This is a genomic window from Olivibacter sp. SDN3 (genome assembly GCF_014334135.1).
In the GTDB taxonomy this organism is placed as follows: domain Bacteria; phylum Bacteroidota; class Bacteroidia; order Sphingobacteriales; family Sphingobacteriaceae; genus Olivibacter.
Genome location: NZ_CP060497.1, coordinates 3,344,948 through 3,806,320, shown reverse-complemented (window position 1 = coordinate 3,806,320; position 461,373 = coordinate 3,344,948). Strand labels below are relative to the sequence as shown.

Annotated in this window: 385 protein-coding genes, 1 tRNA gene and 4 pseudogenes (2 of these 390 only partly in view); 170 read left to right on the top strand and 220 right to left on the bottom strand. The window is 42.4% G+C overall.

From position 1 onward, the window contains the following. Nucleotides 1–614, top strand: partial view of an acyl-CoA desaturase gene (locus H8S90_RS15755; RefSeq protein ID WP_187338810.1) — the 3' portion only. It extends 127 nt beyond the left edge of the window; only the last 614 of its 741 coding nucleotides appear in the window; its start codon lies off the left edge, out of view; it ends in the stop codon at nt 612–614. Nucleotides 615–639: 25 nt separating this feature from the next. Continuing rightward, nucleotides 640–1,725: a fatty acid desaturase gene (locus H8S90_RS15750; RefSeq protein WP_255501625.1), complete on the top strand. Its 1,086-nt coding sequence runs from the start codon at nt 640–642 to the stop codon at nt 1,723–1,725. On the opposite strand, the gene H8S90_RS15745 is transcribed toward H8S90_RS15750, so the two are convergent. Both H8S90_RS15745 and H8S90_RS15740 read right to left on the bottom strand, forming a co-directional pair. After that, complete coding sequence (locus tag H8S90_RS15745; RefSeq protein WP_187338809.1) at nt 1,722–2,261, bottom strand: DNA topology modulation protein; 540 nt, start codon at nt 2,259–2,261, stop codon at nt 1,722–1,724. The genes H8S90_RS15750 and H8S90_RS15745 overlap by 4 nt on opposite strands. A 43-nt stretch (nt 2,262–2,304) precedes the next feature. Continuing rightward, complete coding sequence (locus H8S90_RS15740; RefSeq protein WP_187338808.1) at nt 2,305–3,951, bottom strand: alpha/beta hydrolase-fold protein; 1,647 nt, start codon at nt 3,949–3,951, stop codon at nt 2,305–2,307. Between the two features lie 551 nt (nt 3,952–4,502). Here H8S90_RS15740 and H8S90_RS15735 point away from each other — a divergent pair. Further along, nucleotides 4,503–5,525, top strand: a complete 1,023-nt coding sequence (locus H8S90_RS15735; protein WP_255501624.1) for a metallophosphoesterase — start codon at nt 4,503–4,505, stop codon at nt 5,523–5,525. A gap of 106 nt (nt 5,526–5,631) precedes the next feature. Here H8S90_RS15735 and H8S90_RS15730 read toward each other — a convergent pair whose 3' ends face one another. Further along, on the bottom strand, nt 5,632–6,966 hold the full coding sequence (locus H8S90_RS15730) for an MATE family efflux transporter (protein ID WP_222852112.1): 1,335 nt from the start codon (nt 6,964–6,966) through the stop codon (nt 5,632–5,634). Then, complete coding sequence (locus H8S90_RS15725; protein WP_187338806.1) at nt 6,959–8,425, bottom strand: serine hydrolase; 1,467 nt, start codon at nt 8,423–8,425, stop codon at nt 6,959–6,961. The genes H8S90_RS15730 and H8S90_RS15725 overlap by 8 nt, the downstream gene beginning before the upstream one ends. A gap of 329 nt (nt 8,426–8,754) precedes the next feature. Between H8S90_RS15725 and H8S90_RS15720 the strand changes: the two genes are divergently transcribed. Next, nucleotides 8,755–9,228: a GNAT family N-acetyltransferase gene (locus H8S90_RS15720; RefSeq protein WP_187338805.1), complete on the top strand. Its 474-nt coding sequence runs from the start codon at nt 8,755–8,757 to the stop codon at nt 9,226–9,228. A 49-nt stretch (nt 9,229–9,277) separates the two neighbouring features. Here H8S90_RS15720 and H8S90_RS15715 read toward each other — a convergent pair whose 3' ends face one another. Both H8S90_RS15715 and H8S90_RS15710 read right to left on the bottom strand, forming a co-directional pair. Then, nucleotides 9,278–10,249 (bottom strand): DUF1080 domain-containing protein, encoded by a 972-nt coding sequence (locus tag H8S90_RS15715; RefSeq protein WP_187338804.1) that lies wholly within the window; start codon nt 10,247–10,249, stop codon nt 9,278–9,280. A gap of 125 nt (nt 10,250–10,374) precedes the next feature. After that, nucleotides 10,375–11,223 carry a transglutaminase family protein gene (locus H8S90_RS15710; protein WP_187338803.1) on the bottom strand — a complete coding sequence of 283 codons (849 nt, stop codon included), beginning with the start codon at nt 11,221–11,223 and terminating at the stop codon, nt 10,375–10,377. Nucleotides 11,224–11,421: 198 nt separating this feature from the next. Between H8S90_RS15710 and H8S90_RS15705 the strand changes: the two genes are divergently transcribed. Continuing rightward, nucleotides 11,422–12,420: a succinylglutamate desuccinylase/aspartoacylase family protein gene (locus tag H8S90_RS15705; protein WP_222852111.1), complete on the top strand. Its 999-nt coding sequence runs from the start codon at nt 11,422–11,424 to the stop codon at nt 12,418–12,420. 52 nt (nt 12,421–12,472) lie between these two features. On the opposite strand, the gene H8S90_RS15700 is transcribed toward H8S90_RS15705, so the two are convergent. Then, nucleotides 12,473–13,111: a CatA-like O-acetyltransferase gene (locus H8S90_RS15700; protein ID WP_187338801.1), complete on the bottom strand. Its 639-nt coding sequence runs from the start codon at nt 13,109–13,111 to the stop codon at nt 12,473–12,475. Nucleotides 13,112–13,183: 72 nt separating this feature from the next. Between H8S90_RS15700 and H8S90_RS15695 the strand changes: the two genes are divergently transcribed. The 3 genes from H8S90_RS15695 (at nt 13,184) to H8S90_RS15685 (ending at nt 15,272) form a co-directional block, all read left to right on the top strand. Further along, entirely contained in the window at nt 13,184–14,161 is a 978-nt protein-coding gene (locus tag H8S90_RS15695) for an AraC family transcriptional regulator (protein WP_187338800.1), read from the top strand. A gap of 143 nt (nt 14,162–14,304) precedes the next feature. Beyond that, nucleotides 14,305–14,688: a hypothetical protein gene (locus H8S90_RS15690; RefSeq protein WP_187338799.1), complete on the top strand. Its 384-nt coding sequence runs from the start codon at nt 14,305–14,307 to the stop codon at nt 14,686–14,688. Nucleotides 14,689–14,738: 50 nt separating this feature from the next. Further along, on the top strand, nt 14,739–15,272 hold the full coding sequence (locus tag H8S90_RS15685; RefSeq protein ID WP_187338798.1) for a hypothetical protein: 534 nt from the start codon (nt 14,739–14,741) through the stop codon (nt 15,270–15,272). Between the two features lie 19 nt (nt 15,273–15,291). On the opposite strand, the gene H8S90_RS15680 is transcribed toward H8S90_RS15685, so the two are convergent. Beyond that, complete coding sequence (locus H8S90_RS15680; protein WP_187338797.1) at nt 15,292–16,212, bottom strand: NAD(P)-dependent oxidoreductase; 921 nt, start codon at nt 16,210–16,212, stop codon at nt 15,292–15,294. A gap of 210 nt (nt 16,213–16,422) precedes the next feature. On the opposite strand from H8S90_RS15680, the gene H8S90_RS15675 reads away from it, so the two are divergent. Further along, nucleotides 16,423–16,959, top strand: a complete 537-nt coding sequence (locus tag H8S90_RS15675; RefSeq protein ID WP_187338796.1) for a GNAT family N-acetyltransferase — start codon at nt 16,423–16,425, stop codon at nt 16,957–16,959. 347 nt (nt 16,960–17,306) lie between these two features. Here the strand turns inward: H8S90_RS15675 and rocD are convergent, their stop codons facing one another. The 7 genes from rocD to H8S90_RS15640 are packed head-to-tail and all read right to left on the bottom strand — an operon-like array spanning nt 17,307 to nt 29,538. Next, complete coding sequence (gene rocD, locus H8S90_RS15670; RefSeq protein ID WP_187338795.1) at nt 17,307–18,587, bottom strand: ornithine--oxo-acid transaminase; 1,281 nt, start codon at nt 18,585–18,587, stop codon at nt 17,307–17,309. Nucleotides 18,588–18,592: 5 nt separating this feature from the next. After that, entirely contained in the window at nt 18,593–19,207 is a 615-nt protein-coding gene (locus tag H8S90_RS15665; protein ID WP_187338794.1) for an FMN-binding negative transcriptional regulator, read from the bottom strand. Nucleotides 19,208–19,217: 10 nt separating this feature from the next. Beyond that, the gene (locus H8S90_RS15660; protein ID WP_187338793.1) at nt 19,218–20,882 is read right to left on the bottom strand and encodes an amidohydrolase; all 1,665 of its coding nucleotides are present in this window, start codon (nt 20,880–20,882) and stop codon (nt 19,218–19,220) included. A gap of 37 nt (nt 20,883–20,919) precedes the next feature. Further along, nucleotides 20,920–24,084 carry an amidohydrolase family protein gene (locus H8S90_RS15655; RefSeq protein WP_187338792.1) on the bottom strand — a complete coding sequence of 1,055 codons (3,165 nt, stop codon included), beginning with the start codon at nt 24,082–24,084 and terminating at the stop codon, nt 20,920–20,922. 9 nt (nt 24,085–24,093) lie between these two features. Further along, on the bottom strand, nt 24,094–25,035 hold the full coding sequence (locus H8S90_RS15650; RefSeq protein ID WP_187338791.1) for a hypothetical protein: 942 nt from the start codon (nt 25,033–25,035) through the stop codon (nt 24,094–24,096). A 10-nt stretch (nt 25,036–25,045) separates the two neighbouring features. Further along, nucleotides 25,046–26,491, bottom strand: coding sequence for a RagB/SusD family nutrient uptake outer membrane protein (locus H8S90_RS15645; protein ID WP_187338790.1), 1,446 nt, complete (start codon nt 26,489–26,491; stop codon nt 25,046–25,048). Between the two features lie 20 nt (nt 26,492–26,511). Then, nucleotides 26,512–29,538 carry a TonB-dependent receptor gene (locus H8S90_RS15640; RefSeq protein ID WP_187338789.1) on the bottom strand — a complete coding sequence of 1,009 codons (3,027 nt, stop codon included), beginning with the start codon at nt 29,536–29,538 and terminating at the stop codon, nt 26,512–26,514. A gap of 263 nt (nt 29,539–29,801) precedes the next feature. On the opposite strand from H8S90_RS15640, the gene H8S90_RS15635 reads away from it, so the two are divergent. Further along, complete coding sequence (locus H8S90_RS15635; protein ID WP_187338788.1) at nt 29,802–31,310, top strand: PLP-dependent aminotransferase family protein; 1,509 nt, start codon at nt 29,802–29,804, stop codon at nt 31,308–31,310. A gap of 102 nt (nt 31,311–31,412) precedes the next feature. On the opposite strand, the gene H8S90_RS15630 is transcribed toward H8S90_RS15635, so the two are convergent. Further along, nucleotides 31,413–32,216: a DUF2268 domain-containing putative Zn-dependent protease gene (locus H8S90_RS15630; RefSeq protein ID WP_187338787.1), complete on the bottom strand. Its 804-nt coding sequence runs from the start codon at nt 32,214–32,216 to the stop codon at nt 31,413–31,415. A gap of 813 nt (nt 32,217–33,029) precedes the next feature. Next, entirely contained in the window at nt 33,030–39,215 is a 6,186-nt protein-coding gene (locus tag H8S90_RS15625) for an alpha-2-macroglobulin (RefSeq protein WP_187338786.1), read from the bottom strand. Between the two features lie 285 nt (nt 39,216–39,500). Here H8S90_RS15625 and H8S90_RS15620 point away from each other — a divergent pair, with 285 nt between their 5' ends. The 4 genes from H8S90_RS15620 to H8S90_RS15605 all read left to right on the top strand — a co-directional run bounded on the left by H8S90_RS15620 (nt 39,501) and on the right by H8S90_RS15605 (nt 42,687). After that, entirely contained in the window at nt 39,501–39,944 is a 444-nt protein-coding gene (locus H8S90_RS15620; RefSeq protein ID WP_187338785.1) for an SRPBCC domain-containing protein, read from the top strand. Between the two features lie 238 nt (nt 39,945–40,182). Beyond that, complete coding sequence (locus tag H8S90_RS15615) at nt 40,183–41,403, top strand: enolase C-terminal domain-like protein (protein WP_187338784.1); 1,221 nt, start codon at nt 40,183–40,185, stop codon at nt 41,401–41,403. A gap of 237 nt (nt 41,404–41,640) precedes the next feature. Next, the gene (locus H8S90_RS15610; RefSeq protein WP_255501623.1) at nt 41,641–41,976 is read left to right on the top strand and encodes a hypothetical protein; all 336 of its coding nucleotides are present in this window, start codon (nt 41,641–41,643) and stop codon (nt 41,974–41,976) included. A 243-nt stretch (nt 41,977–42,219) separates the two neighbouring features. Continuing rightward, nucleotides 42,220–42,687 (top strand): STAS/SEC14 domain-containing protein, encoded by a 468-nt coding sequence (locus H8S90_RS15605; RefSeq protein WP_187338783.1) that lies wholly within the window; start codon nt 42,220–42,222, stop codon nt 42,685–42,687. A gap of 317 nt (nt 42,688–43,004) precedes the next feature. Here the strand turns inward: H8S90_RS15605 and H8S90_RS15600 are convergent, their stop codons facing one another. From H8S90_RS15600 to H8S90_RS15590, 3 genes are read right to left on the bottom strand one after another with little or no spacing between them, the layout of a single operon-like run. Continuing rightward, nucleotides 43,005–44,561 (bottom strand): DUF6850 family outer membrane beta-barrel protein, encoded by a 1,557-nt coding sequence (locus tag H8S90_RS15600; protein ID WP_187338782.1) that lies wholly within the window; start codon nt 44,559–44,561, stop codon nt 43,005–43,007. A gap of 9 nt (nt 44,562–44,570) precedes the next feature. Further along, on the bottom strand, nt 44,571–45,899 hold the full coding sequence (locus tag H8S90_RS15595; RefSeq protein ID WP_187338781.1) for a DUF4876 domain-containing protein: 1,329 nt from the start codon (nt 45,897–45,899) through the stop codon (nt 44,571–44,573). A 27-nt stretch (nt 45,900–45,926) separates the two neighbouring features. After that, entirely contained in the window at nt 45,927–48,695 is a 2,769-nt protein-coding gene (locus tag H8S90_RS15590; protein ID WP_187338780.1) for a TonB-dependent receptor, read from the bottom strand. Between the two features lie 104 nt (nt 48,696–48,799). Between H8S90_RS15590 and H8S90_RS15585 the strand changes: the two genes are divergently transcribed. The 3 genes from H8S90_RS15585 to H8S90_RS15575 all read left to right on the top strand — a co-directional run bounded on the left by H8S90_RS15585 (nt 48,800) and on the right by H8S90_RS15575 (nt 52,908). Next, on the top strand, nt 48,800–49,951 hold the full coding sequence (locus H8S90_RS15585; protein WP_187338779.1) for a cytochrome-c peroxidase: 1,152 nt from the start codon (nt 48,800–48,802) through the stop codon (nt 49,949–49,951). Between the two features lie 465 nt (nt 49,952–50,416). Beyond that, a complete protein-coding gene (locus H8S90_RS15580; protein WP_187338778.1) occupies nt 50,417–52,243 on the top strand; it encodes a cyclic nucleotide-binding domain-containing protein in 1,827 nt (608 codons plus the stop codon). Nucleotides 52,244–52,299: 56 nt separating this feature from the next. After that, a complete protein-coding gene (locus H8S90_RS15575; RefSeq protein ID WP_187338777.1) occupies nt 52,300–52,908 on the top strand; it encodes an SGNH/GDSL hydrolase family protein in 609 nt (202 codons plus the stop codon). A 66-nt stretch (nt 52,909–52,974) separates the two neighbouring features. Here H8S90_RS15575 and H8S90_RS15570 read toward each other — a convergent pair whose 3' ends face one another. Together H8S90_RS15570 and H8S90_RS15565 are read right to left on the bottom strand one after the other, a co-directional pair. Next, entirely contained in the window at nt 52,975–54,378 is a 1,404-nt protein-coding gene (locus H8S90_RS15570; RefSeq protein ID WP_187338776.1) for a sulfatase, read from the bottom strand. 50 nt (nt 54,379–54,428) lie between these two features. After that, a complete protein-coding gene (locus H8S90_RS15565; RefSeq protein ID WP_187338775.1) occupies nt 54,429–54,671 on the bottom strand; it encodes a hypothetical protein in 243 nt (80 codons plus the stop codon). A 319-nt stretch (nt 54,672–54,990) separates the two neighbouring features. Between H8S90_RS15565 and H8S90_RS15560 the strand changes: the two genes are divergently transcribed. The 4 genes from H8S90_RS15560 to H8S90_RS15545 all read left to right on the top strand — a co-directional run bounded on the left by H8S90_RS15560 (nt 54,991) and on the right by H8S90_RS15545 (nt 61,467). Then, nucleotides 54,991–58,104 carry a TonB-dependent receptor gene (locus H8S90_RS15560; protein WP_187338774.1) on the top strand — a complete coding sequence of 1,038 codons (3,114 nt, stop codon included), beginning with the start codon at nt 54,991–54,993 and terminating at the stop codon, nt 58,102–58,104. A gap of 51 nt (nt 58,105–58,155) precedes the next feature. Then, nucleotides 58,156–59,745, top strand: a complete 1,590-nt coding sequence (locus H8S90_RS15555; RefSeq protein WP_187338773.1) for a RagB/SusD family nutrient uptake outer membrane protein — start codon at nt 58,156–58,158, stop codon at nt 59,743–59,745. Between the two features lie 206 nt (nt 59,746–59,951). Beyond that, the gene (locus tag H8S90_RS15550; protein WP_187338772.1) at nt 59,952–60,329 is read left to right on the top strand and encodes a nuclear transport factor 2 family protein; all 378 of its coding nucleotides are present in this window, start codon (nt 59,952–59,954) and stop codon (nt 60,327–60,329) included. Nucleotides 60,330–60,444: 115 nt separating this feature from the next. Beyond that, complete coding sequence (locus tag H8S90_RS15545; RefSeq protein ID WP_187338771.1) at nt 60,445–61,467, top strand: bestrophin family protein; 1,023 nt, start codon at nt 60,445–60,447, stop codon at nt 61,465–61,467. 16 nt (nt 61,468–61,483) lie between these two features. Here the strand turns inward: H8S90_RS15545 and H8S90_RS15540 are convergent, their stop codons facing one another. From H8S90_RS15540 to H8S90_RS15515, 7 genes are all read right to left on the bottom strand, one after another. Then, on the bottom strand, nt 61,484–61,630 hold the full coding sequence (locus H8S90_RS15540) for a hypothetical protein (protein WP_187338770.1): 147 nt from the start codon (nt 61,628–61,630) through the stop codon (nt 61,484–61,486). 111 nt (nt 61,631–61,741) lie between these two features. Then, the gene (locus H8S90_RS26480) at nt 61,742–62,029 is read right to left on the bottom strand and encodes a hypothetical protein (protein ID WP_370525648.1); all 288 of its coding nucleotides are present in this window, start codon (nt 62,027–62,029) and stop codon (nt 61,742–61,744) included. Beyond that, nucleotides 62,010–62,798 carry an NAD(P)-dependent alcohol dehydrogenase gene (locus H8S90_RS15535; RefSeq protein ID WP_370525647.1) on the bottom strand — a complete coding sequence of 263 codons (789 nt, stop codon included), beginning with the start codon at nt 62,796–62,798 and terminating at the stop codon, nt 62,010–62,012. Before H8S90_RS15535 ends, H8S90_RS26480 begins: the two co-directional genes overlap by 20 nt. A gap of 179 nt (nt 62,799–62,977) precedes the next feature. Further along, complete coding sequence (locus H8S90_RS15530; RefSeq protein ID WP_187338769.1) at nt 62,978–63,538, bottom strand: SgcJ/EcaC family oxidoreductase; 561 nt, start codon at nt 63,536–63,538, stop codon at nt 62,978–62,980. Nucleotides 63,539–63,794: 256 nt separating this feature from the next. Next, nucleotides 63,795–64,493, bottom strand: a complete 699-nt coding sequence (locus H8S90_RS15525) for a MarR family winged helix-turn-helix transcriptional regulator (RefSeq protein WP_187338768.1) — start codon at nt 64,491–64,493, stop codon at nt 63,795–63,797. 64 nt (nt 64,494–64,557) lie between these two features. Next, nucleotides 64,558–67,395, bottom strand: coding sequence for a glycosyl hydrolase (locus H8S90_RS15520; protein ID WP_187338767.1), 2,838 nt, complete (start codon nt 67,393–67,395; stop codon nt 64,558–64,560). Between the two features lie 117 nt (nt 67,396–67,512). After that, complete coding sequence (locus H8S90_RS15515; protein ID WP_187338766.1) at nt 67,513–68,334, bottom strand: phytanoyl-CoA dioxygenase family protein; 822 nt, start codon at nt 68,332–68,334, stop codon at nt 67,513–67,515. A gap of 290 nt (nt 68,335–68,624) precedes the next feature. Between H8S90_RS15515 and H8S90_RS15510 the strand changes: the two genes are divergently transcribed. After that, nucleotides 68,625–69,503, top strand: coding sequence for an AraC family transcriptional regulator (locus H8S90_RS15510; RefSeq protein WP_187338765.1), 879 nt, complete (start codon nt 68,625–68,627; stop codon nt 69,501–69,503). Here H8S90_RS15510 and H8S90_RS15505 read toward each other — a convergent pair. Further along, nucleotides 69,484–70,317, bottom strand: a complete 834-nt coding sequence (locus H8S90_RS15505) for a sugar phosphate isomerase/epimerase (protein WP_187338764.1) — start codon at nt 70,315–70,317, stop codon at nt 69,484–69,486. The two genes, H8S90_RS15510 and H8S90_RS15505, sit on opposite strands and share 20 nt — an antisense overlap. 824 nt (nt 70,318–71,141) lie before the next feature. Here H8S90_RS15505 and H8S90_RS15500 point away from each other — a divergent pair. From H8S90_RS15500 to H8S90_RS15490, 3 genes are read left to right on the top strand one after another with little or no spacing between them, the layout of a single operon-like run. Next, nucleotides 71,142–71,825, top strand: coding sequence for a hypothetical protein (locus H8S90_RS15500; RefSeq protein ID WP_187338763.1), 684 nt, complete (start codon nt 71,142–71,144; stop codon nt 71,823–71,825). An 18-nt stretch (nt 71,826–71,843) separates the two neighbouring features. Next, on the top strand, nt 71,844–72,410 hold the full coding sequence (locus tag H8S90_RS15495) for a hypothetical protein (RefSeq protein ID WP_187338762.1): 567 nt from the start codon (nt 71,844–71,846) through the stop codon (nt 72,408–72,410). 36 nt (nt 72,411–72,446) lie between these two features. Continuing rightward, a complete protein-coding gene (locus H8S90_RS15490; RefSeq protein ID WP_187338761.1) occupies nt 72,447–73,577 on the top strand; it encodes a hypothetical protein in 1,131 nt (376 codons plus the stop codon). Between the two features lie 75 nt (nt 73,578–73,652). Here the strand turns inward: H8S90_RS15490 and H8S90_RS15485 are convergent, their stop codons facing one another. From H8S90_RS15485 to H8S90_RS15470, 4 genes are all read right to left on the bottom strand, one after another. Next, nucleotides 73,653–74,705: a bifunctional transcriptional activator/DNA repair enzyme AdaA gene (locus tag H8S90_RS15485; protein WP_187338760.1), complete on the bottom strand. Its 1,053-nt coding sequence runs from the start codon at nt 74,703–74,705 to the stop codon at nt 73,653–73,655. A gap of 1 nt (nt 74,706) precedes the next feature. Further along, nucleotides 74,707–75,480 carry an isocitrate lyase/phosphoenolpyruvate mutase family protein gene (locus H8S90_RS15480; protein ID WP_187338759.1) on the bottom strand — a complete coding sequence of 258 codons (774 nt, stop codon included), beginning with the start codon at nt 75,478–75,480 and terminating at the stop codon, nt 74,707–74,709. A 76-nt stretch (nt 75,481–75,556) separates the two neighbouring features. Further along, nucleotides 75,557–76,600 (bottom strand): linear amide C-N hydrolase, encoded by a 1,044-nt coding sequence (locus H8S90_RS15475; protein WP_187338758.1) that lies wholly within the window; start codon nt 76,598–76,600, stop codon nt 75,557–75,559. A 262-nt stretch (nt 76,601–76,862) separates the two neighbouring features. After that, the gene (locus H8S90_RS15470) at nt 76,863–78,281 is read right to left on the bottom strand and encodes an arylsulfatase (RefSeq protein WP_187338757.1); all 1,419 of its coding nucleotides are present in this window, start codon (nt 78,279–78,281) and stop codon (nt 76,863–76,865) included. 351 nt (nt 78,282–78,632) lie between these two features. Here H8S90_RS15470 and H8S90_RS15465 point away from each other — a divergent pair, with 351 nt between their 5' ends. Beyond that, nucleotides 78,633–79,661: an adenylate/guanylate cyclase domain-containing protein gene (locus H8S90_RS15465; protein WP_187338756.1), complete on the top strand. Its 1,029-nt coding sequence runs from the start codon at nt 78,633–78,635 to the stop codon at nt 79,659–79,661. Between the two features lie 73 nt (nt 79,662–79,734). On the opposite strand, the gene H8S90_RS15460 is transcribed toward H8S90_RS15465, so the two are convergent. Together H8S90_RS15460 and H8S90_RS15455 are read right to left on the bottom strand one after the other, a co-directional pair. Further along, nucleotides 79,735–81,081, bottom strand: a complete 1,347-nt coding sequence (locus H8S90_RS15460; protein ID WP_187338755.1) for an ankyrin repeat domain-containing protein — start codon at nt 81,079–81,081, stop codon at nt 79,735–79,737. A 22-nt stretch (nt 81,082–81,103) separates the two neighbouring features. Beyond that, nucleotides 81,104–82,303, bottom strand: a complete 1,200-nt coding sequence (locus H8S90_RS15455) for an ankyrin repeat domain-containing protein (RefSeq protein WP_187338754.1) — start codon at nt 82,301–82,303, stop codon at nt 81,104–81,106. A gap of 414 nt (nt 82,304–82,717) precedes the next feature. Between H8S90_RS15455 and H8S90_RS15450 the strand changes: the two genes are divergently transcribed. The 3 genes from H8S90_RS15450 to H8S90_RS15440 all read left to right on the top strand — a co-directional run bounded on the left by H8S90_RS15450 (nt 82,718) and on the right by H8S90_RS15440 (nt 86,531). Further along, entirely contained in the window at nt 82,718–83,071 is a 354-nt protein-coding gene (locus H8S90_RS15450; protein ID WP_187338753.1) for a VOC family protein, read from the top strand. Nucleotides 83,072–83,284: 213 nt separating this feature from the next. Continuing rightward, nucleotides 83,285–85,570: a glycosyltransferase family 4 protein gene (locus H8S90_RS15445; protein ID WP_187338752.1), complete on the top strand. Its 2,286-nt coding sequence runs from the start codon at nt 83,285–83,287 to the stop codon at nt 85,568–85,570. Continuing rightward, nucleotides 85,521–86,531 (top strand): glycosyltransferase family 4 protein, encoded by a 1,011-nt coding sequence (locus H8S90_RS15440; protein ID WP_187338751.1) that lies wholly within the window; start codon nt 85,521–85,523, stop codon nt 86,529–86,531. Before H8S90_RS15445 ends, H8S90_RS15440 begins: the two co-directional genes overlap by 50 nt. Here H8S90_RS15440 and H8S90_RS15435 read toward each other — a convergent pair. Further along, complete coding sequence (locus H8S90_RS15435) at nt 86,520–88,016, bottom strand: glycoside hydrolase family 130 protein (protein WP_187338750.1); 1,497 nt, start codon at nt 88,014–88,016, stop codon at nt 86,520–86,522. The two genes, H8S90_RS15440 and H8S90_RS15435, sit on opposite strands and share 12 nt — an antisense overlap. A 140-nt stretch (nt 88,017–88,156) precedes the next feature. Then, on the bottom strand, nt 88,157–88,330 hold the full coding sequence (locus H8S90_RS15430; protein ID WP_187338749.1) for a hypothetical protein: 174 nt from the start codon (nt 88,328–88,330) through the stop codon (nt 88,157–88,159). A gap of 589 nt (nt 88,331–88,919) precedes the next feature. Here H8S90_RS15430 and H8S90_RS15425 point away from each other — a divergent pair. Beyond that, nucleotides 88,920–89,612 carry an O-methyltransferase gene (locus H8S90_RS15425; RefSeq protein ID WP_187338748.1) on the top strand — a complete coding sequence of 231 codons (693 nt, stop codon included), beginning with the start codon at nt 88,920–88,922 and terminating at the stop codon, nt 89,610–89,612. A gap of 86 nt (nt 89,613–89,698) precedes the next feature. Here H8S90_RS15425 and H8S90_RS15420 read toward each other — a convergent pair whose 3' ends face one another. Continuing rightward, on the bottom strand, nt 89,699–90,883 hold the full coding sequence (locus H8S90_RS15420) for a basic secretory protein-like protein (protein WP_187338747.1): 1,185 nt from the start codon (nt 90,881–90,883) through the stop codon (nt 89,699–89,701). Between the two features lie 438 nt (nt 90,884–91,321). Here H8S90_RS15420 and H8S90_RS15415 point away from each other — a divergent pair, with 438 nt between their 5' ends. Continuing rightward, nucleotides 91,322–93,607, top strand: coding sequence for an arylsulfatase (locus H8S90_RS15415; RefSeq protein WP_187338746.1), 2,286 nt, complete (start codon nt 91,322–91,324; stop codon nt 93,605–93,607). Between the two features lie 40 nt (nt 93,608–93,647). Continuing rightward, nucleotides 93,648–95,963, top strand: coding sequence for an arylsulfatase (locus H8S90_RS15410; protein ID WP_187338745.1), 2,316 nt, complete (start codon nt 93,648–93,650; stop codon nt 95,961–95,963). Between the two features lie 204 nt (nt 95,964–96,167). Here the strand turns inward: H8S90_RS15410 and H8S90_RS15405 are convergent, their stop codons facing one another. The 3 genes from H8S90_RS15405 to H8S90_RS15395 all read right to left on the bottom strand — a co-directional run bounded on the left by H8S90_RS15405 (nt 96,168) and on the right by H8S90_RS15395 (nt 98,767). Beyond that, nucleotides 96,168–96,743 carry a sigma-70 family RNA polymerase sigma factor gene (locus H8S90_RS15405; RefSeq protein WP_187338744.1) on the bottom strand — a complete coding sequence of 192 codons (576 nt, stop codon included), beginning with the start codon at nt 96,741–96,743 and terminating at the stop codon, nt 96,168–96,170. Nucleotides 96,744–97,335: 592 nt separating this feature from the next. Beyond that, on the bottom strand, nt 97,336–97,629 hold the full coding sequence (locus H8S90_RS15400; RefSeq protein ID WP_187338743.1) for an NIL domain-containing protein: 294 nt from the start codon (nt 97,627–97,629) through the stop codon (nt 97,336–97,338). Between the two features lie 268 nt (nt 97,630–97,897). Next, nucleotides 97,898–98,767, bottom strand: coding sequence for an AraC family transcriptional regulator (locus H8S90_RS15395; RefSeq protein ID WP_187338742.1), 870 nt, complete (start codon nt 98,765–98,767; stop codon nt 97,898–97,900). A gap of 128 nt (nt 98,768–98,895) precedes the next feature. On the opposite strand from H8S90_RS15395, the gene H8S90_RS15390 reads away from it, so the two are divergent. Then, nucleotides 98,896–99,975 (top strand): alkene reductase, encoded by a 1,080-nt coding sequence (locus tag H8S90_RS15390; protein WP_187338741.1) that lies wholly within the window; start codon nt 98,896–98,898, stop codon nt 99,973–99,975. Between the two features lie 89 nt (nt 99,976–100,064). On the opposite strand, the gene H8S90_RS15385 is transcribed toward H8S90_RS15390, so the two are convergent. The 3 genes from H8S90_RS15385 to H8S90_RS15375 all read right to left on the bottom strand — a co-directional run bounded on the left by H8S90_RS15385 (nt 100,065) and on the right by H8S90_RS15375 (nt 102,498). Beyond that, nucleotides 100,065–100,871, bottom strand: a complete 807-nt coding sequence (locus H8S90_RS15385; protein ID WP_187338740.1) for a serine O-acetyltransferase — start codon at nt 100,869–100,871, stop codon at nt 100,065–100,067. A 66-nt stretch (nt 100,872–100,937) separates the two neighbouring features. After that, nucleotides 100,938–102,323 carry a sulfatase gene (locus H8S90_RS15380; protein WP_187338739.1) on the bottom strand — a complete coding sequence of 462 codons (1,386 nt, stop codon included), beginning with the start codon at nt 102,321–102,323 and terminating at the stop codon, nt 100,938–100,940. 104 nt (nt 102,324–102,427) lie between these two features. Next, nucleotides 102,428–102,498 (bottom strand) — tRNA-Cys (locus H8S90_RS15375). Between the two features lie 207 nt (nt 102,499–102,705). Between H8S90_RS15375 and H8S90_RS15370 the strand changes: the two genes are divergently transcribed. Next, on the top strand, nt 102,706–103,968 hold the full coding sequence (locus tag H8S90_RS15370) for a PLP-dependent aspartate aminotransferase family protein (RefSeq protein WP_222852110.1): 1,263 nt from the start codon (nt 102,706–102,708) through the stop codon (nt 103,966–103,968). Between the two features lie 58 nt (nt 103,969–104,026). Here H8S90_RS15370 and H8S90_RS15365 read toward each other — a convergent pair whose 3' ends face one another. From H8S90_RS15365 to H8S90_RS15355, 3 genes are read right to left on the bottom strand one after another with little or no spacing between them, the layout of a single operon-like run. Beyond that, complete coding sequence (locus H8S90_RS15365; RefSeq protein ID WP_255501622.1) at nt 104,027–105,733, bottom strand: sulfatase; 1,707 nt, start codon at nt 105,731–105,733, stop codon at nt 104,027–104,029. Further along, nucleotides 105,723–107,189, bottom strand: coding sequence for a RagB/SusD family nutrient uptake outer membrane protein (locus H8S90_RS15360; RefSeq protein WP_187338738.1), 1,467 nt, complete (start codon nt 107,187–107,189; stop codon nt 105,723–105,725). Before H8S90_RS15360 ends, H8S90_RS15365 begins: the two co-directional genes overlap by 11 nt. Before the next feature lie 20 nt (nt 107,190–107,209). After that, complete coding sequence (locus tag H8S90_RS15355) at nt 107,210–110,350, bottom strand: TonB-dependent receptor (protein WP_222852109.1); 3,141 nt, start codon at nt 110,348–110,350, stop codon at nt 107,210–107,212. A gap of 553 nt (nt 110,351–110,903) precedes the next feature. Between H8S90_RS15355 and H8S90_RS15350 the strand changes: the two genes are divergently transcribed. From H8S90_RS15350 to H8S90_RS15335, 4 genes are all read left to right on the top strand, one after another. Continuing rightward, the gene (locus tag H8S90_RS15350; protein WP_187338737.1) at nt 110,904–112,202 is read left to right on the top strand and encodes a hypothetical protein; all 1,299 of its coding nucleotides are present in this window, start codon (nt 110,904–110,906) and stop codon (nt 112,200–112,202) included. Between the two features lie 365 nt (nt 112,203–112,567). After that, nucleotides 112,568–115,660, top strand: coding sequence for a TonB-dependent receptor (locus tag H8S90_RS15345; protein ID WP_187338736.1), 3,093 nt, complete (start codon nt 112,568–112,570; stop codon nt 115,658–115,660). A 1-nt stretch (nt 115,661) separates the two neighbouring features. After that, nucleotides 115,662–117,356 (top strand): RagB/SusD family nutrient uptake outer membrane protein, encoded by a 1,695-nt coding sequence (locus H8S90_RS15340; protein ID WP_187338735.1) that lies wholly within the window; start codon nt 115,662–115,664, stop codon nt 117,354–117,356. 40 nt (nt 117,357–117,396) lie between these two features. After that, nucleotides 117,397–119,871, top strand: coding sequence for a hypothetical protein (locus H8S90_RS15335; protein ID WP_187338734.1), 2,475 nt, complete (start codon nt 117,397–117,399; stop codon nt 119,869–119,871). Between the two features lie 93 nt (nt 119,872–119,964). Here H8S90_RS15335 and H8S90_RS15330 read toward each other — a convergent pair whose 3' ends face one another. The 9 genes from H8S90_RS15330 to H8S90_RS15290 all read right to left on the bottom strand — a co-directional run bounded on the left by H8S90_RS15330 (nt 119,965) and on the right by H8S90_RS15290 (nt 129,479). After that, the gene (locus tag H8S90_RS15330) at nt 119,965–120,105 is read right to left on the bottom strand and encodes a hypothetical protein (protein WP_187338733.1); all 141 of its coding nucleotides are present in this window, start codon (nt 120,103–120,105) and stop codon (nt 119,965–119,967) included. Further along, on the bottom strand, nt 120,102–120,284 hold the full coding sequence (locus H8S90_RS15325; protein ID WP_187338732.1) for a hypothetical protein: 183 nt from the start codon (nt 120,282–120,284) through the stop codon (nt 120,102–120,104). The genes H8S90_RS15330 and H8S90_RS15325 overlap by 4 nt, the downstream gene beginning before the upstream one ends. A 49-nt stretch (nt 120,285–120,333) precedes the next feature. After that, nucleotides 120,334–120,930 (bottom strand): hypothetical protein, encoded by a 597-nt coding sequence (locus H8S90_RS15320; RefSeq protein WP_187338731.1) that lies wholly within the window; start codon nt 120,928–120,930, stop codon nt 120,334–120,336. Between the two features lie 52 nt (nt 120,931–120,982). After that, complete coding sequence (locus H8S90_RS15315) at nt 120,983–121,153, bottom strand: class IIb bacteriocin, lactobin A/cerein 7B family (RefSeq protein ID WP_187338730.1); 171 nt, start codon at nt 121,151–121,153, stop codon at nt 120,983–120,985. Between the two features lie 409 nt (nt 121,154–121,562). Continuing rightward, entirely contained in the window at nt 121,563–123,722 is a 2,160-nt protein-coding gene (locus H8S90_RS15310; protein WP_187338729.1) for a peptidase domain-containing ABC transporter, read from the bottom strand. A gap of 3 nt (nt 123,723–123,725) precedes the next feature. Next, nucleotides 123,726–124,907: an HlyD family secretion protein gene (locus H8S90_RS15305; RefSeq protein ID WP_187338728.1), complete on the bottom strand. Its 1,182-nt coding sequence runs from the start codon at nt 124,905–124,907 to the stop codon at nt 123,726–123,728. A 3-nt stretch (nt 124,908–124,910) separates the two neighbouring features. Continuing rightward, nucleotides 124,911–125,258: an HTH domain-containing protein gene (locus tag H8S90_RS15300; protein ID WP_187338727.1), complete on the bottom strand. Its 348-nt coding sequence runs from the start codon at nt 125,256–125,258 to the stop codon at nt 124,911–124,913. Nucleotides 125,259–125,626: 368 nt separating this feature from the next. Next, the gene (locus H8S90_RS15295; RefSeq protein WP_255501621.1) at nt 125,627–128,329 is read right to left on the bottom strand and encodes an alpha-L-rhamnosidase; all 2,703 of its coding nucleotides are present in this window, start codon (nt 128,327–128,329) and stop codon (nt 125,627–125,629) included. Between the two features lie 181 nt (nt 128,330–128,510). After that, a complete protein-coding gene (locus tag H8S90_RS15290) occupies nt 128,511–129,479 on the bottom strand; it encodes a S41 family peptidase (RefSeq protein ID WP_255501620.1) in 969 nt (322 codons plus the stop codon). A 290-nt stretch (nt 129,480–129,769) separates the two neighbouring features. Between H8S90_RS15290 and H8S90_RS15285 the strand changes: the two genes are divergently transcribed. Beyond that, nucleotides 129,770–130,627, top strand: coding sequence for a sulfurtransferase (locus H8S90_RS15285; RefSeq protein WP_187338725.1), 858 nt, complete (start codon nt 129,770–129,772; stop codon nt 130,625–130,627). A gap of 44 nt (nt 130,628–130,671) precedes the next feature. Here the strand turns inward: H8S90_RS15285 and H8S90_RS15280 are convergent, their stop codons facing one another. From H8S90_RS15280 to H8S90_RS26235, 3 genes are all read right to left on the bottom strand, one after another. Beyond that, nucleotides 130,672–132,924 carry an excinuclease ABC subunit UvrA gene (locus H8S90_RS15280; protein WP_187338724.1) on the bottom strand — a complete coding sequence of 751 codons (2,253 nt, stop codon included), beginning with the start codon at nt 132,922–132,924 and terminating at the stop codon, nt 130,672–130,674. Between the two features lie 128 nt (nt 132,925–133,052). After that, complete coding sequence (locus H8S90_RS15275) at nt 133,053–133,244, bottom strand: hypothetical protein (protein ID WP_187338723.1); 192 nt, start codon at nt 133,242–133,244, stop codon at nt 133,053–133,055. A gap of 86 nt (nt 133,245–133,330) precedes the next feature. Continuing rightward, nucleotides 133,331–133,462, bottom strand: a complete 132-nt coding sequence (locus tag H8S90_RS26235) for a hypothetical protein (RefSeq protein ID WP_255501619.1) — start codon at nt 133,460–133,462, stop codon at nt 133,331–133,333. Between the two features lie 150 nt (nt 133,463–133,612). On the opposite strand from H8S90_RS26235, the gene H8S90_RS15270 reads away from it, so the two are divergent. The 4 genes from H8S90_RS15270 (at nt 133,613) to H8S90_RS15255 (ending at nt 139,979) form a co-directional block, all read left to right on the top strand. Next, nucleotides 133,613–133,891 (top strand): hypothetical protein, encoded by a 279-nt coding sequence (locus H8S90_RS15270; RefSeq protein ID WP_187338722.1) that lies wholly within the window; start codon nt 133,613–133,615, stop codon nt 133,889–133,891. Nucleotides 133,892–133,919: 28 nt separating this feature from the next. Next, complete coding sequence (locus tag H8S90_RS15265; protein WP_187338721.1) at nt 133,920–135,671, top strand: helix-turn-helix transcriptional regulator; 1,752 nt, start codon at nt 133,920–133,922, stop codon at nt 135,669–135,671. Between the two features lie 199 nt (nt 135,672–135,870). Continuing rightward, entirely contained in the window at nt 135,871–138,561 is a 2,691-nt protein-coding gene (locus tag H8S90_RS15260) for a hemopexin repeat-containing protein (RefSeq protein ID WP_187338720.1), read from the top strand. A gap of 473 nt (nt 138,562–139,034) precedes the next feature. Continuing rightward, entirely contained in the window at nt 139,035–139,979 is a 945-nt protein-coding gene (locus H8S90_RS15255; protein WP_187338719.1) for a DUF4625 domain-containing protein, read from the top strand. A 265-nt stretch (nt 139,980–140,244) separates the two neighbouring features. Here H8S90_RS15255 and H8S90_RS15250 read toward each other — a convergent pair whose 3' ends face one another. Both H8S90_RS15250 and H8S90_RS15245 read right to left on the bottom strand, forming a co-directional pair. Beyond that, on the bottom strand, nt 140,245–140,886 hold the full coding sequence (locus H8S90_RS15250; RefSeq protein ID WP_187338718.1) for a DUF2652 domain-containing protein: 642 nt from the start codon (nt 140,884–140,886) through the stop codon (nt 140,245–140,247). A 257-nt stretch (nt 140,887–141,143) separates the two neighbouring features. Beyond that, nucleotides 141,144–141,302, bottom strand: a pseudogene (locus H8S90_RS15245) (helix-turn-helix domain-containing protein); the annotation flags it as partial. Between the two features lie 890 nt (nt 141,303–142,192). On the opposite strand from H8S90_RS15245, the gene H8S90_RS15240 reads away from it, so the two are divergent. Then, nucleotides 142,193–142,801: a Crp/Fnr family transcriptional regulator gene (locus H8S90_RS15240; protein ID WP_187338717.1), complete on the top strand. Its 609-nt coding sequence runs from the start codon at nt 142,193–142,195 to the stop codon at nt 142,799–142,801. A gap of 158 nt (nt 142,802–142,959) precedes the next feature. Here H8S90_RS15240 and H8S90_RS15235 read toward each other — a convergent pair whose 3' ends face one another. After that, nucleotides 142,960–145,323: an ABC transporter permease gene (locus H8S90_RS15235; protein ID WP_187338716.1), complete on the bottom strand. Its 2,364-nt coding sequence runs from the start codon at nt 145,321–145,323 to the stop codon at nt 142,960–142,962. Nucleotides 145,324–145,896: 573 nt separating this feature from the next. On the opposite strand from H8S90_RS15235, the gene H8S90_RS15230 reads away from it, so the two are divergent. Both H8S90_RS15230 and H8S90_RS15225 read left to right on the top strand, forming a co-directional pair. After that, nucleotides 145,897–146,802, top strand: coding sequence for an AraC family transcriptional regulator (locus H8S90_RS15230; protein ID WP_187338715.1), 906 nt, complete (start codon nt 145,897–145,899; stop codon nt 146,800–146,802). A gap of 170 nt (nt 146,803–146,972) precedes the next feature. After that, the gene (locus H8S90_RS15225) at nt 146,973–147,800 is read left to right on the top strand and encodes an SDR family oxidoreductase (protein ID WP_187338714.1); all 828 of its coding nucleotides are present in this window, start codon (nt 146,973–146,975) and stop codon (nt 147,798–147,800) included. Nucleotides 147,801–147,820: 20 nt separating this feature from the next. On the opposite strand, the gene H8S90_RS15220 is transcribed toward H8S90_RS15225, so the two are convergent. Further along, the gene (locus H8S90_RS15220) at nt 147,821–148,882 is read right to left on the bottom strand and encodes a glycoside hydrolase family 43 protein (RefSeq protein ID WP_255501618.1); all 1,062 of its coding nucleotides are present in this window, start codon (nt 148,880–148,882) and stop codon (nt 147,821–147,823) included. Between the two features lie 5 nt (nt 148,883–148,887). Beyond that, the gene (locus H8S90_RS15215; RefSeq protein WP_187338713.1) at nt 148,888–149,319 is read right to left on the bottom strand and encodes a hypothetical protein; all 432 of its coding nucleotides are present in this window, start codon (nt 149,317–149,319) and stop codon (nt 148,888–148,890) included. A 231-nt stretch (nt 149,320–149,550) separates the two neighbouring features. Here H8S90_RS15215 and H8S90_RS15210 point away from each other — a divergent pair, with 231 nt between their 5' ends. Together H8S90_RS15210 and H8S90_RS15205 are read left to right on the top strand one after the other, a co-directional pair. After that, nucleotides 149,551–150,450 (top strand): helix-turn-helix transcriptional regulator, encoded by a 900-nt coding sequence (locus H8S90_RS15210; protein ID WP_187338712.1) that lies wholly within the window; start codon nt 149,551–149,553, stop codon nt 150,448–150,450. A 318-nt stretch (nt 150,451–150,768) separates the two neighbouring features. Then, nucleotides 150,769–151,377, top strand: a complete 609-nt coding sequence (locus H8S90_RS15205; protein WP_187338711.1) for a Crp/Fnr family transcriptional regulator — start codon at nt 150,769–150,771, stop codon at nt 151,375–151,377. Nucleotides 151,378–151,701: 324 nt separating this feature from the next. Here the strand turns inward: H8S90_RS15205 and H8S90_RS15200 are convergent, their stop codons facing one another. Beyond that, a complete protein-coding gene (locus tag H8S90_RS15200) occupies nt 151,702–151,893 on the bottom strand; it encodes a hypothetical protein (protein WP_187338710.1) in 192 nt (63 codons plus the stop codon). A 193-nt stretch (nt 151,894–152,086) separates the two neighbouring features. Between H8S90_RS15200 and H8S90_RS15195 the strand changes: the two genes are divergently transcribed. Both H8S90_RS15195 and H8S90_RS15190 read left to right on the top strand, forming a co-directional pair. Continuing rightward, nucleotides 152,087–152,542, top strand: a complete 456-nt coding sequence (locus H8S90_RS15195; RefSeq protein ID WP_187338709.1) for a MauE/DoxX family redox-associated membrane protein — start codon at nt 152,087–152,089, stop codon at nt 152,540–152,542. A gap of 17 nt (nt 152,543–152,559) precedes the next feature. Then, a complete protein-coding gene (locus tag H8S90_RS15190; protein ID WP_187338708.1) occupies nt 152,560–152,874 on the top strand; it encodes a hypothetical protein in 315 nt (104 codons plus the stop codon). Between the two features lie 60 nt (nt 152,875–152,934). On the opposite strand, the gene H8S90_RS15185 is transcribed toward H8S90_RS15190, so the two are convergent. From H8S90_RS15185 to H8S90_RS15175, 3 genes are read right to left on the bottom strand one after another with little or no spacing between them, the layout of a single operon-like run. After that, nucleotides 152,935–154,431 carry a hypothetical protein gene (locus H8S90_RS15185; RefSeq protein ID WP_187338707.1) on the bottom strand — a complete coding sequence of 499 codons (1,497 nt, stop codon included), beginning with the start codon at nt 154,429–154,431 and terminating at the stop codon, nt 152,935–152,937. Nucleotides 154,432–154,439: 8 nt separating this feature from the next. After that, a complete protein-coding gene (locus H8S90_RS15180) occupies nt 154,440–155,849 on the bottom strand; it encodes a RagB/SusD family nutrient uptake outer membrane protein (protein ID WP_187338706.1) in 1,410 nt (469 codons plus the stop codon). Nucleotides 155,850–155,861: 12 nt separating this feature from the next. After that, nucleotides 155,862–159,686: a SusC/RagA family TonB-linked outer membrane protein gene (locus tag H8S90_RS15175; protein ID WP_187338705.1), complete on the bottom strand. Its 3,825-nt coding sequence runs from the start codon at nt 159,684–159,686 to the stop codon at nt 155,862–155,864. 533 nt (nt 159,687–160,219) lie between these two features. On the opposite strand from H8S90_RS15175, the gene H8S90_RS15170 reads away from it, so the two are divergent. The 6 genes and pseudogenes from H8S90_RS15170 to H8S90_RS26475 all read left to right on the top strand — a co-directional run. Continuing rightward, on the top strand, nt 160,220–160,630 hold the full coding sequence (locus tag H8S90_RS15170; RefSeq protein WP_187338704.1) for a helix-turn-helix domain-containing protein: 411 nt from the start codon (nt 160,220–160,222) through the stop codon (nt 160,628–160,630). Nucleotides 160,631–160,686: 56 nt separating this feature from the next. Then, entirely contained in the window at nt 160,687–160,968 is a 282-nt protein-coding gene (locus tag H8S90_RS15165) for a helix-turn-helix transcriptional regulator (protein WP_187338703.1), read from the top strand. A gap of 178 nt (nt 160,969–161,146) precedes the next feature. After that, a complete protein-coding gene (locus tag H8S90_RS15160; RefSeq protein WP_187338702.1) occupies nt 161,147–162,175 on the top strand; it encodes an AAA family ATPase in 1,029 nt (342 codons plus the stop codon). Beyond that, nucleotides 162,175–162,618, top strand: a complete 444-nt coding sequence (locus tag H8S90_RS15155) for a hypothetical protein (protein WP_187338701.1) — start codon at nt 162,175–162,177, stop codon at nt 162,616–162,618. Before H8S90_RS15160 ends, H8S90_RS15155 begins: the two co-directional genes overlap by 1 nt. Before the next feature lie 561 nt (nt 162,619–163,179). After that, nucleotides 163,180–164,763: an ISL3 family transposase gene (locus H8S90_RS15150; RefSeq protein ID WP_187338700.1), complete on the top strand. Its 1,584-nt coding sequence runs from the start codon at nt 163,180–163,182 to the stop codon at nt 164,761–164,763. A 135-nt stretch (nt 164,764–164,898) separates the two neighbouring features. Next, nucleotides 164,899–165,021, top strand: a pseudogene (locus H8S90_RS26475) (nucleotide kinase domain-containing protein); the annotation flags it as partial. Between the two features lie 22 nt (nt 165,022–165,043). Here H8S90_RS26475 and H8S90_RS15140 read toward each other — a convergent pair. Both H8S90_RS15140 and H8S90_RS15135 read right to left on the bottom strand, forming a co-directional pair. Next, nucleotides 165,044–166,291 (bottom strand): hypothetical protein, encoded by a 1,248-nt coding sequence (locus tag H8S90_RS15140; RefSeq protein ID WP_187338699.1) that lies wholly within the window; start codon nt 166,289–166,291, stop codon nt 165,044–165,046. Nucleotides 166,292–166,400: 109 nt separating this feature from the next. Continuing rightward, the gene (locus H8S90_RS15135) at nt 166,401–166,562 is read right to left on the bottom strand and encodes a hypothetical protein (RefSeq protein ID WP_187338698.1); all 162 of its coding nucleotides are present in this window, start codon (nt 166,560–166,562) and stop codon (nt 166,401–166,403) included. Nucleotides 166,563–166,694: 132 nt separating this feature from the next. Between H8S90_RS15135 and H8S90_RS15130 the strand changes: the two genes are divergently transcribed. Beyond that, a complete protein-coding gene (locus H8S90_RS15130) occupies nt 166,695–168,293 on the top strand; it encodes a reverse transcriptase domain-containing protein (protein ID WP_222852108.1) in 1,599 nt (532 codons plus the stop codon). A 25-nt stretch (nt 168,294–168,318) separates the two neighbouring features. Here the strand turns inward: H8S90_RS15130 and H8S90_RS15125 are convergent, their stop codons facing one another. From H8S90_RS15125 to H8S90_RS15075, 11 genes are all read right to left on the bottom strand, one after another. Continuing rightward, nucleotides 168,319–170,208: a hypothetical protein gene (locus H8S90_RS15125; protein WP_187338697.1), complete on the bottom strand. Its 1,890-nt coding sequence runs from the start codon at nt 170,206–170,208 to the stop codon at nt 168,319–168,321. Then, complete coding sequence (locus tag H8S90_RS15120; protein ID WP_187338696.1) at nt 170,201–170,989, bottom strand: hypothetical protein; 789 nt, start codon at nt 170,987–170,989, stop codon at nt 170,201–170,203. Before H8S90_RS15120 ends, H8S90_RS15125 begins: the two co-directional genes overlap by 8 nt. Nucleotides 170,990–171,067: 78 nt before the next feature. Then, entirely contained in the window at nt 171,068–171,847 is a 780-nt protein-coding gene (locus tag H8S90_RS15115; protein WP_187338695.1) for a hypothetical protein, read from the bottom strand. Nucleotides 171,848–172,078: 231 nt separating this feature from the next. After that, nucleotides 172,079–173,101: a DUF4917 family protein gene (locus tag H8S90_RS15110; RefSeq protein WP_187338694.1), complete on the bottom strand. Its 1,023-nt coding sequence runs from the start codon at nt 173,099–173,101 to the stop codon at nt 172,079–172,081. A gap of 59 nt (nt 173,102–173,160) precedes the next feature. After that, on the bottom strand, nt 173,161–174,225 hold the full coding sequence (locus H8S90_RS15105) for a type I restriction endonuclease (RefSeq protein WP_187338693.1): 1,065 nt from the start codon (nt 174,223–174,225) through the stop codon (nt 173,161–173,163). Nucleotides 174,226–174,397: 172 nt separating this feature from the next. Further along, nucleotides 174,398–174,697 (bottom strand): hypothetical protein, encoded by a 300-nt coding sequence (locus H8S90_RS15100; protein WP_187338692.1) that lies wholly within the window; start codon nt 174,695–174,697, stop codon nt 174,398–174,400. A gap of 370 nt (nt 174,698–175,067) precedes the next feature. Then, entirely contained in the window at nt 175,068–175,406 is a 339-nt protein-coding gene (locus H8S90_RS15095) for an Rpn family recombination-promoting nuclease/putative transposase (RefSeq protein WP_222852107.1), read from the bottom strand. A 138-nt stretch (nt 175,407–175,544) separates the two neighbouring features. Continuing rightward, a complete protein-coding gene (locus tag H8S90_RS15090) occupies nt 175,545–176,453 on the bottom strand; it encodes an AraC family transcriptional regulator (RefSeq protein ID WP_187338690.1) in 909 nt (302 codons plus the stop codon). 2 nt (nt 176,454–176,455) lie between these two features. Then, a complete protein-coding gene (locus tag H8S90_RS15085) occupies nt 176,456–176,815 on the bottom strand; it encodes a hypothetical protein (RefSeq protein WP_187338689.1) in 360 nt (119 codons plus the stop codon). A gap of 144 nt (nt 176,816–176,959) precedes the next feature. Next, nucleotides 176,960–177,862, bottom strand: a complete 903-nt coding sequence (locus H8S90_RS15080; protein ID WP_222852106.1) for an SDR family oxidoreductase — start codon at nt 177,860–177,862, stop codon at nt 176,960–176,962. Between the two features lie 299 nt (nt 177,863–178,161). Then, entirely contained in the window at nt 178,162–178,806 is a 645-nt protein-coding gene (locus H8S90_RS15075; RefSeq protein ID WP_187338688.1) for an NAD(P)-dependent oxidoreductase, read from the bottom strand. A gap of 135 nt (nt 178,807–178,941) precedes the next feature. Here H8S90_RS15075 and H8S90_RS15070 point away from each other — a divergent pair, with 135 nt between their 5' ends. After that, nucleotides 178,942–179,298 (top strand): helix-turn-helix domain-containing protein, encoded by a 357-nt coding sequence (locus H8S90_RS15070; protein WP_187338687.1) that lies wholly within the window; start codon nt 178,942–178,944, stop codon nt 179,296–179,298. A gap of 164 nt (nt 179,299–179,462) precedes the next feature. Here the strand turns inward: H8S90_RS15070 and H8S90_RS15065 are convergent, their stop codons facing one another. Beyond that, entirely contained in the window at nt 179,463–180,413 is a 951-nt protein-coding gene (locus H8S90_RS15065; RefSeq protein ID WP_187338686.1) for a hypothetical protein, read from the bottom strand. Between the two features lie 837 nt (nt 180,414–181,250). Further along, a complete protein-coding gene (locus tag H8S90_RS25935; RefSeq protein WP_222852105.1) occupies nt 181,251–181,460 on the bottom strand; it encodes a hypothetical protein in 210 nt (69 codons plus the stop codon). Nucleotides 181,461–181,483: 23 nt separating this feature from the next. On the opposite strand from H8S90_RS25935, the gene H8S90_RS15060 reads away from it, so the two are divergent. After that, on the top strand, nt 181,484–183,040 hold the full coding sequence (locus H8S90_RS15060) for a glycoside hydrolase family 2 protein (RefSeq protein ID WP_222852104.1): 1,557 nt from the start codon (nt 181,484–181,486) through the stop codon (nt 183,038–183,040). A gap of 95 nt (nt 183,041–183,135) precedes the next feature. Then, complete coding sequence (locus H8S90_RS15055) at nt 183,136–183,303, top strand: hypothetical protein (RefSeq protein ID WP_187338685.1); 168 nt, start codon at nt 183,136–183,138, stop codon at nt 183,301–183,303. Here the strand turns inward: H8S90_RS15055 and H8S90_RS15050 are convergent. Together H8S90_RS15050 and H8S90_RS15045 are read right to left on the bottom strand one after the other, a co-directional pair. After that, nucleotides 183,300–183,491: a hypothetical protein gene (locus tag H8S90_RS15050; RefSeq protein WP_187338684.1), complete on the bottom strand. Its 192-nt coding sequence runs from the start codon at nt 183,489–183,491 to the stop codon at nt 183,300–183,302. The two genes, H8S90_RS15055 and H8S90_RS15050, sit on opposite strands and share 4 nt — an antisense overlap. A gap of 256 nt (nt 183,492–183,747) precedes the next feature. Beyond that, entirely contained in the window at nt 183,748–186,090 is a 2,343-nt protein-coding gene (locus H8S90_RS15045) for an ABC transporter permease (RefSeq protein ID WP_187338683.1), read from the bottom strand. A 301-nt stretch (nt 186,091–186,391) separates the two neighbouring features. On the opposite strand from H8S90_RS15045, the gene H8S90_RS15040 reads away from it, so the two are divergent. From H8S90_RS15040 to H8S90_RS15020, 5 genes are all read left to right on the top strand, one after another. Beyond that, nucleotides 186,392–186,757: a BlaI/MecI/CopY family transcriptional regulator gene (locus H8S90_RS15040; RefSeq protein WP_187338682.1), complete on the top strand. Its 366-nt coding sequence runs from the start codon at nt 186,392–186,394 to the stop codon at nt 186,755–186,757. Nucleotides 186,758–186,783: 26 nt separating this feature from the next. Beyond that, nucleotides 186,784–188,289 carry a M56 family metallopeptidase gene (locus tag H8S90_RS15035; RefSeq protein WP_370525646.1) on the top strand — a complete coding sequence of 502 codons (1,506 nt, stop codon included), beginning with the start codon at nt 186,784–186,786 and terminating at the stop codon, nt 188,287–188,289. Between the two features lie 121 nt (nt 188,290–188,410). Next, nucleotides 188,411–189,730 carry a S41 family peptidase gene (locus H8S90_RS15030; protein WP_187338680.1) on the top strand — a complete coding sequence of 440 codons (1,320 nt, stop codon included), beginning with the start codon at nt 188,411–188,413 and terminating at the stop codon, nt 189,728–189,730. A gap of 83 nt (nt 189,731–189,813) precedes the next feature. Then, nucleotides 189,814–191,448 carry a S41 family peptidase gene (locus H8S90_RS15025; protein WP_187338679.1) on the top strand — a complete coding sequence of 545 codons (1,635 nt, stop codon included), beginning with the start codon at nt 189,814–189,816 and terminating at the stop codon, nt 191,446–191,448. Between the two features lie 183 nt (nt 191,449–191,631). Further along, on the top strand, nt 191,632–192,414 hold the full coding sequence (locus H8S90_RS15020; RefSeq protein ID WP_187338678.1) for an NIPSNAP family protein: 783 nt from the start codon (nt 191,632–191,634) through the stop codon (nt 192,412–192,414). A gap of 72 nt (nt 192,415–192,486) precedes the next feature. On the opposite strand, the gene H8S90_RS15015 is transcribed toward H8S90_RS15020, so the two are convergent. Next, entirely contained in the window at nt 192,487–192,927 is a 441-nt protein-coding gene (locus tag H8S90_RS15015) for a pyridoxamine 5'-phosphate oxidase family protein (RefSeq protein ID WP_187338677.1), read from the bottom strand. Nucleotides 192,928–193,347: 420 nt separating this feature from the next. On the opposite strand from H8S90_RS15015, the gene H8S90_RS15010 reads away from it, so the two are divergent. Next, on the top strand, nt 193,348–193,764 hold the full coding sequence (locus H8S90_RS15010; RefSeq protein WP_187338676.1) for a GNAT family N-acetyltransferase: 417 nt from the start codon (nt 193,348–193,350) through the stop codon (nt 193,762–193,764). Between the two features lie 9 nt (nt 193,765–193,773). Continuing rightward, nucleotides 193,774–194,169: a VOC family protein gene (locus H8S90_RS15005; protein ID WP_187338675.1), complete on the top strand. Its 396-nt coding sequence runs from the start codon at nt 193,774–193,776 to the stop codon at nt 194,167–194,169. Nucleotides 194,170–194,231: 62 nt separating this feature from the next. On the opposite strand, the gene H8S90_RS15000 is transcribed toward H8S90_RS15005, so the two are convergent. Then, entirely contained in the window at nt 194,232–194,510 is a 279-nt protein-coding gene (locus tag H8S90_RS15000) for a hypothetical protein (protein WP_187338674.1), read from the bottom strand. Between the two features lie 451 nt (nt 194,511–194,961). Between H8S90_RS15000 and H8S90_RS14995 the strand changes: the two genes are divergently transcribed. Continuing rightward, complete coding sequence (locus H8S90_RS14995) at nt 194,962–195,387, top strand: SRPBCC domain-containing protein (protein ID WP_187338673.1); 426 nt, start codon at nt 194,962–194,964, stop codon at nt 195,385–195,387. 77 nt (nt 195,388–195,464) lie between these two features. On the opposite strand, the gene H8S90_RS14990 is transcribed toward H8S90_RS14995, so the two are convergent. The 4 genes from H8S90_RS14990 to H8S90_RS14975 all read right to left on the bottom strand — a co-directional run bounded on the left by H8S90_RS14990 (nt 195,465) and on the right by H8S90_RS14975 (nt 200,513). Then, a complete protein-coding gene (locus H8S90_RS14990) occupies nt 195,465–196,607 on the bottom strand; it encodes an acyltransferase (protein WP_187338672.1) in 1,143 nt (380 codons plus the stop codon). A gap of 343 nt (nt 196,608–196,950) precedes the next feature. Next, nucleotides 196,951–198,390 carry an amidohydrolase gene (locus tag H8S90_RS14985; RefSeq protein WP_187338671.1) on the bottom strand — a complete coding sequence of 480 codons (1,440 nt, stop codon included), beginning with the start codon at nt 198,388–198,390 and terminating at the stop codon, nt 196,951–196,953. Between the two features lie 364 nt (nt 198,391–198,754). Beyond that, nucleotides 198,755–199,669, bottom strand: a complete 915-nt coding sequence (locus H8S90_RS14980; protein WP_187338670.1) for an AraC family transcriptional regulator — start codon at nt 199,667–199,669, stop codon at nt 198,755–198,757. Nucleotides 199,670–199,766: 97 nt separating this feature from the next. Continuing rightward, a complete protein-coding gene (locus H8S90_RS14975; RefSeq protein WP_187338669.1) occupies nt 199,767–200,513 on the bottom strand; it encodes an SDR family oxidoreductase in 747 nt (248 codons plus the stop codon). Between the two features lie 301 nt (nt 200,514–200,814). On the opposite strand from H8S90_RS14975, the gene H8S90_RS14970 reads away from it, so the two are divergent. Then, nucleotides 200,815–203,043, top strand: coding sequence for a glycoside hydrolase family 95-like protein (locus tag H8S90_RS14970; protein WP_255501617.1), 2,229 nt, complete (start codon nt 200,815–200,817; stop codon nt 203,041–203,043). A gap of 550 nt (nt 203,044–203,593) precedes the next feature. Here the strand turns inward: H8S90_RS14970 and H8S90_RS14965 are convergent. Then, nucleotides 203,594–203,941 (bottom strand): helix-turn-helix domain-containing protein, encoded by a 348-nt coding sequence (locus tag H8S90_RS14965; RefSeq protein WP_187338668.1) that lies wholly within the window; start codon nt 203,939–203,941, stop codon nt 203,594–203,596. Between the two features lie 94 nt (nt 203,942–204,035). Between H8S90_RS14965 and H8S90_RS14960 the strand changes: the two genes are divergently transcribed. Next, the gene (locus H8S90_RS14960) at nt 204,036–204,539 is read left to right on the top strand and encodes a dihydrofolate reductase family protein (protein ID WP_187338667.1); all 504 of its coding nucleotides are present in this window, start codon (nt 204,036–204,038) and stop codon (nt 204,537–204,539) included. A 346-nt stretch (nt 204,540–204,885) separates the two neighbouring features. Then, on the top strand, nt 204,886–205,359 hold the full coding sequence (locus H8S90_RS14955) for a pyridoxamine 5'-phosphate oxidase family protein (protein ID WP_187338666.1): 474 nt from the start codon (nt 204,886–204,888) through the stop codon (nt 205,357–205,359). Nucleotides 205,360–205,364: 5 nt separating this feature from the next. Here the strand turns inward: H8S90_RS14955 and H8S90_RS14950 are convergent, their stop codons facing one another. Next, the gene (locus H8S90_RS14950) at nt 205,365–205,946 is read right to left on the bottom strand and encodes a hypothetical protein (protein ID WP_187338665.1); all 582 of its coding nucleotides are present in this window, start codon (nt 205,944–205,946) and stop codon (nt 205,365–205,367) included. A 168-nt stretch (nt 205,947–206,114) separates the two neighbouring features. Next, nucleotides 206,115–206,681 (bottom strand): Crp/Fnr family transcriptional regulator, encoded by a 567-nt coding sequence (locus tag H8S90_RS14945; protein WP_187338664.1) that lies wholly within the window; start codon nt 206,679–206,681, stop codon nt 206,115–206,117. Nucleotides 206,682–207,048: 367 nt separating this feature from the next. On the opposite strand from H8S90_RS14945, the gene H8S90_RS14940 reads away from it, so the two are divergent. Further along, nucleotides 207,049–207,795 carry a LamG domain-containing protein gene (locus H8S90_RS14940; RefSeq protein WP_187338663.1) on the top strand — a complete coding sequence of 249 codons (747 nt, stop codon included), beginning with the start codon at nt 207,049–207,051 and terminating at the stop codon, nt 207,793–207,795. An 89-nt stretch (nt 207,796–207,884) separates the two neighbouring features. Here H8S90_RS14940 and H8S90_RS14935 read toward each other — a convergent pair whose 3' ends face one another. The 4 genes from H8S90_RS14935 to H8S90_RS14920 form a co-directional block, all read right to left on the bottom strand. Further along, nucleotides 207,885–208,676 carry a carbon-nitrogen hydrolase family protein gene (locus tag H8S90_RS14935; protein WP_187338662.1) on the bottom strand — a complete coding sequence of 264 codons (792 nt, stop codon included), beginning with the start codon at nt 208,674–208,676 and terminating at the stop codon, nt 207,885–207,887. Nucleotides 208,677–209,055: 379 nt separating this feature from the next. Further along, nucleotides 209,056–210,030 (bottom strand): ABC transporter permease, encoded by a 975-nt coding sequence (locus tag H8S90_RS14930; protein WP_187338661.1) that lies wholly within the window; start codon nt 210,028–210,030, stop codon nt 209,056–209,058. After that, nucleotides 210,011–211,045 (bottom strand): ABC transporter ATP-binding protein, encoded by a 1,035-nt coding sequence (locus H8S90_RS14925; RefSeq protein ID WP_187338660.1) that lies wholly within the window; start codon nt 211,043–211,045, stop codon nt 210,011–210,013. The genes H8S90_RS14930 and H8S90_RS14925 overlap by 20 nt, the downstream gene beginning before the upstream one ends. Nucleotides 211,046–211,145: 100 nt before the next feature. Next, complete coding sequence (locus H8S90_RS14920; protein WP_187338659.1) at nt 211,146–212,000, bottom strand: NEW3 domain-containing protein; 855 nt, start codon at nt 211,998–212,000, stop codon at nt 211,146–211,148. Nucleotides 212,001–212,421: 421 nt separating this feature from the next. Between H8S90_RS14920 and H8S90_RS14915 the strand changes: the two genes are divergently transcribed. After that, entirely contained in the window at nt 212,422–213,303 is an 882-nt protein-coding gene (locus H8S90_RS14915; RefSeq protein WP_187338658.1) for an AraC family transcriptional regulator, read from the top strand. A gap of 68 nt (nt 213,304–213,371) precedes the next feature. Next, the gene (locus H8S90_RS14910; protein WP_187338657.1) at nt 213,372–214,109 is read left to right on the top strand and encodes an SDR family oxidoreductase; all 738 of its coding nucleotides are present in this window, start codon (nt 213,372–213,374) and stop codon (nt 214,107–214,109) included. A gap of 146 nt (nt 214,110–214,255) precedes the next feature. Here the strand turns inward: H8S90_RS14910 and H8S90_RS14905 are convergent, their stop codons facing one another. After that, on the bottom strand, nt 214,256–215,620 hold the full coding sequence (locus H8S90_RS14905; RefSeq protein ID WP_222852103.1) for a sulfatase: 1,365 nt from the start codon (nt 215,618–215,620) through the stop codon (nt 214,256–214,258). 423 nt (nt 215,621–216,043) lie between these two features. Continuing rightward, nucleotides 216,044–218,419, bottom strand: a complete 2,376-nt coding sequence (locus H8S90_RS14900; protein ID WP_187338656.1) for an ABC transporter permease — start codon at nt 218,417–218,419, stop codon at nt 216,044–216,046. Between the two features lie 276 nt (nt 218,420–218,695). On the opposite strand from H8S90_RS14900, the gene H8S90_RS14895 reads away from it, so the two are divergent. Then, entirely contained in the window at nt 218,696–219,181 is a 486-nt protein-coding gene (locus H8S90_RS14895; RefSeq protein ID WP_187338655.1) for a DUF1648 domain-containing protein, read from the top strand. Nucleotides 219,182–219,198: 17 nt separating this feature from the next. Here H8S90_RS14895 and H8S90_RS14890 read toward each other — a convergent pair whose 3' ends face one another. Together H8S90_RS14890 and H8S90_RS14885 are read right to left on the bottom strand one after the other, a co-directional pair. After that, complete coding sequence (locus H8S90_RS14890; protein WP_187338654.1) at nt 219,199–220,086, bottom strand: ROK family protein; 888 nt, start codon at nt 220,084–220,086, stop codon at nt 219,199–219,201. Between the two features lie 29 nt (nt 220,087–220,115). Next, a complete protein-coding gene (locus H8S90_RS14885) occupies nt 220,116–221,273 on the bottom strand; it encodes a glycoside hydrolase family 130 protein (protein WP_187338653.1) in 1,158 nt (385 codons plus the stop codon). A 582-nt stretch (nt 221,274–221,855) separates the two neighbouring features. Here H8S90_RS14885 and H8S90_RS14880 point away from each other — a divergent pair. The 4 genes from H8S90_RS14880 (at nt 221,856) to H8S90_RS14865 (ending at nt 224,422) form a co-directional block, all read left to right on the top strand. Further along, a complete protein-coding gene (locus H8S90_RS14880) occupies nt 221,856–222,224 on the top strand; it encodes an iron chaperone (RefSeq protein ID WP_187338652.1) in 369 nt (122 codons plus the stop codon). A 161-nt stretch (nt 222,225–222,385) separates the two neighbouring features. Continuing rightward, the gene (locus tag H8S90_RS14875) at nt 222,386–222,949 is read left to right on the top strand and encodes a Crp/Fnr family transcriptional regulator (protein ID WP_187338651.1); all 564 of its coding nucleotides are present in this window, start codon (nt 222,386–222,388) and stop codon (nt 222,947–222,949) included. Nucleotides 222,950–223,075: 126 nt separating this feature from the next. Then, the gene (locus H8S90_RS14870; protein ID WP_187338650.1) at nt 223,076–223,966 is read left to right on the top strand and encodes an alpha/beta fold hydrolase; all 891 of its coding nucleotides are present in this window, start codon (nt 223,076–223,078) and stop codon (nt 223,964–223,966) included. 105 nt (nt 223,967–224,071) lie between these two features. Next, nucleotides 224,072–224,422: a DUF2200 domain-containing protein gene (locus tag H8S90_RS14865; protein ID WP_187338649.1), complete on the top strand. Its 351-nt coding sequence runs from the start codon at nt 224,072–224,074 to the stop codon at nt 224,420–224,422. A gap of 62 nt (nt 224,423–224,484) precedes the next feature. On the opposite strand, the gene H8S90_RS14860 is transcribed toward H8S90_RS14865, so the two are convergent. Both H8S90_RS14860 and H8S90_RS14855 read right to left on the bottom strand, forming a co-directional pair. After that, the gene (locus H8S90_RS14860; RefSeq protein ID WP_187338648.1) at nt 224,485–225,003 is read right to left on the bottom strand and encodes a GNAT family N-acetyltransferase; all 519 of its coding nucleotides are present in this window, start codon (nt 225,001–225,003) and stop codon (nt 224,485–224,487) included. A gap of 115 nt (nt 225,004–225,118) precedes the next feature. Continuing rightward, nucleotides 225,119–225,475, bottom strand: coding sequence for a VOC family protein (locus H8S90_RS14855; RefSeq protein ID WP_187338647.1), 357 nt, complete (start codon nt 225,473–225,475; stop codon nt 225,119–225,121). Nucleotides 225,476–225,704: 229 nt separating this feature from the next. Here H8S90_RS14855 and H8S90_RS14850 point away from each other — a divergent pair, with 229 nt between their 5' ends. Then, nucleotides 225,705–226,304, top strand: a complete 600-nt coding sequence (locus H8S90_RS14850) for a DUF6624 domain-containing protein (protein ID WP_187338646.1) — start codon at nt 225,705–225,707, stop codon at nt 226,302–226,304. A 259-nt stretch (nt 226,305–226,563) separates the two neighbouring features. On the opposite strand, the gene H8S90_RS14845 is transcribed toward H8S90_RS14850, so the two are convergent. From H8S90_RS14845 to H8S90_RS14815, 7 genes are all read right to left on the bottom strand, one after another. Continuing rightward, on the bottom strand, nt 226,564–226,881 hold the full coding sequence (locus H8S90_RS14845) for a GNAT family N-acetyltransferase (protein ID WP_187338645.1): 318 nt from the start codon (nt 226,879–226,881) through the stop codon (nt 226,564–226,566). Nucleotides 226,882–226,909: 28 nt separating this feature from the next. Further along, a complete protein-coding gene (locus H8S90_RS14840) occupies nt 226,910–227,779 on the bottom strand; it encodes a pirin family protein (RefSeq protein WP_187338644.1) in 870 nt (289 codons plus the stop codon). A 70-nt stretch (nt 227,780–227,849) separates the two neighbouring features. Beyond that, on the bottom strand, nt 227,850–228,446 hold the full coding sequence (locus tag H8S90_RS14835) for a Crp/Fnr family transcriptional regulator (RefSeq protein ID WP_187338643.1): 597 nt from the start codon (nt 228,444–228,446) through the stop codon (nt 227,850–227,852). A 38-nt stretch (nt 228,447–228,484) separates the two neighbouring features. Further along, on the bottom strand, nt 228,485–228,877 hold the full coding sequence (locus tag H8S90_RS14830; protein ID WP_187338642.1) for a DUF1801 domain-containing protein: 393 nt from the start codon (nt 228,875–228,877) through the stop codon (nt 228,485–228,487). Nucleotides 228,878–228,975: 98 nt separating this feature from the next. After that, nucleotides 228,976–230,178: a hypothetical protein gene (locus H8S90_RS14825; RefSeq protein ID WP_187338641.1), complete on the bottom strand. Its 1,203-nt coding sequence runs from the start codon at nt 230,176–230,178 to the stop codon at nt 228,976–228,978. Between the two features lie 435 nt (nt 230,179–230,613). Beyond that, entirely contained in the window at nt 230,614–231,465 is an 852-nt protein-coding gene (locus tag H8S90_RS14820; protein ID WP_187338640.1) for an alpha/beta fold hydrolase, read from the bottom strand. Between the two features lie 69 nt (nt 231,466–231,534). Beyond that, the gene (locus H8S90_RS14815; protein WP_187338639.1) at nt 231,535–232,101 is read right to left on the bottom strand and encodes a Crp/Fnr family transcriptional regulator; all 567 of its coding nucleotides are present in this window, start codon (nt 232,099–232,101) and stop codon (nt 231,535–231,537) included. 215 nt (nt 232,102–232,316) lie between these two features. On the opposite strand from H8S90_RS14815, the gene H8S90_RS14810 reads away from it, so the two are divergent. The 6 genes from H8S90_RS14810 (at nt 232,317) to H8S90_RS26470 (ending at nt 240,845) form a co-directional block, all read left to right on the top strand. Then, entirely contained in the window at nt 232,317–232,901 is a 585-nt protein-coding gene (locus tag H8S90_RS14810) for an RNA polymerase sigma factor (RefSeq protein WP_187338638.1), read from the top strand. Nucleotides 232,902–232,965: 64 nt separating this feature from the next. Then, the gene (locus tag H8S90_RS14805; protein ID WP_187338637.1) at nt 232,966–233,808 is read left to right on the top strand and encodes a phosphodiester glycosidase family protein; all 843 of its coding nucleotides are present in this window, start codon (nt 232,966–232,968) and stop codon (nt 233,806–233,808) included. 83 nt (nt 233,809–233,891) lie between these two features. After that, on the top strand, nt 233,892–235,040 hold the full coding sequence (locus H8S90_RS14800) for a FecR family protein (RefSeq protein ID WP_187338636.1): 1,149 nt from the start codon (nt 233,892–233,894) through the stop codon (nt 235,038–235,040). A 177-nt stretch (nt 235,041–235,217) separates the two neighbouring features. After that, on the top strand, nt 235,218–238,598 hold the full coding sequence (locus tag H8S90_RS14795; protein WP_187338635.1) for a TonB-dependent receptor: 3,381 nt from the start codon (nt 235,218–235,220) through the stop codon (nt 238,596–238,598). A gap of 9 nt (nt 238,599–238,607) precedes the next feature. Then, the gene (locus tag H8S90_RS14790) at nt 238,608–239,900 is read left to right on the top strand and encodes a RagB/SusD family nutrient uptake outer membrane protein (RefSeq protein WP_187338634.1); all 1,293 of its coding nucleotides are present in this window, start codon (nt 238,608–238,610) and stop codon (nt 239,898–239,900) included. Nucleotides 239,901–239,918: 18 nt separating this feature from the next. Further along, entirely contained in the window at nt 239,919–240,845 is a 927-nt protein-coding gene (locus tag H8S90_RS26470) for a phosphodiester glycosidase family protein (RefSeq protein ID WP_187338633.1), read from the top strand. Between the two features lie 107 nt (nt 240,846–240,952). Here the strand turns inward: H8S90_RS26470 and H8S90_RS14780 are convergent, their stop codons facing one another. The 3 genes from H8S90_RS14780 to H8S90_RS14770 are packed head-to-tail and all read right to left on the bottom strand — an operon-like array spanning nt 240,953 to nt 244,823. Further along, complete coding sequence (locus H8S90_RS14780; RefSeq protein ID WP_187338632.1) at nt 240,953–241,690, bottom strand: LytTR family DNA-binding domain-containing protein; 738 nt, start codon at nt 241,688–241,690, stop codon at nt 240,953–240,955. Beyond that, nucleotides 241,687–242,793, bottom strand: coding sequence for a sensor histidine kinase (locus tag H8S90_RS14775; protein ID WP_187338631.1), 1,107 nt, complete (start codon nt 242,791–242,793; stop codon nt 241,687–241,689). Before H8S90_RS14775 ends, H8S90_RS14780 begins: the two co-directional genes overlap by 4 nt. A gap of 2 nt (nt 242,794–242,795) precedes the next feature. Further along, on the bottom strand, nt 242,796–244,823 hold the full coding sequence (locus tag H8S90_RS14770) for a BamA/TamA family outer membrane protein (RefSeq protein WP_187338630.1): 2,028 nt from the start codon (nt 244,821–244,823) through the stop codon (nt 242,796–242,798). 323 nt (nt 244,824–245,146) lie between these two features. Here H8S90_RS14770 and H8S90_RS14765 point away from each other — a divergent pair, with 323 nt between their 5' ends. Next, nucleotides 245,147–245,893, top strand: coding sequence for a CPBP family intramembrane glutamic endopeptidase (locus H8S90_RS14765; RefSeq protein WP_187338629.1), 747 nt, complete (start codon nt 245,147–245,149; stop codon nt 245,891–245,893). Nucleotides 245,894–246,001: 108 nt separating this feature from the next. Here H8S90_RS14765 and H8S90_RS14760 read toward each other — a convergent pair whose 3' ends face one another. The 3 genes from H8S90_RS14760 to H8S90_RS14750 all read right to left on the bottom strand — a co-directional run bounded on the left by H8S90_RS14760 (nt 246,002) and on the right by H8S90_RS14750 (nt 250,226). Next, a complete protein-coding gene (locus H8S90_RS14760; RefSeq protein WP_187338628.1) occupies nt 246,002–248,452 on the bottom strand; it encodes an outer membrane beta-barrel protein in 2,451 nt (816 codons plus the stop codon). Between the two features lie 86 nt (nt 248,453–248,538). Next, the gene (locus H8S90_RS14755) at nt 248,539–249,843 is read right to left on the bottom strand and encodes a M56 family metallopeptidase (RefSeq protein WP_187338627.1); all 1,305 of its coding nucleotides are present in this window, start codon (nt 249,841–249,843) and stop codon (nt 248,539–248,541) included. Between the two features lie 11 nt (nt 249,844–249,854). Further along, nucleotides 249,855–250,226 (bottom strand): BlaI/MecI/CopY family transcriptional regulator, encoded by a 372-nt coding sequence (locus H8S90_RS14750; RefSeq protein WP_187338626.1) that lies wholly within the window; start codon nt 250,224–250,226, stop codon nt 249,855–249,857. Nucleotides 250,227–250,700: 474 nt separating this feature from the next. Here H8S90_RS14750 and H8S90_RS14745 point away from each other — a divergent pair, with 474 nt between their 5' ends. From H8S90_RS14745 to H8S90_RS14725, 6 genes are all read left to right on the top strand, one after another. Next, nucleotides 250,701–251,270 carry an NUDIX hydrolase gene (locus H8S90_RS14745; RefSeq protein WP_187338625.1) on the top strand — a complete coding sequence of 190 codons (570 nt, stop codon included), beginning with the start codon at nt 250,701–250,703 and terminating at the stop codon, nt 251,268–251,270. Between the two features lie 82 nt (nt 251,271–251,352). Continuing rightward, entirely contained in the window at nt 251,353–251,487 is a 135-nt protein-coding gene (locus tag H8S90_RS26225; protein WP_255501616.1) for a hypothetical protein, read from the top strand. Nucleotides 251,488–251,868: 381 nt separating this feature from the next. Beyond that, entirely contained in the window at nt 251,869–252,279 is a 411-nt protein-coding gene (locus tag H8S90_RS14740) for a DUF4267 domain-containing protein (protein WP_187338624.1), read from the top strand. Further along, nucleotides 252,266–252,598, top strand: a complete 333-nt coding sequence (locus H8S90_RS14735) for a hypothetical protein (RefSeq protein WP_187338623.1) — start codon at nt 252,266–252,268, stop codon at nt 252,596–252,598. The genes H8S90_RS14740 and H8S90_RS14735 overlap by 14 nt, the downstream gene beginning before the upstream one ends. Before the next feature lie 86 nt (nt 252,599–252,684). Beyond that, complete coding sequence (locus tag H8S90_RS14730) at nt 252,685–253,293, top strand: Crp/Fnr family transcriptional regulator (RefSeq protein WP_187338622.1); 609 nt, start codon at nt 252,685–252,687, stop codon at nt 253,291–253,293. Between the two features lie 111 nt (nt 253,294–253,404). Continuing rightward, on the top strand, nt 253,405–254,328 hold the full coding sequence (locus H8S90_RS14725) for a Dyp-type peroxidase (RefSeq protein WP_187338621.1): 924 nt from the start codon (nt 253,405–253,407) through the stop codon (nt 254,326–254,328). Nucleotides 254,329–254,337: 9 nt separating this feature from the next. Here the strand turns inward: H8S90_RS14725 and H8S90_RS14720 are convergent, their stop codons facing one another. Beyond that, nucleotides 254,338–255,252, bottom strand: a complete 915-nt coding sequence (locus H8S90_RS14720; RefSeq protein ID WP_187338620.1) for an AraC family transcriptional regulator — start codon at nt 255,250–255,252, stop codon at nt 254,338–254,340. 133 nt (nt 255,253–255,385) lie between these two features. Here H8S90_RS14720 and H8S90_RS14715 point away from each other — a divergent pair, with 133 nt between their 5' ends. The 7 genes from H8S90_RS14715 to H8S90_RS14685 all read left to right on the top strand — a co-directional run bounded on the left by H8S90_RS14715 (nt 255,386) and on the right by H8S90_RS14685 (nt 262,869). Then, nucleotides 255,386–256,477: an aldo/keto reductase gene (locus H8S90_RS14715; protein ID WP_187338619.1), complete on the top strand. Its 1,092-nt coding sequence runs from the start codon at nt 255,386–255,388 to the stop codon at nt 256,475–256,477. Between the two features lie 148 nt (nt 256,478–256,625). Further along, a complete protein-coding gene (locus tag H8S90_RS14710) occupies nt 256,626–257,264 on the top strand; it encodes a bifunctional 2-polyprenyl-6-hydroxyphenol methylase/3-demethylubiquinol 3-O-methyltransferase UbiG (protein ID WP_187338618.1) in 639 nt (212 codons plus the stop codon). A gap of 44 nt (nt 257,265–257,308) precedes the next feature. Beyond that, nucleotides 257,309–258,289: an alpha/beta hydrolase gene (locus H8S90_RS14705; RefSeq protein WP_187338617.1), complete on the top strand. Its 981-nt coding sequence runs from the start codon at nt 257,309–257,311 to the stop codon at nt 258,287–258,289. Nucleotides 258,290–258,382: 93 nt separating this feature from the next. Further along, nucleotides 258,383–259,270, top strand: coding sequence for a DUF4886 domain-containing protein (locus tag H8S90_RS14700; RefSeq protein ID WP_187338616.1), 888 nt, complete (start codon nt 258,383–258,385; stop codon nt 259,268–259,270). 118 nt (nt 259,271–259,388) lie between these two features. After that, nucleotides 259,389–259,811, top strand: coding sequence for a Fur family transcriptional regulator (locus H8S90_RS14695; protein WP_187338615.1), 423 nt, complete (start codon nt 259,389–259,391; stop codon nt 259,809–259,811). A 256-nt stretch (nt 259,812–260,067) separates the two neighbouring features. Continuing rightward, on the top strand, nt 260,068–262,071 hold the full coding sequence (locus H8S90_RS14690) for a heavy metal translocating P-type ATPase (protein ID WP_187338614.1): 2,004 nt from the start codon (nt 260,068–260,070) through the stop codon (nt 262,069–262,071). Nucleotides 262,072–262,656: 585 nt separating this feature from the next. Continuing rightward, complete coding sequence (locus tag H8S90_RS14685; protein WP_187338613.1) at nt 262,657–262,869, top strand: hypothetical protein; 213 nt, start codon at nt 262,657–262,659, stop codon at nt 262,867–262,869. 231 nt (nt 262,870–263,100) lie between these two features. Here H8S90_RS14685 and H8S90_RS14680 read toward each other — a convergent pair whose 3' ends face one another. The 3 genes from H8S90_RS14680 to H8S90_RS14670 all read right to left on the bottom strand — a co-directional run bounded on the left by H8S90_RS14680 (nt 263,101) and on the right by H8S90_RS14670 (nt 267,647). Further along, nucleotides 263,101–263,328: a heavy-metal-associated domain-containing protein gene (locus H8S90_RS14680; RefSeq protein WP_187338612.1), complete on the bottom strand. Its 228-nt coding sequence runs from the start codon at nt 263,326–263,328 to the stop codon at nt 263,101–263,103. A gap of 40 nt (nt 263,329–263,368) precedes the next feature. Continuing rightward, on the bottom strand, nt 263,369–265,597 hold the full coding sequence (locus H8S90_RS14675) for a cation-translocating P-type ATPase (RefSeq protein ID WP_187338611.1): 2,229 nt from the start codon (nt 265,595–265,597) through the stop codon (nt 263,369–263,371). Nucleotides 265,598–265,769: 172 nt separating this feature from the next. After that, nucleotides 265,770–267,647 (bottom strand): glycosyl hydrolase family 65 protein, encoded by a 1,878-nt coding sequence (locus tag H8S90_RS14670; RefSeq protein WP_187338610.1) that lies wholly within the window; start codon nt 267,645–267,647, stop codon nt 265,770–265,772. Nucleotides 267,648–268,357: 710 nt separating this feature from the next. Between H8S90_RS14670 and H8S90_RS14665 the strand changes: the two genes are divergently transcribed. The 3 genes from H8S90_RS14665 (at nt 268,358) to H8S90_RS14655 (ending at nt 269,701) form a co-directional block, all read left to right on the top strand. Further along, nucleotides 268,358–268,624 carry a hypothetical protein gene (locus tag H8S90_RS14665; protein WP_187338609.1) on the top strand — a complete coding sequence of 89 codons (267 nt, stop codon included), beginning with the start codon at nt 268,358–268,360 and terminating at the stop codon, nt 268,622–268,624. 115 nt (nt 268,625–268,739) lie between these two features. Further along, entirely contained in the window at nt 268,740–269,315 is a 576-nt protein-coding gene (locus H8S90_RS14660) for a class I SAM-dependent methyltransferase (protein WP_187338608.1), read from the top strand. 176 nt (nt 269,316–269,491) lie between these two features. Next, on the top strand, nt 269,492–269,701 hold the full coding sequence (locus H8S90_RS14655) for a hypothetical protein (RefSeq protein ID WP_187338607.1): 210 nt from the start codon (nt 269,492–269,494) through the stop codon (nt 269,699–269,701). 26 nt (nt 269,702–269,727) lie between these two features. Here H8S90_RS14655 and H8S90_RS14650 read toward each other — a convergent pair whose 3' ends face one another. Continuing rightward, nucleotides 269,728–271,203, bottom strand: a complete 1,476-nt coding sequence (locus tag H8S90_RS14650) for a right-handed parallel beta-helix repeat-containing protein (protein WP_187338606.1) — start codon at nt 271,201–271,203, stop codon at nt 269,728–269,730. An 11-nt stretch (nt 271,204–271,214) separates the two neighbouring features. Next, nucleotides 271,215–271,547, bottom strand: a complete 333-nt coding sequence (locus H8S90_RS14645; protein WP_187338605.1) for an alpha/beta fold hydrolase — start codon at nt 271,545–271,547, stop codon at nt 271,215–271,217. Between the two features lie 228 nt (nt 271,548–271,775). Here H8S90_RS14645 and H8S90_RS14640 point away from each other — a divergent pair, with 228 nt between their 5' ends. After that, nucleotides 271,776–272,714 (top strand): DUF5996 family protein, encoded by a 939-nt coding sequence (locus H8S90_RS14640; protein ID WP_187338604.1) that lies wholly within the window; start codon nt 271,776–271,778, stop codon nt 272,712–272,714. 176 nt (nt 272,715–272,890) lie between these two features. Continuing rightward, nucleotides 272,891–273,268, top strand: a complete 378-nt coding sequence (locus H8S90_RS14635; protein ID WP_187338603.1) for a hypothetical protein — start codon at nt 272,891–272,893, stop codon at nt 273,266–273,268. Between the two features lie 99 nt (nt 273,269–273,367). Here H8S90_RS14635 and H8S90_RS14630 read toward each other — a convergent pair whose 3' ends face one another. The 3 genes from H8S90_RS14630 to H8S90_RS14620 form a co-directional block, all read right to left on the bottom strand. Continuing rightward, a complete protein-coding gene (locus H8S90_RS14630) occupies nt 273,368–273,778 on the bottom strand; it encodes a molybdenum cofactor biosynthesis protein MoaE (RefSeq protein ID WP_187338602.1) in 411 nt (136 codons plus the stop codon). A gap of 215 nt (nt 273,779–273,993) precedes the next feature. Further along, the gene (locus H8S90_RS14625) at nt 273,994–274,845 is read right to left on the bottom strand and encodes a GNAT family N-acetyltransferase (RefSeq protein WP_187338601.1); all 852 of its coding nucleotides are present in this window, start codon (nt 274,843–274,845) and stop codon (nt 273,994–273,996) included. A gap of 324 nt (nt 274,846–275,169) precedes the next feature. Next, nucleotides 275,170–275,547: a DUF1304 domain-containing protein gene (locus H8S90_RS14620; protein WP_187338600.1), complete on the bottom strand. Its 378-nt coding sequence runs from the start codon at nt 275,545–275,547 to the stop codon at nt 275,170–275,172. A gap of 173 nt (nt 275,548–275,720) precedes the next feature. On the opposite strand from H8S90_RS14620, the gene H8S90_RS14615 reads away from it, so the two are divergent. After that, entirely contained in the window at nt 275,721–277,664 is a 1,944-nt protein-coding gene (locus tag H8S90_RS14615; protein WP_187338599.1) for a TlpA disulfide reductase family protein, read from the top strand. On the opposite strand, the gene H8S90_RS14610 is transcribed toward H8S90_RS14615, so the two are convergent. The 4 genes from H8S90_RS14610 to H8S90_RS14595 all read right to left on the bottom strand — a co-directional run bounded on the left by H8S90_RS14610 (nt 277,621) and on the right by H8S90_RS14595 (nt 281,665). Next, nucleotides 277,621–279,435 carry a hypothetical protein gene (locus H8S90_RS14610; RefSeq protein ID WP_187338598.1) on the bottom strand — a complete coding sequence of 605 codons (1,815 nt, stop codon included), beginning with the start codon at nt 279,433–279,435 and terminating at the stop codon, nt 277,621–277,623. The genes H8S90_RS14615 and H8S90_RS14610 overlap by 44 nt on opposite strands. Nucleotides 279,436–279,725: 290 nt before the next feature. Beyond that, nucleotides 279,726–280,358 carry a nitroreductase family protein gene (locus H8S90_RS14605; RefSeq protein ID WP_187338597.1) on the bottom strand — a complete coding sequence of 211 codons (633 nt, stop codon included), beginning with the start codon at nt 280,356–280,358 and terminating at the stop codon, nt 279,726–279,728. Nucleotides 280,359–280,405: 47 nt separating this feature from the next. Next, complete coding sequence (locus H8S90_RS14600) at nt 280,406–281,005, bottom strand: TetR/AcrR family transcriptional regulator (protein ID WP_187338596.1); 600 nt, start codon at nt 281,003–281,005, stop codon at nt 280,406–280,408. A 132-nt stretch (nt 281,006–281,137) separates the two neighbouring features. Beyond that, nucleotides 281,138–281,665: a GNAT family N-acetyltransferase gene (locus tag H8S90_RS14595; protein WP_187338595.1), complete on the bottom strand. Its 528-nt coding sequence runs from the start codon at nt 281,663–281,665 to the stop codon at nt 281,138–281,140. A gap of 500 nt (nt 281,666–282,165) precedes the next feature. On the opposite strand from H8S90_RS14595, the gene H8S90_RS14590 reads away from it, so the two are divergent. From H8S90_RS14590 to H8S90_RS14580, 3 genes are all read left to right on the top strand, one after another. Further along, nucleotides 282,166–282,558, top strand: coding sequence for a hypothetical protein (locus tag H8S90_RS14590; RefSeq protein WP_187338594.1), 393 nt, complete (start codon nt 282,166–282,168; stop codon nt 282,556–282,558). 141 nt (nt 282,559–282,699) lie between these two features. Beyond that, nucleotides 282,700–283,020, top strand: a complete 321-nt coding sequence (locus H8S90_RS14585) for an HPF/RaiA family ribosome-associated protein (RefSeq protein WP_187338593.1) — start codon at nt 282,700–282,702, stop codon at nt 283,018–283,020. Between the two features lie 707 nt (nt 283,021–283,727). Next, nucleotides 283,728–284,819, top strand: a complete 1,092-nt coding sequence (locus H8S90_RS14580; RefSeq protein ID WP_187338592.1) for a sialidase family protein — start codon at nt 283,728–283,730, stop codon at nt 284,817–284,819. 165 nt (nt 284,820–284,984) lie between these two features. Here the strand turns inward: H8S90_RS14580 and H8S90_RS14575 are convergent, their stop codons facing one another. The 4 genes from H8S90_RS14575 to H8S90_RS14560 all read right to left on the bottom strand — a co-directional run bounded on the left by H8S90_RS14575 (nt 284,985) and on the right by H8S90_RS14560 (nt 290,079). After that, nucleotides 284,985–286,640, bottom strand: a complete 1,656-nt coding sequence (locus H8S90_RS14575; protein WP_187338591.1) for a DUF4980 domain-containing protein — start codon at nt 286,638–286,640, stop codon at nt 284,985–284,987. Between the two features lie 499 nt (nt 286,641–287,139). Beyond that, nucleotides 287,140–287,772: a class I SAM-dependent methyltransferase gene (locus H8S90_RS14570; protein ID WP_222852102.1), complete on the bottom strand. Its 633-nt coding sequence runs from the start codon at nt 287,770–287,772 to the stop codon at nt 287,140–287,142. Nucleotides 287,773–287,822: 50 nt separating this feature from the next. After that, the gene (locus H8S90_RS14565) at nt 287,823–288,740 is read right to left on the bottom strand and encodes a glycoside hydrolase family 43 protein (RefSeq protein ID WP_187338590.1); all 918 of its coding nucleotides are present in this window, start codon (nt 288,738–288,740) and stop codon (nt 287,823–287,825) included. Nucleotides 288,741–288,870: 130 nt separating this feature from the next. Beyond that, a complete protein-coding gene (locus tag H8S90_RS14560) occupies nt 288,871–290,079 on the bottom strand; it encodes an acyltransferase family protein (RefSeq protein WP_222852101.1) in 1,209 nt (402 codons plus the stop codon). A gap of 428 nt (nt 290,080–290,507) precedes the next feature. Between H8S90_RS14560 and H8S90_RS14555 the strand changes: the two genes are divergently transcribed. The 3 genes from H8S90_RS14555 to H8S90_RS14545 all read left to right on the top strand — a co-directional run bounded on the left by H8S90_RS14555 (nt 290,508) and on the right by H8S90_RS14545 (nt 292,122). Next, nucleotides 290,508–291,107 carry a hypothetical protein gene (locus H8S90_RS14555; RefSeq protein WP_187338589.1) on the top strand — a complete coding sequence of 200 codons (600 nt, stop codon included), beginning with the start codon at nt 290,508–290,510 and terminating at the stop codon, nt 291,105–291,107. 203 nt (nt 291,108–291,310) lie between these two features. Beyond that, nucleotides 291,311–291,730, top strand: coding sequence for a VOC family protein (locus H8S90_RS14550; RefSeq protein ID WP_187338588.1), 420 nt, complete (start codon nt 291,311–291,313; stop codon nt 291,728–291,730). 11 nt (nt 291,731–291,741) lie between these two features. Continuing rightward, the gene (locus tag H8S90_RS14545; protein WP_187338587.1) at nt 291,742–292,122 is read left to right on the top strand and encodes a YdeI family protein; all 381 of its coding nucleotides are present in this window, start codon (nt 291,742–291,744) and stop codon (nt 292,120–292,122) included. A 21-nt stretch (nt 292,123–292,143) separates the two neighbouring features. On the opposite strand, the gene H8S90_RS14540 is transcribed toward H8S90_RS14545, so the two are convergent. The 3 genes from H8S90_RS14540 to H8S90_RS14530 form a co-directional block, all read right to left on the bottom strand. Next, nucleotides 292,144–292,332, bottom strand: a complete 189-nt coding sequence (locus H8S90_RS14540; RefSeq protein ID WP_187338586.1) for a DUF1801 domain-containing protein — start codon at nt 292,330–292,332, stop codon at nt 292,144–292,146. Between the two features lie 167 nt (nt 292,333–292,499). Then, on the bottom strand, nt 292,500–293,687 hold the full coding sequence (locus H8S90_RS14535; RefSeq protein ID WP_187338585.1) for a Gfo/Idh/MocA family protein: 1,188 nt from the start codon (nt 293,685–293,687) through the stop codon (nt 292,500–292,502). A gap of 7 nt (nt 293,688–293,694) precedes the next feature. Beyond that, complete coding sequence (locus H8S90_RS14530; protein WP_187338584.1) at nt 293,695–294,534, bottom strand: phytanoyl-CoA dioxygenase family protein; 840 nt, start codon at nt 294,532–294,534, stop codon at nt 293,695–293,697. Nucleotides 294,535–294,796: 262 nt separating this feature from the next. Between H8S90_RS14530 and H8S90_RS14525 the strand changes: the two genes are divergently transcribed. From H8S90_RS14525 to H8S90_RS14505, 5 genes are all read left to right on the top strand, one after another. Next, nucleotides 294,797–295,675 carry an AraC family transcriptional regulator gene (locus H8S90_RS14525; RefSeq protein WP_187338583.1) on the top strand — a complete coding sequence of 293 codons (879 nt, stop codon included), beginning with the start codon at nt 294,797–294,799 and terminating at the stop codon, nt 295,673–295,675. A gap of 263 nt (nt 295,676–295,938) precedes the next feature. Next, nucleotides 295,939–297,024: a 3-oxoacyl-ACP synthase III family protein gene (locus tag H8S90_RS14520; protein WP_187338582.1), complete on the top strand. Its 1,086-nt coding sequence runs from the start codon at nt 295,939–295,941 to the stop codon at nt 297,022–297,024. 573 nt (nt 297,025–297,597) lie between these two features. Next, the gene (locus tag H8S90_RS14515; RefSeq protein ID WP_222852100.1) at nt 297,598–300,705 is read left to right on the top strand and encodes a TonB-dependent receptor; all 3,108 of its coding nucleotides are present in this window, start codon (nt 297,598–297,600) and stop codon (nt 300,703–300,705) included. Between the two features lie 27 nt (nt 300,706–300,732). Further along, on the top strand, nt 300,733–302,064 hold the full coding sequence (locus H8S90_RS14510) for an alkaline phosphatase family protein (protein ID WP_187338580.1): 1,332 nt from the start codon (nt 300,733–300,735) through the stop codon (nt 302,062–302,064). A 513-nt stretch (nt 302,065–302,577) separates the two neighbouring features. Then, nucleotides 302,578–302,820: a helix-turn-helix domain-containing protein gene (locus tag H8S90_RS14505; RefSeq protein ID WP_187343058.1), complete on the top strand. Its 243-nt coding sequence runs from the start codon at nt 302,578–302,580 to the stop codon at nt 302,818–302,820. Between the two features lie 172 nt (nt 302,821–302,992). Here the strand turns inward: H8S90_RS14505 and H8S90_RS14500 are convergent, their stop codons facing one another. Together H8S90_RS14500 and H8S90_RS14495 are read right to left on the bottom strand one after the other, a co-directional pair. Continuing rightward, nucleotides 302,993–303,205, bottom strand: coding sequence for a hypothetical protein (locus H8S90_RS14500; RefSeq protein WP_187338579.1), 213 nt, complete (start codon nt 303,203–303,205; stop codon nt 302,993–302,995). A 284-nt stretch (nt 303,206–303,489) separates the two neighbouring features. Further along, complete coding sequence (locus tag H8S90_RS14495) at nt 303,490–304,281, bottom strand: Cof-type HAD-IIB family hydrolase (protein WP_187338578.1); 792 nt, start codon at nt 304,279–304,281, stop codon at nt 303,490–303,492. A gap of 255 nt (nt 304,282–304,536) precedes the next feature. Between H8S90_RS14495 and H8S90_RS14490 the strand changes: the two genes are divergently transcribed. After that, a complete protein-coding gene (locus H8S90_RS14490) occupies nt 304,537–305,109 on the top strand; it encodes a CDP-alcohol phosphatidyltransferase family protein (protein ID WP_187338577.1) in 573 nt (190 codons plus the stop codon). On the opposite strand, the gene H8S90_RS14485 is transcribed toward H8S90_RS14490, so the two are convergent. The 9 genes from H8S90_RS14485 to H8S90_RS14445 form a co-directional block, all read right to left on the bottom strand. Then, nucleotides 305,106–305,471 (bottom strand): DUF4180 domain-containing protein, encoded by a 366-nt coding sequence (locus tag H8S90_RS14485; protein WP_187338576.1) that lies wholly within the window; start codon nt 305,469–305,471, stop codon nt 305,106–305,108. The genes H8S90_RS14490 and H8S90_RS14485 overlap by 4 nt on opposite strands. A gap of 153 nt (nt 305,472–305,624) precedes the next feature. Further along, nucleotides 305,625–306,179: a DUF1572 family protein gene (locus tag H8S90_RS14480; protein WP_187338575.1), complete on the bottom strand. Its 555-nt coding sequence runs from the start codon at nt 306,177–306,179 to the stop codon at nt 305,625–305,627. A 35-nt stretch (nt 306,180–306,214) separates the two neighbouring features. Further along, nucleotides 306,215–306,958 (bottom strand): SDR family oxidoreductase, encoded by a 744-nt coding sequence (locus H8S90_RS14475; protein WP_187338574.1) that lies wholly within the window; start codon nt 306,956–306,958, stop codon nt 306,215–306,217. Nucleotides 306,959–307,038: 80 nt separating this feature from the next. Beyond that, nucleotides 307,039–308,169: a glycoside hydrolase family 105 protein gene (locus tag H8S90_RS14470; RefSeq protein ID WP_187338573.1), complete on the bottom strand. Its 1,131-nt coding sequence runs from the start codon at nt 308,167–308,169 to the stop codon at nt 307,039–307,041. Between the two features lie 433 nt (nt 308,170–308,602). Then, nucleotides 308,603–309,130, bottom strand: a complete 528-nt coding sequence (locus H8S90_RS14465; RefSeq protein ID WP_187338572.1) for a DinB family protein — start codon at nt 309,128–309,130, stop codon at nt 308,603–308,605. A gap of 9 nt (nt 309,131–309,139) precedes the next feature. Next, a complete protein-coding gene (locus tag H8S90_RS14460; protein WP_187338571.1) occupies nt 309,140–309,466 on the bottom strand; it encodes a helix-turn-helix domain-containing protein in 327 nt (108 codons plus the stop codon). A 195-nt stretch (nt 309,467–309,661) separates the two neighbouring features. Next, the gene (locus tag H8S90_RS14455) at nt 309,662–310,078 is read right to left on the bottom strand and encodes a VOC family protein (protein ID WP_187338570.1); all 417 of its coding nucleotides are present in this window, start codon (nt 310,076–310,078) and stop codon (nt 309,662–309,664) included. Between the two features lie 50 nt (nt 310,079–310,128). Further along, entirely contained in the window at nt 310,129–310,725 is a 597-nt protein-coding gene (locus tag H8S90_RS14450; protein WP_187338569.1) for a Crp/Fnr family transcriptional regulator, read from the bottom strand. A 66-nt stretch (nt 310,726–310,791) separates the two neighbouring features. Further along, a complete protein-coding gene (locus tag H8S90_RS14445) occupies nt 310,792–313,077 on the bottom strand; it encodes a GH92 family glycosyl hydrolase (RefSeq protein ID WP_187338568.1) in 2,286 nt (761 codons plus the stop codon). Between the two features lie 215 nt (nt 313,078–313,292). Between H8S90_RS14445 and H8S90_RS14440 the strand changes: the two genes are divergently transcribed. The 3 genes from H8S90_RS14440 to H8S90_RS14430 all read left to right on the top strand — a co-directional run bounded on the left by H8S90_RS14440 (nt 313,293) and on the right by H8S90_RS14430 (nt 317,091). Beyond that, the gene (locus H8S90_RS14440) at nt 313,293–315,566 is read left to right on the top strand and encodes a GH92 family glycosyl hydrolase (RefSeq protein WP_187338567.1); all 2,274 of its coding nucleotides are present in this window, start codon (nt 313,293–313,295) and stop codon (nt 315,564–315,566) included. A 123-nt stretch (nt 315,567–315,689) separates the two neighbouring features. After that, nucleotides 315,690–315,926 carry a DUF1456 family protein gene (locus H8S90_RS14435; RefSeq protein WP_187338566.1) on the top strand — a complete coding sequence of 79 codons (237 nt, stop codon included), beginning with the start codon at nt 315,690–315,692 and terminating at the stop codon, nt 315,924–315,926. A gap of 10 nt (nt 315,927–315,936) precedes the next feature. Then, nucleotides 315,937–317,091 (top strand): serine hydrolase, encoded by a 1,155-nt coding sequence (locus tag H8S90_RS14430; RefSeq protein WP_187338565.1) that lies wholly within the window; start codon nt 315,937–315,939, stop codon nt 317,089–317,091. A gap of 20 nt (nt 317,092–317,111) precedes the next feature. On the opposite strand, the gene H8S90_RS14425 is transcribed toward H8S90_RS14430, so the two are convergent. After that, the gene (locus tag H8S90_RS14425; protein WP_222852099.1) at nt 317,112–317,489 is read right to left on the bottom strand and encodes a co-chaperone GroES family protein; all 378 of its coding nucleotides are present in this window, start codon (nt 317,487–317,489) and stop codon (nt 317,112–317,114) included. A gap of 278 nt (nt 317,490–317,767) precedes the next feature. On the opposite strand from H8S90_RS14425, the gene H8S90_RS14420 reads away from it, so the two are divergent. The 3 genes from H8S90_RS14420 to H8S90_RS14410 are packed head-to-tail and all read left to right on the top strand — an operon-like array spanning nt 317,768 to nt 319,626. Further along, nucleotides 317,768–318,391 carry a Crp/Fnr family transcriptional regulator gene (locus tag H8S90_RS14420; RefSeq protein WP_222852098.1) on the top strand — a complete coding sequence of 208 codons (624 nt, stop codon included), beginning with the start codon at nt 317,768–317,770 and terminating at the stop codon, nt 318,389–318,391. 35 nt (nt 318,392–318,426) lie between these two features. Continuing rightward, the gene (locus H8S90_RS14415; protein WP_187338564.1) at nt 318,427–318,876 is read left to right on the top strand and encodes a DMT family transporter; all 450 of its coding nucleotides are present in this window, start codon (nt 318,427–318,429) and stop codon (nt 318,874–318,876) included. A 3-nt stretch (nt 318,877–318,879) separates the two neighbouring features. After that, nucleotides 318,880–319,626 (top strand): GNAT family N-acetyltransferase, encoded by a 747-nt coding sequence (locus tag H8S90_RS14410; RefSeq protein WP_187338563.1) that lies wholly within the window; start codon nt 318,880–318,882, stop codon nt 319,624–319,626. Nucleotides 319,627–319,709: 83 nt separating this feature from the next. Here H8S90_RS14410 and H8S90_RS14405 read toward each other — a convergent pair whose 3' ends face one another. Beyond that, nucleotides 319,710–320,129 (bottom strand): NUDIX domain-containing protein, encoded by a 420-nt coding sequence (locus tag H8S90_RS14405; protein ID WP_187338562.1) that lies wholly within the window; start codon nt 320,127–320,129, stop codon nt 319,710–319,712. 276 nt (nt 320,130–320,405) lie between these two features. Between H8S90_RS14405 and H8S90_RS14400 the strand changes: the two genes are divergently transcribed. Further along, complete coding sequence (locus H8S90_RS14400; protein WP_187338561.1) at nt 320,406–320,768, top strand: DUF4260 domain-containing protein; 363 nt, start codon at nt 320,406–320,408, stop codon at nt 320,766–320,768. On the opposite strand, the gene H8S90_RS14395 is transcribed toward H8S90_RS14400, so the two are convergent. Continuing rightward, entirely contained in the window at nt 320,765–320,968 is a 204-nt protein-coding gene (locus H8S90_RS14395; RefSeq protein ID WP_187338560.1) for a hypothetical protein, read from the bottom strand. The two genes, H8S90_RS14400 and H8S90_RS14395, sit on opposite strands and share 4 nt — an antisense overlap. A gap of 300 nt (nt 320,969–321,268) precedes the next feature. Between H8S90_RS14395 and H8S90_RS14390 the strand changes: the two genes are divergently transcribed. Together H8S90_RS14390 and H8S90_RS14385 are read left to right on the top strand one after the other, a co-directional pair. Next, entirely contained in the window at nt 321,269–322,552 is a 1,284-nt protein-coding gene (locus tag H8S90_RS14390; RefSeq protein ID WP_187338559.1) for a dicarboxylate/amino acid:cation symporter, read from the top strand. A 160-nt stretch (nt 322,553–322,712) separates the two neighbouring features. Continuing rightward, the gene (locus H8S90_RS14385) at nt 322,713–323,294 is read left to right on the top strand and encodes a tRNA-(ms[2]io[6]A)-hydroxylase (protein WP_187338558.1); all 582 of its coding nucleotides are present in this window, start codon (nt 322,713–322,715) and stop codon (nt 323,292–323,294) included. 211 nt (nt 323,295–323,505) lie between these two features. Here H8S90_RS14385 and H8S90_RS14380 read toward each other — a convergent pair whose 3' ends face one another. From H8S90_RS14380 to H8S90_RS14345, 8 genes are all read right to left on the bottom strand, one after another. Then, entirely contained in the window at nt 323,506–324,099 is a 594-nt protein-coding gene (locus tag H8S90_RS14380; RefSeq protein ID WP_187338557.1) for a molybdenum cofactor guanylyltransferase, read from the bottom strand. A 10-nt stretch (nt 324,100–324,109) separates the two neighbouring features. After that, nucleotides 324,110–325,285, bottom strand: a complete 1,176-nt coding sequence (gene glp, locus H8S90_RS14375) for a gephyrin-like molybdotransferase Glp (protein WP_187338556.1) — start codon at nt 325,283–325,285, stop codon at nt 324,110–324,112. A 41-nt stretch (nt 325,286–325,326) separates the two neighbouring features. Continuing rightward, a complete protein-coding gene (locus tag H8S90_RS14370; protein ID WP_187338555.1) occupies nt 325,327–325,626 on the bottom strand; it encodes a hypothetical protein in 300 nt (99 codons plus the stop codon). A gap of 3 nt (nt 325,627–325,629) precedes the next feature. Continuing rightward, complete coding sequence (locus H8S90_RS14365; protein ID WP_187338554.1) at nt 325,630–326,157, bottom strand: ubiquinol-cytochrome c reductase iron-sulfur subunit; 528 nt, start codon at nt 326,155–326,157, stop codon at nt 325,630–325,632. A 10-nt stretch (nt 326,158–326,167) separates the two neighbouring features. Then, complete coding sequence (locus tag H8S90_RS14360; protein ID WP_187338553.1) at nt 326,168–326,737, bottom strand: 4Fe-4S dicluster domain-containing protein; 570 nt, start codon at nt 326,735–326,737, stop codon at nt 326,168–326,170. Between the two features lie 62 nt (nt 326,738–326,799). Beyond that, nucleotides 326,800–329,019 carry a molybdopterin oxidoreductase family protein gene (locus tag H8S90_RS14355; RefSeq protein WP_187338552.1) on the bottom strand — a complete coding sequence of 740 codons (2,220 nt, stop codon included), beginning with the start codon at nt 329,017–329,019 and terminating at the stop codon, nt 326,800–326,802. Nucleotides 329,020–329,034: 15 nt separating this feature from the next. Next, complete coding sequence (locus tag H8S90_RS14350) at nt 329,035–330,090, bottom strand: MFS transporter (protein WP_187338551.1); 1,056 nt, start codon at nt 330,088–330,090, stop codon at nt 329,035–329,037. 116 nt (nt 330,091–330,206) lie between these two features. Beyond that, complete coding sequence (locus H8S90_RS14345; RefSeq protein WP_187338550.1) at nt 330,207–331,268, bottom strand: tellurite resistance/C4-dicarboxylate transporter family protein; 1,062 nt, start codon at nt 331,266–331,268, stop codon at nt 330,207–330,209. Between the two features lie 162 nt (nt 331,269–331,430). Between H8S90_RS14345 and H8S90_RS14340 the strand changes: the two genes are divergently transcribed. Further along, nucleotides 331,431–331,691: a hypothetical protein gene (locus H8S90_RS14340; protein ID WP_187338549.1), complete on the top strand. Its 261-nt coding sequence runs from the start codon at nt 331,431–331,433 to the stop codon at nt 331,689–331,691. Nucleotides 331,692–331,886: 195 nt separating this feature from the next. Here the strand turns inward: H8S90_RS14340 and H8S90_RS14335 are convergent, their stop codons facing one another. The 10 genes from H8S90_RS14335 to H8S90_RS14290 form a co-directional block, all read right to left on the bottom strand. Next, entirely contained in the window at nt 331,887–334,316 is a 2,430-nt protein-coding gene (locus H8S90_RS14335; protein ID WP_187338548.1) for a sugar-binding domain-containing protein, read from the bottom strand. 55 nt (nt 334,317–334,371) lie between these two features. After that, nucleotides 334,372–336,072, bottom strand: coding sequence for a RagB/SusD family nutrient uptake outer membrane protein (locus tag H8S90_RS14330; RefSeq protein ID WP_187338547.1), 1,701 nt, complete (start codon nt 336,070–336,072; stop codon nt 334,372–334,374). Between the two features lie 28 nt (nt 336,073–336,100). After that, nucleotides 336,101–339,241 (bottom strand): TonB-dependent receptor, encoded by a 3,141-nt coding sequence (locus H8S90_RS14325; RefSeq protein ID WP_222852097.1) that lies wholly within the window; start codon nt 339,239–339,241, stop codon nt 336,101–336,103. A 164-nt stretch (nt 339,242–339,405) separates the two neighbouring features. Continuing rightward, a complete protein-coding gene (locus tag H8S90_RS14320; RefSeq protein WP_187338546.1) occupies nt 339,406–343,569 on the bottom strand; it encodes a hybrid sensor histidine kinase/response regulator transcription factor in 4,164 nt (1,387 codons plus the stop codon). A 67-nt stretch (nt 343,570–343,636) separates the two neighbouring features. Then, nucleotides 343,637–343,876: a hypothetical protein gene (locus tag H8S90_RS14315; protein WP_187338545.1), complete on the bottom strand. Its 240-nt coding sequence runs from the start codon at nt 343,874–343,876 to the stop codon at nt 343,637–343,639. 187 nt (nt 343,877–344,063) lie between these two features. Further along, entirely contained in the window at nt 344,064–344,765 is a 702-nt protein-coding gene (locus H8S90_RS14310; RefSeq protein ID WP_187338544.1) for a hypothetical protein, read from the bottom strand. A gap of 123 nt (nt 344,766–344,888) precedes the next feature. Next, nucleotides 344,889–345,356, bottom strand: a complete 468-nt coding sequence (locus tag H8S90_RS14305; RefSeq protein WP_255501614.1) for a hypothetical protein — start codon at nt 345,354–345,356, stop codon at nt 344,889–344,891. Nucleotides 345,357–345,358: 2 nt separating this feature from the next. After that, complete coding sequence (locus tag H8S90_RS14300; protein WP_187338543.1) at nt 345,359–346,627, bottom strand: ABC transporter permease; 1,269 nt, start codon at nt 346,625–346,627, stop codon at nt 345,359–345,361. Between the two features lie 4 nt (nt 346,628–346,631). Continuing rightward, nucleotides 346,632–347,276 carry an ABC transporter ATP-binding protein gene (locus tag H8S90_RS14295; RefSeq protein WP_187338542.1) on the bottom strand — a complete coding sequence of 215 codons (645 nt, stop codon included), beginning with the start codon at nt 347,274–347,276 and terminating at the stop codon, nt 346,632–346,634. Between the two features lie 2 nt (nt 347,277–347,278). Continuing rightward, nucleotides 347,279–347,695, bottom strand: coding sequence for a MerC domain-containing protein (locus H8S90_RS14290; protein ID WP_187338541.1), 417 nt, complete (start codon nt 347,693–347,695; stop codon nt 347,279–347,281). A gap of 254 nt (nt 347,696–347,949) precedes the next feature. Here H8S90_RS14290 and H8S90_RS14285 point away from each other — a divergent pair, with 254 nt between their 5' ends. After that, nucleotides 347,950–349,146 (top strand): GTP-binding protein, encoded by a 1,197-nt coding sequence (locus H8S90_RS14285; protein WP_187338540.1) that lies wholly within the window; start codon nt 347,950–347,952, stop codon nt 349,144–349,146. A 50-nt stretch (nt 349,147–349,196) separates the two neighbouring features. Here the strand turns inward: H8S90_RS14285 and H8S90_RS14280 are convergent, their stop codons facing one another. The 4 genes from H8S90_RS14280 to H8S90_RS14265 all read right to left on the bottom strand — a co-directional run bounded on the left by H8S90_RS14280 (nt 349,197) and on the right by H8S90_RS14265 (nt 351,700). After that, nucleotides 349,197–349,802: a hypothetical protein gene (locus H8S90_RS14280; protein WP_187338539.1), complete on the bottom strand. Its 606-nt coding sequence runs from the start codon at nt 349,800–349,802 to the stop codon at nt 349,197–349,199. 261 nt (nt 349,803–350,063) lie between these two features. Continuing rightward, a complete protein-coding gene (locus H8S90_RS14275) occupies nt 350,064–350,900 on the bottom strand; it encodes an anti-sigma factor domain-containing protein (protein WP_187338538.1) in 837 nt (278 codons plus the stop codon). Then, the gene (locus tag H8S90_RS14270) at nt 350,901–351,440 is read right to left on the bottom strand and encodes an RNA polymerase sigma factor (RefSeq protein WP_187338537.1); all 540 of its coding nucleotides are present in this window, start codon (nt 351,438–351,440) and stop codon (nt 350,901–350,903) included. A gap of 95 nt (nt 351,441–351,535) precedes the next feature. Beyond that, on the bottom strand, nt 351,536–351,700 hold the full coding sequence (locus H8S90_RS14265; RefSeq protein ID WP_187338536.1) for a hypothetical protein: 165 nt from the start codon (nt 351,698–351,700) through the stop codon (nt 351,536–351,538). Between the two features lie 260 nt (nt 351,701–351,960). Between H8S90_RS14265 and H8S90_RS14260 the strand changes: the two genes are divergently transcribed. From H8S90_RS14260 to H8S90_RS14250, 3 genes are all read left to right on the top strand, one after another. Continuing rightward, nucleotides 351,961–352,365 carry a PleD family two-component system response regulator gene (locus H8S90_RS14260; protein WP_187338535.1) on the top strand — a complete coding sequence of 135 codons (405 nt, stop codon included), beginning with the start codon at nt 351,961–351,963 and terminating at the stop codon, nt 352,363–352,365. A gap of 354 nt (nt 352,366–352,719) precedes the next feature. Beyond that, a complete protein-coding gene (locus tag H8S90_RS14255; protein WP_187338534.1) occupies nt 352,720–352,893 on the top strand; it encodes a hypothetical protein in 174 nt (57 codons plus the stop codon). 24 nt (nt 352,894–352,917) lie between these two features. Beyond that, nucleotides 352,918–353,373, top strand: coding sequence for an NUDIX domain-containing protein (locus H8S90_RS14250; protein WP_187338533.1), 456 nt, complete (start codon nt 352,918–352,920; stop codon nt 353,371–353,373). Between the two features lie 180 nt (nt 353,374–353,553). Here the strand turns inward: H8S90_RS14250 and H8S90_RS14245 are convergent, their stop codons facing one another. Continuing rightward, entirely contained in the window at nt 353,554–354,441 is an 888-nt protein-coding gene (locus H8S90_RS14245; RefSeq protein WP_187338532.1) for an NAD(P)H-binding protein, read from the bottom strand. A gap of 82 nt (nt 354,442–354,523) precedes the next feature. Here H8S90_RS14245 and H8S90_RS14240 point away from each other — a divergent pair, with 82 nt between their 5' ends. Beyond that, a complete protein-coding gene (locus H8S90_RS14240; RefSeq protein WP_187338531.1) occupies nt 354,524–354,922 on the top strand; it encodes a helix-turn-helix domain-containing protein in 399 nt (132 codons plus the stop codon). A gap of 124 nt (nt 354,923–355,046) precedes the next feature. Here the strand turns inward: H8S90_RS14240 and H8S90_RS14235 are convergent, their stop codons facing one another. The 9 genes from H8S90_RS14235 to H8S90_RS14195 form a co-directional block, all read right to left on the bottom strand. Beyond that, nucleotides 355,047–357,512 (bottom strand): glycoside hydrolase N-terminal domain-containing protein, encoded by a 2,466-nt coding sequence (locus H8S90_RS14235; protein WP_222852096.1) that lies wholly within the window; start codon nt 357,510–357,512, stop codon nt 355,047–355,049. A gap of 3 nt (nt 357,513–357,515) precedes the next feature. Beyond that, complete coding sequence (locus H8S90_RS14230; protein WP_255501613.1) at nt 357,516–358,940, bottom strand: sulfatase; 1,425 nt, start codon at nt 358,938–358,940, stop codon at nt 357,516–357,518. A gap of 145 nt (nt 358,941–359,085) precedes the next feature. After that, nucleotides 359,086–360,711, bottom strand: a complete 1,626-nt coding sequence (locus tag H8S90_RS14225) for an arylsulfatase (RefSeq protein WP_187338530.1) — start codon at nt 360,709–360,711, stop codon at nt 359,086–359,088. Between the two features lie 17 nt (nt 360,712–360,728). Beyond that, nucleotides 360,729–362,117, bottom strand: a complete 1,389-nt coding sequence (locus tag H8S90_RS14220; protein ID WP_187338529.1) for a sulfatase — start codon at nt 362,115–362,117, stop codon at nt 360,729–360,731. Between the two features lie 135 nt (nt 362,118–362,252). After that, nucleotides 362,253–363,425 (bottom strand): family 43 glycosylhydrolase, encoded by a 1,173-nt coding sequence (locus H8S90_RS14215; protein ID WP_187338528.1) that lies wholly within the window; start codon nt 363,423–363,425, stop codon nt 362,253–362,255. A 25-nt stretch (nt 363,426–363,450) separates the two neighbouring features. Then, on the bottom strand, nt 363,451–364,926 hold the full coding sequence (locus H8S90_RS14210; protein ID WP_255501612.1) for a RagB/SusD family nutrient uptake outer membrane protein: 1,476 nt from the start codon (nt 364,924–364,926) through the stop codon (nt 363,451–363,453). Between the two features lie 32 nt (nt 364,927–364,958). Then, nucleotides 364,959–368,057 (bottom strand): TonB-dependent receptor, encoded by a 3,099-nt coding sequence (locus H8S90_RS14205; RefSeq protein ID WP_255501611.1) that lies wholly within the window; start codon nt 368,055–368,057, stop codon nt 364,959–364,961. A gap of 96 nt (nt 368,058–368,153) precedes the next feature. Next, nucleotides 368,154–369,686 carry a sulfatase gene (locus H8S90_RS14200; RefSeq protein WP_187338527.1) on the bottom strand — a complete coding sequence of 511 codons (1,533 nt, stop codon included), beginning with the start codon at nt 369,684–369,686 and terminating at the stop codon, nt 368,154–368,156. 247 nt (nt 369,687–369,933) lie between these two features. After that, nucleotides 369,934–371,067, bottom strand: a complete 1,134-nt coding sequence (locus H8S90_RS14195; RefSeq protein ID WP_255501610.1) for a family 43 glycosylhydrolase — start codon at nt 371,065–371,067, stop codon at nt 369,934–369,936. A 518-nt stretch (nt 371,068–371,585) separates the two neighbouring features. Here H8S90_RS14195 and H8S90_RS14190 point away from each other — a divergent pair. The 5 genes from H8S90_RS14190 (at nt 371,586) to H8S90_RS14170 (ending at nt 381,349) form a co-directional block, all read left to right on the top strand. Further along, on the top strand, nt 371,586–374,711 hold the full coding sequence (locus H8S90_RS14190) for a TonB-dependent receptor (protein WP_187338525.1): 3,126 nt from the start codon (nt 371,586–371,588) through the stop codon (nt 374,709–374,711). Between the two features lie 10 nt (nt 374,712–374,721). Further along, the gene (locus H8S90_RS14185; RefSeq protein ID WP_187338524.1) at nt 374,722–376,587 is read left to right on the top strand and encodes a RagB/SusD family nutrient uptake outer membrane protein; all 1,866 of its coding nucleotides are present in this window, start codon (nt 374,722–374,724) and stop codon (nt 376,585–376,587) included. A gap of 18 nt (nt 376,588–376,605) precedes the next feature. Beyond that, nucleotides 376,606–377,277 (top strand): DUF3823 domain-containing protein, encoded by a 672-nt coding sequence (locus H8S90_RS14180; RefSeq protein WP_187338523.1) that lies wholly within the window; start codon nt 376,606–376,608, stop codon nt 377,275–377,277. Between the two features lie 144 nt (nt 377,278–377,421). After that, nucleotides 377,422–380,604, top strand: a complete 3,183-nt coding sequence (locus H8S90_RS14175; RefSeq protein WP_222852095.1) for a two-component regulator propeller domain-containing protein — start codon at nt 377,422–377,424, stop codon at nt 380,602–380,604. Further along, the gene (locus tag H8S90_RS14170) at nt 380,579–381,349 is read left to right on the top strand and encodes a response regulator (protein WP_187338522.1); all 771 of its coding nucleotides are present in this window, start codon (nt 380,579–380,581) and stop codon (nt 381,347–381,349) included. Before H8S90_RS14175 ends, H8S90_RS14170 begins: the two co-directional genes overlap by 26 nt. Nucleotides 381,350–381,381: 32 nt before the next feature. Here the strand turns inward: H8S90_RS14170 and H8S90_RS14165 are convergent, their stop codons facing one another. Then, entirely contained in the window at nt 381,382–382,329 is a 948-nt protein-coding gene (locus tag H8S90_RS14165) for a hypothetical protein (protein ID WP_187338521.1), read from the bottom strand. A 90-nt stretch (nt 382,330–382,419) separates the two neighbouring features. On the opposite strand from H8S90_RS14165, the gene H8S90_RS14160 reads away from it, so the two are divergent. Beyond that, nucleotides 382,420–382,575: a hypothetical protein gene (locus H8S90_RS14160; protein WP_187338520.1), complete on the top strand. Its 156-nt coding sequence runs from the start codon at nt 382,420–382,422 to the stop codon at nt 382,573–382,575. A 120-nt stretch (nt 382,576–382,695) separates the two neighbouring features. Here the strand turns inward: H8S90_RS14160 and H8S90_RS14155 are convergent, their stop codons facing one another. The 10 genes from H8S90_RS14155 to H8S90_RS14110 all read right to left on the bottom strand — a co-directional run bounded on the left by H8S90_RS14155 (nt 382,696) and on the right by H8S90_RS14110 (nt 399,167). Next, nucleotides 382,696–384,018: an endo-1,4-beta-xylanase gene (locus tag H8S90_RS14155; RefSeq protein WP_222852094.1), complete on the bottom strand. Its 1,323-nt coding sequence runs from the start codon at nt 384,016–384,018 to the stop codon at nt 382,696–382,698. Nucleotides 384,019–384,053: 35 nt separating this feature from the next. Then, entirely contained in the window at nt 384,054–385,244 is a 1,191-nt protein-coding gene (locus H8S90_RS14150; RefSeq protein ID WP_187338519.1) for an enolase C-terminal domain-like protein, read from the bottom strand. A 32-nt stretch (nt 385,245–385,276) separates the two neighbouring features. Continuing rightward, entirely contained in the window at nt 385,277–388,153 is a 2,877-nt protein-coding gene (locus tag H8S90_RS14145; RefSeq protein WP_187338518.1) for a glycoside hydrolase family 2 protein, read from the bottom strand. Nucleotides 388,154–388,181: 28 nt separating this feature from the next. Further along, on the bottom strand, nt 388,182–388,919 hold the full coding sequence (locus H8S90_RS14140; protein ID WP_187338517.1) for an IclR family transcriptional regulator: 738 nt from the start codon (nt 388,917–388,919) through the stop codon (nt 388,182–388,184). 64 nt (nt 388,920–388,983) lie between these two features. Next, nucleotides 388,984–389,727 carry an RraA family protein gene (locus H8S90_RS14135; protein ID WP_187338516.1) on the bottom strand — a complete coding sequence of 248 codons (744 nt, stop codon included), beginning with the start codon at nt 389,725–389,727 and terminating at the stop codon, nt 388,984–388,986. A gap of 64 nt (nt 389,728–389,791) precedes the next feature. After that, nucleotides 389,792–391,033: an MFS transporter gene (locus H8S90_RS14130; protein WP_255501609.1), complete on the bottom strand. Its 1,242-nt coding sequence runs from the start codon at nt 391,031–391,033 to the stop codon at nt 389,792–389,794. After that, nucleotides 391,023–391,823, bottom strand: a complete 801-nt coding sequence (locus tag H8S90_RS14125) for an SDR family NAD(P)-dependent oxidoreductase (protein WP_187338514.1) — start codon at nt 391,821–391,823, stop codon at nt 391,023–391,025. The genes H8S90_RS14130 and H8S90_RS14125 overlap by 11 nt, the downstream gene beginning before the upstream one ends. A 24-nt stretch (nt 391,824–391,847) precedes the next feature. Then, nucleotides 391,848–394,700, bottom strand: coding sequence for a sugar-binding domain-containing protein (locus H8S90_RS14120; protein ID WP_187338513.1), 2,853 nt, complete (start codon nt 394,698–394,700; stop codon nt 391,848–391,850). Between the two features lie 11 nt (nt 394,701–394,711). Continuing rightward, nucleotides 394,712–396,154: a RagB/SusD family nutrient uptake outer membrane protein gene (locus H8S90_RS14115; protein ID WP_187338512.1), complete on the bottom strand. Its 1,443-nt coding sequence runs from the start codon at nt 396,152–396,154 to the stop codon at nt 394,712–394,714. Between the two features lie 16 nt (nt 396,155–396,170). After that, a complete protein-coding gene (locus H8S90_RS14110) occupies nt 396,171–399,167 on the bottom strand; it encodes a TonB-dependent receptor (RefSeq protein ID WP_187338511.1) in 2,997 nt (998 codons plus the stop codon). Nucleotides 399,168–399,528: 361 nt separating this feature from the next. Here H8S90_RS14110 and H8S90_RS14105 point away from each other — a divergent pair, with 361 nt between their 5' ends. After that, complete coding sequence (locus tag H8S90_RS14105; RefSeq protein WP_187338510.1) at nt 399,529–399,855, top strand: hypothetical protein; 327 nt, start codon at nt 399,529–399,531, stop codon at nt 399,853–399,855. Nucleotides 399,856–399,989: 134 nt separating this feature from the next. After that, on the top strand, nt 399,990–400,313 hold the full coding sequence (locus H8S90_RS14100; RefSeq protein ID WP_187338509.1) for a hypothetical protein: 324 nt from the start codon (nt 399,990–399,992) through the stop codon (nt 400,311–400,313). A gap of 1 nt (nt 400,314) precedes the next feature. Here H8S90_RS14100 and H8S90_RS14095 read toward each other — a convergent pair whose 3' ends face one another. After that, nucleotides 400,315–400,719 carry a DUF983 domain-containing protein gene (locus H8S90_RS14095; protein WP_187338508.1) on the bottom strand — a complete coding sequence of 135 codons (405 nt, stop codon included), beginning with the start codon at nt 400,717–400,719 and terminating at the stop codon, nt 400,315–400,317. A gap of 276 nt (nt 400,720–400,995) precedes the next feature. Between H8S90_RS14095 and H8S90_RS14090 the strand changes: the two genes are divergently transcribed. From H8S90_RS14090 to H8S90_RS14075, 4 genes are all read left to right on the top strand, one after another. Continuing rightward, complete coding sequence (locus H8S90_RS14090; protein ID WP_187338507.1) at nt 400,996–401,769, top strand: helix-turn-helix transcriptional regulator; 774 nt, start codon at nt 400,996–400,998, stop codon at nt 401,767–401,769. Nucleotides 401,770–401,937: 168 nt separating this feature from the next. Further along, entirely contained in the window at nt 401,938–402,282 is a 345-nt protein-coding gene (locus H8S90_RS14085; RefSeq protein WP_255501608.1) for a hypothetical protein, read from the top strand. 190 nt (nt 402,283–402,472) lie between these two features. Beyond that, on the top strand, nt 402,473–403,135 hold the full coding sequence (locus H8S90_RS14080) for an NAD-dependent epimerase/dehydratase family protein (RefSeq protein ID WP_187338505.1): 663 nt from the start codon (nt 402,473–402,475) through the stop codon (nt 403,133–403,135). Between the two features lie 195 nt (nt 403,136–403,330). Next, nucleotides 403,331–404,173, top strand: coding sequence for a cold-shock protein (locus H8S90_RS14075; RefSeq protein WP_187338504.1), 843 nt, complete (start codon nt 403,331–403,333; stop codon nt 404,171–404,173). A 30-nt stretch (nt 404,174–404,203) separates the two neighbouring features. On the opposite strand, the gene H8S90_RS14070 is transcribed toward H8S90_RS14075, so the two are convergent. Next, nucleotides 404,204–404,668: a hypothetical protein gene (locus H8S90_RS14070; protein WP_187338503.1), complete on the bottom strand. Its 465-nt coding sequence runs from the start codon at nt 404,666–404,668 to the stop codon at nt 404,204–404,206. A gap of 206 nt (nt 404,669–404,874) precedes the next feature. Here H8S90_RS14070 and H8S90_RS14065 point away from each other — a divergent pair, with 206 nt between their 5' ends. Further along, a complete protein-coding gene (locus H8S90_RS14065; RefSeq protein WP_187338502.1) occupies nt 404,875–405,420 on the top strand; it encodes a dihydrofolate reductase family protein in 546 nt (181 codons plus the stop codon). A gap of 55 nt (nt 405,421–405,475) precedes the next feature. Here H8S90_RS14065 and H8S90_RS14060 read toward each other — a convergent pair whose 3' ends face one another. Next, the gene (locus H8S90_RS14060; protein WP_187338501.1) at nt 405,476–406,342 is read right to left on the bottom strand and encodes a helix-turn-helix transcriptional regulator; all 867 of its coding nucleotides are present in this window, start codon (nt 406,340–406,342) and stop codon (nt 405,476–405,478) included. Between the two features lie 104 nt (nt 406,343–406,446). On the opposite strand from H8S90_RS14060, the gene H8S90_RS14055 reads away from it, so the two are divergent. The 4 genes from H8S90_RS14055 to H8S90_RS14040 all read left to right on the top strand — a co-directional run bounded on the left by H8S90_RS14055 (nt 406,447) and on the right by H8S90_RS14040 (nt 411,588). Continuing rightward, nucleotides 406,447–407,688 (top strand): alkaline phosphatase family protein, encoded by a 1,242-nt coding sequence (locus H8S90_RS14055; RefSeq protein ID WP_187338500.1) that lies wholly within the window; start codon nt 406,447–406,449, stop codon nt 407,686–407,688. Continuing rightward, the gene (locus H8S90_RS14050; RefSeq protein WP_187338499.1) at nt 407,675–408,031 is read left to right on the top strand and encodes a hypothetical protein; all 357 of its coding nucleotides are present in this window, start codon (nt 407,675–407,677) and stop codon (nt 408,029–408,031) included. The genes H8S90_RS14055 and H8S90_RS14050 overlap by 14 nt, the downstream gene beginning before the upstream one ends. A 157-nt stretch (nt 408,032–408,188) precedes the next feature. Further along, entirely contained in the window at nt 408,189–410,408 is a 2,220-nt protein-coding gene (locus tag H8S90_RS14045) for an ATP-binding protein (RefSeq protein WP_187338498.1), read from the top strand. 109 nt (nt 410,409–410,517) lie between these two features. Continuing rightward, on the top strand, nt 410,518–411,588 hold the full coding sequence (locus H8S90_RS14040) for a DNA topoisomerase IB (protein ID WP_187338497.1): 1,071 nt from the start codon (nt 410,518–410,520) through the stop codon (nt 411,586–411,588). Nucleotides 411,589–411,603: 15 nt separating this feature from the next. Here H8S90_RS14040 and H8S90_RS14035 read toward each other — a convergent pair whose 3' ends face one another. After that, nucleotides 411,604–411,861, bottom strand: coding sequence for a YtxH domain-containing protein (locus tag H8S90_RS14035; protein WP_187338496.1), 258 nt, complete (start codon nt 411,859–411,861; stop codon nt 411,604–411,606). Nucleotides 411,862–412,036: 175 nt separating this feature from the next. Between H8S90_RS14035 and H8S90_RS26465 the strand changes: the two genes are divergently transcribed. Continuing rightward, nucleotides 412,037–412,261 carry a hypothetical protein gene (locus H8S90_RS26465; protein WP_370525702.1) on the top strand — a complete coding sequence of 75 codons (225 nt, stop codon included), beginning with the start codon at nt 412,037–412,039 and terminating at the stop codon, nt 412,259–412,261. 220 nt (nt 412,262–412,481) lie between these two features. Then, nucleotides 412,482–412,856, top strand: coding sequence for a helix-turn-helix domain-containing protein (locus tag H8S90_RS14030; protein WP_187338495.1), 375 nt, complete (start codon nt 412,482–412,484; stop codon nt 412,854–412,856). A 121-nt stretch (nt 412,857–412,977) separates the two neighbouring features. Here H8S90_RS14030 and H8S90_RS14025 read toward each other — a convergent pair whose 3' ends face one another. The 4 genes from H8S90_RS14025 to H8S90_RS14010 all read right to left on the bottom strand — a co-directional run bounded on the left by H8S90_RS14025 (nt 412,978) and on the right by H8S90_RS14010 (nt 420,257). Beyond that, complete coding sequence (locus H8S90_RS14025) at nt 412,978–414,039, bottom strand: AI-2E family transporter (RefSeq protein WP_187338494.1); 1,062 nt, start codon at nt 414,037–414,039, stop codon at nt 412,978–412,980. Between the two features lie 147 nt (nt 414,040–414,186). Beyond that, on the bottom strand, nt 414,187–415,374 hold the full coding sequence (locus H8S90_RS14020; protein WP_187338493.1) for an efflux RND transporter periplasmic adaptor subunit: 1,188 nt from the start codon (nt 415,372–415,374) through the stop codon (nt 414,187–414,189). A 34-nt stretch (nt 415,375–415,408) separates the two neighbouring features. After that, complete coding sequence (locus tag H8S90_RS14015) at nt 415,409–419,785, bottom strand: CusA/CzcA family heavy metal efflux RND transporter (RefSeq protein WP_187338492.1); 4,377 nt, start codon at nt 419,783–419,785, stop codon at nt 415,409–415,411. A 64-nt stretch (nt 419,786–419,849) separates the two neighbouring features. Then, nucleotides 419,850–420,257: a hypothetical protein gene (locus tag H8S90_RS14010; RefSeq protein WP_187338491.1), complete on the bottom strand. Its 408-nt coding sequence runs from the start codon at nt 420,255–420,257 to the stop codon at nt 419,850–419,852. Nucleotides 420,258–420,818: 561 nt separating this feature from the next. Between H8S90_RS14010 and H8S90_RS14005 the strand changes: the two genes are divergently transcribed. The 4 genes and pseudogenes from H8S90_RS14005 to H8S90_RS13990 form a co-directional block, all read left to right on the top strand. After that, nucleotides 420,819–423,971: a TonB-dependent receptor gene (locus H8S90_RS14005; RefSeq protein WP_187338490.1), complete on the top strand. Its 3,153-nt coding sequence runs from the start codon at nt 420,819–420,821 to the stop codon at nt 423,969–423,971. Between the two features lie 11 nt (nt 423,972–423,982). Further along, nucleotides 423,983–425,542, top strand: coding sequence for a RagB/SusD family nutrient uptake outer membrane protein (locus H8S90_RS14000; protein ID WP_187338489.1), 1,560 nt, complete (start codon nt 423,983–423,985; stop codon nt 425,540–425,542). Between the two features lie 49 nt (nt 425,543–425,591). Then, nucleotides 425,592–426,683: a glycoside hydrolase family 43 protein gene (locus H8S90_RS13995; protein WP_187338488.1), complete on the top strand. Its 1,092-nt coding sequence runs from the start codon at nt 425,592–425,594 to the stop codon at nt 426,681–426,683. A 59-nt stretch (nt 426,684–426,742) separates the two neighbouring features. Then, nucleotides 426,743–426,955: pseudogene (locus tag H8S90_RS13990) on the top strand (hypothetical protein); the annotation flags it as partial. Nucleotides 426,956–426,996: 41 nt separating this feature from the next. Here the strand turns inward: H8S90_RS13990 and H8S90_RS13985 are convergent. From H8S90_RS13985 to H8S90_RS13975, 4 genes are all read right to left on the bottom strand, one after another. Next, nucleotides 426,997–428,799 (bottom strand): glycoside hydrolase family 3 C-terminal domain-containing protein, encoded by a 1,803-nt coding sequence (locus tag H8S90_RS13985; RefSeq protein ID WP_255501951.1) that lies wholly within the window; start codon nt 428,797–428,799, stop codon nt 426,997–426,999. A 10-nt stretch (nt 428,800–428,809) separates the two neighbouring features. Beyond that, entirely contained in the window at nt 428,810–429,619 is an 810-nt protein-coding gene (locus H8S90_RS26220; protein WP_255501607.1) for a glycoside hydrolase family 3 protein, read from the bottom strand. Between the two features lie 126 nt (nt 429,620–429,745). Further along, a complete protein-coding gene (locus H8S90_RS13980; RefSeq protein ID WP_187338487.1) occupies nt 429,746–430,834 on the bottom strand; it encodes an endo-1,4-beta-xylanase in 1,089 nt (362 codons plus the stop codon). 218 nt (nt 430,835–431,052) lie between these two features. Further along, complete coding sequence (locus H8S90_RS13975; protein ID WP_187338486.1) at nt 431,053–435,228, bottom strand: hybrid sensor histidine kinase/response regulator transcription factor; 4,176 nt, start codon at nt 435,226–435,228, stop codon at nt 431,053–431,055. A gap of 402 nt (nt 435,229–435,630) precedes the next feature. Between H8S90_RS13975 and H8S90_RS13970 the strand changes: the two genes are divergently transcribed. The 3 genes from H8S90_RS13970 (at nt 435,631) to H8S90_RS13960 (ending at nt 442,417) form a co-directional block, all read left to right on the top strand. After that, nucleotides 435,631–438,792, top strand: a complete 3,162-nt coding sequence (locus H8S90_RS13970; protein WP_187338485.1) for a TonB-dependent receptor — start codon at nt 435,631–435,633, stop codon at nt 438,790–438,792. A gap of 16 nt (nt 438,793–438,808) precedes the next feature. Continuing rightward, on the top strand, nt 438,809–440,593 hold the full coding sequence (locus H8S90_RS13965; protein WP_187338484.1) for a RagB/SusD family nutrient uptake outer membrane protein: 1,785 nt from the start codon (nt 438,809–438,811) through the stop codon (nt 440,591–440,593). Between the two features lie 243 nt (nt 440,594–440,836). Then, entirely contained in the window at nt 440,837–442,417 is a 1,581-nt protein-coding gene (locus H8S90_RS13960) for a glycoside hydrolase 43 family protein (RefSeq protein ID WP_187338483.1), read from the top strand. A gap of 149 nt (nt 442,418–442,566) precedes the next feature. Here H8S90_RS13960 and H8S90_RS13955 read toward each other — a convergent pair whose 3' ends face one another. From H8S90_RS13955 to H8S90_RS13930, 6 genes and pseudogenes are all read right to left on the bottom strand, one after another. Continuing rightward, complete coding sequence (locus H8S90_RS13955; protein ID WP_222852093.1) at nt 442,567–443,919, bottom strand: glycoside hydrolase family 43 protein; 1,353 nt, start codon at nt 443,917–443,919, stop codon at nt 442,567–442,569. 65 nt (nt 443,920–443,984) lie between these two features. Further along, complete coding sequence (locus tag H8S90_RS13950; RefSeq protein WP_187338482.1) at nt 443,985–444,821, bottom strand: esterase family protein; 837 nt, start codon at nt 444,819–444,821, stop codon at nt 443,985–443,987. A gap of 77 nt (nt 444,822–444,898) precedes the next feature. Beyond that, nucleotides 444,899–445,081: a hypothetical protein gene (locus H8S90_RS13945; protein ID WP_187338481.1), complete on the bottom strand. Its 183-nt coding sequence runs from the start codon at nt 445,079–445,081 to the stop codon at nt 444,899–444,901. Nucleotides 445,082–445,338: 257 nt separating this feature from the next. After that, nucleotides 445,339–447,084, bottom strand: coding sequence for a glycoside hydrolase family 43 protein (locus H8S90_RS13940; RefSeq protein WP_187338480.1), 1,746 nt, complete (start codon nt 447,082–447,084; stop codon nt 445,339–445,341). A 438-nt stretch (nt 447,085–447,522) separates the two neighbouring features. Next, nucleotides 447,523–447,732: pseudogene (locus H8S90_RS13935) on the bottom strand (helix-turn-helix domain-containing protein); the annotation flags it as partial. Nucleotides 447,733–447,806: 74 nt separating this feature from the next. Continuing rightward, a complete protein-coding gene (locus tag H8S90_RS13930) occupies nt 447,807–448,352 on the bottom strand; it encodes a hypothetical protein (RefSeq protein WP_187338479.1) in 546 nt (181 codons plus the stop codon). A 266-nt stretch (nt 448,353–448,618) separates the two neighbouring features. Between H8S90_RS13930 and H8S90_RS13925 the strand changes: the two genes are divergently transcribed. Further along, nucleotides 448,619–449,857, top strand: coding sequence for a thioredoxin family protein (locus H8S90_RS13925; RefSeq protein ID WP_187338478.1), 1,239 nt, complete (start codon nt 448,619–448,621; stop codon nt 449,855–449,857). On the opposite strand, the gene H8S90_RS13920 is transcribed toward H8S90_RS13925, so the two are convergent. The 3 genes from H8S90_RS13920 to H8S90_RS13910 all read right to left on the bottom strand — a co-directional run bounded on the left by H8S90_RS13920 (nt 449,850) and on the right by H8S90_RS13910 (nt 451,156). Continuing rightward, nucleotides 449,850–450,344, bottom strand: coding sequence for a hypothetical protein (locus tag H8S90_RS13920; protein ID WP_187338477.1), 495 nt, complete (start codon nt 450,342–450,344; stop codon nt 449,850–449,852). The two genes, H8S90_RS13925 and H8S90_RS13920, sit on opposite strands and share 8 nt — an antisense overlap. A gap of 29 nt (nt 450,345–450,373) precedes the next feature. Then, complete coding sequence (locus H8S90_RS13915; RefSeq protein ID WP_187338476.1) at nt 450,374–450,544, bottom strand: hypothetical protein; 171 nt, start codon at nt 450,542–450,544, stop codon at nt 450,374–450,376. Between the two features lie 393 nt (nt 450,545–450,937). Next, complete coding sequence (locus H8S90_RS13910; protein ID WP_187338475.1) at nt 450,938–451,156, bottom strand: hypothetical protein; 219 nt, start codon at nt 451,154–451,156, stop codon at nt 450,938–450,940. Between the two features lie 524 nt (nt 451,157–451,680). Here H8S90_RS13910 and H8S90_RS13905 point away from each other — a divergent pair. Genes H8S90_RS13905 through H8S90_RS13895 form a run of 3 tightly spaced genes read left to right on the top strand, consistent with a single transcriptional unit; the run spans nt 451,681 to nt 452,938 of the window. After that, a complete protein-coding gene (locus H8S90_RS13905; protein ID WP_187338474.1) occupies nt 451,681–452,502 on the top strand; it encodes a hypothetical protein in 822 nt (273 codons plus the stop codon). Between the two features lie 45 nt (nt 452,503–452,547). Continuing rightward, nucleotides 452,548–452,793, top strand: coding sequence for a hypothetical protein (locus H8S90_RS13900; protein ID WP_187338473.1), 246 nt, complete (start codon nt 452,548–452,550; stop codon nt 452,791–452,793). Further along, nucleotides 452,774–452,938, top strand: coding sequence for a hypothetical protein (locus H8S90_RS13895; RefSeq protein ID WP_187338472.1), 165 nt, complete (start codon nt 452,774–452,776; stop codon nt 452,936–452,938). The genes H8S90_RS13900 and H8S90_RS13895 overlap by 20 nt, the downstream gene beginning before the upstream one ends. 34 nt (nt 452,939–452,972) lie before the next feature. Here the strand turns inward: H8S90_RS13895 and H8S90_RS13890 are convergent, their stop codons facing one another. Further along, entirely contained in the window at nt 452,973–453,815 is an 843-nt protein-coding gene (locus tag H8S90_RS13890; RefSeq protein ID WP_187338471.1) for a hypothetical protein, read from the bottom strand. 158 nt (nt 453,816–453,973) lie between these two features. Continuing rightward, the gene (locus H8S90_RS13885; RefSeq protein ID WP_187338470.1) at nt 453,974–454,705 is read right to left on the bottom strand and encodes a LytTR family DNA-binding domain-containing protein; all 732 of its coding nucleotides are present in this window, start codon (nt 454,703–454,705) and stop codon (nt 453,974–453,976) included. 240 nt (nt 454,706–454,945) lie between these two features. Between H8S90_RS13885 and H8S90_RS13880 the strand changes: the two genes are divergently transcribed. From H8S90_RS13880 to H8S90_RS13850, 7 genes are all read left to right on the top strand, one after another. Beyond that, the gene (locus tag H8S90_RS13880) at nt 454,946–455,200 is read left to right on the top strand and encodes a hypothetical protein (RefSeq protein WP_187338469.1); all 255 of its coding nucleotides are present in this window, start codon (nt 454,946–454,948) and stop codon (nt 455,198–455,200) included. Then, on the top strand, nt 455,151–455,765 hold the full coding sequence (locus H8S90_RS13875) for a hypothetical protein (protein WP_187338468.1): 615 nt from the start codon (nt 455,151–455,153) through the stop codon (nt 455,763–455,765). Before H8S90_RS13880 ends, H8S90_RS13875 begins: the two co-directional genes overlap by 50 nt. A gap of 12 nt (nt 455,766–455,777) precedes the next feature. Beyond that, nucleotides 455,778–456,686: a hypothetical protein gene (locus H8S90_RS13870; protein ID WP_187338467.1), complete on the top strand. Its 909-nt coding sequence runs from the start codon at nt 455,778–455,780 to the stop codon at nt 456,684–456,686. 107 nt (nt 456,687–456,793) lie between these two features. Beyond that, entirely contained in the window at nt 456,794–457,831 is a 1,038-nt protein-coding gene (locus H8S90_RS13865; protein WP_187338466.1) for an AraC family transcriptional regulator, read from the top strand. Between the two features lie 9 nt (nt 457,832–457,840). Beyond that, on the top strand, nt 457,841–458,941 hold the full coding sequence (locus tag H8S90_RS13860) for an AraC family transcriptional regulator (protein ID WP_187338465.1): 1,101 nt from the start codon (nt 457,841–457,843) through the stop codon (nt 458,939–458,941). Between the two features lie 118 nt (nt 458,942–459,059). After that, nucleotides 459,060–459,626, top strand: a complete 567-nt coding sequence (locus tag H8S90_RS13855; RefSeq protein WP_187338464.1) for a MauE/DoxX family redox-associated membrane protein — start codon at nt 459,060–459,062, stop codon at nt 459,624–459,626. 39 nt (nt 459,627–459,665) lie between these two features. Continuing rightward, the gene (locus H8S90_RS13850) at nt 459,666–459,923 is read left to right on the top strand and encodes a hypothetical protein (RefSeq protein WP_187338463.1); all 258 of its coding nucleotides are present in this window, start codon (nt 459,666–459,668) and stop codon (nt 459,921–459,923) included. Between the two features lie 20 nt (nt 459,924–459,943). Here H8S90_RS13850 and H8S90_RS13845 read toward each other — a convergent pair whose 3' ends face one another. Next, a complete protein-coding gene (locus tag H8S90_RS13845) occupies nt 459,944–461,317 on the bottom strand; it encodes a TlpA disulfide reductase family protein (RefSeq protein WP_187338462.1) in 1,374 nt (457 codons plus the stop codon). Then, nucleotides 461,304–461,373, bottom strand: partial view of a RagB/SusD family nutrient uptake outer membrane protein gene (locus H8S90_RS13840; protein ID WP_187338461.1) — the final stretch only. It continues 1,310 nt past the right edge of the window; 70 of the gene's 1,380 nt are visible here — the last part of the coding sequence; its start codon lies off the right edge, out of view; the stop codon is at nt 461,304–461,306. The genes H8S90_RS13845 and H8S90_RS13840 overlap by 14 nt, the downstream gene beginning before the upstream one ends.

Sequence of the window (461,373 nt, the reverse complement as noted above, 5' to 3'; positions counted from 1 at the left end):
TCTTTTGTTACCTTACTCAGGGCTCTTCTTACCTAAGTCCAAGAGCCTATGCTATTATGCATCGCATGCATCACGCTTACACGGATACGGAGCAAGATCCGCATTCACCAAAATTCTCATCAAATATTGCCAGTATGATGTGGCGTACACGAAATATTTATACAGATATCCTTTATCATAAACGCCCGGTTGAATCACGTTTTCTGAAAAACCTACCCACATGGACTGGTTTTGACCGCTGGGCAAATTCCAAAATCTCACGTCTGCTGTGGACAGTTGCATACATCCTATTTTTTCTTTCGTTTGCAACTTCATACTGGTGGTTTATGCTCCTGCCTATTGTCATTACCATGGGCCCTTTTCATGGAGCCATTGTCAATTGGTTCGCACACAAATATGGTTATATCAACTTTAAACTTAAAAATACGTCAAAAAACCTGTTAGTAGTAGATATTTTAATGCTAGGCGAATCTTACCATAATAATCATCATAAACATCCGTCGAACGCAAATTTTGGCAGGCGGTGGCATGAGATCGATCCCGTTTATCCCATTATTTTACTGTTAAAATGGTTAAAGATTATTCGTTTTCCGAAGACAAACACAACATCTTAAGTCGGTTTATTGAACACTAGGTTAAATGTTAAGTTTTGTTAACTTTCAATGGATAGCGTCTTTTAATGATAAAAAGATGTACCTTTCACCAATTAATGATCGTATGTTATTAGATAAAGTATTAGACCCGCCATCATACGGATGGTCGGATAAGCACGGTGTGTTCAACAAACCAAGTGCAAAACAGCTTTTTAGCGAGTTCTTTAAACGACTCAATATCTTCCAGTCACGAAAGAATTGGCTCCCTTTTTTCAGTTGGCTTAGAGTACTACTTTTAATACCGCTTCTATTCATTTTTATTTTTAAATACTTCAGCATAGGTCTATTGATCGCCGCGTTTATATACAGCATGATTGTCATGGGTACCCATGGCACCATTTGGCATCACCGCTACTGTACACACAAGGCTTACAGATTCAAGAATAGCTTTTGGCGTATACTAACACAAAATTTAACCATTAGTATGGTACCAGAAGAGATCTATGCGATATCCCATCATGTCCATCACGCTAAATCTGACAAGCCTGGCGATCCATACAACGCTAGCGGAGGTTTCTTATATTGTTTTTTAGCGGATGTTAACCACCAACCCATTGCGAAGAATTTAACGGTCGAAGAGTATTCACGTACCGCAGCGCTTATGGCACATACCGGCGTAAAAGCCAATTGCTATCGTAATTACCAAAAATGGGGTTCTATTGTTCACCCAGGACGGGCGATACTTACCTGCCTGTTAAATTGGCTGGTTTGGTACACTATTTTCTACATCATCGGCGGACATGCTTTGGCCTTTGCCCTTTTCGGTGCGGCAGCTTTCTGGGCAATTGGTGTACGGACTTTTAACTACGAAGGTCATGGAAAAGGACAGAACAAGCGCAGGAAAGGATACGACTTTAACGAGAACGACCTGTCGATCAACCAGCTATGGCCCGGCTTTGTGGCTGGCGAATGGCACAATAACCATCACCTATATCCTAGCAGCGCGCGCTCTGGATTTTTAAAACATCAGATCGATTTTGCCTGGTATTACATTAAGTTTCTACATCTCATAGGTGGCGTAACTTCTTACCATGACGCTAAAGCCTCATTTATTAAAAAGTATAAAAACTAATTTCCTGAATACGAATTGCTGGTAACAAGAGTAGTTATTTTTTCTAAATAACTTTCGATATCCGCCTTTCCCTTTAACACTACCAACTTTTTATGGGTAGTGTGCTTATTAATCTTGGCCAAGATCATGGGTTTATTCTTCGTAGGATAAAACCAAATATAACGGATGAATTCCCATGTTATCCGTTCTTTACACCCTGCTGCCATATCCGGTCTTACTTTATTCCTAAATTGAACATAGCGCTTAAAAGCTCGCCAAAGACAGCGATATCGGTTGGTGTCTAAAAAGATTACCGTGTCTGCATGCCTTAGACGATCTTCCAATGTACTACCATAATTTCCGTCCATAATCCACTGGTTGCCGCATGCAAGTTCGATAACCTGCTGCCTCCAGCTCTCCCTACTAGGTTGCTCCCATCCAGATTGCCAATAAAAAGCATCCAAATGAATGAGCGATAATTGCGTCAGAGCAGCCAATTTTCTGGCAAAAGTAGACTTGCCAGCCCCACCCGAACCAATGATCAGTACTTTGTTCAAATCGCTATTTACATTGAGTTATTAACAAAGATACAGCTTTAAACTACTTTTCCCCGGACATAGAAAAATCAAAAAAATCCATCCCATCCTCAAACGATGGAATTGCTGTTCCCATGTGCTCGGTATCTTTGTATATTTTTGATTTAAGTTCAATACCATTCACTCGACCTAGCGACTCCGAAAACAATTTAAAACTGTGATTCCCGTCAGCAGCCAATTCCCTTTCACCCATCGTTAGAAAAAGCTTTAAAGGTTTTTCATTTTTAAATGTGTTCTTATCTAAGGTAACGAGACGATTAAAGAGGTAATTACTCCCATAAGCAATAGACGGGCTTGCCGCCACATAATTATTAAAAATAGTGGTATTCCCTTCGTCCAGATAATCGTGCAACAAGGCATATAAAACAAAATAGCCTCCAAAAGAATGCCCCATAATTGTTCTGTTGGCACTATCCGTTCGATAAACACGATCTACGTGTGGCACTAAAATAGACTTGATGAAGGAATAGAATTTATCTCCGCCACCACTTATTAGCAGGCTGTCCTCCGCTGGCGCAGGAGGAAAAGTATAATCGCGCACTCTCAGAGAATCCATCAAATAAGCGTTTGCATAACCAATCCCCACAACAATTGGTTCAACAGCATCTTTATTTTGTTTGCTGTGCTGTACCGCGTCACGTATCTGGTCAAAATAGGCATTGCCATCGAGGTGATAAATAACCGGATGACGCTGGTGCTTTTTCTTACCATATTCTTCAGGTAACTGTACAAAAATACTAAAGCTATCCTTTACCGTATTGCTGTATAAGGAAAAAGCGGGCATCGATTCGACATCATCATCGGTCTCTGGCTGTTCTGTATCAACTAAGGCTGTAACATATAAACAGTAGTGATGTGGAGGCGTATTCCAGGTTCCTTGGCTATTTCTTCTGTAGAAACTTTTGGAAGTTCCGCCCAATTTAACTTCATAAGCGATGTTCGGCACATCCTTCTTTTCTTCCGGGATAAATTCAACGGTCACTATGCAATCTCCCTTCAACCGCACTGGTTCCTCAAGTTTCAAGCGAAGCCATCCCTGTTGAACTGCATGGCGTTGTATCATGCTTTTTTCGATTATTCTCGCTGCTGGCCGTTTCCCGTCATAGCGGTAAAAATTTATCCGAAAAGTAGCGCTGTCTTCCCTTGGGGCATTTATATATAGGTTGACATCTTTTATACGTGCAGGATGCTCGCCCAATTTTATCAACTGGCCAATCTCAAAAATATCTTCCTGAGTAAACATTCCGTCGGTAAAGTGTATCAGGAAATTCCGTCTCTTAACCCCAAATTTTCTTTCAACTAGTTTCTTGCCAAATACCTCCACCACCTGCAAATCAACGGTTTTTGGTTTTAGCCTGACTACTTCCATCCCCCCATCTCGTAATTCGCCAATCGAAACGGCAAAATCGTGATACCCAACCAAAGAAAAGGTTAGCGTATCCTCTGCGTAATCATGCTTTAGTTTCAACTCATAGCTCCCCTTGCTATTCGACACCGTCCCAACATTTTTGTTCCTGATACCGATGTTGACATAGGCTAAAGGTTTTTCGGTATCGGCCGCCACCATTTTGCCCGAAAGGTGAATTTGCGAAGAAGCGAGCAGAGGCAATCCCAAAAAGAAATATAAAAGACCACGTATCGAATGTTCCATGAAACGAATATGCAATTAAAACGTTGCTTTATTATTTGATTTAACAGATTTTAACAAACTTATAAACAATAGATTAGCCTTCTATTGAGCCAATAAGCTAATAGCTATGGCATCCTTTATATCCGCCTGTATTCGAATTAGATTAGAACGTGTAAAAGCTACTAATTGAACCTTTAGGTTATATTTATAGATTGACCCCTATGTACTCTTATGCTTAACTAAAGCTTAAACAGTGCTTAGTCCGCAAGTTTATTGTGTCAGAATAGGAATTTTCTTGCAACGTTGTTGTGTCATCCCTGCAAGATTGTAGCAAGATCCTTGCAAGTTTATTGTGCGACGCTTGTGTCAAGCTAGCAAGAAGCCTGTAGCGCATGCGTGCAAGCTCCATTACTTTTTAAACCGCCTAAGGCAGCGTGAACGCCATTATAAATAGACAACATGTGAATAAACACGCTATCCATTCGAATGAAAATCAAATTTTAAATGCAGATGGTTCATACGATGGTTTATTTTCTACTTGAACATTATTTTTATATAACTGTTAATGTTATATGCGGAAACTGCTTCAGAAATTACTGACCAATCCAATCATTCGTTTCACCGATAAATATGCCTCCAGGCCAGACAGAGCTAGGGTACATACTGCTTTATCTTCTTTATTTAAGCATATCCAGCATGGCAAGTCAAAAAAGGGCTTAGTATTGGAGTTTAATGGAACGTCCAAACTCATCATTTTTTCAGACCACCATAAGGGAAGCAAAGATTATCGGGACGATTTTTTGCTATCCGAAAAAAATTATTTAGCCGCACTCGATTACTACAACCAAGAAGAATACACCTATTGTTGCCTGGGCGACAGTGAAGAATTATGGAAAAACAATATTTTTTCCGTCATAAAGCATCATAAAGCTAGCTTCGAAAAAGAAAAGCTTTTTGTTAAAAGAGATGCATTTATAAAAATATACGGCAACCATGATCTATACTGGGACAATGATCCCTTTGCCTTTTTAACCATAGAGAAGGTATACGGAAAAAAACTAAAGGTGTACGAAGGACTGGTTCTCCGTATGTTCATTGATAAAAAACCGCTTTCTTTTCTACTGACACATGGCCATCAAGGTGATCTTCAAAGTGACGGAAACTGGTTCAGCAAATGGTTTGTATCTAACATATGGGGGCCTTTACAATCCTATCTTCGCATTAATCCAAATACACCCGCCAATAACAGAAAATTAAAATCGGCACATAATACGGTCATGTACGAGTGGACAGCTAAACAAAAAGACTTGGTTTTAATTACCGGCCATACACATCAGCCCGTTTTCAATTCCCTGACTCACCTGGAACGAACGTATAAAAGACTCCACGCCGCCAGAGCAACAGGGGACATCACATTGGCAAACGAGTTAGAAGATGAGCTGCGTGCTGGCAAGGTCAGTGGAGAAGCTTCCACCCGCTATGAGGATTCGAAAAATACCTACTTCAATGCCGGCTGCTGTTGTTATAATGATGGTGATATTACAGGCATCGAGCTAGATGCAACTTGCTATCAGGCTCATAGAATGGAAGTCTAGAGACGGTGGAAATCCACAACGCATTGTCCTAGAAGAGAGTGAACTGAAAAACCTATTGGAAAAATCTGACTGAGTTATTAGCTGTACCATATGCCACACTACCTGATTATACAGACAAATGCTTTTTTTTTATCTCATTCAGTATGCGTGGTATATAAACGGCCAAGCTTATCCCGCGAACTAATACATAGCAAACAAAAGCAATCCAGAGCCCACTGTTATCCATCCAGGATACGAGCACTATACCAACACCGATGAATATCAACAGGGAGAACACACTGGCATTACGCATTTCTGCACTTCTAGTTGCGCCTATAAATACACCATCTAATTGAAAGGCTATAAATGATGCCATTACATAAAGCGCTGCATAGGATAGGTAAAGTGAAGCCGTGCTACGTACAGCGATATCTTGTGTTAAAAAACCAATAGCCTTATCGCCTCCAAACCAAACCAGTAAAGCCAGCATCAATGCTGTGAACCCGGCCAGCTGCGTAGAATCACGCACATCACGTATAAAAGCCAATCGATCTTTTGCACCAATGGCTTTACCCACCATCATTTCCACGACATAAGCATAACCATCTAGAAAGAATGCAGAAAGAGACACAAATTGCAGTAAAATATGATTTGCTGCTAACGTTACGTCTCCAAACTGGGCCCCTTGATCGGTAAACCACGCAAAACCGGCCAGCAATGCCAATGTACGAAGCATAATGTCTGAGTTTGTTTTGAGCATTTTTATAAATTTATCTTTGCGAAAGATTTGCGACCAAGCTAGGCGAATACCACCATTGGGAGCCGCCACAGCCAGCGATCTCGAAACAATCCACAAACCCAACAGAAGGGCAAACCATTCGGCTATGACTGTGCCCGCAGCTATCCCCCGCACTCCCCAGCCGAAACCCAACACAAATAATAAATTTAAACTGATATTAAGCCCGTTTAAGAACAACTGGATAAGCAGTAACTGTCGGGTATGTCCCAACCCAATCAAGGTGCCAAGTAAGGCAAACATCCCTAGGGTAGCTGGAGCGCCCCATATTCTAACATAAAAATATTGCTTTACAAGCGCCTTAACACCGTCGCTTGCATTCATCAACCACAAAGCTAAACCACATACCGCTTGTTGCAACACAATCAACAACAGACCGATCACAAGACCTAAAAGCATAGAACGCGTGAACACCGCACGTATTTCCGCGACATCTTTCGCGCCTAATGCCTGTGCGGTAAACCCTGTGGTACCCATCCTTAAAAACCCAAAACCCCAATAGACAAAACTAAACACCAATGCTCCCAATGCGATAGCCCCCAGTTCGCGTGCCCCTCCAACCTGTCCAATCGCGGCGGTATCTGCCAAACCAAGCAATGGCACCGTAGCGTTGGCAAGAATTATAGGTAAAGCTTTACGCGCAATTAAGAGCTGGTTTTTATTCATAGCGAACAAACTTATAATCGCCATTCCATATCAGCTGATAAGCTTTTTTTTCTTTCATATGATCAAATACCACTTCATTCCCTTCCTCCCTATCAACAAACTTATCTTCAGCGATCGGCAAAAGATCAAGTGTTTTATCCGCTTCCTTTATAAAAAGCTGAAGTTTACCCTTTTGTAGTGAGACAGTGGCATGGTAATTATCTTCACCTATAGTTTTACCGTCCAGGCTATATTTCCCTGTGTAGCTATTGAGCTTTTCAATAGGTAATTGGACTACTTTTACCAATTTCGATTTATGCGTATCCCAATTATAGTATGTGGATACTGCCCGTTGAATTTCACTGATAAGTCCGCCCCCATTATCTCCACTGGTCATGATAATCAAACCGTCACCTCTATTGGCAAAAGCAAAGAACATATTGGTAAATCCCGCATTCTTACCGCCGTGCATAAACATCAAGCTATCTTTTTCTCCCGATAACACAGGTCCAAGTCCCCAATTATTCTTGTCTTTAGTAAGCATCTGATCAATAGTCTCCTTAGCAAGCACTTCCCCAGATGTTTTACCGGCAACTGATCGCTGCACAAAAATACAGTATCTCGCCAGATCAGACGGCGTTGTCCAAAGGCCGGCCGCGGCTTTTTCCGGATAATTATGATAACCACCAGCTATTACTGCACCTTTGCTATCGTAAGCCAAGCTAACAACTTGCTGCTTACTTTTCGATATTGGCTGTTCAAAAGTACTATGCATCATGCCCAATGCCTGCAATACTTCATCATGTAAATATTTTTCAAAAGGAAGAGAACTCACCTCTTCAACTATCTCCTGCACAATGGTATACCCTCCACCAGAATAACGCCACACAATTCCGGGCACCGTATCCACTATAATTTTATCCGTATTGCCTTTCCCTTCTAAAACCATCCGCGTATCGGGTAAGCTATCCTGAAAAGTATAACCAGGGAAACCATGTACGGTAGTTCCGGCAGTATGGGTCAGCAATCTTCTGAGCGTAACTTTTTCTTTTTGCGTGAAGCCGTTTTCCGGTATTTGCCAGTCTTTCAAATAAGCATTAACATTTTCATCCAACTTTAGCAGTCCCTTATCCAGAAGTTTCAATACTGCCAATGCCGCTATAGGTTTACTAATTGATGCAGCTTGAAAAAGTGTATTGGTATCTACCTTTGCGCCTGTTTCTGTATTCGCTACTCCATAGCCTTTGGCCCATCTGAGCTCACCGTCTTTAATAACCGCTAGGCTTACTCCAGGCACCTGATAGTGCTCCATGCGTTTCCCGATATTATAATACACGCTATCGCCTTCTGCCTGAATAGCAGGCAGAAGGTTATTTTCGATGGCATCAATTTCTGCAGATAGGTCATCGGCTTTTTTGCAGCTAGTGGCCACCCATAAAGCCATTATGACAATGATGGTATATAAGCTTAGGTTTTTCATCTATATAATTTGCTTTTTAAAGGCGATGAAGCTTGCACAAGCTGATTATATATTTCCACCTCTTGTTTGTTCCCAGTGGCGTTCAAGAGATCGCTTCGCTGAGTCACTTCTTTGATCTAACTCATGCAGGTTTCATGATGTAAATATACAGAATACCCCCATATATCACTAGTACAAAAATGACAGCAAATTGAAAGGTTAAATCCAGCGGTAAAGAAGTTCATTGTGTGTAATTCTGATATGAAGCAGCTTAATAAATGGCCAGTCTATTCGCATTAGCTTCTTGTTTTTGGTAATAATTAATTATTTTAGCTGTGATTAATTTTACTATGCCTACAGTAAGCGTTAACATTGTAGATTTCACACCTTCCCACCAATCAGCATTCAAATCATTGAATGAACAATGGATTACCAAACACTTTCGACTTGAAACGGCCGATATAGAACCGTTAAATCATCCAGAAAGCATTCTTAACGCCGGTGGATTTATTTTGGTGGCGTTGTTGGAAAAAGAAGTGATTGGCGTATGTGCACTGAAAAAGTTAACAAAAAAACGATATGAGCTATCGAAATTCGCTGTAGATGAAACTAAACAGGGTTTAGGTGTCGGAAAAGCCTTACTTAGCGCCAGTATAGCGAAGGCCAAAGCGCATCGTATTCAAACCCTCTATCTCGAGGGTAACACGAAGCTTACGGCTTCTATTCATCTGTATAAAAAATTCGGTTTTAAGGTATTAGAGGCACCAAACGTTCATTCTCACTATGAACGTGTTAACCTATTCATGGAGCTTCAGCTAAGTTGAAATAAATAGCCGGCTTAAAAGCGCCGGCTATGCATCATTTGCCTACACGCTATTTTGCAGGTGTAACGATAATTTTTCTAAATTCAATCGGACCATGATCACCTTGGATATAAATAGGACCAGATTCACCTTCATTACTATCCAATGCGCCGCCGGTAATACCAGGTATTTCTTGATTGGCGATAATCGTTTTGCCATTCGCTACAATCGTTATCATACGGCCATTAAGGGTAATATCATAGGTCTGCCATTCGTTAGGGCCTAAAAGAGCCATCTCGCTTGGCACAAGAAAACCGTAGACCCCGCCGAATGAATGACTGTTGGGATGATCTGTTTTTGGATTATCAATAATCTGTACCTCATAGCGACCCCGCAGGTACACGCCACTATTACTTCCCTCCTGGTATCTAAATTCCACATGTAATTTAAAATCGTCAAATTCTTTTTCGGAAACCAAATTAGCACCAGATCGTGGACTAGTAAGCACACCGTCTTTTACTATCCATTGATTTTCTTTTCCCAAGGCTTTCCATCCTGTTAGATCCTGCCCATTGAATAGTTCAATCGGCTCTCCCCAAGATGGTTCAACATCTCTGTTTAAATAGGGTGCTTTCACACCGGTAAAGCTATGTGTCTCACCTGAGCTGGTAGTAATCGACCCCTGGATCTGACCCCCTGTTACCGTTCCTTTCAACTCAAGATCGCGTTCCTCCTTCTCCCACTGAGGAGGAATAGCAAAGTCAAACTCACCCTTTTCGAAATTAACTTTGGCTATTGGTCGTGCGCTCCCCTCTGCCCCCACAAAGCGACCCACCAGTGTTTTAAAACCAGATAGTTCTACCTCCAACCAAGAAGGGGCCTGTTTACCGTTTTGGTCAACCGTAATGTCCCAGCGTCCAATAAGCTCACCCCCATGAACCGTATTCGATTGTATAGGCGCCACCTGTGCCTGTACACTAAAAGGTTCGGATAAAGCAAGCAATAAACAGCAAGTAAAGCCTAAAACATATGTCTTCTTCATAAAAATTTATTGATATTTAAATTATTTTAGAAGAATAAAGATATCGTTTTTTTTCAATATCGCAAGTCGCGCTCCGATCAAAAAATTTGCTGCATGGTGACGGGTTACGAAACATATTGCACCTACTACAGCATGGTATATCCCACCAGCGAATGTTCCGCATCCACTGGAACGAATTGCTCATTTTCGGGTAGCGTAAGACTCACTTCCATATCGTGGAGTTCGGTTTGCCCGAACACGCTAGCAATAGCGGTTTCGGTAGCATCTAAGCCAGACGATATGCGTATCAAGCCATTCAAAGGAGCTAGTTTAGTGGCATCTATCACGACCCAATAGCCACCCAAATACACTTCAAAACAGGCATGAAAATCAGGCGGATCCAATTGATAGGCATAGGCGCTCAGGTAACGGGCCGGTATATCCAATGCACGGCATAGGGCGACACCGATATGCGAGAAATCACGGCACACGCCAACCTGTTCAATCAGGGTATCGAGGGCCGAAGTTTGTGCATCACTAAAACCTGATTGATATTCCACATATGAATAAATCCAATCGCGGATTGCCATTACCTTTTCGTACGGATGTTGCAAATTTCCAAAATGGTTGGACGCGAAAGTATAAAGTTTATCCGACTGACAATACCGACTCGGATGTAGATAAGTTAAAACGGAAGCCGGTAGCTCGTCAATCGATACATCCAGTAATTTCTCCTTTGCTATAGCCATCATCGCTGTTTTCACATCCGCCCGATAGGTGATGTGGAGCGGGCCCGGCTCGTTTACCTTTAATATGCGATTTCTTTTTGATGGATACTGCGTTTCTAATGTCTTCATTTCCACTTCACGGTTCAGTTGAAATTTTTCGTTGACAACGACTTGCTGACCAAGATGCAAAGGTTCGATATTCAGTATAAGAGTAGAAGGTTTTTTTATCTCGTAAATGAGTGTTACAATGATATTGAATGTTGCCATATGCGTCAGGATGATAGGATAAACTATGACTATAACAGCACTAATTACTAATTGTTGATGGCCTTTTTAATTATGTATAAGGACAGGAATAATGATGCAACAATGTTTCACTTTTATTATGTTTGTAAAATGTATTCTTCATATAACTATACTATTCTGTTTTTTGCGGTACTTTTGCTATTCATCTCCCCTAAGGCTATGTCGCAAAGTTTCGATTTCTACAAGCATCAGGTGAAACCGGGACAGCGGGTTGATCTACAGATTCCCGTTAGCGATGAAAAACACCGCACTTTCATACCGATAAGTATTCTTCACGGCAAACAACCCGGACCAACTTTTAGCATTATAGCAGGTGTTCACGGCTATGAATACACACCCATTTTAGCTGTTCAACAATTACTGGCACAATTGGACCCCGAGAAGCTCAGCGGCACACTACTAATCGTTCCGGTTGCTAACGTACCGGGTTTCGAAGGCCGATCAGTCTTTATTAACCCGCAAGATCGCAAAAACCTGAACCGCGTATTTCCCGGTGACCTAGCGGGTTCCATCACCGAACGTATAGCTGCTACCATTAACCAATATATTATCAAACGTTCCGACATACTGTTGGATATTCATGCGGGTGATGGCAATGAAGATCTCCTTCCTTTTGCCTGTTATTATGATCGGAAAGATACGCCCGGTATTACCGCTCATGCTAAAAGTTTAACTCTCGCTGCCGGCTTTACGTACAACTTGTCGTACCCTTATACACTGAAACCACATGATAAAGCCGAATATGCCTTTAAAGAAGCTACGCAGCAAGGCCTTGTGGCGCTTAGTCTCGAATGCGGAAAACTTGGTCGCACAGACAGCAGCGATACAGACCAAATCGTTCATGCTATTCTGAACATATTGCATAAAGAAAAAATGCTTCCCGGCAAACACAACAATACGACATTAACTCCGCAAAAGCTGATAACCAAACAGCATTATGTCTATGCGCCCACCTCCGGCATCTTTTACAGCAATTTTAAAAGCGGCGACCTGGTTGAAAAAGGTAAGATGATAGGTTATATAAGCGATTTCTTCGGAAAGGTTCAAAAAAAGATTCATGCCCCGGTAAAAGGCCGTGTGATGTATAAAATAGGCACTCCTCCTGTACAAGCTAAAGAAACTGTCTTTTGCATTGGCGAAGGCGAAGAGATTTTGTAGCGGATAGTTGCATTCCTAAAGCATATGACCAGAGAAGGTAAATCCTCTATAATCAGATCTCCAAATACCGTTGAAATTGAGCTATAAATTTACCCACGTCTAGCCCATCGCATAGGGCATGATGCACGTGTACAGACATGGGCAAAAATAATTGTTGCCCTTGCTTAACATATTGACCAAATGTTATTTTTGGAATACAGTCTTCGCGCAAGTTGTACTGTGCATGGTCGATCTGTGTAAAAGAAAGATAAGGCATAACAGAATAATGAACAACAGCTGGTTTATTAGGGTCTGTCTGTAAGCCAGTCGACTGCTTTTCGCAGACAATCTGTCGCTTAAGCCTTGTTTCAAAGGCACCAAAATCGTTATACAGCTCAAAATAAGCAAAACCGAAAGTTTCGTCATACCTCAGCACTGTTACAGAACCGCCAATCTCACGGTATTTCAGCAGCCTATCTCCAGCTATACGTAAACGGAAAGCCTCTACATTATTTACCGCACAGAGCGATTTGTACAAATAGTAATAAAAGAAAGAAACCCCGTTTGCCTGACAAAAAGCAAATGCTTTTGTACAATTAAGCTGCGTTGTAACACCCCAAAGAGGCTTTTCAAAAGATTTAAAAAAATCAAAATGCGCACGTCGTTTCCAGTGTTTTATATCGACCTCCTGAAAAGATACTTCGTTTTTCATAGCGCAAATATTTATTTTTAACCACAGGAACCGATTACTGGGACGGATTTTTATCAACACAAACGGATTTTTATGTACAAAATGCAGGGCAATGAATTTAAACAGCTGGTAAACAGAGCGTTTATAGACTTGAAAGAAAATCAATACAAAGCTGTAAAAGTGCTAGGCTCCTTTGAAACGAAAACCTGTACCTGGAGCCATTCAGATTTTAACGTATTGCAATTTGACTCGTCTTTTGATGAAGAATTGAAAGTAGTTAATTTCAGCGACTTCAATCATACCAGTTTTCATTTCCAATTAAAAGGGCACTCTAATGCGAAAATATCCGGCTTTAGAAGCAACTTACCATTGAGCAAAGGCGAATATGGCGTTATGAACTGTGTTGACCCAATCAGCAACTTCAAGTTTCCAAGGCAAGCAGATTACGGCTATATCTGCATAGGTGTCCGTCAAGATTACTTTCTTTCCTTATTGAGACAATTTGGAAATGACTGGGCATCGACCGCAAAAGACCTAGAACAAAACCGGCCATTTACGCTCTTTGATAACCCGCAGCATTACGGCCCGGCCTTAAGCCATATCCTCCGAGCAATTACTCATCCACCTGTGGCCGATATGTTAAAGCGTTCTTTTATCTGTCACAAGATTGAAGAACTTCTATTGATCATTTTAAATGAACGTCTGGAAAAAAAACATTCAGATCCCTTAAAAATATTTAACCAACGGGACATCGGTTTACTACATGATCTCAAGGCATTCTTAGATCAAAATTTTCTATCATCACATAGCCTTTCCACATTAGCTCGACAGGCAGGTATCAATGAATTTAAACTAAAAAAAGGGTTCAAAACTTTATTTAAATTCACTGTTTTTGGCTACATACATCATCTACGTATGAAGCACAGTTTAGCTCTACTGCAAAGCCGTGAACTTCCACTAGGTGCTATCGCCGCTTTGGTTGGTTATCAATCAGACATGTCCTTTGTCAGAGCTTTCAAAAACTATTATGGCTTTCAGCCTGCCAGCCTACTCAAGTTTAAGAAAAATTAATTCAGGTAGTCAAACATCGTCCTATACACTGACTCGATATAACGACAACAAACTTATTCCAACCAAGAGAAAGCATCGTTCACAAAATTCAAAGCTCCCGAACCTTTTATAAGCAAATGTGTTTACTACTAAAACAACTTATCGTGAAAGAAGAAAAACTAAAAAGTGCATCGAGGATACTATTGGGCTCTGCACTAGTCTTTGCAGGCGTAAGCCATCTTTCCTTTGCCAGGAAAGAATTCCGGGCGCAGGTACCCAATTGGGTTCCACTAAAAAAAGATGATACCGTTGTCTACTCCGGTATTGCGGAAGTTGCTCTGGGATGTGCGCTGCTATTTGCTCCAAAAAGAAATCGAAAAACAGTTGGTGAATTTGCGGCTTCCTTCTTTACCGCCGTCTTCCCAGGCAATATTGAGCAGTATATACGTCGTCGGGACGCTTTTGGGCTGGATAACGATAAAAAGCGGTTCATCCGGCTGTTTTTTCAACCCGTACTTATATATTGGGCATTAAAAAGCACCAGCTAGGGAGAAGAATTAAGTATAGTAAATGCTAGTTTGAACTAAAATCAATGATCATGATCAAACGCTACAGCAGCCATATCCTGCTTGCCTTCGGTTTATGTGCGTCTTTCATCGGGTGCCAACAAGCAACAGATACACGAAGCGACACGAAAGAAACCATCCGTAGCAAGCAGGCCAAGTCGTTAAATAACAGTGATACCACTTTGGTAGCAATACTCGAAATGGATAGTGTTGTCAGTTTATCAGATAGTCTGCCTATCCTCTTTAAAGTATACAATCCTACGACAGACACCCTGCGTTTTACGCAATATCATACGCCATTTGAAGGCTTTTTGAATAATTTTCTTACCATCACTGATGAAGACGGGAAAGAGGTTTCTTACCGGGGAGCAATGGCCAAACGGGTAATGCCTCCGCCTGCAGAAACATATTGTTTAATAGCACCGCAAGATCACGATAGTGTAGCTTTCTCGATTATGAAAGGATACCAGCTGGAAAAGCCTGGTCATTATACCATCCATTATAATGCAGGTAATGTAAGCGGCATGGCAAATGGCAGTCCTATACGCATCCAAGTGACAGAATAGAATAAAGCTAAATAAGCTTCTAGAGGCATTCCACATCATGATCAGCTAAAAAACCGACTAAATTAGCTATCGCTTTCGCAGTAAGCCGATGCTTAGACTCTTCTGTTAATCCAGCAGACTGTGCGTACACCATGACGTTTGGCATTTCTTGAAGTTTTTTACTGAAAGAAGAGGCACCGTCTGCATCGAAAATAGCCAATGCCTCGCTATCTCGTTTCAGCCAGTTGTATAAAGCCTCCTCTGAAAGCGGCGTTCCAAGAGAAGTATTGATAATAATGGAACCCGGTTTTTTATTATTGAAATAGTTTTCATCCAATAATAACGTTCCGCGCGGGACATGAATGCTCACCACGTCGCACGTTTTCAAAAGTGAGGTCAGGGGTAGCCAGATAGCCCCTTCACTTTCACTATCCGACCTTTTGAAGCGCCCGGTATAGTATATCTTCATGCCAAAAGCTTTTGCTACTTTAGCCACCATTTTCCCAACCACACCCAAACCTACAATTCCCAAACTTTTGGAACTAAGCTCAGATGATGTCCGATTGGCTAGAGATACGGGGACGCCTTTATAATAATTAATCAATTGCGCAAAAATAAACTCTACGACCCCCTCATCTCCATAATCGTTCACGGCAGTTACCACCATACCCTGCGTCTCGGCATAGGCAACATCAACGTTACTTGATTGGGGGCCATAATAACTGCAGCATAATCCAATGTAGCGCAATCGAGGAACTGCCTGTAGCACTTGTTCAGTAATCTTTGTTTGCCAACCCACCAAGATCGCATCGCTGTCTCCTATCCGTTCAATAATCGCCTCTTCGTCAGTAGACACGTCTCTGTAATAAACGATAGGTTTTCGGGCATACTGCTGTAACCTTTCCAATCCTTCTCCTGTTAAACGTGTTGGTTCTATAATGGTAATCTGCTCTAATTTCATCCTCTAAAATAAGCTATGCAAAGTGAAACTAAGCTACGAATGCTCCATCAATTCGCAAAACATATTGTATAAAATAAAAAGTAGGACACTGAACACTAGTCACAACATAAGGTTTATAACGTAATGGTTATTAGGTCTGGCAACACCTTCAACCGATATTTTTTCCTGTTTTTAACCGTATTTCTCCTGATATTTTGCAATTTTGTTATCATGATATTATCCATAGACAAAGCGCTACTCTTATGCGAAGTTCAGATGAGCGATGCGCCTGCCATTTTTAATATCATCAACGCCGAGAGGATATACCTTGGAAAATGGTTACCCTTTGTTGCGCAGACCAGGGTGCTTTCCGACACAGAGGCTTTTGTACAATTCGTTGTAGAGACTCCGAAAGAGCTCCTCAAACCCGTGTTTAGTATTTATTATGAAGGGGAACTCGTCGGCCTCATCGGTCTAAACAATACCGATGTACCCAATAAAAAAACCGAAATCGGATATTGGCTTTCTCAAGCTTATCAGAAACGCGGCATCATGACACGTGCGGTCGATAGGATGACTCAATTCATTTTTCATGAGCTGGAACTCAACCGCATACAGATCAACTGTGCCGTTGACAACCATCTTAGCAGAGCTATTCCTGAGCGCTTGGGTTTTGTAATGGAGGGCATACAAAGGGATGGAGAGTTATTAGGCAATCAAACTTTTACCGATTTAGTGATTTACAGCAAACTTTATAAGGATATTTAGGTAAATAAAAGCTTAACCATTGGTGCTTAAAATTAAAATACCGATTAATGTAAAGGCAGCACCACAAGATAAAGTTAGCTTCGATTTGGCCAACTAGCTAATTTGACTAGATACTCCGACCCCATAAGAAAAGCAATTTGTATATTTGAGTAATAGACGAAGGTGAAGATGTATATTGCTTCGAGGCAATGTACGGATGGACCTGGGTAAAAAACTGTACTACTGGAGAGGAGGGATGGATTCCAGACGAAATTATGGAAGAGCATGAAACTTTGTAAAGCATCTATTCGATTGTCATTCAAGCTACTAAGGGGCACCAACCTGGAATAAGCAACCATCCCATTGTATTACATCTTTACGTCCGATAGAACAGCCAAACTTCGCTCAATAATCGCTATCGCATGATCCATTTGCTCCCGGGTGATAATCAACGGTGGCGCAAAACGGATTTTATCGCCATGTGTAGGCTTCGCCAATAAACCATTCCGCATCAGCTCCAGACATAAGTTCTGGGATGCTTCCGGATGTTCATGCCGGATCACCAGCGCATTCAACAAGCCCTTCCCCCGCACTTCGGCAATATGAGGGTGATGCAGTGACTTCAACCGACTACGGAAGTGTTTACCTTGCTTAGCTGCATTTTCCGCCAGTCGCTCTTCCTTTAAAACTTGTAGGGCACTGATGGCCACCTCGCAGGCCAATGGGTTGCCCCCATAGGTAGAACCGTGCTCGCCCGGTTTAATCGTTAACATCAGTGCATCATCGCATAACACTGCAGAAATGGGTAATGTACCGCCACTCAAAGCTTTTCCCAAGATCAATATATCAGGACGGACATCTTCGTAATCACAAGCGAGCATCCGGCCAGTGCGAGCCAGACCTGTTTGGATTTCATCCGCAATGAAAAGTACCTTAGCCTTTTGGCATAAGCTATACGCTTGCGCAAGGTAACCGTCATCTGGAACATACACCCCTGCCTCCCCCTGTATCGGTTCAACTAAAAAGGCCGCTACCTGCTCATCCTTTAAAGCATTTTCCAAAGCCTCTAAATCATTAAAAGGGATGGAAATATAACCCGGCATGAATGGGCCAAAGCCATTTCTTGCAATCCTATCAGTACTAAAGGATACCACACTTAAGGTACGCCCATGAAAATTATCGCTCACGGTGATAATTTTTGCCGCATCCTTAGCCACACCTTTTATCTCATAAGCCCATTTCCGGGCAATTTTTAGCGCAGTCTCCACGGCCTCTACCCCACTATTCATCGGCAAGACCTTATCATAGCCAAAATAAGCGGTGATAAATGCTGCGTAATTCCCAAGGTTCTCACTGTAAAATGCGCGCGAAGTAAGCGTCAATTGCTGTGCCTGTCGCATTAAGGTTTCGATTATTTTAGGATGACAATGCCCTTGATTTAGGGAAGAGTAGCCCGACAAAAAATCGAAATATTTTTTTCCATCCACATCCCAAACAAAGACCCCCTTGCCTTTACTTAAGACCACTGGCAGCGGTTGGTAATTATGCGCCCCGTATTGCTGATCACGTGCTATAAAAGACAAGGTGTTTTCGCTGAGTAAACCCTGTATATTGTCCGCTGTTGTTAATTGTGCTGATTGTCCGTCCATCCTATCTATCGCATATTTTCCATGATGGTTGCTAACTGGTCAGCAACCCGTGTTCCCTGTTTCTTTAGCGCCGCTATAATTAACTGATGATTCTTATCGTCCCTATTTTGACTCATCTTAAAGGCCGCATCCATTCCCGAAATGGCTATTTCAAAGCCTACTAGTCCATTTATCTCCTGCTGCACGGCAGGTGGCAAGGTTTCTAGATCAATAGGACGTTCGGCTATCTTCTCATAACGCTGAACTAAACGCTTTACCGACTCCCACTCCTCCTCTTCAGTAAGCCTTCTAATCTTTCCACGCACGTGTACACTCATGTAGTTGTAGGTGGGTGCATTGGCATGGTCATACCATGACGAAGATATATAATGATGAATGGGCGACTGAAAGATGGCCAGCACCTGTGGGAAATGTGCAAAGCTCTTCCAGTGGGGGTTCGCTTTCGCCATATGCCCCCACAATACCTTTTCACCATTGCCACGTTCTTCCAATTCGATCGGAATGTGTGTAGCCTCTGGAAAATCGCTGGAACAACTCACTAAGGTGGCAAAGCCATTTTCACGAATAAATTGATAGATCGTTTCTTGATCTTCTACCCTAAATTGTTTTGGTACGTACATATATACTTATTTATGGCTTATGATAAACTTCTCTTCCTCCTACGTAGGTACTTAATACCTCAACATCGGGTAAATCGTTTGGTTTAATCGTTAATATATTTTGGTCCAGCACTACAAAATCAGCTAGTTTTCCTACTTCCAACGATCCGCGGCTGTTTTCTTCAAAGATCCCGTAAGCGGCATCGATGGTATAGGCTCTTATAGCCTGTGGAACAGTGACTTTTTGTTCGGGCACCCAGCCATCTGGTCTTTCATTGTCAATCGTCCTGCGAGTAACCGCCGCATAAATACCGAGGATGGGAGAAGCTGGAGCGACATGCCAATCGCTTCCAAAGATGACCTTAGCCTCATTATCAAACATACTTTTCATGGCGAAAGCATTTTTTGCCCGCTCACTACCAATCACCTCTTCCGCCCAGCGCCCGTCATCAATGGCATGGTAAGGTTGCATACTGGCAATCACACCAAGCGCCTTAAAACGTTTGAAATCCTCAGTGCTTACATGCTGGGCATGCTCCATCCGTATACGTCGATCACGCGGCCCATTTTCTTTCTCCAATTGGGCCACCATATCTAAAAATGTGCTCACAGAGCGATCGCCGATCGCATGCACAATCAAATGGAGACCCAAACTGTCCGCACCTTTCATCCGCTCATACATGGTCTCTTCGTCTACCACTAAAAAACCGGAATCGGTTGGAGTATCCGAAAAGGGCTCCTTAAATGCTGCCGTATGTGCACCTAAGGAACCATCCATGAAACCTTTAAGCGCTCCACGGCGCAACCACAGGTCCCCTTTACCATCCCGTTTCACTTCTTCCCCTAGTTCCTCCCAATTTTCGATGTCCTTTGCGGCATAAATACGTGTAATCAGCTTATTTTCCTTTCGCGCCTTTTCATACACATCATAATAACTGCCAAAGCCAGTTCCCGTTAAACTCACAATCGAGGTCACCCCATTTTCAGCCATATAATCCATAGCCGCCATGAGTGCCTTCTCCTTCTGCTCCATGCTCATCGGGGGTATCTTATCCGTAATGAGCTGCTTAGCATTGTCCTTAAAAAGCCCAAGTAATTGCCCATCCTTACGCAAGATCTCCCCGCCAGCTATATCCTGTTGGCCTTCATTAATTCCTGCCAGCTTCATTGCCAAAGAATTCGCTAGGATGGTATGCCCGTCCATACGGGTAATGGCCACTGGATTATCGGGCGTCACCGAATCAATCCAGTGACGGGTCGGCATATCCCCTTTCCAATTCTGGTGGTCCCAGTTACCCCCGGTAATCCATTCGCCAGGCTTTAGTGTTTGGGCATAAGCCCCCAAGGTTTCGATGAAAGCCTCAGGCGTTTTTACTTCCCGCAACTGTACCGAAAATAAACGGGTACCTCCATCCACCAAATGCGTGTGGCTATCGATAAAACCCGGCAACAACAACTGTTCTTCCGATAATTCGATTACATTCGTTTGTGCTCCTATCAACGGCCGAATATCCCGGGCAAGGCCCACTGCCATAATCGTATCTTCGGAGATGGCCAAAGCTTCTGCCCAAGGCTGCTGGGTATTTTCGGTATATATCTTACCCAAGAACACCCGGTCTGCTTCCTGGGCAGATAAAGGCCTACTGAAGAGCCCGAGGAATCCTATAACTAAACCTGTTTTCGCTATTCGTATCATATATGTTCTTTTATTTATTTACCGGAGCGCGCTGTCCTTAAAGGGCATCCGGCATTATTTTTTCCAAATCATCTCCGTTATAAAACTGGCCGTCTTTAACAACATATTTAATCGTGTTGGTATGCCGTAAATCTTCCATCGGATTTTTTTCCATAATCACCAGATCCGCCAGTTTTCCCGGCTCGATACTTCCGAGATCGCCATCTAGACCAATGGCCCGAGCGCCATTAATGGTAGCCGCCTTGAGCACATCCAAAGGCTCCATCCCTGCTCCGAGCGCCCACATTTCCCAATGGTAGCCAAGGCCCTGAAATTGCGAATGCGCGCCTATACAAACCACAGTACCCTTTACCGCCATCGCCTTGGCCGCTTTCGCATGCTGTGGGAAGAGGTATTCTTCATCCAGCGCCCAAATGGGTCTCCGGCGAATTTTTCTATCCAGCTCTTCTTTTGGCATCAGTCTTTTTATTTTTTTATCGCCCAATATATCCTCATGGGTATAGAAATAATTCTCGGCATTAGGTCCGCCGTAGCTGATTAACAATGTAGGAGTATAGGCAATCTGTGCGGTACCGGAAAGCGTCGTAAAATCGTTATAAAGTGCCGTAATGGGATGCGCGTGCTCATGGCCCGGATAGCCATCCAGGAGCTCCGTTATACCCAGTTTGAAATCCAAGTTCCCTTCCGTAGTTGGTAGCAAACCTTGTTCCTTAGCTGCCATGATGATCCACTGCCGTTGTTTTCGATTACCTACAGCATACATCTTCAGCGTTTTAGTATCAAAATATTGCGTATATTGCTTTAACACCTGTCGAGCGTGATCTAAGCTCTTGATTGCATAACCCCAGTAGCCCACACCAGGCCCGGTAGAATATATACGGGGCCCAAGCGTCTCGCCGGTACGCACTTTGTCCTGATAGGTCAGAATATCGGTTACATGCGGTTGTGGATTGCGTGTGGTGGTTACGCCATATGCCAAATTTAGCGCCAGAGAGGTTGGTTGTTTTTCGTGCAACGTTAAAGGCAAACTGCCGTGGTCATGGATATCAATAAAACCGGGGCTAACCGTATAACCACTCATATCCACCCGTTTGGTGTTTGCCGGTACCGAAAGCGTTCCCGTTTTCCCAACACGCTCAATACGATTATTTTTCACCCAGACGTCACCTTCTTCCAATACTTCATTTCCTTTCATTGTCAGTACACGTGCCCCCTGCAAGAGATAATCCCCTTTATAATGCATTGCTTTTAGCGGAATCTCTAATTTACGTTCAGCGAACACGACGGAATCGGATAACTTCGTACCAAGTTCGTAACGCATCGCTACTGCGCCCAGTGCGCCGTAGATCACGCTACCGTCACTGTTCCATGAAGGGAACTCACAACCTATTTCCGTAATTTTCTTTACCGGAAACTCCGCTTGCTGCACATCCGCTACATGTATTACCGGCACCGTATTGCCCAACATCGGGATTTCCACCACATAAATCTCATTCGATATTTTGGCAAATGCTTTATTTCCTTTGGGCGCAATTTTGATAACACTAGGCTGTGCGTTGCTTCTAAAGAACTGAAATTCTCCGCCATGATCATTCGAAAAGGCATAGGTACGTATACCCGAAAGTTTAAGGTGCTGTTTTTTATCATGTCCACTCCAGTTGATCGAATATAAGCCTTCGGCATTGCTATAAAGGAAAATTCTATTTTCATCTTCCCCAAAATGCGGGTTACTCCCTTCCGCTTTGGCGATGTGGTGGATATCCCCTCCTGTGGCTGCTATCCAACCGATCCATTCTCTGCCACCCATAGTGTTGCTCGTGCCGATTCGATTTGCGGCAGCCTTACCCGCCACAAACACTATACGCTCGCCATTAGCAGACCAAGCAGGTTCCTGAAACAATCCTGGCTGCTCCGTCAACTTCTTTGGAGCCGTTTTACCATTCACACCGCAGGTATATAAAGCCCCTTGGTTCCCGTCCCATGTGACAAAAGCTAAACTGTGTCCGTCTGGCGACCAAGCTGGCTGAGCTTCTGTTTGCTCCATATTCGTCACTCGTATTGGCTTGCCATTTGGATAATCCATCACATAAAGACGGTCTGCCACGGTAAAGGCAAGTTTTTTACTGTCAGGCGAAAGCGCCAAATCCCTAATCTGCGAGGCCATAAATTCATCCTGATCTTCAATTGGAAATTTAAAGTCCAGTGCCGGACCTATCGCCAGCGTAGTTTTCACCCGGAAAGGGATTTGCTCTACCTTTTTATCAGCCAAGTTGATCGCCTGTATTTTCCCACCATAGGCGGCGATCAGCTTTTTACTATCCGGTGTAAAGGCCATGGTGGGAAGCACACCCATAGCAGCTAAAGCCTCCTGGTCATCTCGCTGCACTGGGTGAGCCAAAACCTCCTCCTCACCCGTTGCCAGCTGATGCAATACCAAAGCTGTGTGCTCGTCATAACGGGTCCCGTATACCAGCCATTGGCCATCGGGAGAGAGTGTCGGACTAAAAGCAGAGCCATAACGGGAAGTTTTTACTTCGACTTTCCCCGTCACCCTATCATAACTATTCAACTGATATTGAGGAAACTGAGCATTATAATCCCACATACCTGTTCTTCGGGCAAACCAAATCAAACTGTCGTTTACGGCTACAGCAGGTTCAATGGCTTTCATGTTAGCAGGCTCAGGAGTAAGTGCACTGCCAGCCCCACCATTGCGATGAACGATATGTAACTTCGGAATACCTACGCCTTTTGATACAATGAGATATTGCCCATCCCTCGTCCAGCTTAACCCTTCCATATACTCGTCGGTGCTTTTGGTTACCTGCTCATAGGTACCACTCGCAACATCCAGTATCCATACATTCTCTGCACCATTGCGATCCGATATAAAAGCTATCGATTTACCATCCGGACTGTATTTCGGCTGCACGTCCATGGCTATACCGGACGTCAAGGCTTTTGCCTCCCCTCCATTAATAGGCAATTCGTATAAATCGCCCAACAGCGAAAACACCAATGTTTTCCCGTCGGGAGCTACATCCAAGGCCAACCAGGTGGCTTCATCCGTATCGATTTGCACTTCTCTCGTTCCCTTGAGGGGCAATTCATTGGTTTCTTGTGCGTACAGACAGGTGTTTAGGCCCGGATAAGATAATCCGATTAGGATTGCCCGTATTATCCATATTTTATATTTTCTCATAAACATATCTTAAGGCTGGAACATGACATCAAACAGCCAAATATCGTTAGTACTTCCTTCTTTTATCCGAATATAGCCTTTCTTACCCTCAGTTGTTTTAAAAGCATATACGCCATTAACAACCAGCGACGCCGAATTAGCCGTAACGGCATTACTGGCCGTTCCCGATTCCGGAATCGCATTGATGGTAGTACTTGTGGCATTGTTTAGTTGTAAAGTTACATGCGAAGCTTGCAAATGTGCCGGCACGCCGTCATCTGGTGTAAACAACCTTTGTGAAAACAACGTCGTTCGTCCTTCCGGTGAAACCAGTTGCGGCGTAGCACCATTTTCATAAGCGAAATCTAATGCTACTGTGTTCCCTGTGGGCAGTGCATAGGATTCCCCATCAGCCAGCGAAAAATAAGGCGCATCTGCTGTCAATTGCCGATCGAGGTACACCCTCATTGGAAAAATACTCAACGAGAACGTACTATAGTTCGCACTGGGCATTACATCTGCCTGATCGGTATCCGTGATACGGATCTGCAGGTTTTTAACTGCAGAAGGGTCGGTATCTTCATTCAGCAAGCGTAAATAGATCGAAGCCGAACTAGTGTTCGGTTCGATGGTTACATAACCCCGTTCGCCGATAATCTCAAAGTCTACACCTTCTTCTGCCGTACCGTCAAGCAGTTCATAGTTCACCTGTATCGGTGCGTCTCGCTGTGGGCCTACTAGTTGAATCAAGACGCTATCGCGATTCCCTTTTATGGTAATTGATGGATTATCCCCCAGCAGATCGCCACCGCCTATGCTGGCTCCCAAGGCCTTGGTGTTGGTACCTGTAATCGGATTGCTAAACTCAACTACCGTTGCTCCCTGGTAGCTCAAATCACGTTCTTTGCGACAGGCCGAAAACAGGCCGATCATGATGAGCAGTATATAGGTGTGAATCCAAATTCTTTTCATATCTATGCAATTAATAACCTCTATTTTGAATTAAATTAGTGTTAATATCTATTTCTGACTGTGGTATCGGGGCTAGTATACGGTAGTCGGAAAACGGAATGGGCGAAATACTTTCTTTCGGGATATCTACACCCAAGCGGGTAAGATCAAAGAAACGCTGTCCTTCAAAAGCCAACTCCAAGCGTCTCTCCCTTAGCACGGCATCTACCAATGCCGTACCTACAGGAGTCACCGAGGGCAAGCCCACACGTGTTCTAATCAGGTTGAGATCTTCCTGTGCACCAGCAGCATTCCCTAAACGTGCATTAGCCTCTGCTCGGTTAAGGTAAACCTCCGAAATACGTATTACAGGCACATTATCCCATCCAAAAATTCCCTTGCTGCCGGAAAACTTGTCTGTTTGCACCACTTGCTCCCCATTGGTTCGGGTATAAGGAACCACCACCTGTCTCCGCACATCGTTCTCCTCAAATAGCGAAAGAAAATTGTTTGCCATTACGACATCGCCCCACCCCAGCACTTGTCCACCACTGCGCTCTTGTTGATAGAAAGCTTGGATAGTATTGTTGTTACTGGTTTGCGGCACTTCATTGATATTGGCAAACTGCACTTCAAAAACCGATTCTGGGTTGCTCGGTTGCGTCCACATACTCCGGTAGGCACTTGGACTCGTCTGAAAAACGCCGACTCCTTCGGCAATAGCCAAGTCGGCCTGCTCCACACAATCCGCCCACTTTTCTTCGCCCCAATAGAGATAAAGTCGTGATAAAAGCGCATGTGCAGCACCCTTGGTACCATAATAAGGAGCCCCTGTCTGCGTGTTTACTCCCGGCTGCTCGAAATTAGCGATTGCGGTTAATAAATCCTGTTCTACCAGCTGGTAACCCGCTAAGATACCCGTCCGCTCGGGTAAGATAATTTTTGTTAAATCGTCAATCCCCTCGGTGAGCAACGGCACTCCCATATCTGCCTGTTCCTGAATATGCTTAGGGTTGTAGGCATAAATTTTCAACAGATCAAAATAAACCAAGCCCCTCAGGAAATAAGCCTGCGCCTTAAATGAGGCTTTCTGGGCATCCGTGCCATCTGCCACCGCATCTGCAGCATCGATGACCAAGCTAGCCCGATTAATGGCAGAATATGCTTCCGTCCAGATGTTTAAGTGCGTTCCCGGATTGTTCACATCATAACCCACACCTCGACCACTTTGGGTAGCGGCCTGCACTAAGCGCGCATTATCGGCCAATAACTCTGGGTACACCACCATTCCCAAACCATAGTAAGTGTTATGTCTCAGATTGGCATAAGCGCCATTTACGGCAGCTTCCAAGCCCAGTACTGAGTTTAATGCCTGTTCAGATTCCACGTAAGTGCGTGGTTCTACTTCCAGCATACTTTCACAACTAGTGGTCATCAGTGCGATAGCCATCCATATGTATTTCAATTTTCTTTTCATCTCTTTTACGTTCAATAAGATTAAAAACCTACCTGTATGCCCAATGTATACGATTTACCCTGCGGTGCCAGGCCCATATTATAGCCGCCCGAAGTAAACTCGGGATCCAGCCCTGTATAATTGGTGCCAGTCCATAAATTGTAGCCTTGCAGGTAAATGCGTGCATTGCTGATTTTCGTCCGTTCCAGCCAAGATGCCGGGAAAGTATATCCGAAGGTTACCGTTTTCAGGCGGATATAGGATGCATCTGAAAAAAAGCGGTCGGAAGCAGCTCCAGTAGAACCAAAAAGAGAACTGGAGGTTCCGGGAAACGTCGCTCCCGGATATATTCTCGGAATAGCTGTTACCTGCCCGGGGTCGGTCCAGCGGTTAAGGATTGCAGCATCCTGATTAAAGGCATAACGAAAATCGCTCAACAGCCAACCTGTAGGTTGATCCTGCTGCACCGTGCCCACCTGGAACTGAAAGAAGATCCCCAACTCAAAGCCCTTATAGGAGAAATTGTTGGTGACGCCGCCGTAGTAATCCGGTATGAGATTACTCCCGATACCAAAGCGCCTATCTGCCGCTACAGGTACATAGCTAATATTGTCATTGGCGTCATACCACATGGGCCGGCCATCTGCCGGATTTACACCCGCCCAGGAGACGAGAAACTGTTCTCCCAAAGGTCTACCTACCCAAAGGTTATTGGCCGGTAAATCCTGTCCATCGTTAATAAGTGACAATACTTTATTTTTAAGGAAAGTAAAATTAATATCGGTGCTCCAGGTAAACTCACCTACCAGATTCATGGTATTCAATCCGAGTTCCAGACCACGGTTTTCCAGCGAACCTACATTTTCAGCTATCGTGGTAAAACCCGAGGTGTTCGGTAGTGGCCTGTTCAGCAGTAGATCTTTCGTGGTCCGAATAAAATAATCCACAGAACCACTGATGCGTCCCTTAAACAATCCGTAATCTAAACCGATATTTTTGGTTACATTTCGTTCCCATCCCAAATTAGCGTTCCCCAACTGAAAAAAACTGATCCCAGCAGCACCATCGTAAGAAGCCTCCGGCGTGGTTGAAAATAACGACAATGCCGGGTAATATGACCCCACACCTGCGGTATTCGTCATCAATTCACTATTGCCCGTTTCGCCATAACTGGCGCGTAGCTTTAACTCCGAGAATACCGCTAAGGGCTTCATAAAATCCTCATCTACTAAACGCCACGCCGCCGAAGCTGCGGGGAAGTATCCAAAAACGTTATTAGCCCCAAAACGAGAAGATCCATCCCTGCGCAGGGTAAATTGAGCGATATATTTATCTTTAAAGGTATAACCTATGCGACCAAAAACACCGGCGAGTTTAAATTGGTCGTAGGTAGAAGACACCAATACCGGCGTAGTACCTGTAAGCGTGTTACCAAAAGCCGGTGTAGCTACGCCATTTCCCTGTGAGCCATGTATGGTGAACACTTCATTACGGTAATTAAACCCCAAGAGTGCGGTAAAATTATGATCTTCATGGAATACCTTGTTATAGGTCAAGGTTTGGTCGGTTTGCCAGTTCACCACTCGGGAATCATTAAAATAAACCGATCCACCAACTGCTGCACCAGCATTGTTGCGCGGGTCATAAAAGCGCTCCTCATTAACTCCGCTATATTCCAGTGAATAGGATGACCGAAATCTCAGGCCAGGCAAAATATCATAGTTTAAAGCAAAGTTGCCCACGAGCTGATTGGTAACGCCAAGGTTCCTATTTTGCTGAGCCACTTGCAAGGGATTATCTCCCGCTCTAAGGTTGGTATTAAAGGAACCGTCTTCATTATATATCGGTTCAACAGGAACACCAGATAGCCCCGTAATGAAGATATTGTATAATTGAAAAGACGGAATATCAGCGGAGTTTTGGCGAACCGTGCTCAGGTTTATTTTTGTTTCAAGTGAAACCTTTTCCGAAAGTTTATTATCCAGGTTAGCCCTGAATGACCCCCGCTGAAAATCATAACCCACAAAGTGATATTTCGTGTCGTTAAAAGACCCTCCCAAGTAATATTTGGTATGGTCTGTCCCACCATTTACCGAAAGCTCATAATTCTGTACCACGCCATTTCTGGTTACCGCATCCATCCAATCATAGGTTGGTGCATCCGCCGCAGGGCCATAGGTCATATCGATATTGTGGGCAGCGGTTAAATCTCTTGAGTTGACCGCACCTTCTCGCGTAAGTTCTACCCATTGCGGACCTGTCAGAAGATCGGGTTTCTTTAGGATCTGGCTGTTACCCGTGTACGCATTCAGATTAAAGCGGGGTTTACCCGATTTTCCTCTTTTAGTGGTAATAATCACTACCCCATTACCGGCTTGCGCCCCGTAAACCGAAGCCGCAGCAGCATCCTTTAAGATATCGATGGATTCGATGTCGTTTGCATTGATACCACTCAAAGGATTTGAAGAAGCCAGGTTTGTCGATCGTGCTGCAGGATTTATCTGCACACCATCTACAATATACAAAGGCTGATTACCTGCATTTACAGAACCAACTCCCCTAATCCGCACTTCTGTGGCACCGCCCGGCAAACCATTATTCGCATTCACCTGCACACCGGCAGCTCGCCCTTGCATAGCCTTGTCCAAACTCACCGAAGGCAGGTTTTCTATACTTGCTCCCTTCACCGAAGCTATTGCACCCGATACCTCACCCCTTCGCTGTGTTCCATAACCTACCACTACTACCTCATTTAATCCAACGTCCGTACCTTCCAGATCGACATCCAATCGGTCATCTGTGCTCGGAACAGGTACCTCTTTACTTTGTAAACCGATAGATGAAAAAATCAAGGTTTTGGCTGTTTGCGGGACGCGCAGGGAAAAGCCTCCCTCAGCGTCGGTCGTTACCCCCGAATTCGTTTCTTTCACCCGAACTGACACACCGGGAAGCGTTTCTTTTGTCTCAGCCGAACGAACTGTTCCATAAATGGTCCGTTCGGTTTGCGCATAGGAAATTTGTACGCAAAAACACACAAACAGCACCCATAAAAAGTTATTTTTAAACATAAGCATTAAGATTAAGGTGATTTATTTGTAAATATTGGCTTAGAAGTCGGGATTGACTACATTTAAGCTCTTTCATTCTATTTTGAATAAAGAAATCATGTATTTTCGGTAACATTATCAACATTAAGCACAACTATTTTTAAAAAACACAATAAAAATCCGTTTTTTTTGTAGATTTACTCAAAGTTATACGAGAAGGATATAGTTATTGGAGTCCAGTTTTTCAAAACATAGCAGTCCAGTTTACCAAAACCAACAAATTGATGTTACCTTTTAAACATCTTATTCCGATAGATAGAACATCGGATACCGCCCTCTATCAGCAAATTGCGTCGGGCATGATCGAGGCTATTCAAAATGGTGTCATAGAGAGCGGATCGACCTTACCGGGTACCCGTACGCTAGCTAAGACACTCAATGTACACCGTAAGACTATTATTTCGGCTTACGACGAATTATACGCCCAGTCTTGGATAGATATTAATCCCAGGAAAAGCGTTAGGGTAGTCGATTTGTTACCCGATCTCGGCCCAAGGTCATGGGAGGATGGGCAGGAAACACGCCAAATGGATCATTTCTCACAGGCTGTGATGTCCACTGAGGAACCGATAGCAGTGCATCGCATCGTTGTTAATGACGGGTACCCTGATATTCGCCTTTTTCCACACGAACTGATTACTCGCGAATATCGTTTTTCTCTGAAACAGAAGGCTTTACAATCCATGGAAGATCCCTTATTACCTTGGGGAGCCGCTTCTTTAAGAGATACGTTAGTAAATTATCTGCATAAAACCCGAGGCATATCTACCCGGCTGGATCATATTATGGTAACCAATGGCGCACAAATGGGTATCTATCTAACGGCCATCTCCCTGCTGAAAAAGGGAGATCACGTAGTAGTTGGTACACCTGGCTATCATTTGGCAGACGAAGTTTTTGGCCATGTAGATGCCATACTACATCAGATACCGGTTGATCAAGACGGAATCGACGTGAATGCCTTAGAAATATTATGCCAAGAACATCCCATTCGCGTCGTGTATTGTATTCCGCATCACCATTATCCTACCACAGTCACGCTCTGTGCCCAAAGACGCAACAAACTGCTCGAATTAGCTAAAAAATACCGCTTCATTATTATTGAAGATGATTATGACTATGATTTTCAGTATGACGATTCCGCCTATCTGCCACTCTATAGTTTGGCGAAAGAGGTTGATATTGTTTACGTCGGTTCATTCTCCAAAGTAATTTCGCCATACTTGCGTATTGGATTTTTAATTGCCAATGCCACGCTTATTAAAAAAGCGTACCGTTTACGCAGGCTCATCAACATCATGGGAGATGAAATTATGGAAAACACTTTGGCGGCACTCATCAATAATGGTGATTTATCGCGCCATATCAAAAAGACCACCAAGATCTATCGTGAACGTCGGGACTATCTCATCCAACAGCTCCGATTAAAATTAGGTGATCAGGTATATTTTAATGTCCCAAACGGGGGTATGGCATTATGGGTTCAGTTCAAAGAAGAGTTTCCGCTGACGAAAGCGATTGCCCTTGCTAAAAATAGGGGAATCAACTTTAGTGGCCTGCCATTTACCTTTAATCATAAGCTGCGAGGAATGCGATTAGGTTTTGCCTCACTTGACAAACATGAAGTGGATGAAATAGTAGACATCCTCCAGCATAGTTTAGCGGATAAAATTAATTCATCCAACTCAGCAGATCTTTACCATTTCTCAAGCATTCAAACGTTTCGGCATTAAAAAAAAGTTTATAAACACGCTATAGCATCTAGCAAAAGGATCTCATAGGTCTTTATTACGAGCTTAACGGCTGGGCTGCCCCTCTGAAATCGGAGAAGTTTTTCAATGCGCATAGTTATTCAAAAAACCACTCGCCTTCAGAAACTCTTCACAATTCTCCACGGTCAATATTTCTTTAACAGCCTGGTGTTTATCTACCGCCTTGTGGAAATAGGCCTCTACGATCTTATACCCTATCCAATAGCCCAGATCGTTCGGCCTGTCATCCTTACCCGAAGTTCCATATAACCAATCGTTATAATCAGTTCCATCCATAATCTTCACAAACTCCTTCAACAGTTCATCTTCATGTTGATTTCCGTATATATAAGCTTTTTCATTACCAGACCTACCTGTTACCAATTCTGCAAGAAAATCTGCACTGCCCTCAAAAATCGATTGTTGCAATAAGGTAGGTGTGTGTTCAGGCCATTTTTGCTGAAAATGTATAGCCTCATGCACAATGAGGTTTGGCAAACCATCCACATCATTTATTTTTTCGGCGCCAATAATCAGTCCATCTTCAGATATCGTTCCTCCACTGTTAAAGCGCCCGAAAACAAAGTATACCGGGGGATAAACGGCGTCGGGGTACCAGTACTTCAGCGCATAAAAATAGGGTCTTATTTCCTTCTCCTTTTCCCGAATGGTTACCTCTATATTTCTGAAGCGTTCATAGGTTTCCATTTCTCTTCTCACCATACTCAATAAGGAATCCGCTGAAATAATTCTTTGCGGTATAAAACCCTTAACACCTTTTGAACCCAAACTAATATATCGATCAAAAGGATTATTCCCGGCAATACCTACCGAGTCAAAGGCAGTCCAAAAATTAGCGAGATCTGATGTGACAAATTCTGCTTCCATCGGGCTTTCTGGGAAATCATGTTTTTGAGCATGACTAAAAAAAGGTATCGTAGCTAACAAACAGCTTAAAAAGAAAAATTTACACACAAATAATTTCAACATAATAATAAGGTATATTCTGACTATGGTCTAACAACAGCTAACTTATGGATACAAAAAATTCTATCGGCGCAAACTTATTAATTATTTTTTATTCAACGTTTGTTTTGTAGGCTTCACTTTTTACCATAATCCTTTACAAACCCCGATGTTCTAATCGTTCAATTTCCCAAACTGAAGAAATAGCGGTAGGTGATCAGCTTATTTGGCAATGGAATCATCTTTATGATGAAATCAGCTCCATTAGTTTTCGTTGAACACCAGACTAAAGTAATCCGGTATGCTGTGTTTGGAATTACGGTAAACTGAATCGTTAATTTTTGACTTTCCTTCTAAATTAACAGCAAAAGGAAGTTCTATATACCAAACCATTCGTAAAATTAGTTGTTCTTTAAAAACAGTTAGCCGAAGAAAAAATGGAAGTAAATTACGCAATTATCGCTTTGACTATCCTTGCCGTCGTCGTGCTAATTGTCTGGCTAATCAGGAGAAATCAGCGGGATCAAAAAAACCTGGAAAGAAAGATCAAAACTTCTGAAATGAAACCGAATAAGCATAAGCGAGATCAAGTTTAGATCATTTCCTTATCATGGATGTTTGCTATCATCAATTGGAAAACATACCTAGGGAATCTCCTTCCAAAACCCATTGTGTACCACTATTAGCCCTCCCATTTTTAACTGCAGTTACGTGTTTAGCTCGAGAGTGGGTGTCTTACTCTTGTATTTGCACCGTAACTCCCTCACTGCGGGCACTCATTTCCGGTGCGTACATACTCTGTATAGTGCTGATACCGTTAGCAAATACTCCGGCATTATTAGCCCTCAAGTCGTACTCAAACACATAAGTTCCTTTTTGCATGTTATCTATAAAAAAGTTTGTAGCGGCATCTTTTGTACTTTCGTAATAACCTAAAGCGTCCTGCCACTTATAACTTGAAAGTACATTGACAGGTTCAAAACCACTGGCCCGCATATCTTTCAGATGAATGAATGACAAATCACGATCTGCACGCAATACCAAGCGTACGGTTATCAAATCACCTACCTTTATGGATGTCTTTGCGTTAATAGCCTTTAATACCGGTCCGTTAAGTGTATTTTGTTTCAAAAACAGCATCTTTTCCAGCTTTACGCCCGTAGATGCGTCTTCTATCTCGTCTAATTGCTCATAACGTTGCCAGTAAAAAGCCCCCCATACCGGCCCTGCGCCCGTTTTGCTTATTTCCACTTCCGCCATAGTTGGCTCAATAGCCTGTGGTTCCCATGACGTTTTCATATAACCAGCGGTTGCTGTAATGTCTTTAAGGTTTACCGCTTGCTCACCTACTTTTACCTGAACATCACCTTCCTCGGCCAGCCATTGCTTTCCACTGAACAATAAGGCATATATCGCTTCTGTGGTGGCTTTTGTACTGCCCCAGTGGTTACTTTGTTTATTTTTGATCAGCCACAACTTCAGCTGTTCAACATTTGCAACATCGGCAATTTCCTCAAAAGCCTCTATTAAAACGGCCTGTGTTTCAATCGGGCTTTTCCACCAATCCCAGTCGACTTCATTTTCTTTCCAATACATCCCCCGCTCCTCATCATCTACCGCATATTCTTTTAGAGATCGCAGTATTTTTCTTGCTTTTTCCTCTTCGCCAAAGCGCTTATAAACTACTGCGAGCATCGCCCGTTCCTGCAAATGCGCTGCTAGGGGCCTTTCGGCTGTTTTCTCCAGAACTGCAGATGCTTTTTTCCAGATACCCTCCTTTATCGGATATCGATCTAAAAAGAAACTTCTGGCATACAGGTAATGGCTTAGGGTATGATACGACAAGTGCGTGAGCGGCCCTTCGTTATCCAAAGCTGTTGCTGTAGCCTTATCCAAATAGCCTATTGATTGTTGCAGCACTTTTTTATAAGTACTATCATCTAGCCCTTCCATATCCACCTGTAATTTCCGTAAATGACCAAAACCTGCAACGATATGGGTCGTAATGGCATGATTAGCATTACCACCTTCAAACCAGGGAAAGGCACCTGATGGTAGTTGTCGGCCTGCAAACCTCTGATAAGTTTTTTGCCACTGGTTTCGCAGGTTATTTACGTCGAACAAGAGCGCCAATCTTTTCATTCGGGTTTCTTCATCCTCCGACTCCCGCACCCAAGGTGTCTCTTCCAACAAGATGGATTTTAATTCCTGATTCGCTTCCAGCTTTGACTGTAGCATGTCCTTTTTCTGCCATTCCTCGAAAATCGCCTTTATTTTCGGCGACGCATCCATGATCTTTTTGGCCACCAGTGTTGCATATAATTTAGCAAACAGTTGCTCCGAACATTCGTAGGGATATTCCTCTAAATATGGCAAGGCCTGGATGGCATACCATGTCGGATTAGTTGTCATTTCCAAACTCAGGCGCTGGTGTTTTGTGGTGGACGACGCCTTCGCCAAAGCGGATAGCGTGAACTGCTTAGTTTCCCCTTCTCTTGCGTAAACGGGTAAACTTTCTGTTATCAGCATACGATTCGGCAATATAGGTAGAGCAGCTTCTTCGCCGTCGCTAAAGTCGCCAGCTGAAGCCACCACACGATAAACAACCGCCCGCTGCGATCCGGGGATCTTCAGTAACCAAGAAAGCTGTGTCGCCCCCTTTTTTTCGGCCGCAAACTGTTGTGTGCTTTCTGTAAGTGCAAATAAGGAATCCATTGGTTGCATGGTATAAGCATCAAACAGCATCAGTTTAGCCGACCCCTTCAGGTTAGTATCCGAAAGGTTCATAATTTTGGTGCTCAACACCAGCTCATCTCCTTCACGCAAAAAACGTGGTACGTTGGGCACTACCATTAACGCTTTACTAGTGCGTACTGTTTCCTCCAGGTAGCCCGTTTGCAGGTCAGGTGTATGTGCAAACGCCATAAACTTCCATTGGGTCAAACGCTCAGGTGTTGTGAAGCGTATTTTCACATTCCCCTCCGCGTCCGTCTGTAGATCAGGGTAAAAGAAGGCCGTCTCCTTTAAATTTGTCCGTGTCTTCACCTGTTGTAACAAAACCTCTTCAGCTGCCTTTTGAGTGGTAATGAGCACCACCCCTTTCGCGCCCCGCGTACCATACAGCGCAACGGCTTCCGCTCCTTTTAACACCTCCATAGAGGCAATATCATTCGGATCTAATGAACTAATGTCTGCTTTTATCTCGCCATCCACCACATAAAGTGCTTCGGCAGGCTCCGGGGGAGCTTCTCCCCGTATCTGAACACCCGGTGCAGCACTTGTTGACACCTTACGACTTGCACCATACTCCACCACTGCCACTTCCTCCAATACCTGATTTGTATCAAAGGCACCATCCACGGAGTTAAAATCCATCACATCACTTTGCTGCACATCCCTGTTGTAAAGTTTCGATAAGCTATTAACATAAGCCCGTTGCCGCCAGGAATTCGCTACAAAGCTAAAACCGAAGAGTTCCAAATCTTCATATTTAAGCACCGGCATATAATCATTATTGGGATAATGACGAGTCACAGCGCTTCCATTCTGCATACCAAAAGCAGCGGAAATATTCCATTGCGGCAATTTGGACAAAGTGTAGTTAACCCCTTGTGGAAAATAGAAATAGTTCTCTGCAAATTCATTCAGAGAAGCGTCATACATAGTAGCCAGCAGTTCAGCTGAAACTTTATCTTTGTTCTGCCCTTTAATATTCAATTCCCAAGTCTCCTCCTGTCCTGGCTGGATTTTATCTCTAAATGTACCTATACTCACCTGAAGATCAACCGATTGCTGCATAATAGGAATTTCGAGCACACCACTTTTTACTGCATTATAATGGCCCAGATAGTAATGTACATATACATTATTTTCGTATGTATCTTTAGCTATCGGCAATATCCATTTCTTTATGTTATTATGGAGGGTAAGCTGCTCCTGTTTCAGGATCTTTCCATCCTGTTCAACCGTTACAAAAACCGTTGCCTTCGGAATGGCCGAAGAAAATATAATTTCAGCCTGCTCCCCAGCGGCGTAAAAGCTTTTGCCTGTCGATACCTGTAAGAACTCACCGGAAGCAGGCTTCTTACTTTTCGTTCGGTATAACTGCACTTGTTGCGAGGTACGCAATGTATCCTTGCCATCCAGTACATAAGCCTCCAGCACATACATCCCTTCTTCCAAAACACTCGCATCCAGCCTTACATGCTTAGTTTCGGCCGAGTTAAAATCAAGATTTAGCATCACCTTCTGCCTTGGCCAATCTGTTACGTGCTGCTCGTTTTTATAAGGCAAATGCGGAAAAAGCTCAATAAATCTCAGACTGTCTAGCAGCATATAATCCACTACACCGAAAGAAGTATTCGCCAGCACCCTTTCTGGCCCCTTCAGCTTCGTTAGCCGAATATTTCCAATGGCAGTCACCGGCTGGCCATTCAAGTTGCTTGTTTGAAAACCAATGCTATCCAGTTGTTCTATGTTTACCTTTTCAGCAAGCGGTATGCGCAGGACAATCGATTTATCGCCAACGGCTATAGTTTGGTTTCCTTCATGTGTTTCGCCATTTACATCAGTGACCGTTACTTCCACCCGATAATTGTAAAACCTAAAGACCCCCTCTTTTTTTTCAGCAGCAGGCTCAGCAGGAAAAAATAGCTCAAAGTTTCCATTTGCATCCGTTATCGTTTCACCCACTCTAATCTCCTGACCATTCTGTGGGTAATAAGGCCTGCCCGTATCCCACGTACGGTAAGGATAATGTGCATGACGTACAATCCTATACTGCACCTTTCCCTGTGCAATGGGTGCCCCCGAATATGCCTCCGCCTTGCCCTTTGCGTTGATCGTGTCGCCTATTTTAAACAATTTTTTCACGGTATCCATCGCCACTTCAAAACTTGGTCTTTTGTATTCTTCCACACGAAATTCCTTCCTATCGTTCGTATCATCATGCGCTAGGTAAAACGTTCCGTTCAATTTATCCACCGGCAGTACAAAACTGCCAAAAACCGAACCATAGGTATTACTGGTCAGCTCTACCTTCGATGTCCCCTCCCCGTTGGCATCGTATAGGTTAACCGTAGTCTTGTGACCACTTAGTACCTGTTGTTTTCCTTTGCTATTCTGATAAACAATTCCCTTAAAATACACCGTTTGTCCCGGACGGTAAATGGCCCGATCTGTAAAAAATTGCACTTGGGTTTTCGGTGCCTGTGCGGTATCCTCAACGTTCACCTGTGGGAAATGGGTGTCAGACTCAAAGAAAACATCATCGCCTTCCACCTGATAAAATAACCGGTAGTACTGCCGTCTTTTTTCTGCGCCCGCAATTCTTTTACTTTCAGCACGTCCATCCGCGTCGGTAAGCAATCGTTCCATCAGATCAATATCCCTGTCATTACCGGCCTCCCTATAAAGGCTAACCGACTTTCTCCCGACCGGTTTTCCCGTTTCCCGGTCTGTTAACAACAGCTCTTGTCCGCGCCAAGCGACGGCATGTGGGCTAACCTTCAAGCGATGAAAAACAACCATATTGGTTGTATCGAGTTGAAAGGAAGGATTATTAGCCACTACCATCAGGTATTCGCCTCCCACCAATGGTTCAAACTTTGTGATGGTAGCATGGAACTGATAATCGTCGAAAGCTTTCAAGTCAACCGTATAATCCTGTACACTCTCATACAGATGAAACACAGAATCGATATCTTTTTGCGTTTTTACATCGCGCCAGGTCATTAATTGATTGGCTAGATATCCTCTTGGAGAGACCTTATAATCCAGTATCTTCACATACAACTTGTCTGTATTTTTATGCGATACGTATACGGGAACGGGCTGTTCCGGAACGATCACTTTTTCAAGTTGTATACTGAAATCCGGATGTAATATATTGCGTTTTATCAATTGTAGTTGTTTTGCCCCATAGGTTTTGGGAAATAGCCGCTGCGCTTGATTACAGATCTTAAGAATCGTATCTGCATATTGCTTTTTTTTCGCAAAATCTTCTTTTGGCCCATCCACTCGCCAATAGGAATTCCCGAGTAAGCCCTGATAATCCTGTGCCATTTGCAACAACAATTCTGTGGTGTACCAAGCTGTTGGAAACTTTTCAACGAGGTTTCGCAGTTGATTTATCCGTTGAGATACATTTTCAGAGAAGTCTGCTCTTTTTAAATATTGCAAATAGTTATATAAATATGCGTTCTTTGTTTCAGGTTCCTCATGTTGCAGCATCAATTTTTGCAGCAATTCCTGCCCTTTTTCACGTGTTTGATGATCCAAAGCATAATAGTCTATCGCCCGATGTGCCAATATATCAAATAAGGTCGGTTTGAGCTCGCGGTATCGAACGGCTGTATCCAAGAGAAAAGCCCAATCGGCAATGGGTACCTGCTGTAGGTCCTTGCTCGGATTCAACGAGGCATCATACAGCTCCATCACTTCCTTTTTAAAGGAAGACCCTGTCCAGGTTAGGAAATCATCTGTTTCTTCGGCTCCCTCCGCATCTGTGCGATGATCGATCCGGTAGCGATTGTTCTGATAGTACTCCTGGAGCAACTCTGCTGTTAGGGATTGAAGAATGTTTTTTTCTATCGGACCCGCCTCCGCAATTTCCTGCTTGAAACGAACCAGCAGCTTAGCCTCCGGTCGTAAGCTATCTTCTGTAAACATCACTATTTTGGCATGGTAAAGCAGGGCCTTTATTTTTTGGTGCGGAAGATGATCTTTCTTAGCTTGGGTGTAGATTTCATCCACCGTTCCCTGCATGCTTTTTAACAGACCTTCTACTTCTTGCTTTTCGATTTCCTTCCATTTATCATGGTAAGGATAAGATTGGGCGACGCTTAAACTATAGCTCAGAATTAAAACAAACAGTATCTGTATTTTATTGATTAAATGTCGAAGACTATAATTATTATTCATATAAAGGTTTATTACATTTTACATACTGCATCTTGAATAAGGATGAAAATAATGATAAATATCCATAAAAAATTTCCTCGCGGATATTTCAGCTGTTCCTTAGGAGAGATTTCGCAGAACCACAACGGTACCTAAGCAATAAAGAAATGAATACCTGTTAATGTTTTTTGTCACAAATGCCCCTGCAAATTGACGCAAACGTCTATGGGCTGTCAACCGGAAACTATTTAATTTTGAAATAAACAGGGCATATTGTTACTTATTATTAAAATTTAATTTTTTACAATGGAAAAGATGCAATTTAAAACAACCATCAGCGCAGCGGTATCAAAAGTGTTTGATACGATGATTGGAAAAGATACCTTCAAACTTTGGACCACGGTATTTAACCCGAGTTCTGACTTTGAAGGAGAATGGAAAAAAGGGTCAAAAATCCTATTTGTCGGCACCAACGAAGTCGGCAAAAAAGAAGGCATGGTAGGGATTATCCGCGAATTGGATCGACCTCAATTTGTTTCTATTGAATATATAGGTTTACTTGATGGCGAAAATGAAATTACAACAGGATCGATAGCGGAGGAATGGGCCGGTTTTGAAAACTATAGTTTCGAAACTTCTGGAAACCAGACAACCGTAACCGTCGATATTGATGTAAACGACCAAATGCGGGATTACTTCCGGGAAACCTACCCCAAGGCATTGGATAAATTAAAAGAAATTTGTGAATAAGAGCTTCTTTCTGTACTGCTTGGTCGATAGATTTGTCAACCAAGCAGTGTTTTCAAGGCAGGATCTGTTTGGATTTAAAATCGCCAGCGAGGATGTTTGAATATTAGGCCTCATTATTTGAAAAAACATTTTAGCATCCTGATAATCTTTAATAACTTTGTTTTCTGACGATGCCACCAAAAGGTAGCCTCTTATAAACCATATTAGTTAACGTTAATTCGATCAGAACATCCTCATTATGAAAAGACGAGATTTTATCCAAGCCGTAAAATGCGGTACCATCAGCTCCTATCTTTTTAGCAACCCGCTATTTACCTATGCTTCACGCCTTGCTGAGCAAACGTTTGCTCAAAAAGAAAAGGAATTGGCGTATCATACCATTACAGCCGTTAAGTTCGGCAGCGTCGAATTGAAATGGCCACGTAAGGTCGGTAAAAATGCCCGCCTGGATGATCATGGTTTTGGAGAAACATCAGATATTTGCGTTATTCAAACCGATCATGGCGCAAGCGGATGGGGCATGGTAAGAGGAAAAAAAGAGGCAGAGCAAATATTATCAAGACTATCCGGGAAGAAAGTCAGCGATGTTTTCAACACACAAATAGGCATCACCGATATGGACTATCTTCCGTATGACATTGCCTTACATGATCTCGCAGGCGTTATCCTGCAAAAACCGGTTTACGCAGTCATGGGAGCAGAACAACCTACGATTACCGACTGCTATAGTGGCATGCTTTATTTTGATGATCTCGATCCCAAAGACAATCCTGCCGGTATCAATAAAGTGGTGGAGGAATGTCAACAGGACTACGATCTGGGCTATCGTCAATTTAAACTGAAGATTGGTCGTGGAAACAAATGGATGCCAAAACAAGAAGGTGTCCAACGCGATATTGAAATCACCAAAGCGGTGGCCAAACAGTTTCCGGATTGTGCCATACTCGTGGATGGCAATGACGGCTTTACTGTGGAAGAGTTCATTCAATACCTAGAGGGTATTGGCGACATTCCGTTGTTCTGGATCGAAGAGCCCTTTCTTGAAACCGCGGAAGACTACCGTAAACTACGGGCATGGCTGCATGCCAACAATATAAAAAACACCCTACTTGCAGACGGGGAACATAATCCAGACGACAAACTATTACGCGAGCTGGAAGAACAAAAGCTCATTGATGTACACCTCACCGACATCCTAGGTTATGGCTTTACGCCCTGGCGCCAACTCATGCCCGAATTAAAACAAATGGGCATATTGGCCTCACCACATGCATGGGGTACATTATTGAAAACCCATTATACCGCGCATCTAACAGGCGCTCTAGGTAATACGCCAACTATTGAAGGTGTAACCTGTTCATCGGATGATGTGGATTTGAGCAATTATCGCTTAGAAAACGGTAAACTTATTCCATCTACTTCACCCGGTTTTGGAATGCCTTTGTTAAAAAAGATATAAGTGCATTCGCGAGCAAACAAATTCATGGGCACTTTTCATTGAAAGTGCCCATTAGTTTTTATTATCTTAGCACACTCATATCAAATCAGGTGATCGGTCGTGCATAATATCTACCCTACTCTATTGGCTTTGCACTCTTCAGCTCGCTGGTTCGTGCTCATAAGCCTGCTCTTTGCCATCATCCGTGCTTACCACGGTTGGTTATCTAGAAAGCCTTTCTCAACTTTTGATAATGGTGTGAGACACTGGATAGCTACCATCGTACACATACAATTGCTGTTTGGCTTGGGGCTGTACGTTATCAGTCCGCTGGTTAATTACTTCCTGCATCATTTCAAAGAAGCTGTCCATCTTCGTGAAATCCGATTCTTCGGAATGGAACACAGTCTGATGATGCTAATAGCAGTGGTGGTCATTACAATCGGCTCGGCAAAAGCTAAGCGAAAACCAACAGCGGTGGAAAAATATAAAACTATGGCCATTTGGTTTACTGTCGGACTTTTCATCATCCTGACCTCCATCCCCTGGTCATTCTCACCGCTGACCAGCAGACCGTCTTTCAGGCCGTTTTAACACGGTAATCAATACGTCATAAAATTAAGACTGTATCATAATCTTATGACGTATCAAACTCGAAGCAAAAGACGTCATTTATTCAATTCGTCTCTGTGTTTTATTGGCTTCCATTTAGCTTTTATCAAAAAACAGCTATGCTAATGTAATACGGCAATAAGTAAACAGTAGAAATAGATTTGGTGCAATTTAAAACATTTACATCCTTTAACTTGTTAGGGGCATGTACGAATATACCATATTATGTTAGAAAATATACAGGACCTTCCAGCACATGTTTTCGGCGTGAAAGCTACAAAGGAAGTTACCGGAGAGGATTTAAAAAATGTTCTAATTCCTGGTTTAGAGGAGTTAACATACCGCTATGGCGAAATCTATTATTTACTCGTATTATATACTCCAGTAAAAAACTTTACGGCCACCGCATGGTTTCAGGATATGTTAGCAGGTATCAAGCATTTTTCCCAATGGAAAAAAATGGCAATCGTCACTGACGAAAAAGGTGTCCGCAGGTTTACTGACGCTTTCAGCAAAGTAGCACCGGGTGAAGCCAAAGGGTTTAGCCATAGCGAGGTTACCAACGCTATTACATGGCTATCGGAAAAAAGCGAACAAACGAAAAACAAGAAGAAATTTCCCTTAAAAACAGTTATCTTGGCTGCTTTTGGCATTTTATTGGCGACAAGCCTGTTCAAAAAAAATAAAAGTTGAACACCTACATACAATCAGTATCAGGTCTATGATCGATAGTATTCTGCTTACAGAATCTGCTATTTTTCTCTTTATTTTCTAAAAACATTTTGTATACCAATGAACAACCTTCCAAGTCAATTAAATCGGTCGATCGTTAACTTTTAACTTAGCCACTTCTTTATTATTGACAGATACGCGATTGCTTTCATTTGAATTCACTATAGAAGCTTCTTAGAGTTGCCAATGTGAATTTCAACAAAAAGGCCAAATGTTATGAACAAAACGCTTCACAAAGCAGCTATGTCATTCTTTCTTGTACATACAAACAGATACAGCTAAAAAAACAACCGTATTTGTAGCATGCTGCTCCAACGATCTTTTCCGGGAAGCATAAACGGATGGCCGGTATCCTCTTCAAATGCTCTCCGCTGGGCATAATCCGCCGATAGGCCGACCGACCAGGTAAATTGACCATTTTCTGTTGTAAAAAAATATGTTGCGTTAAGCCCAACTTTCCACGATGCGACCTGACTATAATAGTAGTCGTAATAGAGAATATGTCTGGTAAAAACCGTTTCGTTAAGGGCATTGAACTGTAGAGAGGCATCTAGCGGCAAGCGATAATCCAAACTACCAAGCAGCTGCAACTGTCCCTTACCTATTCCATATAGGCTCCTTCCGAATCCCAGTTGGGCATCTATCTGAGCGAACTGATTACCTACGCCTGTATTCCCGTCATGCCTTTCGGTATGCACATGCTTAACACCTGCACTATACAGCCACTGTTCGTAACGCATGTTCAATTCGGTTGCGTAGACCGTTCGCCGATAAACATAGTTATTTACTGCAAATTCCGGATGCTCATCCCATCCCTCTACCGCATCGGCCGCAAATAGCCATATAAAGTGCCTGTTAGATGCCCATTGTCGATGCCAAAACAACGAGGCTCTCCATTGATCCTTTAGGTAAGTGTTCAGCAAATTAAATAAGTTGGATGATTGGGTATACTGCTTGAAGTCCTGCTGCTCCCGTAGCCATTCCAGATCTGCCTTCCAGGTAGAACCGGGAGTAGGTTGATATCTCAGGTGAAAACCTGCTCCAAAGCGACGCATATCGTCATTGTAGTGAATTTCCGACAGCTTTTCATAAGCATTGCCATAGCCGTTCATCAACCAATTGACGTATAGCGAATCAGCCGTGTTCTCCGTATATTTTTCGTTCTTATACGAAACCTGCACGCGTTCACGACCGTAGCCATACTTACTATCTATATGGTATTCCCAGGCTCCTCGCCGAAAACCCAGACCAGCCAAAAGGTTCAGCTGAAAATCATTTATAGCACCACGCGGATCATTATTCGAGAAGTGCTCTCCAACCCGGTAATCGATACCCAGGGTTAATGGTAAGTTATTTTTTTTCAGATCCTTCTGTAAAACGGCTTTCAGTTGGTATACTGACCGCTCGTAACGGTTATAACGCAGCGAACCAAAATATACTGGAGCGCTTTCATTGATACGTGTTTGGTGACGGAGACGGGTGCTGTCTTCAAAAGCATGCATGTAAGAGAAGCGTCCATACAGGTGCACGCCTTTCCATGTGGTTTTTCCTTCTGTGTCCAAGCGATAGGTTTGTGTTTTTGTGCTGCCCTGTGCCCGGATCCATTCTCCCTTTTCTACTGCCGCACCGGCCTCCAGACGATTGAAATTGTTCTTCCAATCAGCTGTCCAAATCGGATATTGCCGTATATAGCTTCGTTCCATACCATATACCGTATCAATGGCATAGGATAGCCTCGAAAGACTATCCTGTTTAACCGATGCATGTAGTTGAGCCGTGAACCGCCAAACACTGCCTAAAACCATAGCGATCAACAACACTTTCATTCGCCACATATGTCAATCTTATTCGTCCGCAAAAGCTCCCGGATTGGCCTTGATCACCACAAAATCTTCCGAGGAGTTATTGGTATCCTGTAAAATACGCCTGCCACCTTCGTTCAACTGTGTCCTTCGGATTACCGACTGCGAAGAGTAAGAGCCCTCGGTCACAAAAGTAAAACCGGCATCCTGTTCCGGATGCAGTTTCTTTGGAATCCGATCATCAGCAAGATTAGGTTGCACTTCGACCGCATCCATCACCGCCGCTACCGGCAACTGGATATAGCTATTGGATTCATTAGTAGGCGGCACGAGGGTTGGCGCAGGATAAGCCGGCAAGTTTTCCACATCTGCTTGCTCGTTCCCCCAGAAAATAAGGTAGCTGTCTCTTCCCGGATTATCCAAAATCCAATCACGACCGTCATATTTTATCGCTTCCATATTGGGTACCTCCGGATTGTCAATATCAGAGGGCAGCGGATTGATTCCCGGTATATCTCCATAATACACTTCGAAATCGGCCCTACTTAAGTCGACCGTCAGATCCGGATCATTCACCGATATCTCTCTACCGTTGTTGTCGGTAAAAGGCACCTTATGATTCAATGCATTCTGGGCAATCACGATGCTCTCTCCCGGTTGCACTGGATGGTCCGCACCGGAGCCCGGCACCTTGAAGAGATCACGTAAATACACATAATCCTCATTCGCGTTGATATTATTAGGCATTCCCTCCGATTGGCTCCAATCCAACTGCCCGTTAGCTTGATAGTGCTGATCTTCCCGATTTATGGTCTGCCGTCCCCAGGCACGGGCAATATACAAACCATCCGCATAAAGTACTTCACCGGTATTATTATGGATCTCCACGAATTGATCACGGAACATTGCACCGTCCCGATTATCCGAACCGGCATAGTAGACCTGCTTGATCACAAATTGACCGGCCGTGCCGGTTACCAGCTCCATAGCAAGCACCTCTGAATAACCTGCAGGGACAGACAGATTCGTCGCCGAAGCATTCAAGGTGACATCAGCTCCTACCTCCACTCCCGTAAGGTCAAAATAGGCATCCTCGCTAAGCGTAATGACAGCACGTACGTCATATTCACCTGCCGCGATACCCTCGAAAACCAGTTCGCCCGAAGCACTTGGCGACTGTACCGTCTCCGTATGCGTACGAAGATTAATCAGCGTGACCTGTACTTCTTCCCAAGGGAAAGTGCCTTCCCCTTCTGTTTGGAGTGCATGACTCAATGAAATATTCAAATCGACCGGCACAACATCGGGATTATCCCTTTTACAGGCCGTAAATAAAGCAAGGGTGCATAATAGCAATAAAAACTTTTTCATATCGTAATTTATTAAGTTGAACATAAGCTATAGTTTATAGGTGATCATTGCCCCGAAATTCGGAGCACTGTTGGGCATACGTACAGAATCCCTCACTTCATAATAAGAACGGGGCTGATAATCCAGAAAATTATACACATTGAAGGATAGCCGAAGCCTTTCACCAATCTCCTTGGCCATACTGAAATGAAAGTTGGCAACGAACAAATTCGTTTCATTAGCCGCTCGTATGCGCTGCTCCCTTCTGTCGTAAAGCATTTGATGGATGGGGTTAGCCGGATCAAAGGGATCAACCACATGTTCTGTATAGTCGCGTGTTATATAAGCCGTTGGTACTGCATTTTCCCAAAGCAACTTACTGTAGTTCATCAACTGAAAGTCGGCCGTAAATTCAAACACCAGCTTCAATCTCGGCAGGTGCGTGGCAGTCCCCACACGGGCATTGCTACTGTAGCTGATCTGGCGGTCAGGATTGAAATAGCCTCGGATGACATCCTCTGGATCGGTCCCCGTAGTGCCTAACCGCTCCTCTACACGCGCATTGGAAGAACTTGCTGAACGGTAAATCCCGCCGCTGGCATGCAGCGAGGTAGCTAAGGGCGCATATTTCGGACTATTGTACAGCAGCTCTATGCCATTATCCTGGGAGCGCAACAAGTTCGCCATCAACTTGCGCTCGATTTCGTAGACGCGTAATCCCGTCTGAATCACCTCCGGTTTTTCCCCGGGCACCGGTATAGCTTGGTAGTTGGGTAATGCAGGGTACTCATACTGTTCATAAGAGTCAATACCATGGCTATTGGTTCGATGGAAGAGGTTGAGGGCGATATTATGGCCCTGCTTATTCCAACGTGCCGTCAATTCCAAGGTTTGACTCCTACTGGGTTTCAGTTGTTCACTGGGCGGATCGAAGCGGTCGACATAGATACGTGAAGTGCTTTCCGCTTCCCTTCCGTTATAGGCATTCAGTAAAACGATCTCCGAAAATATCGGCCCCGGATAACGGTGGGCCAGGCCCGGCGCTTTAAAAGCCAGACCATAGGCAAGGCCCAACTGCAGCGATTCACTCAAGCGGTAATTAATGTTCGTCCGGGGTGAAAAAGAGGCAAAGCCGTTCTGCACATCTCCCCGTACACCCGCATTTACCGATAGCGGCCGCCCCGAGATGGATACCTGAAAGCGATCTTCCGCATAAAAGCCATAATCCCATATCGGCACAATCAAACTATAATCGTAATAGCGGTCGGAAAAGTTACCACCCAGGTAGGCCACCGGAAGCGAAGGATCTGCCAGGCGCCCTCTTCCCCTATTGATCGAATAATCGGCCGTCATGCCCAGGTTCAGGGTATGCCGAACATCACCCGTATGCCATAGGCCATAAGTTTCCAGGCGTCCCGTGATATTCATCGGTCGGCCATCGATATGATCCTCTGCCCGATAAATGCCGGGTCCGTAGGTCCCTTCCACAACACCCGTCTCCAAAGCCTGCGTGTACAGCACAAAAGCCCCATTATAAAAATAGTCGCGATACGATTCCTGGTGACTGGTACTATAGCCCAGGTTTAGTCCTACCCGCTTAAAAAAGCCAGCGCTGGGTTGGTAGGACCAGCGACTGCTCATATTGAGGTTCCAATTATCGTATTTAACCCGGGGAGACTGCGGATCATCCGGATCTTTTTTCACCCCATCGATAATTTTACTATAGGTTGCCGAAAAAGTATGTTTCCATTTTTCGCCTCCGCCCCAGCGTTGTGTCCAGATCAGGGAGCCATTAACACGATTGTACTGTTTGATTTTGTCCCGATTATCGGCATAAGAATTGGTATACCCCAAATCGAAATTAAGGTCGCCCAGTTTTTCCGGCAATGGCGCACTAGCGGAAAAGCCATAGGACGTGGCGTCGCCGCGCAACTGCATACGAAAAAAAGCAGGCGCTTTGCCTGCCTGGCGCTCTACGATGATGGCTCCACTGTTCAGATCACCGTAACGGACAGACGGCACACCGGTGATGACCTCAATACGTTCAATATTTTCCGTCGGAATCTGCCGGAGATCAATCCCACCAAAGGTACTTTCTCCACTATAGTGCCTTGTTGTCGAAAGATCTCCATAATTCGAAGGCGGTATGGATAAATTTGCGCTATTCAAACCCCGAATGCCGGCATTGCGACTTTGCATGTTGGCATTGTTGCTCATGACGATATCATCGACGATCAGCGATACCCCAAAAGCGTTGTTCAGTTCCTGTACATTTCTTGATCCAGCTGTTGGCTGCCGAAAAGCCGCCCTTAAGGTTGCCTGCTGCATATCCTGTAAGGAAGGTGCTGCAATACGTCGGTTCGGTAAGAAATTCAAGAGATCATTCAAACTGAGGGAAGGGTAACGCTCCAACATTTCCCGATCGATGATGAGCGAAGAATTGGTAGAGCCGCCGTCCGTCTTCGCCTTGATTTCAATTTGGTCCAGGGCCAGCGACAGGTCACTCAATATCACAGTGGGTAGGTCTGTCGACTGGCCGGCAGGTAAGAAGCGTTTTTCTTCCGTTTTCTTGCCTATGTAAGAGAAGACCAAAGTACAGGTATCACGGCCCAACAGTTCTCGTTTAAAAACGAAGCTACCCCTGTTATCGGTAAAGGTGTTTAAAGATCCCTCTCGCCAACGAACCGAAACATTTGCTAAAGGTTTACCTTGGTCATCCAGCACCCTCCCCTGCAGCTGCTCTTGCCCCCAGACGAAACCTCTTGTATATCCCACAAAAAAAGCCAAAAACAGTAAGCTCTTTCCAACAAAACCCATTAGTTATTTAGAATTGATTCAAATAAATGGCCAAATGTAAGAAACCCCGTCATATAAGTCAAATTATTTATAATAATTCTAAACAATACTGTAGATTTGCCGCCATGAGACGATCGTATGCCCTTTATCTTATCAGCGTTCTTCTTGTCGGATATATCTTTTTGGATGCTTTCCGTTTTCCTGAGCTTCAGCCGAAGCAGGTTCCCATGGATAGTCTTCGTCAGTTATATGAACGGCCTATCACCGCATGGCCCCAACCTACGGTCGATTCCGGTATTTACTGGAAAGAGTTTAGTGCACTACCTTCTGCTGACTCCTCCTACTTCCGTCTGATGGAACAAGCAGATGTTGTTTTAGGTAAAAACCTGTTTTTTGACCCTATTTTATCGGGCTCCAACCAAATTTCCTGTAGCAGTTGTCATGATCCGCAAACCTCTTGGGCAGACAATTTATCGGTGCCTGTGGGACATGATCATCAGTCTGGGAGGCGGAATACCCTTTCACTGCTGAATGTCGATCAACGGAAAAGTTTCTTCTGGGATGGGCGTGCAGGTTCACTGGAAGAACAGGCCAAAAGTCCAATCGAGGCTCATAATGAGATGGCCATGGATGTCAAGGCCCTGCCACGGAAGCTCCATAAAATAACTGCCTATCGGAAACTTTTCCATCAAGCCTATGGTACCGATAGCATCACTTTCGACTATATTGCACAGGCGCTGGCCGCTTTCCAGCGCACCCTGAAAAGTCGGCAAAGCCGATTTGATCGCTTTCTCAATGGCGAATACAAACGGCTATCTGATCAGGAGCTTTATGGCATGCATCTGTTCCGCACGAAAGCACGTTGCATGAACTGCCATTATGGGCAATACCTGACAGACGAAGAATTCCACAATATCGGCCTCACCTATTATAAACGTAAATATGAAGATCTTGGTCGTTATCACGTAACCGGAAAGGCCGAAGACGTTGGCAAATTCCGCACCCCTTCGCTACGTGATGTGATGAAAACCAACCCTTGGATGCATAATGGCCTTTTTGACAACATGATCGGTGTGCTAAACATATATAACAGTGGAATGCAGATGAACACGGCCACTGATGAACAAAAGGCAGCAGATCCTTTACATCCGGTTACCGACCCCCTATTACAAGAACTCCATCTCAGCAAAGAAGAAATTCAGGCACTGGCCGCATTCCTGGAATCGGTAACCGCCAGCCAGTACAAAATGCACAGGCCAGAAACGTTACCTCGTTAAACGTACAGCTGCTTTGCATCATATGCTCCTGACAGGAAAATCAACGTATATACAAGAAAATAGATGATCATACAAAACTTTCCTAAGTTGGGAGCTATTTCCATTATTAGATTCTCTGTTTTGTGTTACAACTCATGCCAAGTGTTAGGCATCTAATGCCTTTTATAGAGGTAACATCAACTAATTTCGTATTTTAAATAATGAATAAAGCAAAATAACCTTAAAGAAGCTATTCATATCTTTATTTTTTAATCAATAACGTAAATATTTTTTATTATTTTTAACCAAAAAGCAGCACAAAACAAAGCATTAAAAATAAATACACTATTTATTAGGCAATAAGGAAGCCAAACAACAATAATATCAACAGATTTTGTTCTTATTAACAGCATATTGATCAATTCAGCAGTTTTAAAACGTTATTTCCCAGACGGAACGTGTGTCGAACTAACAAAAGACACACTTGTGTGTCACATACACAAAAAAGTCGAGTATATCCATTGGCTCTTAGCAGGCAGTGTACGCTTTTATGTTGCGCTAAATGAAGGAGATCCTGAAATCGAAGTATGTCAATTTACCGGTCAAGCGCTACCTATCGGATGGAATGGACTCAACCCACCCGGAAGACATACGAAAAATGTACTTGTCGCTTCTGAACGAGCAACTTTCTTCCGGGTAGAATTGCACGCCTACCACACTTTTCTTCATACACTCACCGATGTAAACCTCCATATACATGTTTGCAAAAAGCAGTTTTTGCTCCTTAAAAAAGCTGTATTAAATCAGCAAAGCATCCTTCCTCCAGATAGTGCAATAAAAACGCAAGATCATGATCACCATTACGATTCTGTTGCTCAGCAACCCCAAGCGATCATGGGGCTTTTAAAGAGATCCCCTTTTTTCGAGTTTTTTGAAGATACAGAACTGATGCTTATCGCAAAGCAAGCTGTCCGCAGGGAATACCGTCCTGACGACGTTGTTTTTCAACAGGATACTTTTTCGGATGGACTTTATATTTTAATCGAGGGCAACATCCGGATGGAGCGTATTGAACACACGCAACGATTAAGTCAGTGGCCCATTTCCGACCAGGGCTTTATTTTCGGTTGGCCTTGTATGATCGCAGAGAAAGAAATCTGTACGGCATATGTCGTTCGCAGGACATCTACGTACTTCATCGAAAATACGCGCCTTAACTCGCTCCTGAAGTCAGATAATAGTTTTGCCCTGCGTTTTTATACCCGCTTAAATTGGTTAGTAGATAACCACATTAACGCTGCGTTTATCCGTTTTTTAAGTTTACACTTCAATGCTAATCAGCTCACCATCCAATACCTTATTGAGAGCTATCAAACACAGATCAAAGCATCCTCTGAGCTTCATCAAATACCGCATTTGCTCAAGCACCGCACAACGAAATACTTAGCTTTCGAAATTTTACATCAGTTAATAGAAGTGGGTACTTCACGTGAACGTCGAATAGCATCCATCTGTCTTGATTTGCTGCGAGCAGAAAAACAGGAGATGCTTTTCTTAAGGCACTTACAGGAGGTGTATGAGGTAGTCACTGATACTAATCGGGAACCAGACGCTGCAGAAACACGAAAAGCCTGTTCAGCTGCTGTGCGCAGGCTTTGTACCTTCTTTGACTATCAAATGGAAGGTTGGCATCACCTACCCGATAAACCTGGTCATATTTTTATTTACAACCATTTACTTAATCACCCTGATTACACCCTCAACAACAATTTTCAGATCACTTTGGAATCTCATTTCATCAGTGCGATGATTCTTGATGTTAAATATGGCGATCCCGGTATACGCACCGTACGGATTGGCCGATCAAGAGAGTTTGCCCATCAAGATTATTATGAAAAATTAGGTTATATCAATGTATTCACCAAAGAGTCAGATAGTACGGACACCAATAAACGCGATGCTGCGCGCAATCATTTTTTCGATACCGCTAAGGCTTTTTTGCTTGATGGCTACAACATCATCATCAGTCCGGAGGGAACCTCTTATCGTACCGAAGACGATATCCCGGGTGAGTTCAAGCCCGGTGCCTTTCGATTAGCCTTAGAAACTGATCCCGAACCCATGATAGTACCCATCGTCATGCTTTATTTCGACAAACGAATTCATGAAGCAAAAAGATATTGTGAGATTTTAAAGCCTTTCAAAATAAGTGAGCACCCATTGTTCGATCAGAAGTTAGGCATAACAGATTTTGTAAACAAATACCGCTCAGCTTTTAAGCAAGAGCTGGAGCAAGCTAAGCGTAAACTGTAAGCAATTGATTGATGAACTACATTTTCTTAATTGATGTATAACATAAACTAAATAATATGCAGGAAAATCTAATACAAGAACAATGGGATGAGGAAATCTCTTTAATAAAAAAGCGCACCGCCAAGCTAAAGCATAGCAACGATCTAGTGGCATTTTATGGAAGCTCTTCCTTCCGGCTATGGGCGAACATGAAAGATGATCTTTGCCCACTACATACGCTGAATATGGGTTTTGGCGGATCTACCTATAAGGATTGCTTATATTATTTCGACACGGTATTTGCTGGAGTGTATCCGAAAAATATTGTTTTATACGGTGGCGACAATGATATTGCAAATGGCGAAACCCCTACCGCTATCCTGAACTCATTTAAAGCGTTAGTGAACAAAATCCAAGGGAAATACCCAAACCAAGCATTGGCCGTTATTAGCATCAAACCAAGTCTATCGAGGCTCCATTTACTTCCTGATATTATACGAACCAATAACATGCTGCAGCAGTCTATTAACAGGATAGGCGGTAGCTATATTGATGTGTTTTCACTAATGCTAAATAATAAAAAACAACCTAGAAAAGAGCTGTTTTTGGAAGACGATCTTCATATGAATGCACAAGGATACCGAATTTGGGCCGAAACACTTTTGGATTATTTTAAAGGTATATAGACCTACAAAGCTACTTCTGCACGTTGAAACGAACAATTCTCCAGTATATCGTACACGGCTTCCTGATTAATAAATATCCAGCTGGCTGACCACAGGTTTCACTGTTCTTTTATGTTCATCTACCAACCTTACTAGTTCATCTACGGTGTCTGAGTGTTTATCTGCCACATCATAGTTTTCAGCTATGTCTTCGTTCAAATTAAAAAGCTGAGGCTTCTCCAGCTTCTCTAAAGCTTCAGGATAGCCCAATTCGCTATTACTATACAAATTGAGCTTATAGGCACCTTTTCGAACAGCTACCAGTTTTGAACCGTGGTAATAAAACATTTCCTCTCTCGGGCTTTTTTCACTTTTACCAATTAATACATCGCTCAAATCAAAGCCATCATATACGCGATCTGTTGGTAATTTAGCATCTGCCAAGCTCGCTATCGTACTAAGAATATCCAGAGTACTTCCAATTTCAGTTACCTGGCGATGTTTGACCCTGCCTGGCGCCCAAAAAACAGCAGGAACACGTACACCGCCCTCGTAACTATTTCCTTTTGCGCCGTATAACGGACCGGAAGATCCTCCGAGCTCTCTAAATAATTTCCACGGGCCATTGTCCGTTATGAAAACCACATAAGTATCCTGATCAAGCCCTGTATCCTTTAAGGTTTTTAAAATTTCGCCAACACTCCAATCTATTTCTTCAATGACATCTCCGTAGAGTCCACGAGCACTTTTACCTTCAAACTTTTTATTCGCAAATAGAGGCACATGTGGCATCGAGTGAGCTAAATACAGAAAGAAAGGTTGCTGCTGATGCGAACGTATGTATTGAACGGCCTCCTCGGTATAACGTTCTGTGAGCGTGTTTTGAATGGCAGGACGTTCAATAATCTCCTCATTTCGCATTAAGGGCACCTGAAAGTATTCGTTTTTAGGTTCCGTTATTGCTTTTACGTAGGGCACGGAGTCTACCCTATCCATATCATTGCTGTAAGGAATACCGAAATAATAGTCGAAGCCGTGTTTAGTCGGCAAAAATTCTGGCTGACTTCCCAAATGCCATTTGCCGATAATGGCTGTTTGATATTGCTGTTGTTTCAACAGACTGGCGATCGTAATCTCGGTTTCCGGCAATCCGCCTTTTGAGTGCGGGAATAATACACGTGCGCTATCACCTTGCATACCACTACGGATGGGTAAACGCCCTGTCAGCAAACCTGCCCTCGAAGGTGTACACACGTTAGCCGCCACATAAAAATTTGTCCATTTCTGGCCTTCGTTGGCCATTTGATCAATATTTGGAGTTTTAATTGTCGGACTGCCATAAGTACCTAAATCTCCATAGCCCTGGTCGTCTGTGAAAACGACAATAAAATTAGGTTTTCTTTTTATATTGTGCTGTTGTGCACGAGCCAAGCAAAAGGTAAAGCTAACAGCGCTTACCAGGAAAAGTAATCTTCGGAATAGTTTATTCATTCTTTATATTTTATTTAATTTTTTTGAAAAAGAGCAACCTAGCCTTCGCTTCAATCACTTTCATGTTGAAAAGGAAAAACAGCATTTTCTCTATGAGCTGCTTTCATAAAGGCTTGTATCTTCTCGATGGTATCGGGATAATTAGTTGCCACATTATCCTCCTCCTCTGAGTCCTGTGATAAATCATACATTAAAAGGAAAAGCGACCGTAGTATTACCCTCAGCAGAGGCAGACATGGGATAAAATTAAGGTATAAAATCACAAGAAAAGACGAAAAAAATATACGTATCATAGGAACAAAATATACCTCGCTTGATCCTGCATATGCCTCAGCGCTGTTCTAAAATACCATCCTTAACGGGTATTTTTCTAAAATCAAAAACAAACAAACAGTTCATATAAAATTCATAAGTATTTGAATAAAAATATTTTAACAATAAAATAATCAAATTACACACACAGAAACACCTGCAAATTAAAAAAAAGACTATAAAATATATAGATTTAATTTGGTTTTAATTTCAACCTCCTCTATATTTGCAGCGTTCGCATCTGTAGAAATTAATTTCTACGGATTATCACAACCCAATCGGATATATAAAAATTAATTTATGTCAGCAACTTATCGCGGCAATCGGCCTAAAGAAAGGCTATTGCCACTACGTACCTTATTGTCTCTTGCTATCTCCTTCACTTGTTATATGTGGCCTAACTTTACCTCTGCGCAACAGCAAGAACCGACAACACTAAGCGGAACCATTATCGACGAACAAACTGGAGAAAAGCTCCCCGGCGCTACGGTTAATGTGATAGGCACTTCCTTATCTACTAAGTCAGATGAAAACGGCAGTTTTATTTTAAAACTTTCCCAGGAACTGCCGGTTACCATTCGCGTACAATATATAGGTTACACTGCCTTGGAGCTCGTTGCCAATCAACATCAGCTCACCCTAGCCTTACAGCCAGATGCAGGACAGTTGGACGAGGTTGTCGTTGTTGGCTACGGCAGCCAAAAACGCTCATCATTAACTAATTCAGTTGCCAGTATTGACGGTACGCAGCTCACTCAACGCCCGGTTTCTAATATCCAGCAAGCTATGCAAGGTACCATGCCAGGTGTAACCATTCAAGATCGTGGAGGAGCTCCTGGCAGATCAACGGCCAACATACGCGTTAGAGGCATCACCACCTTCAACAGTAATCTTGCCTCTACAGATGGATTTGATCTGAGCAAAAATGAAGCACTGGTTATTGTGGATGGATTTGAACAACGGATGACGGACATTAATCCCGATGATATCGAAAATATCACGGTACTTAAAGATGCTGCCAGCACCGCTATCTACGGATCGAGAGCCACCAATGGTGTAGTATTAATTACTACAAAGAAAGCCAAAGAGAGTCAGGTGCAGGTTGACTACAACGGCTATTATGCTTTGCAGAACGCGATCAACAGACCTAAGATGATGGCTTTGGAGCAATATATGAACCTACAGGCCGTAGCCTATAGTAACGCGGGGGTCGCGGTACCCGACAGATTCACTGAAGAATCGATACAAACCTGGGTTAACGCCACAGACCGGTATCAATATCCACTTCCAAATACCTGGTTTCAAACCATGCTGCATACCGCACCTCACCAAAACCACCACATTGCTGTTTCCGGTGGAAATGATAAAACCCGGAATCGCTTAAGTGTTCGCTATAATAGCCAGGATGGTATTATCACCAATTTTGATAACAAGTTGGCCGAAGCCAAATTCAATTCGATCTATCACGTATCGAAACAGCTCACTTTCAGCGGCGACGTAAATTATCGGTACAACCAATCAACGGCACCCACAGTAGATCCCATCAACAACTTTTTCCATGGCTCCTTATGGGCTGTTCCAAAATACCCCGATGGAACCTATGGATTGAGTACACAGGGAAACAACCCCTTAATGTTTGCAGAACAGGGCGGACTATCAAGACGGAAGGACGATCTGTTATCGGGGTATGTCAAGGCCGACATCCATATCCTGGAAGGACTCGACTTTTCCGTCCAGCTGGCAGGGCGCGCCAACTTTACAAATGATAAAAATTTTACAAATGCATACTCCAATACCGACCAGAATACCAACATCACCAAAACTGTGGTTAACAACAGTTTATTAGAACGTCGCGATAATTTTAAGGAATATACCATCAACAACTTACTCACGTACGAACGTACGTTTCAAGACCATTACTTAAAGGGTTTAATCGGTTATTCCCAAATAGGAAACACACGCAATTACCTGACAGCCTATCGCGAACGGTTTCATAGTAATGATATCAATTCCATCGGTCAGGGTGCCGACGACGGGACTAAGGACAATGACGGATGGGACCACGAATTTGGTCTACGCTCCTATTTCGGTCGGATAAATTATGCTTTGTTTAATCGGTACCTCTTAGAAGTAAACGGTCGTTATGACGGTTCCTCTAAGTTTACAGGTGCCAGGCAATACAGTTTCTTCCCCTCGTTCTCCCTTGGCTGGCGGATAGCTGATGAGTCATTCTTTGAAAATATAAGATCAACGATAAACGATCTAAAACTTAGGGGGTCATGGGGTGAAACAGGTAATCAGTCCGTTGACCTGTACAGCTACTATGCCGCTTTAGAAGCGGTAGGCTACCCCTTCGGCAGTACCATTGCCCAGGGTTATCGCCAACAGATTCTGGCCAATACAGATCTTGGCTGGGAGTCTACTACGCAGCTGGATATCGGGATCGATGCGCTATTACTGAACAGCAAACTTAATCTCACCATAGATTACTATCGAAAAGTGACTAATGACATTCTCTTAAATCTCGATATCCCATCCACGGTTGGGTTAATCGCTCCTCCTCAAAACGCCGGGTCTGTAGAAAATAAGGGCTGGGAATTCAGCTTGGGGTATAACTCCAATAGAGGGGCAGATCGATTTAATTATAGTGTCTCGGCAAATTTTAACATCAATCATAATGAGGTAATCGACCTCAAAGGTACAGGCCCCTACATTAATGGCTCAGATATCGATCCACGTTATATCATACAAACAGGTTTACCAGTAAATACCTTATGGGGTTACCGGACAGATGGTCTCTTTCAATCCGCAGAGGAAATTGCTGCCTATGGCGCCACATATGCCGCCAATACACAGCCTGGTGATGTTAAATACCTCGATCTGAACGGAGATGGGCTGATTAATTCCAATGATATGGAAGCTATAGGCAACCCATTTCCCATCTATACCTTTGGTCTAAATTCATCATTCAGTTACAAGTCATTCGAACTCAACGTACTCTTACAGGGGGCTGCGGACGTAGACACACGACTGGCGGGTGCGCTTGCTGAAATGGGTAATCAAGAAGGTTTTACCCATCAGGTATATGCCAATAACTATTGGACACCAGAGCATCCAGATGCAAGATTCCCAAGGCCAATCAAATTTGACTTACGAAATGTGGCTACTTCAGACCGACTGGTAGTTGATGCATCCTATCTTCGATTGAAGAACGTTCAGTTAGCTTATGCGTTACCAGAGCAAGTTGCCAAGAAACTACACCTACAGCGGGCGCGCGTTTACATATCAGGAACAAATCTGCTGACATTTTCCAAACTAAACGAATGGAATCTCGATCCTGAAGTAGGATCGGGCCGCGCGGTTTATTATCCGCAAACGTCGCTTTACACCCTTGGCATAAATTTAACCTACTAAACAAACTGAGAAATGAACCCCAACAGGATTAAAATATTTATAAACAAACAGATGAAAACAACTCTCCATCAAATATTCCCGGCAACGGCAGCTATCATGATCACGTTCCTCATGGTATCGTGCGACCGCGACCTGCTGGAAACAGTCCCTACAGACCGGGTTTCCGAGGACGTCTTTTGGAATTCTCCGGCAGATGCTTCATCCGCCGTTAATGCCCTATATTTAGATTTAGATACCACCAATATTTTCAGCTTTGACGCTTTGACTGAAATCGGCCATGTTAACCAAAACTTTGCCGTTGATGCTCAAATCGCATTGGGCGTATATGATGGCACGAATAGTAAAGTCGATGCAGAGTGGGCAAATGCCTATAAAGGGATTCGTGCGACCAATTATTTTCTCGAAAATGTAGATAGAGTAGCACTTGACGACGCCGACCTTTTGGCTAGATATAAAGCAGAGGCAAAAACATTAAGGGCTTATCAGTATATTAAGCTCGTTGGCCTGTTTGGTGATGTCCCGCTTATCACCGAAACTATTTCGGTGGAGGATGCTCGTACCTTAACTCGTACACCTTCGGAAAACATATGGGATTTCGTAGACAAAGAACTTGAGGAAGCCGCGCAGGCCCTACCTTTATCGTACACCGGTGGTGATATCGGTCGAATAACGAAAGGCGCTGCCCTAGCTTTGAAGGCCAGAGCAAATTTATGGGCTGAGCGCTATCAACAAGCAGCTGATGCGGCCACTGCCGTGATCAATTTGGGCGTATATAGTCTACACCCCACATATGGTAGTCTTTTTGGTTATGATGCAGCGAATGGTTCGGAAACGATACTAGCCAGGCAATATCAAAAAAACAGCTATCCACACAATGCCTTTCAAATACTAGCTCCCTACAGTCAACAGAACGGAAATAGCACTTATGTACCTACACGTCAACTAGTTGATCTTTACGAAATGGTAGACGGCAGTTTGATTACCGGCAATCCAAACTACAATCCTTTAGAACCAACAAATAATAGAGATAACCGACTGAAATTTAGCGTGTATACCAAGGGCGATCAGCTTCCTAGCAATGCTACCTTTAACCCTGCACCAAACAGCGGCACTGCAGATGCCATTGGTGGTACCTATATTGCCTCTACCACCGGGTTTAACGTCAAGAAGTACGTAGTACAGGAAGACTTCGCCAACCCTGGAAATAGTGGTATTCCGCTCATGCTTATTCGTTATGCGGAAGTTCTTCTTACACTCGCTGAAGCAAAATTGGAGTTGGGACAACTTGATGAAACACTTTACCAAGCACTGAATCAGTTACGTAATGGCCGAACAGATGTTAAACAACCGTCGGTTACGACCAGAAATACTGACGATCTGCGTGAAATAATTCGACGGGAACGTACGATTGAATTAGCTTTCGAAGGGCTACACCTATTTGACATCAGGCGTTGGAAAAGCGCAGAGCAAGTATTACCGGGGCCCGTTTATGGTATGACCTATGTTAATAACAGCGGAGAAGCCGTCACAGTGCGTGTGGTAGCGGTGGAACGGAATTTCGTTAGCAGACATTACCTGTGGCCGATCCCACAAAACGAGCGCTATCTCAATGAAAACCTTACGCAGAACCCGGGATGGTAATACAGGAAAAGTAATTTACCATGAGCTTATTAAAAATAATATATAAAGTATTAGTAAATATTTGCGTTAGCTGATGCCATAGGCTATCCGGGTTTAGTGCGAGGGAACTGTCTTTTGCGCAAACTCCAATAACATTTGTTAATTTAGCTTAACGAATGTTTCTAAAGGCCGATATACTTATTGGCCTCATTATAAAAAACTATGCTATGCCCGTTAACATCCATGTTCCAAAAGATTGTGATAAGGCACCAAAAAGGCGGTTAATACGTGATCTGCGCATCGCTTTTATAAAGAAAGATATCGACTTCATTCAAAATCACCTTGCTCCAGATATAATTTTAGATATTGTGGGGGCAGAAGTAGTCACGGGAATAGATCAGGTGTTAAATCACATAAAAACGGCTGAAAATGAAGAACTACGGGAATTTACCATAGCACAGTTAATAAGTCATGGTAAATTTGCAGCAAGTAATGGTTCATTCGTATTCCAGAAAAAGACATTTGCTTTTGCCGATCATTATGAATTTACTTCAGCAGGGTCAAGCAAAATAAAAAAAATTACAAGTTACATTATCCAGGTTTGACTTGACCTATCTGTTGATACTTCAAAAAAATTAAAAATTGCTGTGGGCATATCTTCCGAGCAATTCCTACCTTTATACGTAATTTAACTAATTTTAGGCTTTTCCAACAACCGTTATGATCGTCAGAAAGACCCTTAACCTCAAAGCAATTTACGAATTCGGCGGTCACCATTTGTGGTGGCTTGCTGCCTGGATGTCTTTAATAACCGTGCTATATCACTATACACATTGGAAATGGATCACGATTCCTTGGTTACCTATGTCGGTCATCGGTACTGCTGTGGCCTTTTATGTGGGCTTCAAGAACAATCAGTCTTATGACCGTCTTTGGGAAAGCCGGAAAATATGGGGTGCCATCATCAACAACAGTAGAATGTTGGCCACAATGGTCAAACATTTCGTGGCAAGTGATACGATCGATCAGCAAACGCTTCAGCAGCTAAAGAAACGCATGTTATATAGGCATATCGCCTACCTGTATACCTTAAGGGAACAGCTTCTGGTACCTACAGAATGGGAACACGTTAATTTACGCTGGCTTTTCGGTTCTTATAACCGTAAACGAAGGGACAGGTTGTGGACGGCATACCGAAAAGAACTGGAAGAACTTTCCACCAGGCCCTACCTCGAGAGTGAGGAGTTAGCATCGTATGAAGGTTTAGCCAATAAAGCTACGCACCTCATCGACAGACAGACCGAGGATTTGGCCAAACTTTATAGAAATGGCTGTGTAAACATGATGCAACATATTGAATTACAACGGGTATTAAATAGTTTTTATGACGAACAGGGCAAAGCCGAGCGTATCAAAAAGTTCCCTTTTCCGAGACAGTACGGCAGCTTTAGTTTGGTTTTTGTAAGCATCTTCGTCTTTTTACTGCCTTTCGGTATTGTTGCCGAATTCAGTAAATTGGGCGATGACGTGGTATGGCTTTGTATCCCATTTGGCGTGCTTGTTGGTTGGATTTATGTACTCATGGAGATGATCGGCGACTATTCAGAAAATCCATTCGAAGGCCTGTTCAACGACGCACCTATGTTATCCATCTGCCGGACCATCGAGATCGATCTCCTACAGATGCTGGGAGAGAACAATATTCCGAAACCTATACAACCGAAAAACGGCATACTGATGTAGCCTATTATGGAGTACATCACTGATCGGTGAACGCGCAGTGTCGTAACTCTCTGCTGTCGAGAGCGGATTTGTAACCATCGGGATATCGCTCCAAAGCTACCCCACCAGTTTTAGTATCCGTTTCGCCAAGCATATGGTATTCAACACCACTTTTGAACGTCACTTATTTCCTGATTTAACGCAATAGAAACGAGCGTTCCTAAAAAAGCCAGAATGGCTCCCCTATAATGAAACACCAGTCTTTTGAAAGTGCAAAAAAATGTGTGTTATTCAATTAGTTTTTCAATGAGGCCATATCGATTACAAAACGGTACCTCACATCACTCTTCAGCATACGCTCGTAGGCCTGGTTAATATCCTGCATTTTGATCTTTTCAATATCAGAAACAATTCCTTTCTCACCACAGAAGTCCAACAGTTCCTGGGTTTCTGCTATTCCTCCTATAACAGATCCCGCCACGGATTTTCTGCCCATGATCATAGGGCCCGTATTTAAGATAGGTTCCAGTCCCCCCAAATAGCCTACCAACACCAATGTGCCATTAATATTTAGCGTAGACACAAGGATTCACATCATGTATATAAGGTACGGTATCGATGATGAGATCAAATTTACCCGCTACCGTTTCCATCTGCCCCTCATCGGTAGATATCACCACCTGATCAGCTCCCAGCTCTTTAGCTTGTTCTGTTTTGCCCGGAGTACGTGAGAATAAAGTGACCTCGGCACCCAAACCTTTAGCAAGTTTGATGGCCATATGTCCTAATCCTCCCAGCCCAATAACCGCTACCTTCGAATTTTCACCTACATTCCAATGCTTTAAAGGTGACCAAGTCGTAATTCCGGCACAAAGTAAAGGTGCAACGGCGGCCAAATCTAAATTTTCAGGAACGCGCAGCACAAAATGTTCATCTACGACTATCTTCTCTGCGTAACCTCCAAAAGTCTGGCTATCGAGGTGCTTATCCTTTCCGTTATAGGTTCCCGTAAATCCGTTGAGACAGTACTGTTCCAAATCCTGTTTACAGCTATCGCAGGTACGACAACTATCCACCATACAGCCTACAGCAGCCAGATCTCCCACTTTGAAATGAGTAACTTCATCCCCCACTTTCGTTACCTTCCCTACAATTTCATGGCCTGGTACCGTGGGGTATATTGTTCCGCCCCAATCATTTCTCGCCGTATGGAGGTCCGAGTGGCAAACGCCACAATATAAGATTTCAATCTCCACGTCTTTCGGGGTCGCTTCGCGGCGCTGTATATTCATTTTTTTTAAGTCGGCGTCGGCTGATTCCGTACCGAAAGCTTTGATTTCGTATGTAGCCATGTTTTATAGTTATTTAATGATTCAACTTATACATTTCCGCCATGTAGCACGGTTTATGGTATGCAACCCATTTGGAAAAGCAATATACAGAAATCATTACAGTTAAGTAGCGATGGCCGTAGAAAACTAATAAGCCGCCCGCTTTGCAAAGCCTGCACAGGAGTAGGTTAAAAACATAATCAATTGAAAGACATTTTGATACCCTCCCAAAGCGAGATTCGACTTATGCGGGCATTATGAAAGGCTGTAAATTTCCACTCACCAGCTGTTTTCAGCGCAACCAAGGTTTGGATAGAAGCTCTACTTTTGGCTGGCCTTTTACGGCCTTTATGTTTTACTGCACCTGTCATATGCACAAGAGCAACACTATCGGTAATGAATCGGATGCTCCGCACTTCTCTATTTTCAATCGATGAGCCTTTCAGCACACCATCAAACAAATCTTGATGAACTAAATCAATCTCTTTTTTCGATTGCAGCCATTCACCGTTGAACGTTACATAGTCAGCTCTATCTGTGTATACCGAAGCCAGCATCTCACCATCACCAGCTGCCCAACCTGCCGCCGAAAGTTTTTCAAGTGCCATTATTTCTTTCACATCGTTAGTTTTCCCCTCCGGCAACGGCAAGGTTGTATTATTAATCGGAGGGGTTACATAAATATAGTTTGCTGCGATAATCAACATATTGATGGTTAACAGTGTGATAAATCCAGTTTTAAATGTGATGTATTTTTTCATAATACTGCCTTTTAGTTTTCTAATAAGACGTATAAAAAACGGATTCGTTACAAATAATATTTTTTTCGATGTATTTTTATTTCGATAATAGCGGTCTGCTTGCATCGGTCATTGCAGGCATTAAAGAGATAACGCTAACTCGGGCAGGTTATGGATGAATTAACGCTTATGAAACCCGGTATGCACTATTAAGTAACCGTGAAAAAATCCAGGATCAGTATGAGTAGGTTCTTTTTTTAAATTATGAGAGCAGCCTTTATTTCGATGGCGACTTGTGTTTAACAAATTCTTTGATCTGTTCCGAAAAGTCACTGTAAGCTTTATGAATCTCCTGTTCACCAACTTCCTGGAGCAGGATATCGTCTAATCGTTTGTTTCGATTTTTAGCAAGTATCTCACCATGTTTTACCTCAAGTGGGCTCAACATATCGATCAACAACTGTTTTTCGCTATCCGGTATTGGCCGGAACATGAGGAGTGTTGGTTTGAGGAGCAATTGGTAAACCTCAAGTAATAGTTTTTCGCCCTTGGTGGTTATACTAACCAGTTTTGCTCTCTTATCGGCAGGGTCTTCGCGTTCTTTAATGTACCCGGCTAAAAGTAATCTACGCAGAATATCCATACCCGTGGATTGCTCTACAAAGTGAAATTGGATGATATCTTTCTTCTGCGATTCCCGCCGGTGATAGATCGAATTGAGAAAATAAAACGCGTCCAGCTCCAGCTTGTCACGTAAGGCCATTTTGCTATAAGTTCCATATATGGCAGCGATACGTCCAAGCAATTTGGCAAGCACAGAATCGGTATCCGGAGGTAACATTCCAGCAAATAAATTTCTTTTTTCCAAAGCCTCTTTTTTTGCCAAGTAGTATTTGCAAAACTCCTCCACGTTGACCTCACTATGTGCGCTCGCATAAGTGTCCCATTCTGTAATTAGTTCAACGATAGGTTTCATTTTCTTTTTTGTACAAACTTAGATCAATCACTTCGATGCGCAAGTTAAGGAAAATTATATAAGTTTATACATGTCGAACCGGCCCGACCACACCCATAGGGAAGAAGGGCTGATAATGTGTCCATTGCTGGGCTACCTTGTTTTCTTTTAATGATTTTAAGTGATTTCCTAATGTGGTGACACATCTGATTCGCAGCGTGTTTTCCCTGTCTTTCACCATATCGGTTATATCAAATACCGATTCACCGTACCATTGCAAACCTACTTTTTCTCCATTCACTTCTACTTCCACAACACCGTATACTTCGCCCAGATGAAGGTATTTCCGTCTATTATGCTGTGCTGATAGAAAGGTGTTCTCGTAGAGAATAGCACCACCAAAGGTCTGAAGATCTTCTCGTTTGCCGAAATCAACAAGCTTATCCAATTGAAAACTATCGGTTTTACCATTTATGCCCTGTAACTCCACCTTCCACGGCGTATCAATAGTAACTGCAGCTGTTTCATCAAACTGCCGGGCATTAAACATCTCCCCCCTTATTGCCTCATCAAAAACGATCATTTTCGATTCTGAGGGGCCGAGTTTTATCACTAATTCGTTAGCTGTTGCTTCTGTGGGGTATAGGTAACGCTTACCTGTTTCCGGATCCCATAACCACGCATTTTTATCACTCAGGTTAAATTTCGCATGGAGCAAATGTTCTTCCCTGAAACTGTAATTGCTGAAAAAGAAAACATCCAGATTGCCAACCTTGTAATAAACCTGGCTTACAAAAGGACTGGCGTTGTCCATCTCCACATACGGGCTGATACTGAACTGTTGCTGAATATTTTTATACCATTTTACAAAATCCTTTTCAGGTGCCGGAACGGTACCTGCAAGTTTACTGTCGGTATCCTTAAGTATATCTATCGCTTCGTTGGTACCAGACAATTGCTGATAAGTAGGCGAGCTACTTGGGGTCTTTTCAATACAAATAAGTTTACCACCTGCCGCAGTAAAGGCCTTTATTTTATTAGCTGTATTGGGTAATATTGCTTCCACGTGTATCAACAGGAGGGTATGATAGCTACGTGTTCCATACACCAATCTCCCGTTTTCAATACTTGCCTGTTCAATAATATTCTCTGTAACGTAATCGCAGCCATTACCATTCTGGTGGATAGCTTCCCAGATCTGAAACACATACTTGGGATAGGCGAAAGACGGAAAAGGATCACGCTGAAAACCAAATTTCATAGATAGATCTGCCAATGGCGGTAGCACAGCAATATCTGCCTGCATCTGGCCGTGCTGCAGTAATGCATAAGTTCTTGCCTTATAATCTGCCCACAGTTTAAAATATGGCCACCAGGTGTTTCGCTCATTAAAGTATGTGCCATAGCGTATCCACCCCGGGAAGGGGGCCTCTGCCGGACTATAATTAAATCCATGCAGCACCGAATGTGTAACCCCCGACAAGATGCTCTGATCGCCCGCAATCTTTATTAATTCCAGGGAAGCATTGAACACCATACTGGTATTCGTCATCTCTTCGCAGCTGATAATCTGCTTACCGGAAAGATGAGCAGCGGAAGAAACAAACTTATTGCTCATACTGTATGCCCTGCCTCTGCGATAATCTTCATCACTAAATTCTTTGCCTTCCCCGCTTCCCAACCAAGTTTCGCACTCCGGTATATCGATGGAGAGACTACCTTCTAAAGGATTGCATTCCCTTCCATAAGCTTGCATTCTTGATTGCACATGATTCTCCTTACACCACGCCGTAAAAGTATCAATAAATCTTTCTTTGAAGAGCGCAACACGTACATCTTCAAAGTCATAGCGAACGCGATTGAAAAGCTCCCGCAAATCGTCACTGACATCCGCTCCATAAGCTTCCTTTGAGGCATTGCCCATCTCACCTACCTTGAACAATACAAAAGGAAAATACCCGGCAAGATCGTAGCCCTTTCTTTGCTTAAACTGTTCGAACATATCTTCACACCAGTTAGCGCCCTCCAGTTCTAAACTATCGGTAAAAAATGATCTGAAATAATCTCCCAAAGGCCCGATATGCTCTTTCAGTTTATCAGACATTCTGTTCAGGTATCGCTCCACAGCCGTTTTACTGTAATGGTTCAAAACGGGGCCACCAGCCCCCGGTGCACCATTAATAACCGCCATAAAGCCGGTAAGCTTTACCAGGTAATACAATACATACTCGCCATCCGGCACGTCAACACTGATGCTATCACCGCCGATTTGTTCTGTTAGGTCTAAGCAAGAGTTCAGATCACTTAACTGCATCGGCACCAGTTTAACCATAACCAACTCTTTCAACTTGTCTTCATGTTTTGAATGGAATTCGGGGTCGACAACATCCAAGAGCTCCTGTGCTGATAGTTTATATGTCTTTCCTCCCTGCAGGTTTCTCGTTTCCAAGGCGATCATCTGCGACTGGTCATTGCGACTTAAAAATTCACCACCAAAAGGCCAGCCAGAACCGACAATCATGTCGCACACAATACCTCTTTCCTTGGCGCCTTTTAAGGCCACCTTTAACATCTCAATCCACTCATCGCTCAGCCAGTCGAGTGTTGCGATACCGAGATCATCGGTATCTCCCGGAAACCGTATCGGGTTAATTTCCACACCTCCGATTCCTGCTGCCTTCATCACATCTAATTCGCGGATGATCTCCTGCGCATCTAATCGGTTACCGTTCCACCACCATCGTACAAATGGTCTATACGAGTTAGCTGGATCTTTAAAGGCCCTGTAAAATTCTTCATTTAATACTGGCGAACTATCGCCTCCTTTAGCTGGAACGGCCAGTAGGCTGCCCATTGGAAGTAAAGGTAAACCAACAGCTGTTAACGAACTTACTTTGATAAAACGCCTTCTGTTAATGTTCATTCGTTTAAAATTTTAATAAAACTTCACAGTGTAAAGCTAACCATCTCACTATTTCATCATCCTATATCACTGTCTCAACTACGTCATCTGTCACTGCAAGGTGGGTCTGAATAAAGGTTAAGATCCAGTACTGAATATTAATGGGTTTTGATCTTCATTATCCAATAGATCCCCTTCTTTTATTTTATCGAGATAATCCTGTGGCAAAATGTTGGGTATACCGTTATAGACGTTCCCGTTCGGCATATAAGCACATGTCATTGCCCGTCGCACACCTGAGGTCATGTTGGCATGTGCGCCGTGAATCGTGAGACCGTTATGAAACGAACAGCTTCCTGCTCTCATCGGCGCCGCTACAGATTTAGATTTTACAAATGATGGGTAAAATGTAAAAATAGCATCCATATTCTTCCCTATCCCCGGGTTTTCAAACGTAGTTTCCCTGTGGCTGCCTGGAATAAAAAAAAGACAGCCATTTTCAAGCGTGGCATCGTCTAGCGCCACCCAAATGGACAAGGCCCGACGATCAGAAAAGGACCAAAACGGTGTGTCCAGATGCCAAGAAGTGGGGTTTGCCCAAGGCTTTTTTATCAAGGCCTGATCATGCCAGATCCGGATACCATCCACCTCGGCAAGTTTTGCAGCCATCTCGCCTATCCTAGCGTCGCACATCAGATCTTTCATCTTCTCGTTGGTCTGCCAAAGGTTTATCAACTGGTCGAACACCTTACCGTAATATTCTGCGTCTTTATTGATCCCGTCATCGTCACCGATCTTCCCCTCTTTACCTGGCATTTTTTGCCCATTTCTCTCGGCCAGGGCCTCTTCAACTGCCGCCCGCCAATACTCCAGTTCCGAACGATCAAGAAAATCATCGATAACAAGGTAACCATTCTGCTGATAATATGCTATCTGGGCCGGTGTGATCGTTGTGTTCATAATAATAATCTTTTACGGTTAATAATTTTTAATTGGTTCAACAAAAGTAGCCATTACCCAACCATTTATATTTTACCAAAAAACACTTTTGTTTGTCTTTTTTGATATAAAAGTGTGTCTTCATCGATACAATATCCCTCAATATTGTTAATATTGCTGAACCATAACCGTTATAATAAAAACAGCAGGTTTAAGCAGCTATATTTAAGCGATATAAACAAGTAAACTGTTGATATTTAAAACGCTATTTATTCTTTGTTTCAGTTTTATATTGGCCGTCAACTACTATCATGGAAAACTACGTTAAATATCTTAACATTAGCAGTTTAGAGAAAGACTGGGGTTTTTATGTCACTACGGTAGGCTCTGCCAGAGTTGGCCCGAATAAAAACTACCCGAATAATCGGGAACACCCAATAGATCATTCTTTTACCTGGGACAAGGGAAGGATACTCGATGGTTACTATATCGTTTTTATCACCAAGGGTGAAGGCATACTGGAATCCGCAAAAACAAAGCCGTGCAACGTAAGAGCAGGCACCTGCTTTCTATTATTTCCCGGTGTATGGCATCGGTATAAACCGCATCCACATTCCGGATGGGAAGAGTATTGGGTAGGATTTAATGGAGCTTATCCAAATGAACTGATGCAAAAAGATATATTCAGCACTGGAAATCCATTTATCGAGGTAGGGATGAGCGAAGAGCTATTACAGCTCTTCCGCAATCTTATCAGTCATGTCATCTCAGCAGAAGCAGGTTACCGTCAAATCATCACAGGAATTACCTTACAGATTTTAGGCCTGTTAAATACCGTATCCAAATACCGCACCTTCGAAGTAGACCATCAATCAAAATTGATCTCTAAAGCGAAGTTTCTCTTACAGGAATCCATTGAAAATCCAATAAATTTGGAAGAAATGGTCAAGGAGTTACCCATGGGCTATTCAAAATTCAGAAAAAGCTTTAAAGCCATCACGGGCGTATCACCCAACCAATACCATCTTGACCTCCGCTTAGATAAAGCGAAGGAGCTTCTTTCATCGACCAACTTAACCATCAACGAAATCGCCTATAAAACAGGTTTTGGTTCCATATTTTATTTCTCACGTTTATTCAAGAAAAAAAATGGTCGCTCCCCAAAGGCATTTAGAATGAAGAAAAATTAATTTTTTTATATCGATGCTTGAGCAAATCCTTCATAAAGCAGTTGATCTCAAACTGGTTTGCTACCGCTTTGCAGGTAAAGGGGATCTGCGGCATATACGGTGCAGGGCCAAATTCTGTGGTAAAGGTTAATTGTTTGCTGCCGATCTGCGCATTGCAATCAACTATCCTATCCCACCATTGCAAAAAATGCTGTAACGCATAATCCCATTCCGGCGCCCGGGGGTCAGCTACCTGAGGGCCTTGTTCGTAGCCCGCGCGGGCATGAACATGTCTGGTACGGCTTATTGCCTCGGTAACCGTGTCTGTAAAATTCTCCAGCATACTCTCTGTGACACAAGTCCAATGCGAAAAATCTGCCGTTATTTTAATGCCGTCCCTAAGTTTAAAGATCTGCTCCATTTGCTGTGGCGAATACCCTAGCCTTCCCCGATGTGTTTCATGCGCCACGGTGATACCCGTTTTCTCCGTAAACTCCTGCGCTGCATCCAGTAGTTCAAGATGCTGCTCCAACGAAAAATAATCTCTGCCCGTATGTGAATTGATAAGCAGAGGACCGGGCTCCGCACATTCGTATAATTTTTTCACATAAGAGTCCCTAAAACTTTCAAACGTATCCCCCGCTGCGCTATGCTGTTGTGTCACAATAAACATTTCATGCTTTTGGAGAAAATCAAACAACAGCTTTTTTTCTGTGGGGCAGTGAGGGATCCACAGATCAAAACCGTCATAATCAGCAGTTCTTACTTTTTCTAAAAACTCCTTGTAATCAAGATGTTCATGGCCCCATAAAGGGCTAAGTACTTTTATGTCCATGTTAAAAACTTTTATACCTGTTTTTCGACAGCACCTCTATATGGCATCCCATTATTATTGCGGTAAACTCCACCTGAATAAACGTTCCGGAACCATCTTTCAAAACTACTCGTTAAACAACACAGTTTATTTATCTGAAAGAAGCTTTTATTTAAACTTTTTGATATTGCCATTTACCTTATAGCTTAGGTGATTGCCGTAAGTCCACGTTGCATAGGCATGGAAGCTGTAGCGGCCTTCGCCTTTTTCTCCAGCTCTTCCAATGTAAGTTCCCGTAAATCTTTTTGTGTCATCATTTGCAATATTTAGGATGTTCAGATAGTGTCTAACACCAATAGCGTAAAAATATAAATATTAAATTCTTTACATTTATAATTATGCTGGCTTGCCAAAATTAGCATCGATAATGGAGGTCACCGGAGTAATAGGCGGGTATCATACCGATCCTGGTATGTCTTTACGAACCTCGGATCAAAAACACTGCAAAGGCATCATTTAACAAGATTCATCGGGGATTGATCGGGCGGTATCCAAGGATTTATCGGGGGAATCCCGATAAAATGATAGATAAAAGCCAGGCAAAAAATGATACTCGTTAGAAGTTGGTTAGAAATTAGTTGGTATGTTATAGTTAGCAGATCTGTATATACTTTGTATATACAAAGATTTGATGATGTAGACGTTTTGTGTCATCTAAAATCGCACTTACCCCAGGTTTTATTTACAAATTTGCATGGCTATAATTCTTAGGCGATTAGCATTACCGAAAAGTACATTGCGGTGGTGAATGCGCCGTACTCGGCATTAAAACTAACAGGAAAATTATGTTTTTTAGGGTTGAACAATTTGAAGAAGCAGTTTTTGAAACTGAAAGTTTAGCGAATCCCATAGCGCCTGCAAACGCCATGGTATTAGTTTTTTATCGTACCTGGTTGGGGACTGCGATCTGCAATGCTTATTCTAAAAAGCCAAGGGGAGAATATTGGGACACTGTTCAAAAACGAAAGATTGCCAGACGGCATTGGACCCCGGCAATGCGCACGTTCCATGACGAAAAGATAACAGCGGTTCCGCGCGCACCTTATACATTTAAGTTCACGATCTTTGGATACATCTTTATCCTTGCCATTATCGCTTTTTTTGCTTATCTCACCTATGACTCAACAAAGCCTCCACTACCTAAATCCCGGGAAGCTATCGCCATGGAAGAAGCTATAAACGTTGGCGATGTTTTCTTTGGCCACCTTGAAGCATTTAAAGTAAAAGGAGACCCTTTGGGCGCGCGCGTCAGATTTGGCTGGTTTAAAGTCGTTTCTGTTGAACAAGATACATTTTTCATCGCCCCTGCAAGGGAAATGAACAAAGTGTATAAGGCCAAAGAAACGTTAAACAGCACAGATTTCGAGGAGGAAAGCACTCCAGCGCTGATCAAAACCCGAGAAACCTACAGCATTCGGATGTTGTCTGTCGACGAAAAAACGGAGTACTATTTTGATTCTAAAAAATAGCTTTATCGATATAAAAACATGAGCTCAAAAATATCACTTTTTAAAATGTTAACCTATGTATTCGGCGCGGTTATCGTACTCGGCGGGCTGTTTGCACTCGCATTGTATTCGACGATAAAAACAAAAACTAAAGATCTGCATAACGTCCCTCCCTTCAGCGATTTATTGGAAAAAACGGTAAAACTAAACACTACGACTTATTTGATGCAGGAATTCCCATCACGCGATAAGGCTTTTCCTTATGTGCTCATGGATAGCACTCACCGCCACTATCAGTGGTATAAAGATCGAATGGCACTCGATCCGCCGGAAGTGAAGCTGATCAGCACCGTTCCCGCCGGAGCTAAAATTACCTTCGAAAAAGCAGCGAATTACACAAATGGTGTCTCCGGAAACTCAATCGCATGGTTATTCGGCAAACTCAAATACCACGGAAAAACGTATTATGTCGGCTATTCCTGGGGAGATATGTCTTTAAGCAGAAGATTCGACGGAAATCCGGATAACTGGAAATTTGATCTAGCTCCCTGGCAAGATGAAAAAGATACCAGCTATTATCATGTGCCCGAAGCACAGTGGTGGTAGAAAACGTAATTGGGACGTACAAAAACGAATATACTGATGAGATATCCTACTGTCTTTGCAAAATTTATTTTGCTGATGTTTTGTATAGCGGGTTGCGGAGCGAAACACGAACGCAAATTTGTATGGGATGAATCAATAGCCCAGCTAACAGACAAAAGTCTTTCAAAGTGGCTTCGTAAGGCACCATTTTCCAATGAACTTAAACAAAAGGATGAAGACAAAATTTTATTCACCAATGCTAACGAGGTCTTCCCTTTTATGGCGAGGTTCCATAACGGTACTGAAGAAATTGGGTCGTTAAATGACGGGGAGGAAAATCTTATCTATAAAAAAGAAATTGTGCTATACCAAGATCCCGAATGGGGTGATCTATTCGTAAGTGCAATGTTGATTTATGATGAGGAAGAAGTTTATTTGGATAGGCATTTTACCAAAACAGGCAATCCGCTTTTCGGCGGAATTGCCAGTAGCATGCAAACATATAGTGCCTCCTTGTACGAAACAGGCATATTCGGTCAAACTCCGACATACAAAACCGGCATTTATTGGGCACAAACGGCAGACAAAAGATACCTACTAGGGTTTTACCAAAAACAACAATTGGTATTTGAAGTAGCCATTCCCTGCCAGTCTTCCAATGAAGCGCAGGCCCTAGCAAAGCTGCAAGAAGTCAATCAACAATTAGGTTTACAAATTACCGAATGGCAACAGGCCGCCAGCAATCAATTGAAACAACAAAACACCTATGAAACCTTTTGGAAAGACCCCTTTATAAGGCTCTATCCCGGACGATATATGCTGGGTGAAGTTCAACTTAAAATCAAGGATACACCTTTGCAACAATCTCAAGCCCCTACTACCGGTGATTACCATTTTCAATACCAGTCTTCCCGGGGAGTGGTAGAAATCTTTACAACACTGGAAGATACGGATGAGCTGGAAGTAGCTTTTAATAAGGCACATGAAGCCTTGGCTGTTTACACGTACCGGGGAAATAAAATCTTTTATGACGAAGACCAGGAAAATCAACAGGTTCATGGAAGCGCCAAAGCTTATTTTAAAGATAACAGATACCTCCATATTCATTACCAGTACCCTAAGAAGGATCTCGAAGCAAGGCAGACCATACACGGAATTTTAGAAAAGGTACGTTTATCCAAGCATTAACTTATTGGTGAACCGTTGAAAAAACAGACAAATACATTCTCAATTTAAGAAAAACATTAAAAAATGATTGAAACGCTAGAAGGCTATAACAGCCTGAGAACTCTCCAATTGAAGTAAAAATTGTTTACGCCATAAGCCTCCTCCATAACCCGTTAATTGACCACCCGACCCGATAACTCTATGGCATGGAATGACTATAGCAAGCTTATTCATCCCGTTGGCCATAGCCACAGCCCTTACCCCTAATGGCTTTTGCAGTGCAAGGGCTTGTTCTTTATACGTTCTGGTTTTCCCATAAGGGATGGTTTGAAGCGTTCTCCAAACCTCCTGCTGAAATTTGGTACCGGTCAAGCATAATGGAATATCAAATGTTCTCCGTTCACCTTCAAAATATTCCTCCAGCTGCGTTTCCAACATAGGGAAATGCTTATTTTCCCCTTGCACTATCGTTGCTTCCATGGATTTCGCCAATGCCTTCAATTCAGTTTCAAGCATTTTCCGATCCGTAAACTCAAGCAGACAGACGCCTTCTTCAACGGCACAGGCAATCATTGTACCCAATTTCGTTTCAATCCTTTTTAGATCGATGATCTTAATTTTTCTTGAGTTATTCGGGGAAAGGCCAAACACAGACTTAAACCTATCACCGAAACCACTGAGTGACTCAAAACCACTACTGAAGGCCGTATCGGTGACAGTACTCCCCTGCTGTATTTGCTTGAAAGCGGTATTGATGCGAAACATGCGTTGATAGGCATGAAAAGTAATGCCATGATTTTTTAAGAACCATCGCCTGATCTGATGAGGTTCTACACCGCGTTGCACCAGATCAATGTCTTTGATCTTTCGACTCGGATTTTCAGCCAACTCGTCGATCAATTGTCGTATGTAAGCAGGTGTTTCATTCAAGTTTTCCAAAGGTTTACAAATCTTGCACGGTCTGTAACCTTTTGACATACATATTTCCACAGAATGGAAAAATTCAACATTCTCTTTCTTTGGCTTTCTAGCTGTACAGGAAGGGCGACAAAAGATGCCCGTTGACTTGACTGCGGTAAAGAACAGGCCTTCAAAGCGCGTATCTTTTTCAAGCAAGGCTTGGTACATGATATCATCTGTCAATTCCATCTCAGAAAAGTATTGAAAAATTTTCACTGTTTAAAATAGTCTGCGTTGTGTTTTCTAAATATTCATAAATATGCTGATTCATGAAGTCGCCCATGCTTATCCGCCTTACGCCTGCCGCTTTGAGGGTGCTAAAATCCGCTAGATCGGGCATACACATTAGGTTTATCGGTAATTCGGTAAAGGTGGTCAGCATTCTAATATCGTCCAAGCTGGTTAAGCAAGGCAAAAAGATACCATTAATATTCGCCAAAGCATAAGCTTCAATTCTGGTCTTCGCTTCGTCCAGTGGATTATTTAGCTGAAGCAAATACGCGTCGCAACGAATATTGATAAACAAGTTGGCATTATTTTCCGCTAGAATTGTGGTAATTTGGTTTAACTTTTCCGTAAAAATAGTTTTATCGATAATCGTTCTTTCACCATTTATCACTACGCTATCTTCCAGATTTACACCCGCAACACCCAATTGATAGAGTTTTATCATATTATCAGCCACCTCATTCGCGGTATTACCATAGCCGCTTTCCATGTCAACGCTCAATGGTATATCGATATTTTTTATGATTCTTTCCACCAGAAAACACAACTGCTCAAAGGACATGTTTTCGCCATCTTCATATCCCAGGGTGCGTGCTATTCCCGAACTGGTAGTCCCAAGGGCCTTAAACGACAGTTTCTGATAGCGTTTCGCACTTTCTACATCCCAAACATTCCCTATTAACAAAGGTTTCCCGGATTGATGTAATGCGCTGAAAGATTGTACCTGATTGCTCATAACTTTAAGTATTTTTAGCAAAAATATCAGTATCCAGCACTTCCCTGCAACCGAAAAATTAACAAGTATTTTTCACCTAAATTCCCTGAAATTTAAACGCTTCCGTTTCGACAAAAGAATCGATGGCATTACCCGCATAAATATTGCCGCCCAGCGTCAACATTTTTACAGGCGCATTTTCGGAGAAATCGACCGTTTTAAAGTCTACCCAAAACGTGTTCGGCATGGTGGTGGTTTCAAAGTAGTAAACCAAATGTTTATGATCAGCAACCGAGCGCCACCGCGTTGAAGAAATATTAGGTTGTCCGGGAGTACTGATCCCCAAGGGAACAGAACAATTGCGAATCACACTAAACACACTTGCCACCGCCGTCAACCTATCGTCAGTCTTAGGAATGGCATCAATGTAGAAGGAAGCCCGGGCAAACCGGTCGGCCGCCCTATTTGTACCGGGTAACATGGTGGTTCCACCGATCTCTGCCCAGTATTCATTTAGCGCCAATTGTTTATCAAATATGGGTGAATTGGTCATCACATTATAAGACGTATCGTGATGAATGACAAGCTTACCATTTATATACTCAAATATGGCATTGTCGCCTGATTGGTCTGAAAGCGAGAGATGTAATGTGGTGAGCCGCTCCTGTCCCGGAACATTAGCGGTAATGACCGTAAAATGTTCACCGCTTAAATCGCTGACCGCTTCAGCTACCGTAGCGAAATTATCCAGAACGTATTGCGCCCAAACGGCTATCGAAAGGCCTGGGCTTTTCTGGTCCCATGTTGGATATTCCGATTCGGCAAGCCATAGCACATTCGCTACCAATCCCTTTTCGTTCATCCCATCAGTTGTCGAGATATCATAACCGGAGGCAATTACACTTCCATATTTTGATTTCCATTTCACCGACTGCGGTCCTACCTCCCCATTCCTTTCCATACCCCGAGGAAATATCCAAAGATTAGTTAAGATGTCATCTTTCCAATCCATAGATCTAGCGGTAAGTATTGTACCGTTGATACCTTTATACACCATCCGTGTACAACTATTGACATCCGTGTGTATGGTTATTAACACGCATACCGCCAATACAAAGAGTGATTTTCTAAGCGTAGCCATTTCATACAAAATTTAAGTTTATACTGTTTTAAGATCGATCAAACTGTTAAGGTTTCACTTCATCTAATTTACAACATTGGTTATTAAATACATAATTATAACTCAGGCAATCGGTTCTCTAAAAATTGAACGGAAATCCACAGAACAGCCCCAGTAATCCATGTAATTGTTTTCCTTTTTGATTCCAAAAGATCAACACAGCAAACCCATCACGGGAATACTGTAAAATCAGTGTTTTCTGGATTGGAAATAGACGCAACAGCTAGTTATCGAAGGGAAAAATTTCGCTATCTGTACGTGCCTCTTCCATAAACTGTGCGATTACTTTGACGATCTCCGGATGTTCAGCAGCGACATCTTGCTGCTCTTGCAGGTCACGCGATAAATCATACAGTTCAATCGGGCCACCAGGGTCTTCTTTAGCTTTCAAACGAATTCCTTTCCACTGCTCATAGCGTACGGCCTGTTTGCCACCCTGTTCGTGAAATTCCCAATAAAGGTAGGTATGTTGTTTCTGTGTGTCTTTTCCCGTCAGCGCGTTCACTATGGAGATGCCATCTACACCTTGCGTTTGTTCTGCACCCGCTAATGCCGTAAAGGTAGGAAACAGATCCCAGAAAGCACCGATAAAGTCGTTCTGTTGACCGGGCTGTATCACACTTGGCCATCTTGCCGCAAAAGGTACACGGATTCCTCCCTCGTACAGGTCGCGCTTAAAACCACGCAGGCCACCTCCACTATTGAAAAATTCAGGATCGGCCCCTCCTTCTACATGCGGTCCGTTATCGCTGCTGAACACAATAAGGGTTTGCTCATCGATACCCAAGGTTTTCAGTTGGTCGAGAATCTGCCCGACATACCAATCCAAGCGAGCCACCATTGCTGCAAAGGTAGCATGCGGATAAGCTTGAGAAGCATAGCCGCTCGGGCGCGCATCCTTTCCGTAGTCATCACCTTTAAAAACCTCCTCCGGGAATTTCCCTTTGTACGATTGAAAGATACTATCATCTGGCACTAAAAGTTCCGCATGCGGGAGAATATAAGGTAGGAACAAAAAGAAGGGTTCATCTTTGTTCTTATCAATAAAGGCCAAGGCCTCTTGTTGTATCAGATCCGGCGCGTATTGCTTATTGTACAGCAAATCCCCATTTTGTTCGAGCACCACTTTTTTATCGTTATCCCATAAATGCGTCGGATAATAACGGTGTGCCAGGGATTGGCAGTTATAGCCGTAGAAATGGTCAAAACCCTGCCTATTGGGATCTCCTTCGGAGTTCACCGGACCCAAACCCCACTTTCCGAAGGCACCGGTTGTATATCCCGCTTGCTTCAATGCCTCCGCCATGGTAAACAGAGAGTCGGGTATAGGGTATTGCCCTTCCGGTTCTACCCCTAGGTTTCCACGGATAAAAGTATGACCCGTATGTTGCCCGCTCATCAAAGCAGATCTGGAAGGCGCACAGACGGTAGTGCCGGCGTAAAACTGGTTAAAGCGTATACCTTCGGCCGCCAAACGATCAATATTAGGTGTAAGAATAAACTGCTGCCCATTAAAACCTACATCGCCATAACCCAAGTCGTCCGCCAGAATAAAGATAATGTTCGGTTGCTTCTCCTGCGCTTTGCCGGTTGTTTGCAGTAGCAGCAGCAATACTGCCAGTAAAAAGGTTCTGTTCATCATTCAATTGCTTTATTAATTACCGTAGCCCGGATGCTGTGTTTCAGCAAACTTCAAGCGTACATCTGCATACCGCAATACTACATAATTAAGTTCAGATTATCCATCCGATGTACTGAAGCCCACAACCAAGCCTTATTTATCGGGCGGGCCCATGCTAACGAAGTTGATTGGTGAAATAAACAATTCTATTCATAAGATCGGTATTCGTCAATCAACGCCAAATTATGTTATCTTTATCCAGATACCTGAAACAGGATGCAATCTGAATTCAATTATACCGCTTATGTCCGTCGTTTTGCGTCAAGATTCCCCGCACTGAGCTATGTGGGCATTCAAGTCACGTTCTGGGTGATGGCCAACAATCTAATCGGTATTATACTCTACCTGCACGCCAAATCTATCGATCAGGTTTTCGGCCTGCAGCTGCAATACCGGACCGGATCAATGTTTATGCTCTTCACCCTGCTGGGTATTTTATACGGCTCATTGCTCGGGGCAACGGAATATTATCTTGATAAATATCGTCTCGGGAAAATGGCCTTGGGCAGCGTCATCCTGGCAAAGGCCCTGCTTTCACTGCTCATGATTATCGTGATAATCGCCATCCTATCTGCGGTTTCGGTTGAGATCAATGTCCCCTATACTATACCTGGAGATTCTCCTGCTAATTTCCTATCGAGGAAATATATCATTTACCTTTTTCTGCTGTATTATCTCCTAATGACCTTGCTAATAGGCTTCATTAATCAGGTTAACAAAAAGTACGGACCCGGTGTTCTCATTCCACTGGTATTGGGAAAATACCGGAGACCGGTAGAAGAAATGCGGGTATTTATGTTCATGGATCTAAAATCGTCTACCACCATCGCCGAAATTCTGGGCCATATCAGATACAGTTCGTTCATACGGGACAGCCTCTATGACATCAATCAGGTTTTGCCCGCTTACAACGCCGAAGTATACCAATATGTTGGTGATGAAGTTGTTGTGAGTTGGCGCATAGATCGTGATATGCAATATGATCGCTGTGCACTGTTTTTCTTTGCCTGCCGAAGCCAGTTCCTGAAGCGCCTTGATTATTATAAAGAAAACTACGGCTTTTTTCCCGAGTTCAAAGCCGGCCTTCATATGGGGGTGGTTACGGCCGTGGAAATCGGCGACATAAAGCGGGATATTGCCTATCATGGCGATACCATCAACACTACGGCAAGGATTCAAAGCGTTTGTAACCACTTTGACAAAGATTTTCTGGCGTCTTCCCAGATGGTGCGGCAGGTCGGACTTGAAGATCATTTTAAGACTCAGCCCTTAGGCATGATAAAGCTCAAGGGAAAATCCAGTGAGATCGGCATTACGAGCATCGAAGGGACATTAGATTGACCCTGCCAAAGTTTTTTAAGTTAATTGAATTTAAGACATACCGTTTAACTGTACGCCAGAGAACAACGGGCGACTATGCTTTCAGGATTTTTGCTTTCTCTAGATCGAACTCTTCCTGACTGATAATACCAGCGTCCAATAAATCTTTCAGATCAAATAGTGCTTGTTTCTTGTCTGTCATGTCCATCCCCTGCCGTATTTCAGGTTTAGGTTGCTGTCCGGCTTTTACCGGCCCATCACTTATATCATTTGTTTTTGCTCCAAAGTCAATTAAAAGTGCAGTAATTTCATTGAATCCCTGCATATTAGCATAGTCAATCGGCTTTTGTTCCAACACATTTGCGATATCGGTAGCAGCTCCATTAGACAAGAGATAACGCAGCACATCCTTCTTGCCATAGGCCGCCGCATAATGGAGTGCCGTGTTACCGGAAGCATCCTGCTTATCAATCGACGCGCCACTATCCAACAACTGTTTCACCAGCGAAAGAAAGCCCATTTTTGTTGCTGTTTGCAGCAGGGTCTCCCCGGCGTAATGCGTTTCAAAGCCTAGGATAAAAGTACGTCCACCAGCACGCGCGGTCAATTTCTGCAAGTAATCACCATCCTTCCCATCAAAGGAATCCACCGCACGGGCGTAATCGGATGAAAGCCCTTTATCCAGAAACAGGGCCAATAACTCTTTCTGGTTACTGTTGCACACATACCATACCGGAGAAATACCTTCAGCAGATTCCGCAAAGATATCGCTTCCCTGCTCTAACAACTTTTGCGCAATGATCCGATTGCCATTCTTTACGGCTAAAAGCAAAGGGCCTTCACTCTGATCATTTAAAAGATTTACGGAAGCCCCATTGTCCAATAAGGTATTCACAATGGGCACCGAGTTGCAAGATATCGCCAAATTCAGAGGGGTGTTGCCAGCCTTATCCGTTATATCCACATTAGCGCCCAGCTGCACCAATAACTTCACCATAGGCGGGTGCTTATATTCTACCGCCAGCAAAAGCGGTGACTCCGCTTTATTATTCAGGGCGTTCACATCTAATCCCTGCGCAATGAGTTTTTCTCCCATATCCTGCTGACCGGTACGGGCAGCGAGGTGTAGTAATGTATTTCCCTGAAAATCGTTAATATGCACCTGCGCACCATGTTCCAGCAAGCAAATGGCTGTTTGTTTCTGCTTTTGCAATAAGGCAAAAAACAAAGGTGTTTCGCCGTTATGATCTTCATAATCGATTAAAGCTCCCGCGTCAAGCAGTTTCTTCGCTAAATCCACGTACCCTCTGTGTGCCACATAATGTAGGGCTGTGCGCCCATACTCATCCGTATAGGATACCTCCACTTGATTCTTTTCCAGTAAGATTTCAGCAATCTTACGTTTTCCTCCTTCACAAGCAACAATAAATGATTGCGACATATATGTGTTTTATTTTTAAATGTTACTGGTTCTTTAATAATAACTCCACTGTTTTCGTTTTGAGATCATCACCCATTGCATAATCTACCGCCTTCTTATCTTCTGTGTTTTCTACTGTTGTGTCTACACCGCTTTTGATCAGGAATTTCACTTTTTTATAGAGATCACGCGCCTTATTTGCGTCAAAATTAATATCGAACCGGCAAACTTTATGCAGTAGCGTATTTCCCAGATTATCGCGATAATCGACGTCCAGATACCCTTTCTCCAATACCATTTGAAGTAAATCTGCCGATCTTTCCACCATCCAATCAACTCCTGTTTTCTCTTGATGATACCAGAGGGAAGACTCTTTCAGATCTGCGCCATGGCTTAACAATAAGTCAATGATCTTCAGGTTACGGGGCGTTTCCTGATACATCATGCGCAAAAAGCCATTCAATAGGTTTTCGCCCTGTTTCGTTTGCGCATAAAAATCAGGTATTTGGTATTGCAATAAATGCTCCAGCAAATCGGCATTTTGTTGATGAACCGCTGCAAGAAAAAAAGAAGTCTCGCCATTTGTATTCGGCGCATTGGGATCTGCTCCTGCCTCTATTAATTTTATGGCGATCTCCGGTTTACCCGAATCAATAGCCACATGCAGCGGTGTTTTGCGTTCCACCGAAACAGCATTCAGGTCAATCCCCTCTTCCAATAACCAATCTACCAGTTCCTCTAGGTACTGGGCGGGTAGCATACGCAAGTTACACACCTTAAACAACAGGTTCTGCCCATTTTTATCCATCCTATGAACATCAGCTCCTGCCGCAGCAATTGCTTTAATAATCGGTACAGGAGCCTTAAGCTCCAATGAAAATTCCAGTAAGGTCAAACCATTGACATCTTCGTCGATATCTTCCACCTGTTCCAAATACGTACGTAACCAACCGACATACGCGTCCATAGCGTCTTGCGAAGATAAAATCGGCGTCAGCAGTTCGCGCATAATACTCGTATCAAAACGATCATAATCGTAAAGATCAGTCGATATGATGTTTTCTTTAACCAGTAAATCCAATGCTGGATAATGCGACGAACGGATCAGTTGGCTGAGCGCCGATTTTAGTGCGTGCGTATCAAATTCTACTTTTAACGAGGCGTCTTCCATCATAGTGATGATCGACGCAGTATCACTTTTACTCGCAGTATTTGTTATATCCCGTAAATCGTTATTCGTCATTATGTTCTATTTTGATCTGCTATCTTTCATACGCCTTAAATAACCAGCATATGATCGAATCAAATGCTCCGATTTCATTGGCCCAAATATAAGACTTGTACCTCCTGTCATATGATTTGATTACGCCTACAAAACATCTACATTAACGGTATACGGGAATCTACAAATTGTCTACATCAACAACACAAAAAACTATAAACAAACAAGTTAACTTGATATTATTACGCATATTCAATGGTTTGCAAAAACATTAAACCAGCTATGCACAAACTGATATCTGGACACAATCAGCCGACTTTTGAACAAGAGGAGCAAAACGGCTTCCCATAAAATTTTTGGTAACTTTGGTAAATCGGCCCTGCATGAAAATTTTGCAGAAATTTCCTGGGGCGGAACACTTTAAACAAACAAAAAATGAAAGTGAAACGGATTGTTACGAATATCCATACAGCAAACATTGCAAAAGCCCAGAAATTTTACGGTGAAATACTTGGTTTAGATACGCTAATGGATTTCGGGTGGATCAGTACCTATGGAAGTGACAGCAAAATGCAGGTTCAGATCAGCTTTGCAAATGAAGGTGGATCAGGTACGCCAACTCCGGATATATCTATAGAAGTGGATGACGTGGACAGCGTCTTTTCTCAAATGAAAGAAGCTGGATTTAAGATCACATATGGGCCAACAACCGAACCTTGGGGTGTATATCGTTTTTTTGTTAGAGATCCCTTCAATAAGCTGGTGAACATACTTTCACACGTTGATTAGAAGATATAGTTACATGAGAAGGTCACAGCAAATCTCCGAACACTTAAAGTAATTAGGTTAGCGAAGGCGTATCATACGAATCTTCAACATTTTAAAAAGCTAATTTTCAACAAAATATGTCAATTATTCGTTTTAGTATAGGTATATAACAAACAAAACTGCATCTGTTTTTCTTATGTAAGGGCACAAGCAAAGGGTTAACGTACAGAAAAAATGAAAATTGCAATCGTAGGCACCTATAAACCAAGGCAATGTGGCATTGGAACCTTCTCAACAAACCTATTCGAAACCATCGAAGGAATAACAGCATATTCGCAAGAAACCGAACATATCGTCATAGCAATCAATGACCCTGGCAATGCTTACGATTACCCACCTGAGGTAGCCTATGTCATTGATCAAGAGGATCACGACACTTATATAAAAGCAGCAGAATTTATTAACCAGCAACAGGTAAACATCTGTATTATCCAACATGAATATGGCATTTTCGGTGGGCAGAACGGTGTGTTCATTCTCACCATGCTACATAGCCTGGAAGTGCCGGTAATGGCTACTTTTCATACCGTTCTGAAGAAACCATCGTATAATGAGTTGGTTATCATGAAGGAAATTGCCAGAGTTGCTGAAAAAGTAATCGTGATGGCAGACAAAGCGATACAAATGCTTCAGGAGCTATATGAAGTTCCGGCCGACAAAATCGAGAAGATAGCTCATGGAGTACCCGATATCCGGTATGATAAGACAGCTGCAAAACAAACATTAGCGCTTACGGATAAAAAAGTGTTGTTAACATTCGGTTTCATTGGTCGTAATAAAGGCATCGAAACGGTGATATGTTCCTTGCCGGACGTTGTGGCACAATACCCCGATGTAGTCTATATCGTACTTGGTAAAACCCACCCGAACGTGTTGAGACATGCTGGGGAAGAATATCGGTTATTTTTGCATCGGCTAGTCAAAAAGCTGGATCTTCAAGAGCATGTTATCTTTCTGAATCAGTACGCATCGCAAGACGACCTTTTTCTATACCTTAGCGCTTCAGACATCTATCTTACCCCTTATCTCAATGAGGGCCAAATTACCAGTGGTACCCTATCTTACGCCGTTGGTGTAGGTTCTGCAGCCGTATCCACACCTTACTGGCATGCTACGGAGTTATTGGCAGAAGGTCGGGGGCGGTTGTTCAATTTCAATGATTCGGAAGAGTTATCAAGGGTACTGCTAGATTTACTTGACCATCCACAGCAATTGGAAGCTCTCCGGCAGCGCGCAGGGGAATACGGAAAAACCATCACTTGGCCAAAAACAGGAGCCACATACTATGCGCTTGCTCAAGAACTTGCCAAAAATGCAAGCAAACCTATTATCAAAAAAGACCCGGCTTTAGATCGTAACATATTACCACCGTTACGTTTCGATCATATTAAGCGGCTTACCGACAGCGTTGGTATTTTTCAACATGCCACCTACGGCATCCCTAATTATAACGAAGGCTATTGTCTGGACGATAACGCCCGTGCCCTGCTGATGATGCTAATGGCCTATCGACGTACCAAAAGTGAAACCGCCCTTCAAAACATTCCGATTTATCTCGGCTATATCCTTTATGCGCAGAACCCCGATGGTACGTTCCGGAATTTTATGAATTTCAATCGCAATTTTCTGGAGGACGTGGGTTCTGAGGATGCCTTTGGTCGAGCTGTTTGGGCTTTGGGTTATGCTATGGCTCATGCGCCTGTGGATGCCTATTATCAAGTTGCCCGGCAATTATTTTTCAGGGCTATGCCCCACTTTGAAAACTTAAAGTCTATCCGAAGTATTGCCAATACCGTCATAGGACTGTACCATTACCTCCAAGATAATCCTTCTGATGAAGGAATGACGGAGTTGATGCGAAAACTTGCCACGCGTCTTCATACGGAGTACCGGGACAATCGAACAGCTGACTGGCATTGGTACGAATCCCTGTTGGCCTATGACAATGCACTCCTTCCTTTAGCAATGCTATGTGCAGCCGAGGTTTTGACAAATACAGCATTTAGGGAAACCGCTTTGGAAAGCATGGCCTTTTTGGAGCGGCACACCTTACAGAAAGGTTATTTAAGTCTTATCGGCAATGAAAACTGGTATCGTCAAAGCCATGTGCCCTCTCCTTTCGCCCAACAACCTATCGATGCAATGGCCACGGTGCTCTTGTATCTTCAAGCTTACAATTATACCGGTGAGCCACGATACCTCAGTCTACTATATACGTCATTCATGTGGTTCCTCGGTGAAAATGATCTTCGGGTCAGTCTGTATGATTTTGAGACTCACGGTTGCTGTGACGGATTGCAACAGGATGGCGTGAACCGTAATCAGGGTGCGGAAAGTACGCTCGCTTACCTCATCTCTTACCTGGCCATCCAACATACATTTGAAATACCCTACAGCAAATTTTCACACGATGAAGCTAGCCATGCTGGCGCCGATAGCTTGGCGCACCCCTCCCCGTAAGTACGGTCCGTGGGAACAGGTAGCCTCCAACCTTACCGAGGGACTGATTAAGCAGGGGATTGATGTAACACTATTCGCTACGGCGGATTCGATCACTAAAGGGCGACTTAGGTATAGTGCGCTCCGTGGCTACGCGGAAGATCCTTCCTTAGACGCCAAAGTGGAAGAATGCCTGCACATCAGTGAGGTTATGGAGGCGGCGGCCGACTTTGACATCATCCATAATCATTTCGATTTTCTACCATTGACCTATTCACGGCTCATCCATACACCCATGGTAACCACCATCCATGGATTTTCCTCTCCAAAGATTATCCCCGTTTATAAAAAGTATAACCGCCATTGTTTCTATGTTTCCATCAGTGATGCGGATCGATCTCCGGAATTGGATTATATTGCAACCGTATATAATGGCATAGCTACTTCGCAATTTCAATTCGTTGCCAATCCAAAAAGTTACCTTTTATACTTCGGTCGAATACACCCGGAGAAGGGCGCACATTTGGCCATCGAGGTTGCCAAGCGCTCGGCTATGCCGCTTATTATTGCAGGATTAGTTCAGGATGAGCATTATTTCTCCACCTATATTTTACCCCACGTCAATGGTAAACAGATTCAATATGTGGGCAATGTTGGTCCGGCGGAAAGGAATCGTCTGCTGGGTGATGCAGCCGCTTTGCTCCACCTGATTGCCTTTGATGAACCTTTCGGGCTGAGTGTTGCCGAAGCCATGCTATGCGGCACACCCGTAGTCGCTATGGACAGGGGTTCCATGCCGGAATTGCTCAGACATGGCCAAACGGGCTTCTTGGTAAACAGTGTGGATGAAGCCATTCAGGCTATTGCCGGTATCCATAGTCTTTCCCGCAATGACTGCCTAAAATGGGCTAGAAGTAAGTTTACGCAGGAAAAAATGACAGCCGATTATATTGCCGTTTACCGTCGTATTTTAGCGCTTTGAACGCTGTTTTTTCCCAAGTAACTTTGCTAAGAGATCCGCTACATTGACTGTAGCATAAGTAGAGGCATAATCCGACATGGCATAAGGAATAACCAGTTCGCCCTGATGGATATAGGCTCCACAGGAATACAGCACATTGGGCACATAACCTTCACGTTCTTCACGGTTGGGCATCAGCAGTGGTTCGCTCAGGCTCCCGATTTCAAGCGTAGGATTATCTAGGTCGAGCAACGATATACCAAGTGCATACTCACGCATCGGGCCCACCCCGTGGGTAATCAGCAGCCATCCAGCCTCCGTTTCTAAGGGCGATCCACAATTTCCCATTTGCACCAGCTCCCAGGGGTGTTCCGGTGTCTGTATACGCTGTGCTTCACGCCAAACGTTAATGTTGTCCGAATAAGCAATGTAATTGTTAACGCCATCTATCCTGCAGAGCATCACATACCGCCCGTTAATCTGCCTAGGAAACAAAGCCATACCCTTGTTCTGCGCAATATGTCCATGTATGGGCATGACTTTGAAATGTAAAAAATCCTTGGTCATGAGTAGCTTGGGAAGTATTGCCATGCCATCATAGGCGGTGTAGGTAGCATAATAAGTCACTTCTCCCGTTGCATCAACAAAACGCACAAAACGTGCATCTTCAATACCGTTTCTTTCGGTATCAGCAATCGGAAAGATCACCCTTTCGCACACCCGCGTATCTGTTGCAAAGGTCATCTCATAGTTGGATGATGCCAGCCATTTTACTTCCTGTAAAAAGGCTATATATTCCGGTTTAGCTCCCAGTTCCGCCTCTGCATCCAGTAGTGATTCCTTCAGTTCATCATAAGTGAAGGTATCTTTTAGTCGTTTACTTATTGCTAAATAGGCTTCATCATGTTGGTATCCACTTTGACTACACATCTCTTTCAGCTTTCCTAAAAAAGACTTTTTATGGTAGGTATGTTTTTTGACATGTTCAGGTGCTTCCAATAGCTTTCCGGGATGATCAATGGTTATATCATTATGTTTATCCAAAACTCCCTGCCGGAACACAATGGAAGAAATATGGCCTTCTCCAGTGGCCCGAAAACTAATAATTACGCGCTTTTGTCCGCTCTTGAGCAGCGTTTGGTCAGGGTGTTCGACAATCGAGGGATTAAAAAAGGCAGCCGCTTCTATAGAATACTCCATGGTAAAGTACGCGCCGATAAGTAACCGCAGCTGCTGTGGTAGTTTGCTGGGATCAATCCTCATCTTTTTCATCAACGGCACCAAGTGTTCGAAATGGTTAGCGAATATCTTCCGAATGTCGCGGTGTCTTTTTTCATACTTACGGATCACCCGATCGAATGTCTCTTGCTGTTGTTTATCGGTGAGATCCAATATCGCAGTGATCAGGCGTTTTCCACGTTCATCGCCCGTGAACAGAAACCTAGCGATTACTCTACTGAAATCGGGTTCGAATATCTTTTTTTTCCTAACTACTTTTATGGACATCTTTTCTTTTTAAAATGGCAGATCATCTGCTCGTGGTACTCCTTCAAAAAAATTCGTTATTCGTAATAGTTTAATATGATTTTGGGAATGAAAAAAGGTGACCTTTTCAGAGGTCACCTTTACCTATGTAATTTAACAAATCAATCCATTTTGTGATCATCAGCTGTTTCATCGAGAAAGGCTTGACTCTCCTCTTTTAATTCAGCTATTCTGGCATTAGTCTCTCCCTGCTTCTTTTTTAGATCTTCCGCCCTGCCCTTCAAATTATCCATAATTTGCTCATTCGTTTTCGGAGCGCTATTTTTTCCTGCCATTTAGTAAATGTAAACGAAATAACCGAGAATAGCTAATGTATTTTGGAGATATTTACTTTGGATAAAACTTACAGTTCAGCAGAAAGAAGAAAAAACAAGTAAATCGCGAATTTTGCATGGCATTTATATCCAATAGTTGGTAGGTAACAAGCTCACCTCATTGCAAAAGAAACCGTTATGCCTCGCAGAATGCGTATATTTAGTTGATCCAGGTGCCCGCCTGTAGCGGCGGGCAATGATGAGGATCGTTGTTACGGTTGGATTATTACATGGTAGAAACCTAAAGATATTACGAGTATACTATATGTCTTTTTTTAGACAAAATTATTTACACCAATTACACCTTAGCTTACACATAACGTCTATCGCCTTACACGACACCAATTTCGTTGCGGGTGATTGCAGCGTTTAAAGAAAGCCGTTTCACGTATCTGTAAGTGCAATAAACGATTATCTTCTTTTTGTTCTGTGAATTATTTAGAATAATTCTTAATAAGTTGTTAGCTTTACATAGAAAAGTACAATAGCGATAGGGTAAATTAAAAAAAACGCATTGTTTAAAAAAGAGGATGAAATTCAAAGAATAATTATGGCAAAAGTAAAACCTGAACTTTTTGAAGTGTTAAACGACCCCAAGGTAGAAGCTACCCTGGCGAGACTGTATAAAGAGGCATTGAAGCAGGGCTGGACGATGGTTTTCCATTTTCTTCCCAAAATTTTTCAATATTTCGGCAAAGGTATTGACTGGAAAACAGAGAATGAGTCGTTCTACGACGATAAATACACCCCCATTGTACCGGATCAAGGGACTTTCCTTTATATGCAAGCAAGAGCCTTAAAGGCTAAAAACATATTCGAATTCGGCACCTCCTATGGCATTTCTACGCTTTATCTGGGCAAAGCTGCTAAAGATAATAACGGACAGGTCATATCGACGGAGTATTTACCCCATAAGGTCAAAATAGCCCGTGAGCACATGGAAGAAGCCGGCCTTTCAGCATATGTCAAAATTCTAGAAGGTGATGCCCGTGAAACACTCAAAAGCCTGAATACTGAATGGGACTTTGTGCTACTGGATGGTTGGCCGGATATGGTTTTTACGATTTTCAAACGCATCGAACCAAACCTGAAAAGAGGTGCCGTTATTGCTGTAGATGATGTGGTTGGTTTTCAGCCTTCCATGCAGGAATACCTAGACTATGTAAGAAATCCCGATAACGGTTACTTGTCTACGACGATTCATCCAAAAAAAGGTATGGAATTTACCATTAAAGTGAAATAGGACTGAAACCATGATACAGGTTCCCAAGAGCTGAGCCGAAAAATGCTGTCCAGATACATAAGCTATCTGGACAGCGTAGTGTTTTCTCAATCAATCTGTGAATCCGCTTCGTATGACGTCCAGAGATCTTCCAGTGTATTGCCTGTTCTTTGTAGCCAAATACTCTCTTCATACTGCCCCCGTCGCAACAGGTCGTCCAGCGTTTTCACCAAATCACTATCATAGCTTTGCTCTACCCACACCAGGAAACGAGCGGTAATCCGGTAAGCGTCGGTATAATGCTGGCCCGGCTGGTAATCTGGTAAGCTCCAGTTTGCACGGTCATTGTATAACCCATAAACATGACGCACGTAATCCGCAATACCTTCAGTAAGCCAGCCTGGCGCACCACCTGCATATGATTGTACCAAGTGCATCACTTCATGCGTTACCACGTCGAGATCATTTGGGTTATTTGTCATATAAGCGGCACCATAGGTGGCGAAACCACTGAATACATAAGCAACACCGTCAAAACTAGGCTCTATCCGAAAAGCCACTTCCTTCTGTGCATCGGGATTAAAATCATTTAGCAGGCGTGGATAGTTTGTAAAAAAGACCTCAACCATCTCGTCTTTGATCGTTTCGTTAAAATCACTTGCTTTATTAACAAAAAACAAGGTCAGTCCTTCTCTAGTGATGGTATCGATCTTTGTAAATGGACTAATCACCTGTTCTACTGAAGGTACAGACAATAGTCTAAATTCCGATGCCTGGAACATCTGTCCGGCATACAGCTTCGTAATATGCCAGCGGTAATGGGTAAACTTCCGTGTATTCTTAAATGAATAGCGCTTCGTCAAATTTCGATCGGAAAACATCTCGTAATCCTGCTTATCCAAGGGCACCCATTCTTCGCCATCGTCAGATCCGCTAATTTGCCAGTCCATCGGATCGCGTGGATCGGCATCGTTCCCCGACGTAATTTTATAGGAAGCCACCTGTGTAGGTTCTTCAAACTGAAATTCAACAATTAGTCCGTCGTCGCCAATATCACGTACCAAAAATTTCGTCAGGGTATCATTATCAATTAATTTAGCAGAACCTTCAGCTCCGTCGGGACCATCATTATTCTCCAGGTTAACAGTCATGACCGCCTCCCCTGTCACGTCCTTTTCGACCGTCACATCATCATGCTCATCTACGGGAACGGGATCATTTATTTTGGTACACGAAAAAAGCAGTAAGCCAATAAGCAAGGCGTTCATCAAACGTGGTAGCAAGCGTTTCATTTTTTAGATTTAATGGTAAATTGAACAAATCTGTAGATGCCAAGCGCATCAATTTTTGCTAAGGTAATATCATTTAACCATTAAGTGTTGTTAACGGAATCTAAATAGAATGTTAATACACGAGCAACTTTTTTTAAAGCGGTAGGTGTTTCCTCTCCTTTGCTCCATCCGCTATCCGCCCTCTATTTACCCCCTAGTTATCCACTAGTTACCCGCTAATAGTCCGCTTTTGGGGGGTTAAATGCGGATAACATGGGGATATACCGTGGATCTGGGGGGAATAGGGTGTGGATGGGGCCTGTTTCTCGAGCACAGTAAAATAAAAATATCTACTCAATTAGTAGATTATACTCAAACAGGACTCTCTTTAGTAAATGGTTGAACATTAATGGATTTCTGATAAGAACTTAACATAAAGACTAAAACACCTGATAACATATGAAACGCTTACTTAAAAAAAGATGGATTGGAATCTTACATCTGATACTGCTATGGAGCGGTGCAGCACTGGCGCAACACAGTCCCACACCCGTTTTTCAAGGGAAAATAGGGAAAACCATCCGGGAAACTACAGAATCGCAACCCAAGGTCTACCCGGAAACACCCGAAGACGCGCCTAACATTGTGTGGATTCAGATTGATGATATTGGATATGGTGCCATCACTGCCTTCGGAGGTTTGATTGAAACGCCCAATATAGATCGGCTGGCCAATCAGGGACTTCGGTTTACGAATTTCCACACAACGGCTTTTTGTGCGCCTACCAGAGCTGCTTTACTAACTGGAAGGAATCAACACTCGGTCCATTTCGGTTTCTTCGCCACCAACGCTTATAATACTCCGGGGTACGATGGTTATCTGCCCTTTGAAAAAGCAACGATCGCCGAGATTTTAAGGGAAAACGGATATAACACATTTGCCATAGGAAAATACCATCTTACGCATCCGGCCGATGCCACCCAGGCTGGTCCGTTTAACCGATGGCCAACAGGCAGGGGATTTGACCGTTATTTCGGTTTTTCGCCTGAAGTAGCTGCTACAGACCAATGGCATCCAACCTTATATCGCGACACACAACGCGAACCCGAAGATCCGGAAGGTCGACATGTGACCGAATTACTAGCAAATGAAGCCATCCACTACATCGCTGGACAAAAATCGGCCGCTCCCGACAAACCATTTTTCCTTTATTTTGCTCCCGGTGCGGTACATGCACCGCACCAAGTGGGAAAGGAGTGGATTGATAAATATAAGGGCAAATTCAGCATTGGATGGGACGAGTATAAGGAGCTTGTACTTAAAAATCAAAAAGCATTGGGTGTTGTCCCTGCAGACACTGAACTTCCTCCTAAAAACCCGGGAGTCAAGAATTGGGATGATCTTTCCGCAGACGAAAAGAAACTTTTTGAACGCTATATTGAAGTATATGCAGGGTTCGTGTCGCACACAGATCATGAAATCGGACGGATCATTGACTTTATTGAACAAATCGGACAGCTGGATAATACACTCGTCGTCGTTCTGGTTGGAGATAATGGTGCGGAAGGAGCGGGACGTGAGATTGGTCGCTTTCTGACCAATGGAAAAGAAGAAACGCCAGAACAAATATTAGCCAAATATGTCGAAAATATAGATCTACTAGGTACAGAGCGTTCCTCGGTACTATATCCCGATGGATGGGCCGCAGCAACCAATACACCCTTTCGGTTCTATAAAAGCTATGCCAATTACGAAGGCGGAACACATGACCCACTTATACTTTTCTATCCAAAGAAAATAAAAGATAAAGGGGGAATCCGGCATCAATACGCTCATGTAAATGATATACTTCCTACTACTCTTGAGCTGGCGGACGCCAAAGTCCCCGATATTATAAACGGATATTCGCAGGAACCTGTTGAAGGGGTCAGTTTGGCTTACACCATTGAAGCGCAGAACAGAGACGTAGCGGAACGTCATACAGTACAATATCACGAGATGACAGGCTCCTACGCCATCTATCAAGATGGATGGAAGGCGGCCTTCCCTCATGACCGCTCAGGCCGAATACCTCAAAATGAAGAGAAATGGCATTTGTATAACGTTCGGGAAGACTTCAATGAATTGAATAATTTAGCGGATAAATACCCCGAAAAAGTAAAAGCATTGGCAGAAGTGTTTGAAAAAGAAGCATGGAAATATAATGTATATCCACTGAAAGATAAGTGGGAAACGACGAACCAACGTATTTTTGATGACAAGAAAACGGTAACCTTGTACCCTGAATCTCATTATACCAATAGCTCTGTCTTCCGGTTTTCCAATGAATCGTATGCCATTTCCGCCAATACCGTAATACCCGAGAGCGGTGCAGAAGGTGTTCTCTTTGCTTATGGTAACACCCTTTCTGGCATTAGCTTTTATGTAAAGGAAGGCAAACTTGCATTCGCATATAATACAGAAGGAAAACTACATGAACTTTTTTCAGACAACGTTATTCCTTCAGGCGAACACACATTGAAAGCCGAAGTACTGCATAGTAATGACCAAAATGAAAAGCATCTCAATCTATATCTAGATAATGAAAAGATCGGAACATTGCCACTTGAAGCAAGCGTTGCACCTGCAAGCGGCTATGAGGGGTTTGATGTAGGCCAAGACCGGGGCGCAGCGGTTACCCCTGCCTATAAAGCTCCCTTTCGGTTCACCGGCCTGCTAAGGCACGTCGTTATTGAAAAATTATAGCATTTATAACAGCACAAGCTTTTAAAAAACGTGTATTCCAATGAAAAATCGTTATAACAATAAAATATATTTAACCGGTTCAATAAAAAGGAAAGTATCCAAGGTTTTGGCAGCAACTTTTGCAATAATAGCCCTTACACTCCATTTAGAAGCAACTGCCCAGTACCATGTTCAGCAACCTTGGGAAGGTAACCTTGGAAAGACAGTGGACCAAACTACTTTTTCGCAAACCGCACATCAGGTTATCCCACCCGAAGATGCGCCAAACATTATTTACATTCTTATTGACGATATCGGGTATGGTGCATCTTCCGCATTCGGCGGGCTTATTCCCACTCCAGCGATTGACAGCTTAGCTAATAACGGATTACGGTATACCAACTTCCATACGACAGCAGTATGCTCTCCAACACGAACGGCCCTTCTGACCGGCAGAAACCATCATTCTGCACATGTAGGTAGCAATGCCGGTGCCGGCACCCCAGGTTATGATCGGGTGATACCTTTTGAAAAAGGATTTGTAAGTGAAATTCTCCGGGAACAGGGCTATAATACATTTGCCGTTGGCAAATGGCATATAACGCCCAAAGTCGATCAAACACAGGCAGGGCCCTTTAATCGATGGCCAACGGGCAGAGGCTTCGATAAGTATTATGGATACCTGGGAGGGGCGACAGACCAATATCGGCCCATATTGTGGGAAGGCACCGAAAAAATAGAAAAAGCTTATGACGATAAGCGGTTATTATCGGAATTGATGACCGATCGTGCTATCAACTATATTGCCAATCAGAAATCAGTAGCGCCGGAAAAACCTTTCTTCTTGTATTATGCACCCACTGCCACCCACTCCCCTCATCAAGTAGATAAAGTTTGGAGCGATAAGTTCAAGGGCAAATTCGACGAGGGTTGGGACTGGTATCGCGAACAGGTACTGATTAACCAAAAGAAATTGGGAGTCGTACCGGCCGATGTCCAGTTAGCGCCCAGCTATTCGGATGTACAAGAATGGGAAAGCTTAACAGCGGACGAAAAACGATTGGCTCTTCGTCACATAGAGGTGTATGCAGGTTATCTGGCCCAACTCGACCATGAAATAGGCCGCTTGGTAGATTACCTAAAAGACATCGATCAACTGGATAACACGCTGATCTTTTTATCCATAGGTGATAATGGCGCGGCAAGAGCAGGAGGAGAATTTGGGAGAAGTAACTTTAGCCATGACGCAGGGCAGGCCCAAACCAATGCTTTTGAGCACTCTTTGGCCAATATCGATCTGATTGGCACCGATAAATCTAACGTGCTTTATCCAATAGGCTGGGCGCAGGCAACGAACACGCCCTTTCGTTATTTCAAGGCAGAAGCAAATGGAGAAGGCGGCACACACAACCCACTCATCGTTTTTTGGCCCAAATACATCAACGATAAAGGTAGTGTTCGTAATCAATACACCCATATCATTGATGTTTTGCCAACCTCCCTGGAGCTAGCCGGTCTTAAGACGGTGGAAAACATCAATGGAATTGAACAGGATTCACTGGAAGGGATAAGTTTCGCGCAGTCACTCAATGAACGCGATGCTTCCGACGGGCGCACGGTACAGTACTATGAAATAGGTGGCTCACGTGGTATTTATAAAGATGGCTGGAAAGCAGGCGCCTTCCATCAACGAGGAGATGCCTTTGAAAATGACCGGTGGGAGCTGTTTAAAATTGATGAAGATTTCAATGAACTTTCCGACCTTTCAAAACAACACCCAGAAAAATTGGAAGAGCTAAAGGCAGCTTTTGATCAGGAAGCAACGAAATACCATGTTTATCCCCTTAGAAACGGCTCGGGGGAAGAAAGCGAAAAAGAACCTAGCTTCTTCGATGGGAAAAAGCACCTTGTGCTTTATAACGGGCTTGCGCATCTGATAGAAGCTCCTGATTTCAATAATCGGTCTTTTACAATCACCGCCGATGTCGAAATTACCGACCCGAAAGAGGAAGGAGTGCTCTTTGCGACTGGCGGTCAGTTTAGAGGACTGAGTTTACTTGTGCGGGACGGAAAATTTCAGGCCATTCACAATAGCGGTTCCGGAGAAGAAGTCATCAGTTCCGACACCGCTCCACTGCCTGTTGGAAAGTCTATTTTAAAATTTGTTTTTCAAGCTGATGAGAAAGCCAGGTCGGGTGTTGCCGCTATCTATATTAACGACAATAAGGTTAGCGAAAAGCAGCTAGCACGTTCGGTTTTTAAAGACGCTTGGGATGGTCTATCCGTAGGTAAAGATGATAATACCGCGGTTTCCGACAGCTATAAAGCTCCCTATCCCTTTACCGGAAAATTAAAAAAGATAATTATTGATTTTTAATAAGCTCAATGAGCCGTTACGAATTTCTGTTTGAGATAAATAAAAACTAAAATGTTTACAAATCGCAAGAATAATGTTTAGAACCGTTTTCGCTGATTTCCGCTATTCGGCTCTCATAGGTGTCATTTGCATATCTTCTTTGTCAACACGTGCACAGCGAGGCACCGAACTTCCGGAGACGTAAAAAGGGCCTGTGAAGATTGGTTAAGGGGTGCCTATTGAATTATAATTGTTCAGTACGGCATGTATCTTTTTTGCAGCAATAGCCAGTTGTACATCAATGGTATTAACCGAAATATTTAACTGTGCCGCAACATCCTTATTCTTTAACCCCTGCTCTCTGATCAACCTATAAATCTGTTTGCATCTTGGAGGCAGGTTATCTATGGCGACGCCGATCAATTTAGACAGTTCTGAGGTAAGAAACAGCTTTTCGGGATCGATAGCAATATAGTCCGAAAACTCTTTTGAAATCTGATCCGTTGACACAAACAACTCCTTCTCCCTTTGCTGCTTCATCAGCTGACGATAGCAGGAGTGCTTCACCGACGTTAAAAGATACCTACGAAGATCTTTGATGTGCTCGATACCTTCTTTTTTTCTCCAGGTTCGGTATAAAACGTCCAAGACAAGCTCTTCTGCCAGTTCCCTCGACCTCAAATAGGATTCGGCTAAAGACAACATAACCATATAGTGCTCATTTTTAAGCCATTGGTAAACAGCATTAAATTTTCGTTCGCTGATCATTTTATTGAGCGTTCCATTAGCTAGTTCGTTCATTTTTCGTATGCTCTGTTTCTGTTTGCATCATATTTCTCTTTTATCCTTTCGTTATTTCCCCATTTCTCAGGCATGGGGGGTATCAGCAAATCCGATGGATTGGGCAAAACCTCGACATCCGGAATCGTGAGCGCTAAGACATGCAGATAGGTAATCTTGTTATTATAAGGAAGATATTATTGAAGCCCGCGCACGCTGGACATTGCTAACATCATTAAGAGCAACAGCTATTACAGCGAACATTTTCATATTGACGTAAGGAATAAATAGTTAAAGCTGAATCAAAGTGGAGTAAAAATTTCGTTTTCATTTGTATCTTTAGGTAAGTGAATCAAAAAACTAAATTTGTAGCCTGTACTACATTGTTAGGCGGTTAGGACAAATGTAGGGGAATAAGTGTTCCGTGCATACCTATAAATCGTTCATAAACACAGCATAAATACTACTCATTTACCAGCTATTACCTGCCCCCCTTAAAAAGCAACGATAAGTATTTTTAATCAACTGGAAGTCGTTCATGAAACAAAATGTTGGTCCCTTTTGAAGGCTATGCCGTAAAGGGGAAAACACCTTCACGAGCGAAGCAGCGATATCAGGCATAACCTTTCAAGGTATTTTTTACACGATTTTCATTCAGGTACCGAATTGTTCTATCCGTCTGATCCGTAGTTCCGTGCAAATGCAACAGCATTTTCCCGAAGTTCAATTTACCCAGATATTCAATGTCTGCCCGTATGAGCTTAAAAGGGATCTGGTAATGATGATGAATGGTATCAAGTAGTTTGTCAAAGGGTACTCCCCCATTCAATTCTACTTCTATTACTGGAAAAAGTCCTTTTGTATGTTCTTGTTTCAGATTATCATATAGCTTCTTTGGAATTGCCATAGCGTTTTATTTAATGAATTGCCTTAGATGAGGAGAGAATTTTCCAACTGCCTGACGTAAAAGTTTCCCGTGGCCGTCACCCTCAACCAACCTTGGTAAATATAGTTATAGAGCGTTTCTACAAAAGTAATAAAAAGACTACTAAAATAGTAGTCTTTTTATTTGTTTATTTCGGACGTGGTTTTTTTATTCTGCGAGGGGCTAATAAAACAGGTTTGGCTCACGCTTCTAACCAACACTCCGTTGTAACAGCTAGATCTGCGAGGTGTTAATTATTGGCTTTTACTTTGTTTCTTCGAAAGTCTGCTGGTGTCATTCCGCTGTGTTTCTTGAACTGTCTACTTAAATGGCTTTCGTCTGAAAAACCTAATTCATCCACAATTTGCCCGATAGAATACTCACTATAGGTCAGTCGTTGTTCAATGATGTTCATCTTGTATTGTGTGATATAACAGTGTAAGCTCTCGCCGGTAAGTTTTTTAAAATATTCCCCCATGTAATTAGACGACAGATTGAAGTGCTCAGCGAGGTATTTTATCCTCAACTTTTCGGGATAGTAAATATGCTGATGAAGATAAACCAGGATTTTGTTGATCAAGGGTTCTTCTGTTCTTGTATTGGATAGGGTGATTTCTCTGCGTAATACGTTACGGGAGATAATGTTTAGAACAAGTGTGACCAAATGCTGTAGATTTTCATCATAATAGGATTTTTTATTGTTGTATTCTTCAATCATATTGTTTATCAACGAGGAAATAATCTTGCAATCTGATTCATATTTTATAAGTAATTGCTCGAAGCGGTTATGATGTGTGAAGATGTTTTCAAGTTGTTGCAGCCACTGTATTACCCTTTCTCGCTCCTGCTTGCTTTTGTACTGTTCCAGAAAAACATTAGAAAAACGGATAGAACAGAAACGCGTGCGGACACAGCTTTCGAAACCCCGGCAGTCTAAAGGTGTAAATAAAAAAATGCTTCCTTTGCTGTACGAAAATTTATTTTCGTTCACGATACGTGTCCCCTCGCCTTCGATTATCTGGACAATTTCGAAGAATTGGTATTTCAGTGGACGTTCATTCCAGTGCTCCATATCTGAAACATGCAATTCGAAAGGCTGATAAAGGTGTTTCTTTTTCATTGGCGCAAATTATTATTATGCTGTATGCTTTTGTAAGCCCTTATTTGTAACCTCGAAATTTACAAAATTATCCGCTTGTTGTTCCTACCAATAACTTTCAATCCGTTATAATTTTGGAAAAAAAGCATATGAAATATAAAAAATTATTAACACCACTTGTAACAGAGGTTATTTCACTGCGCAACAGGGTAGCAATGGCGCCCATGAACCGGCGCAGAGCAACAAACGGGATACCTAGCATATCTATGGTTACCTATTATAAACAACGCATAGGCGCGGGATTAATTATTACCGATAACACCGCAATTTCATCAAATGGAGGCGCATACCTGAACACGCCCGGAATTTATACTGAAGAACAAAAACAGGCATGGAAAAAAATTGTGGATGCGGTACATGCAGAAGGCGGTAAAATATTTGTTCAATTGGTTCATTCCGGTCGTGTTGGTCATTCGGCAATTCAAAAAAATGAGCCCTTGATTGCTCCTTCAGCAATAAAAGTAAATGAAAAGATCCGTACTCCCGACAACAGCTATCAAATGATGACCGAACCTATAGCTATTACAACGGATGATATCCCCCTTTGGATAGACGCCTTTAAGCAAGCTACCGAGAATGCAATGGAACTTGGCTTTGATGGTGTTGAAATACATGCTGCGCACGGATTTCTGATTGACCAGTTTATAAATCCACACAGTAATGCCAGAAGTGATAAATACGGCGGAAGTATCGAAAACAGAAGTCGCTTTTTGATAGAAGTCATGCAAGCCGTTGTGTCTGTAAGCGGTAAAAACAAGACAGGTATCAGGCTTTCCCCGTTTCGGGAGATATACGGTTTGAAACCTTATCCCGAAGAACTCGCTACACATCGATACATCATGGACGAATTACAGAAAATGGACATCTTATATGTACATTTTTCCAATGACAGTACCGGTGGCAAACAGTCCATACCGATAAATTACCTGCGGGACGCCCGTAAGCGCTTTAACAATCTCATCATCGTTGGAGGCGGTTTCACTGTTGAAACTGCGGAAGAAGTATTACAGTCGGCACTTGCAGATGTGGTGGCTTTCGGTAAACTTTATATATCAAATCCCGATTTGGTGAATCGGATAAAATATAACGCCCCGCTGGCTAAATGGAATGAAGAAACATTTTATCATGGAGGCGACGAAGGTTATATTGACTATCCCAAACTATTCTGAAATTTTGGTTTCTTCATTTCATAAAAGATTTAAAGACCATAAATCTCAACGTTTTGCCAAACGTTCCATCTTGGGCGTAACCTTAAACTTCATTTGACTTTTGAATCTATAAATTTTGTGAGAGGTTCATGGTATACGGTAGTATAAGGTTCAACGCTATTAGTCAACCACACATTCCCTCCAATTATTGAGTGGTGGCCTATTCGGGTTTCACCACCCAGTATGGTCGCTCCAGCATAAATAATCACATGGTCTTCTATAATTGGATGTCGCTGCTTACCGGCAAATAGCTTATCAACGCTTAAAGCGCCCAATGTCACACCTTGATATAGTTTGACATAATCACCAATAACACAGGTTTCACCGATAACCAAACCCGTACCATGATCAATATGCAAGTATTTACCGATGGTGGCCCCAGGATGGATATCTATACCTGTTCGTTCATGGGCATATTCCGTCAGAATACGGGGAATCAGCGGCAAGTTGTCCAGCCAAAGTTGATGAGCCATCCGATATATACAGATTGCCAAAAAACCCGGATATGTTCGTATTACTTCCTGAATGTTTCGCGCAGCTGGATCTCCTTCCCATATCGCCTGAGCATCTGTCATCATCACTTCATATAAGACAGGCAATTTTTCGAAAAAGTTCGCGACGATAGGTTCATGATCACGGTTTAAGTTATCATTACTTTTAAGCACTAAATCCAAAAGCTCATTTTCCAGCATTTTAAAACTAGCTTTCAGCGCATCAACAGTCATCAATTTTTTTGAATTGCGTTCAGGGAACAGCAATCGGAACACGTCCCTTGCCCATTCCCATATCCGAACATTACTCGGCATATCCCGGGCCTTTTGGTGCCTTAAAAATAAATATTGAAAAAATTCTTCCATTATCTTCTGGTTTTAACTTAAAAAATCAAATCGATCTCATTGTATTCATGTGTACAGTATTTACTATTACTTCACCTCCTCCTTCCATTTGGCATACGCCGATCGCATATCCGACAATCGCTCACTTTCACCAGGTTCGTGTGCAAGGTTCTTCGTTTCAAAAGGATCCGCTCGAAGATCATATAACTCTTCAAAACCATGTTCTATATATTGGATATATTTTAAATCTTTGGTAACTACGCCCTCTACGCGAGGTAGTTGAGGGCTTCCCAAAAAAGTATGTTCATAAAAAAAAGATGTTCTTGCAGGGGCTTTTCCTTTCAACATATCAACTAAATTGATCCCCTGCATTTGCCTCGGTATTTCTATTCCTGCCGCCGCCAAAATAGTAGGAGCAATATCGATATTCAGTGCCATCTCTGAGCTTTTGCCACGAAGTTCAGCTGAAAGAAAAGGAGCAGAAATCAGCAACGGTACACGGATAGACTCCTCAAAGCCAAACCATTTACCCTCCAGACCGTGCTCTCCCATCATAAATCCATTATCTCCCATAAATATAATCAATGTATTTTCTGCTATTCCCAATGCTTTCAGTTGGCTCATCATCTGACCAACTACCTCGTCGACCCCGGTTACCAAACGGTAGTAATTCTTAGTATTCTCCTGATATAAACGGTCTGAAGAAAATAGATCCCGCCACCGCTTTCGGCCGATATTTTCTTCCGTCTGAAAAAAATCAGGCATACTTTCCCAGTAAACCGGATCTGCCGTAAGTGGTTTTGGAATATACGTGTCCCGATAAAGATCGGCATAACGCTGTTGCACCGGATAACTTGGCGGATCGCCATCCAGTTCGTGAGGAGCTTTGAAACTGACAGACAAACAGAAAGGGCCCTGCGAAGCAAACCGTCCGAGGAAAGCAGCAATATCGTTTGCCACACTATCGGTATGGTGTATCATGATTCCATCTTCCCGGGACAAAAAATAGTCGGGTTGCCCTTCGTTGGTACAGGACCAATAATCATACAGTTTTTCAGGTGGCTGTGTACCTACACCGTATTTTCCAATAAACCCAATCTTATAGCCCGCATTTTTCAATAGAATAGGATAGGTAGCTTCTACAGCAGGGGTATCCATATCCGTTTGAAAATCATTAATTTGATGGCGACTGGCATACTGACCTGATAGGAGACTGGCCCTGCTGACACAGCAGATAGAAGTTGTTACGTAAGCCCGTTCAAAATAAACCCCCTGACTGGCCAAGCTGTCTAGCACTGGCGTAGCGATTTGCTGGTTACCGGCATGCCCGAGCGCGTCCCAGCGATGGTCGTCTGTTAATAAAAAAATGATATTAGGCTTATTCTGTGCAAACAAAACAGACGGGAGACACAGTATCGTAAACAGGTAGATGCCAATTAAGCGGAAGCGGAAGAAATTATGGAAATCGAACATAGCAGATTTGTAATAAAAAACATTATTTTATATCATCCCATTAGATGACAACATCCTAGCACTAATTTTAAATCTATAATGCATATACATTTAAACAGTAAAAAACGCCGCGGGTAGATTCGAACTACCATAAAAGGTTTTGCAGACCTCCACCTAACCTCTCAGTCACGCGACATTTTTTTATCTTCTTGGTTTTTCTTCCGATTGTTTGCCTATAACAGGTTTTTACTCCTCTTCCCTATGCATTATAAAACAAATTTAAAAAAATAAAATAAAATCTAGTAAAATACTAGACTTTATTTATATATTTGTAGCACCATTAGATGCGCCGCTATAATGCATTTAATGATTAAATACGTCTTCTCATATATTAGGTTTATAATTGGTTAGCTCAAAATGCCCGCCCATCGGGCATTTTGTTTGTTTAAATTTATTATTTTACACGTTAGTTTATTACAAAAAAAAGTCGCATATCGAAACAGATCTGATACATGGAGGAGCCCGGTTTAACGAAACCTCTTCGCTGGTTCCCCCAATATATCAAACGTCTACCTATTACGCTTCTGAAAGCGCTGAGCAATACCTGGAAACGGCAACAGCAGTAAGCCCTTCTTATTTTTATCATCGGCATGGAAACCCGGTAAATAACCAGGCCGCAGACCTTATTGCCAAGTGGGAAGGTAAATCCCATGGCTTGCTCACCTCTACGGGAATGGCAGCCATCAGCACTGCTATTCTTTCGGCCTTGAATGCTGGCGACCATATTATCGTACAACATTCCCATTATTCGGCAACGAGTTTACTCTTTAGACAGGTATTACCCAAATATGGCATCGAAGTCAGTTTCGTTGATCAGACAGATAACCAGGCTTTCGAACGTGCCCTGAAAAGCACAACGCGGCTCATCTATCTGGAAAGCCCCTCTAATCCGAACCTGGCCATTAGCGATCTCCAGTTTATCGCTCATCTGGCCAAAGAACATGGTATTTTGACCATCTGTGATAATACCTTTTCAAGTCCGATCAATCAACGCCCGCACGATTTCGGCATTGACGTTGTCATACATAGTGCCACGAAGTACCTAGGCGGACATAGTGATTTATCTGCGGGAGTTATCTGTGCCAGTGAATCTTTTATAGCGCAGGCATGGAAACACATGGTTGTTCTGGGAACCTCTCTTGCGGCATTCGATGCATGGCTGCTGTTAAAGGGTTTACGTACCCTTAACCTAAGAGTGAAACAGATCAACGAAAATGCATTAAAATTGGCGCAGTGGCTGGAAAAACAGGACAAAGTAGATCAGGTGGTTTATTGTGGCCTACCCAGCCACCCCCAGCACGATTTAGTTAAACGACAGATGAAGGGTTTTACCGGAATCATTACCATCACTTTAACAGGTAGTTCAGCCAAGGAAAAATTTCTGTTTGCCCAATCCGTTCTAACGCGATTGAAATTATTTTCCAACGCGGCCAGCCTTGGAAGCGTAGAATCCCTGATTGTGCATCCCGCATCTATGTGGGGCAACAATCACAACGCAGAAGAGAAGGTAAAGGCCGGGATTGACGAAGGTATGCTTAGGCTTTCGGTGGGCATTGAAAACATTGTAGATCTAATGGCAGATCTCCACCAAGCTTTAAACACATAATTTTGTATGCCCCTATTGAAAAAGCAATTGCTTTCAATAGGGGCATCGGTTAAGGATTTTAGTTTTTTTGCGCGAAAACCTCTGCGGCCTCCGTATCCTGGTATTGATCAATTATTTTTTTCAACTTGCCTTTTAACTCTTGAACAGTTTCCTGATAAGTATCATCGGCATAAACGTTGTGCAGCTCCTGTGGATCTTTTTCCAGGTCATATAACTCCCAGGTATTTTGACCTTTGTAGAAACGCACCAATTTATAGCGCTCCGTAGTCAAACCAAAGTGCGGCGACACGTGGTGCGGCTCCGGAAACTCATAGTAATGATAATAGCTGGCATCGCGGGTCTTAACATCCTTGTTGCCGTTCGCCTGCAAGACCGGAAGGAAAGACGCTCCATGAATATCTTCCGGAATATCTACCCCTGCAATTTCCAATAAGGTAGGTGCCCAATCGATATTCAGTACATGTTGATTGATCTGTGTACCAGGATTTATTACACCGGGATAACGGATCACAAAAGGTGTTTTTAATGACTCCTGATAGATGAAACGTTTGTCAAACCAACCATGCTCACCGAGATAAAAACCTTGATCCGAACCGTAGATGACAATGGTATTTTCTGCCAGACCTTTCTCATCCAGATAAGCCAATAACCTACCTACATTGCGATCCAAGGCATCCGCTGTAGACAGGTAATCCTTGAGATAACGTTGATATTTCCACTCGGTCAGGGCTTTACCACTCAATTTTTTCTCGTCGAACTCTTTGGAAATTTTATTGTAATAAGTTGTAAAAGGTTTCTTCTGTTCGTCGGTAAAGCGACGGTAAGTGCCCTTACGCAGGTAGCCCTCAATTTGTTCTTCTTGCTCCGGGGTCAGGTCTTTTTTACCGAAAAACTTCTGCTTGATTTCCTCTTTCTGTTGTTGCAACTCTTCTTCATCCACTTCATAGTCTACGTGTACCTTTAAATCTTCTTTCAGTCGCATCGTTTTCTCAATGGTCATATCCTGATCGGCAGCGGCCTTCCTCCCTGCATAATCATCATAAAAAGTTTCAGGGAGCGGAAAGTCGATATCATCATAAGCGCCTAAGTCTTCCAAATCCGGAAGCCATTCCCGATGGGTTGCCTTCTCTCCTACCACTAAGAAAAATGGCTTGTCTGTATCACGCTCATCCAACCAGTCGGTAGCCAGATCGGTGATAATATTCGTCACATAACCTTCTATTCTAGTAGTATCATTCGCTTGATTGATAAAATCGGGATTGTAGTAATTTCCCTGTCCCGGCAGAATATTCCAGTAATCAAAAGCATCCCCTGGCAGCGCTCCTAAGTGCCATTTACCTATCCAGGCCGTCTGGTAATCCGACTGTTTCATCAAACGGCTAAAGAGCTGTTGCTCTACATTGAATTTTTCTTCATTGGCCAGGTAACCATTTTCATGGCTATATTTTCCCGTTAGCAGATTTGCCCTACTGGGGCCGCAGATAGAATTCGTTACCAAAAAGTTATTAAAAATAGCCCCTTCATTTGCGATACGGTCGATATTTGGGGTACGCGCATATTGGTTTCCATAAGCACCGATGGCCTGATACGCATGATCATCGGAGAAGATGAAGATGATATTTGGTTTTTTCGGTTTACCTTCCGATTGTCCGGCATTCTGGTTACAGCTGGCCATGGCTACCCCAAAGGCCAACAGCAAGATATTCATTTTTTTTACCATTATTCTATCTTTGAATGATTTACGTTCAACTATATTAATTCGCATATCCCGGATTTTGAACAAGCAATTTATTCACATCCAGCTCCCGTTGCGGCAGGGGGAATAAGTTATGATGGTCTCTTACCCCCTGTATGCCTTTCTCTTGCAGTACTTCCTGTAATTTCCCGGTTCGCACCAGATCGAACCAACGGATACCCTCGAACCCAAACTCCCAACGACGTTCCGCAAGGATGGCCTCCCTTAGTTGCGATTGGCTTAAGCCATTGAGATCAACCGCGGCGTCCGGCAGATTGATCGGCAAACCATAGGCCCTTCTTCTTATCTGATTGATGGCCTGATAAGCCGTCTCTGTAGGACCTTCCAGTTCATTCGTCGCTTCCGCTTCGATAAGGAGCACTTCCGCATAGCGGATAACTGCATAATTCAGGTTTCCTTCTCCCAAAGTGCTAACGGCACCGGGATCAAAATATTTATACCAATGCGGTTTAAAAGTCACACGTCCTGCTCCCGCATCGTATTCCGTAAAGAATGTACGATCACGACGTAAATCGCCCTGCGAGAAACTATCGTAAAACTCTTCAGTAGGTACATCCGCACTATTACCTGCTACAGTACCCCCACCCGGCAAAGGAATCGTGGCCCTCGGTAAAAACAGGGCCAGACCGAAACCATTTTCGGTGCCCGTCATGCCCTTATTCTGCACGGCGAACAGGAACTCCCGGTTCTGTTTGTTCTCTGGCGTAAAGATATCAAAATAATTGGCCTCCAAGCCATAGCCAGAAAGGCTCAACGTTTCTTCTGCCTTCGTCTTTGCCATGGCATATTCCTTTCTGGTGAGGTGTACTGAAGCTAAGATTGCTTTGGCGGAAGCTTTTGTGGCCCTTCCGATATTAGCCGAGTTATTCACCTCGTCCAAATTTTCCTCAGCAAAAGTTAGATCTGCCACAATTTGTTGATACACCTCTTCCACTGGAGCCCTTTCCACCTCAACCTCATTCAATGACGTCGCCTGGTGCAATACCAAAGGTACATCTCCGAACAAGCGTACAAGATTATAATACAGTAACGCGCGTATAAAGTGTGCTTCCCCCAACAAGCGATTTTTCTTCGCTTCATTAAAACTGATGGCAGGAATATTATCGATCGCCGCATTGGCGTTTTTTATACCCGCATAATGGGCAGTATACACCACATTGATCCGGTCATTTACCGGTCCGAAAGTAAAATCATCCAGTGCGAAGATATTCGCATTAGCTACACCGACACCGCATGTGGCATTATCTGTTGGAAGCTCGGCCAGTAGATAAATTCCGCGGTAATAGATATCCCATTGATTATTCATTAAATCGTAGGCAGCCACAATTGCAGCTTCCGCATCCGCTTCGGTTTGATAAAAGTTACCTGCCGTCATATCCGATCGTGCGTCCTCCTTCAAAAAATCCTTGCATGAGAGGACCGACAAACAGCTCATTATACCTAAAAAATAACCTATGATCTTCATTTTAATTATGTGCTTCTTTTCTAAAAATTTAACGTTAGGCCAAACAACCAGCTTTTCGTGCTTGGATAGGCATCGGAGTCGATACCACGTAGGATATTATCTTGCCCACTCTGATTCACCTCTGGATCATATCCCGTATAGTTGGTCCAGGTCCAGAGATTCAGCGCAGATACATAAATACGCAGTTGCTCAATCGATGTATTGCTGAACAGGTCTTTACCGAAGGTATAACCTAGTGTAGCGGTTCCGAGCCGTAGATAAGAACCATCTTCCAGCTGCGCATCGGAGAAAAGGAATGCCCGGCTCAGATCTGCTCTAGGGATAGTGTTGCTCGGATTTTCAGGTGTCCAGCGATCCACCACCCTTGCTGCACTATTTTTCTGCCCTGTAGGGAGATCCAGCTCCGTACGTGTGCTGTTTAATATCTTGTTTCCGTAAACCCAGTTGAAAAATAACCCCAGGTCGAGGTTCTTATAGGAAAAATGGTGTGTCATTCCACCGAAGTGTTTTGGCTGTGCCGAGCCAAGAAAGGTGCGATCACGTGCATCCAGTATGCCATCACCATTGCTATCTGCATATTTCCGATCACCCGGAGCGGCATTGGGCTGAGGACTGTTTTCAATATCGTCACCCAACTGGAAGATTCCCTGGCTTACATAACCATAAAAGCTATTAAGCGCCTGACCCGGGCGAATGACAATGGGATCATTCAGCTTCAGGTAGCCATTGATTTCGCCTGTCAGGATTTCACTGATAGGACCGAGATCTGTAACCTTATTTTGATTGAAAGCGATATTCGCATTCGCAGACCACTTAAATGTCCGGTCGATAATATTCGCCTGCAAGGCCAACTCCAGTCCTCTATTCTCCATACTACCAATATTCTGCAGCGCCGAACTGAAGCCGCTAGACCATGGCACATTTACCCAAAGTAACATGTCTTTCGTCTTTTTGTAATACAGATCTGCCGTTACATTAATCCGTCCGTCCAGAAATCCGGCATCCAATCCCACATCAAATTGTGCAGTAGATTCCCATTTTAGGTCTGGGTTAGCTATATTATCGGGCGAAAATCCCCTTACCACATTATCACCAATGACATAACTCATAGACCCCAAACGTGCCAGCGATTGGTAACTATCTATTTCCTGATTACCTGTGCGGCCATAACTCGTGCGAATCTTCAGTTCACTAAACGTATTTAAGTTTTTAATAAAATCTTCTTCACTGAGTTTATAGGCCAGCGCGCCCGAAGGGAAAAAACCATAACGGCTATTCACTCCGAACTTCGACGAACCATCGATACGTCCAGTAAGCGTTAACAGCAGCTTATCGCGGTAACTATAGTTTGCCCTGCCGATCCATGAGAGCAAGCTCCAGTTATTGATATTGGTAGTAGGTGCATTGATCAGGGAACCTGCACCCAGATTATCGGGCCCCAACAGGTCGTTCACGAAACCCGAAGCTGATGCCAGTACCAGTTCCCTTTCAAATTTTTGCGCTGTAAATCCCGCCAATACATCCATTTGGTGCTCACCAAAACGACGCTGGTAACTGAGCGTATTTTCATTCAATATGGAATAAGAGCTTAGCGTTCCAACTCTTCCCAAACCCTGCACGCTATAGCCGGCCAAGGTTGTGCGTGGCGCATAATAGTTCTCTTTGTTGTTCAAAACGTCAGCTCCAATAGAAGTTTTGAAGCGCAACCCTTCAATAATCTCGTATTCCGCAAAAAGGTTACCCAAGGTACGGTAACTCCGCGTTTGGTTAGTCAACTCCCGTGCCGTGGCAACAGGATTACCCATCGGAATACCACGATCGTTCTCCAGTACATAACTGCCGTTGGCCTGATATACCGGCAATATGGGCGAGAATGCCAATGCCGACTGTACCACGCCAATGGTTCCTTCGCCACCACTCGTAGCGCTCAATGCCTGATTGGCATCCGAGCGGCTACTCGTTAGGTGCAAGCCGAAAGTGAGTTTATCTGTAGCCTTCCTTTCCAGGTTAAAACGAGCGGCATACCGTTTAAAACCAGAATTAACGATGATTCCCTGTTGATTAAAGTAATTTAGGGATAAGGCATACTTTGTTTTTTCATCTCCGCCCGATGCGCCCAGCTGATAGTTCTGCATTGGTGCCGTCTGAAAAATTTCATCCTGCCAATCTGTACCTGCACCAAAAGAAGCAATCTCTTCGGGCGAATAAATATCGTTGCCATTTGCGTCGTTCACCAGTTGGGCAAATTCAGTTGCATCCAGTAGATCGAGTTTCTTTCTAACCCGTTGAGACGCATAATAGCTGTTAAACTGAAATTTATTCCTACCCGCCTGTCCCTGCTTTGTGGTAATCAGGATTACACCATTTGCTCCCCTTGACCCATAAATTGCCGATGCCGAAGCATCCTTCAGTACTTCCATAGACACAATATCCTCTGGATTGATCAGGGATAAAGCGTTTGTTGCCGGGCCTACGGTTGCTCCGGCACTACTACCTTCATTATCATTGTATACCGGAAAACCATCAATGACGTAAAGCGGCTCGCTTCCCGTATTGACCGAATTGCTTCCGCGAATGCGAATGCTGGTTGCTCCGCCAGGTTGATTGGATGTGCTCGTTACCTGCACACCTGAGGCCCTACCCCTTATGGCCTGATCAAAAGAGGCTGCAGGGCTCTCCTGTATTGCCTCGGCACCGATAGATGATACCGACCCCGTTAGATCGGCTCTTTTCTGAGTGCCGTAACCCACTACCACTACATCTTCCAACTGGTTCAGGTTCGGCTCGAGCAGGATCGTTACGGGACTTTTATCCACAACCAGTTCCAGTGGCTCATAGCCTATATAATTAATGATCAATGTATAGGGAAACTGCTGTCCGGTAACAAACTGAAAGCTGCCCTGTTCATCCGTGCTCGCTTTATGCGTAGTACCCTGGATGGACACCGTAGCACCCGTTAATACTTCCCCGGTTTTGGCGTCCTTAACAACGCCCTGGAGCGTAGAATTAACCAATGGTTGTGTTTGTTGCGCACGACTCGCCGAAGTAGGCAGGAAGGCCGTTCCGGCACATAAAAATAAGAGGAGACCATATACACGAATGGTGGAAAGTCTGTTGATAATAGCAATACGGGTCATAGCGGTAGGCTGAAAATCCAGCATATAGTAGAAATAAATAATTTTAAGAAATATTTTGGAGCGATGAGCGCAAATAAGATCAGCGCTAATGGGGATTTACCATCAGCAACAATACTTTCGGGAACAGCACGATATCTCCCACTCTCGTATCGCGTTATGGTGGTTCATTGATAAGAGGTAATCGTCTAAAAGTCTTCCGTTTCTGTGGTAATTATTTGCTGTCATCTTATAAAAAACATTATGTCTACTGTTTTAGTAGATTTAATATGCAGCAAAAGTAAAATAGAAAATCAATAATTAATAGGAATAAAACATACCTATTTTAGTAATAAATTATAGGTATTTTTAATTTTAGCGTCTTTTGATGCCAAGCTTAACGATTCAATACAACCGAAAAAAGGATCACCTAAAGGCTGCTTAAATTAACCTTTAGCGTACACTCTCCCTCTCCAAAGACTAAAACCCAACTTTATTGGAAACGGGTACGTATTTTTATAAACAATTCGTTGTAATTGCCCTTAAATAAATATTTTTGCTCCGGAAGATGTGTTTGGGTTGACGACCAGTTATATGACCAATGGAGAATCCTTTTGAACAAAAAGAAAAATCAGATATTTTTAAGCAATTAGATATTTGTTGTCAACAAATTGCTGACAAGATAGGCAGGCCTGAGATCTCCGAATGGAAGAATGGCGACTACGTTAAGCTCAGTGCGTTGTTATATCGTCAAACGAAAGTAGCCATCAGTGAAAATACATTAAAGCGCATTTTTGGTAAACTGAAGACCTCCGCGCGTTATTATCCACAAAAAGCTACCCGTGACGCGCTGGCCCAATTCATTGGCTATCGCGATTGGTATGAATTTGAGTTAATAAGCGTACAAGAGGTACTAACCAGGCGTGCTGATCTGACGACCGCACCGACAAATCAACTAACGAGCACAAAAAAACGAATTAGGTCTTACGCCATTCTTATGGGCTTGACTTTACTTGCTTTATCACTTGCCTGGTTCGTTCATTTAAAAACCCAAAAGCTTCCGAACGTCAAGTTAATTTGTGTCAATCCAGAGGGAAAAACTCCCCATTCTGCCATTTTCAAATTAAACAAAGTAATCGACAAGGAGAATTTAGCTGATTTTTCGATCAATTTCGGAGATGGTAAACGGACACTAAATTTTAACGATACCTTAATAAATCATTATTACGAGATGCCCGGTAGGTATTTTGCTATTTTATCACATCGTGGTACAGCTATTGATACCACCGCGGTTTACCTGCAATCGGAGGGCTGGTCTTCCATTGCAGAAATCGCGTACGACACGACACGTGTTTATCCGGTTTTAAAAAACTTTAGCACAGACACTAAAAAGCTCCAAGTAGGTATGGAAGATATTTTCCATGCGGGTGTTGATACCAATCGTACCTTTTTCCTTACCTATGCCTACGTAAAACCAAGTGAGATAGCTGGAGACCATTTTGAACTCTATACGAATGTCAGCACATCTTCAGAACGAGCAGGCGTACGTTGCTCTCAGTTTGATATCACCATCTTAGGAGAACACGATTACCACTACCTCAGGCTAATTAAACCAGCATGTGTCGCCTGGTCTTATTGCAAATTTTCTGAAAATTTCAGACAGGGAAGCAAAGACGATTTAAGGCAGTTAGGGCATGACCTCAGTGAAGGTGGAAAATTAACGTTAAAGGTTGCACATAAAGACGTGGCCCTTTTTGTGAATGATTCCCTCGTGATGCAAAGCTCGTATAAACGTCCAATTGGGAAAGTAATGGGCATTAAATTCACGTTTGCCGGTGTCGGCACGTTCGATAAACCAGTGCTGCGAGACCTGAACACCAAGCAGCAGTTTATTCCCTGAAGTAAAGTCCAGTGAAACAGTTTACATGACTTGACAATACTCCTATTGTTATATTCAAACGCTGCTATTTAACAGGCGCATGAAGCAACTTGCGTTTATAAAAATGATCACCCCCCGGAATCTCCTTATCCAAACTCATCTACAAAAACACACAAAAACCTGTTTAACAGCCATTTAAATTGTCAAAAATATTGGCAAAGTTTTGAACAAGGACTTTCCGAGTGAAGCGATCCAAAGGCGATATTTTTACCGTCGTAAATGAAGAAACGCTATTTCCCGGAAAGAGGACATTAGTTACGTAACCGTATTTTACTGCTTACCAATAAGACCCTAAATACTGGAATTCAATAACAAACCTAAAATTTATGATAAAGAACATTTTCATCCCGAAGTTTATTTTTCTCTTAGCCATTTTATTAAGTTTTGAAAATTATGCAGTATATGCTCAAGAGGAAATATCGATCAGCGGTCAGGTGGTCAACGCACAAAAAGAGCCCTTACCGGGTGTTTCCATCTATGTTAAGCAAGGCTCGACTACCACTACCAAAATAGGAACCAAGACGGATACACTTGGTAATTTCGCCTTAAGAGTACCTCAAAACGCAACGTTGACCGTGAGTTATGTAGGCTTTAAAGCACAAGAAGTACAGGTTGGCAGGCAAACGAGCGTTTCCATCATTCTTTCTCCAGATGATGCCGTTTTAGACGAAGTGGTGGTGGTTGGTTACGGCACCATCAACAAAAAAGACCTCACCGGCGCGGTTTCTTCTGTTCAGGGCGACGAAATTATATCCAGAAAAACCACCCAGGTATCCCAGGCCCTCCAGGGCGCTGTACCCGGCGTTATGGTTACGCGGTCAGGTAATGCACCAGGTTCGGCAGCGACTATCCGCATACGCGGGATTACCACGATAACCGAAGGCGGGATGAACCCGCTGTATATTCTCGATGGCGTTCCGATAGACGATATCAACACGGTAAATCCAAATGATATTGAGAACATTTCGGTATTGAAAGATGCCGCCTCGGCGTCGATTTATGGATCGCGAGCGGCGTCTGGAGTCATTCTGATTACAACAAAAAGAGCGAAAGAAGGTCAAATTGGACTGGATTATTCCTTTGAATATGGCCTGGAACGAGCCACCAGGTATCCGGCTACTGTAGGCGCCAAACGCTTTATGGAGATGACCAACGAATTACGTTGGAACGATAATGGAAACAATGACAACCAATACCCCACTTATCCGAAAGATATCATTGACAATTACGATCAGTTACATGCAGAAAACCCGGATTTATATCCAAATACTGATTGGCGCGGTTTGACGCTCAATAGATATGCGCCGAGACAAAGTCACATCTTGTCGCTCTACGGCGCCAGTAAACTTGTTCGAACGCGTGCTTCTTTGGTGTATGACCATAATGAAGCCTTTTACGATAACCGGAATTATGACCGCGTTACGGCCCGTATCAATAATGATTTTACGATAAGTAAATATCTTAACGCTGCAATAGATTTGAATTACCGGCGAACCATCGATGAAGATGCCATTACCGATCCGATGTATCGACTGGGCATTTCTCCTCCTGTTTACGCTGCACTTTGGGCCGACGGGAGGTTGGGAGCAGGAAAAGACGGTGCTAATATCTATGGGCTAACAAAGGATGGGGGCTTCAATAATAACTGGTATAACCAGGTCGGTGGAAAAATCAGTCTCGATTTCACACCCGTAGATGGACTGAAATTAACCGGGGTTTTCTCTCCGTTTCTTAATTTCGATAAGGGTAAGCAATTTAACCGTCAAATACCTTATAGTTCTTTTGCAGAACCCGGAATTATCGCGGGATATATGGACGGCGCTGCGGAAACAAAATTGGCAGAGACGCGCAATGACAGCCATCGCTATACGGTTCAGTTCTTAGCAAATTATAATAAACAAATCGGTGAGCATAACCTCGATCTCTTGGCAGGTTATGAATATTTCTATGCCTTCGATGAAACACTAGGTGCTTCAAGAGGCCAATACACAGTTAGCGGTTATCCATACCTGGACGTTGGTCCTTTGCATTTACGCGATAATAGTGGCGGAGCCGTTGAAAATGCGTACCGCTCCTGGTTCGGCCGCGTAAATTATAATTACAAAAATAAATACCTTTTACAAGCAAATGTACGCTTTGATGCCTCTTCCCGATTTGCGCCCAACTACCGCTGGGGATCTTTCCCATCGGTATCTGCAGGCTGGGTGGTATCCGAGGAGTCATTTTTAAAGGATGGGACAGGCATACTATCTTTCCTCAAATTACGTGCATCATATGGGACTTTGGGGAACGAACGTATTGGTAATTACCCTTACCAGCGTATCTTGACTTTTGAAAATGAATCCCTCTTCTATCAGGGGAATGCCATCGTCGCCGGGCAATCAGCTGCACAATGGCAATATGCTATCCGCGATATTAGTTGGGAAACAACCTCATCGGTAGACATCGGCATAGACCTCAATTTTTTTCATAATAAACTGACTTTCGTTGGGGATTATTATAAGAAAACCACTAAGGACATGTTGTTGGAGCTGGAGATACCCGACTACGTAGGATTTGACAACCCCTATCAGAATACCGGCAAGATGTATACCAGTGGGTGGGAATTCCAAATAGGTTGGAATGACCAAGTCGGCGATCTACGCTATGGCTTAAGCTTCAACTTATCTGATTTCAAATCCAAGATGGGCGATCTGGGAGGGACCGAGTTTATTGGCGACCAGATCAACATCCAGGGAAGTGAATTTAACGAGTGGTACGGCTACTTGTCGGACGGAATCTACCAAACCCAGGAGGAAGTCGATAATTCGGCCAGGCTGAATAACAATGTACGTCCCGGCGACGTTCGCTATCGCGATATCAGCGGCCCGAATGGCGTTCCCGATGGTATAATCTCGCCCGACTATGACCGCGTATTACTCGGAGGATCTTTACCGCGGTTGATGTATGGCGGAACCATCAATCTCGGTTACAAAAGCTGGGATCTATCATTGACAATACAAGGCGTTGGCAAACAAAACGCACGGCTCGGTTCACACATGGTTAGTCCGCTATTGGAAAACTGGGGCAATTTTCCGGAAATATTGGACGGCAACAGTTGGAGCGCTTACCAAAGTCCAGAGGAAAACCTATCTGTCAGATACCCCCGCTACAGTTACACATCTATCGGTAATAACTATGCCTTGTCGGATTTCTGGCTGATCAATGGTGGTTACTTCCGTTTAAAAAATGTAACAGTGGGTTATAACCTGCCGACCCGTCTCGTGGAAAAAATCCATATAAAGGGGTTAAGGCTTTATACGACCGTTAATGATTTGCTCAGCATTCATAATTTCCCAAAAGGTTGGGATCCCGAAATGACGAGCCTAGGTTACCCCATTACCTCAACTTTCTTATTTGGTGCATCTCTAAAATTTTAATATGATGATAAAACGAAAAATATACGGCTTCATAACTGTGGGATTGTTACTCAGTTCTTGCAGCAAATTAGACTTGAATCCGCTTTCCCAGGGCTCCAGTGAGACCTGGAATGCTACCGTGGAGGAAATAAATATGTCGCTTAACGGATTATATAAACATGTTTTCTGGCCAGCTGACGATAATTCATGGACCGATGACTTTATCTATCGTGAATCAGTCAATGCGATAATAGGTGCAACAATAAATGGCCAAACGGACTTCGTCAATGATTGGTGGTTGAATGCCTACAAATGTATCGCCCGGGCAAATAACGTCTTGGAAAGTGTCGGCCGGGCATCCGGGGAACTTACTGAAGACCAGATCAATACCTTTATTGCCGAAGCACGCTTTATCAGGGCATGTCAGTATGCCAAACTACTCACTCATTACGGTAATATTATCTACACCGAAAAGACATTGGAAATCGAGGAAGCCCAACAGATGGAGCAAGCCGACCCACAGCTGGTATTGACAAAAATCTATGAGGATTTTGATTTTGCGGCAGGGTATCTGAAAACCAGCTATGGAGCAAATGAATTAAAAAGAGCCACCGTGGGCGCCGCCTTGGCAATGAAAGCCCGCATTGCACTCCAAATGCAAGATTGGCGTACCGCAAGCGATGCATCCGAAGCCTGTATCAACTTAGGCGAATACGCCTTGCACACCGATTTCAGTGAATTGTTCTTGTCGAGAACCAAAAATTCACCTGAAACGATTTTTGGTCTTCCCCGCTCCGTGGCTATGCAGGTAACGCTGGGCGGCTTACAGGATTATATTCCCCGAATAGCCGGAGGCTACGGTGCGATGGTGCCCACCTGGGATTTATTCAATGCATTTTTATGCAGCGATGGACTCCCCATAGATCAGTCATCTTTGTACAATCCGCAGGAGCCTTTCCAAAATCGTGACCCCCGCTGTGCAGCGACCATTGTGGAATTCAGCACGCCACATATTGGATTTATTTACCAACCGCATCCAGACACGTTGCAGGTTCGTAGAACGTCAGATAGCCAAGGGGTTGAAAACCGCGACAATCGCGCTATCGCACCATTCGCCTCCTATACAGGCTTGCTTTGGAAGAAAGGTGTCGATGAAGACTGGCTGCAAAATTCCTGGCAGGCCGAACCGGATCAAATCATTATCCGCTATGCGGATGTATTGCTCATGTATGCAGAAGCCAAAACCGAGTTAGGTGAAATCGATCAAAGTGTATTGGATGCCATTAATCAGGTGAGAGCGCGTGCCTACGGTGTAACCGCAGCGGAGATGGATTCCTATCCTGCAATAACAGTAACAGCACAAACTGCTTTACGCCAGCTTATCCGTACGGAAAGACGTATGGAATTTGCCTTTGAAGGGATACGTTATATGGATCTTATCCGTTGGCGTTTGGCTGAAAAGATACTTAACACGCCGATTTATGGCCTATTAGATCCTGAGGAACTACGTGAAAAAGTTGTTAAAAATGGCTTGTGGTTTTTCCCGCAGGTAACACCAATTGATGAAAATGGCATTGCCGATTTCTCATCCATGGCAGCCAGCGGATTAATCAAACAAATTGTTATTCGCAAATTTGATGCTTCTAGGCAATACCTTTGGCCCATACCTACCAGCGAAGTGCTCACAAGCGGTTTAAAACAGAATCCCAATTATTAAGTTATAGAAAAAAAATCAGAAAAGAAAACGAACAGCATATATGAAATTTTTAAGAAAGACAGCGAGCGCTTCATTTACGATCTTAGCTCCTTTATTTATAGCCTGTCAAACCGGCAAGCAAGCCATAGATAAACCTCAACAAATCAGTGGTATTTACCCCCATTTAGCGATGTATAATAATGAAGGTGAATGTGGTACCGGCGCATTGGTTCCCTGGGCGGGCAGTTTATGGGCTGTTTCCTATGGACAGCACTTTCCTTTCGGCTCGTCAGACAAACTGTATCAGATCACACCCGAGTTAATACAAACAGCCCATCCAGAAAGCATCGGCGGAACACCTGCAAACCGGATGATACATCCGGAAAGCAATCAATTATTTATCGGCCCTTATGCCATTGATTCCAGCGGTAATGTCCGTACCATATCCTACGATAAAATGCCTGGCAGGCATACCGGCAATGCCCGGCACCTCACCGACCCGGCAGGAAAAATATACTACGCCACCATGGAGGAAGGCTTTTATGAAGTCGACGTACAGACGCTGGAACCAACATGGTTATATGCCGACGGCAACTTAAAGAAAGATCAAATGCGGGGAGTTCCCGAGGCAAATCTCATTGGGGCCCATGGGAAAGGGCTCTATAGTGGGCAAGGTGTGTTGGTATACAGTGACAATGGCGAGTTGTCGAAGGAGGCCATGAAACGCTTTGATGCCCCATCGGGAAGCCTTCACGAATGGGATGGCAAAGCGTGGAAGCTGATCCGCAGAAATCAATTTGTTGAAGTCACCGGTCCGGGAGGCATTCGCGGCAATAAAAATGTGGAGGAAGATCCCATCTGGGTAACCGGTTGGGATCATAAGTCTGTTCTAATGGGTGTGCGCGGAAACGGGGAATGGCGTTTCTTCCGATTGCCAAAGGCTAGCCATAGTTACGATGGCGCACATGGCTATAATACGGAATGGCCGCGGATTCGCGATGTGGGCACCCAGGAACAATCCGATTATCTCATGACCATGCATGGGTTATTTTGGCGATTTCCTGCACGATTCAACATTGGCCAAACAGCTGGCATTCGCCCCCGTTCGGCCTATCTGAAAGTCATCGGCGATTATACCCGCTGGAATGACCAATTAGTATTTGGTTGTGACGACTCTGCCGAAAAGGAGTTCCTAAATAAGCGAAAAGCCAAGGGAAACATTCTTGGCCCCGGGCAGTCCAACTCGAATCTCTGGTTCACTGCACTTACAGAACCGGATTCGTTAGGACCAAACACGGCAGATGGAGCTGTGTGGCAACGTGAAGAAGTAAAGGCCAATGTACCGTCGGATCCTTATTTATTTGCCGGTTGGGACACGCGGGCCCTGTGGCTTAAAAACGAGGCCAATAATGCGGTCACCTTCACCTTCGAAGTAGATAAAAAAGGAACTGACCAATGGACAAAATTGGATTCCGTCACCGTAAAAGCCAACTCATCTGTGAGTTATAATTTTGACAAACAAGAAAGCGGCGAATGGCTACGTATCCTGACGGATAAGCCCACCAAAGCAAGTGCTTATTTTGTGTATGCCAATCCGGAAAAGCGCAATCAGCGTTCGGAGATATTTGATGGTTTGAGTGAAGAATCGACCAATACAGGTGGTTTGCTTTATGCATTGGGCAACAACCAACGTAAGTTGGGCCTATTGGCACAACGTATGGAAAATGGTGTAGCTAAAGAAATCGGCTATTACGAATTGGACGACAAGCTCGAACTTGTAAAAACCAGCAATGATTCCATCGAACAAAAGATTCGCTCCAATATGACCATCTTTAGAGATGCCGTGCAGCTGGACAGTGCTTCGGTTTTGGTAGTTGACGATGACGGTAGACGCTGGCGCTTACCTTTTGGCGATGAGCAGTTCACCAGGCTTACAGAGCACGGAGCTTTACGGGTTTGTAGAGAAGTGGCCACGGAACGTGATCTGTTTAATTGCCACGGCACCTTTTATGAACTACCGGCAGAGAATGCCGACGGATATGCCAAGATCAGGCCGATAGCGTCCCACCCGTTTAAAGTTAACGATTATGCATCATACCGTGGGCTGCTGGTGATGACCGGCATCGATCTTCCTAAAGTGTCAAATGACAAAAACCCACATATCTTTGTTTCAGATGATCAGAAAGCAGCCGTTTGGGCAGGTACTATCGACGATCTGTGGCAGCTGGGGAAACCGACCGGCCATGGCGGTCCGTGGAAACAGAGCCTAATTAAACCAGGAGAACCGAGCGATCCTTACCTGATCGGTTTCTATGATAAAAAGACACTCCAATTATCGCATAAGCATGATCAGGAACTGCGCATCACCGTAGAAGTGGATCCGGGGGGTGAAGGGAACTGGATAACATACGATACGTTCAGCGTAAAGCCAAACGACACGTTCAGTCATGAATTTCCTTCGTCTTTTCAGGCAAGATGGATACGTTTTAAGGGAAATGCAGCCTGTGAGGCCACAGCCTATTTAACATATGACTAAACGTCTTTGACCCAGCATCCGCATGAGCTCATGCGGATGCTGGGTTTTATGGGATGAAGCTGGATATTATGCTTATCTGATTTACGTATTAAATCACCAGCCAAACGATTTCAGGAAACCGAATAAAACACCCTCTGGGTCATTCATAATTATCCGTAATAATATGGCAAGAACAGCTGTAAGTGCAAAAAAACGGAAAGCCTCCGTTGAAAAAATATTGGGTGCTTTTTTCATATGACTAAATTGTTTTTGAATGGTGCTTTAGTAGAATGGATAGCCTGTGTACGGAGCTTTGCTCCATCCTGCTTACCTACGGTGTAGAAGAGCATTAGCATGAGATACAGTATTCCAATAAAAAACCAGCGAACAAGAATATTGTCAGAAGTAAAAAGACTGTGTAATTTCTCTTTCATCTCACTTTATTATAATAAGCTAATATAATAATTTTTATTGATTTCATTCTCACTGAAAATAGAACGATTCTCTCTCATTAGCATTAAATTGTACATTTCCTCTTCCTAGTAAACGTTTAAAACCGTAATAGAACAAAAATCCTACAGGAAATATAATCATATATATATAATATAGTCGCTTACCGAGATGAATAAAGTTCACGTAACCCCTTATTACTTTTCCAGGAAAATTTGTTGCCGTTGGGTCAAGGGAATGTATATACAATAAAAAATTATTAATCGCAGCCACGAAATGAACCGCCAAAATCATCGCTACAACAAAAGGAAGCATGCGTACGAACGACCGCCAGTCAAGTGTATTGATTTTTTGTTTTCTTTTCAATATTTTCAGCGCCGGTTTATGCTTTGTTAATGCTTGCTTTTGTTGATAAAGTTTCATCGCAGCATAGGTTAATGCTATCAGTATAATGGCTTCAAAGACAAAAATCAAGGCTAGGTCATTGAATCCCCCTCCAAAAAGCTGCACAATAAAGTGAAGTTCATTGGAACGGTTTATCTCGCCACCACTGAAAAGATACGTGCTCCAAAGATCCAAGAATAAGATCAGTAGTATAACTAAATAGACACAACCTTTATTCCTTAACATTACTGATATATTTTTTAATTATGGGAGCCGGCATCAACCGACTCCATAAAATTTATTCTGCCGCAGCAACTGTAGCCAACGCACCTATTCCTGCTGCGCATAAAGCAGCTTGGACTCCCCAAATCCCTAACATTACGGGAATTGGCAAGAAACCGCCATTTATTTCCTGTAGCTCATTTCCAGTAAGCTCTTGCATCTCCAAATTTGATTCTAATGTACTCATAATTTTAAGTATTTAAAAGTGTCCTACTCTATTTCCAGGCTTTTCGGAATCCGCCTTTTGTTGATCAACATAACAAAGCTATTTTCCTTCGCTGCACAAAAAAAGCATTGAATCAAATAATCGTTAAATATTAAATAAGTTTCACGCTCACCTATCAGTAATTAACATCATTATCTAAAAATGCCATAAAATTTCCCAAAGCATGTAAACTGGCGATAAACAACGCTGATCTAAACAGCGGCAAACGAATTCTGACAATTAGGTAAGCATAAGCATATAAAGCCAAACAACACCTAGACAGGCTTTTCCCGAAGATAAGTTCGAAGTTTACGTTCAAAATCTTTAATATGCACCGCCATATTTCCAATTTCATTTAAGAAAATAAATACTTACTACTTTAAACACATTATCACGAGCCACCAACAACCGGCATCTGTTGCTGCCATAAGTTATAATATTTCCCTTCTGACGCCATCAGCGAAGCATGCGTACCTTCTTCTACCAGTTTTCCCTGCTGAAGAACGATGATCTTATCTGCCGTCTGTACGGTGCTTAAACGGTGGGCTATCAGGATAACCGTTTTACCCTGATCACGCAGGTAATGGATTGTTTGCTGTACATATTGTTCCGCTGCCGGGTCCAGCGAAGAAGTTGCCTCGTCGAGAATCAACACCTCGGGCTGTTTATACAGTGCCCGAGCGATCGCAATGCGCTGTTTCTGCCCTCCGGATAAGCTTGCCCCATTTTCACCGAGATAGGTGTGAAAGCCATTGGGTAAACTTTCGATAAAAGGTAATATACCCAATCTCTTGCAGATCGCTATTATCCTTTGCATATCCGGCTCGTAATCACCAATAGCGATATTTTCTATTACATTTCCGGTAAACAAATCGATCTGCTGCGGCACCACGCCTATGACCTTCCGAAGCGATTCATTATCAATATATTTCAACGCATGCTCGCCAATGTAGATATTACCCTTCGCTATCGGATAAATGTTTTGTAATAATGACAATAAGGTCGACTTGCCTGAGCCACTCTCGCCTACAATTGCCGTCAATTTTCCAAGCCGAATGTGCAGGCCAAGATTATCAAATACTAAAATCCGCGTGCCATACCTAAAGCTGACTTTATCAAAAATAATATCACCAAGGTTTTCCGCGGTCAATGTTAGCTTACGATCGTTATCCTCCTGCTCAAGATCCATGATCTCAAACAGACGATCGGCTGCTATTGCAGCATCCTGAATGGTTTTATTCATACCAATCAAGGTCGATGCAGGTCCGGTAAAATAACCAATCAAGGCATAAAAAGACAGTAATTCACCGGGAGTTATCTCTACGTCCAAAACATAGCCGGCACCTACCCAAAGTAGCACGATGGTGAACAGTTGCGAAATAAATTCAGTAGATGTTACAGAAAACAAAGAGTTCAATCCGGATCTGTAAATGGTTTTGAGTAAGGTCACAAAACGAACTTCCGTTTTTAAATTGGCGTGCTGTTCCAGGCCAAAGCGTTTGATCGTGCCCATAGCATTTATACTTTCAACTAATTGCGATTCCAGCTCTGCTGCCTCTTCCATCATCCTCCGCTGCACCTTTTTGTTCAGTCTATTGGTGATGTAATAGATAATGCCATAAAGTGGGATAACCAGGAGCACAATGACCGCTAATTTCCAATACCAAGTAAACATCAGGGCAAAAGAAAAAACAACGATAAATATGTTAACCAGAAAATTGAGGGACACATCGTTAATAAATACTCTAATCTTGACCGCATCATTTACCCGAGCGATGATCTCTCCTACCCGCATATTATCAAAGAAAGACTGTGGGAGTTTGGTCAGGTGCTTATAGTAACCCAAAATCAGATTGGCATCGATCGCCTGCCCCGTCTTAATGGTAAATATCGTCTTGAAGATACTGATCATGATTTTTACCAGCAGGATACTGATCATGATTACTCCCATCAAGTTCAACAGGTTCCGGTTCCCATCCGCCAATACAAAATCCACTATTTTTTGTACAAACAAAGCTGTTGAAAGCCCTAATATCGTGTAAAGAATCGCCCCAACCAAGGCTTGTGTCAATACTGTTCTATGTGGTTTGATGAGCTGCCAGAAACGGGAACGGGTCGATATTTTTTCATTCCCCTGCTTAAAGGACTCATTAGGCGCCAACAGTATCAAAATACCGGTCCATTCCGCTTTAAATTCTTCCGGTGTTTTTTTGTGCATTTTCCCGTCTGCGGGATCCATTATCTCAATGTACTGTGGAGTAACTTTGTAGATTACCACGTAGTGTTGCAGCACATTCTTAATTACAACATGTGCTATGGCGGGCAGCGAGACTTTCGATAGACTTTCAAAAGGGCCTTTCACACCTTTTGCGGTTATACCGATTTTTGCCGCAGCCTCTACAATACCGAGTACATTCGTGCCTTTTTTATCAGTTCCCGCCATCTGCCTGATACGGGCAATAGGTAGGTTTAGCTTATATTTAGCGGCAACTGAAGCAAGGCAGGCCGCGCCACAATCAGAGATATCTCGTTGTTTTATTTTGATCCCCATATTTTACTGTTCTGCGACCTTGCCATCATTAGCTATTCGGCCCGGGTTCATCCAATCATCAATTTTGTCATAGAGCAGCTGGTACAGACTTCTTCTATTTACCATGAAGCGGACCTGAAAGGTCATTCCCTTTTTCAGCCGTCCCACGTAACCATTTGGTAAGCGCATCTGGTCTCTTTCCAGGGCACAGCGCACCTTGAAAACTGGTTTATTGTTTCCATCTAATACCATATCTTCGGCAATATCCAGCACCTTTCCTTTCAAAATGCCCCATTGGTTATAATTGAAAGCATCAATCTGAAAACGTACGTCCTGCCCGATTCGAACCAAACCGATATCGTTCGGATTTACATATGCCATAGCTATTAAAGAAGAATCCGGTGTAAGCTCCGCAATTTTCTGATTGGCAAATACCGGAGTACCCACCTGGAGTCCTACGAGATTCTGTATACTTCCGTCGAGCGGAGCAATAAGCGTATAGAAACTCTGCTCATTATTGGCGCTTGATCGGTCCCGATAGAGCTGGCTTAATTCTGAGCGGTAAGTGCTTGCCTCAGCCTGCCATTGGCTCTTATGATGGCTTGCAATGTAATTGAATTCGCCTACAGCCTGATCCTTTTTTGTTAGATATTCCTCATATTCCGCATCGCTCACCATTTTCTGCTCGTGTAATTTCTGAAAGCGCTCAAACGCACGTTGTGATTGCTTTCTCAAAACAGCCGCATTGTGCAGCTGCCGGTTATATTCCTGCCAGGCAGCTGTATAACGCGGTGTATTTAGTTTTGGAGTCTGGTTTGTTGCCGTAGAGGTTTCGTTCAGCAACTCAACATCTGCCAGCAACCATTCGAGTTCCTTAATCCGTGTAGCTATCGCATTGCTTTGCTCAGTTATACTTCTAGCATCGATACGTAACAGGGTGTCTCCTTTGTTTACTCGCTGATACTCGCTAACATTAAGGTAGTCTATTCTACCGCTTATTGGTAAAACCAGTTCATTCCGTTCGATCGGGGTTTGAAGAATACCCGATGATTTTACACTAACATCAACATAAACAAAAGGAAGCGCAAATAATACAGCTATAACCGTCAATAAAAAGATGGTATAGATGATTTGCGACCTTACCTTTACCTGCTGCAAATAGGTTATTTCAAGTGCATCAGGCTGCACAATAGGCAACACTTTCATGTGTCATGCGTTTAGGATGAAGGGAACGCTATCAGACTTCTTTAGTTGATGTGGGAACAATCTAACTGTACCCACATGCTCTCCACCAGAAACATCCCTCATTTCATGCTGTTCCAAAGAAGTGAAAGTAGCAGAGATAACAATATGGTAGTTATATTCATAGTAATAGGTTTGCTGTTGTCTTGAGTAGGCTATCGGCGCTCCATTTAAGCGTAATTCTTCAATAACACGGTACATTCTGGATGTCGACAAACCTAAGCGTTTCGATAATTCCATTGGACTCCCGGTTCGGCGCTGTCTGATTAATTTGTGCAGTAGATTTATTCTTTCAATATAAACCAGTAACTTCATAGGACTAGGGGTTTGTTTACAACAATTAAATCATTAGGTATGAAAAAAACAATCGTATTTACGGTTGGATTGATAAACGATTGCTCTCCACGAATATAAATCATGGCTCGTTTCAGACAAAATTATTTACACCAATCAACCCATAGCTTACACAGAAAGTTCTTTACCTTACACGAATGCTGGCAGAATAAAAAAAACAATTATTTTTCTAATTTAATTTTAATACATGGTTTAATAAAATTAAATCAAGTTGGAAATCAATTCGACATACAAACATGGGTGCAAGCTGTTATTCTTAAATAATAGCTAAAATCACTAGGTTTGCAGAAGAAGCATCACCTTATAAAAGTTTGTCGCGTGACAACCAATTATTCCACGCGAAATTCATAATTTCCGGCCGACAGTTGCATATCCGGCTGCACCAACTTATTATCCAGGTATACTTTCCTGTTATTTTGAACCGGAATGGTAACAGATGCACTCGCATTGGGTGGTATGGTAACCGAGTAGTATACCTTTTTACCTTTTCTTTTCCAGGAAGACACTATTTCTCCATACGGACTATTAAAGGAACAGGAAAAATCATCTAATCCGGCTACAAAATTTGGTTTTAGGATAATGTTTTTAAATCCGGGAGCCGATTCGTCCGGGTATATCCCACCCAATCCTTTAAAGAACCACCCACCGATTTCGCCGAACATCATGTGATTATCTGAAATATCCCGCTCGGCATCCATATTCCAATTCTCCTGCAGGGTAGTTGCTCCATTGACGATCCACCAGCCCCAGGATGGGTAAGTATCTTGAACAGCCAATTTGTAAGCCGTTTCCGCCTGTCCATTTTCACTAAGCGCATTCAGAATAGCCTTTGCTCCCAAAACACCTACATCGAGATGCATATCATCCTGTTCTACACGCTTAGCCAAATTTTCTGCAAGCTTAGCCCTTAGCTCATCGGGTACAACATCCCAGTACAAGGCCATACTCAGCTCCGTTTGCACACCACTCCCATAACTCACCAGCTGCTTGTCCAGATACTTATCATTGATTGCCTGTCTAATTTTCGCGGCCAGTGCCTGATAATACCTGTGGTCTTCCTGTTTATTCAATAACTTGGCCACCTTGGCCAAAATCGTTGCATCAACGAAGTAATAAACGGACGAGGTATATTCCAAAGAGGAAGTCGACTTTACGGGTACCCAGTCGCCCCGCCCAAAACTGGTCAACCTTTCGGGGCTCAGGCGTTCTACATAGCCCACGTAACGCTTCATGCTTTCATAGTTGTCCTGAAGAGGTTTCAGGTCACCATAAAAAAGATAAAGATTCCAGGGAATAAGCACAATGGTGCTGGTCCAATCGGTACCATTTGCCGTGCCATAACCCCAACCGCCCGTCGGGATAATATCCGGCAGTACGCCATTGGGTTGCTGTTCATCCCGATGGTCGGCCAACCACTTTTCATAAACGGTAATACCGTCAAAATTATACAAGGCAGTTTCGATCGCAAAGTGTCCGTCGCCTGTCCACCCGTTTTTCTCCCGCTGCGGGCAATCCGTAGGATAACCGAACAGGTTAGACAGGTAGGCATTATTTGTTGCTTCCCACAATTTATTGATCATGGTATTGGACGACTGCAGCGTCCCTTTTACAGGCACATCACTATGCATAAAATAAGCCACCAGATCATCCTGTTTTAACTGAATAGGTTTGTCACTGGTTACTTCCACATAGCGAAAGCCTTTGTAATTGAAGCGTGGCATAAACTCAAGGGGTTCTTCCCCCTTGAGTATGACGATATCTGTCTGAAAAGGTTCGCTATCATCTTTTGGACGATAATATACATCAATGTTCGACAGATCGACGCGTCCGTCAGGATACAGTCTTTCACCATGCTTCAATCGAACGGTGGTGCCTTGCTCTCCACTCAACTTCACTTTTGTTACACCGGCCATGTTCTGGCCCATGTCGAAAATATAAACAGAGTCATTCACTTTTTGCAGGGATTTGGCAGCAATTTCCTGCACATTGCGGATCGGGTGCAGTTGCTGACTCACCACTTGGTTGGAAGGCGCGGCACGTAACGTTACACCTTTCCAAGCAGTGTCTATAAAGCTTGGTGTATCCCAATCATCGATAGCTAAACGACTATCATAATGTTCTGCCGTATAAATATTATTACGAATTACCGGTCCTGTATTGCTGCGCCAGCTGCCGTCAGATTGAATCGTTTCCGTACTTCCATCGCTGTACGTTATACGGAGGTCCAGACAAAAGCTCGGTCTTGCCCGCCATGGGGCACGATCAAAATTCCATACCGCCAGTGGCTGGTGGTTATACCACCCATTACCTAAAATCACGCCTAAGGCATTATCACCCTGTTTGAGTTGCTCTGTGACGTCGTAGGTTACATATAAATTCCTACGGTCAAAACGGGTATACATCGGATCTAAGCGATGATCACCCACGCGCGATCCATTCAGATGTAATTCATAAAGTCCGGCAGCTGCGATATACACCCTTGCTGAAGTTATCTGTTTCTCCACACCAAAAGTTTTTCTGAAATATCCTGCCGGCAAGTGATCTATATCCTCCCGATCACTAATCCAAGTGCCTTGCCAATTTGCCATATTAACCATTCCTGTTTCAAAATGGTTGATCCCGCTCGATGAAGAAGCCTCTCCAGCCTCGTTCCAAAGCACTACTTTCCAGTAGTATCTGGTAAACGGAAGCAATTCCGGCCCATCATAAGACACTAATTGTTCTGCAGACTGCCTTTTGCCGGAATCCCATAAAAGTTCACCCTCGCTGAGCAATTGCGTCGAGTCTGTTGCCACCATCACCCGGTAGGCACTTTGTGCCGCTCCCCTCGTATCATTCTGTATTCGCCAGCTTAGGCGCGGGTGCCGTTCATCGACGCCCAGGGGGTTGACTAAATGTTCACATTGCAAATCTATCACTTCATTATCAGGCTGACCGTAGACGAAGGTCGATCCTAAGAGGATTAGTATTATTATCAGATAAAAGCGTTGCATCAACGCGAAGTCACTTTGCGCATTTAAATTTTCATCCATACCAGCATTAGTATCTAAATCGGTTATAGTTGTTATCCGATTAAACGGTTAGGGCTAAAATACTAATTAAAATCAAAAAACAATCGGCAACGAATGTCCATAGACCGCTCATTCCATAAGAATATTACTTTTCAAGCTTCTGAAGCTACAGATGGTACAGGATAGTTCATCAACAGGTAAACTATTCCCCTTTCCTATCTTTTTCAATGAGTTTGCGGGTCACTTCCAGCGCATCTTCCTCCCCGGAAATGACATCCGGAATAACGCCGGTTCCTTCCCAGCCTTCTTCAGACCGCGGGCCGACTACCATCTTCACCGGAACAAAAGCGATTAAATTGCGCTTTAATGGCACAAAAGATCCAGCGATCCCAGCCCCTGCCGTTGTATCGCCAACGATGGTCGCCCTGCCGAGCTTTTGCATCGCATATGCCAAACCCTCGGATGCAGATGCCGTTCCAGGACCTACCAGGATGTACACTTTAGCGTCTGGATTTCTTCTCCCGGGCACGAAAGAATAAGTCCACTCCTGTTCGTCCAATTTGCGGTCTTTATGAAAACCGTTCAGATAAAATTTTTCATTTCCCGGTTTATAAAAATAGGAAGCAATAAAACGGCCCATATGCCCGGTACCACCCGGATTATGGCGAATATCTAGAATAACGTATTTACTGTGCGCAGCCATGTTCATTGCCGCTGTCGCCATCTCAAAAGACTCCTGTGTGCCCCAAAAAGGCCCCGGAATATCGAGGTAGGCGGTAGACCTCTCACCATCGATCTGTACGCTTTTAAAACCATAGTTCTGTACTTTCATCCGCTTCAGTTCTGTGCTGTCATCTCCTTGTTGAGCCGGAGGCGCTAATAACCTTTTATAGGTTTCTTCATTTTTCATCACCCGCAGGTGCACATCTTTATGCACAGACCGGAGATCTTCCGTTAGCTTTTTCGCCAAGGAGTCTTCAGCTAGTCCTTTGTAACGCCCAATCTTTTCGTTTTCTAACAAGGTTTGTTTATACTTAGCCGATATGTCGGGAAAGGGATATACTTCCACCAATCGATCAGTCAGCGTCTGCACAACAGCACGTGCTTCGCTTTCTTCAACAGTTTGCGCGTTCGCTGAAAAACTGAAAAATAGCAACGCTAAATACAGCATTCTTTTTGTTTTGATAAGGGTCGTCTCCATGACGACAAATATAGGAAAGGCTACTATGGTGTTCGGTTTATTCTGTCAAATTAACAATGCGTTAACAATCATCTATCGACTGATCGAGCTATGCTTTTATCTCTGCCATATACTTCCCATAAATGATCAGCGAGAGATTAAGTCTGTTAGAGCGAGGATAAGCAAATGCGTACTTTTAATGCGGTCAACAATTCCGTTTACCAAATACATTCCGTATCTTTACTTCCATAATGATCTTCTCATCTTAAAAACAAAAGTGTATGCGCTACTCTCCCATTATTGACGCTACAGAACTTTTAAGTTTACTCGATTCCGATCAATTGGTGATCATTGATGCTTCCAACGGGCCTGAAGCCAAAACAAATTATTTACAATCACATGTCAAAGGGGCACGCCTGGTTGATCTCGACACGCAGCTCAGCAATGTTCCGGTAGATCCGGCTAATGGTGGAAGGCATCCGCTACCTGCAGTCAAAACATTTACGCAAACATTGGGCAATCTGGGTATCACCGCGGGCAGTCATGTTGTGATCTATGACGACAAAAACGGGTCGAACGCGGCAGCGCGTTTCTGGTGGATGCTTCGTGCGATAGGCCACTCGAAAGTTCAGGTGCTGGATGGCGGTCTGGCGGCAGCCAAACGCCATGAACTTCCCTTGCGCTCAGGCGAGGAACGGGTAAAAGCAGTTGAACCCTACCCCGCAGAAAAATGGCTATTACCTATCAGCACGCTGGAAGAAGTTCAACGTGTCAGTCGGCATGCCAGCAATAAGATCATTGATGTACGCTCCAATGCGCGTTACCGTGGTATAGAAGAACCCATTGACGCTGTGGCTGGCCACATTCCCAACGCGGTCAATATCCCCTTGTCCAACAATTTAGATGAACAGGGTTATTTTAAGGATGCAGCCGAGCTAAAACAAATGTACATCGCGTCACTTGGCGATGAGCTAGCCAGCGACAGCATTATACACTGCGGATCAGGCGTGACCGCTTGCCACACCCTTCTGGCCTTCGACTACGCCGGCTTAGACATACCGAAACTATACGTAGGCTCTTGGAGTGAATGGAGCAGCAACAATTTGCCCGTGGCGAGAGACGGTTCATTCAAGCCTTAATGGGTAAGCAGCCAGCCCTGGGGCGGTACTTTGAGCATTTCGCCCTAAGCAAACAAATGCTTTTTTAAATATTTTGCTGTTTCAGCGGTATGGTTGCTTAACAACCCCTCCACTGTCCCTTCAAACATCAATTCACCACCATACTTTCCTGCACCGGGGCCAATATCAATAATCCAATCCGCTTGCGATATAATATCAAGATTGTGTTCGATTACAATCAGCGTGTTACCTTGATCTACCAACCTATTCAAAATATCCAGCAACTTTTTCGTGTCCGAAGGATGCAGGCCTGTACTTGGTTCATCCAAAACGAGCAGATTATTTTCGCCTTTCAGCTCACCACTTAATTTCAGTCGTTGCCTTTCTCCTCCTGAGAACGCATTAAGTCGTTGTCCTAATTTCAGGTAGCCCAGACCAAGCTCCATCAGCAGCTTAAAAGGAGATGCAAAGTCATAATGGCCGAAAAAATCTGCTGCTTCTTCTACGGTAAGCGCCATAACCTCGGCAATACTTTTATGCTGAAACGTGTATGTTAACACTTCCGGATTAAACCCACTGCCCTGGCATACTTCGCAAGGCTGTTCCATATCGTCCATGAATGCCAGATCGATCTTTTCGAAACCCAATCCCCTGCAATTCGCACATGCGCCCAGACTGTTCGTGCTGAAAAGCCGATGATCGGCCTTATTGGCAAGCGCAAACAACTTTCTGATCTTATCGGAAATATCCAGATAAGTCAGTAAGGTGCTTCTTGAACTGCCTATGATCGGAGCCTGATCGATTATCTTTACTTCTGGATACTGGATCGGCAAGACCTTGCCAATCAGGGTACTTTTGCCCGAACCGGCCACACCGGTAACCACTGATAACACCTGTGTGGGGATGTTTACCGTAATCTTTTTGAGATTGAACAGTTCTGCCTCTTTTAGCTGAATTGATCCGGCCTCCTTGCGTGGATTGACCTTGTATTTGCGCGTTTGCGAAAAATAACTGCCGGTTTTACCATTTGAGGCCTTGAGATCTTCAAACGTACCCTGAAAGATGATCTCGCCGCCGTGAATTCCAGATAGTGGGCCCATATCAACTACATGATCGGCTATTTTAATGATGTCAGGATCATGTTCTACGATAAGTACCGTGTTCCCTTTTTCTTTTATTTGACGAATGATATGCGAAATATTTTCCAGATCCTTTGCGTGCAGGCCGATACTTGGTTCATCAAAGATGTAAAGCAAGTCTTCCAAGCTGTTTCCCAGATGCCTGACCATCTTGATGCGTTGTGATTCACCGCCCGAGAGGGTATTCGTTCCCCTATCCAAGGTCAGGTATTGCAGCCCTATGGTGATTATATTTTCAAGTTTCTTCTTAAGTTCACTTAGTATCGTATCGAATGATTTGGAAGAAAGTGATTTAACGAATGCAAGCAGCTCATCGATGGGAAGCGCAGCACAATCGGCGATGTCCTTCCCCTTGATCTTACAGGTCAGTATTTTTTTATTCAACCTTTTGCCCCCGCAATCCGGACAAATGTCGGATACGATAATTTTTTGCAGGTCTTTTTTCCTTAGGTTATGTTCTTTGGATTCCTTCTTCAATAAATCATTTTCTATCCGGGGCAGCAATCCAACGTACTGCATCGTTTTTCCCCAGGATTTGCCGGGATGCGGCGGCTTGTGTTCCTTCGCGTGGAGCAGCAAATCCCACTCTTTCGCTGTAAAGTCCTTTAATTTTTTATCGCGATCGAAGTATCCCGAATGGGCATATCTGATCCACCTATATCCACCCGGCTGAAAGGTCGGGAACAATATGGCGCCTTCATTCAGCGATTTATTTTTATCCAGCAGTTCGTCGATATTGATCGTACTGACAAATCCAAGACCTTCGCAGGCGGCACACATCCCTTGGGGATGGTTAAATGAAAAGAGGCCTGAATAACCGACAAAAGGTTCACCCATTCTGGAAAACAGCAGTCGCAGGGAAGCATAGCTATCGGTAGCCGTTCCTACGGTAGACCGCGCGTTTCCGCCCAAGCGCTTTTGGCTGATGATTACCGGTACATTTAAATGTTCGATCTTGTCGACGTCCGCAACACCAATATGGTTTAGTCGATTTCTCGTGAAGCTGTTTTGGGTCTCATTTATCTGACGTTGTGCTTCGGCGCCTATAGTTTCAAACACCAACGACGATTTTCCCGAACCGGAGACACCGGTAAACACAGTAATCTGGTTTTTCGGTATTTTCAGCGAAATATTTTTCAGGTTGTTCTGTCTGGCGCCCGATACGGCTATTGCTTTCATATACTATATTTATTGAACCACAAAGCTAATTCGCCATGGTGACAACTGTATGTCATTCCTAGTGTAACTGTTTATGATGTAAAGTACGAAAGCTACTGTTGCGGAAAACAGGAAAATTATTTCGCCTTCTAATCTTCTTCAATCAGTCTACGGGTTACCTCCAGCGCATCTTCTTGTCCTGAAAACACATCTGGAATAACCCCGGTTCCTTCCCAGCCTTCTTCAGACCTCGGGCCGACTACCATCTTCACCGGAACAAATGCGATTAAATTGCGCTTTAATGGCACAAATGATCCGACGATCCCCGCTCCTGCCGTCATATCGCCACGATGGTTGCCCTGCCTAGTTTCTGCATGGCGTAAGCCAAACCCTCAGATGCAAATGCCGTTCCAGGCCCTACCAAAATTTACACTTTAGCATCTGGATTTCTTCTACCGGGCACGAAAGAGCAGGTCCACTCCTGTTCGTCGAATTTACGGTCTTTATGAAAATCGTTCAGGTAAAATTGCTCATTGGTTTTGACAAGGGTGGTTTTCATAATGACAAATATAGGAAAGCCTGCTGTGGTGTTCGGTCAAATTGTAGCGATTAACAATGCGTTAACAAGCAGTTTAGTTTTCGAACTTTAGGTGCTACATAATTTTTATTTTAGTAGATTTATTTCTAAACAGCGCAACAATATTTTCCCATGACAGTAAAAACGAATGTCGCACCCAAACTCGACATGCAGCACATCTCGTATGTGTTGCAAGCCTATAGCGTAAACGACGAACACTCAGAAGCTATCGACGTAAACAAATCGTTCAGCATCTCGCCCGAAAACATTTATAAAACCCTCGTATTAACCGGAGTGAAAAATCCTTTTCTGGTGGCTGTAACTCCAGGTGTTGTGCAGGTGAATTCAAGAAGGTCGCCAAGTCAAGCATCGCCTCAGGTATCACATGCGTATTTCGCCTATTTGGTTTAACACTAGAAAAAGCTTAAAATGCGTAAGAATGGCAAAATACCATGTACATCAAATATTATTCGGCACCCTACTTTGTTTCTCCGTACATGCACAAGACAGGTACGGCCCGGTACTCCAATTGGATGATGAACCGTCGACCATGGAACGAATACGCTCCGTTAACCGGAGTATCCAAGCACAAAATGATCAAGAAGGAATCGATTCTTTATTGCAATACGTTACAAGCTTTGCCAAAGAGCATGATGACCGTGACCTGTTGAAGGAGCTTCACTATTTAACAGCAATCCAAAGATCTTTTACGGAGCAGGATGCCCGTAAACGTATTAGGATTTTTCGATCTACCTTGACAAAGGAAGCGTTCAAGGACGATGCTTTGTACAAAGGAATTATTTTGCAAGAAATCGGACAGAACCAGTTCGTGCTAGAGGAATACGGGGCAGCATTTCAAAATTCGCTTAAAGCGCAGCAAATTTTCAGACAGTTAGGTTATAATAAGGTAGCTAATATCGGCAAATACCTGCATGATCTTGCGTTGGATTATTACTTCTTTCAAAACTATGAGGAAGTGATTAAGACCATGAGACTCTCGACAAGACTTCCAAAGTTCAATAAAAACCTTGATATTCAACGATATAACACTTTAAGGATGGCCTATCTCAAATTAAATCAATCAGACAGTGCCCTGCTTTATTTAGACACCGCTTATCAGAAAGCCGTACAATATCGGGATACCGTTTGGATGGGCCTGGTTTCAGGGAACATCGGTGAAGTATATTACGCGGCGGAATCCTATCAGCAGTCAGTACCCTATTTTCAGAAAAACTACCAACTGAATAAAGGAAGCTTAGCGCATTTCGAAGTGCCGCTGGAAGCCTATGCGGATATGGCAAAAGCCTATATGAAAACCGATTCACTAGCGAAGGCGCGTAAATTCATCTTACTTACCGAAGGCAGTTTTCCAAAAAAAAGGGCTTTTAAATTTGGGGAACAGCAAGGCATTGAAACTTTTAAGCGACAGCACTACGAGAACTGTTATACATATTACCTTAAAATTTCGGCCTACCAGCAGGCAATACGCTATCGCGACAGTTTAAGACAGGTGGAAAGGGCGATAGATTCCAAATACAATACCGCGGTGATCAAAATGGCGCAAGATCAACTTAGGATACAGGAAAACAGAGAACGCATTGCCCTACAGGAGCAGGAAAAAATCGCTTTACATTTTCGATATAGTCTCTCCGTTATTGCAATATCGTTACTGGCCGTAATTGGTTTCGCGCTATATTACGTTGCGCAATTGAAGAAAAAGAAAGAACGGCAGGTATGGCTTAGCGAGCAGCGAATCCGGGAATTGGCCTACGAAAATACACGCCAGTCGTTAAAGCACGCGCAACTGGAGCTCCAAAATCTCATTCAGAAAACGCGTGAGAACCAGCAGCTCATTGCTCAACTTCAAGAAACGAAAACCAGTGTCAAAACAAGCCTGCTAGCATCATTAAAGGAAAAAAACATCCTGACCGCGAACGACTGGGATAATTTTAAAAAGTCCTTCACAAAAGTGTATCCCAATTTTATCCATAGCATCAGCTGCACCTATCCCTTCATTACTCAAGCAGAAATACGCTGCCTCTGTTTAGGAAAGCTGCAACTCAGCAATAATGAAATGGCATTGATGCTGGGTGTATCCACCAATACTATTTTGGTAACACAACACCGCATACGCAAAAAGCTTGGCCTCACCAAGCGCGATGAGCTTCGGAAGCTCATACATAGCATCTAGGTATATCCTTCTGCAACACTTTCATGTTATAAGGCCGTTTTTAGCGGTGTAACGGAGTATTGTAAGGTTTTTGTAAGGCTGTTCTTCTAATTTAATTACACATTTTGTCACATTTTTGCACATATATTGTACTTTATTTCCCATAATTAATTATCATTTTTTTAGACTTCATTTATTTCATTATTAAAAAGAAACAAAAATGAAACAGCTTATTCTATTTACCGAAAACTACAACCTATTTTTAGATGAACTGGAACAAATCAAAGGAAAAGTAGTCGAACAATTAACAGACTATGCGGTCATCGCCGACATTCCCGAGGATCTAACGCCCGATAGCTTGCGATTCGCAACTGAAAGGCCTGATTTCGATATCGATGACCAAACAGACTCCATACTCCGTAGAACCTTGGTACAGAAAAAGGGAAATGACGTGAGCGGAGCTAAATCAAGCCATGTAAACACCTTTTTCATTGGCGTAAACGCTTCCTTTGCGCGTGCCTACAACAAGAAAATATACCTGTTCTTTGGTAGGCACTACGCCCGACTAAGCGAGGGTAGCCCTTATCTTGATTCAGGCTACCCAAAACCTATCGCCGGTAACTGGAAAGGCTTACCCAAATCTTTTGAGGCAGGCATAGATGCTGTCTTCCAACATCTATCCGACGAAAAGATATACATTTTTAAAGGCGATCAGTACTTGCGTTACTCCTCAATTCCTAAAGGTGTCGACCCCGGCTACCCGAAACCCATTGCCGGTAACTGGAAAGGCCTACCCAAATCTTTTGAAGCAGGCATAGATACCGTCTTTCAGCGGCAATCCGACGGGAAGATATATATTTTTAAAGGCGATCAATACGTCCGTATGAATACGATTGAAGAGGGTGTTGAAGTGGGCTACCCCAAAAGTATTGCCCTCATGTGGCCGGGTCTTCCGGCTGATTTTCAATCTGGAATCGATGCAGCTTTAATGCGTAAAGAAAATGGAAAAATCTATTTTTTTAAGGGAACGCAGTACATCCGCTTTACTGATGTCAATAAAGGTGTTGATGAAGGTTATCCAAAGCCAATTGCCATCAATTGGTTCAATCAACTAAAAGATGTCACTTTCGGGCTATCCAAAAAACCTGAACCCGACAGCGGCGGCACCCGGACTTCGGTTGCCATTAATTCCAAAGGCCAGGTGCTCGAAGTGCACTGTTCTGAAGTTGCCAGCAAAATGTGGCATCGAATCGGACAAACCACGCAAATGGACGTGAAATGGGAAAAAAGTGTTCATTATGACTACGGGGCAGATCCCTTTATCTCCATGAACGACCAAGGCACACTGGTTGAAGTACATAAATCCCAATCCTCCGTCAGCTTGTGGTACCATATAGGTAAACTGCAAAATAATCTAGTAAGCTGGGGACCCAGTCATGAATATGACAAAGGTGAGTTGCCTTCAGTCGCTATAAATAATGAACATTGGTGCGTTGAGGTTCATGGTTCTCAGGGATCGGCCAAAGGTCTTTGGTATCGGTTGGGCAAAGTAGATCCACGATCCGATAAAATAGTGTGGCAATTCGAAAATTCCGTTAGATATGGCTCAGGTTATCGACCAAGGGTGGCGATGAACAACCAAGGCGTTGTGGTTGAAATACATACGAATGAGTCGGGTAATGATAACCTTTGGTACACGGTTGGCCAATTGAACACAAAAGAAAAGAAAATTGACTGGGGAAAAGCTGTCTGGCTTTCAAAAGGCAGCACACCAACCGTCGCACTTGATGACGAGGGGTTCGTGATTGAAACCCATAATGGCGTAAAGTCCGTTAAGCTTTGGAGTAGTGTCGGTAAAGTCTATGTAGAAAAGAAGCAGATCGAATGGGCAAATGCCAAGCATTTCAATGATGGTGCCAAGCCATCTGTAGCTTGTGCCCTAGATGGATCTATCGCCATACAAACCCATGAGTCAGACGTCGTCGAAAATACCATTTGGTACTCTACTTCCCTGATCACTGAAAGAAAGAAGTGGATGGAGCATATGTATGATCATCTTAAAAACAAACCACTCTGGCAGATCACTATTCCGGGGAGTCATGACGCAGGCGCATATAAGATGTCTGAGACGCGTGTGCCAAGTAAATGTAGAACGTTAAAATTCGACAAAATCAATATCGGAAAAATCACCCGTTTGTTTTCGGAAACCCAATTTTTAACTTTAGGTCAGCAACTCAACGCCGGCGCACGATTCTTTGATTTACGGCCGACTAAACATGACGGCAGATTTTACGCCTATCATGACAATATTGGTGCCTCTTTTCATGATATGCTCGATGATATACAATCTTTTTTACGGTCAACCAGTAGAGAGCTGATTATTCTGAAAATCTCTACCTTTTGTTCTTTTAACGAAGAACAACATCGAGAATTTTCTCAACTTATTCAAGATAAAATCGGCCCCTATATCCGCAAACCCCAAGGTAACCCATTGACAAGCACCTTTGACACCTTAGTACAAGACGGTTCGAATGTTATTGTGTGGTACGATGCCGATTTTACCCCTTTTCCAAACGCTTTTTACCGAGGTATTTCGATTTATGATAAGTACGCCAATAAGGATGATTATGAAGAAATGCGAAAAGACCAGCTCGAAAAGCTGATTTCAAATCCTGGAAATGCAAAACAACTTTTCTTACTGTCTTGGACGCTCACCTTTAAAGATGTGTGGAGTATAATTAACAAAGGTATAAAAATCACTTTGCATGATATCAGCAAAGCCGCCAATGGCAATCTCGGTCAATTCCTGGCCACCGCTCCCAAAGACAAACAAATAAACATCGTTTATGTAGACTTCCTGGAAGATGCCCGGGTAACAGATTGTGTAATTACTTTAAACCGAAACGCTTAAATCAGCAAATGTCGATGGATCATATGGAAGTAACCCGATCAATGGTTAGGACCTCACAGCACAGCTTTGTTTCAGCTACAACAGTCGTTATCCGGGTTACTTCCGTAAATCCGTCAAACCCCAACTTTGTGCCATAAAAATTTAAATAGAACTGCGCGTATAACAAAACACGACCACCCTCACTTTAAAGATAACTGAATCTTTAATATTTAAAACGCGTACAAAGCGATCAAATTTTTCTTTATAAGAATCGCGCAATAGTTCTTTTAAAAAAGAACTAAGTTGCAATAAAAAGAATAAAAAATTGAAAAAAAAATTAACAAAATCATTATATAAAATATTTAAACGTGCTTTTTAAAAAAACACTTGTTATACAACATATTTTATTACAACTTTGATGCAATTAAAAAACAGACGGTGGATATCAATCTTTGCGTCCACCATGGCAACAAATTGTAAATAAAATGAGAAACATGTACCTACAAAAAAAATTCGTCCTACTCTTATTCACCACTATGCAGTTGTTTTTCTCCTGCAGCAAAGAAGATGATATGCCAATCGATCAAGCGATTCCCGTCATAGAAAGCCTGGAAATCGGCTCAGGAGATAACGGCATTGGCATAATAGGGCGAGATTTCCATTTTGACATGGAACTGACTGCAGGCAGTCTAGTAGAAAACATTCAAGTCAATATACAACAGCGTGACGATGAAGCCTATGCTGAGGAATGGTCATTTACCGTGAATTGGAATGAATACAAAGGTGAAGGGGAAGTGCACGTGCATAAACATTTTGACATCCCAGATAATGCGCCGGAAGGTCTTTACGACTTTGTTATCACGATAAACGATGAGAACGGTTCGAATTTAAAAGAGGTTAGAACAATTGAGCTTTTACTTGCTGAGAGTCTTCCCGTGAATCCGGAACTTTACATGTTCATGGTCAATAAAGTCGATAGCGGCTATTTCCACATCATGCACCGGGGAGATTTCGTCAATCCGGAAGACACCGTTTTCCGTAAATACGAGAAGATAAGCGCCATGGTGGAGATCAGCAATGTGAAAGGCGACGGCCAACTATATTTACTTTTGATTAAGAAAAGTGCCAATCATCTGCCAGAGACCGTTGACGAGATTGACTTCTCCAAAGTTTTAGTTACAGACACCTACGCACATGAAAACCTCTCCGAGGCCGTCAGTTTCTCAAACTTTCTGCAAGCTACCGATGATCAATCATCTCGCCCGTTGCCAGCATTAACCATGGGTGCAACAGAAGACAATCATTTGCCTAATCCTAGCCAGATTACCGGCGACAATAACTGGGAAAATGGTGAATACTGTTTTGGCGTAGTATATACCAATTCCAGCCATGATATCAGCTTACACCATTACATTGAATTTGAGGTTACGGATTTTTAAACGATCAATTGTCTATTTATCATTGGCAAAAGCTCCTTAAGTGAGGTTTACTTGTCCGTTTTCTTTTATAAAACCTGTCGAAACTGTCATGATTATATGTTTTTGCAATAAATTTAAAAAAAATATAGTCATGACTTTGCCATTACGGATTATGCAGCAGCGATCTGTTATACTTATACTATTAATTTAAAGTCGCATTCGGATACCATATCATCCGATTTAGACAATTTACCTTAAAACAGTATTAAGATAAAGGATACAAATGTCAAACCGGCAGTTTCTCTCTTACGTTACTTTTAGAAAATACATTTAAGTGATGATCATTTTCTTCATTAACGAATTTGTAGTCATCGAGAGGGAAATAGGCATAGCAGAGAGACCCCACGTCGTACAGGTCGCATTGGTAAGTACCGCAAGTAGTACTGTAATCCAAGGGGGATTTATATACCTCCTGTAGATAATCTGTTGTTACCAAGACGTATGTGCTAGAAGGAACGCTGTTTTTCAACAGGCGATGTGCATCCACCAATGTATTGCCATAAAGTTTACGAAAACGATCGATTTCGAATTCCTCCATTTTACCATAATGCGCAACTGCTTTCAAACTTAGCTTATCTACTTTCGGAAATTTTGAACGGTATCCGGAAAGGATTTTCTGAAAGCTATGGAGCATTGCGGTGAATTGTCCCAGCACCGCTTCAAGGGCAAGCGGATTACCGAACTGGTAAAACAAGATCGCGTCTCCTTCTATTTCTGATATGTTAAGGCGTAAATGATTTTCTGCTATGATGCCATTTAGCAAATGACGAACGACGGTCATACCTTCTATAGGATTTACTTCCCTGATAAATTGCGAATAGCCGCTGATATCCACAATGAAAATTAAACCTTTGTTACTATTAAGCATAAGCAATATCTTTGAATTGCAAAGTTTGGAAATGAAAGAGATTAATGTGTATCCGAATCGACTTTATTCGTAGCCCAATTACCGCTCGCAAGTATAATCAGAACCACTCTGTTTTCTAATTTCTTCACGTTATATCGAAATCGAACCATGTCGGATCACAAATATAACACCCAATTAGATTAATCAGTCTAATTGGGTGTTATTTTGAAAAGATCATGACAAAGGAGGCGAAAACATCCGGTCATATGATCTATCTATCAGCTGAAGGACTGTCTAAACTCCAGGGGACTTTGTTTGGTTTTCGCTTTAAACAATTTACTGAATGACTGCACGTGTTCAAAGCCTAATGCATAAGCAATCTCACTGACCGACAAATCGGTGGTAGAAAGTCTTTCTTTTGCTTTTTCAACGAATTTGAAACGTGTTTGAAAGATCTTTTTTAATAAGACCATCCTATTATACCCCCTCCGAGGAAGCTGTTGTTCGCTCATTGGCATAACCATCTCTGCTACTCACTACCGTCACCTGCACATGCGATATATGAGCTGAAAACATCAATATTAGGGTAAAAATCGTATGTTTAGTTTTCATTTGCGTTCACTGCGGCTTCAAGCGCCATGTTGGAGATAGTCCTTTTTATCCACCTGTAAAATTAGGTATATTGAACGTATCACTGATTACGCTACATAACATATACCATTACATCTTTTCGTATGTACAAAGTATTTACAGAAGCTTGGTTTCGTAATAAAACAGTATGGAATGAAATAGCTGTGGGCCGGTCTAACCCTTATTTAATTGGGAGGTGCTCAAGGTCCTTACAAACAAACTATGTTTATCTGCAAGGCTGTGATAAACGCTCATCATTACTGGGATTTTGATTTACTCAATATATTGAGTAAAATTACTCAACGTATTGAGTAAATCAAAAAACATGCTTGAAAGACCTTATTTACAAACACTTACAAAAATAAAAAAGAAACCTAGAAGGTTTATTCAAGTATTAATGGGCCTCCGCCAAGTGGGCAAAACGACCTTAGTTACCCAACTCATCTCGGCTTCCAACGGACTCTATTCCCGACTGTCGATTAGCGGAGATGACATATCATTTGAACGAAAAAACATTGTTCAATAACTGATCGCGAAAAAATCGAATGAATAATGGTTAAGCCTGACAATGTATGTGACTGAAATCACGTTTAAAAGAAAGATGTAGGTGTATTTTTGTTGATAAGTGGATAAAAAAGAATACGTACGCACCTTAGCACCAGAATTTGTAAATGATGCTATTAAAAAAACATGTGATATGAAGGCTAATTGCTCCGACTGGTATCATCGTCTTAGAAAAAAATATACAATCGTGAACGAGGAAGAATGGCAGCTGCTAGACCGGATGACTGAAGTAAAGATCCTAAAGAAAGGGGAAAGCTTTTTGCAGTACGGCAAGATTGCCCGTTATGCGGCCTTCGTTATTTGCGGCAAATTTGCTTTTACAATTTTTGACGATGAAGGAAATGAACGGATTCTAAGGTTTGGCTTTGCCGATGATTTTCTGGCTAATTGTGAAAGTTATTATCGGATGGAACCTTCGTCTATTACCATTACGGCCCTGGAAGATTCGATTGTAAGAAGGATCAACATTAAAGATGTACAGCCTTTATATGATCTGCATATGTGTATTGCTAACGTAAACCTTCAAATTTATCAGGAGATTGCAGAGCAGGATTTGGAGCATCAATATATCTTATCGCTGAAAAGTCCGGTAAAACGATATAAATTTTTACTAAAACATCGGCCAGCGATTATTAGGAAAATTTCACTGACCAACATTGCCAAATATCTCTACGTAAGCAGGGAGTCGCTGAGCAGGGCAAGATTAAACCTGCTTAATCGGCCTCCACACTTTGGTGACTGAAATCAAGTTATATCAAGGCCTGAGCAGCTATTTTTGTTCTCATATGGGACAGCCTCATATGAAGGAGGAATGACAAATTGAGGTCATTGATCATCAAACAACTGAATAAGTCATAAGCCCAAATACGAACAGAAGAAAACCCCATTGCCAGCCTCAAGCTAAACATCTCTTATACTGTTCACTGGGTTAGACCGCGCCGCACGCACCGCTTGGGTACTCACCGTAAGCAGTGCAATGGTAATGGCTATCCCCCCGGACAATACAAGCATCCACCATTCTATTTCGATACGATAACTGAAATCATTGAGCCAGTTGTTCATTGTCCACCAAGCGATCGGTGTGGCCAGTAAAATGGCGATCATAACCAGTTTGATAAAATCCTTGGATAGCATGGTGCTTATACCCGTTACAGAAGCGCCCAATACTTTCCGTATACCGATCTCCTTGATACGTGTTTCGGCGATATACGAAGCAAGACCAAATAAACCAAGGCAGGAAATAAAAATAGCCAATAGCGAGAAAACAAATGCCAGCCGAGCCATCTGCTCCTGTTCGCGAAACTTTTCCGCATAGCGCTGATCGACGAAGTTATAGGTAAAGGGATAGGCCGGGTTGAACTTTTTGATGATCTTTTCAATTCCCTGCAGATTTTCAGTCATGGAAAATTGCGGATTACTACGGATAACGACATTCATCATGAAATTTTTTGAAGCACGGATCAACATTGGTTTGAAGTCCCGATAAGGGGATTCCGTGATAAAATCCTTTACAACACCTACAATGGTGTAGGTATCTTCACCCCATTTTAAGTATTTGCCAACAGGGTTTTCCAGTCCCATCGTTTTGATTGCCGTTTCGTTAAGTAAAACGGATGCACTGTCGGCGGGCAATCGTGCATAATCCAGATCCCGCCCATCCGCTAAGGTCAAACCCAACGTGTTCACAAAATCACTTTCTGTTCTTACAATCACGAAAAAACTGTTCTTTACCTGTTCCGGTGTCGCGCCCTCCCAAGAGAACATGCCGCTTGCGCTTGATGCGTCTGTAGTTATTGGCCATCCGGTGCGGGTCACCTGGGTTGCCATACCATTTCGCAGCAGCTCTGCTTTGAACACGTCGTAGTTGCTACCCATATCGCCTTCCGCGGGAATCTCGATCAGCTGCGACACGTCGTAGCCTACTGCCCTTTTTCCAGCAAAATCAATCTGCAGACGGATAACTAAGGTTGCCGCAATCAGTACAACGGCAATGCCGAACTGTAAAACAACCAAGGCTTGCCTGAGGTTTACCTGACGCGGCCTGCCTGTCATACCTTTCAAGGTTTTAATAGGCTTGAATGCCGATAAGACAAAGGCCGGATAGATACCCGCAAGAAGTCCCGTAGAAAGTATAAATACAGAACCCAGTCCCCAAATGACCGGGTTTCCCCAATCCATCACCAAGGGTTTGTCCAGCAAGCTATTAAATAGCGGTAAACAAAGCACGGTAACACCAATAGCGATGATACCGGAAATAAAAGCTAAAAGAATGGATTCGGAGAGAAACTGTTGTACCAAGCTCCTTTTGGTAGCCCCCACTACTTTTCGTACGCCGACCTCCTTACTGCGCTTTTGACTTCGGGCAGTTGCCAGGTTCATAAAATTGATACAGGCAATCAGCAAGATCAGTAAACCGATGCCCAGCACCAAACGCACTTGTTCGATTTGGCCTCCGACGGGGATGCCATTCTCAAAACGGTCATACAGATGCATTTTCGCCATGGGATAAAGGAAGATCGAGCCTTGTTCCTTGTCGGACGCATTGGTTCGGACAAACGGTTCCACTTTTTTATTGAAAGCTGCTATATCACTACCTTCTCGCAGCTTCACGAAGGTATAATACGTATTCGTCTGCCAGCTGGTACCATAATTCTTTTCTCGTCCGGGGCTCAATTGGATAAGAAAGTCAAAATCAAAATCCGTATAAGTCGGTAATTCCTTCAGTACTCCCGTCACTTTATAGGGTTCGCTGCTATCCATGGTAATCGTTTTCCCTAAGGGATCCTCTTTACCAAAAAGACTTTTCGCCAGACTTTCCATCAGCACAATGCTGTTGGGATCATCGAGTGCACCTTTGGCAGACCCGTGGATAAAAGGAAAATCGAATACCTGCAAAAAATCAGCATCCACATCATTTCCTTTGGCTTTGAGGTTTTTCGCTCCATAGGAGAAAAGACGATCTGAAGCCCAATATATACGTCCGGCATGTGTAACCTCGGGATACTGCTGCTTAAGCGTTTTCGCTACAGGAGCCGAGGTAATATCATGCACGAAAACTTTCCCTTCATTGTGGCCCCTGTTCCTGACTTTATAAATATGCTCCCCGTTGGAATAAAAATTATCATATAGAAATTGGTTCTGCACCCATAGGGCGATCAATAATACGGCAGCTATGCTCACCGCCAAGCCAATAATGTTGATAGCCGTATAACTCTTGTTTTTCAACAGGTTTCGCCAAGCGATTCTGATATGGTTCTTGATCATATGCGCTAATCGTATCGATTTTTTTATTGTTTACAATCCCGCCGACCCATTAGGTTTTATAAATATCCACCATCCGGTTTCATCGACCTGTAAGTATTTTTCAAAGGGCATGCCATCAACATAACAAACTAAAAAACAATAAATTACTTCTTTATTGACAGGACATTTGTTCGAAAACGTACAGTAAGTCGTTCATTACCGAACACCAGTGGCCGAGATCTCTATATACGAACAAACTCCCTAAAATTTTCGTTGGTCACATCTGGGTAAAACCCATAAACCAAGCGGTTCTCTAGGTCTCTACGAGCGTCGGGAAAGTTTGTTGAATTTTCGTATTCTTCATAAGAAATGGCCGAGGACCAATAACTATAATTGTTTTACCTTTAAAAAGCTTTTCCGTTATCGTTCGTTCAATAACCCTCTTAATCATAAAAAAATCATTATTCACCAATAAGTAATATTTTTCGGTGAATTAATTCACCAAAAGTAATGCTTTTTAGTGATTTGATTTGCCCGCTAAAAAAGTATTATATTCGTATAAAATAGACATCAGCAACTGAAAAACGTTTACAAATGATTGCGAAGCAACATATCCATGATTACTCCAAGTTACCCGATGAATCCTTACGCAGTCCGCAAGGCGGAGGTTATTTTGCTGCGATAAAACTCGATGATTTTTCCTCCGAGCAGCTGGCAGCAACGTCAATTTACAGCCGCAAAGACTTCTACAAGATATCGCTGATCAAGGGAGATGCCACCTACCACTATCAGGACCGCAGTTACCAAGTAAAGCCAGGCGATTGCGTACTGGTATTTACCAATAGCGAAATACCCTATCGATGGCACATACATAGCGGCAAATGCAGTGGCTACAGCTGCATGTTCACCGAAGATTTTCTGCCCTTGCATACCTATATCCGCCCGGCCGATTGGGATTTGTTCGGTGGTATCAGCCAGTCTGTATTCCTCCTAAATCCTGAACAGGAGCAGGAATTCACCGATATCTTCAAAAAAATGATGGACGAACAGGACATAACCTACAAGCATAAATATGAACTCCTATTCGTATACGTACTGGAAATCATTTACCGGGCCATGAAAATGGAATCCATTGCCAAAACGAACCGGCTATCCGCAAAAAATCGGTTAACACAAACTTTTAAATCCTTGCTTAACGATCAGTTTCCTGTTATTAACCCCTTCCAGCCATTAACATTACGTACACCACAGCATTTTGCCGATCACTTGGCCGTACACATCAATTATCTTAACCGTGCGCTCAAAGAAAACACCGGCAAAACCACCACCAATTTGATTTCGGAACGCATTCATCAGGAAGCACGTGCCTTGCTCATACATTCCAATTGGACAATCAATCAGATCAGTCACTGTTTAGGTTTTGAGGAAGCCACCAATTTTACTAAGGCCTTCCGCAAATATGCAGGTGTATCACCATCCGAGCTCCGTAAGAAGGTTTGATTCAAACCCGTTTTGGTTTGATTCCTATCGAGCGATGTCTGCCCATTCCCGTAATTTTGATCTGTTCAATCAAAGAAACAGGCAATATGAAACCGAAATGTAAATAAGATTGGCATATAGGGCAATCATTATTTACATCGAGCTCTCATCAGCCATAAAGAAATAATTAGATGAAAACATGGTTAATAACCGGAACATCTTCCGGACTCGGACACAGGCTTACAGCGAAATTATTGGCACAGGGCGATCGCGTTGCCGCCACGGTAAGAAAGCCAGAAGCGCTTGATCAGTTAAAGAAGCAATATGGTGATCAACTATGGGTGGGCACCCTGGACGTTACCGACACGCCGGCCATTAAGCAAGTGGTAAATCAAGCCTTTACCGAACTTGGTAAAATCGATGTAGTGGTCAACAATGCAGGCTATGCTTTATTCTGTGCAGTGGAAGAAGCAAGTGACGAGCAGATCCGTCATCAGATAGACACTAATATCATAGGCTCTATACAGGTAATCCGTGCAGCCCTCCCTCATTTACGTGCACAGGGCGGAGGACGCATCTTGCAGCTTTCATCAGCAGGAGGCCAGACTACCTATCCGAATTTCAGCTATTATCACACGACCAAATGGGCCATGGAGGGCTTTTGCGATACCCTCGCTCAAGAAGTGGCACCCCTGAATATTGGCGTTACCCTTGTAGAACCCGGTGCACACGGAACCTCCTTTGGTACAGGTATGGTGACCGCTCCCGTCATGGACGCTTATGATGCTACACCCGCAGGAGATGTTCGCAGGGCAATTGCCCAAGGAACCTTTCCGATAAAGGGCGACGTTGAACGTAGTGTACAGGCGATGATTGAATGCGTTGATCAAAAACCGGCTCCGCTTCGGCTCGCCTTAGGAGGCGATGCCTACCGCGATGTACGCGCTTCCTTAGTAGCCAGACTAGAAGCATTGGACGCGCAGAAAGATCTTGCATTAGCCAGTGAAATGGCTGATTAAAATCAAATCTATGGCTTCGTTCACTTCGTATTCGGGAAAGCTGCCTGTAAGGCCTTCGCCTCTGCGGCGGACAGTTTTGAAACGCTGCCGTGTCTTGCATCGTCAGGCATGGAAACGTTCTTTTCTATTTTCCAATGAAGCAGATCTGAAGAAGATGATATGCCATACTGATCTACCATGGGGTAATCGTATAACAATAACCAACCCTTGTTTATAGGGTCTTTCATTACGCTGGGCCCTTCGGTAATGGTGGGTACAATCTGCCCCTCGTTTAATGGCCCTTCGAAAACTTCATAAGGCCCTTCTATGTTTTTGGATATGGCCACACGGATGCCCCTTCGTTCGCCGGTTTTTACACCAAATTCTTCTTCTTTATGGAAAAGATAGTAGGTCCCGTCGTGCTTGGTCAAGGTGCCGTCAATCACCGAATATGGTGGGGCAAACATCACCTTCGCTGGGCTAAAGTTTTCCCAGTCTTTCGTTGCGCAATACCAAAGTCTGCTTTCTTTCCATCCGGCATCTTTAAAAGACGACGACCAGAAAATAGTGTATTCCTTTGTGGTTTCATCATAGTAAAACTCCGGTGCCCAAATATTGCGCACTAACTGGCCCGACTCATCTTTCACATCCTTCATCAGGTGTATGTATTTTTCCAGCTTCCAGGTAATTAAATCTTTAGATGTCGCATAGGTAACGCTCGGCCCGAATTGCTTTCGGTTTTCGGCACCACCTCCACCCCCGGTGGCAATTAATCGCCATAAACCATCAGCACCGCGATGAATGTATTGATCACGCATAAACTGGTCCCAGATCGGTTTATTGTCGTTGATGGCCGTCCAGTGACGGCCATCATTTGACAAAGCAATATGAAGCTTAGCCTCCAGCATGGGATTTGGCAGGGGCACCTCTATGGTTTCTCCTTTAGCATTGATCTCGATACGGGTTGGATAACGCTGACGGAAGTAGGTCAGCATCCATACGCTATCCTGTTGCCTAATAACCGGTTTATCAGCTTTAGCTTGCGCGTTTAATAGCGGAGCCGATGAGACTAGTATCACGAATAGCAATAGCACCTTTTTCATGCACACTAGATTTTCTCATAAGTATCTGTAACGCCATCAGACGCAATCGACCCCATACTGAGGATGAGTCTATTCCCTGATAATCTGACAAATTGGTCACTAGTTCCATTCTCGGTTTCGTCGTTGAAAATAATTTTACGGCTAAATTCGTTACCATCAATTTCTCTAACTTCCACTTCCACAATCTCATAAGTTCCTTCGGCATAGGTTACTCCGTCAGAAATCCGCCGGAACCGTTGTCCGTCAAATTCGATAACCTGACTATCCGGAATCTCATAATCAGGTGAGCTAACAACAGCCTGTCCGCCGAAACGGTCTCGGAGTTCCCATCTTCCCTGGATGGACTCCAGGTCTACCTCCAGCAGATTATTATCATCTTTTCCGCAACTAACAAATAAGGTAACCAAGGCGATAATCAATAGGTTTAAAGTTTTCATAATAAGAGTTTAAGTTTAAAGTTTTAATAAACGTTTAAATGTACCAAAAAAACTGGTTTAAAGTCTAATAAAAAACGGCTCAGAATATCTAAACGCTACAGCTAAGTGCTTATTTAAATAAAAACAAACGGCATTGTTTAAGTCTATAAAATTGTCCATTTTTTGCTTTTACGTTCAATCATAATGCCCCAATTTTAAAAAATTATTGCATTTACTTAAATTTAAAAGCCCATGAACAAAAATTTACCTAGTAACGAATCTTCACAAGAGCCTAAAGAAAAACCTATTAAAGATGGGTTACGAAGCAAAGTCTATCGTTTTGACCAATTGCATTATTACAGCCACAAATTGGATGCTCCAAGACATTTAAATGGAAAATACGGCATTAAATCACCCCATTTCTTTATGCTGTTCGTATTGGAGGGACGCATCAGCATCCAAACCAATGATGAAGATAACCGATGGATAAGCCAGGGCGAATTTTTCTGCACCTACCATGATGCAGGTAAGTATCGATTGGCAATTGAGCCCGGCCCCCAACATGTGGTGACCTTAATCTATAACCCTACCTTTATCCATAAGGAGACCGCCAAAAATGAATTACGCTTTCCCTCCATACTGCCCGTTATAGAAGCACTGCTTAACCACAATAAGGGCGTTTCGTCGTTACCTGTATTGAAGTTTCCCGCCCGCATGGCAAGGCAATTGGAGGAATTGGTGGCTTTGGATCCAAATAAAAAGGCCAGCAACGTCGTGGCGCAATCGCTGGTTCTCGATATCGTCCAACAGTATCATCATGGCGTATGCGCCGCTCAACAGCATCCTTCACTAACGCTTGCTGAGCTTGTGAAGGTGTATATCGATCAGAATCTTTCCAATCCACAGCTGCAGCTGCAACTCTTAAGCGAACATTTTCATGCCAGCGCACGCACATTGCAACGTAAATTTCAGCGTGCCTACGGGTATACACTTAAAAGTTATATTACAAAGCAGCGGATGGATAAAGCCGCCCAGCTCCTTCGCGACGGCGTAGCTTTAGCAGATGTTCTGCACGCGGTTGGCTATGTAGATCAGCATAGTTTTTCAGTACAGTTTAAGAAGTATCATAGTTATGCGCCATCATTTGTCTGAGGCAAAACAAAATAATGATTACCCGCCGCGGCGATTATGATTACCTCACCATGCGGGGTAGACCTTAATTTTAATTTTGTCTCATAGCTCGATATGAAGAGCTCACGTGGAAACGGGTATTTTTACGGATAGATCGTTATAATGTTAAAAAAATGGTCGTTCATAGTCGAATGCGTGTCGTTGGTTCTTTTTTTTGGTGGATAGTGGGCGATTCTACATATTCGAAGTCAAATGGCCAAAATTGACTACATATGTTGGCGGGAATTCGCTAGTCGCTGTCCCGCTATCGAAGGCATAATAAAAACAACATATCCGCTTATGCAGGAGAAGTTAAAATACATACAAGTAGCAACGAAACAGCTTCATCAGCTAGTAGCCGTACCCGATGCACTTATCGAAAGACTGCATAAGGAGGTCAGGTTAGTGAAGCAACCCAAAAGCAGCTTCCTTGAGCAGGAAAATGATAATTACTATGACGGTCATTTATGGTATCTCGTGCGTGGGGTAGCATGTAGTGCCACATACGACGAACTTCAAGACAAAGAAAGACCGCTATTGTTATGGAAAAAAGGCGATATCTTCTTCCAACCTGCAAGCTTTTATGAGGAGAAAGATCTTCAAGAAAGTATTTGTCTTTGGGATGACAGCGTATTATTAAGCCTACCCTATCACCGTCTGAAGGGTTTACTTGCCGATTATCCCGAGTTCCAACCGCTATTACTCCGCCTTTATGGCCTATACCGGCACCGACTTGCAAAAGGCCGTATCGTCCAAAGTTATTCTGCTGCTGCACGTATTAGCCATTTGCTGGATGAATATCCGGGTATAGACTATACTGTTAAACAAGAGTTACTGGCCGATTACCTCAACATCAACCGGGCAACCTATAATCAACTTTATAAAAAAGTGAAAACTGGCACAAGCTAGGCTATCACTGTTGCATAGCTAACAGCAACTTGTTTGCCAAACAACCCAAAACTGTTCTCTTCCTAACTTTCTCCAAGTCTAAAGCGCTATACCTTAGTTTTTGTAAAAGATATGACCCGGGGAGCACCTTAGAGCATACCGTGGTTCCCCTGCGGGAAGAAGCTACCGAAGCTAACAGTATGGAGCCCCATAAGTGTAACTCCTGCTGCATGCACAAACCGCAGGTGCTGGCAACGATTGCAGCGGATCGGTAGCAAGGGACGCCAGGCGCAGCGATAAGCGCCAGGAATAATTAAACAAGGGTAGCCCTATCTAGGTGTAGTGCTATGTAGGTAAAATCAAAAAGCAGGTATCATGAACAAGCTGATGAACATGTGGATACAAAGACAGGAAACTATTAGCAGGAATTGGATGATCCAAACATTCGGTCCCTTTCTCCTTGCCTTTTTCAGGCAGTACCTCTCTATGTTTGTCTACATTATGTTTGTTCACAGAGGCTCTGCTCTTTTGTTTCATCTCCCCTTTTTGCGTTTTACTCACCGATGGTTATACCGCCGTAAGTTTGCCCTTTTCACGGGTAGGCCGTGTTGATTTAGTATCATCGCCCTAAAGATGGTGGGGTTTAAGAAACCTAACCATTGGTACTGCCAGCCAGGCGCCAAGGCAAAATCAGAAAAAATTCACTGGACATCACGTTTATTAAGGGCATATGGAAACGCTTATCAAACACAGAAAATCAATTAGACTATCAGTAAAAGTAAAGCAACATATTATTTTGTTTATCAAATTATTATTTGTTTTCATTTTCTGCTATACTGCTTTTGATAAGCTTCAGCATTTAGGCCGATTCAGCAGAGGCATTGAGCGGATTCCCTACGTAAATGGAATTGCGGATTGGATAGCTTGGGGAGTACCACTCACTGAACTCCTGATCAGCGTGTTGCTCATTATCCCAAGAACCGGTAGATGGGGATTAAGGATGGCGACGGGATTGATGATCATCTTCACGCTGTATCTAAGCCTGATGCTGACTTTCGCCGAAAAGCGCATGTGCCATTGCGGTGGTGTCATTGAATCCATGGGATGGGGTGAACATCTCCTATTCAATATAATTTTAATTGGATTAGGTAGTTATGCAAGCTATCTCAATCAAAATAATCATTAAAAAAAAACAACAATATCATGAAGATTAAACAAACAGTATCCCAAATCGCCCTAGGTTTGGCGGTTGTGGGAATTGGCGCTGCGGCAAGCGCTTTTACAAATCAAGAAATCCAGCAAGGGAGATTTCTTACCAATAATGGCCCTAATTATTCAGATCGTATGGATCTTGATGGTGACTGCTTGGCGACAAGTACAAAAGAATGTGCGTATGAGGTCACCTCACCAGAGAATGTTCCCATACAACCTACCCATACGGACGCTCAAGTCAATTCTTACCTACAAAATAATTGGATTGAGCCTATCGAGCAAGAGGGAACGTTCGCGCCTAATTAATCTGTAAATACAACAGATACAACTATTGTTCACGAGGAGCAGATAATTGCTCCTCGTGAATTAATTCTCTTTGAGTAGCCTGATAAGCCTTTCCCGACCTGCCTTGTTCCTTGGATTTGGAGGATTAGATGATAGTATCTCACCTTTTTCGTTCATTATCAGCAACCTAGGATATGAATTATATCCGTAATATTTTAACATAGGATTCTTTGAACCAAATCCGTTTACCCGCAAATCAATTCCTCCACGGGATGTATATTTTCCGGACCTGATACCCTGAATCCACCTTTCCCTTTTTAAATCTACGTTTACGGTTACAAAAACCAGCGTGGTGTCACCGACGAATTGATCCTTAACCGATTGTAAGGATTGTGCCATACCAATGCAACCCAAGCATCCATTGTACCAAAAATCCATTAACACCCGTTTGCCTTTAAAATCATTAGGCTTATAGCTATTGCCAGCTGTATCCAACAATACAAATGGATAGATTGGAGCCCCCTTTTGCATTTTTTTCTTGTAAGCACTCAAGCCACGCAAACATTCTGTATCGATCACAATAGCAAGTGCCTTTTCCAGTACGTCATTAGAGCTGTCCTGTTTTGCACCGAATTGGGCAAACAGTTCCATTATCATATTATCACGTAATTCACCATCGAAAGTGTTTACTATTCTTTCAAAAACAGCGTTAAATGCTAACTCACTCTTAAAACTTCTTTGATTAGCCAATTGAACAAGCTCTTCGCCAACAAACGCTAATCCTACCAAATAGTTGAGATAAAAATACGCCCGTTGCTGATACGATGTAAGCGTATCCATTTCTGTCATCTGCATTTTAAAAACATAGTCAGATAGTAGATCTCTTTCCTGAGCGGTTATGTCTGCATTATTGAGCAACTGAGCAATCCACTCCATCTTTCTTCCACGCAGAAAGCCTATACAATCATAAGTCATTGTTTCATAAACAGATGAATGCATATACCTCTGATATTTATCAAGGCAATTAAGCAGCTGGATTTCACGAGTTGAAAAATAATCGTCTAGACTTCGCAGCAGCTCAGCATATTTTCGTTTATTGACCAATTCACTGAATTTATCATCATCACTTTCGTACAATGTCTGGATAAGCCGCAAGCGGCTTATATATTTTTCACTACCACGTCCGGAAATTTTCGGACCTTTTTCGGTGAGTATGATGTGAATTTCATCTCCAGGTTCGGCAAGAAAGACAGCGTTTATATTATTGAAAGAAAAAAGTGAATTTCCAATTAAACATTCAAACTTCATATAGGCTGAAGGTTCTGGCAATTCAATTAAAAAGACCGCTTTACCATCTCTAAATGATTCCGTATGGATTTGATGGTTAAGCTCCGGAGCTCCATGAAAATATTTTTTAAAGACGGTTACCGTCATGGAACCATCTCTTCCATATGTGGTATTTTCATCCAGTTCAAAAGAAATCTTTACCTCCGCTCCCCCGTCGGTACTTTTACCAGCAATCGTATGTATAGGGATCAAAATTAAAAGCAGGATTTTTATCGAGTTATTCCATTTCATAAGCATAGTTAAAATCTGTCATTCTGGGCAATTCCGCTCAACGCAATTTCATCGTCGGGAATAGGAAAAATATATTTCGGACTATTTGGTGGCAAAGAAAATGTTTGGCCTTCCAGCCTTCGTTCTATAGTAATTGCTGCGCCTTCTTTATTTAGTCTTTTAATATCAGACCATCTTAGCCCCCTCCATACCAATTCTTTACGCCGTTCGTACAATACCATTTTCAGTGCATCCTGTTGATTAGGTAACACGAATGGTGCAAATGAACCCGAAACATAACGATTAACAAGCAGCTCATTTAAACATTCCTGTGCTACATCAACGTCACCTCTCCTAGCTGCACACTCTGCTTTTACTAGAAGAACCTCACCGGTGCTCAGACCTGTAAAAGGGTAACTTCCCCCACCCACATATCCTCGCTTAACAGTTTGGTAACCGTTGTTGCCCGTTTCGAAAAATATGGGTAATCGAAGATCATCTGTACTATAAAGATCTATCAACGAAGTATCTACCCCTATGTAACCTGCCATTATATCGCCGTAACCCGTAGTTGTTGAATAGACATTTACTTGCCGCGTGTGATAAATTATCTCCGCACTATTATAGGTAAATGGCGTAACTGTTACCGTATCAATTGTATTGTAGTCAATCAGGTCGCTATACATTGACCAACATTTATCGGCGTAATATTCAGCAGATTCGTATTGACGCATACTGAGGTAGATTCGAGCGCGTAATGCGTGAACAGCCACTTGCGAAGGACGGTTACGGTTCATCGTTGGAATATCAGTCCAAATTAAGGGCTCCGCTTCGTTCAGATCAGAAAAAATCTGTTGATAAGTATCCGCTACGGTTGCTCGCTGTACCAACTCATCGATACTACTTTTCAGCTGTATGGGTATACCCAAATCTTCCGATGAAGTAGATTCATCATACAGTGGTGCAAAATTTGAAACCAGTGAATACATCGCATAAGCCCGGATAAAAAGGGCCCATCCTCGAATACGTTGTCCATCCGTAGACTCCCGTTCATGCATTAACTCGAGTGCATCTAAAACGCTGTTCGCATAAAAGATTGCCTGATAAGGCTGATTCCAATCTGCAATATCCACTTCCCCCCCAAAGAGATCTATTTCCCACGTATATGCATTGCGTTGTGTAGCCGAAAACAAAGCGTTGAGAACCGCTTCATTATGAATAAAATATTCGTCCGCAGACGCTTGTGGAAGTGCCGGTGTCATATTAATTATTCGCTCATTATCCAACAAGCGGTACAGGTCCTGTAAAGAAGAAGGTTGAACAATATCCGTACTGGGTTTAGCGTCCAAAAATTCACTTTGGCAGCTATTAAAACATAAAGTGACACACAGGCAGATGAACACAAAACTCGTCTTTCTTTTTTCTATAGTGATTTTCATATTTGTATTGTTTTAAAAATCGGCTTTTATACCAAAAGCATAAGTTCTAGGTGCAGGTATACCAAAGGGAAAATCCGGATCAATGCCCTTCTTGTTCCCTGCCCAGAAAACCCCCACATTATTCACATAAGCATAGATATTTAGATTACGGAAGCCAACATTATGCAAAGCAGTTCGACCTAAATTTAAATTTAACTGCACATCTTGCAAACGGATCAGATCGCCTCTTTCTACCAGTACGTCCGCATATGTATAGAAGTTCTCCCGCAGCATATTTGCGGGATAAGCGAGTGCAGGAACGTTAGTGGTCATCTCATCTCCCGGTTTCTGCCAACGGCTTCCGTAATCAGCCTGTTGAAAATCACCCGCATACAGACTTACATTATTTAAACTCGGTCTCCGAAAAAAATGTCCCATCTTGTATACTAGATTAATAGAAAGGCTAAGTCGGCGATAGCTGAAATCATTACGAAGACTACCAAAAACTGTGGGTACGGCAGAACCGTTAAAAACCAAGTCGTCTCTATTCAGCGAATTTGTAATTGCCGAATAATTATCCGTCCGTTCTCCGGAAACAGAACCCCATGGATTACCCAAAGCATCCAAACCATCCCAGCGAAAACTAAATATGGAGAACTGCGGATAGCCTTCTAAGGGGTTGTCATAATTACCGTTTACGACATTATAATTCGAACCATTTGCCACAAGGTATTTAATTACCTCATCTTTAGCCATATTGAAAATATAGGTTGTTGACCATCTAAAATTACGATCCAAGTTTGCAGATGTCAGGTTAACCTCCCAACCTTTGCTGGATGTCGAAGCCGTATTACCCGTAAACATCGTGACTCCCGTCTGTGGTGCTATGGGGCTACTACCTATCAGATCCTCACCTTTTTTCGACCAAATTTCCACACTAGCCCTAATGACATCTCCCTTCAGCACAAAATCCAAACCTAGGTTTACATTACGTATTTTCTCCCAACGGAGGGCTTCGTTCGGCGGGTTGGTGATTTCATAATATGGAACATTCCAGTTATGTGCCCAACGGCCTGTTTGCGCAGTCAAATAGGCCGAAACTGACTTGTTCACGTTACCATTATAGCCATAGGTGGCGCGCAGTTTCAATAGCGACAGGAGATCAAACTTATAAAAGTCTTCCGCACTCAACACCCATGCCGCACCCGCAGACCACAACGGCACACCCCGTTGATTGGATTTCACGCCGAAAAGGTTGGAAGCATCCTTCCTTGCACTTCCCGAAATAATATAGCGGTCTTTCAGCGTGTAGATCACATTGGTAAAATAAGAAGTATAACGATCCACCGTTCCGCTGCGCCCGGTATTGGTGGGTATACGGCCCGTACCGTTGCTGTAGTAAATGGGATATTGCGCGGTGTAATTCACCGCAGCATTGTTATTGGTAGCCGTTTCCGGATCGTAGCCGTACAGCCCTATAGAGCTGATAGCTACCGAATAGTCCTTGATCTCATAACCCGCTACGGCATTGATGTGGTGGTCGTTGCCCAGCTGTCGGTCAAAGTTCAGCTGTAAGCGCCCGTTATGTAGCGTTGAGGTAGTGGTACGCGTGTTGAGGACATCCCCCATGGGTACGGCATGGAAAACAGCACCCGTAGCCGCGTCGATCTGGGTGTAGGTATTGATAAGGTTTCGAGTATAATAAGAATGCTGTGCCTGATGCGTTTCGAGTTCCCGCATCCCGCGTTCATGCACATACTGTAGGTGCGCATTCAGGCCCGGAAGCATTTCATAACGCATTGCACCCTGTATACGCAGGTTGGTAAAATTATTAAAGACCTGCGTTGCACCGCTCCTTAGCTCTTCCAGTGGCCTATAATCCCAGTTGAGCAGGCGCCCCTGCCCCACCGTATCCACATAGTTCAGGCGAAGTGTATTCGGAACAGCCAGGGGATTCCCCCGTTCATCAGCCAACAATTGATAGGGATAAGTGGCATTATTGTAGGGCACGCCCTGTTGCTTATCCGCACTTTTTGTAAAGAACAAGCCGGTGGTAAATTCCAGTCTGTTATTCAAAAAACCATAGCTATGCGTAGCATTAAGCGTAAAACGGTTATAAGATTCCGTTACATCATCCGGCCGGTTGCTATCGTAGCCCGCTGATAAATAGTATTTTTGTTGGGGGCCACCTCCCCGGATATTCAATTGGTACTGCTGGTTGACGGAAGTCCTTTGGAAGTATCGACGAATATCATCGCGCGCATCCATGCTTCCAAGTGCATCCAAACGGCTATTTAGCTCCTCAATAGATAACACTCCCTCCCTTTCATCCAGCAACAGCTGTACAACCGGAGATATGGCCGCATAACCATTGTTAATCGTGGCGTTGTAATGGCCACGGTCGAAAAGATCACGCTCCACTTCAATGAACTCCGCTGAAGAGAGCTGCGGCGTACGGTAGATATCCGGCTTCTCGCCAATGGTGACGTTGCCATTAAAACTGATCTGTGGTTTGGCGTTCAGACTCCCTTTCTTCGTGGTCAGTACAATTACGCCATTACCTGCACGCACGCCCCAAATGGAGGCTGCAGAAGCATCCTTGAGAATGGAAATATTTTCGATGTCATTGGGGTTGATACTGCCCAGATCCCCATCATAGGGGAAATTATCCAGAATGATCAGCGGATCGGCATTACCGAACAGGGTACTTCGGCCCCGAATCTGCAGATCGCTCTGCCCGGGCTGGCGGGCACCATGCGTATTGAAGAGCGTGCCACTGGTAACGCCATCCAGTCTGTCCAGGATATTGGTGCTCACCCTACGGTTGAGCAGCTCTTCGTTCACCTGTTCAAAACTGCCCGTTGCCCGTTCCTTATTGATTTCCTGATAACCCGATGATACGACGACTTCCTCCAGGAAATCATCGGCAGGTTCAAGTTGTATTTGGAAAGGTCCAAGCGTGTTTATATCAAATGTAATCTTTGCCGCCTTATAGCCCAGATAGGATACAAAGAAATGACCCGATGAGTCACGTGTGCTCAGGGTGAATTCCCCCCGTTCATCCGTAATCACACCGTTTCGGTTCAAGATCTTCACCGTTGCCCCTTCCAAAGCCACGCCGGTGGCAGCGGAGCTTACCGTGCCGTGCAAACGGTACGGTGGCTCCTGCTGCCGGGCGTGGGCCAAACAAACACAGAACAAGCTTGTGAGCCCGATTAGGGCAAAATTTTTAAAAGCTCCTACACGAAGTGCCTTTCCTCTATTGAGCTCCTTTGTGCCTTGATGCTTCAGCGAGGTATCAATGAGGTATCTCCGAGCGGATATATTGGTACAAACATCGTATAAACGCTCACTGATAGCAGGTTGATACTTAGTTGATCCTTTTCCAGACGAAGCGGGTACGAACAAGGTTGGTTGCCGGTACCGTGTATATCTGTATAGGAAGTACTGGATTTTGTGCAAAAAACACTTTGCTGTTCCAAGCACTTCGTTTGACTGAAGTGAGGTAATGCAGCGGGTTAACTGCCACTTATGGTTGTGATTTGTTCGACTGTTCTTCGAGTAGCGCTCGGGTCGGCTTCGGGTGGCAGCCGAAGAACAGTCGAAGCGGAGTCGAAGCCGACCCGAACAGGTGTCGAAGGATTCCCGAAGCAGGGTCGAACTTGTCTCGAAGGTATGTCGAATACTATTCGAAGCCCGCTGAAGAAGTTTCGACGTGGAGCTTGAAGGGTTTGGCCTTTGACTAACATAGTAATTATCTAGCAACCGATAAAACCGTTCCGATGTTGTATTTATAACTACTGATCGTTTGAATTTTCGGGCAAAAAGCTCCCTGATGTAGCTTGTAAAAAGCTTCATTGTTGTAATGATTTAGATTGTTCATGCAAATAGTTGATTGAAAAATCTACAACAGGGCGCCTCTGCCGAAGATTGGAAAAGGGTAATCTAAAACTACTCTGGCGCAGTGATAATTAATTCGTTTGTGTGTTTAGGTTTTGTTGTCATTTGCTCGTATAGTTAATACGAGTCGTACTGGGTGCAGAAACAGTAATGTGGGACTGCAAACCGTGGCACCATTTGGTTTCTGACGCCTGACGTTGACACGGAATTACAGCAGCCCCACATCTACTTCGACGTGCAAATATAACACATCTGTCGTAGCTGTGGATATTATCTGCTGTCTCGCGTCAACGGCGTCAGAAAAGGTGCCGCAAGACTCTTTAGTTAATACCTATTTTTATGTATTTTAAATGCTGTATATATCGTTTCTACACATATTTTTGCTATCTTTGGTATAGCAACAAAGTTAATGTTCAATTTGACAAAGCGTTATTTTTCGTGCTACTAAATAATCACTTAGAATACTAGCTTATCACTTAAACCTCTAAAGTATGACCGAATTAAAAATCATGAAAATTCTCAGGGAGGCAAATGGGTATAGTCAGGAATACACAGCATCCTATTTAAAGATAAGTCAGAATACCTACTCGAAAATCGAAAATGGTCAAATCCGTTTGACAATTGACCGAATGAAGAAACTCGCACAACTATATAATGTGCCTGCGAATGTTTTTCTTTCAGAAGATTTGCCAGTAGTTAATTTCAATACAGGATCACACAGCCGAACAATTATTAGCACGCAGGAATACAATGAATCTGAGCACAAAACTGTCATTAAACTATACGAGCGATTTATAAAAGAAAAAGACGAGCAAATTGAAGCTTTGAAAAAGCAAAATGAGAAACTGTCCAAGGAAAACGAAAGGTTATTATCTCATCTCATCGACGATAAAACAACCTAATAGATCTCATTATTGAAAGAGTTTTATAACTTTAACACCCGAAAACATAAAATATCATGACCAAAACTTTACTGGAAAATCTGAGAATCGAAAACAAATATGAGAAGGATCAATTGGCGGCTGTAATAGATGTATCTATTTCCGAATACGCGCTCATTGAGAGTGGAGTCGTTAAACCAACGTTCGATCAAGCAGGTAAACTTGGAGCCTATTATGGAATTGATCCTAAACATATCTTGGGTGTATCAGATAGTACTAATTATAATATCGGAACTTACAGTAGAACCATATATTCTGTCAACTATTATGAGAGCGAAGAAAAAGATTCAGAGAAATAAATAATAAACAATATAATTAAGGGAATCAGAAAAAGCAATAAAAGCAAAATTCAGTTCCTTCAAACTAAAAGAACAAAAGCTTAAGGAAAATGCTGTAAAGGGGAATGGCGCATCATCAAAACCTTGAATGAATTTACTAAATTTTTAGATGATGCAACGACTTTAAAATGAATAATTGATGGAAAATCTTATTATAAAGAATTTTGGCCCAATCATAAATGCTCAGATAGAACTGAAGCGCATTAATATATTTATAGGAACTACATCAAGTGGTAAAAGTACAGTAGCCAAACTTGCAACGATCTTTAAAAGTGGGCAATTTGCTGTCTCAAACAATCCATTTGGTGAGTTCAAAAAGCTGTTGAGCAACTATAACATTGAATATAATATCGGTAGTGATACTTATATAGGTTTCGAACACGACAGCTATACTTACGAGATCAAGAATAACAGTTTTATTATCAATACGAGCCACTTTGATCAACCCCGTTTAAACGCAATCTATATTCCGGCCGAACGTGTGTTCTTTTCTACCCTATCACAATCCATTTTCAGCTTGATAAACAGCGACATAGCACTGCCTAAATGGCTAATCGATTTCGGGGCAAAATTTGAAAAAGCCAGAAGTGCAATCAAGACCTTTCCCATAGATTTTCTAAATGCAAAATACGAGCTGCGCGATGGTACAGATTATATTGTCCTCCCAAACCAAACAGCTATAAAACTCGCACAGGCATCCAGTGGCATCCAATCCATCTTGCCGCTGTTACTAGTCGTGGAATATAACACCAAGAATACAAAAAATGGTGGGGATGACCTGTTTGTAATAGAGGAACCGGAACTTAATCTATATCCATCTTCCCAGAAGGATCTCATTGAGTTCATTATAGAGAAAATAAATGCCTCGGAAGATCAACTGATTATTACAACGCATAGCCCCTATCTGTTAACCTCCATTGACAATCTGATTCAGGCAAATAATGTTGCGGAACACAGGTCTGAGGTGAAGGAGGCTGTTGAAAAATTGGTTCCTTTTCCCCAATGGGTTAATTTTGAGAAGGTGGCATGCTATTTCTTTGATGAAGGTACTGCAAAATCAACATTGGATGAGGAGCTGCAATCTATCGGTCCATCCAACATCGATGATGTATCAGGAACAATAAGTGAAACATTTGAGAAATTACTGACCTTGAAATACGCAGAATAATGACGTGCGACAACCTAAAAACCATACTAAAAGGCGAAGACCAATGTTTTAGCAATGCCTGTAGTGCAATTGAAAACGGCAAAAAGTTTATCTTACGGAACCCGAGCAACAAAACCGTCTGCCGTGTACGTGTAGACGATTGTCTTATTACCGATAAAACAATAAAAAAGTGTGATTATCTGTTTCAGGTTAGTGGTTCCAAATTCTATTTGGTAGAGCTCAAAGGAAAATCTATAGATGATGCGGTAGCCCAGATATTATCGACCTATGATAACGTAAACAAAAAAATTAAGGCACCAGCATCGGACTATAGCGGAATCGTTGTTTCAAGTGCTGTACCAAAAGCCGCGGACCAAAAGTTCAAAAATATTCAGGAAAAGATTTACCGTGATAAAAAGCTAATGATTAAACGGAAACAGTTTCATTACGAGGAAATAGTGTAAATCTATTTAAGGTGTTAGCGTAGTTACTTTGAACGAAAATCAAATCAAAAGCTTGCTTGGAAAAAGGGAAAGATAGAGGTAGGTTTGTTTGTCAGAAAGTCTCATGAAATTAGTCAACGACTTGTTGACTAATTTCCTTTTCATTATTGAGATGGTCTGAAGAGGTCTTATACCGATATAGCTATACATTTTTGCTGATACAACTCATCAAAAAAACTGTATAGTTTTTCCTGTACAAGACCTAGTGTAAAGCTATTTCAGGACAAGACAAAAAAAGACGCCCCTTCTAAGTAGTAATGTTCACCAAATCTAAATACCATAATTTATTTTTCAGTAATTTAAACGTTGTTTTATACGCGTGGAATCTGATATGTCAACATCTCAAAATAGTTCCTTATATCGGATGAGCAAGTAACTAGAGAGAAGCGAGCGATATTAGAATCAAATTTATCTACGTTCTCCTCTATTATGCAATCATCTGAATATTCCGTTGATGTTGGTTCTTCCCCACTTTTGGTGGTAAATCTATGAGATCAAGCCTTTGGCTTCGTTATATTACCAATGAATGCCACCAAAATAATCTTCAATTCCGGTGACAGTTTCCGGGTCATTTCTGTAGATAACCAGATCGATAAACTTAATATTTATGTGCAGAGCACCCAAAAAGGAAGTGCCTGTCCAAATTGCTGTTTAGTATCTTCAAGGATACACAGCTATTACACCAGAAAGTTTAATGATCTACCTTCGTTCGGAAAATCCTCGAGAATATTACTCAGGGCCCGTAAGTTTTATTGCCTCACCGATGAATGTCCATTAAAGGTATTTACCGAAAGGTTCGATAACCATTTCCGGTCATATCAGCGGAAAACGGAGAGATTACAGGACAGACTACTGAACATAGCAATTGAAGCCGGTGGAAAATCCGGCGAAAGAATATGTGGTGAATTTTCTATACCGGTAAGTGATACAACCTTATTACGTATAATAGACCGAGCACAACTTCCCAAAAGCAATGAAGTGGTAGCTTTAGGCGTAGATGACTGGGCTATCCGAAAACGGGAGCGTTACGGCAGTATACTCGTAGATTTAGCAGCAAACAGACCGATTGGCCTGCTCGGCGACAGGGAAGAGAAGACCCTTTCCGGTTGGCTGAAAGAGCGGCATAAGATACAGGTCATTTCAAGGGACAGGTATGGCAATTATCAACGTGGTTCAACGAAAGGTGCACCGCAGGCCATCCAGGTAACGGATCGCTGGCACCTGTTGAAAAACCTTGGAGAGGCGGTCCGGAAAATCCTGGACAGGGAACACGCAGCCATGAAAAGAGTAAGGGATGTCCAAAGTGAAATAAGTCATGCATCTCCACGCATATTGAAAAGTATGGCTTCGCCACGTCAGCAGGAAAAGTTCCGGGAGGTGAAGCGATTGTTACAACAGGACATTCCGATCAGGGAAATAGCCAGAAGGTTTAAGATGAGCCGTATAACAGTCAGAAAATATAAACACTGCGAGGAACTTCCGCGAAAAACGTACATCTCACCGACAGGGCTGGAGGAACACCTTGGTTATATAAAGAAAAGGAAAGCAGAAAATCCGGCAATCCAGCTAAGACAGTTACATACTGAACTTAAAGGCCGCGGATATCAGGGTGCATACTCTACCTTATCCGACGGGCTGGCCAGGCATAGTCTGGCAATGGGTAAGAAAAAGGGAATAAAAACTGTGTTGCCCTCGGATCTCAGTCTCTGGAGACCATCGAGAAGTGCTATGCTCTTTTTCAATGATCCCAAAAAACTTTCTGGGGATGAACCGAATATATTGAATCAGCTCTGTACGGCCTCAATTGTATTGAGGAAATCGCTATTTTTTATAAGACAATTCCGTCAAATGATGTTTAAAGATCAATCTAGCTCGGGCTTACAGGATTGGATACAGAGCGTAAGTGATTCCTCGATTCCGGAATTATGTGGTTTTGCAAAAGGGCTCCGACAAGATTTCGCGGCAATCAAAAATGCATTCGATCTACCATGGAGCAACGGCCCGGTTGAAGGAAACGTGAATAAGTTAAAGACCCTGAAAAGACAGATGTATGGACGTTGCTCACTTCGCTTACTGGAGAAAAGGCTGATACTAGCTCCTTCGTAACCACCAAAAGTGGGGAAGAACCCGATGCTGACCCGTAATACAAACGATTAAAAAACACTGGATAAATGCCTCACCATATACGAAAATCAATCAAAACCCTCAAAGGTACTTGACACCTATTAGAAATTTGCCGCGGAGCGCCAAGAAGTATTCTTCAATCGTTCAGCAAATCTACCGTTCTTGACTGCCGATTCTATTCTTTCGGGACATAAATTTACTAACGCATATCGCGCCAGATTCAGGTTCGGTATTTGCTAAAATAAGTGAGACGCTGCCTCACTTATTTTACTAACTTCGTTTCAACAAAATTACTAGCAAAAGTCTCTGGCATCAATCTATAACCTTTTATTCTACTCACGTTAAAATGGCGAGTTTTACCTTCTCTCAATAAGCAATTAGCTTTTAAAATTAATCTGGTTTTGCTATTGGCGGTTTCGGGTTCTTCTTCAATCAACTCATTAACATAAATAATCCTTCTTGTATACCTTTCGTTTCTGTCAGAATATTGAATCTCAAACCATTTATTTTCGAGATTTTCTTTATTATCTACATTAAAAAAATCAGTGATTTTTTTGAATTCGAATTTGCTATTATGTAACAATGTTTCTATATCATCTGCGCTGAGTGTATTGAAATCCGATATTTTTGCTAACTGCTCTTCTGTTTTTAGGGTGACTAACTGGTTTGTGAACAAATTTTTAAATCGGTAAACGTAGTAGTAATGTTGCCAAATAATATCCTCTATTTTGAATGGTGTAGCTTTAACTTTCTTGGACGCATTTTCTTCCAATTGGCTGGGCGAATTATACAAATAATGTAAAGTAGGGCTATAGCTCTTAAGTTCCGTTGATAGAGTTTTAATTGCTATCATCGGTATGTACTCCTCACTGTATTTAGATGTTGCATTGTTAAACCATCTTAACTTTACAGACAATTTGGACTTCCTATAACTTATTTTGCCACTTTTTTCATTATACTTCTGATAATCTTCATTGTTTTTAATATCTATTATCGTACCAAGGGGCGGCAAAAAATCTAGTAAATTATTTATCTTCGGCTTCTTTAGTTTCCCGTCAGAATCCGACCATAGTTTTTTCTTTTCGAGTTCTAAATCAACGTTAGTTAAAATAGCCATCTTACCTAATAAGTTCTTTTTCACTTCCTCGGCACCCTTGTCCTTATACTCTATCAAAAGCTTATTATCGCCTTCTTTAATAAATCGAATTTCTCTTCTCTTAAACCAATTATACTCAAAAGAACCGTTAATCGTCGAATAGTATAAGCATTTGTAAGAATCATTATCTTCATACACACCACTAACTGCATTATATTTTGCCCCGTAGTTTTTTTCAACAACAATCATTAATGGCGGTGTGAAATGCGCATAGGTTGTTATCAACACATTTCTGTTGTCTTGAGTATAAGGATGAGCTAAATTGGACACTATGGATCCGATCGGAATTTTCTCATCTTTTTCTTTATAATCTTGCGTATCGATGTACGGATTTGTAGGTTCAGATTTTTCCATTTTAGGTTATTATTTATGCTTGCAATTTAATAAATTTGGGAAGCTTATGCAATGGGATAAATAGCAGTTTACAATTAGGTAGGATCAAAGAGCTTTTATGGCTTTACTATTAGAAATAATAGGTTAGGTGTTTATTGAACCAAGGCTTGAATGCTTCTAGCACTTTGGTTATAAATACTTCAATGATGAAGTTAAATGCTGACAAGGTATCTAAATGTACCAAGACAGTTATAGCTACTAATATAGCAATTATTCTAAATAGTTTGTTCATGTAGTAGATTACTTTATTATGTTTATCGAAATTACAATGACTCAGTAATTGGGTCCTGGTCCGCATGTAAAAATGGTTATGTAAACAATAATGCATTATTGATAGCCCTTGCATGAGCTTTACTTTATACCTATGATCCCTAAACCTGACTGGCTTCAAAGCAAAGGATATATGCACATTACTCCTTCTCTAAATGTTGAGAGTAATTGGAAAATTTATATGCATAAAATAAAATCTCCAAGTTATATTGCTAAATATGCATTTTACCCCCTAATACATCGGATACTCTCAGATCGTAAGTATAAAAAACCAAATCAAAAAAAGCATATAGGAAACAAAAGAGCACATAGTCACAAGATAATCGGCAAGAACACCGTGGAGCGAAGTGTAAAAAAGAGACCATTGCATTATGCCAGCCATTTCGATTCACTGATTTATTCCTACTACGCTCATGAATTAGGGAAACTCTACGAAAAAAAATTGAAAGAAGACCCAGAATTGAATAAAGCTGTACTCGCCTACAGGACAATCCCCGTAAATGAAACCACCGAAAAAGGAAAAAGTAATATTCACTTTGCTCGTGAAGTGCTTGATGAGATTAAAAGTTGTGTTGAAAAGTATGGTAAAATCTCCGCTCTTGCAATTGATCTAAAAAGTTTCTTTTCCTCTATATCACATAAACATCTATATAAGATTTGGTCTAATTTATTAGAAGAGGAAGCTCTACCGGCTGATCACTATAATGTCTTTAAGGCCTGTACTAACTTCAGTTATGTTCTTTATAATGATTTAAAAAAGAATAAAACCGGTTTCGATGAATCACGTCTCTCTAAAATAAGAAAAAGTAAGGGCTTTAAATGCTTTTTCCAATCGAACGAAGAGTTCCGAAAAGAGATAAGAGAAGGAAGATTAAGTATCTACAAAAATCCTTTCAGAAGAATAACCCCAGAAGGAAAGAAAGAGAAGATCGGAATTCCACAGGGGCTTCCTATAAGCGCAGTATTAGCAAATCTATATCTGCTTGAGTTTGACACTACAATTATCAACGAACTAACTAAAAAGCTAGGGGTATTTTATAGAAGGTATTCGGATGATATATTGATTCTGTGTTCCCCAGAACAGGTTGATACGATTGATAAATATGTTAACGAGTTAATCGTGAAGTATGAAGTCGAAATCAGTCAAGAAAAAACAGAGCGATTTCTTTTCAGAAGATTAGTTTACAACAAAAATAAAGATAAAAGAATCACCTCGATTAGGGTAACCCAGTCGGTTTCTATTATAGATTCTCCATTAACTTATTTGGGCTTTGAATTTCGAGGTTACAACACTTTGATAAAATCCACCAATATCGCAAAATACTACAGGCGAATTATCGAAATAATAAAGAGGCGATCAAGAAGAGCGATAAAATTGTCGCAGCATAACCCAACAGTTCCAAGAGCCGTATACATTAATCAAATTAAGAAGCTATATAATACCCCGTTGAAACACGCTAACAAAACCGAAGCTAAACAAGTATTTAGAAGAAGATACTCATTAATAGTGAACGAACGTGGTGATTTTGTCTTCAAGCATTTTGACTTGGAGAGTAAGAATCAATCGAACTACATGTCTTATATCAGGAGGTGTAAAAAAGAATTTGAATCAAATTCTTTTTCACGACAACTACGAAAACGTAGACAGATTATTGGTCAGGCTATTAATAAGCATTTGGTGAATAAGAAATAACTTATCAGCTTTGAAAACACACGATTTAACGAACAATAAACACTGAGCAATTTGGCTGAATTTCAATATCTTTCGAAAAATCACTGTCATTCGCGATTTTTCTTTCAGGATCGTAAACAATAAACAATTTGTGCTTTTCTTTTGGATATTTTGTAATGTCAGCTCCAATTTGATCCGTAATCGCTGCTTTAGAAGTTCTCCCACGCAAATATTTCGCCTCTATTAATAAATTGTAAGCATCTAAAAAAGAATGATCTGGTATAACACGAGCAACTGAAAATTTTATTGTCGGATATTCCCTCCCATAATCAGCGCTTTCGCTTTGAATAAGAGCATGTATAAGGTCATTTAATGCATTTTCATGCTTGGGTTTTTCATGTTCAAATGCTTGAGGTATTGCTACAATGAGCTTCGCTTTAATCACATCAATTAAACACTCTACCGGAGGCTTTAGATATACTCTGTCATCAATATAAGCACATAGAGTATTTGCAACTTTAGGCTTAAGTGGATCTTGAAGAAGCCTTATCCTCTGGAGAGCACTTAATACCTGCGTAGTATGCACTTTTAGCAGATCATAAATTCTCAATGCCTTTTCTGACGGTAGCTGTCCTTTTAAATAAGGTAATATATCAGTTAATGGCGCTAACATTTCATATTGGAAGTTCAGTTCTGTAAAACCGTTGTATTTTACAATTGCTCTGATATAGTCATTTAAATGTGTTCGTGATTCTAAACTAACAACAGGATCTCTCGCGATATCAACATCATAAATTGCGTCGAAGTCCTCGAGACCCGAAGCAAACGCTGCCAATCTCCTATCAACGCATTGGGAACATCCCCCGCAATGAGTTGCTTGAGAATTATTTTCAAACCTAAGAAACGTTTTTGTACATGAGATTGTGGAATTGATATAATTGATCTTGCCCGCCGACTCGATTTTCTTAAAAATATCGGTTTTAGTATTATACAGAAAAGGGTGAATAATGGGGCGGTGCTCTCCTCCAACAACAGAATAGAAATTTTCAAACAACTGCAAAGTTTTAGGATGTGTCGTTCTACTAGCTCGAGCATTTATCAAATCAGCCCGCTTTGAAAAGTTTAAAGACGTTATGCCATTTTCAAATACGTAAATATCCTTTTCTGAAGCAAGCGTAGACAGCGCATAAGCAATTGTCGTATATAAAAATATTCGTGTTCGCTGGGTTTCCTCAACTGCTCGTTCACCATGAAGATGAAGATTACAATAGAAAGGAAAATACTGAATTCTATTAGGAAAATCGTTCTGAAGCAGACCATATATGCCTTTCTGAATTTTTGAAACTCCAGTTGTATTAGACCTGTGGCTTACTAAAATTAAATTTTTATCCGTTTTCGTAAGAATTTCAAGAGCGCCAGCTAGCGAGTCTAGACCGCCAGAAAAAAGACAGATAATGGAATTTTCTTTTTTTTCCAACTGAATCGCTTCATTGTCATAAAGACTTACTTGGCCAAAGTCCGTCCCTCCTTCTTGAAATTTAAAAGTATATTCTAAATCACCAGAAACGAAAACCAAGGCTTCAGATAATGACTTCGAGACTTCAGGACGAGACCAAAACGAAACGTCTCTTACTTTGATAAAAAAATCCAATTGTCGAGACCAGCTGTGATATTCGAGGCTATCATTAGCGCCACGGCCGATCATTCTGTCAGCCGCATACACGTACCCTGCTATTTCTAACAAATCTTTAATACGATCGGGAAAATGGCAGTTAACAGATTTAATGAAGTGTGGCAAATCAAGATTTATATTCTGCCCTTTAGTAGAGGTATCGATACACAACTCATGAATATGGCTTGGAACATATTGTTTCAATTTTCGAGGGGAAGTACGAGCTCCACCACACAACACGATATGGTGGTTAGATTTAATCATTAGCTATTTCCTCCCTTACTAGCTCGCTGTTTATTTTCTGAAAAGCAAATGAAAGGAAACCTCTTATCCTCTTATCAGTTGGTAATTTTTCTCTTGCATATTTATTAAACCATGCCGCTGCGAATGACTGCGTTATTTTTGAAGTCTCAAATGCATGTTTTGCAATCCTATCAATATGAGTTTCTAAATTTTTATTAAACTGTGTTCTATCATAAAGGTTGTTAATCTCCGCTGCTGCCTCCCTCTCTAAAAAATATTTTAAATATCGTTCTGTAAATTTCGAAAAAAACAATCTAGACAATTCACAAAACCCAGCTCCATTTGAAGCTTTCCTCCACAATTCAAGGCTCCCATCATTAGACTCAAAAAGATTTTGCTGCCCGGTCTCGTTGACTCTAGCCCATTCACTAATCGTTTCGATAATCGACTGAACTGCAAAAGATGAGTATTCCTGAGAGTCAATATCTTCTAAAACGTAATTTTGTATGCAAAATGCCAAGTCATAGAGGTTGAAGTTTTTCGGAAGGACTATCCCTTGTCCCTGTAACTTCTCAAGTGCGTCGTCTGACTTTGCTAAATGCGCAAGTGTTAATATGAATTTGAAAGCAGCAAAAACACTAGAATCAGAAGTTATGTCTTGGAATCTACTCCTGACATTTCTTGTAGCTTGAGAAGCTATTTCTGCAATATTATCCTCACTATCAGTATAATTACCAACACTTCTCACAATATTTCGCCACCGCTCACTTTTAGGTAAAGTTCCAATACGTTCGTGACCCATAAATTTAGATTTTACAGTGAATATACTAAAATTTCAAATAAGTGCTTCGTTCTAATTTGATTAACTGATTCTAATAGTTTATTCTGAATCACCTTTTTTATATGTAACCTTTCTTTTATAAAAAGTAATATTTCTACCTTTAAAATACCCTCTACCATATCCTTTGAACATACTTAGCAACGTAATACTTGTAAAAAACAAGGTAAATGCTATAAATGGCTTAAATTTTTCAGAATTTGAACAAAGACAAATAGTTATATTATTTTCCGACATAAATTTAACAGCGAATAAGCTCCAAACGAAAATAAACGCACAGCTGACTATTTCATTGATCTTCGATACTGAATAACTAGACTTCAGACCAACGGTTTTATATAACGGACCGTAATATCGATCTTCCAACAAGTCAATATAACATTCCCAATGCCTTTGCCATGACTTACTTCCTTTATTTATGAGAAGCCAACCAGTAGAAAATACAATACCGAGACAACAGATCACAAAAAGCTCGTCAGGTTTATCGTTACTAACATCATTTTTCCAAACGAGAAAGTACGCTGCAAATGCTGGAACCTGAAACAACCAAAAATAGTTGGTCCTTTTCCAATATAACTCTATTTCAAAATCTCGCACCTTCCATGCCTTTTCCAGTAATTCTTTCCACCTCAGTTCTTTTTCCAACACTCCATTAGGCATCTTTTGTTCGAATCTTACAACAAATTCCTCTGCACTTATTGGATTAAGTTCATTGGGATGTTCTTTATAGAATAATGATCTGAAAGGTGGGCATGCTATCATCAGAACGATGAAAATAATAACTGTTAAAATAAAAAGCTGTAAAAGTAATTGGTCATCCATAGTAAATAATTTACTGTAAATATTTTGTTTTAATTTCTCTTGATAATCCTTCTAAATCGGGAAAAATAGAAGATTCGCTAATTCCCGTACGTCCCAACTCATTGACCATTTGTGGCACATACTTCCTAGTTAATACTTATTTGTACAATGAAATTGGTCTCTTAACAGAAAACTTTTCTTTACCAATAAAGAATTTATCATATTTATTCATACTAAATTCGTAATGCTTTATCAACCCCAAACCCTTGCAGACTCTGCATCAAAAAAATGCAATTCTATATAGCCCTTTTTCTTTCGCTTTGCTAATAGTCTCTCAGCTTTTGTGATTATCTCTTTATTTGATTCTGAAGTAATATCTCCATATAGACTAATGAACAATGATTTGATGCTGCAGTTGGGTATCAACTTTAAGATATGATCATCATTGTCTGCTAACGAATGTCCATAAATAAAAAGACAACCACCAATATGGCTAAAGCTCCTTAGACCTCTAGACAGGTAATTGCTATGCATAATTCTATCTGTTTTCTCTCGACTGGTTCCTTCGGAAACAAATAATGGATATAAATCTGTATTCAGTGCATTACGAATTTGTTCAACCAATCGTATGCCTGTATTTATCCATGTATATTTTTGAAGTTCTGCACCAGAATCAAATAAATGTAGAGCCCCGTGTAAGTAGAATAGATTTTGTCCGTCCGTCTTTTCAATATCCCAAGTCACAAAATTAGCTTGTCCATTATCAGGCGTCCTAAATCCATCATCGGAACGGAGCTCTTTTGTTTCTTGGAAATGCATAAAAGTCCAGTATAATAAAAGATCATAATTAAGGGTATAGCAATTGTTAAAGTTGGACAAAAAGTTTCTACAATTCTGATATTCCTCTTCTAAAATTTCAGAAGGGTTCTCTGGATGGCTATTAGCTATAGTATTAACCAAAATACTTTTAAGTTCGTCCACATCATTTTTCAAACTTGTAATAAGATACAGGTTCTTGGGATCATAAATAGTTAAAACATGTATTGCATAATTCAAATGTTTAATTACTAGCTCAAAATCCTTTGTTCCTAAATGGTCAAAAACTTCCTTTATTTCAGGATTTATCTTTTGGAAATCGGCTTGTTGATATAATGAATCGTAACGGAAGATGTCTTTTCGACAAGCTATACTAAAACCGTTGCCTATAAGAAGGTGCCTTTTGTTACAAACTGAACTTATTTCTAAAGCTTCCTGAAAAGTGATTTTTTTGTACATATATGTATTTTATCGTTAAATAATCGCATGCTTATAACAGAGCATCCAAGTTTAGTAACCTAAGCCGCCCTCTCTTTATCATAATACCCTATACTCTGCACAATCTCCTCAGAAAAATTATAGATATCATCCAGGCTTTGGATATCGTGTTTGGTTTCCTTTTTATCCTTATCGAATAAACCGATCCTTAAGCGGTTTGCCGTGAAATAAAAGCGGCAGATGGGTCTTCGGTTATTATCGTCCAACAGTACACCGCAATACGACTGCGTATCGCGCATATAGATACGCCCCACCTCCACTTCCTTACGGAGGATAGACTTCACGATCAGGAATCCATCGATCTCTTCCTGTGTGGTGATAATCAGTGATTCCGGTTCGGCAGGCGCTGGAGCAAGCTCTGCAGTGGTTTCGGTTTCTTTCTTCAAGGCACTCTTCAGCCTTTCGCTGATCTGATCGTTCACGATCTGGGTGAATACTTTCTTGGTAAGCGTGGTAAACTGATCGAGCACTTTAGCGGTTACCAGCCCGGGATATACCTGCCGGGCGAAATAGCGTACAAACTCCTCATTGGGATTATGGATCTCGGCATTGATCAGGATCTTGATCTCATTGAAGAATTTCAGATCGCTGGCCGTATTGGAGATGCTCTCCAGATCGAAAACGGCCTTATGGAATTTACGGAGCTCGGCGATCTCATTATCCCGCATCTCGGTGATCTTGAATTCAAAGAAGGGCTTTTCGTCCATCTTATTGGGTGTTACCAGATCGGTATAAAAGCGGTATTCGAGCCCGTTGGTCAACAGGCTGAACTTGGCTTCTGTCGTATGGAAATAACGGAAGAGCTGCGAATTGTGCGGATCCAGGCCATCGGCATAATGCTTGCACTCGATGAGGATAACGGGTTTATCGTCCTTCAGTATAGCGTAATCTACCTTCTCCCCTTTCTTAATGCCGATATCGGCCACAAACTCGGGGTGTACCTCAAAGGGATCGAACACATCATAGCCCAATATGCGCAGGAAAGGCATAATCAGGGATGTTTTGGTGGCTTCCTCGGTTTTGATCTGCGGAAGCAGGCGGTCTACCCGCTTGGCGAATTGCTGGATTTCATCTTTAAAGTCCATCGTGTTTGAGTTTAGATTGTTGATTTGATGCTTTTTGTTTTATTTTCTGCTCGGCTAGCGTAGCCTGTTTGCTGCGTAGCCAGTTCTTAATCGTTATACAAAATTACACACCGTTTAGCCTGTGTTTTTACGGTTTCCCATAATCGACGATTTTCTCGCTTAATTTTTATGATTATGGCTTACAGACCTTACAGGCCGCATAGCCGTTCTTTTGCGCGTCTTTCAGGCTGGTCTCGATTTTGCTCTTGCTCAGGTAGCGGCAGCTACCTCTATGGTATTTCTCTCCCGTTCGGGTGACGTATACAACGGTTTCCTTGCCGACCTCAAGCTTGTTGTTCGGATTTGTTGTAGCTAAGCTGGCATTGGGCGTTAAAGCCGTAAAGACCATGATGCTCAGCAACAGGTACATTTTCAGCTGTAGCACGCACTGCTGAAAAGACAAAAGGCCTTTCTTTCGGTGTGGTATTGACATGTGTGTGTTTGGTTCTTGGCTGACTGTGGCAATTACGGGATATGGCGCGGAGATGGTTGAGGTTCGGCTTGTTGGTTCAGGTAATTGTTCGGTCGGTTATTTATTTTTATTTAATACGGTTTGTTTTAGTTGATTGACGGGAGCTAATTTAATAAAGTAAACAGTATTTCGCAATAGGTTGAGAAAAATTGTTTATTATTATTCATAGAATTTTTTGGTCACTACAGGCCTGAATCATCTTTACGCTCATTTCATAAGGCAGGTTTCTCCAACGCACGAAAGCCACATCTGATTTTTTAGCGGTACCTACCAAATAGAAAAGCCACGCATTTTGAATGCATGGCTTCTGTTAATTAATACTTCCATTGATTTATAACTTCTCTACAACTTCCAAAGGTAATTTAAAGCTTTCAGCAATCAGATGAATAGCAACACCAGACTGCTTTAAGGATTTTGCCGACTCAAGCCGCTCCTGTTCTGCTTTGGTACGTTCTTCTTCCTGCGTTTTCTTTGTCGCTTCCTTTGCAGCCCTTTTTGCTGCTTCTTTTATCGCATAATCAAAGGCATTCTGGGTATCCCATTTGGTTTTTAAACTTGCTTCGTATGACATACGTTCCATCCTGTTAAGCTTATCCAAAAACTTTGGGATCTTGTCCATATTGCTGATATGCTTGAGCGGATAGAACCATTTATCCCGCTCGCTGTCCAACGCACCTTCCGTTTTTACAAAAAAAAGACAGATAACGCACTCCGATCAGTAACCCGTTCTGAAATAAAGTGGAAAACAGCAATCGTAGCCGCACGCTATATAAATGGAAGCAATAACGGAAGGAGCAAAATTAAGGGCTTAATTAAACCTTGCCCGAAATTCCAGCGGACTTACTTTAGCTTTGCTTTTAAAAAGCTTATTGAAACTTTGCGGATGTTCAAATCCAAGTTCGTAAGCTATCTCACTAACAGACAGTTCCGTAGTCGATAATTTGTGCTTAGCCTTTTCAATCAGCTTTTCGTGTATGTGCTGCTGTGTATTCAACCCTGTTAGACTTTTTAGCAGACCGCGTAAATACGTCGGCGAGATATTCAGGTTGTTTGAGATGTACTGCACCGTTGGAAGTCCCCTTGTTATCAGATTGTCATTATCGAAATAATCTGTCAGCAATGTTTCCAGACGATCCAGTACATGGTGGTTGGTAATACTCCTTGTGATGAACTGCCGTTGATAGAACCGCTCGGCATAATTTAGTAACGTTTCTACATGCGATAGTATAATATCCTGACTGAACTTATCAATGTTGGATTGATACTCATGCTGAATGTTCTTCACAATATCATTAATGATAGCTTCTTCCCTGTCAGAAAGGAACAGCGCTTCACTGACTGCATAATCAAAGTATTCATATTTACGGATTTTCGCGGCAAGCGTAGTCCCCCAAAAAAAATCAGGATGTATGAACAGCATCCAGCCCTCTAGGTTAACGGGCACACCACCGGCTTCCCCACTCAAGATCTGTCCCGGAGAAAGGAAAGCCAAAACACCTTCATTGAAGTCGTATTTCTGCTGCCCGTAAAGCAGTTTATCGCATCCTCTTTTCATCGTGATCACATACAGTTCAAATATCACGGCATCGATGCCCGAATCTTTCGGCATTTTGCTGAGATCCACCCACCCGATGAGGGGATGCAGTGGCTTGGGCATTCCCATCAGGCGATGTATCTCGGTGATACTTTTTATCCTGTACGGTGTTGATTTCGCCATGTCTAAAACCTATCTTTAAATGGATACTTTAACCATATCATAAGCAGCGGCATGACCAGAAAAGGAATTTCGATCAGTACCATTTTAAAATCACCAACATGCACTGCCAACGCCATGATTATAACAATCGATACCGCATTCAGCATATTTCCAAGGAAAAACGTTCCGGGAAAAAGCAGCAAAACACCTATTAAAAGCGTCATCAAGCCAAAAATCGGGATTACCCCCTCCCGGATGCCCAGTTCCTGCATCATCTTCATGGATTCGGGATTATTTTTATAATTAAACGTGTCCCAACCATGTTTGAACGCCAGAAAAACGGAAACCAGCAGCAAAATCAGTGATATAATATCCTTTAACATATCATTTTAAAATAAATTTATTCGACTTCTACGGATACCGATTTCGATGTTAAGGTACAAAAAAAGCTATCGGTATTCCAACTTTACGCAAGAGCAGTACGAAAATCAAAGCTATACGTGTGACAAGATATCTCTCTATTACTGCTATACTGCTTTTGATCTTTCCCTGAACCGCTTAAACTCTTTATGCCCAAATCTGATCAGCATACCGGGGGCAATGCGGCTCAACGTACCGATGACTTTTATTAAAAGCGGCTTGATTTCCAACGTGTCGTTCTTAAGGGATTTCACGACGATGTTCACCATTTTATCCGCATCCATCATCTGGCTTGGTTTGGGCTGTATTACCCAATCGCGCTGTAGGTTGGTGTTTACTCCCGGAGGGATCATCTCGAAAACTTCTACACCGGTGTCCTGCAATTGCAGTCGCAGGGCGCGTGTATAGGCACGCACTCCGGCTTTGGTAGCACTGTATATTGGCGCCGCTGAGTAGGGCATATAGGCAATCCCGGAGGACACATTGACGATTGCTGCAGTTGGTTGTTCTAACAGGTGGGGCAGAAACCGGTGTACCATTTGCACGGTTCCCGTAAGGTTAATGTCGATTTCACTGGCAAGATCCGCTATATCTCGGGAAGAATCCCGGAGGTCGATCAATCGCATCGCACCCGCGTTATTGACGATGATGTTCAGTTTCGGGAATAGCTTGATGACATCGTTGTACAATTGTTCGATGTCACTGGGCTTACTCACATCGCTCTGAAACGTGTGCACATTCGGGTACTGCGCTTTGGCACTATTTAGCGTATCGACGTTTCTACCTGTTATTATAAGCGTGGCCCCCTCTTGAGTGAGCTGCTTGACCATTTCCAGACCAATCCCGCTGGAACCGCCTGTAATGAGTATCGTGCTGTTTTTTAAATCCATCTTTCCTTTTTTTATATGATGATACAAAGGTCTGTATGCATCGGGAATCGGAAGTATCCAAAACGACTTTTGATGTAGCCAAAAAGTAAAAAAAACAGCGTTTAGACGACTATATATCAAAAAATTATAGGCAAAATTCGCTACAGCATTTCCTACATCCCTCGAGCCTACAAAGCCTCCCTCTCTAATGTCCGTATAAGACTTTTCGTCAACGGTTTCCTACTAAAGGTGAAAGGACCACTCACAGGATTCTTTGCCTACCATACTGAAACATTTTATGCGCATTTCATAAGCCCTTATTCCCCCACGCACGAAAATATCATTTACATTGCAAAGCCATATGCTAAATAAAAAAGCCATGCATTTTGAATGCATGGCTGCTGTGAATGGATACCTCCAGATCAGCTAGCGCCTTTCGATCAGTAAGCCGCTGTAAATCTTGTCTGATGGTGTTTCGGATGTTCAACCTCATCAGCAATAACAACTGCTAAATCTTCAACCGACAATACACTCCTTTTGTCATCGTCGAAAACCGGAAAATCCGTTCCCAAACGATACTTGCCTGTTCTGCCTGTTTCTATGTGGTTCATTTCAAAAGGCGGACTAAAAAACACCCAATCCAATTCATTTTCTTCCTTTAGTATGTTATGGTAATCTCTTGCTGCCGAAGCACCTATATAAAATCCCTTTGGAAAATCGGGCATGTCAACAACTTGAACGCCTTCCGAAATATACAAACTTCCTGCACCTCCAATAACAATATAGCGTTTAACACCCGCAAGTTTTACAGCTTCCTGAATGGCTTCTGAACCTGCAATAAAATCATTGTAAAGGTTTGGATTTTCCCAACCTGCATTGTAAGCACTCACAACGGCTTCATTGTCTTTTAAAATTTCCGCAAGTTCCTTTACGTTCAAAACGTCGGCTGAAACAACTGTCAGATTTGGCTTATCCGATGCGTTTACATTTCTTGAAATTCCGGTAACGCTGTGGTTTCGATTTACCAATTCGTTTGTGATGCTTTTACCCACAAAACCTGTTGTCCCAATTACTGCTATTTTCATTTTTTCTGTATTAAATTTTATGCTACAAAATTACAAAGCATAGTTACATTATTTACAACTGTTACCTATTGGTAAGTGGTTTACATTTGGTAAGTAGTAGTTCAATAGGTAATTGTTTTTTATACTTTTGCATATATGAAAAAGCAAAATTCAAAACTTTCAGATGCTTGTAAGCTGCAAATTCAAGGTGTTAAAGACACACAGGATTTGTTGAGTGGCAAGTGGAAAACAGCCATTGTAGCTGCACTTTACGTAAATGGGAAATTCAGATTTATGGATTTAGGCCGGCATATAGAAGGCATTGCATCAAAGGTATTGTCAAAAGAGTTAAAAGATCTGGAAATGAATCAGCTTGTCAAACGAACGGTTTTGGATACCATGCCTATTACTGTCGAATATGAACTTACCGTACAAGGCAAAAGCCTGAATAAAATCATCTATGCAATGGCTGAATGGGGAATTGAATACAGAAAGTCAATACTGAAAAAGTAACGTCATAAACCTCACCCCATTTGATTTTATAGCACACTTCGTCCCATAAGGCCGGTGTTCCCCATCGTACAAAAGCATCGTCTAAATTTTAGTGGTAACTAATAAACAAAAAAACCACACAAAAAAATGCGTGGCTCGATTATGTATAATAAACAAATATTAATCTACTTTTTCTTCTTGTTCAGCTGCGCACGAATCTTTTGGACGAATTCAATAGAAACCTGTGCAGCTTGCGCAGCTTTCTCGTCTGTAAAGTCAAATTCCAGCAAAAGGTTTTCTACAAACTCTCTACTTTTCTTTTGTTCACCCCTTCGTTCGCCCTTTCGTTCTCCCTTTTGGATTCCTTGTTTGGTTGCCCTATCCAGCAGTAGTTCTTCTATACCCATAATTTCGCTCCTTCCTGTGATTTCTTCGATTTGCTTCTCAAATATAATTAGATTTTCCTCGTTTTCAAAACGCACGTAATACTTTAAAAAGTTCATCAGCGCTCTGATCTTTTTGTTTTCTAGCTTCTTTTCCACCAACCTGCGCAATACCTGTAACTTCAGATCCAATAGCGCTATGTCACGCGCCTGCGCACCTCTTATCCCTTTTCCGGCAAATGCCATTTTGGCCGTTAGGGCAACCATCGCGAAGGGATTATCATTGGCCTGAAGATCTTCGTCATCCTGCAAAGCGATATGATAGGTGTTGAAACGATATCGAATACTAGTGCCCTGATGTTCCGTCTCATAACTGCTTGGTCGCTTTACTTTACCGGCGTCAGTGAATATCGCATAAGCGGTAATCGGTCTGTTGTACTTGTCCAGTATCCGGTAATAATAGGTGAACATCCGTTCCGAAAAGTTTTTATGATATCTGCCCTGAACTTCCACATGCACCAGGATCCATTCCTCCTCTCCGCTCCTGCTATATACCTGTACCAGCTTGTCCACTACTTTCGGGCTGAACTCTTCGCCTTCCGGCGGGAAGAGCTGCTCGAGTTCCTTGTCCAGAAAGGTGACCCCTCTATTCAGGTCATAAACCTCATCGGCATTTTCATGCATAAAGCGCAGGAAATCGTCAAAAACTTCTTCCAGAATGCCCTTCCACAACAGATCGTCTTTTTTGGCCATACGTGATTGATTTTCGGTATGGCGCTAAAGTAATATGCTGAATCAGGAATAGCGATTTTGTTCAGTGAATGAACAAAGTGAACAGAGGTTGTGTCTCCATTTTATCAAAAATTCTTATGCTATCTTTACCTGAATTATTTTTGAAACAACAAGGTGCATGATATTAGTTTTTATAACTTAGTGTAGTAGCATCTAAAATCACATGGTTGAGGTAGCGATAACAAATCAATATTCATTCGATAATAAACCTTAAAAAATTGGAACTTCGTGTAGCAAGGCATACCAATAATCTACAACCACTGATTAGATTCTATTCAGCAATATTTGGTTTGGAAATACTCGGCTCTTTTCAGAACCACGATAATTACGATGGTGTATTCCTCAGTTAGCCAACTTAGAAGATAAATTACGTTCCGCCGGAATATTGGGCAGTTGAGAAGGAAAATATAATACCCCATTTGATTTTATAGTACACTTTGTCCCATAAGGCCGGTGTTTCCCATCGTACAAAAGCATCGTCTAAATTTTAGTGGTAACTAATAAACAAAAAAACCACACGAGGAATGCATAGCCGCTGCTTATTAATATGTTTTGCTTAACGGAACACCTGCCGATTGGTAATTTCGCTACAATAAGAGGCGGATGCAAAACTCAGGATTGTTGATTGATCATCGTACCAGGCTTCGATTAGTGGCTTATTCTTGCTATATTGGTCGCTATACTACGAATAGCAGTAATTAATGAACAAGAAAGCTTATTATCACCCGCTCACCTGCGCCTGCACGCTGATGGCTTGGTTATTGTCATGGTCGGTTCAGGCTCAGACCGTAGCAGACTTTACCCTGCCGACGAACTGGACAGAGGAAGCGCTCTCCGCAAAAACACCCTTACCCGAATATCCGCGCCCGCAAATGGTTCGTTTCGACTGGCAAAACCTGAATGGGCTGTGGGATTATATGGGCGGTGCCAAGCTTGCTGATCCACGTATGGCCGAAACTGCTCCGGAATTCCCGGCATCCGGCGAGAAGATTCGCGTGCCTTTTGCACCAGAGTCCGAGCTGTCCGGCATTGTGCGAAAGGGGGAAACTTTTTTATGGTATAAACGAAATATAAACATCCCACGCCCCTGGAATGATAAGCGCGTGCTGCTGCATTTTGGTGCCGTAGATCATTTCGCGGTGGTGTTTGTCAACGGCAAAAAAGTGGGTACGCATGGCGGTGGATACGAGGCTTTCCATTTCGATATCACCGATTATTTGACTACGCGTGAAAACACGGTGGTAGTCGGTGCTTATGATCCGAACGATGGCAAAGTGCCCTGCGGAAAAAATGGTGATAAAGGCGATTACACCTTCAGCTCGGGAATTTGGCAAACCGTATGGATGGAGCCGGTTGAACAGCAGCACATCACCCACCTCAAACTGATACCGGATCTGGAGAACGACCGACTGGCTATCACGGTATTTTCACCCAAGAAAGGACTCAAGGTAGTCGCCAACGCAAAAGAAGGCGCCAAAGCGAAGGCCAGCGCGGATGGTCAACCTGGCGAAACATTCTATCTATCTGTTGAAAATCCCCGCCTTTGGACTCCCGATGATCCCTTTTTATATGACTTAAACCTGCAACTGGTAGATGCTAAAGGCAAAACGGTGGATCAGGTGGATTCCTATTTTGGCATGCGCTCCGTTCGTATCGAAAAGGTCAATGGTGTTAACAGAACCATATTAAACGGCAAGTTTGAGTTTCAGCTAGGCCTATTGGATCAGGGTTATTGGCCGGATGGCGTCTTTACGGCACCGACGGACGAGGCTTTGCGGTATGATATTGAGCTGGCGAAAAAGACGGGATTTAATGTCGTGCGCAAACATATCAAAGTAGAACCACAACGCTGGTACCATCACTGCGATAAAATTGGGGTGTTGGTATGGCAGGATATGCCCAACTTATGGTATCCGGATGAAGTCGACTCGGTAGCTGTTCGTGCGCAGTTCAGAAGTGAATGGAAAGCTATAATGGATCAGCTGATCAGTGTTCCTTCCATTATTATGTGGGTACCGTTTAATGAAAACTGGGGCGCGTTTGAAGTGGCCGACATTACCGACTGGACAAAAAAATACGATCCGACACGCCTGGTCAACGGCTTGTCCGGCTACAACTATGCACCCGGCTATCGCCCGGCTCCCGGCGATCCCGGGAATGGCGACTTTGTCGACCTACATCACTACGGTGAAATGAAGGATAAATATTTTCCCGAACCGGATGAGCAGCGCGCGGCTTCATTGGGTGAATTTGGCGGGAAGGGATTATTTGTGCGCGGCCATCTATGGCCAGTGCCCAATAACGCTTACGAAGTGATGATCAATTCCGAGATCTTGACCGATACCTACATTTATTTGCTGAACGAAGTGGAGCAACGCATGCTCTACCGAGGATTGAGTGCCGCTATTTACACGCAAACGACTGATGTGGAGCATGAGATCAACGGTTTGGTGACCTACGACCGTAAAGTGGAGAAGATGGATTTCGAAAAGGTGAAATGGATCAACGAAGCGATACTGAAGAATGGCCGGAACATGGGTGCTAAAAAGAATATCAGCTCCATCGTGCGCGAATATCCGGTGGAGTAGGGATTTGAATGAAAGTAAAGAAGCCACCTTTCCAAATTCAAGAACAGAGAAACAAACGGAGGTGAATAACAAAAGTAACAAAAAATCTAGGCTATATGGACTTCGCTAATGATTCAGGGCCTCAGCGAAATCCTGTGGAGCCGCTTCACAACACAGGCCTTACTCTTCGCTTTTCACAGGATTTATTGCCCATCTCTGGCCTGAATCATTTTGACGCTCATCCCATGAGGCCGTTATCGGCCAGCACACAGGCAATAACCTAACTCCCCTTCACTTTCGGGCTGAACTCATCGCCTTCGGGTGGAAAGAGCTGTTCAAGTTCCTTGTCCAGAAAGACGATCCCTTTATCCAGGTCATAAACCTCATCGGCATTTCCGTGCATAAAACGTAGGAAATCGTCAAAAACTTCTTCTAGAATGCCCTTCCATAACAGATCGTCTTTTTTGGCCATACGTAGTTGGGTTTTCGGTATAGTGCTAAAGTAATGTTCCGAATCAGGACGAACGATTTTGTTCAGGGAATGAACAAAGTGAACAGGGATTGCATCTCTCCTTTATACAAAATTCATATGCTATCTTTACCTGAATTATTTTTGAAACAATAAGGTGCATTCGATAATACACTTTAAAGAATTGGAACTCCATTTTTATCACAGGCAATAAGGATAGAATCAAGGGATTTAATGCACGTTTACAAAAGCATTGAGATTATTCATTTCGTAAACTTTTAACGGGATTTGTCAGAGCAGCTTTTATCGATTGAAAGCCAATGGTCAAACTGGCAATAAATATGCTGAGTACTGCGGCTATGGCAAAGATCCACCAGGGAATGGAAATTCGATAGGCGTAATCTTGAAGCCACCGTTGCATTAGAAACCAAGATATTGGAAAAGCTACCACCATGGATATCATTATAAGTTTTAAAAAGCCAAAAGAAAGCATAGCGGTAATATTTGAAACGGTAGCTCCTAAAACCTTGCGAATGCCTATTTCCTTCACCCGTGCCTGTGAACTATAAATGGACAGCCCAAATAAGCCTATACATGAAATAAAAACGGCAATGCCTGAAAAGATCTTAAACAACCACCCCGTACGCTGTTCTGATTTATACAATTGATCGTAATCTTCATCTAAAAAACTGTAACGGAATAAATGCTCTCCATTATATTTTTTCCATATTTTTTCGAGATTACTTATGGCCGCCGCTGTATTTTTACCGGTAGTTTTAACAAACAGCTGCTGTCCTGCAGGTTTATAAGTGAATACCAACGGATTAATTTTTTCTTTCAATGATGCAAAATGAAAATCTTTTGCGACACCTATAATCGTACCTTCAACATGATTCAAATAAAATTTCTTACCTATAGGGTTAATTAAACCCGCCTCCCTGATAGCAGTTTCATTTAGGATGAAATGAGCTGAATCAGCTTTTGTGCCGGTAAAACTATTCCCTTTAACAGACAATTTGAACATCTCCATAAAATCCCTGTCGATTTCCATTGTATGGAGAAGGAACGTACTGTTTGGATCTTTACCTTCCCAATGCGTATCGGTAGTAGCCAGCTCATGATTGACCATACTGGAAGTAGCGCTGCTTACGGCTAATATACCGGATTGAGAAATTAACTGGTTCTTAATGGTTGAAAAATGATCTTGAATTTCATGCATGGGCAATGAAATTACATAGGATTTATCGTAACCTAGTTTCTTCTCCCGAATAAAACTCAGTTGTTGTTCGATTATTAGCATACTGGTAATTAAACCGATAGAAAACATGAATTGTACAACAACCAGTACTTTTCTAAATAGATTATTGTTCATACCGTTGCCTGTATTTCCCTGTAAACTCCTGATGGGTTTTAGTTTAGCCAATGAAATGGCAGGATAGATACAGGAAACCAGCATTGTGAAAAGTAGCGTTGCACCAATTATTTTCCATACATCTATGTTGAGTAGACTAAACGTGATAGTTTTTCCTGTAATCGTATTGAAATGTGGAATGATTGCGTAAATAAATAGTAATACTAAGGCAACTACTACCAGAAAGAGCATTAATGTTTCAACGATAGATTGAAAAAACAACTGGCTTCGCCCGGCCCCCACAATTTTCCTGACACCGATTTCTTTAAATCTGAATAAAATTCTGGCAGTGGAGAGGTTTACATAGTTAATGGAGGCTATCAATAAGATCAAGAGCGCAACGACAAAAAAGGTTTGTACGGTACGCATTCCTAAAGATGCTCCTTCCGCATCAAAAAGATGTATTTTGGTTAGCGGTTGCAAAAGATAACTGCCTTCTTTTTCGGCAAGGGGTTGATGCTTTAAATGAACCCGTTTCAGATTTTCTTTAATGGTATTTAACGAGATATCCGGTTCCAGTTCTAAATAGGTTTTAAAAATATAACGCGACCAATCTTGGGATAAAAAGGCATCCCACACGCTTATGGAGGTAATGGGAAATAGCATATCAAACTGAATACTCGAATTCTGCGGACAATCTTCTGTAATACCGGTAATGGTATAGGTTTGGTTATTATCTGCAACCAAAACCTTTCCAATAGGGTCTTTCTTTCCGAAAAAAGCACTGGCTGTACTTTTGGTCAAAACGACTGATTGCTTATCGGGAAATGGGTTATGAATGTTTCCGGCTATCCATTTGAAATCAAACACCTCAAAAATAGACGCATCTGTATAAAGCATCTCCCCCGCTTCAAAAATCTTTCCGTCATATTTAAAAAATTCGTTATCTCCTCTGGGCGCTACTCTTACCGCATTCTTGATGCCAGGGACTTCCTTTAGCGCATGTTCGGCAAGCGGAGCTTGAGCACCATCCCATACCTGTTTCGTGCTGCCACTACCCACCGATGAACTCACTTTGAATATGTGATCTGCATTATTATTAAAGCGATCGTAACTTAACTCATCATGAACCCACAGCAGAATAAGTATGCCTATTGCTAGCCCCAACGTAAGGCCTACAATATTGATTGCACTATAAAATTTGTTTCGCAGAAGGTTTCTGAAAGCGGTTACGAAATAGCTTTTTATCATAATGATCTATATAATTGATTTACAACCCAATATTACTGCCAAAGTGTTCATCAGCGTTTACAGCACTTATGCGGGTTATTGTGTATTATATAGTGTTCGGATGTGGACACTTAATGTACGATTTTGAACAATTGAAATACTATGCTCATAAACCTCATCGTGTGCATCCCGGATATTTGAATTAAGAGCGTATGAAGGTTATAGTGAAGATGCAGTAAGATGAAAAAACTAACTGTAAAACAGATACAAAAAAACTACAATTGTAGTTTTAAAATTACAAAAATAGTTTTATGTTTGTATAATGAAACGACTCAGTGAAAAAGAAGAGGCTTTGATGCACATTATATGGCGGCTAAAAAAAGCTTTTGCTAAAGAAGTACGAGAAGAATTACCTCCTCCTAAACCGCATATTAATACCGTTGCCACTACCATGAAAAGATTAGCAGACAAGGGATATTTAAAAATTGAAGATTTTGGGTCAACCTATCGATACGTACCTGCAATTAGCAAAAGAGCGTACACTAATAAATTTTTAAGACCTCTGTTGGCCAGTTTCTTTGGTAGTTCGATTAAAAATGCGGTTAGTTTCTTCGCGGAAGAGGAGGAAATATCTTTGGAAGAACTAAAGGAAATCGTTGATATAATAGAGAAAAAAAAGCGAGGATAAATGGAAACGCTAGCGAGTTTTTAAAAGTGAATATTATCCTTTCTGGATTGTATTTTTTCTACTATGCGTTGTGCCGCTCGCGTAAGCTCCTTATTTACAACCGTATTTTTTTACTCGGCACCATTGTGTCGTGCATCGTACTCCCATTAATCTCATTTACCAAAGACATCAGAATATCCGACAGAATTCCGATTTTATTTGACTTACACAGCACCATTATAAATTCTACCGGAATGCTAAATGGACAGGTGCTGGAAACAAACGAATTTTCAAAGTCACTCGTCTCTCCCCTAGCTTCCGGCGGCTTGCCGCTATCTTCCATCCTTTTTCATGTATATCTGGTAGTGATGCTTGGATTGGCCATCCGATTGATCCGACAGCTTTTACAAGTCCGAAAAATTATTAAAAAAAGCAGTAAATATCGAGCGGACGATCTCGTTTATTGCGATATCACGAAAGAACTGGCACCATGTTCTTTTTTCAATTACATTATCGTTAATAAAAAACTGCTCTCTCTGGATGAATATAGGCATGTCTTGAAACATGAGGAGGCACATTGCAGACAATGGCACAGTATAGATATCTTGCTTATCGAGTGTTTACATATCGCTTTATGGATTAACCCGCTTATGTTCGGCCTGAAAAAATCATTGAAATTAAATCTGGAGCATTTAGCCGATGAGGCTGTTTTAGCATCCGGAATCCATCCAAAAAAATATCAATATCAGCTATTGGCAAATATATCAAAAGTTACACCCTTACCCGTGATGAACTCGCTTCAATCTTCCAAGCTAAAGCAACGCATCCTGATGATGAATATGGGACCATCTGATAAAATCCACCTGATCAAACACTTGCTTGCCGTCCCGTTCCTTCTTTGCCTGTATATTACAATACAGCTGGTTGACGGACCGCATCGCTATGCTGACAATGATGCCCTCAATAAGCTCTACGATAAACTGACAGGTTATTATCAATATATCGGGGCGAAACATGTACTTATCCACATCATGAACCAAGACGGTAAACTAGCATTGGAACAATCATGGGATAATCGAACCATTTCTTTTGAACAGCAGCAGGATCTTAATTTTTATAATGCAGCGGAACAATTTCCCCTTAAGTTTATAGAATCAGCCGATGGTAAGATCGCGAAGGTATTGGCTTTCGAGGAGGATGTATGGAATAAGATAGAGGATTATAAATCCGTTGCCAAACAGGAGGTAATGCTTCCGCCGGAAAGCCTTGAACAATTAGAAGGATATTATCAATATCAGGGAGGAGATAGACAGCTTAAAATTACAGCCGCTCCGAACAAGATTGTACTGCACGAATTTTGGACGGGGAATGATATCACTTTATTTCCGGAATCAAGCACGCTCTTTTTTTCCAAACGTGGAAATTTTCCTTTAGAATTTATTCGCAACGAACATGGGACCGTAATCAAGGCAATTGCATTTGATAAAGACATATGGCATAAAGTTAAAACCAATCCATTATCGACAAGTGCAGGAGACAAAGATAATCATTAAGAAAGAACAAGTGTACCAGCTTCGCTGTAAATTAATTGATAAACCGACAGGCAAATAATACGGATAAATAAGCAACCATTATTTATATAGCGTTCTCACCAGCCGTCAAAAAAATAAATATATGAAAAAACATTATTTAATAGTTATTCTGAATAGCTTATTTATGATTGCAGGAAGCAGAACCGTGGCACAGGAACAAGTTACACAAATTGATGTCGCTAGACTAATTGATTCGATAAGCCTAACCCTGAAAAACCATTATGTTTTTCCCGAAAAAGCAGCTACGATCGAACAACATTTAAAAAAAAGATTCAGAACCAAGGCTTACGAGGGTATTGCAGACCCGAAGATGCTTCTTACAGCACTAAACAATGATATACGTCAGGTGCATATCGATGGGCATATGGGAATGGATTATGATCCACACTTTGCAAGCCTGAAACAGGGTGAGTTAAAACCTACCAAAGACGAAATAGCTCAGTACGAGCTGTATGAAAAAGGTCAAAATTATCAGTTTAAAAAAGTGGAGATACTGACGGGCAACATTGGCTATTTGCTTTTAAATGGCTTTACGGGTGATGTTGAGGGTGCTAAGTCGATCGTTTTGTCTGCACTTCAGTTCCTCGCCAATACCCGTGCGATTATTATTGATCTACGATGGAATGGTGGAGGTGATCCTGAAATGGTCAGTTACCTGGAGGGTTTCTTCTTTAAAGAGAAAAAACTTATAAATACGATTATTGACCAATCTGGCAATGATACTACCTATTATTATGCGGATCCTGCCAAAACGAATGGTTTAGCTTTAGACATGCCTGTCTATATATTAACAAGTACACTCACTTTCTCCGGTGCGGAAGACTTCAGCTACGGCATGCAAAATGTGAACCGGGCGATCGTTGTTGGTGAAACGACAGGTGGAGGTGCCCATCCCAAAAAAATATTTTTGATTGGCCAAGGTGTTCGCATGAGCATTCCATATGCCCGATCATGGAATCCTCATACCAAAACCAATTGGGAAGCAACCGGTGTAAAACCTGATGTACCTGTAACTGCCGATCAAGCTTTGCCCGTTGCTCAGAAAGCCATATTAGAGGGGCTGGCAAAGGAAACAGAAGATGAAGGGGAAAAAAGGCATCTAAACTGGGCTTTGAACAAGCTAATTGCAGAAGAAAAACCACCTGTGCCCGATAGTTTGGATAAACTCTTCCCAAGCACCTATACAGGCGGATTAAGCTTTTACAAAGAAGGAGGTAAATTGTGGTGTAAAAATGATGAATTGGGCGGCAACCTTTTCCAATTGACATTCATTAAAGATCATCTTTTTGTACTAGATAAAAATGCACAGGTTCAATTTGATGTAGATGAAACGGGGAAACCATCTCGCATTTTTTTACTTTTTCAGAATGGCCGTATTGTTGAAAAACCATTGATTGACTGATATGATTTATTAACTACACATGGTTTAAAGCAAGTAATAGATCGTAAATAAAAAATCAACTCAGATACTAACCTTTTCAGATCATGTTAACCCATAGTACTCGGATATTCTATACTTGTATTCTTTTCATTTCGATATCGCTTTCATTGAATCTTGATGCAAGAGGACAAAGCAAGCTTGATACGACGTTGGGCAATCACGAAGCACTAGCTGTTTACGTAGGCAAGTATGCTATTTCGCCCAATTTCGTATTAACATTCCAAGTTGTCAATGGCGAATTGACAGTTGTACCCCCCGGCCAGCAGCCAATCCCTATCATTCAGATCAATGATCATACTTTTGCAGATAAGAAGGACAAAAATGTACAAATGATTTTTGTACTAAATGATAACGGATCGATTGTAAAAGTGATACTCAACCAACATGGCGAAAAGATTGAAGCGCAGCGTCTTGAAGCTTCAGGCCATTTCAGTCCAGATAAAATGTATTCGGCTGAACAGCTTAAGGCCGACCTTAGTTCTTTGAAAAACATATTAAGCGAGAATCATCCACGGCCTTTTGAATTTACAGCAAAAGAAGTATTCGAACATAGCTATGACAGCCTGCTGGCTTCGATAAACCAACCAATGAATGAAATAGCGTTTCGTTATTTGCTCATGCCCTTGGTAGCCAAGATACATTGTGGGCATACTAGGATTGACCCTTCAAGCCAATTTCAAAGATCAAAGCCTAGTAAATTCTCCCCCTTTGTTCTTTATTACGAAGGGGAGCGCGCTTTTGTAAGATACAGTGCTGTTAAAGATTTGCCAATCGGCAGCGAAGTAAAATCGATTAACAGCACTCCCATCATGGAGCGCATTCAGAATTTGCTGGCACGCACCATTGCCGATGGTATACACCCTGATGTACAATATTACCTGATAAACCAGCCAATGAGTTGGTTTCTGGGAGAAATGCCTTATTGGTATGGTCTGGAAGATTATAATCTTGACGTGATAGATACAGCTGGGCAACATCGTAACTTAAACTTAAAGGCGATAGACGAACCCACCTTTAAAGCGAATATGCCTCCTCCCTTAGCCAAACGTCATCAACTACATGTATTAGAAAATAAAAAAGCAGCAGTATTGAGTTATCCAACTTTAGATTTTCCAGATACAAGCATCAGAAATCGATTTTTAGAAGAGACCTTTACAAAACTGCGGAGCGAAGGAGTTGACAGGCTCATCCTGGATCTGCGTGGCAACGGTGGCGGCAGCCCCCACCATACTGCTTATCTTTTAAAATATTTGATTCCGCACGAGTTTACCTACTCCAATGTCGCTCCGCTACCCGATTTAGACGGCCTAAAAAGGCCGATTGCTTCTGCTGAGAACCACTTCAATGGCAAGGTATATGTATTAATCGATGGTGGATGTTTTTCCTCCACCGGACATCTCCTATCGCTTTTGAGATATCATAAGATCGGTACTTTTGTAGGAGAAAAAAGCGCCTCTTCCTATTCTTGCAATACGAACGGCATTCCATACACATTATCCAATACCGGGCTCACCTTATTCTGCCCTAAATATGTTTACGAAACGGCTGTTAATGGTTTTCAAAGAGCAGAAGGTATTTCTCCTGACTACACGTTCAAACAAACACTTAGTGATATCCTATCAGGAAAAGACATAGTAATGGAACAGGCCATAAACATGGCAGAAAAAGAAACTCAATAGCAGATGAGCTTGGTATATTATGCGGCTAGGGGCCGTATATAAAATAGTTACAGTTCAGTATAGATTTACCACAGGGACTGTCACTAAGCTCAGAAAAAGAGGTATGTAAAGATATTGATTCATTATATGAATATCTTTATCTTTAGACACTTAGAACCATTTACATAGTAAACCCGAATAAATATGAAACGTAGGAAATTCCTCCAATCTTCGATTGTAGCTGCTGCAGGTGCATCTGTTTCAGCTAACCCATTATTAGCGGCTGATAAGCCATCAACCCAAAAGGAAGTATATGAATGGCGTGAATATGAAGCACGTTTCGGTTCTGATCTGAATCAACTGGAAAATTATTTTAAAATAGCGCTTATTCCTGCGTTGAATAAATATGGAGTAAAAAAAGTTGGTGTCTTCAAAGAATGGAGACCATCAGAACCGGCCAAAGTTTATTTACTGACGCCTTATTCGTCTCTCGACAACTATCTAGCCATAAATATAAAACTAAAAGCGGATGCGGATTATATTAAAAATAGCGCAGCTTACAACAGCATACCGGCTGATAAAGCCGTATACAACCGTTTTACCTCTTCTTTGATGATTGCCTTTGATGGCTTTCCGTCAATGATCGTCCCATCGGATGCATCCCGGATATTCGAATTAAGAACGTATGAGGGCTATAGTGAAGACGCGGTAAGAAGAAAAATTAAAATGTTTAACGATGGTGAATTTCCCATTTTTAATCGAGCGAAATTGAATCCTGTATTCTGTGGCGAAGTGATTGCCGGCGACAAGCTGCCACGTCTGACTTATATGATTACGTGCAATAGTATGGAAGAACGCGACAAAGGATGGGCTGCTTTCGTGGCCGACCCCGAATGGAAGAAATTAGTAACGGATCCGCAGTACGCCAATACGATTTCTAAAATTAGCAACACCTTTTTGGTTCCAACATCCTATTCACAAATATAGCGTAAAAAGAGAACCGCTTTGCTAAATAGCAAAGTGCTTGAACCTGTTTTTATCTTTGGATATGGTGCTTAACTATCCACCGTGCGATTCGAAACGTCCCGTTGCTTCTTCGATGTTGATGCGGTAAACGATCAGCGCGTCATGAAGCGCTGGATTTATCCCATGAGAAGGGTTCCGCGCGGGATCATTCGTGTTTGGCATAATACGCAAAATTAAGCCCTGCATGACCTGTTGGCGTTCTACACCTTTCAATTCCTCAAAGGTTCCCCACAAAATCACGCTCTTCCACTTGAACATGTTATCAATTTCATCCACTTGAAAACAAACGCGCGGATTTGCGCGAAGCATTTCTATTTTTTTCCCCTCGCCCGAATGTGCATATATCGCATTGTTTTGGTATACGTAGTTGACAGGTACAATGTAGGTTTCACCATTTAAATGACATCCCAGACGGCCAATGAACTGGCTTTCTAAAACATCTATTATTTCTCTTTTATTTAATTCTCCCAGCATGGGTGTAAACCATTATTTTCACTAAAAATACATAATATATTTTAGAGCATATTCGCCAATGTAAATATTCCTTTTAGTTAGGGGATAGATATTACGGTGGTGGGCAAGTAGAGCGAATAGCTCAGGGCAGTGATATGAGGATCACGCAAGAGGTCTTCACTGATGGTGGCGTGTGCCTCCAAGTTCTCTCTGGAGCGGGTGTTCAACCCATAGAAACCAGCATACAGACTAGGCGCTAACAGCAGGTAGGTAAACACCCCGGTTGCACCGTTCGAATGGCTTATTAGATGAATCCGGTTATCGTAAACAAAGAGAAGAAGAGGAATAACGATGAGATGACAGAAAGTATTGATATTTAAACTTCAAAAACGGGATGTACAGGAAAAATGATAATTTTAGGAAATTTTAACGGCAACATCCATGGAGCGAAACTTTTATATATCGACTGACAAATCGCTAATAGACATCGAAATGGTTTACAACTTTCTTAGTATGGAATCTTACTGGGCAGAAGGTAGAAGCAAAGATGTTATCGCCAAATCTATAGAAAACTCGTTTTGCTTTGCTGTCTTTAACACGGAAAATCAACAAATTGCCTTTGCCAGAGTGATAACTGACTATGCGGTATTCGCTTGGTTACTCGATGTGTTTGTGCTGGATGCCTATAGAAATAAGGGAGTGGGAAAAATGCTTATGACAGCAATCACGCAACATGAAGAGCTAAAAAATGTACCACGGTGGCGCCTGGCAACTAGAGATGCCCATGGGCTCTATAAAAAATACGGATTTAAGGCACTAGCCGAACCTGACAGCTTGATGGAAAAGTCATCTCATTAATTTATTATCATGGAACTTCGAATTGCACGGCATACCAACGATTTAGGGCTCCTCATAGCTTTCTATATGAGAATATTTGATTTAAACATACTCGGCTCTTTCGAAAATCATGACGGATACGATGGTGTATTCCTCGGTAAGACTGACTTAGATTGGCACTTGGAATTCACGAGCTCATCTGAAAAAATAGATTTTAATTTTGGAGAGGATGATTTACTAGTTTTTTATCCAAAAACTACAGAAGAATATAAACGTATTATGGGAAATATCGAGCAACATAACATTGCCACTTTAACACCCAAAAACCCTTATTGGGAACATAATGGTATTATGATTGCCGACCCAGATGGCTATAGGATCGTAATATCCGATCTGCGTGTTAAAGATTTTGTTCACTTACACTGAAAATGATTACAATTGCCAAAACAAGAAGATTATCGTTTTAGAATAAATTATATGTGACCATATCAATTCGCCGAAATAATTTGCCAAGATTTATCTCTCGTCTCTCGGAACGCTTCAAAGCCTAAAGGTAGGTCTAAAATACCTTGGATTGTCGTATCCAGCTCAACGATTTCACTTAAAGAGATTATCCGATAATCCTCATCATTTATGTTCCGCTCTTTTCCATTAAACTGCCAGCTTCCGTCATCGTAATGATAAACATATAGTATGGGCGATTTACCCTCCAACACATATTTCGTCGTAAAAACTGCTACCTCCAAGTTATCTTTGACTTTATTCATTCGACATAATGCAATTACTGGTAATGGCTCCGACAAAGATAATTAATTCGCATCAGCAAGTGTTTCCCAATAGTGAATTCGCCCGACAATACCTACAATGAAATCGGTAAGGTTGGATGTCGAGCTGGATTATTTAGTTGGCGAATGGGTTGACGCCACCAGACAAATAAGTAGTTACGTTGTATTTAACTACATGATTTTAACCATTTTTGTAAATCGTCGTTGGCTTATACTTAGGCTATGCTTAACCAGCAAAATTGCGGGTCTCTTGTTTGGAGGCATCAGCTGGTTCAATTTTTCTGTCAAAGCTTCTAAAGAGTTATTCTGGCTAGACCTTTTTAAAAATTGGTGTAATATGTGAGATAGATTTTTACCAAAAACTTTTGGTTGTGTTGGACGTTTAAATAATGGTGGCTATTGAAATTTAGTCAACACTTATAAATCGACAATTATGAAAGCACAGACAATTGACCAACAGATCAATATCAATGCACCAGCCGAAAAAGTTTGGCAGGTGTTGTGGGGTAAAGATACTTATAAAAAATGGGCAGCCGCATATATGCCTGGGTCAAGCTATACCGGCGATCTAAAGCAGGGTGGCCGCGTCAAATTCCTAGATCCCGATAACAACGGGATGGAAAGTGAAGTTGCATCATTGACGGAAAACCGCGAGATAACTTTTCATCACCTCCATGAGTTGCAAGCGGGAAATGAAGGCCAGAGCCTCGGAAATCTGCGTGAAAAATATACGTTAGAAGAGCAGGATGATGTTACCACCTTATCGCTAATCTCGGATATGCCCGAGGAATATTTTAAAGAAATGGATGCAGCAACCAAAAAGGCCTTACAGACAATAAAGGAACTAGCCGAGGAATAAAACATCACCACTCCTAGCGCAGTTTGAAGTTTTGTTACACAATTCGCTAAGCTTAAAAGCTTATTAATAGGTATCAGTTACTTCTTGGCTACCACATTGACCGTATTCCGATCCGGCGCAAACTTTTTCCGCAGCCATTTGCGAACCGGCTCATCATACCATTTCAATGCGGCGTAGGCCAAAACTATGCTACCTATTAAAATAAGTAACGCATAGGGCAACGCCTGTACGATCGTTATGCCTTGATGATCGCTGATCCAGGCAACGTAAAAATAGACCAGCGGGTAATGTACCAGGTAAAGCGGATAGGATATATCACCTAAGAATTTGCATATCCTTCTCTCCCTTGTAGTTTGCACCACACCACTGGCGCCAAGGTACACTATAAGCGGGAAAACGATAATAATGCAAACAGATTCATAGATCCCGTTCATCCAAATATGCTCAGCGCCGCCAATGCGCGGCATATAAAGTAAGATAGCTACTAAAAGACTGCACCATAAAAAGGCATTTTTAATTCGTGTAGGCTTTGCTATACGTGAAAGCAACAGACCGGCAAAAAAAGGGTACATGGTACGGGTCAGCCCAATGCGTACCTGTTCCACATTCAGCGTCCAGCCACCACTGACGTCGCCGTTTGTGATTGCCAGATGTGCGAGTGCGATAGCAGCGATGCCCACCAAGGTAATTAATACCGTTTTGGAAAATTTCCTGATCCAGATAGCATAAAGAATATTGGCAATATATTCAAAGAACAATGACCATCCCACGCTATTCAGGGGGTGCATCTCTTCCCAGCCGCGTATATCAAGCGATAATGGTACGGGCAGGATAGTATAGCCGATCAGCATCACCAGTAGCATCTTCCAGACAGGAACAGTATGAATGAGCGGCCATATCGTAGAATCCGTAAAATAGAAGCCTATAGCGCCTAGGGTCATCCCCAAAACCACCATTGGTTGAAGACGTTCGATACGGCGTTTTAAAAAATTGCCAGCGGTCATTTTATTCCAGCGATCGTCGTAAGCATAGCCGATCACGAAACCTGATAATAAAAAGAAAAAGTCAACAGCAAGGTAACCGTGATTGACGAGGTTATCTAAATTACCGGTCGATAATGGCTCGGTCAGGTGAAATGTTACAACAATTATAGCTGCGACACCGCGAAGGCCGTCTAATATAAGGTAGTGTGGCTTTGCGGAAAGGCTATTATTATTCATTGATCTTTGGATATGGAATTTAGGGTTTAATAATAAGATGGTTAAAAATTGCTATTTAATGGATTTGTAAAATTAAATAAATAACTTATCTGAACTCGACCAAATAGTATCAAAACCCAAACAGATAGTCTCATTTTTACACTTAACCAAGGCTTGATCCCGCAGGTATTGCCTGCGTCCCACAACCACGCGCTACAAAGTAAATCCCTTAAAATAGAAAAACCGCCTCATGGTTAACTTATGAGACGGCTTCTTCTATATTATTCTAAACATCTTCGTTTTTTCGCACAACATGATGAGAGAAAATCGAGGCTGCCTACCCTGAAATAGGCAGCCTGAACGATTAGTTATTATTACGATAGTCTAGTGGAGGTTTCCGGTCGCCAACCAAGGATTGATATTGAAAGTCTTTTCCTCGACGTTCGTCCAGCTCCTCCTTGGCTGCTGCTAACACTTCCGGACTATTAAAAAGTTCGTAAGCTGTAAGAGCCATTGTTTTGGATGCATTGACCATCGCCTTTCTTCCAATACTGCTTCCAGCAGCCACTACAGCCTGCCAACTATGCCCTGGGCTCCCCGGTATAAAAGTAGCCGTACTCAGCCCTACGGTAGGGGCATTCCAACTTATATCTGCTACGTCGGTAGAACCACCGCTGCCACGTTCTCTAACTTCAAAAGGTGCTATCTTTGAGGCATCGTCCAAGGGGGGCTTTTTGTCAAAAGTAGCCTGCAATTTTTCAGCCAAAATACGCTCTTCGGGCGTGTAAGATATACCACCAACGATCCGTAGGTTTTTGTCCATCACTTGCGAGAGTGTCTTGTTAGGCAATAAATTGTATATACCGTGGATCACTTCGTGCTCAACCCGGGTATCTGTGCCCATGGCTGCTCCTTCTGAAGCTTTCACTATACGGTCGAATGTTTCTTTCACTTCATCTACTTCCGGATGTCTAACATAATAGTATACTTCGGCAAAAGCTGGAACAACGTTAGGGGCTTCGCCCCCTTTGGTAATGACATAATGAATTCGAGTATCAGATGAAATATGTTCCCGCATCATATTGGTCATATAGTCCATCGCTTCTACACCGTCCAGCGCAGACCTTCCTTGATCTGGAGCACTGGATGCATGCGCAGGCTTTCCATAAAAACGGAATTTGGCTGATTTATTAGCAAGGGAAGAACTTGCCGAGGCTGAATTCGTATTACCGGGATGCCAATGTAATACGGCGTCCACGTCATTAAACAAGCCTTCGCGCACCATATACACTTTTCCTGCACCGCCCTCTTCCGCAGGAGTACCATAGAAACGGATAGTTCCAGACTTACCCGAGTTAGCCAAATAATCTTTAATTGCCACCGCAGCCAAGGCCGAACCGGAACCGAATAAATTATGCCCGCAGCCGTGGCCCGCTCCACCCGCTACCCTGGCCTGCGGTGTTGGCTCATCCGTCTGTGACAGTCCGGGCAGGGCGTCGTATTCCCCTAAAATTCCGATGATGGGCTGTCCTTTTCCGTATGATGCTATAAATGCCGTAGGCATACCGGCAACTCCTTCCGTAATTTCAAAACCAGCTTCTGCTAACTGATTTCTTAAAAGCTCTGCACTCTTTTCTTCTTGATAGCCTACTTCGGCAAATTCCCAAATTTGTCGGGATATCTCACCATAATCCTGCCCATTCTGTTCAATATAGGCCAGTATCTGGTTTTGGTCTTCTGTTTGTCCATAACTTGAGAAGAAAATGCAGGAGCACAGGGAAATTGTCAAGGTTAGTTTTCTCATATCGAATCTTATTATTAAGCAGTACGTTGTGTTAAATGAAAGCGACTATATAAAATATTTTGGCAGATTACTTCTCCAATATCAACGATCATTCGCATACTATGAAGAAGAATCTCCACTTTTTTATATGCCAGGGCAAGAAAAGCCGCCGATCTGAAACCAAAATTAACGTTTTTACTGGATAAAATCTACTTAATACGTTGTTATGCATTCCCGGAACGAAATATTTTCACCAAAACTGTAAGGTTATAGATATATGAGATCGTATTATTTCGACAGCAAATGCTTTACTTCAGATTGGTCTGCCGGTATGCACCGAAAATCTAACAGCAAGGATGTTTATGAAGAATTTTTCCGTTGTTTTCTAATTGAAAGTCGAACGAAATTCTCCCGGTGACATCTGGGTTTTGCTCTTGAAGAATTTGTTGAACGATGCGGGATGACCAAATCCCAAGGTATAGGCAATCTCACTTACAGATAGGTTTGTGGTTGATAGTTTTTCTTTGGCCTTTGCGATGAGCCGGCTTTGCAGATGCTGTTGCGTGCTTAATCCGGTAAGCATTTTTAACAGCGTACTGAGGTAATTGGGTGTCAGATGGAGCGATTCCGCAATTTGTGTGACTGGAGGAATTCCCTTAAGCGCAAGACTATCATCTTCAAAATAGCTGTCCAATACAGATTCCATCTGTTCCAGTATCTGGTGATTACTCTTGCGACGGGTTAAAAATTGCCGCTGGTAAAACCTTTCTGTATAGCGCAGGAGCAGTTCAAGATGTCCGATGATGATGTCATGTGTAAATTTATCGATATGCGACTGGTATTCTTTTCGGATCTGCCGAAAAATAGCTATCAGTAATTGTTCTTCCTTATCGGAAAGGAATAACGCTTCATTTACTGCATAACCGAAGAATTCGTACCGTTTAATCTTTTTCGCGAGGGATGTATTCCAGAAGAAATCCGGATGGATCAGCAATAGCCAGCCCGAAGGATCGCTTTCTGCATCGGGATCGATTTCGATGTGGATCACCTGCTGTGGCGCAACTAGTGTCAGTACGCCTTCATCAAAGTCATAGGGTAGCTGTCCGTAATTGAATTTCTTGCTTACATTGCGTTTTAAGCCGATCGAGTAATAATTCTGAACCCAGCGCATATCCGTATACTCGGGTGGATACTTCACTACACTGTAATCAATCAGACTGATCAATGGGTGTTCGGTCTTAGGTAGGTTGCTGAAATCGTGAAACGCTTGTATCGAATCAAACCGTAAATCAATGCGCATAATGATGATTTTACTTTATATGCATAAAAATAGTAAAACTTTGGACAGCGGAAGCCTTAAGCCTTACCACTATCCAAAGTTGATTGTCGCTCTTTGCTTACCACTCCTGATCTATAGGTAGGATAAACAATTCGGACACATCTACATGATCCGGAGCCTCCAATGCATAGATCATACTGTGTGCGATATCCTCCGGACTTAGGAAAGTCATCTGTTCACGAAGACCTTCCATTCCTTCTTTGTAATTTTTATCTGTTATCTGCTCGTAGAGATTTGTCGCTACCGCCCCCGGTTGAATGCTGGTTACCCGGATGTTATGTTTCTTTCCGATTTCCATGCGCATAATATCAGAGAAAGCTGCGACAAAATGTTTGCTCGCACAATAAACGGCCAAACCCTTGAAAAGTTTACGCCCGGCGATAGACGATAGATTGATGATGTGACCACTATGCTGTGTTATCAATTCCGGTAGCACACTTGCGGTAGTATTTAATATACCTTTAATGTTTACGTCCACCATCGCAGTCCATTCTTCTGTTTTGAAGGTGTCAATATCCGCAGCCGGCATAATACCTGCATTATTGACCAAAATGTCAATCTTTCCGAAATGCTCTTTTAAGGCTTTCACCCCTTTTTCAACACTATCAGGATTAGTCACATCCATTTCGACGGCGAAGGCTTCGCCTCCTTTTGCTGTAATCTCTTCCTCGAGCGTCTTTAGCTTATCGAGTCTTCTTGCCGCTATGCCGACTTTTACACCTTTCGCTGCCAATGCTTTGGCTACACCTTCACCGATTCCACTTGATGCACCGCTGATAAGTGCAACTTTGTCTTTTAAATTCATACGATTTTATTTGTTTGTTATTGAATTTTTACCTTGATTTCTCAGAGAACTTATTTGATACAGTGCATGCTGTCATATCATTTCCTTAAATGATGATACAAAGTTGGTTCATTATTCCCATGTACACTTGTCCCAATCTATGAAGGTATTTGCCCGATCTATGGACAGACGATTAATTATTGGATGTTAGGGTAAGATTGCTTATAAATGAGGTAATATCATTTCATTTATTCATAGTGGTTATCTATATTTTGAGGTATAAATCTAATTTTATGCTTTTAAGAAATATTGCTGTATTTATTTGCTGCTTAGTATTCGGCTACTTTGCGCCCAGGAATCATTAAACTATTCTATACACTTCGATCAGCTCGCTAATCGCTGGGATGAAGCGATGCCTTTGGGCAACGGAATGCTTGGCACCTTGATTTGGGAGAAGGAAGGAAAGCTAAGGTTTTCGCTAGATAGAGCGGATCTGTGGGATGAACGCAAAGCCTTTAACCTCGAGCATCATAACTTTAAATGGGTAAAAAATCGTGTTGATAGTCAGGATTATAAGTCTGTTCAGGAATGGGGTGATATGCCTTATGAGGCTTCTCCTTATCCGACTAAATTGCCGGCAGCTGCGCTGGAGCTTAACGTAGAAAAATGGGGCCAGGTGCTCAGTAATACCTTAGATATAGCGCAGGCTATCAACACGATTGTATTTGATAGTGGCGTGCAGTTGATTACTTATGTACATGCAACGGAGCCTTTTGGTTCTTTTGAGATTCAAGGCGGGGAGCTGACAGAAATATTACCCGAGATAGCACCTCATGCATATGTAAATCTCCCGGATGATGGTGTTGCCAAAAATAGTGTAGATGGACAGAGCCTATCCCGCTTGGGCTATCAACAGGGGGGCGTAAAACGCGAAGGGAATAGTCTATTATACCGTCAGGTTACCTATGAGGGCCGGTATTATGAAGTGTTGATTAAATGGCAAAAGATAGCGGTTGGAAGATGGATCGGATTATGGACTGTGAGCAATAATAAACCAGCAAAATTGCCCGATGTATCATCGGCGTCTTCCGCTAAATCACTGGCTAAACACTTAGCTTGGTGGGAAGATTTTTGGAGTAAATCACACGTTTCTCTACCCGACAAAACATTGGAGAAACAGTATTATTTAGAGATGTACAAACTGGGGGCTACGGCTAGAAAAGGTGCGCCTGCCATCACTTTGCAAGCTATATGGACCGCAGATAATGGTGGATTGCCGCCCTGGAAAGGCGACTTTCACAACGACCTGAACACACAGTTGAGCTACTGGCCGGCTTATACAGGGAATAGGTTGTCGGAGGCAGAAACTTTTACTGATTGGCTCTGGAAAATTCGGAAGGAAAATCTGCGCTACACGAAACAATATTTCCAGGTAGAGGGATTGAATGTGCCGGGCGTGGTTACCCTGCAGGGAGCGCCCATGGGAGGGTGGATTCAGTATTCCCTATCGCCTACGGTGGGTGCCTGGACTGCCCAGCATTTCTATTGGCAGTGGAAGTACAGCATGGATCAAAAGTTTCTGAAAAAAAAGGCTTACCCTTATATTACGCAAGTAGCCACTTATCTACGGAACATAACTGAAATAAAAAATGGGCAACGCTATCTACCATTAAGCTCTAGTCCTGAGTATCATGATAATGCGATAGAGGCTTGGTTTAAAGATTGGACGAATTATGACTTGGCCTTAGCAAAATTTATTTTCAAGGCGGCAGCTGAGCTTAGCTTAGCATCGGGAAGAAAGAATGAAGCCTTGGATTGGGAGCGTGTAGAAAAGGAGCTGCCCGCTTATAGCGCGGATACTACTGGCTTATTGGTTTCTTTGAAAGAACCTATGGAACATTCGCACAGGCACTTTTCACCGTATATGGCCATCTATCCATTGACATTGCTGGATGTGCGGCACCCGGAAGAAGAAAAACTTATCAAAAATTCGCTGAGGCATCTGGAAAAGCTGGGAACAAGAGCCTGGGTAGGCTATTCCTTTAGTTGGATAGCCTGTATGTATGCACGGGCAAAAGAGGCAGATAGCGCAGTACTGAACCTTCAAAAATTTGCAAATAACTTTTGTTCTATTAACTCCTTTCACCTAAATGGCGATCAAAAGGGAGGGCAATATTCAGCATTTACTTACAGGCCGTTTACCTTGGAAGGAAATTTCGCCTTTGCGCAGGGGATTCATGAACTGTTATTACAAAGTAAGGATGGTTATGTTGAAATTTTTCCGGCCGTACCGCAAGCTTGGCAAGATGTATCATTCCGAAACTTACGGGCTGAAGGAGGTTTTTTAATAAGTGCTGAAAAGAAAAAGGGCCGTTACAAAGAAATACGTATCCGGGCTGAAAAAGGCGGAGTAATACGCTTGAAATTACCTACAGAAACCTTTAAAATGGCCGACGAGCCGGGCAAAGAACGCATCAGAAATGAACGAGGTTTTACTACTATTCAGATAAACAGTGACGAAACAATAAAATTAATTGACAACCACCTTTAAGATTTTTTTATTCAACTTTACCTTTGACGCAAAGTGGAGCAAATATCAAGGCTATCGCAGAAATTGGTTTTTAACGTAATCCTCGGCCTTCGATTTCTATTTATTTTGGTTTACGTTTGGGGCTACTTATAAGTTGCTTTTATGAGTAGAATAGAATATTTAGTTTCCACTTTGTCTGAATACGGACAATAAGTGTTCAAATACGTACACTTAATTAAGATAAATTTTTTTAACATATTGAATATGAACGTCTTTTGTCTTTGGCAACTTCATTGCAAATAGTTTCCCATTAGACGATGTCTCTTCTTTTTTAAGAATATTTGAATTTGAATGTGTAAAGCCAATAGACCAAATCGACTCCATGACAAACAAATATCTCAAACCAGCTTGGCGTTTCCTGGTAAAGGATCGTGCTTTCTCACTTCTGAATATCACGGGTCTGGCAATAGCATTTGCGCCAGCCCTTTCATTTTGCTTTGGGTGCAGGGCGAGCGGAGTGTCATAAAATTACACTTTGGAATTGAGCGAAGTAAAAAGTTTATCGTACCTTTTATTTCTGCTTAATTTTTTCCCGATGTATCAACCCGAAATCAAGCAAGGCTTCGATAACAGGTTCCGTATGTTTAGCGTGTTCAGTTATGGCATACGAAACCGTAACAGGCTTGGTATTGTTCACCGTTCTTGTTATCAGCAAATTTTGTTCTAAATCTTGTAATTCTTTCGACAGGACTTTAGGTGTAATTCCCACAACTGTTTCCTGTAGATCCTTAAACCTCATCGTACCAAAAGATAGATTCCTTAGGATACAAATCTTCCATTTACCACCCAATAAATCAATCGTATCTCTCAGTGCCAGCGTTCGTTCTTTTATGTTGTCTTTCTCTTTGCAATCTCTCATACTATAAATATATAGTTACTTTCTTAAAGGTAATGAATAGCAAATATAAAGTAAATATAAAATAGGTTTGTCTCTCAAACAAAAATATAAAATCATGAAAGTAACAGTAATTGCAAACATTTCAGTTAACGGGAAAGTACTATTGTCTGATAATCCCAATCATGACACACCGCAAGAAGCTATGGCATTCTATTTAAAATTTGCAAAACAAACTGGCAACCTTGTAATAGGAAAAAAAACTTATCAACTATTTCAGCAAATTCCCGATGATAATAAAGAAGTTTTTTCCGGGATAGAAATTGTGTTATTATCAACAGAACCACAGACAACGGATAAGCATAAAGTTGTGAGCAAGCCTGAGGAAGCTATTAAGTACCTGTATGAAAAAGGTTTCAAAGAGATTGCAGTAGGTGGCGGCACCAAAACCTATAACTCCTTTATTGAAAAGAATTTAGTGACTGACATTTACTTTAACATCAGTCCGATAATCACCGGAGACGGTGGTGTATTAGCCAATAACATTGATCTAAACACAAAGTTCAGGCTGGCTGACCATATTGTTAACGATGGATTTATTCAACTCTTTTTAACCAGATAGGGTTTCAGTAAATAAGTGCACTATTGGCTGGCTAAAATGTTTGGCGCTGCAGACGATATTGTTTATTACGGTTCTTGGGGAAAATTACCCAAGTTCCTTAAACCGAAGGGTAAATTTATCACCTTAAGAGGTGAGAGACATAATAATTTTACTGGCAATCAAGATTATCTCAAAATTCTGAGAGAGTTACCGGAGTAATTAGCGTTGACTGATAATTTTCTTATATTGGCATTTAACATAAGGTAATATGATCTGAAGCAGGATAGATGCCCTATTACTTGGGGGGGTGGCGTATCTGGGAGGATAAGTATTTGGAGTCTGGCAGCTAAAAAACAACACGATAAAAATGCTAACTAACGATATAAAAACCTACATAGAAAAAAGCGTTCTTTGCTGGCTAGCTACGGTAGATAAGGACGGACAGCCAAATGTATCGCCAAAGGAAATATTTGCTTATAGCGGAGATACCACTTTGCTGATTGCGCATATTGCTTCGCCCGGAACTTTAGCAAACCTAAAAGAGAATCCCAAAGTTTGCGTAAGCTTTGTCGATGTTTTTATTCAAAAAGGTTATAAAATAAAAGGTACCGCTAAAATCCTAAAGAAGAAAGATCCTTCCTTCCTTGAAAAATCTCAGCTACTCAAGGAACGGTTTACCGATAGGTTTCCCATAAGCGCAGTCGTTGAAATAAGCGTTACAGGTGTTGAACCGATCCAGGCACCCAGCTATGTGTTTTTCCCAGACACAACCACCGAAAATGACCAGATCGAGAGCGCGCTGAAAACGTATGGGGTAAGTCAAATGGTTAAAGAAGATTGACGATGTTAAAATCGCCAACCCAAATGCAATGTTGGAAAAGGTACCCAGGAGGCTTGTTCGTATTCTTCGCTACCATGCCAGACGGTGTTCGCCGATGGATTGTATAGGAGTGCCACCCAAGGTGTAATGTAAAACCCTCTGTACTGGTTTTCAGGTTTTCCGAACATGAAGCGGTACCCTCCCCTCAGGCCAATGTTTAATCCCCAAAGGTCTTCCCGATACGCTGCATCCCTGAGCCCGATTCGGTCCTTGCTATACGTGAACTGCACACCGGCATAGAACCCCTTGACGCTGCCGAACAGGTAATCTGTCTTGAAGTCGAAACCAGAGGTGTACACGTAGAAAGCATCATTGCTTTTCAGGAAATCAGGCGACTTGATACCATAAACGCCTATACTGCTCCTGAATCCCGAATAGGTGACCGCTGCGTGCGCAGAATAGCCTTGTAACAGAAAAGCCAATGGATCCGTCTCGATCTCAAAGCGCGGCCGTACGCGCTCTTGTGCTGATCCGTAAAAAGGTATCATCATGAGCATCATGATATAGAGGGAGATACAACCGTACAAAAAAGATATGTTGTTTTTCATCTGTATATAATTTGTTCTTAAAAGGAGCTGAAGCTATCAGATTTTTCATTATTCATTTCACTATGTGGTCTGAAAAATCATGATGGTTTCATAAAAACTAATCTTGATTAGACGGCAGCAAAGGTACCCCCCTATCGGGATACGTAACGTTAACAAAAGATAAAAAAATTATTTCCTGCTCACCCGATTTCTGATCCTGCTGAGCGAAACTGGGGTTACTCCTAGAAATGATGCAATGATATGGTGGGGAACGCTAAGCAACAGGTCACCGTGCTGCCGCTCGAACTCCAGATAGCGCTGCTCGGGTGAATGCATGATATGGGAAGAGAATATGCGCTGAGCATTAATAAATCGCTGCTCGGCAATGACTCGTGTGACGATATTCATTTTTGGAACTTCCTTGTGCAACCAGTCATAACGTTCTTTCGTAATATAAAACAGGGTACAATTTTCTAAAGTTTCCAAAGCCTGATCACTGGGGAACTGCGTGAGGAAGCTTTGATAGCAACTGGCAAAATGGTTTTCCCTGAATAGAAATATCGTTGTTTCTTCGTCCCTTACGTTCATGCAGTAAAGCCGCATGAGCCCCTGTGCTACGAAATAAATTTTTTTCTCTACCTCCCCAATGCTCGTCAACAACTGCTTTGGAGAGACTTGCAACATTTTGAATGCTGATTTGACGACTGACCATTCCTGCTCGTCAAGTGAGATGATGCGATCGAAAGCGCTTTTCATCTGTTCAAACCCTGGGGAAGACATCTCCGCATATGGCTCGCTGGCAATTGGCTTTTTTTTCATTTTTGTTGTTTTAATTAATAGCTTTTTCCCTTTCCCGTAGCACAGAAATATTCACCATCAAAAATAACTTATAGAAGTGAAAAAAATTACTGTTAAAAAATTGCCTACTTATTCACTTTTACACTTGGGTAAATAGTCTGGTAGTTTTTTACTTATATTACACATATTGATCTTCCTTTACGTGAAATTTAAGCATTTATTGTCACAAAAAAACCTTCCAAAAGAAAATAGCCCCTCTTGAGTTTATCTTTGTTTGAAAAGAGTTCTTCCATAAAAAATATAATCCATTAATTCAGCGAGATTCATGAAAAAAATTTTTACTTATCGTATTATCTTATCGACGCTATTGATGTCAGCAGCAGCTTTGACTGGATGTGATAGGCAGTTAAGCGAATTGACGCCCTCAATCAAATTAGAACAAGGTTTGGTTTACCATTTTCCTTTCGATGGAAACAGTACTAATTTGATTAACAATGAGCATTATGAAATTATTAACGACTCTTATTCTGCTGATCGTTTTGGAGAAGCAAATAAGGCCTTAAGTTTGGGATGTAAATGTGGCCCTAGCAAAGGGTTAAGTGGGGTTGATATAGGATTAGGGAAAGAGGAAGGCGCAACTTCTGTTTGGGTGAACTTTAACTCCTTTAATGACAGCGATCATCCACTCTTCTTTAAGGGCGACCAATACAATGAGCTACCCGCCAGTTACTATATTTTTGCAACTATTGACGGAGCCTTTTTTTTCTATCGGGATGATCCGAACAATGATGAAAAAGCTATAATAACAGAAAAGGTGTTCGAACCAAAAAAATGGCATCATATCTTATTTCGATGGTCAGATAGTAAAAAAATAGTAGAAATTTTTGTGGATGGGATCATTGTAGGTTCAGAGGCCTATGCTACCGCGACCCCTAACGATCGGGAAGAACGAACAGATATTGCATATGGCGAGCGTAATGGATATGGCTTTTATTATCAAGGGAAAATGGACGATTTACGGGTATATGACCGATGGTTGAATGATGATGAAGTAGCAGCTCTTGCGCAATAGGTTATGGTGCATGTTCGAGGCATGTTATCTTCATCGAAAAAGCGAAAGAAAAACTGGCTGTAACTAAGCATTCGGTGAGTGAAATTGCCTCAACCATAAAATAAATCTGGCTTAAACCGCTTTGCCAACAGACCGGTAGCTTTACTTACATCTATATCTACTATTAGCACTCCACTTTCCCCATATTTCTGGTTGGCTACGCACGAACCATCGGGTGCTATGACAGCGGTTGCAGCTCCCGGATATTTAGACGCATAGTTAACGCTGGCAAAGTAGATGGTATTCTCCAACGCGCGCATCATCATCGCTTTTTCGTAATATGGATTTTCCTTGTCACCAAACTCCGTAGGTACTACCCCCTCTTCATTACTACCAACAAAATGTGGATGAAAAACTATCTGCGCACCACGTTGGGCGGCCCATCTCACTGATTCGGGATAGCGAAAACCTTCATGACATATGGTAATCCCAAATTTCACCTTGTTCAACTCAAAGATTTGTCGTTTGTTGCCAGCGGTCCATAGATGATCTTCTGTAGGGTCAAGCTGATTCTTCGTTTGATAACCGAGAACATCCCCTTCACCTGATATCACATGAGCCAGGTTAAATACCTCGTCTCCAAGATACCAATCCGTAGGAAGAATAATAGCGATACCATATTTTTTAGCGATGCGACAGGCTTCTTTCAAAGCCAGTTTCAACGCGTCATCTGTACGGTCTGCTTTTGGATAGCCCATGCCGGGATAACCCGGGATGAAAGATTCGGGGAAACAAATAACTTCAGCTTTCTGGCCTGCAGCAGCTCCCGACAAATGATCTAATGAACAAAGGCCCTCATGAATGGACTTTGGAAAAGAGGGCGAAGCTAAGGCTATTCTCATAAATTGAATTTTATGATTTATGATGTACTAATATAGTTAAAGTTTCATGATGATAAAGAAAGATTCTCTCTTGACTGAATATAGATTATCCTCTACTCCCTGAGTAGCGCATCGTATCCTAACCAACACCTAAGCAAATCGCCCTAACATGACAATTTTACCTGGCGCTGTCTAAGCAGGGATCTGCTTTCCCCCGATAAATCCTTGGATACCGCCCGATCAATCCCCGATAAACCCCGATAAAATGGCGCCTAATGTGATTAAGTCAATGTGGGTTTGTTACTTCACGAAAAAGTAAGCGTTGGTATGTTAGCTGCTACGCCTTAAGGTTATTCTATGCGCAGCAGGTACACACGTCGGTGATCAAATCACTACTAGGTTAACTACGAATTTCTCTGCGCATAAACAGCGAATATGTCCACGCAAAACACAAGCAAGTGGCCGCGATCAGCCCGCTGATTTGAGGCCAAACAATCATTAGGCTTTCCTTAAACGGAAGTGGTGCAGGAATCGCCCCCAACGTCTGTTCCATCGTCAATGGACCTAAACTCCTAACAGATGGCATCAACAATGTGGTTACGGCATCAGCATACAGTTGGCCAGGCGACAGCCGCATTACACTATTAATCAGTTCATTGTAATACACAATATCCGCTTCACTTAACATTCTGGGCGACGGCAAGAAGGAACGAATAACGAGATTGACCACGATTGGATAAAAAACGGTAAAGAACAGCCAAATCCCTATCGCTACAAGAGCCGAAGTTGCCGCTTGCCTGAAGCGAACTGAAAGCAGTATCGAAATGCTCAACCAAAGCGAGACATATAATGTACTGATTACTAAAAACCCAAAAATCCTTACTAATTCTTGAACTTCTATCCGCACTCCAGTGGCGAGCATCCCTCCTCCTATCATCAATAAAACCAACGATAAAAACAGCGTGCTAATCAATAGCAAGGAACTAATAAACTTACTCAACAACAAGTTGTCTCTGTAGATTGGTTGCGCCAAGAGACGGGTCAATGTTCCGTTATTCTGTTCTGTATTTATTGCGTCGAACCCTAAACTTATCCCTAACAGGGGAGCTAAAAAGTTTAAAAACACATGAAATGGCGGAATGGAATTATCTGTCGTCGTCAATAGCTTTAAATACACAAATTTTTGATCTGGATCCTGCATATTGGCTACGGCACTTCGCAGATTTGAAAACGATACGTACATTGACGCAACAAATGTTAGTCCAATCAAAACCACTAAAATGAGAAATCGCCAGCTACGGATATGTGCACCGATTTCCTTTCCAATCAAGATCTGTACCGGACTCACTTCACGATTACTTACTGATTTTTGCATATTTCTTTATATTTAAAAACGTCCCACCGAATATTCGTTTTTCTTTGGGATAGTCTGCGGACGATCTGACGTCCCCTCCGTCAAAATACTTTTGATAAATCTCATCCAAACCGTAGGTACGTTTGTGAACTTCCTCGATACCTACACCTCCGCCCACTAGTAATTGAACTAGTTCCGGTGTCACATTAGCGGTCGCAGACACTTCTATTTGTTTATCTTTGATAATCACTTCTGTCACATTGACAACCTGCTTCAGTTGGCCGATAAGCTCTTCGGGATGTATGACCCGCTCTGCTGTTCGAATTTGAGTCTTGTATCCGTCTTGGTCAAAAAGCTTCTTAGATAATGAGTCTATCGTGCCATCAGCAATGAGCTTTCCCTGAACAAATATCCCAACACGGTCACAGACCTGCTGTACATGATGTAGATGATGAGAAGACAACAATACGGTAATACCATGTTGCTTACTCAAGTCTTTTATGAGGTTTAAAAAGTCACGCACACCACTAGGGTCAATCCCGAGCGTAGGTTCGTCCAGAATAATAACTTCCGGTGATTTGATAAGCACCTCGGCCAAGCCCAACCGTTGTTTCATCCCACGAGAGTAAGCCCCCGTCTTTTTATCTTTATCTTGTTCAAGCCCGACATCGACGAGTAGCTGGTTGGCGCTAACTCGTGCATCCTCTTCGTCCAATCCGTTGAGCATACCGACAAATATCAAACTTTCTAAACCACTCATGTAATCGTAAAAACCAACATTATCTGGCAAATAACCAACTTTCCGTTTCACTTCAACCGGATTTTTCGTCGCATCGATTCCACAAACGCGCACGGAGCCGGACGTCGGTTCGGTTAGTCCGAGCATCATGAGTATGGTAGTTGTCTTGCCAGCTCCATTAGGACCAAGAAGCCCAAAAATCTCCCCTTGAGAAACGCGCAAATTTAAATGGTCGACCGCGAGCTGAGCGGAATATACTTTCGTCAATCCCCTTAAGTCTATCACTGAATCGTTCATGTTTACAAATGCTTTTAGTTACACCGCGAATTTGTACGCACTACCGGACAAATCCGATGTTTGAAAATAAAATGACACTAAAAATAAGCGGTAAGTGATCTTATCGTCTGCCGTACTTGCGTATCAAAAGGTAAACTATTGCGACTGCAGCGAGGATAAATAGGATACCAATCCAACCGGATAACATTGATGTTTTTACCAGTATACGGAAGGATATTTCTTCTTGGCTGTTCGCATTTTTTGCGGTAATCTTAGCCATATAGTCTCCAGCTATCGTTTTATCGGGAACTTTCAGCGTAGTCTTTATATCTACAGACTTCCCAGCCTCCAATTGTTCAATAGTTGAGGGCTCGAATGTCGCTTCCCATTTACTTGGCAATTGCGAACTGATACTGATATCGTTCAGCGGAAGAGTGCCCTTATTCTCTACCTTTAATAGAATTTCTTCACTACTCCCCGAAACCACTTCTTCACTCAAGCGACCTGTTGGCGTAGTAAGCGTTAAGGCATAGGAACCTTTAACTACTGCTTCTAAATTCAATGTCAAGGTATCGTTATCCGATTGGGCTATGACCGGAATGGGATACCGTTTGGGTTCGGCCGACTGAGATGCATTAACTTCAATCTGGATGTCCTGTAGTTTTCCCGCTTCCATCTGTACAGACCGCACTTGGCTACCATTAACACGAAACGATATCAACCATCCTGGAGGAAGGTCAGCTTTCAACTCGTACGTTTTTGTTTCTGACGAAGCATTGCGGAGGGTGGACTGATAACGAAAAACCTCATTGCTGGCCGCTTCGATGTTCAGCAAGCTGGCTTTAAAGTTGGATTCTTGATTGCCTTGATTAGCTGCTCCTTGAGCACTAGAACGGCTTGGTACGAATAGTACTGATACTAAAAAAATACTGAACAATAAATGTTCTAACTTGGTAAATACTGATCCTCTAAACATAATCTAAAAAACTAAAATGTTATATAATAGCTTCACAAAATGTCAAATGAATGAACTACCCTTTAGGTTATTTATGTTAGGCTTAACGCGATGCAGTTAAGTCTGTTTTTTCAGAAAAATCCGGTTCTAAACGAATCAAGGATGCATTTTGAAAAAACATGTCGAAATTAAAAAACGAAATAATAATTTTCAATAGAAAATATATTTTTTTGCAAAAGCTCTGTGCAGCCTTTGAAAATAGAACATTTAGTTGCCTAAAAATCAAAACACTACTGGCCGCATCTTTATCAGAACCTCGGTCTTGTTTATAACTAATCACTAGATGGTCTGCGGTCTCTTCCTCAATCTTATAGCTTGACCCGATTGTCTGTAGCGAAACGGGCTCTTTATTATTATCTTTGCTTTGAATAAATGACAAACAGTGGAAGAAACTACAGGATTACTGGACAAGATCAGGCACCATGATAAATTGCTGATTGCGCTGAATGAAAACTGTGCAATTCCGTTGCCGGAGGATGTTATGCGGATCTTACTTAAACCGCACAGACTTTCCTTTTATTATTTTCAGTATATTGATGTAGGTTCGGCTACCTTTAAGGCTGATCTGCAGCAGTTCACTATTTCCGATGGGCAACTGGCCTTCGGTTTTCCCAATCAAATTTTCACTAAATTACCCTACGATAAAAACATGCGTCAATATGCACTTTCCTTTGATGAGCATACGTTGGCGCTGCTCCCCGGTTCATATTCATTTCTTGTCAACCCATTCAATGCCAATTCCATATCGTTTGATCCGGTTTCTCAGCAACGGGTAAAAAATCTCTTTTCCGCGTTGTTTCAGCTGCTTCATGCTTCTGAAAAGCAAAAAAAAGCTGAGGTCATTTTAGCACATCTACATACACTGCTGACTGAATTTAATACCGCCTACTTTGAGCAGTATGAAAGTCAGGAATTTATTTCCAATTCAAAGTTGTCAAAATATATTGCTTTTAAACTTGCTGTGGAAACGAACCTGACCGAGCACCATGACGTGCAGCATATTGCGGAAAAGCTGGCATTAACTTCCAGCACCCTTTATGGTATTGTAAAGGAATTTGCCGGCGTATCTCCTAAAGAATGGATGACAAACCGGCTTATGCTCGAAGCGCAGCGAAAACTGCAATACTCCACAACGTCGGTGAAGGAGTTGGCCTACGAACTGGGCTTTAATGATCCAGGCTATTTTTCCCGTCTCTTCAAAAAAAGCACCGGAAAGAGCGTGGCACGTTATCTGGCGGAGCTACATGATTTGTCCCGTAATTAAGGCGATTTGTCCCAATAGTGTGTTTTCTTATCGATTAATTTTGCTTGGTCAAAACAAATATGGTACTTATGAAGTCAGCATTAGTTACAGGGGCCAACAAGGGAATTGGCTTAGAAGTCGTCAGAGAACTCGCTAAAAAGGGGTTTTTCGTTTATTTAGGCAGTCGTAATCTGGAAAACGGTTTATCGGCATTGGAGAAGCTTAAGTCTGAAGGAATCAGCAATGTGGAAGCGTTCCAACTTGATGTGACCATTCAAGAGTCGGTCGATAGAGCTCGAAATGTAATCGGTGAAAAAACACCAGTACTGGATGTGCTGATCAACAACGCAGGCATTTCCGGAGATTTTGAGCAGTCTGCACTTGAAACCACAGCAGGCGAATATCAAAAGGTATATGATACCAACGTCTTTGGTGCCGTGAGGGTTACACAGGCGTTTATTGATCTGCTTGAAAAATCTCACGAACCCCGGATTGTAAATGTAAGCACTAGTATGGCATCACTTTCACTTGCAGCAGACATCTCAAATAACAATTATCCTAAGAGGTATGTTGTGTACCAATCGTCTAAATCTGCACTCAACATGTACACGGTTAATCTCGCTTTTGAGCTTCGGGACACACCCTTCAAGGTGAATGCAGTTTGTCCTGGATGGACTCAAACCGATTTCACCGGACATCAGGGAACAAGCACCCCTGAAGAAGCGGCGCGACGTATCATTAAATATGCCTTGATTGATCAAGACGGACCAACAGGGAAATTTTTTAGTGAAGAATATTTTCCCGAACCGGCAAACTGTCCTTGGTGATAACACCAAGAATAGCATATAAGCTGACCGAACTCGGCTTAACTTTGGTTCCGATTATTAAATTGCTAAACGAAAACCGCTTTTATTATATCAATTAACCGGCATTAGGCCCTGGACAGTACTTAAACAGGGAGGTTGTTCGTGCCTTATTGCATTTCCACCTCAACCTCCCATTTTTCATACAAATCTTTTAATTTTTTTACCACTGCGGGGTGCTTCTCAGACAAGTTGTTTTTTTCACCTGGATCATTCGCTATATTTACCAAGAATAAGCCATTACCATCCATTTCGTCCGTTTTTGCTTGCCCTGGATTGTGCAGGAGTTTCCATTCCCCCTGTCTCACTGCCCATTGTGGGCGCTCTTTCGTGCCACCACTTTTCCAATAGAATGTGTCATGAGGGGATGGCTCTTTTTCCTGCGCGATAACCTTTACCAGACTTTTTCCGTCAATTTTTCTTTTTGGTAGATGAATATCACAGTATGCTGCCAAAGTCGGAAACCAATCGATATTTGCTGCTAGCTGATCGCGCACCTGATTCCGGTCAATCTTTCCCGGCCAGCTTATAAAGGCCGGAACCCGTACGCCACCCTCAAAAAGGCTAAATTTTGAACCGCGGTAGATACCTGCTGATCCTCCACCTCCAAAGCTGCGCTCTTCTTCTGAAAAGCCCTGATCGGCCTGAAAAACGACGATGGTATTTTCATCCAAGCCTAAGGTTTTCAAATGTTGAAGCAACAAACCAACTTTCTCATCCATAGTTGAAACAAAAGCTGCATATTTATCCCGTGGGGATGGTACTCCTTCGTTCTTATAGAAATCAAGCCATTTCTCTTCTCCTTGCAAAGGATAGTGCGGAACGTTGATAGCAAAATACAGGAAGAACGGTTTTTCCTTATTACGTTCCATGAAAGCAGACGCTTCCTCCACCATCAGATCTGGAAAATATTTTCCGGGCGCATAAATTTCTTCCCCGTTACGCCATAGATCGTGCCTATTCGGCCCATTCCAATAGAAAAAATGCGAATAGTTATCAATACATCCCCCCATAAAACCAAAGGAATAATCGAATCCCTGCGCATTCGGCATTGTCTCGGGGCTATATCCAACATGCCACTTACCGATATGTCCGGTAGCATAGCCCGCATCTTTAAACAGCTCGCCTAAGGTATATTGATTTCCCGGCATGCCGTCCCCGCCCATCTCCGAAGAGGCATTATCTGCCAGGCCCGCCCGCTGCGGAAAACGGCCTGTTAATACCGAAGCACGAGAGGGTGAACATACAGGGGCTGCTGCATAAAACTGAGTAAATCGTACACCACTGTACGCCAGGCTATCCAAGGTTGGCGTATACAGGTCTTTCGCTCCATAAGCTCCTAAATCAGCCCAGCCTTGATCATCTGAATAGATGAGAATAACATTGGGTCTTTTTGTTTCGGGCGTTTGCTGCGCGTTGGCATATAAAACCAAGCAGGCAAACAACATTAAGAAGATGATGCACTTTTTTTTCATTTTAAACAGCATATTTTTTTTGTAAATATACATTAAATGGCATTTCTCGTGACTATGAGGTTAAACAAACCTTAGATGATATTTTAACTAAGCGGGATTCCGCTATGGAAGAGGCCGACCTATTACTGAGAAAGACAAGCTGACGTAGAGAAGAAATGAATATTTTCTATGTAACTTTGTATCGATAAACAGAAATTACAGCCAGTGAAATGATGAATAATCAGGATGAAATGATGTAAATGCAGGCGCGCTTTTAATTCTCTGTTATGCTGAATCCGTACAGCAATGGTGACTACCATTGCCCTCATGGTCAGCTTCACCATGAAGCTTTGATCAATAGGCGTTTCCATTTCGCCCTAAAGGAGCTCTATCCAACCATACATATTCCACAAAATATGTGGTTAGGGCTTCGTAAATTGAACGCTATTCTGATCGTAAGCTCTTGACTGGATTCGTCCGGGCGGCTCGCACAGATTGGAAACCTATTGTAAGTAAAGCAACGGCGACAGCTAGGAACCCGGCTACGGCAAACATCCACCATTGGATATCGATGCGATAGGCAAAGTCTTCGAGCCATGTATTCATCACATACCACGCGATCGGGGTAGCAATGAAGATGGCTATCAGAACCAGTTTGATAAAGTCTTTGGAAAGTAGAGACAGGATGCCCACTACCGAAGATCCCAGCACTTTGCGGATGCCGATCTCTTTTGTACGGTGACGCGCAAAGAGCATGCTCAGCCCTAACAGGCCCATACATGCGATCAGCAGGATCAGAAAGGTTACGTAATTGGTTACCTTTAAGATACCATCGATCAGGACATATTGCTTTTCTACCCGTTCGCTCATCGACTCGTAGCTAAATGCTTTTCTGGAAGGTATTTTACGAAACATACCTTCTAGATCAGACATCACTTTGTTCCGCTGCCGAGGGTCGATGCGAATGCTCAGATAATTATTTGCGCCCAGCTTACCCCCATACCAATGCACCAAAGGTTCGATGGGACGATCCAGACTATTGTAATGAAAGTCTTTCATCACGCCGATAACGGTTGCATTACCGCCTCCACCCTTTTGCTTGATAAGCTTGCCTATTGGATCCGACCAACCAAAGGCTTTCACCGCTGTTTCGTTGAGAAGCACTTTATCCGCTTCGGTTGCCTCCAGGCGATCATCGAAATTTCGACCAGCTACCATAGGGATTTCAAAAGTTTCGGCAAAGCCCGCTCCAACCCAAGCGTGCCGCAGATGCGCTTCTTTAGCAGTTTCTTCCTCTACATAGCCATTAAAATTTTCGTCGTAGCCGGAAGGAATCACTCCTGAAGTAGAAATGCTTTTCACATAGGGGTTCTGCTGAAGCGAATGCAGGATAACATTAAATTGACCCTCGGCTTGCTCAGGATCTTTAAAACTCATAGTGAGATTGGCTACCATCACCTCCTCCGTATTAAAGCCAGGGGCTACACTTTTCATATAACGGATTTGCCTACTGAGGATCAAGGCCATGCATAAAAAGGTAATACCCAACACAAATTGCGTAGCGATGAAAACGTTTCGCATACCCCGTTTTCTCCCCATACCCTTTACAATTTCGCCTTTAATGGCTTCCCTTATCTTGATAGAAGTTAAATAGAGACTGGGTATACCGGCGGCAAGAAATACGACACCTAGGGCCACCGCTGCCAACAGAAAGATCACAGTATAGCTCTGCCCTATTGAGCTCACTTCCCCTAAACGTTCTCCGACTAACTCGTTGAGCATGGAAAGCAATGCCAGTTTGAAAACGACAAAGCCTAAACCAAGAGAAATGATCATGATCAACCCGTTTTCTATGCAGAACTGCATGATAATGTTCTTTTTTGTCGATCCAACAATGCGACGTACAGCAACCTCTTTGGCACGAGTAAATAGCGTAGCCATGTTCAGATTGATCAGGTTAACAACCACAATCAACAGAATAAAAACGGATGCGGCTACTGCACCGATAATGATTTTACGAATGGTAGCCCCTCCTTCGCTCTTCAATTGCGTAAAGGGTACAGTTTTTACCACTTGATTTCGATTTTCCGGTGAGTAATGCTGTTTAACTATTCCAGCTATTTTCTTATCTAATTGCTTCGGATCTGCTCCTTCACGAAGCAATAAGTAATTTTCAGCAAAGCTGTTGTACCAGTTTGCAGCATATTCGAATCCTTCATTGTGACCACGTAAAAATTGTACGGGCAGGAACACTTCAGCACGGAGTGAAGAATTCGATGGAATGTCTACTACACCCGTCACCGTAACGGGAATACTGTCTGACAACAACACTGTTTTCCCTAAAGCTGGCTCATCAGCAAACAACTGACGTTTCACTTTTTGAGAAATAACAACGGAGTTGTTATCCTGCATCGCGTGATCAGGATTTCCTTCTTTCAAATCAAATGAAAAGACCTTGAGAAAATCCGGATCAACAAAGATCGTACTTTCCAACACCTCGTTTTCACCAGCCTTTATGGGAAACCAATCCCAATTCTGCCAGTGCGTAATCGCTTCTATTTCCGGACAGTTATTTTCAATCTCATACAATAAGGGGAATGTGGTCTGTTGATAGCTATTCCCGTCGGACGTAAAGGTCTTTAGATAGTACATCCGTTCTTTATGCCGATGAAACGCGTCTCGTGTTATGTATTGGTTCACAAGCAATGTCAACGTCAGGATACTGGCCATTCCTAACGACAAGCCGACAATATTGATCAGGCTGAAGACCTTATTCTTCCACAGATTTCGCAAGGCAATCTTGAAATAGTTCCTTAACATAATTTAGCGTTTTTTGTTCGGTTTCAAGAACAATGCCATTGCGAATGTTTGGCCTGCATAAACTAATTACGCATTTTTCATTGTTCGCAAGTGTTCGAATACGAACAGCGAGTGTTTGGAAACGGACACCAAATAGCGGTAAAAAGAACGGTACAGGTTTCCGGAACAATGGGTTGAAGGAGGAAAAATGCCCTATTCCTTGGAAGAGGCTTAATATAAAATTATTTTATAGATTTGTTCAACAGATTTTCATACAAAAGAATATAATTCAACTGAATGAACCGACTTTCAAAAAGGCCAAATGTCAAGTTAGCATTTAGGAAGAAAGATAAATTGTTTGAAATTTTTGGTTTGCTTTTTCTATTATCTTACTGGCTGGTGATTTTAGCCACTTACTATACGTTGCCAGACTCCATACCCACCCATTACAACGCTATCGGAGGGGTTGACAACTATGGTGAGAAAAGTAAGTTGTTAAACCTACCAGTGTGGGCGACTATACTTTATTTAATAATAACCGCGTTCTCTAGTGTGCCGCAATATTTTAACTATTTGGAAAAGATTACCTACGAAAATGCTGAAAAAGAATATAGAAAAGCAGTCAATACATTCCGTTTTTTAAAAATATTGGTTGTTGCATGCTATCTGACTATAAGTATATACAGCACACAGCTAACCCAACATGCTAATTATAATTTAATAATAGCAGCACTTCCTTATATTTTGTTAATGCCAACATTTTACTACCTATCTAAAAAATAACTTTATGAGATTATTGCTTAGAGAGCGTTTTTTATATAATTGACAAATGAAGCTGCGCCTAAAATAGCCGCCTGCTCCCCAACCTCCGCTACTTTTATCGGAGTAGAAATATTTCGTTCATGCAGTATGCGTGATACTTTAGGTAAAAAGAGATGATAAGCTTTACTGATATTCCCACCGATGATCACCAGATCTGGTCTTAGCACCGGTAGGTGTATCAAAAGAAAATCGGCCAACCAAAGCGCAAGCTGGTTGATGGCTTTTTGGGCTTTGGAATCCTCATCCACGCGTTCCACCAAAGTTTTAACATCCTGTATCTCCCCTCCCCCTAATGAACGGTAGAATGCCAATATACCACGGGTTGAAATGTAGTCTTCCGCTATTCCTCCCAAAAAAGGAGAGGAACCGAGGTTCAGATCCTTTACCCTGCCCTCTTCGAACAAGGCCGATCCCAGCCCTGTTCCGAGTGTCACACCAAAAACCCTGTTAACATCACTGCCGGGGCCCGCAAGCACTTCACCACGTAAAAAAGCCTCTGCATCATTCACAAACCGGACACAGTTAACCGGGAGTTTCATCCGTTCGGCAAATACCTGTCTGATATCTATGCCATAAAGTGCCTCATATTTGTTCATGCCCTTAATTAATGATATACCTCGTTCGTAATCGAAGGGCCCGGGCATTGACACCGCCAGATAGGTGCATTTGCTGCCCCAGGCCTCCTCTGCCGCGTTCAATGCAGCCACCCAAGCGTCCATAATTACAGAAGCTGAAGCGTGTGCATCAATTCTTCTGCGAACTAAACTGTGCGGCACCACAGATCGTCCTACCGTGTCGACGATAGCGGCAGTTATATGAGAGCCTCCAACGTCGGCGCCAAGAACAGTTTCTTCGATATTTTTCATATTGATATAGCTATGTTTTCTCAAATTTATTAAGGCAGTGGGTCAGCTTGGGCCGGATAGGCCGGGTCATAAATTGCAACACCTACTTTAGAATCGGCACAGCCATAATACAGGAACCATTTTTCCTGGAAATACACCAATCCTTCGATGAACACGGTACCATCAACATATTGCCCGCTCTTTTCAAAGGGTTCCATCGGCCTCAAGAACGGCACATCCAACCGACCAATAACCCTCGTTGGATCATTTACATCAAACAAAACCTGCCCGGCGCTATAAGTGCCTTTATTGAAACGACTATCTCCTTTGTTGGGATTGTTTTTACCATTATATAAAAGTAAAATGCCGTGCTCGGTCAAAACGGCCGGTGGCCCGCATTCCGTTAAATCACTATCAAAATAACCTTCTCTTGGCGATATAAATGCTTTTAACTTGTTATTTTCGTCTATAACGGGCTCCCAATCTATTAGATTATCAGAAGTAGCACCAAATACACCGTCTTCACCCCAATAAATCCAGTATTTGCCGTTAACCTTTGCAATAACCTGCTTGCCGTCTTTTACCGCTGTAACTATGGAGGCAGATTTATGGAATTTATCCACTATCAAATCAGCGTTTTCTGCTTTACGAAAGATCTGCCCATGCTTTTCCCAGCTAACCAGATCCCTCGAAGTAGCCACTCCCAAGCGGGCGATATCCCTATTCCATTGGGTGTAAAATAATACGTACAGGCCTTCTTCAGTTACTGCCACACGGGGGTCTTCCGTTCCTCCGGGCCATTCAAAACTTTTCTGTGCATCATCTGCCGGATAGAAAACCGGTGTTTCTTTACGTGTAAAAGATATACCGTCTTTACTCGCAGCATAGCCTATGCGCGATGTGCGATGTCCGATCTTCACTCCAGACTTATCTTCTGCCCGGTACAGCACAACTATCTCACCGTCTTTCACTGCGGCGGCGGGGTTAAACGTATCATTGGACTCCCATGCCACTTTCTTTCCGCTCATCGGATCTTGAAATAGGGTGTTTTCCCTTGGGGAAATCACGGGGTTTACACCGTCAGGCCGAACGAAGCCACCAAAAGCCCAATCTGGAAGTTTATTCACTTCCTGCTGGGCCTGCACCGGAACTATTCCGGTGATAAGTCCTACTATCACGAGTACCTTTCGCAAAAAACGCCTATTCATATGCTAAAAATATTTTAAATGGTTTTATAATTTTCACTAACTGTTATTATTAATATCCTGCATGCTGACTATTCATTCCACTGGATAAGTCAATCTCGTGCTGTGGCACTGGATATAGGTAATACGCGCTAAATATTAAAACTATCAAAATAATTGCTATTTAAGCTAAAATATTTTTTTTTACTGCAAAGTTTCCACTTTACTTAATACATCTTGCCATTATTCATTAAACACGACTGGCAAACTCAAAAAAATTCCGCCACTTTCCATCGAGTATCTTATAGAGAAACTGAAGTTGTTTTGAAAGTATCGCCTTTATGGGTATAGGGATGCGAATGTACCATGATGCTATTCCAGTCGCCACGAACACGTCTTCACTGCCAGTGAAAAGATAAAACAAAAACTAAGTAACAGACTTATCACCAAAATATACTAAAATAGAGCGTTGAAAGAAAGGGGCCAATTCGTATTATAATCAGTCAGATAGCACTACTTTTGGGAGATATACGTACCTTTAGGATGGAAAGCGGATTTTTGGCTGTATTTCAATTTAATATTCCTATAACTTTAGACTTCATAACAATGGCTAAAACAGATTTCAAAACTATTGACGAGTATCACAATGCTTTCCCTATGGAAGTGCAGGAAAGAATGCAGAAAATCCGTAAGGTAATCAGAGAGGTTGTTCCCGAAGCAGAAGAGGTAATTAGCTACCAGATTCCGGCTTTCAAATATAAAAAGGGCTATCTAATTTATTATTCGGCTTATACAAAACACATCTCACTTTCAAGTCCGTGGAGCGAAGCCTTGCTAAAAGAATTTGAGCCCGAACTGAAAAAGTTGAAAGTTACTAAATCTGCTATTCAGCTTCCAAGTAGGGATGAATTACCATTAGACTTGATAAAAAGAATTGTGGCATTTAGAAAGAAAGAAAGTGACCAAGTAAAATAAAAACCATCACCATTTCTGACAAAATTAGGCAACTCGATGAGCAATTACTTTCATTGGGGTGGTTCGACCGCTTTTTCCTGTAAATTCAATATCTTTGTTGAAGAGGACAGCAGTAAGATGAGCCGTGGACATCGTCAAGTGTAAGTACATCTTTAAATAATTTGATTCCCGCATTAGAAAACATATTCGATATAGCGAGTTTGCCCCGCGAGGCCGTTGATCATCTCGAAAAGCTGGTAGTCACCCTAAATGTTGCCCAAGGCTCCACGTTGATAAGAAAAGGCCAGCGTTGCAACCATTTTTATATTATTCAAAAAGGATTTGCACGAATTTTTTCCGTCATTGATGACAAGCAAATCACCACCCTATTTGCTCGGGAAAATGATATCATAACATCCACTTACGCGCTGTTTACACAAACAAGCAGTAATGAAAGTGTGGAAATATTGGAAGATTCGGTCCTACTAAAGATTAACTACGAGGAATTTTTAAACCTTTGCAAGGAAAACCCGATACTGTTGAAACTGTACCGCTTTCTGATGGAAAAGTACTATCTCGCGCTAGAGGAAAGAACCTTGTCACTCCAGTTCGATAGCGCATTGGAACGCTATCGCAAATTACTTTCACGCCATCCGTTTATCTTGCAACGGGCATCGCTGGGAGCTATAGCCTCGTACTTAGGCATGTCTCCCGTGACGCTTAGCCGTATGCGCGCCCAGATATGAGGATTACCATATTTAGCATTTGCTAAAAAATCGTCTTGTTTTTACATCTACCTTTGACCCTACCGAACGATATGAAATGGTGGGGTGAAAGACAATCAGCCTGTTCAGAACACAAATTATTACAAGATGGAAAAACCAAGTTTCAAAAGCAAAATCTATCGTTTAATCATCCGGCTGGCCGGTATAAAAACAAAGATTCAGAAACAATTCAAGAATGGAGATTTCACTAAGGCACATAAAGCAGCCGGTATACCAACTAAAGTAAAAAAGCAATGTGATGTTATCTATCGTACATCATCTACAGGAAGAAAGGTATGGAAACTCAAAAAAAAAGATACCAGCCCCCAACGTTATCTATTTTTTGTACATGGCGGCGGTTTTGTCTATAATATCACCAAATACGATTGGGTCTTCCTCAACAAGATTGTGCAGCATACAGATATCGGCATTGTGGTGCCCGATTATCCTTTGACTCCTACAAACAACTATCAGGATGTGTTTGATATGGTTGTGCCCGTATACGCAGATTTAGTCAGTTCTGCAGGGGGAGAAAATGTTATATTAATGGGATTTTCGGCAGGCGGAGGAATCGCGCTATCGCTCGCACAACATGCCCAGAAACAACGACTTCAGCAACCATCCCACATTATTTTATTATCTCCATTATTGGATGCCACCATACAGCATCCCGAAATTCAGGAAATTGATCAATACGATCCCTATATTGACGTAAAAGGGATGAAAACGGCAATTTCAGCTTATACTGCCGGCACAAAAACTGACGATTATATGATAAGCCCCATATACGGCCCTCTCGATGGCCTGGCCCCGATCCACTTATTTATGGGAACTCACGAAGTCCTGTTACCAGATGCGCGAAAATTCGTGGCAATGGCAAAGGAAAAATCTGTTCCGATTACTTATTACGAATACAAGCAAATGTACCACGCGTGGATTTTTCTGAACATGCCCGAAGCAAATGATGTGTTCAACAAATTGGTGAATATTATAGCATAAGGTTTGGTAGCAACGAAAGTGATCTTAAATTAAAGGCACTGCCATTGAATCCACAAGGTTGTTGCGTATATTTGAGTTAAAACCTTGATAAATAATTTATAAAAAATGGATAATACAAGAGTTTACAGAATGTCTTTTGCCAGCGTTTATCCGTATTATATCCAAAAAGCGGAAAAAAAGGGACGGACGAAAGCAGAGGTAGATGAAATTATATTTTGGCTGACGGGGTATAATGAACAAACCTTGCAACAGCATATCGACGACAAAACTGACTTCGAAACCTTTTTTGCTCAGGCTCCTCAAATCAATCCCAATGTCTCGAAAATTACAGGTGTGATCTGTGGGTATCGTGTGGAAGAAATCGAAGACAAACTCATGCAAAAAATTCGTTATTTGGATAAAATGGTTGATGAATTGGCGAAAGGAAGGACAATGGAAAAGATTTTAAGAAAGTAAGGAGAGTCCGTGCAACTCCCTAGAAACGGAAGATTATACTGTTAAAACTTGCCTGCTTATTTTTACTGTTCCAGAGCTGCAAGAAAAGTGTTCCGTTGGATCACAAAATACGCCAATTCGTCATTATCTCTAATTAAATTATCCTTCTGCTTGAATCCGGTTTTTGCCAGCACTTTCTGCGAACCAATATTATCAAGTGCTGTTACCGCTACTACTTCTTTTCTATCGGTATGAGAGAAGCAATAATGGACCAGTGCGCTGCACACTTCTGTTGCAATACCCTTCCCCCAATATCGCTCACTAAGTGTATATCCGATTTCTAACTGGCTGGGAATATCCGCGAAATGCCGAGCGAGACACATGCCTATAAAGTCGTTATTCACGGTATTGAATACTCCCCACCGACTGAAAAGTCCTTTTTTATAATCTTTCAGGGCTGTATGGAACATTTCCCTATACTCTTCAGGCGTCTTGTACGGTAAATAGCGGGTGACATTTAGACTATCGAAGAGTTCGGAGAACAACGATATCTCTTCTATTTTAAATTCACGTATTATAATAGTGTCACTTTGATAAAACATAAATACTATTGATTTCCAGAAACTTACAACTACTTGCTTTCATAGTTAGTCTGTTCACATCGAGCTACGGAACCTGTTATTAGCTATCGGGATGCCAATTCCGTTATTGCGTTTTTTATATACTTTGCCCAAAAGTTAGCAGGTTATTGTCTGGGTCGAGCACTGAAAATTCTTTTTGCCCCCAGGGCTTTGTTTGTAAGCTTCCTGCTGGATGTATGCCTATTTTATTTTCCAACATCGATTGATATAATCCATCGATATCATCAGTCCGAATATATACTTGTCCGTAATTCTCTTTTGGATCAAGCTCTTTAAACTCAAAGAAATGAATCTGTATGCTGTCTTTGTGCACCATCAGGTAGCCGTCATAGTCAGCATTTCCAAATTCCTTAAAATCTAACTTATTAATGTAAAAATCCCTTGTTACGGCATTATTGCGCATAGGTATTTTGGGGTTGATGTCTGTCAGCATATTTTTTGAGTTATTATTAGCTAATTATTAGGTAAATCTAAAATTATTTTTTCAATCTTCTTATGCAAAAAGTAACTTCAATAATTTATATTGAACAAGGAATGGCGATTTTGTTCAGGAAAGAATAAACAGAACGGTAGCCCATACAGAGACTTGATCGTTTAAGTGTGATTGTTTATATTTGGATTTGCCCATTTTCCCACAATGGCTTTACATTAAAAACTTAATTATGAAAATCTTACTTGGGATATTATTATTTTTTTGGACCGACATCATCAGTGGACAGGAATCTATTCAACTTCCGTTATTAAAAAAGCAGCTAGACAGTATGGCGCTTATTGATAAAAAAACAGGGCAGGATGTTCGTTATGGTAAAATTGAAGATCGCGATTCGCTAAGAGCTATTGTAAGGGAAACCTACATAAGAAACACAGCATTTGCGAAGCAAATCTTTCAGGAATACGGTTACCCCAATTATGACAAGGTAGGAAAGGAAAGTGAAAAAAATTTCTGGCTTTGTGTACAACACAGCGACCATGATATAAGTTTTCAACAGGATGTATTGAAGGAAATGAAAAAAGAGGTCAAACGAAAAAAAGCGACTGCATCAAATTTTGCTTCACTTACGGATAGGGTCAATATCAACCTAGGAAAACCTCAAGTCTATGGCACGCAAGTGACCTATGACGAAAGCAGGACGGCGGTACCAGAACCGATAATAAGACCCAAACAGGTGAACAAAAGAAGAAAATCAATTGGGCTTGAACCGTTGGAAGACTATTTAGCATTTGCGACGGAAGCTCATAGAAAAATGAACCCTGTTGAGTAATACGCCGATATCCAACCTGTTCTAATCGGTGTATATCGAAATTACCTCCTACTGACATCTGCGACTGGCGCAACTTATAAGTTACATTGCACACTGTGTGATCCTTATGGCAAATTTGTAAACATTCTGTATATACAGAATGTTCGTGATGTAAATAATTTGCGATTATTTTTTGGTGGAAATCACAACTGCCAATACCAGGTAAATAAAAAAGCTCTCAAACTAAATGAGAGCTTTGATAGAACAAAGTAAATAAATATTAATGTTCAAAGGGCTTTCGATAAGCCTCATCCACTATCGTTAACCAATCAGGATGCCTTTTGATAAAGGCAACCACCAGTGGACAGAGCGGGATCAAAGTGTAACTGTTATCTTTTAGCCACGTAAGTGTTTTCGCTATAAGTGCAGTTGCCACACCCCTACCGGCAAGTTCCGGTGGAGATTCGGTATGGATTAACCAGGCTTTACCGTTACGTTCTCCGTAATCGATGAAAGCAGTATGCCCATCTACCTGTAGCTCGAAACGATGGTTTTCATCATTTTTATTCAAAGGAATATTTTCAAATGCCATATTCATAACTCATATTTTATTTAGCAAACGTGGATTATTCTAAATAACCGAATTTGCCCATGTTAAAATCCATAATCGCTTCGCGTATTTCAGCTTCGGTATTCATCACAAAGGGGCCATAACTCACAACGGGTTCGTCAATGGGCTCGCCGCTTAACAATAACACGACGCTTTCTTCTTGTGCGTGAACGGTTATCTCCTCACCCTCATTTTTAAATAGCACAAAACTATGTTCGGCTACCGCCTGTTCATTTACCGTTATATTGCCGTTGATGACCAATAACGCCGTATGGTGTTCAGCACTGATCTGTGTGGTAAAAACACCGTTTTTGTTTAACCGCATATCAAAGAGATTGACGGGCGTATAGGTTTCTGCCGGCCCTTTAACACCTTGTGCTTCCCCGGCAATGATATTCACTATCCCTCCATCATTATCGAGTGGTAATTTGCCCATCCGATCTGCGGTGAGACCCTGATAGTGGGGAGCAACTGATTTATCTTTTTTGGGAAGGTTTATCCATAGCTGTACCATTTCAAACGGACCTCCGGTCTTGGAAAAATTCTCCTCATGGAACTCTTTGTGTAATATGCCGTTTCCCGCCGTCATCCATTGTACATCGCCGGGATTGATCACACCGCTATTTCCGGCGCTATCATAATGAGCCACACTGCCTTTATAAGCGATGGTGACTGTTTCAAATCCTTTATGTGGGTGTACATCTACTCCGCGAAGGTGATCTGATGGACCAAAATCAAAAGCCGCGTTAAAGTCGAGCATTAAAAAGGGGCTTATCCGACGTTGGCTGATGCCTGCCCTGGGAATGTAGTTAAATACCCGGAACCCATCACCAACCATTCCTGCTTGCGCAGGCTTGCGTATTATATTTTCTATGACCTTTTTCATTTTTTTCCTTTCTTTTATACAAAAGTAATACAGCTTATACTGGAAAAAATTGATGTATGGTAAGAAGTGTTTAGCGCTTATCGGTGTTTGAATGTTTTCTGGCCAGTTCTTTCCTCACCCTACTGAGTGACTCTGGGGTAATGCCCAGATAGGAAGCTATCATGATCTGTGATATTCGAAGGGTAAGTTGGGGGTACAGATTGATGAAATCAAGGTAACGTTCTTCGGCAGTTGCAGCCAACAGGAGGTTTATCCTACGTTGCATATGTCTGATACTGTTGTGCAATAACCGAATGTTATATTTTCCGAAATCCAGGCAGACTTTATGAGCCATTTCCATGAACTTTTTGCTGATTACAACCACTTCCGAATCTTCAATGGCATCTATGCTATATTCCGCGGGCTGGTTGAAGTAAGTGCTGTTCCGATCGCCCATCCACCAATTTTCGGGCGCAAATTGTATGATATGCTCTTTCCCTTGTTTGTCTAGCGTATATGCACGCAATAAGCCGCTGCATACAAAATAAATAACATCCGTCTTCCCTCCTTCTATCAATAGCGTTTCTCCCTTGTTATATTTTTTTTCCTTAAGCTCATGCTTTAATAAATGAAACTGCTCCACTGTAATAGGCGTGTGCTTTTGAAGATATTCTTGAAATGCTTGCATATCAAAGATAAAAAATAATCGGTTTTGAAATGTAGTAATTATTTTAGTCGTTCAAGTACCCCCTTATGCTTCACAATGTTCTTATAATCCCATTGAATCTCACGGGATTTTGCCAACCAGCGCACCAGATCTTGCAACTCGATTTCTTCTGCTGAATTATAAAAGATAGAAGCATCTTTAAATTTTCCTGTGCCCGCTTGAAGTTGTTTTTCATCGAAGCTTACGCCACTCCAGAACATGAGCCGTATACCTGCCTTCTGTTTACTGTATCCTACAATTGGATTTTTATCAATAAACCAGACGGGATGCCTGTGCCATATCTTACTTTCGGCTTCAGGTAAGTTTCGATCTATTTCCAGAGCAAGTAGACTGCATATTTTGGCGTCTTCAGCAGATTGATTGGCGTTATATAATTGGATATCGTTGTTCATTTGGCGTTAAATTAACAAAAATGCTGATGATTTGCCAGTGAAATAACGATAACTTGGTTTTTCAGTCGTCGATCGCGGCAGGATTTCCAGCCTTCATTTCACTTTATCACTTTGAAGTAGATTGGGCTAACTGCCAAATCATAAGACGATAAAAAATGTTTATCAATCGGGCCAGTCTGTGCCACCGCTTGCACAGGGCTGTAATATTTTAGCCAGCTCCAGTTACTGAAATCAATATCCGACAGGTTGATCGCCTCAAATTCCTCCCTATTGAATATGATGGACACTTTACAGGTATAACCAATCTTGCCGTTTGGTTCTTCAAGGTTTTTCACTCTACCATTGAAGGCGATACGCTGCAAGGCTTCAATCTGATCGGCCTCAAACAACTCTTGTAGCGTGCGTAAAGCTATTTGATATATGGCGCTCTCGTATAGTTTCGCCTGCTGTACCTCAGATAAAAAATATTCCTCTAATTCGTTCCGCGTAGCAATGTACTTAACCTCCCTGAGCTTTGGTAACTGTTCTGGTACGGGCAACATATAACCTACCACCAATAGTTTGTCTGCAGGCCTGTACTCCAAATCGAAATCTTTTGGAAAGGTTTCCGGGTATTTAGAGTTACTCAGTACAAGTACATTATACTCGCTTATAGCATTTACATCTGCACGCAAGTAATTGGCTTTGAGCATATCGACACGCTTATTGTATGCCTGTTGCTCTTTGTAAAAGGCTGTTTGCTGCTCCTCCCACAGGGCTGTTTCCTTCGCACATTCCTCCCCTAGTATGCTGATTTTAGTCCTGGCCACTTCCAGCTTGCGCTTATAAGATTCCCGCAGCAGCTGGTTGCTGTGCTTCACTTCTTCTTGCTTTTGCAGATGTAACAACTTAGCCTTGTTCAACAGTTCTTTGGCGTGCTTCCGCTTTCTGTTACCTAAAAAATTGAATAGCTTATCGAAGATATTGAGGTCGGGCTTGAAATACCTTGCTTCAGGTTTGGGTGGCAAAGGGTAGTATTCGGGTTCGGCAGGTATCCATATCTTGTTGAACTCTGCACGATATTGCTTCTCGGGATGGCATACAGGAAATTTCTCGGCACACTTCAATTCATCCCAGTTCACCGCATGTTTTTTTCCGAACGCATAAAATAGCAGATTTTCGATTTGCTCTAACCGTGCCCTAGCTTCTGCGGTACGTTGCTGAGCCGTGGCAAGATTAGGGATCATCACATCATTATCGCTAATAGCCCGATGCTCTTCCCGGTCGTACCTATGGAATAAAGGTGCTGCACCTTGGTTCATGTGTGTGGTTTCTTTGGTTGAACGTGTCGTTATGCTTTAGCTGCTCCGCTGGGATTTGGCTATCAAGCCGGATATTTTATTGGCATTAGCGAACTGTAGATGAATTTTTAGCTGTAACAGGCTTTGCTGAACGGGCAAATGACCTTTCTTTCGGTGTATTGTTGACATGTGTGTTTGGTTCTTCGGTTGAAGGCAATTACTGGGCTGTGTGCTGAAATAGTAAAGGTTCGGCTTGTTGGTTCAGTTATTGTTCGGTCGATAATTATATTTATTATTTAATACTGTTTGTTTCGATTGACTGGCTCTAAGTTAGTAAAGTAAACAGTATTTCGCAAGTGGTTATGAAAAAATGAGAATTATTTTTTCATAACCAAGGAGTTACATTTTATCGCATACGTGATTTGGTATCTCGGTCGTTATCATTGGCCTTTGTTTTTACTCGTATGCCACCCCATCTTCAAGAAAACCGGGAATCATTGCCATTAATAAATCTGTTTTTTGTGTTAATGCAGTATGCATCGTTCCGGGCAATATTGCAAGTTGTGAAGTGGGCATTGACAATTCACCTAAGCTCCCGCCACCAAATAATTTATATAACGCAACGACATGCTCCGGCTGAACGATATCCGCATCGCCAGCTATGATCAAAGCAGGTGCCTTAATCTTGCTGATTTCATCCGCTGACCAATCTTGTATTTTTTGTTCAAATGTTCGTACTTTAGCTATATGCCTATGCCAGTCTTCGGGCTTCGCAGCTGCGGTCATATACTCTGCTTCATATGGGCTACCCTTCAGGGCTTCCTCCATGAATTCAGGACTAAACAGGGTTTTAAGTTCCGGATGACGTCCACTGCTTTTGTAACTAGCGGAGGCCAGTATAAGTTTTCTGACAACCTGAGGTTTGCGGATAGCTATTTGCAAAGCCACCCCCGCCCCCGTACTATATCCGAAAATATCTGTTTGCGACACCTTCAGAACACGGAGTAATTCAATAACATCTTCAGCAAGCTGTTCATAAGAAAGCGGGCGTTCCGAGATATCTGTTGTATGACCATATCCTTGAAATTCAATAGCGATAACTTGTCTTTCCCTTGCGAGCAAGGGAATTAACTTCCCGAATGCCGTGCGGATTCCCGAGAGCGCGCCAGGTAAGAGCAACAGTGGCTTCCCTTCGCCATAGATTTCATAGTATAGCTGCAGTCCGTTTATAGCTGCATAATTTCCAATATTTTCCGTAGTCATGCTGGATTTTTGTACCTTCTTCTGCGTAATTCTTGTTTTGTTCATCTGTATACCTTTCTGTTTGTTTACAAAGTTCAAAACTTGCTGGCAAACAAATCTTGGTCTACACCAATATCAAAATTTAACGTTATTGAATAGCCTGCTGAAATTCGTAGGGTCTATACCTAAATAAGAGGCTATGTACTTATGCGGCACAAGTTGAAGCAGGTGTGGGCTTTTCCGGCAAAACGTTTTGTACTTTTCTTCGATGGTCAATGCTCGTAGTTCAATATGGAGGTCAATCATATCCGCAAACATGGCTTCAGTCATCCGCCTGAAGAGCCTTTCTATTTGTTGTGATTGATCGATCAGCTTTTGTAGGTCGTCATGAGTAATATACTCCAATTCGCTGTCTGTTAAACAGATTAAAAAGTATTTTGATGGTACCTGAAACGAAAAAGATTCAGCTATGGCGCATAAATACGGAAAATAGGTAAAGGCAAGCGTATAGATTTTCTCTCCCGTGTCAAAGTAAGACATCTGGACACCGCTTTTCACAAAATAAAGCTCCCGTTGGATCTGTCCGGGCACTGTAATGAAATCTCCCTTCTTAAATGATCTGACGTTAAGGCAATCAGTCAACAGATGATAATCTGCTTTACTGATGTCGTGAAATCGCTTGAAAAATTCATATCGTTCCATAAATCAAATTCAGTTCTCTCAAACTTAGTTAAATTTATTATAATATAATTGGCTTCCATATACCTTTGAAGATATAGAACAGTTCGAACTAAAGTTACCACTCTCCGGTACCATTATTTAGACGAATGCTTATATTTAAACTTTTGTTAATATTGCCGTAACTATAAACTTTATACTCTTTTGATAATTTTGGCTCCATTATCTATAGTCTTGGTATGGCGAAGATGTCTTATGAATCATATGATGATAGCGAATTGATACGGCTCATTTTGAGTGACGATTACAGCGCTTATATGGAGATTTATGAGCGTTACTCGCGACAACTATATGCACATGCATGCAAAAAGCTGAACGACCGGGATGAGGTCAAAGATCTATTACAGGAAGTTTTCGCTGCCCTCTGGCAAAATCGCAGTGCATTGAATCCCGAAAGCCCACTGGCCGGCTATCTCTATGCAACTTTACGGTACAAGATCATCAAACTGATTGCGCATAAAAAGGTCGAAGCGGTTTATTTCGAATCCTTGGCGACGATCAACACCCAAGACAACACAACTGCGGATTACCTGATTCGCGAGAAAGAATTGGGGCAGTTGATCGAAAGCGAGATCGTGCGGCTACCCGAAAAAATGCAGGAGGTCTTCCGGATGAGCCGGCAATCCCACCTCTCCCACAAGGAAATTGCCGATGAACTTGGGCTTTCCGAAACAACCGTTAAGAAGCATGTGAACAATGCGCTAAAGATACTACGTCCGAAATTCGGCACCTTGATCTCTCTGGCCTATTTTCTCCTTCGCTGATTTTTTTTCATTTTCTTTTACGCCCTAAGGCTTAGTTACCGTACTATATACGTAAACCAGCGACATGAACAAAAAAATAGTGCCTACCCTATTCGGCTTCTTATACTTTATCCTACCGATGGCTTTTGGACAATTGCCAGATTCCGTTGCCGTGGTTAATAAAGACTGGAAAATTACCCCTATAAAAAAGGGCATTACATGGAAGCAAGGTCATTTTGATAAACTTTTTGAAAGCCAACAGGAAATCAACTTGGTGGAAATCGACCTCAGAAAGTACCGCAAGAAAATCTGTATTGCAGCAGATTCGGCAACATTGAAAAAAACCACTCAATTTGCATTGGAAAACAACGCCCTAGTGGCTATCAATGGTGGTTTCTTTGACATGAAGAAAGGTGGTTCGTGGGATTACGTAAAAGCGGATAATAACGTCGTCAATACCACCAAAAAGAAAACCGATCGTGCCGATGCGATCCTATTGATTGCTAAAAAAATAATCGAGATCCAACCGGCTTCGGCAATTGATTATGAGCGGAGTAGAGTGCCAAACATTCTCCTATCAGGTCCACTGCTGATACATCAAGGGGAGGATGCGGCACTTTCCAACAACCCCTTTAATAACAACCGTCACCCGCGCAGTGCCGTGGCAATTACAACGGATAAGAAATTAATTTTTATCGTAGTAGACGGGAGGAACAGTTTGGCGGCAGGTATGCGCTTGACCGAGTTGGCAAAAATGCTGCGTTGGCTGGGCGCAAAGGACGCCATGAATGTAGATGGTGGTGGAAGCAGCACACTCTACATTAAAGGTGCGACGGAAAACAGTGTTATCAACCATCCATCAGACAACAAGCAGTTTGATCATGAGGGACTTCGTCCAGTAGCCAATATCATTTATCTTAAGGAATAAGATCGATCATTTTTTCATTTCCTTTTACGCCCAAAGGAACAACCGCAGTACTATATTATAAAAAAAGGAAATCTCGGATACGCATGGAGGAGCACGAAGAAATCAAAAAGCTATTGAAACGGTACGCCGCTGGCGAATGCACATCCGAGGAGCGCATCCGGGTTGAGCGATGGTACGAGAAACTGGACATCCATGTGGGGGAGCCTTCTGAAGAACAGATGGAAGATGACGTTGCTGAAATACGGAAGCGCCTGCCCACCCCGCCTAGACGCCAAATAACTACATGGTACCGTTATGCGGCCGCCGTTGCAGCTGTAATTATTATGGCTGTAGGCGCGTATTTTCAATTTACCCGAACCGACGGGTTGACTACAGCAACTGATAACCTGGCAATTTCCGATCAACAGGATATTGCTCCCGGTGAGACCAAAGCCACCCTAAAGCTGGCAAACGGCAGAGAAATAACGCTAGACGGCACCCCGGATGGCGAAGTTGCCCAAGACGGTTCACATGCCATCTACAAAAATACGAATGGCGAATTGGTCTACCAGATTACGGATGCAGCAGGAAATAGTACTGGGACACCCGTATTCAATACCATGCATACGCCACGCGGCGGACAATACCATTTAGTTTTACCCGATGGCACGAAAGTCTGGATGAACGCCGCGTCCACGCTAACCTACGCCATCAATGGATCGGCAAAGGAACGACTGGTGAAACTGGAAGGGGAAGCCTATTTCGAGGTGACTAAAGATCCACAGCGGCCGTTTCGAGTGGAATCCAAAGGACAAATTGTGGAGGTGCTGGGCACCCATTTCAACATCAATAGCTACGCCGATGAACCGGCAGTGAAAACCACCTTGGTAGAAGGATCAGTTAAAGTGGCAGGAACCGCCAACCAACAGGCGGTAATACTCCAACCGGGACAACAGGCGGCGCTTGACGAGCATAGTCGTCTGTCTGTAAAGCAGGCAGACATTTCAGACGCCATGGCTTGGAAAAATGGCAAATTCAGTTTCAAGCATTCGGATATCGGAACGGTTATGCGACAGCTATCCCGTTGGTACGGTGTGGAGGTGATCTTCCAAGGGGAAAAGCCGAATATCATGTTATCGGGCGAAGTTTACCGGAATACCAACGCTTCCAAAGTTCTGGAGATTTTATCTTTTTATGACCTGGATTGTAAAATAGAGATGAACGATGGCATTAAGCGGATAGTTATTCAATAAACATAATAAAACAATTATTTAACCTTAAAATCAACCATATGAAAAAGTAAATAAACATTAGTAAAAGGCTTAATAAAAAACGCCTTCTGATTGCAGTCAGAAGACGAAGGAGTTTGAGCCAATGATTCAAAAAACAGTTAACAGATTTAAATTAATCACTCAAACATTACAAAGGTAATGAAATTAGCATTTCATGCAACGGCCGTGTCTTTGAAATGGCCTCCCCCACAGGAATTTACTCAACTGAAATTTATCATGAGATTTCAATTTATTGTCGGTTTATTGCTTTCGGTTTTTATCCAAGTCAGCGCATCGACCTATGCACAGAACGTATCATTGAACGTAAAAGACATGTCCTTAGACCGGGTGTTCAAACTTGTTGAGGGTCAGACCGATTATGTATTTCTTTACGATGACCCAAGTTTTACTACACAGAAGGTTAGCTTGGCAGTACAGCATGCCTCCATAGAAGAGGTATTGGAGGCATGCCTGAGAGATTTGCCCATCTCCTATAAAATAGTTGAGCGCAATATTCTCTTCAAGCAGGATGACAGCAAACTCAACGTAGCGAAGACAAGGGCTCCGCAACAGGCACCCATTACCGGTCACGTAACAGATTCAACGGGCACCCCCATGTCAGGCGTATCTGTCATCGTGAAAGGCACTTCACGTGGGACTACAACTGATGCCGAGGGACAATTCCAGATACCCGCGGCAAAAGGCGATGTACTGGTATTCAGCTTAATCGGCTATCAGCGACGGGAGCTAAGCATTGCCGGGCAAATCCAGCTGGACGTGGTATTGAAAATTGACTTTTCAGACTTGGAGGAAGTGGTGGTCATCGGTTATGGTCAGCAAAAGAAGAGCGACTTAACCGCAGCCGTATCTTCCTTCAAGCCAACAGAGGAAAACGCACGCGCGGTGTTAGGCCCCGACCAGCTTATCCAAGGTCGGATGCCCGGGGTGCAAGTGAGTGCAGGTTCGGGTAGCCCGGGAACCGCGAACCGGGTGTCCATACGTGGTATCGGTTCGTTAAGTGCCGCCAATGAGCCATTATATGTAATTGATGGGGTGCCCGTGGTAAACCAGAACGCCGCCCTTCTGAATTTTGGAGAAAACATGAACCCCTTAGCGCTGTTGAATCCAAGCGACATCGAGTCCGTTGAAGTATTGAAGGATGCAGCTTCTGCAGCAATTTATGGAAGTCGCGCCACAAACGGCGTTATCCTGATCACGACTAAGTCGGGAAGTTCAAGCCAAACAAAGTTTGGTGTCGATGCCTTTACCGGTGTATCTGTAGTGCCCAACAGGGGCAAAATGAAGATGGCCAACCCCGACCTTTACCTCAACGTGATCAATGAGGCGATTGACAATTTTAATAACCAGTACGGCTATACACCGGGCGCAACCAATTATATGGAACACAGAGCAAATCCTTTCCCCGGCGAACCTGGCACCGATTGGTTTGACCTGATTACGCGTCCGGCCAATACATCCAGTGTGTCACTATCCTTTACGGGAGGTACGGAAAAAACAAACGTATACTTGTCTGGCAACTACCTAAATCAGGAAGGGGCGTTCATAAACCAAAAGTTTACACGGTATACCGGTAAACTGAACTTGTCGCACAAGCTATATAAATGGCTCGAATTCGGTGCAAATACTAACTACAGTTTTTCCAAGAATCAACGAGTGCCGGGTTCGAACCTCGGAACAACAATGATGGGCCGCTCCTTGCTCCAACGCCCCTTTGATCGCCCCTATAAGCCAAATGGTGATTATTACCTGGGCGGAACGGACGAATTGATCTACCATAACCCGTTCCAGATTATCAATGAACAAAACGTGTCCCTAGACAATTACCGGTTTTTGGGATCTTTCTTCGGTACCGCCACCATTATGGATGGCCTCGCCTTCAAAACGATGTTGGGCACCGACCTGACGTATACATTGGACAACATATACTATGCAGAAAACCACCCCTACGGTACGGGGATCGGCATGAAGTATGACAATCGACGTTTCACCCCAAATATTTTATGGGAGAATACGCTGAATTACAACAAGGTGTTCGATAAACTGACGGTGGAAGGCCTACTGGGCTATTCTTATCAGAAGATCTCCCTCTCAAGTTCCGATATTGAAGGAAGTGGGTTTCCGTCTCCCTCTTTTCAACAACTTTCGGTAGCAGCATCCATCCTCTCGGCGGGTACCAGCCTAAGCGAAAGTGCCTTGATGTCGATATTCGGTCGTTCAAATCTTTCATGGGATAATAAATACTTGCTGAGCCTATCGTTACGTGCCGACGGTTCATCCAAGTTTCATCCCGATAAGCGTTGGGGTTACTTCCCTTCGATATCTGCAGGTTGGAATATTTCCAACGAGTCGTTTTGGACGCTAGCCGGTACTTCGGCTAAGATCCGGGGCAGTTATGGCGAAACAGGTAACCAAGATGGAATTAGCAGCTACGCCTACCATGCCCAAATGAGCGGTGGGCGCAACTACAATAACCAAAGTGGGATCGGCGTAAGCACCAATGGCAACCGAGATCTGACCTGGGAAACGGCCAGGCAATATGGCGCGGGCTTAGACCTCGAATTTTTGGACGGCAAATTGAATCTAACTGCAGATTATTTTATCAAGAAAACGGATAACCTGTTGTATAGCAAACCTGAACCGGCCACTACAGGATTTACCTCGATCATCAGCAACATCGGCTCGATGGAAAACAAAGGCTGGGAATTTTTGCTGAATACCCATGTTCCGCTAGGCCCCGTGCAGTGGTCGTCTGACTTTAACATTTCCTTCATTAAGAACAAGCTGACCTCCTTAATCGGGGAGGAAGCTTTATTGATCGGAGCGAATATGACCTTACAAGTAGGGCAGGAAGTGGGCAGTTTTTACATGTACAAACAAACGGGTATTTACCAATCGGATGAAGAAATAACCGAATCGCTCTATAATAATGGCATACGGGCCGGCGATGTAATTTATGAAGACCTAGACGGTAATGGAGCCATCAATGTATCCGACCGGCAAATTGTAGGTACAGCCAACCCAGACTTTTTTGGAGGCTGGAACAATAATTTTTCCTACAAAAACTTTGACTTCAACATTTTTTTCACCTACTCGTATGGTAACATGGTATACGCGAACTATCGCACCACTACGGATCGCTTGGGCAACGGCTTTATGAACATGACCGAGCAGGTGGCTAACGAGCGTTGGACCGGCCCCGGCACAAGCAACACCACACCTAGGGCCATTTATGGCAATACTTGGAACACCCAAAATTCTTCACGTTTCCTCGAGGATGGTTCTTACATCAGACTACGGGCGCTGAATCTGGGTTACACCTTGCCCGCAAGGATCGCCAATAAAATCGGCATGCAACGGTTGCGGGTGTACGTGCAGGGCGATAACCTTTATCTATGGACGAGGTACCGGGGTTTCGATCCGGAAGTAACCAGTGATTTCGACCCACAATTTATCGGACAAGACAACTTGATCTTACCTCAACTGAGGAGTTTCAACGTAGGAGTTAATATTGGAATTTAATAGAGGCTAATGAATTTAATCATGTATAATACAACAGCAATCAGCAACATTATGGCGGCCCTTGTGCTGGTATTTGTATCTTCTTGTACAAAACTCGACTTCTATCCGCATACGTCGGTGGCACCGGAAACCGTGAGCGAACGCGACATGGACGCACTGTTGAATGGCATGTACAATGCCGTGCAAAACAATCAAGGACGAGAATCTTATATCATGTTCGATCTGGTTGGAGGTAATCTCATCGGTGGATCGGGAGGAAGTGAACTGCCTTTCATCCGCAATATTATGCGTACCGACTATAACCTGGTCAACAATAACTGGAGCGGCCTATATAGATCGTTATACCAGGTAAACAACGTATTAGAGATTATGGCTACCCTGCCGGAGTCCGACAAGCGTGTGCGCATTGAGGGTACGGCCCACTTCTTTCGGGCTTACGTATACTACAACTTGGTGACCCGTTGGGGGGATGTTCCCCTGATTCTGGAAAATACTACCGAACGTGTATCCCGCGACCTTTCCAGCGCAGTCTGGAGCCAAATTGAAACAGATATTGCCATTGCTATGGAGAAAACACCAGTATTTGAAGACGACTATTATTACGTGTCGCAACAGGCTGCCAAAGCCTTGTTGGCCCGTGTGCTGATCGGACAAAACAAGATGGCCGAAGCTGCTCAAATTGCCGAGGAGCTTATCGGCACGCAAACCTTTTCATTGGATCGGTTTGACAAAATATTCAGGCATCAAGATAACAACGAAGAGATTTTTTCTTTTAAAAACTTAACCGAAGAATCCAATATCACGCTAAGTACGCTGTTCTACACCTATGCGCATGACGTGAGCGGTTCGTACGTTTATAAACCGACGGAGGCGGTGATGAACCTGTTTGAAGAGGAAGACAACCGGAGGGACATGAGCATCGCTACCGTAAGTTCGCTCAATGTGATCAACAAATATCCCAGCGGGCAAACGGGAACAGATCCGATTCCGATTATCCGTCTAGCGGAAATGTATTTGATAGCCGCCGAAGCGAAAGGCCTGGCCGGACTTCCACTACTGAACGAGCTAAGGGCGGCCAGGAACCTACCGGCAATTAACCCATCAAATGAATCGGAATACCAAGAGGCCGTAGCACTGGAACGGCGTCGTGAGCTGTTGGCCGAAGGCTTTCGTTGGTTTGACTTGGTACGAACAGGCAAGGCCGTCGAAGAACTAGGTATTGAGGATTATCGGACAAAGTTTCCCATACCAGACTACGAGCGAGAAGTGAACCCAAATCTCACACAAAATGAAGGCTATTAACCCCTTAAAGACAAAAAAATGAAAATGATAAAGCAGAAGCTCCTTTGGTTCGTCCTTTCCCTAACTCTTGTCGCCAGCTGCGAAAAAGCATATGATGCCGGGGAAATTAAGATTCTTGATGACACGCGAAGCGAACTGACCCTTCGCCTACAGGAAAACAGCACGTTGATCCATCGCGTATACAGTGATACCACCCTAGAGCTGCATCCCGGCGTGACCGAGACAGACATCCACTACCTGAACCAGAATGGCCATACGATGCGCATTTTTATATTGGAGGCCGACATGAACCGATCCGATTTAAAACTTCAACCGCTGACGCCTAATGGAGCAGAACTATATGGGCGGCAACCGATCCCAGAGATGGTAGCATACGTTGACCGCGATTCCAGCTTGCTATTTGGTGCTAATGCCGACTTTTTCGATGCAGATACCGGCGAGCCGCGGGGCATTGTATACTTATCCGGCAGGCCGATTCGTACCACCATGCCGAGTGGTTGGACATTTTTTGGCGTGAGCAAATCGGGCCAACTGATGATAGGAGATGATGTCTATTTCGAGGAGAAAGAAGCGGACATCTTCCACGCCCTTGGTGGGCACCAGATCTTGGTGAAGGATGGTGAGCCCGTGACCCATACAGACGCCTCAGTTGAACCCCGTACAGCAGTGGGATTTACGACCGATAACATGCTCTATTTTGTGGTGGTGGATGGTAGGAAGTACGATTACTCGTATGGCATTAACTTCACAGACCTTGGCGAGCTGATGCATGCTCTTGGCGCAACGGAATCCATCAACCTGGATGGAGGCGGCTCATCCACTTTTCTCATCAATAATCCCATGGATACGGTGTATGAGGTAAGAAACCGCCCCTCTGACGGCGAACCACGAGCTGTAGCCAATGGATGGGCAATTGTTTCTAGCTCCGTTGAAGCACCCATATAGCTTTAAAAGACTATTTTTCAAATAGCGGTGATACCGACTATAAACGTTGGAGAACGCTAAAAAAGAACGCCCGGCACCTCAAAGCCGGGCGAACCTTATTGACGACTTCAAGGCTTTTTGGGCAGAAATGAAAGGAGCTTGGTATTTACCAGCTTGAAGAATTCCTGTTTATAGGCCTTTCCTATAGGAATTGGGCGGTCGTCATTGAGCACCTTTACAGCATTTCCTTCCACCGCAGTTAAGTGAGCTAAAGAAACGATAAAAGATTTGTGGATCCTGATAAAACCCTTATCCAACAAGCGGTCAACTAAATCCCTAAGGTTGAGATAGGTCGTTATCCTCTGTTGCGTATCTGTATGAATAACGACGTAGTTACCCAAGCCTTCTATATATGCAATGTGCTGTATATTCACTTTGAGAAACTTTCCCTTCTGTTCCGTCTTCACAAAAAGAAAGTCGTCCGTTCCGTTGTCTGCGGGTTGCTGGGTTCGATGGGATTCTACCAACCGGTTGACCGCTTTAAGAAACCTAGGAAAACCGATAGGCTTGAGCAGGTAGTCTACTACTTCATGCTCAAAGCCATCCAGCGCATATTCTTTATAGGCGGTGGTCATAATGACACGAATATCCTTCTTATTAATGAGCTTGAGAATTTCAACTCCGGTGAGGTCAGGCATCTGTACGTCCAGAAACACAAGGCCCTGCTGCATTTCATTCAGTAGTGCCAGGCCAGCCAGCGGATCAGTGGTTGCAGCAACCAAATGGAGATCGGGTACCTGTCCGATATAGTGTTCCAACAGATCAACAGCATACTGCTCGTCATCGATGATGATACAATCTATCATGAATTTATTGGTATTTTCAGCAAAACATCAAAAGTATTAGGGTCTTCTTCCAATGACAAGGTATGATTTTCTCCGTATAACAAATTTAGTTGCTGCTTGATATTTTGCAAACCAATACCATGGGACAACTCTTTTATGCCCTTCCCTTTTTTGTTTTTTATATAGAACGACAATTCCCTTTCGTTGGTATGTAAGTTTATCAAGAGCGGATGCTCTTTGTCACGTAGGTCGCCATGCTTAAAGGCATTCTCTACCAAGGTGATTAGTATCAAGGGTGCAATGGAAGCGGATTGGTTCTTGATGTTTTCCTCATAGACGATATTTAATCGGTAGCTATTCCTACGTTGGTTGATTTCAATCACATTTTTTATATGGGTTACTTCCTCCATGATGTTTACCCTACCGCTTGCATCCTCATTTTTCCCCAATGCATAGCGCATAATATCTGCAAGTATCAGCACGGATTGTGCTGCTTCTTCGTCGATTTTGAATATCTTACTATGAATAAAACTCAATGAATTGAATAGAAAATGTGGGTTAATCTGATGCTTCAGCACACTGAGCTCCGCCTCAGCTTTTTGTTTCTCCAAAATGATCTGCTGCTTGCTTTTCCGTATCCACTCTACCATCAAAGCTACTGAAAAGCTGATTATCAGATCAGCCAAGTAAAAAATAATGCCATGCCACAGCAAAAACCAGTAAATACTGTCATCTGGAATTACTATTGTGGAAAATACCTTCAGCTCGTATCGGGACTCTCGTTGCGATATCGAATAAAACCAATAGTTAATACCCATTTTCGCTACATACAATATGAATGCGGCAAACAGTGCACGCCGTTTGCCTTTCTTCTGCATCAGCGGCAATATGACATAAAAGATCGATACGTAATAGGTAATAACCGCCTCCAACACAGAAAGAAGCGTATCGGTGACTATTCCGAACCTCCCGCTAAAATCGTAAATTGCTCTCTCGGGATTGGAAACGTACGAGAAAAAAAATAAGGCACCATGAAGCAAAATACTCAACAAAGTCAAAATGATAAGCCTTCTGCGGTTGTGCTTGAAAAACCTCGCTACCGATTTGAACAATTGTATAAACATGATCAGAATGTTAAACCCATACCCCCAAAGATACCGATATCGCCTTTAGTAGTAACAGAGAAGTCAACACTCGACTGAAGTTTCAGCTTTGGAGTAACTTGCTGCCGTAGTCCCACACCAAACACCCCGGTGATATCCGGGTTATATCCCTTAAAAAGATTGGGCGCTACGTCACCAGCTCCCGCAAACAATACATAGCCATACCGTGGGTCGATATTGCTGAAATTCGATCTTAGTTCTGTCTGCAACGCCACTGCCTGCTTATCAATATACAGGTTGCGCCAAACACCACGCAAAATACGGTCGGCCGATAAATAAGGCAATTGGTAAAAAGGGGCATCTCCATTAAACGTTGCGTGATACAAAGCCTGAACGGCCAGTGTAGTACCTGTCGTCAGTATCGGGAGCGAATGGAATCCGCGGTAGTCAAACCGCAGGTCGTTGTATCCATAGTCACTCCCAAGCCATTTACCATAATGCGTAAAGGACATGTCCACGTAGTAGCCCCCAGTTGGGAAGAACAGATCGTTACGACTATCAAGACGGAGCACAGGCCCCACACCCGCTAAAAAGCCACCATTACTGTTGGGAACCGCGATAGGTGCGGATTCGTCAAAGTCTAATTGACTATCATTTCGGATGTGATACTTCATCCCTGCAAAGAAGCGCTGGCCGATAGCTTTTGTCAACCCACCTTCCCATGAAAAAATATTGTTACGGTAAAGCGTACGGTGTTCGTCATCAGCTCCTCTACCCAATCCAAAAAAATACGACCGGTTGTTTCGAAGAAACCCTACTTGGTTGAAGAAGTGCCATCCACGTTCACTGAAATAATCGGCCTTCAGGCCGGCCTGTAATTGCCCTTTGAAACCAAAGGATATGGAAGGTGTTAGCACCGACGGACGAAAAAAAGGTTGACTTGGCGATGGAGCTTCATCATGATTATTGAAAACAAAGCTCATTCCAAAACCCAGCAGCAGATTGTTTTCGGGACTGTAATCAATAATAGGTATAGGCACCATGCCTACTTTTCTTGTCGAGCCTGTTAGAAAGGCCGTATCAGGTTGAGCCCCTTCTAAGTTATTGCTCCCAGTCTTCACCGCTCCATAATCGATAGCAAGCCAGTCTTCCTTTAACACCCTCAATCGACGCCCATCAAATCCACCAAACGCTTGCACTCCTTCCAAACTTATTTGCTTCAAGCTGTCATTCAGGTTCCAGGCGGCAAGGTTTCCTGCATCATCCAGACTTATCAAGCGGCGACCATCGGGTGTGTAAACCACTTGTTCGATTTTCCCGGCACCAGCACGGATCGTATGGGTCACACGATCCTGCAAAAGGTTCCTAACCTCAATAATGTTCTTATGGTTGATACTGGCAAACTGATGCGGATCCGTGGGACTGTACACTAAATCTGTCAGCCTGGAAGTTTCCCAATGCACTTTCTGTGTTTTCAGTGTTTGTGGGTCAATCTCTTTCACAATTGACCTCGCTGCGGTGAGCAATGTTGAACCGTCTGCGTTCACCGCTATACTGTTGGTCAGGTCGGCAACAGTGCGCATCGCTAACAACTGCCAATGCTCCGTGTCGTAAGCAGCAAGGTGTGACTTCCAAAATGTTTTCGAATGGATAAAAAAGACCTTACTTCCGTCACTGGTAAAGGCTGCAGATTCGAGTGCAAACGGCAATACCTGTTTTAATTCGCCGTTACTGGTTAAATCATGTACATAGGTGTCTTTTTCCGTTTTGGTTTTGATGGAATAAAGCAACCACCTGCCGTTGTCACTGATGCCGCAAAAGTAAGGCGCTTGCTGATGAATGCCTTTTATAGCACTGACTTTTTCATTCGTCAAAACATCTGACACGATAAAGGTTCCATTCAGATATTGCACAGCCTTCCCCCCATTTACAGCCAGCAGGGCAGATGTATCACTACTGGTCTGTTTTTGTGCTTGAATGGTTAATGGGAACAAGAAACACACAAACAACAGGAACCAGGTAATCCAGAAAGTGGCACGTGATAATAACATAATATAATTAATCTATTTAATATTAAATAAAATGCAGTTACAGCAGGTTGTAAAGGTATTGTGCCCGCAATTGCCTTACAACTATATTATCTGAACGACCGGACTCTACATGTAAACGGCCACATATGCCTAATAATCATATTCACTTATTGAGGGAAGAATAATTATCATCGGGCTGTAGATCGGATAAAATGAAAAGAACATACACGATGGTTCTTCCTAATTACATCCTGTTTATAACCTTACCTGACTTGATCTTGCATATGAAATGCAGTTTATCTAAGTTTGAGATCAATATGATTTTGAAACAAACCTGAACAGCTATGGATGATCATGAATTAAGACCTTTATGGCGGCGCTTTTTCGATTTAAACTGGAAATTTGGGCTCTTCTTAATCCTCATCATTTGTATCCCACGGTTTACATTAGTATTAAATGCAAATGCTTCTGCAAACTATGGCTATATCGGCCTCGTAATGCTTATTTCAGCAATTGCACCTTTCGTCTTTCTGAGCAGATATGGCAGAAAAGCAGTTGGCATTACCAGACCTAAAAAATTGCTTTGGCTTTTTTATGCCTTTATTTTAGGACTAATAGCAAGTATCGCACTTTACTTTTTAGGAGAGATCATCTATGGACATTCTTATGAGAATTGGTACCATTATATCGGAAGGTCGTATAACATTCCGGAAGTCATAAATTCAAAAGATAAAGCGATACTTTTCATCATCATGGCGTCGACAGGCATGATCTTTAGCCCAATTGGAGAAGAACTGTTTTTCCGGGGAATTGTTCATGGAAGCTTCGAAAAATCGATAGGAGAAAAGAGAGCCACTCTTGTTGATAGTACTGCTTTTGCACTTACCCATATTGCTCATTTTGGGCTGGTATTTATCGATAGTGAATGGCGCTTTTTAACTATGCCGACGCTATTATGGGTACTGAGCATGTTTTTTGTTAGCCTGTTGTTCACGATCTGCAAAAAATATTCGGGCTCATTACTGGGAGCGATTAGCTGTCATTCGGCTTTTAACCTAGGTATGATTTACTGTATATTTTACTTGATATAAGGTCTTTGTATCATTGTGTATCAATTGGACCGCAATCCAAAGCCCACCAAATTATAAATCAACCACCTACAAAACGACGATCGGCTTGTTTTTGTGTGATTAACCTGCTTACAATTTGACACGGTTTCTTTCCTCCCCTGCGCTGTCGTCCTCACGACTTGGTCTGTATACGCCTGATTTACCGAACCTGTAACTAAATGCCGCCTGAACACGCCTACTGTCTCCGATATTCCTATACTCAGCCTGGGTGTTACGTAGATCATTTATGATACCACGATTGATGTTGGTATAGAAAATATCAGACACGCCCAATCGGAAGGAAGCCCTCTCGGATAGTTTCTTGGATACACCAGCGTTCAGCCCCCATTTGCTTCCATAAACAAACTGCGCTTGCGTGATATCGGTCTGGTAATGCCCATCGGTTTGGATACGCCACCCTTTGCCAAGTCCAACACCTACCATCCCCTGTAAATAGCCATTATAGCCTGTGTTATCCAGAACACCTGTATAAAAGCTGCCTTTGGCATGCAGTCTTGCTACTTCACCACGTAGTTGTACGTCAAGCCAGGGCGCTGGACTGAAGCCTGCATCAACAGCGGCATTCCAGACGATTGTCCTCCCGATGTTGTTCGGCCTGCTGTAATACGTTTCGTCGACGATCTCGATGGTTTCCGTAACTAAGTTCCGCGTATCGCTGTATCCTATGCTCGTGGTGATCATACCCTTGTAGATATAACTAAGCTCCACCTTGTTGGAGAATGAGGGCTCAAGGTACGGGTTGCCCACCGTGTAGGTAAAGTGGTCAATAGGAGTCAGAAAGGGATTGAGGTCTTGGTAATACGGTCGTTCCAATCGGCGGCCATAGCTGAATCGCAACTGCCTTTCGGCTAAACTATCCAGTTTATAAAGCATGAAGACCGTGGGAAAAAGCCCAGTATAATTTCGGTTGAAAGATGAGTCGGATCGCATAGCATTCCCCAGCTGGTGCCCGGAGGCTAGCGTGTTTTCCACCCGCAGCCCCAACTGGATACTCAGGCGTTCGTAATCGGCGTTCATGTTGACATAGGCAGCGTTGATATTTTCCTGATAATTGAAACTGTTTGTCTTATCAAAATCCGGCTCATAAATACCATCTTCCACAAAGAAATAATCCGCTATGTTTACCGTTTTAGTAAAGCTTGACTTCACTCCCAAAGCAAGCAGAAAGTTTTCCGCCAAAGGATATCGGTAGTCGGCTTTTGCAGCGTAGATATCGATGTTGGCACCGAGCTGTCCGCTAAGCTGCTCGAAAAACGTTAGTTGCCCATCGTTCTGTATACCACTGTTATTGAACCATTGATCCCTGTTTATGTGAAAATTCAGGTAGTCCGCATCTACGGCAAAGTCATGCCGGTCTTTATCGAATTTACGTCTATAGTTGAGGTTGACGCTCATGTTATCCAAACTCCCCTTTTCGGAATTTTCAGCCACCAAAGTGGAATCCAGCATCCCGTCGCCGTCTGTTATGGTATTCTGGTTGGGGTTTTCCCTGTCTGGCCGGGCAAAAGTTCCACCGAGGACAATGCCTAACGTAGATCTTTCTGTAATACTATATTCAGCGTTCACCGTTGAAAGCAGACCCCGCCCGGGCCTGCGGATGGCTGAAAATTGGTTAAAGGAAGAAGTGACAGTTTTGCCTTCGAGAAACCGCCTGGAAATGCTCACATCGGCGAATCCGTTCTGGACGACGTAACCCACATTTCCATGCATCCTGAATCTGTTGCCCGAAAAGCTGAAATTCAGACTATTGTTTGAAGCGGTGTGGCGATGTTGCACCAATCCGAGTTCCAATCCAGCGGTGAACCCCTCACCACGTGCTTTCTTCGTCAGTATATTGAGTATACCCGCATCACCTGCGGCATCATAGTTGGCAGGAGGATTCGTCATCACTTCAATTTTTTCGAGGGACGAGGCCGGCATTGACCTCAGGAAATTGGCGAGTTCCTCTCCAGACATGTAGGTGGGACGTTCGTCGACATATACCATCACTCCCACCTTTCCCCCCAGATTAATGGTACCGTTGGGGTCAACCCTTACACCCGGTGTCCGTTCGAGCACATCCAATGCCGTCGTGCCTGCATTGCTGATTAGTGCCTCCACATTTACAACCGTTCTGTCTATTTTCTGCGTGATATAGGGTTCTGTCTGTACGATGCTGACTTCTTCCAAAACCGTGGCTGATTCCACGACCTCAATGTCGGGCACAGGCATGGCAGCACCCGCTTCAAGGCGAAGCAGCCCCGAAATATACCGTTCATTACCGAGGTAACTAACAGCTACCCGGTAATCTCCGGGTTCTATCTTGTCAAACCGGTACCGTCCCTGTCCATCTGTGGCCACTGTACGAACGGCTGAAGAATCTGCTTCCCTCACCAGTACTATGCTAGCAGATATCAACGGATTGCTTTTATTATCCAGTACGCGTCCCTGGATCTTGCCGTTAGATTCCTGTGCGTTCAGGGCAAAAGTGTGCCATAAAAGCCCTGTCACGGCAATGGCTTTGATTAAAATGTTGTGCATGTGAAAAAATTTTAGTTTTTAAAAGTCAATAGTGTCCCACCCCATGGAAATCCATGGGCAGCTAACGGACAATATGTAGCAAATGATTAGTCTGTCTTTACCGTCTGTGTGAAGTTGAGCCGGTCGTTAGGATTTTTTACATAACGTTGCATGATACGGCGGTGGACTTCATCCGATTGTCGTTTCCCATTAACGTAGAGAGCATCGTTGGTTATACGCAACCTGAAGTTCTTGATGTTGGGGATCAATTTCCGTTTTACGAGTTCTTCGATAATTTTGTCGCTCTGTACGCGCGGTTCCTCCTGTGTCCATTCTATATCCGGGTATCTGGATTGGGTATAGGTGGTGATAGGATTGATGGCAAAGGCCACCCCGACCAGCATCGTGCAGCACAGGCAAGTAGCCAGCACGAGCCGCTCAACCAAGTTCAGCGTAGGCCGTTCTCTTTTAAGCAACCTTCTCACCCTGTTTATCAACAGCTGCCTATCGCCTTTTAGCCCCATAGCTAAATGAGGGGTGGTCATATTATACTCCTCGCAATTTACCAGTGCATTTACGTATAAGGACTTGCTACCGGTGTAGGCAACAGCAATGTCGTCACAGCAATTCTCCCGCTCAGCCCGGATAAGTGATGATATCCACAGTACAGCCGGATTGAAAAAAAAAAGAACTTCTACCGTGCTCTGCAATAAGTTGACAAGAAAATCCCTCCTGCACACATGCGCCAGTTCGTGAGCAAGCACTGCTTCCACCTGTTCTACACTCAATGAGTTGACAAGACTTATCGGAAACAGCACCAAAGGTTTGAGATGTCCGATAATAAGCGGCGTTTTTGCTAGCCTGGATTCAAAGATGACCACCCGCTGCTTGATACCAAGTCCATCAGATATTCGATCCACCAGGCGCTGCCACCGTAGTTCGGTCGGTACGAGGCCATAACTCTTCATCCGATATATACTATAGATGCTGACGGACATCCTGATACCCTTGATACAGACTACTATAAACCAGAGCAACACGATGACGCCGTGGTAGTCGCTCAGCGAACCGAATATATAGGCTATCTGCTCAGACAGATCGCTCAGCGTCCATCTATCTGGAGACCCGGAGAGCGTCCCATCGGAGGAATTAACAGTTACTTCCCTTGAAGCCATATCGGTATCTACACTGAATGTGCCTGCAAACGTCGCGATAACTGACATCAGGAAAAGCGAAAGCGCACCGAGGAAAAGCAGATACCTTACCGAAGGACGCAAGTTCCTGCCAAAGACAAGGATAGCACCGCCGAGTATCGCCAAAAGCACCCCCTGCCACAGGGAATGCAGAATGGTGTTACCGATTGCGCTTATCAGCGCGCTGGAGACATCTTGATTGTTAAATAATTCATTCATGGTTCGTTGCTTTATTGCCCATCCAACTTTCTAAGCATATCCTTAATTGCGTCCAAATCCTGTTTTGACGTCTTGCGCCCCCCCATCAGTTGCATCACTAACTTGCTCGGGGAACCGTCATAAATTGTGTCTACGAAATTGTCTAACAAGCTCTCTTTGGTTTTGTCTTCGGCTTCCGCTGGTTTGTAGACATGTTTCATCTGGCTGGCATCCCGTTGCAGTATGCCTTTCTCATGCATGATCTGCATCAGCTTCAGCGTGGAAGTATAGTTTACCTCACGCTCTTCGTTGATGGCGTCGTTGACCTGCCTCACAGTAGAAGATCCGAGCTTCCACAACATCCTCAGGATTTCCAGTTCGGCTTTTGTAAGTTCGTTTTTCATCGTTTTCGTCTAATAATAATGAATACAAAAGCAAAGGTAGGAAATTTTTCGTACGAAACAATGTCTAGGTTATTTTTTTGTTGTTTTTTGTATGTCTTCTTTTAGGTGTACTGTTTTTCCGTCATTTGAAAGAACAGATTGTAAAGACAAATCTATGTAGCAGATTTTGTCTTTACATGTATTTATTGGTTATCTAATAAGCAGTAAACATATCATATTATGCCTATTTTATTAAAATGCATAGAACAAAATTTCAGCAATCAAAAGTCCGCATGCGTTCCTACGAAAATCAGGAATTATTTTAATGAAAGTTTTTAAGGTTGGAACGATATGCTGTTTATGCTTTACCTGTCATGGCCAAGTTATCGACTTTCGGACTGCGTTTATCTCGACGCAATTTATCTTCGACTTGACAGCTAACTTAAAAACGCTACGCAATCTCGAATAAATCTTCTAAATGCTTATTTTTACCCTATGTCTGATTTAATTACACCTTGGATCCTTCTGGAAGAGGAGGACATCTCACCAAGTGCATGGTACCCGCTTATTAAACAAAAAGTACAACTACCAAGTGGACTGGTAATTGACGATTACTACCTGTCGCCCTTAGGTGATGTTGTACAGGTGCTGGCGATAACACCACAAAACCAAGTGGTGTTAACCCGTCAATACAAACACGGACTGGGAGAAATTCTATTAGAGCTTCCAGGAGGAATGCAGCAAAGAGATAAAACGCTTCTGCAATCGGCCATAGCAGAACTTGAAGAGGAATGTGGAATCAAAAGCACGGAGAATGATCTGAAATTCATCTGTAAATTTGCCATCAACCCCACAAAGCTTAAACAGGTAACCTACGGTTACATCCTGTTCAACGCGGAATTCAATTCAACGCAAAAACCTGATATTACCGAAAATATAGAAGTCGTAACACTGCCTGCCCCCGAAGTTCTTCGTATGGTTGAGGAAGGTAAGATTTGGGTAACGGATTCGATGAATTTAATCTTGATGGCTGCGAGACAATATCCTCATATCTTTAACAGTTGAGAACCCGTGATAAACTTGGAGTAACACGACTTATTCCAATAATCTTTCCGTTTGGGGCTAGCGATGGATAGCAGCAGAAAGTATGAAGCACAAAAAATCACCAGCAAAGATATTCAGTTTTGAAGACTTTAATACCCGTGCGAAAACAAGCAATTATGAAGATATGGAAGGTCTATATAACGAACTGGTGAAAGAACATCCCGACTTCGCTCCTTAGGAAGGGCAACTGAACAATCCCGGCTTACAGCTAACCTTTAATCCACAAAGCACGGAGTTAATATAACAAGCTACAATTGCAGTGCTGCTAAATAACAACTTACACTTTAAAAGAACTCCTGACAAATTAATATAAATTTAAATTCATCTTGCCCCTTCTTTATTCATCAAAAACGTGAGGTTATTCTTTAACACGAAATCTAAATGCCATTGCATGGGGCCGATGTGCTGATTTGTAGCTGTATTAGGTGCAAGCACATGATCATTTTCAGGGTTTTTAAAATCTTGCTCGAAGATATTGTTTTTTTTCTTTATTAACCTAGGTGAATGAGGATGTAATCAAACGTCTTTAGCTTTGCGGTATAAATCAGATGAAGCAAAAATGAAAAAGATCTTAAAGAAAACTGCGTTTACACTTACTTTGTTGACAGGACTTTTACTCGTTTTCATTGGAGGAAGATTTCTTTTCCATCCCGAAGCTGCGGAAACAGCTTTTGGTATCAGCGTACCTGTTCATGGAAATTTCTCTTTTCACTACATAAAAGGGATACGTGACCTTTGCGCCGGTGCCGCGCTCATGGGATTGCTGCTGACCGGGGAAAGACGTGGAGTTGGCGTCCTTTTACTTGCCATTACGCCTGTACCGGTTGTGGATTTATCGTTGGTGTTGAGGGCCCCCAATCACATTGCCACAGCGCTATATCCACATCTGATTGCAATTGTTTTGGGCGCGGCGCTTGGTATCTATTATATTTTTTCAACCAATAAAAATCAGAAACATGCTGCTCTTTAATCTTATTCTTTTGGTACATTTTATTTGTTTCATCGCCTACTTTGGTACATTAGTTAAGCTTTGGAGCAATTACCATACCGCGCAAAGGAGCTATACAGGGTTGATACTGGGTATTGTATTGCTGCTTTCAGGAATTTTATTGGTAATAACGCTATATCCGGATGTCAATTATTACAAGGTCGTACCGAAGACAGTGATGTTTGCGCTGATTACAGGCATCAATATTAAATTTGGCAACAGAGCCTATACCAAAAACGCTTATTATTCGCTCATCATCTTAACCTTAGCTGCTGCTTGTTTAGCTGTTGTAAACATCTAGTTATCGTTTAATTCCATGCAATATTGCTGATAAAGTGATGTGATTTTCATTCTCTTTTTACAAGCCAATGTATTAGCTTTGATTGCATGGAAGATCAGCAAAAGCAATCAGCTACATATGACCGGCTTATGCAATCAATTGCTTTATTTATCCGGACAAATGAGGAGGAAAAAAAAATAATACCGTCCCTTTTCGTGCCTAGGCAATATGGCAAAAACGACTATTTTCTGCGCCAGGGAGACGTGTGCAGGCACGTAGGTTTCATCAACCAAGGACTGATACGTTACTACATGGTCAAAGACTCGGGAGAAGAATTAACACTTGACTTCGGGAAAGAGACCGAATTTACCTGTAATTACGAAAGTTTTCTCGATCAATCTGTCTCCGCAGTAAGTATCCAGTGTCTGGAACCTTCGGAAATTTTAGTGATTTCTTATGAGAATCTGCAACTTCTTTATGATAAAGTAACGCAAGGGCAAAAATTCGGTAGGCTCATTTGTGAACAGCTGTATATACATGCGATGAAAAAAGTCAGATCGTTTTACGCAGACGAACCCGAGGAAAGGTATCTTCAATTTACCCATCAATATCCGGGCCTTCAGCAGCGCGTACCACAGTATCATATCGCCTCTTTTGTGGGGGTAAAGCCCCCTTCGTTAAGTCGCATACGGAAACGACTATCATCATTTAGTTGATCAGCTAAGCATATATTTGATGCTAATAACTACTGTCTTCTAATCGTTTTATACGTTAAGTCGCCCGTTTTGTGGAAAATATATAATTCGTTTAATAACTTTGATAGCTTTATGAGTACCAATTCACAGAATGTATTAGATTATCCCAATAACAATACCATTTTTATGGTATGGAATTTTAAAAAAGATGCCGCTATTCGGGATACTTTCAAAAGTCTTTGCGCATTGATGAGCAATCTTAACAATTCTGCCAATGTACGCTTTCCTAACGCCAAAGCCAGTGTAGTAATGGGTATTGGTTATAATGCATGGCATTTATTGGGATTACCAGAGCCTCTTCCAAAAGAATTTGAAGAATTTGTCCCTATTGTTGGAAGCAAGCACACCGCTGTGGCGACCGATGGGGATTTACATTTTCATATCCGTGCCGATGAAACCAGTTTTTGTATTGATGTAGCATCAGCTATTTCGGAGGCCATAACGGGAGTTGCAGAAAGCATTGAAGAAATCCATGGGTTTAGGTACTGGGACAGTCGCAGCATTTTGGGTTTTGTAGATGGTACCGAGAACCCACACGGCACCGATAGACAATATTTTGGAACTATCGGCGAGGAAGACCCTTATTATAAAGGCGGGAGCTATCTTTTTGTCCAAAAATATATACACGATTTGAAAGCTTGGAGATCTTTGCCGGTGAGTGACCAGGAAAAGATAATCGGCAGGTCAAAAGCTGATGATATTGAAATGCCCGATGATGTGAAACCTTCCAACGCGCATTCGGCACTTGCGAATGTGGGAGACGACTTCAAAATTGTGCGTGACAATATGCCTTTTGGAAGTGTATCTACTAACGAAATGGGAACATATTTTATCGCTTACGCAAGTTCATTCAGCACGGTAAAAAAGATGCTTACTAATATGTTTATCGGTTCGCCGGAAGGCAACTATGATAGGATATTAGATTTCAGCACTCCAAAAACCGGAACTTTATTTTTTGTACCGACTTTTGATATGTTGGATAAATTCAGTGAATAAGGTGGTAGATTAACGGATATTTTCATTTCTATATGCCAAAGGAGGCATACCCACATTTTTATGGAAGGTATAGGTAAATCTTGAGGGGGTTTCGTAACCCAAGGCGTAGGCAATTTCTGAGGCTGACCAATCGGTAATTTTTAACAATATTTTGGCTTCTTGCAAAACTCTATCCGTAATGATTTCTGAAGTTGTTCTATTTCGAATACATTTAACAGCTTTATTTAAATGATTGATTGATATTGAAAGCTGCTCTGCGAAATCCTTAGGCTTTCTCAGTTTTACATGATCAGAGGGAGCATGCAGAGGAAACTGTAACGCCAATAATTCTTCAAAAAGTATGGTTATCCTGCTGTCTGCACCGTTCATTTTTACTGTTTTTGGATAACCGCCGTTCATTTTTAAGGCCTTATGAATAAGCGCATAAATGTGATTGCGAACGGCATCAAATCTATACTCATAGTCAGAAGAAAGCTCTGATTTCATACTATCTAATATCGTTTCAAACTCCAGATACTCTTTTTCCGATAAGCTAAGTACACTAAACTGATGATCTTGAAAAACCGGATACGTTTTAATATTTCCAAAGTTGCTGAAAAAGTCATCGTTGAAGACACAAAAATACTCTTTTATAGGCACCTGCATTTCTTCAAGAAGGAAAGGTACCATTGGATGAACAAAGACCAGAGCGTATTGCTCTATTTCAATAGTTTTATCTGCATAATGACATTTGCATTTACCTTGAACCAGCTTGATTTTATATAAGTTTTTTCTTGAAAATGAGAGCAACGAAATTGCTTCAGATCTTTTTTTTAGTGTGTCAACCTTCATTACGTCAACATGCGCAGTTCCCCATTGGAAACAAGAAGGAATATTGAGATTCTTCTTTTTATAAAAGTCTATTATTTCTTCCGCAGCTTTCATAAAGCTAATTTATCAAATCAGTCAGCAGAAAACTAATTATTGATTGATTTTCGATATCGTTCGTTTGATCGTAGATATTTTCTTCTGAATGCCCTTCCTAATTTTGCTTCAGTAATACTTAAAAACAGGTAATATGAGTTTATCAAATTATAGCACATTGGGAAAATCCGGGTTACGTATTAGCCCACTTACCTTAGGAACGATGACCTTTGGAGAAGATTGGGGATGGGGAGCAAGCCCCGACGATGCTCATCAAATATTAAAATATTATATTGAAAATGGTGGCAATGCGATCGATACAGCCAATATTTATACAAAGGGACATTCCGAAAAGATTATCGGAGATTTTTTAGCAGAAAAATCTGTTCGCAGAGATGCCTTGGTGATCTCTACAAAGTTTTGGGGCAACATGTATCCCTACGATGTTAATGGCGGTGGAACGAGTAGAAAAAGTATTATCCAGTCTTTGGAAAAGTCACTAAAAAGACTGCAAACGGATTACATCGATTTGTATTGGATGCACGCATATGATCCCCATACACCTATCGAAGAAACACTATCCACTCTAAATGACTTGGTAAGCGATGGGAAGATACGTTACATCGCAATATCCGACACACCAGCCTGGAAAATAACTGAGGCCCAAATGATAGCGAAGTTCAGTCGTTGGTCGTCATTTATAGGTTTACAATTAGAATATTCCCTTTTAGAAAGGTCGGTAGAAAATGAGCTCATACCAATGGCATTGGAAATGGGGTTGGGCGTAATTCCCTGGGCACCGTTAAAAGAAGGAATTTTGAGTGGAAAATATACGAGACAGAACAAGGGTCAACACGTAAGCGGCAGAAACGAAGACAGGATCAGCACAGGCCTTTCAGAAGATACGTATACTATAATTGATCAACTTAAATTCATTGCAAATGAAAGAAACGTTCCGGTATCAGCAATAGCTATTGCTTGGGTAATGCATCAAAAAGGAATTATTTCAACACTTCTGGGAGCAAGAACATTGGAACAATTAAAGCAAAATATCATAGCATCGGAATTAGCGTTATCTAAAGAAGAATTAGTATCACTAAGTCAATTATCTGCACCAGCGCTCATATTTCCTCATCATCTATTGCAGGGAACGGCAGACCTTTTGCAGGCCGGAACAACCGTGAATGGTACAACATCAAATGTTGCTAAAATACTTCCTCAACATGACAATGAACGGTATGTTTAGCGAACTCCTGACCTGAAACGCTCAACACCACTTTTTATTCGAATTCAGCAATTAGACGAATCCGTAAAGAAAACAGAAAGATTGTTATATTTGAAAATTAAAGGCTATAAATAACCTTACATAAATAACTCATAATAAACACTTTATAATGAACATAAAAGACGCCTATGACATTTGGGCCAAGCAATATGATACAAATGAAAACAGAACGCGAGATCTCGAACGCATCTCGTTAAGGACAACTTTGGCTAATATTAATTTTGAACGCTGCTTGGAGGTAGGGTGTGGAACAGGAAAAAATACGGAATGGCTGGCGACTAGGGCACATCAGGTTACCGCTATTGATCTCTCAAGTGAGATGCTCGCAAAGGCCAAGCAAAAAATTAGTGCAGACAATGTGCTGTTTGTCCAAGCGGATATAACAAAAGAATGGAATTTCCCTCATCAACCCTTCGACCTTATTACCTTTAGCCTTGTGTTAGAACATATTGAAAATTTAGAAGAGGTTTTTGAAAAGCTAAATTTGGTAACTACAGACAGTGCTTATGTGTATATTGGGGAACTCCACCCATTCAAACAGTACCACGGCACAAAAGCTCGGTTTGAAACAGAAGAAGGCTTAAACATTGTGACCTGCTTTAATCATAACATTTCGGACTTCACGATATCCGCAAAACAGAACGATTTCGATCTATTGGAAATAAATGAATATTTTGATGAAAACGACCGAACAACAATTCCACGTATTTTAACGATACTGTTAAGAAAGAGAAAAACATCTTTGTAAACAGGTCGTTGATGGAAAAGGCAACCATATAAATAATTGTTCGTATGAAGCTTTCAATAACGCTACTATTTTTATTCCTTTTGTACCAAAACCTTTCACTTAAGGCCCAGAACATAGGGGAACGTAAGAAATCGTTGGAAAATGTCGTTTATAAAGTTTCCGAAGACGGAGACTCGTTAGCACTGGATATATTTCTTCCGGAAACCACCGTTTACGGACAAAAAACACCAGTAGTTATGATCATACATGGGGGAGCTTGGGCGGAAGGAAACAAGTCTTTGGAATCGATTTATTACATGCGAAAATTAAGGGAAAGGTTGAATAGTAATGGATTTGGAGTGGTCAGCATAGATTACACACTGGTTGGAAAAACTGTTCACTTCCCTACCCCAATAGCAGATTGCAAGGATGCCGTGCGTTGGATACGGGCGAATGCCTCAAAATATAACTTTGACGCAGACAATATCGGTTTATGGGGAGGTTCGGCTGGAGGCCACCTAGCGCTACTTGTGGCCTATTCGTCTGATGGAAAATGGTCAGATGACAAACGTTTAGCGCCTTTTTCGGCGAAAGTAAACTATGTTGTTGACAATTTTGGACCAATAGATTTAAATGCACTTCTTAAAACTGACGTCAGCAAGTTCACCTTGTTTTTTGCCAAAATATTTATGAGGAAACTGATGCCAATTCGGGAGAAATTAATATATGCACTTACAGGCTATTCTATTGATTCAGAGAAACCGAAAGTAATTGAAACTGCGGAGCTGTACTCTCCAATAACCTATATTGACTCAGCTGATGTTCCGACCCTCATATTTCACGGCACGAAAGATAATGTGGTTCCGCTGAAACAGTCTAAAAAACTACACCAATTATTGAGCGAAAAAAACGTTGACAACGAATTTATCATGGTTAAAAATGGTGATCATGGCTTTAACAATATTTCTCAGGAGCAAACGGATGCCCTTATAGAAAAAACTGTCTCGTACATAAAAGAACAAACGGCGATGGGCAGCAGACAGTAGCAGAAGTTAAAGACGGATTTTTGCTGGTTTACAATTTCAAACTCCTAAATTTGATAACAGAAATATTTTTAGATCGTTTACAAGCAATTAATTATGTCAAGGAAAAAGCCTTTTTTATTTTTCATTCTATTCTTATTAATATCACCGCTCTCCTCTGTGTATGGCCAATCTGCTGCTACAGATACATTACGGATATTAGCCATCGGCAATAGTTTTTCTCAAGATGCAGTGGAGCAATATTTACATGAATTGGCAGATGCTGCCGGCAAGAAAATCCTGATCGGGAACCTGTATATAGGCGGCGCTCCCCTTTCGCTCCATTGGAAAAACGTGCAGGACAACAAAAATGCCTATAGCTACCGGAAAATCACTGTAGATGGCAGCAAGACAACAGCCGACAGCGTGAGTATCCTTACCGCACTGCAAGATGAGCACTGGGACTATGTTTCTATCCAACAGGCGAGTCCGCTATCGGGTAAATTTGACAGCTACATCGAACCGCTCACTGGCGTAAAGCATTTCTTGGATAGCGTTAATGACAGTCATGTCAAATACATATGGCATCAAACCTGGGCTTATGCTCCCAATTCTACCCATGAGGGATTTGCCAATTATGGAAACAACCAACAAAAGATGTACAAGAACATCTCAAAAGCTTCGACAAAGGTAAAAAAACGGTTCAACTTCGACTTGCTTGTTCCGTCGGGCACCGCCATTCAGAACGCCCGTAATACCTTTCTAGGCGATAACCTCACACGGGACGGATACCACTTAGACCTGCAGATTGGCCGTTTTATTGCGGCATGTACTTGGTTTGAATCCCTGTTTAACGAAGAGGCACCAACCGAACGTTACCACCCTGAAAACGTCAGCCCAGAAGCTGCTCAAGTGGCCAAACAAGCGGCTCATGCTGCTGTGCAACACCCATTTAAGTTAACTAAAATTAAGGTTGAGCATCCGGCTATCAACAGTAATAACTGATTCAATTGCTGGCCACTTATCTTTAGACTCCAGCTGCTAAAATGTTCCGAAGGTGATAAGGCTTTGTTTTATGCAGGATTGAGTGTACTCATTAAAACATTTAAATCAGTAAACGAAGATGAAAAAAGATGTAGAACAAAAGTTATTGGACAAAAAGACTAATCCTACCAGTATGCGGATATTGGTGTATGATTTCCTGCAAAATCAACAGGTTGCGTTGTCTTTGTCAGAAATAGAGAATCACTTCTTCCATGCTGATAGAACAACGATCTATCGAACGCTAAAAACTTTTGAGGATAAAGGCATTGTGCATAGTATCCAGGAAAACAATACCTCAAAATACATTTTGTGTCATGATGGTTGTGATGAACAGACCCATAAAGATTGGCATCTTCATTTTTATTGCAAAATCTGTAAACAAACAACATGCAAAGAAAATTTTACCATTCCTCAAAATATGGAAAACAGTTTTAGGATTGATGAAATAAGATTGTTTGCGAAAGGTATTTGCGAAAATTGTTTGAAAGAAGGTTTGCAATAGTATTGCATTCTTTCCATGGCTATTTTTGTAGAAAAACTACAAGATGGCAGATTTTTTGAAATACTTCTTACCGTTTTACTTTATATTATTCTTCGGAATAGCCTTTTTCACTACAAATTTTGTGGAAGCCAAAAGAATTGGTAAAAATCCAATGGTATTGCCTAAAGATGACAGTGCTTATGGAAGAAGCGTTTTTATCTCAAGAGCACGGTGAGAAGTATTTTCAATACAAACAAAAAACAAATAGATTTTTATAATGGAACATCAACACACATACGATGCTCAGGGCAGACAGCTTTGCTGTACCCGTGAAGAAAAGATCAATTCCAATGTAGAGACAATGGAGCATCAGTTAGACCATGATGGGCATAACCATTCACACGATCATCATTCAGGTGACGGATGGTTTGGGCTCTTTTTACCGGCTATCATTTCCTTGACATTGTTACTCGTGGCGATCGCTTTGGACATTTGGATTTCACAGGATTGGTTTACCGGATGGTTAAGAATTATATGGTATGTATTGGCTTACGCTCCTGTAGGCTTTCCGGTCATAAAGGATGCTTTTAGAAGTATAGCTCGAGGAGATGTGTTCTCCGAGTTTCTCTTAATGACAATTGCAACCGTCGGTGCCTTTGCCATTGGTGAATACCCTGAGGCCGTGGCTGTGATGCTGTTTTATGCAGTAGGCGAAGTATTCCAGACTTTAGCAGTAAGTAGAGCGAAAACCAATATCAAAACCCTGCTTGACCAGCGCCCCGATGAAGTAACGATATTAAATGGCAATCAACCGCAAATAGTAAGGGCGGAGCATGTAAGTATCGGAAGTATTATCCGGTTGAAACCCGGAGAAAAATTAGGTTTGGACGGTGAGCTATTGTCAGAAAAGGCATCCTTCAATGCCGCTGCATTGACGGGTGAAAGCAAACCCGACACCAGAACCAAAGGAGAGACGGTGTTGGCAGGAATGATAAATCTCCATACTGTATCTCAAGTGAAAGTGACCACGGCGTATACTGACAGCAAATTGAGTAAAATCCTGGAAATAGTACAAAATGCTACTTCCCAAAAAGCGCCAACAGAATTATTCATCCGTAAATTTGCAAAAATTTATACTCCTATTGTAGTGTTTCTGGCCATTGCAATTTGCCTTTTGCCCATAGCCTTTGTTGACCACTATGAATTTAAAGAGTGGTTATATAGAGCTTTGGTATTCTTGGTCATCTCCTGTCCTTGTGCTTTGGTTATCAGTATTCCTTTAGGGTATTTTGGAGGAGTTGGAGCTGCCAGCAGGAATGGCATATTATTCAAGGGAAGCAACTTTTTGGATACACTTGCCCGTATCCAAAATGTAGTGATGGATAAAACCGGTACAATGACCGAAGGGGTTTTTGCAGTCCAGGAAGTAGCTTTTAACGAGACTTTTAATCAGGCTGAAATCCTGCAAATGGTAAACGCTTTGGAAAGTCAGAGTTCCCACCCGGTAGCCACGGCGATCCATCAATATGTAGGCGATTCTGTAACCAATATTCCATTAGAAAAGACAGAGGAAATAGCAGGGTATGGATTAAAAGCTAATGTCAACGGAAAGGAGCTTTTGGTAGGCAACTTTAAGCTGATGGACAAATTCGGTATTGCTTACGATATAGATCACTCGAACATCGTTTATACATTGATTGCTGTGGCTTACGACAAACAATTTGTCGGCTACATCATTATTGCCGACAGCATCAAAGAAGATGCACAGGAGACTATAGACAAACTACATTCACTTGAGGTAAAAACCACTATGTTGAGTGGCGATAAAGGTACCGTTGTAAAATTTGTGGCGGATAAACTGGGCATTGATCGGGCGTTCGGCGATTTATTACCGGAAGACAAGGTGAAGAAAATCAAAGAAATAAAAGCTAAAAATGAAACCGTTGCTTTTGTTGGCGATGGTGTAAATGATGCACCGGTTGTAGCCTTAAGCGATGTAGGCATAGCAATGGGTGGGTTGGGAAGCGATGCTACAATAGAAACTGCCGACGTGGTGATTCAAGATGACAAACCCTCCAAAATTCCAATGGCTATCAATATAGGCAAACAAACCAAAAAAATTGTTTGGCAAAATATCGGTTGGGCATTCGGCGTGAAAGCAATTGTACTGATCCTTGGAGCCGGTGGATTAGCCACGATGTGGGAGGCGGTTTTTGCAGATGTTGGTGTAGCTTTAATCGCTATTCTGAATGCGGTGAGAATACAAGGGATGAAATTTTAACTGCGAAAATATGAATAGCTGTTTTTCGACAAAATAGTGGGATATAGTTACAAGTTCCTATAGTTTCCATTTTTGTCACCAGGTTTCGACTGGATATTTTTATCAAAGCAGCTTTCCCCTTTGCCTATTGGGTTATGGATAAATGGCTGAAAAAGTTCACCTATAAGACTGAAATCCATTGGTGGTTTTTTGCGACCGTGAGTTCACTGGCCATTAAGGCTGCATTGACCAATGCTACAAGGAGTTTGCGAGACAAATGAAATCTTCCGGCTTGTGAAAACCGTATGCGCCGGTTCTGGCTGATTTGGTTCTGCTAAGCGCAAACTGAAGCCCTCAACGTCACACCACTTAATGGGTAAAGCTATTTTTTTTAAAAACACTGTTTAACAGATGATAAGTCGTTCTATTCTGTAGCGTTGATCGCTCTGTTTGCGTTTAACTATCAGCGAGATCACACTAACCGGAATCTTACTTATTAAGAGGTTTAGAAATGGATAGTCGCCACCAGTCTATAAATATAAATCAGTGAAAATGAGACATTAAAAATATTTTTTTTGTAAATTAGCACCACCTAAATAGAATGATATGGCAAAACATATACCCAATAACTTAAACAGCACTATTAGTAGCAAATTTCGAAAAGCATTGAGCTTGGCGTATGATCATACTACTTCCATAGCGAAAGCCATGGTAGACTCAGAGCAAATACGTACCTTTTTGCTTATACTCTTTTTGCTTATTACCTTGGTATGGCTCGCCGGTGGATCTAACGCTTTAATTGCTTGGTTGAGTCAATAAGGCAACATTACATTTAAGAGGAGCTCCTCACTATGCGGGGAATAACCACACGATCTCCAATGAAACCTGGTGGCCGCAGAATACATATTTGTCGTATTGTGTAAGATCCTGTTTGTCCTCCCTCTTTCGGACATCGTCATGCAGTTGCGGTGGATCAATGAGGATAGCCGATTAATCTTTCCGGCTACCTCAAAGGTGAGAGATAATGAACATTCGCTCGATTTTCCAATTTTACGCGTTTAAAGGCTGGATTTTAAACCCAGCTTTTTCTACGGTTTCTATTACTTTTTCTTGTGAAATACCTGTTGATGTTATCGTAAGTATTTTGTCTTTATTGTCGATATCCACATCCCAGTGGGATATGCCTTCGGCACTCTTGAAATGTGGTTCTACGGCTGCCAGGCATCCTCCACAGTTAATATTTGTTTTGAATTGAAATTTTTGATGATTACTTTCCATTTTTGTTCGTTTTTTATTATCAATTTATGTAATTAACAGATTAACTTTTCCATTTCAGTCGCAAACTATTGCTTACCACACTTACGCTGCTCAATGCCATCGCTGCCCCTGCGATCATTGGATCTAACATAAAGCCATTGATGGGATAAAGCACGCCCGCGGCGATAGGGATGCCGATAAGGTTGTATATGAAAGCCCAAAAAAGATTCTGTTTGACGGTGGCTACCGTTTGCTTTGATAAACGAATGGCCTGTGGTATCTTGGTCAGATCTGAAGATATGATGGTTATCTTAGCTACATCCATAGCAATATCGCTGCCTTTGCCCATTGCTATGCTCACATTTGCTGTTGCCAAAGCGGTACTGTCATTGATGCCATCTCCCACCATGGCTACCACTTTACCTTGACGCTGCAACTCTTTTACAAAATCGGCTTTATCTTGAGGCAGTACTTCAGCTCTGTAGCTCAGGATGCCCGTTTGCTGAGCCACCGTTTTAGCTGTAGCTTCATTATCTCCTGTAAGCATGTGTAACGCGATCCCCATATCCTTTAATTGTGTGATAGCAGCTAAGGATGTTTCTTTTATTTTATCGGAGATGGCCAAAACGGCTAATGCTTGCTCATGATCTGAAAACCAAATGACGGTATTTGCCAATATGGCCCACTCATCTGCCTGGTGCTGCAATGTGTCTGCAAGGGCAATCTTGTTTTCAACAAGCAACTTTTTGTTGCCTACGAAATAGCGCTTATTTTTCACATTGGCCCTTACACCTTTACCTGTAACACTTTCAAAATCTGAAAGCGTGATAGTTTGAGCATTGGCAAAATGTTTAACAACAGCTTCTGCCAATGGATGCTCGGATTGTTTTTCTATGCTAAAGAGTATGTGTTTGGTAGTTTCATCTCCATTCAACCAACTGATTCCGGTAACTTCTGGTCGGCCTGCCGTAATTGTTCCTGTTTTATCCAATACAATAGCATTTACTTTCTTACCGAATTCAAGGCTCTCCGCATCTTTTATCAGAATACCATGTTCTGCCCCCTTACCCACACCTACCATAATAGCCGTTGGCGTTGCAAGCCCCAAAGCACAGGGACACGCAATAACCAACACGGTAATGGCAGCTAACACCCCTTGAACCAGTCCGTTATCTCCGCCGAAGATAAGCCATAAAACGAATGTAAGCAATGCAATGCCTATTACGACAGGGACAAAAATGCCAGCAACCTTATCCACCAGTTTCTGCACCGGTGCCTTACTTCCCTGTGCGTCTTGTACCATACTGATAATCTGTGCCAGCATTGTTTCCTTACCTACCTTAACTGCTTCAAACCGGAAACTGCCTTTTTGATTGATCGTACCGGCAAAAACCTTTTCATTTTCATTTTTCAATACAGGAACGTGCTCCCCACTCAACATACTTTCATCTACGAAGGATGTACCTGAGGTAACGATGCCATCGACCGCAATTTTCTCCCCCGGTTTGACCAATATGGTATCCCCTTTATGTACCTCTTCAATAGGAATTTGTCTTTGCACTCCTTCGGACACCACTAAGGTTACTGTTTTTGGTTGCAGGCCCATTAGCATTTTTATAGCTGAGGACGTATTTCCTTTAGCCCTTTCTTCCAATAGTTTTCCCAAAAGTATAAAAGCTATAATTACGGATGCTGCCTCAAAATAAACATGGGCGTGTAATCCTTTTTGATGCCAAAACTCAGGGAACAACATATTAAAAACACTGAAGGTATAGGCTATTCCGGTGCTCAATGCTACCAATGTATCCATATTACCGGAACGGTGTTTAGCCTGCTTCCAGGCATTGACGTAGAACCCCCTGCCTAGCCACAGCACCACAGGCGTGGCAAACAGCCACATGATTTCGTTGCCATAGGGCATATCCATAAAAAACATACCGATAAGCATCACAGGAAGTGACAGGAAAATAGCCCAAATGGTTTTCTTTTTTAAGACCCGAAATTTCTTTTCATGAATGACACTCAGCGTTTGCTCTTGCGAGATTTCGTCTTTGATAAGCAGGTCATAACCTGCGGATTGTACGGCTTTTTGAAGGGCTAAAGGATTGGTCATATCGGGCAGGTATTCTACCTTAAGGCGCTCACTGGCGAAATTGACGGACGCACTGATCACTCCTTCGGAAGATCTGACCATACTTTCAGCACTGGCAGCACACGAAGCGCAAGTCATATTCAGTACCGGAAAGGATTTTTTTACGGGAGTAACACCATGTTTGTTGCCATAAATCATATACTTTTTTTTTTACAAAGTTGGCAACAAAAGCGGGATGGGTTGTTACAGTTTTTCAGAATTCATTTATAATATTTAGGTCTGATTGAAAGCTTTTCTACAATCCTAATCCGTAAATGGTATCCAATCTTTCAACGCATTATTTCTCGGGGCATGTCTGGTTTTTGTTGATTCACTTGCCTTCCCCATCGTTAAGATCTACCACAAGCTCTTCATTTAAAAGTTCATTTGTTGCGACCAATTTATCGTCAACCCAAACACACAGCATGCTTTGGTCGCCAGATTTTTGCTCATCCCAATCCTTTTTCCAAACAATATCAATATCATGCCCGTGATACCGAATGTTACCGAGATAAAAATAATCCCATTTGTCTTCTGGTAACAAGGGGTGTATAGCGAATCGATTTTCATGGGATGCTTTGAATCCTAAAAGATCTTCGATGATGATATCAGGAAATGTGGAATGAAAATAGTCCTGCTCACCGCCGAAGGTTTTGCCGTCGCTGGGGATATACCATTCTCCTATATTTAATTGATCAGTACCATGCATGAGTGCTAACTTTTCAATGTAATCATATAACAGCTCACTGTCAGATGCCATGATTTCGTTCTTGTAATTCCGAAGATAGTTTGCATAGGCCTTATATACCACTGAATTTTGAAAAGGCCAACCGCGGCCGTTCCATGCGTAAGCCTGCTCGTTATAATAGGGGTGCTGTTGTTCGGCAGTGGTCATCCCTGCTATATTATAAAAGCCCTTCCGTGATGAAAACATTTCCCAGGCTTTATCATATTGTTTATAAGATTGTAAAGGTATCATATTGAAGTACCAAGGCGTATAGCCAACAGACTCCCGCACCCTTGCCTCGTAATCGACAACGCCAAATGGATTATCGCCGGCGCTATAGGTATTAAAAAATTGATCCTCTTCATTCCAAAGTACCTGCAAAACTTTATCCCTAATGTTCGCTGCCCTTGACGCATATAGTTTCTCTTTCCCCTCTCGACCGTTAGCGGAATAATTTGCTTGATCCAATTTGTACAAATTCGAAAGCGACTGTAAATTAGCATAAGCATAACTATTGACCGACGGACGTACCAAATAATAATCAGGGTAACCTCTCCGATAAGCCTTTGGATACTGTTTAGCCTGTGGGGATTGTGCTGCGTTGTCTGTTGTACCCCACCCCAGGTAATAGTTTCTCCAATTTTCTTTGGTGTACAGGTCATAGGCTCCTCCGCTTTCTATTAGTCCTAAAACTGCCGAAAGACTAAACTCCATACCATCATATAAATCTAATATCTTATACATTCCTGCCGTTTTGGAACTTGGCGCCTTTACGGTAAACAAACTATCCCATAGCTGTTGATGCTGTTCCATATGGGGGAGCATATTGTGCAGCCATTGCTTATCAGGGTGTATTTTTAAAAAGGCTTCAACGCCGTCGATCATCCAGCTCGAAAAGTGATGGCTTTCCGGACGAGTCAGATAGGTCAAAAAATTCTCATTCTCCCGTTGATTTAATCTAGCCGCCGATCCACGCATGAAATAATCGGCATATGAACTCAAGAACTTGGGATCTCTCAACCATCTTACATCATAAAATTGATGCCCCGCCGGACACGGAATCGCGCCACTAAGTGAGGCCCAAGGCTTCACGCCGAAAAACTCGGTGACGACCCAATAAGTTCCTGAATTCTCTGGGTCTTTATATGCTTTCAGATGTTTGCTGATCATCCACCATCGATAGTTATAAACTTTGGTGATCGAGTCGTTTGAACTGATGAATAAAGGCACGTTTTCCTGTAAAAATGCCTCATTATTAGTAGCATTGAATGGACCGTCAGATTCAGGTCGATCCTTATAAAGATTGAATTCGTCAATATGTAAAGACAGTTCATCTTTTGAAGACTTTTTTAAACGGCGTCTTTCGCTATCAAATGGCAATTTTTTTTGACTGGAACAGGATACCATTACGCACCCTATGAAGAAAGAAACAGCTATAAAAATCACGGAAGACGACATGGTCTTCTTATAGAATTCTGTCATAACGCTAATTAATAAATTGGATTATGCAATTACCCATTTGGCGTATCGAGAGCTTTAAATCCGATTCACAAAAGTACATTGCTTTAATTGCCAAACTTAGATAAATTCATTTATCTGTAGTATAATGGCGTTGCATATAAAAGGAATTATTCATAAGTATCTGCTTTTATTGGTATTCATGAGGGCTAAAGCCGTTTATCGATCTCTCCCCCACCGTTGAGAACCTTTTTATAGGGGAAATATCCTAAGCCATGAAAAATTATTTACCGCATTAAGACTACCTGGCCGCAAATTACCAAAATAACCGAGCCTGTGATCCAAAAACCGGAACCTAAACCATTTATATGACGCCTCGGTCATTGAATTTTTCGAAACACATGGATGACCGCTACCTGATGAACAAAGGTATACAGGCTGGAAAGACTTGATTCCATTTGCAATAAGGGCACCCAATCTGAAGATTAATGTGCTAAATTAATAAAACAATATTATATACAAGTTGTTAATAAATTGTCGTTTTAAGTATCAAACGCTTGTTTGAATGTAATGGCCCCGCTGATTAGCAATTTGGCGGGGTTATTCGTTTATCAAGAGGGGGCTTATGTTTAATTACCTTCACTATTTCCCCATGGGAATAAGAAAAGTCGAAGTAGGGTATAAACTGCTGTCCGCAACAAAGTGCATGATTTTGCTTAAAAAATGAAGAGCCTATGAAAGAACCTTTTGCAATAAAAACGAAAGAAGAGCGCGTGTATATAATTGTTTCCCATATGGCGCCTGAAGTTATCGAAAAGATCAATTCCACAGGTTCATGGACTCCTAAACGGGTAGCAGAATGGATAATTGATGCACAAGACAATAACCTAATTGATACCGCAATAAACCACCAGACAGTACGCTATGTGACCGATGAACTACCTTTTGTAATCTTTATGAAAGCCGATAGTGGTATTGTGGATATTGAATTTAAGAGATAGAGACGGCCGATCTGATGTTTGCTTGGCCAAAAGAAAAGAAGCTGAATTAAATATTGTATCTGGACTTTTTTTGTAAATGTTTATGTTGGGACTTGTGTTTAATTTCATTAATTAAATGAAAAGAAGGTTAAAGCTAAGGGCGACTGATAATCTTGAACCGATAAAAAACCAAATAATGGATTTGATTGATCTAAACGCTACAGCAATTGAATTTGGATGTGGAAATGGGGACTTACTTTTTAAACTTTCTCCACGAATTAAATATGGGCTGGGTATAGACAAATCAAAAACGTTAATAGACAACGCTATCAAACAAAAGGAACAGAAAAACATCACTAATATTGCATTTTTATGTAAAGCCCTCGGAGCAAATTATAAGCATTCGGAAACTTACGATTTTTCTATTGCAAGCTTATTTTTTCATGTTGTACCGGTTGCCGAATCTATCTATCTACTTAATAAAATGCAGGAGATATCGGACAATATTTTAATTTGTGGCTTTTCATGCCCGGAAACACTACAGCATAAATCGCTGTTGTGGCTTGACCAACGATTCTCCAATCATTATAAAAATTTTAAGGCGTACCAAAAATTTGGTTATCTGGAGGGAATTCTCGCAGAAACCCGATGTTCTATTATTACATCGTATAACACCTTTATACCATTCATTAAAATCTATCGAATAAGCTGAATTTTCCGTTGTGAAGGCTTTTCTCAATTCATGAAATATTTTATTTACGCTTTATAGTACTATTAGGTTTATTTTTCAAAAAAATTTAATTTTATAAATTCAAACAATTTTTTGATTGACGGGTTGTTTTCGTATCATTGTGTCATACGGTCAATCGTTATAGTAAAATCAATATTATGAAAAATACATTTATTGAGCGATCGGTATTATTTGGAATTGACAGTCTTAAAAACTCCGAGCTACATAAAAACGACAGACAGCATAACTTGAAAATGCAGTACAATGGCGGGAAACTCTCATTTTTCAATTATATTTTCCTACAGATAAAAAGCAGATTGGCTATTTGGAAAATCAACGGAGAGACTAAACTAAGACGGAATTATTGATTTAAAAAGTGATGCTTTTAACGCTTTCAGTTGAAGGAATTATTTCTCAAGGTTGCGAGCGAATCTTTTGACGAGCGTATGTCATCTAACACTTTTCTTCCGGGATGTTCTACCCTATCCAGTGATTCTAAAATGCTTTCCAATCGGACGGTTCCCTTATCTTCCGGTGGATTGAGGTGTATACCTAAATAAGCATTATCTGAATAACTAATAGCAGTTGCTTCAGCAGCAACATAGTCTACCGGCGATAATGCGCAGAAAATATTTTGGGTTATTAATGTACTATCAGCATAACCGCCCCAATTATCAAATGCAATGACTGTGCTATCTGAATCTTTTGGTCGTTCGGCCGGAACGACAATAAGGTTATTGTAGATCGCTGTATTCCTTACCGGGCCGGGGATATGGATGATGGGAGAAAACCCTGCATGTTTTCCCTTAAGCCTACGACCATCGTTAACGCTGATATTATAACGCACTATTGTACCCGTATTCCCCACGCTGTTTGGAGAGCCAACATTCCCATCATTACATATCAACAGAAAACCTCCCTCGTTATCATGACTATAATTATACTGAATGATGGTATTGCGGCAGTTCCAGTCCGAGTCAAAACCCTGTGCATCCCAAGGCGCTTTGTGATCGCTCACTTCATTATATTGGATAATTGTATTGTCGCAACTCCATGGCCATATTCCTGCTGCCGCTTCTGTGTCAGGCAATAATCGCGGACAATCTCGCATAACATTATATTCAATAAGTGCCCCATCGCAACCGATAGGAACGATACCATCACCCGGCACCCCTTCGAGGTGGTTATTACTTACCAGTACATTTTTATTAGGGAACCAAGCGTCTCTACTCCAGTTTCCATTAATCAGTATGCCGTTTCGCTCCGTACGTTTAATCGTATTATTGGTAATAACAATCTCCAAGAAACGCGATGGTTTTACCTCGCCACTATTACTAAATATGATGCCCGCTCCGCCGCCTTCTTTCTTCACCAAGCTTCCATTTACATCGCAAACCTCAACACTGTCGATTCGTGCGTAGCTTGCCTCCCCGTAGTCTTTCAATTCCCACCAAATTCCGGTCCTGCCAGCAGCTCGCGCCGCCCCATAATTAGAAACTTTAATGCTTTTTATTTCCCAGCCATCTACATTCTGTAAATGTAAGGTCGCAGATGCTTGGCCATTACCTTGTAACAATGGATTATCACCCGAACCATAACGGGATAGGGTGATAGTTTTACTTTTTATTCCACTTCCCTTAACCTTTAATATACCTTCATGTATTTGTGCAGCATGTAGCAACAATGAGTCGCCGGGATGATACCTGTGCTGACTTGCACGCGCCAAACTGCGCCACGCCGTCGCCTTACTTTTTCCATCTGCCAAATCATCCCCATAGTACGCGTTTACATAGTAGTTATCTGCAAAAATAGTTTTACTACAGATGCAAAAAAAGACTAACCAAAACAATACTGGTACAATCTGCCTCATATGATAAAATATTAGCTATCCCGACAAAAGACAATTATACGAAATGGTTTAAGAATAAAGAGCACCGTGCGAATATAGGACGCAAGTTCTGCAATGCTATAAAATAGAAATCTGCATAATCCAATGCCTGCTCCTCTATGAATATTTTTTCCCGCATCCCTCACTGTTTTCCCATAGCCTCTAGGGTCGGGTAAAATAAGTCGGTAATCTTTAAGAGCGTCCAACTGATAATCCCACATAGTGTCGTCAAACGGATGGCCGTGGATTAAGAGTATCACTTCTTGATGATGCCTGTTCATGTCTTCGTAAAAATACTTGCTACCTCTGATTGATAAATATTCCATATAAATAGAAAAAGGATTAAACAATTCCATAGAGGAATTTAATATTAATATCCTGAACGAAAATTAGCAAAAAAAAGCGACAGAACTGGGCATATTAAAGATCATAACAAAAAATATCATCACATGATAAACCATTGTAAATCAGAAATGTTATCTTTTCAATTAGGGATAGTTGAAAATAAATAGCGCAGTTATACCTAATTACTAACTTAGTTTAAAACGTATATCATGAGAACAGATTCATTAAACTTCCAATTATGGCCGGAACTGAAATTTGAGGAACTGAAAGCCAGTGTGGAAACCCTTCAGTTATGGACTCAAATAGTTGGAAAAATTAGACTCCGGAATATGCCTTGGTTAAATCACTCGTGGCATGTGTCTTTGTACATATCGTCACGTGGATTAACAACCAGTAGCATACCCTATAAAAACGGTATTTTCCAGATTGATTTTGATTTTATTGATCACCAGCTTATCATCAGCTCAAGTACAGGAGAAATCAATAAAGTTGAATTACACGCACGCACCGTTGCCTCTTTTTATGACGAGCTTTTTGAAAAGTTAAAATCGATGGACATTCTAGTTAAAATCTATAAAAAACCTAATGAGGTTAACCCTGCCATACCCTTTGATGAGGATGAAATCCACAAGTCTTATGACAAAAAACAGGTACACAACTTATGGACAGCTTTTGTAAGAATCGATACCGTTTTCAATAGGTTCAGATCTCGCTTTGCAGGCAAATGCAGCCCCGTTCACTTATTCTGGGGAGCCTTCGACCTGGCTGTTACCCGATTCTCGGGTAGAGAAGCTCCTAAACACCAAGGGGGAGTACCTAATATACCTCCAGAGATTATGCAGGAAGCATACTCACATGAGGTCTCCAGTGCAGGTTTCTGGCCAGGGAATGATGCTTTTCCACATCCGGCTTTCTATGCCTATTGCTATCCGACACCTGAGGAATATGGCCAACAATCCGTCAAGCCTAAAGAGGCTTTTTACAGCAAAGAAATGGGAGAATTTTTACTACCTTATGAATCTGTTAGGCAATCATCTGCCCCGGAAGAAACGCTCATGCAGTTTTTGCAATCCACTTATGACGCAACGGTCGATACGGCCAACTGGGATAAAGAAGCGTTGGCATTTAAAGGGCCACATGATAAATAAATAGTCTATCTAAAAAAACTATTTACTTGACGGCATAGCAAGTACTTGTCTTTTTTTGAAAATGGCATTACATTATTAATAAGTGACGTACTGATAGCTTGAAATAAGCTATAAAATATGTAGCGTTTTTGTTCTTTTCCCAGTCTTATAAATTAATTAACCAATCTTTACCAATTATGAATATCACAAAACGTGTTATTGCCGCTTGCTGTCTTTTTAATCTGTTAATTTTAGCTTGTAAAAAGGACGATTTAAATAGCAACAGGCTTTACAGAGGAGAAGTTGTGGCAAAATACTGTCCAAGTACAGCTATCGTACGGGTTACCAATGCCAATATTGGCGGCACCCGCACTATTAACCAGCAGGAGTACCCCAATATCATTGGCATATCCAATTGCCCGGATGAAATAAATACGGGTTCTTCAATTTCCTTTTACCTTGACGTATCCGGCGATTTCACTACCTGCCAAGCGGTAGTCCCTTGCCTCCAAGTTGCTCCTATGCCACAGCCAATAGACACTTATTGCTCACGGGATCTTATGAAAACAAATTAGCAATATTGTTGACAAATTGCATCTTTTGTCCAGGCATTACAGATGAAAAGACACCTCATTGTCATCTGTATAGCGGTTAATGCCAGGATAATGCACTACTCAACTGTTCGATGCTACGGTCAGCTCCTTACTGGAGATGGGGAGCTCATTTTTTATCCTTTCCACCAGTTCATTACATGCATCGATGGCATCTCTTCGATGAGCAGAAGAAGTGAAAACGAATAGCGTTATTTCACCGGGATAGACTACGCCAAGGCTATGGTGGACATGCATGCAGGTAAGCTTAAATTTAGCAAAAGTTTCTTCCCGAATAGCATGCATCTTTTCTAAGGCTACCTCTTCATTGGCTTTGTATTCGATGGCTGCTGTTTCGACTGCCCCAGTTTTTTCGACACGAACCTGATCGAGAAAAATGCTATGGGCGCCGATACTAGTTTTGGCGGCATGTTTGGCTAAACTGTCTGTTATAAAAGATGGAATGATAGCCCCTTGTTGAAATATCTGCTTCATTTTTCGATGATCTTAAGTAAGGCCAAAGGTAATAGTTTTGAAATTTTTCCAATAGCTTTTGCTCATTCGTTTTTTTAACAAAATATTTTCTTCCTCCAGTTTTCTTGATCCATCATTTTTTTCGTCTTATGTTAAAAGAAATCATGATGTCGGATAATAATAGCTAACAGCATTTATGCATTAACGTGAAAAGATCAATTGATTTTCGGATTGAATCATTTATAAAAATCCAATTTCATTTCATATTGATCTAGAAAATGTTCTAAACCAATTTTAGAAAGAAAGAGATGTATCGGGACAGAGGTTTTTTCGACGTTAATAATTGACATTAACCGCTCGTCTTGTTCGGTTAGCCTCTTTATTAAGTATGTGCCGATATTTTTCCGCCTATACTTTTTGTCAACAGCAATCTGTTGAATTCTTTTGGAACTTGGATTATAAATTACATAGGCCACTAAACAACTGTGGATATATGCACCAATTGATATATTCTCCTCCTTCATACCTTCAAGCACATGCGCAGCATTTTGCCAAGTAGGCGTAAAGTCCCAGAATGATTTCATCAGCTCCCAGTTATACACGTTCAATTCTTTAATTTCTACATCGGAGCGCGTTGCTATATTTAGATGCTTAATTTCGCCTCTATAGCATGCCAATTTTCTAACAATCTTAAAACCTGATCTTTCGTACGATTTAATGGCTTGTGTATTTTTTGAAATAACTTCTAAATACAAAACTTCAACCCTATTTTCCTTAAGTTTTGGAAACAAAAAGTTATACATCTGTTTTACCAAACCCATTCCTCTTTTATCTGGAATAACTCCTGTCCCACCGTTATATACGGTCTGTCTGCCGTCAAGAAAATCCCTACCATGTAAAATAAAAGCAACTAGTTCCCCATGATCGAATACTCCGACCGAATAATTTAATGCAATTTTGTCTGCTTTAATTTTTGTTTCCAGCTGCTCTAAGGTTAATCGCAATGGAACAAAATAATCAGAGAAAGCCGAGTTAAAAGTACTTACGATTGCTGTTGGTTCAATATGTTCTAATGTACTTATATTCATACCTCCATGTGTTATCATTCATCTGGGGCTAAAATCGAGTAATTGTCATTTTAATATCTTACTATGCCGGTTAGATATTACATAATAGATGGTGCCACTAAATTTATGGTTTTTAATAATTTCAAACCAAATCGGCAATTCATTAGCTATTAATATGAATGATTCATTTTCTAAAAACAGCAATAAGGAATTCAATTAGCATGCTAATTGAAAGTCTTTTATTATGAAAAAATTTATGTATTTATAAACACAATTCTTTTCACTATTCAAAAAGATTCATTATAGATAAAGAATAAACAAATTTTCAGAACGTGGAAGTAGAAATTAGCTAGTAAACAGCACCAAGACTAACGTGACAGCGGCTGGTAGACCCTGCTTGAAAAATATGTCTTTCGATGCCGTAACAGCACCGTATATACCAGCTATTACTATACAGCTTAAAAAAAAGACAGCTACGTTGCGTTGCCATTGAGCATCAGCGATAAATATTGACCATATTAGTCCCGCAGCAAGAAACCCATTGTATAGGCCTTGATTGGCGGCCAACCCTTTTGTAGGTTTAAAAATATGATCAGGTAAACTCCTGAAGGTTTTTTTACCGGCAGTTTCCCAAGCAAACATTTCTATCCATAAGATGTACACGTGTTCAAGCGCAATAAGAACGATCGCGATCTTAGCAATGATTTCAAAACTTCCTTCCATAGCTATTGAATGAGATATAGCATAAAACTAAACAAATTAAGGAGAATTATTTCTATTTTTTTAGCAAACCGATAAACAAATATATACCTGTTAAAAAATTTTAAACTTTGTACTTATGCAAATTGTTAGTTTTATATCCTACCGTTTAGTTGAAATATTATAAAATAAAAATTATGAAATCGCAACTCCTCCTCGCCCTATCGCTATTATTTTTCCAAGTGCACAATATCAGCGCACAATACTTGTCGGAAGTTAAAATTTCACCTGAAAAACCACAGGTTGGTGACAGTGTTAGTTTTGAATATCAGTTACCAGACAGTATCGAGATACAACGCGTGTTACTTTGCTATTTTGAAGATCCAGAAAACAGAAAACAGGAGCAACTTACAACGAATCAGGAAAACGGAAAAATCACAGGAGGCTTTGTGGTATCCGAAGCCACTAGTTTTTTTGTGATTTCTATTGAAGATACCAATGATAAGCGTAGGGGTGCTTACGCTCCCATACATGAAGGAGATGTGAGCGTGCCTTATGCAACTGGAATTGAAGGGATGCTTTACACCACCGATTTGGGTGACTTTTTGCTTGGTATACCTCAAAACGTAAAAAAGGGGCTGGAGCTTATTGACGAAGAAATTATAGCATACCCAAAAAACCGACTATCTTTTACAATGAACAAGGCACAAGCTTTGCGAGATCTTAATCGCAAGCGAGAAGCTAAAACTCTAGTGGATGACGCAAAAAAAACCATTATGGCGGATAGTACGGCAAAAGAGAAGGAGCTAATGCAGGTATTCACGGCTTACGAATATGTCCTGGAAGATGAAACAAAGGCCAACGAAATAGAAATGTTAACGCTCGAACGCTTCCCATATGGTAATACTGCTTATAGGAAGAAAGAGGATACGTTGCATAAAGCAGAACAATTTACAGATAAAGAAGCACTGTATCAAGAGCTTATGGATGACAGGTTCTCTGAAACCCGAAAAGGAAAAACTCAGGATTATATACATGCCGATCTCGCTCACTCAGCATATAAAGCAGGAGAACTTGAAGATTTCGAAAAATATGCAGAACGCATAAGTTATCTAGACGAACGAGCGATGCTATATAATGCTATTGCTTGGCCATTAGCGGAAAAAAATGAAGATATAGCCTTTGCTGAGCGGCTGTCGGCACAATCTATACAACTTCTTGAAAGAATCATTGCCGACAAAGAATCGGGAAATACAGCGAGCACCGAACAACAAAAAAATCGGGCGGCACGTAATCTTAAGGTTTGTGCCGACACTTATGCACTTATACGTTACCATCAAGGTGAATATGCTGACGCTTTACGTTATCAAGAACAAGCTATGGACGGTGGTTTGGTAGACACCGAAGGCAATGAACGTTATGTCATGTACCTTTATAAGACAGGTAAGTTTGACCAGATTCCAGATTTTGCGGAAAAAGCCATTATAGCAGGGAAAAGTAATGAAGAGTTAGTTAATTATTTCAAGGAGGTATATCTAAAACAAGCCGGAGCAGACAGCAGCTCTTGGGCAGCGCACCTGGACGAGCTTCACGAAAAGTACCTCGTTGCTGCCCGAAAAGAATTACGGGAACAAATGATACAGCAAGATGCTCCATTATTCTCATTGGTCAATCTTGCTGGAGAGCTGGTATCACTGGAATCATTAAAAGGTAAAATCGTTGTTGTTGATTTCTGGGCAACTTGGTGCGGTCCCTGCAAACAGTCTTTTCCTGCAATGCAAATGGCTGTAAACAAATATCGAGAAGACGAAGACGTTGAGTTTCTCTTCATCAACACCTGGGAGCGCATCAAAGAACGAGATGCAGCTGTGCGTAGATTTATTACCGACCATAGTTATACTTTTAACGTACTGATGGATACTGAAGGACAGAAAGGCAAATTTGACATTGTTACCGCTTTTGAGGTAAATGGCATTCCAACCAAATTTGTTATTGATCAAAGTGGGCAAATTCGCTTCAAAGCTATAGGCTATTCTGGTTCACCGGATGAAGAGTTAAAGAAAATTTCATTGATGGTTGATCTGCTAAGGGATCAAGTTAACGAGGGTCTTGCAGGAATATTTCCAGGTTACTTTCCTTAGATAATCCAAATTTCTGCTTGAGGCGATATTTAAACATTCTTACACTCTGCGCTTCCACATGTAGTACTTGGGCAATTTGTTTCGTAGACATTTGTAAATGGATGTAAGCACAATATTTTAAATCGAGAGGTGTAAGTTTCTGTACAGCCTTTTCGCTCAGTTGATGAAAAAAATTCGGGTGCAATTGCTGTATTTGCCATCGGATATCTTCAAAATCAGTGTTCATCAACATTTCTTCTTTTAGAAGTTTTTGGATGTTTCTGGCATCACCTTCTTTTAATTTCGTTTGGATCTGCTTAAACATATCATTTTTGTGTTCGATGATCAATGAATTGGCCAACGCCTCTTTTTGGAGTTGTTGCCGTTGGAGTTCGAGAAGCTCCTGCTCTGCCTTTAAACGTGCCTGCTCTTCTTTTTCAAGTTGCATCTGCATAGCTGCACTGCGCTCTGCGTCTTCTTTTTCCTGCGCAAGTTTTTTCTCTCGCTCTATGGAATATCTCAATTTAAAATGATAGGAAAGAAACATGAATCCTAGCCCTATTACCAGTGCCAAAGCAATTCCCCCATACAGATATGTCTGTTGTTTTCTCAGCTCCGCCCTCTCGTTTAATAACTTTAGTTGCTGGTTTTTCTTCTCGGTTTCGTATTGTATTTCGAGTTTCTGGGCATTAAATATCTGTAGCTGATCGAAGGTTTGTTTGAGGGAGTTCTCAGCCTTACGTTGATAATTGAGGGCAGACTGAAGGTCGCCTTTTTTTACAGCGATATCAGCGAGATGTTTATAGACGGTATATTCTTGTTTAAAAAATGTATTGTTATTTTGCTGGATAAGTGTTAACCCTTGCAATAAATATTGCTCAGCGAGCGGTATATTATTTTCCTTTAATGCAAAATCACTTTTTATACCAAAAATACTTACCCATTTATCGGCATTTACACTATTGTTCTTGAGTTCTTCTTCGGCATGAGCAAGATAGAAAAAGGCCTTTTTCTTCCGTTCCAAGAGATTATTATCGGAAAATTCCAGAAAATAATTGGCTAAATTGATACAGGTGATCACGAAAGTCGTTGCGCTTACGTTCTCTGGACTTTGAGTATGAATGGCAAATGATTTTTCGAGGTAATGGAAACTGCTATCTATGTCATCCCTTTTCTTGGCCGCTCTATATCTAGCTAAAAACATACTTGAAAGCCCATTGTTGACATTGGCCAATAGATTATCGTTTTTGGCAAGAACAGCATATTTTTCACACTGACGGATGTAATTTTCCATTTTTTTCTCGTCGTTCCATTTGCTGTAGGCGCTATATAGCAGGTAGTTCAGAAAGTATTTTGTAATCAGATCCTTATTGCTTTCACCAAGATATTTCAGTCCCTGAATGGCGTCTTTTACCACTTCGTCAGGTGAATTGAGATAGTTGTTGAGAAAGGCTTTGGCACGATAAGCGACTGCCTTGGCTTCATTGCTCTTTGCCTTAGCCGCGTTTTCCATACTTAGGTCTAAAGCCCTTTTACTCAAAAGAAGACTGTCTAATGAGATGTAAATACCACTTTGGTACGCATAGAGATAAGCTAGATCATCGGAACACTTTTGTTGTACGGCGATGGCGTTTTCAAGACTATCCAGTGCATCTAGGGATTGGTTCTTCAGCAATAGTTTTTCTATCCTTTCAAGCGTATACGCAGTTTGATCACTTATATGTTGTGCCGAAACATACATGGCGTTCAGCAGTAACAACATTAAATATACTATGCTTATCCTATTCTTCATACACGTTAACCTATACCGACATAATGGAAGTATCAAAAATCTTAAAAAGCTTTCGTACCTGTAAAAAAAATTATGCAAATTTAATTATTCCTTTTCATTAACACCCCAGTATATACTCATCTTGTAGATGTTTTGTATATACAAAGATCTAGTGATGTAGGCGTTTTTAACCAAGCGGCATGTGAAAACGTGCGGGTAATCAGTAAAATCTTTTAATACGATCTTACAAAGAAAATGGCCTTTAGGCTACGTGTTCACCTAAAGGCCATTAAAGTACAATGTAAAATTTATTAAGCAATATTCAAAAAGAACTCTTCTTTGGGTGTACGCACCTTTTTCTGATTTACCAACCAATCGTTCTCCACATCACGGTAACCTAACGGCAGGATGGTAACACTTTTGAGTCCCTGTTGAGGCAATTGAAGCAATTCATCCAAAGCGGTGTTGTCGAAACCCTCCATAGGAGTGGCATCTACCTCCAGTTCTGCCGCGGCAGCAATGGCGAGGCCAAAAGCAATATAAGCTTGACGCGCTGCGTGTTCAAAGTTCTGTGCGGCGGGCCGTACCGTATAAATTGAAGCTAGTTGATCATAATAACCAGCAAACGCTCCTTCGGGAAGCCCTCTTTCGGTCTCCAATAGTCGACGAATCTTGATTATCCGCTCTTCGGTATAGTTATCCCACGCAGCAAATATCAGTATATGCGACCCGTCTGTAATCTGGCTCTGCCCGTTCGCAATTTCCTTTATTTTACTTTTCATTTCAGGATCCGTAACAATGATGATCTTGAATGGCTGCAAACCCGACGAGGTCGGTGCAAGGTATGCTGCTTCCAGTATTTTATCTACTTTTTCCTGTGGAACGGGCTGCCCGTTCATCTTTTTCGTGGCATATCGCCAATTTAGTGCTTCTAATAGTTGCATATGTATTTCAATTCAAATAAACCTATTATTGATATTTATTTTCCGATTTAGTTCATTAGCGCCTTAATGAATCCTTTTGTTGCATCCTCTAGCGTCAGAAGAGCTTTCTCCGGGCACCCCGGGGCAGATATTGCCGAAATAGCGACTAGACCATGAAGAATAGACCAAAATGTCGTCCGCTTGAGGTGTATATCCACGTCAGGATTTTTGCTTAATTTGATTGCTGCCGCAATGGATTCATTTAAAATATCACTTACCTGTTTGATTTCATCAATTTCTTGAACCATCTCGCATGTTGGGATACCTAAGCCATACATAATTTGATAATGCTTTGGATGCTGTTTTGCAAATTCCCAATAGGCATATGACATCGCTAGCAATTGCTGGTCTGGACTAGAATGATCGGCCTTTGCGCAACATAGTTTATCCGCCAGAAGGGCATAACCTTCGCGAGAAAATTCCTCCAAGATCGCATCTTTGCTTTCGAAATGCCTATATACAACAGGCGTACTGTATTCTATGGCATCCGCTATTTTGCGAATGGAAAGTGATTGCCAACCTTCATCTTTTACAATCTGCCACGATTGTTTCAAGATAGTCGCCCTCACCTCTTCCATTTGCCGCTGTTTACGTTCAGAAATCCCCATTTTGATTACAGTATAATAAAAAATAACACTGTCAGCAAAAATAACACATAAAGCAATACAAACCTAACACGCAATGGAAAAACGACATTCGCCTGACTTCAAAGCATTTTTCGTAGTAGATTATTATTCATTTTATACCGACTCAAACTCCGGGGGATAACGCACTGTTCCTGAAATACCTTTTAATCCATCCTTTTCTAGTTCAACAGCCATAAATACATTTTCTGGGACATCAAAAGGTGCTTTGATATGCCTCTTTTTTGCGGGAAGAAACCCAAATTTAGGATAATAATGTTGGTGCCCCAAAACGATTACTGATTTATATCCCAGTTGTTTAGCAACTTCGAAGCCGTGCCTGATTAGCATGCTACCTATGCCTTTATTCTGAAAATCGGGTTTTACAGCTACAGGTGCCAAGGCTAGACTTTTGAATTGCTGTTTACGATTATTGACAATTTGGATTTCGGTAAACATGCTATGTCCAACGATTTTCTGGTCAGTTATAGCTACTAATGAAAGCTCAGGAATGAACGCTTGCTTGTTTCTTCTCAAAGCATCTACTAATTTTGCTTCATCGTTCTGATTAAACGCCAATTTGTTTACTTCATAAATTTCACGATAGTCTTTGATTTGTTCCTTTCTAATGATTATATTATTCATATCAATTCGCTGATTAATTATCAGGCCTGCGCCAATATCTACCGCAACAGATAAGACCGACGACAATGCCCGACAGTGTTATAAAAACAATAAAAGGCTTGTAAGTTTATCTTAAAAATAAAAAGTTAATTGCATCGAAGATGTATCGTAATTCTTACGATACTAAGAACGGCCTATTATAGGCCTTAGACTATATCCAATAAAAAATATGTGTAGCTATTTTGCTTCATGTGCTGTAAAGATAGACTTTTCATATTTTGTGAAAGAAAAAACAGTGATAAAATAAGCGTTGCCTTTAAATTTCGGGTTAAAGCGATACGTTTACATAGGAATTTTATCCAATCAAAATGGGTACAAGTTATCTGTTTCGGCTAGACAGCTTGAACGATGTGATTTGTAAAAATCTCTTGAGTATTCCAAGACAATAATAAATATTAAAGATCTTTTCCTTACCTTGAATGGCTCAAAACGAACACTATTCTAGCATAAAAGAGAGCGTGATGAAACGAAAATTACTATTCAAAAGCAGTGCATTATGGATACATGATTATGAGATTCAACATATGCATTATGATGAAAGGTTTACAATTAGGCATTTCTCCTTTGCTCCTCCATTATCGAAACATAGTGGAGATATCATACTTACCGAAAAAGAAATTTTATTGGACGGAGATGAATGTGAGACCATACCTTTAGGTTCAATAGAAGAATTGTATTACGGGTTCGATAATTTATACACCACAGCCTCTGTTAAAAACTTTGGAGCTTTTTGGAAACCGTTGAGGGTTAGACATGGCTTTAACAATGTCACTTATTTCATAATAAACTATAATTACCTCTATACATCTAATGACCGCTTTCTTTCGTTATTGAAAAGCCTTTTGCTATCGTAAACCTCTCCTTCTACTTTTTGTCCTATCATCGGATAAAACAGCATATACGCCATTTGGTATTCAGATATGGAGAAAGTTATAATGGCGCACGGCTATTAGTTAAAACAATAAAACGATTAACCTGTTAGTAGAAAAAAGCGTATGGTAACGATACAAGTCAATTCCGATAAAAATATTAACGTAAGTGAAAACTTCAGTTTGAAGATTAAAGATACCCTTGGTAACTCTTTGTCTCGTTTTGAAGAGTTCATCACACGATTAGAGGTTTTTTTAGCTGACGAAAACAGTGATAAACAAGGAAGCAAAGATAAGCGCTGTACCATAGAAGTTCGGATAAAGGGCCTCGATCCTGAAGCGGTGACGTCAACAGCAGACGATATTGACTTAGCGTTCAAACAAGCTACCGATAAGCTTACTCAACTCTTGAAAAACCGCACCGAAAAGCTAAAAAATTATTCGTAAAACTATCGAATCTTATAAACTTCGGCTTAGATAATTCTTCTGCAAAGTTCGATTTTATCCTCTTCACTTGAAGGTGCATTTAACCTTGAACCGACAAGTTAACAGAAATACATATAAAGGCAATTAATCTTGCCTGAGTCAAGTCCTTTTGTATTCACTTATGCCATAGCCATTTTCTACCGTAAATGTCTGCGTTATCTGGCGCTATCAACTCCTTAATAAACGGGTTGAAAAGTGATCGTGTAATGCTGATAATCTTTTTATTAGACAAATTAAGGAAATATTGAAACGATATCTATATTAAAATGTAGAGATAATATCTTTCATTTGCATTAATAAAGGCTGAAAAACGGAAACCAATTGTTTAGACCTGATAGATAAGGAGCAGAATGATTTTAGACGTCATTAGAGAACCTGATGGATCGGAAGTGTCTTTTATTACTTGTTTCGAGTCACTATAAACTTGAATGTTCGATTTATGATTTCAAACAAGTGAACAACAGCGTTAATCGGCAGAAAACCTTCTCAGCAATTATATGCTAATAGCAAAAATTATGTATAAAACGTCCTTGTCTCACACAAAACATAAGCATAACCTTAAGGAAAATAGGTTGATTCATTTTTTTTTAGTAGTCGGTACGTGCTGTACTTTAAGCTGTAAGTCGTCACCTGACAGTCGATTAAAAGAAACGAGCGAATCGGCAAGTATGCCATTTCGTATAGAATGGGATGAAAGCAGTTTGCAAAAGCTTGCTCCGAGGGATGGACGTGACTTGCCATACGCAGGATACCCACGATTAAAGCGGTTTCATGACGGCAAAGTTGTTGCCGTCTATGAGGCACAAGGTAATATGGAAATGATTCAGAGCGCTGATGATGGAAAAACGTGGGATGCTCCAAACGTGGTATTCCACGGGCATATTAGTGAAGATTCACTTGGAAATTCCGTCAAAATAAATATTGCCAATCCCGAAATCATTGAGTTGCAAAATGGTGACTGGGTAGCAGCCTGCAATTACAGGCCTAGTAAAGACGGCGTGGCGCCTTTCGCCATTGCTATTTCAAGAAGTGAAGACCAAGGCAATACCTGGAGCGAAGCTCAGGTTGTTTTTAACGCTGGGTTACGTTTTACCGACGGATGCTGGGAACCTGCACTTTTACAACTGCCTAATGGCATTTTACAGGTCTATTTTGCCAATGAAGGCCCGTATACGACATCAGATGAACAAGAAATTTCTGTTCTTGCTTCGGCGGATAACGGGAAAACGTGGGAAAGTGAACCCAGAACAGTTAGCTTCCGAGCGAATCGCCGTGATGGAATGCCCGTGCCAATACTAACGGATAATGAAATTTTAATGGCTATAGAGGATAATAAAGTAGGACAGTTTAAACCTTATATTGTCCGCTCATCGATTAACGACAATTGGAATACACCTGTTACCGGCGACTCCCCTTTGCGGGAATATGCTCTCCAAGATTCATTGCCAGACGAGGTGTATGCCGGCGCGCCATATCTTACTCGATTACCTTCGGGAGAAGTGCTTTTATCTTACCAAACCACCAGAGGTCGTGGAGATGATTGGGAGAAATCTACAATGGAGGTGGCTATTGGCGATAAAAACGGACGGAATTTCGGAAACGCCTCCCAACCTTTTTCCTTACCATTGGACGGCGAAGCTAAGTGGAATGCAATTTCGATGTGGAACGATAGTACCGTTGTAGCAACTTCAGCTACGGATATTGACGGCAGTGTAGGAGCCTGGATGATTCTAGGCCGAATTGTCTTTGATCAAGAATAGCATGGAGCATATACGAAAGGGGCTTCTAAACAACCGCTTGATTAAAGCTTGCCGAATAAGCAGGAACAACGGCTTCAATAAAGTTCCGACATAACTTTACTAAGCCTTATTAAAAAAGAAGTTAACGTTATGACAGCCTAGCCAAAATTGAAACACTTGACGTTTTTAAGGCTCTGAATTCCAAATAGATTTAACCGAATATAACTGGAGATCAGTTACTTCTATACTGTTTCCCCAAAACTGGAGTCCTTCTGCATTATTAGCAGTGGGTTTACGCTCCATAGCATATGAATATACGCCACCGTCTATAAATACTTCGATAGACGTTTTATCTATATAGATATCAGCAGAAAGCTCCATACTAGTCATATCTTCGGGAGAGTAAAAAACACCATTAATGGTATTGTTATTCAAATCATAATCAATTATTTGCTGACCAAATAATTTAAGACCCGCACTTGTTGCGTGCGAAAGTTTTATTGTTGTCTTGATACGCAGGCCTTCGGCGTCATAGCATACTTTTAATTTCTCATTAGCATCATTGGAAGTGAGAGACGACCACTGTTGTACTTTTTCAAATAATGTACTCGTTTCTTCTATAGGCTGACTGAATAACCTTGGACCATTTTTAGTTTTACGAAGGGTAAGCTCGGTAGGTAGTAACATCATGCCATTAAATGGCATAGCCGGTTGATCAATTCTCCCCCATCCGATCTGGATACGTCTTGGATCAGTTTCAGGCATATTGGCAAATGTTTGTGCTGCGTACAAAGCTCCAGTAGTATACTGAAATTTCCCTGCTTCGGGTATAAAGGTTTTTCCGTCAAAAGCACCTAACATATAGGTGCCTGAAGCACCGTACATTACCCATTTGGTATCAGCAGGATCACCATCAACGGATAATTCGAATAAATCTGGACATTCCCAAAAGCCAGTAATATGACTCTCGTATTTCCATTCCTTCATATTTTGTGAGGTGTAGATCGAATGCCCGTCACGCTCATTGAGCACCATGACCCAATGATTGCCGGGGCGGTACCAAAAAACTCTGGGATCACGTGTATCCTTTGTACCCCATTTATCTTTTGAATCTATGAGCGGATTCTTATTATACTTTGTCCACGTACGACCTTTGTCAAGGCTATAAGCCATACACTGCACTTGCTTTTCAGGACTATCCACTGTATAAAAAGCTATCATGGCAGGTGTACTCCCCTTATTGAAACCAGCCGTATTGTTGTAGTCTGTAACTGTTGAACCCGAAAACATGGTGCCCATACTGTCTGGATATAAAGCCGTTGGCAATTCCTGCCAGTGAACCATATCTGTGCTTACGGCATGCCCCCAGCTCATGTTTTCCCATTCTCTTTCATACGGGTTATGCTGATAAAAAAGATGATATTCTCCTTCAGAATAGATCATTCCATTCGGATCATTAATCCAGCCTCTTTTGGTAGTAAAATGGTATTGCGGACGATTTGCTTCCTGATACAGAGACTCCTGCCCGTTTATTTTATCCTCTTGATAAATTTTAGCTAGGCCGGAAGAGTTGCCATCATAGTAGACTTTTATTGTTTTACCCTTCAACGCAGACACATCAGCAAAGACCCAATAATCAGGTTCTTCGGAGGCCAGTCGGATTTTAAATGTACGTTCCTCCTCATCTCCTACAATAAACTTCATATTTCCTCTATCCTGCGACTGCGATACGGGAAGGTTTAGAAATCGCTTATTGACTTTTATTGATATTTCCTGCGCAAAGGTTGAAAAGCTACAAGACCATGTCATTAGCACTAATAGGATAGTTCTTAATATGCTCATTCTTTGTTGGTTTATAATCTATACTAATTATTATATCTAAAACTTATTTAACTCAACTTGCTTGAATTTATTTGTTCATATCGATTTGCTAATATATTAAAATCGAATAAGATAATACTCCGAATAGGTAAAAATCGGTTAACGATTTTTCCTCCTGAAACAGCCCTCACATAATGCAAAAAAACAGCATATCATGGCTCTCTGTAATCCAGCCAATATCTCCTTCAAAATCAATATTATTGAACTAAGACACGTGATTGTTGAGCTGCCTTTGAAAAATTAAGATGCAATCAACCGTGAGCATGGCACGATGATGCGCCAACGGCCTAATTGGACAATAACAATTTACGCAAACGGGGCAATAAAAGGTTACCGTAAATACATCGTTATTATATTTAATGTTTTTGGTAAACTAAAAAATGCTGGATATTCATAAACTGTCCGTTCTTTATCCGGTGAAAACCATTAGCGATCAACTCTTTATCTACTTGCTTCACACTCATTTTATGCAGTTTTTTATGGCCACCTGAGGATCTTCTGCCCTATACTCAATCAATAACAACTTACCATTAGGTTTTAGCGATCGTCTGATAGCCTGTAACATTTCGTGCGGATACAGGAGCTCATGGTATACATCGACCATAATGGCTATATCAATAGTATTATCTGGTAGATTTGGAGATTTTTCATCTCCCTTTACGACATTTACATGATTAAGGTTAAGCTTCTTGCTTCGTTCTTTTAGATAAGCTACCGCATTGTCTTGTATCTCCACGGCATAGACCGTTCCGGTCGGCACCTTGTCTGCTATACGAAAAGTATAATAGCCCGACCCCGCCCCGATGTCTGCAACCACACTGTTTTTTGTTATTGGTAGATTAGAAATGGCGAGGTCTGTGTTTTCTTCCTGCGACCTACTAGCACGTTCGAGCCAATCTTTCCCTTCAAAACTCATTACCCGCGCTATTTCCCTACCGTGGTATACCTTACCTGTACCATCGAGTGATGCTTGCTTGTATGTATATATTTCATCCCTAAGAGGTTCCTTCTGAGCAAACGCAGTTGTACAGGTTAATAATAGAATATATAAAGATATCTGTTTAAAATAATTGTTAGTAGATGGCGTGTTCATAATGGTTTTGCTTTATATTTATTTATTGATATTTACCAAAATCAACACATCTATTCCTTCGGACATGCTATTGTCGCCACACCTTCTGATGTCATCAAGACACGTTTCATCGTGCCATCTGCATTATAATATAGGTAATCAATACAAACTGATCTTCGATGACTACCGCCATTTTTCAAGGCCCCATTGTGATAAATAAAATAAGATCTGCCATTAAATTCAATTATACATGGCCTATTCGTTTGACAGTTGCCAGCAAGCTCATTTAAAATCCCACGGAATTCCCACGGACCACTAATACTCTTACTCATCGCATATGCCACTTTTTCGGGCATTCCAAAACCGTACGACAGGTAATACCATTCGCCACGTTTATGAATATGTATCCCCTCTTCAAAACCGGGTAAGTTTATTTTTTTGATGTCACTATCGAGTTCCATCATATTGTCTTTTAATTTTGCATAATAACATGTACCGTTACCCCAAAAAATAAAAGCCTGTCCGTCATCATCTATTAAAATCCCTGGATCTAAGTTTGCTTTTTCATTGCTATTGAAAGGCAGCATATCGTGTGTAATAAGTGCACTCCCCCGTACATCGTTGAACGGGCCAGTGGGATTCTCAGAAACCGCCACGCCTATTGCTTTCCCATCAACAGACGCATGAGTTACTGCCACATACCAGTAAAATATTCCATCTCTCTGAATAACTTTTGTAGCATAAGCATCTCCACTTGCCCAACTAAAATCTCTTGCTCTCAGTGGTGAAGGGTGTTCCATCCAATCCGTCATATCCTTCGAAGAAAAACAAAGCCAATCGTTCATTACATAATCTTCTGTACCCGGCGGCGCTTCATCGTGACCGGTGTATAGGTATACGGTATTATTATATACAAGGGCGGTAGGATCGCAAGAGTATTTATGCCGAATAATAGGATTGCCCACTATATTATGTACCTCTAAGTTCATTTTTTTCCATTTTAACGCTATACTTAACGTCAACAAAGCTAACCTTTGAAATGCTCGATCATACGCCAAGCACTTGGCCTATAGCTTTGTAATAGTTCAAAAACACTAAGAGCGCCCACTGGTAGACCGTTTAGATCTTAATAAATATTTTCTTTTTAAACAACCAATATAAAATCAACCATTCAACAATCAGCACTAAGCTTCCAGACAATAAAGTAGTATAAGGAGTGCCGAGTATCAGATCGAAATTTTGGCCAAAATGAGTGTAAAGCGATCGGTGTATAAATGTTTTGATCCCCCCGTCTGCGATAACATACGCTGCAATAGAGTTCACCCCTATTACCGTAAAAATAAAGGCCCATTGCTGTTTGCCTGATATATCTATTATCCAATAGAATAAGGCTAACATTAAAAAACAGATGCCACCACTAAAAACAGTCCACGCAGGAGTCCAAATACGTTTAACAATAGGGTTGATACCTGTAAAGTGAAGTAATATTCCGAAGGCTATCAAACACATCCCTATTATTATAAAAAACCTCATTTTTCTTTGCGGTCCATCAGTAGATCTTAAGATTTTTCCAGCAAACAGACCTAACATCATCGTTCCTAACGTTGGAATAAAACTCAGTGTGGCATACCCTCCGCTATTGAAAAGAAATGGTTCATCTCGTGGAAAAAGATTTAAGAACCAACGGTCAAAAGCCCAAGCGAGGTTGGTGTTTTTGTTCCAATGGGCCGCAAATCCATCCATATTATAATGCCAGTTTGCAGGTACCCCCACCGTTGCGTAATCGAAATTTGCATCAGGCAGTGGATAAGATGCAAAGGCCAACCAATACCCTATTAAAATAAAAACCAATGCCCCTACCTGAATTCTAAGCGAGTAAAATGCCAGAATTACCAAAAAGGTATATCCGAGCCCTATTTGTGTGAGCGTATCCTCAAATGTAAAATTGGTTCGTTCTGAATAGATAGATCGTAGAAATATGCCAAGCAATATTAAGATCAACGATCTTTTAACGGTATGCCTTAACAGCGCTCGGAGTGTAGCCCCTTTACTTTTCCTGCTGGCAATGGAAAACGGGAGTACCACTCCTACGAGAAATGTGAAAGCCGGCTGGATCATGTCGTGCAAACTCAGCCACTGCCAGGGTACGTGGCTCTGATTAAACGCTAAGAGCTGCCATAAGGCACTATTGGGCAATGCTTTTGACACTGCCGGAAAATCAAGAACTTCAGCCATCATCAAGAGCATTACAAAACCGCGAAATACATCTACAGACGCAACTCTTTTTATGGGTATTACAGCTCTTGTTACAGATATATCTTTTTGCATAAGATTAGATGCTTTCTATCAATGGCCAAATGGGATCAATAATTCATCAGATGTTATACCATGCACAACCGCACCAGACAGTTATTTTTGCTATGATCATTGACATCAAAGCTTAATAAGGTTATCATATAATTAGTAGTTTCCCTTTCGACCATCTTGTCAAATAATCGATATCATTCATAATTTATCGACAGACTAAGATAGTGTTTTTGTTTGTATCAGGTAACCAGGCCTTTTATAAACACATATTTAGGCGTTTTGCCATCAGCAATTAAAAAATCATCAACAATCCAGTCACTTCCGTTAAGAATTATAATTTTATTCGTCTTATTCGTCGCATATCGGAAAAATCGCCAATTGTTGTGAACAACTTTACAAAGTGGCTGTTAATTCTTTACATCCATTGTATAACAAATAAAAACAAAAAAATGAACCGCACAATCGCAATACTGCTGGCTGTTATCCTAATATCATCCTGCAGCAACAACTCAAACTCAGGTGAGGGCACTACAACCACAAAAGAGCTATTCTCTATGGAAAATCCGGCTTCCTTTTTCCTTAATCTGGTAGATAAAACGGAAGGTGATACCTCCATCTCTTATGTGGCAAAAGGCCTATATCAAGATGACACAGTTGGCGTCATTATTGAAGTTAATAAAAATATTCCTGCTGGCGTTAATAATGATGGATCGGTAAATAATGAAGAGGGGTTTAAAAAGGGGACAATAAAATTTAAAAAATTAGGCGCGGAGAGTGACCGTTTCGTATCAGCATTAGCCAAATTGTGGCAAATTGAAGGTATCGATAAAATGAAAACAGAGCCTATTGAACCTTTAACTTTTTTATCAAATAAGAAGCCTATTGATCTCAATAAGGCTTCTACGAGCAGCTTTAAATTATTTTTCGATGAAGACTCCCCAGACCCGGGAGAGATATTCTTCACTTTTGACACCTATAAGCAAACCGCTGAATTTCAGGAGAAAGAAATACAGCACAGAGCTACAATAGCACACGCTTTTGCAGAATGATATAGGAAGAAAGATTCGCTCTGGTTTAGCAAATTTCTTTTATTAATTTGATAATTAGCCCTGTATTCAAACACTGGATTAGTTTTATTTCAAAGCAAAGAAAATCACGTATTAAACAATAAAAAATATTTTTCAGACCATTGACATAGGGTTGTCATAGCGCTGTTTTACATTTGTAGTATAACAAATTAAAACAGATAGAAATGACCAAATCGAATGTATTACGGGGATTATCAACGGTAAACTTTTATGCAAGTGATCATGAAGCAGCAAAAAATTGGTATAGCAAATTTCTGGGAATAGCACCTTATTTTAACGTTCCAGGTTATTCAGAATTTCGTGTTGGTGATTACCAGCATGAACTTGGTATTATTGACAGTAGATACGCCCCTGAGGGAACAACAGGCACCGGAGGCGCCATTGCGTACTGGCATGTTGACGACTTAGCGTCGACTCTCGAAAAGCTGATTACGATGGGAGCAAAAGAGCATCAACCCATTACTGACCATAGTGGTGGTAAAGGAGAATTTGTCACTGCCTCAGTAGTTGATCCATTTGGTAATATATTAGGTATCATGACCAATAAGCATTACCTCGATATTTTGCATCAAAAGAACCTGTAAGAGAAAAAACTATGGAAACAAAAGATGGAAAACAGGCCATTTATGCTAAGACTAGAGCAGCATGGCGACAGTGGTTGAAACAGAACAGCCAAACGGAAAAATCCGTATGGTTAATATTGTATCATAAAAAAAGTAATGTACCCAGCGTTAATTTAATTGAAGCTACGGAGGAGGCCTTGTGTTTTGGTTGGATAGACAGTTTGTGTAAAAAACGGGATTCAGAAAGTTACTATCTTACTTTTTCGCCGCGAAACCCCAAAAGAAGCAAATGGAGCCGACCAAATATAGCGCGTGCCGAAAGGTTGATCAGAGAGGGGCAGATGACGGAACACGGGCAAAAACTTATTGACATTGCAAAGCAACTCGGAAAATGGGAAACTACCGATATATAAATTTTGTACACGGATAGTATCTCAATCAATTAGTTTTCTTGTTTTGTACGCTTCATAGGCTTCTTTTAATATGGTGCTTAGCGCATTGGAATTGATATCTTCTGGTGCTTTTATCTCGAGGTAACGGAATATTTTGCCACTTCCTTTTAATAGCTGCTTGGGATCTGGCAGGTCTACCCCCCGATAAAAGCCAAGCTTGAGCCCTTTCATTGAAGGTATGATGGTACAAGATTATGCCGGCTGAAGTATCAAGCTCTTCTTTGATATGAGGTAAATTTTCAAAAAGAATTTCCCATAACATTAATGCGCTATTAAAAACTTTTTTGCTGTAGTGTGACAAGAATGTGGTAACCTCTCCGTTCTCCATTATTTATTAATCAGTTGACACGTTGCACAACTGCTCCCGAGTTTTTATGTTTTAAAAGTCGCTTTTTATCCCCATTCGGTAATATCTCCTCTTTTATTAAATAATATTCGTCATCAAACGAGGTAACCTGGCGGTTATTACTCGCTATATCCGTTCCTCTCCAGTAATCTATTTCAACTTTTTCCCATCGCTTTGTTTTAGCAGACAGAAGGGCGGCGTCGATAATGGCATTTACTATATAGCCGTCGTAAAAGGTTTCTTGAGCTTCAATTCCTTTCTCGATGGCATCAAACATATCTGTAAACATATTCGGGTACCCTAGTTCGTGCGCTTCATCGCCAACTGGAAATACCCAACCTTGGTTTACCTCGACTTTTTCGGCAACGTAACCATCGCTATTGCGCGTTGTGAACATTTCAAAGCCGGTGCGCAAAAAATTATTGATTGATATAGAACCTTCGGTGCCCATTATTTCATCACGTAAATCCATCCCGGCCTTGAACGTCCAGCTTACCTCAAATTGCGCTATTGACCCATTTTCATATTTCACTAGCCCGATAGCATTATCTTCTGCTTCAATAGGATGAACTTGGGTGTCTGCCCAACACATCACCTCTAACGGTCTTATATCCTTACCAATAAAATTTCTCCCAATTTCTACGCAATGGCAGGCGAGATCTATGATTGCCCCACCCCCAGATTCCTTTTTATCCCAGAACCAAGCGCTATGTGGACCTGAGTGTGCCTCTCTTGATTTTGTCCATAATATTTTGCCCAAAGCTCCCTTTTTTACACTCGTCAACGATTTCAAAAATTTTGGAGTGTAACACAAATCTTCCAGATAACCAGCAAATATTCCTGCCTGTTCCACCATCTCCAACATACGTTTGGCTTCGGCTGCAGTTCTACCTAGTGGTTTGGTACACAGTACATGTCTCTTTGCCTTTGCACACGCTGCAACAGCCTCTTCGTGCGCACTGTTGGCCAAGGCAATAATCACGGCTTCAACCTCAGGATGATTGATTGCTTCGTCTATGTTATCTGTATAATAAGCTAAGCCGTAGTCTTCCGCAAATCGCTTGGCATTATCGGTCGTTCGCGAGTAAACGGTACAGATCATGTCTCTTCTGCGTTGCGCATGTAATGATTCTGCATAAAAACGGGCTATAAAACCCGAACCTAACATTGCTATTTTCATGTTCAATTTATCTTTCCTCCCACCCCGTCTCTTTTAAGGCTGGATCATTTTCTTTCTTTAAAAAATCTGCTTCCGAAAGCGGCTTGCTTTCCCAATTTAAAATGGCATCATCGGGTACAACGTCAACTGGCGTGTGCCAAGAACTCGATTTTTCGTTGTATGCCAGATTAGATTGCGAAGAATAACAGGATATTATTGACCATCTCGGTTTATCAGAAAGGTTAGCTTCGGAACGATGCAATAGATTGCTATGGAAAAAAAGCGCATCGCCTGCTGCTAATTCCACATGAACCAATTTCATCGATTTTAATGCATTACTAACCATTACCATATCAGCGCCAACCTGCTCACCTGCAAAACCATGATTTACTCTTCCCATTTTGTGAGACCCTTTAATTACCTGTAAACAGCCGTTTGCTTTATTTGCGGGGGTTAAAGCAACCATTACGCTCATAAGTTGGTCGGGAAACATAAATTGGTTTTTATACCAATATCCATAATCCTGATGCCACTCCCAAGCTCCACCGACATAAGGTTCTTTTTGCATCAATTTCGAATGGAAATGACAAACAGCGGCATCGCTATCAAGCAGCTGTGCGACCGAATGAACGATTCGTTCACTTCGTGTTAAATAACCAAAGACATCATCTCCAGGAGAGAACCACAAGGATAATTTTGTTTTTTTACCTGATGTATCATTGAGATCGAGCGCATTCTTATGCATAGCATCGTCCTGCAAGGCTGTTGCATATAACTTCTCTATGACTTCTTTACTACAGAAATTTTTAACTACGAGGTATCCGTCCTTATTGTAAGTATGAACTTCCTCTACAGACAATTTTTGCATCTCGCTTATAATTTGTTAGAAAAATAAAGTTACAAACCTTTTTGCCATCTTTATACATTTTTAATGATAAATCATGGTACTTTTCTAACATCATTTCCATTTGGAAAACAACAGATACTTTTCATACAAAGACTCATAAAAAATGTCCTAATGATAGTTAAACACAATTTTATTCTTAAGATTCCAAAATATGATGAAAATTACCTTAACTTTAGTATAAGTTAAAAAGGATATAAAAGCATAAAGTGTAAATTAACTATAAATGAAACCTGTAATTGACTACTTACCAAAAAGTGCGGGCGAATCTTTTGCTGTAAGGCATTTTGATTACGATTTTTACCCTACACCTTGGCATTTTCATCCTGAATATGAACTGGTGCTGGTGACCGAAAGCACCGGGCAACGGCTCATAGGGGATGATATTTCGGATTTTAAACCAGGTGATATGGCTTTAATTGGCCCTAACCTGCCGCATGTATACCGAAATGACATGGAATACTACGCTGCCACCCCCTATCTAAGAGCCAAATCTATCGTTGTACATTTTACAATTGCTTCCTTTGGAGACAGTTTTCTTTCCCTGCCAGAAACACATAAAATCAAAACACTGCTCAACAAATCCCTAAGAGGATTGGAAATATACGGCGGCACCAATGAAGAACTGAACAAAAGAATGCATGAACTAGTGGAGCTCAGCGACTTTGCCCGATGGCTCAAACTACTTGAAATGCTGAATATTCTGGCGGAAACCGATGAGTATAAGTATATTTCAAAAGCCGAAGTCAAAGGTTGCAATGAAAAGGAATCGGAAAGGATGGACAACGTTTTGACATTTGTTTTCAACAATTTCAAAAAAAACATCAGCCTTAAAGAGGTTGCAAATATTGCTAATATGGCTGAAAACTCATTTTCAAGATATTTTGCTCTTCGCGCGAGACGATCGTTTACTAAATTTGTGAACGAAGTGAGGCTTAGTCATGCCTGCAAATTGTTGATAGAAGATAAGCTCAATATATTGGAAATTTCCATGGAGTGTGGGTTTAACAACTTATCTAACTTTAACAGGCAATTTAAAAGTCGATACAGTTATAGCCCGATGGCCTATCGGAAACAGCTTAATCAAGCGGTACGCAATCTATAAATTTGGTTTTCACATTTACCAAAGTTGTATGCTGTTGTCTCGGTCACCTCACTAGAGAGGGTTGGCTCCATGATTACCCTTACAGGCAAATAAAACAAGCCTAACTTTACATTTGACATAACAAATTATTTTGATCCTTCGTTATATATCCTGTAAATACATAATTTTACAGGTAAAAGCTGTTCTGATGAAATAGGGAGACAACATGTAATACATCTTGTTGAAACTGCTGGGGAACGGGTAAGTTAAAAAAAAGAAACATCATGGATCAGCAAACATATTCTGTTATTACAGCAAGTGGCAGTTACATTCCAACACGCCGCATATTAAATGAAGATTTTCTAGCGCACTCTTTTTATGACGAGCATGGCATTCGCTTAAAGAAGATGAATGAAGAGATCATCAAACAGTTCCAGACTATTACCGGTATACAAGAACGGCGATATGTTACAGATGATTTGGTTGCGTCTGATATTGCTTATTTTGCCGCTAAAGACGCCCTCCTATCATCTCAAGTTGACATGGAAACACTCGACTACATTATTGTTGCACATAATTTTGGAGATATTAGTGAGAAAAATCGCCGAAGTGAGTTTGTCCCGACTCTTGCGTCAAGAGTGAAACATCACCTAAACATTAACAATCCAGCTACCATTACCTATGACCTTCCCTTTGGCTGTGCCGGTTGGCTGCAAGGACTTATCCAAGCAGATTATTATATACGCTATGGTACAGCAAAACGTATTATGGTGATTGGCACCGAAACCTTATCGCGCATCTGCGATCCGCATGACCGTGATAGTATGATCTATTCTGATGGAGCTGGGGCGGTTATCGTAGAGGCTGGTAAGAGTAAAGAACCGACTGGTATCCTGTCACATAATGTAAGATCCTATGCTGGAGATCTCGCCTATCTTTTACGCATGGACAGATCTTATAATCCAAATTTCGAAAACGACACCCTGTTCCTTAAAATGAACGGCAGGAAGCTATATGAAAACGTTTTGAAAACGGTTCCTGAAGTAATAAAGGAATGCCTTGATAAAGCCAAACTGTCTATTAGGGATATTGACAAAGTACTTATACACCAGGCAAACGAAAAAATGGATGAAGCTATCCTACGCGATTTATTTGAACTATATGGCATTAAAGAATCTCCAAAAGGCATTATGCCTATGACCATATCATGGCTTGGCAATAGTTCGGTTGCCACATTACCTACACTTTACGACCTCATGTTCAAAGGGCGTTTTGAGCACCAGACGCTCAGGAAAGGGAGCACAATCGTTTTTGCCTCTGTTGGGGCCGGTGTTAATATGAATGCAGTGGCTTACAAAATTCCAGAATAAAAACTCCTTAAGACAGTTAGTAAACGTTCGCACCCGATTTCCAAACCCCGAATACCATCACAAAGTGGTAATGCCTTTAAATTTCTGCTAGATACAATCAAAATTTGTTGCTCGTAATTAGGTAATTAGCTTTTGTGCTTTTAGCATCTTACAACGACAAGGGAGTAATTCTTCCAATTACTTCGAAATCTTCTTAAAGATTAACAAAATGATCCTAAATATAACAACCAGGAAGATGTTTTTGCTAAAAAACACGTCTACGTGACAATAAATCGATATTTCATGACATCGTAATTTATTAAATCAAAACTTTTGCTAACCAACCATTTTAAAGAACATCAAAAGGTGTCAGATCAACAATAAATACAAGGTTAATCTTTTCTTAACGAACTCGCAATATGAGCGTACTACTTTTGAGGCCAACACGAAAGTTGTAGCTATATGATATTACCCATCCATCATCATTTTAATTTTTCCTTTAATCCACAAATAGTACGTTAAACGATAAAACAACAAATGAAATCAAAATTTATTCCGTTCCTCACATGCCTAATTTCCCTTTTATTATTATCAATGCATACCTGGTCGCAAGGTACCGAGGCCACCATTACCGGTAAGGTTCTAGAAAAAGAAGGTCCTATAGCAGGTGCTTCTATTACGGTAAGAAATGAATCTACGGGATTCAAGGCAACTACCGTTACCAATGAAAAAGGTAATTATACCTTTCAACAGCTACCACTTGGTTCTCCCTATACTGTCACGGCAAACTCTATCGGTTTTACCGAACAACGAAAAACCGGCTTTGCGCTTAATTTCGGTGATGAAATCGTGGTAGATTTCGAACTGGCTGCAAGCTCCAATGAATTAGAGGAGGTGGTGATTGAAGGGTCAGATCTAAGAAATACGATTAAAACATTAGGCGCGTCGACTGCAGTGACAGCCACCGAACTAACCAAACTTCCGGTAAATGGACGAAACTTCTCTTCACTGATTGATCTATCTCCAGTTAGTAGTGGCAGCAATCTTGCAGGCCAACGAGCATCCTCAACAAATTATACAGTAGATGGTATGACTTCTCGCAGTACTATCGCCGGTGGTAATAGTGGGGGTGCTTATGCCATATCCATGGAAGCCATACGGGAATTCAAGGTGGTAACAAATGAATATGACGTTACTTATGGTAGAAGCGGCGGAGGTAGCATTACAACGGTCACCAAATCGGGTACGAACACGTTTTCCGGCAGTGCCTTTACCTTTGCACGTACCGATTGGTTGTCGAGCAATTACAACCTGAACGGAACACCACGCGCACAGGAATTCTCCACCTATCAATATGGCTTCGCACTTGGCGGCCCCATCGTTAAGGATAAAGCACATTTCTTTGTTGCTTGGGATCATCAGGCAGATGCCAGACCATTACTTATAGCCGACATCCAAAGTCAGGAGGACATCGGTCGTTATCGGGTAACCCAAGAAAGTTTAGATGAATTTACGCGCATTGCCCGTGAAAAATATGGTTTCAATTCCGATGCGCTATTCGGTTCTTTTGATAAGAGGAAAGCAACTGATGCCGCTTTTGCTCGAATCGATTGGCAGATTCACCCTAAGCACTTACTGACCATTCGAAACAATTTTATCTATGATATGGATGATCAACAGGAAGGCGATAACTCAGGAATCAACGCGTTTGAATCTTATGTCAACAGAAAGAATGTCAATAACAGCCTAATGGCTTCTCTCCGGTCGTCTTTGAGCTCTAGGCTTACGAACGATCTAAAAATTCAACATTTTTATGAAAGCACGGATGTCATGCATAATGTAGCCGGCATTGGTCAAAACCAAAGTATACCTCGCGTCATTGTTGAAAATGTAGAATCGGTAGATGGCGATCGAACACTTTACAATTCCATTCAGATGGGTGGTCAGCGCTTTGCGCCCGAGTGGTTTAAGGGAAATGTATTCCAACTGGTGAACAACTTATACTATAACACAGAAAAGATAAAATACACTTTTGGAGCGGATATCATGTATACCGATATGAACTTCCGCTACGGTAGCGAAATGAATGGTCGATTCTATTTTACGGGTCTGGAAAATTTTGATAACATGACACCTTACCGCTATGCACGCGATGTATATATGACCGACCACGAAAATACAAAAGTCAATAACCTTGCGGCTGGGGTTTACGGTCAGATGGAGACCCGCTTGGCATATGGTTTGGATGTGGTAGCGGGTATCCGCTTGGATAACACAAGTTATCTGCGGAAGGCCAATTTTAATCAGGTAGTATATGATGAGTTAGGTATTGCTACGGATAATGGAATCAATACCTTTCAGTTTCAGCCACGTGTACAGTTTAACTGGAACATAGGCGATAAAGGTCGAGATATTATCCGTTTTGGTGCCGGTATATTTGGTTCCAACCTTAATCCCTACTCGATGTTAAACAATATGTTATTTGATGGTTCACGTATTGCAGGCGTAGATATTACCGACGCCCGCTTAATGCCACCTATAGATTTTGCAAGCTACCGCAATGACCCGAACACCGCACCAGGGCGCGATTTACTCAACAATCCGGAAATAGAACAATTGGTAACCATTAATACGAATAGCCCAGATGTGAAGGTCCCCACCGTTTATAAGGCCAATATATCCATCAACCATTTCTTTACGCCAACCTTACGTATTGGCTTCAGCGCTTACGGTACCTGGGGTCGCAATAACTATATGTATGTAGACCGTAACATGGTAGATGAACCCTATTTTAGGATTGCCGCAGAGGATAACCGAGGAGTTTATGTGCCTGCTAATACGATCCAAACTGCTAATGGTACGGCAAATTGGGTGAACAGCCGCAAAACTGAGAATATAGGGCGCGTATTGGAAATGAATAGCGAAGGTAAGGTTAATTCCTATACATTCGTAGTAGATGGTACTTATCGCTACTATAAAGATGGGCAAATCAATGTCTCCTATACTTGGAACGACACACGTGACAACACCTCTTATAATGGCAATGTAGCCAATACGGCTACCCTTTCATTGATGGTGCGGGATGATCCCCGCGATCTCAGTACCATGACTTATTCCGACAATCAGTTCCGGCACAAAGTTGTATTTTATGGCAATGCACCAAGCGTCTGGGGTATTACCATGGGCTTACGCTTCAGCGGTATTTCAGGCACGCGTTATTCCCTAGCGGTAGCTGGTAATATGAATGGCGACTTTGTGTCGTCCAATGACTTAGCCTACATTTATGATCCCGGGAATCCGAATACTCCAGAATATCTCCGTGAAGGGATCAATGCCATTCTGAACAATCCCGAAGCGGAACAGAGCGTAAAAGATTATATCAATGCCAATTTAGATAAAATCGCTGAACGCAATGGAGGTGAAAATGGGTTCTATGGCGTGTTCGACCTACGTTTGGCTAAGATGTTTCGCATTTATGGGTCTCACGGCATTGAAGCGTCGGTAGATATTTTCAATTTAGCCAATATGTTAAACAAAGATTGGGGAGTAGGCCGCAACTTGGGTAACCAAAATATATATAGTATCAGAAGCTTTGATCCGGAAGACCTCCAATACGAATATAATGTCAATGCACCTACCGGAGTATCTAACCTGAATGGTAACCCTTTTCAGGTTCAACTGGGGCTGCGCTATGCTTTTTAAGAGATTTATATAAACAAATGTTCGAAAATGAAAAACATTTTTATAACAATAGGCCTTTTCTTTTTGTCATACCTATTCATCCACGCGCAACAATCGCACGTTGTAGTAATCAGTGTAGATGGATTTCGTCCTGAATTCTATAAGGATCCTTCCTGGGGTATGGTACATTTACGTCAAGCTATGACAGAAGGTGCTTACAGTGATGGCGTACGCGGAGTGTTCCCGTCAGTTACTTACCCATCACACACCACTATTGTAACAGGAGTAAAGCCGATAAAACACGGTATCTATTACAATACGCCACTGGAGCCGGAAGGAGCTACCGGACGTTGGTATTGGGAATATGACTCGCTAAAAGTACCAACCCTATGGAGCGCAGCCAAAGATGCCGGTTTAACCACAGCTTGTGTAATGTGGCCGGTAACGGTCAAGGCACCGATAACTTGGCGGATCCCTGAGTATTGGTTTTTACCTCAGGAAAAGGGCGCGCCAAAAGATGTTGTAGGAGGTATGTCAAAAGAGGCTCATCCAGCGGGTTTGTATGAAGAAATTCGCGATAATGTCAATGGTAAAATGGCTGCCGACTATTTCACTTCTGACGTCAATAATGCACGGATGACCGCGTATCTAATTAGAAGATACAAACCATCCTTCACAGCGGTACATATCGCAGATGTCGATCATGCCGAACATGAACAGGGGCGTGACGGTGAACAAGTCCGATCAGCCGTGGCATCGGCAGACCAAGCGATTAAGACGATCGTAGATGCTGTTGAAAAAGCCGGGATCAAGGAGAACACTACGATAATCGTAACCGGTGATCATGGCTTTGTAGATATTCATACACAATTGAATCCAAATGTGTTACTCGCAAAATCAGGCTTGATTGACCCTAAAAACAAAACTCATTGGAAAGCTTTCTTTCATAGTAGTGGCGGATCCTCTTTTTTACATCTTAAGGATAAAAACGATACGGCGACTTTAGAAAAGGTGAAAGAAATTTTGAATAGTACACCGTCGGGATTAGGTAAACTGTTTCAAATCGTGGACCGCAGCGGGCTTGACAGCATTGGTTCTGATCCGAACGCAAGCCTCGCCCTAGCCCCTATTCAGGGCGTAACGTTCGGTAATGATGTAAACGGCGAATTGCTAAGTGCAGTGAAAGGTGGTACACATGGCTATTTTCCAAATTTTAAAGAAATTGAAACCGGTTTTGTCGTATTTGGAAAAGGAATCCGTAAAGGAGTTGTCGTGAACCAAATGGGCCTTGAAGATATTGCTCCTCTTATTGCTAAGCTCTTAGGTATTAATTTTCCATCTGCAGACGGCTTGCTCTATCCCGGCTTGCTTCAAAAGTGACAACGACTTTTGTCTTATAGCTGAACCTAAAAATTAATTAAACAGGTGGTACCTATATTTGGCATAACCTGTTTAATTCTTTTTTTCATCCTATTCCTTCTAAGAAAAAAGATATGCAATTTCGATAGCAAAAAATAACAGGTAAGCTACGCTGCCCATTCTTATGGTCTAGTTTGGTTAAACCGTTTGATAGTTAATCTGCTGTTTTTCTTTCCTGTTTTGTATTAGCAATTACTGTTAACAACAAAGGCCCTGCTTTTTCATTACAAGAGCCTTTGCCTTCTATAAAAACCAAAACCTTACATGGTAGACATTATTTTAAGCATTTTGTTTTGTTTGTTCAATCTTTTATCTCGTCAATTACTTGAATAGTACCTAAAAAACACGGCATTGGGGTGTTTTGATGAAATTATTTTTGAAATCCTAATTGATTTTTTTATAATTTGTCTATAAAAGATATATAATCTTGAGCACTTTTTTCAACTCTTTCCGTAATCGCATTATGCAAACCTTATCGGTGGGCAATGGTCTTTACCTATATGCTGCCATTTAACTAATGGAAAACTGCGTTTCGGGCAACTGAAGAAATTAATGCCGAATATTAGGGAACGTATGCTAACATTACAGCTGCGTAAATCGGAAGAAAACAAACTGGAAAAAAGGACAGTATATGCTGAAGTACCACCGCGTGTGGAGTATGAATTGACAGCAAGTGAACAAGAACTGAAACCGATTTTAGGCCTGTTGGAACAATAGGGCACGCGGCACAAGGAAACAATGGAGCAAAAGAACTTACCAACCTCCACCGGAAATTTCTATTTATTGAAATAATAATACCCTCATACCAAACAAGACAAAACAGGGTAGTTTCAGAAATAAGGCCACGTATGTTGATACCTTGCTTATAACAATATAGAGCTAGCCTCTATTAGGTAACGATATAAGATGCTATTTTACGGGCAAACTCCTTCAATAGACCAGCATCAAGCTGCGTCTTAGTTAAGCAGTGTATATCTTTTTTTGAAGACACAAATGATATTTCTTCATTTCTTATATTAACATTAAACACCTTTATTCCCTGTAAGTTAATAGGACTGACAAAATAGATGTCATCTCTTACTTTTATCCAAAAACTTTGCATAAATCAAACCAATTAAACGTGCATATTCCTCTTATCAGATGTACATAATTACGAATTTGTTTTTCTTTTGGATTCAAAACAAGTACTCAAAATAATACACCTTTTTTCACATTTTCACTTCACTGAGGTGGAATAATACCTGAATCTGAATTGTAAACGAAAAAGGAAATCATATTGCGACAATTTTGCTGCAAAATATTGTAAATCGTAGACCAGAAGACCTTTATACTTATATTTAGAAACAATAGAGCCCGTATGCCGTATGCTTTATCAGTTCGTGAAGCTTAGATAATTCCATACGCTTTTAGTGCATTCCAGATACCATCTTCCTCCGTTGTACCTGTCACATGATCAGCTACAGCTTTCACATTTTTGCCAGCATTGGCCATCGCCACCCCCACTCCAGCAGTATGCAGCATCTGAATATCGTTACCGCCATCGCCAAAAGCCATTGTTGCAGTAGCAGATATATTATATCTCGCAAAGAATTGTTCCATACCAATCTTTTTACTGATACCACGAGCATTAACGTCGATAAATACCGGACACCAACGGCTCGACTCACAGTTTCTCAAGACATTGTTGATAATGTGTGTTTCTTTATCTTCATCCACAAAAAGGTTGAGCTGAAGCACTTCATTACCCAGCGCTTTGGTAAAAGGCTGCGGTGGCGGTACATCCAGTTTTAACAACTGAAAAATTGCTGTTACGTCGTCTGTAATATGGCTAATGAAAGAACCCTCCGTAGTCATTACGCCTACCGGAAAATTTTCTTCCGTAGCTAAATAGTGCTGCAATATTTCTATATCGCCCGCATCAATAGTGTGGCGAAAGAAAGACTGGCCATCACTATCGACACAAAAGCTTCCATTAAAGGTAATAAAACCATCGAATCCAAGAGGTTCCAAAAACCGCGCGTGTTCATATGATCTTCCAGTGGATACAATTATTTTTATTCCTTTTGCTTTTAATAGGCCTAAGGCTTCAATCGTAGAATCGGGGATTATCTTGCTTTTTAGCCCCAAGAGTGTGCCGTCGATATCAAAAAAAATGGCTTGGATTTTCGGATTTGACATGGCGCAAAAATCATCATTCTCGGTTTAGGTTTACAATTTATTAGGTAAAAAATACGTAATATTTATCTAATAGCACGCATCTGCTACAACAGATATATATTTGAATGGGGATAATCGAACACACCCATTATCACTTAGGACAGATTGTTTCGATAAAAATACTCCTGGATCAATACACTTGAATCTTGCAACGACAAAAAGCGATGTTTCTTATTACGATTTGACTTATCGGCTAATTTTCACGAGCTTTGATCAATGCAGAGCAATAGCTATTACATAGTCAATGGTATTACCTTCTATCGTTTAATAGTTGCTCCGGTTTTGCTATTGTTTATCTTCACAGAACAGCGGGAAATATTTAAATGGCTGCTGGCATTCAGTTTCTTTACCGATGCAATTGATGGTTATCTTGCGCGTAAGTATAAAGTGGTTAGTGTGATGGGCTCGAAACTCGACTCCCTTGCCGATGACCTGACCATTTTAGTGGCGATAGTTGGTCTTTTCTTCTGGCATTGGTCTTTTATTGTAGCGGAGTATCTGTGGATTTCACTACTGTTCATACTTTATCTCGTACAATTGGTTTTTGCACTTATACGATACAAAAAAACCACCAGTTTTCATACCTACCTGGCCAAAATTGCTGCTATTTTCCAAGCGGTTTTTTTAGTGCTTACCTTTTTTCTATCGTCGCCCCCGACCTTATTTTTTTATGCCGCAGCAGCGATTACTGCTCTGGATATTATAGAAGAGACAATTATGGTATATCTGCTACCAAAATGGCAGGCAGATGTAAAAGGACTACATGAAGTATTGCAACAAAGGCGCTAAAAATTGCCCGAAAGTATCTTTAATGCTTCTGCTGTAGATGACACGAAATTTATGTGTTTGACTTTATTACTTTCATATATAAAGTCTTTGATACTCTTGCTCACGTATTGCATGAAATCACCAACAATAGCAAGCTTGAAACGGTAATTCGAAAATTTTTGCAGTATTTCGCCAGCCATTCCATTCTTCAGGTCAAAAAAATCAGGCGTAATGTTCTTCTCGTGAATGATGACTTTATCAAATCCCTGATAGTATAAATTACCTATAAGGTCCAAGCCATCTTCGGTAGAATTAATAATAACATCTGTTGAAATAATTTCTGCAATTTTTTCCCCGTTAATCGTATGGCTTTCAATGTTCATTTTAGTTCTCTCGTTAAACTGACGAATTTCAATCAAACTTAGTTAAATTGGTTTTATATGCAAAATATAGCAACGGCATATACCGGCGAAGCAACCTTGAAGTTACTGGTATTTGCGATTTCGTTTTTATCATTTCACAGCTAGTACTCTGCTTTAAAGATCATCAGTAAAATGGCGCCTAGCTTTTTTCTGAGTAAATTTCCTTCTATTATAATCGAAAGATTTATTGCGAGGAATAGATAAACTTTCCCAGTGATCATTAACAGCCATTTTCGCAATATAAACAAGCTGACCTATGTGATAACAATAATGCGCGAGCTGGCGATTAATAGCTTCAGTAACCGTGTGCCCATCATTACGAATGTAAACTATACACTCCAATTGTTCATCCGTGAGGTTACTTATTGCACCCAGTAAGCACCTCCACCCACTATCCCAATAGGCCAGTAGTTCCTCGCGGTTTTTAAACTTATCCTCGAATTCAGCATCCCGATTGCGCCAACTTTTTTCGCCGTCGGCAGTTAGGAAATCGGTAAATCTGGAAAGCATATTACCCACTATATGATTTACAATAACAGCGATACTATTACTTTCTCTATTGTATTGCCAGAACAGCCTTTCTTCGGGCAACTGTTGCATAGCTTTTTCGCCGAGCATTTTGTAATATTCAAATTGCTTTAATACACTTGAAATATAACTGGTTTTCATAGTGAAATTATTTTTCGTGAAATTTTCGGCACCTTCTATCTGCCACCACTCACATTGATGAACGAACCTGTTGAATAAGACGATTTTTCTGAAGCTAGCCAAATAATAGCTTCGGCCACTTCCCTCGCCAAACCTCCTCTTTGCATAGGAATATTATTTTTTATCCTGTCAATTCGCTTGGAATCTCCTCCGCTTGCGTGTATGTCTGTATGGATAAATGCAGGTCGGACACCGTTTACCCGTATCCCTTCAGCGGCTACTTCTTTTGACAGGCCGATGGTTAATGTATCCATCGCACCTTTTGAAGCAGCATAATCCACATATTCATTAGGAGCTCCAGTTTTTGCGGCGATTGAAGAAACGTTCACAATTGCTCCCCCTTTTCCCCCATATTTAAACGACATTCGTTTTATCGCTTCCCTGGCGCAAATAAACTGTCCGGTAACGTTCGCCGCAAATATCCGGTTCAATCGTAAAGCGTCCATTTCTTCCAGCCGCATTTGTCGCTCGAGTATTCCCGCGTTATTAACTAAGGCAGTTACACGTCCTAAAAGCCTGTCTGTTTCCGAAAACAACTTTATTATTTCGCTTTCACTGGAAATGTCAGCCTGAATAGCCACGGCTGTTCCTCCTTCGGATGCTATGGCCGCAACAACATTATCTGCCGCTATTTTATTCTGATAATAATTCACTGCCACTAGATATCCCGCTTTGGCTGCGAGGATCGCTGTAGCGGCACCAATTCCGCGGCTCGCTCCTGTTACTAGCATAACCTTCATATCTCTTTTCCCGTTAAAAACTAAGTTGCTACAATAGGCGGTCTTGTACGAACCAAAGTAGCCGTTTAACACGTGATTTTTTACCAATCAGTTAATGCATGAGCACACCATATCATGGGCGCTTGCCCGTGCAAATCACCTACTATCCGTTTTCTGTCCAGATAATATTGTCGGTCATCTTTAATGTTTGTCCCTTCACAAACTTCTGTCACTTCATTATTTTCGTTGATATAGGTAACCAGCGTTAGCCAAGCTTTTCGAGCCACTTCAGCATATTCTTTTTCGTCTAACCAACCATTTTTCACACCGATAATCATCGAATAAGTAAACATGGCTGATCCCGATGTCTCATTCCATGCATCAGGATCATCAAGCAGCTGATGCCACATACCATCCTCCCCCTGTAACTCCTTAAGCGTTTCCATCATCTTCAGATAGGCTTCAAGAATTCGCGATCTATTAGGATTATCATCTGGTAATATACGCAGTAGCTCTGCCATGCCGACGGCCATCCAACCATTTCCTCTACCCCAGAAAAATTTAGTATCTGGCGAATGGTAGAACAAGCCGTTGGGTTGCTGTATCTCATCCAGGTACATCACCATTTCAGCAGCTGCCCGATCTATATATTTTCGATTATCTGTTGCCCTATACGCCTGTGCCTGAATAGCGGTGATCATAAACATATCATCTATCCAGATACGAGTCTGCCAGGAATATCCTTTGTCTGCCCACGTTAGTTCTTCTTCTGTTGCATCTTCCGGAGCCTCCCACTGGGTATCCGCATAATCAAGCCCAGTATCAAGATAGTTTGTTTTTTCTGTTTGAAGGTAAAGTTCTAAAGGAACGGCACCGAATACATTATTGTCTACATGGTTTTTTGGAGGCTGTAAGGTACTGTCTACTGTCATAAGAGGAATAAATCTCTCTTCCAACCTTTTCGTAAAATTTTCATTTTTTGTGCTTTGTGCAAACCACAAGGCACCTAACCAGGTACAAACATCAGGATACGTAATCTGCGTTGGAGCATTTTCTGGCCTTGGATTACCGTACTGCGAGTTCGGCGTGTTTAAAAAAAGCTCTACTAGTTTATCTCCAATAAGTTTTGGATCCGCTTCTTCCGGCATGTTTCTTAGATCGTGATTCGATCCCGAATCACAAGCAGAAATAAGTATCGCGCAGAGAACAATTACTAACGTTGATGCTTTCATAATTTAAGTTTTTATTTACTGATGGTTATTTTTCAATTCACGCTTTACTCGTGAAGAAATCAATTCAATGCAAAATACGAAAATGCTGTTGATAACAATCCGATAATAAAAAAAGTAACATAACAGCCTTAACAGCTCAATAAACAGACTGCAATTAACATTAACTATAATAAGTAAGCGCAATATAACGCTTTCTAAAAACAAAATCTTCGATAATCATTGCAATGGAAACATAACCTGTGAACATTCGGCGTTTACAATTCTTGGGAATGTGTTATGGCTATGGTAATCCGTTTCAATCAAAAAATATTATTATTTAGGTGTTGTTTCATTAAACCTTGAACTGCTATTTAAGTGATAGACAGTCTACCGAATAACAACTGCTGCAGTTAAATCAAAAATCTGATAAACTGTTGTTCGTATTTCTTTTGTGTTACAGGTATCTCTCTTTAATAATATTGATATGACGAAGTTCATGACCTGCGATATGGTACGCCAACGCTCTAACCGTTCTTTTGTTTATATTTCCCGTGGAAACACCACCTCTCATCAACGCATCTTCAGGTAAATGTTCAAAAAGTGTAATGGTAGCACTGCGCACTGCCTCGTATTCTTTAAATATACTTTCCAAGCTCCGCTCATTAGCTTTTGAATAATAAGCATAGTCATCCTGTTCAAAACCTGGAAGCGGTGTATGATCGTTTCGCGCATAACGCAATGCACGATAGGCGAAAATACGTTCATCATCGATAATATGAACTAAAATCTCCTTAATTGTCCATTTGCCTTCAGCATATCTGTAATACAATTTCTCTTCCGGCAGACTATAAATGAAATGTTTAATGTTTACAAGGTTTTGCTTCAAATGTGCCAATACTTTTCCGTCATCCTCCAATAAATCCATGTAGATGTGTGAATAAGCAGGAAACTCATTGGGTAACGGCTTTTTTATTACTTTCATGATATCTTACTATTTAAAATGTTGAGCCCATGTTTTTGCCCATTTTCCAAGTGGATCAATCAACTGAAAAAGCTCTTTGCCTTGCTCCGTTAATGCGTATCCATTGGGGGTGCGTTCCAACAAATACGCGTCAGTTAACTCCTTTAACCGTTTGTTCAAAGTGGTTGGAGAAATAGTTTCACAGTATGTCTGTAACTGGCGGAAAGTGCTTGCTCCCTGGTCTAAATGCCAAATGATTCCCATTGCCCAGCTTCTGCCAAGCAGATCAAAAAGAGCCATAATTGGTTGTCCAGATTTAGACCCTCTAACGGGTGTTCCTGGAATTGGAATTGCCATAGCTTATTTATATTAAAAAACTACAGCAATACTACAAAAAGTGTAGCAGACCATAAAACTAACCTCCTGCGCTAAGCTTAGCAATAGCCGCATTTGGTTAATTTGAAATGCAAGTCTACCTAAAAAGCACTTTATGCCATTTCTCAGCGCATGCGGATCATGTCGACAGAACTTTGTTTATTCGATTTTTCTGCTTTACCTCTCGGCATGGAGTCCTATACGGTTTCCCTCCGTATCTGTAATAATCGCAATAAGGCCTGCATTCATTGCGGTTTTTGGTATAATGATCTGCCCCCCCGCTTGTTCTACCTTATCAAGAACAACCTGTATACTTGGACTTGCATTGATATATATCAGGCTGCCCGTAGCTGATGGTTGACTGGTAGCCGATTTAACTAAGGCGCCGGTCACTCTCCCCGAAGTAGCCTGAATGATTTTAGGGTCATAAGGAAAAAAAGTAAGTTCCTCATCTGTTTCAGGAAAAACCCGAGTACTCATCGTTACTGCCAAAATAGTTTCGTAAAACTTTTTTGCTCTGGCAGTATCTAAAACTGGAATTTCAAACCATGTAATAACATTTGTTTGCTCATCAATTTTTTTTAGTTGTTGCATATCTAAACCTTTCTAGTTATTGATACAAAATTGATAATTGCTATCGGTTTTCAACTGTGACAATCGTCACGAAATTTAAGATTTACACGTCTATTTCTAATTCTACTCAACGTCTCTCGGGCAACACCAAGAAATGATGCCAACTGTGAAAGCGGCACCCGTTGTAATAGCATCGGATGGTTCTTTTCTAAATATGCCAATCGATCTTTCGCTGCATAAAGTTTAAATAGATTTGCAAATTCTTCTTGTTTGGCAGCAAACAAACGGATACAGTGTCTTCCAAGGATTTCAATCTCAGGCGCATGTTTGGCCGCTTGAAATAATGGTTCCTTGTTAAAAATAATAGTTGTTAAAGGCTCGCAGGCGATGATGTTATACATTGATTTTTGTCCGCTACCGAAGCTATTGATATTTGTGGTCAAATCATTCTCAAAATAAAAGCCAGTATTCTTCGCAATACCATCCAAACTATAATAGCTTCTGCAATAACCTTTATCGATATAGAACAACGCATTACATACTTCACCTTCTTTCAATAGTAGCTCATTTTTCTTGAATTCCCGTTTGGTCAACGCCCCTTGTAACTGTTTCCAGCTCTCATCAGAAAAATCAGTGAGTGAGTAAATATATTTTAAAAGGTTTTTCATTGATTGCTTAAACGATAAAGAGTCACAAAAATTTCATATAAGCTTAAAAAAATTGATCTTAATGCATCATAGTCCTTTTACTTGATCAGTTTTGTCTACGCCCCAAGTCTGGCTTGGTTTTTTGCCTAATTCAATCTCCAGGACACCACCATGTTTGATTTCCTGATAAGTGATAAAGTTTCTAGTCAAACGTTGTCCGTTCAATACGATAGCCTGGATGTACGGGTGGGTCGAAGGAGAATGGTTACACTTTACCTGCCATTTCTTATTATCTGCTAAATCGATATCATAAGATTCGTACAACGGAGTTGTTAGCAGATAGTTCCCTGAAACAGGATCTACCGGATAAAGCCCTAAGGCTGCAAAAATGTACCAAGCCGACATCTGTCCGGCGTCATCGTTCCCACTTAAACCACCGGGACCATCACTGTACTCTTCTTCCAAAATCTGGTGCACCCGCTCCTGTGTTTTCCAAGGTGCCTTGGTATAGTTGTATAAAAAAGGAATTTGATGCCCTGGTTCATTTCCATGCCAATAGTTATCATTATCAAATAATTCATCCAGACTTCTTTCTAGTGCTGCAGGGCCACCCATTAGTTTTGCCAAACCAGGAATATCCTGTGGGACATAGAAGGTATACTGTCTTGGCGAGCCTTCGGTAATATATGGTTCACGGAAATCGGGGTTAAATGGTGTATACCAGGAGCCGTCGGCGTACCTTCCACGAACCATTCCCACTTGTACATCGAAAACCCGTTTGTAATTGCCCGCCCGCTTTAGCAGCTGTTGGTAATCGGTTACTTTACCCAGATGCTGCGCCATCATTGCTACAGCGTAATCGTTATAAGCATATTCCAAAGTTCTGCTCACCTGCTCTTTTTTATGAAAAGCCACTGGCACGCTATCCTCCATGGGTATATAATGATATGTTAAATAAGAATCCAAGGCTCTACGGCCTTTTCCATCATAGTAATCCGCAGAGTCGGCTACCTCAAAAGCATTTCTATACATCAGACCATATGCTTTTTCCGCATCGCGACTAATGATCCCCTTTAAATAGGCTGAGGCAATTACAGAAGTACTGTGGTCGCCTATCATCGCCGCCGTATAGCTGTTCCAACAAGGAAATATCGGCAACCATCCGCCACTTTCTCCTTTCATAATAAGCGATGTTACTAAATTCTGCACCAATTTAGGTTTTAGAATTTCCAGCAACGGAATCTGGGCGCGGTAAATATCCCACATAGAAAAGTCATCATAGTAATCCACTGTATCGGTTGCCAAACGATTTTCAGTCGCAAAAACCGGATACCTACCGTCTACATCATTAAAAAGTCGTGGATGCTGCATAGCATGGTAAAGTCCGGTGTAAAAAACACGTTTCTGTTTATCATCCGATGCTTTTATTTGCACCTGTCCTAATGTCTCTTCCCAAGCCTGCCCGGTAGCTTGACGTACAGCGCTAATATCCCAACCAGGTATTTCCACGGCAAGATTTTTTTCTGCACCGGCAGAATCGGTGAAGGAAGTCCCCATTTTCAGCGAGACACGTTCCCCTTTTGCAAGATAAAAACCGATAAAAACCCCCTTACTGTCATCGCCAAACGACTGATTTTCAAGAGAAATTTTTCCTGAATCAAAGGCTCCCGATACCGTTACCCGCTGTTCAGCCAGTAAGTGGAGATAACCATCAAAGCCAGCATACTCACCCCACCCTTGATAAATACGATGTACCGGATTTTTTCCACTAATCGAGCCATCATCGTTAATCTGTAAGCTTCCCTGCGCTTCATCACTATTACTATTAATCAAAAAATAAACACTATCATCTGCTAACGCCTCAACCTGCATTATACCTGCTCTAGCGGTACCGCTGATTGCCACCCTCAAATTATATTTATCCAACATGACCTCGTAGTACTCGGCGCCAGCACTTTCTTTTTTATGCGAAAAAGGGCTCTGCGCGTCTTGCAGTGCATCGGCTAAACTTCCACTCACCGGCATTACAGAAAAACTCCCATAATCTTGTGTGCAAGAACCACTGAGCCAATGACTTGCACGGAAGCCGTTGATAAGTGAATCGGTATAATAATAGGGAGCTACGCATTTCTCTTCGCCTTTTCTCGTTTGCGGCGTCCATTGTGTCATGGCAAAAGGAGGTGCTACCGCTGGTATGGTATTGGCATATTGTTCTGAACTAGCTTCACTATGCTGCTGAGCGGCTAAGGTTGTGCTAGCTGCTGTACCGGCTAGGGTTTGAACATATTTCACCATATCGCGCTGTTGCACCCGACCGTATGATATTGCAACAAAACATAAAACAAAAAGCAGGCTGTGTAAAGTATATTTCATATAAATATGTAATAAATAGTGATTCTACTAGGCCGTGGCAATATAATATTTCTTATTGTAATGATCGGTTTATCGTATTCAAATTCGCGAAATAGTGTAAAGGCAGGTTATATAGTTACACATCTTCATGATTTGCTATAACGTTTTACCATGGTATTTTAATGGAATATCTGTATCTTCAACTTTGATTGAAGATTGTATACCTTTAAAGTAATATGAGACGACTAAATTTCTTTTTTATTCTTGCCCTATTTTCATTGACGGCAACGCACTTATCTGCGCAGGCACCCAAAGAGCCAGTTGATTATGTAAACCCATATATTGGTAATATCAGCCATATGCTGGTACCCACCTATCCTACGGTGCATCTGCCTAATAGTATGTTACGTGTGTATCCTGAAAGGGAAAATTTCACCGGTAATGTGCTTAGCGGTTTACCACTAATCGTAACGAGCCACCGCGGCAGTTCTGCCTTCAACTTAAGCCCTTTTCAGGGAAATACCGGCGACATTAAAAGTGTAATTCCATTGGGTTATGACAATGAGGTAATTAAGCCCTATTTCTACAGTGTAGACTTAGACGATCAAGACATCCATGTAACTTATGCACCGTCCCATCAGTCGGGCATTTACGACATTACTTTCAACCAGTCCGGACAACCGGTTTATTTGGTACTTAACACACGGAACGGTGAGTTGGTAAATGATGGAAGTAGTGTTAGTGGCTATCAACAACTGGACAATAACACCAAAGTGTACATCTATTTTGAAACAGATGTGAAGCCAGAGGCGATAGGCACTCACCAAGGTGAGCAAATAGCTGCTCAAGAAAAAAAGACTGCTGGCGAAAATGCCTACTTTTTACTCAAATTTCCGGATAATACGCAACAGGTTAAAGCCCGCTATGGCGTTTCATTCATCAGTACAGAGCAGGCCAGGAAAAACCTACAAAGGGAAATTACGCGATACGATGTAGATGCCGTTGCCACACATGGGCGTGATGTGTGGAACAAGACCTTACAGAAGATTCAAGTTTCAGGTGCAGACGAAGATGCTAAAACTGTATTTTACACTTCTTTATACCGTACTTATGAGCGGATGATATGTATATCTGAAGACGGACAATACTTCAGCGCATACGACGGCAAGGTACATAGTGATCAAGGTAATCCTTTTTATACAGATGATTGGATTTGGGATACCTACCGTGCCACCCACCCCCTTCGTATACTCATAGAGCCCGAAATGGAGAACCACATGATCAATTCCTATATTATTATGACGCGGCAAATGCCCCGTGCGTGGATGCCTAATTTCCCGGAAGTTACCGGCGATAGCCGACGGATGAATTCCAACCATGCCGTGGCCATGGTTGCCGATGCTTATAGTAAGGGCCTTGAGGGTTTTGATCTGGCCGAAGCTTATCAGGTTTCAAAGGCAGCCATTACCGAAAAAACCTTAGCACCTTGGTCGTCAAAACCCGCGGGGGTTTTAGATCAGTTTTATAAAGAGCATGGCTATTTCCCTTCGTTAGCACCAGGAGAAGAAGAGACAGTTCCTGAGGTCCATAGCTGGGAAAGGCGACAGCCTATAGCCGTCACCTTAGGTACGGTGTATGACGAATGGTGTCTCTCCATTCTGGCCAATGCCTTAGGAAAAAAAGATGAAGCAGCATATTTTGCAGACAGAAGTTTAAACTACCGCAAAGTACTACACCCGGAAACAAAATTTTTCCATCCCAAAGACACGTTTGGTGTATTTATGCCTGATTTAGACTACCGCTTCCCACCCGGAATAGGCGGCAGGGACGCTTATGATGAGAACACAGGTTACGTTTACCGTTTTGATGTACCACATAACGTAGGTGATCTTGTACAATTAATTGGGGGAAAACAGGCTTTCGTCGATGCCTTAGAAGACATGTACAGTACTCCTTTGGGAAAAGGCAGACCAGATTTTTATCATATTTACGCGGATCATACAGGTAACGTTGGTCAATTCTCCATGGGGAATGAGCCCGCTATGCACGTACCGTACCTTTATAACTATGCAGGCGAGCCTTGGCGCTCACAGAAACGTATACGCAATTTATTGAATCAATGGTTCAGGAACGATCTCATGGGCATACCTGGAGACGAAGATGGTGGAGGACTTACCTCCTTCGTGGTATTCTCGCAATTAGGTTTTTATCCTATCACTCCCGGCCTACCGATGTATGTAATAGGCAGCCCTAGCTTTGAAACAGCAACACTTGACCTCGGAAATGGAAAAACCTTCCGGGTGACATGTGAGAACTATTCTCCTGAAAATAAATATATTCAGTCGGCAAAGTTAAATGGTGCCGACTGGGATAAATCATGGTTTAGCCATGAAGAACTTATGAAAGGAGGAGAACTTCAACTGGTGATGGGCAAGCATCCAAATAAAACTTGGGCCACCGGAGACCATGCCATCCCTCCATCTTTTGAAATGGGAAAAACAAAACCGTAAAAACCATACACAAATATTTCATGGAAAACAGTTTGACAGCCAACATATGCTCAAGCTGTTTTTCATTTTAAACAGATTTTATTATTTTCATGTTATCTTTGAAGTCCAATTAACTCTAGTAACATGAGCAATAATGATATAATGAAAAAATTACGTGTAGCAATGAAGTTTACCGATGACGACATTATCGAGGTGTTGGCACTTGTAGATTTTAGGGTTACAAAAGCAGAGTTAGGTGCTATCTTCCGCAAGGAAGACCATCCGAATTTCAAACCTTGTGGCGATCAGATACTACGTAATTTTTTGAATGGGCTTATTATCTACAAACGTGGGCCTAGACCGAAGCAGAACAATAAGTAGACATTCACCAATGGTCAAACTTCCGAAAAAACTTTTTTTTATTTATTTTTTGCTATTTTCAGCTTGTATACAGGCTTTTGCACAAAACACCGCGCTTGAAGAGGAACTGCAAACCATTATGAAAAAAAACCAAGCCATCGGTTTATCTATAGCTGTGGTAAAAGATAATAAAATTGCCTATAATGCGTCTTTCGGAGTAAAAGACATTGCAACAAACCAACCATTAAGAAACAACGATATTTTTCGCATTGCTTCTATATCAAAATCTTTCGTAGCCACTGGCATTATGCAATTGGTTGAGCAAGGAAAGCTGTCGCTCGATGATGACGTTGGCGAACTTATTGGTTTCAAGGTGAGGAACCCAAAGTATCCCAATATAAAAATCACCTTACGTATGATCCTTTCGCACACGTCAAGCCTAAACGACCAAAATGGCTATTTCACGCTTGATGTAATTTGTCCGCAAAAAAGTCTGGACATCAGCAAAAGTTATTACGAATATGCACCTGGTGAAGGTTACCAATATTGTAATCTAAACTTTAATTTAGCCGGAGCTATTCTCGAAAAAATATCTGGTGAGCGGTTGGATCGCTATATCAAACAACATTTGCTCGATCCATTAAAAATTTACGGTGGGTATAACGTGGATGAACTGGATAGTTCCCGTTTCGTTACCCTTTACGAATTTGACAAAACATCAGGCAAGTTCGACCCCGCGCCAGCAGCATACCGATCGCCTAAGGAAAGTTTAAACAATTATGTCATGGGATACAGTACCCCCATATTTTCCCCTACCGGTGGAATTAAAATATCTGCCCATGATTTAGCTATTTACATGATGATGCATATGAATGAAGGTCTCTATAATAACGATATCCGCATCATCAGTCCAAACAGCACTAAAAACATGCAAACCAATGTAAATATTGAAGAACGATACGGATTGGCCCTATGCGAAAAGACACTACTGGTCCCTGGTAAAAAGCTGATAGGCCATAATGGGAATGCTTATGGCCTATACAGCGCTATGTTTTTTCAACCAGAGGAAAAATTTGGTTTTGTACTAATCACCAATGGCTGCGGCGCCACGACATTCACGGAAGATGTAAACGATTTCCTCAAAGCATGTGTAGATAGTTTGTATAGGCATTTAATAGATCAGTAACGGTGGGATTTATCTCCCCCCTACAGTTCCTCCTCTCTCTCCAGCATTAAGATGGCAGCCTGAGGCACGATAAAATACTTTTCACCTCCGTACACTATTTCAGTAGATCCGTTAAGCAGGTAAATAGCCAAATCACCTTCTTTGGCCTGTAGCGGAATATATTTTACCTGATCTTCCTGCGGTTTCCAGGTATCTTCGTCTGTTGGCACAGGAATAGCATAACCAGGCCCTGTTTTAATAATATATCCCTGTTGCACCTTTTCCTTCTCCTGCACGCCCGGCGGGAGATAGAGCCCACTGTCTGTCCGTTCGTTAGGGATAACGGGCTTTATGAGCACCCGATCACCAACAACTATTAATTTTTTCAACTTGTTGTCTTTCGTTAAATGAATAGCCATAAATCCAATGTAAATCTAAAAACCCAAATGTATCTACAAAAGGTATGCAGCAACAAGAAATCATGCCATTTTGACATTATCATTAAACAACTAATGGAGCATCTGAAAAAAAATTATTCGCTTTACCCAGATCTTAGTATCGAAATCGGCAACTAAAAGAGATTTATTTATTTCTTTTTTTGTTAAATTAGCGCATGGTGCACACATCATGAGAATTTTTCTTTCTATTGCAAAAAAGCACTAAGGTTCTAGTTATGATGATTCAAATTTTTTTTTAAGTGACAGCAGAGGAAAAAGCAACATACGTCATTCAGTTAAAAAAAACCCTTTTTAACTATTACCCCATTAAGGAGCACGTACTGTCGTTAATCGAACCCCTTATACAATTTCAGGTACTAAAAAAAGATGAAATACTACTTCGGGAAGGACAAAGAGCAAAAAACATACATTACCTCTGTAAAGGTGCAATTATTGCATTTTTTAGTGATGAGAACGGAAACACCTATAATAAAAACATTTTTCTGGAAGGACATTTCGCGGGTTCCAAAGTATCGTTACTCTTAAACCGAGCTTCTCAATTCACCCTACAAGCTGTTGAAGAGAGCCTCATCATTAACATTAACTTCAGGAAATATAGAGCATTAATTGATGAGCACAATGATTTAAAGAACTTTTATATTGCTTATCTTGAAAAAAACTGGGTCATAGAAAAAGAACAGCGAGAAGTCTCACTAGTGATGGAAAATGCCAGTGTCCGCTATCTAAAACTACTTAACGACCATCCAGGAATAGATACTAGAATCCCGCTGCAACATATTGCATCACACCTCGGTATCACCGCTACACAACTTAGTAGAATAAGAAAAGATCTGAAAGAAAAAATCGGCAATCAACATATGTAAAGAGGTAGGTCGTTATTGTACTTTACTTTTGCTCAATGAATCAACAGATAATTTCCATACTAGCGCTCGTGGGAGGTGTCTTTCTGGCAATACAGGCCGGTTTTAACACACAGTTAGGTGTCTTACTAAAAAACCCCTTACTGGCTTCAGTAACAACCTCAATAAGTAGTGCAGTTTTTGCAACGATTTTCGTGCTACTAACCATGAGTAGTGTTCCAAGCCTACATCTAGCTAAACAAATCCCCTGGTACTTATGGTTTACCGGTGGTCTTTTCAGCGTTCTTGGCATCAGCTTATACTACTACACGATTCCGAAATTAGGCGTGTCAAAAATGATTGCATTAGGTCTCTGTGGACAACTGATTTTCGCCCTTATAGCGGGTCATTTCGGTTGGCTAAATCTACCTGCCGAACCGATAACCCTAAAAAAATTAATTGGAATTACCGCTTTGGTAATAGGCATTCTACTAATAAACACAAAATAGAAAATGAAAGATATCATTAGTGCAAACATCCAGAATTTAACATCACTTTGGACCAAGGCAGGTTATTCTCAACAAACGCAGATCTATGAAAACCATCTTAGCATCGGATACGCTAACACCCCTAATGCCGAATGGCCTAATAGACTATGGTTTAAAACGAAGCCTGAGGAACAAACACTCTGTGAAGCGAAAAAAATAATAGAAACTTCGGCCTCGAATCCTTCACTTTCTTATTGGAATACCTATGGTGAGGATAATCACGAAATGATTGAGTCGAATGGATTTATTAGAAAATCAAGCCAAGTAGGCATGTCTCTTATGCTCAACAGGAAATTTGACCACCCCCATCGCCTGGATTTTCAGCGCGTAGACGACGAAAAAACTGCAAAAATATGGGCAGATTTATACCCCAAATCCTTTAATTACTGTATTTCAGAAGCAATATTGATTAAAACATATAGACACATTGCGTATTATTTATTCAGCTCAGCAAACAAAGCCGTTGGTACAGCTATATTGTTTCTTACAGAAGATATCGCTGGAATACACGGCGTCGGAGTGATTCCTGAAATGCGAAAAAGAGGATTCGCTGAAGAAATCATGTATTTTCTATTGAACAAAGCTATTGACCTAAAAGCACGATATGCGACCTTACAGGCTTCCGAAATGGGAAGAGGAATTTACCAACGAATGGGTTTTTCTGAAGACTTCACCATGACGAATTATGGATTAACTAGAACGGCGCTATAATATATTAACCTGCACTTTTTTAATAAGTATTGCTTTTTTTGGTTGCCAGTCGGGTTTCTCGGTATTTATTTTACTTAGATCAACTAAATAAGTCCGTCTCCAGTTAATTTTGCAAATAATTGCAATACTCCAGGAACCTGGGCAGGTTCCCTTAAATACGCCTGAAAATCAAAATAACGAACTTCACTGATTTCGTTGCTGGCTTTTACCGGTTCTGTCAAATGATACAAAAAGCAATCTTGTTCCATGATAATATGAGGATTCTCACCATATGCCGGTGCGGTAATATGGCAATAGAATTTTAACTGATCAGGCAATAATTCCACGTCGAGCTCTTCTTTTACCTCTCGACAGATCGCGTCATGGGCTGTTTCATCTGCGGCTACTTTTCCTCCCGGGAGATACCAAGCCTTTTTATTATTACTGAACGCTAAAAGCAATTTCCCTGCTTTTAAAACTACAAGTCCTGCCGTATGCAATTGATTGGTATTTGTTGTGTTCATAGTTCTTGGGATATGTGATAAATGATTTGGAAATCAGCAAACTTAAATAAAATGCTTAGCATTCATACGCACCGATAAAAACAAATTCAAATGCATGGTTATTTTTTCTCCAGGTATCGATTTTTTATTCTTCAAGCTATCTACTCCTGGAAAAAAACCGAGGTGTTGATCTTGGTGCAACAAGAAAATATCTGAGTAAATAAAGGCGTAATCGATAATATGATGTAACAATCCAAGGGGATAAAGGTCTTAATTAGAAACATAAAACTAATAAAAATGAAACTGACGTTAAAGATCGAAGAGATAACTATGCTGACGCTAAGCTTCCTGGTATTTGTTGCAATTGGGTATGCTTGGTGGTTGTTTTTCGCTCTCCTCTTATTACCCGATATTAGCATGCTGGGGTATTTTGCCGGTAACAAAACAGGAGCTATAATTTATAACATCGGTCACCATAAGGGTATCGCTTTATTTATTGCTTTATTAGGTTATTATTTCACCATCCCTTATTTTCTTCCAGCAGGTATTATTCTATTTGCCCACAGTTCTATGGATAGGGCTTTTGGTTATGGTTTAAAATATACCACTGGTTTTAAACATACCCATTTGGGCCAAATAGGGGGTGCCTTAGGTAATTAAAAAGGCCAAAGACATTGCAATAACGTCTTTCTTTTCTTCGGTGCTGATGAAATCAATCTGTGTTCCACTGCGCTTTGTTTAAATTGATCACGGTTCGCATGAGCGGCATCAACTGCTTCATCTCCGGAAACGATACGCACATTTACACGATCGTCATCCTTTAAAGCTTCGCGAATTTGTTCTGCTATAAAATCGTTCATACTTAATCATTTAAGGACGTAAAACAAAAGGCTAATCCTCAAAAGCCGCTTTATCCGTTGCTAGAGGTCACCCAATTTTCCACTAATATAAAAACAAGCAATCAATATTTCACAACAAATTCGAGAAAATATTCACACAAAAATAACAACACTTTCGTTAAAAAGCACATTTTTTCATGCGCAAAGTGTGTAAAACAGTTAGCTATATGCTACCTTTCATAAAATTTTTCTCCAAAATATTTATATTTTTATACTGTACCCTAAAGAAATAAATGATTGAGCCTTAATTATTAATGCCCTATGAGAAAAATAGCACTGCACTTGAAAATATTATTAGGAATATTATTTGGGATAATAATAGGTATTGTTCTGACTCAGTTTTCTTGGGGAACAACATTTGTTATCAATTGGATAAAACCTTTCGGCACCATTTTCATTAATCTGCTTAAATTAATAGCTATACCACTAATCGTAACCTCTTTAATAACCGGACTTGCTAATCTAAAAGACATTGCCCAGTTGTCTAAAATGGGGTCAAGAACCTTTGTTATTTATATTTCCACCACGCTCTTGGCATTAACCGTTGGCTTGCTAGTGGTAAATACGGTTCGTCCCGGAAATTTTATCTCAACAGAAACACGCAATGAAATGCTCGCCAGTTTTGAAGGATCTGTGGGTGAGAAGGTGAGGGAAGCGGAAGCGGTCAAAGCTAAGGGGCCTTTACAGCCTTTGGTAGATATTGTTCCAGAAAACATTTTTGAAGCGGCGGGGTCAAATACCAACATGCTACAGATTATTCTCTTCACCATATTATGCGGGGTTAGTTTATTACTGATTTCACCGGAAAAAAGCGCTCCGGTGGTAGCTTTCTTTCAAGGGGCAAATGCGGCCGTCTTGAAGCTAGTTGATATTATTATGAAAACAGCACCTATTGGCGTTTTTGCTCTCATGGCATCTCTAGTTGCTGAATCTCCCTCTGCCGACATATTTCTTGCCTTGGGTATGTATGGCCTCTCTGTTGTCATCGGACTAGCTATGCTAATGTATATTGCTTATTCCATGATCATTTATTTTATGGGCGGATTGAATGCAATCGAATTTTTTAGAAAGATTATCCCGGCCAAGTTGGTTGCTTTTTCTACCAGTTCTTCCGCTGCTACCTTACCTGTTACTATGGAGTGTGTAGAAGATCGCTTAGGTGTAGATAAAGAAGTAAGCAGTTTTGTAATACCTATTGGAGCAACTATCAATATGGATGGCACTGTCTTATATCAGAGTGTGGCCGCGGTGTTTATTGCTCAGGTAATGGGATATGAGCTGACGCTGGCCAACCAGTTAACCATTGTTTTCACCGCTACTTTAGCGTCTATTGGGGCCGCACCGGTGCCCGGTGCGGGTATATTAATGTTGGTAATCGTGCTTGAATCTATAGGTGTCAACCCTGCTGGTTTAGCACTTATTTTTGCCGTAGATAGACCCCTTGATATGTGCAGAACTGTTGTTAACGTAACGGGTGATGCCATGATCTGCGTTGTGGTAAATAAACAAATGGGTCATACACTCAAGCCCAAAGTGTTTGCTTAAATGAGCAGGGCTGTGCTCCTATGAGCAGGTGCCTATACCAAACCGACCTGAGCACCAAAAATCGATACTTCAAAAAAGCACTCTTTTGAAATTGATTTTATCACTATTCGATAATATAAAGCATTTTTTCTAAGTTTGAAAGCCAAAAGCCGACACACTCATGCTTGGATTAAAATTACTAACAGACCCGCGATGGGCAAACATTGCCGAATCAAACATTGAAGAGATATTAACAGACCATGCCTGGTGTGAACAAAAAGCAGCGTCGAATGCGATATCACTCATTACCAATAACTCGGAATATGAAGAGTTGACACATGAACTGACTGCGATAGCGATTGAAGAAATGCAACATTTTCAAATGGTAATCGATCTCATAAAAAAAAGAGGATATAAATTGGGTCGCGAACGCAAGGATGACTATGTCAACCAACTAATGAAATTTGCCAAGAAAGATGGAAGCCGTAATACTGCTTTCATTGACCGACTGCTATTTGCAGCTATGATAGAGGCTCGTAGCTGTGAGCGCTTTCGTGTATTGTCACAAAATATTAAAGATGAAGAATTGGCCAGTTTTTATCATGATTTAATGGTATCTGAGGCCAACCACTACACTACTTTTCTAAATTTTGCCCGGAAATACAGCGTCGATGTCGATGTCGAAAAACGTTGGAAAGAATGGCTTACTTTCGAAGGAGAGCTCATTCAGCAATATGGCAAAACTGAATCCATACATGGCTAATATTAATATACCAAACAACAAGAGATAGGTTATCCGACAAAGACAAAGGCCCTGCTTGTGGGAAGCTAGAGCCTTTATCATATAATCAACCTAAACCTTATGGTGATAACAAGCTAATACACTGTTTGTTTGCAGCAAAGTAAAATTATATTATTATTAGGTAGTTTTATAAAATCGGGATAACATTGCAAAACAAAGCAGCGCAAAAGAGCTAATCGTTTTCAAGAGGCCGGGAATTCATTATTTCTTCGAGATCGATCGGCGTATTCACATTCTTAAAGCACCATGACATTTCCTGCGCGAAGGAAAGTAACAACAGATGTGGATTGTCTAAAATAAAATCCGTCATTTTTAATCGACCGGAAATCACGTATGCTTCAACGTTGCTTTTCAGTTTACGGGGATAAAGGGCAAACAGGGGGTTAACTTTATTTTCAATTGCAGTGGCAACAATTTTCTCTTTATCAAGAAACGACAGTAAACTGTTTATCGCTTCAGGAGAAATAAGTGGCATGTCGCAACTTATCAGTAAAATCACTTCTGAAGCAGCATTTCGCATTGCTGTTAATAATCCTCCCATTGGCCCCTTTTCTAATACAACATCAGCATATACCGGAAGGCCGAAGTCTTTATAGGCATCGTTATTTGCCACAATACTAACATTTAATCTTGCTCTTTGCAGGGTCTCGAGAATATAGGATATCATCGGTTTACCTTTAAGAACAACCAAGCCTTTATCCACTCCCATCCTCGTGCTTTTCCCTCCGGCTAATACAAAAGCCTCTACGGTTTGATCTCCTATCATCGAAATGGGTTCATAAGTTAAAAATTTTCACCTCGGTTCCAGAGGGGATTACTTCCTTGTTCTCATCCAATTCAATGAAACAGTTCGCTTTGCCGAATGCTTGTAGATTAAAGGATTGCTGGCCGTCGAGAATTTCCACGTTACTGCCATTTTCATATGCCTTTACGAAAAATGTAAGTCCCATAACCTTTCGAAAATCCGTTGCCAGTGGTAATATTTTATCCTGTGCCCAAACATCATCAGCTCCCATTAAATACTCAAGGCAGGGCTTGACATATTGTTTAAAGCAGCTCAAGACCGATGAAGGGTTTCCTGGAAGCGCAAAAATCCATTTTCTTTCTTTTTTCCCTACAAAAATAGGCTTGCCCGGACGCTGTTTTACTTTATAGAATAACTCCTGAACACCTGCATTTTCCATACATACTTTAACAAAATCATAGTCGCCCACCGAAATCCCTCCACTTAAAATAAGAATGTCAACTTCGCTTAGGGCTTTATTTATAACTTGCTGAAGTTTGTGTTGATCATCGGCAGCAATTAGGGCGGAAGTATTATGTATACCAACTTCGCTCAGCAATGCCTTTAACATAGGACCATTTGAATTGTAAATCTCGCCCGCTTCCAATTTCGTTCCCGCTTCTTTCAATTCATTCCCCGTAACGATGTATGTTACGGAAGGAATCTTATAAATGCTTACTTCTGCCAGCCCCACCGAAGCTAACAAACCGATCATTGGAGCATTTAACTTTATCCCCTTCGCGAGGAGAAGATCACCCTGTTGACATTGCGAACCTTTCAATCGCACGTGGTCACCTTTTTTTATTTTATCCAAGTCGTAGCTAATCGATTGATTTTCTACAGTAATCATTTCCTGTGGAATAACGGTATTGGCGCCATTAGGTATTTTAGCTCCAGTAAATATGCGTGCTGCCTGTCCCTGTTTTAGAATCGTTTCTGTGCTGTCTCCCGCCTGGATGGTCTTAACTACCTCCCAATTTTTAATATGCTCAACAAAATCCACAGCGTAACCATCCATGGCCGAATTGTTGAAAAAAGGCACGTCAACAGGCGCGTATACATTTTCGGCAAGTACCGCGCCAAGGCTATCCTGCAAATTAATCGTAACCGCTTCCGCTCTTTCCACGTTTGCTGAAAGTATTTTCCTTGCTTCATTTACTGAGATCATTCGCATATGGGGGTTATTGATCTCTAAAATAATAATTTTTCTTATGTTTCACCACTCACATCTGAAACTTCTTTCTTTGGCGTCTTTTTTCTTTTCTCACGTGTTTTTAAAGGGTCTGGTAAATAGCGTAAAAGCCAAAATGAAGCAAGGGATAGTATCAGTGAACCAATAAAGGTGGTTAAGGCAAAATAGAAATTATCCTGCAGGGCATTGTTCAGGGCGCCAAATAAAAACCAGATTTGTATACTCACAAATAGCACGAGCAGCAGTATGATCCCTACCATCAACGTATTGGTTTTATTAGGATGTGCTTGGTTTTGGGATTCTCTAAAATTACTCATTTCTCAACCATTTACTTGTTCACGTTGTTTAACATATATTTTCCCTTCCTTTGCTACCACTTCAAGCTGCGGGAGACGTCGTGGTGGTGGTCCTTGTAGCACCTCTCCGGTATCAGCGCTAAAGAAGCCATGATGGCATGGACATTCAATCTTTTGTAAATCCTCCCTATACCTTACTGCACAAGTCAAATGAGTACACTTTTGCTCAAAGGCGCGCCATTCGTTTTCCGCTAGATGAATGAGAATATAGGGAATAACTTTGCTCCCTTTAATTTCGAACTGGAACATTTTCCCGATAGGCACCTCCGTTTCATTACATACAAAGTGCTCGCCAACCAAGGGTTTAGTCGGAAACAAAAGCGATCTGACAACAATTACACCATTGGTGAGTGCCAAAGCACCAGAGAATAGCGCCAAAAATTTAGCGAACTCCCTCCGGCCTACATGCGTTGCATTATCTGATTCAATAGGAAAATCACTTTTCCAGTTCGGTATTTTTTCCAAATTATCGTTAGCTTCCCTAGCGGACATGATCAATAAGTTAATCCACGATTAATTGATGGGTGCCTTTAGGCATCATAATATTTACTTTCGTATTGACCTCTTGATTGCCAAAAACGAAGGAATTTACAGGAACACTATTTGGTCGCATCCGCTCAATTTCCTCTTTAGTACCGTAATATAAGGCCTGGCTGGGGCAAACCGTCGCACACATTGGCTTTTTACCTGCGCTAGTTCTGTCATAACACATATTACACTTCATCATCAACTCAGCCTCTTCCATTTTTTTAGGTACTCCAAAAGGGCAGGCTAATACACAATTAGAACAACCTATACACCTAGAAGTATTGGCTGTATGCACCACACCAAAATCATCTTGATGAATGGCATCTGCTGGACATACGTTGGCACACGCAGGGTTTTCACAATGCATGCATACCTGTACAGTGGTTTGTACACTCACAGCCCGCTCAACGTAGTTGACATGTATCATACTTTCCTGACCATTTGTCTCGCACTCTGCACAGGCCATTTCGCAGGCGTGGCACCCAATACAGCGTTGCATATCTACAAAAAAGGCCATTTCCTGGTTGTAATTAGTTTCTGGCATAGCATTTCATTTTAAATATTACCATAAATTCCTTTATTATTCACTAATGTTTCTCTTTTCTTTTACAATTGGCTTTGATAGGCAGCCTCAGTAGCATCTTCCGAAACCATCTTCCCTGTAGGGATCAGCTGACAAGCACATACTTTAAATTCTGGAATCTTGGATATTGGATCCAGACTTCCAATGGTTAATTGATTGGCAGCATGTTTTCCACCCCAATGATAAGGAATGAAAACCGTATCCTCCCGAATCGTTTCTACCACCTGTGCCGGAAACTCCGCCTCCCCCCTCCTTGTTTTAACTTTAATCAAATCCCGATTTTTAATACCGTATTGGAAAGCCAGTTTTGGATGTATCTCCAGCAATGGTTCGGGATATTGGTCTACAAGCTTGCCTATCCTCCTAGTGGATGTTCCGCTAAGGTATTGCGAAACCACCCTACCGGTTGTTAATACCACTGGATATGCGCTATCAGTAACTTCAGCTGCCGGTCTATAAGTAACCGGGTTAAAGTGAGCTTTCCCGTCAGGTGTTTTAAATTTTCTATCTTCCCAAAGTCGTGGTGTTCCAGGGTGATCCAGTGACGGGCAAGGCCAAAATACCCCCATGTTGTCTACTATTTTTTGATAGGTAATGCCGTAGTAGTCGGCAGTCCCTCCCTTTGAGGCAAGTCTCAGCTCATTGAAAATCGCTTCACTATTGGCAAAATTAAATTTATCTCCAGCTCCAAGTCTGCTGGCTATCTCCATTAAAATCTCACCATCTCTTCGTGCATTCTCGGGAGGAGAAACTGCCGCATTTATCTTCACTACCCGTCCTTCTGCGGTTGTCACAGTCCCTTCTTCCTCCTCATGTAAAGACCCGGCCATAATAATATCAGCATGGCGCGCCGTTTCGCTGAGAAACGAATCTATACATATATAAAATTCCAGTTTTTCAAGCGCCTGGCGAACAAAGTTATTGTTAGGTAGTGATACCAGCGGATTAAAGCAAATGGAAATCATGCCTTTTATCTCCCCTCTATGAATGGCCTCAATCTGCTCATAGGCTGTTAAGCCCTTTCCTGGCATCTCTTTTTCTTCGATCCCCCAGACCTCCGCTATATATTTACGATGCTCTGGATTGGTAATATCGCGATTCCCGGGCAACTGGTCGCATTTATGGCCGTGCTCTCTGCCACCTTGGCCGTTACCCTGGCCGGTGATGGTACCGTATCCGCAATACGGTTTTCCTATGCGCCCAGTTGCAAGCACTAAATTGATACAGCTTAATACATTGTCTACACCTTTGGTATGATGCTCAACACCTCTCGCGTGTAGCAGAAAACTTGTTTTAGCTTTTCCCCACAAGGTAGCCGCTTCTAATATTTTGTCTTTCGATATTCCCGTATGTTCCTCGGCCCAATCGAGATCGTAATCTTTTACCGCATCGATTGTTTCCTGAAAGCCTGAAGTATGGTTTTCAATAAAATCGTGATCTAACCAATCATTGTCAACAAGGATTTTCAGCATTGCTCCGAAAAGCGCCGAATCCCCTCCAGGCCGAATGGGTAAATGCAGATCGGCTGTGCGCGCCAAAGGAATGACACGTGGGTCTACCACGATTAATTTAGCGCCGTTATCTCTTGCTCGCCAGATATAGTGTGTCAGTGTAGGGAATGTTTCACTTATATTAGCTCCTGCAACAATAATAATTTCGGCGTACGCGAGATCGGCCCAACTATTGGAGGATCTATCCAGCCCGAAAGCTTTTTTATTACCTCCTCCTGCACTCACCATGCACAACCTTCCATTATAATCAAGATTGGCTGTTTTTAATGCTACGCGAGCAAATTTCCCGATCATATAACTCTTCTCATTGGTAAGTGATACGCCACTTAACATCGCAAAAGCGTCTCTACCGTATTCGCGCTGAATTCTATTAATCTCGTTAATGGTTTTATCCATTGCCCGTTCCCAAGAAACCGCCTCAAAGCCTTTACCTTCTACACGCTGTAGAGAATTCAAAAGCCGATCAGGATGATTGTTTTGCAGATAACGTTCCACGCCCTTCGGACAAAGTCGACCTTCATTAAAAGGGAATTCCATCCAAGGTTCAAAACCTGCAACTTTATTGTCCTTTACCTTCAGCTGAATCCCACATTGCATACCGCAATAACAACAATGGGTTTTGACTAACTTATCTGGTTCATGAGCTCCGTAGAAACCTGCTTGCGGCGCATAAGCCTTATGGGGGCCATATTTTTCAATGATTTGATCAGCAGCTATTGGAAGTTTTGCCATTTCGCTTTTTCTTTTTTAACCAAAGAATTGTCCAGATTCTTTCCTCGCTTGAAAGTGTGCTTTTGCTAATGCAGACCGTTTCCCTTCCGGGCTTAAATCCAAATGACTGGAGCCATCTTTTTTATTAAAATCAAAACCAAGTTCGTTGGTTACTTTTTTAAGATCGTTAACATGTGTTTGCGAGGCAAATTCCTTTTTTGTGTGTGGACAGAGCGCCATGCCTCTCCTTGTACCTTCTATCTTATACAGATTAGCACCTAATTGGGCAAATCGTTGATATATATGAAAAAATTTGCCAAAAGGTAACCACAGTAAAAACAAAATAACCGTGATAGCGTGTGTAACGGCCATAAACTGGTACGTTTTACCTTCCAAAAAGGTATAGTCATAAGAAATTCCCAAACCGGTTACAGAAATAGCAATTAACAAAATAAGCGGCAGCAGATCATCTTCAAAGGTCTGCGTTGCAATTAATCCACCATTTGTAAACCTTCTTTTCATCATGATCACTGCTCCTACTGTTACTAAAACAGAACACCACACTAAACAATGAAATGCCATAAAGGCTAAAGGAGATCCCAAACTGAAAGAACCTGCTTCAAATCCAAATAACATAGCATAATAGGTACGGTCATCTCCGGGTTTTAATTCGAAATGAATCCATCCGAAAGTGAGGGGTATGGTGATTGCAAAGGCCAACAAACAGCCGCTGGCCAACATGAAATGCCCTGCCCAACGTGTTCTACTTCGGTAAGCAATAAATCGTTGAAATAATATATTGCGCACAAATAGCCGTAAAGAGCGAAAAAGGTAGGGAAAAAAATGTGCACTAAAGAGAAACCGCATGCTTCTACGCCAGTAGAGTTTGGTTGGCGGCCGCTGTATCCAAACCGAATAGCGGTAGGCCGTTCCGAAAACGGCGAATACAGTTCCTGTTAGATAAGCAATTAAGGCGGGGTCAAAATGCTGTAGATTCCGAGATCCGATCAGCACCAATATTACCACCAAAACGGTCAATATACTCGCTTTGATTAAGGCTAACCGATTCAAAGTGTTGAAGAATCTGTACATAATCAGGTAGGCGCTAAATTGTAAAACTGGTATCGTTCAAAATACTCCAACAATACTTTACAATAATTGTTTGAATTAATATTCAATTTACGTTTATGGTTAATTACAACAAATTTTCAGTTTGCAATTTCTGTTTTGCCACCAAAAACGAAAATCATTTGCTTTATGAATCCGATCATCACCGCAAGCCAAGCGAAAATTCCGATATAAACAAAATAATCGGGAATTGTTTTCAGAAAAGGAATATGCAGCGCTTCACTTAATCTGAAAGTGCAAACCGTGTACATGCCAAGCGGAAACACCATAGCCCAATAGCTTGGGTCATACCCTTTGGCCGAAGTGGGTACTGGCACTTTTTTTATCACATGACGCCAGATACCCAGCAAAACAAGGAGAGGTATCCACCAAGAGCCCGACGCCCAAAAGAAAAGCGTAAACCCTTTTAGAAAAGGCAGAATTTCATCTAGAAAATTAAATGCTTGAGCACGTAGTATCAGCATAGAACCTGCCAAGGTAGAAATAGCTGTTGCGCCCATATTAATCCAATAGGGAGCTCCGAGTTCGGTCGCATTTAACGAAAAAAAGGAAATACGATAAATGATGAGCGAGATAATATAGAGGTAAAAAAAGCACCCCAAAAGGAAAAGACACAAAGCAATGAATAAAAAGATATGTGTCTGCTCTCCGAAAACCTCAGAAACAAAATTAATCAAAATCGATAATGCCTGGATAGAGACAATTATCACCAACCAAGTCCCGTTAATACCTTCTTTCAAAGGCTTTTTATCATCAGTTGTTGTGATATTGAAAAAAAAACCATAAATAATGATAACCCATAGAATAGCTGCCAGAATCAAAATTGCCGTGGCAAATACTAACCATTGATAGAATAGCATAACTTGATTTCCCACAATGCAAAGCGCCGCGACAATCGTGAAGAAACCCGGGCCTTTCTGGTAACTTTTAAAATCATTCACTACTTCAGACCGATAACAAATAATCCGGTAAAAAAAAAGCGTAGATAAGCCGATAAGGAAAATGATATTAAGGTAGAAAAGCACAGCAGCCGTCCATGTAAACCCAACCAATAAGCAGGCTATAGAAACAATGCCCGTAGCCATTACCATCGCAAAGTAAGCAGGAAGTAGAACTTTAACTCTTTGCTGAAGTAGGCTCATTTTCGATGATCTTGATTAGCAATATGCTTTCAACAAAAAACTGCCATAAATGTTCTTAGCAGACGTCCGTATGCTATCATAAAAAGCATATAATACTAAAAAAAATAGCACAAAAAATTGGTTAAATTATTCTCAAATAGTATTTTTGCACATATTTATGATATGGACGATACCGTTTTGACCGACAGCACCTATTCTTATAAAGGGCAGCCCTTGAGGATTACTTTTAAAAAGCTTGATTATCAGATTCAAATACTCCACAGGAACATTACTCGAGACACTCGAGAAATCCGGATATTGCTTGACGGCATAGTACAAACGCTAACTTTTGATGGAAATAGATGGTGCTTTGCCGAAACCGAAGACAATACCGATTTCGCACAGGCCATATGGAACGCTGTTTGCCTTCGATACAGACTCTGAGAGCCCTCCTGCCTCAAGCTAACAACTGGATTCTACCCTGTCGCTCAGCTCTTAGAAGGATAACACGCTTAAATGTCTAGGCACTACGCAGCTAGCCAGCAACTTACGTCTAGCTGATACAGATGAAATTGTCATATAACCAAACGCTTCCCTACGTATTGCACGCTATCTTTGCCTCCGTTTCCAAAAGGTGTATCACTTCACCTCCAACTTAACCGTAACGGGTTTCAGCCATGGACTAGAAAATTCGATCTGAACCTCGCCTTGCTCCCCTGTGGGTTGCACATAGGCTAGCAGTCGCCCGCGATAAGCTCTTTGCTGATTATCTCGGTAATCACCCATATCGGTGTTGTTACTGGCTTCCATTCCCAATAATTTTGCCGGACCTACCATACGGCAATGAATATTGTCATCGGCAAGCGTAACCGGCAGCCCATTCTCGTCCATTATTTCAACCGTAATATGAGCGACATCCCGCTTCTCCTTATCAAAGACCGTTTTATCCACACTTGCTTTCAATTGAAAAGGTCTACCTGAAGTATGGATGGTATAACGAGCCCTTTCTTGGCCTCCTTCAAGCCCTATAACTTCCAGTTTACCAGCTTGATAGGGAATATCCCAGGAAATAATCCCCGAAGCATCGTCGTATGCTTTCACTTCGCCTATTGCTCTTCCATTCAAAAGCAATTGAGCCTGTGAGCAATTGGTGTAACACACCACACGGATACTATCTCCCTCTCTGTAATTCCATACTGGCCAAGCATCCATTGAAAGGCTTTTGCGATCACCGTCCAAGGGGTACGTCCCGATATAGGCCATGGGCGCTGACGCCCACAACGACTGCCGAAAATAACCACGGGGTTTCACGAAACCGCCCAGATCCATAAGCCCCGAATAAAAGCCACGTGAAGGCCATCTACCAGACTCTCCCAAGTAGTCAATCCCCGTCCAAAGAAATTGTCCAAAGATATATTCGTTGTCACGCACGGCTTCCCATGCAGCTATGTCATGCCTATTTTCACTGCCATAAATAATCCGCTCGGGGTAGGCCTTGTGATCTTGTTCATAACGGTCTTCCGTATAATTGTATCCGGCCACATCCACAACTCCCGGGTAATCCGTAAAATTAGACATCACTACTCCTGCCAATGCCGCTGTTACCGGTCTGGAAGGATCATGTATTTTAACCACTTTTACCAAGCGTTTGGCGATTTCCCCAAGCTCCTCTGCATGCGGTCTTTCCGGCTGGAAACCACCGAATACTTTCTGCCCAATTTGGGCACTATCCAAAATGGGATGCGTATAAGGATCATTGGGATAGTCTACTTCATTCCCTATGCTCCACATAACAATGGAAGGATGACGTTTATCCCGTAACACCATATCACGTAAATCCCGTTCCCCCCATTCATCGAAGTATTCCGCATAACCATCATAACTGGGTGTCCCCACGTTCCATCCCTCCACCCATTTGCGTTTCGGTTTCCGCCACTCATCGAAGGCTTCGTCCATCACCAATAAACCCAGCTCATCGCATAGATCATATACATCCGTTGCCTGCGGGTTATGGCTCATACGAATAGCATTGCATCCCAGCGCTTTAAGCTGTTTTAAACGTCTCTCCCATACTTCACGCGGTACTGCCGCACCCAGTACACCCGCGTCATGGTGTATGCACACGCCCTTCATTTTCATCCATTCGCCATTTAAGGCAAAACCTTTATCGGCGTCAAAGGTGGTCGTGCGAATACCTATTGCTGTAGATTCCTCATCAATCGTTTTCCCATCTAACTGTACGGTCGTTCGCAAGGTATACAGGTTTGGTTCGGCTACAGACCACAATTTCGCTGCGGGAACAGTCACATCCAATGCTAATTCGGTTGTTTCCCCTCCGTTCACGGTAGTTTTCCCCTGTTTCTTTACGATTAGTTTTTCGCTATCCCTTTCTTTTATTTCCTGCATAACTGTAAGCGTCGCTTTTTCAGTACCGGTGTTCCGTATTTTTGTGGCGATCGCCAGATTCGCGCTGTTACCCTTCACAAGTTTTGTTTCATAACCTATTCCCCATAGATCGATATGTACCGGATGGGTATAACTTAGTACAACATCCCGGAAAATACCCGACCCCGTATACCATCTGGAGTCGTTGTACTTACGATGATCAACCTTAACCGCTATCACATTATCAGCACCGTATTTGATGTACGGGGTAAGATCGTAGCTAAACGACACATAACCATTGGGGCGTTTCCCTAAAAGTTGACCATTCAAATAGACCTCGCTATTATTATATATCCCTCCGAAGTAAATGTATAGCTGTCTACCTTTCTTGTCTTCTGAAACGGGAAAAGTCTTTCGGTACCATCCTATTCCCCCTGGTAGATATCCGTTGGCGCTAGCGAGAGAAGGACTGAGTGGGGCTTCTACAGACCAATCATGTGGTAACTGCAATTCACGCCAAGCTGTATCCTGGTGATTCACGTCTTCGGCTTGATCAACCTCACCCAAATGAAATTTCCAATGATCATTGAAAAGCACCGTTTCCCTCGATTGTTGGGCCAAGCCGTTAAACGATAATAGCAGCAAGCATAACCATAGCTGTGCATTTTGCAAAAAACATTTCATATTCATCGTAATTAATAGTATGGTCGTATAGTTCTATTAGTATTGCTGGATTATGCTAATAACCCGGGTTCTGCTCCAATTGATTATTGGATGCCTGAATCTCCTCTCTTGGTATAGGCAGCCAATAATGTTGCGGAAGAAATCGCCTACCATCCAAAGCAACTTTCCGCTCATAGCTCAACGAGTTTCCACTGCGGGTTATTTCTATACCGTATGCTGGTTCATTCTCGGTCTGTTCGGCTATTCTCCACCTTCTAACATCATAAAAACGATGCTCCTCAAAGGCCAACTCTATCTGCCTCTCGTTACGAACAATCTCTCTAAATGCGTCAGCTGACAAACCAGCGGGAACTTCCGGCATCTCCACCCCTGTCCTGCTTCTAAGCTGATTGATGGCGTCTCTAGCCGACATTGTTGCACCCGCAGGAACCGCTTCAGGCCCGCCAACTTCATTGGCCGCTTCGGCAAAATTTAATAAAATTTCTGCATATCGGAAATAAATCCAAGGCTGCAGCCCTGCTATGTTCCAAGGGTTATTAATCGGCATGTCTTCATCAACAAACTTGGCCAGGTAATATCCCGTCCTACTGGTATTCCAATTAGACGGTCCTTCCCTACTATCACGTCCGCCCGGAACAAAGGTCTCCACTTGTCGCCCACGATAACTTGCTCCATTGTAAAGAATTGTTTGGTAGAATCGCGGATCTCTGTTCTCATAAGGATTCTGTGGATCGTATCCCGAGGTTGGGTCGGTAATTGGACGCCCGTTATTCATCAAGTAAGCATCTACCAAGTTTTGAAGCGGCACATTTCCTCCCCATCCGTCGTAGCCGTTGGGGCCATTGGCTATCTCCATAGGAACATGCCGCGCACCGATCGTATAATACCGGGCAAAAATGATTTCATTATCATTTGCTGTCTTTCTAAATAACTCCCGATAGCCATTTTGTGAAATACGGTATTGATTCAATGCCATTACATCAACAGCTGCATTTACCGCATCTTCCCAAGTACCTGTTGCATACAAAGAACTGGCAGCATATAAGCTTAACCTAGCTTTGAGTGCAAGCGCTGCCCCTTGGGTTGCACGCCCCCTTAACCAGTTGTTGTCATTGACAGCAGGTAAACCTGCTGAAGCTTCATCCAATTGTGTAAGTACATAGTTCATACAAGTTGCGATGTCTGCGCGTTGGAACAGTGTTGCTTCACTGAAATCATCGTTCAACTCATAAACCTCATCACCAAGTAACACCACGCCGCCGTAATTACGGATAAGGTCATGGTAACGGAAAGCTCTGATGAACTTTAGCTCCGCAATAAGCATATCCTTGTGTGGCTGGCTCATGGGTACATCATGGATATTTGCTAATGCAAAATTACATTCCCTTATGCTGCGGTAGCTTCTCTTCCAAAAGGTTCCGGCAATACCAACATTCTCCGGAGAAAGTTGTCCACGCTGCAAAATCCATGTATTATCATCATTATTGTACACAGACTCGTCGGTTAATGACGACCACATCGCATATTCGAAACCCCTACCAAAGCCTGGGGGCGTACCTTCCGCCTCCTTATCCGTGAGCTGTACACCCATGTACCGATTGACAACGAAAGCTTCAAAAAGCACAGAATCCGCCAAAACGGCCGCATCAGAAACCCGATCAGTTGGCACAACATCCAGAAAATCTTTTTTACAGGAAGTTATGGATAATGTGGCAACATTTAAAAACACTAAATAAAATATATTGACTTTCTTCATGATTTTACCCTTTCTATAATATAGATCCTTAAAAACGAACATTGGCCCCTAGGTTAATAATACGCTGTTGCGGATAGAACTGTCCGCTCTGGCTATCTCCCTCGGGATCAAAGTCTTTTAATTTGGTTACGGTGAACAAATTAAATCCATTAGCAAACACCCGTAAGGAGCTGATCCCTATCTTTTCCAGGAGATTTCCAGGTAAATTGTAGCCCAATTCGATATTTTTCAAACGGAGGAAAGCGGTATTGAAGAGCCAAAAATCGTTGCGGTACAAGCCTCCACTAATTGCTGATGAAGCCCGTTCATCTACCCTTGGGTAGGTACCATCCGGTTGAGTAGGGCTCCAGCGATTGTCTGCCCAGGTGCGGTAGAAATTACCCACAGTTCCTGCTTCAGCTAAAATATATTGCCTAACTTTTCCCTGACCTGCGAGTACCGCAGAAAAATCAAAGTTTTTCCAAGAAGCGGTAAGGTTCAGACCGAAAGTAAGCTGCGGAATATTTCCTAGATCTGTCCGCACCATATCATCAGCCGTTATCGCTCCATCCTGATTATAATCTTCAAAAATCAAATCGCCCACTTTAGCGCCGGGCACGTGCGGATAATTATCCAAATCTTCCTGATTACGGAAAATTCCAAGGGTCCGATATAGAAGATCTGTGTTTAAAGGTCTTCCGGTAAGGCTTTGATAAGGCAACACTGCTGGCGATTCGTCACGAAATACCACATTACTTTTCACATAAGTTACATTTCCTGCTATTCCAAAACTCACATTTCCGGTATGCGTATAGCCTAAGGTAGCTTCCAAACCTCTGTTATCTACTCTACCGATATTTTCAGAAGGCACTAAAGGAACCGTATTATCGTTCTCGATAGGGTTTACAATCCCCGTACTTCCCGGAATGGATGCGTTTCTAGGTAAGAGAATGCGCGACCTATTTTCCATAAAGTAGATAAACTCCATATTGAATTTATTCAGAAACTGCGCATTGAACCCTAGATCAGTTTTCTTCGAGACCTCCCAAGTGATGCTGGGATTTGCCAGCTTTTCCAGGTCGATACCTGGATAAAGACCGTCGCCCAAAGTATAAACACTATTAAACACATAGTTATTGATGAATTGGTTTGCCCCTACATTGTCTCCACCGAGTTCACCATAGGAAGCCCGAATCTTCAGATCATCAAAAAAAGAGATCCTATCCTTGAACCATCCTTCTTCCGATATTCTCCATCCAGCAGAAATACCGGGAAAATAACCGAACCTACTATCCTTGGGGAATATAGACGATCCATCTACACGTAATTGTGCCTCCACCAGATATTTTTCTTTGTAATTATAATTTACCCGGCTAATAAAACTAGTCCGACTTTCCCTCCAGCTAAATCCTGCATTTGTACGGTCTTCGAGAGCTGTTCCTCCTTGCGATAACTCTGGCGTCAGTGATGACGGAAAATTTCTTCTACCTGCTTCAAATTGCGATAACTTACGCTCTGCCTGCTCATAAGCAGCAAAGGCACCAACATTATGGTCACCAAAACTACGCTCATAATTAAGTTTAATATGTGCGGTGGTAAGTGATGTATTTTCTTGAAACTGCTCAAGCTGTGCCCTAGGTTCACCTACTGTGCGTGGTTCATACTCATCATTCGCTGCATTGTATCCGTATACTAGATAAGGCGTTATAAAATTCTTCCCAGACTCCTGCGAACGGTCGATAGCCAAGAATCCATCCAACATCAAGCCATCCAAAAAGGGTAAATCGTAGGAAGCCCTCAGTATGCCGTTGAAAACAAGTGTAGGGTTCTCATTGATACCTCCTGCATCCGTCACCATCATCACCGGATTGTTGTTCTCGATGCCGGTAGATGGTAGACCATTGGCGTATCGCGCTAATACCGTTGGGTAAGCTCGGTAGATATTACGGAAAATATCACCTGCACCGACGGTAGGAAATTTACGTTTTTCCTCCCGCCCTGCGGCAGATAAGCCCACTTTAAAACGTTCGGTTACGTCAAAATCAATATTGGAACGGAAATTATACTGCTTAAAGTTCGTAACACCATTCCGAAAAATTCCGTCTTGTGAAAGTGTTCCAGCAGATACGAAATATTTTGTTGTTTCCGTACCACCGTTAACCGACAAATTATGCTGATTTTGCAAGGCAGTACTAGCCAATGCTTCCTTTTGCCAGTTCGTGTTGGGATAACGTTCGGGATCTGATCCTGTTCTAAAGCGTTCTATTTCCTCTTCTGAATAAAACTGGTTCAACCCACCGTTTGGATTACCATAATAGCTTATTTCATTTCTTAAAGTTGCATAAGTAGCTGCATCGGCCATCCGTGGCAACCTGGTAGGTGAAGAAAAACCTTGATTGAAGCTATAAGACACAGTAGGTTTACCCATGGTTCCTTTTTTGGTAGTGACCAAAATCACTCCATTTGCTGCCCGACTTCCGTATACCGCTGCGGATGCATCTTTCAATACACTGATGCTTTCAATATCATTAGGGTCTAAACGTTCCAATCCGCCCACCTGGCCAGGCACACCGTCAACCACCACCAGCACATCCGTACTCCCGGTGGTTGATGCACCACGGATCCTGATTTGGGAGCCATCGTAACCTGGTTCACCTCCCCGATTTGTAGCAACAAGACCAGAGAATCTGCCCGCCAAAGAGTTAGACACGTTGGGCTGCGGGCTTTTTACGATATCGGCACCTCTTACCTCCGATACCGATCCAGTAACCGTAGCTCTCTTCTGCGTACCGTATCCCACTACCACTACCTCACCCAACGCCTGCGCATCCTCTTCCAGTATCACATCGATCGATTGCTGCCCTGTTATTGGAATTTCTTTACTATGATATCCAATATAACTGAATATCAAAGAAGCCTCTTCTGATGAAACCTGTAAAGCATACTTCCCTTGATCGTCCGTACTTGTTCCTCCAGCTCCTTCCTTTACCCGCACACTTACCCCTATTAACGGTTGTCCATTTCGGTCGCTCACTCTTCCCGAGACAGTTTGCTGTCGCTGTTGTGGAGCAGCGTCCTTTTCATTGGCCAAAGCAATAGAAAAAAAACAGATACCCCCCAAGATAAACGGGTACACCATCAGGCATCTCAAACAAATCAATGCCTTCCTAAATCCACAAAAATTGTCCATGTTTTTTTTGGTTAAATTGATCAGCATTTAAATGGTATTGTACGTTAAACACCTATCTACCATTCATTAGCCTAATTGGTTCACAGGGTACAAATCTCGCTTGTACACCTAATACGAGTGAGGGGTAAAATCAAAAAAATGTGGGGGTAAACTTCTTTTTACTTTTAATTGGGATGATAAATGTTATGAAAAGGTTGACGATACTTTTTAATATAGGACGAAGGCGTCATTTGATACTGTTTGGTAAATTGCTCTCTAAAATATTTCAAGTCGCGAAAACCTACTTTATCTGCTACTTCATAAATCGTAGCATCACTGTCCAATAACAATCTAGCTGCCTGCTGCAAGCGAATAAACCTAATCAAGGCATTCAAGGTCATGCCCGTAACCTCTTTTATATGGTTCGTCAATGTGGCATACGTCATCCTGCACAAGGAAGCCAGCTTATGAACATTAAAATCACTATCCTCCATATGGCTTTCTATTAGCTTTACACATTTCTCCAAAAGCTGCTTCTCTTCCGGTGTTATCTTATGATAAGCCAGGTTTTGCGTTATACTATTATAGAAATAGTCTTTAAGGTTACTTCGTGTCTTGATCAAACTTTCCACTTTTGCACTTAAAACTTCCTTATCAAAAGGTTTCATCACGTAATCATCAGCTCCGCTTTGGAATCCACTCAACTGTGTTTCCAGACTTTGCATAGCGGTAAGCAGTATAATAGGAATATGCTTCAAATGATTATCATTCTTCAAAAACCTACATAATTCCATACCGTTACTATGATTCATCATCACATCACACAAGATAATATCCGGTATAACATTATCTATAACCCTAAGTGCTTCATTAACCTCCTGCGCTTTTATCACGTCAAAAGACGGGGTAAAAATATCCTGGAGAAAGGCCGTCATCTCTTTGTCGTCGTCTACTACTAACATTTTCATCGTCGAAAACCGCACTCCGGTAGCTTTTGTGGCTTGAGCTATCGATGCGTAGCTTGGTTCAAAGATTTGTTCCACGGCAGACTGCTCGTCCGCTATTGCGTGTGCCATCGATGGATCCGAGGTTTTGGTATACTGTCTAATCGGCATTTCCAGGTGAAAACAAGTCCCTTTCCCTTGCTCGCTCCGATAAGTGATCGTTCCCCGATGCATCTCTACAAAAGATTTCACCATCCACAGTCCCACACCAAAGCCCAGCCCCCTCCTTTGACCTTGCCCCTGCACTTCATGATGCACGAATTGATCAAACAACTTATCTCCCAACTTCTTATCGATACCACAGCCGCTATCTTCTATATCCAGTGACAAAATCAGGTCTTCCTTTTGACCTAATACAACCCTTATCCAACCTTTCTCAGTAAATTTAATAGCATTAAAAATAAGGTTAAAAAGAATGATTTCCATTTTTTCCAGATCCGCATAAACCATCATACCGGGGGTCTCGGTTTGAAATACGAGGTCAATTCCATTTTGTTTCGCCTGATGCTCAAAACAATTCAACACCTCTTTAGCCAATAATACCATATCTATGTCTTCTTCTACAAGCCGCTCTTCATGATTTGACCTTAATGTTAAGGCTTGGTTGGAAAGCCGTAACAATCGATTTGTATTGACGTAAAGTGTATTTAACGAAGGTGCCATTTGTTGTTGCACACCGCTATTTTGCAATAGATCTTTTACCGGGTTTAATATTAAGGTTAATGTAGATCTAAATTCATGCGACAGGCGCGTATAAAAATTGAGCTTAAGTGTGCTCAGCTCTTTATCCTTTTCATGCTCCAATTGACTCCATTTCAATTGGTATTCGAGTTCCCGCTGTTGCCTTCTATAACGTTGATAAATCAGAATAAGCCCACAGGTCAAGCATAGGTATAGGCCATATGCCCACCAAGTCTTATACCAAGGCGGGAGCACTTTGATCTGCAGATGTTTGAGGTTTTCCGTGATGACAACACCCGCATGTTCCATCGCAACTTCAAAAGTATAATTCCCCGGTGCTAAATAATGATAAGTTGCCGATTGACCATCATGCACAAAATTCCATTCCTCTTCCAAACCCCTTAGTTTGTAGGCAAATCTGTTTTCGCCCGACATACCGAAATCCAACGATGCATAATGCAAGGTAAAGGTGGATTGATCAGGATTTAAAACAATACTCTTGGTGTCATTTATCGGTCTATTAAGTATAGCTTTCTCATTTTCCCCGTCAATTATAACTTCCTTTCCAAATACTTCCAAACCTGTAAAAACGATAGGTCCGACACTTTCTTTTGTTTCCAGCGCTAAAGGATCAAAATAAGTCAATCCCCCGGTTCCTCCAAAAAACAGTTGATTTCTTAGGGCACTGTAATGCGCAGACTTTGGATTAAAAATACCTGGTTGGAGCCCGGTCAACGAACCATAATTATGCACATTTCCGGTCGTCTTGTTAATCTGTGTAAGCCCTTTGTTTGTACTCAGCCAACAATTTTCTGCATTATCTTCTACGATTGAGAAAATGGTATTACTTACCAAGCTGTTCTTATTATGATATGATCGGATGATACGCCTTGCTTCCATATCGCAAACTAAAAGTCCATTTGCCTCAGTAGCAACCAATAATTTGCCATCGCTCCGAATCTTCATATCAAATATCACCTCCGCATTTAAGCGGCTATACAACTCTTTTTCAGCAAAATAAGGTGTAAATTGTTCTTTCCCTTGGTCAAAATACGTAATACCGGCACCATAAGTTCCAATAATAAGATTTCCCTTTCTATCTTCAGTAATAGACCTGATGTCATTGGATGGGATCGTGCTATTGTGCTGCGCATATTGCGTAAACCTATCCGTTGATCTATTTAGTTTATGTAAGCCTCCTCCGTTCGTTCCTATCCAGAGTTGGTGTTTGCGATCTTCATAAATAACCCGGACATCATTGGCTCCCAGTGATCCAACAGCTTTCGAATGATTTATATAATTCTTAAATGTATGTTTTTCAGTATCATACAAGACAAGACCTCCACTATAGGTTCCAAACCATAACTGTTGTAGATGGTCTTTAAACCCTACTAGAATGGCATTGTCTGTAATACCACTTTTATCTCCCTTTTTAAAATGTTTAAGCAAATGATTCTGCTTGTCGAGCATAAACAAACCATGTCCATCTGTTCCTACGAATAAGTTGCCATGACGATCTTCCGCCATCCCATAAAAGCGCATATCCTTAGCACCGCTAGATGGCAACAGCTTTGTTTTTGGGTAATTTACAAAGGCATATTTTGGTTTTGCCAATAAAAACATGCCATCACCATACGACCCCGCCCACAGGTTCTGATCGCGATCAAAGAAAAGAGCTGAAACCGATCTTTTTGTAATACCCTTCGGCAGCCATTCGTCACAATTTATACCGCGAAAGCCCAGCACATCGATCTTGCCATTTTCTTCCTTCCTGAAGTCCAACTTGTAAAATCCACCGTCCTGTAAACCGAGATAAACTTGCCCTTCACGATCTGTTTTTATAGAAAGGAAGCGATCATTTGGCAATCCATATGTTGTACCTTTTATCCAAAGGTGCGCATATGTTATTGGATCATATATCAACAAACCCTTATTAGTAGCAATTAAAATCCGATGGTAGCTATCTTCAAAAATATTGTGCACAGTAAAGTGCATGTTATTTTCCATCAGCTTTTCATATACGTCCAAATATTCCAAGCCTTTTTCATGTATACGAAATACATGAAGCCCCTGATCTTGAGTCCCTACCCACAGCAGCCCCGAACTATCTTCAAAGCTATGGGTAACCATATTAGACCGTAGACCTCCCAAATTATCAACTGTATATCGATCGAAATCTCCGTTGTTTTTATTGAATTTGTAGACGCCCATACCGTTAGCTGACACCCAAAGTATATTTCGGTTTAAACTGCTGTGAATGGCCCCCACATCCATTTTATTGTGGCCTTTTATTCCACCTAATATATTATAGTGCTCAAAAGACTCAATCCGGCTGTTAAACTTGCTAATACCCGTTCTGGAAGTCAACCATAATACGCCTTCTTGATCTAGGAAAAGATCCTGTATATAATTACCTGCCAGACTGTGCGGGTTACTCGTCTCGTATTTAAAATTCCTGAAGTGCTTACCATCAAAACGGCTGAGTCCATCTTCGGTAGCTATCCAAATGAAACCTACGCTATCTTGTACAATTGCATTCACATTGTTAAATGCCAAGCCGTCTTTTAACGTATAATTGTACACTTGATAACCAGGTGTTTCATTGAATTCATAAAACACAGCGGCATTTAAGGCCATTACCAAACTAAGAAGTGTTGTTATCACAATTATTTTATAATATCTTACGAAGCTACAATATTTCTGGGAAATAGGTGCTATTCAATACCAGTATTTAGCCAATGAAACCTTTTTTAGTGTCAAAGGAAGTCGAGTCTAAGGTTCCGTTTTCCATCATTGCCATGATGGATGTATACACTGTCTGTATCTCTTCCTTATTTACAGGAACCCGGTAGGATACCACTGAAACATAAGTAGTTAACGTTGTTGCATCTTGCTTTCGCCTCCCTTCGGATCTTCCCGTTTTAGATGTTGTGCGCTCTGTGCAGGAAACCACAAAGAGAAATACAAACAAATGAAATAGGATTTGACATGTTATTTTACGATGTTCCATATTAGCTAGAACAACACGATAATCATTTGGTTTAGTGCATATGCACCTTATCTATTCATCCTGCGTTAAACACATCGGTAAGATTTACGAAAAAAAAGCGGACCTAACCGGTCCGCTAAATACTATTAAAGCATCAATTTGAATCGAATTAGTGATGATGACCTTCTTCGGCGTGTACTTCAAATTTGAGTTCCAGCACATTCTCCCCAGCGAATACTTCAGTATAGTCTTTACGGTTCCAATCCGTACGTTCGATTGTACCTTTCAAGCCGCTATCGAGTTTACGTAGCACATAAGTCAGTTCTTTGGTGGGCCCTTCATTATCGTGTCCCACGGTGAAATAGCTCAGAATACCAGTGGTTTCATATTGCCCATTAACGGCACTGCCATCACCATACTGCTGTTCGCGTGGCTGAAAAATTGCACCGCTTTCATTCTTCGAGTCTGGATTCAGGATAAGATCACCTCCAACAAGGAATGCCTTATAGTCATCGGCCACCGCTTTACTGGCGATGAAATCGTGCTGCACTTCCTGTCCGTTATAATCCCAAGCTTTCAACTCGATTTTATAAATGGCGTCCACTTCCAGATGCAGATGACCATTGGAAGTAGCTATGCCATTTTCATCGAACTTGATCACGATGGACTCACCTTCCACAGCATCGTTCAGTCCATGAAAATGGTCGCCGTGCGCTTCCACCTCTTCGCCGCTAACTTCGGTAAGGATCAATTCCGATCGCTCAACGCCTTCCCTGATAGGCGTATTATCGTCATCTTTGCTGCAAGATCCAAGTGAAAAGAGTGTAAAAACCATAAGGAACAAGGTTATTAATTTGTCGTATTTTGTCATCTTTTTGAATTTATTTGTCGTTTAACCTAATTATTTAATCATTATTCTTCCTAGCAAAACACTAAGCGAAGGAGGCCCTTTATTGATATACATATACAATAGCATGGTTATCGTTCTCAAGTTTCAATCTATAACTTCAGCGTCCAATAGCTGGATTTCCGATCCCTTTTCTAAATTGGTGTTTAAATGAACCCGACCTCTTACCTTAAAAGGATCATTTGAAAAACGCGCTTTCCCCTTTCGCATAGTGATCTGCACCAAAGGTGGTATCCCGTTCTGTCCGCAGAACATACATTGCATCAAAGGCAAGACCGATAGCATGAACATACGGTGATCCCTTCCCAATTCCAATGGCACCATATACCCGGGCAATGTAACCACCGTATCTTCCAAATCTTTCAGTACTTTTGGGAAATGAGGGGTATACACCGTGGTACCATCTGGCTCGGTCGTAACTTTGTACATCAGTTCATCAAAAGCTTCCCAGACGTCATTCATCATTGGTTCATGATCCGGAATTTGCTGTGCCTTCCCTTCCATAACCATAAAGGAAAGAAACAATAAAAGCAACCTGTTTCTGATCATCGTCATAGTCATTCGGATAAAGTTGTCGAAATAGCTGTTGTATATGCGCTGAAGGCCGGTATCAGAGAAGCAATGAAGCCGATCATCATACCAATGAGGAGCAGCCAAAACTCAAATATGTCCACATAGCTGGCCGACAAAACATTATCTTGCCCTACTGAGGCAATGAAATAGCTAGCGATATGAGCTAAAATGATACCCGACAAAGTGCCCAAAAAAGTAATGAGTATTCCTTCGGCAATCATCATCGTAAATATTTCGGTAGCAGAACCTCCCATAACACGCATGACAGCCAATTCGTATTTCCGGTTTTTAAACGCATTGTAAAGACCTATAAACACGCTCAGGGCGGCCATAAACATTAGTATTGTTGCCAGCATTTGTAAGGCATTCAGTCCCACCCCCATAATGGAAAACAGACGGGCGCTCTCTATATATGGAGAGGCCGCCTGCATATTGGTGTTCTGATTCACCATTCTAGGAAACATCGCCACCGCGGATGGGCTTTTATATTGTATTAACATGCTGGTGATCTGCTCCGATTGATCTTCCAAGCTGACTAAACTTTGCACCGTCTCTTCACCATGCTCACCATTTTCTTTCTGACGATGTTGGGTAGTACCATGGCCATGTGTATGATCGGTTTTTTCGTGCTGATGTTCATGACTATGCATATGCCAAACACTGGAAAGATTTGTCAAAACTAGGTTATCTCTCACCGCATTACTTTTGTGCAATATTCCCACGATGGTATATGGGTGGTCATCATGTAAATCTTCGTTGCTGCTTAAGCCATGCGCTCCCACAATACGGTCGCCGATGCCTATTTTTTTCTCCGATGCCACATGCGCTCCAATAACAGCTTCAAATTCTTTGGACACCCATCTTCCTTCACGCAGCTCCATCTGATATAAGGCTAAAAAACTGCTATCGGTCCCGATAATCCGAAACCCCTGATAATTGTCTCCCATCGACAGGGGAACAGCCATTTTTACCATAGGATTAGCAGCAACCTTTTGTGCCTCCTCAAAATTAATGTTGCCTGTAGGGTAGTCTACATGATAGATGCTATTTAAAATGAGCTGCAATGGGCTTCCCTTAGCTCCAAGCACCAAATCAATGTTTTTACTGCTTAAAGCCAATTGCTTATCCATTTGTACAGACAGCAACATAACCAGACAAAGAATGGCCGTGCCCACAGCAGAAAGTAGCATTCCCAGTAAAGAAGTAGAAAAATTATGGATAATATTGCGCCAGGCAACATAGCATATATTCATTTGTCTATAGTTGATAAGTGTTACGGAATTTGTCCTTTACTCTTTTATCATGGGTAGCGATGATCAGAGACGCGTTGCAAAGCGCAGCTTGTTCAGACAATAGATCAATAACAGCCAACGCATTCCTATCGTCCAGTGAGGATGTCGGCTCATCGGCCACCAGCAAAGACGGTCTATTGACCAAAGCCCGCGCAATGGCCGCGCGCTGCAATTGCCCTTGGCTCAGTTGGTGGGTGTAGCTATCGCCCTTACCCGTTAAACCCAACCTATCAAGCAAAACAGACGCCTCCCAACCTTTTTTCGGAAGACCTGCCAGATAGCGGGCCATTTTGAGGTTCTCTGCTATGGTTAAACTCCGTAACAAATGTGCCTGCTGTAAAACAAGCCCGATATGCTGTCCTCTGAATTTGTCCATTTCCTTTTTTGCAAGCCCATACAGATCCACTCCATTAAGCACAACACTACCATCAGATGGAGGTAGCAAACCACACAATATATGCAATAGAGTGGTTTTTCCACTACCCGAATCGCCAAGTATCAGGCAATGGTCGCCGTTAGTTAAACACATATCAGGAAACTCCATGGGAGCATTCTTGCCGTAGGCAAACCGTATGTTCCTGAACGCTAGATTGGCCGCAAATTGGTCCATAGCTACTTCTGTTCTTCCTCTACGTCCCTTCGGCAATCATCACAATGAAAGGGCTTATTATACTTCCAGTTTAAAAAATGTGCGCCCGCAATCGTAAATCCACCCATGGGCACCAATACCGGTTCCCATTCATGAAAACCCAATAAATGAGCTCCAAATATCAGCACAAAACCTATCACCAATAAGGTGATTGGCATCGTCTTCCTATGATATTTGAGATAAGAAGGAATCAACGAGCTAAGACCTATGGCAATAGACAACGCGATTATCCCTATTTCAAACCAGGCGCTTGATAAGAATTCCAACCCAATCAAGGGTAACAGTGTGATAATAAAAGGCATAAGGGCGCAATGAACGGCACATAAGGCAGAAGCCGTAAACCCAACCCGATCCATTTTTCCCAATAAACTCGCTTTCATACTTTTTAGTTTTTGTTCTTTATTTACTATAAATGATTTCAATTGCAATTAAGTTGCAAAATTAATAACATTTATTATATTTGCAACTTAATTGCAATAATAAAATAAGCTTATGATACCAAAGGATTTCGAAAGCCGGCAAACTGTACTATCAATAAATGTGGGATACCCTTTAGTCAACGTTCTGCAAAAAACCGATCGGGTATATACGATCAAAGCAGCTCATTAGTTAAATTTATAAAAGACCAAAACAGATGAAAAAGAAATTGCCCGTAACTGTACTTAGTGGTTTCCTTGGCGCGGGTAAAACAACCTTATTGAACCATATTTTGCATAATAAGCAAAATCTGAAAGTGGCTGTCATCGTAAATGACATGAGCGAGATCAATATTGATGCGCAGGCGGTCGACCGGGAAAACGTATTGTCGAGAACCGAAGAGAAACTGGTAGAAATGAGCAATGGCTGTATCTGCTGTACGCTTCGTGAAGACTTGGTAGAAGAAGTAGCAAAATTAGCACATGAAAACCGCTTTGACTATCTGCTGATAGAAAGTACAGGTATCTCGGAGCCAATACCTGTGGCACAAACTTGGAGTTACGTAGACCAGCAACATCAAATCGACCTTCGTTCCGTTAGTTATATTGACACAATGGTTACGGTTGTCGATTGCTTTAACTTTTTCAGGGATTTTGGTACCGATGAAACCCTGCGTGATCGATCGCTTACGGCTGACTCCTATGACAGCCGCACCATCGTTAACTTATTGACCGATCAATTGGAGTTTGCCAATGTGATTATCTTGAACAAAACAGACCTCGTTGCAGAAACAACCGTAGGTACATTGGAAGCGGCAATCAGCAAACTGAATCCGACAGCACGCATCATTCGTTCATCATTTGGCGTGGTAGAGCCCTCCTCCATTCTGAACACCGGACTGTTTGATTTTGAGGAAGCATCGGCCAGTGCCGGATGGAAACAGGAGCTGGAAAACGAGCATACCCCTGAAACGGAAGAATATGGCATTTCATCCTTCGTTTTCAAATCGCCTAGACCGTTCCATCCTACCAGATGGTTCAGATACCTCAACGAACATTATCCACATTCGATCATACGCGCTAAAGGCCTGTTCTGGTTGGCGTCGCGGCCAGATATAGCAATTAACTTCAGCCAAGCTGGAGGCAGTCTTCGTATGGAGAATGCCGGCTCTTGGTGGTGCGGCATGCCTTATGACGAACGGATACGATATGCGGCCTATCATGAGTACAGAGATGAGATTGAGAACAGGTGGAGCAAAACTTGGGGCGATCGGCAGAACGAACTTGTATTTATCGGCCAATACTTAAATAAAGAAAAAACGCTCAGGGAAATTGAAAACTGTTTATTAACAGCTGCCGAATCCAGAAACTGGGACAGTCAAAAATGGAAAGACCCTTTTCCAGATACCTTATAATATTTGTTTTTTATTAAATCAAGAAATTTGAATGAAACGCAACGGTTTTGTTAAAACAAGGCGATATATTGCACAACTGCAACCACCGGGCCTTTTACAATCTTTACCTGATGACGTGTATGGAGTGGAATTTGGGTAAATCCACCGGGCTCCAGAAAAAAAGTGTCCGATTCCACTGTACACATGCATTTACCTTTAAGAATCAAAAAGCTTTCATAGGTATCATCATGGCTTTCTTCTGCGACATCTGAAGAGGAAACGACCAATAATTGTTTGGCCGTCGCATCTTCCCGCAAAATTTTAAAATAATTATCCTGCTGAAATGCTTTGGGATAACGGTCACACACCGCTTGATACCACGCTTTGTAGTCGGTATTCTGATCGATCAAGCCTAACGCAGTCCAATCAAAATCAACCTGCTTTGCTCTTTCCATCTCTTGGATAGACGCATATATTTTTTCCTTCAATGTGGAGGGGGGGGTAACCGCTGCTTGTCGCACGTCAGCCTCAAGTTTCAGCTCTAGCTTTTCCACCTCCTCTTTAATTGAAGGATAAAGGCAAATCATGTCTTGTACCTCAGCTCGTTCCGGGGGCTCGAGCAAATTCAACACGTAAAGCTCCAGAATACCACTTTGTATGTAGGTGTTTATATTCACTGCGATGGCAAATTTAAATCTTTTACTTTATGCTGGTACTAATATTTAAAAAATACTTCTCTGCTTTTATGGCCAATCAGCCAGATGCTTTTATCATACGTTTCATCAAAAGTGTTGCAGAGGCAGCTCGGTTAGGAACACACTAAATTAAGTAAAAGGAATCAAAGTTTGCAATGCTCACTGCTCATTACGGCATATGCACTAAAATTAAGGGGAATAATTTCGAAGAAAGATTCGTCAATTATACGGATAACATTCAGGTCAAAGTTTAGCAGCAACAACCATTTGGTCAAGCGTAGGCGACTCTACTCCCCCTTCTTTCTCGATAGTTATCGCGAACATTTCTGCATTGGAAACATTTAACATTTGCTGGATTTCCGTTAAATTAGGTCTGGTAAACACCCCCGCACTTACGGGTTTTCCATCTGCTATTGCCCACAATTGATATTGCTTTCCTTCAGGTAATGCAGCTAAGTTTGCCGGCGAAAGGAAAACTTCTTTCGTTTCCTGGTTCCAATAGAGGATGGCAGAATTCTTTTCATGCCCGGCAACACCAGTTAAGTCCAATTTTTTAACATCAGGATTTTCGAGAATTGCCAAACGCTGATTTAAAATTTCTGATGAATCGCGGTAAGTTGTCAACTCAGCAGATTGCATACGTTGCTGGCTAGAGATGAGTAGCAATTCCGATTTCAGCGTATTTACCGTTACAAAATGATAAATCCCTCCCAGAATCAATAATATAATGCTTGCGGCAGCTATATATACAGCAATTTTATTGCTATGCTCTACCTTCTTTATAGGAACAACTGGAGTTTCTTCGGCCGTTTCTACCGGAGGCTTAATTGCTGAAGAAGACTCTTCGATCAAATTTTCGTCGGTCAAGGCTTTCAGTATCTTCTCACGACTGCCGGCAGGTGGCTGCAACGTATGCAAACCTACAAATTGCTCCATAGTTGCCTGGGCATCCAGTAGCGCTTGTTTAACTTCAGGATACTGCCTGCTCAACTGCTCCAGTTCACGAACCTCCTCCTCATTAGCCATGCCAAGAACATAGCTATCAATTACGCCAGACGATATGTATTCCCTTATATCCAATTAATTCAATATTTGTTTTAGTTGCATCAATGCCGCACGTGCTCTTGTTTTGATGGTGCCCAAGGGAATATCCAGTTCCTTTGAAATCTCATCTTGCGTATACCCTTGAAAATAGGCCATCTCGATAACAATCCTATATTCGTTTTTGAGTCGTCCCAATACCTTTTTTAATCCGAGGTGATCTATATTCGCATAGGTTTCATTACCTTCTATATGCACCCCCGGGTCTAAACTATGCGTTTTACTATCCCTTTTTTTATCTGCAGAGCGCATGTAATCTATCGCCAAGTTTCTAGTTATTTTTAACATCCAGGTAAATAATCTACCCTTTGCTGGATCGTATTGATCTATATTCTGCCAGATTTTCACAAAACTATCTTGCAGGATGTCTGCTGTTTCGTTAGATTCTCCAACGACCCGCACGACCACCCCATACAAAGCAGCGGCGTAGTTATCATATAAATAATTATAACCCTGCTCCTCCTTGCTGATTAGCAAAGAAATTAACTCTTCTTCTGTATAGATATTTTTGTGTGGCAATTAATGATTAGTAAATGATCTTCAAATATAACCGTTTCTAGTTTTTATCCAACAATTAACTTATCTATTCAGTTTTTATTTTTTTTTCATATACGTTAAAACTCATTTTCTGGTTGATATAGGTCTTTATTTATTTCAATTAATGACAGGGTATCTCTTAAATGTATTCTTGAAGCAGTAATACCATCTATAGACTGTATTCCTACGTTTTTTTGTTCTACATTATGTTCATTAAGCTCCATTATTTTATCCGAATTCATATTATGAATTATTTTTTTTCATGCCAGATACGAGACGTTCACTATCATTTACGAAGAAATCCGTCTGCTGGTTTTGCAGTATAACTTTAATGTAACCATAAGCCACAAATTAAATTGACACCAGTATCCGCTTTTTACAATAAATCAACAGACTAAACCTTGCATTTGCACAGGATTTGCTTTATTATCGCTGGTAGTACACCTTTATTCGCCTTCGTTTTCTATCAAGATTTTGTATAAATGATTAACAAGTTATTACTGTGAAAGCCACGAAAAGTGTATTGTATATTGAAGACGACGACAGTTTACAGTCTATAATTCTAGACATCTTAAAAGACGAAGACGTTCAAGTCGTCATGGATTCTGGAGAAAATCTATTCTCGCTATTAAAAAAGCATAATTTCGGACTGATCCTTATGGACGAAAGATTAAATGGTTGCCAAGGGAGTGACCTGTGCAAAAAACTTAAAGCAGACCGTAATTACCGTGATATTCCGGTTATTATGATATCCGCTTCGTGGGACATTCCTCATATCGCAAAAGATTGCTTAGCCGACGGGTATATTAGAAAACCTTTCGACATTTACGATATCATTGCTACAGTAAATCTAAATTATTCAGATCAAAACAAAACTAAAGTTATTCCAAGTAGCGAAAAAAACTAACTTCTTAATCGCGACCGTGAAAACTGTAAAATAAAAAAAGCTCTTTTAAAAAAGAGCTTTTTTCTCAATTGTGATAAATGTCAGGTTTCAACTGTAAACATCAAAACCAATGCCTCAATCAGCATGTCGCACATTTGTTACAACTAAGAGGTTTTAAACAAATTTATACAAAATTTGATCAGCTTGTTTTATCAGAAATTTTTGGAACTAAATTTGCTGTGATCGCTCTATAACTAACTAAAAATGAATACATCACCGGCAACAGGTTTCTTAGGTGTTATTAACCTTATCAAACCGGGTAGTTGCCCTCTGTAACTATTATCAAACTATTATTAAATCTAATCTATTAAAAACATGCCAAGCAGACGCACATTAAACAACTATGCTAAACACGGCCGGATATTCAAGGTAACCGCGCACGCGAAACGCCGTTTGGAACAAAGCAACACGATTATCGTGTTGGCTCTCACCTTTACAGGAGTCGTTCTAACATTTCTATTAGCGGGGTCGGAATTATTCCATAGTTAGCCGAGATGATTCTTTATAAACATTATGGCAAAACAAAGCGCAGGTCTGTTGGTTTTCAGAAGAAAACCAGCATTACAAGTATTTCTCGTTCACCCCGGAGGCCCTTATTTTGCAAAAAAAGATCTGAGTAGCTGGACCATCCCCAAAGGTGAATACCCATCCCACGAACAGCCATTGGAAGCCGCTAAACGTGAATTTCACGAAGAAACAGGCACATTTATCGATGGCGTATTCATCCCTCTACCAACGGTCAAACAAAAGGGCGGCAAAATCATCCTTGCATGGGCAGTAGAAGCAGATCTGGATGAAGCAACTATCCATAGTAACACCTTTGCGATAGAATGGCCTCCTCGATCTGGTAAAGCACAACGTTTTCCCGAAATCGACAAGGCTGCCTGGTTCACTATTACTGAAGACAAACTAAAAATCAATCCTGCACAGATACCTTGGCTCGAAGAACTGGAAGCAAGCTACAGCTGAAAACTATTCATCTGTCAGGTTATTCGCCGGATTCGGGTTTCTGTGAACAAATAGTAAGATCCCGCCCACTCCGTCGTCCAAATAGCATGTTTTTCCTTTGTCTGTTTCAATGAATTTTGAATCAAAAGGATATTCATGGCTATCTATCCAATCTATTTTTTCTTTTTTGTTATGCCATTTCTAAAACTTTGAATTGTAAATCACCGAAAACTCTTTGGCAAAATCATCAAAATTGGTTTTGCCCAATAAAACCGTTCTCTCAGTAAAATACGTTTGCAACAAACTTCCGTTTCTTAGTGCTTTGCCCGTATCAATAATATATGTGGTTGCCATTTGTTCGGACATTCCTTGCTGTAAAAGACCCTGGAACATTTCTTCGTCAGAAAATTGAATCCATTTTAAATCAGGGTTTCCAATTGCTTTTCCAAGTTTTTCAGCAATCTCCTTTCCTGTAATTTCATCGCTTACAACATATTTAGTAGCATTCCCCCCAAAAACACTATTGGTCATTGCTTCCAACGCAACATCTGCAATATCTCGGGGATGAGTTAATGCTAAAGCAACATTTTCATCAAAATTATTTCCAATGATATTCTGGGTTCTTATCAACGCCATCGCACCGTAGAAGTTACTGTAAAACATACCGGGGCGTAAGTGCAAAACATTGGTGTGACTTAAAGAATTATATAAATTTTCGATGTAAAAATTAGCACTTGATGGTCCGGGTCCATCCGGCAAATGCGCCCCAATTCCACTCAGATTTACCACACGAGAAACTTCGTTAGCTTTTATAGCGCTTGCGTAAATATCTCCAACCTTTTTTATCAACGCAGTAGTGCCGTAACTTGGCGGGACCATCGTATATACAACATCTGCATCTTTAAACGCTGTATTCACAAAAACCAAATCATCAGCTCTTCCGATATTTGGTATCGCATTTAACCGTTCAATTTCTTTTGCACGTTCTACATTGGAACTTACTACTTTTACTTCATGGCCTATTGCCACCAATTTTTCTATGAGAATACGGCTAATATTTCCCAAAGAGCCCGTTACCGTTACTTTCATCTTTTTTTGTTTTAAATTACTTGTACAAAAGTAAATTTGCACTTACTTTTGTACAAGTACTTACCCCATAGTATGCATAACGATGACCGCGATAAAAGAAGCATCAACCATTCAGGAAAATAAGAGCAAAGCCTTTGCTTCTTGCCCCGTAACATTTGTCATGGAAAAATTTGGCGGATATTGGAAACCTATTATTTTGTTCAACCTGCTATCGGGGAAAAAACGATACAGTGAGCTAAAAAAATCCATTCCGACCATTACTGAAAAGGTACTGATACAACATTTAAAACAGTTGGAAGCAGACGGCCTAGTTATTAGAAAATCAAAACCGGTTGTTCCACCTCACGTAACATACCAACTTTCAAAACAGGGCAGAGCATTAAGACCTGTTTTGTTTGCAATGGCAGAATGGGCTGTGGGACATAGCGGAAACCAATCCGAACAATTTCAGAAACAAATGGCCGACTTTCCGAAAGAATAATCCGCAAACCATAACCTTCCAATTCGAGACCGCCTCATTAACCCGGCCGTTGTACGTAATAGGTCAGGTAAAAAACATTACCACTCACAACCTTAACCACTATAGTCTGCAGATTAGTTCTTGTTCATTCTGCCTCCACGGTATATAATTTCCCTGGTTCGGTTGGCAAATCATATACCAAGCTTTGCTGTATATCAGGTGTATTTATCTTTGCGTCCGTTGAAATGACGGGCGCCACGGAGTTTTCTACGACATAAAAAGGGTTGTCATTTTCCCCCGAAGCACTTTCGAGATTTCCAGTTCCCGCTATACGCATCGCGTTCGGCACACGTAACCGAAGGTTACCGCCGAGATTAGATTTGATTACAGCTTTGATTACCTTGCCGTCTTTCCAGATCATGCGCACTAATTCGAAACCACCTCTTGCCCGCAAACCAGCCACACTCCCCTTTTCTTTCCATACATCAGGTAAAGCCGGAATAAGATGTAAGCTACCGTCTGCGCTTTGCATCAGCATCTCAGTAATACCGGATGTACAACCGAAGTTACCATCAATCTGAAATGGTGGGTGCGCATCAAAAAGATTATTATAGGTTCCGCCACCTCCCTCATTAGTTCCTACAGGAGTCAACTGGTCTTGAATAAGTTTATATGCATGATTGCCATCCAGCATTTTCGCCCACCAATTCACCTTCCAACCCATGCTCCATCCTGTAGAAACATCCCCACGTTGCATCAATGTATTTTTGGCGGCACTATACAATTCTGGCGTGCGGTGCGGTGATATCTGGTTCGATGGGTATAAGCCATATAAATGTGAAATATGCCGGTGATTATCCTTTGGGTCGTCTACGTCATCCAGCCACTCCTGTAATTGCCCATGTTGGCCAATATGCATTGGTGGTAGCTGGCTGCGCATCTGCTTCAAGGTATCAACAAAAGGTATGTCCTTTTTTAATATTTCGGCTGCACGGATCGCTACAGAGAACACATCAAACACCAATTGGTTGGTCATCGTTGTGCCCGCGTCCAAAGAAGATCCCTGATGGGCTGCCGGTGCGTTTTCCGGCGACTCGTCAGGGTTAACCACCAGCCAGTTATATTTAGGGTGCTTCACTAAAAAATCTACATAAAACATCGCTGCACCCTTCAATACCGGATAAACCTTATTCAGGAAATTCCGATCCCCATTATAGAGGTAGTGTTCCCACAGGTGTTGGCTGGTCCAGGCACCACCTTGCGTCCAAGCTCCCCAAAAAGCCCCATCTACCGCTCCGGTTATCCGCCATATATCCGTATTGTGGTGTGCCATCCATCCTCTAGCACCATACATATCGCGCGCTGTTTGCTTACCTGTTTCGGCCAGCTCCTGCACCATCTGTAAGAAAGGCTCGTGCAGCTCAGCCAGATTAGTTTTCTCTGCTGGCCAGTAATTCATTTCGGCATTAATGTTAATCGTGTACTTGCTGTCCCACGCTGGCTCCAACTTATCATTCCAAATACCTTGCAGATTAGCCGGTTGCCCTCCAGGTTGTGAAGACGAGATCAGCAGGTAACGACCAAATTGGTAATAAAGCGCCGCAAAAGATGGATCATTTGAAACATTGAACTGCTTCAGGCGTTGATCAGTTGGAAGTTTAGCGGCCTCATTAGTCCCTAGATCAAGCCCTACCCTATTAAACAACTGCTGGTAAGCCACCACATGTTCATCAAACACCTGATCAAAAGATTTATGAACCACCTCGTCCAAATATCTTTCTGCCTCTTGCGTTTCATCCCCACTCAAGTCATCATAGCGTTTAAAATTTGTAGCAATGGAAATATAAATGGTAACTGCATCAGCATTTTTCACCAAGATGGAAGTATCTGTTTCTACGAGTGTTCCACCAGTTGGTTGGATTTCAGCTATCCCTTTAAATTTCACCTTGCCCGGCACACCCTCATGATCGAGACCCGTTCCAGCCAATAGTAGTCTATTCTTAGCTGCCGTGCTTACCTTTGCACGAGGTTGTGGCGTAGCATAAAACGCATTGAATGAAAGGCTACCCGCCTTATCAGCCGATAGGTGTATAGCAATAACACGATCTGGAATTGCTGCCAGCACCCGCCTGGTATAGGTTACATCTTCCACCTTATAACGGGTTGTTGTTAGCGCTCTTTCCAGATCCAGTTCTCGGTAGTAATCCGAATAGTTATCATGTCCATCAAAGCCCAATTTAAGCGAACCTACAGGCTGAAACATTTGGCCATGTGATGTTGCGCTAACGATGGCATCGTTGGCTAAAGCTTCGGCTTCCTTCTGTTTTCCCTCAAATATTAACGCACGGATACGTTCCAGCTCATCCAGGGATTTGGAATTATCATTCCTATTTGGGCTACCGCTCCAGAAGCTGTGTTCATTCAGTTGAATACTTTCCATCCCTACATTGCCATAGACCATCGCACCCAAACGACCATTCCCTATGGGCAAAGCATTTTCCCAGGTTTTACCGGAGGGCTGATCATACCAAAGCTTAAGTGAACTATGCTCTTGAGCACCGAGTTCTATAGCAAATAGTAAAGCGTATATACAAATCAAGTGTTTCATCATAATTTAATTGTTGGTCAATTTAGGTAATGAATTCCACCATTTTTTTAGCTTTCCCTTTAATGTTCCGGCTATTTCCGGTTGGTCTGCTAACAAATCCCTGGTTTCATTTTTATCTGCCACAATATTATACAACTGTTGATTGCTGCCATCACTGTTCATCAAAAACTTCCATTTTCCTGATCGGACGGCTAAATTAGGGCTCCTATCTTTTCCCTTTGGGTAATTGAAAGCGATGTCATTTCTTCCATATTCCCAGTATATTTCTTTTTCCCGCAGTGAAGGCTGCCCCAGAAAGACGGCGCTCCTATCAACGCCATCGCCCTCATAAGCGCCCGGTAACTCCACATTTGCCATAGCGGTCAGTGTGGGAACCAAGTCGATCGCGCTGACTTCGGATATTTCGTCGGTCGTACCAGCCTGGATACGACCCGGCCAGCTGATGATGAAAGGCATCCGCGTACCCCCTTCATATAAGGATGCCTTAGAACCCCTTAGCCCCCCTGCCCGACTTCCCTGAAAGCTGGGCAGTGGTCCGTTATCACTGGTAAAAATAACAATAGTATTTTCCGCCAGGCCCAACTTTTCCAAACCTTCCATTAATCTGCCTATCTGTATATCATATTCTTTTAAAACAAATTTAAACGTAGTTTCCCCCTCCCGGCGCGTTAAGTCTCCATCAGTTGCCTCCCGGGATTCACGGGGTACCCAAGGGGTATGCACATCATCCGGCCAAAGATTGATAAAACAAGGCTTTTCTTTATTTCTCGCCAGGAAATCCAGGGTTTTATCCACAAAATACATGCTTCTATCCCATCGCTTCACACTATCCTCATCAGACCATATCCAGTCCGTAGCCGTAATCAAGGGGTCAGGCTCTGGGCTCTCATAAGTACTTACATGTTCGTCATAGCCATATTGATCAAAAGCTGGAGCATTATCCACGTCTCGTCCTCCCCCAAGGTGCCATTTCCCAAAATGCGCGGTAACATAGCCCGCCTGCTTAAAAAAGCGTGCCATAGAAGGCGCCTGCGGATCTAGAAAATCAATCTGCTCGGCCTTTCGGTTATGTTCCCTGTTATCCAGGTAAGTCGAAAAGTTCCATCGGCCGGGATAGGTTCCCGTTAACAAGCCTGCTCTTGACGGGGAACAGATTGGCGCTGCACTGTAATATTGTGTTAACTTCAAACCATTAGCAGCTAAACGATCAATGTTCGGCGTCGGCACAAAGCGCCCCCCAAAACAACCGATATCTCCAAATCCCATGTCGTCCGTTAAAATGACAATGATATTGGGCTGAGCGCTATCCGGCTCTTCCCGATTCTTATGACTGAACAATATGCCTATCAGGAGCATTACTCCCAAATATGCTGTTAACTTTCGACGTACACTAAAAACATGATGTATATTAGTTAATATTTTTTCCTTCATTGTCAATTAATTTAAACGCATCCTTACTCATTTTTTATGCGGTAAGCCCGTATACCCCTCCTCAAAGCTGTTCTCCTATCAATAGGCGCTTGGTGGTGTCATCGATGATCGACAACTGTTACCTTACAACCGTAGATAATGGCTATTATTTTTTGTCCCGCTCTGCTCTTATTTTGAGAATCTCGTCATAAGGCATCACCCCGGTTTCTTTAGCCCATTCGTCGTAACTTTTAGAAAGCTTAGCAACCACCTCCGGCATAGCTTCCGACAGGTCATTCAGCTCCGAACGGTCTTTTGGAATATCGTATAACTCCCAGCGCGCACCTCCATCCGGCTCAAAGGCCTTTACCAATTTAAAATTGCCTTGTCTCACCGCAGCATTGCCTTCATGTTCCCAAAAAATGGGTGCCGTATGAATAGGCGTTTCTTGTCCCGAGAATAAATGTGACATACTCTCTCCCTGTAGGGGTACGGTCTCTTGCCCCTTATATTGTGTTGGATATTCAGCCACCGCAACGTCAGCAATGGTGGCCATAATGTCTTGCAGGAACCCATATTGGTCGGTAAAGCTACCCTGTATTTCTTTTTGGATCTTTTCGGGCCAATGCACTATGAAGGGCGTATTGATCCCTCCCTCATGTACCCAATGCTTATATCTCTTAAATGGCGTGGCAGAAGCATTGGCCCAGGACTGGCCATAGCTCAATAAAAATCCTTGATCGGTACCCAAAAGTTCTTTTTTTCCGCCACCTAAATCCCCGCCCTCAGCACAGGCGCCATTATCCGTCAGAAAAAAGATCAGTGTATTATCAAGCTCACCTAAATCTTCAAGTGTTTTTATCACCCTACCAATATTCTGATCCATACGGTCCACCTGTGCAGCATATATCGCCATACGATAGTCCATTTCATCCTGCTGTTCGGGAGTTAAGCTATCCCAATCGGCACCATCATCCGGACTTAGTGTTGTTTCTGTACTTACCACCCCTAACTTTTTCATACGCTCCAAACGCTCCCGACGGAGTTCTTTCCAACCTTTTTTATATTTTCCCCGGTATTTGTCAATATCCTTTTCCAGTGCATGGAGAGGCCAATGCGGACTGGTATAGGCCAGATACAAAAAGAAAGGCCGCTCCGGTTTGTCAGCACTTTCTTCTATAAAGCGCATGGCGTAATCGGTAAAGGCATCCGTCATATAAAACTCCGTACCTTCCGGTTCAACTGGATCATTCATAAACGTCAACCCACGCTTTCCTGTGGGATTAAAATAGTTAGCTCCTCCAGACAGAATACCAAAATATTTATCAAAGCCTCTTTGTAAAGGCCATTTATCTTTATCATGATAGCCCAAATGCCATTTGCCGGCCATAAAAGTTTGGTAACCGGCATCTTTGACTACCTCGGCAATGGTAAGCGACTGGTTATTGATATCGCCTTGATAGGCCGGCGAACCGTAATTAAAAGCCGTACTATCTTCCGGATCATTAGTCATATGACCGATTCCTGCTTGATGTGCGTATAAGCCGGTCATTAGAGAAGCCCTACTGGGACAGCATCGCGCATTATTATAAAATTGCCTGAAACGCAAACCATTGAAAGCCAATCGATCAATATTAGGCGTTTCAATTTCTCCTCCGTAACAGCCCACGTCAGCATAGCCCATATCATCGGCCATAATGAGCACGACGTTTGGCCGCTTATCTTGCGCCCTGAGCGTAAAGGAATGTAGCAGAAGGGTAAATCCTATAAAAAAAGATAATTCAGCTTTCATGTTTAACCGTTTATTTTTTATTTTCTTTTAATAGGCACATCCAGGGCGGCACCTTCATCCCCTTGTTCGACCATCCACTGATCCAGTTGATCAATATATTGCTTAATTAACGCTTGGTGTTCGGGGTGCTCAGCTAAGTTCTCCAACTCATAGGGGTCGTTCCGTATATCATAAAATTCAATTGCCGGTCGATTTGCAATCCTGTCAACAAGCTTTTTATCGCGATCGCTATCTGCAGCTTTTTGCACCCAAGTTGTCCATGCCAATCGGTCATTCTGCGTATTCATCATATACTTGATGTAATAACTTGAATCCGGTGTAAGATTTCGAATAAGCTTGTAACGGTGATCACTTATGCTTCTTATCGGATAAGGCGGACCTTCCGGTATATTGTTATGAATGCCATAGGCTACTTTTCTGTGTTCTTTGGTCTTTCCATCCAAGACTCCTTTAAAACTCCTTCCATCCAAAGCATTTATCGGATCCGCTCCAACAATATCCACCAAGGTAGGCGTGATGTCTTCATATTGCACAATGGCATTAGTTTCTGTTTTTGGCTTTACCTTACCGGGCCATTTAACGATCATGGAGCTCCGTTGCCCATTATCAAATAATGTCCATTTTCCACCGGGAAATTGCGGTCCCTGTTCACCAAGGAAAATAACGATGGTATTATCGTCGATTCCCGTTTCGGCCAACAGGGCCATCACGTCTCCAACTTGATTGTCCAATCGACGCACTTCGGCAAGGTACTTGCAGAACTGGGTTCGCGTCAGCTCCGTATCCACCCAATGTGGTGGCAATTTAAGCTTATCGGGATCGAATTCACTTGGGTCTCCTACCGTCCAAGGTGCATGAGGGTTAATACTCATCACGAACAGGCAAAAAGGATCCTCTTGCCGGATATACTGTCGCACACTATCCAAGGTATAATCGTCTGTTTCTGATACGCAGTTCGGTTCAAAGCCAGGAACGATATCGAAGGGAAAAACTGCGACCGGTTTCGTCATATGATCTTTGCCTGTCAAGCCTACCCGATAGCCTGCTTGATTGAGATAATGCACTACACTTTTTAGGTCTCCGTAAACGGGTTTATGATTTTGATAGGCGCCGTGCTTTACCGGGTAGAGGCCAGTCAGCAGCGATGCTCTTGTCGGGATGCACATGGGTTCAGAAGCGATGAGCGAGTTGAATTTCAAGCCTTGAGTGGCCAGCTCATCGATATGGTTGGTTTGAATATTCTCCCCTCCATAACAGCTTAGCTGCCTTGAATCAAGGTCGTCGGCCATGATAATCACAATATTAGGACGCTCACTTCCTGTAATCTTCGATTGATCAACAACACTATTTTGTGCAGACGCAGAATGAAGAAAAAAACAGGCGATAATAAAAAGATACTTGTTCATACACTTTTATTTAGATTCGAATCGGCAAATTCCAAGGCAAAAAAACCATATACCCTTTCAAAGGTAGCTAAAATCGATAGGACTACCTGATCAGAATTTGGCATATTTGTCTTGTTAAACCTAGGCAATTCATGATCAATTACGATATAATTCATTATTGTTTGATGTTGAATAAAAATCCGCCGTGGCCCTTACATCCGGCTTTAGACGATTTTCCTCCCACTTTACCGGAAAAATCGCCGGTCGACATGTCTTCGGGAATCTAGTTCCCATAACACCTCGTGGATTAAAAAACGTAGTCGACCACCACCCTCCATTCCTATCTTGAAAAAGATTGTTATGCCCACCTTCCAAAATAGCTGGATAACGCACTCCGTAAGGTCCATAGATGTGGTCTGATTCTGCAACAACTACATCATAGCTATGCAAGGTTTCACCGGGCTTTTCATTTCTCAAATAGGTATATCCACCCGCTGGTAAAGGTACAGACCAGACCGTTTGCAGCAATTGATATTTACCATGGTGCTTAGTTAACCATACGCCTTCAATATAAGGTTCTTTAGGATAGGGCGTTTCGTCAAGACGCTTAAAAGGCTCGGCAATGTCAGTGAGGTCGTCTTTCATGCGGGCAATATAATGATTGTGTCCGAGAAGATAAACGCTGCCGTCGTCATCCTCAAAAGCGCTGAGATCGATATTATCGAAAATCGCCTGCTGTTCGTTCCCCTTTATATTGCGGTAAGGCCCCTCCGGTTTTCCAGAAATGCTTTCCAATACAAAGGAGCCTTTATCACCATTTAAACAAGCGATTAGAAGCCATTTCTTTTTACTTTTAATATAATGTAATTCGGGCGCCCATACCGCACGGTACATCGAGTCGAGCGGATCGCCATTTAACGATACGCTGCCTTCTTTGATGGGCTTACCAGCTTTTTGCCAAGCCGCGGCATCATCGTCAAAAGACCATATTCTACCTAAAGGCTCCCAATTTTTAAGATCTGGCGAGCGCCATAAGTACAAGCCATCATTGTAATCCCAACAATGCACTTGTCCGGGAAATTTACGTCCCGGTGTAGCTGTTGTACCTGTTAAATAATAATTGCCATCAGGTCCATAGGTAACATAAGTGTCCCGCATCCACACATCCAATAGAGGTTTCACGGTTGGAGGAATGGTAAGTGCAGTGTCCCCTATCGGCGCGTGAGGATCGCTGAAACTTTCATTATTATCGAGATGGACCTGTGCCCAACAGGTAATTAAAGAGAAGACCAACAGAAATGGTATGAAAAAATATTTGAATGCCGCCATTTTACTGATATTTTTTAAAATCTATTTAATTATAGCCGCTGTTCTGTACGCAAAGTTTATTCGCCTGAATTTCAGACTGTGGAATAGGATATAATACTTTATCTGGCGTTGCCAGATCAGCCGAAACACCCCTTTCAATCGCTGACGATAAAAAAGTTCCCTGACGAATTAAATCCTCGCGACGTTTACCTTCCGAAATAAACTCCCATCCACGCTCGCTAAATACTGCTTCCCGAAAGCCTTCCTGTGTTCCGGCATCGGCCAAAGTTAAATCCCCTAATCCTGCCCGTGTCCTAACCTGATTAATCAGCGAAAAGCATTCTTCCGTAGGACCGGCCAATTCATTTAAAGCTTCTGCCCGTGTTAACAAGATATCCGCATAACGCAAAACCGGTACATCGTTTCCGCTATTATTACCTATCGTCGCGTTGTCCCAATATTTAAAGCTACGGGCATTATCATCTTCGAGAAGGTCTACCGTTACATTATTATTGTTGATGTAACTTGTGCAGATCAATGATCGTCGCAGATCCTCCTCCGCCATGCTATTAACAAATGCAGTACGCAAGCGGTATTGCGTAGCAAAATTAGACATGGAAGCCTGATAGTTGAATTCAGGTAGTTGGGGAGTACTTGTAAATCCCGGTGGCAATGCGCCTGCCATAAACCAATTACCGAAACCCGCCTCGTTTCTACAGGGCAATACCAACATCATTTCTCTATTGCTCATACCCTCATGCTGTACCTTGAACAAATCTTTAAATGCATACTGCGTAGTACTATAATAGTTGAAGTCGATCACGGCTTTTGCCGCGTCCGCAGCTTTCTGCCATTGCTTCGTATTCAAGAAAAACTTGGCTAAAATGCCGTTTGCATTTCCCTTATTAAAACGTCCGAAAGCCTCCTCCTGCCCGGGGTCAGGTAAATCTGGAATAGCAGCGACAATTTCTGATTCAATAAAGGCTTTCATCTCTTCATCCGTTGCCCTTGCCAAATCACCTGTTTGCTCTGAAGAAAGGCGAAGCGGAACCGGTCCGAAACTATTGTATAAAATGGCATATGCCTGTGCCCGTAGCATCCTGGCTTCAGCCAGAAAAAGCTTTCTGGTTTCTTCCGTCGTGTTTACACCATCAATGTTTTCTATCACACCATTGGCATCCCTTATACAGCGATAGTTTGGTGCCCAAAGTTCTCCTTGAAAAATAAATATGGTAGGATCCCAAGAAAAATTAATAAAATGTATAAGCTGCCCGTTCTCCGCTCCACCGGAATTGAACGCCATATCAGTAGACACTTCAGCGCTATTGATCACAAACCTTGAATTCTCCTGTGTTTGTTGTTCTGCATATGCAGAAAATAACAATGACTTCATCCCTGCTTCCGAAGTCAATACGTTTTCGGGTGTCAGCTCCGCATTGGGGGTCACCTCAAGCAGATGACTGCAAGACACAAAACATCCCATCAATAGGAAGAAGCTTATTAAATATATTATCCTTTTCATCTCGATCGTGGTTTTTAATGTCATTATCATATTTAAAATTGCACGTTTAAACCTGCTAAGAATGTACGTGTCAACGGATAGGAATTATAATCGACACGCAATATATCATCCCCAATTGCATTTACCGCAGGGTCTGCACCTGAATAGTTAGTAAATGTGTGCAAATTCTGTCCGTTCACAAATAGTGTAGCCGTACGTACAAAGAACTTCTCGGGCAAAGGAATTTGGTAAGAGAAACGTACCGATTGCAAACGCAGATAAGACGCATCTTCAACAGTTTTATTGGTGACTGGTCTTGCGCCCTGCACATCCCCAGGTATAAATGACGGATATTCATTGCTTGGATTTGCTGCCGTCCAACGGTTCAGATACAATTCGGCCAATTTATTACGACGAAAATCTACCGGATAATAAGAGTCCATCAAACTGCTATTCAGCATCATAGCACCTTTTGAGCCCTCAAAGAAAACGGATAGTCCGAAGCTTTTATAGCGCATGTTTACATTAAAGCCATAATAAAAGTCTGGTAATGAACTGCCCAATATGGTACGATCATTGGCATTGATCACACGGTTATTGTCCATATCGCGATACTTTAAATCGCCTGGTCTTACCCCAGGTTGCGCCAAAGAGAAATCATCTCCTTCCTGCCAAACACCGTCCACGATATATCCATAGAATGAACCCATAGATTCACCAGGCTTTAAAATGCTATACTGGCCAACATTACCCGGCCCAGAACCGATAAATTCCTCTACGTTACCTAAACTTAGTATTTTGTTTTTTAATGTTGTGATGTTAAAACCGGCATCCAGGTTAAAGTCCTGATGTTCAATAACCGTCCCATTTAAGGAGAACTCCACACCTGTATTTTGCATGCTGCCTACATTTTCCGTCCGGCCACCAAAGCCTGTGCTTAGCGGTTGAGGCACATTATAGAGCAGGTTGGATGTTCTTCTATTGTAATAATCTAAAGTACCTGATATTCTAGCATTAAAGAGCGCAAAATCAACACCAAGATCATATTGATTAGCAGACTCCCATCTTAAGAACGGATTCGAACTTCTCGTAGGAGCAATAGTGTTAATGCGTTGCCCATCGAAAACAGCCATTCGACCTTGCGCATAGGTGGAGAAATACAGGTAATTGACATTCGGTTGATTTCCCGTCATACCAAAACTCGCTCGTACTTTTAGGTCATTCAGAAAAGAGACATCCTGAAGAAACGATTCCTCTTTGGCTTTCCAGGCAAATGCCGCAGAAGGAAAATAGCCAAAACGTTGTTCAGAGCCAAAACGAGCTGAACCATCTGCCCGGATTGATCCGGTAAATAAATATTTACCGGCAAAACTATAATTTACCCGGCCGAGGTATGAAAGTAAAATATTTTCCTCAGCCCCGTTATCCACACGATTTAAAGTTGCATCCCCCCATCCAATACCGTAATAGGTCAAGTCGGATAGCGGAAAATCACGGGAGTTCGCTAGCAGCACGCTGGAAGTATAATATTCATAAGTAGAACCTACCACGGCAGACAGGCTATGGTCTCCAAAGGTCTTGTTATAGTTTAAGGTCCCTTCCAAGAGGTAATAGGTACGCTTTCCATCTCTGGCATCCGCATAGCCATTATAGGATGCACCCGTCAATGTAGATGGGTCTATCCAAAAATTCCGTTGCGAAATATTGATATCCGTACCCACTCGGGCTTTTGCCGATAGTGATGGAAGAATAAAGTATTCGGCGTAGAGATTACCGAAAGTCCGATAAGTGGCACCATCAGTATACTGTCCATTAATTACCGCCAACGGGTTATCCATCGGCGCCATTAAAGGTGAACGAAAATAAGAACCATCTTCACCATAAGCGGGAACCGTAGGGTCATAATTCTGTGCCATATACAAGGCACTCGCATTGTCATTAACACCCGTTCCATTCGCATTGTAGCGGTCTTTGATATAAGCCGTAGATAAATTAATACCAATATTGTATTTCGAAGAAACACCCGTTTCCAGATTGACCCTTGCGTTATAACGCGTAGTGGAAGAGTTTAGCATAATACCCTCCTGATCAAAATAGCCGACCGATACATGGTACTTCGTTAGGTTATTACCACCGCTAAAAGCGACATCATGACTTTGGATGGGTGCATTCCGTAAAAGTAATGCTTGCCAATCCGTATTATGATTGATTCCTTCAACAGGTTGAAAGGTATTCCTATTTAGTTGCCCCTCATCTATAATTCCATTTATCGCCGAGCTGTATTCCTCACCAGTCATATAGCGCTGCGTATTGGCTACTTGTTGTTGACCGTAACTCGCATCATAAGCTACCGTTATTTGGCCATCTTTACCTTTTTTAGTGGTAATAAGCACTACACCATTTGCACCACGTGAGCCATAAATAGCCGTTGCGGATGCATCTTTGAGTACCTCGATGGATGCGATATCAGCTGGGTTAAGGGCGTTGAGTGGCGTGCGGTTATTGGGATTGTTCGTTGCGCCGCCAACACTTGCAGGGCCAATAGCTGCCGCATCATTTACGGGCATACCATCGATTACATACAAGGGCGCGTTATTCCCCGTGATTGACGTAATACCACGAATCTGTACACTCATCGCTGCTCCCGGCTCGCCGCTCTTCTGATAGATCTGCACGCCGGGTGTGCGGCCTTGTAAAGCTTGTTGCATGTTCATATTAGCTCCTTTAGTCAGATCTTCCGCTTTGACCGATGCAACAGACCCGGTAAGATCACTTTTAGCTACGGCGCCGTAGCCGATCACGACGATTTCGTCTAAAGCCGTACTTTCGGCGATTAAGGTCACCTCTACTTGTTTTTCTCCATTTAAGGCTAATTCCTTTACTTCATACCCTACAGAACTAAACCTCAGGACAGCGTTTTGTGAAGCAATTTGTAATGAAAAGCGCCCTTCTCCGTCTGACATCGTTGCATTTGAAGTTCCCTTCACCGTCACGCTGACACCTGGGAGAGCCTCTCCCTCTCCATCCAATACTCTTCCTGTCACCTGCGCTTGTTGAGCAGCAAGTTCCTGCATCTGTACAAACAGCAGACATATCCATATCAGGTATTTAAGTCTGCCTATTGACTTAATTGATCTCCATTGATTCATCATATTTACTATATTGGTTAGGTAATAATTTGTCAAAAAAAGCCCTAAGGATTCGGCTGAATCCGTTTTTTAGGCATGAATATGTATTATTGCAACCTGTCAGTTATTTGCAGGCCGAGATGGAACAGCTTCCGGATGTGAGGCCAATATCTCTTTCATTTCAGCTAGAACTGAAGGATTATCAGCGGCTATATTTTTTATCTCTACAGCTGAATCTTGATAATCGTACAATTCGTATTCTGCTGATTCGATTGGTTCTCCTATTTTTTTCCATTCCACCAAACGGTAACGATCTGTACGAATAGCTCTGCCCAAACGTCCGCCGCGAGGAAAGCAATGATAGGCATGATCGCTGATTTTAGCTTTGGGATTTCGAAGTACGGGCACTAGGCTGGTACCATCAAAGGGCTGTTCAACACTTGGTTGCGAAAAGCCGGCAAGTTCTACTAATGTCGGATAAATATCTACAGTTTCTGCAAGCTGTGAAGTTACCGTACCAGGCTGCGAAACACCCGGGGCAATAACAAGCAAGGGAATTTTGTTAGCCAGCTCGTAATTGACATGCTTGGTCCAGATTCCCATTTCGCCCAGATGGTAACCATGGTCTCCCCAAAGTACAACAATGGTGTTTTCATCAAGCCCAGACTCTTCCAAAGCCTGTAGCACCTTGCCAATCTGGGCATCCACATAGCTGACCCCGGCATAATAACCATGAATAAGTTTTTGCTTCAACTCGAGCGGAAATGGATCCTGCTCCGACGACGGTCGTACGGGTTTATATTGGTCTATTTCAGTATCACGTTTTACGGCATAAGGCGGAGCTCCCTCGGGTGCTTTCTCATAAGTAGGCATCGGAAGGTTTTCCGTCTGATAGAGGTCCCAATATTTTTGGGGTACAGAAAATGGGAGATGAGGTCTGGCAAAGCCCACTGCAAGGAAAAAAGGCTGATCACCTTGCTTGTTCTCGCTGAGCTCCTTAAGCCGTTTAGCCGCCCGGGCCGCTGTTCGGCCATCCGCATAAGCATCGTCAGCAACTTCCGGCGACTCCCAAGCCACTCCACGCGGCAGCCCTTTTGCGCTTTGATTTGAAAACAAGGCCTCCTCCCTAGTGAAGCCCTCCTCCTTACTGGCCGGATCGACATATTCTATGACCAAATCCTTATGGTGCGGCACGCTCCAGGATCCCTCATCATTATAGGTACCGTGTCCGATATGGAATACCTTACCCATTGACTCGGTGTGATAGCCCTGCTCTTTAAAAAACTGGGGCAATGTCGTTGCTTCCGGATAAAAATCACGAAAATTCTGACCGAATCCATAAATGCCCGATGACGATGAACGGCTTCCCAGCATTAAATTAAAACGAGAAGGCGCACATACCGCCTGATTAGCATAAGCCATATCGAAACGCATCCCTTTAGCCGCGAGCCCATCCATGCTCGGTGTTATCGCAATCGAATCACCATAAGTGCCCAAGGCCGGTTTTAAATCATCTATCAAAATAAACAGGATATTGGGCCGCTTATCATTGGCTTTCTTATCAATGGCGCATCCTGATAGCGCGAAAACAGCTATAAATAAAAGTGCTACTAAAGTATTCAGGTCGCTCTTTTTCAGGTTCTTTCTTATCATATTAATCAATAATTTACACAATCAGGGGATAGGGCCATTGACGCAGGTTAGCGATATTGCTTTGGCCATTTCAAAGCTAAAAAAAAGAGAATGATATATTCGATCAATTTTTGGTCTATTTGTCTCATCTTCTCTCCACAATTTTAAGCCGGGACCGGTATCACATCGCAAAATATTAAGCACGCAATTTAATTATGGCATATTTTCCAAATTTTGTTTTTCTGAATCGTTAAATAAGCAAATCATTTCATAATTTTTGCACTTCGTCCGGTCCCGGAATTGCATAATCCAGGTCTTTAGCACGGATATCGATTTCGCCATTATCTAAAATCTTTACTTCTAACGGGACCAGCGTTACCCCCTGTTTATTGATCGTGTATGCATTATCGCTTAAATCCTTCGTTTGTATACATTCCCGCTCCAATGGTGGTACATTAGCATTAAAAAACGCCGTGCACCACCATTTACCATCCTTATCCTGAAAAGGTGTACCATGTCCTAAAAATCTGCCGACGAACTTACGTGGCCCATAAGGTCCCATAATGGAATCTGCAATAGCATAATACAAGTTATAGCTCCCTTTTCTACCTTGATTGGTAGACCACCCCGTTCCGAATAATACATATTTGTCGCCTATTTTCAAAACAGTGCAGCCTTCATGCCCAATACCGGGCTCTTGTTTGCCATTAGGCATTTGCCTCAATGTACTCGGATGAATGGCTTTCGGTTCCCCTATAAACTGCGTCATATCTGCTGTCAATTGCACGATTTTAGTATTAGCCCATATCAGATATACTTTACCATCCGTATCCTGAAATAGCGAAGGATCATGTAAATTGGCAGCCAAATCGCCTAGCGGGAAAGTATACGGCTTTTGGAGTCTTTTGCTGGTCGTTAGGGCTAGGTTCGATCCGCCCTTTACCGGACCGGGAGTAGTATGGATCAACACCCATTTATCACCTACAACATGCAATTCCGGTGCCCATAAGTGCCACCTCCCTCGGGAAGTATTCTTAAAAGCTGTCGGCTCCTTTTCTGCCCAATAGCCATCAGACAAATCAAATGGTTCACCTACATAAGTCCAATTCGCCAGATCCTTGCTTTTCCAGACCCTTACAGCCCATCCTACCCTACTGGAATCGCCCAGACCCACATTATATTTGGTGTCATCGTCAAATTTTACCTCAGGCATTTGCGTGGTCCCAGTAAGGTAATAGTAGTCATCGGACCCCAACACGATATAAGGATCCCTTATCCATATATCATCTTTTACCAAAACGGCCTTCTCATGCGATTTTAAAGCGCTTACTATTGCTCCTGTATTTTTTTCTTGAGATTTAGCCTCTTGTGTCAGGCAACTGATAACGACTAACCAGAGCATTGTTGTTTGAATTTTTATACACATCCTTCTATTAAAATTTTTACTATTACCTAAATTCAATATTTTTCTGTCTTTTCCATTAACGACTTGGCATTTGTAGATTACTGTCAGATGGATAATTTTGGTCCTATACAAAAGAGGTTATATTTTGTTGATCACATGAATCAAAAGTTGGTTGAATGATCTCACAAAAATGGCGTCTTTCTATACAAGGTATTACCTAATTCGTAAAAAAGGAGACAAATCATCCAAAATTTGAACAGAATCATCTTTCTCTTCTTCTTTTATTTGCAACAGCGTCAAATGACACGAAGACGGTCGATTATTTTCCTGGCAATAAGCTGATCCAATACATAAAAAACCAATAACTAAATTATTAAGAGCATGATTAAAAAATTAATTATTCCTTATGCGCTGGCATAACAGCATTGGGCCAAGCGCTCATTTATTTTATCCATCTCAAATAGCACAACCAAATATATTCCATTTGATATAATCTAATACCAAAACCAAAAACTATGTTTATTTTCAAGAAAAGTGTGGCATGCTGTCTCTTTTTAAGCAGCTTTTTTTTCGCCATTCCCAGCCACACAAAGGAAAAATTATCATTAGCCTATGAAATCCAAGAAAATCTCATTACGGGAACAGTAATCTCCGTTACCGAAGAGCCGCTACCGGGCGTCACCGTTTCCGTAAAAAATAAGAACAGGGTAATCCTGACCGATGAAAACGGAAAATATGCTATTAAGGCCTTGGAAGAAGATATACTCGTATTTACATCTATTGGGTACGAAACCCTTGAAATACCCATTGAAAAAAGACTTGAGGTAAATGTGACGCTGACAGCTCTTCCACAATCCTTAAATGAAGTGGTTGTTGTGGGTTATGGCGAACAGCGTCGAGCCGACGTAACTGCGTCTATTTCCACCGTGACCTCGGATGAGCTCACCGAAAGCCCGGTACCTACCCTTTCACAGGCACTTATTGGGAAGACAGCAGGGGTTACCTCCCGGGCGCCAGACGGACGTCCCGGAGCAGAAGCAAATATTCAGATCAGAAACCTCGGGACACCACTATATGTGATAGATGGTGTTCCCTCGGGTGCCCAGCAGTTTAATAATCTAAACGCAGAGGATATTGAAAGCCTTTCTATTCTCAAAGACGCCTCAGCTGCGGTATATGGGCTCCGTGCCGCGAATGGCGTTGTACTTGTGACCACGAAGAGCGGTGGAACAAACCGTGAAAACACGATAAATGTCAATGCCTATCATGGTTGGCAGAGCTTGTTCCGATTTCCAACACCAGCCAGTGCGGCAGATTTTGTCCGCGCCAATGCGGAAGCAGACATCAATGAGAACGGCTCCTCCAACTGGACACGCGATGAAGTAGCGAAATGGCAGCAAGGCGTACCGGGTTATGAAGGTTTTGATTGGTCTAGCTATGTCAAAAGTAATGCCCCGCAAACCTATGCCAATATCAATACCACAGGTGGCTCCGAAAAAGCGAATTATTATGTGTCGCTGAGCCGACTGAGCCAGGATGCCGTTTTTGATGGCTATAACTTCAACCGGACGAACTTACAAACCAATGTCGAAACACGTATAGGACGATCCATTAAAGCAGGCGTCCGGATAAATGGGAAAATAGAAGAACGCGATCTGTTGGGCTTGCCGGGCTCAGATGATTATTTCCAAGCTTTACTTGGTCAATTTAGAAATCTCCCCACAGAAAAACCCTACGCTAATGATAATCCTGCCTATCCGGCGACAAATAATAATTTCGCAAGCAATTACGCTACCTTTCCCTATTCAGGATACACTAATATTCTCAGGAGAACCTTACAAACGAGCTTTGATGTGGAATACAAATTTCCCATCGAAGGCCTGACCGCAACCGGGATGTATGCCTTCTTTTATAACAATCTGTTTGAAAACATTTTTGAAAAAACATTTGATACCTATACATATAATGCCCAGAATGAAGAATATATGGTTACCGGTGGACAGCAAAACCCCTTTCGTTCACGCAGCAATGGCTATATTGTCGATAATGTTTACCGTGTCCAACTTAACTATAAGCGCACTTTTGGTAAGCATGATGTAAGCGGATTGGCCGCTATGGAAGCACAGGAACGCTTAGACAATCTATTCTTTATCCGTTCACAACCGACGACCAATTATATCGATCTGATCAATACATTTAACGAACTCCAGGCGGTAGACGATAGGGTTATTGAAGAAGCGCGGGCAGGTTTCATCTTCCGAACGAATTATAGTTTCGATAATAAATACCTATTGGAGGCCGGCGGACGCTACGACGGTTCGGGCTTCTTCCCAGCCAACGGACGTTGGGGCTTCTTCCCCTTTGTCACCGTCGGTTGGCGGGTATCCGAAGAAAATTTCTTTGGTGGCAAGGATAAGCGCAATGTACTGACCGATCTGAAATTCAGAGCGTCTTATGGGCAAACGGGTAGTGAGGCAACAGGTGTTGGCGCATTTTCTTATATACCCGGTTATAACTGGAACGTCGGCAATGCCTATCTGGACAACGAGCTGGTTACCGGCATTGTATCCCGTGGTTTGCCCGTAACCACATTGACGTGGATAAAAAGTACGATGACGAATATAGGTGTTGATTTTTCTCTCTGGAACAGCAAACTTAGCGGAAGTTATGAAGTATTTAGAAGAGACCTCACCGGTTTGCCCGCCTCTCGCTACGATGTACTGCTACCCGTTGAAGTGGGTTTTGGCCTGCCACAGGAAAATCTCAATGCTACACGTACGTTAGGAATGGAAATGACCTTAAACCACGCCGGTAGCACTGGGCAATTCAACTATTCCATTGGTGTTAATGGAACATTGGCTCGCTTGCGAAACTGGTATACCTACAGGCCTCGCTTTGGCAATTCATGGGATCAGTATCGAAATTCAACCGAAGATCGTTGGGCAAGAATTAATTGGGGTTACGAATATATCGGGCAATTTCAATCCGAAGAGGAAATCGCCAACTACCCCGTCAATATAGACGGTCAGAATAATACCACCTTAATGCCTGGCGATTTTATCTATAAGGATCAGAACAATGACGGTGTTATTGACGATCTTGATGTCCGGCCTAATGGCTATAGTGAAGGCAATCTACCTTATCTGAATTTTGGTCTAAATGCTTCATTGGCTTATCAAGGTTTTGACATAAGCTTTAATTTCGCTGGTGCCGCTATGCAAAGCCGGGGACGCGCTGCAGAGTTAAAAATGCCCTTTCAGAACGATTCCAATTCACCTGATTTTTTATTTAACGACCGCTGGCATCGCGAAGATATCTTTGATCTAAACAGTCCCTGGGTACCCGGCACCTATCCAGCATTAAAAAAATCGAATAATGAAAGTAACCAACGTGCGTCGTCTTTTTGGTTCAGAAATACGGCTTATCTCCGGCTACGCGACGTACAGATAGGCTATACATTTCCCAACAGGTGGCTTACGCCCGTAAAAATTACCAAAGCCCGCCTGTATGTCAATGGATTTAACTTATTTTCTATCGACAATGTGCGCGATCTCGGAATCGATCCTGAAACGCAATTGAATACCGGTTTAGACTATCCTTCCGTAAGGATATATAACGTAGGTATGAACCTAACCTTTTAAATCAGCAAATATGAATATCAAGAGAAAATTATTGATTTGCCTTTTATCTACTACCGTACTCATGTCTTTATCAGGCTGTAAAAAATGGTTGGATAGAGAACCCACGGAAATTCTGTTGGAAGACGAAGTATGGGGAGACCCCGAACTGGCCAGATCCGTATTAGCAAACCTATATAACCGTCTGCAACCCTTTGGTGGACTAGAAGGAGGAAAGCTATCACCAACTGATGTAGATGAGGCGATGTGGTCAGGTGGTTTAGGTGGTAATAATGACCGGAATACCCGGGTAAATTATCCCTACAATATCAAACAATATTGGGATTATGGATTGATCCGGGATGTCACACTTTTTCTGGAAAATATCGAAGCTTCAACACTTATACAAGGCGAAGATAAGTTGCAGCTGCTGGCTGAAGGACGTTTTATTCGTGCCTTTATTTATTTTTTGCATGTGCGGAGCATGGGCGGCGTACCTCTTATTTTACGGACCTATCAATATAGTGGACCGGATGATGTAGCGGGCATGCGTGAACCGCGGAGTACTGAAGCTGGTATATATGATTTTATTGCAAGTGAACTGGACGCGATACAAGACCAACTGCCCCAGAGCGCCAGTAGCAGAACGCGGGCAAATAAGTGGACTGTATTGGCATTAAAATCCAGGGCCATGCTATATGCAGCGTCTACTGCGAAGTACAACAATCTGATGACCGATCCGATTCTTACTGCAAATGGTGAAATTGGCATTCCTGCTGATCGTGCAGCTGCCTATTACGAACAATCTTTGTTGGCTTCAAAAGAAATTCTGGAACAAGGTCCCTTTGCGCTGTATCGGGAGAACCCAGACCTTACACAGAATTTTTATGACCTTTTCACGAACAAAAACAATAATCCAGAGATTATCTGGGCTTTTGATTATACCCTAGATGGAAAGTATCATGACTTTACTGTGGAAAATATCCCCCGCTCATTAAGAGAAAGTGCTTCCGGTGGAGCAGGCGTAACCCCCTCTCTGAATATTGTTGAAGCCTTTGATTATCTCGATGGGTCTTCAGGCACGCTAAACACCCATACAGCAGATGAATCCGACTATATCTACTATGATCAGTTGGAAGATATTTTTGCCGGAAAAGATTATCGGATGATGGGCAGCATCATTACCCCAGGATCATTGTTCCGTCAACAGGAAATGGTCATACAGGCAGGTGTCATGGAATGGGACGAAACAGCACAACGGTACATGACAAGAACGTCGGGCAACCTAGGCAGCTATTTTTCCGATGGAGGTTTTCTGGTCGGACCGGACGGACCATTGCCCAATGCCGCAAACGTAACCAATACAGGTTTTTATATAAAAAAATATCTGGATTCGAGAGTGGGTTCTGGCCAAATCGGTCAAGGCAGTGATCTTTGGTGGATCCGCTTTCGTTTAGGTGAAATATTGCTGAACGCTAGCGAGGCGGCCTTTGAGCTTGGTCTAACAAACGAAGCGCTGACGTATGTTAATCGACTGCGGGAGCGTGCCGGCTTTGAAGCTAATAGCCTGCAATCATTAACAATAGCGACCATACAAAAGGAATTCCAAACGGAATTAGCATTTGAAGAACACCGTTTCTGGGATCTAAAACGTTGGCGTATTGCGCATGAGGTATTCGACGGCAATCGGCAATCGCCCCACACCATGATATTTGCTTTATGGCCCTATCGTGTCGTACGGCCGAATGATCCCACAAAGCACAATAAATATGTATTCGAAAAAAGGATAGCTCCAAGATTTACGCAACCACGTAATTTCCGTTTGGGTAATTACTATTCGCTTATTCCCCAAGATGCCTTGAACAGCAATCCACTATTAACAAGAAATCCTTTCCATTAATAATCAATCTGAAACGTAATGCATAAAATCACTTATTTTCTATTCGCTATAATATGTCTAAGTGGATGTGAAGTAGATAATTACGATCCGCCTTCAGCCCCGCTAAATGGTAGGCTAGTTTTTGAGAATCAACCTATCGGTATCAGACAGGGCATCAATGTATTGCAATTATATCAACCAGGCTTTGAAAATGCTGACCCTATTCGTGTTAATGTCATGCAAGATGGCAGTTTTTCATCGATGCTTTTTGAAGGGACTTATAAAATGGTTAACATCGCAGGTAGTGGCCCTTGGGAAAACAACCCCGATAGCATTACCATCAATCTGAGTGGGGAGACTACAGTAGATATCCATGTTACACCCTTCTTTTCTCTTAATGATGCAGAATTTTCCATAACAGACGGTATATTAAGCGCGAGTTGCCACGTCAAAAACAACGTATCCGGCAGACCGCTGGAGAATGTGTCATTATTTATTGGAAAAACCACGTTAGTTGACCATGTTTACCGTTTAACGCCTTCATCACCGGAAAGTTCGAAAATAGCCTCCGAAATCAATATGGAAGAACGGGTTATCTTAAGTCAAGACCTTCAAGCGTTCGAAAACGAAGCGAATTTGTTTGCCCGAATAGGAGTGAAAGCTGTAGGTCATCCCGAAATGATCTATTCAACGGTATGGAAAATCAGGTAACCATTCGAAAATGTTAAGTTTTTATTTCATCAAAATTTAACTACTTTTAGGCAACCGGTACCTAGGAAAACACCATTCCTTATCGGTGGCGTAAAAACCAGATATTAACTGATATCTATCAAGATCCTATTAGTTAGCGTTGTTTTGAAAATTAAAAAGCAGATTTTAATAGTGTTTACGTTTATGCTGGCGAGCTTTCAGGCTAGCGGAACGCATTATTATTTCAAACACTATCAAGTGGATGACGGGCTGTTGCATAATAACGTAACGAGTATCATTCAAGATAAACTGGGTTTTATTTGGGTGGGTACCCGTGGTGGGCTAAACCGCTTTGATGGGCATAACTTCAAACATCATATCATTCCCTCGAACAATTCCGGCGCAAACTATATCAGGATAGTTCGTGAGGATAATGATGGTTTTATATGGGTGGGCACGCAAATGGGATTATTCAAATTTGATCCAGTATCCGAATCCTTTCGGCAGTTCAATCTACTTCCCTTTCTAAACATCCGTGATCTTAAAATTGATAGCAAAAATAACCTATGGATTATTGCTAACGCAAACTTATACAAATACGACCAATCCTCGTCAAAATTATTGGCTTTTGATTTATCGCTTACCGCCTTTGATATTGATAACGAAGGAAATATTTGGTTGGCCACTATAGCGGGCGATATTAAAAAGCTCGATGCGCAACATCATCAAACCAGCGATATCCCTTTGGCCAGTAATGAACCTTTTAAACATCGTGCGGTTACGCAGATAAGGCATTTTGGTAATAATCTCCTCATAGGCACCATGCGTGGTTTATTTGCTTATGATAGCCGTACTAAGACCACCACCAATATACTTTCCAGAAATGAATACGGGGCAGATATCTATGTCAGGGAAATTCATACGGATGGCACAACACATTACATTGCTACCGAGTCGGGCGTATTTATTTACGATGTTGCTACCAATCATACCACCCATTTAAAGAAAATTCCGGGCGATAGCTATTCGCTAAATGATAATGCCACATATACGGTGTTTGCCGACAAGAATGCTGGCGTGTGGGTGGGAACTTTTTTTGGCGGGCTAAACTATTTCTCCCAAGAGGCCGGCTATTTTGAAAAATATTATCCACTAAACACGGCAGGTTCCATCTCGGGTAATGCGGTGCGTGAAATCTGCGGCGATAGTTCGGGAAATATCTGGATAGGCACCGAAGATGCCGGTATCAACAAATTAGATGTAAGTACCGGAAAATTTACGCACATCAATCACCAAGACCCCAATACGGGTCTTTCCTACCCCAATATCCATGGTTTGCTTGTAGAGGGTAATCATTTACTTGCCGGTCCTTTCATTCACGGTTTTGAAGTCATGGACTTCCGTACCGGAAAAGTAATCGATCGGCATCCATGGATCAGGTCGGAAAAGAATGACATCAGTGGCATGGTCATGTCTATATTTAAAACCGCTGATCAACGCATTTTAGTCGGCACCACCGGAGCTGGGCTACATGAGTATCGTCTAGATTTGCGGAGCTTATCGCAAATAAAGCCCATACCCGGTAACTCATTTGTATATGCGATAGCTGAAGATCACCATGGAACAATATGGACAGGAAGTCTATATAATGGGGCCTTTTACTTCAATCCAAAAACCGGTGAACATGGCAATATCAGCTTTAACAAGGTAACTGATACCGTTAAAAATTATTATACGGTTCAGGGCATCTATGAGGATAACCAAAAATCGCTCTGGTTTGCCACAGAAGGCGGAGGTTTAGTTAAACTCGATAGTACAAGAAAATTAACCAAGCGATTTACAACAGATGAGGGCTTTCCAACAAACAACATCTATAGAGTATTAGAGGACGATTTCGGGAATCTATGGATCAGTAGCCTTAAAGGTTTGATATGCTTCAATATACTGACCGAAAAATTTCATGTTTACACCAAATCCAACGGATTGATTACTGATCAGTTTAATTATAACTCGGCTTATAAGGATAAAAATGGCAAAATGTATTTCGGTACTGTTAAGGGAATGATCGCCTTTGTTCCCGAGGATCTCCTCATTAAGAAGAAAAGCCCTCCTCCAACCTACATCACTAAAATACAGATCAACAACAAAGACATTCTCCCGGGAGATTCTTCTTCCCTATTAAAAAAATCGATGTTATTTACAGACTCCATCGTACTGAATCATCGTCAGGCAAGCTTCAATATAGAATTCGCGGCACTTGACTTCTCTTCACCTGAGGTTGTCAAATACAAATACCGATTGGAGGGTCTGGAAAAGGAATGGACCTATCTTTCCGCTAATCGAAAAGCCTACTTCACGGGCTTACCGGCGGGTGTTTACCATTTTGTCGTACAGGCAGAAAGTAATGTTGGCTACTGGACAGGTGAAGAACAGCACCTTACGATCACGGTACTACCTCCTTTTTGGAAAAGCTTACCGGCTTATCTGCTTTACGCAGTGCTTGTTATATTGCTTGTTTCCCTCGCCGCCTATGTTTATCATCAAGGGATTAAACGAAAGAACCAACGCCGATTGCAACTATTCGAACTGGAAAAAGAGCGAGAGGTTTACCAGGCAAAAATTGAGTTTTTCACCAATATCGCCCATGAAATACAGACACCCTTAACCTTAATAAAGGGGCCGGTAGAATGGGCCTTGAGCCAGATCAACGATACCGATACGGTGCAGCGGAACCTCCGATTAGTGGAGAAGAATACCGATCGATTGGTGGCACTTACCACGCAGCTATTAGATTTCAGAAAAATGGAGATCGATCAGTTTGGTCTGAATTTCGTATTACTGGATATCAATCAGATATTGCTTAACTGCGTAAATAATTTCAGGTCGCAGATCGAGAAGAAGCAGTTGAAATTAAAACTTTTGCTGCCTGATCCACACCTCAAGGCCCCTGTGGATCAAGAGGCTTTTATCAAGATCGTTAGCAACTTGTTATCGAATGCCGTTAAATATGGAAACCACCATCTAGCAATTCGTTTATTTACTGTGACCGGCGATTCATTTAAGATTAGCATTACCAATGATGGTGAGCCTATTCCCCCTATGTACCGCAAAAAAATATTTGAGCCTTTCTTTAGGATTCCTAGCCATTTTGCCTTAAAGGGAACCGGCATCGGTTTATCTTTAGCTAAGTCATTAGCTGAATTACATGGAGGGCACCTGGAAATTATGGAACATGCGGAACAATTGACCGTTTTTGAATTGACTTTACCGCTAGATCAACAAATAGCCTTTCAGCTTAATGTTAAAGAAAATTTGAATGACCATGAAAGAAACATTATTGATAATTGATGATCAAGAAGACTTATTGGAATTTCTAACGGAGATACTGGGCAGCCAATACCAGGTATTTGCGGCTATTGACGCAAACAAAGCCCTGGAAATATTGCGGAACCAGATCATTCATCTGATCATCAGCGATGTCATGATGCCCGGCCTAAATGGTTTTGAGTTGTGCCAAATGCTTAAAGCTAACATCGATTATTGCCATATCCCCGTTATCCTCCTAACCGCCAAAAACAGTTATCATGCCAAAATTGAAGGATTAGAAACAGGAGCAGATGCCTATATAGGAAAACCTTTTTCACCTAAACTTTTGCAGGTTCAGGTGGTCAACCTATTGAAAAACAGATCAAAAATTAGGGAGCATTCGGAGCGCGTGCCTCTTGATCACTTCCAGATGAACTTAACTTCGAGGTCTGATGAGGTGTTTCTTCAAAAGCTAAACGACTATATCTGTAAAAATATGGACAACCAACATCTAGGCGTAGAAGAATTGGCCGAACATATGAACATGAGCAGGCCTACTTTTTATCGAAAGATGAAATCAATCTCCCAGCTATCACCCAAAGATTTTGTCGACCGGATCCGGTTGAACGCAGCTGCAAAACTTATTGCCGAAAATGACTATAAAATCTTTCAGATCGCCAATAAAGTAGGTTATAGCTCACAAAGTGTTTTCGGAAAAAACTTCCAAAAACACTTTAATCTATCGCCAAAAGCTTATATAGACTACTTAAAAGAAAAATTAGGTTAATGAGCTCCAGTTTAACTAAATTGCAACAGCGTTTATCGTTTCCAATTAACGTCGTAATCACATATGGTATAAAAAATGCTTTCAGATGCGACAGGCTGTGTTCGATCGCCCCCCTTTCCCGAGGTTAGCGATTGCAATTTAATATATTCCTTCAGTATGTTAGGCTCTTCGTGGTATTGTTGCTCAGGTAGCGTTCTGTGGATAAACTGATTTTTTGTTTCATCAAAAGTATAATCGTCGGCGGCCACTTTCCGAAAATGGTTTTCTTTAATTGCCAACAGATCTTCCCAATCTTGCCGATAAGCCTCACCTTCTTCCCGCCGGGAAAATTTATCAGTTCCGAGATAGTCGCCACTTAAAGACAGTATATTTTCGCTGTTCTTCTCCACGCTTACGCTAAACTTTTCCGAAGGAAAGACTGGTGCATTATAGATGAATATAAAATCATTATAACCACTATCAAGCGCATAAGTCATTGTTGTTTCTGCTGTTGCTCCATAACCATTAAAATCTTCCACAAGCTGTCGAAATTCAACTGTTTTCGGACATATTTTGATCTGGTGCACATAAGGAAATTCGAAGCAATTTGCGCCCTCGTTAAAAACACGGTACAGACTGTCCTGATCGAAGCGCACAAAAGTCTGATTTTCCTCAAAACCTATAAAGTTTATACGGGCTCCGCTTCTTATACTCTTATTTTGATGGGCGTACACTTCAAATGGATTCGGTTTTTCAGGAGTAAACGTGATCATTTCATTGGCATACTGGTAATCTCCAAAAATGGCAGTAGCATATCCATAAAGCAAAAATTTACCATCGTCAAATAAACAAATCCCCCCGTGAGCACCACCATATATACCGCTCAATTTATATATGGTATTTAGTTTATTGTTCGCTATGGTGTCTGTCTCCTGCGCATAGGTTATATTTCCTATAAGCAAATAAACACACCAAAAAAACCATTTTATCAACTTACTCATCTTAATTTCAGTGCATCACATTCATCCATATGAACAAGTTAGCGTTATATGCCCGTTGGACAATGTATCTGCGATTACCAGTCGCAAGATATGAATTTTCTGAGACTGCCCCATACGGAGAACACTTCAAGAACTTCCTATATATCTGCCGGGGCTCCCTATGATCTGTTTGGTTCTGTAAGTCTATGCCACAAACCAGTAACAGGCCTGGCAAGGATGGAAGAAAAATACCGTAGCAAAAATTAGCTCGACTACTTTAGAACGGCACGCATAGTTTTCTGTTACCTATGAGTTTTCTGTTACCTATGAATCATTATAAAGATTAAGATATTAGGGAAGACCGAAAATAGCAGCAAAAAACCTACCTCAAAAGCTTACAACAGGAGCGTCACGTGTAAATGCCACCTCCTTTTCGATTACCTTTTTGCCTTTCTGTTTTATGCTTATCCTATATCTGCCATAATAACCTCGAAAACTATACTCCCCCTGATCGCTAAGCTTATCCGAGATGTTTGTTTTCCAATCTTTATTAATCAGTTCATCCAACACCCCGTACACCGGCTTTTTAGAAAAATCATTATTCAATATCCCACCATTAAATACATCTTCGCCCTTTACGGCCGTGCCGTCAACCACATTCCACCAAATAATGGACTCTACTGCAGGATGGCTAAACCACAGCCGGTAATAATTGCGCGTGAGCTTTGCCTGGTACGCCTGGCCTTCTGCGGTATTAGGCATCGCGGGAATGGTTATTTCGGAGACGTGTATGGGCAAATTATAAGCTCCGTAGAGATTTAAGGCATCGGTCAGATCCTTCGGGCGCATGACTTTCCCGGCAAGTACGTTATCGCGAACGGCCTCATTGAAAAAATGATACTGTAAGCCAATGCCATCGATTTTTGCTCCCCGTTTCAAGAGATTATCTATCAAAAGGTTATACGGACTGTACTCATGCGGATTAAGCCAAACACTGGTCACTTCATTAATAAATAGACGTGTGTCTGCAGGAAAATATTTCTCAGCCATCTTAAACGACTTATACACATAATCTTTAGGCATGATTACCTGCGGAAAATAGTGCAACATTTCATTGACCACATCCCAAGTTTTAATTTTATCACCGTAGCGCTCGGCAATGATTTTAATACGCTCTTCCATCAGCTCTTCAATTGCCGCGGTGTCTTTCGGCAGCCAATCAGGTACCGAATGTGTGGGATTATTCCAGATCAAGGTATGGCCTTTCGGTGTTTGCTGATGCGTCTGGCAAAATTCCAGCACGGCATCCGGTGCCGGCCGGCGATAAATAGGTTCACTTCCCTTTTCAAAGCGCCGGTCTCCCTGCTGTGGCTCTAAGGTTTTCCAATAAAAAGGAACGGTAGCCAAATTGAATAGCGAATCAAACACTTGTCCGTATTGCTGATCTTTCTCCGCTTCTTCAAAGCCGCCTACCATAAAAGCATTTGCACCGAACAAAAAGTCATGCCTCACCTGTTCGATCGTTATCTCGGCATCACCTTTGGCCAATCCATCTAACTTTAGTACGAAATCACCTTTACGATTTTTTTCTATTCCTTCTTCAATCTGTTGCTCCACCAGCGGATCGCTCCATAGCGAATCCACCTTTTCCTGTTGCGCATAACTAAGCTTTGCGACTAAAAACAATAAGATCATTAACTTCTTCATCATTCATTATTTAGGTATTATCATTTGGTTTGTTCATTTTACATCCCTCCTACGGTGGGATACCAATCCGGACGGTAGGGATCCTGATGGAAACGCGCATAATAGTCGCCTTTCTTCTCATAATAAGTCCCATAGAACTTCATTTTGTCTTCGTCGAGGGTCACGCCCAAGCCCGGCCCCTGCGGTACGGCAATACAACCCTCTTTATAAGGCATCAAGCCTCCTTCAATAATATCATCCAATAAATAGTGGTAATGAGCATCTCCAGCGAAGGTCATAGTCGGAATGGTGGAAGCCGTATGTAACATGGCCGCAAGCTCGATACCGAATTCGGCACCACTGTGCATCGCGACACCTAAATTAAATGTTTGGCAAACGGCACATAGATCTTTCACTCCCCGCGGTCCTTCCCAATAATGAATATCGGTGAGCACTATATCTACCGCACCTAGGCGGATGGCCGGCCCGAGATCGTCAAATTTATTGGGGTACATGTTGGTAGCGATCGGAATGTTGAGCTTTTTCCGCACCGCAGCATTTCCCTCCAGCCCCCAGGAAGGATCTTCAAAATATTCCAGGCCCAGATCTTGTAATTGCTGGCCGATTTTAACCGCTGTAGCAACAGACCATAAGCCATTGGGATCGATGCGTAAGCCAAAATCATCGCCCAATCGCTCCCGACATAAGCGCAGCACGCGCGCTTCCTCGGCCGGCGACTGCACACCCGCTTTCAGTTTCATGCTTTTAACCCCTAAGGTTTCATGCAATTCCACGCAGTGGTCTGCCAGATCTTCCGCGCGTTCATCATGCTTTCCGTCCGGGCGGTCGTAACGCCAGAACAGGTAAGCAATCATCGGGATCTTACTACGAACACTTCCGCCCAACAGATCGCTCAAAGGGCGGTTCAGCACCTTCCCCTGAATATCCAGGCAGGCCATCTCAATAGCGGCGTATAAACGCGCATTGGACAGGTAATAGATGCTCCGGAGCACCTTAAGCTTGATCAGCTCCAGATGAAAGGGATCCATACCCACAACCCTCGGTTTGAGTTTCAGCAAGGCTGCACGTTGATCGCCTCCCCCCACCTCTCCCAATCCGATCAAACCTTCGTCTGTAACGAGTTCTAAAATGGTGCGCAGGAAATAACCGGGATGCACCCCTGTGTTGTGCCGCAATTGGGCGTTAAGCGGTATCGCTACACAGCGTACTTTTAAGTCTATAATTTTCATAGCTTGTGATAAAGTAAATATTATGAGGTTTGTTAATCGATCGTTAAAAATTGAGGTGCTGCGTTCCATGCTGCTATTTTCAGCCGCTCTTTCCCCAGTGTGGGGCGTGCTGCATTTATGGTTACCCGCACATTCTTCTCCGCACCGGCCGGTAACCAGAAAAAGTTGTCGTCTGCATAAAAGGTATGGGTATCGCCCTCGAGTGCCAGCTCCGTCATGAAGAGTGGTGTTGCACGACTGTTTTTTATCGTCAGTTCCAGCACCGTGTAAGATTGCTCCGTCAGCACACTGGCTATACGCGCTTTGAAAGCACTCTTATTACGGGTTACGGTAGGCTTAAGCCAGGGACCTTCTTTAAATGTTGGCCATGGTTTCAAGACGTCCAAACTCCGTTGTTCTACACGGAAAGTGCTATCTTGCATCGCTTTCAGTACCCTTGGCCAATAAGGTATGGTGCTTATCTCCCTGCCATCACTGTCTTTTAAGGCAACAAGCGCAAAAAGGTAACGGTCTGCATAGGTTTCCGGGATGGCAAAAGTGCCGAAATCCACTTTTGTCACCGGAACACCTTCCTGAACTTCTACCGTTTCATGCTGCTCCCATAAGGTGGAAAATTCATCGTCATAAACCGTAACGCTTAATTGTACGGACGTTTTCTCTTCTGAAGCGTTCAGGACACGAACGGCCAGCGGGAAGTCTTCTCCGGGTGCCCAAAAAAGCGATGCTAAATCCAGTTTGGCGCGTAAAGGCAGGTACGATCGCTTCAAAAAATAATAAGGTGCTACCGGTTGGCCAAAACCGTCGACGAGCATGATGGCCGATACCACCGGCCAGGTTCTGTTAAACACCCAAGGCATGAGGCCGTTATTGAAGGGATAATTCCCCTGCAACTCGTCCGACAGAATCTGATAAAATTCGCCTGCACCGATCTGGGTTGCCTCCGCAATACTTTCCAAGCTCGGGCTACGCATATCGTCTATATGTGAAGCACGACTTAACATGCGGGGTACCCGGCTCGGTTCAAACTCCGCAAAATGCGAAATAAATTCAGGGTGATTTGCCGCAAAACTATCAGAATAGATATTCCCCAGATCGTTCCATTCCTTTGGATCGATTAGCTGTCGCAAACCCTTCGGATTGGCAATGGAATGCATGCCTGTTTCCGAAATGAAAGGCACATAATGATATAAGGTATCGTAAAAGCTGGGATCAATATCCGGGTAGACATGCGCATTGCCTGCATCAGAAGTGGTACGGCTGAACAAGCGCGAGGGGTCAAAATCGTTGAGCAAGCGTTCCAGAATGCCCAATGTACGATTATTGCCATAGGAATAAGGATTATGACCATTCCCGCCATTGTATACCGAAAGTGAAGGGTGGTTCCGTAAACGAAATACATTATGCAAGATCTGCGCCTCCCAAACATCCGGTGGATAATCCGGTGCATCGTAATGACTGATAGGAAAATCCTGCCAGACCATGATCCCCATTTCGTTACACAGCTTATAAAAGGTTTCCGTTTCGATCAACCCCGAGCCCCATATCCGGATCATCTGTATGCCTGCATCTCTCGCCATCTGCAAAAGCCAGCGATAACGTTCTTCGGGCATATCCAGCAAGACATCAGCAGGCATCCAGTTGATGCCTTTCAGGAAAATAGGCTTACCATTGATCACAAAGTGCCAGTCTTTCCATCGCTCTTCCACCTGCGGCCCAAAATTTGGCTGCTGCCCAATCGTGCGGATACCATAATCAAAGTCTATCTCATCACGCACTTCGCCATTTTCCGTTAAAGATAAGGTTACCTTATACAATTGCGCCTCACCCATCGTATTGGGCCACCAAAGCTTGGGTTTTTCAATCCTGATACGTTCTTTTAACCAGTTCCGCCCTTCAAAAAGCGACAAAGGATATTCAAAAACCTGTTCCTCATCGCCCGGCACCGCTAAACTGACCTTCAAGCGCAAATTGCTGTCGACTTTTTGGAGTTTAGTGCTGGGCACACCACGCGAGAGGATGGTGTTCTGCCAGGGATGCAACGTAAAATCGAGCGAGTGCTTCCGGTAAAAAAGCTCCAGCGAAAGCTCCAATTCTGCAAACTCGTCAGACAGGTTTTCTGTAACCAGAAAAGGGCGTTCCATATGGACTGGCGCAACGCGATCTATCCGTGCACCCTGCCACATGCCTACGGTAAAAAAAGGCTCTACCCCCGTCCCGCCGGTAAAAGCCCATCCCTTAATCGCTCTCCCGGGTGCTTTGGGATTAAATTTCTCCTGCATACCAAAATTTGCCGAAAGTACCTCTACCAACAAGTCATTCTTACCCTTTTTAGCATACTTACTTATCTCGATAACAGGACCTCCGAACATGCCTTCATGCTGACCGATCAATTGCCCATTTAGCCATATCCTACTGTAATAATCTATCCCGCCGAAACTCAGGAAAATATAATCACCTCCGGCATCTGGGAGTTCAAAATGATTACGATAATACCATGCACGCTGCTCTACCCAACGGTATTGTTCCGCATGGAGGTGTTTATAGGGATCGGGCAGCAAGCCTGCCTGAAACAAGGTCGCATGCACGCTTGCATTTCGTTCAAGGCCAATCCAATGCGTGGTATCAGGGAATTTTACGGCGCTATCCAGGGGTGTGGAAAGGTGCGTTAAGACCCATCCCCGGCTCAGATCGATCTGCTGCGACGGCTTTCGGGGGTATACATAATAAGGCTGCCAGAGCGTTTCACCTCTGGTGGAATCATTTGCCGGCAGACCGATTAGCGGCGCACCGGATTCGGCAAGATTTTCCCGGCCGATCTGCCCTGCAGCTTTTTCCTGGCCGGAGCCTACAAATACCCACGAGACGAGCAGAAATGTGCCAGCGAGTTTAATCAAATTTAGGTTTATCATGGTATTTTCGTTTAGGCCCATGCATTGATCAGGTCACGAGCTTCTTATCAATTGCCGTTGCGGTCTGTTTCAGCGCCTTTACAATGGTTTTCTCCTTCTTATCGTTCACTCTGGCTTCTGGTAAATACACGCTTAAACTGGCAACCACCAGTTGTTTTTTAGCTATTGGCACCGCATAACCTACAATATGTGCCTCACTGATCTGCTTGGCAAAGCCCTGTTCGATTATTTTCTTCACTTCCCGCCCAAATCCTGCCGCAGTACTTGCCTCCGGCCATAATTCACGTGTAGGCAAGCCATATTGTTTAATAAAATCTTCGCGTTCCGCCGCACCTAATGCGGCTACCAACATCCTTCCTGAAGCACTGCTGAAAACATGTTTTTCGATCTTGGATTTTACCATCAGATCATTGTCAGACATTTCCTGATGAAGCGATACCCGAATATCTTTCCTTCGAACACCCAGGAGACTGGTCTCATTCAGTGCATGCGTTAATTTATACATTTCATCTTTTGCGGCCTTAATCAATTCCTTTTCATACAAAGATTCTCCGCTCAACTGGTAAGCCATGTAACCAATACGATAACCTTTCTTGTGCCCTAATTGCTCAATATAATTTCTGTGAACCATAGTTTTCATAATATTAGCACATGTAGCATGGTTTAATTCCAGTTCATTAGCGATCTCTGTAAGTGAGAATACTTTTTTTGGCTCTTTTGACAGCAATTCTAAAATATCAAAAGCCCTATTTATCACCTGTATCATATTAACGTATTTATTATTAAGGAAATGAATTTTAATATAATAAAAGCAATAATAGTTATTCCGATTAAAAGTAACCTCCTTTATCCTTAATATCTTTGACCGATTCGCCGTTTTTAACCCATTCAAAGATCTGCTTCTCGTTCTTTAGAATCTCTTCGGCCCGGAGAAGCACCTTATAAGCCATATCCCGTGGCACCACTAGAACACCATCGATATCACCGAGTATAATATCTCCCGGTTTGATCGTTACATTTCCGATGATGATCGTGACCTGGTAATGACTGATCAGGCAGCGCCCAAGACTTCCGTTCGAAATGCGGTATTTATAAAACACCGGAAAATCTGCTTCCAAAATCTGGTGGGTATCGCGAATGCCGCCGTCAATGCATGCCGCTTTCACCTTTTTACCTTTGGCCGTTGCCGTCATAACACCGCCCCATAGTGTAGCCTGTTCATCAGCACTGGTGTCCCAAACCACAAAGGCGTCTTCATGCATCTCGTCTAACATTTGCGTTCGGAATTCCATTTCACCACTAATAATGGCATTCGGTGCACTTTTGACGGTAAAAGCCAAGCCCGCAACCGTGCGGTATTCCCGCAAGGGAAGAATGTGATGGGGTAGTGCCTGATTCAAGAGGCAAAACTCTCTTAACACATCGTTAACCGCACCGGTATATAACTTTTCAAACCTTTCGAGCAGTTCTTTATCCGGCACCGGAAAAGCTATTTTTTCATTACGCTCGCGTAATTTAATTAAGGCATCCAGGTTCATCATGCCTACTTCTTTCTTATATTGGTTTATGCTCATATTTTGTTGTTTGTTGAGTTTTTATGCTATTTGTATTTCATTTAATGCTGTTGTTTATCCAGATTTACGTATCAATCGTTAAAGGTGCCGGAGCTATTTTAGGTAGGTAACTATCATTTGCATAGCAAAACTTTACCGCCAAGCCTATGGCCACAGCACCCAATGCATAACTCACGCTTAACATCGAAAAGGCGAATGATAGCCCCCAGAAAGGTTTGAGTATCCCCATTAACAAGGGTGAAAATGAACCGACTAAAAAGGCCATCATCAGCATCACACCTGCAGCCGAGGAACGTATCTTAGGTGCAATCACTTCATACAGTGAAGCAAAAATATTAGCGTCATAAATGCCCCGGAAAACACCGAAAACAAATAAAGTGAGATAAGTTTCGATGATTGTGCCTGCCGCCCCGACAAAGTATATAAAAGGCACACCACAGGCCAGCGCGATTGCTTGCAAGGTCAGTCGGTTTTTGCCCGTCTTCCTAGCTAATCTATCCGATACATAGCCACCAATAATTACCCCCGTAAATGCACCCACATGATGATAAATCATGGAGTTGAAGCCAGCGGACGGAATAGACAGGTTAAATTTTTCTACCAGTAAGGAGGGCATCCAGGTCAGGTAACCGACGTTTACAAATACCATACATCCAAAGGCAAAAGTGAGTAAGAGCACGGTAGGCTTTTTACCAATGATGGCCAGTGTGCTTGCGATGCTTACTTTATCTTCCACCTGTTGAGGCAAATCTTTGGCCATCCGGAGGAAGATCACCACCGCGAGCAACACGCCCATCGCGCCAAAGACGTAAAAAGCATTTCGCCAACCGTAGCTTTCGGCTATCCTGCCGGCAATCAAACCACTTAGCACGATACCAAAGTAAACGGCACTCTGATGTAGTGATAGCGCAAAAGAGCGTTGCTTTTGGTACCTTTCACTGATATAGGCATTGGCCGCCGGTGCATAGAAAGCCTCACCGCCGCCGGTTGCAATACCCCGCAGCAGTACAAACTGCATAACGGTATGGCAAAAACCCGTTAAAAGTGTTGCCGTACTCCAAAAGAATAAACAAAAACCGATCAGGTTTCTGCGACTATAGCGGTCGCCCACAAAACCAGCAATGGGTACCAGCAGGCCATATGCCCAGATAAGTGCGGATGCAATAAGCCCCAGTTCGGTGTCAGTCAAATCAAGATCCACCTTAATTAAAGGCAATACCACGCCGAATATCTGCCTATCTGCCTGGTTGAGAAAAAAAGCCAACCACAGCCATAATAAAGGTTCCCATTTATGTCTATTCTTCATCGCCATAAGGTTTAGCAGACGCAAAACCTGCCTTGGCAAGCCATCCGCCGTCAATGGTTATACTCGATCCCGTCATATACCTATCGTGATCAACGAGTTGTGCCACGATAGCAGCTATATCTTCCACCTCGCCCATTCTGCCTAAGGGAATATGCTGCTCTACCGCTTGCCGCTTCTCCGCATCATGCCAAACAGCTTCGTTAATTGCCGTTTTAATAGCACCTATGACCAAGGTGTTCACCCGGATGCCATGGGGTGCTAATTCCACCGCCACGCCCTTCATTAAGGTTTCCAAAGCACCCTTGGTAGCACCATAGACACTGTGTCCGATTCCAGGCCGTATCGCATTGACCGAAGTAAGCGTATAAATAGCGCCCGGTCGTTCCTGCTCCACCATCTGCAGGGCAATGGCCTGCGTTAATAATACCGTTCCTCGAAAATTGACTTTCGTGAAGTGATCGATGTCCTCTAGCGTATGATCCAAAAAATGTTTTTTATAAGACACTCCTGCATTGTTAACCAGCAAATCTACACCGCCCGATAGCTTCCGGGCTTCGGCTGCCAAGCCCTTTACCTGGCTGGGATCTCCCAGATCTGCTGTCAGCATATGCCCTTCTCCACCCCCTTGCAAGATTTCTTCCAATACCTCCCCGGCCGTTCGTTCATCCCCGAAGTGGTGAAGCAATATGTTCCAACCCTTATGTGCTAACTGTATAGCGATGGCTTTGCCAATTCCGCTGGAGGCGCCTGTTACCAGGGCCGTTTTCCTGTGCTTGCTATGCGCATTCATATTCGCTTATTTGTATCTAGGTATCTATTCAAGTTTAATCACTTGCCTTTTTGCATTCCAGGCATCAACCGTTATTATCGCCTGCTTTCCTTTTACGCTTTCCCGCCAATTGATTTTTAATGTCAGCGTGCGCTCTTCGCCCGGTGCTAACCAAAAATAATTATCATCGGCAACAAAAACCCTTTTAACACCTCCTATATCCACAGTAGTCATAAAGGCCGGCTTTTTTCCTTCATTCTTCACCTTGCAGCTGATGAGCATCAAGCCATCTTCTTCCCGTTGATCAAGCAAAACCAAAGACAATGCAGTGGACGATTTCGCCACACGCGGCTTGAGCCAGGGCCCTTTTTCGAGCGTGATCCAGGGAATAGGCTCCTCCAAATAAGAACGGTATAAAGCTGCATCGTTTAATTGCGCCAGTACGCGCAGGTTATATTGCGACTGCGATATCTTTTTACCGTTTTGATCGAAAAGTTCTACGATCAGGAAAAGAAACCTATCCCGATAATCGTCAGCTATAGCCAAACTATCCATTGCCAGTTCGTGCACACCAGTGCCTTCGGCAATATCCAGCGACTGCTCCCGTACCGCGAGCTCATGGAAAGTATCGTCCATATAAGTTACCCGTATGTTGGCTTTCGGTATGGCTTCATATGGCCCATGCAGCACCTTGGGCGAAAGCCTTATCTGCTCCCCTGGCTTAAAGAGTAAACGTGGCAGATCAAGCATCACATGCGTAGGCTCATAGGTGCGCTTCAGAAAATAGTAGGGTGCCCCCGCCTGACCGAACCAATCCATCAACTGTATAGCAATAACCGGCCAATGCCTTTTGAAGACCCAGGGCATCAAACCGGTGGTTACGGGATAATTTGCCTGAACGCCTTCGGCCATCACCTGATACCATTCACCCGCCCCCACCTGCGATGCCTCGGTAATCTCTTCGATGCTGGGATCTTGCATATTATTGAAATGCGAGGCCCTACTCAACATGCGCGGCACCCGCGCCGGGCCATATTCGGTAAAATGATGGATAAACTCCGGATGCTTTGCAGCAAAATCCTTTTCCCACATTTTTCCCAGACCGAAAAATTCATTGGAATCCACGAGTTCATAAAAGAGCTTTGCTTCCGGCATACTGTGCATACCGGTTTCGGCAATCCAAGGTTCATTCCGGTAACTCACTTTGTACCAATTCGGATCCATATCCGGATAGACATGTGCCGAACCGCCATCCGGAGAGGTGCGCAAAAACAAACGGCTCGGATCAAAAATGGTAAGGTTTCGTTCCAGGATACCGATCGAAGCTGCATTGCCGAAGGAATAGGGGTTGAATTCATTCCCCCCGCACCAGACTACAAGCGAAGGATGATTGCGTAAGCGGATAATATTCTGCACCACCTGTGCTTCCCAGATATCCTGCGGATAGTCTGGCGTATCCTGATTACCGATGGGAAAATCCTGCCATACCATAATGCCCAGCTCATTGCAAAGCTTGTAGAAGGTCTCCGTCTCCAATAAGCCACCGCCCCATACCCGAACGAGCTGCACGCCCATATCTTTCATGGCCTGCAATGCCCATCGGTACCGCTCTTCACTTAAGTCCAAGAGTAAATCTGCAGGCGTCCAATTCATACCCTTTACGAAAATGGGTTTATTATTCACCACAAACTGCCAGTCTTCCCAATTATCGGCTGTTCGCACGGAAGTAGTGCGTTTACGCCCGATACTTCGTACACCATAGTCAAAGTTCAGCTGATCGATTAATTTTCCATCCTGTTCTACAAGCAGTTCCACAGCATAAACATGTGCTTCGCCCAATCCATTAGGGTACCAAAGCTTCGGGTTCGGCAACTTCAGTTGCTTTTCCACCCAGCTTTTCCCCTCGATCACCTCAGATTCCCAGCTCAACGAATGTACCTGCTGCCCATGGCTCAGGAAATTGAGCGTAAGTTGCACATTTTTCTGTAGTGGGGCCAACACATTACCTTTCTCATCGGGGTGGTTGATCTGCGTATTATGCCAGGGATGTAAGGAAAAATCCAGTGACGTTTTGTTGGCAAAAAGCTCGCATGCGAACTGCAAGGTCGCTTCATCCGACGCAATTGCCTCTGTTGTCAAATAAGGTCGTTCCACATGCACGGGCGGTACCAAATCAATGCGCACCTGCTGCCACATGCCCAGCACAAAGAAAGCTTCCGTTCCAGAGCCTCCGCCAATTACCCATGGGCGGACGATCTTTCCACTCTTCCGGGGGTTGAAGCCATTGAATTTGCTGTAATCAAACTCCCCCGAATTGGTGCGGTTGAGTTCGGTAAAATTATCACCCATCTTGCCCCAATTGGCAGCTTTAACCTCCACAACGATCTCATTGCTACCCTCCCAATGCAGTTTATCCGAAATTTCCAGCACCGGCCCGCCAAACATACCTTCGTGCGAGCCAAGCAGCTCCCCGTTTAACCAAACTCTGGAGAAATAGTCGATACCGTCGAAAGACAAAAAAGCGCGCATCTGCTGTTCTCTTTTTGGCATCTCCACCTTTTTGCTGTAATACCAAACCTTTGCCTCTACCCAGCGATATTGTTGTGCATTCAGATGTGCATAAGGATGCGGCAGTTTGCCCGCTTTATAAAGCGACCAATGTACCGAATTGGGCACTTCCGTAGCAAAGGCCTCCTGTTTATCTTTCAAATCATCGAAAGCCTCAATAGGCCGGTCGGTATAAGCCAGCTCCCAGGTTCCGCTGATATCCACCTGTTGCGCGGCAGCTCTCGGGCTAATGCGATAGGGTTGCCAAAGTTCATGTGTCTCCTTATCCGGCTGTGCACAAACTATAGCACAGCAATATATCCACAGTAGGTTAAGCAGTATATCTTTCATTTTAAACGCCATTAATAACCAGGATTTTGATCAGTTGCCGGATTCAACGCTTCATTAAAATTCATCTCAGATACCGGTATGGGCCACAGAAAATGTCTTTCAGCAATATCTTTACCGGTAGCTTCACGAATAATTTCCCGAACCTTTCCCGTACGATTCAGATCCAACCAACGCTTTCCCTCCATTTGCGTTTCATAACCCCTTTCCTGAAGTACCAGATCCAGAAAAGATGCGAGATCATAATCACCTAATTGGAAATCGACTTCACTTGCCTGTGCAGGATTATAACCATACGCTCTTCTATGTACGCTATTCAAGCTTTCGATAGCCTGTGCGTTGGGCGCACCATTTGCGTGTGCGGCCGCCTCGGCATGAATAAGCAACAGATCGGCGTAACGGTACAAAGGATAGTCATTAGAAGCCCCGTTATTGCCCACCGCAGTGGGATCGATAAATTTTTTTGATAGCAGGCTCGTATTTCCCAAGCCGATATCCCATGAATACCAGTTATAGGCCTTGCGGAGATCGCGATCATCCCAAGACTGGTACACCGGATTATCCGTACTGGTGTACAAGGCATAATAGCCACCATTCCCATGCATATCGCTACCCGGGATGTGAAAAAACATGACGGTAAACCAACCTTGGTTATTTCCCAGTTTGGAAAACTTCAGATAAAATATTTCTTCCGGCGTATTGATCACATCCGGACCGTAAATATCGATAAAATCGTCTGCAGTGCTCACCGGAACCAGACTGTAAGGCCCATTGGTGATCACTTCCTCTGCCTTGGCGGCGGCCTCCGCATATTTATGCTGGTAAAAATAAACATCTGCCAGCAAGGTTTTTGCCGCCCACAAAGATGGTTTACCCGCATATGCCGCATTGGTTGGCAGATTTTGTTCTGCAAATAGGAGATCTTCTTCAATTAGGGCATATACGGCCTCAGGGCTGCTTTTAGGTGCAGCTTCCTCCTCTGCATTTGCTTCTGTACGCAGAATCACCGCTCCCCAATGCCGCACCAGAAAAAAATAGTCCAGCGCCCGGATGAATCGTGCTTCAGCCACATAACTGGCGATATCTTCGGCAGATAGGTTCTCGCCATTGGGCGCGTTTGCGATCACTAGATTGGCATTTCTGATAGACAGGTAAAATAAGTTCCACATGGTCTGCGTACGGGTAATGTTCGTGGGGTCCAGCCCTTGAAACTCACTCAAAGGGCCGTAACTGCCACGCCCATAAGCATAATCCACATAAGATTCTACCTGCGGCAGATAGGTTCCGCCTAAACCATCGACATTCCGAAGTGGTGCATAGGCCGCATTTACCGCTGCTTCCACTTCGGCAGGTGAATTATAGAAGTTTTCTACGGAAAGCGATTTGGGCTGCTCTGTCAGTGTCTTCTGACAAGCTGTGAGCAGCATAAGTATGGCGATATAGGATATCGTTTTCATTGTAAATAATTTTTTGTTAGAAATTAGCCCTCATGCCGAACGTAACCGTTTTTGCTGTTGGATAGCTATAATAATCAAAGCCCTGCGCGGTAGAATTACCACCACCGCGGGTATTCACCTCTGGATCCCACCAGGAATACTTCGTAAAAGTTAGCAGGTTCTGGCCACTGGCATAGAGCTGGAAGCCCTTTACCCAGGCCACATTCCATTTATCGACGGGCAAGCTGTAGGCCAATTGAATGTTCCGTAAACGAAGGTAGGACCCATCTTCCACCATCCTATCGGAAACGCGGGCGTTTGATACCCTGCTGATTACCGGGTATTTCGCATTGGGGTTTTCGGGCGTCCAGTGATCATTGTATACCTCCCGGGGCATATTCAACCCAAAATTATAATCCAGTGTGTTGTTGATCTTGCTGATATTGAATATATCATTGCCCTGTGTGCCCTGCAAAAATATGGTAAGTTCTAAGCCCTTAAAACGCATGACCGAATTGAGCCCGTAGATAAAATCCGGATTCGGATCGCCGATATAGGTTTTGTCGAGCTGCGTAATCTGTCCGTCTCCATCCAGATCAGCAAAGCGGATCTGCCCTGCCTCCGTATAACCGTCTTCCAGATAACCCCAAAACCTTCCGATGGGCTGCCCTTCCCGTAAGATATTGGCATAATCGCTGATAAAGGAGACACTAAAATCTCCACCCAGAATATCCCTTCCACCATGTAAACGGAGTACCTTGTTGCGGTTAATGGAAAAGTTGCCGCTGAGATCCCACTCGAAGGCTCCTCCTCGGAAGATATTGGCGTCGATTGAAAACTCAAAACCACGGTTCTGTACGGAGCCAACATTTTGAATGGTATTGGTAAAACCCAGCGAAGCGGGTAAGGCAACCGTATTCAAGAGGTCTCTTGTATTTTTGATATAATAGTCGGCCACTATTCTGATGCGATCATCCCACAAACCCGCATCGATACCAATATCAGTCTGGGCGGTGGTCTCCCATTTTAAATTTCCCGGTAAACGTGTGCCGGGAGCAAACTGATTGAACAAGGCATCATCAAATATGGTCTTGCCACCAATAAGCTGATTGAGCGTAGCATAGGGGCTGATGGCCTGGCTACCCGTAGTACCATAACCCACACGGAGCTTAAGATCCGAGATAAAAGTTATGTCCTTCATAAAGTTCTCTTCTGACAGACGCCAGGAAAGTGCTCCGGAAGGGAAATAACCCCATTTATTGCCTTCACTATAGCGCGACGACCCATCCGAACGAAAACTAATAGTGGCCAGATATTTACTGTTAAAGCTGTAATTTACGCGCCCCAGAAAGGATAACAAGTTGCTATACACATAACTGGATCCGGGTATTCCCGGAATTTCCGCTGACCCCAGATCAGCTGTTTCGGTAATATTGCTCAGAAAGCCCATACCCGAACCCGTGAGATCAGTGGTATAAAAATCCTGATAAGTGAAGCCCGCTACTGCCGAAAGATTATGTTTATCGGCAAAAGTTTTGGTATAGGTGATGGTATTTTCACTCAATTTACTCATATTCTGCGTAGCTGTGACGTTGGCACTTCCCCTGGAATTCTGGAAATTGATACTCGTATAATTATCGGCTCTATCGTCATTGTTCTCTATCCCTCCTGCAATGCGGATGGCCAGTTCGGGTATAGGCCGATACGTCAGGGCCACATTGGCCAGTATACGATTTGAATTTACCCGATCAAAGGTTTCATTAATATGATTGAGCGGGTTGATCAGTACGTTCGAGCCCCATGGGTATACAATCGACAGATCCCGTAAAGAACCATCCTCATGGTAAGGGGTGATGGTTGGATAGGCAGATATTGCTGCCGAGATCATCGAACCACCCCGATTGCCTCCGCCCGAATTCCGCCGGTCTGTTTCAATACGCGTGAGTGTTGCGCCCCCGTCAACACTGAACTTTTCGCTGATCTTATGCTGGATATTGGAACGGAAAGAATAGCGATCGTAGGTACTCCCTTTAATGACACCATCTTGCAAAAAAACACTACCTCCAAGCGAAAACTGTGTGTTATCATTACCACCACCAATAGTTAAATTATAGTTTTGCATCGGTGCAGATTGAAAGACCAAATCCTGCCAATCAAAGCCCTCACCCATGTTATTGATCTCTTCCTGACTAAAGCGTGGATCCAAACCATCGTTAGCCGCTTGCATATTATAAAATGAGGCAAACTCACGGGCATTCATCAGGTCAAGCTTCTTCCGAAGCGTTTGCACGCCATAACTCGCTTCCAGATCAACATTGGTCACCCCGGCCTTTCCTCTCCTTGTGGTGATCAGGATCACCCCATTAGCTCCTCTGGAACCATAGATCGCGGTAGCAGAAGCGTCCTTCAGGATTTCTACGGACTCGATATCCGAGTTGTTCAACACGGTAGGATTGGTTCCCGACATTGGGAAACCGTCTACCACATAAAGCGGCTCGTTGTTTCCCTGTATCGAGTTTGTACCCCTGATACGTACACTGGCACTTGCGCCAGGCGCGCCGGTATTCTGTGAAACCTGTACCCCTGAAGCCCGGCCATTGAGTGCTTGAATAATATTGGTTGTTGGAAAAGCATTAATTTCCGTGCTTTTTACCTGGGCAAGCGAACCGGTAAGATCAGACTTACGCACCTGCCCGTAGCCGATGATCACGAGCTCATCCAATGCATGGGCATCTGTTTCAAGCTGCATATTAACTACCTCCGTGTTCGCTACCGTCACTTCCTGTGTTTTATAACCAACAGATGAAAAAACGAGTGTCTCCCCTACACGCGTTTCCAGTGTAAATTCACCTTTTTCATTGGTTGATGTTCCCCGTTGCGTTCCCTTTACTTTCACGCTCACGCTAGGTAAAGGCTCCTGTGATTGATCGCGCACGGTTCCTCGAATGTTCCTGTCCTGCCCAAACAGCGGAAAATGCACGAGTGCCAGCCAGGCACATATGCCACACGCGAAAAGAATTTTGACATTACTCATAATATGGTTCAATTGGTTAACGGTTAATTTACTATTATAAAATAGTATTTTATATTATACAAATATAAGTAATGAAAAATAATTTGCAAGAAAAAAATACTTTTTCTTCGCTGAGCAAAAAGTAAGCGCCTTAAGACCGTCTGTACGCATAAATTCTGTAACGGAAAAAACAGCTTCGATAATAACGAAGCAATTTCAGAGGCCTTCACCGCCACCTATCGAATTTACGATAGTGTGTTTCCCTTTTGTAGACATTTTGTATATGGCATAATTGAAGAAGTAGATACTTTGTTCCCTTTTCACTTACCTTAAGTTCTTTTTTTTGACTCAACTTTACGGCATAAATCAAATAGAAAAAAATATGAACTCAAAAGCGCAAGCTATTTTAAGCTATTTAGGGATTTTATGGCTTATTGCTTATTTCTGTGGCAAGAAAGAAAGGGATCATTTCAGCATTTACCATTTAAAACAGGGATTGGGGCTTTTAGTGCTAGCCATTATCTTTAACGTTGCCGTACGTCTCATCGCCATGGCCGCCCCATCTGTAGCGTTGATGATCAGTTATGCCGGTATTCTTTTCCTCATCCTGATGGTAATCGGTATTATCCACGCTGTAAATGAAGTAAAAAAGCCTTTGCCGATATTCGGTAAAATGTTTGAAGATAAATTTCCATTTATCGATCAATAAGCATTTGAAAATACACAGATCAACAAGAAAGGTTTTCTTACCGGCTAGCGCTCATCAAGAACTTGAGGGCCCGTAGGAACCTTTTTGTGTTCTACTTATTAATTTAACTAGGTGCTTAACCAATAAATATTATCGTGAAAAAACTAACATTTAAACCCTTTTTAAAGGCAACACTTATCGAAAGATTGCGGGAGAAACTTCCCCACTACAAAATAGTAACCAGCATGGGTTCATTACGAGTGCGCACAAGCGGCTTTACCGTCACCGGAAATGTCCATATAAAAACCAAACCGGGAGCCGGAAAAGTTAAGACCAGCACTAATTTCGATATGGCTTTCTTCTACCTGTTCTTTTCTCTCCCAGTAGGTTTTTATCTATTCTTAAAAAAAGAAAAGATGATAAAACTGGAAGATGAGATCGTACAGGCTTTGAAAGAAATCCTCGAACCGGCGGATTGATTTAACCCATATTTTTCTTCACATCAGGCTGGAACTTTAAGCCTGGCGTTAGCCAGTATAACAATATTATCCGGGAATACCTATAGTTAAATGGAGCCAGAATAACAACTGTTGCAAAGGCTATTCCCGTGTAGAACCATGGCGATTCAATTTCTCCGGCGAGAAAGTAAACCGCAATACAAACCGTAACCAATTCGGCAACAATCATGGCATAACTCACAAACATGGATACATAAAAATAGCCAGGTTCACGTTCAAACCGAAGATTACAGCAAGGGCATGTTTCATTCATTTTCTGAACTTTAAGACCATAAACCTTCCCTTCAAAGATAGAACCTGCTCTGCATCTCGGACATTTGGCCATCAATGCGCTTTGAAACTCCCTGGGTACTGTGTTATCTTTCATCTCTTTAGTTTTTTTCAAAAAAATGCATCATTTACTGGGGTCATTTCACACGGAAAGGTACGCCCTGTTGCCCCCTTTAATTGGTGATAAAGGTACTGCGAGCTCCTAATACCTTTGTAGTGTAATTTATGGTTATCATGGTAGTTTTTACTTATTCAGCGGCAAGCCAGTAACCTATTTAACAGCCACTGAAATAATTTCTGTATTTTGCGAAAGCTTTGGATATTTGGCATTAGCGGCAACTGTAAACAGATACATTCAGATAGATGACAAATAATGGAAATTGCAATATACACACCGACTGAATTATTAAGGCCTTTCATCAAGACTTACAAAATTATCGAAAGCCGGGAAGAACTGGTTAATAGAGTTGTGCCAAGTACTTCATTTGCTATGGCGTTTCGCTTTCGGGGCCAAATTTCATATGTTAACGACACAGACAAGACTGCTTTACCCATCGCAACATTTTCGGGTTTACGAAAATCTGTTCGACTCATTAACTACGCACCTAAAACAGGCGCCTTAATTGTACTGCTTAAAGAAACAGGTGTCTCCGCATTTTTCAAACAACCACTCCACGAAATGTTTGAAGCAAGCGTTTCATTAGATAATTTTTTTCCACAGTCAGAAATTTCAATTGTAGAAGAATGCTTGGCCGAAACCGAAAACAACCAGACAAGAATTGCTATTATCGAACAATTTCTATACTCAAAACTCGCTTACCATAAGCCCGACCCTCTTGTGTCAGAAGCTATCACTAAAATCTATTCAAAAAATGGCATAATTAGAATACGTCAGTTAGCCGATGGTTTATATATCAGTCAGGATGCTTTTGAGAAGAGGTTTAGAAAAGTGACAGGAACTACACCCAAACAGTTTTCTTCCATTGTCAAAATGAAAGCTATCATCCGCCAATATCCGGCACCTTCTTCTTTTCTTGATATAGCACTTGAAAACGGCTACTACGACCAACCGCATTTCAACAAAAACTTTAAACTTTTTACGGGACAAACGCCAACCGACTTTTTCAAATCCACATCGTATTGGTAAATCAATGATTTTTTACAATGATTGGATTGCCTACAGACAGACCTTTGTAACAAAAAAATAAAACAAATGAAATCAGGTCTATTCGCAATTATTATTTGTTTGGCATTCATCAGTTGTAAAACTTCTGCACAGACAAACAGCAGTGCATCACAGTCAAAAAAAAATGAGATGAAACAGTTTAGCGTATTGGTAAGGGTACCCGAAACCTATGGTGGAGAACAGGCAAAATTGGTAAATCCGCAGTGGGATAAATTGCTTGAACAGTGGAAAGAAAAAGGCTTTTATGTTTTGAGCTTCGCTTTCCCGGGCGAAAGTTACACCGTGTCTGGAAGCGAGAAATCAGTAAAAAAAGAAACAGTTCTTTCAGATAACCTAAAAGTCGTGAGTAATATCGTTCTTCGAGCGAAAACAATAGAACAGGCGTTAGAGCTTGCGAAATCCTGTCCCATTCTTATATACGGTGGAAAAGTGGAAGTGCGGGAAATACCCAAGCCAATCAAACTAACAAAATAGGTTGTTCTTTTTCGGTTGACTACAAGTCTTTCGCAAAAATTGTAAGATGATTTTTTGGATAAAGATGACCTGAATGGCGCTATCAAGGCCAAAGAGATCGTCACATCGATGGAAGCCAGTGATGTAAGATTCTTCATTTTTACCGTACCTTTATAAAACTTTGGTTTGTTTATTCAAAAAAATCAACTCAATGAAATTAAAGGTCATTATAACAGGAGCAACCGGGATGGTGGGCGAAGGTGTACTACAGCAATGTATTGTCAACCCCGAAGTAGAAAAAATATTGCTGATCAACCGCAAACCAAGTAGATATTCACATCCTAAAATCGAAGAAATACTACATAGTGATTTCAATGATATTTCAGCAATTGCTGCGCGAACAAAGGATTACGATGCCTGCTATTTTTGCCTTGGTGTTTCTGTCATAGGGATGAGTGAGGCAGCCTACACCAAGGTAACCTATAACCTTACCTTAGATTTTGCAAAAACCTTATCGGCGGTCAATCCGCAGATGACTTTCTGTTATGTCTCCGGAAGCGGCACCGACAGTACCGAAAAAGGAAAACAAATGTGGGCAAGGGTAAAAGGCAGAACAGAAAACGACCTGACGAAGCTTCCATTCAAAGCTGTTTACAATTTCCGTCCGGCTTTTATGAAACCATCGAAAGGTGCTAAAAATATAAAAGGGTTCTACAAAATCATTAATTTACTTTTTCCTTTATTCAGAATATTCAGTAAAACTTATTTTCTCACATTGGAAGAAGTGGGAAAAGCAATGATCAATGTAACTATTGGTGGCTATCCGAAACATGTTCTCGAAGTAAAAGATATCGCTTTGCTTTCTAAGAAGTAGCTGTTGCAAAAATGGTTCGCAGCTGCGAACTATTAGGCATAACTTTAAAGCCTATTCCATGAGAAAAACTGTTTAAAATTTATAAAGGCCTACAAGGGGAAGGCCTGTGGTTTCCTTCACAGAAATTAACAAATTGTTATTTTTCACAAATAATTCAATAACAGGCACTAACAGATTACAATATTCACTATCTTTATGCCATTGAAACAACACCCAAACCCAACCATGTTCATCGGCGCTTTGAAATGGTTCGATAACAAAAAAGGATTCGGTATCCTCGCATTACCGTTTGCGGAAGAACTGTTCCTGCATATCCGCGGATTCCGGGACCGACCGCAGAAAGATATCAATCCAGGTGACGTGATCACCGGAGATAAACGTCCGGATCCAAAACGGGACGGTCATGTGGCACACAACTGCCATGTTCTGGAGCGTCCGGAGGATTGGATGCTTATCATCCAGCTATTGGGCACAACGGATACGGTTAAACTTCAGGATAGACAAAAGAGGGACCACGCCCGTAGCCTGATGGAGCTGGCTGCCGCACAGCTCTTCCGCGGAAAGGATGCCGACGGCATCTTCAGCATGGTGACAGCCTCCTTCAACGGCGACTTTAACCCTTCCCTGTTTATCCCCTATGCAGCCTTCCTTGAAAAAACCATTCACCACCATCTGGATAAAGAACCGGCCTCTGCCCTGCTTTCCAGAATCTTCGCATATTTCGGGACCAGCATTACGTCTGATATACTTTTCAAGGTATGGAAAGCCGGTAAATTCAGTTATATCGGTTACGATAGTCCGGGCGACTATGAGATACCAGAAGAAGTGCTCAATTTAAACGCAACGGAAATCGGCTACGAAGAATTGTTGAGGATCAGTGGATATGGTTTCGGACGGGTTTTCTGTTCCGAATTTGTAAATGCGCTACTTGATGGTGCTGACACCATGCATAGGGATGAAATAGATACCCTGATACCCTATCTTGATTTTTTGGAAAATGAGGACAGAGAGTATTGGAAAAATATTGTCAACAATTGATCCGACCGGCGGACCTTTTGCCTTTATCACTTACTTTCTATTTATTATCCGTTGCTTCGCTTTGTCTGTCAGGGCCATACTTGCCCGCCGGGTGATCCGCTTTATATTGTCCACATTCCTGAAGCGCAGAGCACTCCAGTCCTCGTCTATCGCCACCTGGCGAACCGGTTCGAGGTCGTGCTGTCCGAGGCTTGCCCATCCCGTGTCCCTATTGAAATCACATTTGTACCTTTTAGACGAGCCCTTCGGGTAACAGAACCACAGTACCGCATCCGCTTCCAGTTTCGGAGCAATCTGGCTAATGATACTGTCGATTTCCGATTGTCGGGTGACGTATGCAATCACAAAAGAGATACTTTCTGCCGAATCTGGATCGGTAAGGATGGTTGTCTCCGAAGCCATATCATTCAGCTGTGCCTGGAAGCCCGCAGGGTAGTTGATGGATAAAATGGACTTTTGCCCTTTAAAGTTAAGCTTTTTGAATAGCGTGTTCATATGCCTGTGCCAATTAAAGTTACCTGTAAATATACATAACTTCGGTGGGTGGTTTTTGGTCTATTCCATAATATTTAGAAAAAGCAACGATGGAAGCAATTATACCCATTTATATACGGATATTATTTTGCATATTTGAGCGCTGGCAGCCCTGTTAAACAACAAATAGTAATCTTAGAAATGACTGACCAAATATAAAATAGAACATGAGAAAACTAATAATGTGGAACATCATTACGCTTGATGGTTATTTTGAAGGAACAAAAAACTGGGACTTATCTTTTCACAATACTGTTTGGGGGAAAGAACTCGAGAAACTTAGCATTGACCAATTAAATTCGGCAGACTATCTTGTTTTTGGACGAATAACTTATGAAGGGATGGCCGCTTACTGGACAAAAGCAGAGGGAGAAATAGCCGAGTTGATGAATAATATTCCCAAGCTTGTTTTCTCGAAAACATTGAAATCGATAGATTGGAAGAATTCAACGTTAATTACGGAAAATGCTTCCGCTAAAATTTCCAAACTAAAAGCCCAAGTTGGTGGAGATATTTATGTGTTTGGCAGTGCCGACCTTTCCGGGACATTTATCAACGACGATCTATTTGACGAATACCGCATTGGGGTAGCTCCGGTTATTTTGGGAAGTGGGCGACCGCTGTTCGGACAGAGAGCATCGCCTAAAAACTTATCTCTTGTTTCTACACAACAGCTTTCGACGGGTGGTGTTGTTTTAACATACACCAAATGAAATCCGTTACACTACATAGAATAACGTTTATTGAAACGATTGGGAGACCAGCAATTTAGTAATACGATTTTCTAAAATCTTCAGGATTTATACCTGCATACTTCCTGAAAAATTTAGAAAAGTAAGCGTTGTCTGTGAAGTTTAATTCATAGGCGATCTGACTTATTGTAAGCGTATTATTCACTAATAGCCGCTTGCTCTCCAATATCACGCGGTTACGGATAAGCTCTCCTGCAGATTGCCCGAGCACCTTGTTGCATACGGCGTTTAGGTAATTTGAAGTGATATTAAGGGCTGACGCATAATCTTTTGGAAGGCGTGTAGACTTGAAATCCTTTTCTATTAAACGTTTAAAGTCTCTTATAAGGCTGTTATGTACAGTGGCAGATTTAACTCCTGATTTCTTTGCAACAAATCTGCCAACGGTAAAGAACAGCTTGAGGGCAACCACTCTAAAATGATCCGTATCTTTTCGCTCTAAATGATCATTCAGATCAAGCATTTCGAGGAATAATGCTGCTAAACTATTGCTAACAGCAACAGGTAGATTGATTACGGAGTTTTTGGCATCGCCTTCAAAAAACGGGAAAGATTCCAGATAATCCGCTTGATGCAAAAAGGATTGGAAAAAATCCTGATTAAAATTAAGGACATAGCCTTCAACCTTCCCTTTGAAATCCCATTGATGAAATTGGCCGGGTGTTAAAAAATAAATCTGGTTGGGCAACACGTCAAATTTCTTAAAATCTATAACATGACCGCCCGATGCCTGTGTAAAGAAACCTATATGATAAAATGAATGGCCATGGGGTTGAAGCAACTTCTGGTGCCTTTTAAGATAAGGTTCAAATTCACTTACCAAAAAACCTTCTTTTGAGAGATGTAGGTTTTTGATATCATAAACCGGAAGCAAATTACTCATTTCTTCAATTCTTCATTATTATGTCTCGTTAAAGATAACAATTTACCTTATTTTAGATTCATGGCACTTTACTCCACCCATTTAAAAAATCAATTGACAATCAAATGCACATTAAGAAAAGTTTATTATTGCCTTTAATGCTGTTCAGTACAGCGATATTATATGCACAAGAGCAGCGTAAAGTAGTTTATATCATTGCCGATGGCATTTCAGCCGACGTTATTGAACAGGCGCAAACGCCCAACCTCAGGGAAATCAGTACTCAGGGCAGTTATCTCCGCGTCTATCAAGGTGGAGAGGCAGGTGCTTATAACGAATCGCCTACCATATCGGCCGTTGGTTACAATAACATATTAACCGGTGTTTGGTACAACAAACACAATGTTCCGGACAATAACATTGAGGCTCCGAATTATCATTATCCCTCTATCTTCCGTGTGCTGAAAGATGCCTATCCCGAGAAAACCATTGGTATCTTCTCGAGCTGGCAGGATAATCGAACAAAACTTATCGGCGAAGGGCTTCCAGCGACCGGTAATATTCAGATGGACTATGCTTTTGACGGACTAGAGTTGGATACGCTGCGTTATCCGCACGACAAAGAACGCCAATTTATGTCGGTTATCGACCAAGCTGTTAGCGAAAATGCGGCAAAAACCATTCAGGAAGAAGGGCCTGACCTTTCTTGGGTATACTTAGAATTTACCGATGATATGGGCCATATGCATGGTGATAGCCCTGCTTATAGCGCCGCTGTGGAAAAAATGGATGCACAGGTCGGCTTAATCTGGCAAGCCATCAAAAAACGGGCGGCGGATACCGGGGAGGACTGGATGATTATGATCACTACAGACCATGGCCGGGACGAAAAGACCGGCAAAGGTCATGGCGGACAAACTTTTCGGCAGCGATCTGCCTGGCTGGTCTGCAACAAAGTATTGGAAAATCCATATAGCCGCTATGGTAAGCCATCGGTAGTGGACCTCTACCCCACCATCGCCAACTTTCTAAACATCGAGATCCCAAAAGAGAGCTTATGGGAACTTGATGGTGTTACTTTGATGGATGACATAGCCATAGCTCATCCCCAGGCATATTATTTCCAAGAGCAGTTAGACATCAGCTGGACGGCACTGGATGATAACGGAGAAGTAAATATTTGGATAAGCACAACGAACAACAAGAAAACGGGCGGTTCAGACCACTACCAACACATAGGCGCCTTCCCATTACGGGATAAGCATGCCGTGATCCCGGTGAAAGACTACCCTTCAGATTTTTACAAAGTGGTTCTGGAAACCGAAAAAAACACCGTTAACCGATGGATTGTTAATGATAGTCATTAACTATTCGCATTTGCACATCACCTTTGTTTGGGGATTTGAATACAGGGTGGCTGGTTTATTCAGTAATATTGGTAAGAAAATCCGTAATTCATATAACACCAGTCTGTCGATTTGTTGGGAAATTTGTAGTGTTATGGAAAAAGGTCAGCTGTTGGTTCTGTTAGAAAAGTTTGTCAATGGTCATTGTACACAAGAAGAGGAAACGATCATTACAGCATGGTACGAGTCTCTTGCAATATATAAGCTGGACCCAACCCTGAAAATACTGATTGAGCCTATAGAAGCACGGATATGGAAAAGCATCCGAGAAAAAACAAAACCAAAGTATCAGAAAGAACATTAATCAAAGCTCATATCAGCAGTGCATGATATAAAATGCCGGCCAAGCTAAACTTTGTTAATCAAGCACAAAATTTTTCAGAAATCTAATAAGCACTGAATATTATATGGTATGATGTTTATATTTGCTCACGAATAGCATCTTGTGAAGATCAGATACCATGGAACCTGAAGCATTTAACCTTTGTAGTTTAGAACCCATTCACGTCCCCGGAAGAATTCAGGGGCATGGCGTGTTGGTCGTCATTGATCTTGACGGCACGGTATGTTTTTGCAGTGAAAATACCGATACACTCTTCGGCATTCCAGCTCGGGAGCTTGTAGGAAAGCCATTTACGATATTGAATAGGGTATTGGGCAAAAAAGATGATAGTGCCTTTCTGCAGCATTTAATTGAGCTTGCACATCAGGAAGAGCAGTTTCAGCCCCTTAACCCTTATATCGTAAAAATTAGCGGTAACTCCTGGAATATGATTCTTTCAAAGTCGTCTAGCTATTACCTATTGGACTTCGAACCACAATATTCTGACCTGTCTTTCGATATGGAAAGCCATGTTGGTAGCGGTCTTTCTGAAATGCTTGCCGATAAGGCGCTTCAGAAAGTGCTTGAAAACTCCGCTACGCAGATCAAGAACATCATCGGTTACGACCGGGTCATGATCTACAAGTTCCATACAGACGGACATGGTGAAGTTGTTGCCGAAGAAAAAAATACAGACATGGAGAGCTGGCTCGGTTTACATTATCCAGCTTCAGATATCCCCCAGCAGGCAAGAGCGCTTTATAAGCAGAATTGGACAAGGTTGATAGCAGATGTTCATGAAGAAGACATCCCCATCATAGGACTTCGGGATGAGTTGATCGATCTAACCTATAGCACGCTGCGCGCGGTCTCTTCCGTACATATCCAATACTTGAAGAACATGGGTGTTGCGTCAAGCTTCAGTATTTCCATCCTCGTTGATGGTGAATTATGGGGCCTAATAGCCTGTCACAACTATACCCAGCGCTTCATCAACTTCAGGCAAAGGGAAGCAGCCAAACTTATTGGACAAGTGCTGAGCTCTTGTATAACGCTCCGTAGACAAGAACTGTATAATACAGACCGACAAAGGCTACAGCAGGTGGTTGGTAAAATTACCCGTGAACTATTTGAAAGCAAACCGATCCCTTGTGCCATCAAAGCGAACGCACAGGAGTTAATGGAAACTTTTTCTGCATCCGGACTAGCTTTCAAATACGAAGGCGAACTCCATACCTTCGGAGATACACCGGATACACAAATTTTGAATCGTTTTTGCCAGATGGTCGCCGCTACACCAAGCACAAATATTATCGCAAGCACCAAAATATCCAGTGACTTTCAAGACATTCCTCTAGCTCATGGCAAGCATGCAGGTCTGTTGGCTAACTGCCTGAATGAAAGCCTGAAAGACTGCCTACTGCTGTTCCGGCAAGAGAAACTTTTCCATATCAGGTGGGCAGGAAACCCAGAAAAAATCGTCAGGCGCGATGCCAATGGACTCCCCTTTATTTCGCCACGGAATTCTTTTGCATTGTGGACTGAACAGGTCAGGTACACCTCAGAAGAATGGTCGGTAGCCGAGAAGGACGCACTATTGCAATTGCGGCATGAAATCAATCTGGCAATATCCAGAAGAGCTAATGAACTTCGGTTAATGAATGAAAAGCTCCGGAAGGCCTATGCCGAACTTGATTCTTTCGCCCATACCATATCACATGACCTCAAAACACCTTTAACGGCCATCAAAGGTTTTGCAGACATCATATCGCGCAATGCTCAGGTACCACAACAGGCCCAGATGATGGCTGATCGGATCAAGTCCAGCTCGGAAAAGATGCACAGCATGATAGAAACCGTACTCGATTATTCGAGAATAGGCCAAAAGCGTATACAGCAAGAAACCATTAATATGCATAACCTGATCCATGATATTTGCGGGCAGGTTATGATCGGGAAACCGAATGAGCATCTCACCCTCGAAGTGCTCGAAACACCCGATATCAAGGGAGACCCGATTATGATCTTTCAGGTTTTCCTCAACGTTATTGAGAACGCTGTAAAGTATTCCCATAAAGTGGCTTTTCCGAAGATAGTTATCGACGGCGTCTCGGACGAAACAACAACAACCTATAAAATAACCGATAACGGCATAGGAATTAAAGCACGAGAGCAGCATAGTATATTTGATCTTTTTAGCAGAGCGGGAGATCCATCTATGTTCAAGGGAAGTGGCGTAGGCCTTTCTATTGTGAAAAAGATCATGACCCGACATGGTGCTGAAATAGCTGTAAACAGCGAGGAAGGAGTTGGCACCACATTCATGCTCAGGTTCCCCCATGTTCCTAAAATGGCTTAACCCCAAGCTTGCTGTAAATCGCCTGAAACTTAAATTGAAGAGGCCGCAAACATTTAAGATCAATTTAGGTTTAAGAACAGTGCGAGAAAGCTAACTGGGGTTTCCATATATGAACAGATCAACAAAAAAGCTGGAGAAAATAGGCCGGGATGTTAAAGTAACGGCCAGAGCTGCAGGGCTGCGTTATGTATCAGACAGTTCTCCCGGCTATACCAGGGAGCAAACAGCCAAGGGAATCCGTTATCGTGATCCCGAGGGCAAGCTTGTTCGTTCCAAATCACTGATTGAGCGTTTCACTAAGCTCGTCATACCACCGGCCTATCAAGACGTATGGATTTCGCCCATTGAAAATGGCCATCTGCTATTTACCGGAATTGATGCTGCCGGGCGTAAGCAGTACCGATACCATTCGGCCTGGAACAAATTAAGGAATCAGACCAAATACCACCGGATGCAGCTGTTTGCTTCATTTCTAAGCGATATACGGGCTCAGGTAGACAAAGACCTCCGTAGGCAGAAACTGGATCATCAGAAAGTAGTCGCTCTAGTGGTACGGCTCATGGAGCTTACCAGTATCCGGATAGGGAACAAAAGCTACAAAAAACTGTACGGATCGTACGGACTAACCACCATGCAGGACCGCCACGTAAAGATCGACGGTTCTGAGATGAAGTTCGAATTTAAGGGTAAAAAAGGTATCCTTCAGAAAATTGGGTTGCAAAGCAAAAAATTGGCAAGTTTAGTTAAACAATGCAGGGATATACCCGGAAAAGAACTTTTCCAATATTATGATCAAGATCAACAAAGGCAATGTGTGGATTCGGGCGATGTTAACGAGTACCTGAAGAAAATCACCGGCGAAGATTTTACGGCAAAAGATTTCCGCACCTGGGCGGGCAGTGTAAGTGCCCTGTATGCTTTTAAAGAAGCTGGTGAATACGAAACCGTTTCAGAATGTAAAAAGAAAATAGTAAATGTAATAGATGAGGTAGCCATTAATCTGGGCAACACACGCACCGTATGCAAGAAATACTACGTGCATCCGTCTATCATCAAAAGTTACGAAGAAGGCACCATATATAAGTATATACGTAATCTAGACGAAAATGACCAAGCGAGCCCTGCTGAGCTCAATTTGGCCGAAAAAGCCTTACTGGAGCTATTGTCTGATGAAAAATAAGCTTAACAGCTTTATTTAGATCCAGGCATGCTCGTCCACCATTTTCTCGATCTCTTCCCGATCTTTCACTCTCGAAATAGCATATGCCAAGCGGTCCTTCAAATTTCTAAACCGCTCCAGCTGTTCTCCAGTAGCTTCCTTAAGTCCCTGAGCCAATTCCCGCACCGAATGATCCACCTGTTCTCTCGTTTCTCTTCCCCGTAATGGTGCGAACAACATGCCAATGGCCAACCCCGTAGCTACACCCCCCAAAAATGTAATCAGTTTTCCCATTTATTTCCTCTTTAAATAATAAAACGTTGATTCTAGAACAATATTTTGACGCATACTGTTTGCTATTATTGAACAGAACTAAAAATAAAGCGTAGAACCTGCAGATGTTTTATCTGTTTTGAACAACGAAGAAACTGACGAACAGGCAACAGCGCATCGCTAACAGAGGTATGAAATCCAGATAGCAACCAATCAAACCAAACATTGGGAAAGCCCAGCGAAAAGTCTGGAAAAAGATATTGATAAAGATCGGTATGATCAGTTTCAACAGACCACCTCGAACCTTAACGCAGAAAACATAAAAACAGCCTTTAAAAAAGCTTTAAAACTATCGGAAAAACTCTTTGAACAACTGGATGTTGACCGCAAACTGAAGCAGGTGCTGATAAGAATCGAATAGCAGCAACCATTAGGTTATTTCACAATTAGCCTCAATGCACATATGATAGATGAGCAAAACTTTCCGATTACAAACCTATCACGGGTACAACTAGGTAACACTGAGTAAAAAACAGGATAAATCCTGTATCATTTACATGTTTTCTCCTCTAGTAATCCGTGCGAAAATGTTGTCTCTTTACACAAGTTAATAATCTAGTCTACCAAATAGTATAAGAAACATGGAAAAGCACTACGGTGAAATTATTGAGAAAGTAATGAGAAGAAATGGCTACAGCATCAGCGAAGCCGCGAGAATAATGAACGTAAATAGAAGGTCTATTTATAACTGGTTTGATCAACCAAAGCTTAAAGATCAGATCATTTTTAAGATTGGTTGTGCGCTCAAGTACGATTTCTCTGTTGAGTTTCCAGAGCTCTTTTCGAGTGAGGATTTTCAACGGGCATTCAGTGCAAGCAAAACTAAGCAATCAGCTATCAGGGATGAAACAGAGAAAACCTCTTTCTGGAAGGATAAATACATCCAATTATTAGAAGAATACAATAATATGTTAATGATGCGTAGTCAAAATGGCGTACAAGCGCACGCGATGTAAATGTTAAAGGACGGTATTTAATACGCTATCGATCGTTGTCAATGATCTTTCGTTTTTTCGATATACGAAAGATCAATCAATAATAACTGAGTTTGCAGCGTTTATCTGACGATGTACTATTTTAGTTTGATTTGAATATATTCTTCCTCTTTTTCCGGTCGGTGCCTATCAAATAGCCAAAAGGTTTTAAGGTGGGAATATGGTCACATATGATCTTTACCATACCCAATAAGGGCAGTGCTAAAACCATTCCTCCAATTCCCCAAATCAATTCCCCCAATACCAGCGCCAAGATCGTGAACAAGGGGTTAATATTCACTTGGTCGCCCACTACCAAGGGTTCCAAAATGTAGGTCTGTATAAATTGCACAAGGCCATAAACCAATATTACCCCAATGATCATTTCGGTTCCTCCGCCCTGCGTCACAACCGCCAGTACGGTAACCGAAGTACCTGTTAAGTTCCCTATAAACGGAACGATCTCCAGTAGGCCGCATAAAATGGCAAAAAACAAGGCATTCTGAATGCCAACGATACTAAAACCTATGCCATACAATACCCAAAGTATAGCAATCATAACAGCCAATCCGCTCAGGTAATGTTTAGACACATGAACAGATCTCGTGATGATTTTCTCTGTTTTCAGCTTATCGCTATCTGCTACCAGCTTGAGTATGAAATTTTTGATGCGTGAACGGTACAATAGGAAGAGAAAGGTATACACCAACACCAACAGTGTTTTTACCAATACATCCGTTGTACCACTCACGAAGGCCATCAGCATATCGGCCGTGTCGCCTGTAGATTTTTCCGTCTGTTTAACTAAATCCTCTTGCTGATCGGCAGATATGCCCAAGGTATTATCGATCCATTTTTTCAGATTTTCAAATACATTTAGCAAGCTATCTTTCATACCCGTAATACCTTCTGAAAAATCGCGAAGGCGCCAGGCCAACAGCGCTAGAATTGCAGCAATTGCAACGACAATGATCAGCACAGCGATAAGGGATGATAAAGACCGCTTTATTCCCCTCCCTTCCATTTTATTGGTCAACCCGATCATTAACGTTGCCAATACCCCAGCGAAGGCCACGGGGAAGAGAAAAGGCTTTCCAAAATACAGTATCAGGAAACCCAGTATGATAAATAATAACTGATAGCTAGCGCGTTGGATGTTTAACATAACATATATACGACAAAATTACCTGTAGATTTTCTTAATAAGCAATATGAATTACTAAGAGATGAACAGGATGCAGATAACATTGTTTTGTTGATTAACTTTATTTTTAACTCGCGCTAGTCTACCAGATGTTTCATTTATTTTGGGTTAATGGCCATGCGCATTTCCGCCGTCCAACTTCCCTTGCAAAAAGATTGCCCCTGAAATAACCACCCGGCTTTTTTCCTGCAACGGATCGATGGACGTAACCTGCGTAAACCCCATTGCACTAGTCCCTTTTTTAACTTGTTTCCGTTCTAAAAGATACCGCACCTCCCGCTTCCCCCCCTGCTCGAGCGTAGCCGTATCCAGCAGCGCAAAAACGTAGCTGTTACCATCCTTATCTACGATTGCGGCATTCGGTACGGCGGCGACCAGGCTAGTCTCAGTCCCGAGCAGTGCGGTAACCCCCATCCCATCAATATATCCTTTACGGTCACCCGTGATGCGGGCATGTACGGCAACCGCTTTGTTTTCGCCCTCAAAGGAGCTTCCCACCCGGTCTACAACTGCTTTTCCCTTGCGGTCCGCATCATTGGAAAGGGAAAACTCAACTTCCTGGCCAACTTTTACCCTGCTGAGATCCTTTTCATATATATAGAGATCCAGGTCTACCTGATCATTATCCACAATATTAGCGAGAACCGCTCCAGCATCTGCATTCGCTCCGAGTTCCGTTTGGAGCTGGGATACCGTTCCGGAGGCAGGTGCGGTAATGGAAATCCTGTCCTTTATTTTCTCGGGTGTCAACTGGTCTACGTTTATACCTGCCAGCGCCAGTTGCCGCTCCAACGAGGCAATCCTAACTTGCTGCTGCTTCAGCTGCGTCTCCACTTGCTGAAAATTTTTCAAAGCGCCTGCATTTCCCTCCACCAGTTCTTCCTGACGGCTGCGTTCCAGCTTTGTCAGAGCCAGCGCATTCACAAGCGTTAGGTACTCTTCTTGCATAACAATGAGCTGCGGATTCACCACGCTGGCCAAAACCTGACCTTTCTTCACGATATCTCCCGGCGCAACTAAAATATGCTGTATCCTCCCACCGAACAGGGAAGTCACCGCCGCCTTATGCTGATTATGAACACGGATAAATCCAACAGCTTGGATGCCTTCCGATAAATGCTTAAGCTCGACAGTACCGAGTTCAGCTCCCAAGGCCTCCAATTGGCTCTGAAATATCTCCAATGCTCCTCCCTCCTCCTTTTCTTCTGCACGTCTTTCTGTGGCCTCAGCCCCACCTTTGGTGGATGGTTTGGTTTGACAAGCTACAGCCAAAAGAAAAAACAGGCTGTATATCATAGTGCTATAGGTTTTCATATTTATTTCTTTCAATTTAATTTCCAATATAGTAGTTGATTTCTGCTATCGCCTGATTGAGGCGTTTAAGTGTTTCCAAATATTGCAAGCGTGTATCGAATCCCTGTTCAACATTTTGCGTGTAGGCCACATAATCCATTTCGCCCTTTCTATAACCTAACTGCGTAGACGCAATAAGTTCATCCGCCTCAGAAATTCCTTCAGATTCGTAAAAACCAACGGCTTCAGAAAGTTGCCGATAATAGCTGAACTGCTGACTGAGTGCCGCCTTTAGGTCATTAGAAATTTTCTCATAGGAATAGTCGGCGGCGGTACGCTGTAAAACCGCGGCTTTCACCCTCGCTTTTTGTGCGGATAAGTTGAAAATCGGAAAAGCGAACCCAAGAGAAACACCTGCCATCCGGGTATGCTGCCCATATGCTTTGTTAATACTTTCCGGGTTCCAGTTTTGAAGGATCAGTTGATGCTGATAACCCAAGGTCACATCGGGCAAAAAACCCGTTCTTTCCTTCTTCACGGAAGCTTCAGCAACCGTTATCTGCTGGCGGGCAAATGCCAGGAGCGGATTTCCCTGAAGATCCGATGAATCGGGAACTTGAAGCAGTGGAAGTTTGAAACGGGGCCGTGGTGCAACTTTCGGAGGTTCCTGTGTATTCAGTAACCTTCTTAACTCCTGGTCAGCCGCTTCCGCTGTTGCTTTTGCCTGCTGTTTCATCAGCTGCAGCTGCCGGTAGCGGTTAGAAGCCGCCAATAATTCGGTTTTTGCCGTCTCTCCGGTTTTGTACCGCAGATCAGCAATTTTTAAAAACTCATTTAACAGGCTATCCCGTCTCTCCCAATGCCTCAGCACCGCCATGGCATACTGCAGATTTGCATAGGCCACCCTCACATCACGTATCAGTTCGTTTTTGGTCAAATCGAGCTGACGGCTGGCCAACCCGGTCTGTGTTTTCAACAAACGCTTGTTTGCTCGGTAAACACCAGGTAAATTAAAGATCTGTGCAATACCTATATTATTATCCGGACTTGCTCCCTCAAGCGGCGACTGATCCGCCGAAAGGTTCAGGTTGACCGGATCAAATGCCGTGCGCTCCAATACCTTCTGGCTGAGGATATTCGCATCAGCCTCTTTCAGGCCTGGATTATTTTTCAACGCGATTGCAATTGCCGCATCTAGATTGCCCAGGGTATCGCCTGTAGTCTGACCAAAGACCTGAGAAGTACCTGCACCAGCAAGCACCATAAACAGCAGCACTGTAGCCTTCTTCATGGCATACGAAGTGCCAAGCGCCTTGAAACGGTTAAATATCAGGTAAAGAATAGGTAAAACAAATAAAGTTAGAAAGGTAGCCGATATCAAACCACCAATTACCACGGTGGCCAATGGTTTCTGCACCTCAGCTCCTGCCCCTGTAGAAATGGCCATGGGAAGAAACCCGAGGGAGGCCACCGTCGCGGTCATCAGTACAGGGCGCAAACGCGTCTGTGCACCTTCCAAAATGCGTCGGAGCAGACTTTCATGGCCGGATTTCTTTAACTGATTGAACGTACTGATCAGTACAATCCCATTCAGAACAGCCACACCGAAAAGCGCTATGAAACCAACACCGGCCGATATGCTAAAAGGCATGCCTCTGAGTTCTAGGGCCAGCACCCCGCCTATTGCCGACATTGGAATCGCCGTAAATATGAGCAGCGCGTCTTTCACGGAGCCGAACGTAAAGAATAGCAGCGCAAAGATGGATGCCAGCGCAACCGGCACGGCTACCAAGAGTCTTGACCGGGCTTCCTGCAGATTTTCGAACTGACCGCCGAAGGTATAAAAATAGCCATCGGGCAATTCCAACTCACTTTCCAAGCGACTGGTGATATCATCCACCACGCTCTGTACATCCCGACCAACTACATTAAACCCAACCACGATACGCCTTTTGGCGTCGTCCCGACTGATCTGTGCCGGCCCCTCTTTAAACTCGATCGCCGCCACTTGTGAAAGTGCTACCTGACCTCCACCAGTTATGGGAACATATAGATTCCGAACATCGTTTATGTTCTGCTTGGCCACACTGTCGAGTCGCACGACGAGGTCAAAGCGTCGTTCATTTTCATAGATCAACCCGGCGGAGGCACCGGCGAAGGCCGTGCTTAACGCTGCATTTAAATCCTTGATGGTTACACCATACTGTGCAATCCGATCATAGTCATAGGTAACCGTAATCTGCGGCAATCCCGAAGTAGGCTCAGCAAGAACACCCGACGCGCCGTCAACTCCGCCCACGATTTTGGCCACCTGCTTCGCGTAAGTCTCTAAGAGATCCAGGTCCTCGCCAAAAATCTTTACCGCAACATCCTGGCGTATTCCGGTCATCAGCTCATTGAAACGCATCTGTATGGGTTGATTGACTTCGATGTAGACTCCCGCTAATGCTTCCAACGCTTCCTCCATATCCGCTGCCAATTGCTCATAACTTCTTCCACTGGTCCATTCGTCCTGATCTTTCAGGATGACCATCATGTCGGAAGCTTCCGGCGGCATCGGATCGGTTGGCACCTCTGCTGAACCTGTTTTGCCAACAACCATTTTGACTTCGTCAAAACCCCTGATCATCTGGGCCGCTTTCATCGAAGTTTCAATGCTCTGTGAAAGCGAAGCCCCTTGCGGAAGAACGCACTGGAAGGCAAAATCACCTTCTTTAAGTTGCGGAATAAATTCAGCACCCATTTTGGAGAAAACATAAGCGCTGGACAGAAAGATTACCAGTATTGCGCCCAGCACCCAATAGCGCACGCGAAGGGCACGCTTGAGCAAGGGCATATAGACCTGCTGAATCTTCTCCATCATGTGATCCGAGAAAGTCTTTTTCAAGCTTGGCTTTTTGGACAAAAACAAGACGCACATCATCGGGATATAGGTCATGGAAAGAATTAATGCGCCAAGAATGGCGAAGCTCACCGTTTGTGCCATCGGGCGGAACATTTTCCCTTCAATTCCGCTGAGCGTCAAGATCGGAATATAAACCATCAGGATGATGATTTCCCCAAAGGCTGCGCTGGTGCGGATCTTAGCAGCAGATTCGTAAACCTCTCGATCCATTTCCTCCTGGCTTAAGCGCAGCACTGAGCGCCGAAGCCCGAGGTGGTGCATCGTCGCTTCCACTACAATGACCGCTCCATCTACGATCAGACCAAAATCTATGGCACCCAAACTCATCAGGTTGGCGCTCACGCCGAAAAGCCGCATCATCGACAGGGCAAAAAGCATAGAGAGCGGAATGGCCGAAGCAACAATCAACCCTGCTCTCAGATTACCTAAAAACAAGACGAGCACGAAAATCACTATCAGGGCACCTTCAATCAAATTGCTTTTTACGGTATTGATCGCCCGTCCAATGAGATCCGTGCGATCTAGGTAAGCCTCCATGACAACATCCTCTGGAAGCGACTGCTGAATCGTCTCCATCTTTTGCTTGACTGCACGAACTACTTCAGAACTGTTGGAGCCTTTGAGCATCATTACCACTCCACCAACAGCTTCGCGCTCCCCATTGTACGTAAGGGCTCCGTAACGTACAGCACCTCCAAATCGTGGAGTCGCCACATCTTTGATCAGGATCGGCGTACCCTGACTATCTTTCCGGACGACAATATTGCCCACATCTTCCAGGCTCGTTGCCAGCCCCAAAGAACGGATATAGAAGGCGCTGGGCTTCTTATCGATATACGCGCCACCGGTATTTTCATTATTATTCTGCAGCGCATTCATGATATCGCTAATGGTGATATTGTACGACTGCAGGCGATCGGGCCGTACGGCAACCTCATATTGCTTTAGTATCCCGCCAAAACCATTGATCTCCGCCACACCGGGTGTACCATAGAGCTGGCGTGCAACGATCCAGTCCTGCATGGTGCGCAGATCGGCAGAGGAATATTTGTTTTCAGCTCCGGGTTTTGGATGAATAATATACTGATAGATTTCACCGAGCCCGGTACTGATGGGCCCCAGCGACGGCTCGCCTATGTCCGGCGGGATCTGACGTTCAGCCTCTTGTAGTCGCTCGGAAACCTGCTGCCGTGCCCAATAAATATCGGCACCTTCTTCAAAGACCACGGTGATGACCGAAAGACCGAATCTGCTGATACTTCGAATTTCGACAAGCTCAGGTACCGTTGCTACCGCAAGCTCAATAGGAAAAGTAACTAAACGCTCCACCTCCTGTGCGGCCAAACTTGGCGAGGTGGTAATAATCTGTACCTGATTATTGGTAATATCAGGCAGGGCATCAATGGGCAGCTTAGTTGCCGACCAGAGGCCCCATATCATAAGGGCAAGGGTAAACACACCAATTACCAACTTATTTTTTATACTGAAAAATATAATACGATTTAACATAAAAAACTACACTTAAGTCCAAGAAAAATATGGATAGTGTAGCTATGAAAAAGTAGAACCTACACTATCCTTTTAGTTGAAGGTTGTGTAGTGACTGAGGGGGTTGCCATATACCGGATGCAGCGGATTGCGGTTCACCGGCATGAACCAGAAAGGCCAAAGTCTCGGCATCGCCTGTGTATACCGGTAGCTGTAAGCGATGGCTTAATATTTTCACATGGCTAACGGTAGAGCAGTGCGAAGAGTGGGAATGGTCGCAAGGAAACTCATGGTGACCATCTTCATGCGATGCATCATGCTCCTCCCCGCCGGCCAAGTGTTCTGCAAAAAAATCCAGCGCAGAAATATCACCATGGCTTTCCAAATGATGGGCATAATGAAGGCCAAATGAAGCGGCAAATAGAAAAGCATCCTTCGGTACGAATACCCAAAGAAGCATATACATGATCAAAAGCTTTCCTAAACGCTTCATTTCCTATGCAAAGGTAGTTAATGCAATTAATAAAAAAAACTTTACATTCCAAACTGCCTCCATGCTTTATACTGAATCCCTTTATAACAATCGTCTTTATTGACCATATATAATTGGTTTTCGATACGACACTCATTTAGGATTCTTTGATTTTAGAAGCGATTTTACCCATCAAATGAACATATGTTACTTATACTTGATCGGATTGTTTCGCCGAACACTTGTACCTAAGTGTTAACGAAGAATGCCATCACTCTATGTTTCGGGATAAGCAATGCATTTCAGGGTGGCACAACAACGCCAGAGTATATAACTAAAAACCAAAAAAAATTCAATATGTCTTTGTTTTAAACATTATTATCCTCCTTTTAAACATTTTTACTGACCTCCTATCCGCAAACAAACTAGCTTTGATGTAATCAATTATTAAACAGCGAGCCAGTTTTAGACACCAGATTTTACGTTGCCAACCATAATTTGCTATTGGACAAACAGATTGAACTGAACCGACCTGATTTTTAAACTGCACGCCATTACGGAAAATTAAAATTAATTAATCTCATGAGAACACAGTTTCTAAGGGCTGCACTTTACATCGCAGCATTGCAGCTGACCACAGTGGTCCACGCGACCCCTCTCGTGCCGGAAGGAGTCATCAGAAAAGCATCATCTGAAACCGCCACGCTTGGTGAAAAAACCGATTGGCCCATTAGAGGCGCCGTTTCGGATGAAACTGGGCAAGCACTTTCCGGAGTAAGTGTTACCATCAAGGGCGCAATAGGCAGTACGTCTACCGACCAAAATGGTGCATTTGAGATCAACATTCCAGATGAAGGAGCCACCCTGATTTTCAGTTATGTTGGTTTTCTAAGTCAGGAAATACCGGTTAACGACAATACTTCCCTCTCCGTAGTCCTCCGAAGCGATGCTCAGGCTTTGGATGAAGTTGTAGTAGTCGGTTATGGCACACAACGTCGTTCGAACATTACAGGTGCCGTATCATCTGTCAGTGCCAAAACCTTAACGGAGCTACCCGTTTCCAGTGCTGATCAGGCCTTGCAAGGGCGTGTAGCCGGACTAACAGTTACGAACAATGGTTCTCCCGGGACGAGTCCGATTGTTGCCATACGTGGTATCAGCTCCATAAGCTTTGCTTCGGACCCGCTTTATGTAGTGGATGGCTTCCCAACTGACATTTCGAACATCGACCAACGGGATATTGAGTCAGTAGACGTGTTAAAGGATGCTAGTTCCGCTGCTATTTATGGATCTCGGGCAACCAATGGAGTAATTATCATTACGACCAGAAAAGGGTATTTTCAGGATCGACCTAAAATCAGTTTCGATTCCTATTATGGAATCCAGAGCCCGGCGAAGCGTTTCGATCTGCTGAATACCGAGCAATATCTCCAATATGAGCGGGCTTTAAATGGTGCGGAGACGCCGCTCCCCCCGCGCCTAGAGGCAGGAAATTTCAACCAACCTATTTATGAAGGTGCTGGCCAAACATTTGCACAAACCAATACAGATTGGCAGGATGCTTATTTCCGCACCAATCAACCCTTACAACAACACAACATCTCTTTGAGTGGTGGAAACGATATTTCCCGTTTTTATACCGGTGTTGGAGTGTTTCAACAAGAAGGAATAGCACAGGGATTGAATTTTAGACGTATAAATTATAGGATTAACTCGGAGCACCGTATCAGTAAGTATTTCGACTTTGGCCAGAGTTTTTATGTGGGCCAATCAAAGCAACGTTTCGATGAACCTCCCGGCAATCGGACGCCAATCGTAAACATGATTCGCATGCTGCCTTACCTGCCGGTCTTTAATCCAAATAATCTAGGAGGATATATGGGTCCTCAGAACAGCTTTGATGCATCAGATCCTGTCAACCCGGTAGAGACTGCAAACCTGATTGAAAACTACAATAATACAACAAGACTTTTGGGTACCGCTTATGTGCGCATAAATTTTACACCATGGCTAAGGTTCACTTCAACATACGGAATTGATCATTCTAACATCGCCATACAAAACTATACACCTATTCATAATGACGGTGGAACATCGATTGTTAACATTGCCACCATTAATAATGACAGGCAACTGTTTACAACGCATCTCTTTACCCAGCAGTTAAGTTTTGATAAGTCGTTCGAGGACCACAATCTAGGAGCGACTTTGGTTTATGAAAGTCAGGGCCAGCGCTACCGTAACGAAACGGCAAGCGGTAATCAGAGCACCAATTTGGTTAAAACCCTAAATGGAGCAACTAATGTTGCTGCCAACACCCTGTATGAAACCAATCTCATCCGATCTATGCTGGCACGGGTAACCTATGACTACGCCGGAAAATATCTGTTAACCGCTTCTATCAGACGCGATGGTCTGTCTGTATTTGCCCCTGGAAATAAAAATGAAAATTTTCCAGCATTCTCTGCGGGCTGGAAAGTTAATCAGGAGAATTTCATGAAGGATGCAGCGTGGCTTTCCGAGTTCAAGCTTAGAGGGGGTTACGGTATAACCGGTATTAATGGTGTTCTACTTGGTAATTATCCGTATCTACAGCCAATTCAAAGAAATCAATCAACCTATCCCTTCAATGGAACGATTATCAACGGGAATGGCTCGTTTTATAACGGCCTTAGCAACCCTGATCTTGCTTGGGAAAAAACCAAGCAAACCAATATTGGCTTGGATTTCGGGATCTTCGACAATCGAATCACCTTGGTCGCTGAATATTTCCGTCGCCAAACAGACAATCTTATCCTGACTGTCCCTACACCTACGAGCTACGGATTTAACGGGTCGGGTACATTAGCCAATGTTGCAGCGATGCGCAACAATGGATTCGAATTTCAACTTGGATACAATAAAACCAATGGTGATTTTACATGGAATGTGATGGGTTTGATGAGTATCATACGCAATGAAGTCCTTGGCCTCAATAACGAAAACGCTTCCATCACAGCTGGTGGTGATGCCGATTTTGGCGGTGGAGGTCCGATCACAAATACCGTAATTGGGCAGCCGGTACAATCATTCTTTGGTTTCCTTGTAGATGGTATTTTCCATAACGAAGAAGAAATTGCTGCGCATGCTACACAAAACGGCGCTGCTCCGGGCGACTTACGTTTTAGGGATCTTGATGGGAATGGAATTATCAATGATGGAGACCGCACGTTCATCGGGAGTTTTATGCCAAAGTTCAGTTACTCATTAAATTTTTCGGCCAATTATAAAAACTTCGATCTTGTGTTGTTTTTGCAGGGCGTTCAGGGGAATGACATTTTTAATGCTGCCCGGATCATCAGAGAAGGCATGCCGAGACTGTTCAATGCAGATGTCGCAGTGCTGAATGCCTGGACACCCTCGAATACGAACACTAATATGCCGAGAGCGGTAAATGGCGATCCCAACCAGAATGTTCGCCCATCAAACCGGTGGATTGAGGACGGTTCTTTTCTGCGCATGAAAAATTTCATGATCGGTTATCGTCCTTCGGAAAATTGGATTAAAAGTATCAGTGGAAACGTGATCAGTCAATTTAGGGTATATATATCTGCACAAAATCTCTTTACGGCGACAAACTATAGCGGTTTAGACCCAGAAATTGGCTCCAAAAACGGCACACTTACAAATGGTGTAGACTACGGTCAATATCCTAGTCCACGCTCATTTCAATTAGGTTTACAAGCAACATTTTAAACGCAAATCGGATGAAAACATTAATCAAATACCGACTACTATTGGTCATCATACTCAGTTTTTTAAGCATCTATTCCTGCAAAAAAGATGCGCTGGATACCAGTAACGAAAACGTAGTCTCTACCGACCAATACTTTCAAACAGGCGACGAATTACTCGCCGGGGCGAATGCGATATACGCAACTGTAAGAGGAATCAACCTTGTGGCACGTGAATGGTTTTTTTTACACGACTTACGCAGTGATGAAGTTGCTGCCGGGGGAAGTCAATTAGAGGTTCCTCGAGGACAGATTTTAAACGGAAACGTTGACCCTACCAATAGCGTTATGAATGCCGTGTGGAATGGTTTATACACGGTAGTTCATCGTGCAAATACGGTTATTGAAAATGGGCCAAACGTGACGGACAACCCGGGCTTGCGCGATCGTGTTCTGGCGGAAGCAAAGTTCTTACGCGCGTGGGCATACTTTGAACTGGTTTCGAAATGGGGAGCGGTTCCGCTTTATGTGGAGACCGTAAAAACACCGTCCGACTATCAGGACAGGGCAGATGTTGATGAAATTTACGGCGTAATTATCCAAGACCTTAGCGAAGCAGCTGAAATTCTTCCCGGTAAATCGGCCACTGATAATGGCCGTGCTACCCGCTCTGCTGCGAACGCGCTATTAGGAAGGGTGTTAATGCAGCGTGGAGATTATTCCGGTGCCCGAGACGAACTACTTAAAATTCCAACAGCAGGCGCAGACGGCTACCAGTTGACCGATCGCTATCTTGACAATTTTGAAGAGGAAACTGAATTTAACAGCGAATCTATTTTTGAAATAGTATATGTCGACAAGGGGGATAATGACTTCAACTGGGGTACCGACGACTCCCCGAATGCCGCACAATCCACTATCCGTAACCAAGAATATAACCCCGTAGCCTGGAGAAATCTTATCCCTTCGAATAAGCTGTTAAATGAGTTCGAAAATACTGAAACTGGTGCAGCGAAAACAGATCCTCGATTCTCCTTCAGCTTCTACCAGACTGGCGATCGCTATAATAATGGAGCAGATGTGTTGACCGATGCTGATCAGAATGGCAATGCCTCTTTAGTTAATGGTGTACGTATAAAAGTTAGTTTCAGAAAATTCATGATTCTGTATAAGGAAGATAAAAGTCGTGCGAGCTATCATCCTGGCGGTAATAACCAGCGAATCATACGTTTTGCAGAAGTTTTGATTAATTTGGCTGAATGCGAAGCCGAACTCGGCAACTTATCTGCGTCAGTAGGATATCTGAACCAGGTTCGCGCGCGGGCTTCTGTCGCCATGCCCCCATACCCTACAGCACAATATCCGATGGCCAGTAAAACGGATGTTATACGAGCGATTATGCACGAAAAAATGGTTGAGTTATCTAACGAATCTATCCGCAACCTGGATATCCTCCGGTGGCGGCCACTCAACTATTTCACAAGTGAGCCAATCGCTTACTTTCGGCCAGGACGAGATGAGTTATTGCCTATTCCGACTGCAGAAATGGATAATAATCCTGAACTGAGCGGGCAGCAGAACCCAGGTTATTAAATTGTAAATCGAGAAAACTTTATTTTTAATACGTATATAGAAAAAACAAATGAGAAATTTCGCAAATCTTAGTACATTATCAACATGTATACTGCTAGCGTTTGCTAGTTGTAATCAAGAACAGAAAAAAGAGTCTGATGAGGTAGCCGCCAACGACACCCTACAATTTCGCTCTTCTCCACTGATTGATTCAATTTATACAGCAGACCCATCAGCTCACGTGTTCAATGGCAAAATTTATATTTATCCTTCACACGACATCGATGCTGGAACGAGTGAAAACGATAACGGAGACCATTTTGCAATGCGGGATTATCATGTGTTTTCCATGGACAAAATTGATGGCGATGTAACTGATCACGGGGTTGCATTAGCCGTCGAAGACATTCCCTGGGCGTCAAGACAATTATGGGCTCCGGATGCAGCCTACAAAGACGGCACCTATTACCTCTATTTTCCTGCAAAAGACAAGGACGATGTTTTTCGGATCGGTGTTGCTACATCGCATTCTCCCGAAGGGCCTTTCAAAGCACTTCCTGAACCAATTGCAGGCAGTTTCAGTATTGACCCAGCAGTATTTACGGATACTGACGGCAGTACGTACATGTATTTTGGTGGTATTTGGGGCGGTCAGTTGCAACAATGGGAAAACAATGAATATGACGCAGCGGGGTCTCTAACTGATCTGGAGCAAGATAATCAGCCAGCGATTAGCTGTAGGGTAGTTAAGCTAAAAGATAATATGGTGGAATTTGATGGTCAGGTACAAAACGCAAAGCTAATCGATAGTGCCGGGAACGAAATCCTCGGAGGGGACCATGATAGGCGATTTTTTGAAGGTGCATGGATGCATAAATACCAGGATCGCTATTACTTTAGTTATTCTACCGGCGACACACACTTTCTGGCATATGCCATAGGTGATTCTCCAACAGGGCCTTTTACTTTCGCCGGACACTTCATGAAACCCGTGCAAGGCTGGACTACCCACCATTCCATTGTTGAGTTTGATGGTAAATGGTATCTTTTCTATCACGATACTGAACGTTCGGGGAAAACACATTTACGTAACGTAAAAGTAACTGAGCTAACACATCATGAAGATGGCACAATTGCAATGATTGATCCCTTTACTGAGTAACACATACAGATATAACATTTAATGGACCTTGACTGAGATGAGCGAAAAAAGCCACAGATGTTGCCGCGGAATGGGTCAAACTTACTTTCGGCTGCGACCAGGCTATGGTAGCGGATGTGCAAAACCCAATGATAGCTTCAGGGGGAGCTGTAGTCGACTATATGACTCCACTTGGACTGCGTGATATCATGGGTTGGGATCATCATTACGGGCCTGGCCTTTGGATCCACGACAAACTAAGAGCCTACAGGACTTCTATTACGAGGAATTGAAATTTTATGCAGTTCCCGGTATTTGATGGAAAGATGAGTGATCAATTGATATACACAGTCCTTCTCTGTAAGTCCGTATTCTTGACATCATTCTGTTCCCCGGGCTGAACGCCTCCTATCGCAATTTCTACTTCTCCTTCAAGCAAAGCGCTGCTACCATCGTCTTGGACGTATGATAAGGCTTTTGGGGATAGCTCAAAAGTAAGCTCTTTCGCCTCTCCGGCTTTTAGGTGAATGCGTCGGAATCCCTTTAACGACTTTAGTGGCATCTTATCCCTTCCCTTACTGTTTACAATATAAAGCTGTACCACTTCGTCGCCATCCCTATCTCCGACATTACGGACGCGTGTTTTAACTTGAACTGACTCTCCCTTTTTTAACTTTTTGGGAAGCTGAACATCTTCGTACTTAAACGATGTGTAACTCAGACCGTATCCAAACCCATAAAGTGGTTTACCTTTAAAGTAGCGATAAGTACGATTATCCATATTGTAGTCGTTGAAGGCCACAAGATCCTCGTCTCCACGATAGAATGTAACTGGCAGACGACCGGATGGATTATAGTCACCAAACAGAATATCAGCTACTGCAGTACCTGCTGCCTGCCCACCATACCATGCGTTTAAAATCGCCGGTAAATGATCTGCCTCCCAAGGAATGGCAATCGCACTGCCCGTCATCATGACAAACACAACCGGCTTTCCTGTTGCCTGGAGTTCCTTCATCAATGCTGTCTGTACCGTCGGTAGTAAAATAGAGGTGCGATCTCCCCCATTGAAGCCCGGGTAATCTACCTGCATTTCTTCACCTTCAAGTTGTGGAGAAATTCCTCCCACAAATATAAATGCGTCTGTATCCTTATGCTGTTCGGCTAACTGCTTAAAATCTGTTCTTTGGAAATTTCCTGCACTTAAACGGATATTACCTTTCCCCCCACCTTGCCAGTATTCCAATTCCAGATGATAAACGCTATCTCTTTTAGTGTTAAGTGTATACGTTTTCGCTCCCCAACGGTTTCGCTCCCACGCATTCAGAACGGTATCGTCATTTACAATAAGACGATATCCATCATCTGCTTCCACTTCAAACACCAAGGGGCTATCATGATCTGCGTGGAAATCGGTCTGAAAGTGAACGGAGAAATCATTGGCACGTAATCCATCTGCAATAGTTTCCCCTTCCTGCCAGAAGTGATCAATAGTATTTTCATATCTTTCGAAAATAGGATCTCCTTTCATCGCAGTATTGGAAAAATAGCGGGCGTGAACACCCGGCCTGCCATTAAAAGTATATTTGCCCTCCATTTCGGCATAAGTAAGGAGCGTATCATTGGTGAAATTTATTGCCTGCTCATATATAATTTCAGTCGCTGCTCCAACCTTTTGCCGGATTCCGTCTAGAACCGTAGATAACTTTGAGGGAATACCATTATAATTGCCTAAAATAGCAATTGCATTATCGGCATTCGGACCGAGTACAACTACTTTCTTTAGGTTTTTACGAAGCGGTAGCGTGTGCTGCTCATTTTTTAATAATACTGCTGAACTTCGCGCCATTTCTAACGCATGCTTCCCATGTATACTGGATTCTAGGATAGAATCGGGTGTTTGCGCATATTTCACCATAGATACTGGATCGAACATACCCAGGCGAAAACGTATCATGAATAAGCGTTTTACAGATGTATCAATACTCTCTTCGGTAATCTTACCTTCCTTAACAGCTTGTACCAACGCTTTGTAAGCGTCGGTACCACAATCCAAATCCGTGCCGTGGTATACGGCATCTGCGGCCGCATCCGCTGCAGACGCATGTGTTTTATGATTTTTAAAAAAGTCATCTATCGCCCAGCAGTCAGAAGTTACATAACCCTTGAAATCCCATTATATCGGTCATCAACAGATCACTGCCACAGCAGGGTTGTGTGCGAAAGGCATTGTAAGCACACATCACACCGGCAACCTTTGCGTCGACCACTAACTCCTCAAATGCTGGCAAATAGGTATCCCATAAGTCATAGGCATTTACATCCACATTAAAAATATGACGTTCAGGTTCGGGCCCGCTATGCACAGCATAATGTTTAGCACATGCTGCAGCTTTTAAATATTTTTCATCGTCGCCCTGTAAACCCCTTACAAATGCTTTGCCCAATGCAGCAGTCAAATATGGATCCTCGCCATATGTTTCCTGTCCCCTTCCCCATCTGGGGTCACGAAAAATATTGATATTGGGCGTCCAATAAGTCAAGCCTAAGTAGCGTTCATTCGTTCTCCCCATAGCCACTGCCTTATTGTAAACGACCCGTCCCTCAAGAGCAGAATAGTCGGCCATTTTAAATAGTGCCGTCGTGTCAAAAGTAGCCGCCATCGCTATAGCTTGCGGATAAACGGTTACCGGGAACGGTGTACGCGCAACTCCGTGTAAAGTTTCATTCCACCAGTCATAGGAAGGAATGTTTAACCGCGGTATAGCCGGCGCAGCATTCAACATTTGCGAGACCTTTTCTTCCAAGGTCATCCGCTGAACCAAATCTGTCACTCTTTCTTCAAAGGACAGCTGTGGATTTTCAAATGGAAATTCATGGTTTTGTCCGTATAACGGAAGCTGCATCGCGATAAAAAAAATAAGAAATGCAGTCACTAGGCCATTTATATTTTTCATATTCGCGCTATTTTATAATTCGAGTTTAAGGAAGCTTTTTTATCTTGATATTTTTAAAATACACGATGTCACCATGGTCCTGTATTAGAATTTGGCCTTTTTCAACTTCATTATTGTGTATTCATTTTAATCCTTCTTAAAATCCACTACCTTCCAATAGGCTTTCTTTCGCTGTAAATTTTGGTCAAAAAGTAGCGGGTAATTTTTACGCCCATGTACCGGATAGTGGTCTAACCAAGAATAACGATCTGAAACATTCCAAAATGTAACATTGGTGATGTGTTCAGCATACTTCCTGAATATACCAAAAACTTTCTCGAATTGATCGATTTGCTTTTGCTCGAGCTCCGGTGTATAAGCATCCGACTCATCCGCCCGCTTCTGTCGTCTTTCCTTCTCCCAAGGATAGACCGACATATCCAACTCTGTAATATGCAATTGCAGCCCCAGTGATGCGTAGCGTTCAATAGCCTCTTCCAAATCGGTCTCCGACGGTTCAAATATCGACCAATGCCCTTGTAATCCCACACCATGGATCGGCACTCCTGCTTCCGTCAAATTTTTCAACAAGCGCAGGATGCGTTCACGCTTCTCCGGGCGTTCGCTGTTATAATCATTGTAAAATAAGAGCGCGTCTGGGTCAGCTTCGTGCGCGTATTCAAAAGCTCTTGCAAAAACTTCTTCGCCAATAATTTCCATCCATTTAGACTCACGCAAAAATTTCTCTGGGTTATCATCTATCGCTTCATTCACGACATCCCAGGCATATATCTTTCCTTTGTACCTTCCCACTACTGCCAATATATGTTCGCGGAGACGTTTTAACAACAATTCCTTACTTACCTGATCCCCGTTCTCGTCTACAAAAATCCACTTAGGTGTTTGCTGATGCCATAGTAAGGTGTGTCCACGCACACGCAAATTGTTGGCAGAAGCAAAATGCACTATGCTATCGGCCAATCCCCAATTGTAACGATTTTCTTCAGGATGTATCGGTCCCATTTTCATCGCATTTTCTGCTGTAATACTATTAAACTCCTGTTTTATCAATGCCGCTTCATCGCCTTTTATTGCCCGACCATTGACCGCCACCCCTATAGGAAACAAATTGTGATAATAGTCTTTTAGTCCCAGCTCCTGCTGTTGCTGTGCGAGACTTGGCTCTGCAACAATAATGCAGCATAGGCTCAGAAGAAAATACGGAAGTGATTTCATCGGTATCGATATTTTAAAGGTAATTTATAACTTGTAAGTAGCCTTACAAAAGTGTATAAAGCGTGTACCGCAATTGATTTGTAAGGTATTGCCCGAAAATCTTCCTGTATTATCGGGAATATGCAACAAAACTAGGTAAGGCCAGCAAATTGAATCGCTCCTTATGAATAAAAAAGAGATAAAAATGTCAAAAACAATCCTTCTATTTGATACAGACATTAATTCTCTGTTATCAAAACATTCCGATTGCCTTTCCTAACGGATAAGATAAATTCCGAAGGTGTTTGTTGATACTTCCCTTTAAACACTTTAGTGAAATAATTTGGATTTGCAAAACCTGTTTCATAGGCTACTTCTGCTACGGTCATATCACTTTTCTCTAAAAGCAAAGCTGCGCGTTCTAATTTTGCAGAACGTATAAAATCCACAGGAGTCATTCCTGTATAGGCCAGAAGTCGGTTATAGAGCGACGCGCGGCTAATGGCAAGGTAAGCGCTTAAAGTTTCTACCGACAGCTGCGTGTTCCCCATATTCTCATAAATAAAGGCGGCCACTTTCTTTAAAAACCGTTCCTTCTCACAAACAATCACTGCTTTCGGAGCTTCGATGGACAGCTGTTTTGAATAAGTATCTTTTAATGCTTGATTTAACGTTAATAAACTATTGACCTTGGCCTGTAATACTGCAAAGTCAAAAGGCTTGGTGATGTAATCACTCGCACCGCACTCCAAGCTACACAGAAGACCATTTTTGGCTTCGGCAGCCGTTAATAAAATAACGGGAATATGCTTCGTCCGACGGTCAGCTTTAAGCTTTTGTACCAATTCCAATCCATTCATGATCGGCATATGTACATCGCAAACAATAATGTCAGGATGATGAAAGAGTGCTCGCTGCCATCCCTCTTTTCCATTTGACGCTTCAAACACTTGACAGGATGATTTCAGATTGTCTTTAATATAAAAGCGAAAATCATCATCGTCTTCTATAATCAGCAAAGATGGAAGATCAGACGTATTGGTTGTTGCTGGCAGATCGCTTGCAGATTCATCAATAGTATCCATCTCACCTAGTAGGCGCGATGCTTCGAATACCGGTAAGCCAAAGGCCCGCTTAAGACGGAGGTGCAACGAAAAGCAGCTTCCTTTGCCCAATTCACTGCTTACATCGAGTCTTCCCCCGTGCATTTGTGCGAAAGTCCGCGCTATAGCCAAGCCAATGCCCGTTCCCTGATTGAGCACTACTTCCCCAACATCATGCTGAAAAAAACTGTCGAAAATACGCTCCTGATCTTGCTTTGGAATTCCAATACCGGTATCCTTAACCGTTATGAAGAGACTCACATAGTTATCATCAGACAGCTCAGCCTTTTCATCAAGACCTATTGTGATAGTTCCGCCTTCGGGTGTAAACTTAAACGCGTTTGACAAGAGATTAAAAAGTATACGCTCAATCTTATCGTGATCAAAAACGACATCCAAGGTTTCCAATTCACTGTAAAATGCGTAATCCAGCTTTTTCCTTAAGGCCATATCATTAAAGACATCGCTAACCTCCTCTAGAAATGCTACAATATTACCTCTACTGCAATGGAGTTTGACCTCCTGCTCTTCCATTTTTCGAAAGTCCAAAAGCTGGTTTACCAAATTCAACAACCTTCTTGCATTTCGTTTTATTAATGTTAGCTGACTGGAGGTACCATCGTCTTTTATCGTAGTTAAAAGTTGATCTACAGGTCCCATGATCAGGGAAATTGGTGTACGAAACTCGTGGCTTAAGTTGGTCAGAAACTTGATTTTCATACGATCTAAGCGATGTAAATGCTCGGCTTCCTGCCGTTCTTGTTCAATCAGCTGTTTGGAACGCAATCTTTCCTGCTCCACCGCAAAATTGGCCCTTAATTTTTTAATCCCGCGATGACGCATGTACCAGCCCCCTCCGAGGAAACACAATATATACATCGCATAGGCGAAATTGGTTCGCCAAAAGGGAGGTGCAACAAAAACAGTAATCGACGTACCATCTTCATTCCAGATACCATCATTGTTACTTGCTTTTACATGGAACGTGTATGTGCCCGGATCCAAGTTCGTATAATATGCACTATGCTCCTTACCAACAGGCATCCAGGTCTTATCAAAGCCCTCCAGTCGATACATATAATTATTCTGTTCCGGTGCTGTAAAGTTCAGTGCTTCAAAAGCGATAGCGAAGTTCTGCCTATATTTGAGTCTAACTTCACTGGAAAGCATAAGCGGAACCTTAATGGGGCCATCGGTAGTTGGTTCAACCAACTTGTTATTAACCATGAGATCGGTCAATACCACTGGTGGAACGTTATAATTTGTCTTCAGATTTTCGGGATGAAAATAATTCATGCCTTTCTGCCCACCGAAAAAAAGTGCCCCATCAGCAAGACAGATGCCTGCCCCCCGCATGAAGGCTCCGGACTGCAGACCTACCTGCCTGGAATAACTTTTAAACTTCTCTTGCGAAGCTTCATAACAAGTCAACCCCCTATTGGTACTGAACCATAACTTACCGGATTGATCTTCGACGATATTTACAACGACACTGTTGATCAATCCATCAGTTTCTGAAAATGTCTGAAAAGAAGTATCGCCTCTTTTCAAAAGCCCAACCCCATTTCCCTCTGTCCCTACCCAGATATTCCCCGCTTGATCTTCTTTGATTGCCAGAATATAATTGCTGGGTAAAGCGCTGTTTTGTTTTGTATAAAAGACGAAACGCCCAGTCTCGGGATTAAAAACAGAGATTCCTGAACCATAGGTCCCTACCCACATCTGCCCTTTGCTGTCCTCCTCCAGAGCACGGATGTAATTGCTTGACGGCTGTCTGGGATCGCCTTCATTCGAGGATTGATGGACATATTTTTCTATTTGATCTCCCGATTTGCTCAATATGTTTATCCCTCCTCCATTCGTACCAATCCAGAGCCTTTGCTGGCGATCTTCTTTTACGCAAAAAACATCATTGTGATTTAAGTCTTTCGCATTGTTCCCTTTGTGATAACGCTTTGTTACTTTCTTGAGCGGATCATAACCAAACAGTCCATCGTGATATGTCCCTATCCATAATTTACCGTTACGGGTCATCGTCATGGCCAGAATATTAAGATCATGCGGACGATCGTTCGTCGAACTTTCCAGTTCTATATGTTCAAATAAATCTAAATTGCGATTATAAAAATGGAGTCCACCACCGTCTGTTCCAACAAAAGCATTACCCTCATGTTCGGCAAATGAGGTTACGACGGGAGCTCGTAAGCCAGATGGGTCGAAGGGGTTAGACTCCTTCAGTACGAAATGGCTCAAGTTCTTGTCATATTTATTCAATCCACCCTGAAATGTTCCTATCCAATAAATCCCAGCATGATCAATGAGAATGGAACGGATAGACCGACTGCTTAAACTGTGAACCTCTCGGCTATTTGGTCGAATATGCGTAGAGGTAAAGGATGAAATATCCAATATATCCAGCCCTTCATCCGTACCCACCCAGACACCGCTATCTCCGTCGGTAGCCAAAGCATATATCGTGTTGCTACTTATCCGCCCATTCGTGGTGCTTGTGTTGAAATTTCGATTATGGCTACCATTTGGGTTGAACAGGCTGATACCGTTCATGGTACCTATCCACATCCGCTTTTTGCTATCTTCAGCAATAGCCATTACCTCGTTATCGGCTAATCCTTCAATTCCGTTTGAAGATCTGTAGTGCTTGTTTAGCGTCAAATCTTTTGTATAGAGAAATAGCCCCTCATCTGTGCCAATCCACATTCGTTCCTGACTATCGTAAAATAGCGTTAGGGAGTTCATTCCGTTCAATTGATTCATTACCGCATTATATGCCGGACGATCCACAACATGTTTGGTCTTGGCATCAATAATATATAGCCCACCATATGAAGCAACCCAGACAAACCCGTTGTTATCGGATGCAATAGCCGTAATTGCAGTGCTAAAGTCGCGGTGGTCAATCTCGACCTCATAGCTGATAATGGAATCTCTACTTCTATCATAAAAACTAAGTGCTCCACCATTTGTGCCAATCCACAACGAACCATCGCCACCTTCATGCAATGCCGTGACATGGTTAGTTCTGAGACCACCGGCCTGTTGCGGGTCATACCGGTAGCTCTTAAACGTCGTGCCATCAAAACGGTTTAATCCGTCTTCAGTAGCAAGCCATAGGAAACCAAACTCATCTTTCAAAATATCATAAATTGTGCTTGAAGACAGGCCATCTTCGGCTGAATATGTTTTAAAACTCCGTGGTAATTCTTGGCTAAGAATAGATATCGGCGTACAAATCAGTACACCAAATAACATCTTGATAATTATTTCAGGTATAATAAGTATCCGTGCACGCATAAAATAGGTTTCTTGGGAGGCTAACCCCACCAGTGTCGAATAATCGTTAGTTAAATGCTAAGTTAAAAAATTATTCCAACGTTTGCATTAAAAATAAAATTAAATATCTCAGCTACCTAAAAAGACTACTCACGCATATATTTAGACATTTTTACTGGTAATTTAGACATTCTTACTAACAGTGCTCCATAATACTCTTGTAGCTTTGAATAAGATCCAAATCGTGTAACCAATATGATTTAAACCTACGCAGGATTATGCTTTTATGGCGGGGCTGACCAATAACAAAATTAGTGTCATCAACATATACTGCGTATTGGAACTGCGAATGTATCGACAATACCAAAAAAGAACCAAATTTTATTAACCAATTTTCCCGGATGACCTTTTAAAATGAAAAAAATGAACCATGTAGAAAAAAAACTAACAAATACCCCCGGCGTCTACCGGATATGTTTCGGTTACCTACTTCCCATACTCTTATTAATGGGTATCAGTCCGACCTTTGCCCAACAAAGCGCAATTCAAGGGAGGATAATGACGGAAGATGGCCAAGCAATTGTCGGCGCAACAATACAGATCAAGGGGACTACCCGCGGCACAAGTTCCAATGAGCAGGGAAATTTTGCTATTGATGCAGATAATGGTGAAATTCTAGTTGTAACCAGCGTGGGTTACCGTGCTCGTGAAATTGTGATCAGCAGCGGTGCTAACTTTAATATTGAACTTGGCTCGCAGGCTTTAGATATGGACGAGGTTGTTGTCATCGGTTATGGAACGCAGCGAAAAAAAGACCTGACCGGCTCTACGGTTTCCGTTAAAGGAGAAACTTTGCGGGAGGTTGGTGCACCAAACATCTATAATCAGCTCCAGGGTCGCGCAGCGGGCGTAGACATTGTCAACAATAGCAACCAAATCGGTACAGGCGGTGAGATTAGGATTCGCGGGAACCGATCTCTAGCAACATCGTCAGGCGCAAATAATGCACAGAACGGTCCGCTATTAGTAGTCGACGGAATAGCCATTTCAGGGGGCAGTATTAACGATATCAATCCGAACGATATTGAATCCATGGATATTCTCAAGGACGCGTCAGCGACTGCTATTTATGGATCAAGAGGCTCTGGTGGTGTTATCATCATCACGACAAAACGCGGACAGGCAGGCAAAGCGAGAGCTTCATATAATGGTTTCTTCGGAATTTCTTCTGCTCTGGACACCTATGATGTATTTAACGGAGAAGAATACGCTGCATTTAAGGAAGCGGCTAGACGCGGCCAGCCCAACCCGGATGGCCCCCACCCCAACCCGCTAACGCCCATAGAGCAGCAAAACCTCGCTAATGGAGTCAGTACAGACTGGCAAAACCTCCTACTTACGACAGGTATAAGAACGGATCACAACCTCAGTGTGGTCGGTGGAAATGAAGCCACGCAGTATAGTTTCGGTGGTGGTTTCTTCCGGGAGACGGGTATTGTCCATGATCAGCGATTTGACCGCGGATCATTCCGCATAGCCATTGATCATCAATTGAGCAAGCGACTGCGCATTGGTATCACGACCAATAATACCATGAGTTACGCCAATCGTGTTGGCGTCAATGCGTATAGTGCTGGCCTAAGACTCAGTCCGCTTTACCTTCCCTATAACGAAGATGGAAGTATCAACATGATGCCTGCTTTTCAGCAGTCAAACGATGCCAATCAAATGAGTCCTTTGACATCTATCGGAAATAATGATAAAATCAAAGCACATACCAGACGGTTTAGAACATTGAGTAATCTTTATGGTGAAGTGTCTATACTAGACGAATTAAAATTCAGGAGTACACTTACCTTAGACTGGATCCAGACACGTAACAGCGACTACTTTGGTCCAGGGACTGTCTTCAACTTAAACACCTCAACCGCTGGATCCAATGTCATGCAGCGCAATACGGAGCAATGGCAATACACAATTGATCACCGGCTGACCTATGAAAAAACATTTGCCGAAAAGCATCGTATCCAAGGTACTGCGATGTTCGAAATAGTTAAAAACCATTTTCAAGAGCAGGGCTTTCAAGGGCAAGGCGTACCGGCAGACTACATACAAGACTACAACTTCCAGTTAATTAACGCCGTAAATCCAGAGGCCGGCATATTTAATGAACGAGGACTAATGGCCTACATGGGACGGGCATTCTATTCTTATGACAATAAATACATGATTACGGCAACGGTAAGAAGTGACGGATCTTCCGTACTTGCACCCGGAAACCAATGGTTTACCTACCCAGCTATTTCCGCTGGATGGAACGTCAGTGAGGAAAGCTTCATGCAACAGGTTGGTTTTATTAATGATTTGAAGCTCCGTGCGGGTTGGGGAGTATCCTCCAACCAAACGATCAGCCCATATACCACCATAGGTAGCTTAACGTCAAACTTTTATAATTATGGCCGGGGTACCCTTGCCAATCATAACCTCGTTGGGGGATATGTTTTCAACACCTTACCCAATCCTGACCTAACATGGGAATCTACGAAGGGCTATAATATCGGACTCGACTTCAGTCTCTTTGGCGGTCGACTTTCTGGCGCTCTAGAATATTATAATATCACCACCCGTGACATTTTGTTAAGTAAGGAGCTTCCCAGAAGTAACGGAGCCAATTCTGTGTTGATCAACCAAGGAAAAACAGCTGGAAATGGCTTTGAAGCTACGTTAACCAGCATTAATGTCAATACCGATGGAGGGTTCCGTTGGGAGAGCGATGCAAACTTTTCTTTAAACCGCGAAAAGATAGTGGAGCTACAACCCGGCCTTACTGAAGATATCGGTAATGGTTGGTACGTGGGGCAACCGATGACTGTAATTTTTGACGTAAAAAAAATTGGTATATGGCAAAGTCATGAGGCGGAACAGGCAGCGGTATATGGTGCTTTTCCTGGAGATATCAAAATCGAAGACGTCGATCAGAATGGTATAATCGATGCAGAAGATCGTCAGGTAATTGGTAATTTCCAGCCGGATTTTGTTGCAGGTCTTAGTAATCGTTTTTCCTACAAAAACTTCGATCTGAACATCGTCGCTTTCGGTCGATTTGGTCAAACGGTAGTTGCCAATTACCTAACCGCAGATGGAGGTGCGGCGGGTTACCCTTTCTTCGGAAACAGTAGGGTTAACCAGTATAAGGTCGACTATTGGACACCCGATAATCCAACAAATGCTTTTCCTCAACCGGACGCAAGCAGAGATGCATTGGAATATACCAGTACCTTATCCTATCGCGATGGCTCGTTTATTAAACTCAGAACAATTACCCTTGGTTACAACATTCCGGAGCGCTACCTTTCCAATCTCGGCATTGGCTCCCTTCGCCTCTACGCATCAGCGCAAAATCCATTTATCCTTTGGGCACCGCTGATACGCGACGGCTTAGGTATAGATCCTGAAGGAAATGGTTATGGTAACGCTGTAGGAACACCAGTTGGCGGTACACCGGTTGTTGAACGTGCCATCACCGTTGGTATGGGCGTTCCTCCTACCCGGCAGTTTATATTTGGTGTAAACCTTAACTTTTAAATCAATACGAAAAATTATGAAAACACAATATAAAGCAATCTTAATCGGTTTAACAGCACTAATTTTTCAAGCGAGTTGCACCAAGATTCTGGACGAGCAACCGCGAGCCAGTATCGATCCTGCTTTCTTCCGTACTCCTGAAGGTATTGAAGGTGGTATTGCCGGCGTGTATTCTTCGTTAAGAGGCCACTGGGGAACGCAAATATTCACACAATTATTCAATGGCGGCAGCGATGAGATGATCCGTGGATCTGCCGCAGACGTGCAGCACTTTTTCACCTATTCTCCGCTAATGGCAAGTAATGCCAATGATTACGCAGGTCTATGGAATAGTATGTACATTAATATCAACACGTTAAACGGTGTATTTCAGTTTGGTGAGGAGTCTGATATCCCGGAGGATCAAAAAACACGGCTTTTTGCACAGGCTCGATTTCTCCGGGCTTTCTGCTATTATCATCTCGTAACTACATTTGGCGATGTGCCTCTACATTTGGAGTACAATACGAGTGTATCATCTGCAGACTCACGTAGCCCCAAAGCCGAGGTTTACAATGCCATTATTGAAGATTTCACGGTTGCTATTAATGACCTGCCTAACCAGCCCGATGCGAGCTTGGGTAAACCTGCATATAAAGCTACTGCCCTGTTTCTGCTTGCAAAGACCTATTTGTGGCGTGGCTGGTCGGACGTGGCACAACCGGAAGATTTCACCAATGCCTATAATCTCGCTAAAGAACTTATAGACAACAAAGGCCTGTATGGTCTTGACCTTTGGCCATATTTCTTGGAAGCTTTCCTAGAAGGTAATGAATATGGTCCGGAAACGATAATGGTCGTTGATCGTACGGCCGATCTGAAGTTTGGCCAAAACTCGCCCCCGGGAGCTGGTGCTACGGAACTTAGCGAAAATAAATCGAACTTCTTCTTCCGGCCTAACTATCCGACTATTAATGCAAACTATCCAGAAGGTGGTGGAGACCCGCTTGTTATGCGTGACGTACCCAACGGACGGCCATGGCAGCGTATTCGTCCCAATATGCGCTATATCTTGGATGTTGCATTTGCCGACCGCGTTCATGATAGTCGTTATCACGGCACCTTCCAAACCATTTGGCTGTCGAACAGCATGCCGGAAGCACCTTCAGGAAGTGCAGGCGCAGTAACACCCCGCGGACAATTGATCAATCAGGTAGATACTGCCATCTGGTGTGTAGACCGGGTAGTATCTGCCGAAGAAAGGGCAAACTTCAAGGGTATAATTCTGGAGCCCGAGCATTTGTCGGGCGCAACGGTGCCCTTCACTGGAAATATGTTTCCCAGTCTTCGGAAATGGGATGACTCTACACGCGTGGACATGAACGATTATTCGGATAGGCCTTTCATCCTATACAGGTTTGCTGAAGTGTACCTTATCGCTGCTGAGGCTGCATTTAAAGGTGGTGCCAGTCTACAAGAAGCGGCCGATATGCTGAACGTACTTCGCAGACGTGCTGCCTATCAGCCAGGCCAGACTGAGGCAGAATACAGCGCAGCGCTTACCGCACAAACCATTACAGCGGGCGATGTAGATATTGATTTCATTCTTGACGAGCGTACACGGGAAATGTATGGTGAATATACACGTTGGTGGGACCTCGCGAGAACACAAACACTTGTAGACCGGGTTTCCAGATACAATCTTGAAGGCGGACCCAATGTAAGAGACTTCCACCTCCTACGACCTATCCCACAACAACAGATAGATTTGGTGACAGAAGGGCCGCCGTTCTCGCAAAATCCAGGTTATGCCGGACAGTAATCAACAAATATGTAAATAACCCAAGTCCCAGTTTGACAAAACTGCTATGCAAACGCATAGCGGTTTTGTCAAACTATATTATTTGCACCTTCAGAATTAAATATAGTACTTAAAATAGACTTTTAAAAAAACAATCAGGCGCATGATATTGATTTCTTGAAAATAGGGTACTAATGAAATAATTTTAGATTCTCGTATTTTATTACATCAAGATCAGTATCTTGTTGCTGTACCGCTATTATTATGAGAAAAATACGTTTTATTTTATTCCTTACTTGCATTTGTCTTCTATCGACTGTTTGTACGTTTGCACAATCGGCGCATAACCCTATCATTTATGCTGATGTGCCCGATATCGCCATGATCCGTGTGGGAGACACTTACTACATGAGTAGCACAACTATGCATATGAATCCCGGTGTGCCGATCATGAAGTCTAAAGACCTCGTCAACTGGGAGATGGTCAGTTACGCTTACGATACACTGGACAGCGTTGACGCCTTGACCCTTGAAAATGGCCAGAGCACTTATGGCTGGGGTTCGTGGGCGAGCAGTATCCGGTACCACAATGGCACCTATTATGTGAGCACATTTGCACAGACCACCGATAAAACGTATATATACAGTACTCAGGATATTGAGAAGGGTCCGTGGAAAGTAGCGTCTTTCAGTCCGGCATATCATGATCATAGCTTGTTTTTTGAAGATGATGGTCGCGTTTACATGGTATACGGTGGTGGAAAACTGAAAATGATCGAGCTCACTTCGGACGCCACCGCAGTAAAGCCCGGCACCAAAGAGCACGTACTCATTGAAAATGCCAGTGCGCCTTCAGGAGATAACATCGGTTTGCCCGCTGAAGGTTCCCAGCTCTTCAAAATCAATGGAAAATATTATATCTTTAATATCACTTGGCCGAAAGGCGGTATGCGGACGGTAGTGGTACACCGTGCCAACAAGCTCACGGGGCCTTATGAAGGGCGGATTGCATTACAAGATCAAGGTGTAGCTCAAGGGGGGGTGATCAGCACACCAGGTGGAGAGTGGTATGCCTATCTTTTCAGGGATGCAGGTGCTGTTGGACGCATCCCTTACCTTGTACCGGTAAAGTGGCAAAATGACTGGCCAGTAATTGGAATCGACGGTAAAGTACCCGAAGTTTTGAATCTTCCTGCTAGTAAAGATTTGATTCCGGGAATTGTCGACTCTGATGAATTTGATCGAAAACGCGGAGCGGAGCCTCTCCCCTTAGTTTGGCAATGGAATCACAACCCTGACAACTCAGCGTGGTCACTCAATGAACGCAAAGGTTACCTGCGGTTAAAAACCATTCGGATAGACACCAGCTTTCTGTCGGCGAAAAATACCCTTACACAACGTACAATAGGTCCATACTCCAGTGGCGAAACATCCATTGATTTCTCAAACATGAAAGAAGGCGATTTCGCAGGTCTCGGGCTATTGCAGCAACAATACGGCTTAATCGGTGTCGAAATAAAGAATGGCGAGCCAGCCGTTGTGATGCAAAATCCAGAAAAAGGAGAAAAAGAAATTATACAAAAAGTATCTTTCAGCGAAAAGAAAGTATTTTTCAAGGCCTGGTGTGACTTCCAGGTAGGAAAAGATGAGGCTGTCTTCGCGTATAGTGTGGATGGTAAAAATTGGAAACGAATTGGGGATGTCCTGAAAATGAAGTATACCATTCCACATTTTATGGGATACCGTTTCGCATTGTTTAACTACGCACAGAAAGAAATCGGCGGCTACGCAGATTTTGATTTCTTCCGTATCGATCTGGAAACCCTTCCCACAGACATAAAGTAAACGTGACAACAGTTTAATCCCCTATTCGATCAACTGACCCAATAACGACTATACTCAATCATCTTGCTGTCCGAAGGAATTACTTTCCATCGGACAGCAAGATGTATAATGCAGGGTAAAGCCACGGTCATCTGGATACAAATCAATGATTACTCAAAGTACCAGTAATCGAAATCAAATAAGTCATTCTCCCCTTCTCCTTTAAACACAAAGTATAAATCATGAATTCCTTTTATTGTTTGTAGATCGGTTGCCGTCAACTCCTGCCAATGGTGATCACCTGCAACCTTCAAGGTAGTAAGCAACGGACCAGAGGGGTCATCCATTCTTATTTCGATTGAGCCACCCGCCTTAGTTTTTACTGCTGCTTTGAAGCGTTCAGCACCATCTTTTAAATCAACTCCTCTAACTTTAAGCCAGTCGCCATTTTGTATACTTGTAACGAAAACTCCAATCTTCGGCTGTTCCTCCGTTTTTACACCTTCGGAAAATGCCATGGTTTCTGCCTCTACACGTCGAAAGGCATCTACTGGATGTATCGCATTTTTCACTCCAGAAGTCATTTTAAGTTCCGGCACTGTCCCATCTTCACCAAAACTAAAAGGCTCCACCGCTACGGAGCGTGCAAAACCACCCCCACCAGGTAAAGCGCCGTTATGATAAAATAAGTAGCTGTTACCCTTAAAATCTATCACACCGGGGTGATTGGTAAAACTCTGCCCTTCTGTGGGCATCACCACACCCTGATAAGACCATGGTCCAACAGGGCTATCGCTCGTACTATAAGCCAAATACTCCGGAATACCGCCAGCGGCATAAAAGAGGTAATAGGTGTTTTGCCTTTTATATAGCCAGGGAGCCTCCTCGTATAAAGTGGAACGTAAGGAGTCGCCTTCCCGCTTACCAAAAGACTCAGGAGTCAATGGCTCCTCCATAACCGCTCCGTCATAGGAAATCATATCCTCATTCAGTTTTACGTACCATAATTTAGGATTCCCCCAATACAAATAGGCCTGCCCATCGTCATCAATAAATGCTGCTGGATCGATGTCTCCCTGATTTGCTGCCACAAGCGGCTTTCCCAAAGCATCCTTAAAGGGGCCGGTCGCATGATCTGATACCGCTACGCCAATCACTGGTCGGTTCAACTTTTTATCCGTCAGCGTAACGTACCAATAAAATTTCCCATCTCGCTCGATACAATGAGCAGCCCAGGCATCTCCCTTTGCCCAATTGAAAGTTTGATAAGATAGCGGGGTGCCTCTATCCGTCCAGTTAACCATATCCGTACTTGAATAGACTTTATAATCATTCATCGTGAAAAAGGTAGCCCCTTCTTCATCATGGCCGGTATAAAGGAAAACCGTATCCTGATAAACCATTGGCGCTGGATCCGCTGTATATATCGTCTGTACAACTGGATTCTGAGCACGACTAGTTGTTAGCACTCCTATTGACAGCAATCCACTTAATAAAATATAGTTACGAAACTTTATCATCATTTAATCTTGTTTCTTATTTAATCATGAATTTTACATGTAGTCTCTTTACAAATCCGCGATCCTCATTATCTGAATAAACGCTGACTAAAAAGGTATAGGTCATTCTTCCAAACCTTAAAATCGTGTCCACCTGGTTCTACGTAATAAACATGCGAAATTTTGTATCTATCAAGGTAATCGTGTAGTCTTTTGCTGAAAGTGATAAGTCGGTCATTATCGCCGCAAGATATCCACAGTAGTTTTAAATTGTCTTTAAGTGTGGATGGGTCGGGCACAAGTTCTTCTGGGCTTTTTGTGTTCGGCGCAGAAGAAAATCCCCCGATCCAAGCAAAGGTATCTAAGTTTGTTAGACCGAAATTCAGGGATTGCCCCCCTCCCATTGAAAGGCCGGCCAAAGCTCGATTTTCCCGGTCAGTATAAACGGGATATTTTTTCTGAATGTAGGGGATTAGGTCATGCAACAAATCCTGTTCAAAATCGGCAAAAGCCTGTACTTTCACGCTATCAAAGATATCCCCCTCCGCCCGATCGTCTTTCATTGCCCGCCCGTTAGGTAATACAACAACCATTGGTTTCAGCTTATTTGCAGCGTACAGATTATCAAAAATAACCTGCGGAGACCCATTGTTAAACCATTCCTTCTCGTCTCCACCGATACCATGTAGCAAATATAATACGGGATATTTTTTGGTTTCCGAGTAACCCGGCGGAAGATAAATTAATGCTTTCCGCGTCGTTCCCACGGTTTGAGATGGGTAGGTAATGGTATCGATAACACCCTTAGATGCGCCTTCTTGCACCTCATCGAAGCCCTTAGGTGCCGCCGGAATATTTTCTTGTCCAATAGCTGGTTTCAGCCAAATTGCCACAGCAAATAGCAGAAAAAATCTTAACGTTATCATTTTGCAAACTGTTTTAGGGTTTTTATTTTACACTTCTTCCCGGCCGGTTTAGAAAATTGCCACATTCTTCTCCTTAATTACTGAAAAGAAAGCCAGTCTATTTCCAATGGATCGCCTTCCAGCAAAGAAATTTGAAGATCATGTACTCCTACCAAGGAGTTTCTCAATCCTGTCTCTACTTCCTGCCATTCCCCTCCTGCGCCCATTATCTTCAAATCAGCAAGAATCTCTTCCGGACGATCCGCCTTGGCGATCCTCACTTTTGTTTCCCCTTTGGCCCGAACCCGCTAAAGCATTTGGTGTCAGTAAACGAAAAATTCCACCTAGATTCGACCGAATTACGACTTTTTCTGCTTGGCCATTTTTCCATGCCATTTCTACCAATAACATTCACCTTCCCGATACCCCATTCCTGAAGTATATTCCGTATTTTTGTTTAATTGATCGAATAGACCCCTCTCCCTCAGGACCGGGGTTCTATAACTAAAACCAACTATTAGCGAAATCTCTGTAAAAGTCAATCCGCTTTACCTGGTAAAATTTCGTTTCCCGAAGTACTATAAAGGCCTATCAAAGCCCCGGTAAAACCTTTAGCAACATCAGTAGATAAAATGTCTCCCGAAACCACCTCCCCTAAACTATTAAGCTGCTCTTTGTCCTTACCATAATGAAACTGATATGCATCCCCTTCAGCTCGAACTTCCAACGTTATTGGTTGCTCCAAATCTACTTTAGCGCTTGCCAACACATCTGCCTTCCCCTCCGCTGTCCTCTCGAGTACAATGTAATAGTCTTTGCCCTGCTTGGTAAGACCAAACACATAGTGAAAACCCTCCCGCTGGTAGCACACTAATCCCGCCAGATCTTTTTCACTTCCAGGTTTATAATGTATCAGTGTTGAGGCCTTAAAAAAATTGTGCTGTTGGCGATGGAAAAGCGTCGATGTTGGCTTCATCTCTTGTATTGTTGTTGCGAAAGGTTCAATAACAAGCCCTTTAGGTGAGGGTTTAGCAAAAGTCTCGCGCGGACCGCGAACGCCAATCCACCGATCGTTGAGTACGCTATCTTTAAAGTCATCCTGATAAGTAAAATTACCATTTAAAAACCAGGCTTCCTGGTTTAATTGATAAGTAGCTCCTTTAGGAGATCTGAGTTTTGTAGGTAAAGGGGCCATGCCCCCCACGAATGCGGGAAATTCACCTGTCCAATCTACCGGTAGCATAAACGTCTCCCTCCCGGTATTCACGCGCTCCTTCTCATTGGGACGCACCGCCAAAAAGACACCATAGTACTCGCCATCGGACGTTTCAACCAAATCAGCGTGTCCTGCCCAATCAACTTTGTCCGAACGGTCTTTCGCTAAGTGTCTCTGAGAAAGAATCGGATTTTTCTTTGCAGGCTTAAAAGGCCCCTTAGGATGCGTACCTGAAAAGATGACCTCACTGTGGTTCCCCCCCGTTCCTCCTTCAGCACACATTAAATAATATTTACCATTTTTTTTATAGAGGTGAGGAGCCTCAATCCATATCGGTTTCTTCGAAAGATCAACACCACCATCAACAATTATCTGATCGCTGCCCTGAACGACCTGATCGTTTTCGACATCATAGTCCCAAATTTTAATAACACGGTGACCTTCATAAAGTTCTTTTCCCTTTTCCGGTGCGTCATTATGCACCACATAAGCTTTTCCGTCATCATCAAAAAATAGAGCCGGATCGATTCCTTCAAAATCCAATTTTATAGGATCACTCCAATCACCTGCCGGATCCGACGCCTTCACCACCATGTTGCCAAAACCACCGGCAAACTGTGTGGTGATCATATAAAACATGTCATTATGTGGATTATATTGTATATCTGGAGCATATATCCCTGCACTCATTGGAATATCGTAAACCTTTAATTGCGACTCTCGGTCCAGCACATGGCCAATCGATTTCCAGTTGATCAGGTCATTGGATTGAAAGATAGGAACTCCAGGAAAGAAAGCAAAAGAAGAAGCGACCAAATAATAGTTTCCACCTTTACGCGTGATGCTCGGGTCGGGATAACAGCCCTGTAGAATAGGAATATAAAACTCACCTTCCGTTACAGGGTTTTTCTCATAGACAGGATCCTGCCCTTCATATATGAAATTGGTAAACAATGGAGTTCTGTCTGCCCCCCCTCGCGAACCATTGGACCGGCAGCTAACAGTTGCGCACAAGGTGGCTAAAAAAAAGGACAAAATAAATCCGGTTATAGCATTTAAGTTTTTCATTCTATAAATAATTAATCACTCGGTATTCACGGCTGACCTGCTGTGCTCATCTGCATCTTCCAATCTCTTTTGACATGTTAAAACTACCCTGCCGGATAAGGCCGTTATCATCTGCCGGAAGATATAAACAAAAGTAGTATAGCATGTGCAAATAGGCTGCTACTTTTGTTTAAAAATGCAGTAATAATGTTGATATTCGTTAATGATATTTCATCTACGCCGGCTCAAATGCCAAAACCGTCGAAGTATATTCGGCCGATAGCTACCAAAAAGTGAACACAAGACAAACAAAGGGATATCCTATTAAACTTCTCTCTACCGATGATCAAATCATTTGCATCAGTAAAACGTATCACAGTCCTTCAGACATGTTCAGAGGGCGGAATCCAGGTATCGTTATTGAAAAGTTGCCATTATCCAATTAGCTTAAGGCAGGGTTTAGTTAAATCCTGCCCGAAATTCCAATGGCGATTGCTGTGTCTGTTTTTTGAAGAACTTATGAAAAGATTGCGGGTATTCAAAGCCCAGTTGGTAGGCAATTTCACTGACACTTAATTCTGTAGTGCTGAGCAACTCTTTAGATTTCCCTATTAATTTGAGTTGAATGTGTTGCTGTGCATTGAGTCCGGTAAGTGAACGAAGTAAATCGATGAAGATATAGACGATGAGCAAGAGTGCTTTGCCTGTAATTGGTTTTTCAAAAAAATATTATCCGATAACGGTTACTTAAAGCGCATGTTTTTCAGCATGGACTCCCCTAGCGCTTTAGCCTTTGCCTGATCTTCAGGCTTTGCGGTTATACTGAAATTCAGGTAAGACACGCGGTCATCTGCGATGAGGTAGTAATAGGATGTTGTGCTATTATCGATGAAGGAAGTTAGTACTTTAAAATTATTTAGCTTACTTATCTTATTATAGTTATCCGTATGGATGTGAGATGTATCCATGCCACCCATTTCCAAGAGCGTTGCCCGCGTTTCTTCCAACTGACTTGGTTTATAAGGTGCCTCTGCTTTTCCTCCATAAAAAACGATTATCATACTATCGATTATATAGAATTCGCCTCCAATACTTTCTTCATCAAAAGCCTGGTCGGGATCTAATTTTATCAACTTATTATAACCGTCCGATTTGGAAACTGCAACGGCATTTTCTGGGATGGCATTATTCATTAATTGGTTAACTGGAATATCGGTACTGTTTTGAGCAAAAGCGCTAAATACACAACCTAAAATAAAATAGATGATTATTATCTGAATTTTTCCCATATCTGTATTATTAAGTGTCACAAGGATCTTCTTTTATCGTGTTCCCTTCAACCTTTAACGGTTTAAAATCGGGATTAGTTGCCAGCCTACTTGCTTTGTAAAGGTTTACTGCATTACCAAACATCTTTAACAATGCATATTCTCCTGCAATATTAACGTTTGTTATTTGATTGCTTCTAACTATGTGCGCTCGCCATCTTTTTTTATAACTCGTTTAATTCCAACATTTTTCTTAACTTGGAAACTCTAATCATTATAGGTCGAAAATGCGAAAATTCATTATTTTAGCCGCTTTTACTATTTATGCCTCCACCTTATTTGCGCAAACAAGTGATCAAACTGGTATTGACTTTTTCGAGGGTACCTGGAAGCAACTACTAAAAGAGGCCAATGAGCAGGACAAACTCATATTCGTTGACGTCTATACCGACTGGTGTGGCCCCTGTAAATATATGGATCAGCAAATTTTCAGCAAACCGGCTGTGGGCGATCTTTATAACGAACAGTTTGTCAATATCCGTATAGATGCGGAGAAAGGTGAAGGCGTAGACATTGCCAAGAGGTTCGGTGTAACCGCCTACCCCACTTTTCTGTTTTTGAATGCCGAAGGTTACCTGATCCATAAAGTTGTTGGCGAAAAAGACGAAGCACCCTTTCTTTCCCTTGTCAGCGATGCCCTTGGGGCGGCAGAGGATCCGAACAACCTCGGGAACCTGGAGAAAGATTTTGCGCAGGGAAACAGAGCGGTTGACTTTCTAAAGACCTATCTGGATCGTCTGACAAAAGCGCGGATAGACAATAATGAAGTGCTGGATGCCTATTTTAAAACGCTTTCGCCAGCACAATTAAACGAAGATAGCACCTGGATTTATCTAGGGAAAAATATTATAGGCATCAACTCTGCCGTACTCTTGCGGTTTATGGAACACTACGATAAGATGCAAGACAGCTCCAAGAGCCAGTTAACCGGCCATTTGTTTGATATTCTTGTGTATAGTGGCGCAGGGCAGGCACTTCACCAGAAAAACTTACTAACCTACACCCCACTTATGGAATTCAGTTCGAGGCTTTACGGACTGAACGACAGGCAAAAACACACATTAGATCGTTATCAGCTCATACACAGCACACTGCTAGGAGATGCAGAAAAAATAAAAAAATATGGCTACTCCATTGCCACCCCGTCTATGGATATCTCGGTAGACAGCATACAAAGAGAGGATCAGCGCCGTTTCGAAGAAGAGATGCGACCCTTTACGACCGGAGAGCAGGACAGCACAAAAATTGTCGATTTTCAGGAAGGAAAGGAATTTGCTAAAAAGATCTATTCTGGTGAGGTTGTCGATAAGCTCTATACGGCAGCAGATGCGTTTTCGCAATTACCAGATAACGAGCAGGATGCCCTGCACGATGCGCTGCGTTGGGCAGAGCGCAGTGCAGCGTTATATCCAAAAAGGGCAGTAGTCGCCGAACTTGTCGAAAAAATCAAGGCAAAGATTAATTAGCGTGCGCCAGTTCCAAACGTCCGGTTAATGCCCGTGCTGTCATAGCAGATGATGCCGGATTCTGGCCGGTGATGAAAATCCCGTCTACCTCCATATGCGGGGAGAATGGAATAATGGCCTGATTGACGTCAGCACCAAATCCCGTTAATTGTTCTTTCAGACTAAAAGGTACCTCATGGTGCCTTTTCAGAAGCGCCTCTTCGGTATCGGTAAAGCAGGTCACCCTCAACCCCTGCATATCCTGTTGGCGAAGTTTATAAAGCGTTGCCAAGGCCGCCACACCGTGGCCTACCATTGCTACGGGTGTTTCGTCAATCAGGCACCTGTATAACAGTTTGCCTATATGAGGATCGGTGCTGATGTCCCAAAGAGCGCCATGTCCATCCGCGATATAAACCCCATCATAGTCTCCGGACAGAGCTTCCTCCAAGCTCCAGGTGTTGCCCAGTTCCATTTGGGCAATAAAGTCGCCCCTGTACGCCTTCACCCCTTCCGTGAGGTGTTCATTTTTTTCACTCAGTGGATCCAGCGGGGGCTGTCCACCACGGGGCTTGCCACCGTCACTTCGAAGCCTTCATCGGCAAACACCTGATACGCATCTGCAAAAGAGCTCAACCACAGTCTGGTGCCGTTTTTTTTATCGGCCAGGCTGGCATGGGAAGTTAGGATCATCAATATTTTTTTCATTGGAATAGCTTGTTTTTAAATGACAATTTACCCTGTTCTTTATCAGCAGTGCTTCAACAAAGAGCGTGCACATATAACTAATCTGGATAACGTCAAAACTTATGCAACGGTTACTGCCATAACCCCGTTTAACGGTTATTTAACAGATATGTGAAATTGCCGTGACGAAGTTGAAATTTTGGCACAAGCCCTTGCCATAATTTCATGCCCTGTTCCGTAATGCTGTCAAACTTTCTATGGCTATCCGATAAAAACATCCTCGGGGTGTGTAGTTTATCACTGTGTGGAGTGCAGGCCGGTCAGGGTGCAACAGAGGACATCAAAGACGAGCGGAAAGATCCCTTCAAATATAAAGACTTGAAGGGATTTTTATTTTGCTTTATCGGCATATCATTATCCTGAAGATATTTTCGGCTTGGCCAGGCAGACCGCTTTCACCTCGTCTGCGTCGAGGCCCATATAATCTGCAAATTCTATAATGGTCACGCCCTGGTGTTCTTCTTTCTGCAAGGCCTCATGCATCGTTCTTAACAATTTTTGGGCGTGTCTTTCGCCCTTCCCCGTAATTAGACAGACGTCTTTGGGATAAATCAGGAGTCTGTGTTGCTTCATTTCAAAAGGTTTGTTGTCTATAATTACGCGATCACCGGTACAGCGTGCCCCTTAGCCTCTTCACTCTTCACCCTCCATCCACCTGTCCTTCACCCCCTATTTAGCCACTGTTTACCCGCTACTAGTTCACTGTTAGTCCGCTTTTACTACCCTAAAGGCGGATATAGGGGGAATATACCGTGGATAGGAGGCGGATAGGACCTGAAGGAAGCTAAGCCTGACCTCGTAATCGCTACGTTAAAGCACCAAATATAACAGCGATCTCCATTCCTTTCAAGGCATTTTTAGGTATAAAACCGAATAAAAGGTATAAAAGCGAATAATCTTACCAAAAACGAACAAAGCGTAAAAGCCCGAACGCCCCTATTTTTTCCTGCCCCACCTTTGTGCCGTTGCCGGTACATAGGCTGTTAGCGATCCTGTAGGTGAAGCCACCAAGCGGGCCCCTTGGCACAGCAGAACCAGCTGGATAAAGACAGGTGTCCGGTAACGATAAACATATTATTAATTAAAAAAATAACATTATGGCACAATTAAAAAGTATCATCAAATTACAAGGTAAAATAGGTGATCTTACTTTCTTCAAAACACAGAACGGTTATCAGGCCCGTGAAAAAACAGGCGTCAGCGCCAGTCGCATCGCCAGTGATCCAAAGTTTCAGCGCACCCGCGAGAACAATGCCGAATTTGGCCGGGCCGGTTCCGCCGCTAAAAAGCTGCGTGATGCCCTGCGTCCCTTTATTCAGCTCACTTCCGATTCGCGCATGGCTAACCGGCTCAGCAGCCGTCTGCTCCGCATCATCAAAGCCGATACGGTCAATGACCGCGGGGAGCGCACCATATTGCCCGATAATCTGCAGTTGCTCCGCAACTTTAACTTCAACGCCGCAGCGGAGATGAGCAATACCTTCTTCATCCCTTTACAGGGCAGTATTGACGCGGCTACAGGCACCGGAACCATCAACTTCCCGGCTTTTGACCCCAAGGTGGTCATTGCACGGCCTGATGGCGCTACCCACTACCAGTTTTCCGCAGCCATCGTCTCCGTAGATTTTTCTGAAGAAGTGGGTGGATATCTGTTTGCGATGGACGAAACGCCCATGGCACCGATTAACGACGTAACCGAAGCCCTGTCACTGGCACCCACTGTGGGCAACACCGGTGAAGCGCCCCTTTTTCTGGCTGTTGCCATTTCCTTCTATCAGGAAGTGAACGGCAAGGCATATAGCTTGAACAATGGGGCCTACAATGCCTTGACACTCGTTAACATTCATGCAGCGAATATTGACGAAGATGATGACGGGCAGGATGAACAGGATGACGAAGAAGACGGTGCTGAAGATTAGCAGCGTCTGGCATCATCACATTTATTAATCTTTAAAAATTGAACAATGAAACAAGAACAGACTATAGCAGGCCCCACAAAGGGCAAGACGGGCAGTCAGACCATTGAGCACATCAAAGATGGCTTACAACTCACGGCCCAACTTATTCTGGCTTCGCCGTTGAAGCTGCCGGTAAAGTTGGTACAGGGAGCGAAATATGTGGTATTAGGCCTCAGCATATTCGATGGTTTATTCAAAAAGAAGATCGATGACCCGCTAAAACCGCAAGGTGATGAAACGAACGGAACTTAGCATAGGTACCGCCAGTGGAGCGCTGCTGAGCACCCTGCCCTTTATCCAGCTCACGGAACTTTTCCGAACAATTGTGCTGGCCGCGTTGGGTGCCATCGTGAGTTTCCTCATCACGCTGCTATTACAAAAAATACGAAAAAAATAGCAGCCAACCAGCCCCCTTTTAAGGGTGGCTGGTTTTATTTTGTCGAAACCTCCAACTGTAGTTCGAAGAAACCTTCTTTCTCGCCATAACGTAGGCAATATTTTCCGGCGTGGTGCATTTCCAACCGCGCCCGCAAATTTTCCAAGGCCATACCGTGGCCTCCCTTCCGGTCTTTCCTGCACAATTTATTCCAGGTGTAGATCGTTAGGCAGTCATTCGCAGCAGAAAGTTCCATTCTAGCGGGATAATTTGGGTCAAGGTATAAGCCGTGCTGGCGGATATTCTCAAAAAGACTGAGCAGCACCATAGGTATCACCTTAAGAGAACTTACACCATCACCAACGATCAAATAAAATGAATAGCGGCTGGGATTCCGCAATTCTTCCATAGCTGAGAGGTCTCTAAGCGCTTGTAACTCCTGAGTTATCGGACGGGGCACTTCGTCTTCATCGGCCATCAGAAAAGAAGCATATTGTTGTAACCAAATAATCGAGGCAACTGCGCCCTTCATCCCTTTTTTAAGCAGCCCATATACGTTAAAGAGATAATTTACCAAAAAATGATTACCTATCCGGCGGCGTTCCGATTTCCCTTTCCATAGGATATTTTCCCTCAATGCCGCCTCTAACAGATAAAGTAATGAAGCTACAATCAGGTAACCCAAGAAGGGCTGTACAAAAGGCGCTGTATTCTTTACATTAAAAAAGGCCCCCGTGCTTTTCCAGGTAAAGTGCAAATCCCCAAAAAACAGGCTGATCAGCACAAAGAGCAGAAAATACAAGGCAAATTCCAATAATACCACTACCGGAAAGAGGTACTTCAGCAGCTTGTATCTTTTTATACAGGGTATAATTGCATGGCTATGTACATAAAACAATAGGATATGTACAAAGAAAAAGGCCAGGTAGTTTTCATAATAATGCAGGATTCATCAAACTGCGCAAAAAGGAAGACATTGTAGATAATCCATGCAAGCCATATGCTTGCGTGCGCCGCATAATATCTCCGTTTATTTACGTAAATCAAATGCATGCGTTAGGACCTTTTCCCTCCATAACTTAAAAAACGCATATCGTTCAGAAGCTTCTGCCTATAAGTACTGGTAACTTTTAATGTTTCCTGATTTTTCAAGGTAAGTTCATCCTTAAAGAAATCTTTAACAAAGGTTAGAGATACAAGGTGCGAACGACTAATCTGTCTCAGCGGTATAAGTGGCAATAAATCAGCATGTATCTTTTTCAGCGTAATATGTAGTATATGGCGCTTTTCTGCTGTGTGCACCCGCACGTAATCGCCGTCGGCAACGATATAATGGATATCCTCCAATCGCAGGCCCTCAAATTTTCCCTGGTAATTGGTAACAAACCTGGTATGCATCCGTATAAGCTGCTCTTTCTGACTTAAGGCGAGGGTATCTATCATCTTATCCAAGCTAAGCACCAAATCTTCCAGACTAACAGGTTTAACCAGATAATCAATTGCCCGGTGTTTGAAGGCCTGTACAGCGTATTGTTCATGTGCTGTCACGTAAATTAAGCGCTTATACCACCCCTTCAGCATCTCCACTCCTGCCAAACCATCAAGCAAAGGCATTTCGATATCCAGAAAGACAATGTGTACTTCGCCATTAGTTACCAACCATTCTTTCGCTTCCGGCAGGCTGGTAAATGTGCCGCGCAAATCTAAATCAGGCACCTGTGTTACCAATTCCGTCAAATGAAAAATGGCCGACTGTTCGTCGTCAATGACTATACAAGAATATAACATGTGATAAATGTTTAGGTATAAAACTATGTCACCGACTAATTTCTTAAAAAACCGATAAAATCACAAATTATACGCCCCTTTTTCCTTTTCGTCGAAGCAGAACGGGTCTTTTTTCTGCTTTTTTATGAACTCGTCGAAGTTATCAGCTGATTTACTAAGCGATAGCCGATATTTAAATCGTCGCGAGATCAATAGTTAATCCCTCGTCAGACCTATTTAACAAATCAAACAAAAGAAGACATGAACAAGTTCACTACACACATCTTTGCAGCCCTACTGTTTCTGTTGGCCGCCCTGCTCTTTAGTCAATCGAATAACGCTAGGCCAATCAAGTTTAACCTCGATATTGAGGCGCCCGCAACAGGGTTGAACAACACTGATCAAGGCTTCGCTGCTTTTACCAGATCGTTCATTACCACGCGTGATAATGAGGAACCACATCCTGATGAATTCTTACAGGGGGATTACGAGCAGCTATTGGCGGAATATGAGTAAACAGCGCTTGCTGCTTATTGCTGCCGCCTGCTTGCATTTGCTGTATGTACTCGCGGTAAATATTGCCAGCGCTCGCGCCGGTTACCGCTTGTACTACCAGGCAGGCAGCAACAGCGACCGGGTCAATTTAAATAGTATGCTTTCGGGTAAACCTCAGCAAATCTATGGGTTCATCACCGGCACCATGCATGGTTACGGTTTTTTTGCACCGAATGTAGCTAGCCAATATGTTAGCCAATTCACCTTTTATGATGAAGGTAAAATCATCGCTCAGGTGAGCAGCCCCGGAATCCGTTCCGTGGAAGGCCTGCAGCGTTATAGTGTATGGCTTGATCAGTTTCAACGCTTTCTACGAGAGAAGGAGCAAGATGATCCAAGAGCTGAATTATACAGGCGTTACCTGAAAGCCAGTGTAACTTCTCTCTGCAGGAGGCTATTGGCCGACTATCCAGCAGCAGTACGCATCAAATGCCAGATCTACCTACACCGGCCACCTTTGCTGCAAGACATGGCGAGCTCCCATGCAGGCCTTGTGCCGATCTACGATTACAGCGCGCGCCGCTAAAGAGAACAGGAAATGAACAATTTTTTTATAAACGACGGAAGACTATTTCGATCGCTGAGGATAACCTTGGCCTGCGTATTGGCCTTACCGATTTTGTACATCATACCAGATTTCAACAATCTATATGGCCCGGCGGGGTGGGTTAATGTAAAGCTACTGTCCATGCAGCAATCCTTCCCGGGCTATGCCATTCATCATTTGATCGGCTGGATAAGTGCCAAATTTCCCATCAGCCATCAAGCAAGCTGTATGCTCCTTATTTGGGTATACTGTGGCTTATGCATCCTACTGGCGCTCGGTTATGCCATGCGGTTGGCCAGCTTGGCTTTATTAACCTTACACCTCAGCATCTTCGTTGTCATGAAGCCTTATAGTTACGGCGCAGACCATATCAGCACTTCGTTATTATTCTACCTTGTCTTGCTTCCAAAGCGCGCAGATTTCTACTGTTGGCTTTATATCCAGACGGTGCGCATACATTTATGTATAGTATACTTTTTTGGTGGTTTGGTTAAATCACTTGGCAACAATTGGTGGAATGGCGAAGCACTCTGGAAGGCACTGAACCTTCCCTATTTTAATCAGTACTTTCAATGGGATTTTGACTGGTTAACTGGCTACCCAAGCTTATTGCTTATCGGAGGAGTAACGGTTATTGTATTGGAGCTACTATACCCCTTCGCCATGTTCAACAGTTATCTACGCAAACCCTGGTTAGGAGCAGTTATTCTCATGCATCTAATAATTGCTATCGTGCTAAATCTGTTGGTTTTCTCACTTTTCATGATTGTATGGAATGTTGCCGCCTTTGTTGTTGGCAATCATATTCTCCGAAAATACTACCAGAAAAACAGTTTGAATTTTAAACCGAGCCGTTGGTGGCGGGCCAAAGGTGCCCCGGTCCAAGATCAGCAGGCTTAAAAAAGAAAGGAGGTTTTGTGTACTACCCTACCGGATTTACTTGACCCAAAAAGCACCAACCAACTAAAACCATTATAAGCCAATAATGTTCCTTTAACCGCCAGCCTATGAAAAAACCTATACATATTGAAATACCCAGCCGCTATCGCGGCGATACCCAAAAATTAGATCAATGCCCACCCATTGCCACGCACAAGTTGGCCTACGCCAGCTGCAATTATTGGAGACATGCTAGATTTTCTATCATTGAACAATACTATGATGCCAAGGATGTGTTTATTGGTTTGACCGAAGTTCGCAATAAAGATGAGATAACAATTCCTTTCAGTTGCGAGCGTTATGATCTTTATTGGCTATACCAATTGAAAGGCCGTATGGAGCTGTTGGACCGTACGGGCATAAACAAGATCTTACGCATAAGCAATGGGCAATACATTCTTACGGCTATGCCAGAAGAAAAATACTATGCCTATTTTAAGCCCGGGAGACACCTACTTTGCTATTTTGTTGTCAAAAGCGAGTGGCTGCTGCGCAATGATGGTGCAGGGTTAGATATCATCGATAGCTTTTTAGCACAGTTAAGGCAAAGCGAAAGGATAACCGCTTCGGTATTCGCTCAGGAACTGTTGACCATAGGCCCTGTTGTTCGAAAGCAACTATTCACCATGTTTACTCTTTCTAAAGGCATCCCTATCCATGTAGATGCCAAATTATATAAGCTGAGCATCAATCTTCTTGTACAAAGCCTGCAAGACCTTACCGATGATACCATTGTTGAAGACCGACATAAACTATTGATCGATCAGGTACGTCTATATGTCAGTGAGCAGCTCAAAGAGGGGCAGATTCCACCTATAGAAGATATAGCGGCACATTTCAATATCTCAACATCTTACTTACGCAAGCAGCATAAGCGCTATTACGCTATTGATCTGCGTCAATTTATTAAACAAGTTCGTTTCGACTTTGCCTATTATCTGGTTACCAGAAGTAATCTCTCCAATAATATTATTGCCAGTATGTGTGGTTTTGCTGATAAGGCAAGTTTTGGAAAAGCCTTCAAGCGATACTTTGGTTTCCCTCCTTCTCAAGCATCCAGTCAATTTGAACGAACACAAAATTTTTCGATAAAAAACGAAAAATGACTACCCACCATGGCGATTTGGACTACCTATACGGGTAGTTTTTGCCCGAAATTTGGAATTTATCATATAGACGATTGGATTTTTTTACTTCACACGAACGCAATGGAAAAACCTGTACTTTTAGATATGCCGCTCTATTTTGAGGGTGAGGCACAATACAAAGAAAAATGCCCGCCAACAGTAACGCACCGTTTAGCCTATGCAGACTGCAGTTATTGGAAACATCCAGCCTTCAGCATTATTGAACAATGGTACGATGCCCGGGATGCATTTATCTGTTTATTGGAAATTAATACCCGCATAACTTTAGACTTACCGGTAAATTGCCAGCGACATGATCTTTATTGGCTCTACGCCTTGCGCGGAAGTTTGACTTTGGACCAACCCGAGGACGCCTCCGCTATGGAATTGACCATTCCCCACGCCCATTACTGTATAGCCTACATACCTCCTGATGATTTCAATTTGCGTATACCCCAAGGGAAGCACCTGTTTTTTTACTTCGTCATTAAAAGCGACTGGTTGTTGCGGCGCCCAAGTGCAGCCGGTTTGGAGGAGATACAAAGCCATTTAGCAAAACTCCGTGCGCGGCTCATGGAGAGTGCTTCTACCGGCATCCTCCACATCTACGACTATCATCGACAGCACATTATCTCGACCGCTGCGCCAAGTAAACCCCTACATGTGGAACAGGACTGTTTTGTTTACCATAAAGTAGTGGAATTACTGAGCCGAAGCTTAAGCGACCTAACAAAGATGGATGAACAAATGGGTTCCAGACCCATGCAGCTGCTCAGCGCCGTACACGAACTCATCCGGCAGAAGCTGGGTACCGGCGAGCATATTGTGATTAGCCATCTTGCAGAGGCCTTTGATGTTTCACCCACCTACCTCAATCGCATTCACCGGGCACATTATGCCAGCAGTCTGAAGCGGTACATTGACCAACAGAAATTCGAATTTGCCCGCTTTTTGCTAGCGGAGCAGCAGTTAAGTGTGAATGATGCAGCGCATCTATCCGGATACACGCAGGCAAGTTCATTCACTAAACAGTTCACCTTATTTTTCGGTTTTTCACCATCCGAATTAAGCCGCAAGGATGACGATTAAGTTAAGCGATTAGGTATAAGTTTCGAAAAAGACATAGAGTAGGTTTCGGTTTGGTATAACACTGAGGCTGTTTTTACCCCGATCTTTGAAAGTATGGAAACGAATAGTAGATCAAGCCATGAAGGTAGGCATAAGTTCCATTTACAGGCCGGCTGCCGATGTGTATGCTGGAGAGATTGGTAGCCCGCTTGTAGAAATAACTATCAAAAAAATCATGAAAATAAACATAAATAGAAAAGAAATAGTCGTACTAATAGCAACAAGCCTGCTGATTATCCTTTTTACCTATACAGCCGTTAATAAAATTTTGGAATATGAAAAGTTCGTCTTCCAAATGAGATTGGCACCTGTAAGGTGGATGATATTTTTAGCTCCGTGGATAGGTGTTCTGATCCCGGCAATAGAGCTATTTCTGGTTGCTCTACTTTTTATAGATAAATATCGCCCAAAGGGACTACTGGGTTCCGCCGCTTTACTGATGATATTTGAGCTATATATCGTCGGAATGCTCCTGAGTGGTCTTGATCTTCCCTGCACATGTGGAGGCATTATAAGCAAGATGAGCTGGGAAGTGCACCTCCTGTTTAATGCTGCATTCACGGGTTTAGCTATCTATGCGTTTTGCCTGCTAAAGCAAATAAATAAGAAGAATAACATCCAGCATACATGTTCATTAGTTTTTTAACCATTTAAATTTAAAACCATGCAAAATTTAAAAAAAATCGTGCTAGGTGTCGCCATCGCGGCAAGCACAACAGGAGCAGTAGCCGCAAAATTATTAGATACCCCGGCAGCCCAAGAGCCCGTGTATCAATGGCAAAGCACCAATATTGCACCTGAAAACCCGAACAGCAATGCGCAACTAACCCGTCCAGATGCTATTAGTTATTTTGGATGTGAGAACGGGAATCAGCTGTGTGCCGAAGGCACGCTAGTTAGCGGAAGCGGAGATGAAACCTCGGAATTATTCCACGGCATGTAATCTCCAGAAGATTTAGCGGATTAGTCCGCTAAATCTTCTATTATCGTTACCTCACGCTTGCGGTATTTCGTTTCAAAAACAAACCCATATTTGACTTCCAATAATGTTTTCATGGTGTCGTAGTTGGGAATTGTACCTTCAAATGTCAGGTCAACATCAATGTGATAAGGAATAGCTGTTTCATCTGCATAAGGAGCATCCAAAGGCACACTATTCAAATTGGCTTTAACCTTCTCATTTAAAAAATTAAAGAGCTGCAAGGGTTCTACATTCTTCGCTATCAGCCCCCCTTCTGTTAATGTGATGTAAGAGGTATCTTTCACGGTAGTTGGAGAAATCATATTGTTGTATTTCATCTTTATCACCGTAGATAAAATCGGTTTATACTCCTTTCGAATACTAATGTTCATAGCCCGCTGCAAATCTTGTATGACGTTCTTAAAGAATACTGTATCCACTTCGGCTCTGGGTAGTTCTATTTCGTAGCAGTAAAGATTTTCCTTTGCCCATTCGGCTTTAGTTTTGTATTTCGATTTTTCGAATGTTTCCGGGCACTCGTTTGGCCAAAAGAAACGTGTGGAATCTTTTGTATGAATCTCCATCAAGTCAAACCAATTTCTCCTCAATACCATTTGCCCTACTGCCCTCCACAGCATCTGTTCACGTGAGGCATTAAATCCGAATAGTCTTTTGATTTGCCTTTCCGTTGGGTGGGTATCTGTTTTATAAGTAAACCCTCCAGGCAAACCCGGCGCATATCCCGTAAAGATAGAACGGTAAATATAGGAGGAATCCATCGTGTGGAAAGGCTTACGCATATCGAAGCCGATAGCATCCGTCTTGATCGGCAATTCCTTTAATTGATTGTTCACCAGGTCCGACGCATTCTTTCTGTTAACTCCATCAATACCCGTAATATTGACCACTCTACCATCCCTATTGATCCATACATTATGAGGAAGCACACGGTTAGGAAAATATTTTTGGAGGAGTGTATCGCCTACTACAAAAGTTAAATTGTTCAGTGGGCTATGCAGTTGATCCAAAAAAGTATTGACCTTTTTCTCATCCTCATACGTAACGGATAGTACATTCAACCTGTTATCCGTTTCTTTTACCAAACTATCCAGAAGCGGCAGTTCTTTCCTGCACGGCGCACACCAAGTTGCCCAAAAATTTATAATGAGCCCGCCCTGACGATATAGCTTTTCCATCTGTGCGGAATCCGCTTCTTTCCCCAGCAAACCGCTGATAATTATTGGAGGCAGCTGGTCTCCAACGTTTAATTCCTTAAGTTCGTTTTGCGCAAATGCTGTCATCATCATTAATAAGCCTGTCAGAACCGTCGTGAAGCGTTTCGCATAGCAATTAGCATCTAATTTAATATCCTTCATTCTGTTTTAAATTTGGGTTAAAACTTATTTCATTTTGAGGTATCGGGAATCTGACA

Coding starts and splice junctions, on each gene's coding strand:
- H8S90_RS14820 (WP_187338640.1), bottom strand. CDS start 231,465: ATGAACAAAACAAGAATTACGCAGAAGAAGGTACAAAAATCCAGCATG.
- H8S90_RS14410 (WP_187338563.1), top strand. CDS start 318,880: ATGAAAGATATCATTAGTGCAAACATCCAGAATTTAACATCACTTTGG.
- H8S90_RS13860 (WP_187338465.1), top strand. CDS start 457,841: ATGGCGATTTGGACTACCTATACGGGTAGTTTTTGCCCGAAATTTGGA.
- H8S90_RS15005 (WP_187338675.1), top strand. CDS start 193,774: ATGGAACTTCGAATTGCACGGCATACCAACGATTTAGGGCTCCTCATA.
- H8S90_RS15605 (WP_187338783.1), top strand. CDS start 42,220: ATGTTAGAAAATATACAGGACCTTCCAGCACATGTTTTCGGCGTGAAA.
- H8S90_RS14530 (WP_187338584.1), bottom strand. CDS start 294,534: ATGCAAAAATTGTCTGTAGAGGAAGTTCATACTTACAATAAGGACGGA.
- H8S90_RS14930 (WP_187338661.1), bottom strand. CDS start 210,030: ATGCAAAAATCAGTAAGTAATCGTGAAGTGAGTCCGGTACAGATCTTG.
- H8S90_RS14950 (WP_187338665.1), bottom strand. CDS start 205,946: ATGAAAAACAACATATCTTTTTTGTACGGTTGTATCTCCCTCTATATC.
- H8S90_RS14455 (WP_187338570.1), bottom strand. CDS start 310,078: ATGCAACAACTAAAAAAAATTGATGAGCAAACAAATGTTATTACATGG.
- H8S90_RS13930 (WP_187338479.1), bottom strand. CDS start 448,352: ATGGGAAAAATTCAGATAATAATCATCTATTTTATTTTAGGTTGTGTA.
- H8S90_RS14085 (WP_255501608.1), top strand. CDS start 401,938: ATGAAACAGTTTAGCGTATTGGTAAGGGTACCCGAAACCTATGGTGGA.
- H8S90_RS14795 (WP_187338635.1), top strand. CDS start 235,218: ATGAAATTAGCATTTCATGCAACGGCCGTGTCTTTGAAATGGCCTCCC.
- H8S90_RS15105 (WP_187338693.1), bottom strand. CDS start 174,225: ATGGACTTTAAAGATGAAATCCAGCAATTCGCCAAGCGGGTAGACCGC.
- H8S90_RS15520 (WP_187338767.1), bottom strand. CDS start 67,395: ATGAACATTAACAGAAGGCGTTTTATCAAAGTAAGTTCGTTAACAGCT.
- H8S90_RS15470 (WP_187338757.1), bottom strand. CDS start 78,281: ATGATGAACAGAACCTTTTTACTGGCAGTATTGCTGCTGCTACTGCAA.
- H8S90_RS14645 (WP_187338605.1), bottom strand. CDS start 271,547: ATGGAATATTTATCAATCAGAGGTAGCAAGTATTTTTACGAAGACATG.
- H8S90_RS14680 (WP_187338612.1), bottom strand. CDS start 263,328: ATGGAAAGTAATCATCAAAAATTTCAATTCAAAACAAATATTAACTGT.
- H8S90_RS14675 (WP_187338611.1), bottom strand. CDS start 265,597: ATGATTTATGGCAACAAACATGGTGTTACTCCCGTAAAAAAATCCTTT.
- H8S90_RS14195 (WP_255501610.1), bottom strand. CDS start 371,067: ATGCTCTGGTTAGTCGTTATCAGTTGCCTGACACAAGAGGCTAAATCT.
- H8S90_RS14830 (WP_187338642.1), bottom strand. CDS start 228,877: ATGAACAACGATATCCAATTATATAACGCCAATCAATCTGCTGAAGAC.
- H8S90_RS14025 (WP_187338494.1), bottom strand. CDS start 414,039: ATGTTAAACATCCAACGCGCTAGCTATCAGTTATTATTTATCATACTG.
- H8S90_RS15735 (WP_255501624.1), top strand. CDS start 4,503: ATGCGGAAACTGCTTCAGAAATTACTGACCAATCCAATCATTCGTTTC.
- H8S90_RS14870 (WP_187338650.1), top strand. CDS start 223,076: ATGGAAAAACCAAGTTTCAAAAGCAAAATCTATCGTTTAATCATCCGG.
- H8S90_RS15435 (WP_187338750.1), bottom strand. CDS start 88,016: ATGTCCATAAAAGTAGTTAGGAAAAAAAAGATATTCGAACCCGATTTC.
- H8S90_RS15645 (WP_187338790.1), bottom strand. CDS start 26,491: ATGAAAAGAAAATTGAAATACATATGGATGGCTATCGCACTGATGACC.
- H8S90_RS14480 (WP_187338575.1), bottom strand. CDS start 306,179: ATGAAAACCAGTTATATTTCAAGTGTATTAAAGCAATTTGAATATTAC.
- H8S90_RS15290 (WP_255501620.1), bottom strand. CDS start 129,479: ATGCTGTATTTAGCGTTGCTATTTTTCAGTTTTTCAGCGAACGCGCAA.
- H8S90_RS14250 (WP_187338533.1), top strand. CDS start 352,918: ATGGCAAAACAAAGCGCAGGTCTGTTGGTTTTCAGAAGAAAACCAGCA.
- H8S90_RS15415 (WP_187338746.1), top strand. CDS start 91,322: ATGAAACGCTTACTTAAAAAAAGATGGATTGGAATCTTACATCTGATA.
- H8S90_RS14610 (WP_187338598.1), bottom strand. CDS start 279,435: ATGAAGAATAGGATAAGCATAGTATATTTAATGTTGTTACTGCTGAAC.
- H8S90_RS15510 (WP_187338765.1), top strand. CDS start 68,625: ATGGAAAACTACGTTAAATATCTTAACATTAGCAGTTTAGAGAAAGAC.
- H8S90_RS14650 (WP_187338606.1), bottom strand. CDS start 271,203: ATGAGGCAGATTGTACCAGTATTGTTTTGGTTAGTCTTTTTTTGCATC.
- H8S90_RS14535 (WP_187338585.1), bottom strand. CDS start 293,687: ATGAAAATAGCAATGTTAGGTTCGGGTTTTATAGCCCGTTTTTATGCA.
- H8S90_RS14940 (WP_187338663.1), top strand. CDS start 207,049: ATGAAAAAAATTTTTACTTATCGTATTATCTTATCGACGCTATTGATG.
- H8S90_RS14760 (WP_187338628.1), bottom strand. CDS start 248,452: ATGCACAACATTTTAATCAAAGCCATTGCCGTGACAGGGCTTTTATGG.
- H8S90_RS15075 (WP_187338688.1), bottom strand. CDS start 178,806: ATGAAAATAGCAGTAATTGGGACAACAGGTTTTGTGGGTAAAAGCATC.
- H8S90_RS15430 (WP_187338749.1), bottom strand. CDS start 88,330: ATGGCAGGAAAAAATAGCGCTCCGAAAACGAATGAGCAAATTATGGAT.
- H8S90_RS14200 (WP_187338527.1), bottom strand. CDS start 369,686: ATGATAAGAAAGAACCTGAAAAAGAGCGACCTGAATACTTTAGTAGCA.
- H8S90_RS15695 (WP_187338800.1), top strand. CDS start 13,184: ATGTACAAAATGCAGGGCAATGAATTTAAACAGCTGGTAAACAGAGCG.
- H8S90_RS15450 (WP_187338753.1), top strand. CDS start 82,718: ATGAAAGTGAAACGGATTGTTACGAATATCCATACAGCAAACATTGCA.
- H8S90_RS14120 (WP_187338513.1), bottom strand. CDS start 394,700: ATGAAAGATATACTGCTTAACCTACTGTGGATATATTGCTGTGCTATA.
- H8S90_RS15110 (WP_187338694.1), bottom strand. CDS start 173,101: ATGTACAAAAAAATCACTTTTCAGGAAGCTTTAGAAATAAGTTCAGTT.
- H8S90_RS15285 (WP_187338725.1), top strand. CDS start 129,770: ATGCGCTACTCTCCCATTATTGACGCTACAGAACTTTTAAGTTTACTC.
- H8S90_RS15030 (WP_187338680.1), top strand. CDS start 188,411: ATGAAAAAACATTATTTAATAGTTATTCTGAATAGCTTATTTATGATT.
- H8S90_RS15495 (WP_187338762.1), top strand. CDS start 71,844: ATGAGCTCAAAAATATCACTTTTTAAAATGTTAACCTATGTATTCGGC.
- H8S90_RS14935 (WP_187338662.1), bottom strand. CDS start 208,676: ATGAGAATAGCCTTAGCTTCGCCCTCTTTTCCAAAGTCCATTCATGAG.
- H8S90_RS15310 (WP_187338729.1), bottom strand. CDS start 123,722: ATGGGGATCAAAATAAAACAACGAGATATCTCTGATTGTGGCGCGGCC.
- H8S90_RS14235 (WP_222852096.1), bottom strand. CDS start 357,512: ATGATGAAACACTTGATTTGTATATACGCTTTACTATTTGCTATAGAA.
- H8S90_RS14125 (WP_187338514.1), bottom strand. CDS start 391,823: ATGAATGCGCATAGCAAGCACAGGAAAACGGCCCTGGTAACAGGCGCC.
- H8S90_RS13955 (WP_222852093.1), bottom strand. CDS start 443,919: ATGATGATAAAGTTTCGTAACTATATTTTATTAAGTGGATTGCTGTCA.
- rocD (WP_187338795.1), bottom strand. CDS start 18,587: ATGGACGGACAATCAGCACAATTAACAACAGCGGACAATATACAGGGT.
- H8S90_RS14865 (WP_187338649.1), top strand. CDS start 224,072: ATGGATAATACAAGAGTTTACAGAATGTCTTTTGCCAGCGTTTATCCG.
- H8S90_RS15480 (WP_187338759.1), bottom strand. CDS start 75,480: ATGAGCAATCAGGTACAATCTTTCAGCGCATTACATCAATCCGGGAAA.
- H8S90_RS15150 (WP_187338700.1), top strand. CDS start 163,180: ATGAATGCCACCAAAATAATCTTCAATTCCGGTGACAGTTTCCGGGTC.
- H8S90_RS14770 (WP_187338630.1), bottom strand. CDS start 244,823: ATGTTATTATCACGTGCCACTTTCTGGATTACCTGGTTCCTGTTGTTT.
- H8S90_RS14490 (WP_187338577.1), top strand. CDS start 304,537: ATGCAGAGCAATAGCTATTACATAGTCAATGGTATTACCTTCTATCGT.
- H8S90_RS15295 (WP_255501621.1), bottom strand. CDS start 128,329: ATGGATGAAAATTTAAATGCGCAAAGTGACTTCGCGTTGATGCAACGC.
- H8S90_RS14965 (WP_187338668.1), bottom strand. CDS start 203,941: ATGAGAGATTGCAAAGAGAAAGACAACATAAAAGAACGAACGCTGGCA.
- H8S90_RS15305 (WP_187338728.1), bottom strand. CDS start 124,907: ATGAAAGTGTTGCCTATTGTGCAGCCTGATGCACTTGAAATAACCTAT.
- H8S90_RS14330 (WP_187338547.1), bottom strand. CDS start 336,072: ATGAAGAAAGTCAATATATTTTATTTAGTGTTTTTAAATGTTGCCACA.
- H8S90_RS14040 (WP_187338497.1), top strand. CDS start 410,518: ATGAACAGATCAACAAAAAAGCTGGAGAAAATAGGCCGGGATGTTAAA.
- H8S90_RS15250 (WP_187338718.1), bottom strand. CDS start 140,886: ATGCTTAATAGTAACAAAGGTTTAATTTTCATTGTGGATATCAGCGGC.
- H8S90_RS14595 (WP_187338595.1), bottom strand. CDS start 281,665: ATGAATAATATAATCATTAGAAAGGAACAAATCAAAGACTATCGTGAA.
- H8S90_RS14345 (WP_187338550.1), bottom strand. CDS start 331,268: ATGAGCCTACTTCAGCAAAGAGTTAAAGTTCTACTTCCTGCTTACTTT.
- H8S90_RS15485 (WP_187338760.1), bottom strand. CDS start 74,705: ATGGAATTGACAGATGATATCATGTACCAAGCCTTGCTTGAAAAAGAT.
- H8S90_RS15565 (WP_187338775.1), bottom strand. CDS start 54,671: ATGATACGTATATTTTTTTCGTCTTTTCTTGTGATTTTATACCTTAAT.
- H8S90_RS14945 (WP_187338664.1), bottom strand. CDS start 206,681: ATGAAAAGCGCTTTCGATCGCATCATCTCACTTGACGAGCAGGAATGG.
- H8S90_RS15640 (WP_187338789.1), bottom strand. CDS start 29,538: ATGTTTAAAAATAACTTTTTATGGGTGCTGTTTGTGTGTTTTTGCGTA.
- H8S90_RS15365 (WP_255501622.1), bottom strand. CDS start 105,733: ATGCGAATTAATATAGTTGAACGTAAATCATTCAAAGATAGAATAATG.
- H8S90_RS14900 (WP_187338656.1), bottom strand. CDS start 218,419: ATGTTAAGGAACTATTTCAAGATTGCCTTGCGAAATCTGTGGAAGAAT.
- H8S90_RS14005 (WP_187338490.1), top strand. CDS start 420,819: ATGAGAACACAGTTTCTAAGGGCTGCACTTTACATCGCAGCATTGCAG.
- H8S90_RS14130 (WP_255501609.1), bottom strand. CDS start 391,033: ATGAAGAATAGACATAAATGGGAACCTTTATTATGGCTGTGGTTGGCT.
- H8S90_RS15265 (WP_187338721.1), top strand. CDS start 133,920: ATGGCAAAATACCATGTACATCAAATATTATTCGGCACCCTACTTTGT.
- H8S90_RS14605 (WP_187338597.1), bottom strand. CDS start 280,358: ATGCAACTATTAGAAGCACTAAATTGGCGATATGCCACGAAAAAGATG.
- H8S90_RS14590 (WP_187338594.1), top strand. CDS start 282,166: ATGAAACGAAAATTACTATTCAAAAGCAGTGCATTATGGATACATGAT.
- H8S90_RS15195 (WP_187338709.1), top strand. CDS start 152,087: ATGGAAACGCTTATCAAACACAGAAAATCAATTAGACTATCAGTAAAA.
- H8S90_RS14220 (WP_187338529.1), bottom strand. CDS start 362,117: ATGAACAAGTATCTTTTTATTATCGCCTGTTTTTTTCTTCATTCTGCG.
- H8S90_RS14210 (WP_255501612.1), bottom strand. CDS start 364,926: ATGAAAAGGATAATATATTTAATAAGCTTCTTCCTATTGATGGGATGT.
- H8S90_RS15705 (WP_222852111.1), top strand. CDS start 11,422: ATGTCGCAAAGTTTCGATTTCTACAAGCATCAGGTGAAACCGGGACAG.
- H8S90_RS14470 (WP_187338573.1), bottom strand. CDS start 308,169: ATGAAAGCATCAACGTTAGTAATTGTTCTCTGCGCGATACTTATTTCT.
- H8S90_RS15330 (WP_187338733.1), bottom strand. CDS start 120,105: ATGAAAAAAGCACCCAATATTTTTTCAACGGAGGCTTTCCGTTTTTTT.
- H8S90_RS14405 (WP_187338562.1), bottom strand. CDS start 320,129: ATGAACACAACAAATACCAATCAATTGCATACGGCAGGACTTGTAGTT.
- H8S90_RS15140 (WP_187338699.1), bottom strand. CDS start 166,291: ATGGAAAAATCTGAACCTACAAATCCGTACATCGATACGCAAGATTAT.
- H8S90_RS14580 (WP_187338592.1), top strand. CDS start 283,728: ATGCCATTTCGTATAGAATGGGATGAAAGCAGTTTGCAAAAGCTTGCT.
- H8S90_RS15050 (WP_187338684.1), bottom strand. CDS start 183,491: ATGGCCAAAAAAGACGATCTGTTATGGAAGGGCATTCTAGAAGAAGTT.
- H8S90_RS14395 (WP_187338560.1), bottom strand. CDS start 320,968: ATGAACGATTTTATAGCAGAACAAATTCGCGAAGCTTTAAAGGATGAC.
- H8S90_RS13885 (WP_187338470.1), bottom strand. CDS start 454,705: ATGTTATATTCTTGTATAGTCATTGACGACGAACAGTCGGCCATTTTT.
- H8S90_RS14880 (WP_187338652.1), top strand. CDS start 221,856: ATGGCTAAAACAGATTTCAAAACTATTGACGAGTATCACAATGCTTTC.
- H8S90_RS14860 (WP_187338648.1), bottom strand. CDS start 225,003: ATGTTTTATCAAAGTGACACTATTATAATACGTGAATTTAAAATAGAA.
- H8S90_RS15155 (WP_187338701.1), top strand. CDS start 162,175: ATGACGTGCGACAACCTAAAAACCATACTAAAAGGCGAAGACCAATGT.
- H8S90_RS13875 (WP_187338468.1), top strand. CDS start 455,151: ATGAATTCTTACAGGGGGATTACGAGCAGCTATTGGCGGAATATGAGT.
- H8S90_RS15350 (WP_187338737.1), top strand. CDS start 110,904: ATGGAGAATCCTTTTGAACAAAAAGAAAAATCAGATATTTTTAAGCAA.
- H8S90_RS14630 (WP_187338602.1), bottom strand. CDS start 273,778: ATGAAGCAGATATTTCAACAAGGGGCTATCATTCCATCTTTTATAACA.
- H8S90_RS14075 (WP_187338504.1), top strand. CDS start 403,331: ATGCCATTGAAACAACACCCAAACCCAACCATGTTCATCGGCGCTTTG.
- H8S90_RS15635 (WP_187338788.1), top strand. CDS start 29,802: ATGTTACCTTTTAAACATCTTATTCCGATAGATAGAACATCGGATACC.
- H8S90_RS14035 (WP_187338496.1), bottom strand. CDS start 411,861: ATGGGAAAACTGATTACATTTTTGGGGGGTGTAGCTACGGGGTTGGCC.
- H8S90_RS14010 (WP_187338491.1), bottom strand. CDS start 420,257: ATGAAGCGTTTAGGAAAGCTTTTGATCATGTATATGCTTCTTTGGGTA.
- H8S90_RS15400 (WP_187338743.1), bottom strand. CDS start 97,629: ATGGCAATTCCAAAGAAGCTATATGATAATCTGAAACAAGAACATACA.
- H8S90_RS15315 (WP_187338730.1), bottom strand. CDS start 121,153: ATGAGTACATTAGAATCAAATTTGGAGATGCAAGAGCTTACTGGAAAT.
- H8S90_RS14585 (WP_187338593.1), top strand. CDS start 282,700: ATGGTAACGATACAAGTCAATTCCGATAAAAATATTAACGTAAGTGAA.
- H8S90_RS14850 (WP_187338646.1), top strand. CDS start 225,705: ATGAAAATCTTACTTGGGATATTATTATTTTTTTGGACCGACATCATC.
- H8S90_RS14835 (WP_187338643.1), bottom strand. CDS start 228,446: ATGCAAGCATTTCAAGAATATCTTCAAAAGCACACGCCTATTACAGTG.
- H8S90_RS15125 (WP_187338697.1), bottom strand. CDS start 170,208: ATGATTAAATCTAACCACCATATCGTGTTGTGTGGTGGAGCTCGTACT.
- H8S90_RS14745 (WP_187338625.1), top strand. CDS start 250,701: ATGTCTGATTTAATTACACCTTGGATCCTTCTGGAAGAGGAGGACATC.
- H8S90_RS14575 (WP_187338591.1), bottom strand. CDS start 286,640: ATGAGCATATTAAGAACTATCCTATTAGTGCTAATGACATGGTCTTGT.
- H8S90_RS14020 (WP_187338493.1), bottom strand. CDS start 415,374: ATGATATACAGCCTGTTTTTTCTTTTGGCTGTAGCTTGTCAAACCAAA.
- H8S90_RS15280 (WP_187338724.1), bottom strand. CDS start 132,924: ATGAAAGCAATAGCCGTATCGGGCGCCAGACAGAACAACCTGAAAAAT.
- H8S90_RS15040 (WP_187338682.1), top strand. CDS start 186,392: ATGAAACGACTCAGTGAAAAAGAAGAGGCTTTGATGCACATTATATGG.
- H8S90_RS15720 (WP_187338805.1), top strand. CDS start 8,755: ATGCCTACAGTAAGCGTTAACATTGTAGATTTCACACCTTCCCACCAA.
- H8S90_RS15165 (WP_187338703.1), top strand. CDS start 160,687: ATGACCAAAACTTTACTGGAAAATCTGAGAATCGAAAACAAATATGAG.
- H8S90_RS13970 (WP_187338485.1), top strand. CDS start 435,631: ATGAACCATGTAGAAAAAAAACTAACAAATACCCCCGGCGTCTACCGG.
- H8S90_RS15440 (WP_187338751.1), top strand. CDS start 85,521: ATGAAGCTAGCCATGCTGGCGCCGATAGCTTGGCGCACCCCTCCCCGT.
- H8S90_RS14265 (WP_187338536.1), bottom strand. CDS start 351,700: ATGAATTCGGATAAAATAATGGAGCTTAATGAACATAATGTAGAACAA.
- H8S90_RS14780 (WP_187338632.1), bottom strand. CDS start 241,690: ATGATAGATTGTATCATCATCGATGACGAGCAGTATGCTGTTGATCTG.
- H8S90_RS15625 (WP_187338786.1), bottom strand. CDS start 39,215: ATGAATAATAATTATAGTCTTCGACATTTAATCAATAAAATACAGATA.
- H8S90_RS14670 (WP_187338610.1), bottom strand. CDS start 267,647: ATGACAGAATTCTATAAGAAGACCATGTCGTCTTCCGTGATTTTTATA.
- H8S90_RS14310 (WP_187338544.1), bottom strand. CDS start 344,765: ATGACAAAATACGACAAATTAATAACCTTGTTCCTTATGGTTTTTACA.
- H8S90_RS14845 (WP_187338645.1), bottom strand. CDS start 226,881: ATGAATATGGCATTTGAAAATATTCCTTTGAATAAAAATGATGAAAAC.
- H8S90_RS14885 (WP_187338653.1), bottom strand. CDS start 221,273: ATGAATAGGCGTTTTTTGCGAAAGGTACTCGTGATAGTAGGACTTATC.
- H8S90_RS15070 (WP_187338687.1), top strand. CDS start 178,942: ATGAAAAAGCAAAATTCAAAACTTTCAGATGCTTGTAAGCTGCAAATT.
- H8S90_RS14615 (WP_187338599.1), top strand. CDS start 275,721: ATGAAATCGCAACTCCTCCTCGCCCTATCGCTATTATTTTTCCAAGTG.
- H8S90_RS15530 (WP_187338769.1), bottom strand. CDS start 63,538: ATGAAAAAATACATCACATTTAAAACTGGATTTATCACACTGTTAACC.
- H8S90_RS14305 (WP_255501614.1), bottom strand. CDS start 345,356: ATGACGATGATCAGAAACAGGTTGCTTTTATTGTTTCTTTCCTTTATG.
- H8S90_RS14290 (WP_187338541.1), bottom strand. CDS start 347,695: ATGAAAGCGAGTTTATTGGGAAAAATGGATCGGGTTGGGTTTACGGCT.
- H8S90_RS13950 (WP_187338482.1), bottom strand. CDS start 444,821: ATGATAACGTTAAGATTTTTTCTGCTATTTGCTGTGGCAATTTGGCTG.
- H8S90_RS15555 (WP_187338773.1), top strand. CDS start 58,156: ATGAAAACAACTCTCCATCAAATATTCCCGGCAACGGCAGCTATCATG.
- H8S90_RS14355 (WP_187338552.1), bottom strand. CDS start 329,019: ATGGCAAAACTTCCAATAGCTGCTGATCAAATCATTGAAAAATATGGC.
- H8S90_RS15685 (WP_187338798.1), top strand. CDS start 14,739: ATGATCAAACGCTACAGCAGCCATATCCTGCTTGCCTTCGGTTTATGT.
- H8S90_RS14065 (WP_187338502.1), top strand. CDS start 404,875: ATGAGAAAACTAATAATGTGGAACATCATTACGCTTGATGGTTATTTT.
- H8S90_RS14230 (WP_255501613.1), bottom strand. CDS start 358,940: ATGAAGGAAAAAATATTAACTAATATACATCATGTTTTTAGTGTACGT.
- H8S90_RS14385 (WP_187338558.1), top strand. CDS start 322,713: ATGCTTGGATTAAAATTACTAACAGACCCGCGATGGGCAAACATTGCC.
- H8S90_RS14030 (WP_187338495.1), top strand. CDS start 412,482: ATGGAAAAGCACTACGGTGAAATTATTGAGAAAGTAATGAGAAGAAAT.
- H8S90_RS14155 (WP_222852094.1), bottom strand. CDS start 384,018: ATGATGAAGAAGTTAATGATCTTATTGTTTTTAGTCGCAAAGCTTAGT.
- H8S90_RS15065 (WP_187338686.1), bottom strand. CDS start 180,413: ATGGCCAAAAAAGACGATCTGTTGTGGAAGGGCATTCTGGAAGAAGTT.
- H8S90_RS14765 (WP_187338629.1), top strand. CDS start 245,147: ATGGATGATCATGAATTAAGACCTTTATGGCGGCGCTTTTTCGATTTA.
- H8S90_RS14340 (WP_187338549.1), top strand. CDS start 331,431: ATGGACGATACCGTTTTGACCGACAGCACCTATTCTTATAAAGGGCAG.
- H8S90_RS15525 (WP_187338768.1), bottom strand. CDS start 64,493: ATGAAACCTATCGTTGAACTAATTACAGAATGGGACACTTATGCGAGC.
- H8S90_RS14425 (WP_222852099.1), bottom strand. CDS start 317,489: ATGGCTATTCATTTAACGAAAGACAACAAGTTGAAAAAATTAATAGTT.
- H8S90_RS15020 (WP_187338678.1), top strand. CDS start 191,632: ATGAAACGTAGGAAATTCCTCCAATCTTCGATTGTAGCTGCTGCAGGT.
- H8S90_RS14080 (WP_187338505.1), top strand. CDS start 402,473: ATGAAATTAAAGGTCATTATAACAGGAGCAACCGGGATGGTGGGCGAA.
- H8S90_RS15560 (WP_187338774.1), top strand. CDS start 54,991: ATGTCAGCAACTTATCGCGGCAATCGGCCTAAAGAAAGGCTATTGCCA.
- H8S90_RS15000 (WP_187338674.1), bottom strand. CDS start 194,510: ATGAATAAAGTCAAAGATAACTTGGAGGTAGCAGTTTTTACGACGAAA.
- H8S90_RS14190 (WP_187338525.1), top strand. CDS start 371,586: ATGTTTATTTTCAAGAAAAGTGTGGCATGCTGTCTCTTTTTAAGCAGC.
- H8S90_RS14925 (WP_187338660.1), bottom strand. CDS start 211,045: ATGAACGATTCAGTGATAGACTTAAGGGGATTGACGAAAGTATATTCC.
- H8S90_RS14625 (WP_187338601.1), bottom strand. CDS start 274,845: ATGAATATAAGTACATTAGAACATATTGAACCAACAGCAATCGTAAGT.
- H8S90_RS14985 (WP_187338671.1), bottom strand. CDS start 198,390: ATGAGAAAACTAACCTTGACAATTTCCCTGTGCTCCTGCATTTTCTTC.
- H8S90_RS14115 (WP_187338512.1), bottom strand. CDS start 396,154: ATGAAAACGATATCCTATATCGCCATACTTATGCTGCTCACAGCTTGT.
- H8S90_RS14560 (WP_222852101.1), bottom strand. CDS start 290,079: ATGCAAAAAGATATATCTGTAACAAGAGCTGTAATACCCATAAAAAGA.
- H8S90_RS14475 (WP_187338574.1), bottom strand. CDS start 306,958: ATGAAGGTTATGCTAGTAACAGGAGCGAGCCGCGGAATTGGTGCCGCT.
- H8S90_RS26235 (WP_255501619.1), bottom strand. CDS start 133,462: ATGAAAACCACCCTTGTCAAAACCAATGAGCAATTTTACCTGAACGAT.
- H8S90_RS14540 (WP_187338586.1), bottom strand. CDS start 292,332: ATGAAAGGGCTCAAGCTTGGCTTTTATCGGGGGGTAGACCTGCCAGAT.
- H8S90_RS15215 (WP_187338713.1), bottom strand. CDS start 149,319: ATGAAAACTTTAAACCTATTGATTATCGCCTTGGTTACCTTATTTGTT.
- glp (WP_187338556.1), bottom strand. CDS start 325,285: ATGATCTCAGTAAATGAAGCAAGGAAAATACTTTCAGCAAACGTGGAA.
- H8S90_RS14750 (WP_187338626.1), bottom strand. CDS start 250,226: ATGAAAAACGAACTTACAAAAGCCGAACTGGAAATCCTGAGGATGTTG.
- H8S90_RS15725 (WP_187338806.1), bottom strand. CDS start 8,425: ATGAAAAACCTAAGCTTATATACCATCATTGTCATAATGGCTTTATGG.
- H8S90_RS14300 (WP_187338543.1), bottom strand. CDS start 346,627: ATGAATATATGCTATGTTGCCTGGCGCAATATTATCCATAATTTTTCT.
- H8S90_RS15600 (WP_187338782.1), bottom strand. CDS start 44,561: ATGTGGCGAATGAAAGTGTTGTTGATCGCTATGGTTTTAGGCAGTGTT.
- H8S90_RS13845 (WP_187338462.1), bottom strand. CDS start 461,317: ATGAAGGATATTAAATTAGATGCTAATTGCTATGCGAAACGCTTCACG.
- H8S90_RS13995 (WP_187338488.1), top strand. CDS start 425,592: ATGAGAAATTTCGCAAATCTTAGTACATTATCAACATGTATACTGCTA.
- H8S90_RS13960 (WP_187338483.1), top strand. CDS start 440,837: ATGAGAAAAATACGTTTTATTTTATTCCTTACTTGCATTTGTCTTCTA.
- H8S90_RS15505 (WP_187338764.1), bottom strand. CDS start 70,317: ATGGACATAAAAGTACTTAGCCCTTTATGGGGCCATGAACATCTTGAT.
- H8S90_RS14715 (WP_187338619.1), top strand. CDS start 255,386: ATGAGTTTATCAAATTATAGCACATTGGGAAAATCCGGGTTACGTATT.
- H8S90_RS15085 (WP_187338689.1), bottom strand. CDS start 176,815: ATGTTAAAGGATATTATATCACTGATTTTGCTGCTGGTTTCCGTTTTT.
- H8S90_RS15170 (WP_187338704.1), top strand. CDS start 160,220: ATGACCGAATTAAAAATCATGAAAATTCTCAGGGAGGCAAATGGGTAT.
- H8S90_RS14740 (WP_187338624.1), top strand. CDS start 251,869: ATGAAAAAGATCTTAAAGAAAACTGCGTTTACACTTACTTTGTTGACA.
- H8S90_RS15025 (WP_187338679.1), top strand. CDS start 189,814: ATGTTAACCCATAGTACTCGGATATTCTATACTTGTATTCTTTTCATT.
- H8S90_RS14520 (WP_187338582.1), top strand. CDS start 295,939: ATGGATCAGCAAACATATTCTGTTATTACAGCAAGTGGCAGTTACATT.
- H8S90_RS14800 (WP_187338636.1), top strand. CDS start 233,892: ATGGAGGAGCACGAAGAAATCAAAAAGCTATTGAAACGGTACGCCGCT.
- H8S90_RS13915 (WP_187338476.1), bottom strand. CDS start 450,544: ATGAAAAAAATATTGATGATCCTAACTTCCCATGCCAGCCTGGCCGAT.
- H8S90_RS14825 (WP_187338641.1), bottom strand. CDS start 230,178: ATGAACCAAGGTGCAGCACCTTTATTCCATAGGTACGACCGGGAAGAG.
- H8S90_RS15270 (WP_187338722.1), top strand. CDS start 133,613: ATGACAGTAAAAACGAATGTCGCACCCAAACTCGACATGCAGCACATC.
- H8S90_RS15225 (WP_187338714.1), top strand. CDS start 146,973: ATGAAAACATGGTTAATAACCGGAACATCTTCCGGACTCGGACACAGG.
- H8S90_RS13870 (WP_187338467.1), top strand. CDS start 455,778: ATGAACAATTTTTTTATAAACGACGGAAGACTATTTCGATCGCTGAGG.
- H8S90_RS14640 (WP_187338604.1), top strand. CDS start 271,776: ATGAGAACAGATTCATTAAACTTCCAATTATGGCCGGAACTGAAATTT.
- H8S90_RS15715 (WP_187338804.1), bottom strand. CDS start 10,249: ATGAAGAAGACATATGTTTTAGGCTTTACTTGCTGTTTATTGCTTGCT.
- H8S90_RS14975 (WP_187338669.1), bottom strand. CDS start 200,513: ATGAATTTAAAAGACAAAGTTGCACTTATCAGCGGTGCATCAAGTGGA.
- H8S90_RS15630 (WP_187338787.1), bottom strand. CDS start 32,216: ATGGAAGCAGAATTTGTCACATCAGATCTCGCTAATTTTTGGACTGCC.
- H8S90_RS15570 (WP_187338776.1), bottom strand. CDS start 54,378: ATGAATAAACTATTCCGAAGATTACTTTTCCTGGTAAGCGCTGTTAGC.
- H8S90_RS15395 (WP_187338742.1), bottom strand. CDS start 98,767: ATGAAAAAGAAACACCTTTATCAGCCTTTCGAATTGCATGTTTCAGAT.
- H8S90_RS14895 (WP_187338655.1), top strand. CDS start 218,696: ATGAACCGACTTTCAAAAAGGCCAAATGTCAAGTTAGCATTTAGGAAG.
- H8S90_RS15300 (WP_187338727.1), bottom strand. CDS start 125,258: ATGAAGTTACTGGTTTATATTGAAAGAATAAATCTACTGCACAAATTA.
- H8S90_RS14635 (WP_187338603.1), top strand. CDS start 272,891: ATGAATATCACAAAACGTGTTATTGCCGCTTGCTGTCTTTTTAATCTG.
- H8S90_RS14545 (WP_187338587.1), top strand. CDS start 291,742: ATGGAAACAAAAGATGGAAAACAGGCCATTTATGCTAAGACTAGAGCA.
- H8S90_RS15175 (WP_187338705.1), bottom strand. CDS start 159,686: ATGAAGCTTTTTACAAGCTACATCAGGGAGCTTTTTGCCCGAAAATTC.
- H8S90_RS14710 (WP_187338618.1), top strand. CDS start 256,626: ATGAACATAAAAGACGCCTATGACATTTGGGCCAAGCAATATGATACA.
- H8S90_RS15345 (WP_187338736.1), top strand. CDS start 112,568: ATGATAAAGAACATTTTCATCCCGAAGTTTATTTTTCTCTTAGCCATT.
- H8S90_RS15045 (WP_187338683.1), bottom strand. CDS start 186,090: ATGATAAAAAGCTATTTCGTAACCGCTTTCAGAAACCTTCTGCGAAAC.
- H8S90_RS14805 (WP_187338637.1), top strand. CDS start 232,966: ATGAACAAAAAAATAGTGCCTACCCTATTCGGCTTCTTATACTTTATC.
- H8S90_RS14755 (WP_187338627.1), bottom strand. CDS start 249,843: ATGAATGAATTATTTAACAATCAAGATGTCTCCAGCGCGCTGATAAGC.
- H8S90_RS15490 (WP_187338761.1), top strand. CDS start 72,447: ATGAGATATCCTACTGTCTTTGCAAAATTTATTTTGCTGATGTTTTGT.
- H8S90_RS14295 (WP_187338542.1), bottom strand. CDS start 347,276: ATGGACCAATTTGCGGCCAATCTAGCGTTCAGGAACATACGGTTTGCC.
- H8S90_RS15275 (WP_187338723.1), bottom strand. CDS start 133,244: ATGACGGCAGGAGCGGGGATCGTCGGATCATTTGTGCCATTAAAGCGC.
- H8S90_RS14700 (WP_187338616.1), top strand. CDS start 258,383: ATGTCAAGGAAAAAGCCTTTTTTATTTTTCATTCTATTCTTATTAATA.
- H8S90_RS15360 (WP_187338738.1), bottom strand. CDS start 107,189: ATGAAGATCATAGGTTATTTTTTAGGTATAATGAGCTGTTTGTCGGTC.
- H8S90_RS14840 (WP_187338644.1), bottom strand. CDS start 227,779: ATGAAAAAGGTCATAGAAAATATAATACGCAAGCCTGCGCAAGCAGGA.
- H8S90_RS14960 (WP_187338667.1), top strand. CDS start 204,036: ATGAAAGTAACAGTAATTGCAAACATTTCAGTTAACGGGAAAGTACTA.
- H8S90_RS14655 (WP_187338607.1), top strand. CDS start 269,492: ATGAAAAATACATTTATTGAGCGATCGGTATTATTTGGAATTGACAGT.
- H8S90_RS15185 (WP_187338707.1), bottom strand. CDS start 154,431: ATGAAATGGAATAACTCGATAAAAATCCTGCTTTTAATTTTGATCCCT.
- H8S90_RS14730 (WP_187338622.1), top strand. CDS start 252,685: ATGGAAGATCAGCAAAAGCAATCAGCTACATATGACCGGCTTATGCAA.
- H8S90_RS15585 (WP_187338779.1), top strand. CDS start 48,800: ATGAGACGATCGTATGCCCTTTATCTTATCAGCGTTCTTCTTGTCGGA.
- H8S90_RS14905 (WP_222852103.1), bottom strand. CDS start 215,620: ATGAAAAAAAAGTGCATCATCTTCTTAATGTTGTTTGCCTGCTTGGTT.
- H8S90_RS15615 (WP_187338784.1), top strand. CDS start 40,183: ATGAAAAGACGAGATTTTATCCAAGCCGTAAAATGCGGTACCATCAGC.
- H8S90_RS14090 (WP_187338507.1), top strand. CDS start 400,996: ATGGAAATTGCAATATACACACCGACTGAATTATTAAGGCCTTTCATC.
- H8S90_RS14955 (WP_187338666.1), top strand. CDS start 204,886: ATGCTAACTAACGATATAAAAACCTACATAGAAAAAAGCGTTCTTTGC.
- H8S90_RS15325 (WP_187338732.1), bottom strand. CDS start 120,284: ATGAAAGAGAAATTACACAGTCTTTTTACTTCTGACAATATTCTTGTT.
- H8S90_RS15665 (WP_187338794.1), bottom strand. CDS start 19,207: ATGTACGTACCAAAACAATTTAGGGTAGAAGATCAAGAAACGATCTAT.
- H8S90_RS15425 (WP_187338748.1), top strand. CDS start 88,920: ATGGCAAAAGTAAAACCTGAACTTTTTGAAGTGTTAAACGACCCCAAG.
- H8S90_RS14370 (WP_187338555.1), bottom strand. CDS start 325,626: ATGAGTAATTTTAGAGAATCCCAAAACCAAGCACATCCTAATAAAACC.
- H8S90_RS14440 (WP_187338567.1), top strand. CDS start 313,293: ATGAGACGACTAAATTTCTTTTTTATTCTTGCCCTATTTTCATTGACG.
- H8S90_RS14185 (WP_187338524.1), top strand. CDS start 374,722: ATGAATATCAAGAGAAAATTATTGATTTGCCTTTTATCTACTACCGTA.
- H8S90_RS14995 (WP_187338673.1), top strand. CDS start 194,962: ATGAAAGCACAGACAATTGACCAACAGATCAATATCAATGCACCAGCC.
- H8S90_RS13940 (WP_187338480.1), bottom strand. CDS start 447,084: ATGAAAAACTTAAATGCTATAACCGGATTTATTTTGTCCTTTTTTTTA.
- H8S90_RS14150 (WP_187338519.1), bottom strand. CDS start 385,244: ATGAAAATTATAGACTTAAAAGTACGCTGTGTAGCGATACCGCTTAAC.
- H8S90_RS15015 (WP_187338677.1), bottom strand. CDS start 192,927: ATGCTGGGAGAATTAAATAAAAGAGAAATAATAGATGTTTTAGAAAGC.
- H8S90_RS14435 (WP_187338566.1), top strand. CDS start 315,690: ATGAGCAATAATGATATAATGAAAAAATTACGTGTAGCAATGAAGTTT.
- H8S90_RS14500 (WP_187338579.1), bottom strand. CDS start 303,205: ATGCAAAGTTTTTGGATAAAAGTAAGAGATGACATCTATTTTGTCAGT.
- H8S90_RS14380 (WP_187338557.1), bottom strand. CDS start 324,099: ATGATAGGAGATCAAACCGTAGAGGCTTTTGTATTAGCCGGAGGGAAA.
- H8S90_RS26225 (WP_255501616.1), top strand. CDS start 251,353: ATGAAGCACAAAAAATCACCAGCAAAGATATTCAGTTTTGAAGACTTT.
- H8S90_RS14245 (WP_187338532.1), bottom strand. CDS start 354,441: ATGAAAGTAACGGTAACGGGCTCTTTGGGAAATATTAGCCGTATTCTC.
- H8S90_RS14145 (WP_187338518.1), bottom strand. CDS start 388,153: ATGATAAACCTAAATTTGATTAAACTCGCTGGCACATTTCTGCTCGTC.
- H8S90_RS15230 (WP_187338715.1), top strand. CDS start 145,897: ATGATTGCGAAGCAACATATCCATGATTACTCCAAGTTACCCGATGAA.
- H8S90_RS15680 (WP_187338797.1), bottom strand. CDS start 16,212: ATGAAATTAGAGCAGATTACCATTATAGAACCAACACGTTTAACAGGA.
- H8S90_RS14555 (WP_187338589.1), top strand. CDS start 290,508: ATGAACCGCACAATCGCAATACTGCTGGCTGTTATCCTAATATCATCC.
- H8S90_RS14720 (WP_187338620.1), bottom strand. CDS start 255,252: ATGAAAGCTGCGGAAGAAATAATAGACTTTTATAAAAAGAAGAATCTC.
- H8S90_RS14450 (WP_187338569.1), bottom strand. CDS start 310,725: ATGAAAAACCTTTTAAAATATATTTACTCACTCACTGATTTTTCTGAT.
- H8S90_RS15340 (WP_187338735.1), top strand. CDS start 115,662: ATGATGATAAAACGAAAAATATACGGCTTCATAACTGTGGGATTGTTA.
- H8S90_RS26470 (WP_187338633.1), top strand. CDS start 239,919: ATGAAAATGATAAAGCAGAAGCTCCTTTGGTTCGTCCTTTCCCTAACT.
- H8S90_RS14685 (WP_187338613.1), top strand. CDS start 262,657: ATGGCAAAACATATACCCAATAACTTAAACAGCACTATTAGTAGCAAA.
- H8S90_RS15575 (WP_187338777.1), top strand. CDS start 52,300: ATGCAGGAAAATCTAATACAAGAACAATGGGATGAGGAAATCTCTTTA.
- H8S90_RS15115 (WP_187338695.1), bottom strand. CDS start 171,847: ATGGATGACCAATTACTTTTACAGCTTTTTATTTTAACAGTTATTATT.
- H8S90_RS13895 (WP_187338472.1), top strand. CDS start 452,774: ATGAAACGAACGGAACTTAGCATAGGTACCGCCAGTGGAGCGCTGCTG.
- H8S90_RS14705 (WP_187338617.1), top strand. CDS start 257,309: ATGAAGCTTTCAATAACGCTACTATTTTTATTCCTTTTGTACCAAAAC.
- H8S90_RS15700 (WP_187338801.1), bottom strand. CDS start 13,111: ATGAAAAACGAAGTATCTTTTCAGGAGGTCGATATAAAACACTGGAAA.
- H8S90_RS15390 (WP_187338741.1), top strand. CDS start 98,896: ATGAAATATAAAAAATTATTAACACCACTTGTAACAGAGGTTATTTCA.
- H8S90_RS14110 (WP_187338511.1), bottom strand. CDS start 399,167: ATGAGTAATGTCAAAATTCTTTTCGCGTGTGGCATATGTGCCTGGCTG.
- H8S90_RS14690 (WP_187338614.1), top strand. CDS start 260,068: ATGGAACATCAACACACATACGATGCTCAGGGCAGACAGCTTTGCTGT.
- H8S90_RS13865 (WP_187338466.1), top strand. CDS start 456,794: ATGAAAAAACCTATACATATTGAAATACCCAGCCGCTATCGCGGCGAT.
- H8S90_RS14525 (WP_187338583.1), top strand. CDS start 294,797: ATGAAACCTGTAATTGACTACTTACCAAAAAGTGCGGGCGAATCTTTT.
- H8S90_RS15190 (WP_187338708.1), top strand. CDS start 152,560: ATGAAGATTAAACAAACAGTATCCCAAATCGCCCTAGGTTTGGCGGTT.
- H8S90_RS14620 (WP_187338600.1), bottom strand. CDS start 275,547: ATGGAAGGAAGTTTTGAAATCATTGCTAAGATCGCGATCGTTCTTATT.
- H8S90_RS14205 (WP_255501611.1), bottom strand. CDS start 368,057: ATGATGAATCAATGGAGATCAATTAAGTCAATAGGCAGACTTAAATAC.
- H8S90_RS14095 (WP_187338508.1), bottom strand. CDS start 400,719: ATGAAAGATAACACAGTACCCAGGGAGTTTCAAAGCGCATTGATGGCC.
- H8S90_RS13905 (WP_187338474.1), top strand. CDS start 451,681: ATGGCACAATTAAAAAGTATCATCAAATTACAAGGTAAAATAGGTGAT.
- H8S90_RS14485 (WP_187338576.1), bottom strand. CDS start 305,471: ATGAACATTGAAAGCCATACGATTAACGGGGAAAAAATTGCAGAAATT.
- H8S90_RS15595 (WP_187338781.1), bottom strand. CDS start 45,899: ATGAAAAAGTTTTTATTGCTATTATGCACCCTTGCTTTATTTACGGCC.
- H8S90_RS14140 (WP_187338517.1), bottom strand. CDS start 388,919: ATGATACAGGTGATAAATAGGGCTTTTGATATTTTAGAATTGCTGTCA.
- H8S90_RS15240 (WP_187338717.1), top strand. CDS start 142,193: ATGAAGGCTAATTGCTCCGACTGGTATCATCGTCTTAGAAAAAAATAT.
- H8S90_RS15355 (WP_222852109.1), bottom strand. CDS start 110,350: ATGCTGGATTTTCAGCCTACCGCTATGACCCGTATTGCTATTATCAAC.
- H8S90_RS14325 (WP_222852097.1), bottom strand. CDS start 339,241: ATGGACAATTTTTGTGGATTTAGGAAGGCATTGATTTGTTTGAGATGC.
- H8S90_RS15545 (WP_187338771.1), top strand. CDS start 60,445: ATGATCGTCAGAAAGACCCTTAACCTCAAAGCAATTTACGAATTCGGC.
- H8S90_RS15090 (WP_187338690.1), bottom strand. CDS start 176,453: ATGGCGAAATCAACACCGTACAGGATAAAAAGTATCACCGAGATACAT.
- H8S90_RS15730 (WP_222852112.1), bottom strand. CDS start 6,966: ATGAATAAAAACCAGCTCTTAATTGCGCGTAAAGCTTTACCTATAATT.
- H8S90_RS14990 (WP_187338672.1), bottom strand. CDS start 196,607: ATGAATAATAATAGCCTTTCCGCAAAGCCACACTACCTTATATTAGAC.
- H8S90_RS15620 (WP_187338785.1), top strand. CDS start 39,501: ATGGAAAAGATGCAATTTAAAACAACCATCAGCGCAGCGGTATCAAAA.
- H8S90_RS13965 (WP_187338484.1), top strand. CDS start 438,809: ATGAAAACACAATATAAAGCAATCTTAATCGGTTTAACAGCACTAATT.
- H8S90_RS15260 (WP_187338720.1), top strand. CDS start 135,871: ATGAAACAGCTTATTCTATTTACCGAAAACTACAACCTATTTTTAGAT.
- H8S90_RS15180 (WP_187338706.1), bottom strand. CDS start 155,849: ATGAAAATCACTATAGAAAAAAGAAAGACGAGTTTTGTGTTCATCTGC.
- H8S90_RS14790 (WP_187338634.1), top strand. CDS start 238,608: ATGAATTTAATCATGTATAATACAACAGCAATCAGCAACATTATGGCG.
- H8S90_RS14135 (WP_187338516.1), bottom strand. CDS start 389,727: ATGAGCATAAACCAATATAAGAAAGAAGTAGGCATGATGAACCTGGAT.
- H8S90_RS14240 (WP_187338531.1), top strand. CDS start 354,524: ATGACCGCGATAAAAGAAGCATCAACCATTCAGGAAAATAAGAGCAAA.
- H8S90_RS15420 (WP_187338747.1), bottom strand. CDS start 90,883: ATGAAACGCTTGCTACCACGTTTGATGAACGCCTTGCTTATTGGCTTA.
- H8S90_RS14570 (WP_222852102.1), bottom strand. CDS start 287,772: ATGAACACGCCATCTACTAACAATTATTTTAAACAGATATCTTTATAT.
- H8S90_RS14105 (WP_187338510.1), top strand. CDS start 399,529: ATGAACTCAAAAGCGCAAGCTATTTTAAGCTATTTAGGGATTTTATGG.
- H8S90_RS14055 (WP_187338500.1), top strand. CDS start 406,447: ATGCACATTAAGAAAAGTTTATTATTGCCTTTAATGCTGTTCAGTACA.
- H8S90_RS14045 (WP_187338498.1), top strand. CDS start 408,189: ATGGAACCTGAAGCATTTAACCTTTGTAGTTTAGAACCCATTCACGTC.
- H8S90_RS14015 (WP_187338492.1), bottom strand. CDS start 419,785: ATGTTAAATCGTATTATATTTTTCAGTATAAAAAATAAGTTGGTAATT.
- H8S90_RS14600 (WP_187338596.1), bottom strand. CDS start 281,005: ATGGGGATTTCTGAACGTAAACAGCGGCAAATGGAAGAGGTGAGGGCG.
- H8S90_RS14360 (WP_187338553.1), bottom strand. CDS start 326,737: ATGCCAGAAACTAATTACAACCAGGAAATGGCCTTTTTTGTAGATATG.
- H8S90_RS14000 (WP_187338489.1), top strand. CDS start 423,983: ATGAAAACATTAATCAAATACCGACTACTATTGGTCATCATACTCAGT.
- H8S90_RS26220 (WP_255501607.1), bottom strand. CDS start 429,619: ATGAAAAATATAAATGGCCTAGTGACTGCATTTCTTATTTTTTTTATC.
- H8S90_RS15210 (WP_187338712.1), top strand. CDS start 149,551: ATGAACAAAAATTTACCTAGTAACGAATCTTCACAAGAGCCTAAAGAA.
- H8S90_RS14890 (WP_187338654.1), bottom strand. CDS start 220,086: ATGAAAAATATCGAAGAAACTGTTCTTGGCGCCGACGTTGGAGGCTCT.
- H8S90_RS14465 (WP_187338572.1), bottom strand. CDS start 309,130: ATGAAAGTAATAAAAAAGCCGTTACCCAATGAGTTTCCTGCTTATTCA.
- H8S90_RS13855 (WP_187338464.1), top strand. CDS start 459,060: ATGAAGGTAGGCATAAGTTCCATTTACAGGCCGGCTGCCGATGTGTAT.
- H8S90_RS14335 (WP_187338548.1), bottom strand. CDS start 334,316: ATGAAATGTTTTTTGCAAAATGCACAGCTATGGTTATGCTTGCTGCTA.
- H8S90_RS14390 (WP_187338559.1), top strand. CDS start 321,269: ATGAGAAAAATAGCACTGCACTTGAAAATATTATTAGGAATATTATTT.
- H8S90_RS14255 (WP_187338534.1), top strand. CDS start 352,720: ATGCCAAGCAGACGCACATTAAACAACTATGCTAAACACGGCCGGATA.
- H8S90_RS14775 (WP_187338631.1), bottom strand. CDS start 242,793: ATGTTTATACAATTGTTCAAATCGGTAGCGAGGTTTTTCAAGCACAAC.
- H8S90_RS14855 (WP_187338647.1), bottom strand. CDS start 225,475: ATGCTGACAGACATCAACCCCAAAATACCTATGCGCAATAATGCCGTA.
- H8S90_RS14910 (WP_187338657.1), top strand. CDS start 213,372: ATGAAGTCAGCATTAGTTACAGGGGCCAACAAGGGAATTGGCTTAGAA.
- H8S90_RS15500 (WP_187338763.1), top strand. CDS start 71,142: ATGTTTTTTAGGGTTGAACAATTTGAAGAAGCAGTTTTTGAAACTGAA.
- H8S90_RS15320 (WP_187338731.1), bottom strand. CDS start 120,930: ATGTTAAGGAATAAAGGTTGTGTCTATTTAGTTATACTACTGATCTTA.
- H8S90_RS15410 (WP_187338745.1), top strand. CDS start 93,648: ATGAAAAATCGTTATAACAATAAAATATATTTAACCGGTTCAATAAAA.
- H8S90_RS13975 (WP_187338486.1), bottom strand. CDS start 435,228: ATGCGTGCACGGATACTTATTATACCTGAAATAATTATCAAGATGTTA.
- H8S90_RS15200 (WP_187338710.1), bottom strand. CDS start 151,893: ATGAAACAAAAGAGCAGAGCCTCTGTGAACAAACATAATGTAGACAAA.
- H8S90_RS15515 (WP_187338766.1), bottom strand. CDS start 68,334: ATGAACACAACGATCACACCGGCCCAGATAGCATATTATCAGCAGAAT.
- H8S90_RS14510 (WP_187338580.1), top strand. CDS start 300,733: ATGAAAAACATTTTTATAACAATAGGCCTTTTCTTTTTGTCATACCTA.
- H8S90_RS13910 (WP_187338475.1), bottom strand. CDS start 451,156: ATGAAGCAACACAGACTCCTGATTTATCCCAAAGACGTCTGTCTAATT.
- H8S90_RS15405 (WP_187338744.1), bottom strand. CDS start 96,743: ATGAACGAACTAGCTAATGGAACGCTCAATAAAATGATCAGCGAACGA.
- H8S90_RS15655 (WP_187338792.1), bottom strand. CDS start 24,084: ATGAGAAAATATAAAATATGGATAATACGGGCAATCCTAATCGGATTA.
- H8S90_RS15590 (WP_187338780.1), bottom strand. CDS start 48,695: ATGGGTTTTGTTGGAAAGAGCTTACTGTTTTTGGCTTTTTTTGTGGGA.
- H8S90_RS14815 (WP_187338639.1), bottom strand. CDS start 232,101: ATGGAACGATATGAATTTTTCAAGCGATTTCACGACATCAGTAAAGCA.
- H8S90_RS14515 (WP_222852100.1), top strand. CDS start 297,598: ATGCATACCTGGTCGCAAGGTACCGAGGCCACCATTACCGGTAAGGTT.
- H8S90_RS15460 (WP_187338755.1), bottom strand. CDS start 81,081: ATGTCGCAATCATTTATTGTTGCTTGTGAAGGAGGAAAACGTAAGATT.
- H8S90_RS14445 (WP_187338568.1), bottom strand. CDS start 313,077: ATGAAATATACTTTACACAGCCTGCTTTTTGTTTTATGTTTTGTTGCA.
- H8S90_RS14660 (WP_187338608.1), top strand. CDS start 268,740: ATGAAAAGAAGGTTAAAGCTAAGGGCGACTGATAATCTTGAACCGATA.
- H8S90_RS13880 (WP_187338469.1), top strand. CDS start 454,946: ATGAACAAGTTCACTACACACATCTTTGCAGCCCTACTGTTTCTGTTG.
- H8S90_RS14060 (WP_187338501.1), bottom strand. CDS start 406,342: ATGAGTAATTTGCTTCCGGTTTATGATATCAAAAACCTACATCTCTCA.
- H8S90_RS15660 (WP_187338793.1), bottom strand. CDS start 20,882: ATGATACGAATAGCGAAAACAGGTTTAGTTATAGGATTCCTCGGGCTC.
- H8S90_RS15335 (WP_187338734.1), top strand. CDS start 117,397: ATGAAATTTTTAAGAAAGACAGCGAGCGCTTCATTTACGATCTTAGCT.
- H8S90_RS15385 (WP_187338740.1), bottom strand. CDS start 100,871: ATGGAAGAATTTTTTCAATATTTATTTTTAAGGCACCAAAAGGCCCGG.
- H8S90_RS14460 (WP_187338571.1), bottom strand. CDS start 309,466: ATGGCAATTCCAATTCCAGGAACACCCGTTAGAGGGTCTAAATCTGGA.
- H8S90_RS14170 (WP_187338522.1), top strand. CDS start 380,579: ATGAAAGAAACATTATTGATAATTGATGATCAAGAAGACTTATTGGAA.
- H8S90_RS13900 (WP_187338473.1), top strand. CDS start 452,548: ATGAAACAAGAACAGACTATAGCAGGCCCCACAAAGGGCAAGACGGGC.
- H8S90_RS15010 (WP_187338676.1), top strand. CDS start 193,348: ATGGAGCGAAACTTTTATATATCGACTGACAAATCGCTAATAGACATC.
- H8S90_RS14550 (WP_187338588.1), top strand. CDS start 291,311: ATGACCAAATCGAATGTATTACGGGGATTATCAACGGTAAACTTTTAT.
- H8S90_RS15650 (WP_187338791.1), bottom strand. CDS start 25,035: ATGAAAAGAATTTGGATTCACACCTATATACTGCTCATCATGATCGGC.
- H8S90_RS13925 (WP_187338478.1), top strand. CDS start 448,619: ATGCGAAAATTCATTATTTTAGCCGCTTTTACTATTTATGCCTCCACC.
- H8S90_RS14165 (WP_187338521.1), bottom strand. CDS start 382,329: ATGAGTAAGTTGATAAAATGGTTTTTTTGGTGTGTTTATTTGCTTATA.
- H8S90_RS14365 (WP_187338554.1), bottom strand. CDS start 326,157: ATGTCCGCTAGGGAAGCTAACGATAATTTGGAAAAAATACCGAACTGG.
- H8S90_RS15135 (WP_187338698.1), bottom strand. CDS start 166,562: ATGAACAAACTATTTAGAATAATTGCTATATTAGTAGCTATAACTGTC.
- H8S90_RS15710 (WP_187338803.1), bottom strand. CDS start 11,223: ATGGCAACATTCAATATCATTGTAACACTCATTTACGAGATAAAAAAA.
- H8S90_RS15220 (WP_255501618.1), bottom strand. CDS start 148,882: ATGAAAAAGGTGCTATTGCTATTCGTGATACTAGTCTCATCGGCTCCG.
- H8S90_RS15120 (WP_187338696.1), bottom strand. CDS start 170,989: ATGGGTCACGAACGTATTGGAACTTTACCTAAAAGTGAGCGGTGGCGA.
- H8S90_RS14695 (WP_187338615.1), top strand. CDS start 259,389: ATGAAAAAAGATGTAGAACAAAAGTTATTGGACAAAAAGACTAATCCT.
- H8S90_RS14180 (WP_187338523.1), top strand. CDS start 376,606: ATGCATAAAATCACTTATTTTCTATTCGCTATAATATGTCTAAGTGGA.
- H8S90_RS14735 (WP_187338623.1), top strand. CDS start 252,266: ATGCTGCTCTTTAATCTTATTCTTTTGGTACATTTTATTTGTTTCATC.
- H8S90_RS15130 (WP_222852108.1), top strand. CDS start 166,695: ATGATCCCTAAACCTGACTGGCTTCAAAGCAAAGGATATATGCACATT.
- H8S90_RS15550 (WP_187338772.1), top strand. CDS start 59,952: ATGCCCGTTAACATCCATGTTCCAAAAGATTGTGATAAGGCACCAAAA.
- H8S90_RS14070 (WP_187338503.1), bottom strand. CDS start 404,668: ATGAACACGCTATTCAAAAAGCTTAACTTTAAAGGGCAAAAGTCCATT.
- H8S90_RS15535 (WP_370525647.1), bottom strand. CDS start 62,798: ATGGCTACATACGAAATCAAAGCTTTCGGTACGGAATCAGCCGACGCC.
- H8S90_RS14980 (WP_187338670.1), bottom strand. CDS start 199,669: ATGCGCATTGATTTACGGTTTGATTCGATACAAGCGTTTCACGATTTC.
- H8S90_RS14050 (WP_187338499.1), top strand. CDS start 407,675: ATGATAGTCATTAACTATTCGCATTTGCACATCACCTTTGTTTGGGGA.
- H8S90_RS14810 (WP_187338638.1), top strand. CDS start 232,317: ATGGCGAAGATGTCTTATGAATCATATGATGATAGCGAATTGATACGG.
- H8S90_RS14285 (WP_187338540.1), top strand. CDS start 347,950: ATGAAAAAGAAATTGCCCGTAACTGTACTTAGTGGTTTCCTTGGCGCG.
- H8S90_RS14920 (WP_187338659.1), bottom strand. CDS start 212,000: ATGTTTAGAGGATCAGTATTTACCAAGTTAGAACATTTATTGTTCAGT.
- H8S90_RS15235 (WP_187338716.1), bottom strand. CDS start 145,323: ATGATCAAGAACCATATCAGAATCGCTTGGCGAAACCTGTTGAAAAAC.
- H8S90_RS14565 (WP_187338590.1), bottom strand. CDS start 288,740: ATGAACTTAGAGGTACATAATATAGTGGGCAATCCTATTATTCGGCAT.
- H8S90_RS14725 (WP_187338621.1), top strand. CDS start 253,405: ATGAGTACCAATTCACAGAATGTATTAGATTATCCCAATAACAATACC.
- H8S90_RS15100 (WP_187338692.1), bottom strand. CDS start 174,697: ATGTCAATACCACACCGAAAGAAAGGCCTTTTGTCTTTTCAGCAGTGC.
- H8S90_RS14225 (WP_187338530.1), bottom strand. CDS start 360,711: ATGAAAGCTGAATTATCTTTTTTTATAGGATTTACCCTTCTGCTACAT.
- H8S90_RS14160 (WP_187338520.1), top strand. CDS start 382,420: ATGAATTTTCTGAGACTGCCCCATACGGAGAACACTTCAAGAACTTCC.
- H8S90_RS14215 (WP_187338528.1), bottom strand. CDS start 363,425: ATGGCGGCATTCAAATATTTTTTCATACCATTTCTGTTGGTCTTCTCT.
- H8S90_RS15455 (WP_187338754.1), bottom strand. CDS start 82,303: ATGACGAATAACGATTTACGGGATATAACAAATACTGCGAGTAAAAGT.
- H8S90_RS14350 (WP_187338551.1), bottom strand. CDS start 330,090: ATGTACAGATTCTTCAACACTTTGAATCGGTTAGCCTTAATCAAAGCG.
- H8S90_RS15750 (WP_255501625.1), top strand. CDS start 640: ATGTTAAGTTTTGTTAACTTTCAATGGATAGCGTCTTTTAATGATAAA.
- H8S90_RS14430 (WP_187338565.1), top strand. CDS start 315,937: ATGGTCAAACTTCCGAAAAAACTTTTTTTTATTTATTTTTTGCTATTT.
- H8S90_RS15160 (WP_187338702.1), top strand. CDS start 161,147: ATGGAAAATCTTATTATAAAGAATTTTGGCCCAATCATAAATGCTCAG.
- H8S90_RS15205 (WP_187338711.1), top strand. CDS start 150,769: ATGCAGGAGAAGTTAAAATACATACAAGTAGCAACGAAACAGCTTCAT.
- H8S90_RS13980 (WP_187338487.1), bottom strand. CDS start 430,834: ATGAAATCACTTCCGTATTTTCTTCTGAGCCTATGCTGCATTATTGTT.
- H8S90_RS14415 (WP_187338564.1), top strand. CDS start 318,427: ATGAATCAACAGATAATTTCCATACTAGCGCTCGTGGGAGGTGTCTTT.
- H8S90_RS15055 (WP_187338685.1), top strand. CDS start 183,136: ATGGACTTCGCTAATGATTCAGGGCCTCAGCGAAATCCTGTGGAGCCG.
- H8S90_RS15445 (WP_187338752.1), top strand. CDS start 83,285: ATGAAAATTGCAATCGTAGGCACCTATAAACCAAGGCAATGTGGCATT.
- H8S90_RS15255 (WP_187338719.1), top strand. CDS start 139,035: ATGTACCTACAAAAAAAATTCGTCCTACTCTTATTCACCACTATGCAG.
- H8S90_RS15740 (WP_187338808.1), bottom strand. CDS start 3,951: ATGGAACATTCGATACGTGGTCTTTTATATTTCTTTTTGGGATTGCCT.
- H8S90_RS14400 (WP_187338561.1), top strand. CDS start 320,406: ATGAAACTGACGTTAAAGATCGAAGAGATAACTATGCTGACGCTAAGC.
- H8S90_RS15380 (WP_187338739.1), bottom strand. CDS start 102,323: ATGTTCGATTTCCATAATTTCTTCCGCTTCCGCTTAATTGGCATCTAC.
- H8S90_RS14495 (WP_187338578.1), bottom strand. CDS start 304,281: ATGTCAAATCCGAAAATCCAAGCCATTTTTTTTGATATCGACGGCACA.
- H8S90_RS15675 (WP_187338796.1), top strand. CDS start 16,423: ATGATATTATCCATAGACAAAGCGCTACTCTTATGCGAAGTTCAGATG.
- H8S90_RS15475 (WP_187338758.1), bottom strand. CDS start 76,600: ATGGCTACGCTTAGAAAATCACTCTTTGTATTGGCGGTATGCGTGTTA.
- H8S90_RS15465 (WP_187338756.1), top strand. CDS start 78,633: ATGGCCAACAATCTAATCGGTATTATACTCTACCTGCACGCCAAATCT.
- H8S90_RS14665 (WP_187338609.1), top strand. CDS start 268,358: ATGAAAGAACCTTTTGCAATAAAAACGAAAGAAGAGCGCGTGTATATA.